The sequence below is a fragment of the Halobacteriovorax sp. ZH5_bin.2 genome, from assembly GCF_043196375.1.
In the GTDB taxonomy this organism is placed as follows: Bacteria; Bdellovibrionota; Bacteriovoracia; order Bacteriovoracales; family Bacteriovoracaceae; genus Halobacteriovorax_A.
This window is the reverse complement of sequence record NZ_JBEBMJ010000002.1, coordinates 233,689-676,451: the sequence shown is the minus strand read 5'-3', so window position 1 is coordinate 676,451 and position 442,763 is coordinate 233,689. Positions and strand designations below refer to the sequence as shown.

Sequence of the window (442,763 nt, the reverse complement as noted above, 5' to 3'; positions counted from 1 at the left end):
GTAAGACACTAAATTATAATTGTCCTTACGAGATCTTTTATAAAAAGAATGTCGCACTGGTTTGTTGAGCTCAGCCGGACACTTTTCGCAAATTCAAAACCTTATCAATATATTCGACCAAATAAAGCCTATAATCATCCTTTAAACAGCAATTTTAAGGGGATTTACGTGACGATATAGCATATACAAGGCATTCGTGAATGCTTTAAAGGGGTGAAATGCGTAAATCATTCGACAACTACTTGAAAGGTCGAAAAGTGTCCGCGTACCCTACACCCGCGCCCCTAACTGATAAAATTGATTTTGCGTAATGAGATGCTTCTTCGATATTGTTGAGAGCGAGGAAGGCTCCGAGGAATGCGTCGCCAGCTCCAGTCGAGTCGACCACAGGTACTAAAGGGATTGGGGAAAAGTTTTCGATTTGTTTTTTTGAGATCTTACTAATTTTATCCTTTCCCCTTGTTACTAAAATTTTGATATCGTGATTTTTTACATAATCATAGAGGAAGTCTTCAAGAGGATGGCCAGTCACTAATCCGAACTGAGCGAGACTCGCATGCTTTAAATACTTTTCAATATCAATTTCACTAGCATCATGAAAATCAAAAATAAACTTAGCCCTAGGTTTCGCTTCAATAAGTTGGTCTACGAATGGAAGGATCTGTGAGTAGAGAGGGCAGACGATATGACCTTCAAGTTCTTTAATTAATTGAAGTTCTTCTTTGGTGAATTGAAAGTTTTCAAGCACACCACTTTTGTATTCAGTGAAGTTCTTTTCACCACTTTCTAAGGTCTCGATAAATTGAATCGGAGTCTTTCCTTCTCGAAAAAGTGGAACGGCCTGTATACCTTCTTTTTGACAATGGTTGATAATTACTTGGCCATCACTTGCTGCGGGATAGATTAGTGTTGCTTTTGAATTTGAGTTACGCATAAAATGCGTGGCCACATTTAAAGAACAACCACCAAGATGCCTTTCATGTACGGATGTATAATCATCAAAACCTGCATCGCCAATGAAGGTATACATTATTGTCTAAGCCTTCTTACGATATCCATAAATGGTGCAATCTTTTCATAATCCATACGAGTGTCTGTCATAAGTGCACTTCCAACGATAGCGCCGTCAAGAGCAGGGTAGAGTTCATCTAGATTATTATGAGAAAGACCTGAGCCAATAATAATTGGAAGCTCTGGTGCGCCTTCTTTTGCTTCCATGATTTCTTTAACACTTGGAGCGATTCCTGTTTCGCGGCCTGAGACAACGGCCGCTGCACTTTTAAATTCGTAAGCTTCGCGAGCAGATTGGGCGAGGGTTTTCTCTTCTAACATGGTTGCATACTTAACCTGAATATCTGTTAAGAGTTGAATATCGTCTGCTGCGATTTTTTTGCGATAATTGAGTAGACCTTGAGGATCAATTTTCATCTCTCCGCCGTATTCCTCACGTGCCATGCGATCAACAAAGTAATCAGTACGGATAAAAGAATTGCCACCGGCCTTCGCAATTGCAAGGGAAGCTTCTGGATCATTGATTAAAAACTCTGAGCCAATTGGGTAGTTGCCCGCTTGTCTTTGGACCATGTTGGCCACAACACTCATGCTTGCAATAACTTCTTTAGAGGCATCAACTGTATAAGGCCTGTCGTGCTCATTTTCTAAGAGGGCCGCATCGACTCCACACTTTCTTAGAACTTCAAGGTCTTCAAGGGCGTAATCAATGACCTGATTTATTCCTGGATGACTCGTGTAGCCAAGTAGTGGGCGTAGATAAATAACTGCAATTATTGGTTTTGCCTTAAAGTCTAGCATTTAATCTCTCCATGCATGTGTATTGTCATAGTAAACGACGAGTGATTTAATAGTCCAGCAACAATTTGGGGGAGCTATGTTACGTCTACTCACACTTACTCTAGTGTCAATTTCAACTTTTGCTATTTGTCAGAAATGGTCTGGACCACAGGTTATTGGAAGCCTTGATACTTCAGTTTTAAATGAGACGTCTGGGATTGCAATCTCTCAAGTTCATGATGATCGTATGTATAACTTAAATGATTCTGGCTCTGGCCCGGAGATTTTTTGGACGACGATTTCTGGAAAGAATACAAAGAAAGTTATGGTCAACAATTTCAAGCCTTATGATATGGAAGATATGTCTTTAGGTCCATGTGGTGATCTTAAGTGTGTTTATATTGCAGATATTGGAGATAATCGTAAGAAGAGAAAATTTCTTTCAATTGTCGCCATCGATGAGATGAAATTGAAAGCTGATACTACTGAAGTTTGGCCAGAGTTTGTCCTACGTTTCGTTTATCCTAATAAAGAAAAGTACGATGCTGAGAGTATGGTTGTTCATCCAAGTGGTGATATTTATATTTTAACGAAGATTGTGGACGAAGAAAATCGCCGTGCTATGCCTGCAAAGCTTTTTAAGTTAGGTAAAAAGAAAGTTGCTAAAGCTATCGAGAAAAATGAAAAGGCCGAACTAGAGGAAGTCGCTACAGTAGATCTTCCTTATCATCTTTATAACTACAACCTTTGGGGAAGAATTGCGACGGCAATGGATATCTCTAAAGACGGTAAGACACTTCTTGTTCTAACTTATGGAGCTGTTTTTGAATTTAATATTGAGTTCAATTCTTTAAAAGAATTCAATGCAAGAAAGTTAGATGCTAAGAGTGATTTTAGAATCGTTACGACTAAGAAGCTCTATCAGCAAGAGGCCATTGCATACGGGCCAAAAGACAATGAATTCATCTATACAACAGAAGTTGAATCAGGTGATGGTGTAAGTGAAATTGTTAGACACGTATGTGAATAACTTATTTTGAAAATAACTTATAACCTAACTGCTTTGCTCTCTCAAAAGATCGGATGAAGAGCCTGCGGTAAGGTGGCACCATGTGGCCATCTTCAGGTGAATATAGAATTTTTGTCTCTAAGTCACCGACGTAATTTGTTCCAATACGATTTTGAACACTCATGCGAAATTCATATGGCAGCTGGACGTTAAGAGCGTAAATTCCAATTTCTTCAAGGAAGACTTTTTCAGAAGCGGCCATATATTCGTACATAATGTCTTTATCAAAAGGTTCAATAAAGTAAGGTACTGCTAATCCTGATTTAAGCATTTCTAAATTTATATCTTGGCCTTGGTATAGAACTGTACCAAGTAGACGACGCGTGTTTAGGTCTCCATCTCTTCCCAAGTCAATGACAACAGTACTTCCAATTGGAACAAGATTTCTGAGGTAGTCTCTGGCATCAAGGGAGATCTGCCCTTGAGTATTTCCGTTGAAGTCGACCTCGGGTGTATCAATTCCTAGCATACGAATATTTTTCTTCTTTCCTAGAAAGTCACTATAAATTGTCATGGTATCACCATCGTGAATATACAGAACTCGACCTTCAAACGAGATGGCAAAGATTGATAGTTGTAGAAGTGCTAGAATTAGAAGTTTTAATTTTCTCATAGTGTCTTAATAGTAAATTAAACCAGTTATGAATAGAGATTGGATAACATTTACATAGAGATGATTAAGGCCAAGTGCTTGAATTTATTGGTCTCTTCTTTGTTTGCTGAATTTTATTGCCAATTAAATTTTTTTGAATAGAATGGCCTTCGGTTTTTACGTGTTGTAGGTTTTTATGAGTTTAAATAAAGAGATCTCAAAGCATATCGAATCAATCTTTGAAAAGTCGTCACAGACTTTTTCAAGTTATCAACTATCTAAAGGGCTGCCTTGTTTAAGTGGGTGTGGGGCCTGTTGCTTAAGCCAAGAAATATCGGCATCGACTTCTGAAATGTTACCAAGTGCATTTCGAATTCTCAACGAAGAAGGGATTGAGAGGGTAGAAGAATTACTAGAAGAACTTGAGGTAAGAACTTCGAGATTATGTGTTTTCTATCATCGTAATTCACAAGAAGGAACTGATGGTTATTGTATGAATTACTCTACAAGACCGACGGTTTGTCGATCTTTTGGTGTTGCTGCTTACCGTGATAAGAACGGAGACAAAGTCATGAGTGTCTGTAAGCGCTTGAAAGATGCATATCCGAATGAAGTTAAAAGCCTAAGTCCTAGTGAAGCACCTGTCATTGGTGATTTTGCGAAGCAGATCTACTTATTGGGACAAAATGAGGATGCGAAACTTCTTCATATTAATGAGGCCCTTTATCAAGCACTAAAGAAGGTGTGGTTTAGTCACACCTTTAGTTAATGCTTCATCATTTCAATTTTAGTAATAAAGTGCTTGATGACAATTTCATAAAGCTCATCGCCAATTAATTCATCTTCTACCCCAAAGTCGAGATTGGGATTATCATTGACTTCAACGACATAGGCCATTTTTCCGTCATCTTTAATATCAACGCCAAAGAGTCCGTCACCAATTTTTGTACAGGCCTTAGTCGCAGTATCAATTACATACTGTGGGACATCTTCAATTGCTAAACATTGTGAATCCCCTGAGCTATCTTCTTCACCACTGGCATGATTATAGATTTGCCAATGCTCCTTACTCATAAAGTACTTGCAAGCATAGAATGGTTTCTTGTTAATAACACCAATACGCCAGTCAAAATCGGTATATAGGAATTCCTGAACTAGAATTAGGGCCGATTTTTGTAGGAATTCCTTAAGACTTTCTTTAAGTTCTTGTCTTGTTTCAACCTTTGAAACTCCTATCGAGAAGCTTCCATCTGGGATTTTTAGAACCATTGGTAACTTAAGCTTCTCTTCTAAAAGATCTAGTGTTGCATCACTATAGTCGCTGACTATCTCACTCTTTATTGTGCTAATTCCATTCTTCTTGAATAGATTGTGAAGGTAGATCTTATTCGTACATTTCAAGATTGCATTGGGGTCATCAATGACAACGAGCCCTTCATCAACGGCCGTCTTTGCAAAGGCATAGGTTGGGTTTACCAGTGAAGTTGTCGTACGAATAAAGAGTGCATCAAATTCATTGATTCGTGCAAGGTCATATTTGGAAATAGTTTCAACATAGAGTCCGTTCTTATTTCCAATATCGATGAATTTTCTTATCGCCTCAGGGTTACTCGGCGGAAGCTTTTCCTTATCATCCACTAGGATTGCAAGGTCATACTTGTATTGTTTTCTAGTATTTGGAAGACGCCAGATACGATTATTAAAACGTTCAAGATGTTGGGCAAAGAAAGTCTCCTGTTCCTCATTAAGGTCTGTGATGTGAATCGGAACTATCGAGTTAATCTTCCAAATTTTATTAAAAGCTAAGCGTACTTCAAAAATAGGGGCAGGATAGTTATTGAAAATAACCTTACCAATATTTTTAAAAAGCTTCTCCTTGGTTTCACCAAAGAAAACTCGAAAAGCGATTGAGCGCACTTCCTCTTTGTTATCAATATACTTAGTGGCCACTTCTTGGGCCAAGCTTTGAAGCTCGTCAAGATCATATGTATAGTGCTTCTTCTTGCAAAGATCATTAATGGTTTTTACTGTGGGCATTACCTTATGGCCTCTTGCCTCAGCAATAAGAGAAGTATAGTAACCAAGGGATAAGTATTTGGAAGAATTACATAAATTCAAAACCCTAAGGTTCTTAAGTTGATGATACTGTTCTTTTGATAGGTAGTCCTTGGCCGTAATGACCTGGTCGGTAGGGAAGTAGGGTTGCCAGTCTTTTAGACGATCAACGATGACAACAAGTTTTTCCATCTTTTTTTATCTCCACATAAAAATAAAGATATTTTTTTATATAAGAATAATATAAATTATAAAAAACAAAAGCGAGAGTTTTTTATGCATATTTTTAGAGATGCAACCTTAGAAGATCTGAACGCACTCCTTAAAATTGAAGAGGAGTCTTTTGATGGCGATCGCCTGAGCGCCACGAATTTTAAATACGCCATTACTAAGTCCCATGGGGCCCTAAAGCTGATCCTTGTTAATAAGGTTATTGCTGGCTATGTTCTCATTTTCTTCCATCGTGGGACATCCTTAGGGAGAATTTACTCGATTGCTATTAGACGTGATTTTCAGGGACAGGGCCTTGCCAAGAAGCTTATGTTATTGGCAGAGAAGGTGGGGCAAGAGCATTCTTGTTCATACCTGCGTCTTGAAGTTAAGAGAACGAATAAAGGTGCTATCTCATTGTATGAAAAACTTGGTTATAAAGAATTCAAAATAAAACAAGATTATTATGAAGATCACCAAGATGCTCTTTGCTATGAGAAGCGTATCCGTAAGGCCCCGCCCAGGGCCAAAAGAAATATTGCCTACTACCAGCAAACGACGGACTTTACCTGTGGGCCAAGTGCCTTAATGATGGCCTTAAAATTTTTAAAACCTAAGATAAAGTTAAATCAAGAACTTGAGCTAGACCTCTGGCGTGAGGCCACAACTATTTATATGGCCTCAGGGCATGGCGGATGTGGCCCCCATGGGATTGCCCTGGCCGCAGCAAAGAGGGGGCTTAAAACGGAGATTTATATTAATCGCAAGTCTTCGCTTTTTACAGACTCTGTCAGGGATAAAAAGAAGAAAGAGGTTATTGAGCTCGTTCAACGAAATTTTGAAAAAAAGCTCAAAGAAGTAAGTGTAAAAACCCATTTTAAAAATTATGGCATCGCTAAAATTCGTGAGATAATAGAAGGCGGAGGATTGGCCCTCGTTCTAATAAGTGCTTATCGCTTAACTGAAACGAAGGTACCTCATTGGATTGTTATTACGAATATCGATGATGAATTTATTTATTTTAACGACTCTGATTTGAAAGATAATCAGGACAAGGTTGATAATATTAATATCCCTGTGGGGATTAATGAATTTGAAAAAATGGCCAAGTATGGAAGTGGACAGCTTAAATGTGTTATTTCACTTTTTTCTTAATCTTGGTATCGGTGATTTATGAATAAGAAGATGGGTGTCCTTAAGGTTTATCGAATTTTTGATATTGCTCATGAGGTATTATTAGACAAGGCCTATGAAAAGCTTAAAAGCCTTACTGTTCTTAAAAAATTTAGTCTAAATAGGCCTTCCAAGAATATGCTCTTTCAGGATCCACCATTAGTGGTCTTCTTAGGAGAGCATTCGATTGAGAATTTGAAAGTGGCCGTCACGGCAAAATTATGGAGCTATGGTGCTCTTTCTTTTTCCGTGGATATCGAATGTCCATTCTTTGTGGATAAGAAAGAATTAATTGAATGGGTTGAGAATTGGTCTCAAGGGGACTCCGTTGAGAATTTTTGTCGAGAAAGAATAAGCTTCTTTATTGAGTCGCTAGGAGAGTCTCTCGTTAAGCCTAAGATATGGGAGCAAAGTGAAGAATATAGTATTTTTGTCACTTCTCCTAAGTATCATAACAAAGATTACTGGCTGGAAGATTCTTTCGTCTATCAATTATTGGCGATGGAAAAGAATGTAAAGTTGAGTCCAGCAATGTTAGCACCTGTTGTTGATTGTACTGTCAGCTATGGGCCTGACGATCTTGTGGCAATTGATTGGGATAATGCCTTTGTCTACTCTGAAGTTGATGGCCATGATATTTGTGATGTTATTGAGTTTGCAAATATTCAGCTTCTTGAACTTCGTTATTTCGATGATCTTCTCGATAAGAAATTATCTGGGCTATATCGACAAGTTGTTGAAAAGAACCCATCAATCTTTAGTAAGGTATCAGTGCTCGCTAAGGATGCCAGTCAGTTGTACTTTGAGACAAGTGAGTTAGTTGATCGAATTGAGAACTCTGTAAAAGTTATTGGTGATATCTACTATGCGCGCTTATTTCGAATCTGCTTAAAGCGTTTACAAGTAGAACAATGGCAATCCCTTGTTGACCAGAAGCTTAAGAACCTTCTTGATGTTTCTCAGATGTATATGGCCGAAGTAAATAACCGCAAAAGCCACTTAATGGAGATCATTATTATCATCCTAATTGCGATCGAGGTTATTCCATTTGTTTATAACTTAGCACTAAAGCTTATGTGACTTTAAAATCTGATCAATCTTACTGGCAAAAATAAAGTCGCTCTCAACGAGGTCATCAATTTTATGTGTCCATAGATCAACCTTTAATTTTCCAAAACTAATGAAGAGGTCTGGATGATGCCACTGTTCGTCTGCAACTTTTGCAATCTCATTTGCTATGGCCATAGGTTGATCAAATTTATCACATGAGAGCTCAAGGCTGAGTCTTCTCTTGTCATTAGCAAAGCTCCAACGAGGATCAAGTTGATCCTTTAATTGAAGTTTCTCATCCATGGGTAGGGGAGGAACTCCTCCTTGACATGGGATACAAGTTTTCTCACTTAGTGCTGTCATCTATTCTCCTCCAAACTAATCAAAGTTAACGAGATCGTAGAGGTCAATAGCAGGCTCTTCATAGGGATGGGCCTTCTTGAGCGCTTCCAAGACTTCTTTGACTTTATTATCTGGACAAATTGTCTCAACTTTTAATTCGACAACTTTCTCTATTTCACCATTTCTTCCAATATGTGGATTGGCCTCTTTATTTGGCCTAAATTGCCCCACACCCTCTACTTCAAATGAGCAGCGGTCATAATTACCAATTGTCCCTGCTCCAGCATCGAAAACCGCATTTTTTACGACCTCTGCATTGGCCTTTGGGACAAAGAAAACTAGCTTTTTCATTAAAAACATCCTTTTTAAGATAACTCCATTAGGAATAAGCATCAACTTCATTAAAGTTTACATTTTTCTGACCCTGATTAAAATCATAAAAATAATTGAGTTTGGTTCATTAATTTGTTCTCTAAACTGACGAGGAGTAAGAGGTATTTAGGAGGAAAACTAATGGTTAGTTTAAGAGAGAGAATTAAATACTTCTTTTCTGCGTCAGTTTATTCAATTTTGTCATCGGCAGTCTTTGTTGTCCTACTATTTGCTGTGACCCTTCCATCGATTAACTCGACTGCCCGAAATGGTAAGAATGAGAGCGTAAAGGTCGCGATTCACAACGCCTATAGTATGGTGAAGTATCTTTATGATGAGTCACAGGCCGGAAAGATTACAGAAAAAGAAGCAAAACTACATGCAAAGAATTTACTACAGGCCCTTCGTTACGATGGCAAAAACTACTTCTTTGTCAGTGATAAGAATTTAAATGTTGTTGCTCATGGTGCTGACCCTTATAAAGTCGGAAATAATATGGCCAAGTACCAAGATGGGAAGGGAACTTACCTCTATAAAGAATTTCTAAAAATTGGACTTGAAAAGGGGGAAGGGCCTCTCACTTATTACCGCGCTCGTAAGAAAGAAGGTGATGTCATTGAAAAGACTTCTTATATCAAATACTTCGCTCCTTGGGGATGGATTATCGGAACTGGTGTTTATATTGATGACGTAAAGGTTGCCGTCTTTGAAGCTAAAAAGAGTACTCTTATTGGACTTATGATTTGTGTTGCCATTGCTCTGGGGCTATCTCTATGGAATGCCCACTCAATGTATGCAAACTTTATCTCGCCAATTAAAAACGTGATTAGAAACCTTAAGACAGAATATGTTGAACTAGAGCGCATTGCGAATAATATTAATTCGAGCTCAAGGCAAATCCTTGATGTATCCAGTAAGCAAACTGACTCTGTGGACAATGTTGCAGCGGCGATCACTGAGATCAAGTCAATGGTTGACTCAACAAGAGATAACGCCGATCGATCAAGTGGCCTTGCCAAACATACTGCAAATATCTCAAACGAATCTAAAGAGAAAATCTTAAGACTAGTTCAATCATTTGATATTATTAAAAAAGATAATGAAGAAGTTATTCAAGTTATTCGTGACAATAGTGTTCAGTTAAATGATATTTCAAATACAATTAATGATATTCAAGAAAAGACTGAAGTCATTAGTGATATCGTTTTCCAAACAAAACTTCTCTCTTTTAATGCTTCTGTTGAGGCGGCGAGAGCAGGTGAGCACGGTAAGGGGTTCAGTGTTGTGGCCGAGGAAATTGGAGGCCTTGCTAAAGTCAGCGGTGAGTCTGCCATTGAAATTGCTACAATCATTGAAGAGTCAACTCGTCGAGTGAAAGAGCTAACAGATATGACGACTAAGACAGTTGAAAACCTTGTTCAGGTAACAGAAAAGGATTTACTTGAAGGTCAGAAATTAATGTCTGATTGTCGTGATGCCCTTGAGGAGCTGGTTGGTCAATCAATGGAATCTTCTAGCATGTGTAATGAAATTCTTGGAGCACTTTCAGAGCAGGAAAATGGTATTGCAGATGTAAATACATCGATTAACACTCTTAATGAATCTCAGTGGCAGCTGAAGAGTTCTCAAGAGACTTCTGCTCGTGAAGTTGAAGATCTTGTTAAAAAGAGTGAACAAATTAAAACAGCTGTTGAAAAATTAGAAAAAATCGCAGCATAACAAACTAGCAATTGATTCAAATGGCCCTTATAATAGGGCCATGAATCGTAAAATTTACCTCTTCGACTATTTTACTGTTATTGAATCTAAATCCTTAAATGTTGAGTTTCACTCTCATATTGCTCAACAGATTTCGGTCTCTCTCGATTCATGCCCCTTAAAATACGAAACAGAAGATGGTGTATTCGAAGAGATGGCCGTCTACCTTCCTTCTCTAAAAAAACATCGCTTTCTAAGTGAAGCATGCCACAATCTAAATATTCTCATTGATGATGAAGCTAGTTTTAAATTAGATCCTAAGGTTATTGAGCTTAGGGACTTAGAGCTCGAAGATATCAATCACAATAGTGTTGAAAAATTCTTAAAGGAGCTGGGGCTTCTTTCAGATAAAGAGATGGACCAAAGAATTGTTAAATTATTTGATATCATTAAATCCTATGAAAACCTCGATGAAATAAAGCTCAAGGATGTGGCCACTAAGATTGCCCTTTCAGAAAGTCGGCTACTACACTTATTTAAGGATGAAGTAGGGGTTACATTTAGAAAGTATATCCTTTGGCAAAAATTAAAAAGGGCCGTGGAAGCTCAAGCGCAAGGAAGAAGTATTACGGATGTCGCTATCGCTGCTGGCTTTAGTGACTCTGCTCACTTTTCAAAGTTTTTTAAACAAAGCTTTGGCCTATCACCGAAGGAAATCTTTAAAAATAGCCAGTTTATACAAGAATAGAATAACAAAAATTCGTATGATCTTCTTAAGGAGAATATATGAAATCAAAATTACTCGATCTTGACCATCCCGATATCGTTGCATTAAAAAGTGAAATTCTCGAGTTTTCTCGAGATGAGTCTCAAATCATTGGAGCTTGCTACCGCTATGTTAGAGATGAGATTAATTTTGGCTATAACTCGAGTGATGATTTGACTGCATCTGAGGTCTTACGTGATGGTTATGGCCAATGTAATACAAAGGCCACGCTGCTTATGAGTCTGTTAACGGCTTGTGGGATTGAAAATAGACTACATGGTTTTACAATTGATAAGAAGTTACAATATGGGGCCATTACCGGAATCTTTTATAAAATTGCTCCACGTGAAATTCTTCATAGCTGGGTAGAAGTGAAATATCAGGGGCAGTGGTATAACCTTGAAGGCTTCATTCTCGATACTGACTATCTTGCAGCAATTCAAAAGATGGCCGGAAAAAATGTACGCTCTTTTTGTGGCCATGGGGTTGCTTGTAAGGATTTACAAAATCCCGAAGTTGACTGGAAAGGTGGAAACTCAACTTATATTCAAAAAGAAGGTATTGTCAGAGACTTAGGCCTTTATGAAACACCGGATGAATTCTATGAGAAATTTGGAACAAATCCAAAAGGAATAAGAAAATTCTTTTATAAGTATTTTATTCGCTTCTTGATGAATAAAAATGTTAGTGACATAAGAAAGAGACCTGCTTAGTGCAGGTCTCACTTATAAAAGCTCTTTCAACTTAGAAGTGATTTTCTCATCTGTTGGTGCGATATCTGGGAAGAATCTTTCAACAATCTCCCCATTCTTATCGAGAAGGAATTTTTCAAAATTCCAATGAATGTCATGAGGTTGGCCAGAAATAAGTCCCTTACTAATTAGAAGTTGTTCAAAGTCCGGTTTGTCATTTCTAACAGCTTCCTTCTTTGTTTCTGTTAAGGCCTTGTATAAAGGATGCTGTCCTTCACCCTTAACTATTATTTTCTCATTTACTGGAAAAGTTACGTTGTACTCTAGATTACAGAATTGTTGAATCTCTTCGTTAGTTCCAGGTTCTTGTCCAAGGAACTCATTTGCTGGGAAGGCCAAAATTTCTAGACCTTGATCCTTATATTCAGAATAAAGTTTCTGTAGCGCCTCATACTGTGGAGTCAGTCCACACTTAGAAGCAACATTAACAATAAGATAGGCCTTGGCATCAAAGTCTTTAAGTGTCTTATCTAGTCCTTTGCCGTCTTTAAAGTGAATTGTATTTAGATTCATATAGGTAACCTCCTAAAGTTTTTAAAGAGGTTACCATAAAGATTTATTTTAGAAAGTTGTGGCGTGCTAATTGAAGCTTTTTATAACTTTCAATTAACTTTAAATGCTTATCAATTCCTTCAAGATTCATTCCTGTTGGTGTAAGTCCATCAAAACGATTCTCTCCAGTAATTGTCTTAGTTACTCGCTCCATTAATTCACTACCATACATACGAGTTAAGTTTTCGCTATAATCGGCAATTTCTAGATCTTCACCAAGTTCAATATCGAGGGCGATATTAAGTACCTGATAGAAGCGTCTTCTCTCAATCGTATTGTCATTGAATGTTCCAAGCATTTCAACTAGTTCTTTGGCATCTTCAAATTGCTTTAGTGCAAGATAAGTCAGGGCCTTAAGTTCTCCAATAACAAGTTGTCCCCATACGGTACTTTCATCAAAGGCTACACCGATAAGCTCTGATACTGGCATGTAATTATCCAATGAGCTTTCTTCTAGCTGGCCAACGAGTTCAGACAGGTCTTCTTCATCAAGAGCATGGAGATTCAGTATCGCTTCTCGGTAGTCGAGAGCTTGATTATGATTATCCCAAATTAAATCTTCTGGCTGATAGATTTCAGAATAATTTGGAACAAGAATTCGGCATGCAGCCGCACCCAGTTCATTGTAATCGGCAATATAAACTTCTTTCTCAAGTTGTTTAAGAATATCCATCAAGTAGTTATATTCTTCTTGCGTTGTTCCTGAGAAGTTCCACTCGTTAAATTCATATTGTGGTTTGGCCCCAAAGAACTTCCACGAGATAACACCTGTTGAGTCAATAAAGTGATCAACAATATTATTGTGTTCACGAATTGCAAACTCGTTAAATGTTGGTGGGAAAGTATCATTCATTCCTTCAAAACTTCTTCCTTGCAGAAGTTCTGTTAATGATCTCTCAAGTGCTACTTCAAAACGAGGGTGTGCCCCAAAAGAAGCAAAGACTCCACCGTTTCTTGGGTTCATTAGCGTCACACACATGACAGGAAATCGGCCACCAAGAGAAGCATCTTTAATGACAATTGGAAAGCCAGCTTCTTCAAGTTTTGCAATCCCTTCCATAATTGTTGGGTACTTTTCTAGAACTGCTTTTGGTACATCTGGAAGAGTTATTTCATCGACAATAATTTGTTTCTTTACTGCTCTTTCAAAAATTTCAGAAAGACATTGTACGCGCGCTTCATACTTTGTATTCCCGGCACTCATCCCATTACTTACAAATAGGTTGGCAATAAGGTTTGCCGGGATATAAACCGTTTGACCATCTGATTGACGCTCATAAGGAAGTGCACAAATACCGCGCTCATAATTTCCTGAGTTTGTATCAACTAGGTGAGAAGCTGAAAGCTCACCATCATTATCATAAGCAGCAATTAGGGTATTATCCATTAGACCTTCTGGAAGTGTGTCATCTTCTGGTATTTCAAACCACTTCTCGTTAGGGTAGTGAACAAAGTCTGCATTAGCGATCTCTTCACCAAGATAGTAATCACTATAAAAGTAATTCGTGCTGATACGTTCAAGATATTCACCAAGGGCCGAGGCAAGGGCAGCGTCCTTTGTTGCTCCTTTACCATTGGTAAAACACATTGGAGAGTCTGCATCTCTGATATGAACAGACCAAACATGAGGGACTTGATTACGCCAAGAGGCGATTTCAATCTTTATTCCTAGATCTGCAAGAAGCGAAGTCATATTCTCAATTGTTTCCTCAAGAGAACAGTCCTTTCCTGCAATCATGGTCTTAGCGTCATTTATTTCATATTCAAGTTTGACATCATTTCCTAAGATTTCTTTGGCCTCGATTTTAAAGTCGATTTCATTTTGGATCACACGCTTTACAGTACAGCGGTTCATTGATGCAAGAATTCCCTTCTTATCTTTTTCAGATATTGAAGCTGGAAGTTCTGCATGAATCACAAATGATTGTTTGTAACGATTATCGGGATCCACAATATTTTGCTGACTGATACGAATATCTTCTGTCGGGATATCACGACTATTACAATAGACCTTGGCAAAGTAGGCTGCACACATGGCAGATGATGCTAGGAAATAGTCGTATGGGCCAGGAGCTGTACCGTCACCTTTGTAGCGAACAGGCTGGTCTGAAATGATTTTGAAGTCGTCGAAGCTGGCTTCGATTTTTAAATTGTCGAGGTATTTTACGTTTACTTGCATAGCGCTATAACTACCATAAATAGGTATGTTATGGCCCTATCCTTCTTCAATCCTATAAGAATTACTGCTATTTATGGTGTTGTAAGTATTTGAAAATCAATAAATTTAACTTTCTTAAGTTGTCATTTATTGCCATTCCATGATCTTTATTGCGAAAATACTCGTTCAATTTAAAGGAGAAGTTAATGAAATCTATCATTCTAATGCTGGCAATGCTGCCTTGCCTTGTTTTTGGTTATAACCACCCAGACGCAAAAACACTTATGACTGAATACCAAGAATTTCGTTCGATGGTTTCAACAATGAAGCACGATTACCTAGTAGGTGATTGGTATAAGGCAAAAGACTTTGGTGACACAACTCTTATGTGGAACCTTGGTGATAATCTAACTGATCGTGAAGTTATTCGTTTCTTTAGAAGAAAGGCCGACGGTTCTGTCTTCACTGTAACGTATCACCGCTCAGATTATATTGTTGATGGAAGAATTGTTCTTCGTCGTTTTGTTGGGCCAGAGCCAACAGGTTGGATCAACCATACGATCGATTATGAAACAGGTGAGCAGCTAGGTTCTCAAGGCTGGTGGCCAATGTTTGATGATTCAGATCATGCATTCATGCAACAGTGGGGATTCCATTACTAAGAATTAAAAATGAAAGCCTACAAAAGTAGGCTTTTTTTTATTTTTATTTTTATCTCTGATCTGTCTCATAAAAATTTAAAAACTCTTTTGTTATTTTTTTTTATATAAAAAAACACATAAGGAGTTTTTGTGAAAAAAACATCAATCATTTCAATTCTATTTTTCTTAATGTTTAATTCTTTTTCATTCGCGCAAGAAAACGCGATGGTGCGTGTAAGAGCGCTTGGTGTAAGCCCTGATGTTAGTGATAGTATCGGTGGTAATATTGCAATTAATAACGAATCAGTACCTGAAGTCGACTTCTCTTACTTCTTCCATCCAAACTTTGCTGTTGAATTAATTCTTGCAACAGCAACTCATGACGTAAATCTAAATGGAACAGGAAGCCTTGGAAGTGTTTCTCTTCTACCTCCAACATTACTTGCTCAGTACCATATGGACTTTGGTATTTTAAAACCATATGTAGGAGCAGGGATCAACTACACAATCTTTTATGGAGAAGTTCCTGGAGGCATGGCCTCAACTAAGTACGATGATTCATTTGGATATGCATTACAGCTTGGTACAGATATCAAGGTTGCACAAAATATGTATCTAAACTTTGACGTAAAAAAACTTTACTTACAAACAGATGCAACAGTTGATACTGGATCTGGAGTTGTGAATGCTGAAGTTGATATCGATCCTCTCCTTGTTGGTGTCGGTATTGGTTTTAGATTCTAAGACTCTAAAATGGGGGAGGTTATGTGGCGTAGCCTCCTCTTTAAATCTTGCTTAATTCATTTGCACCCATCCGTATTTCCTGTATCATTTCTCTATGATGGAATTTGAAATTAGAATCCTAGAAGGCAAAGAATTTGATAAGTATTATCAAGCACACAAAGAAGAAGTCTTTGAAGAAGACCATAGTTATGTTCTTTGGGACATTCTCTCAGAAGAAGAATTAGCTAATATTAAAAGACTAAAAGAGAATATGGGCAGTCCATATCAACTCTGTCTTGCGGCCTTCGATAAGGATGAGAATTTCATTGGCTGGAGTTGGGGTTTCCAAGAAAATAGTACAACTTATTATATGTGTAACTCGGCCGTTCTTCCTGAGTATCGTCGCCATGGTATTTATGGGGCCATGCTTGATAAGACTCTCGCTATTTTAGAGGCAGAGGGCTTTCAAATGGTTTATTCTCGCCACTGCGCTACGAATAATGCGGTTATTATCCCAAAGCTTAAGGCCGGCTTTCTTATTTCTAAAATGGAAATTGACGATAAATTTGGAGTTCTTATTCATCTTCATCACTACTTTAATGAGAAGAGAAAGAAAGTTATGGATTATCGTGCCGGGCAGGTTAAACCCGACACTGAAATTAAAAAACTTTTTAAGCTCTAGCGAACACAGTAGTAATTCAAGACTTTTGCATTCACTGACCATGGATCACGTACTGGTGAGGGATTCATAAGTCCTGGGTGATATACCTTTCCACCACGAAGTGCCCAGATATTTTGATGAATTGAAACTCCACCGTTCCAATCACCGTAAGCATCAATTGCCTCAAGTTCAGATCCATTAGGAAGTCTTGCATACATATTGTCACAAGCTCGTTCTGCTTGTCTTAATGATGTTACTCTTCCGACTGATCCATTATGAGTTCCAATAATTGTAAGCTTTCTTCCATTCACTCTAAGTGTTGATGGAAATTGTGTTCTTTGAAAGTCCTCAAACATACGTGAAGCAATTTGAGACATCACAACTGAAGGTTGTCCTATTCCCTGATAATTCTTTGTCGATCCATCTGATCCTACAAGAGTAAGAGTTACTTGGATATTACCTCGACAATTAGGGGCAAATGAATATGAACCATAGGCCATATAATCAACAAGCTCTCCTGCATTATCAGGAATCCATCCAGGTCTTTGACCATTATTGATTGAATTAAAGATATAACGAATATTATTCATTTGGACGAATTCTAGTTTTCTATCAACCACTGGAAAGTCACGATAGTAACCATCAAAATATGCTTTAAATGTATTTTCGAGCGTCACATCAAGATACTTATGTTGAGTGGCAAGTCTTACGTTCTTGTCGTATAAGGCATCGAAAGTAACAAGCATTTGTAAGGCCTCGCTTCCTTTTGCTCCTGATTGCATAAGCTCTGATGCTAAACCTGTCATCTCACTCATATACTCTGAGCGAGTTTGCGAGTAGGCTTGCTTATAGGCGCAAAGATCCGCTCCTCTTACAAAGGGGATTGATGACCAGATACGGGCCGCTTGAGCTTGAGCGCTAATACTAATAAAAGCTAATAGAGCTAGGGATTTCAACTTCTTCATAATATCTCCAAGTTGCCTGATTATAGGGGGATATCGAAATTTATCATAGTTAGTCGATAAAATTTATACGTATAAAGGCCAGCTTTGCTGGCCCGGGTTTTAGTTTTGTGATCTTAAGTAAGCTTCATAGATACAAGCACGGATTTTCTCTTTTCCTTCAGGCATCTTTTTACACTGAAATTCTCCCTGCGAGTTCTTTCTCTTAGGAGTCCATTCAAAATTAACCATGAATGTTCCTGATTCAGCATTCCAGCTTGGAAAAACCATTAGTCCACCTTCGCTATCATCACTTTCGTGCATTCTGATAACAAGCTTTGTGATGAGGTGACCTGCGATAGCACCTGCAAATACGTCAGATAACCAGTGCTTTCTGTCGTGTAGACGTCCATATGAAGTTAGGGCCGCAACACCATAGGCAAGGTATGGGACGACTTTATTGTCTTTGTAGATTTCAGCAAATACAGTTGCAAATGACCATGCTCCTGAAGAGTGGCCTGAGAAGAATGATTTTCCTTCCGTTCCAAATGCATACGCTCCAAGATCTTTATTTGGTCTTTGACGGCCAAAAGTTTTCTTAAAGCCTTCCGTTACAATTTGTGTCGCAATTTGAGATGTGACAACATAGAGACCTGCTTTTTTAAGCTTTCCATCTTCAAGGACTACTCCCATGAAGTAAGAACCTGCAGCAGCACCTCCCATAATGAGACGCTCGTGATTATTAGTTGGGTATACTAGTTTTTCAGTAAAGCCATTCTTATGATCTTGAATGAAGTCCATTGTTTCTTCATCAGAAGCAAACATAACAAGTCCAAGAGAAGTGGAAGCGGCAAGCATAAGTGCTTCTTTATCGCTTAGACCTAGAGGAATAAAGTAACCCTTCTTATTATCACTAGGATCATACTTTCTTAGGAATTCAGAGAATTCTTTTGGGTTCATTCCACCACGAATGGTTTCATTACCAATACGCCCTTTGATACCTTCCATATCATCAATGCGTTTTTGTTCTTCATCACTACAGCCTTGAATAGTATTCTTACAGCTATAGATTTCATCTAGCATCCTCTTTGCTTGAGAGCGCATATCAATTTGAGTTTCATCTACGGATACACAGCCTTCATAGCGCCACTCACAATTATGTTGGAGAGGATTAAAAGACTCCTGTTGCCAGAAGTAGTTATTCTCTTGTGCAAAAGCACTCGATACGAGAGTTGATAAAATTATACCTTTAGTTACGATCTTTCTTATATTTTTCATGCGTGCAATATAGCTTAGTGGTGAAATAAGTGGTGATAAGTGTAAATAATCATGAGGGAGTCAAAAAAGTAGACACTATAAGTATCTAAAATATTTAGAAGAATAAATTACATACCTACGAATACTCGTAGACGTTTAAATAGAAAAATTGTTATTTAGACAAAAAACCTATGAGGAGAATAAGATGAAAAAATTATTAATGGTAGCGATGCTATCACTTACTTCAGTTGCAGCACCTGTTTCAAACTCAGTAATTGCACAAGCAAAGAAAGCTGTTGAAAAAACTGCAAAAGCATATTTTGGTCCAAAAACTTACGTATACTACTCAAATAGTAGTGCAGAAGATAAAGAAGTCTTCTTCAATGTCCTATGGTCAGAAGAGACGACTGATGTTTACTATGATGAAGGTGAGCAAATTTATGTTCCTGTAAAAACAGATTGCGAGCAGGAAATGGTTTACCTAGTGGACTCAAAAAAAGTTCTACTTACTCAAAACGCTTATTGCTACTAAAAATTTAAAGGGAGCTTCATGCTCCCTTTTTTTACATGTAATAATGAAAGAGTATGGATGCTGTTTTGAAATATCATAATGATATGGTATGAAATGGCATGAATATAAATCTCAACTATATTGAAGTCTTTTGCCATCTCGGGCAGAACTTAAATTTTTCGCAAACGGCAAGAGAGCTTAATACTTCTCAGCCTGCGATTTCTCGTAAGATCAAGCTCTTAGAAGATGAGCTAGGCTATGAGCTATTTGTTCGATCAAATAAAACAACTTCTTTAACAGTTAAAGGTCAGGCTTTCCTCGATCAAGTTCTTCCAAGCTTTAATACAATAAGTGGTGCTATTCAAAATAAAGCACAAAGAATTGATTTGAAGGTAGGAAGTATTTTTGAAGCCGGAGAGAAGTTTTTACTGCCGGCCTTAAATGTATTACACGATAGGGAGAATATTGGTCATTTTGACTTACACTTTGACTCTGCCATTAACCTGATTGAAAAGCTACAAGCAGGTGAATTAGATATTATTATGACCCATGTTATTCCGACGCAAAAAAGCTTGGCCGCCTTTGAAGTCTGTCGTGATGGGACATACTTAGTTGGCCCTCTAAATGAAGATAGCAAGCAAAAAAGAAAGCTTGTTACTTATCGTAAAGAAGATCTCTATACCGAAAACTTTTTGTCTCGTTCTTTAGGAAAGAGTTGGCGATCAAAATTTGAAGCAGTCGGCTGTGTAAACTCTCACAAGGCAATGCTGACTCTTTGTGAAGTTGGTGGTCTTTTTTGTGTTGTTCCCTCATCAAGCTTTAATGAATCTAAAAAGCTAAAGATCTATAAGAAGAAAGAAAGTAGTCATGGTATCTATATTTGTGTCAGGCAAAATTATCTTGAAAATAGAGATACAAAAAAGCTTATTACAGAACTAATCAATTGTTTAAAATAGATTTCCAATTCTTTACCTTTTCGTAAATTGACGGCCCCGTATCCACAAACGAATATATCTTCATTCGATTGGAGTTTATATGGGAAATGTTTCAGCACTAAAAGAAGCAGAAAAAGAGCTATTTGAGTTAACTCAAAAGGTTGCAGCTTTGCGTAAAGATCAACCAGCTCAAGAAGTAAAAGATTACACTTTTCGAAGCACAACTGGTGCCGTGAATTTATATGATCTTTTTGGGGATAAAGATCAACTTATTATGATTCATAATATGGGACAGGCATGCCGTTATTGCACGTTGTGGGGAGATGGAATTAACGGCCTTGTTTCTCATATTGAGAGTGTGTGTTCGTTGGTTTTGGTTTCTAAGGATGATCCAGAAATTCAACGTCGCTTTGCAAATGAGAGAGGGTGGCGCTTTAATATATTATCTCATGGGGGAGGAGATTATATAAAAGAACAAAGCGTCGTTGCGGGTGAGGTGAATATGCCTGGAATTGTCTGTTATCAAAAAGTTGGCACTAAGGTCTATCGAAAGAATTCTGCGGTTTTCGGTCCTGGGGATGAATTTTGTTCAATGTGGAATATTCTAACATTGGCCGGAGTCTCTTCAAGTGACTGGACTCCGCAGTATAGTTATTGGAAGCGTCCTGAACACATGGATGATGGGGGTGAGAATCTACAGTAGTTCTTGAATGTTTGATACGTAAGGTACATAATATTTGTGTATTCTGCTAAGAGGGAGATGGCGTGAGCCTTGATATCTATATTCATATTACACGTTATCTTACGATATTTTTCTTGGCCTTCTTCACTTATCAATTCTTTTCAGGACTGGTTAGCTCTTACACTATTAAGGAACGTTCTAGTCTTTGGTATACGCAGATGTGTCTCTTCTCTGCTATGTACTGTCTATTCTTCACTATAAATACTCATGTTACAGATATTAAGACGTCAAATGCCATTTTAAATCTCTTGTGGATTTTTGCATTTATCGCTTTCTATTGTTATATGCATGCAATTGAAGCATTCTTGGGTAAGAGCTTAAAATTTTTAAAGATTCCAAAAGTTGTTATTTTCGTCCTTACGATTGTTCAACTCATTTCTTTGGGATCTTATATCATCTTTGACAATAGCTTTATCTTTACGGCCCAGAGTATTGTAAATGAGTCATTCTTTTATCAGTCGGCCCAGATTGCAATGTCTCCGAATATCTTTGGACAAATTGTCGGCAGCCTAGGTGCCCTTTCTGTTTTCTTTGCAAGTGCTGTTATTTGGAAAGAGTTAGAGAAGTCGAACTCGAAAGAATACTTATTAAAAATAGGGATTGTCTTAACGATTTTATCAGTAATTAATGACACATGCTTAAGCTTAGAGGTTTCAGGGGCCCTCATTCCAATCTATTATTTAGCAAATGCTTTTGAAGCCGTTAGATTTAACTTCTTTTATCGTAAGCTAGCCTTTGAAAAATTATTTAATCTTGAAAATGAAGTCATTAGGCTCTCCAAGGTGGCCCAATTTGGTTTCGCTGCTGCAAGTATTGCTCATGATATAAAGAATCATATCTTTGTTATCAAGGTAAAGATTAGCTCGCTTCTTCGCAATAAAGTCGAAGATAAGCAGAGGGCCTATGAGGAAATCTTAAAACACAATGATAAACTTCTAGAGATAACTGATCTCTATATGAATATTTTTAAAAATAATATTGCCTCAAAGAAAGAGGACTATTCTAGTTTAGAAATTATTCAAGAAATTGAAGAATTAGTATTTCCTAAGTTTGAGGCCACCAATGTTAAGCTTGAAATTGTGGCCGATGAATTTACCATTCACTGTAATAAAACAGAGATAGTCATCTCTGTGGTTAATCTCATCAGAAATGCTCTAGAAGCTGTTCAAGGTAATGAAGGTACAAATAAGTGGGTGAAGCTTATCTTTAAAGGGCATGATAAATCTATTCATGTCGTTGATAGTGGAGGTGGAATCGAGCCTCGTACTGCTGAGCATATTTTTGAATTTGGCTTCACCTGTAACAAGAAGAGCAGCGGCCATGGGATTGGGCTTGCCATTACTAAGGAGCTTTTAAGTCGCTCCGGCTTTAATTTGTGGCTAAATGATAAATCACCTAATACAACCTTTACGATTGATCTGAGTGAATAAACCTATTGTAAGTGGTTAATATCTTTAGTGGTTTTCAAGTTTTTTTAGTTATTCTGATAAATTATATTTTGATAGCAATTATACTAAGAACTAAGTCATTAATTTTTGAGGAACGTTTGTGGAACTTGACTTATATATATCATTTACAAGATATTTAACGACATTTGTTTTTTCATTCTTCGTTTATCAATTCTTTGCGAGTCTAACGAATTATTATCAGATAAGAGATCGAAATATACTCTGGCCGGCAGCAATGTGTTTATCAACGGCCTGCTATTGTTTTGTCTTTGCCTTTAACACTCATTTTATAAATCAAAAGCTCTCTGACTTTATTTTAATTATATTTTGGATTTGTGCATATAGTTCCTTCTACTGTTATTTGCGAACGGTTGAAGTTTATTTTGGTCACAAGGTTAGAGGACTTTCATTTGCTAAGTTGTACTGTTTAAGCTTTGTTTCTATCCTTCTAGTATGCTCCTTTTCTACGACTCTCTTTGACTATAACTTTCTCTTTGATAATCATCATTACATAAAAGATAATCTCTTTGCCAAAACAATGCATTTTAATGTCTCTCCTAATCTTTTAGGAAAACTCCTGGGAGGACTTGGTGCTATTGTCGTTTTCTACTCGTGTACGATGATTTGGCTTGAATTAAATCGCTTAAGAAAGCGAGAACTCTTCCTACGAATAGGTATTGTTGTAAGCTTTCTTGTGGTCTTAAATGATTCTCTTCTTGGGCTTGAGGTAACAGGTGCGATCTTGCCACTATACTACTTTGGAAATGCTTTTGAGGCAGTAAGGTTCAATGTCTATTATCGCCATCTTAGTTATCGAAAAGTGTACAACCTTGAAAGCGAGGTTATTCGACTTTCTAAAATTGCGCAATTTGGCTTTGCTGCAGCCAGTATTGCTCATGATATCAAAAATCATATTTTCATCATAAAAACATCTGTTGAAAGGCTGATTAAAAAGAGACCAATGGATATTGAAAATACCTACTTCTCAATTGATAAGCACACCAATAAAGTCACTGAAATTACAGATCTCTACATGAATATTTTTAAGAAAAATACGAATAATGAGAAAACGCTGACATCGATTAGTGTCGTTATTGAAGAAGCTTTAGAGCTGGTAAAGCAAAAGTTTAAAAAAGCACAGGTGGAATTAATCGTAGAAGTTGAAGACTTTGAATTGAGTTGTAATCAGACAGAAGTGACAATCTGCTTGGTTAATATCCTAAAAAATGCATTGGAGGAAGTTTCAAGTGAAGGAAAATACACATCTCCCTGGGTTAAGCTTAAATCAGTTTCTAAAGAGAGAAAGCTGTCGATTATTGATTGTGGAAGTGGAATACAGAATGTCAGTAAACGAGAGCTATTTAAACTAGGTTATACAACTAAGAATAACGATGGTGGCCATGGGATTGGGCTTGCTATCACTAAGGAGTTACTAGGGCGGGCCGGATTTGAGCTGGATTTGGACCGAAATATGCCCAATACAACCTTTGTCATAAACTTTTGACAGGTAGGTTAATATTACATACTAACCTGATTAAATTTTATTTCTTCAGTATAAGATTCTCTATAAAACATTAAAATTTAAAGGAGAATCATATGAAATTACTATCTTTAGCAGTCTTAATTGCACTTTCTGCAAACGTATCAGCAAGCTCTAATCTAGATAACTTCGTTTCAGATTTAAATGACCTAAATGGGAAATCTGGAAAGGTTATAATGAATGGAGAGGAAAGAGGAAATTGTACGGTTCTTGTTGAGAGTGATAGTGACGCTGTAAGAGTAGAGTTTGATACTGATAATCCTGATTTATATGCAAATCCAGTTTCTGTTGCTCTTCTTGATAGTGCCAAGCTCATCAAAAATGATACTCTTTTAGTTTCAACAAGCTCTAATCGTCCAGGTGGAGATGCTTGTGGTGATTTCGGCGGAGAGACAGGTTATAAAGAGAAAATTATAATCGATGAAAATTCAGTTTCAATTGATATTAGCTACCGTTGTTTTCTAATTCAAAAGAATGAAATTAACTACACTTGTGAGTTAAACTAAGAAGTGTCTAAATTTTAAACTGAGACATAGAATTTTCAAATTTCAAAAATAAAATTCAAAATTAAGATATAAAGGGATTATGAAAATAATCCCTTTTTTTATTTCCCTTGTTTCAGTTACAAATATTTTAGCAGCAGAGTCATGCACTCTTGATGGTAATGTCAAAACATGTATTGACGGTACTAAGAAAAGTATTTCTAAATACTTTGAAAAGAATAATAAAATCTCATCCGAAGAATTCTTTTTAAATAATAGACTGATCAAGCAAAACTTCTACACGATAGAAGGAGAACAGATCTCAAGAGTTACTTACGAGTACAAAAGTGATTCCACTTTTTATAAAACGGTATTTAACACTCAAAATAATCACGTCCAATCTAAGGTCTTAATTCAAAAAAACGGTGAACAAGAAATTGTCCTTAAAGAGTATGGATTTGATAAGAGAACTCATATTTTAGAAAATATCGATAGAATTTCTGATGACTTAATTGTTGAAAGAAAAGTGATTAATCCTGATGGAGAGGACTTTAAATATAAGTTTATCTATGATGATAAACGCATTATCGGTTTTGATGTCTTCAATAATAATGACGTCAAAATTGGTGATTATATTCAGAATGAAATTGGTGAGGTCGCTGGCGGGCCTCGTGATGCAACTGTTAAGATCGCTGTTATTGACTCTGGCTTTGATCATAATCACCAAGATATTCAAGACCATATCCTCATCAACTCCATTGAATCTTTTAATAAAGAAGATAATGATGGTGACGGCTTTGTCGACAATATTCTAGGTGTCCACTTTGATGGAGACAGCGATATCAAATTTATGAATCCTTTTTCTGGCTTCCTTCCTCGTACAGGAGGTGGATCAAGTCAGAAGGCCGGTATTTATGGTATTCCTTTTGAGACGATTAAAGCAAAGGGGACAACTGGCCCAATCACTTCTCACGGAACACATGTCTCTTCAATTGCTCTAAAGGGACTTAAGTCAGCTTCACTTCTTGCATTTGCTGGCGACTTTGGAGAGTCGAAGTATTTGGATATGATTTCTAAAAAACTACAAAATTCAGAAGTTGATTTTGTTAATATGAGTTTTTCTTTTCCTCATCAATCCCTAGGACTTGTGGATCGTAAGACTTATCGCAGTCTTCAAAATATGTTTTTAAATAACCCCGATGTAGTCTTCTTTGTAGCCGCAGGAAATGATGGTCGCTTCTTAAATGGAAGTCGTGATTGTATGTATCCAGCTTGCTACGCTTATCCAAATGTTATAACTATTGGAGCAACCACGGATAGTGAGTGGCGAAGTGATGAAAATTATGAAATGGCCGACTTTTCAAACTACAGCTCGAACTATGTTGACTTCTTTGCCCCTGGAACAAAAGTTGAGGCCGCTCTTCTTGGTGATATGAAGATTCGTCATTCTGGAACTTCGATGGCATCTCCGATGGCACTTAATATGGCAGCACATCTTAAAGAACAAAATCCGAATATGAGCGCATTAGAGATCGTTGAGCTCATGAAAGAGCAGAGTATTAAGAAGAACATAATTGAGTCAAAATTTGGTGTTATAAGACCTTTACCAACTGTCTTGAGATAATTTTAATAAAATCAGGCATTTTTAGGTGTTTTAATTATTTTAAATATAGTATATTTACTGTATGAGCATCGAAGAATACAAGGTACTTACTAGATATGTAACGACCTTCGCATTTGCGTTTTTCTTGTACCAAGCTTCAATAGGGGTTTATACCTCTAGGAAGTTACTTAGTCGCAAGGTCTTCTGGCATATCGCTATGTGCTTAAGTGCGGGCTCATACGCTATCCTAATTGCTTTAAATACCCATATTACAGATATTAAGCTATCTAATTTTCTACTTCTTACGTATTGGTTTTTCGCATACTTCACTTACTATTGTTATATCAAGGCCATCGAAGGGTTCTTTGGTCATGATTTGAAGCTTTTAAAACCGGCAAAGGTTTTTTGTATTGGTCATTCAATCTTCCAGGTCGTTGGAGGCTTCCTCTATCTGCTCACTGATATTGACCTCATGTTTATTCCTCGTGAAACCCCGCCGACAACTCTTTTTACTCAGGCCTTAAATCTAACAATATACCCAAGTAATTTAGTCGTTATTGTCGGTTTCTTTGGGCTTGTAACTATCCTTTACACAACGGTTATCATTTGGCGCGAACTTAATAAGAGGGAAGGTAAGGAATATCTCTTTAAGGCAGGTGTACTAATTACTTTATTTGCTTCTTGCTGGGATACGATGATTGGAACTGAAACGGTCGGTTACCTCGTTCCAATTTATTACCTCGGTTACGTATTCGAATCGATGCGTTTTAATATGTATTATCAAGACCTGGCCTTTACTAAGATGTATAACCTTGAAAAAGATATGGTTAAGCTTTCTAAGGTTGCTCAATTTGGTTTTGCTTCAGCAAGTATTGCTCACGATATTAGAAATCATCTCTTTGTTCTAAATACGACAAATGATCGACTTGATAAGATGATCGATACGGAACTATCTCCTTATACACAAAAGTTACGTCGCCATATTGGCAAAATCCTTGAGGTAACAGACCTCTATATGAATATTTTTAAAAAGAATTACTCTTCTTCAAAACAGAAGATTTCAATCTCCCAAATCACACAGGAAGCATTAGAGCTTGTTAGTGATAAGATTGAACGCCATAGTGTAAAGGTTGATATTGAAATAGATGACTTTGCTATAGAAGGAAATGAGACTGAGTTAAGTCTTTGCTTAGTTAATTTAATTAAAAATTCTTTAGATGAGATAGAGTCTACGGACTCACCTTGGATTAAGGTTGTTGCATCTTCCTCAGAGCGCTTCATTAAGATCGTTGATAGTGGAACAGGTATCCCTATGAAGGCCCAGGAAGGGATTTTTGAATTAGGTGATTCAAGAAAGAAGTCTGGTAATGGTCACGGTGTAGGACTTGCTATTACGAAACAGATTATAGAACGCTCTGGTTATAAGTTATTTATCGATAACGAGAGTGAGAATACAACTTTTGTTATTAATTTTTAGATTTCATTAAGATTGTTTAAATATTTTATTTATTGAGTCTACCATGCTAGAAATTGCCAAGCATATTTAGTATTAGGGAGCTCAATATGAAAAACATCTTTATTACACTCATTTTTGTGAGTGCAGCTACTGCATTTGCAAATCCATTAAATTCAACATTTGTCATAACATCTGACTCGAAGCTAGGTGCCATTATTGGTTTTAGTGACTCTAGTTTCAATTACGATGAAAGTGATTCGATTAGAGCACGTCAGTTCTGCTATGTAGGGGATGCAAAGCAAGTTTGCAATCTTATCCTTCAAGCAGCATTTGATATGAATGGACGCTATTATCAAGGTTCACATGATCGTATTGAAGTTCTTAGTTGTGATGAGCATCTTGCAGCTGATGAATACTCAAACGATGAAGTTGTTGTCGAATATAACCTAAGTGATGATTATGGATCAGACTTCAACGTCACTCGTAACATCGGACCTTGTGTAAGTATTTAATTACAGGCCTTATAGGCTTTTAAAGTCTCATGATAAGCAATTTTATGATCAATGATTTCATCTGGGTATTCTGACGTTCCATATTCAGGTACCCATTTTTTTATATACTTAAAATCAGGATCAAATTTCTTCTGCTGAGTGTAAGGGTTAAAAATCCTAAAGTATGGAGCTGCATCACAACCTGTTCCGGCAACCCACTGCCAATTGCCATTATTAGAGGCCAGTTCAAAGTCGTTAAGCTTTCTTGCAAAATACTCTTCTCCCCAGCGCCAATCAATGAGTAAGTCTTTGACAAGAAAAGAAGCTGCTATCATGCGAACACGATTATGCATATGTCCAGTTTCGTTTAGCTCTCGCATTCCAGCATCAACGATAGGGTATCCAGTTTTACCTTCACACCACTTCTTAAATAGCTTCTTATTATTATTCCATTTAATTTGACTATACTTTTCTCTAAAAGGGCCATCAATAACATGAGGAAAGTGGTACATGATCTGGATAAAAAATTCTCGCCAAATTAATTCACTTAGCCAAACTTGATTCCTTTTAAAACCAACTTGTGCACATTTTCTAGGTGAGACCGTACCAAAGCGAAGATGAATTCCTAACTTTGAAGTTGCATCTAGTGCTGGAATATCGCGGTTTTGATCGTAGCTATCAATCACTTTGCCTTTTATCGTTTTAACTTGATTCTTTACCTTCTCGTTATAGATAAAGCCCAGCTCTTCTAAGCTTGGAAAACTCTTTGTATTAAATTTGTGAAAATTATCGAAGTACTTATGAGTTTCAATTGTTGCGATATCTTTTGGTGCAAGTGTTGAAAGCCATTTATTCTTAAATGGGGTGTAGACAACATAAGGTTTACCATCTTCTTTAAGAATGTCATTTTTGGCAAAGATACAGTGATCTTTGTAGCGAGAAAACTTTATCTCGTTCTTTTTAAGAACTTGCTCTACCTTATTATCTCTTTTAATTGCATAGGGCTCATAGTCTTCATTAGTAAAGACTTCTCCTATATTATAGTTTTTGCATAACTTTTTATAAGCTTCTTCAGGAGTAGAATGAAAGACTAAAATATCACTACCCATATCATTGAGCTCTACTTTGATCTCTTTGATTACATCATGGATAAAGCTAACCCTTAGATCGTCTTCATCTTTAAGTTTTGAAAGAATATTCTTATCAAAAATAAAGATTGGAATAACAGGCTTTTCTGATTGAAGTGCATAGAGAAGTCCTCGATTATCTTTTAACCTCAGGTCTCTTCTAAACCAAAATATATTAACTTTTTCTTTTTTTTTCATCTTATGCAATATTCTTTAATAACTTTAAATCTTTTGGATATGGCCCAAAAATATACTGGTCTTGAAGATAAGTTTTCTTGTGTGTATTTGTGAGAATATTTAAAAATGAGTTCACTGTTAGATAGTTGGAAATGCCATTCTTATAATCTTCCATCATTTTGATAAGAATATCTTTTTCATGAGTAGAAAGATCTTTTTTAAAGTATCCAAATACATGAAAGCAGGCATTAAGACGATTTTTTCTTGTGGGAAGAATATCTAAAGTCTTCATGAAGAGATCAAAGTATTTTATATAGACTTCACTAGCATCAAGCTTTTCGTGATTGGCAGCAATGCTTCCGAGCTGTCTTAAATTATTCTGATTGTGCTCCATGATAGAATACTTATACATTTGATGAAAGAGTTGAAGTTCTCTAATTGAACCATCGAGCTCTTGAAATCTTAAATGTGAAAAGATTTTTTTTACAAAATTCTCTCTTAGTTCAAGGTTCTTAATTCTCCCACTATCGATATAAGGGAGGCTTGGCATTGCCTCCATGATGTATTGAGCATAAAGTCCTGTGGACTTTGTGACATAGTTTTCATCACTAAGTGTGATTGTTTTTACATTATCTGTTCCACAAGTAGGGGATTTTCTTGTGAAGATATGGCCGTTTATTTTTTCACGTGCAATCCGTTCTTGAATTTTTTGATAAATATCATGGGCCTCATCTGTAAGATCTTTTTTTGAAAACTTCGATCTTAAACGAACCTCGTTAGAGTCTTTATCTACTTTGAATAAGTGAATCTCTTCTCGTGGAACCCCTAGACCCATTTCAAACTCAGGGCACACGGGTACAAAATCGACAAACTTTGAAAGTTCAGAGAAAACCCAATCTTCACGGCAGTGACCGCCATTATAGCGAATATTCTCACCTAATAGACAAGAGCTAATGGCAATTTTTGGTCGTAAAGACATTGGGTTCTCCTTTATATTGATTAGTGCTTTGTTTTAATTAGTTTAGATGTATCAAAGTGAAGATCCTTCGCCTTGGCAACTAGTTCAAGGTAGATCTTTTCATCAAGTTCTTTTGTTCTTGATAGAATCCATAGATACTTTCTTGAATTATCACCAACCATGGCATATTCATAATTTTCACCTAGTTCTAAAATCCAATAATTTCCAGCAAAGATTGGAAGTTTTATTCCACGTAGAAAGAATTGAACTTTAAGTTTTGCATTTGTTTCCTTATCAACAACCCAAGCTCGTGCTTTGGCCGTCTTTAATTCTCCTGATGGAGAGTCTTGGCGACATGTATTTAGAACTTCAATGTCTCCATCTTTGCGCAGACTATAATTAGCAGTAACTGCGGCACAACCTTTTTGAAAGCTTTGTTCAAAGCGGGCAATTTCATACCACTTACCGAGGTACTTTTGTAGCTCGACATAATCAACTGTATCTAGGGGAAGTGAAGATCCAGAGAAAGTAAGTGAACTAGATAAAATGGCAATAAGTAACATGAGCTTCTTCATTTTTTCTCCTCTATAATTTTATTCAACATGGTTATCAGTCTCACCAAAAATTTTGTATAATTTTTGGCTACGATAATTAAAAATTTTATTAATATCTTTTCTAACAAATGCTCCCGCAAAGATACTTCCAATCTCTCCCATAGGAACTTTGTAAGAAACATTATCAGTCATCAATGTTCCATTCGCATATTTCTTAAAGCCGTGAGTATGAACCCACTTCTTATATGGCCCTTTCAGTTGTGTATCAGTGAACTCTTTGTTTCGATCGAAGCTGGAAATCTCTGTCTTCCATTTGAATGGTAAACCGTAGAGGCTTAACTTATAATCAATGATTGTTCCGGCCTCAATCTGTTCAGTACTTTTTCCAAGTACTTTAAAGCTTAGAGAGTCAGGTGTAATTGTCTCTAGATTTCTCTCGTCACTAAAGAAGTCAAAAACTTCATCTAATGGGTGCTCGACCCATTGTACTTGTTTAAATTCCTTTTCCGGCCCAACGAGATTAGTAAGTGCATCTTCAAGGTGGTCAAATTTGAATTTGTAGCCTTTCTCTAAAAGATTTTTAGGGTATACATTTTGGCCATCAAGAACAAGGGTGGCCATTTCACCGAGAATAATCTTTAAGGCAAAACCTGGAGCTGGAAGTAAAGTTGGACGTTTTAAAACTTTACCCATGATTCTAGTAAAATTAGAATTTGAGTGGGCCTTAGGTGCTACAGCATTGAATACTCTTTCACTAAAGTCATTTTCTACTAAGAAGCGGTAGATCGAGACCATATCAGAAAGATGAATCCAACTCATCATCTGTTCACCACTTCCTAATTTTCCGGCTACTCCTAGTTTAAATGGAATAAGCATCTTCTCTAAAGCACCACCATCTCTAGCAAGGACAATTCCTGTCCTGACATGATTGACGATGATTTCTTTGTTTTGGATATTGAACGTTTCTTCTTCCCAGGCAATGCAAGTCTTAGCGAGAAAGTCACTTCCAAAGTCTGCTTTCTCATCTAAGACTTGATCTCCACTTCGATTGCCATAGATTCCAATGGCGCTTGCGCTAATAAATTTCTTAATCGGCAAAGTTTTATTTTCATTAATTGTATTCACGAGTAGGCGAGTTGAAAGCACGCGTGAATTGATGATTTTTTCTTTTTGTTTTTTCGACCATCTTCTTGCTCCAATATTTTCGCCAGCAAGATGAATGATAGTATGAACCGAATCAAAGGCCGCTTTATCAATCTGAGCCTTTTGCGGATCCCAGAAGAAACATTTTATTGGAATATTAAAAGAAGCTTGAGCTCTCTTAGGAGCGCGACTAAGAACACGAATATCTTCATGGCCATTAATGGCCAATTCATGAATTAATTCTCGGCCGATAAGCCCTGTTGCACCAGTAATTAGAATTCCCATTAATTACTCCTTGTATAGGTTATGTATATATAATACAATATACAATACTTAAACACTTAATTGTGAGATATTGAGGTAAAAAATGAAGCAAAATGTAGCAATTCGAATAATATCAGGTATTTGTAATGTTCAACCTCACACAATTCGCATGTGGGAGAAGAGATATAATGCTTTTAGCCCAATACGAGATGAGGCCGGTCAGCGTTTGTATGGCCCAGAAGACCTAGCGCGTGCCAAGATTATTGCCTCTCTTATAAAGTCAGGTCAAACCATCTCTAAGGTGGCCAATCTATCACTAGATGAGCTTAAAGAGTTGAGCCTTGCTATTAGTGAGTCAAGCTTGTCGCAAGAGGACAAGGTCGAACAATCAGTCGATAAGCTCTTTTCGGCATTAGCTAAATATGAAATTGAAGATGTGAGAAATGAAATTGAGTTCTTGCGATTAAGTCTTAGTGCCCAAGATTTTATCTTTTCAGTAGTTCTACCTGTTATGAGAAAGATTGGAAGACTAGTCTTTGAGGGAAGTTACAGTGTTACTCAAGAGCATATAATTTCGACGATTATACGTGATCAAATTGGGCAGATTAGACTTCCAAACAACGATACAAAGGGACGCTATGTTCTGGCGACACCAGAGGGAAACCTTCACGAGCTTTCGATTATGATTGCAGATATTTTGTGTCGAATAAGAAGAGTGGGAACATTCTATCTTGGTGCCGCAAATCCTGCTGAATGCTTAGCTGAGGCCATTAATGCCCTAAATTGCAAAGGGCTCATTCTAGGAGCTGTCTCATCTGATAGCTGGGACTATTTCAAAAGTATTGTTCCATATTTGCAAAAAATCGATGAGAAGCTTGAGCGAAAGATAGAAGTGGTTATTGGTGGAGGCTATCCAATTGAGCTTCCTGAATTCAAAAATATTGAGTTGGTGTCAATTATTAGTGACTTTCAAACCTTTGATAGTACTTTTCTCGCCAATACTGCCTAATTAACGCAATATGTTTTGTCATATTATTGTTTGATGGGTAAAACTTCCTCACTTATATAAGGGGGAAAAATGAAAAACACAATTATGATGCTAGTGGCGCTCTTTGTAAGCACGCAAGTATTTGCCATTAACGGATCAAATGAATGCCTAAGATTTGAAAACGATGCAGTTAAGGTTGAAGCAATCCAATTCACTGCTGATCTATTAAATTACGACTCTGTGGAAGCGTTTTGTACAGCTGATCGTCTTTGGGACCTACAGGTTTCTCACGCTCCAAACTTTTGGCCAGTGGGTGAGGAAGAGGATCACCATGTTAAGCTTATGCTTCACTATGAGTACCATAGCTGCACAATCTACTATAACCAAACTCAAAAGAAGTTAAGTCGCCAACGTTGTTACAACACATGGTAATCTAGAGAACATATTTTCATATACTTAAGGCCTACAATTGTGGGCCTTTTTTGTCATTTTTTTCATGATTATTCCGATAAATAAATATCATGATGAATTTAAACTCAAAATTTCTTATCTTTCTTATTTTGTCCTTCTTTAGCATTCTTGCCAAGTCAGAAGAAAGACAGGCCTTTGAATTCGATGATAATAAAGACGGAAAGATTGATAATATCTTTCGCTATCAAAATCAGCGCTTAATTGAACATTTCAATGATCGTAATTACGATGGAAAATTTGATTATCAAATGAAAGTCGTGGGTGGGCTTACAACGATTGAATCGGATAATAATTTCGATTTAAAATTTGATCGAGTGGAGCTAATTGAGAATCTTGATAATGAGTCTATTTACAAACTCTACCGTATTGAAAATGGTAAGCGTGTTTTGGCGTTTGAAAAAAGAATTCAAAATATTCAAAACAGTGAAGATGTAAATATGTGTTCATATGAGAGCTTTTTAAATTCGATCAATTCTCTTGATGGCCTAATCTCCGATTTTGATCCAATTCTTGAAAAACTCAATAATGGCTTCTATGAATTCACGCCAGGAGTAAATATCCATAAAAGTTGTCTTGATAACTTTGGTGATGATAATTTTGAAACTCTTATGCGAAACTCTCTTGATAAAGGAATGAGTTGTCTTTCAGAACTTGGAACTAATAATAAAGAGACTGGGGCAAAAGCTGAGATCGCAAATATAATTAATCTTTTAAATATTCAATTAAGTGGTAAGGTCAGGCCCACATCGGTAATCTGTCATCAGAAAGATTACTCTTGGGATGGAACGATTGCTAATGCTTCTGTCGGAAGTAACAAGCTAAAGAGCCTAGGAATCAACGGGCCATATGTCTCCCTAAATCCAAAAATGAAGTCTGGCTTTCTAGGTTCAATTAAAAACGGTCCTCCTAAAGACGAGCTTGAAGGAATAGTATTTCATGAGCTGCTACATAATCTTGGTTATCGCCATGGACATGGGATTGATGTGAGCTACGGTTGTGAAGTTTGTTGTTTCTCTGAGAATAAGTCAGCTAAGGTTTCGGCCTGTAATATTTGTCTAGGGGCCTATGATCCTAAAAATGAAATTGACCCAAACTACTTAAGAGATATGGCAACACTTTCTAGTGAGACTGGTTTAATTAGTGCCGAAATTTTTATTTATAAAAATATAAGTCGTATTCCTGTTAATCAAAAAAATATTGATTCAGTTTTTCTTGGACTGGCCACGCGTGGGGCAGGGGTTATGCAGGAATTTATGCGACAAATGAAGGAGCGAGGCCTTAAGGTTTCTGAAGATGGAGCTCGAATAAAGAAGCTTATTAAAGAGGCCAAGAGATACCGTCCTGTTAATGATTTCATCGCACAGGTGAATGAAGCCTATGTTTCGGCCGTGATCACAGGCTTTGTGGATAAGAAGGCCACGACGGCCAAATTTAAGCTCTCTAAGAAGATTAAATCTAGTGACTTAAGAGATATTGCGGATCGAAATGAAAGAGACTCTGAAGCTTCTAGTAAGCTTGCACGTGGAGTTGAGATGATTGAGCAGTTATTTTAATTTATCTAATAATTAGATCGTGTAAATGCTATTAATAGGATTTACATACAATGTGTCGCATCCTATATTCCCGAAAAATCATTATTTGGGAGATCAGTCATGAAAAAAATCATTATTCTAGCATTCTTTGCATCATCAATTTTTGCAAATACTTTAACGGCTCAAGAAGAAAGTAGAGTTGTAACAGAGATTGATAATATCTGTGGGGACACTTGGTGTGAAGGTGATTTCAATTTTCGATTTGATACTTTCATGTGTAATGCCGAGACAAACTCTTGTGTTCTAGACTTTGTTATTCTAGATGAAGTTTGGGGAGATGATGATTCTTATTCGACAACAGCATATGAAGCAACTTGCGAAATCAAAGGGTATACAAAGTATGATCAAATGATTGAAGTTTCTCGCAATGGTTGGCCAAGATTAAAGAATGATTTTTACTTTGCGGTTACAGATTGTGTGACTGAGCAAGAAGAAGTTGTTTACGATAAACTAGGATACTAAAAAGATAAAAGGCCTCTTAAAGAGGCCTTTTTTATTACTTTAATTTATATGGAAGTCCTGTTTGTGGGTTCTTTAAAACACCGGTGCTAAAAGTACCCGGTATTTTCTTACCATTGGATAAAATCGTTACATTTACTTGATTGGCCTTTGGAAGGGACTTAAAAGCAAGTGAGATTTCATTATTTTCAAACAATTTAATATTCTTATTATCACTTGGTTCAAATACTGTGTCATATTCTTTATAAGCATACATTTCATCTAAGAAGCTAAACTCAATAGGGCGGTTAAGTTGATTTGCCCATCCAATTGCATACTTTTCACTTTGAACAATAATCTTAATACCTGTTGTACACTCTTTTCCGTATTTAAAAAAACCAGTCATCTCTAAGTTTTGAGTTTGCTTTAAAGAGAAAGTGTAGCGAGTAAGTCCACTTGATTGATTAGACTTTTTAACAACTAGTGGTGTTGTTTTATTTTTCTCTTCAAATTTTGCGCTATCGCCCCAAACTGGAATTTCATAGCGACATCTTTGCTCAAGAGTTACCTTAAAATTTAACTCATTAGTTGGAGCATAAACATCAAAGCTAAATGGTCTTGCTGTTGTCTGAACGGCCGTGGCATTAAAGCTAAGAAATAAGGCCGCAACTGATAGTAATTTCTTCATAATATGTGTCCTTAATTAATTATTGTTGACTCTCAATACCACGTCCAGGTTAATTAGCCAGCTTAATTGTAATTCTTATTGCCTTTAAGTTTTTCGAGATTTAGGATGGTTAGCGTTAGGTGGTGAAGTTGGTGAAATTCCAGCACTGTCCCGCAACGGTAAAGTCCGATCCCAAACTAGCGAAATCTTTAAGTCCCGAGGAGGAAGCAATGAATGAAGCGCAATTAAGCGAAGCGATTGCACGCGCAAAAACTACGGTAGTTAGGGCCGTCTTTCCTAATAGCACTAATCACTACGATACATTATTTGGTGGAAACACTTTAAAGTGGATGGATGAGGTCGCCTTTATTACGGCAACACGCTTTGGCCGTAAGAAATTCGTCACAGTCTCTAGTGATCGAGTTGACTTCAATATGCCTATTCCTGGCGGACATTTTGCTGAACTTGTAGGTGAGATTACAAAGGTGGGAAATAGCAGCTTAGTGGTTGAAGTAAGACTTATGCTAGAGGGAATGTATGAGGAAGGACAAGTTGAAGCTGTTAAGGGAAGCTTTACATTAGTGGCCATCGACGATTCTCGAAAACCTGTACCAATTTTCTCATAAAATTTAAAATAGCCTCGTTAATAAATTTAGTTTAAAATGCTTCTATGCCATATTTTGAAGATGAAGTTTTTGATACTGAAAATATTAGCGAGGTCAGTGAGTTTAGAGGTAGTGAGTTTATCTGCTGTGAATTTGTTGGTGTTGATATTAGTGAACTTGATGCCTCGAGTGCAAAATTCATCGAATGTACTTTTAAAAATTGTAACTTAAGTAATTTAAAATTACTTGGGGCAAGCTTTCGTGATGTCACATTCGTTGATTCTAAGTGTATCGGCTTAAACTTCAGTGACTGTAATACACTCTTCGAGCTTAAGTTCAATCGTAGTATTCTAAACTATGCTTCATTTCAAGATTGCACAATCCATGGTGCGCAGTTTATCTCATCAACTCTAAGTGAAACTGATTTCACTCAAGGCTCTTTTGAGAGTAGTGATTTTTCAGATAGTGATTTACAAGGAACAAATTTTACGAGAGCAAATTTAAAGGGCTCTAAGTTCCTTAATGCACGAAATTTCTATATTGATATTGCAAATACAAATTTAAAAAACTGTAAGTTTTCGATGCCTGAAGTTCTCAATCTATTGAGTCCATTTGGTATTGAAATCGAATAATATTTTTTAAGCTAGGAAGGCAAAATGAAGAATCAAGAAAGGTTCTCTGTTAGAGTTAAGGATAAAATTCGCTCTCAAATCAATAGTGCAACGTCACCGAAGCACCTCTACTCTCAAAAAGACTTCATGTATGAGCGAAAAGGCCCCTGGCCTCAACCTTCACCAGTTCACCCGTGGGGAGAGTCGCCAGCGGTTATTCATATTCCTTTAAGAGAAACTCTCGATTGGTGGCTATTCATTGGATCTCGCTATGTTGCAACTCTAGCTCTTTCTCCTTACTACTTTATCAAAGGTCTTATCTTTCCAGGCTTAAAGAAAGTAGGAAATAATGAATTTGAAGACCTCTTAAATTATTCCATGATGAGTAAGTTTTTAACAGATAAGTTAGATGAAGAAGATTGGCAGTGTTTTAGTGATTATAATAAAGACGAAAAAAACTGGTTTATTGTGGACCTCGACGCTGTTCGTGTTGTTAAGCCTTTAAAAGGAATTCATGTAAGTGCGACGAAAACACTTCTTTATAAAGAAGGTAATCGCTTTAAAGTCCAAGCGATCTATATTCAAAAAACAGAAACGGTTTTTGATTTTTCTAGGCCCTGCGACGGACTTGAGCTAGCAAAGTACTTTGTTCTTCAAGGTGGGGCCTTATGTGCAACGCTTGTTGTTCATCCATTGTTACACTTTCCTTTTGATTCAATTAATGCAATTTCAAAAACATCTCTTCCAAAAGATCATATTCTCTTTAGACTTCTATCTCCTCACTTCAGATTCACTCTTCCTCTAGAGAATGCAGTTCTAAATTATAAGAGCTCTCTTTTACAAGAGAAGTGGTGGATGGTCTATGCTCCATACCCTGGAGGTCCTGAAGGTCTAAGAGATCTACTTGTTGAAGGTTACAAAGGTATTAAAGGAAATCTTTCATATCCTCCTTTTTCTTATTCTCTTAAGTCTCCATGTGTAGAAGGAAAGTATGGGATTTATTTGAGTCGCTACTATGAAGTATTTTATGAATTTGTAAAAGCTATCTTGGCGGATGTAAGTGCCGATGATTTTTGGATTAGTAAATGGGCCGATTATTGTAATCAGCATGTTAATGACTTTCCTTCAAGCGGGGAGATTTTTGAAGATGATAAATTAATTCGCGCTGTCACAACCTACCTTTTCACTGTCACAGTGGCCCATGCTACAGATCATTACAATTATGGAATTTTAGATAAGAGAAAAGTTCCTCTAAGATTAAGGCAGGCTCCACCACATAAAGATACAAAAATGATAAAGAGGTCAAAGCTTGTTAATGCTATTGATCAGATGAAGTATTCCATGGCGGATAACTTATTCTTTTCACCAACAACAGTGACAAAGCTAATTAAAGCTCGCTATAAGTTTAAAGAACCAAAGCAAAGAAAAATTGCAGAAAATTTCAAGCAAGAGCTAATAAACTTAGATAAATCTTTAAAATCAGAGGGGATAGAGTATATGCCGCTTAATAAAATCTCGGCCAGTATCCAATTCTAATTTGCCATAATATTTGGGCAATATTTGTTGTTGCATCGCGCTTCTATAAAAGTTACCAAATTTTGGAAGCGCTCTTTTTTTTCTTTATTTTTAGGTGCTTATCTATTAAAAGTGATGAAATTGTCTAAATAAAAGTTATGTTTGTGGTATTAATAAATGGTTATGAATCCAGTAAACCCAATAAATAAGATTATCAGATTTCTGGCCCTGAGGGAGTCGGATATGTCTGAGCGTGATCTATCGCAGTTGAGTCTGTATATCTATACCGTTTTCTTAACTGCACCCCTAATGTGGGGGCACTTAGTTATTGCATACTTCTTTTGTGAGAACCCTTTGCTTTTTCAAATCGGAGTTGGGGCATGTCTGATTCATTTCTTTAGTCCAATTCTTTATTACTTTTTTGGGTCCTTATCTCTTGCGCTAAATATTACAATTCTGGCCGGATTTATCCATGAATTTTCTTGGTCAATTCTAACGGGAGGATTCTTTAGTGTTTCGCCAATATGGTTTGCTGTCCTACCTATGATTGCCGGACTTATTGGAACAAAGAGAGACCTTCTTCTTTGGTTTATTTTATCAATTGTGGCCGCAACATACTTATTCATTTTGCACTTAAATGGCATCGTTCTCCATAGCTATTTGAATGAAACAGGTGAAGTGTTAGGGCGCGTTCTGATCATGATTGGTTTTATTTTATTAAACTCTCTTTTTATGTTTGTCTATATGGTGGATCGAGATCGCTTCTACCATACTATTGTCGAAAAGAAAGAGCAGATTGATACTCTTTTAACATTAGTTGGGCACGATATTAGTAACCCTCTAACAGTGGTCAACCTTTCTGCAAAAAGGCTAAGTAAGTTACTATCCACAAATGAAGATCCTGATATTAAAAAGTGCTTAACTCGTATCAACTCGTGTACATCTGGGATAAGTAATATCTTGACTCAAATTCGAGACCTGCAATCAATTAAGCAAGGCAAAGTTGAACTTAAGTTTGAAAAAGTTTACTTAAATCAGGTTATTGAGTACTTATACCGAGTCTTTGAATCTAAGCTATATGATAAGAATATTAAATTAAAGTATGATTATGCTGCTAATAAGCATATCTATTTTATGGGGAATTCCACGGCCTTAAAATACCAAATTTTTGGAAACCTCTTATCTAATGCTATTAAGTTCTCTGAAATTGGCCAGGAAATTGAAATATCTGTTGATGAAAGAAGTGACGGCGTTCAAGTCAATTTAATTGATAGTGGTGTTGGTATTGAAGAGGAATTATTGGAAGTCTTATTTGAAAATAATTCTATCCCTTCAAGAGTTGGAACAAGTGGTGAAAAGGGAACTGGTTTTGGGATGTCTATCGTTAAGACATTTGTTGAACTTAGTCATGGCACAATTTCGGTACGCTCAAAAACTAAAGAAGTATCACCTGACAATCACGGTACACAATTCTCCCTATTGTTCAAAAAGACTTTGTTTTCTTAGACCAAAGCTCCTTGCTTTTGATATAATATTTTAAAATTATAACAAAAGAGGAATTATGAGGTCGACTAACCCGACACTAAGAAATGACGTATTCAATACGGGAACTTTATCTGACGAAAGAATGTCTTTTTCTGGAGTATTTAATAAAGGGATGATTCTCTTTGCTTTAATGCTTATGACATTCATTTATACTTGGAATGTAACGCTTGGAACGCTAGAAAATTCAATGCAGCCTCAAATGGGAATGTATCCAATGATTGGTGGTATTGGTGGATTTATTTTTGCTATGGTAACAATCTTTAAGCCTCGATTGGCAATGTTTACAGCTCCTGCCTATGCTCTATGTGAAGGGCTTCTTTTAGGGTCTATTTCTGCTATCTATGAATTTCAATTTAGAGGAATTGTTTTTAATGCCGTGACAATTACTTTTGCGGCCTTCATCACTTTGTTCTTCCTTTATCGTTGGGGCTTCGTAAGAGCTACGGGAATGTTTAGAAAGATTATTATAACGGCAATGTTCTCTATTATGGGAATCTATCTGGTAAGCTTTATCATGTCTTTCTTTGGAGCATCTATTCCAATGATTCATGGAAATGGTCCAGTTGGAATTGGTTTCAGCCTTATTGTCGTTGGGGTTGCAGCATTTAGTTTAATTCTTGATTTTGACTTTATTGAAAAGAGCGTCGATCAAGGTGCCCCAAAATATCTTGAGTGGTATGCAGGGTTCTCTTTAATGGTGACTCTTGTATGGCTTTATATTGAAGTTCTAAGACTTCTTTCAAAATTAAATAGTCGCGATTAATTTTAAATATTCATGGACCAACTTGCTCCAAAGAGTATTTGGTCCATGATTAACTTTTTAGCTGTTAATTCACTTCCCGTATTTCCATTTGTCTCTAGAAGCATATGACGATATTCATCAAATAAATTTCTATTCTCTGGTAATTGCTGGGCCATCTCTTCTAAAATATATGCCGCTTGTGCAAATTCTTTTGCAACTACAGTATTAGATTTACCCGCTATTTTATAGCTAGGGTAGACCTTCTTTAAATGCTCTTTGAACTCTATAAGAAGCTTAACAGTGTATTCGTTCTCGGTAGGGATATAGAGCTTTGCCCATTCTTTAATTTCTTTAATACTTGTTTGGTGAGCATAAAATTCATCTGTGCGATCGTAGTCGTATCCCCATTTTGATTTCTTAACAACAACGCCCTGGCAAACAACTTTTAAGGCATCATCTGAAAGACTTGTGACAACTACTTTTGAGACCCCTGTCACTTTCTCTGTTGATTCACTTTCCATGTCACGACAGTTGTACTGGCAACTAAAGATCACTTCCTTTGGATAAGGCGCTGCGAAGTCGTTTTGAATGTACTTCTTTGTCGCGTAATCTGCTAGACAAAAGCCTGGGCCTGGCCCAACCGCTAATATATTTAGTGAAAGGATTCCTGTGAGTAGGGATCTCATTATTTACCAGTCATTCCTTGGTAGAGCACAAACCAGATGTAAATACTAAGAACTAGAAGGACTAACTTGAAACTGATACGCCAGTAATTTAGTGGTTTTTTATTTTTCATGGGCGCGATTATATGTATCTGATCTTACTTAGGCAAACTTGTAAGTTATAGTAATTGCGTTAAAAATAGTCTTTTAGTCAAGTAAGTTTACTAGGTTTCCGAAAAGTGAATGAATAATTAATCTTTATTAAGGACGTTCATGAAGTTTTTTAAGAACCCTTCTTTTATCCTAATCTTTTCCCTCTTACTTGGTGTCTTCCCACAGGTTTACTTTGTTAAAAATAATTTACCTGAAATCGATTGGCGAACACCTGCTTCAACTCAAAAGAGTGCTTATGAGATTTGGGGGGAGATGATGGAGGCTTCTGTTGGCTATAGTGCAAAAGCCACTGGGGTTTTGGGTTCTGGACGACGCTCAATCACTTGGGGTGCGGAGAAGGAAGGTTCTTCTTCATATGTCACACGAATCCTTGGGCCCAATACAAATGCATTCAACTCAGTCCTTCCTACAAGTGAATCAACTCGAATTAAATTCTTAAAAGAATTCTTTACTCGCTGGATGAATAATACTCCTGGACAGTCGATACGTGTTTGGATTGATGATAAGGGTGTTCGTCACGATCCAGTTAAAGAACTCTTTGATGAAAAGGGAAGAAATAAGGCCATGAATATATCATTTCTAAATGGCTTTAATCCTGAAGAAGCTACTCTAGAAGAGCTAGAAGATAAATGGCAGCAATGGGGGAGCAAGGTCAATAATAGTCCATTTAGCTATCTTTCACCGCTAACGAGAAGACAACTCTTTAAGGGAGAATTTCCGCATACTGAAGCGGAATTAAAACCCTATTATCGTATGATTCCAAATATTGGCACTGCTCAAAAGTATATAGAAGGTATCGAATCAACCTCTGTTGGTTGGGAAGTATTATTTAAGCCGCAAAAATCTTATGGCGAATTCCAAGAAATGATTGCTTGGTTTAAAAAGACAATGGGAAGAAATGGAGAATTATTTCAGGCCCCTGGTCATCAACGAATGGTCGTTCCTATTGGGGATAACTTTAATCGTCAAAAAGCTGCAGAATTAACGAAAGCCGCTCAAGCGCTTATCGTTCTTGAGGGGATCGCTGGACGCTCAGGAATTGAAACGGCCGACTATAAAGAAATACTCGATGACTGGGAAATTTCAAATGGTATTATTGATGGAGAGGAAACTGATCGAGGACCTTTACGAGTTGATTATGAAGGTCGCTTTGTGAACGATTCGGTTTCAATTGAATTTCGATCGGGAACAAAGAATGCAAGAGTTGCACGCTTTATTCAGGCATCCCTTGCTTCTCGTTTTTCTCGCAATGACTTTAGTGGAATTGAAAAGATTCGTTCTTGGACTCTAATTGACGATCAAACAATGCACTATGCAGAAGCTTCTGATTTAAAGCACCGCTTTGGTTTAACAATGGAGCAAGCAAAGAGGGCCGCAGACAAGCTTAATAAAGCTGCTCTTGAAGGCTATAACGTTGTCCTTTGGAATTGGTATAACGAATGTCCAATGTTTGGGAAAACAAAGAAGGCAATTCTTAAAAACTTAACGAGAGATTATCTCATTGATGTCGGAAGCCTTAGGCAGACAAACCGAGATAATCTAAGAAAGGCCATTATCTCCCTTCAAAGAGAGTGGGTTGCCTCATCAAATATCACTGAAGATATAAGAAAGTATATGATGCCTCACAGAAGCTTTTCTGACAGAGAGAATTTTCATAAATTTAAACCAGGTACAAATATGCCAGTCGATGTAAATAAGGTCGATCTTGGGATTGAATACTCTGCAAAGTTTCCTCTTAAGTATCAAGGCGATTTTGCCATGATCGAAAATGAAAACGGTGGGTATAATCGCGAAAGGCTTATGGACGGTAAAATGTCATGGCTTCAGACCCGTGTTGATATGTCACCTGATGAGAAAGAAGCATATCTCGAAAAACTTGCAACAGATCTTCGTGACAGGTTAGGTGGTGAAGCGCAAGTCGAAAGACTTTATGAAGATGGGCATGGTCACGGTCTTGATATTGCCTTTAAAATTCGTGACTCTAAAGACCGTTCGTGGAGAGTCGAGTGGGATGGTATTGGTAGAAACTATACTCCTGCAGGAGATGTTATTATTGACTCTGTTAGGGCCGGCTCTATTGAAGTTGTCACACCAAAGTTTGAACCAAATATGGATGAGATGCAGGCCGTATTTGATACATTTCAAAAGAATAATGCTCTTCCATATATTAAAGCAGGGGGAGGTCATTTAAATATTGACCTGACTGTCTTTGATGGAAAGCCTCATGAATTTGCGCGCTTTCTTGCTGTTTTTAACGAGTATCGATCTGTCATTGCATTTATGTTTCAAGACTTAAATCGTGTTAAGAGTGCTGAACCGGTTGCTATTTCTTCTGAGTTTGCTCAAAGACTTGCTAATTGGGATGGAACTGAAACTGAACTTAAGAAAGCTCTTTATAATGAAGGATACTTTAATAAACGCGTCGGAAGAAAAGCGCGCTATACTCACTTAGATGTGTCAGCATATTTTCAAGATGTGATTCCTGAAAAATTTATTAGTGATGATTTTGATATTTCTAATCCAAAAGTGCCATGGCGCCCTGCCTTTAGAGTAAATCCAAAAATTAGAAAGGCCGAAGTTCGCCTAATGAATGCACCACGTGATGCATATGAGAGTGCACTACAGATGAAATTATTTCGGGCCATTCTAAATAAGGCCTTAAATACGACAGATGAAATTTCTGGTACGTTACAAAGCGTCAGTCATGAAGAATATCTTAAGAATCCAGCAAGACTTATTGAAGATCTTAAGAAAATGACAGATGACTTAGGACTTGAAATGCGAGAGTATCGTCCAATTATTGGCGAAGGGCTTGCGAATGTTGAGCAATACACAAGTATGAAATTCTACCGACCACTTAAAGACCAACTAGTTAATAACCCAGTTTTTGATGGTTGGGAGAAGGCGGTTAGGCCAAGAGGTAAAAATAAGGCAATCACATCCGAAGGAAGAGCTTATACTGGGCCAATCTATCCGGAAGCAATTGAGTTTCAAGAGCTTCGACTTGAGTCGGCCAAGCAAGGTGTGATTAATCGTGCTACACTTGATCCAAATTTCTATGGTGGTAAGCAATTCTCGCGTAGGACGAATTGTGTGGAGGCAATTAAAAGCTTAATTGCAAATTAATATGAAACAGAAAGTTATCTATACAACTTTAATTTTAGAGGATGCAAAGCAAGTAAGGGCGATATTAGAAGAGGCCGGTATTAAGGTGAAATCTTCTAGTGGCCACTTGAATGAGCATATCTACTTAAACTCAGCTTCGGCCCAAGAGTACTCAATTTCTGTTGAAGAACTATACTATGTGGATGCAAAGTATATTTTAGAAAAGCATGGTATCGAAGTTTTAAATATTGAAGAAAATGAGTCTAAGTCTAAAAGTGAAATAGATTATATGCACGACTCCTTAAGGCTTGCTATCTTTGGTATGATCTTTGTTCCAGTTATCCTTAATCTCTTATCACTTTATAAATTTGGCTTAGGTATTAAGAATAAAGAACAGTTAAAGATCTTTCGAGTTACCCAAATTATTGTCCTAAATATTATAGGCTTAGCATTTTGGAGCACGATTCTTTATAATAAATATTTCTTATCACAGTAGATTGGAACTCTTATTTTATTTATTTTAATGAAAAGGCCATTCTTTCTTCATCAAAAGGAATCGAGGAGGAGAAATGAAGGTCCTATTTGTTTTATTATTTTCATTAATGACATTTGCAAATTCAAAAGTTTTATCAATACGTACCGTTACATTACCTGTTGATGTAAGCACAGCAAAGCTTAAGTGGACCAATCTTGGCTATGGCAGTACTTTCTTTGTGAAAGTTATTGTACCTGAGCTTGCGAGTGAGACTATTATGAATCATCGTAATTTAGGCGAAGATGGGCCATGTATGTTCACATACGATACTCAAAATCTTGAAGATGTAATTGGTGACAACCCAGGTGTCGAAGATATTGATTTTGAAATAACTCTAACAAGGTTTATTTCAAAGAATCCAGATGGTGAATGCCGTGTTTCTCTACAAGAGGATATTAATGCTAATATTCGTGGCTTCAAATTTACCCACACTCTTAGTCATCAAATGCCAAATAGAGTCGGTGAGGATTGTTTCTAACGAAGATCCTTGAATAGAAATTCAAGTCCATTTAATTTGATCTCGGCAAGCTCCTCGAGGAGTCTGCCGAGCTCGCCTTGAGGGAAGCCTTTTTGTGAAAACCAAACGAGGTATTCATCTGGAAGATCAATAAGAAGTCTACCTTTGTACTTACCAAAGGGCATGGTTGTTTGAACGAATTTTAAAAGATGTTCTTTATCAAATGTAACTTCCATATGCTTAGTATAATGGATTACTCGTTGACTGGCCCCTATAAACTCTGCTAAAAATGACGAATGGCAGAATTTACGCAATTGGGTTTATCCCAAACTATTGAAGATGCTCTTTCAAAGAAGGGTTATACAAAACCAACTCAAATTCAAGCAGAGGGAATCCCTGCTGTTTTACAGGGCAAGGATCTTCTTGCAATCTCTCAGACGGGAAGTGGTAAAACAGCTGCATTTTCAACGCCAATACTCGATTTAATCTCTAAGAGTAAATCAAAGTTAAAACCGTACCATATACGATCTCTTGTCATTGCCCCAACTCGCGAGCTTGCGATGCAAGTAGAAGAAAGCTTTAAAGAGTATGGTAAGGGCCTTGCTCTTTCAACTCTTGCTGTCTATGGAGGTAGTGCCAAGAAGCTTCAAGTTCAAAAACTTGCTAAAGGCGTACAAATCTTAGTTGCTACACCAGGACGATTAGTTGATCTTATTCAAGATGAGAAGATCTTTCTTGATGAGGTCACACATTTAGTTCTTGATGAAGCAGATCGCATGTTAGATATGGGCTTTAAAGATGATTTGGAGTTTGTTTTAAATAAGATTCCAGAACAAAAACAATGTCTTTTCTTTTCTGCAACAATGCCAAGGGAAGTAGAAGGGATTGCTAATAAGCTTTTAAAAAGTCCTCATAAGATTGAAATCGCTCCTGTTAAGGCAAGGCATGAGGGGATTCGTCAGATGGCCTACCTTGTGGAAGAAGAGAAGAAGGCCGACTTTCTTTTAAAGTTTTTAAAAGATCGCAATATTAAAAGTATTATTGTCTTTGTAAAGACTAAGTCTCAGGCCAATAAATTAGAAAGACACTTAAAAGCAAATCATATTAAGGCCTGTGCTATTCACTCTGATCGTGATCAGCGCCAACGTATTTATAATTTAAAAGAATTCCAAAAGGGGAATATGCATGTTCTTGTGGCCACTGATATTGCAGCTCGTGGGCTCGATATTGACGGTGTGGGATATGTCCTAAACTTTAACCTCCCACAGCAGATTGAGAACTACACTCACAGAATTGGCCGAACTGGACGAGGGGGAAGAAGAGGGATTGCCATCTCTTATATTTCACCAAATGAAGAAAATTATTTTAAAAGAATTCAAAAAGAACTTGGACTTGATATCCATATAAAAGGGCCTACTAAGTAGGCCCTTCTTTTTAGCATTTATTTTTCGATATTTGCACCAACAACAGCTGCCATTTGCATCATGTTGATTGTTTCACCTTCCTTCATATTACGAAGATCAGTTACTTTTCCAGACTTAGACGTCGAATTAGTATGCTTAAAGATTGAAAGTAGAGTTGCGTCAGCTACAATAAACTTACCAGCATTCTCTGGCTTTCCATTTTCAGTCTTAGTTTGAAGACCTTTTTCTTTAATATAATCCCACAGTCTTTTAGTGATTTCAGTTCTTGGTAGTTCTGTCTCACCAAGCATTGCTGCTAAGTCTGCTTTTAGTTTTACTGGTTTCTTTAATCCTTTTTCTTCACTCATAATTTAATCCTTTAATTAGTGTCTCTAATAATTGTTTAGGAAAAGACTTTCTTTGTACAGAGAAAATCAATTACCCATCGAGTCGATCATCTGCAATATGAGTATTTAAATCCTCAATTACTGATAATTCAACTATATTTGATGCTTTATCTAGTAATACTAGACAGTCTTTACTTAAATTAAGAAGGTGTAACTTCTTACCTTGTTGCGCGTAGCGTTCGGTAATATTTTGTAGGGCCTCAATTCCTGAGTGATCCCAAACACGTGAATTATCAAAGTCGATATACACGTGCTCCTTATCTTCTTTAAAGTCAAAAAGGTCTTTAAATGAAGTTACTGAACCAAAAAATAGCGGACCATCTAACTCATAAATAGTCTTATCGTCTTCATCTTTCTTCTTTGCATGCATTGTCTTTCCATGCTCCCATGCAAATACTAGGGCCGATACAATAATTCCGACAAGAACAGCAATCGCTAGGTCAGCTAGAATTGTTACGACTGAAACAAGGATAATTACTAGGAAGTCCGAAAGTGGAATTCTCTTAAATAGACGTAAGCTTGACCATTCAAAAGTCCCGATAACAACCATAAACATAACACCAACAAGGGCACCTAGTGGAATCATTTCAATTAATGGCGCACCAAAAAGAACGAAGCCTAGAAGTAGGATTGCTGCTGTAACACCGGAGAAGCGTCCACGTCCACCACCGCGAATATTAATCATTGATTGACCAATCATGGCACAACCACCCATACCACCAAAGAAGCCATTAACCATATTGGCAAGCCCTTGACCAACACATTCACGATTTCCTTGTCCACGAGTATCAGTTAGTTCATCAACTAGTTGAAGTGTCATAAGAGATTCAATTAGACCAACGGCCGCTGCTAAAAGAGCGTATGGAAAGATAAGTTTTAAGTTATCCATTGTTAATTCAACAAAAGGAATTTTAAATGTTGGAAGACCTGCTGCAATTGTTGTGATTGTCTTATCTTGGTCTTGTACAAAATCAAGTACTGTTCTAACCAGTCCTGGATTTGCTTCATTCAATAGGTACCCAATAACAGTAGAAGCTACGATCCCTACAAGGGTTGCGGGAACGGCCTTTGTAAGCTTTGGAAGGAAGACACTGATTCCCATTGTTAGAGCAATCAGTCCACACATAACTAAGAGTTGAGCTGAAGGAAGAAGCTCTCCGCCAACAGTGAATTGCGAAAATTGTGCACGGAAAATAATGATGGCAAGACCATTAACAAATCCAAGCATTACTGGGTGGGGAACAAGGCGAATAAACTTACCAAGCTTAAGTAGCCCAAATACTATTTGAATTAGGCCCATGATGATAACAGCAGCAAAAAGGTAGCTAAGTGCATTGTCCATGGCCGCATCAAAAGTCATCCCACTGTCTTTGCTCATTTCCATGACTTTATATACAAGTGGCGCAAAGATAACTGCTACAGCTCCTGTTGCACCAGAGATCATTCCTGGGCGCCCTCCAAAGATTGCCGTGATAAGTCCCATCATGAAGGCCGCATAAAGACCAACCTTTGGGTGAACACCTGCAACAAAGGCAAATGCAATTGCTTCAGGAACAAGTGCTAAAGCAACAGTTAACCCTGAAAGGAAATCATTTTTTAAGTTTTCTGGTTTCTTGATCGTTAGATCAATAAAACGGTTTTTTAGTGAAGCACTCACATCTTCACTATGCTTGATTTTATCAGCTGACATGTCTCTCTTCCTATTTAAGTGTAAGCCTAAATACTATAGTATTTGACGCAACATTTAAAGGGTTTGTTCATTAAATCAAATTATCTTTTCGTTAAAGTTACAATAAAAATTATTATTTACGGCGAATTAACTGATACTTCATGAGCTTAATAGTAAGAAAGTTCAGTTCGGCCCTCTCATTTTTTGAAATAGACTTCGATGCGTTTTCCTTTATAATAAATCTTATGGAAAATAAAATTGAAGTATCAGACAAAGTTAAGCAGGCATATGAAATTGCAGTTAAGGCACGCTCAAATGCTCATGCTCCATATTCAAAATTTCAAGTAGGCTCGGCACTAAAGATTAGTGGTGTCGAAGACCCAATCCCTGGTTGTAATGTTGAAAATGCAAGTTATGGTGGAACAATTTGTGCTGAAAGGGGAAGTGTCCTTTCAAGTGTGGCACAATTTGGTAAAAAGGATTTTGAATTTATCGTGGTTGTCACAGACCAAGAAGATCCGGCCGTTCCATGCGCATTCTGTCTTCAGGTTATGTCAGAATTTGTAAAAGCAGACTTTCCAGTTTACTTGGGCAACCTAAAAGGGATTACGAAAAAAGTTCTCTTTAAAGAACTTCTTCCGCATCCATTTACTGAATTTTCTGTTTAATATTAGCTGCGAGAAAAAACGCTTTTCGTATGGGCACTATAGATTTCAAGATCGTTGAGATCCTTTAGTTTCCCGATAAGCTTTTTGTCGTCACTATCGCTAAGTTCTGTTTCTAAAATTGTGAAGAAGCCCTGGCGATCAGTTGCTTCAAATGATGCCTTTTGAACCACGCGGTAAAGGTCTTCTCTTGTATTATTTGAAACCTCAATTAACTTATGAAGAACGAAGCTTGAAAGGTGCTTAAAGTTTTGAGTGACTTTCGCTTTCATTGCTTCCTTGTCAATGACAAGGTCTTCGATAGTACTACTCATGCGCTCAATTGAGTATAGTAGGATTCCAAACATGTCTGGAAGAAAGAATCTTTCCGCACTTGAGTGACTAATATCTCTTTCGTGCCAAAGAAGACAATTATCCATTGCCACTTGATTATATGTTCTTAGCATCCTTGCCATACCCGTTAGGTTCTCGCTTGAGATTGGATTCTTTTTGTGCGGCATTGTCGAAGATCCTTTTTGGCCCTTCTTAAAGCCTTCGAAAACTTCTGCAACGTCAGAGTGTTGAAGATGGCGAATCTCGACACATAGCCTTTCTAAGGCACAACCAAAGAGGGCGATAATATTAGTTAATTTTGCAATTCGATCACGGGGGATGACTTGAGTAGAGATAGGTTCTACTTTTAGGCCAAGAAAATTTAAAACTTCTTCTTCAATCTCTGGAGTTAGGATTGTGTAGTTACCAACAGCTCCAGATATTTGACCAGTTAATTCATTCTCATAAAAGTCTTTAAGATCACCGTAGCGTCTTTTAAACTCACATAGGTGTCCTCTAAGTTTTTGTCCAAAGCTCATTGGCTCGGCAAATATCCCATGTGAGCGTCCAATGCAAATCGTATCGATATGCTCTTGAGATTTTTCATCGAGAGTTTTTAAAAGATTATCAAAAGCAGGAAGGATACGATTAAGTGTTTCCTTGATTTGAAGTGTAAGGGCCGTATCGATGATGTCAGATGATGTAACACCATAGTGAAAGTATTTACCTTCATTTGTTTCTAACTGCTCTGTAATTGACGTACAAAAAGCGATAACATCATGTCTTGTTTCTTTTTCAATCTCTTTGATTCGTTCAGGGTTAACTGTGACAAGATTAAGCTTGTTAGAGAACGCTTCTTTGATAATACCTGCATTCTCAAGAGCTTTTGTTAAAGAGTGTTCGACTTCGAGAAATTTCTCAAACTTAAATTGCTCGCTCCAGATTTCACTAATCTCTTTCTTTTCGTATCTTTCAATCATAATTTATCCAATTCTTTTAAAAAATAAAACCTACTCCAAGCTGAGCACTTACCCAACTTGCGGATGCCTCTTGAGTAATTGTGTCATCAGAACTCTTTAGGGCCATCAGGTTATAAATTAGCCTTGCTGAAAAATGAAGACCACTGCTAGCACGATAAATTAATCCATAGCCAGCATTAAATCCAAGTCCTGATAACTCTGTTCCAAATGCTTCAGAGTCAGTCATATTATAGGTAACATGGGCATGAATTTCATCGTAAATAGACTTAATATTAATGAAGTCATTTACTAAAATTGAGCGCCTACTTAGTCCTAGGCCACCAGTATAAACACTTAGGCTGGCATCGAGGTTGTCAAATTCTGTTACGCTTGCCACATCAAGAGTGTTTAGGGCACCGTAAAGACTTAGAGAGTACCTGTCACTATAGAAAGTAAGTGTTCCACTTATTGTATTTGTCGAAGCAAATTCACTTAAGTTGGTAATTCCACCATAATTAAATTCTAGTGAAAAATTATCGTCCTTAATATTGTAGCGAGAAGTCTCGTAGCCATAGTCTTCATCCACGACATTGATATCTTCAAAACTTGTTAAGTCTTGTGCATATACAGTGGAGCTTAAAGCTAAAAGTAGAGTAGAGATTAAACTTAACTTTTTCATTAACGTCCTCCTCCTTTAATAATCGCCTTATCAAAAGCTTGGTCTGGGAGATTCTCGATACCGACAATTTGAGCAAGTTCAACTCTTTTTGCTAGGTATTGAAATTTTATAATAGACTCTCTCGTTAGTGAGTCAAAATAGTCCTGCATGGCCAGCTGATATTCTAAGTAGCGCGTCTTGCGATTTGTATACTGATACAGGGCCGTCTCCATTCTCTTTTTCAATGAATCATTTCGAGACTTGATGATATTAAGATGCTCAACTGAAGAGTTTAGGAAGTTGAAAATATTGACAATAGCCTCTTCAACTTTTCTTCTTGTTAGGCTTAGGTCGTACATGGCCTTTTCTTTTTCGAGTCTTGCATTTGCAAGTTTACGACGATTGAAAAGCCCTCCATCCCCAAATAGAGTCCAGCTAGCGTTTAAGCTTGCCACGAGGTCAATATTAGAGTTACCCGGTGAAGTTGTGTAGTAGTCGTTTGTCACAGAACTACCATCAAAGATTTGAGAATACGTTCCAAAGTTAACAGTGATCTTTGGTAGAGGAAGATTATCTCTAACCGCAATCTCGTATTCACGATTTTTAATATTCCTTTCGACCTTCTTATCAAGAATGAAAGGAGAGACTTTTCTTGCTGTCGCAATCGCATTGTCTCTACTATAAGTTGATTTCTCGTATTGATAATCATCTTTGATAAAGTAGAGTGTTCCTGGAGGATCATTTAGGCGCTTTGCCATGTCTTCAGAAGCAATATTTTCATTAGTCTTTGCATTTGTGTAAGCTTCCTGCGCTCTAAGGTACTCAGCACGTGACTGATAATATTCGTGTTTTGTGACTTTCTTTTGGAGAACTTTTTCACGATTCATACGATACACAAGAGTTGCTCTTTGTAGGTATTGGCGAGCAATGATCTTCAAGTCCTTTGCATGAATAAGCTTCACATATTCGCGAACAAGTTCTTGCTTAAATTCACGAAGTGTTTCCTTGTCGCGATCTATTTGGCGCTCAAGTGATTCTTTTTCATTCTTATAATTTAAGTAATCCTTGCCCCAGTTAAATAGAGTATATTCTCCTAACTCTAGTCCAACGCTTCCACTTGCGGAGCGAGATGTACGAGATAGGTCGTTACTTCCACTTTTAAGGGTACCAATTCGTTGTGGATTTAACTGAAAGTTAATTTTAGGATTTGGTGTCCAGAATTCTTCTTTTGTATCCTTAAGACGATTCTTAAGGATCTCAATATTCTTGCGACGAATGATATTGTCTTGATAGCTTCGCATTCCTTGTTCGATGACTGTTCCGATATCAAGTGGGCGATAAGCACTCTCGTCAACTCTATCTTCGCTGGCCTCTTGAATGAAGATCTCAGGAGATTGTTCTAATGCATATGAAAAGGTTGATAGAAATAGGTAGGCGCAAACAAAGCCTATTGTTTTAGTCATAAATGAAGTCCCTCTCGTTTAGCTAATGCTAATATTGTGCGTCTGCTAAAATTATGACTTGCGTGATATGAGATGGCAACTTTTGCTAAATGGGAATACTAGAGGGTTAGCCCTGGGCAGCCACGACGAACAATTTGTTCTTCGAGTTTGATAACTTTTAGATTTGTAATCTTTAGTTCTTGAATGACGCGGTATTGATTATCTCTTAGTTTAGAGGAAATCGACTTTTTATTCTCAGGTGTCGACTTTAAAAGATTTTTATTTCGATCGAGTAAGAAGAGAAGTCTTTGTCGGTGTTCAACTTTTTCTTGTCGTTGGTTCATCAAAGAGTCACATCGTCGGGAAATACTTGGGTCAGTAATGATGGAATCTGAAATAGTTTGCGCATTAAGTCTATGCTCAATTAAGGCCGTATAAATAAAAACAATGGCACTGAGTGTTAAGGCGAAGTATTTCATAGATTTATGATATCACACTTTGCAAGTAGCACAGGTATTTGTTATTATTTACTGTCAAAAAGGTAAATAATGAACTTAAAAGCTTTGGTATTAATACCATCAAGATTCGCCTCGACTCGTTTCCCCGGAAAACCTCTAGCAAATATCGCCGGCAAGGCAATGGTCTCTCATGTTTATGATGGATGCGAAGGTATTGTAGAAAACTTTCCTGGTTCGAAAGTTTGTGTCGTAACGGATAATGATGAAATTGAAAATATGTTAAAAGAATCGGGCCGAAATGTGGTTCGTATCGATGATGATGTGCCTTCGGGAAGTGAAAGAATTTTCTTGGCCTATGATCGTTTCTTTAAAGACGAGAAGTATGATTTTGTTATCAATGTACAAGGTGATGAGCCTCTTATTCAAGCAGACTTACTGAGTGAACTTCTTAGAATTCATAGCTCGCAAGGCTTTGATGTGGCCACGGTAATTAAAGAGATGTCGATTGATAATGACCATGAGGACTACTTAAACCCAAATAAGGTAAAGGCCGTCTTTTCGAAAGAAAAGAATATTTGTCATTACTTTACAAGAAGCCCACATCCATTTAATCGCCAAAATACACCAGGACTTAATTGGTACCTACATATTGGTATTTATTCATTTAGGCCTGAAGTTTTAAAAAGATTTTGCTCTTTAGGGGAGTCGACTAATGAAAAGATCGAATGCCTTGAGCAACTAAGACTACTCGATAATGGCTACACTATTGGTGCAGCAATTACAGATATGACATTATGTGGAGTTGATACTCCAGAAGATATTCCATTTGTGGAGGGAGTGATAAATGGCAAATAGCCAAAAGAAGTATATTTTCATTACTGGTGGTGTGACAAGTTCTCTTGGTAAGGGGCTAGCTGCTGCATCCATTGCATCTTTACTTGAGAGACGAGGAATTCGTATCAATATGTTAAAGATGGATCCATATATCAACGTTGACCCAGGTACGATGAGTCCTACTCAACACGGGGAAGTTTTTGTGACAGACGATGGTGCAGAAACAGATCTTGATTTAGGCCACTACGAAAGATTCACTTCGCTAACACTTTCTAAGCAATCAAACTTCACAACTGGACAGGTTTATCTTGAGGTAATTGAGCGCGAAAGAGAAGGGAAGTATTTAGGAAAAACAGTTCAAGTTGTTCCTCATATTACTGATGAAATCAAACGCCGTATTCATATTGCAGCAGAAGATGCAGATATTCTTATTGGTGAAATTGGTGGAACAATTGGAGATATTGAATCTCTGCCATATGTTGAGTCAATTAGACAATTTGCACATGACGTTGGACAAGAGAATGTTCTATTTATTCATCTTGTTCTAATTCCTTACCTGTCAGCTGCAGGAGAGTTAAAGTCAAAGCCGGCCCAACACTCGGTAAAAGAGTTACGCTCACAAGGTCTCTTTCCGCATATTATTATTTGTCGAAGTGACCGCGAGATTGATCAGTCGATTATGGATAAGATCTCTCTTTTCTGTAACGTACCAAAAGACAATGTATTCCAATCTCTAGATTTGGATTCTATTTACAAAGTTCCGCTAAACTTTCACTCACAAGGCTTAGATGAAAAGATCACAAAGATTTTAGGAATCTGGTCTTCTTCACCAAAAGTTGATGACCTTGAGAAGGTTGCATACAACTTCGATCACCCTTTAAGAGAAGTGAAGATTGGTATCGTTGGGAAGTATACGGAATTAGTCGAGTCGTACAAATCACTTGATGAGGCCCTAAAGCACGGAGCTCTTGCTCACCAGCTTAAGCTTGTTCCTGTTTATGTTGACTCAGAAGAAATTGAAAAAGATGGTGCTGCAAAACTTTTAAAAGATGTTCAAGGTGTTCTTGTTCCAGGTGGTTTTGGAGAGCGTGGTACAGAAGGAAAAATCTCTGCCATTCAATACGCTCGTGAAAATAAGGTTCCATTCTTTGGGATTTGCCTTGGTATGCAATTAGCAATCGTTGAATATGCGAGAAATATTTGTGGATTAAAAGATGCAACATCTGAGGAATTTAATAATGGTGGTGATCTCCTAATTCATTATATGGAAGGACAGACTCGCGATGGAGCTAAAGGTGGAAGTATGCGCCTTGGTAGCTATGAGTGTGAGCTTCTTGATGGAAGCCATGCCATCGAGATGTACGGTGAAAAAATTATTCATGAAAGACATCGTCATCGTCTAGAAGTTAATAACTTCTACGTTGAGCAGTTAAAAGAATGTGGGCTAGTCATCAGTGGAAAGAATCCTGAGCTTGATCTTGTTGAAACGATTGAGATTAAGGATCATCCTTTCTTCTTTGCATGTCAGTACCACCCAGAATTTAAGTCGAGGCCATATGCGGCCCACCCAGTTTTTAGCGAATTTATTAAAGAGGCAGATAAATATGGAAAATAAAAAATTTGATCTATTCATGGGGACTTGTGTAATCGAGTCTGAACAAATGTGTATGGACGTTTGCGGACGCCTATTAGAAATGCTTGAGCCTGTTAAGGATCAAATCAACTTTTCTTATAAAGGAAGTTTCGATAAGGCCAACCGTTCTTCGATCGATTCATTCAGAGGTCCAGGACTTGAAAAAGGTCTACAGATTCTTGAAAAAGTTAAGAAGCAGTACGGAGTTCAGCTTATTACTGACTTTCACACTGCTGAACAAGCTGATGTTGTCGCAAGTGTTGTTGATACAATTCAGATCCCAGCATTTCTATGTCGTCAAACAGATATGATCTTAGCTGGGGCCGAAGCCTGTAAGAAGCACGATGCTCAACTTAAAATTAAAAAGGGGCAATTCCTTTCTCCTGAAGAGACTGGAAATATTGTTAAGAAGGCCGAAGAGTTTATTACAAAAGATAAAATCCTTCTAACTGAAAGAGGAACTTCATTTGGTTACAATAATCTTATCGTTGATATGGCAAGTTTCCAAATTATGAAGTCATTTGGCGTTCGTGCAATTCACGATGCTACTCACTGTGTTCAAAGACCTGGTGGACTTGGAACTTCAACTGGTGGGAAACGTGAACAGATTTTAACTCTTGCACAAGCTGCAGTCGCTGCTGGTGCTGATGGGATTTTTATGGAAGTTCACCCTAACCCAGCAGAAGCCAAGTCTGATGCTGCAACAAGCTTACCACTTGACCAAGCTGGAGCGATTATCCAAAGACTATTAAGAATTAAAAACGCAATTACGGAATAATTAATGGATTTATTTACAAAAGCACAAAAGTACAAAGAGAAATTAAAAGATATCAAAGTTCTTGCTTTTGATATCGATGGAGTACTTACTCCTGGGCACGTATGGTACCAAGATGATGAAATGGGCTTTAACCGTTCATCACATACTTCTGATGGTTATGCACTAAAACTGCTCATGCGAGCAGGGTTTAAAGTAGGAGTGATCTCTGGAGGTGCTTCAAAAGGTGTTCAAGAGCGCTTTGTGAATAACCTTAAACTTGATTTCGCTTTTCTTGGTGATGAAGATAAGAGGGTTGCCTTTAAGAAAGTTCTCGAGCTTGGCTATAAAGCAGAAGAAGTTCTTTTTATGGGAGATGAGTTCTTTGATGTGCCACTTCTTAAGGCCGCTGGCTTTGCAGCGACAACTCCTCACGCATCTCATGAAATTCAAGTTTATTGTGATTACGTTACTCAAAGAGAAGGCGGCCATGGTGCAGTTAGGGAAGTTATCGATATCTTCCGCTACGTACACGGTATTGTTCCAGAAGTCTTAGACTTCGATGACAAGCCGATTGATTTTAAACATTCATGGCCAAAGTAGGAGTTGATTAAAAATGGATTTAGCAAAACTTAAGGCCCTATTAGACGATCAGTACGAGTGGCCTGCTGTATATAATTTTAAATTTATTGGAAATGATTCAAATCGTGATGAGTTAATTATGGCCGTAGGTGAAAAACCACACCATGAAAAACCATCTAAAACAGGAAAGTATATTTCTTTTACATTCAATGTTACATGCAATAGTTCAGATGAAGTGTTAACGATTTATGAACGAGTCGGACGTCTTCATGGTATACTTGCACTATGACAAAAGAAAAATTCAAATATAAGACTGCACTTGTTGTTGGTGCTGGAGCGTTTGGTACTTCCATCGCATCAATTCTGGCACATAAGTTTGAAAACGTAATTCTTAAGGTACGCTCTGAGGATATCTACAAAGATATAAATGACGATCGTATAAACTCTGTCTATCTTCCAGGAATCAAGCTGGATGCTAATATCAAGGCCATCCTAGACTGGAGTGAACTAGACTCAAAAGAAGAAGATAGTTTAGAACTTATTGTTTCAGGTCTACCGACTCATGGAATTAGAACTTTCTTTAGTGAGAACCTTGTTCGCTTTAATAGCTACCTTGGAAAAGGAATTCCGTTAATTAGTCTTTCGAAAGGGATTGATCCAGATACACTTGAGCTAAGTGATGATCTCTTAAATGATTTCTTCCCACAATATCGTGATAATATCACATTCTTATCTGGCCCTAGTTTCGCTAAAGAAATTATGGAAAAACAGATTACACTTGTCACAATTGCTGGACGCTCTAAGAGTGTCTTAATGGATGTTGCGGCCAAGCTTGAAACACCATACTTTAAGGCCCTACCTAATTATGATATTAAAGGAGTGCTCTTAGGCGGTGCTCTTAAGAATGTTTTGGCCATAGCCGGTGGGATTGTTGAAGGTCTTGGTTATAACCATAATACTCGTGCGGCCATGATTACTCGTGGGATTGTTGAAATGCTTCGCTTCGGTAAAGTCTTTAATGCTCGCCCTGAAACTTTTTATGGCCTGAGTGGGATGGGTGATCTCATTCTTACGACAACTGGTGGCCTCTCACGTAATAAAACTTTTGGACTAGAAATAGCTAAGGGAAGAAAGCCTCTTGATATCATTAATTCTCAACGAACTGTTGTAGAGGGCTATAAAACGACAAAGGCCGCATTCTTACTAGCTCAAAAGTATGATATCCGCGCAAGAATCTTTACTGGACTCTACGATGTTCTTTACAATGACGCCAATGTCGAAGAAGTTCTAAAGAAGCTAATGGACGCTCCTATTAAATTCGAGATTGATTAAGATTTTATCGGAAAGAGAACAGTAAAAGTTGTCCCCTTATCAACCATGCTTTCAACTTCAATAGAAGCTTTCATTTTTTGAGCAGAGTGCTTTGCAATAGCAAGCCCTAGACCTGTTCCGCCTGTGTTGATACTTCGTGATTGATCGACTCTGTAAAATCTTTCAAAGATTCTAGCAATCTTATCATTTGGAATTCCAACACCTTCATCAGTAATGGCAATATACTGATGATTATCTCTTTGACCACTTTCAATTGTAATAACGGTGCTATCTTTTGAGTATTTGATGGCATTTGAAACTAAATTTGAAATACAGTGGTATAACAGCTTCCCATTGGCCACAATCGTTTCGGGGCCAGTCTGAGAGTAGTTGACACTCATATCCTTTGCATTGATCTTAAGCTGTTGATCATTTATTAGAGCATTAATGAATGATGGAAGATTGATTTCTTCCACTTCAATTCTCCCTTCATTTTCAATTTTAGAAAGAGAGAGGATACCATTGATTAACTCATCGAGACGATCGACATTTTGAATAACAATATCCATGATTTCTTGCTGATCTTCGTCTGTGTTAATGGACTTAAGAGTTTGCGTGTAGCCTTTAATAGAAGTTAGTGGTGTTTTAATTTCATGAGAGACATTCTCAAAAAAATCTCTTCGCATATTATTTACATCTTGAAGTTTCGTAATATCACTAAAGTAGAAGAGGATCTCTTTATTCTTATTTTTAGATTCAATATCACTAATCTTAAGTTGGAAAGAGTTTGTCTTGCCACTTACTTTTGTCAGCGCTATCTGTGTATTGTGAATTAGATTTGCTTGATGGCCATGCTTTTTAATCAGGTTAATAAAGTCATAATCTCTAATAATACTAATAAGCTCTGCTCCACGGTAGCGTCCATTAAAAGGTGCAAATGACTTTCTAAAGGCATTATTACAGAAGATGATCTTGCCTTTACTGTCGGTTACGACAACAGGGTCATCAATTGAGTTAATGATTACAGAATAATATTGTTTTGTATTAAATAGGTCTCTTTGTAATTTTCTTCTTTTATTAAAGTTCTTTATCGATTTTGATTCAATATAATCCCAGTAATCGCGGCTATCTGTCGTATCGATTACTCCTTTCATTCTAAAGATATGAAAGAGGTCGTAGAGAGGTGTGAAGTAGTGACGAAAGAGAAAGAATTGGCCCGCAATGAATAGAATCCCAAGGATTCCCATTGCCATAAAAAGTTTAGAAAATACTTCTGATGAAATCAGTTTTAGTGCATCTGATTCAACCCTTAAAAATAATGTATAGCTTTTGCCTTTTGAGTGAAGAACACGATGGTGATAGATATACTTATCATCGCTATCATACCCACCAATAACAATGTTTTTGAAATCTTCAATCTTAAAGCCGGGAGCAGCACATCTAATTGTACGATTTGCGTTTAAAATATAGAATTGTGTACGTTTTGTTTGTTTATCACATATCTTAGCGATACCGTCTTGGCGAAGCGATTTTAGTTCTTGATCGACAATTGAGTGGATAAAATTATCTTTAAAGTTGATGATGAAGAATGTCCCTAAAAAGAGTAGGGATAAACAAAAAATTATCGTTTGATAAAAAATGATATCATTTAAAAATTTTATTTTTAGAAAATTAAAAAAGTTATTCTTCACTCTTCACTCGATATCCAATTCCTCGTACTGTTTCGATAACCTTTGATTTACTCCCAAGCTTCTTTCTTAGGGCAAATACGTGAGTGTCAACAGTACGGTCTGTAACGTAGATATTTTCACCTTTAATCAGATCAACAATTTGTTTACGTGTAAAAACTTTTCCTGGAGAAGATATTAAGACACAAAGAATTTTAAACTCGGAAACTGTGAGTTTAATTTCCTTGTCATCAATAAGTGTTTTTACCCCGTCGACGTCGACTTTGATACCCATATGATCGTAAGTGTTTTTATTGTTGATTAGTGAAGTGTCGCGATGGCCCTCAACTCGTCTTTTCAGGCTACTAACTCTTGCCTTTAGAATTCCAATATCAAATGGCTTTGTAATATAGTCGTCAGCACCCGCATCTAATCCTTCAATAATCGACTCACTAGAAGTTAATGCTGTCACAAATAGGATGCCAACGCTCTTTAGCTTCTTAGTGTTTCGAATATATTGGCAAATCTGAACACCACTTAAGTCCGGTAACATTCGATCTAGAATAAAGAGATCATATCGATTGTTCTCAATGGCGGAGATGGCATCGTTTCCAGTATTTGCCATATCGTAATCAATTCCGATGGCCTTGAGGTTAACCCCAATTAATTTTGCAATAGATTGTTCGTCTTCTACTATAAGTGCTTTCATTACTTGCCTTACTGTTCTTCTGTATGCCTTACGTCTTTACCTGACTCTAAGAAGATAATATCTTCACAAATATTTGTAGCGTGGTCACCGCATCGTTCAAAGATCTTTGAGACACGAATAACTGCAAAACCTTCATCAACTTCGGCCTTACCATCTTTTAGAAGTTGGTAGAATTTTTTTACAAGATCTCTGTGGAGAGAGTTCACTTCGTGGTCTGCCTTGATAACATCTGTTGCCATTTGAATATTATTTGAAGCAAAGGCAATTAAGCTCTTTCTAACCATTTCAAAGACTTCAGCTTGAATGATGCTACAGTGTTTTTCTTGGTTAGAAATACGCATTAAATAGCGCTTTAAGTTAACGGCCTCATCACCAAGTCTTTCTAATTCAGAATTAATCTTCATGATGGCAAGGGCCGTTCTAAGATCAATTGCAGTAGGGGACTTTAGAGCGATAAACTTAAAGACATGGTCATCCACAAGCTTGTGGAATTCATTGATTTCATTTTCAAGCTCATAAAGATTTTCCATTGTTGATTTTTCATCTACTGCAACGTGGAGAATCTTTTCCACAACGGCTGCCATTTCTGTAATATCTTTTCTTAGTGTTTCAACAGTTAATTCCATTGAATGCTCCTTAGCCAAAACGGCCAGTGATATAATCTTCTGTTTTCTTTTCTTTTGGATTTGTGAATACGTCACTACTTAGCCCATGCTCAATAAGGTCTCCAAGAATAAAGAAACTTGTGTAATCAGCAATACGGGCCGCTTGTTGCATGTTGTGAGTTACGACAATTACTGTATAGTCTTTTTTAAGCTCACTCATTAAGTCTTCAATTTTTCCTGTAGCAATAGGATCAAGTGCAGATGTAGGCTCATCCATTAAAACGATTGGGGGGTTAGTTGCAAGAGTTCTTGCAATACACAGTCTTTGTTGCTGTCCACCTGATAGAGAAGTTCCTTCTTGGTGTAGCTTGTCTTTAACTTCATTCCAAAGAGCTGCTTTTGAAAGACAATTGTAGGCAATTTCATCAAGTTCGCTCTTTTTCTTTTTACCCCAAAGTCTTGGACCAATAACAACATTGTCATAAATACTCATGGCCGCAAATGGATTTGGCTTTTGAAATACCATTCCAATTTTTCTACGAATTTCAACGGGGTCTGCTGAAGGTGCATAGATATCATTTCCCTCAAGAAGTACCTCTCCAGAAACACGTGCACCTTGTACTTCTTCGTGAATACGATTTAGTGTTCTGATATATGTTGATTTACCACATCCTGAAGGACCAATTATCGCATTGACCGTATTTTTGTGATACTTGAGATCAATTCCTTTTACGGCGTGAAAGTCACCAAACCATGCTTGTATATTTTTAACTTCTAAAATGATATCGCTATTTGACATTATGATTTCCTCACAAAGAATTTTTTAAGTTTCTTTGAATTGAATAAAAACTTTGCACTTAAATTTAGTCCTAGAACAATAATGATAAGTGTAAATGACCCGGCCCAAGCTTGTTGTTGCCATTCTTTATATGGACTAATTGCATAGTTATAAATTTGAACTGGAAGCGAGGCCATTGGACCTGTTACATTGTAGCTCATGTACATACTTCCAAAGGCCGTAAATAGCAGGGGGGCTGTTTCGCCTGCCGCACGAGAGATGGCAAGAATAACACCTGTCATGAGTGAGTTCCTTGAACCCTTTAGAATGATATTGTAAATTACTCGCCATCTTGGAAGTCCAAGGGCAAGGCCTGCTTCTCTTACGTGTCTAGGAATCAGTTTTAAGATTTCCTCTGTCGTTCTCGTTACAATTGGCAATATAATTATACTTAGAGCAAATGCTCCGGCCAATGCCGAGAATGATTTGAAGCTTACAACAAAGATTAAGTAAGAGAAAATCCCAACAACAATTGAAGGCACACCTGTTAAGAGATCAATTGTAAATCTTAGAGAAGTTGCAATCTTGCCTTTTCCGTATTCGCTTAAGTAGACACCACATAATGTTCCGACAGGGACTGCAATAAGTGAGCCTATTGAAACCATAATAAGTGTCCCTAAAATTGCATGTCTCATTCCTCCACCAATTTCACCAACTGGTTTTGGATCATTTAAAAAGAATTCTAAACTAATAGAAGTTGATCCTTTTTGAAGTAAAAAGATAAAAACAAGAATTAAAGGAAGAATAACTAGTAGTGAAGAAAGAACTAATAACCCTTTAAAGGCTTGGTTTTTTAGGATACGGCTTTTTGAGATTTTCATTTCGATGCTCCCTTCGTTTGCTTCCATACAATTGTACGTGCAACTAAGTTGACAACAAATGTTACAACAAAAAGAAGTAAACCAACTAAACATAGGGCCGAAAGGTGAAGGTCACTTTCTGCTTCTGCATATTCATTTGCCATAACTGAGGCCATTGTTGAAGCCGGGGCAAAGATTGATTTCGAAATTTGTGGAGTATTCCCAATTACCATAGCAACGGCCATTGTTTCTCCAAGTGCACGTCCAAGTCCTAAAACGAGGGCGCCAACGATCCCTGAAAAGCTTGGCCTTAAGACTGCGATCTTGATCATTTCAAATTTTGTTGCTCCAAGACCTAGCGCCGCTTCCTTGTGGAGAATATTAATTGATCGAAATACTTCTCGAGCAACCGAAGTAATTGTTGGGATAATCATAATGGCCAAAATAATTGAGGCCGTAAGAATACCAATTCCAAAGCTTGGCCCTTGAAAGAATGGTAGGAAACCAAGTGTTGCTTTAAGTGCAGGAGTAAGTATTTCTTTTACAAATGGAGCGAGGTAGTAAAGACCCCAGAGACCAAAAATAATACTAGGAACTGCAGCAATAAGTTCAACGAAGGTTCCTAAAATACTCGAAATTCCTTTTGGAAGATATTCTGTAATAAAGAGTGCAACAGAAATACTAACTGGGCCTGCGATGAGTAGGGCCAGCAGAGAAGTGACTACTGTTCCAAAGATAAATGGTAGTGCACCAAATTCATCATCAATCGGGTTCCAAAAATCATCAGTGATGAATTTAAACCCAAATTCATTGAATGCCTCACGACTGGCGTAGAATAGCTGACCAATCATAAGTATTAGTAGGACAATGACAATAAGAGAAAAGAATCGAAGTGTTATATAGGCCAACTTGTCCTGTTTTGAAGGAGAAGCTGGCCCTATTTTTTTAAGTAGGTTCATTAAAGAGATTTTACCCTTTCTAATACCTTTTTGGAAAGTTCAGTTGGTAGTGGAGCGTAGTAAAGTTCTTTAGCATAACTCTGACCTTTACTAATTGCCCATTCGACAAATTTGTAAATCTCAACTTGTTTCTGATCTTTTTCCACCATAGGTAGAAGAATATAAGTAAGGGCACTGATAGGGTATGAGTCCTTGGCACTGCTATTGATAAGTGAACCTGTTAACTCTTTTCCATCAGTTTTGAACTCTTTAGCTGAAGCTGAGACGGCCTCAACAGTTGGGTTGATGAAGACACCAGACTTATTCTTAAGTGCTACTGTCTTAATATTATTCTTTCTTGCGTGAGCAAGGTCCATATAAGTGATTGATCCCTTAGTGTTACTTACAATTGAAGTTACACCATCATTTCCTTTGGCCCCAACTCCTGTTGGCCAGCGAAGTGATTTTCCTGTTCCAACTCTTTGCTTCCATTCAGTGCTTACTTCCACAAGGTAGTCTGCAAAGTTCTTTGTTGTCCCTGAGCCGTCTGCACGACGAACAACCAGAATATCATCTGAAGGTAGTTTTACACCTGGGTTAAGTGCTGCAATTTGAGCTGCATTCCACTTAGTAATCTTACCTAGGTAGATATCTGCAAGTGCTGGCCCATCAAGCTTTAGTTGGTCAGGCACTTGAGGGTGATTATAAGCAATAGCAACAGCTCCTAGAACCATTGGGACGTGAAGAACTGGCCATTTTGCCTTCTTCTTATCCTTCGCTTTCATTGGAGCGTCTGAAGCCCCAAAATCAACTGTTTCTTTTAGAAGTTGGCGAATACCACCACCTGATCCAATTGGCTGATAGTTGAATTGAACCTCTGGGTGAAGCTTTGAATATTCTGAAAACCATTTTGAATAAATTGCGTACGGAAAAGATGCTCCTGCTGCATTAATTTTTAAAGCGAATGTGCTTGAACTTGCCAGTAGAAGGCAGAGTGCAATTATTCTCTTAATCATGTGTGTCTCCTAAATTCAGTGTTTTATTGAATTTAGCACATGGTAAATATGGTGTTTATTAAGATTTTGTTAAAAAAATGGGCGACAATGTCGCCCTGCATAGTTATTGTAATGTATTTGATACGTAGAGTCTGAAGGACTTGTCTTGATTACGACGAATTGTACAGATTCCTTCTTCTCTTTTATTAATGAGATAATCGTAATAGTCAGGCAGTGTATCCTGAATTTCTAAAATTGATTTTCCTTCGTGTTCACCAAAATCGATAAAGACGTTTTCTTCTGCGATAATTCCCGTTACCGGGCTTACTTCGTTGGCCATGTTCCCTCCCTAGAATCTGGCAAATGTTGAATTTAAATATATATAATAAAAAATATATTAACCTCAGTCCTTGGTTACTTATAATTGTGAAATATTTAAAACGTTATGAAAAGTTTTTTTTACTTGACTGAAGTTGTAAAGAAATTACGAAAATAATTAATGATAATCTTAAACTCGTGAGGGTAGTCCTTACCAATATGTGAACGTACTTTCTCTAGGGCATCAAAGATTGTAAGGGCCTCTCGATAAGGGCGTGGAGAAATCATGGCCGCAACAATATCACAAATATTTACCATGATTGTTTCAAAACCCGTAACAGTTAAATTCTTTAAGTATTGGTTGTCCGAATCATACTTATCTAAAATACTGAACGTGTGATGGTTTTCGATAACCTTCATATGAGCAGGACTTAATTGAATTCTTCCTTGTAGAATACGAGCTGAAATAATCGGATGTTTTGCAAGTAGCACCTTATCCATTTCAGAAAGATTCTCTTTATCGTACTTATCAATTGGGATCGCCGACATCCCAATATCTTTGAAGTAGCTTGTGATAAAAAAGTTCTCAATATCCTTATCATTATATAGCTGAGATGTTTTTAAAATCCCCACAAGAAAAATAGATGATAGTAGGGGCTGTGCAAAAATATAGTGATGGCCCTGGGCCGCAAAATAGCGATAAAGCGCCTCGTGCATTTTTGGATTCTTAATCAAGAAAGATGCCAGAACTTTTAAACTTTGGTACTGCAAATTAAGTGCATTATCATCTGTTGGATCTTCAAAAAGATAGCGAAGATTGATGGTAATCAGATTCAATTGACTCTTACAATTCTGGTAAGTATCACCCATAGAAAATGAGCGAGTTACTTGTCTAAGACAATCTTGCTGTAATTCTTTAAGCTCTTGTCTTTGCTCTGTTGTTGCAAAAACAATTGTATGACCTTTTTCAATCATCTCTTTAAGAGTGTCATTCGATACATAAGTGCCACGGTAGAGGTTGTGCTTAAATTTTCCATCTTCGAAGATATAAACATCACATGGTGTTGTTGGAATATTAAAAAGCTCCCTAATAGTAAAAGGGGTCAAGTTTAATGCCAAATGTGATTTACGGAAGATATCCTCTGCTTTCATAGTTCATATTATAGCTTAAGTCGCTAAAATCATTAAATACCAAGAATAATAGGCAATATTTCGCAATTTTATAAATTATTGGAGAAAGCCTTAGTTTATAAGTTAAGCACTCGAAATTAATAGAAATCAAAGGCTAATTTGAATAAGGCTCGAATTAATTAACTAAGTTGCTATATTGAATGAATAGAACGAATGTTGAGCTAATTTTGACAAGTGAGAAGGCCATGAGTGCGCTAAAGAATCTAGAAGATTATATTGCTGACCCGAAATTATTTGAATCAATTCAACTATTTGATGACAGTTCATACAGTCTTCATTGGTCGAATTGGTCAAAGTTAATTTGTGCAATGAAAGAGCGACACTTAAATGGTGATTCTTCAATGAGTATCGAGGAAGTAAAAGAAGAACTCGAAGCTTTTAAAGAAATACCAGTTTGGCTTGTAAATAAGAAAGGTGAGATGGAGACAACTCTCTTTGATCTGTATAACTTCTATATTGATCCAAGGCTTAAGCACCTATGGTTTGATGTGAATAAGCAAACACTTATTTCTCTAAAGCATAAGGCCGGGCCATTTATGCATCTTCATTCAATGAGATGGGTTGATTATGATATCTATAAATTATTTGTCTATGATCGCCTGCTTAATAATCTTTCTCTAAGTCATCGTGACTTTAGAATGAATACAAATTTAAAAGCGAAGTTTTCATTTTGGAATTCTATTTTAAAACCTGTTGATGGACAGATTGTTCAATTGAGCCGCAAGGGAATCCTTGTATCAATTGAAGGTCATAAGAACTTCTTAAGTCTATCGCAGTCCGACCAAATATCTCTTAGTGCTGAGGTTGGGGGACTCCTCAGCGCTACAGGGAAAAGATTCGAAGAGTTTGATGAAGTAATTGGAAATTGCACAAAAGCAAAATCTGTAAAAATTGATTTTGATGAAAATATTTTTAAGGATTTAAACGCTCTTGAGACTTGCAAGGGTGAGACATACTATATGTTTATTCCTTTTGCGAAATTTCCAATCAAACATCACCGCATAGGTAAGGCCATTCAACACGTCATTGATGAAGTTGAAGGAGCTGCCTCTGATATCCTGAATAAGTTAATTGCCTAGTAAATAATTTTATTCAAAGGGCTTGGTCTAAAAGATCTTAGCCTTTTGTATAAAACATTTAAGTACTCTTTACTTACTAAGAAAGGGTGCTCTCTATTTGATGCTCGAATTATAAAATTCTCTTTTTTCTCAATATTAAGATCAGGTAAGCTTGTTAACACCCAAGAGAGGTCATACTCAATTTCTTCACCTGTTTTGATCTTAACGATGACCTTAAAGTATGGCTTGGCCAGATAGCGCTCAATTGCCTTATCCATCTTTTCTGTTCGCTTATCAAGGATAGAGTTCGATTTAAAGCCTGTCAGCTTAACTAAGAACTCTTGTACGGCCTCATCATCAAGGGCCTTGTTCCCTGAAACCCAAATGTCTTTATCATTACGACTAAATTCAAAACGTAATTTCCCAGAGTTAATAACTGTAACACCTCTAATATCACTTGGTGCATAACTAAAGACTCGTGAGTCAATAAGAGAGGGAAGATCAATTTTCTCAAGAGAGAACTTTACTGCATTGACGTGATAGATGGCATTGTCCTTATCACTTACAACATAAGTCGAGTTATCGATTGGGTTGATTAAACCAAATGAAATTGTTTCATCTGATCCATCTTCGCCTTTTAGTGTGACAATTGATGTTGGGTTATCAAGAGAGAAGTTAGATAGGTTAATCGGATCCTTTGGAAAGATCTTTTTAATCTTCACATTCTTTAGTGAGTCTAAAAGTTTATTAATGATTGCTTCATTAGCATTAATTCTTCTTGGCTTTGTAATAATCCATTGATTCTTATTTTTAGCGAGGCTAAAGCGTCCAAGATTTGATTGAAGAGAGATATTATCAACTTTATCAACCTGATCACTTGTAAATAGAAACTGAAGATTAGACAGTTCTTTTGAAGTAATAACTGGTGCTTGAAAAAACTCACTAATAACTGCTCCAAAAAGGAGAGTAATAAAGAGTATTGAGACGAGGCTGGCTGAAAAGTAATTACGTTTAATATTTTGCATAAGAAATTCTAGAATTCTTATTCGAGATCGTCAAAGAGATCGAAGTCATCATCACCATCTGAGCTACTTTCTTTGGCCGCCGCTGGAGCAGTCGGCTCCTCTCTAACTTCTGGCTCAATAGATTTGATAAAATTCCTAAGTAGGGTACGTTCACCTTCTTTGAGGAATGTAAACTTGATACCTGTTCGGAACGGCATGCTCGTTTGGGAAATAATACGACTCTTCATATTGTAGGTACGTGAAAAGATCACGACACCATTTAGAATAATTCGATTTGGAATTTGAATATCAACAACAATCGATTGACCTTGAGTAAATTGTTTCTCACAAAAGAAATACATTCCATCCATATAGAGTTCAGATAGGAGAATATTTCCTACGTAAACCTTCGCAGGAGGTAAATCAGGAATAAATTGCTTGATGATTTTTGTTTCTTTGATCGGCGTAACATTGTCTCCGGCCATGGCAGCGTCGGCCAAAGCCTGTGGATCAAGAGCTGCCTCTTCATCTTCAATGCTTTCGTTGATAGGTAATTCACCCTTATCCTTATAAATCTCGATAAGGTCGTCAATATTAGGCTTTTCACCATTTTTATATCTTAGTTTTACCGCTGCTTCCACTTCATCTCGAAGTGTCCAAACGTTAACTTTGATTCTTTTTATTAGGACTGGGTCGCTACTTTTACCGTGTATCATTAACTAACATTTTCTCACATTTTCAATATTTTGTATCTTTTGAAATTTTTGCCTCTGAAAGAGTGCTAAACTAGTTGATAGACAATTATTCAAAAGTCTTAGCATAGGGTCTCCCATGGAAGGGAGACAAAAAGATTAGGAGGATCTAATGAGATTAAAAGCATTTTTAGCACCCGCTGTTGTTTCAGCAATGGCCCTTTCTCCACTAGCTGCTGATTACGTTCCAGGTGAACTAATCGTAAAGTTAAAGAAAGATGTATCTGTTGAAAGTTTCTTTGGACAATCATTACATGGAAGTTCACTTGACCGTCGTATCGAACTAACGTCTGGTGACTTATATGTTGTTAAGTTTAATGAGTCTCTTGTGTCAATTGATGCAATTGCAAAGCAAATGAACGAAAGAGCAGAGGTAGAGTATGCAGAGCCAAACTTTATCTATGAAATCGTTAAGCCAATCGTACACACAAATGTATTAGAAGAAATCTTAAGTTATAACACTTCTTCAGATGAAGGTGTTTACTACACGCCAGCTGATGAAAAATTTGGTCAACTATGGGGTCTAAAAAATACTGGTTCAAATGCTCCAAGAGGTGTTTCTGGTGTTGAAGGTGCAGACGTTGATGCACTTAGAGCATGGGAAATTACTCAAGGTGATCGTGCCATTAAAATTGCGGTTATTGATACAGGAATTGATTACAACCACCCAGATCTAAGAGATCAAATGTGGACAAACGAAGGCGAGATTCCTGGTAACGGAATTGATGACGATGGAAATGGATATGTAGATGATATCCACGGATATGACTTTGCAAATAATGATGGTGACCCAATGGATGGTCACTCACACGGAACTCACTGTGCAGGGACAATCGGTGCTTCACACAATGCTATTGGTGTTGCTGGTGTAATGAGAGATGTACAATTCGTAGGGATTAAATTCCTAACAGATAGTGGTTCAGGATCAACTGAAGCAGCAATTAAGTCGATTGATTATGCAACGAAAATTGGTGTTGATATTATGTCAAACTCTTGGGGAGGCGGTGGCCGTTCAGAAGCTCTTAAAGAAGCAATTGAGAGAGCTAATGAAGCAGGGATCGTATTTACTGCAGCTGCTGGTAACTCTTCAACAGACAATGATTCTAAGCCACACTACCCATCAAACTACAATGTTGATAACGTAATTTCTGTTGCTGCAACAACTGCTGCTGATGAGCTAGCAAGCTTTTCTTGTTATGGACGTTCAACTGTACATATCGGTGCACCAGGACACGAGATTCTTTCAACAGTTAAGGGTGGACGTTATGCTTCTTACTCAGGAACTTCAATGGCAACGCCACATGTTTCTGGTGTAATTGGTCTTTTCCTTTCTGAAAACAAAGGACTTACTCCACTAGAAATTAGAAATAAGGTAATGGTTACTTCTGATCCTGTTGCTGCCCTAAGAGGTAAGACAATCAACGCTGGTCGTATCAATGCTTATAATCTTCTAACTGACACAGTTCCTGAAAGAAATGAGCCGAATCCAGAAGATTGGGAAACAGTAAATGTTGCTTCTTTTGAATCAGAGCACCCATACTTAGAGAACCAGACACTTGAGACGACTTACACTGTTGAAGGTGCGAAGTTTATGAGAGTAAGAGTTCGTAAATTTGATCTTGAGAATCGTTATGACTTTATTGAAGTTAGAGACGCTAGAGGAGTACTAGTTGAGAAGATTACAGGTTCAGGAGAGAACTATACTTCTTTCTTCGCTGAAGGTGATACGCTGAAGCTTATTTTCAAGTCTGATCGTTCAGTTCAGAAGTGGGGATTTGCTATTGATCAAGTAGATGTTCAATACTAAGAAAAATTAAAATTACCCAAATAAAAAGGCCAGCAAAATGCTGGCCTTTTCTTTATCTTAAATCGATTTAAATCTAATTAAGCGTTCCAAAGGTGCTTGTACTTCTTAAGGAACTTAGAAAGTGAACCAACTTTGTCTAGAGTTCTGATTGCTCTAGTTGAAAGTCTAAGCTTGATTGTTTCACCTGTTACAGGATCAAAAACTCTCTTCGTTTGAAGGTTTGGTTTTTGAGTCATTTTTGTTCTATTTTTAGCGTGAGAAACTTTGTTACCAACAAGTCTTCTTTTTCCAGTTAAATCACATGTACGTGCCATCACTTCATCCTTATTTATTTATATAAACTCTACATTAACATATGGGTTATTAGGTTGTAGAATATAAACATAACGTCGTAAAAGTGCAACTACTTTTGTACAAATTGCGTAATATCCTACGGTTTTTACTGCAAAAAACCAAAGTTATTTGGACATAGCAGCGGAATATCGTTATCATATACTTATTATTAAATGTAATTCTAGCTAGTTAGAACTTTTTTGAGGGAAGAGATTTGAAAAAACGAATATTATTGTTTTTGTCGGTCTTGGTCTTGATGGCCCTCGGTTATTATTTCTACACTTATTACAATGATGAATACCATCCAGAGGCCTTGAGGGAACAATACTCTCAGAGCGCCCCAATCGCTTTTACAGATCGCGCACTACCTAAGAAGAAATTCGTTCCACGTAAGCAGTTTCATGAGAAGACTGATTATAAGAGATCTGATGATCAGGTCGTGGCATTGAATAATATTGGCCCAGATACGGGAGCCTTTTCTGAGCTAAGTGCTGTTATTGAAGATTTAAGAAGAAGTAATGCAGATTGTGAACAGAGTTTTAATTCAGTTATGCCGCCGGCCCAGATCATTGACCCTGACTCTGGCTATTATGCACAAGAGAGCAATATTGCAAACCTTGTAAACAGAGCGCTCGATCAGTTAACTAATAATGAGGGAAGGGCCATAGCGAAACGCTTTCCTGAACTAGCTCAAGAGGCCCTCGACAGTGTAGATGAGATAAGTGAAGAGGATATGGCAGCGATCATGCGAGCTCCGCTTGTTTGTCGTCAGTCAAATATCACAGTACTCTTTGAAACTATTATTGAAATGTCGAGTGAAGATAAAATTACGCAAGCTCAAAGGGCCGAGATAATTGATAGCACTGTTAATAAGCTTGTTATGAGCCTAGAAACAGACGGGCTACAAGATAATATCCTTATGTCTTTAACTCTTTTAAAGGCCATTGGAAGTTTATCAAGCAAAGACAGTGAGTACTTTTCTGACCTTGAATCAATTTATGACGAGATGTCGACGTCTCAAGCAGGCCTTAATCAGGCGTCAGCTAAGAATGCTAAGGTTGTAAATCCTGGAGAGGTTTATCGCAATTATCGTGAAAGGCAACGTGGGTTCTCTTCTTCTGTGATTGAGGTTCTCTATCTTAATTATCCAGAATACTTAAACGAGTAATTATTCTTCCATACAAAGATAAGTACTCTTTTCAGAGGCACCTGCCTTTAAACAAAGCTCTTTAATCTTTCCAAGAATCCACATTCTCATAGGTCTTGGGTAGCGAATCTTTCCATCTTCACCTTTTGTTAGTTCAGAGTGGAAGTACGTTGTTTGTGGATAGTTCTTCTTTACCTGCGAATAGACATCCTTTGTAAAGCGAACAACTCCAATTGAGATATACTCAACTTTACTTAGGGGAATGACTTCACTTAGCTCACTAATTAATTCTTCATACTCACTTTCAAAATTCTCACTGTGAATGACTGGATCAAAGTGAATACCAATAGGGTGGCCTGCTTGATAAAGACTCTTAATGGCCTTTATACGGGCGGCGAGACTAGGTGTCTTTAGATCATGGGACTTAACCTTATTCTTTGGTGAAAGAGAAAAGGACGTAATAAAGTTGGGAAGAGGCGTAAGCTTTAGAAGCTCTTTGATATTTGCCGACTTAGTTCTTAGCTCAATATAGCAGTGAGGATTCTTCTTCGTAAATTCATGATAATAATTTAGTTCACCTGTAAGGTGTGTCAGGGCGAGAGAGTCACTAAATTCTCCCGCATGAAACCACATATTTTCATCGGACTTATCTGCAAGCTTTTGCATTTCGCTGATGATTTCCTCATGGTTAACAAAGAGGACGAGATCAGGAGTGTTGAAATAACCTTGCAGATAGCAGTAGTCACATTCATAAATACAATTATAGGCGTGAATAAAGTAGTAGTGTGGCTCTCCTGAGATACCGTAAGCATTTGGGGCCTCTTTAACTAGCTGGCCTTGCTTTCTAGCAATAAAGAGGTTGAGAGAGTCCCTCTTTTGGAGGTAAGGCTTTTTTACCCTTCCCCAAATGTCAGCATAGTTGGAGATGATTTCGACTTTTGCTTTTGGAAACTTCTGTGGCAGCTGATTTGCGACAATCTCATCCTTAATTGAATTTTCAATAAAGATCTTCTCTATTTTCAAAGTTCTTCTCCATTCATTAGGGAGTTGAATCTTTGCCAATCAATCTTTGAAAGGTTTTTTTGAAGACTCACGAGATCTTTTTCAGAAGTAATTTTTGATCGTATATAAAGGATAACTTTTTCTAGTGAAGGATCGTAAGTTAGCTCATTCTTTTCTAAGGCCGTATTTTTAACAAAGCTATCAAGTTGTTTAATTATTTTCGTTCGAGTTGGATAGAGTTTTTCTTTTAAGAAGTCTCTAAGTTCTAAGGCCTTCTTCTTTGGCGTTACTTCAAGGGCCTTAATATTTTTTATAGCACTTAAGTTTAAAAGTTCTCCCAGATCCATTTCATACTTCACAAGGATTTGCTCTGTTAAGTTTCTGACTTCACGCTCTAGCGAAAGAGTAAAGTAGAAGTCTTTATCATCAAGAAGAGGAAGCTCTGCATTGAGGGACTTCTCTTGTTTCGATACTGAAGTCACAAAGTAGCGGTAGAGCTCTTGTGAGTAGTCCTGTGCATGCTCTTTTATATATTCACAAATTGGTGCATCTGTAACATGATCAGAAATTAATTTAAAAGCTCTTAAAGGAGTCTGAAATTTTTTGGCCACTAACCCAATGGCCCAAGCCTCGCGATCAGCAAGTGGGGCAAAGTGTGAAAGTGAGTTTGCAAGCTTAGTATCTAGAATTCGTTCATTTGCAGTAATGAGATCTAGCTTTGATGTCTCGCCTAGGCACTGAAAGCTTTTAAATTCACCTTGCCCATAGATTGTTCTAATCTCAAATATTTCACCTTGTTTTAAATCTTCATTAAAGGAGGCACAAATTCCAAAATTAATAAGTTGGTTTAGCTGTATTCCTTGTGTCTTTAGAACACCCATCGCATAGGTGAGTGCCATCATTACATTCTGTGGGCCCTCTCCTGTCAGAACTAAACCAAAGCTCAGGTCACCATTTAGGTAGAGGTCGTTAAATTCAGGATGGGACTTAAAATCCATCTCTTTTAAAAATGTTTGGGCCTCGCCGCGGTGGGCAAATACAAGTAAATCCATAACTAGGAGATAACGCTTATCTTGTCGGTGCGTCAAGTCTTTACGCATTTAGGCAAAATAGATATTCATGACTTATGAAAATATTAGATCAATTTGGACAATTTGCATTTGGTGGCGCCAGCATCTCTGGAGAGGGCGCAGGTTATGGATTTGGTGATATTAGTAAAGAAGATTCAATGAGTCTTCTTCAGTATGCCTTTGATCGTGGAGTTAAGATCTTCGATACTGCACCTATTTACGGTTTTGGTGAGAGTGAGAAGAGAATTGGTGAAGCCTTTAAAAATAATCGCGAAAAAGTTTTTATTGTCTCTAAATCTGGAGTGACTTGGCACGAGAATAAACGAGTGGATATGACTAATGATCCAGTTGTTACTCAAAGGATGATTGAACAGTCTCTTAGGGACTTAAATACAGACTATATCGATCTTTATATGGTTCACTGGCCTGATGAGAGAGTGGATATTAGAAAAACTCTTGAAGTGATTGCCAAGGCCAAGCATGAAGGCAAAATCAAACACATCGGTTTGTGTAATACTACTCCAGAAGAGTTTAAGTTAGCATCTGAAATTGATAAGATTGAAGTGATTCAATCACAATTTAACTTCTTTGAACAAGACGTGAAAAATGACATCTTCCCAATTGTAAAAAGTGAAGACATAAGCTTCATGAGCTGGGGAACTCTTGATAAGGGGATCCTTACAGGAAGAGTTACAAAAGATCGTAAGTTTGATAAAAGTGATTGTCGTTCATGGGCACCATGGTGGAAGGCCATGGATAAAGAGAGTCGCTATGATATCGTAGCTAGAATGCAGCCGGCCCTTGAAGAACATGGAATAACAGGGCTAGACTTTGCTATTCATTTTAACCTTTCACATGATGAGTTAAGCACTATTCTTTGTGGTGCTAGAAATCATGGTCAACTCGATGGCGTTCTAAATTCTCTTGAAAAGAAAGTAACGAAAGAGATGCTGGAAGATATCATTAGCAGTGTTAGTTAGCGTTATTATTCCCACTTATAATAGGGCAAATTTCTTGGCCCGTGCAATTGATTCGGTTTTAAAGCAAAGCTTTCAAAACTTTGAACTGATTGTTGTTGATGATGGTTCTAGCGATCATTCAAAAGATATCGTCGAGTCTTTTTCAGATGAGCGTATCAAATATATCTTTCAACAAAATCGAGGAGTCTCCGCTGCTCGTAATCTTGGCGTAATCCAGTCGTCAGGAAACTACATTGCATTTCTTGACTCAGATGATGAGTGGAGTGAAAACAAACTTCAACGTCAACTAAGCCTACTTGAGAACTCTAAGCTTCGTCTTTGCCATACCGGTGAGCATTGGTTAAGAGATGGAGAGGTTGTGAAGCAAAAGAAAGTTCACCAAAAAGTTGGTGGTGATATGTTTATTCGCTCATTAAAAAATTGTGTGATCTCACCATCAAGTGTCTTAATGGAGCGTAGCTTATTTGAAGAGATGGGTGGCTTTAATGAAGACTTTATTGTTTGTGAAGATTACGACCTCTGGCTCAAGATAACGTCTCTGTATGAAATAGGTTTCCTAGAAGAGGCCTTCGTAATTAAACATGCTGGGCACGACGATCAACTCTCATTTAAATTCTTTGCAATGGACTACTGGAGAGTTAAGGCCATGGCCTGGGCAAAAGCAAATCGCCAACTTTCGAAAGAAAGAATAGAAGTACTAACACAGCTTTGTTTAAAGAAGTGCCAATACCTTATTAAAGGGTATGAGAAACACGAAAATTTTGAAAATTACGATGAAGTAAGAGCGATCGAAAATTACATTAGTAACTGAGGCTCTTCGACTAATTTCTTCTCTAATCCTAGCTCAATTGTTTTTTGATAGAAGATCTCAAGTGCTTTTTCCCACGGAGAGTCTTCGATATCACCATTAAGTAAATTAATTAGATAAGGAAGTAGTTGCTCGACATATTCCTCTGTACTCTCTCTTGGAAGAAGTGAAGGTAAGTGGTCAATGGCCGTAACTTCGAGAAGCTGATCGAGCTCTTGAATCCTATATGTTGGGACATCTATCGTTGTAATATCTGGATAAATAGGAAGTGGATTACAAGGTCCTGTCGGGTCACAGCTAATATCTGAAATCACAGAAAGGTTTCTTTCATTCTTTAGGATATCTAAGTCTAAGAATGGCTCCGTAGGTGTTTTATTTAAAGTACAATTAACGAGTATATCGTAGTCAAGAATTTGCTTAATTGGTCTGGCCACTTGTGTGTCGCTCCTTCCCCAACCAATCATTTCTACACCAACTGCTTCGAGGAGCTCTTTTGCTCCACGTCCACAACGCCCTCGATTACCAATAACTAAAACTCTTGGCCTTGAGCCTAGTTCATCAAGTTCTTTTGATATTTCATTGATTAACTCATGTTGAGATGAATATGACTTAAGAGGTGCGCATTCATTGAAGTCTGTGCCTCTTTGCTGGCAAATCCAGTTCTTGAGCCCAAGAGCTGCTCCTACAAAGCCGGCCCATTTTCCAAATGCCGCAATTCTTTTCCCATTACTGTCAGTAAGGTATTCAAGGTCATAAAGCTTTCCATCTCCTTGAATAAAACGATCAAGCATTTCTTTTGAGCCTGTTTGGTTTTTATAGACGTGAGCAAAGTGAATATGACGGTGACTTAGAGGGAACTCGTGAACATCAAGTTCTTTTAGTCCAAGAATAAAAGCGTTTGCAGGGGCAAAGTTTATCCATGAATTTGTCGGCATCATTTTAAGACCTAAGGCCTCAAATTCTTCGTCTTTAAAGATACGACTTGGTGAGCGTTCAATAATTACTTCATGACCAAGCTCCTTTAGTTCTAAGGCTGCTTGTGGCGTAAGAGCACTACGCTGTTCAAACGGTTTTGTTTCATGGCGAAGCCAGATTGTCCTATTTGTCATGAAATTTAATCTCCCAAAAAAATCGAATACTTATAGCAAAGCTAATAGACTACTATAGCAAAGGGCCCTATCTCATACCTAAATTTGTAAGATTTACAGGCGATTTTAAGGTATAACTATATAATATTAGGATAATCAGGCAAGCTAAGTTTCATTAATAAAGGAATGATTATGAAATACCACCCAGAAAAAAGTCGACTCTATTATATGGAAGACTCCCTTGGTAGCTATACAGATTACGGTATTGGCGTTCCTTTGAAAGATGAAAGAGTGACAAAAATTTTAGAAGAATTTAAGAATTCACCTTTCCTTGAGCGAAGAAGATCAACTCACTTTTTCCTAAGTGACCTCGCTCTTGCCCACGATCGTGATTTCTGTGCACGAACTAAGCTTGATCCAACTGGACTTGTCCTTGAAGCCTACGAGCTTATTAATGATGATGGAAGTTACCATCGTTATGATCCAATGGCCGCAGTTAAACCATTAAGTGATTTTATCAACCGTGCTCTTTCTCATTGTGAAGGTACATATCTTGCTGCTTGTAATGCCCTTGAATCTGGCTTTTCGTATCACTTAGGTGGAGGAATGCATCATGCAAAGAGTGATGGGCCTGGTGGTTTTTGTATGTTTAACGATATCGTTATCGCAATTAGAAAGTTACAAAAAGAAAAAGGTGTAGGGAAGTGCCTCGTTGTGGATATGGATGCCCATAAAGGTGATGGAACGGCACAAATTGTAACAAGTGATGAATCTATTGATTGCGTTTCAATTCATATGAAAGATGGATGGCCTCTTGATAATCCTGATAAAACAAACTCTAGCTATATTCCAAGCACTCTTGATATTCCGGTGACACCCGAAGATAACTACCTAGAGAAGCTTAAGCAGATAGGGGACTTTGTTAAAGATGATTATGACCTTTGTATCGTTGTTCAAGGTGCAGATGTTTATGAAAAAGATATTCTTGAGAGCGCGAAGGGAATTCAGTTAACTTTAGAAGAATGCATTGAAAGAGATAATTATATGTATGAATTACTTGAGTCGAAAGGCATCCCCCAAGCATGGGTTATGGCCGGGGGATACGGTGATGAAGTCTACCGAGTCTTTCAACAATTTGTACAATCTAAATTTAAAGCATAGTTGAGTCTTCGTGGGCCAAGATTCTCTTCTTTGGCCTAAAGTAAGTACGTGGAGTGTACTCTAGAAGATCCGTGATCTTTGCCATATAGAAACATGCATACTTCTCAACTTGATCAGCAAAGCGTGATTCTTCAAGACCTGCTCTCATCATTTCTCCCCAGTGGGCATTAAAGAATTGACGATAAGTTTCTAGGTGTTGTGAAATCTTTGAGTTGATCTTATCAATTTCACTAAAGATTTTACCAATATCTTCTTTATTATACCTTTCAGGGTCTTCGTGTTTAAGAAGCTCAAGTTTATTTAGTTCGTGCTCTAGCTTTTCTTTTTGGATCATTTCAGCATCAATAAGAGCTTGTGTTGGAGTTGACTGTCTAATTGCTTCAATCTCTGCTTCAAGTGGGTCTAAAATAAGTGCCGTTCTCCAGTTAAATGTTTTCTTTAATGTTAGAACGTCGCCGTAAATATGGTCTCCAAGATAAAGGATTTCTTCACCTTCAAGGCCTAGGTCTTTTTGTAGTTTACCGGCCCATCCACCTTGGTAAACCTTGTTCTGTTCAAGTGGTCCTTCAGCGTTTGTCATAAGACCTGTATCCGTTTGGATTTCTAGAAACATATTGCTTACGTTAAAGAATCTCGGCTTACATGCAAGACAGATTGAAATATCAAATAGGTCAGTCCAAGTCTCGTGTTCTTTTAAGAATGGATTGATCGTGTACTCCATTAATTTTTTCGTCCAAGACCATTCACTATTTGTAATAAGAATTAGTTTTTTTCCAAAACGTTTGAATCTTTCTAGAAGCTTTGCAACTTCTGGGTCCTTGATGATGAAGTCTTCAAGATGCTCTTCAACATATCCCTTAAGAGAGTTGTCAGAGTGAGCGATATCAATAACTTCTTTGATATCATGAGATAGTGTTTCGTAATCAGGAAGCTTCATTCCTTGGTCTTTTAGATCAACAAGGTTTGCAAACATTGCTCCATTTGAAATAGAGAAGTTTGTATCCAGAGATTGATACTGATCTGAATTTAGATCAATGATACTATTTCCATAGATTTCATTTTGATCATGAAAGTCCATTGGCTTTGTACCGTGTTTTGCAATCTTTACTTTCCCGTAGCGGTTTGTTTGTAGAATATTTCCACGAAGACGATCGATAATTAAACCTTGAATAACTTGGTTAAAATCAAATTTTAATTCTGTTACTTCTTTCGGGTAATTTTTTACATCCACTAATTTTTTAAGTACTAGTTCGAAAACAAATTTTTCGAATGCTTCTGTTTTATAGCGAACTAATGTGTAGTCCATATCAAAACCAATGGCCTTGATCTTTTTCATATTCAATGTTCTATTGACGTATACTGACATATAAAATCCTTTTAAATCGTTTGAGAATTTAATCCTCGGACCGTAGATTTTATCTAAACTTTGCGTAAATGTCATATTATTAATACGTCAAGGCGTAAATTCAGTAGTTTACGCCTTGAAAATTTGTGGAAGCAATGTGTCTATTTTAGAATTATATAGTACTTTGCAAAGCCTTCATCATCTAGGCCTTTAATGCGATTAAGCTTAAACTTAGAATTCTTTCTTATGTACTTGGTTGCTTTTTTTGAAGGCGATGTTTCAAAATATACTTTCAATTTTTCTGCGTTTGGAACTGGCTTGATTTTCCAATTTTCATTTGGACGTGCATCCACAAAGCCTTTCTCATTTGTTTCTCTTCTAATGTAGTTAATAAGAACTTGTCGATTACTGTCCGGTGCAGTGAAAACAACATTGGACTTCTTGGCCCCTGGAAATTTTCCACTTGTTGCACGAAAGCTATTTGTGGCAAGAATGAATTCCTGCTCATTAGTTACGGCCTTTCCTTGATATTTTAGATTTTCGATTCTAAATGAATCTTTATTTAAAACCTTACAATTTTCATCGTAATGTCTTCTTTTTGTGATGTTAATCTCGTAAGTCAGGCCATCAATCATATCAAAGTTGTATGAACGGAAACTTCCCCAGTTTATGAGTGGCTGGTCTTTACTATACTTTGGATCGATATGAGCGAACATACCCGCTGAACATTCAAGCCACATTTTCACTTCTTTACCTGTAAGCTTAAGAGCGTAGAGCATATTAGGGTAGAGGTAAAGATCGGCTGCATTTCTTAATGTGAGAACACCCTTATCAACAGTTGTATAACCATTAGGATCATTCTTTCTCCCGCCGGTTTTAAAAGGAGCAACGGCCGATAAAACAGGAAGACCGCTCAGATTGGCGTCACCTTGAATTGCTCTTTTAACATAATCAATTTGTGCATTAGAAACAATTTGAGTTGCTGCATCGTCTTGAATTAGGGATAGGAAACTGTAAAATTCTTCTTTAGAGAAACCAACTTTTTCACCAGCTAGTTTAATTGTTCTTTGGTGATCATTTTCAATGATTTCTGCAAGCTCTAGATCTGGTTTTACGCTGGAGTCTGATTCTTTGTCATAAATGGAGTAAACTGATGATTGGCCATCGATAACATGCCACTTACTTCCATCAAAGTTTAGTTTTAAATCAATGATCCCAACATGAGATCCCCACTTACCAGGCATAACGGCGGCTACGCCATTAATTGTTCCTTTTTTAGCATCAATACCTTGGATACCTTCATAATCTTTAGATGGGAATAGGGCATGTGTATGACCGAAGGCAATGGCATCAATATATGGAACACGGCTTAAGTAATAAACTGAATCTTCCGCGTAGAGCTTGTATTCATCTGTGCTAATTCCGGAGTGAGGAATTGCTATAATGACATCAGCTCCTTCATTTTTCATTTTTGCTGTCAGCTCTTTTGCAACCTCTACAATATCACGGGCAACAACCTTTCCTTCAAGATTATTCTTATCCCAAATCATAATTTGAGGTGGGACAAATCCAATGTATCCAATTTTTAACTTGTGTGGCAGGCCTTTGGTGTCCTTCACTTTCTTTTCAATAATGACGTATTGCTTGAAGTAGGGTGAAGCTGGCTTGCCATTTTCATCTTTATAGACATTAGCGTTGATATATGGAAACGCAGCATCTTTAAGTGAGGCCTCGAGAAACTCTAGGCCATAGTTAAATTCATGATTTCCAATATTACCCACATCGTACTTAAGGTGATTCATAAGTTTAAAAGCAGGGTGAACTCCTTCTTTCCCATGCGTGGCCACAAAGTCGGCCATAGGATTGCCCTGAAGGAGATCACCATTATCAATTAAAGTATAATTATCTGCTTGAGCGGCATACTTCTTAATAAGTGTCGCCGTCTTTACAAGTCCAAATCTTTTACTTTCTTCGTTCTTATAATAATCGTAGTCCTTGTAGTAACCATGAAGGTCAGTGGTTTCAATAACACGAAGCTTTACTTGTGTTTGTTCCTTACAGCCTACAATTAGAAAAAGAGACAGTGAAAATAAAAAGATTTTTCTCATATTAATTCCTAGTAATAACGACCTGAAGAGTAAGTAGCATCAAACATGCGTGCTTTACCGTATACTTTTACATTCCCTTTTAGGCCTGCAAATCCGTAAATACGAGATTCGCCAAAAGCTTGAGCATTATCCCAAACAGATGCCTCGTCGTAGACTCTTGCATTCTCATAAACGTGAGCATTCCCCCAGACTTTTGCGTAGTCTGAAATAATTGCGTTTCCTGTGATTTTTGCAAATCCTGTTACTTGGGCCTTGTCACAAACTTGTGCATTTTCGCCTATGTAAACATTCTTTGATACATATGCAGTGTCGGCAACAAAACCACCTTGTGTTCCATCGTTATTGATCCAATATTGACCTTCTTGGCCAGCGCATGGTGCAGCTAAAGTTGGCAGTATAAAAAGCATAGCAGCTAGTAGTTTCATAAATCACTCCTTAGATTTTTTCGATTAATTCAATTAATTTCTTACCTAAATTATCCGATGCTAATCTCAAATTGGCAAAGAACTCCTCCTGCGTTGGATGCTCTCCGTCAACAATGTCTGTCACAGACTTTAAAAAGAGTGTTGGAGTATTAAATTGATCAACGACCCAGCCAATCGCTCCTGCTTCCATATCTTTTAACACAGCTTGATTCGCTTCAATTAGTTTCTCATCTTCTGTGCTCATATCAAGTGAGTTTCCTGTTGAAATAATTGCTGTCTTTAGATTTAGGAGTTTGCCATATTCTTGAGCAATAGCGTGTGTTGTCTTATAAACTCCGTAGTTTTCGTAACCTGGGATTGGGATTCTACGATCGTGGAATACTGTTGTGTCGGCCGTATAGACGTCACCAACTTCGGCTCCACGCTTTCTAAAACCACCGGCAGTTCCTGCATTGATTATCATTTCTGCTCCAAGCTCTCTAATTGCAAGAAGGGTAGAGACAACGGCAGGGGAAGTACCAACATTTTGTACCTTGTGATGTTTACACTCACCACTAATGATGATTGAAATTTTGTGCCCGTGATATTCGCATTGATATAACTTCATTGGAAGCTTGGGGTCTAATTTCTTATCTTGGTTTATGATACCTAGTTTCTCAAGAAGTGGTGCTGCTTCCGAGTCCATGGCCATGACGATGGCAATATTCTTCATAAAGTCTCCATTTAATAACTATTATCTAAGTTTAATAGAAAAAGAGCATAATTAGAAATATTGCAGTTAACTTTCTAGATGGGTAGGGTAGACATTGTTTTTTGAACGTGTTTGAGCAGCAACCCTGTGAAGCCACTTTATAACTCGGTGGTACTTCTGCTTAACTAAGTCAGCAGGAGCAAGGCCTGTTATGAGGATGCGGTTTAGGTGACAGAAGAGAAGAATATCAATGTATTTGATTTCATTGCCAAAAATAAAGTTCTTGGTTTCCAGAATTTCGTTTATGTAGATTATTTGTAACTCAAAGTATTCAAGTGCACCTTCTTGATTTTTACGAAAGATCTCATACTCAGAGACTTTCTTAATAATAACATCTCTAATTGATGAGATCACTTCCTCAGATGTTTCATTTATATCTTGAACATACTTTGCTTGCTTAGCAAATTTCCTCTTCATGGCGCTAAGTCCACTTGTATCTTTATATGAGAAGTATATGATACTTGCCCATAATGAATTTAGACACCAGTCTTGTAGCATTTGTTCTTGTATCATTTGCTCTTTCGTTAGAAGAAAAAGACTTGATTGACCACGTAGCTCTCTAAAGTAATTTATGCAATTTCTAATGCCTAGATATTTCTTCTCACCGTCAATTATTGCGGGGAGGCTGCTCATCTTAGCAGGGACTCCTTGAATTTGAGAGTTTACGTGGACTGTTTTTAGATTAAAGTCGATATTTAAAAATGAAAAAATTCTGTTTACTGTAGCACAGTACGGAGAGAATGATTCAACTTCATCATTTCCGGCCCATGAAATTAATACTTTATCCATGCCACTAATGTCGGAGAGTTGTTTTAAAATATTAACTAAAAATCGATGGTAACAATAATTCTCCATTTAGGCTGAGCATAATATACTTGTTAATAATAAAAATTGATCTTTGTGAAACGGCCACTACGAATATCTACTTTCCTTGCGATTTAACTTTTTTCGGACGCGATAAATGTGTTCCTAAATAAATACAGGTTAGAAGAATCGTTGCTCCTGCAATTTCGAGTGGTGAGAATGGCTCGTTAAATAGAAAGATACTTAGCGTTTTTGCAATGACAGGTTGTAAAAGAATAATAAGGCCTGAGATTGATAGGGGTGCTGTTTTAAGCCCATAACTGATTAGTGACCAGCCAATGATCTGGCACAGTATGGCCAGCCCTAAAACTGAAGGTAGGTGTGAATAACTTAGCCCACTATATCCCTGTTCAAATTGAGCACTTATAAAGAGAAGCGCCCCTGTTACGAGAGAAGAGTAGGTAATGATCTCAAGAGCAGTGATTTTAGTGTTAAAGGTCATTAGTGAAGTCTTCTTAATAGAAGTTGTATAGAGAGAGTAGCAAAGCCCGGTTGTTAATCCAAACAACACACCCCAGAAGAATTCTTCAGATTTGTAAAACTCTACTTGTCCTTTGAGAATTAAAAAGACTCCAAAGAAGGCAAAGAGAAAGACCGAAAGTTTTTTTATTGTAATTTTCTCTTTATAAAGAATAAGTCCAAAGACTAGTAAGTAGAATACTTGAGTGTTTCCTAGGATTGTCGACATGCCCGCACCAATGAGGTGAACTGAGCGATGCCAGACAAATAAGTCCATTGCAAAACAGAGTCCTATGACGGCCGTCATAGTATAGAAGCGTTTATCCTTGATATAATTTTTCTTAATAAAAAGTTGGTAAATAAGAAGAATTGATCCGGCTATTGAACAACGGAGCGCTCCAATCATACTTGGAGAAAGGTCACCACTTAAGTTTTTTACAAAAATGGGTGCTAATCCGATGCATATTGTCCCTAAAATGAGGCTTATGACACTTGTGTTCATCCTTTACTCTCTTTAACTTGTCACTATGTGCAAGAGAGTATAGCTCAACTAATGGCCCTAGGGGTATATTTTCTTTTAAATTTACTGACGATCTGACGATAATTGCATAAAGTATAGCTACGCTATAAATATAAAGGAGATATATTGTGAATTTATTTAAAATCACTGTTGTTGCTGCTCTACTAAGTGTAACTGCTTACGCTGGTGACGCTGCTAAAGGTAAAGCAATTTACAAAAAAGTTAACTGTGCTCTTTGCCACAATGCTGACGGTATGGGAAAGGCAAAAGATGGTAAGCTTGCGATTGTTAAAGGTCCAAGAATTGCAGGTCTAGATGCTGCTTATATTATTGAGCAAGTAACTGCAATTAAGACTAAGAAGAGAAAGACTAAGAACACATCAATGATGTGGACTAAAGTTCGTGGCCTATCAGATCAAGACATTAAAGATGTTGCAGCATATGTAACAACTATGTCTAAAGATAAGTTCAAAGGTATGAATCAAAAATAAGACAAATACAGAGGGCCTCTACAGAGGCCTTTTTTATTATTTAATTTCAAAAAATATTCTAAATCCACCGTAGTTCTGATCATAAACACCGTTAAAATCATTGCCTGATATTTCAATTAGGCGCTTAAGGCTAAAGTCTAAGCTTGTAATTACATTTTCACCATTTTGATACTGCTCGTACTTCTCTTTTGTAAGTAAGTCTTTCACGTTGAAGTTTGCTGTGATCTTTGAGAGGTCTTGATTATCAATGATATCAACCTGTGAAAGTTTTTTGTAAACACCATCTTGATAAAAGAGGATATTAGCACTCTTTGTTCTTACTTCCATTTCAAGATTGCGATATGTTTTATAAGTAAATAAATCGAAAATATTCTTATCTTTAAAAGCAAAGCCTTTATCAGTTTCACTACACTGAACCATTTGAATATTAAGTGTTAACTCAATATTTTCGCCATTTTGTTGTGAGCGATAATTCTTAACTCGGTAAGCTTGCAGCTTATTGCGATATAAGTCTTTCTTTGAATTACAATTTGCCTTAGCACCATCTGATAGTTTAACAACACCTTTTGAAGGCATTGGCATTGCTTGGCAAATTCCTGAACATAGAACTGAAGTAAGGATAATTGATCTCATCTTAAACTCTCTCTTATTACTCTTGGCTAAATAAATAATGAACACTTATAACATTTATTGAGGTGAATTTGTTCAAAGATGGAGTTTTTACAGGAGATGTCTGAAATGTAGACGAAAAAAGGCCCCTGTTTAGGAGCCTTTGTATACTTTAAGTCCTCGAATTTATTAGGTTTGAGAACCATGTTTTTACTCGGTAAATTACCAAGTGAATCGTTGGCACGAGAGTGTAAGTGAAGAAGATTGACCCCAGCATCCCTCCAATTAGAACAGCTCCCATGGCCGATTTCATCTTATCGATCATAAACAGCTGTGGCATTGTTCCTGCGATAATCGCAATGGAAGTCATAAGAATTGGCTTAAGCTTCTCCTGCGCTCCCAACCAGAGAGCTTCCTTAATTTCAACACCTTCATCGAGTTTTTGCTGGGTGTATTCAATCATAAGAATAGCATTATTAACGGCCAGACCAACAACCATTACAATGGCCATCATGGAACCAATATTAACCGTCTGCTCAGTGTAGAACATCATTAAAAATGATCCTAGAAAGGACGTTAGAATTGCTGACCCAATCGATACAGGGAAGACAAAAGAGTTAAGAATTGCAACAAGTAGCATATACGTTAAGATAACCGCCAGCATGAAGGCCTTACCCATCTCCTGTTGAGACTCTTTTTGACTTTCTGCTTGTCCAGCAAACATAAACTTCGTCCCTTCTGGAAGTTGCGCTTGATTAAATTTCTGACTTAGGTCTCCCATAATGGCACCAACAACGCCTTTGACAACGAAGGCCTTAATTTGAATGATTCTTTCCTTATCACGTCTTTTAAGTGGTGAAGTTGCTTCAACAACTTGAACCATTCCAAGACTTGAGATTGGTATTAGTCCATCCTTTCCGTGAATCAGAAACTTATCAAAGTCTGAAATATTTCTTTTGAATTCAGGGGCAAGAGTAACGTTGATGTCATACTCCTCACCACCTTCTTTATAAACAGCGTCGTCATTCCCGTTTACAAGGGCGCGAATCGTTCCACCAAGGCGTGAACTCGAAAGATTTTGACGAATAACTTTTTGTGGTTCAGAGACAAATTGAATCTCCATTTTTGGAATTCGATATGAGCTCTCAATTGAACTAAAGTAGCCAGAGTCTTTCATGATCTTTTGCATCTTTTCTGAAGCGATAACCATGTTATCAAAGTCATCACCAGTTACGTTAATCGTGATATCACCGTCATTACTTGCATTTCGACTACCTCCTGTAAGAGTAATCTCTGCTTCAGGTATATTAGAAACCTTTGGAAGTAGGTCATCCATAATTTCTTTATAGTCTCTCTTACGTTTTGTTGCAGATATTAAGTTAACAGTAATACGAGATCTTTCTTCTCCGTCATAACCAATATCGGAAAGAGTTGAGACAACTTCAGGATATTTTCTGATGATCTCATCAACTTGCTTTGTGATTTGTGCAGTCTTTTCAACTGGTGAACCATCTGGCATCAGGATAAATGCTTTAAATTCATCACGGTCAGATTTTGGCAGGAATTCGTTTCCAACTCGTTTTGCCGGATAAACAATTGTAAAAAATAATGCCATGAGAACAATGATTGAAGTAATTGGCCAGTTCATGAACTTATCAAAGAACCAACGGTACTGTTTTGTTACCCACGCAAGCAGGCGATCAACAAGACCTGCAAGCTTAGGAAATGGCCCTTTTAAAGTATCTGGATCTTTAAGAAGTAGGGCACAAAGCATAGGTGTTAAAGTAACAGATGCTAAGATTGAGAAGATCGTTGCAAAGACAACTGTCATCCCAAATTGCAGCATGAATTTACCAACGATACCACCCATGAAAGCAAGTGGCGTGAATACAACAAGGTTTGTTCCCGAAGATGCCATAACGGCCAGTAAAACTTCTTTTGTTCCGTCAATGGCAGCAGACTGAGAATCCTTTCCCATCTTAAGATGCTTGTAAACGTTTTCAATAATGATAAGAGCGTTGGCAATAAGTGTTCCTAAACATGTACCAAACGCAAGGAGAGTCATAACGTTAATTGAGAATGATGACATATCCATAAGGAAAAGAGTTGAGATAATCGAAGTTGGAATTACAATACTTGCGATTAGGGCACCACGCCAGTCTCCTAAGAAAGTCAGAAGAATAGCAATCGTTAAACCGATCCCTATAAAGATCGAGTTAATTGTTCCTTTTGTATCATCAAGAGTAATTCTCGTTGTATCAACAACTAGTTCAAGCTTCATTCCATCAGGAAGCTCGCTTTGAACTTGATCAAGTGATCCTTTTAGGTTATCAACAATTTTGATGGCATCACCATCTGAAAGTTTTAAAACAGATAAACCAACGACTTCTTTATCATTAAAGCGTGCCATTGTTTCAACTTCTTTAAAACTATCTGAAACATTTCCGATTTCTTGAAGTTTAAAAACTTGTCCTTCACGAGAGACAACTTCAAGATTTCTGATTTCACCTACATTGGCAAATTCACCAACAAAGCGGACACTGATTTTTGAGTCTGTCGTATTAATTGAACCACCTGGAATATTTAAGTTCTTTCTTGAAATTGCTGCAAGAACATCTTCAATTGAAAGGTAGTTTTGAATGAGAAGGTTATTATCAAGTTCAATATTAATTTCTCTTTCACGTCCTCCAAAAATGTCGACAGACGCAACACCATTGATTGAAGATAGGCGAGACTTAAGCTTCTTATCGGCATATTCATATACTTGTGTCAGGTCGTGCTTTGTACTTGAGAGAGCTAGTGTGGCAATTGGTTGAATGAGCGGGTCAAATTTCGCAATGATCGGACGATCGGCACCATCAGGAAACTCATTTAAGATTGCTTCGACTTTATCTTTTACTTCAATTGACTTGATGTTGGCATCTGCTTCAATATCGAATTCGATAATGACAATACCAAAACTATCACGAGCATCAGATTTGATTTTCTTAATCTGAGAAACTTCAGATATTTCATCTTCAATTTTCTTAAGAATTTGTGATTCAATCTCTTCCGGTGAAGCACCTGCATAAATTGTTTGTACTGTAATAAGAGGGAGTTCTACTTTAGGAGTAGGCTCAATTATTAAATTACCAATCGAAACCAGTCCCATTACCATAAAAATAGCAATGAAAATGATTGTCGTGGCAGGTCGTTTTACAAATATTTCAATCATCTTCTTACTCCTTAATCCTGATCCACTAGTGCTTCGATAATATTAACTTTCTCGCCATCACTTAGATAACGTTGATCACTTAGCACAACAGTGTCACCTTCACTTAAACCACTTTTCACAACAAAGAAGTTTTCGTTGCTATCGCTGACTTCAATATTTCGCTTCATAACAGTGTTGTTTTGATCAACAATGAAGACATTGTGTGAACCACCACGCTCTGAAACAGCTTCTCTTCTAACTGTTAGAGCATTCTCAAGTTTGTGAGTTTCAATGTTCATAATATAGAGGTTTGTTGGGATCTTCTTATTTGCAAAAGAGACAATAATATTATGTAGGCCTGAGAGATAATCGGCCTTGGTATCAACTGAAACAACATTACCGTAAACTTTCTTGTCTTTTACACGAATACTAACAAGAGCTCCAGGACGAATTAAATTTGCTACTTTTGGGGCCACAGATGCGTGGATCTTAGGGCCGATATTACTACCTGTTACAATAACAAAATTAGAGAATGCTCGTCTTGTAACTTTCGTTGTATTGACTGGAGTTCCTGACTTTGCACGAATTGTATACATCGTGGCAGTCTCTTTTCCTTTTTTTCTTTGAAGGTCGAGGTCTTTTACATACAAGCTACTCGCATAAAGTAGACCTACAACTAGAACGAAGATTAATTGCTTCATAATTATTTTTCTCCCTTCGTTGTACTCGTAAGAAGTCTATCCATTTCTGCACGAGTCACTTTTAGTTGAAGTTTTGTTTGGGCAAGATTTAGACGATGTTGAGTAAGTTGGATTTCACTATCATTTAATTGAAGTTGAGACACTCCACCTGACTTAAACGAACTAAGTGCTACTTTATAAGATGAAGCGGCTAGCTTTACAGCTTCAGATTCGGCATCAAATCGCTCTTGTAGCCCTTCATAGTCTTGCTCAAATTTTAAATACTGAGTTCTGATTTCTCTTCTAAGTTGGTTGAATTTTAAACGTGCGATATTTGCATCACTTCTTTTAATGGCAACTTCTGAATTTTTACTTCCCCCGAGATCCCAATCAAATGTAAATTGAAGTCCAAATGAGATATCATTTTGGTTATGAGAAATATCTCCTGTAAATGGCTTATCCACTCGATAAGTAAGAGGAGAGTAGGCAACAAATAGCCCAAGATCAGGTAGGCGTTGGCTTTTTGCAAGCTCTACTGAGAAGTCTGATAATTGAATGCTTTCTTTTAGAATCTTTACATCAACTGTTTCATCAAGTTTTTGTAGGTTTGATGGAATCGTTGCGATCTTATCTTTTGCATTGAAATTATCAGTTACAACTTGAACATCATCTTCAGGCTGTAATGCTAGAAAGTTTTTTAAGTCTAAGATTGCGTTCTTTAGGTTTTTCTTTGCAATAATCCAATTTGGTTTTCGACTGGCAAGGTCTGCTTGCATCTTGATATTGTCATTTCTTGAAATACGTCCGTAAGATACGCGCTCTTCAAGCGCCTTCTTATTTTTAACAGCATTCTTATATGAGTCATTTGTAATTCTAACCAGCTCTTGATTGAATAGAACCCTATAGTAGAGCTGTCTAGCAACATTTTGAACTTCTGCTTTTGTGACAACTGTCTTTAATTCGCCAATTCGACTTGCTGACTGTGCAATGTCGACACCACTTGAGATCTTTCCAAAAGTGTATAGGGGTTGAGTTAGTTGTACTCTCGCATTGTGATTCCAGTCGTATCCATGTGGCATGATATTTCCTTTACCATCATTCTTTGATACACCGGCCGATATTGATAGAACTGGAAATAAGTTTGAGGTAGCGCTGCTCAGCGACTCTCTTGCTTGCTCTAGCTCCTGTCTTGCAATTCCAACATTTTCATTTCTTTTAGTTGCAAGTTCAACTACTGATTGTTCGTTTAGTTTGTACTGAGCAGCGCTTACGCTACTGGCCAGTCCAAACAAGACGATATAAGTCTTGATCCTTCTCATGAGTGTCGTTCTCCTGTCTATTCTGTCTCTTTTTTGATTCTTAGCTGTTTTATCTTTTTGACTGGTAAAATTCTTCAATCATGCCCAACTGGCAAAGAAGTTTAGATTTTTCCTCTGGTGTAAATTTTGATACTAGCTCTTGACCCATACTAAAGTAGCGTGGAAGTACTTTATTAATTAAATCAAGGCCGTCCTCTGTTAAGGTGATTTTCTTCGATCTTGTATCATTCTCATCAACGGCCTTCTTTATAAGGTTGGCCACCTCAAGTCGTTTAACGATTCCAGTGATATTTGCCTTAGAGACAAGTAGCTCATCAGCTAATTCTGTCGTTGTTACAAATTCTTGATCTGTAAGGTGTAGAATGACAAGAACATCAAATTGAGGCTTCGTTAGCTTAAAGTTTGAAACTTCTTCGGATACCATTTTATCGAGGATTCGAGTTGTACGGATCATGCGTCCGATAATACTTTCCTGTACAAATTCACTCTTCATTATTGACATTCTTACTCCAAGTTTGTTAACGTGTTAACTATATAGTTAGCATGTTAACTAAGTTGAATCAAGAATTTTATTCAATTTGACCTTAAGTTAACAAAAGGTAGTAGATAGATGAATAGGACTAAACAGAATTTGATTGATGTTGCAATTCCTTTAATGGCCAAAAATGGTGTCTACGGTGTAAGTCTAAGAGATATTGCGAAGAAGGCCGAGATTAATGTTTCTTCAGTTCTTTATCATTTCGGTTCTAAAGAAGAATTCATAACAACTTGTGGAGAACATTGTATAAATCTCCTAGCTGATCAAATTAAAGAGATTTCAAAACAAACATTTGATTCGGTTGAAGAGCTTAATCAGGCCATTAACCAAGGAGTCGAGCAAGGTAAGGAAGCTATCGCAATTTGTGTCATGCTTCTTGTTATCGATTCACCTGGCTTTAGAGATATCTATGAAGGCTATGTTTCAGATTCATATGTTTCAGTTCACGGACAAGATAATCCATTCCTATTAAATTTAAGATCATTTATTTCGTATATGATCTTTAAGAGGGTTGATTTAAAAGTTGCAAAAGAAAAATATGAGGGAAGTGGCATGGTTGAGTTATTATGCCAATCCCCAATAGCTGCACTGTAGATTATCTTCTACAGTGCGTTTCATGCCACATCTTTTCTAAATTTTCTCGGTCATCTGGGTGAGCAATTCTAATTAATTCTTGTGCTCTCTGATTAAGGCTCTTTCCATAAAGATCAGCAATACCGTATTCAGTAACGACGTAGTGCATATGTGAACGAGTTGTTACAACTCCTGCTCCTGACCTTAGAGTTGGAACGATTTTTGGAAAGCCCTTTGCACTACGTGAGTTGATGACAATAATTGGCTTACCGCCTTCAGAAAGGGAAGCTCCTCTCATAAAGTCCATTTGTCCACCAACCCCAGAGATAATATGATGGCCAATTGAGTCTGCACAAACTTGTCCAGTAAGATCAATTTCTACGGCACTATTAATGGCACAAACCTTTGGGTTTCTCTTAATAATACTTGGGTTATTTACATAGTCTGCTTCAAGTTGAATGACACTTGGGTTGTCATCAATAAAGTCATGAACATCTTGGCCTCCAACAATAAAGGCACTAACCGTTTTTCCTCGGTGAACATTTTTTAGAGAGTTATTAACGGCACCACTTTTAATGAGATCAAGAGCTCCATTTGACCACATCTCTGTGTGAATACCAAGATTCTTATGATTCTTTAGGCTCGCCAAAACTGCATCTGGGATTGAACCAATTCCCATTTGTAGAGTTGATCCATCTTCAATAAGAGTCGAAGTTAGTTGTCCAATTTTCAAATCTTCTTCACTTAAGCAAACTTCTTGATGGCCAACAATTTTATCATCAATCTCAATAGCATAGTCGATATCATTAACGTGGATAAACCCATCGCCATGAACACGAGGCATATTTGGGTTGATCTGTGCGATAACAACTTTAGCATTACTTACTGCGGCCTTAGCAACATCAACAGAAGTACCCAGAGTACAATGGCCATGTTGATCTGGTGGACTTACATGAATAAGAGCAAAGTCTAGAGGGATTCTTCCACTGCGAAACAAGTTTGGTATTTCTGACAGAAAACATGGAAGGTAATCGACTCTTTGGTAGTCGATATGTTTTCTTACGTTACCACCAACAAAGAGGTTTATGATTTTAAAGTTTTTACAATATTCTTCATTTGCATATTTCGCATCACCATGAGTGTGGAGGTGAGTTAGCGTTACATCTTTTAGTTTATGAGCATTTTCAAGTAAACCATCAATTAGGGCCTGTGGTGTTGAGTCTCCACCATGAATAAAAATATTTGAGTTTGAATAGACTATTGATAAAGCTTCCGCTGCGTTTGAAACAATTTTCACAAGCACTCCTTTGTGTTCATATTCTACGAATTTTTGGCCGAGATTTAAAGTATATTTGGTTACAATTTTTATATGCCATCTATTAAAAAATTGAGGTATAACCTCTAACTATTATGGTAGTTGCAACAACGAGCAAGAGACTCAAAGAACTCATTTATTTTACTATTCCACTTGTTATCGGCCAAGTAGGTCAGATGCTTTTTAACGTTGGTGATATTTTTGTGGCCGGACGCTATTCCACATCAGCAGTGGCCTCCATTGGTGTTGCGGCAGGAATGTTATCTCCATTTATTATGATTGGAATATCAACTCTATTCTCTGTTAGTGCAGTTACGGCAAGAATGCGTGGAGAAGAAACTAACCCACATGAAAATGGTGTATGGGGTAGTGGAATGACTTTAGCGCTTCTTTTAGGAAGTGTTATCTGTACTGCTCTTTATATCTTTACATACTTCGTTGACCATATTGGTTTAAATAAGGAAATCGTTCCTCTTGTTAAGACTTATCTTTATTGGGTAAATATCTCAATTATACCGGCACTCATTTTTCAGATGATTAAGGAATATCTTCAGGCCTTTGATAAAACGATTTTTGCAAACTCACTTATTATCATTATGAATGTTGTTAACCTCATTATGAATTACTGCTTAATGTTTGGTATTGGTCCTATTCCTGAAATGGGAATTAAAGGAGCTGCCGTTGCAACTGTCATAACTCGTTTTGTTCTTGCTATTATTATTTATGTCTATGCTTACCGTGTGCTTCCAATTGAAACACACTTTAGTAAGAAATCGTTCAAAGAACTTATTAAGCTTGGAATTCCCGTTGGACTTGGAACTTTTATTGAAGTACTCATGTTCTCAACTGTCACGGTTTTAATTGGTCGTATGAGTCTTGTTGCTTCTGCTTCTCACAATATCGTTCTAACTATTGCGGGGTTAACTTTTATGGTACCTCTCGCAATTAATGGTGCAGCCGGTGTAAAGGTTGGCTATGCTCTAGGACGTAAGGATATGGAGATGATAAAGAACTACTCGTATGGGTGTATCTTTATGGCCGTCTCTTATATGGTAATGACTGCAATTTTTTACTTCTTCTTTCATAAGTTTTTAATGGGACTTTTCACAACTGATCAGGCCGTTATTTTATATGGCTCAGGGCTTTTCCTATACGTTGCTCTCTTTCAAATTCCTGATGGCCTACAAGTTGCCATGTGGGGAGTTCTAAGAGGTCTTGGAATGAGTAAACAACCAATGCTTTATTCATTCTGTGGTTACTGGCTAATTGCAATTCCTGTAGGTGTTTATCTTAGTTATAAGCATGGAATGGAAGCCGCTGGTTTATGGGCGGGACTTGCAATTGGATTGACAATTGTTTCAATGATTCTGTCTCTTTTATTTAAGAAGAGAATCGGTGAGCTTTCAAAAGAGTGGGGAATCTAGGATTCTGTTTGCTGGCTTAACTTTTCTTCGATATAGAGAATGACCTTATCGAAGTCAAAGGGTTTCGTTATAAGATCAACTGCACCAAGTTCCTTGGCCCTTTGTGCATTTAGTTCATCAATGAAGCCTGTGATAATTAAAACAGGAGGGGCTTGAGCATTAAGTTTACGAATCTCTTCTAAGAGCTTAAGTCCATCCATCTTTGGCATTTTTAAGTCAGTGACGACGAAGTCTACTGGGTTGCGTTTTGCATAGTCTAGTGCCATCTCACCATCTTTTACACCAATGGTTTCATAACCAAATGACTCAAAGGTTTCGACGTAGATATCATTTAATGTCGGTTCGTCCTCTGCAACAAGGACCCTTTTCTTGGCTAACATATATAAAATTGTATGTAATCTTTAGGTCTAAGGCAAATACTTAAATGTGACGAATATCATCTTTTTAGGCTCTGCCTTATTTAAGATGGTTAGGTTGGTTTACTTAAGATTTTAAGTCTATGTTAGTATTCCATCTTTTTGATATTAACGCTTTTATTGCCTTAAGGTTAAGGCATATTTTAAGAATTTTTTTCGTAAAAACTGACACTTGTCAGTTACCAATTAATCCATTGTGCTAATCTAAATTTAATTTAGGAGGCATATATGAAACATATATCAGTCGAAGAATTTACAACTCCTGCTGTTCACGTTGTGGATCAGGATGCCAGCATTGATATTGCTTTTAAGATTATGAAAGACAATGGAATTAGGCATCTTCCTGTAAGTGACGGGAATCAAATTGTGGGAATCATTTCTGAAAGAGATGTCATGTCGATTTATGGAAAGAGCTGGTGTGATGGTGTTCTTGTTAAGGACTTTATGAATGAATCTGTTCTTGCAGTTAATAAGGACGATAGCTTAGGTGAAGTTGCCTATCAATTAGCAAGTCACAAAGTTGGGTCTGCAATTGTTCTCAATAATAGAAATCGTGTCTACGGTATCTTTACAGTAACAGATGCACTTAATGCTCTTGTTGAAGTCTTTGTCGACGATGCTTATAAGAGAAGTGATATTAGAAGTTAATCTCTTCTTTGGTAAATAACACTGGGCAAACCGGTGATTCAGAAGCTAAGTGAAGGGGGAGTGGAAATCCTGAAAAGAAATACTTTCCAGCTGGCACATCGTGAAGTTTTAAATTTTCAAAGATCGCGGCCTGCTTAAAGAGTGTATTGTGAATTGGTCTATTTCTACTCCCTGGATTAAAGTCCGAAGACTTCCAAGAAGTTCCATACATATTAAAGTTTGGATTTTGTAATAAGTAGTCAGCGCTTTCTTGTGAAAGTGTTAGCACATAATTTGGGTCGTGAAGTTGTGACTCATTTATTGGCATGTCTTTGACTGTTAAAATTAACTTATTGGGCATTTCATCTCTAAGCTCCTCTTTAAGTTCACTAAGAGAGACTTCCCAATGAAAAACTCCATCTAGGCCTTCTACTGGTTTCCAATTTTGACCTTTTAGTTTGACGACAGTGACTGGCCCAAAGAATGAATTTATTTGCTTCTTAAAATAGTCATCAACGCTCATCCCATCTTTCATGGTGTGAGACTGCGCTTCCATATGAGTCAAGCTATGAGGTTTTAGAAGGTGGGCATCATAATTTACTGGAGGACCTTTTGGATCATTCATCGAGTAAATATTCTCTCGCTTATAGCCTTGGCCTTCAAACCACATTCCAGGCATTGACTCTGTAATAATTGGGCTTAGGATATAAGGCATTTAAACTCCAGTGTTTATTGAGTTATCATTGTAGCATTAATAAATGGATTAGAGGTAGTAGAATGCATATTCCAAAGTTATTCAAACAAGAAGATAAGGCCGAGTTAATAAAGCAGATGAGGGAGACGACATTTGCTAATCTTATCTCTAACGGAGCCGAAGGGATTGAGGTTAATCATCTTCCTCTTTGTGTTGTCGAAGAAGAGGGGAAGCTCTTTTTATTTGGCCATATTTCAAAAGCTAATTCTCTTTGGAGGAAAACACTTGATGTTAGTGAAGTCGTTGCTACGTTTAATGGACCTCATTGTTATATTTCGCCAAATCATTACCCAACAAAGAAAGAGACTGGTAAAGCTGTACCAACTTGGAATTATATTGTTGTTCACGCTCGTGGAAAAATTTCTTTTATTGAAGATAAGAAGTGGATTCTAAAGTCCATTGAGATGCTTACTAATGAACAGGAGGCGGGAAGTCGTAACCCCTGGAAGATTGAAGATGCTCCCGCTGATTATACACAAAAGCTTCTAGCAGCAATTATTGGAGTTAAAGTTGAAGTGACTTCCCTTGAAGGGCAGTGGAAGCTTAGCCAAAATCAACCGCTTGAGAATAGGCAGGGAGTTATCTCTGCTTTAGGCCACTCAGGAGATCCATATAAAATTGAAGTCGCCCAAAGAATGAATTTATAAGCTTTCTAGCTTTTTATAAATAATTTAACATTTTCTCTCTCATAACTTCGCTTAGGTCGTTGTAATTGGGACTCCTCTTTTAGGTGCGATGAAGTAAAAAAAAAGGTCAGTATTAAACTGACCCTTTTGTTGATAGATTAATTTTTTCTATAGTTCTCATAATATTCTCCTTGAGTTGTTTTCCTATGTAATAAGTATATGACTAAAAAAATATTTAAAGGTTTGTTTCGGGTCTATTTTTTGCAAAGTGATTGTGATGTTTTTGTTAGTCGAATCTATTACTCAACTAAGATAACCATTCTTTAGTTAATATTAAATATTCTTAACTATTAAATCGTCGATAGGTACTACACGTATTTAAATCATAAAAAAGGATCTATCGATGAAAATTACTTTTCTTGGTGCTGCCGGAGGTGTAACCGGATCAAAGACATTGCTTAAAGTAGGAAAGGATTATAAAGAACAATACTTAGTTGACTATGGCCTTTATCAAGGGGCCAAGGAAAATCGTGAACGAAATTGGATGAGCTATCACGGTGCAAGTAAGTTAAGTGCGGTCTTTTTAACTCACGCACATATTGATCATTCAGGCCTTCTTCCTCGTCTTTATCGTGATGGATTTCGTGGAAGGATCTACTGTACAAAAGAGACATTTAGACTTTGCCAAATTCTATTAATGGACTCGGCCCGTATCCATGAAGAAGATGCAAAATATGCCAATCGAAAAAAGATTTCAAGACACAAACCCGCACTTCCGCTTTATACAACTGAAGAAGCTCAAGCTGTTCTTGAACACTTTGAAGTTGTCGACTTTGAACAAGAATTAACAATTTCTCCAAATATTGCTATTACTTTTTATTGGGCAGGTCACATCCTTGGAGCAAGCTTTATCCGTATCCGTTATAAAACAGCTACTGGTGAAGTTAAAACGATAGTTTTTTCAGGTGATGTTGGGCATAAGAGAAATATTCTCTTAAACGAGCCGCAAGTTATCTGTGATACTGATTATCTTGTTTTGGAGTCAACATATGGAGATAGACTGCATGCCAGGATTCCTGCAAAAGAAGTTCTAGGAATGTATCTTAATACAATTTTAAAGCGTGGTGGTGTCGCTGTTATACCGGCCTTCTCTGTTGGAAGAACACAAGACATTCTCTATCTTATTAAAGAGCTTATGAATGATGAGGCCATTCCCAGTGTGCCTGTGCATCTTGATAGTCCGCTTTCTAAGAAGGCTAACAGAATCTTTAATGACTGTTTTCATAAAGGTCATGTTAAAGAGCATGTAACAGAGGATATTGATATTTACCCTGATACGTTTGAAGAAGTAGAGGATGTTGAAGACTCAAAGGCACTTATGGATAAATCTGGTCCACGTATCATTGTTAGTGCCTCTGGTATGATAGATGGTGGCAGAGTTGTCTATCACGTTATGAAGCATATTGTAGATGAAGATAGCGGAATAATTTTAGTCGGTTTTCAGCCTGAAGGAACGAAAGGGCGCATTTTAATTAATGGAGAGAAAGAGCTTCATATGCATAAGCAAAGAATTCCTGTTCGAGCTAGCATATTTTATATAGATTCTTTATCGGCACATGGTGATTATTTAGATCTCATTGGATGGTTAAATGAATCTCGTATTTCGCCAAAATTAGTAATTCTTAATCATGGCGAAGAACGGGCCGCAAGTCATTTGAAAACTCTTTTAGAATCACAGTTAAGTTTTAGAACAACGATAGCAAGTCTAGGAGAGGAGTTTGATTTGGAAAATATTTATGATAATCAAACAAAGGTCGCCAGTAATATCGCGGCTTGAGGTAAGGGCCAGATGAAGGTAGATTTCGAAAGAATTGTTTCTTTAAAGTATATTATTGCTTTTATTTCGATTGTTTTATTTACTATTATTTCTCAAGCCTTGATGCAATTCTTTATTCTTAAACAAGAAAGTTATTCACAAGTAATTAACTTGGCAGGACGACAGCGTATGTTAAGCCAAAGACTTGCAAAACAAACACTATTATACCGTTATGATAGTATACAGTCAGATCGTTTAAAATTAAATAAAGAGATTATTACTACAAAGGAACTCCTGCTTTCTTCTCATGATTCACTTAAAAATGGAAGTACTGAAAAAGGAATTATACCTGCTTTTACTGAAGATATTAGACAGCAGTATATTAAACTCGATCAAATTTTGAAGAAAATTGATCATGATGTCACTTGTATTATTACTAATTGTACTGATGCGCATCAGCGGCTCGAAAATATAATTGTTGATACGGAAATCTTCTTAGGTGAGATGAATAAGATTGTTCTTGAATCTACTGACTTTTCAAAATCAAGAGTATTAAGTTTAAGTAAATTAGAATTATTCTTATTTTGCTTAATCATACTTTTGTTAATTTACGAATTCTTTAAAGTTATTATACCGCTAAAGAGAAAGTTAATTAATTATCTAAAAGAGCTTCAGGAAAAAGATCAGGTAATTCATCATAGTTCGAAATTAGCAACTATTGGCGATTTAGTCGCAGGTGTTGGTCATGAGATAAATGGGCCACTAACTGTTATTAAAGGCTATTTGATAAGGTTAAAAAGAGAATTGTATAAGGGAAGTAAAAATGAAGAGTATATAAATAACTCACTCCAGAAAATTGAAGATTCTTCGATTCAAATTGAGAATATTGTAGAGGGCCTTAGGACTTTTGCCCGTAAGGATGAACAAGGAATCGTCGAGTTCAACTTGAATGAGGTCACAAAGAATAGTGTCTCTATGTTAGATCAGATTTATGAGAATTATGGAATCGATGTTTCTTTTGAAAATTCTGTTGGGGAGCTATTAGTTAAAGGCTGTCCTGGAAAGATTCAACAAGTCATATTCAATCTTCTCTCAAATGCGAAAGATGCACTCGAAGATTGTGAACTTAAGGAGATCAAAGTTAAGCTTTCTAGTAATCGTGATACTGCTTTTCTTCGAGTCTCAGATACAGGGCCTGGAATAAGCGATGCTATCAAAAAGAAAATATTCGATCCTTATTTTACAACTAAGAAGTATGGAAAGGGGAGTGGACTTGGATTGTCTCTTTCTTTTGATTTCATAAAAGAACATGGCGGAAATATTTCTATCGATACTGTCGTAGGGCAAGGAACATCTTTTATAATTGAACTTCCACTTGCTTAATAAGGATTTTTAATCACATAGAGGAGATAGAATTGTTCTAATTTGACTACCATTTAACTCGGCTTGATAAGGAGAGTAGCCACTTGGGCCATCACCCATAATATTCTTATCATCTAAAATGATCTTTCGATCAGGACATAGTCGATCTTTGTACGCATCTGCTAGCCCTAAGTTATGGGCCAATTCATGTATGTATAGTTTGCATCTTTTTTGATCATTTATATTCGCAACATTCGCAAATTTATGCGTGGCCCATTCTTTAGCAGTTGGTCTCTTATGCTCCTTAGATATCATTATTGTATGGTCACATTTAAAGCGATCAACGATGCCGGTTTCTTCTTTTAGATCAACGTTAAGTTTAAGGCCATGCCTTGCATAGAAGTCTTTCACACATGGCATTGAGTTTCTTACTAGTGCCATTGATTCTTCTTTGTCTTTCTCATTTCCATCAAACTTTAAGTAGAGAGAAACATCAATATTAACAAGTCCTTCTTTGATATATGTCTTATACTTCGTCTTTGTTCCTACATATTTAAACAGATTACTTTCTTTATTGCATAATGACTGCGATTTATAATCCACCTCAACAAAAACTTCAGCAGACCGGTTCTCTAGGCAGCTTTTAATATATGTACTTTTATTAGCGTAGTATGAAATTCTTCTTTCTGAACTACCATATTTTAAATTCCAGCCCTCAAATTCTCTGTCATTTGAAAAGTAGTGTAGCTCGTTATTTAGACATAGATACTTGTCTTTTACTTCAGTAAGTTCATTGAGTTCACCCGTTATGGACTTAACGATCAACTTGTTTTCTAGAGATTGAAAATCTTCTTTCATTGGCCCTAGTTTCTTTATAATTTCTTTGTTTTCTTTTTGTAGCCTTGCAATTTGTGCTGCTGTTTCTTCTGACTTTAACATGCGATTGTAGAGGTTATTTTTCTTAGCTACCTCTTCCTGGTTTTTATTAAACTGAGAATGAAGTCGGTTGATTTCCAATTCTAATTCGTAATAGGTATCCAGATCGCTAGCAAATGTTGGTATAGAGATGGCAAATATTAGAAGATTAAAAAGATAGAACATGTTTTCTTTTCGGTAGGAAACTAAAAAAAATTACTTTTTAATATAAGTGATATGGTTCATAACTACTTGTTTTTATTAAGTTATGACTTTTGAGTACTTTATTCAGGTACACGACTGACTACATAAAGAAAAAATATGTTGGTAAGAGAAGCCTTCTTATTAATAAGGCCTTGAATTAATAATATGTATTATGGAAAATTAATAAAAAATTAACCTTAAATTCATGTGATATTAGGTATTTAGAATATTGTGTATCGTTAGATTTTATTGACCGCCTTGCTCGTGTGCGTTATAAGGTACTTGTACAAATAATACTTAGCTCTGATGAGGATCACTTTGTATTCAGGTAAGATTTATTGGGGAATAAATGTTAAGACGCATCTTAATAGTTGATGATAATGAAGATATACACGAGCTTATGTATATGTGTCTTATCGATCTAGAGGATGATCTGAAAGAAGATCTGACTAATAGTACTTATCAGTCATGCCAACTTAAAATTGACAGTGCTTTTCAAGGTGAAGAGGCCGTGGATATGGTCGACAAAGCCTATCGTGAACAAGGGCCATATGACGTGATTTTTATGGATGTTAGGATGCCGCCAGGAATTGACGGAATTGAGGCCATTTCACGTATTGTCAAAAATTACCCAAAACAAAACTTCGTTATATGCTCGGCATATAGTGATTATACATTAGAAGAGATGATTGGACGTATAACGTCAAAAGAACGAAAAATTTATTATCTACCTAAGCCATTTACGATGAAAAATTTCTGTAGCCTAACTTCTGGCCTACTTTACCCTGAACTTATTGAGCAAAATATTGAAGACAAATATCTATTATAAACTTTAGATAGAGATGTAAAATCATGCAAGAGATTTCAAATTTTCAAATTTCGAATGAACTTCATCGCAGTAAGAACTCTACTGTCTATCGAGCAAAAGATAGAAATAGTGATCAGAACGTTATCATCAAGGTTTATAAAAAGCCATCTCGTAATAAAATCGATTTTATAAAAAATGAATTTAATATCCTTTCTAAATATCATAGTGATTCAATGGTCAATTGTATCGACCTTTTTCAATCAGAAGGTGACTGGGTCTTAGTCTTAGATGATGACGAATCGATCTCACTAGATAAGAAGGCACTTAATGCAAGTTTATCAACGACTGAGTTTTTAAAATTAGCAATTAAAATTACATCTGTGATTGAGGAAATACACTCGAAAGGAATTACGCATAAAGACATTAACCCATCGAATCTAATTGTTGATCGAAATGGTGAAATCAAAGTTATTGACTTAGAGCTTGGTTCATTAAGAGATAGTGACTTTATCTCTTTCTCTCCTGTAAATAAACTCGCAGGAACCCTTGCTTATATGTCTCCTGAACAAACTGGACGTATGAATCGATCGATTGATTATCGCTCGGACTTTTATTCATTAGGGATTACATTCTTTGAGCTTCTAACCGGAGAATATCCATTTATGGTAGAGGATAAACTAACTTGGGTTTATCACCATATTGCGACAAAGGTAGATGTTGAAGGTCGTTTAGCTAAGTATCCAAAGATAATTGCTAAAATTATTGATCACTTACTTGAAAAGAAAGCGGAGTCTCGCTACCAAAGTGCATCTGGAATTAGATTTGACCTTGAGAAGTGCTTAGATGCGATTAGTTCAGGTGAAGCTGAGCCAGACTTCGAAATTGGCACAAAAGATGTAAAGCACACGTTTTCGATTCCTGAAACCCTTTATGGGCGCGAAAAGGAAATTAACCTTTTAGTAAATAATTTCTTATCAAACGAAAAGAAGCAGGCGAGCTTTATTTCTGGCCCTTCTGGAATTGGGAAAACAGTTTTAGTAAATGAACTTCTAGGCCCAATTACTAAAGAAAATGGAATTTTTGTCACTGGCAAATTCGATCAATTCCAAGGGGATATTCTTGGAATTGCTCTTGTAAGTGCTGTTTCTGATATTTTAAAACTTGCCCTTACTAAAAGTGATAAAGAAATCTCTTATTTAAGAGAAAGCCTACTAAATGCATTTGGGATTAATGCAAAAGTAATGACTGATATTCTTCCCGAGTTGGAAATGATTATTGGTAAGCAAAAGGAGCCGGCACCCTTAGGACCTATCGAGTCTCAAACGAGATTTGAGCTACTCTTCATCGAATTATTTAAAGTTCTATGTGAAAGGCTCGGTCATATTGTTATGTTCATTGATGATCTTCAGTGGGCAAGTGCTAGAAGTATCCACCTATTAGAACTTTTGTTGACGAACGAAAAAGTAAAGCCTCTCTACTTCATTGGTGCTTTCAGAGATAATGAAGTTGATAAGAATCATCCTCTTTCGGCCTTGATTGATTCTAATACGTGTATTAATCAATCTGAAATAAAACTTACTCCTTTAAATCAAAATAATATTCAAGACATGATTGATGGAACTTTTGCGTCTAAAAAAGATTCATCAGAATTAGCTAAACTAACACTTCAAAAAACTGCTGGTAACCCATTTAGTGTCGACCAATTTCTTAAAGTACTTTATCAGAAAAAGATTTGTACTTTTAATAGTAAAGAACTTCAGTGGGACTGGAACTTAACAGAAATTCAAAAAAGTCAAATTAGCGATAATGTTGTTGATTATTTAATTGAGATGATGAAGGAACTACCTGAGTCGGCGCAGAAATTACTTAATTTATCTGCATGTGTTGGGAATAAATTTAGTTTACAATTATTAAAAAACGCTACTGATCTTAGTGAAGAACAGATTAAAGATGAATTGAATTCAATTGGATGTGCACCTCTTATAAGACCTCTTAATAATAGTGAATATAAATTTGCACATGATAAGATTCAGCAATCAGCTTATGAACTTGTTTCAAAAGAAGAGCGCTCACATATACACCTGAATATTGGAAAACAACTTTTATCACATATTGTTGATGGAAATATCGATTCTATCACTGTTGTTAGCCATTTGAATCACTGTGAAAGTATTATTGATGATGGTGAATTTAGACTTGAACTCGCAGAAATGAATTTTGAAGCATCTCAAAAAGCTAAGTCTTCGACGGCCTTTGATCAAGCAAGTGTTTTTTTGAGGTATGCATCTAGGTTTCTTCCAAGTATGGCCAATGAAACTTATCATGATATTTTCTTTAAAATAGAGAAAGAGAGAGCAAGCCTGTACTATCTCTCTGGAGACTATATCAAGTGTGAAGAGCATGCCAGATGGTTACTTGAACAATTAGAAGACCCTATTGAAAAAGCCGAAGTTCATAATATCTTAATTATCCAATACACTGCACAGGGTGTTTATGATAAGGCAATTAGTGAAGGCCGTTTGGCGCTTTGCTGCTTAGGTATAACATTACCAAGCGAAAATCTGAAAAATATTGTTCCAAAGGAACTTGAAGCTGTAAGAAAGCTTATTCCATCTACTGGAATTGAATCTCTCTATGATGCCCCTGAAATGAAAGATAAGCTAAATCGCATTGCGGTTGAAATTCTTATCAATCTCGATTCTCCTTGCTACTTAAGCAATATTGATCTGTATTGTATTGTCGTAGCTAAAATCGTACAGCTTTCTCTTGCCTATGGGCCAGTACCTGAGTCTGCAAAAGGTTACGCATCGTATGGAATTGTTCTATGTTCATTTAATGAATTCTCTTTAGGATACGACTTCAATGCACTTGGGATTAAAATAGCTGAACGTTTTTCACATCTTGGACAGAAGTGTCGAGCGTGCCATACAATGGCAAATCATGTTCAATTCTGGACTCAACATATTAAAGAAGGGGATGCCTTTAATGAGGAAGGCTTTAAGGCAGGACATGATGCTGGTGAACACTTATGGGCCGGATTCATTAAGTTATTTAAGCCTTATAATCAATTCTTTCGCGGCAGAAACCTTGAGGAACTGCAAAAAGATATACAAACTGGAATAGAGTTCTGTACTGAACACCCAAATCAAATTGGTATCGACACTTTAAGAGGGCTTAGTATTGCAATCTCTCAACTTCAAGACGCTGAGAGAGAGGATGAAGTTCGCTATATTGAAGAATGCCAACAAAATCAAAGCTTAATGTCTTTGAGTATGTATATGTCTCTTAAAGTTCAAAATGACTATATTCTACAGCGCTTTGATGAAAGTTTAGAAGCATCTTTTAAATCACAAAAACTTTTACCATATTCATTTTCTGTCATTACTAATGTTACGCACTTCTGTTTTCAATCATTGGCGATTCTTGCAGTTGCTAAAAAGAAAAACTTTGATGAGTCGTTAATGACAATAGTGGAATCGAACCAAGAGAAGATGAAGAGATTTATGGACAATTGTCCAGAGAACTTTGCTCACATGTATTACCTCGTTGAAGCAGAGCGATTATTACTAAAAGGTGATATTTACTTATCTTTAGAACTTTATGACAAAGCAGCAGCTTATGCTCAGGAGAGTGAATACGTTAATATCGAATCAGTTATACGTGAGAGAATGGCAAGAGTATGGAAAACCCTTAAGAATGACGACTTTGCACGCTTACAGATTCAAAAAGCTGCAGGACTCTACCGCGCTTGGGGAGCTTGGGGAAAGAGTTCTCAATTAGAAACAGAATTTTCTTTAACAACTCGTGATCAAGATGAAAATAATGAGAAAACAACAATTACAACATCTTGGGAAAATTTTGATATAAAATCAATCCTACTCTCATCTCAAGTTATTTCTAAGAATTTAATTAAGGAAGACTTACTTGAGGCAATGCTCGATATTATGGTTATTAATACTGGAGCAGCTAAGGGCTTCATTGTTTTAAATAAAGATGAAAAGCTATTCGTTAGCTCTCAAAATGGGGCAAAGAGTACTGTTTCACTTCCTTTCGCTCTAGATGATTATAGGGAAATCCCACATTCACTTATTAATTATGTTTGGCGAACAAAAACTCCTATCCTTTATGGAGATAGTCTCTTTGCTAATCAATTAGTGGAAAATTCGAATTATTTCTCAAGCAAAGATAATCTTTCTGTTCTTGTTGTTCCTATTACTGATAAAGGGATTCTTTACCTCGAAAATAATGAGATTAATGGTGCATTTACAAAAGGCCATTTTGAACTCCTTGATATGCTTGTTGGCCAGCTTGCTATTTCTTTAGAGAATTCAGAATTATATGAGAGACTCTCTCGCTTTAATTCTGAGCTTGAATATGAAGTTCAAAAGAGAACGATCGAGCTTATGAATGAAAAGGAAAAGGCTGAGGGGATAAGTAACGAGCTACGAGCTGCACAGAGGCAGCTGATTGATACAGCTCGAAACGCTGGTAGGGCCGATATCATGTCTAATATTCTACATAATGTTGGAAACTCTATTACATCAATAATGACAGTTATTTATCGAATGGATAGAAGACTTCGTAAAAAGTCTTTATCTCCTGAAGAGCTCTATGAGGTTTTAGGAAATGATGTTAGGGCCCTAAAGAAGAAAGGGGAGTCGGTTTCAGAGCTTCTTGTTACTCATCTAGAGCATGGTATAACTAAGAACGTTATTGAGTCAGTCAATGTAAAAGAATTAATCGAACAGGCCCTTTCTATGTTGGAAATGGATCAGCTCGACTATATAAATATAGACGTCGATGTTGAAGAACTCGTTAAGATTGACTTCGCAAACACTCTTACAATTTTAATGAACCTACTTAATAATGCTAAAACAGCTTGTGATCGATCACAAAACCCTTCACAAATTGATATTCATGCATCTTTGAAAGATAATTCACTTGTTATCGAAGTTTTTGATAATGGTGTTGGCTTTAGTAAAGAGGCCCATAAAACTCTTTTTAAAGCAGGTTTACAATCTAACCGTTTTGGAAAAGGTTATGGATTACATAACTCCTCAAATATTGCTAAACAGCTACAGGGGTCTTTAACGGCAGTTAGTTATGGAGAGAATCAAGGGGCGCGATTTAGATTAGTTCTTCCTCTAAGCTAAGTATTAATTCACAAATAGTGTTGAACTAAAAATAGTCAAAATATATGTTTTTTGAAATAAAAGTACCGTTACTAGGTACTTTTCCTTGATCAGTATCAGTGAAAAAGCACCTAGCACTAAAGTTAAAGTATATTAGAGTTTAATTCTTGCGTTATTAATCATAACTGCAACATAGAAGTCACGATTAAAAAAGTCAGGGCCACTCTTATCTACTTAGAAAAGCTTGGTCTAGTTGAGAAGCAAGATCAAAACTATATCTTTAGTGGTAAGTCCATTCATCTTCCGTTTGAGTCTTGGTTAAATACTCCTCATCAGGTGGCAAAGCGAATACAAGTTCTAGACATCATTGCTAAAGAAGAGGCTAATAATATTCATTATTCTTCAACATTTACGATTGATGAAAAAGATTTTTTACCGCTGAAGGAAAAGATTTTAAAACTAATCCAATCTGGCCAAGACGACATTAAGGAGTCTGGAACAGAAGTTATTTGTGGTTTGAATATTGATTTTTTTAAAACCTAATATTTTTTTAGAGGAAAAATCATCTGGATACTTAAGTTAAGATTCAAAAAAATATCGACTAGCTTGTGTGATTGTTAAGAAGAATGCTGATTAAAAACAGTTTTAAAGCTTTAACATTAAATGATCCTCTGCTTATATAATTAAGAGCTTAGCCGATATACCTAATTTAAACCTTAAGCACATTTTTTTGTTCACCTTTAACTCGAAATTAACCGATTATTTGTAATGCAGGTATCTGTAATTAAGTTAAATTGATTCCTCGAAGGAACTCTTTAAGTTATCTGAGAAAGCTCTAGGCGGGGAGCAATGTTACAAACAATATAGCAATTATTGTATTCCTAACCTTTTTCATACTAAGAAAACTAAAGCTAAGAATGAAAGTTATCTAATTGTGGAAACAGCTTAATAGTAGCTTTGATAGAAGACTTTATCCTTTTTGGAGAAGAACAATATGAGTAAGCGATACTTTCTAATTGTATATACAATTCTACTCTCATTTGATGTGATGGGGATAAGTGATTCAAAAGTTTATAACTTGACTATGGATTATGTGAAAAAGAGCTCTGAGGAATTTTTTCATATTAAGACTAATCGAAAAGTAGAGGGGAGGAATGGTATTACCCTGAAAGGTGATAAACTCATTGATAACGGAAAGGTTGTTTGTGATTTAAATTCAATTAATACAGATATTAAATCATCCTATTGTAAATATAAGTTTCTTGAACTTAAGAGAAATGTGATGGTGGGATATCGGATCAGAATGTATGGCCTCTCTAAATTCTCAGGAGAGCGTAGTGGTTATAAGATAAACTATGAAAATGTGAATTATTTCTTCCATCCTAAAGAAGAGGCTAGATTCACTGCTAATGTAAGCGAGAAATATTTCTTGGATAAAGCTCTTTCTGATCTAAAGTTCAAAAAAGACTTTGATGTTTTTAAAAAATGTCTTGAAAAAGGTGGCAATTGTAGCGCTGATCGAAGTTATCGCTATTATATTCAATTTACTTCAGAAATGGCATTCTTATTTAAACAACTGAACTTTCAACTTGATCACAGGTACGAGCTAACAAAAGCATGTATGAATATTGATTATAAAACAAGAGGGATGTATTTGTATCACGATAAGGAGAATGAAGTCATTACTCTCGAAAATGGCTTCTTAGGTAGTGAGGCAACTCGTGAGAATAAGGAAATCTTAGATATATCTATAATGTGTAAACTTAAAATTTCAAAAAACAAAGATGGTAAAACTCAGTTTGATTTAGTTTTTGGTAAACCGTAAACAATATTTTTAATAGGTCCATCGTTAAATTGTTTGATGTACTTTTTTTAATTATGCACGGTCAATAAAAAGGCATTTAAAGCAAAATCTAGCGACTAGTTCATTTGTTGGGGACACGGTTGATTAAGCCAAGTTTTTGATTCATAATTTTTGCTGCTACTTTAAAAACTGATACTTTTGATTTATACTAGCTTCTCTTTTTAAATCCCCAAGGGCAATGGCGGCAGCCATACTTACAACATTTTCTCATTCGCTTAAGGCGTACTTCGGTAGAAACGATACCGCCTGTAACAGGGTCTTTGTAATAGTCTTCACCATTGTTGACGGCTTCGTCATGTAGGATGCGATACTGCTACTTTAGATTATTCTTCTTATTCTTATTTCTGGACATAACTTCATTTCGGTATTTGATACTTTTTTGTACCAGAACCTAGCGTTCGCACACTAGTATTTTGTTTTACGGCCACCCGTACCACTTCCTAGAGCAAGGTCTTTCTTCGATACCGTACCATCGCGTTTCATTTTTTCTATCGTTTCTAAATTCCCACGATACATTTTCTCAATCTTTTGAATGGCCCATGGATTTTTTCTAATAAATTTCAAAATTTTATTAAACATCGGTGGTTCATCATTGAAACTATTGATCTCTGTCATTTCATAGATTTCTTTACAGCCAAAGAGATTGATAACGTCTGTTAACATCATCTTTAAAGTCACGCCCTCTAAAGGGTCTTTTTTGCGATTGTTTTGATCATTCATATTTTTTACCTGGATTTATATAGTTTAAGATATGGTAGCTCATAAAGTGTCATACATCTATATTCACTTTATTTCTTGGTAAAATTGTTTGTAGGGGAGTCGACTTTAGCTCCTGCGTCGTCGACACGATGGCATCCATGCCATCGACCGCCATAAGCAATTAGATCTGATACTAAAATCAACAAAAACAAAAAAGCCCACTCTTTCGAGTGGGCTTTTTTGTTTTGGTGGAGCGTACTTTCGACATATCGAACTTTATTATCTTACTACAAGGATAAATCTAACATACCCAGTCTATGATGTTTAAAGTCTAATACGAGAATATAATCGCCTTTAAAGGCCTTATTACTCAGAATTCCTTCTATTTTAGTTTTATATTTACTGAATTTAAAATTCTTAGCATCACTATTAGCAAACGTAATCAAAGGATTCTTTATTTTTAATGGGCCAATGAATATATCTTCTTTGGAGTAATTACTTATAAAGTCGACGTATTGATTCCATGACCATCCTCTAGTCAACATGTTAGTAGAATCATCAAGCGTCCTTCCAGTCAACTCTTGCCAAGTTCGGTATTCTACAGTGATATCAGTTCCCCCGCCCCCAGAGTCGTACATAAGAGGTAGCGTTTTTCCTGATGAAGTCTTCACATTTATAATGAATCTATTAGAAATAACTTTCGCATCAATATAAGTAATTCTTTTCCTGTATTTTGCCAGAATACTTTTCTCATTATCTGTAACACCAACTTTTGATTGCGAAAAGTCGATTACCAGTAATCGATCATTAAGAACATCATTACCAATAGTACCAATTGGTCCTTTGTCCCACACTTTGTCGCAATTATACTTCTTCGGATAATTATACAGATGAAACTTATGGCTAAAGCTTCTCCCTAAAAATTTAATCATATGAGTTTGAGAGCTCTTTCTAACCTCAGTTGACACTTTCGACAGTTCTTTCTTGCACAGTTTTAAGTAACTTCTTGGACTACCGGTATCTAACTGGAGATAAGTAATAGGTCTATCTTTAAACTTAACAGGGACTAGTATCGCAGCTCCTCTCATTCTATATTTATCTAAATCCAACTCCTCGTTCCTACAGCTCGAGAAAATCATCAAAGACAAGAGAGTTGCTAGTAGTTTAAGCTTGTTCATAATTACCTAGTGAGAATGAGTGTATTGAATTTAATTGTAATGCATTGAAATTAAAGAGTAAAAGAAATGGTGGACCTTAGCGGGATCGAGTCGACTGCCGGCTCCTGCCTCCGTCGACATACCTACATCCTGTAGGCAACCGCCAAAAGCAATTATATCTGACACTAAAATCAACAATAAAAAAAGCCCGTGTGATATTCGCTTACGCTCATACCGCACGGGCTTTTTTATGGTGGACCTTAGCGGGATCGAACCGCTGACCTCTTCGCTGCCAGCGAAGCGCTCTCCCAGCTGAGCTAAAGGCCCTCAATTGAGATATTTTGTAGAAAGATAATAGCCAACCCGCGTGGGGTTGGCAATATTATAATTCTGGTAAATCACCACTTTGATCAAGTTCGCGAGCGATTTCTGCTTTCTTTGTGCTTACGGCCTCTTCGTAGTCACGATAGAAGCACTGGTTTTTGTAAGCTTCGTTCTTTGTTGAGAAGCGCTCTTGGCCTTGGATGAGGTAAGGGATACCGCCACTCTTGTCAAGTAGCTCCTTGCATCTTTTGAGGACGTATTTCGCGCGAAGGCCCATACCTTTTTGTTTAATCATTGGGTAGTAGATAGCACAAGAGTGGAGAGTGTCACGGTAGATATCGTGACGGCTTCCTTTGTCCAGGGCCACTTTTACATTCTTATTTAGAACTTTGATGATTTCTTTTGCAAAAACTTTTTCAAAGTTACGACGTGCTGTATTCATTAGTGGGATATTACTTGCTCCCACGTTGTCTCCACGAAGAAGGCTTTCTTGAATGCCACGATAAATTGGAACAAGGAAAATATACTTAGAGTAATTTAAGCTGTCTTCATAAGTAAGCTTTGGCGACTCAGCATAAGGAAGCCCATATAGGAAGAACTCTTCTACTGTGCGGATATAATTGTAAAAACTTGCATCAATTGTTTCAACAGAAAGAACGTCTCCATCTGATAGATTATTTGCAAGGTACGTATAAGCAGCTTGAGAAAGATCCTTAAAGCTGCCACACTGACAAGTTGGATTATCGATATCACAATCTTCTGGCGTCAGCCCCTGTGTGTCTGTCACAACATTTTCAAAATTAACTAATGCCTTTAGGGCCTTAAGTGCTTTCCTAATTCTAATTGAAAAGAGTGACGTTGCTTCTGGTCTAGTTGTTGTATTCTCTAAGTCTTCTTCAAAGATTTGAATAACTTCAGTGATAGAGAAGTCTTTTTTATTATCACGCCAATTGTCTTCAGCTTCGATAATTTTATAAAGCCTTTCAACGTTTACTGAATTTCTTAGCTTCTCTGAAAGCCTTTCCTTGTCAGCTGCAAGGTCTGCTAGTGCAGGTTTAATAACTTCTTGGATATATTGTGTGCGATCATCATTTCTAGCAATAGCGGCTTCTTGGCAATCGCTATTTTCTTTTACCCAGTACTTACCATCTTGGAATTCACGACAGTAGACCTTTAGCTTTGAATTGATATTAGAATACCAAGTGAGCATATGGGCCCACTCACTCCACGGGCGAATGTTCTGGTAGCTATCATTCCACTCCTCAATTTCGTAAGGATTTGGTTGATAGAGTCTAAGCTTTGCCTGCTCTTTTTGAAGAGTGGCAATGGTAACAATTGTATCTTGTTGGTTTGCTGTTTCGTAAATATCACGAAGTTCACTTAAGATTCGCTGAAGGCGAGGGTAGTGTTTTCTAAGGTCCTTGATGCGTTCAAAATCTTTATCTGGAGTATCAAGCTCTTTAATATAATTATAAAGCCATTTTGCTTCTTCTCTTGTGGCATTTTTACGACGAAGGTTACAAGTCATAGCGTTGATATTCTTATACGCACACTTGTAAGAAACGTAGTAGTTGCGACTATTATACAGGTCCTCTAATGCTTGGTTGGCATCATTGCCCTTAAATTGTACGTAAGAAACTAGGCTGTCAACCATATTGGCAAGCCCTGTTGAAGCAGCTGCTGTAAATAAGCTAGAACCAGGATAAAGCGCTCCAGCAACCTGGCCCATAAGCATGATCGTTGGACGAATCATCTTTGTTCCCAGGTCCTCATCACACTCTGGTGCTGCTCTTAGGTCATCAAGGATTGTTGTGGCCATACTTAGTGAGTCCACAACACCATTGTTTTGATTGTAGTCATTATCTAAAAGTTCTTGTCTACGACGCTGAAGACTTAGGATCTCTTGATCGTATTCTCCTGCGTATGAGCTACTTGTAACAAGTTTATAAACTTCACTTGAGATCGTTTCAAGGTTTGCATCGATGATCGAAAGTTCATTTGAGCTTGTACGATACTGCTCGCTTAAAGAGGCGAGGAATGCCTTAGAGTTTGCGTATATAGATTGGCAACGGTAGCGCTCATCATTTATGTCTTTGATTGCAGTTATAAGAGAGTCGACGACTTCAAGAACTGCTTGGTCACTGACAAACTGACATGAGTTTGCTAAGCGTCCGTTAAAGAGTATTGAGCTATTAAATTGAGCCTTAGAAAATGTGGCCACCATCGTGATGGCCACTATTTTAATTAGAATTTTAATCATTAAAAAAACCTGTGTGTTGTGTTCTTGTGTGTGTTTATTTTTTTAGCTTTTTAATTTTAAATTTTTTAAATTTTAAAGTCTGCGACGATCAACTTTACTTGGCCCCGCGATACAGCTTCTAAGTGCATCGACAACCTCTTCTTGATCGTTACATGAGTATTTTGACTTACACTGCGTCTCAAAGCAGGCAACATCAAAAGTACCAGTACATTGGTTTGTAATTGCTTTTAAATCTTCAAGACTATCAAAGTCTCTTGGGTGAAGTCTTGAAATCGCACTTGTTAAACAAGAGTTTTGAACAAGCCAAAGTCTTGAGTTAATAAATGTGATTTCTGAAAATTCATCACGGTCATAACGGTACATATTCTTCATGGCCGTTTGGTGAGCGTATCCTGAAACATACTGACAAGAGCGAGCAATTGAGATCATTTCTTCTAGGTCATTTTGCTCATAGCTTGAGATCAGTTTCATTGAAAGATCAACACATCCTAGATCAAGTTGTCTTGAACATGCATCAAAGATCATTCGATGCTGCATTCTTGAGCTACATTCACCTGGATTATTTGCACATAGCTTCTCTACACATTGAGCTTGTGTATAAGATGGAATTTGTGGTGCTTGAAATTGCGCCATTGTACTTGTTAAGTAAACAATTGCAGCTAGCAGAATTACTGCTCTAAACATAAATACCCCCAAAAATTTCCTATTCTTATATAATTTTGGTGGGCCTATGCAAAGGTCTTTATGGTACGGCGCAGGGCGAAGTGTTCGTAATCACATTAGGCATTATAAAATTTATCGAGCCTAACCTTTATATTTGGATAGATTTTAAGTGCTTGTTCATACCATTCTTGAGTACTTTCTTTTTTACGGTTCATTTCAACAGACCTCTTTATAATTATTTCATAAAGGATCTCTGACTTAAAACCACTATTTAATGTATCAATGGCCATCTTTAATGATTGAGATGCAGTGGAATCTTTGTCACAAACGAGGGCATCCATAAGAGGAGCATTTTCATATTTAGGGAATTTTTCTTTCTGCTTAATTTGAATAAACTTCGTCGTCTTATTGTCTGGTGTATGGGCAAGGATAACAAGCATACGTTCTAAAATTGCTGGCTTTGTCGTACAAATTATTGAAGCTTCTTCTAAAAGTTTAAGAGATTCTCTATAGCTCTTATTAACTGCAAGATCTTGAATCTTTGCTTTATTGAAATCGATCTTATCTAATTCACATTGAACATAAATTACTATAGCTGCGGCAATAGCGTCCTTGATATCATTGGCGGGCTCATTAACTTTCTTATAGGCTTCATAGTAGTTTAAAATCAATTCATGTTTTCTTGCCGCAACGGCCACCATTGAAAGGTCCCTAAGCATATCCGGAGAAATAGGGTAGGTGGCATGAAGCTTCAGTGAGTATTGAAGTGCCATGTAGTAGTTCTTTAAATGCTTATATGTTTTAAAGAATAACTTTAAAGTGTTAAAGTCTGTTGGGTTGAGTGCATAGGCCTGTTCTAGAGACTTGATAGCATCATCATACTTTTCTTCTTTAAATTGACAGAGAGCTTCAAGATAAAATGACTCATATGCATTGTCAGAGATTTCGCGTGCCTTTTGAGTAATTTCAAATACTTTTTCATGCTTTGTCCCAACGTACTCATAAGCTTCATTAATTAGCTTTCTGTAGTCACTAGGGGAAGACTTCATTTGATAAAGTTCTTCCATCAGGGCCTTGATACTATCAACCGTAAATGGGATTGGTAGTACAAGGTCGACTTGTTGCTGGGCAATTCTTGAAATTGCATCAATTGAGTCATTTTGAGTCAAAAGAATAAAACTACTCTTTGTTCGATTTGGAAGAATTTTTAAGTGTTCTTTTAATACTTCATTGTAGCGCCCTTCAGCGAGTACTTCATAAGAGAAAACAAGAGTAGGCTTAAAGCTCCTCATCTCTTTAATGGCATCTTTGAAAGTTTTGGCAAATCGCACATTCTTCCTCTGGACTCCCAGAGTCTTAAACGCATTCTCATAGGCCACGCGTGCGTTTCCTATGGACTCGACTACCAAAACTTCCATGTCGTTAAAAAATGCTTCTCTATTCATTTCTTCAATTCCGTAACTGTCTCTTAATTATTTTTAGTCATTGTGTGTGTTTCGATATTCTTTCAAAAGCTCATTAAAGCGTTCTTGCCTTTCTAAGATCACCGCCTCAATTTTCTTATGCTCTTTTAAGTTGTCTTCAAGTAAGCGAAAAACAACTTTATTTTTTTCTTTACCATATTCTTCAATCTCAATGACCTCGCTTACTAGCTTTATGACATTCGCAAGTTTTGTAATATTGCCGAGCTGTCCTATTGGTACTTGTGAGCTTTGAATAATGTAGAGATTGATCTTGTGGCCATTTGCACATGTTTTCTTTGGGATGATTGCACATATACTGTTAGGTGCTTCCAACATGAGTATTTGGTTTTTCTCTGTATCGTAGACGTTTGTATTACTTGTGATATTTTCAAACGCTAATATAAATTTGTTGCTTTTTTCTGAAGCAATTTTAATAGCTTGCTTATCCATCCCTAAAGATTAGCTCAAGCTTGGAATTGGCGCAAAGGTGACCATTTTACCCATTTATTTAGTTGAGATTGGGGGGTTTTATCGACAAATTAAAGAGGCATTCCGTTTTTTTTATTGACGTAGTTTAGGCCAGGTACTTAAAATTACATTATTACAAATTTTTCGTTAAAAACACTAAACACGAGGTTTAAAATGGCAAAGAAAAAAGCTACGAAAAAAGCAGCTCCAAAGAAGGCTGCGAAGAAAGCAGCTCCAAAAAAAGCAGCTAAGAAAACAGCTAAAAAAGCAACTAAGAAAAAAGAAATGCTTCTAGTTGGTTCAAAAACTAAAGAAGCTCTTAAGGGTAAAGGATACAATGTATCTTCTGACGCTCTTGAAGCAATGAACGAGTACGTATACTGGCTAGTTGATCAAGCTCAAAAGAGATGTACAGCTAACGGTAGAAAGACAATTCGTCCATACGATATCCTAGGATAATCGACACGAATCAATTTCGTTAGAAATAAAAAGGCCACTCTTAGAGTGGCTTTTTTTAATTAAAATTTAATTTCTGATTGTTCTCCAGATTCCATTTGTTTGACTTGAAGTACACCTTTGTCTTTCTCGGCTTCACCGTAGAAGATCACATTCTTCACTCCACGCTTATTAGCGTAAGTCATCTGCTTCTTCATTTTAGCTGAGGTAGGGTAAATCTCAATAGAATGGCCTTCTGATCTAAATTTACGAGCTATCTGGAGGTATTCTTTTTGATCTTCATCACTCATATTGATGATCATATAATCAACGCTTGCGCTAATATCTTCAAATAGACCGCGATCAAGCATCACATCATAAATTCTTTCTGCTCCAAATGAGATCCCAACACCTGAGAGTTTCTCTTTTTGACCAAACATACTTGTTAAGTCATCGTAGCGTCCACCGCCACCGATACTTCCCATTGAACCATCGACTAGCTTCACTTCGAAGATACAACCTGTGTAGTAATCAAGTCCACGTGCAAGGGTAGGGTCAAATACTAAGTTCTCAATTCCAAGCTCTTTTACATTTGTAAGAACAAATTTCAACTCTTTTAATCCTAGACTCCCAATCTCATCATCCCCAAGGAAGTCTTTGATCATTGCAAGTTTCTCATCTGAGCTACCTTCAAGAGTAAGAAGAGTTGAGAGGCGATTTACTTGATCTTTATTGAAGCCACGATTAAGTAGTTCTTCTCCAACTTTCTCAGCGCCAATCTTATCAAGTTTATCAATAGCAATTGTCATATCTGTTAATTTGTCACTAACACCAAGAACACTTGCAATTCCCTGAAGGATTTTTCTGTTATTGATGACGATTTCAACACCGTCGATCTTTAGGTCCTTAAATACATCATGATAGACTTCCACAAGTGATACTTCACTTAGTAGTGATTCTGTTCCGATGATATCTCCATCGCACTGATAGAACTCTCTGTAGCGTCCTTTTTGAGGACGGTCAGCGCGCCATACCGGCTGAATTTGGTAGCGCTTAAATGGCAGAGCAAGATCATTAAGATTAGCACACACATAACGAGCGAATGGAATTGTTAGATCGTAGCGAAGTCCACGCTCACACATTTTGCTTGAAACGGCCCCAAGGTTTTTTTCTTGAAGATCTTCAGGTTTAACTTTCTTTAAAAAGTCTCCTGAGTTTAGAACGCGAAAAAGAAGCTTGTCTCCTTCCTCTCCATATTTTCCCGTAAGTACGTTCAAGTTTTCAACGGCCGGTGTTTCAAGTGGCATAAAACCATGAGATTGAAACCTTTTTTTAATTGTTTCAAAAATATGATTTCTTCTTGCTGACTCGATTGGCCCGAAATCTCTAGTTCCTTTTGCGTTTTGTGGCTTAATAGTCGCCATTAAATTACCCCTTCGAAATAAATATATTTGTTTATACCCTGATTTTTAGTACTTTTAAAGCAATAGGCGTTTAAAAAACGTGACTTCTTTGCCATAATTTTCATATGAGACAACACACAAAGCTATTACCACTTTTCTTCATTCTATTTATCTATTCATGTGCTGGGATCAAACCATTACCACAACTTGGGACATACGAAGTTGAACAGCGAATTGCCTACCCTGGGAAGGTCAATAAAATTGTCTTGGAATTGCCAAGTATTGGGGAGAAGTTTCGAGTTCTTTGTGGAAAGGAAACTCTTGGCCACAATGTGAAAGGAAATACTCTCGAGACAGTTTGGGCACCAAAATATTGGTACTTTGAGACAAAGGATGGCGAGGAGACAAACGCTGCGACTTCTGTTCACTGCTACCTAAAGTCTGAAGTTTACGGCCAAGAGGTTCAATACCATATCGCAACATTTGAAATTAAGCCTTTTGATTATAAGAAGTCATATATCAAGGTTTCAAAAAAACATGTCGACTTGTCTCCTGAGGCCGTTAAGCGCTGGCAAGAGGAAGTAAAGTTACAAAAAGAAGCTTATGCGACAGCTGAGTTAGAGAAGTCACTAACAGATAAGGACTTTATTAAGCCTCTTGACTCAAAAATAACGGCCTACTATGGTAATCGTCGCGTTTTCAATAATAAGAAGAATAGCTGGCATTCAGGAACTGATATGCGCGCCAGAAGGCCTACTCCAGTAAAAGCTTCTAATGACGGAAGAGTTATTCTCGTTAAGGATCTCTTCTTTAATGGTAATGCTGTTTTCATCGACCACGGAGCCGGTGTCATCACAATGTATTGCCATCTGTCAAAATTCAAGGTTAATCAAGGTGATACAGTTAAGCGTGGTCAAATCATCGCTTTAAGTGGTAATACTGGTCGTTCAAGTGCTCCGCACTTACACTGGGGTGTACGTGTACAAGGTAAATGGGTTGATGGCCTGCAATTCATTAAAGAAAAAGAGCGAAGTCTCAAGGCCCAAAAATATGTTACGCCAAAAATTGAAGGAAAGAATTAATGACTCCAATAATTATTGTCATCGTTTTACAAGTCGCAATCTTAGCTTTCTTATTTCTTATATTTAAGAAAGAGCATACGGTTAACTTTGATGAAGTAACTAACCTTATCCGTTCTCAAAAAGATGATGTTACTGAGACGCTTTTTAGAAATAATAATCAACTAGCAGAGAACTTCTCAAATCTTCGTGAGATCGTGGTTGAGCGCCTAATGGAGACAAAAGGTGCACTTAATAAAGATATGTTTAGTTTCAAAGACCAATTAACACAAGATCTTGAAAAGAAATTTGATAAGACTAATCATGCTATCCAAGAAAAGTTAGAGAAGATCAATAATAAGGTTCAAGAAAACTTAAATGAAGGTTTCAAAAAAACTAACGAAACTTTTACTGGTATTATCGCTCGTCTTGCTAAGATTGATGAGGCCCAAAAGAAGATTGAATCTCTCTCAACTAATGTTGTAAGCCTACAAGAGGTTTTAACCGATAAGAAGTCTCGCGGGATTTTTGGAGAGGTTCAACTAACTTCGCTACTTAAGTCTGTCTTTGGAGACGGTGATAAGTACTATAAGCTTCAGTTTAAGCTATCTAACGACAAGCTTGTGGATGCAATGCTTGATCTTCCTGAGCCAATTGGAAGATTATGTGTCGACTCGAAATTTCCACTAGAGAATTTCAAGAGAATGTTTGAGGGGAGTGTTGAGGAGAAGACTCTTGCTCGCCGTGAGTTTGTGAAGAACGTTAAAAAGCATATTGATGATATTTCTTCAAAATATATCATTAAGGGTGAAACTTCTGAGCAGGCCGTTCTATTTCTTCCTGCAGAAGCAATCTTTGCTGAAATTCATGCTTATCACGAAGATATTATTGCTTACTCTCAAAAGAAGAATGTTTGGATTGCTTCACCGACAACTTTTATGGCCACTTTAACAACTGTCCAGTCAGTTCTGATGAATATGGAGCGCTCTAAATATATGTCGATTCTACACGAAGAGATCAATAAGCTGGGTGTTGATTTTGGCCTATATGAGAAGAGATGGGGTGACCTAACTAAGCACTTAGCGACGGTAACTAAAGACGTAAATAATATTAATATAACGACTGGTAAGATTTCCAAAAGATTTCAAAGGATTATGGAAGTTGAGATCGATAAGGGGCAGGCCCCTGAAGTCGAATTTTCTAGTCAGGAAAGTTTAAATGACTTATAATGGGCAATAGGTTTCAAAGAAATTTAGAATAAAAGGAATAATATATGAGTTTAGAAGTATTCGTAGCACTTAGTTTAGTGGGTTTTTGGGCACTTTTACCAGCTTCTCTAGCTATTGCTTGTAAAGACTTTGATGATGCCATGATGGATGATCATCACTAGGAAATAAGGATAACTTTTCCCTTGTTTCAATAACTTAAGTAAGCTCCTATAATAGTATTTAAATATATATTATAGGAGTTCAGATATGGCAAAAAACCGCCGTCGTCTAAAGCAAATCTGGATCAATCCAGAATTTCAAAAACACTTTCTTGTTAAATTTGGATTCTTAAATCTCATCTCTTGTGGGCTTTTTGTGGCCACAATTTTGTCTTTCTTGGTCAATGTCAAAGAGATGGCAGAGGAGAGTGGTTTTTTTCAAAGCCAGGCATTTCAAGGCTTTTGGGATGTACAAGTTCAAATTATCAGCTTCTCGCTTCTTATTGCTGTACTCGTTTCATTCTTCCTATTTCTCTATCTAGGCCTAACAATGTCTCATAAGATAGCAGGTCCACTGTATCGATTGAATCAACATTTTAAAAAATTGGCCAACTCTCAAGGGGATAAAGAGAACTTTTTAGAGAAGGTAACTTTTAGAAAAGGTGATTATTTTAAAGAGATCGAAGACTCATTTAACGAGCTAGTAGATAAACAAAACTCTCGCAAATAAATTCTTTGGCCTGATGCCAAGAATAGTACTCATGTAATTTTAGTTAGATAAGAGGTTTAGGATTTATAGAGTTGTGAATTCAGTAAGTTGTAAGTGCTTTAAAATAGTGATGTTAAGCTAAAGGAAATTACTTACAGAAAGGAAGTAGTGAAATGTTAGCATTCTTATTCTTAATCATATTTAGTGGCCATCAGGCTTTCGCTCAAGGGATTTCAGTAATCCCAAATAACACAGCTCTTGGGGTTAAGCTTAATCAAGTCGGTAATGTTGTTAAGAAAAATTCTTGTGATCAATTTCGTTCTAAGCATTTAAATATTACCCTGACGCCAACATGTTATGGTGCAAACCTTCGTCACGCAAAGAGTTCAATTGATCCTCGTGGCGGTGATATAAAAATGAATGTTAAACTTTCAAATGGTGGAAAGCTGTTTGAAAGTAATACTACCTTCTCTCCTCAAGTTACTTGGCCAAATACTTATGGACAGTCTTGTAATTGGGAAGCTGATACAAATAAGGTTAAGTGTTTAATTCAAAGTGGAAATTCATCACGAAATATTGATTATAATTGCTCTTATAACAAAGAGAAATTTTTCTTAAATGACTATCTTGATTGCTCTCGTAAAGGTGACCCTTTAGGACAAGCTGATCTTAATAAGAAAGTAAAATGTAAGTTCTTCTATAATTGGAAGGGAACTGGTTATGCTGCTAAGTCTTCTTATACTAAGAAGCCAGGAATTGCTAATTGTGGAATTCGCGGTAAAGAGACAATGGATGTGGAAACTCATATTGTTTCAGGAGCTGATGATACGGCCGAAAGCGAAATTCATGAAGGGGAAGTTAATGTCTTAATTTCAGAGATACAAATTCCTAAGCGTACAGGGGCAAGAGATTTAAGTACTGGGAAAGTACAGTTTTCTGGTCGATCAAGTGATGTTAATGTTGAGTTTTTTCAACATAATGTTAATGAAGATAAATGGGTTAAATTAGATTACAAGGGTAGTATTGGTCTAAATGATTTTGAGGACTGTCTTAATATAAAAGCCGCTTTCTTGGGACGTAATCAATTTTGTGGATCATATTACTCGCCGCTAATGTTATTTTTTGACTCTGAACTTCCACAGTTTCTAGGCCGCAGCTCATTTCCACTTATCAATGATGTTCCAATCATAAACTGGGTTGAGCCAAACTCAAAAGGCTACTTCCTTGCACTAGATCGTAATGGAGATGGAAAAATCAATAGTGCATTAGAGCTATTTGGTAATCAAAATACTTATGAAAATGGTTTTAGAGCTCTTGCAAAATATGACTCTAACAATGATGGCATCATTGATGCTAATGATGAGATTTATTCAAATCTTATTTTATGGAATGATCTCAATGGTAATGGAGTAAGTGAAAGTTCCGAGTTAACGTCACTTCTAAAACGAGGAGTTACATCAATAAGCTTAGATTACAAGAAAGGACATATCGCCTTTGAAGGAAGGGCCGAAGCGAGAGAAAGATCAATTTTTACAACTGAAGATGGACGAAATGGAAGTGTCTATGACATTTGGTTTTCTCCTGCGCTTTAGTAATTAATCGATTAAAGACGGAATTTTATGAAATTATTAAAAAATGAAAAAGGTGGCGCGACCTTAGCATTTATCATCTTTGCTTCTGTTGCGGCAGCATACTTGACCATGAACCTTAATAAAGTTCTCGACGTGGTTTCAAAAAAGAAGAAAGATGGACGTATAAACGCCGAAATTGATACTTTTACCAGAGGATTAATTTCTTATACTTCACATGCACTAAAGAATCGTTGGTGTATGGATGAGAGTTGGGAACGTAGCGAAAAATGCTCTGGTGACATGCATGAGGTTATTAGCAATAAACGTAATCTTGAAAGGCTTCTTTGGTCTAGCACTGCTGTAACAGCAATAAAGAAAGCATATCAAAATGAATACAATAGAGAAATTGGATTTGAACCTGCCTTAAATGAAGTTCAAACAACTGTACAAATTAAGTCACTAGAAGAGCTAAGTAAGAGTCATCCTATCAACTTATCACTCTCACATACTTTGCGAAACTGTATGGATGAAGTGCTTATTAAGCTTAATCGTGCTGAGAATAGTGCTCTTTATACATCCGGGGATGATCGTTATATCGAAATTTATGTCGAAGCAAAGATGAAAGAGGATTCACAATGTGATGATTACGATAAAAAGCCTTATGCTCGTAGCTTAGTCGGACTTTTTCCTCGTACTTTGAATCAATTTGCAATTATTAAAGGTGGAGATTTTGATATAACGAAATACACCGGCTCAAAAAGTGCTAAAGGATTAAATATTCATGCACCAATCTATGTCGATAATGATTTAATTATCCCGACTTCTTCATACGCCCCTGTTGGACTATATTCAAATATTCACTTAGGTCGAGGAAGTATTAAAGGAAGTAGTGGGGGGTTTGAACCGCCAAGTCATGGTGGAGTCAATGACCAACTTTATTCAACTTACCCAATGGTTAAAACGATAAAGAGAGGGGTGATCTTTGAGGATGAGGTAGATGAAGGGATTGCAGTCTTATTTGGCAATGCTTACTACTCAGATACAGCTCTTGCAAAGAAGTGTGATATCTGGCGAAAACTAGAGGAGAATTTATCTGAAACTCGTGACTCTCGCTTATTTGGTAGAAAAGGGAGTAGTGGATTCAGTGTTGGACTATCTAAAACGGACCTTCCTATTTCAAATGAGTTTAAGGAGTATGGCTATCCTAGTGCCATGGTAAGTGAAAAAGAAGGTTATATAAAGATATTAGATAATATTAAGAATACTGTTTCTTATATTGATCCTGGAAATTCTGAAAAACCAATCATGAAAATGGATGTTACTGTACCTGCAAATGGTGAGTATGCAGAGCTCTTGCTTGCAAGGGATTCCCAGTTCAAAATTAACTTAAACTCTAATATCAACTTTATAAAATCAAAAGATGTCTTAAATCAAGAAACTGTTTCAGAGGAACAGTTTGACGATACTTATAAAGAGAATGAATTTGAAGGTATCGTTCGTCGTTTGAAAGATAAATGTAATAGTCTTAACTCAAAAAATTCAAATGTGAGATCTAGTGAATGTAGCCTTGTTAGTGCAGGGTTTAATACTGATAAAAGTGGAAGCTGCTCAAGCGAGTATTCTAAGAAGCCTGCAAGAAAGGCCACTTGTGATTTCCGTGTAAGTGAAATTGAAAGGCTATCAGATGACTATAAGAAGTTGAAGGATGAATCATTAAAGGAGATTGATGATTTTTTAAAAAATCAGCCTAGTATTGACTTGAAAATGTCAGCATCTACGACAAATATCACGAACTTTAACTTAGGAATTACAAATAAAGACCAACTCAATACTGATGTTTATAAGAATATTTCACAAATAAAACTGTCAATAACAGCATTTGATTTTGCCATTGAAAATAGTTCAAACCCTATTTCAGGAGCGCGCCGAAGTGAGCCTCAGAAACCGGGACCTAATGAGCTAGGAAATCCTAATATTATAAATATCGTGTTCTTAAGGGATCAGTTTGGAAAGTTTAGCGGTGTTAAGTACACCAATGCTGAAGATAAGGAACTTGGAGGTTGGACACTTCTGAAAAAAGATAATTCCTCAAATGAACCACCAAGAAAACCAGAAGAAGGGTTTTTTGATAAGTTAAGTGATGAGATTTATATTCCAGAAGATGGGTTAACATTATCAGAAAGTAAGGAGCTTAAAGATAAGTGTTCTGGTATTCCTGATAATGATAATTTTTCTTGGGATATTTCTTTTACTAAGAATACTCTACATTCATGGATGTATGATGTTGGGGGTAATGGAGTGACTTTAACTGACGTTATGGAGATGCAAGATCTATATCGTTTCAATCAGGGGAATATGTTTCCAGGTGATGCTGGAGGTATCCCAAATCAGTCCGTGACTAAGAAATGTATCATACCAAGTGAGGTTGATTTTATCTTTGGTTTCTATGCTTGTAAGAACTTGGTTGTCGAAGCAAGGTCAACACCTTTAACATTTGTGGGAACATTACTAGTAAATAAATTAGAAATACCTAGTGGAGCTCTTAATGTTGGAGTTGATTTCTATAATATATGGCATCCTGCGGCCATTGAAAAACTTCGAGAATATAAATGGCTTGCTCGAAGAAGAGATAATGGTGATATTTTAAATTGTGATAATAGTATAACTGTTTGGGATAAGAATATCTCAAGACAAGAGCAGTACGACCTAAGAACATGCTCTCCAATTCATTTTGTGCTTGAAGGTCCAAACAATTATAACTGGACTACTGTAGATCCAGAGATTGGTTTACCTGATGATGGTGGACTCGTGACAAGGTCTAAGATACCAAATCGTTATCGACGTTTCAATATACAAACCTATTGGGTTGAAACGGGGAGTCTTTAGATGAAGTTAGATAATAGGGGACTCTCTCTAGCTGAAATTGTTGTTACTGCTGGACTTCTTGGTGTTCTCATATATGCCTTTGTTGGAGGTCAGAATGTGTTTAGGAAAGCGAATAAGAAGTCTCGAAGTCAAGTCGTTCAGTATAATATTGTTCACTCTCTTTATCGAAAAATTTCTTCAAATAGTGCTCTTTTTCAAATGAACTTAAACAGTGACGACTTCTTATCTATGACAAGTGTACAAGACTTAAATGAAAAGCTTCCACTGGCATGGAATGATAAACTAGTTACTTCCGTGGATGAGTGTCCGTCCTGTCCGGGAAGGTTGGGCTATGTTCTTATTCCACACCCGAGTTACCGAGGCCTCTTGAAGCTCGTCATAAGAGTTACCCACAGGTCCTATATCAAAGGTTTTAAAGATTATGAATTTATCATTTCTGGGGAATAAATGTTAAAGTTGTTAAGAAATAAGAAAGGCTTTACTCTTGTTGAAGTTCTTGTTGCATCAGGGCTCGCTGGAGTTGTTCTCTTATCTGCTACTCATTTTTTTAGTCAATATAAGAAAGATAATAAGAAAATAACGCAAGAGATTTTAGAAACGATTAATTTAAGTCAATTTGAACAAGTCATAAGTAAAGATCTCTCACTTGCTAAGCTTTCATTGGGGTCTTTAGAATTTAAGGATGAGAATAATAAGAACTTCTTTGACTTCTACTTTGATGTAACTTGCGAAAAAGATTGTGAAAGAGAGATCACATTAAAGACTCCTTCTGGAGTTGGGTCTTATTCAACATCAATTTATTTCCTTATTCAAGATCCTTTCTTCTCTAAAGAAGTTATCCTAAATCCTAGCGAAGCATATAATAGCGGCACAGAATTTCACGGATTCAATTATAATAATAACTTAAATAATAAGCTCTATCGGCCAGGACTTGAGGATGATAAGCAGGATTTAATTTGGCGAAAGGATGCATTAATCTATGCGTATACAAACCTGCCTGTTCGTAAAGATAGTAAAAATCCAGGTACGAACCCTCCTGTAAAGTATAATTACCTTGGTTGGGTCAAGTCTAAAAACTCTAAGAATTTAGTAAAAGAAAGTATTGAATCTGATATGTTCATTAATTGGGATATTAGAAGTATGAACTATTACAATGATGAAGATGATTTCTTGCGAAATATTCCATTTGTTTATGGCCTTGCTAACTCTGTCAATATTGCAAGGGCACGTATTATCCGTTATCGACTAAAGGCCTATAGGGATAATGACCAAGTGCTAGGCAAACTCTTTCGCGGGATAAAAAGGCCAAATGGAGAGTACAAAGAGTTCGTTATTGGTGATGGCTTTAAAAGTCTTACTTTTAAGCGCAAGGATGTATCTCTACCATTTATTGATGTGAACTTTGATGTCGTTGAATAGTTGTCTCTTAAACAAGGCCTTGTGCTTGAGCTTGCTCTATTGTCAGAGTTTTTAACTGAACAGCATGCAGATCTTCGCTTAACTTCTGCTTTAAAATGTCCATAACCATTCTATGCTGAGCTAAAAGCATTTTGCCTTTAAATTCGTCACTAACGATTGTGATTCCAAGGTGATCGCCGCCTCCAGTAAGGTCGTAGACCATCACTTGTGAATCTTTGATATTTTCCTCGATAATTGTTTTTACTTGTTCAAATAACATAGATAACTCGCTTTCTGCTTTTGTTCCTTCTTATAGAGCAACTTTTGATGCTGCATAGAAGCTTGTGATGAAAGTTAAAATTCTAAACGCTAGAGTTGTGATACCTAGGTAGCGGTGTTTCTTAAGAAGTCCTGCTTTACCTTTTAGAACCATGCGCCCTGAAATAACCATTGCAACGTAGAGCAGGACACTAGATACAGCAAAGAATAGGTGAATCTTAAGTGCTGTTTGTGACTGGAATACTTCCATTGCTTTATCAATTGCGCTGCGGCTTAATTCAATTTGTAGAATTAAGATAATATCCCAAATCATGGCCCCAGACATAATCTTAACGTGTTTTTGGCGTTTTTTGCTCTGGGTTACTCCATAAATCATTAAAGATAGGATCAGAAATGATTGAATTTGAAAAAATGTCGCAGAAGACATGTCGCACCCTTACGTAATGAAATTATTAATAATATGTAGCTAGAATAAGGCATAAAAAGGTGATTATCAATACGATTTAACAATGTTAAATTAAATAAAGGCCTAGGGGCTATGGGAGTAATAAACAAACATGGATACGATGAATACAGAAAATAACACACTAGGTAAATGGGCACTACTTGATATTGAGACAACGGGTGCAGATTGCAGTGTTGATGAAATAATTGATGTTGGTTTTCTTCAGTTCGAAGGAACTAAACTCGTTCATAAATATGAATCTCTGTGTCGTCCTAGTTTTGAAATTTCTAAGTTCATTCAAAAGCTCACAGGTATTGATAACAAAATGCTAAAGCGTGCTCCGCTTCTTGATGATGTCATCGGAGAAGTTCTTGAGCTTGATGGCCATGATATTCTTGCCCATAATGCAGACTTTGAAGCTGGCTTCCTTGATCATCACTTCGAAACCCTCGACTTTAGAGAAGGGCATCGTTGGCAAGACTCTCTCTACTTCTTATCACTGCTTTTCCCGCACATGTCATCTCTTAAGCTTGAAAACTTTATTGTTGGCTTTGGTTTAGCTGAAAAGGAATTACACCGAGGTTTCCAGGATTCGGTGGATCTATTAAAAGTTGTCATTGTTGCATCTCTTATGACGAAGAAAGATGCTGGTAAATACAACTTCATGATGTCTTTAATGCATAAATACTCTCTTCAAGACTATTGGTTCTTCAGGTTCTTATGTCTTTATGAAGAAGAACTATTTGATATTTCTGAACAAATCGATTTTGATCCTGCCGCTCACATCGAGATGGCACTAGAATGGGCGTATCCTAAAACACTTGAAGATAAGCAAGTGTATGAGCAAAACTTTGATATGACCTTCAATGGCCAAAATGTGAAGAATATTTTCAGTGATGAGGAGAAGGTTTCGACACTATTTAATGGCTACCGCTATCGTAAGTCACAAGAAGACTTGGCCCTTAAAGTTGGTCAGTCTTTTAAAAACCATATCCACGCCATGGTACAGGCGCCTACTGGAACGGGGAAAACTCTTGGCTACTTAGTTCCAAGTGCTTTATTTGCTTTAAGTGAACAAAAGCAAGTTCTTGTGGCCACGGGAACAAAGACTCTTCAGGCCCAGGCCATGAATAAAGATGTTCCAGCACTTCATAAGCTCTTAGGAGTCTCTCCTAAGGACTTAAAGATTCGTCAACTTGTTGGTTCAAGCAATCACTTTTGTGAGCTTCTTTTTACCCAAAGACAGAATGAAGAGGATCTTTTTTCTCAAAGTAATGACTTAAAAGATAAGTTTTCTGATATCTATTTTGAGTCTCTTTTTTATCACAATTCAAATAGTGCGCTAGAGCATATGATCTCAAAAGATGATCTACCATTTGTTCTTCGCATGAAGCTCGAAAATTTTTCGCAAGCTCAAAAAGACTTGGCGGTAGACTACCGTGCCTGTTCAAGTAAGCAGTGTCCATTCTACGCAAATTGTACTTATATCCGAGGACTTCGTGATGCAAAGGAAGCCGATATTATTATTGGAAATCATGCATTGATGTTTTCTTGGACTAAGTCTTTTCCTAGACCTGCTTACGTAGTGGTGGATGAGGCCCATAAAATTGAAGGAGAGGCAACAAAGGCATTCTCCGCAGAAGTTGCACAAAGTGATCTAGAAAGCCTTCACAAACAATTCCAAAACCTACAAGGTTTAGGTTCTCTTTTCTATTTAATCAATACGATGATTGATGAGAATCAAGAAGAAGAGATTTCATCTCTTCGAATGTTATCAATTGATACGGCCTCAATGCTTAGAGATCACTTATTCGAACTTCCTGAGAAGTTTGAGATGATCTTTAAAAAGATGCCTCGCTATACTGATAAGTTCTGGAATGAACTTCCAATGATTATGCCTACAGAAAAGGAGGCCCTTCGTTTAAGTGTCTTTCACCATCTGGAGAGTATCTTCTATCTTTTAAAGTCTGTTCACGAAAGGTTGTACCCTTATACGATTCGCTGGCAGGTAAGTGATATGCAAGGCCAAGGTGAAATTACGGCCTGGACTCGTTTTGAGGCATTTGTGGGACAGCTTGAAGATGTGATGAATGCTCTTTCCGTCCTATTAAAGATTGAAAGCTCGTCTCAACCTCATTCTCTTTCGATGAAGTATCATGAACAACAAGGTTTCTTACTAAGTGCCGGACCTATTAATACTGGGCGCATCTTGCATGACCAACTTTTACAAACTTCTTCATCAGTTGTTTATACTTCTGCAACTCTAGGAAATGAGCACGGAGATCAAGGTAGTCGTGGTATGGAGTGGTCGACAGGTTATCTTTATAGTGAACCTGAAAGACGCTTTAGAACAGGGCTCTATCTTCCTTCTGTCTATGATTATAAGAACCGTACGAAAGTATTCTTATGTGATGATACACCATCTCTTTATGATAAGGACTTTGTGAAAACAATTTGTGATCGCCTAACTCCTTTTATTGAAGATATTGATGGTAGAACTCTACTCTTATTTTCTGCTCGTGCTCGATTTGAGAAGGCCGTGGAATATATGCTGGATAAGTTTGAAGGCAAGCTTCCGGTTTTTGTTCAAGGAATGGGGGCCAATGTTGTTGAAGAGTTTAAAGAGAGTGGAAACGGAATTCTTATTGGAATGGAGTCTTTTGGTGAGGGGATTGATGTTCCTGGTGATGCCTTAAGGTTTGTCTTTATTGATAAAATTCCAGATCTTTCAATGGAGCAGGTTATTCGTCTTCGTCGTGAGTATTATGAAACAAATATAGGAAATGAGTTTGAAGACTATTACCTTGCCCATAGAACAAGAAACCTACATCAGAAACTTGGAAGGCTGTTAAGAACTGAAACAGATGCAGGTGCGGTAGTTGTTATCGACTCACGTGTGAAGAAGTGGAAGAACTCGACAATGGCCAAACTTACGAAGCAGATGGAGCCTTATCAAATTCATCGCACGAACTTTAAGGAAGCACTAGAGGCCTCTAAGGACTTTGTGAATACGCTAGATTAGTTTTTCTGTTTTAAGTACTTTCTAATATCATCAAATTCTTTTGGAGCGACTGTCTTGGCATAATCGATCTCTTCTTGAGTCAGAGGGATATAACCTCTGTCATAATTCCAACCATATCCCCAGCGGTAAGATGTTTGGTACTGAGGGCCTCCACCAATTCGGACCCCAAGATACATGACGATTGACATCCAATCTGTAAACTCTTCTTTCACACACGCTTTTAGTTGTTGGTCGGCATGAAAGCGCTGGGCCTCAGTGCCTCCTAGCCAGTAATGTTGATCGTGGACAAAACAACACTTAAGCCATGCTTCTGGCTTTGAGATCGTTCCGTCTGGCCACTTTGAACAACCATCTGATATGAAGGGCGAGAGTTGTTTTGAAAGATGGATTTCACTTTTCTTACTTATATCATTTCTGCTGGTAGGAAGCTGCGCACAGGAAGTCGTGAATAAGAGCAAAGAAAGGTTAAATGTAAAAATATAATTCTTCATATATCTATCTTATACGTTGTTTGAAGTTAGTTATTCTTAAGGTCACTTTCGTCAAATTCTTTATCGTACTGAGCGATCTTTCTCAAATCCTTAATTGTGAGTTTTTTATTCCAAAAATTTTTTGGAACATGCATAAAAGTTTTTTCATAGGAAGGATCAATTTCTAATTGAATGACTGCGATCTCGTCTAAATTGTAATTCTTAAAAAAACTTTTCATTTCGAGTACGACGGGGTTTTTAAGAGGGGAGGCCGGAATCTCAAGTGGTGCTAGCTTCATTGATAGGTCATAATTTCTTTTTTTCAACATGAACTTTTCTGGTAATCTAATATCGATATCCCACCACTCTTTGTTGGTTGTCATAAGAAGTCTTTGCGTCTCATTTTTATCGACAGGTTGTAATTCTTTTAACGAATCCTTAAGCCAAGAAGTCATATTTAAATTGTATTGTATACTTGAAAAGGCAAGCTTCTCGTTGATTAAAGCTGAAGCAATTTTTGCGCCAAGAATATTTGAGTAAAGATCCTCTGGAGAGTAAGCAGATTGTTCTTCTGAAAATATTGAGACATTTCTGTAGCCATGCCATTGTGCAAATTCATGAGAGATGGCCATTTCATATGCAAGCTTTGAAGCAAGTGCTGAAGTAAAATAAATCTTATCTTTGCCTTGTAACTTACTAGTCTCAAATGCTTTGAGAACAATTTTTCGCTTACCAATTTCATAGGGTAATTCAATCTCAAAGTCAGTACCTAATTTGGGATAAATCTTATAGAAAAGGGTTAATGTGATATCTGCTGTATCTCTGATATGTGCTGTATCAATTAGGCCAGCTCTTTTTGTATATATCAGTCCATTAACTTCAGGTTCTCTTTTTCCAATTGATTGCATCTCTTCCTTCGAGAAGTTATCAATATTGTATACGTGTGTCCCAAGTGAGTGGTAATCAACAGTATTTCGTTCTTTGAAAAAGGGAATTGGGATGGATAAAAGTTTGACTCTAAAATCTGTCCCAAAAGCACAGCACGGCCTAAAGTTTTGTGAGAACTCAACTTTATCAAATGGTATAAGATTTAAATCTAAATTTGAATCTTCCCCGTAATCTTTTGATAAGATACTATTAATAGTATTGTTGTCCGGTTTGGTACTTTCAACCCAAATATTTCCAGCACAAGAAGATATCAAAACTAACACAAATGTTGATATCCAAAATCTATTCATCGCTAGCTTCGGTCAAGGTTGTTGAGATATTTAATAGAAATATTCGTTCCTTGCTTGTCTTTTATAATATAAGGAATTGTTTGGTGTTGAGAAAGCCAGACACTTAGAAAGTCTGGGGCGACTTTCATATCCTTACTGTCTTCAGAATCTGTTTTTTCAAATAACTTGTACTGAACAGCAGTAACTGATGTTCCTGCAATCTTTATTGACTCTGATGTCTGGGCAGCTCTTTCAACAACGATACTATTATTGATAATTGGCCCGTCATATTTCCACTGGTTATTTGAAGAAAAGAATGAGTAGTAGTTCTTTCCAACCGAGTCAAATTTTTTCGACCAAAGAAAGAGCATACTACAACAGCTTAGTGGTGTTGTGACATAGAATTTAGGAGAGGTTGTAATCGACTCACGATTAACTTCACCATCGCATTCAAATTGATACTTAAGCTCACTTGTGGAATGATCAAATAAGAAAATTTCTTTAGAAAGTTGTTCTCCAAGACTTTTAACGATTTGAACTTTGACAGGAGTGTATTCCTTATCAACTGTGTAGGCGACATTGATTTTTAGGAGCTCTCCCGTCATTACACGTGCCAGCATTTCTCCTTCAAAGTAGATCTGGTGGAGTTTTGGCCTGCGATAAACTTCAAATGTCTCTTCAGCATAGAGATTATCCTTGCGGTAGTAGTTGTATGCACCGCGAAAGATCTTTTCTCCCTTATTACTGTTTCCAAAATAGCTCATATTAAATATTATATATTAAATTAAAATTTTGTAGAAGAGGTTAGTTTTGCGCTCCGGCTTTCGCGTATTTGTTGAACGCTTTATCTATTTATTCAAAACCGTTGCCTTTTGGTTTATTACAATCATAGGTAATCTCGGTGTGGTCATCTTCGCATTTGCTTTCCTACATCTTGAAAAAGGGGCCAATCCAAAAGTTGTTGAGCTTGGAGATGCTATTTGGTGGGCCTTTACCACAATAACCACTGTTGGCTATGGAGATATTACTCCTGTTACACTTTGGGGAAGGGTTATTGCCATTGTCCTGATGATCTTTGGAACGGGACTATTTGCCACATATACTGCGATTTTTGCTAATGTTATGCTTGGACGTCAATTTCTTACCATCGGAAGACGTGTACAAGTCTTAAAAAGAAATGTAGAAGGGATGCAATCAAGTCTACATAGAGAAGATTTAATGTTAGAAAGAGAGCTAGCTAAGTTAAATAAAACTTTAAATATATTGAATGATAGAATGACGAGTCTTGAAGAGAGAAATGGAGAAAAGAAATGAGTTATGAATTTTACAAAGTACTTCACGTGTTTATGGTTGTCCTTATGGTTGCTGCCTTTGCACCTCAATTTGTAAGTACTGAAGCGCAAAACAGAAAGCTATTTAAAATTACTTCTGGTATTGCAAGTTTCCTACTTTTTGTAGGAGGTATGGGCCTTCTTGCTCGTATCGGTGTTAGTCATGGTGCTGGTTGGCCACTATGGGTTAAGGTTAAGGTTGGGCTATGGGTTGCAGTTTCTGCTCTTGGGCCAATTCTTGCAAAGCGTATGAAAGCAAACCGTCTTGCTGGTCTAGGTTTAATTCTTGCACTAATTTTTATTGCAATCTTCTCAGCAGTAACTAAATACTAAGAAATTTTAAAGAAGAAGTTTTGGACCGTAATTGGTTAACATATAAGGGCCTTTGGGCCCTTTCTATTCCTTCCATCCTTGCATCGATGCTCGAGCCACTAAGTTCAATTGTCGATACAGCTCTTGTTGGAAATTTTGATACAAAAATGCTGGCCGCTATGGCCATCGGTGTTTCTATTATGTCATCCATCACTTGGATGTTTAATTTCTTAGTACACGCACCTATTCAAGCAATTTCTCAAAAGCTTGCAAAAGGTGAGTATGAAAATGTTGTCTCACTTATCAAAGTAACATTCTTAATCGCATTTTCGATCGGACTTTTACTTGTTCTTATTTTTGTACCAGCTCGTCACTTTGTTTATGACTTCTTAAGTGTAACTAAAGAACTATACTCTTTATGTGATGAATACTTCTTAACGAGACTTTATGGACATGTTTTTATTTTATTATTCATGTCGGCCTTATCTGTTCTTAGAGGAATGGCAAAAGTAAATATTGTCTTGGGCATTATTGGTGTTGCCACTTTTGTAAATATCGTCTTGTCATACCTTGGGCTCTATCAACTCAATATGGGGCTTTCAAGTGTTGCCGCTGCTACTATTTTTGCTAACGCAATAGGCTTCTTTATTAGTCTTTATTTTATACTTACTCACGAAAAGGTTCGCCATCTCTTTTTATCTCAAAAAATTATTTTGGCCGATGCATTCCACATGGGGAAAAGCTCGATCAATGTTTTCATGCGCTCTGCCTTCTTAACATTAAGCTTTTTCTTGGCCACTAAAGTTGCTAGCTCCATTTCTTTAAAAGCACTTGCTGCTCATCAAATTATATTAAATCTTTGGCTATTTGCTTCTTTCTTCACTGATGGCGTGGCCACTTCTGGAAATATTATTGGTGGAACACTTTTTAGAAATGAAGGCCATGAATATTTAAAAGATATCTTTCACAAGCTCCTAGTGATGGGTGGTGCTATCGGGATTATCTTTTGTTTGATTTTTACTTTTGCAAATGGCCCGTTGATCTCACTTTTTACCTATGATGAAAGTATTCATCAAACGATAAAAGGGATTATTTACTTCCTTGCTATTGCTCAGATTCCTGTGTCGATTGCCTATGTTTATGATGGCCTTGTCTTTGGGATAAATCGCTTCGACTTTCTAGGGCGCCATATGGTAATCGCATTCTTTACATGCTTTCTTCCTCTGGCCTATCTAAGCTATTTAAATCAATCTTTTTTGCTTCTATGGGGGGCAATTTTCTCGGTGGGTATCTACCGATTTATTTCGAATGCATACTTAATTGGAAAGACATTAAAGGTTAAATCAACATGAAAGAAAAAGGATCACAGGGATTCTCAAAAGACTATTGGGAAGTCAATTACGAGGAAGCTGATCAAATGGATGGAATAGGTAATGTGGAACAACACGTTGGCTATATTAAAAATTTATTTGGTTTAGAGTATATTGATATCAGCTCAATTATTGACTTAGGCTTTGGCCTTGGTCACTTATTTGAGGCACTTTTAGAGGAGTTTAAACCCTATAAGGCCCATGGGATAGAGCCAAGTGAGTACGCTTACAAAATTGTAAAAGATCGCGAAATCAACAAAATCGAATCAACGAAATTTAAGTTAGAAAAAACAGATATTGTTAGTTGGTGTCGAAAGAATGAAAACACTAAGAAGTCATTTGATCTTGGTGTTTGTACAAGTGTTTTTCAATACCTCACTGATGAAGAACTAGAATACTGTTTGCCAATTCTGGCATCCAAAATAAAGTATTTTTATCTAACGGTTCCAACAGATAAAGAGTTGGATCGCCAAGTTGAAGAGCTTGAGTTTAAAGACGAATATGCCATTCGTAGAAGTCGTACAAAATACCAGAAAATGCTAAGAGAGCATTTTACATTTATTTCTAGTCGACTACTGGAAAGCAAGGTATATTTTGATGAAACAAACACAAATTTTACCGACTTATTATATCGATATTAAATGGAGTTTATTATGAGTAATTCTGGTCTTGATACAAAGACATGTGAAGCAATTGTAAAGGGTGAAGCCAAGGCCCAAACAGCAGCGCAACTTATGAGTGCACGTTACTTTGCTTATACAATCGGCAATATTGATTTCATCGTTGATTCAACACACCCAGATCATAGAGAGGATATGGATGTAAATGAAATCAAGGCATGGTCATCACAATCTGAATGGAAGGGTCTTGAGATCGTTGACACTGCAGAGGGGACAGAGAGGGACGACTGGGGAATGGTTGAGTTCAAGGCAACTTTTGGCCTAGGTGGACAAGACCATGTGCATTATGAGCGTTCTGAATTTGTTAAAGTTGATGGAGACTGGTTCTTCGTTGACGGTGAGCCAATTGTAGCGCAGGTAAAGAGAGATGGTGCAAAAGTTGGACGCAATGACCCATGTCCTTGCGGCTCAGGTAAGAAATTCAAGAAATGTTGCGGTCGATAATTGTCGACTAAATAGCCTTTGTTTTAACGCATTATGGTCTCTTAAACGAGTGTCGTGATTAGTTAAAATTAGGGTTACAACTTTATGTATTTCTGTTAAAAAACTAATAATTTCATAAATATTTTATTGTTAACAAACCAAGATAACGGGATTTGTCGCTATGATTCACATTAAGAGAGGATTGGATCTTCCTATCAGTGGGAAGCCATCACAAAAGATTGAGGTAGGACCTCAAGTGACTAAAGTCGCGCTTACTGGACCAGACTATGTTGGAATGAAACCAACAATGCTAGTTCAAGTGGGTGACGAAGTTAAAAAAGGTCAGGCGTTATTTTCTTGTAAAAAAGTTGAAGGTGTTCTTTATACAGCACCTATCAGCGGAAAGGTTATTGAAATTAACCGTGGTGCAAGAAGAGCGTTTGAAACTTTAGTAATTGAAGTTTCAGGTAACGAGCAAGTTACATTTGAAAACTTCAAGGGGACGGGAGTAAAAGATTTAGCAAAAGAAGATGTTCAAGCACTTCTAGTTGAATCGGGTCTATGGCCAACTTTCAGAACAAGGCCATTTTCTAAAGCGCCAGCTTTAGCTTCTGAGCCACATTCGATTTTCGTAACAGCAATGGATACAAATCCACTTGCAGCTGACCCAGCAGTAGTAATTGCTGAAGCAAGCGAAGATTTCGTAAACGGTGTTGAGGTAATCTCAAAGCTGACTGATGGAAGAACTTTCGTTTGTAAAGCGGCCGGTGCAAATATTCCAACGCCTTCAACGACTAAAGTTGAAACAAAAGAATTCGCAGGTGTTCACCCAGCAGGAAACGCAGGAACTCACATTCACTTTATTGATCCTGTAAATGCAAATAAGACTGTATGGTCAATCAACTACCAAGATGTAATTGCTATTGGTAAACTTTTTGCAACTGGTGAACTATCAACTGAGAGAGTAGTCTCGATTGCAGGTCCAGCATCTGTAAATCCAACTCTTGTTAAAACTGTTCCAGGTGCTCACTTAGGTGAGGTTACTTCTGGAAAAGTTGGACAAGGTGAGGTGAGAGTTGTTTCTGGTTCTGTTTTCAGTGGACGTGCAATGGTTGGAGCTTTTTCTTACCTAGGACGTTTCCATAACCAAATTTCTCTACTTACTGAAGGGCGTGAAAGAGAGTTCTTAGGATGGCACAAGCCAGGTCTTAATAAGTTCTCTGTTAAACGTACTTTCCTACACTGGCTAAAGCCAGGGCAGATTTTCGATTTTACTACTGCTACTCACGGTTCTGATAGAGCTATGGTACCAGTTGGATCATACGAAAAAGTAATGCCTCTTGATATGCTACCAACTCAACTTTTAAGAGCACTTGTAACGAAAGATGATGACTATGCAGTCGAATTAGGTTGTTTAGAGCTAGATGAAGAAGATTTAGCGCTTTGCACTTTCGTAAGTCCTGGTAAAGTTGATTTCGGTCCAGCTCTAAGAGAAAGTTTAACTACTATTGAGAAAGAAGGATAAATACAATGTTGCGCAAACTTCTAGATTCTCAACATGATAATTTCGCCAAAGGCGGGAAGTTCGAAAAGTTTTATGCTGTTTATGAAATGATCGATACTTTCCTTTATACTCCAGGTGGAGTGGCGAAAGGTTCAGTTCATGTTAGAGATGCACTTGACTTAAAAAGATTAATGATCACTGTTGCTATTGCTCTTATTCCAGCAATGTTTATGGCAATGTACAATACTGGTTTTCAGGCCAACTCAGCTTTAGCTGCAGCTGGTATGACTCCTGAAGGTTGGCGTGCTGATATCATTTTAGCACTTGGTGCAGGCTTCTCTCCAGATAGCCTTGTAGCAAACCTTCTACACGGATTCCTTTACTTCTTCCCAATTTTTCTAGTAACGCAAATTGCTGGTGGTTTCTGGGAGGCACTTTTCGCGATCGTACGTGGTCACGAAATTAATGAAGGTTTCCTTGTTACTGGGATGCTTTTCCCACTAACTCTTCCTCCGACAATCCCTCTATGGCAAGTTGCTGTAGGGATCTCTTTTGGTGTTTTAATCGGTAAAGAGGTTTTCGGTGGTACAGGGAAGAACTTCCTTAACCCAGCACTAACTGCTCGTGCTTTCCTTTTCTTCGCTTATCCTGCACAAATTTCAGGTGATGCAGTATGGACAGCAGTAGACGGTTTCACTGGTGCAACGGCCCTTTCTCAAGCGGCACTTGGTGGTGTTGGAGCAATCACAACTTCAATGCAAGATGCATTCTTAGGATTTATGCCAGGTTCAATGGGTGAGACTTCAGCTCTTGCTTGTTTAATCGGTGCTGCGGTTCTAATTATTTCAGGTATCGGTTCTTGGAGAATTATGCTTTCAATGGTTCTTGGAGCAGTTGTTACTTCTGGAATCTTAAATGCTATCGGTTCTGATACAAATATGATGTTCTCAGTAACTCCACTTTGGCACTTAGTGATTGGTGGTTTTGCTTTCGGTACAGTGTTTATGGCAACTGATCCAGTATCAGCTTCTATGACACACAAAGGACACTGGTTCTATGGTGCTTTAATCGGTTTCATGGTTATCCTTGTTCGTGTTATTAACCCAGCTTTCCCAGAAGGTACTATGCTTGCAATCCTTTTCGGAAACTGTTTTGCACCTTTAATTGATTACTTTGTTATTCAAGGAAATATCAAGAAACGTGCAAACGGATACAAAACGGCTTAAGGGGGCAGTGATGAGTAATGATAGTACTGCAAAAACTCTGATCGTAGCAACAATCCTATGTGTTGTTTGTTCAGTTGTCGTATCTTGGTCAGCGGTTTCACTGAAGCCACTTCAAGATGAGAATAAAGTTTTAGATGTTAAGAAAAACCTTCTGATGACTGCAGGTCTTGTAAAAGCTACAGCTCAAAAGAAAGAGATCTTAGAAGCATATAAGCAAATCGAAGCAAAACTAGTTGATCTTAAAACTGGTGACTATGTAACAGATATTGATGTGACAAAGTACGATGCTGTAAAAGCTGCTAAAGATCCAAAAATGAACTATGCAATTCCTGCGTCGGAAGACAAAGGGAAGATCAAGTTCCGTGCAAAGTATGCAAAAGTTTACTTTGTTAAAGCTGGTGAAGAAATCAAGTCTGTTGTTTTCCCAATCCACGGTAAAGGTCTTTGGTCGACAATGTATGGTTTCCTAGTTCTTGAGACTGATCTAAATACTGTTAAAGGTATTGGTTTCTATTCTCACGGTGAAACTCCAGGTCTTGGTGGTGAAATTGATAACCCACACTGGAGATCGGTATGGCCAGGGAAGAAAATCTTTGGTGATGCAGGTAAACCACAAATTCAAGTAATTAAGGGTGCTGCTAGTAAAGCAAGCAGCTTTGATATTGATGGACTTTCAGGTGCAACTCTTACTGCTAATGGTGTAACAGGAACTGTTCGCTATTGGATGGGTGACGATGCATTTGGACCTTTCATCGATAAATTCACACAAGGTGGGGGTGAATAATGAACTTTAAAGAAACAGTAGTTTCTCCATTATTTGAAAATAACCCAATTGCACTTCAAATCCTTGGTATTTGTTCTGCTCTAGCGGTTACAACAAAGATGGAATCGGTAGCAGTTATGTGTCTTGCCGTAACTGTTGTATGTGCATTTTCTAACTTATTCGTTTCTTTAATTAGAAACCACGTTCCAAGTGCAATTCGTATCATTGTTATGATGACGATTATTGCTTCACTTGTAATCGTGACAGATCAAGTTCTAAAAGCTTACGTTTATGACGTTGCAAAATCGATGTCAGTTTATATTGGTCTAATCATTACAAACTGTATCGTTATGGGACGTGCGGAAGCATATGCGATGAAGAATCCTCCAATCATGTCATTCTTTGATGGTATTGGTAACGGAATCGGTTATTCACTCGTACTAGTATTTGTAGGATTTTTCAGAGAGCTTCTTGGTTCAGGAAAACTTTTTGGAATGTCTATTTTAGCAACAACTGGAGAAGGTGGTTGGTACCAAACTAATGGTATGGCACTTCTTGCACCATCTGCATTCTTCTTAATTGGTTTTTTCATCTGGGGACTACGTACTTGGAAGAAAGATCAAGTAGAAGAAATGTAAGGGTAGGTGAAATATGTTAGAACATTATTTAAGTTTATTTATTAAAGCAGTATTCATTGAGAACTTGGCCTTAGCATTCTTCCTAGGTATGTGTACATTCCTAGCAGTTTCAAAAAAGGTTAAGACTTCTCTAGGTCTTGGTGTTGCGGTTGTAGTTGTTCAAACAATTACAATCCCTATCAACAACCTACTTTATAACTACTTACTAAAAGAGAACGCTCTTGAGTGGGCAGGGATTCCAGGTACAGATCTTTCATTCCTCGGTCTAATTTGTTACATCGGTGTTATCGCGGCGATGGTACAAATCCTAGAAATGTTCCTAGATAAGTATATGCCAGCTCTTTATAACGCTCTTGGGATTTTCCTTCCTCTAATTACTGTAAACTGTGCCATCATGGGTGGTTCATTATTTATGGTTGAAAGAGATTATACTTTTGGAGAGTCTGTTGTCTTCGGTCTAGGTTCTGGTTTTGGTTGGGCCCTAGCGATTGCAGCTCTTGCAGGTATTAGAGAAAAAATGAAGTACAGTGATGTACCAGATGGTCTAAAAGGTCTTGGTATTACTTTTATCACTGTAGGTCTAATGGCACTTGGTTTCCTAAGTTTTTCAGGAATCCAACTTTAGTAACGGTAAGTAATAAAAAGGAAATATTATGAATGCAATTATTCTTGGTGTTTTAATGTTTACCGTTGTGGTTCTAGCACTAGTTTTAGTAATTCTTTTTGCTAAATCAAAGCTAGTATCAAGTGGTGACGTTAAGCTAACAATTAACGGTGAGAAAGTAGTTCACATTCCAGCTGGTGGAAAGTTACTAAATGCTCTTGCTGATCAAAAATTATTCGTATCTTCTGCCTGTGGTGGTGGGGGTACATGTGGTCAGTGTCTGGTTCACGTACACTCAGGTGGCGGAGAAATTCTAGAAACTGAAATGTCACATATCTCTAAGAAAGAAGCTCGCGAAGGCTTAAGGCTTGCATGTCAGGTTGGTATTAAAACTGATATGGAAGTTGAAGTTGAAGAGTCTGTCTTTGGTGTAAAGAAATGGGAATGTACGGTTAGATCTAACCACAACGTTGCTACTTTCATTAAAGAATTTGTACTTGAACTACCTGAAGGTGAGTCAGTTCCATTTAGAGCTGGTGGTTATATTCAAATTGAAAGACCTGCAGGACTTTCAATCGATTATAAAGACTTCGATATTGAAGAAGAATACCGTGGTGACTGGGATCATTTCAACCTTTGGCAGTACAATTCAACTGTTAATGAAGAAACGATCAGAGCTTACTCTATGGCAAACTACCCTGAAGAGAAGGGAATCATTATGCTTAACGTGCGTATTGCTTCTCCACCTCCAAGAGCTCCAAAAGGAACTCCTCCAGGGAAAATGTCTTCTTATATCTTTAGCTGTAAGCCAGGTGATAAAGTTACAATCTCTGGTCCATTCGGTGAGTTCTTCGCACGCGAAACAGATAAAGAGATGGTATTTGTTGGTGGTGGAGCTGGTATGGCGCCAATGCGTTCACACATCTTCGACCAACTTAAGAGACTTCACTCTAAACGTAAGATGACTTTCTGGTACGGTGCTCGTTCAGTTAGAGAAATGTTCTATGTTGAAGACTTCGATGGCCTACAAGCTGAGAACGATAACTTCACATGGCACGTTGCACTTTCAGATGCACTACCGGAAGATAATTGGACAGGTTACACTGGGTTCATTCACCAAGTACTTCACGATGAGTATCTTGCTAAGCACCCAGCTCCAGAAGATTGTGAGTACTACCTATGTGGTCCTCCAATTATGAACAAGTGTGTTATCGATATGCTTCTTGACCTAGGGGTTGAGAGAGACGATATCATGCTCGACGATTTTGGGGGTTAACTGCGGCATCTTCGCAAAGCGAAGATATGACGCAGTTAGGGCGCCCATCGCCTGAAATGAAATTAAACTTCAACAAGCCAGCTTTTAAGCTGGCTTTGTTGTCTCAAGCGCAAAGGGACCAGCTCCTTCTGTGTCTTAAACCGAAAGCCGCGCCTGCGGCTAGCTTTCTTGAATCACATCCATCTCTGCATCAAAACTGCCCTTTGGGGCACTTTTACCGCAGGATGTTCTGAGGTTTATCCGGTTGGTTGCCTCAATCTTTGGCTTTTATGTCCAGGAGGGACGGTATGTCCGCGGAGGCAGGAGCCGAGAGCGGACGCATGTCCAGGATAGACGGTATGTCACGCATGTCGAAAACTTAAGTTAAGCTAAGTTATCCTTTCTTCAATTGTTCATATATTCCACTATGTTAGTTTTTATGTATGGATAATATGACAACTCTTTATATCGTACTCTTATCATTTCTACTTCTGTGTGTTGTCAGTACTTATGTCGTTGCTTTGGTTGATAAAGAAAGTGATTATAGACAATTTAAGATAGCGTTAATCTTCAATTTCATCTTGTATGCATTACGTTTCTATTTTGTTCAATGGGTTGAACTCGATGTCATATTTTTTGCTTTAAAATTCGTTCCACTATACTTGATATGTAACTTCTTTTTAAATAACCGCCTAAATCATTTTCGAACTGAGATATTGAGTTTGTTTGTCTTATGTGGGATTACTGGCCTATCATTGTATTTATTAGGGAATAAGTTTGAATACTATTCTCTGGCCGTTGCCATCGGGAGTTTTTCTCCAGGCCTATATGCATTAGCTCATTTTGGTAAAAGAATAAAGCAAGTTATTAATTTTTTCTATTTTACTATTTTTGCTATCGCAGGAATTGTGACATTTTCATACCCATTTGCCTTTGAAATACAAGGCTCAGGTATTTGGGGGTGGAGTGCTGGAGTTATTACTTATGTCGCAATCATGTTAGGTCTTCTAATTAAGATTCTTGAAAAGAAAGTAGATGGGGATTATAAATTACAAGAAGAATTGAAGCTCGTTAATGCAATTTATAAAGCCGTTATTCACGATACCTCAAATGATTTAAATTTTTTGTCATTGAGTCTTTCGCGGGCTTTAAAAGATGAGAACTTGACCTATGTAAAGTTAGCTTATGATCGATTAAGTGAACTCATCAAGTTTAAGTCAGAAATTCGTAAGCAATTTAATGAAAAAGAACTTTCATATGATGTGGAGCTCTCAACGTTAATAAATTCTGTTGTAACTCGTTATCAAGATGACTTTAATCGAAAGCGAGTGCAGTTAGTCGTCACATACCCACATCAGCATATAGAAGCCTCTCTACCGATCAGTAAAGAGAGCTTGATTAACTCCATACTTGGAAATCTTGTTTCGAATGCCTTAAAGTTCTCCGATCCAAGATCAAAAGTCTATCTCTCAATGAGCTATGATAAGACACACTTGTATTTTAGTGTGATTGATTCTGGTGGAGGTATTCCCGAAAATATTGTTTCATCTGTTACAAACTTTTCTAAGGTGAAATCTAGTAGTGGTACAAGTAATGAAATGGGAAGTGGTATGGGTCTTAGTATACTCTGTTACATCATTAAAAGAATTGATGGTGAGATTAGTTTTGTGAGTATGAAAAGTGGAACCAAAGTCATTGTTAAAATTCCTTTTTCTAATCAATTGACGGATACATTAGGTAATAAGCGTAATAACCGTGGAAATGATGTTATATCACACGCTTAAAGATTCTTATCTTTTCTTACAAAACTAGTCTTATGAAGGGAAATTGAGTCTAATTATGGATATGAAATCGATACTTACTTTATTACTTTCCACTTATGTCCTGGCAACTTCTCCCGTAACAATTTCGGAGTTTTCAAACTCATTAGAAAATGAATTAGGGCTAAAACTTTCGCGCTTAGATGATGTTATTCAAAAGATTAGAGTCAGAAAACCTAATGTTTTTGAAAAGTGGTTAATGAATAAAAGTGGTGCAGAAGCTACCTATAATGACAAAACAAATACGATCGTTTTACGTCAGAAGAATTGGCGTGGAGATCGAATTGTTAGCTCTTCTGATTTTCCAACGGGCCAAGAGTATCAGTTTTCTATTTTAGCATCGACTATTTTTCATGAATTAATGCATGCGGATTTTGACGTTTTAATAAAAGGGAGTCGCACGCGTTCTGATATAGCCCTAAAGAATACTCAACTATGGTTTTCAAGAAATATTCCAGGTGTGAATGCTCATATTGCTGCCCATGAATTCTTTGGTTATACCGCTTCTGATTTAATCTTGGGAATTAAGAGTAAACTTCAAGATATCTATATTGCTCATGGTATTAATAGCTATAAAAATACGTGCTTTGGGAAGAAGGGCCTGAAGAAAATTAAGGAACGTCTTTTTCCGGATGGTGATATTCGCTTTAAAGACACATTGAATATTTCAAATTTTGCATTTGTCTTCACTCCTAATACGATTTTTGTGAAAGGTAAGGACTTCAATATCAAAGATAAGAACTTTCCAGATTCTTACCGCTCGGATGTTTATCAGCACTTTGTTGAAAATTACCATGCCCCTGCAAAATCAAGTGATTTACTAGAGGTTGCAAGAAGACAGTATGGTGACTTATTGCAAAAATGCTTTGAAGGTATTTAACGAGACCTATCTCTTGAGACTCTAATCCAATCTAAATAGAAATACTTTTAATTGGCCGATGTTCTCGGCAAGTTCTGCATCGCTATTAAGAATTTTTATCAAAGGGTACAATATAAACTATGGTACAGAGTTAAAGATGTATCTTAAGTTGCCATTTTAATTATTGTAGTGATAATCAGTATTTATTGATCGATAAGGTGTGTTTAATTGGAAGTAAGTAATAAGGCATTAGTCGCATATTTTGATGGTGTAAGGTCAATGGGTGACTCTGTTGATGACTTTATAGCAGAGCTTCCTGTTAAAGATAAAAATCTTTTAGATGTAAAGTCACGCATCACGTGGCAAGAGTTTAAAGACATTACGATCTTCTTTTCTGAGAAGTATCCAAATTATACAGAAATTATCAGTAATACAGGTGTTTCAAATAGAATTATTAAGCCATTCTTTGACATCGTTACTTACTTCATTAGTTATAGCTTACTTTATGAATTCTTTTTGAAGTTGTCTTTCAAAATGCTTTATACAAATATAAAGATTGATACAAAGAAATTAAGTTCAGATTCTTTTCAAATTATTTTTGAATTTTCAGATTCAACTCATATCTTTCACGAGTTTATCAATATGTATGTTGAGCTTTTTAAAACAATCCCTGTCAATTTTATTGGGTGTCGTACATATTCAAAAGTGAAATACCTAATTGTTGAAGATAGAGTTGTATTTTCAGTCAGAAATGCTGCTTTTGCAAAAGTGAGTATTCCAAATCTTTTATATAATTTCTTCTTCACGAAGAAAAAACTTCATGAAGTTATTTTGAAAAATGTGGAATATTCAAATCTTTTAGAAAAGCAAAATCTAGAGCTTGAAGAGTACCGAAAGAACTTAGAGTTGTTAAATACAGAACTAAATCTAAGTAATCGTACGCTTCACCATGACGTCGCAAATAAGCTCCTAAGCCTTGAAGTTGCTAAGAAGAGAATTGAAAATGGTGATTATGATCAAGCAGTTCATAAGATCAATCAATTTTCAAATTCAGTTAAGGGTATCATTCAAAACTCAATTGTAACGACGCATATTGATGGTGAACTTTTTGAACTCGAAGAGATCAACTTATATGACCTTTTAATAGAAGCTGTAACAGAATATGATGATATTGCTATTCAAAAGGGTGTACGAATTATTCATGATTTTAAAATCGATCAAAATTTTACGATCTATACTAATAAAATTGCCCTCCAAAATAACTTAATTTCTAATATCATGTATAACGCTATTAAGTTCTCACATATGAATGACAGTATTGTTTTCTCTGTATCTGTGTGTGATGAAAACCTTTGTCTACGAATCGTTGACTTTGGTGTAGGTATTCCTGAAGAGAAGCTTAAGTTAATTAAAAAGAATGTTGGTCTAATTGGATCTACAAAGGGAACTAATGGTGAGAAGGGATCTGGACATGGTATGAGTATCATCATGGATACTGCTAATGCGCTTGGATTCAAGGTTAATATTTCTTCGAGCCTAGGAAATGGAACGTCAATTGAGTTAATAAAAAATATTTCTCAAGAAGAAACTGATTTTAACAATGTACTCTATCTCGATAGTCAAAGTTCTAAGTCTTAATTTTCATCTCGTAAGTATTAAGTATCACTAGTGTGTGCCAAGTATTTTTGCTGAGGTCTTGAAAAGGCCCCGTTGTAACTCCCCAAATTCTCCAAAAAATATATTTTAATTTATACTCTCACGTTAACTGGAGGGTAGAGATGTTTTCAAGAAATATTGGATTAATTACTCAAGAAGATCAAGATAAGTTGCAAGGAGCATCTGTATTAGTTTGTGGTGTTGGTGGTATGGGAGGAGTCGCTAGCGAAGTTCTAGTACGTATGGGAATAGGAAAAATTAAAATTGCAGATTTCGATCGTTATGAGGCCCATAATTCAAATCGTCAAATCCACTGTAATGCAAAAAATTACGATCGATATAAAGTCGATGTCTTAGAAGAAGAGTTCAGGAGTATAAACCCTGATCTTGAAATTGAATCATTTAACGAAGGTGTTACAAAAGACAATATTGAAGCGCTTCTAGATGATGTTGATATTGTTATCAATGGTATGGACGAGATGTTTTATTCGCTAATTTTAGAGCGAGCAGCTCGCCGAAAAAGTATTACTATTGTTGATGCATGGATAACACCATTCGCCTCGGTATTTGTTATGACTCCCGATTCTCCGCATTGGGAGGAATATTTAGATTTATGTACAAAGAATACGAGTATTGATGAATTAACACCCGAGTTGTGTAATCAGGCCGTAAGGGAAGAGGTTGATTTTACTTTTAGTCATCTTTCTCCCTATAAATATATTTCTAAAGATCTCGTTGATAAAATTGTTACTAAAGAAGCTACTAGACCAAGCTTTACACCTGTTGTTTGGCTCTCTGGTGTACTAATGGCAAATGAAGCTTATAAAGTCATTTGTGGCCTCCCACATACAGACCACTTAGGGGTGTTCTTTGACCAATATGAGTTTCAGTTAATTAATGCTGGGACACAGTCTAAGGAAGGTAAGAAAGCTGCCTAAGGAGCATTTATGAACGAGGTAAAGTGGGGGAGCTATTCCTTCAAAACATATTTTAGGCCTGGCCTTTATTTAGATGATTTTAACTTGAAGCGTTTGTACCGTTCAATTATAGAAATTAATAATACTTCTAAGAAAAAAGTAAATATTAGATATCTTCAATTAGAGGATATGGATGAAATAAAAAGCTTTCTGAGTCATATTATTGTTTCAGTTGTTCATACACGTGGTAAGGATATTTCATTTTTGATGAATTATTTAATTGAAGATGGTGCTGTTAATATTCTTCATGTTGGAATTATGGTTGCAAATTCATATACAGGTAATGATGCAATGGCCATGTTGGCATGTTTCAATAAGTTAGAATATTTCAAAAAACATAAGAATTTTTATACGACAAATATATCTGCTACACCTGCTGCAATTGAAGCATTCGATAAAATAAGTCACAAAGTTTGGCCATCTCCAAAGAGTCAAATTAAGAAGCCTCCGAAAGACTATATCAACGTCGTTAAACTCCTCGAAGAGTTTTACATTAAGAAGTGGTTTCAGGACCCAAAAGAGTGCAGTATTGACCCTTATCGCTTTGTTCTTAAGTCTCCTTGTAAGAAGATGGGATTTAAAACGAATATGTTTCAGATGAGTCGAGCAAATAATATTGAATATCAAAATTTTTGCCATAGTATTATTGACTATGAAAATGAAGAAGATTTAGTACAAGTTTCAAAATCTGGATATCTTGAACTTTTAAAAACTTACTTACTTACAAGTCTTTTTCTACACTTTAAAAAGCCACCAAAGTATTATGGCCAAGAGAGAAAATTAAATGAGCACACAGAGGTCGAAAAAATAGCTTAGTAACTTAAAAATTAGGCTTGAGGTATGAGAATTACACTTAGGCCGTTACTTAAAAAAGTTGATGTAAATAAATAATGTGTTTAAATGATAATTATTCTTAAATTAAATTAACTACCTCTTAGGAAGTCTGTAAAATTAGATACTTATAGACTGAAAAAGATTCACTGTCTTAATAAAGTATATTTGTTTTTGTTTGTTTATGGTACTGAACACTCGTGGATTCAATTATTATTTTATATGCTATTTTATTAGGCTTCCTAGTACTATGTACTGCGAGTGTATTTCTCGTATCTGCCGTTGATCGATATCAAGACTATCTTGATTTTAAGAAGTTTCTAGTGACGGTCATTTTGGCATACTTTATTAATTTCACTGTAGGTGTAACACCTCATTTGGCGGCGGCATCTTTTTGCCTTCAGTTTTTTCCGATATTTTTCTTGAGTAATTATATTTTAGCGGGACAAAATAGATTAAGTTTTCGCTACTTTGGCCTCTTGCACTTGATTGGGATTACCTTTAGTTTTCTTCTAGCTGTTTGGACAGATGACTTTACAATCTTTAGTCTTCCCTTGGTCTTGAGTGCATATTCTCCTGGGTTTGCTGTAATCTACTATATTCTTAAAAGAAAAAGTTCTCTTACAAATTTCTTCTATGTCTTTGTTATGTCACTAGGTGCACTGAATTTCATTTCGTTTTCTGTCTTTCGTTTTGTACCCGGGACAGAGTTATGGGGATGGAGTGCTGCTGTCTTAAATTATATTTTAATTATGTATTGCTTCTTTCTGATGATTTTAGATAAGAAAGTTATTCTTGATGCAGAGTTAAAAGATGAGCTAAAGCTTACAAATACACTGTATAAAACTTTGATTCACGATACATCCAATGATTTGAATTACCTATCTTTTAGTCTAAGCCGAGCAATAAAAAGAGATGATATCTCCTTCGTTGAAAAGGCCAATGAAAGGTTAAATGAGCTAATAAGATTTAAAACAGAGGTTAGAAAACAGTATCAAAGTGAGAAAGGCATCAGTCATAAAGTTAGTATGGTTAATATTCTTTCTCGGATTGAAAACAACTTCTTGGATCTTTATCGTTTAAAAGGAATTCAGCTCGTTAAATCGCTAAAGAATGAGAGTGATGACATTAATATTCCTATTAGCGAAGAAGTTTTAATTAAAACAATTCTCGGTAACTTACTTTCGAATGCATTAAAATTTTCGCCACAAGGCTCACAGGTTCATTTAAGTATTAATGTGTGTATGGATATGATGCATATACAGGTAATGGATTCAGGGAAGGGGATTCCTGAGCACATTGTAAATGAGGTCAAAACCTATAGTAAGGTTACCTCTAGTAGTGGGACTAATCACGAAATGGGTACTGGTATGGGGCTTGGTATTGTTTGTTTCGTTGTTGACCGTGTAAAAGGTGAGATTGAATTCACATCTCGAAAAGATAAGGGAACGACTATTGATATAAGAATACCAACAGTCGCTACTCAGTTTCTTAATGGCCTAATGCCTAAAGAACAAGTTGTGCAGTCTACGCTACTGCAGTAAGTTCTTCATAAATAGAATCCAAATTTATTTCCAAGTCGCTATTTGATTTGAATTTTTTAAATAATTGCTTTGTTATTTTAAAAAGTGGATGTGTAGAGCGAAGTTTTCTCATTATACTTGGATCTGTTGAGAGAATATCAACATAGTCTTGTGCTCCATTTGAAAATTGAAAAAGCTGATTTTCCACTAATACTCTTGCACCAACTGATATACTTGCTTGCGATACTTTCTTATTGGAATTGGTACAAGAAATGATTGGTCCATTATTTTGCATTAGTGATCTCTCCATCAGTGTCACAAGCACTAATGCCTTCCATGGGAATTCATCACTCTTAGTATTAAATTTTGAGGTGATAGTAAAGTTACCACATGCCAGAATATGATTCCCTTCAATCTTATTCAGTACTTGTTTTTTGATAAGATCATTCCAGTTTTTAAAGTATGATGAGCTTTGATCTATATTGCTTTCAAGATTAAATACTGTATTGGCGCCACCTCCAACAAATTCTCCCTTGTAGTAAATTGCAACGAGCTCATCTTGTTTGTAGAGCTCATCTGAATAAAGCTCAATATCTCCCTCCCTAAGTCCTAGCTTCTTATATGCACTAGTCCACGTATGCTTCCAATCATTATAAAATTGCTCATAGTAGCAATAGAGAGGGTCATTCAAATCAGTATTTCTTGGTGATAGAATAATAAGTTCTAAGTCATTAATATCGATACTCTTCATTTTGGCTCCTACTTATGCTGCAGTATTAACTTTTTCTTCGATATTTGCTTCAATTGCATCTAGGATATTGAAGAATATCTCTTGAGAGTATCTTTTGTTTTCAGCAATGTATTTTTGAATATTTTTGGGTAGGGATTCGATTAATTTTCTCGCTTCTTCAACATGGTCTTCATCTTCCTCGTAATGTAGTTTAATAAAGCTAGAAATCCTGCCACTTGAAGCACTTATTTTCTCGTGGACGTATGGGCCAGCTTTTGCAACTAAGTCTTCCAAGAAAAATATATAGCCCATTAAAGCAAGAGGGTGTTTATACTCAATTTGATAGTACTGGCCTTGATAAAATGCTTTCGTTAAAGAATGCTCCTGATGACTTTCAATATTTGACCCAAATCTTTGCAGATCTCTTATGGCCAATTTATCGTGAGCACTCTCTTCATTCAAGTGCTCCTTAAAACGGCGAAATATTTTATCGTCATCAAGTCGTGCCATTGCTAAACAAAGTAATTTTTCTGAATGGGATACGTAAAAGTAGGTTTGTGCCAGATACTCTGCTACAAAACATTCATTCTCCCACGGGTAATTTTTTACTTTTTCATAAATATCAAACTCACTTTTCATCCTACGTCCTTCGTTAAGTTAGTTGATAAATGGTAACTGAAATTTATTGTTGTCTTTATTTGTTTGGCCAAGTGTGTGAAAATTGCCTGTTAAATATATTTTGTTTTCCGTTTTGTGCCAAAATTATTAGGTGATACCACAGCAAGTAACTGTATTTATTAGCTTATTTTTCTTCATTGATTAGCTCTCTTTTGCTAATCTTTAGAGATGAAGTTTAAACTCAGGGATTATCAAGTTGAAGCTGTAGACAAGGTTGTGTCTCACTTCAGACGATGTGCTGATCCTTCTCTTATTGTTCTACCAACAGGTGCTGGAAAAAGTTTAGTGATCGCTGAGCTTGCACGCATTGCTCGAGGTCGAGTTCTGGTCATGGCCCATGTAAAAGAACTAGTCGAACAAAATCATGCAAAGTATGAGTCCTATGACTTAAAGGCCGGGATATTTTCTGCTTCCATGAATCGAAAGGATAAGGACGATAAGGTTATCTTTGGTTCCATTCAGTCTATTGCGCGTGCACCTGAGGACTTTTTCAAAGATTTTTCTCTTATTATCATCGATGAGTGTCACAGAATTTCATTAGAAGAAGAGTCTCAATATCAACAAGTATTTGATAAGCTCAAAGAAATGAACCAAAAGGTTTTCTTTCTTGGTCTTACGGCAACACCATATCGCCTTGGAATGGGGTGGATTTATAATTACCACTATCATGAAATTCTAAGAACAAAAGAAGAGCGCTTTTTTAAGCATTGTATTTATGAACTGCCACTTAGTTATATGATTAAAAATGGTTATTTAACTAGGCCAATAAAAATTGATTCTCCTGTTGCTTGCTATGACTTTTCAAAACTTGAAGTAAATGAGAATTCTGGCAGATTCTTAACTCAAGAAATTGAAAAGATTTTGAATGATAGCGCTCGTGTTACACCTGGGATTGTTAAGCATATCGTCCAGGAGGCAAAAGAGCGAAATGGAGTGATGCTTTTTACTTCCACAGTAAAGCATGCCAATGAAGTCTTGAGCTTTTTACCTGAAGACTCTAGCGCAATTGTAACAGGTGAAACTGATCAAAAGATTCGCGACCAAATCATTGAAGATTTTAAGAATCAAAAAATAAAGTTTTTAGTTAATGTTTCAGTATTAACTACAGGTTTTGATGCTCCCCATGTGGACTTAATTGCTATTCTTCGTCCGACAGAATCTATTAGTTTATATCAACAAATTGTTGGCCGTGGACTTAGGCTTTATGAAGGAAAAGAAGACTGTTTAATTCTCGATTACACAGGACTTGATCACGATATTTTTAGGCCGGAGGTGGGTGAAACTCGTCCAAGTGGTGAAACTCAAGAGGTTCAAGTTATGTGTCCCGATTGTGGGCACGCTAATATCTTTTGGGGCAAGGTTGATAGCGAAGGTGGAATCACTGAACACTATGGCCGAAAGTGCCAGGGGATTCATATTGATGAAAGTGATATGAGTGTCGAGGAATGTGGATTTTTATTTCGCTTTAAAAGCTGTGATAATTGCGGTCAAAGTAACGATATTAGTGCACACGTTTGTGCGCATTGTGAGCATGAGCTTCGTGATGCAGATAAGAAGCTTAAAGAGGCCATGCAGCTTAAAGATGCTCACATTATGCGAGTTGAGGAGATGATATTTAATGAGCATCAAGGTAAGAAGGGGCGCTCTCTAGAAGTGAGTTATTTTGATGTAAATGGAGAGTCGTTAAAAGAATATTATCAGTTAAATAATAAATCGCAACAGATGGCCTTCTATCACGCATTTGTTAAGAAGCACTTAAAAACGCCTGAGCTTAAGTATTATATTGATGATCTTGATAAAATCTTAAAGGATCGTAAGTATTTTAGAGAACCCAAATTTGTGATTGCTCGTAAGAAGCAACGTTTCTGGCAAATAAGAGAGAAAATTTTTATCGAAGAACTAAAGTCTGCGAGATACACGAAATAGCTTTTCCATCGCAAGCTCTCCCAGTGTTTCAGAAAACATTTCAAAAAGAGTGTCTGGTATCGATGACTTTTCACCTCGCCAATAACTCTTCGAAAAAAAGAGACAGCGCCCGTCCGATAATTGTCTCACATTGATTTCACCTTTTAGGCCTTTTAAAAAACCCTTATCAAATGTGAATGGGTAGACTCCAGGTTTAGTGATACGTGGGATTCTAAAATTTAGAGACATGGGAAATGGCATCAAAGTATGATCGAGATAGAGATAAATTTCTTTCTTCTTTTCTGAGTAACCCGACAGTTTTACTAGGTCGATATATTCATTGAATTTTTCGTAGCGCGACAATTTTCTTAACGCAATCTTGCATTTATTTGGATGAATTCCATATATTTGGTAATCTAAACTTTGTTTGTTTTCTTGAGTCTTAACGATGGCCTTTCGGTAAATTCTTTTTTTATCAACTAAAATTTCTTTGATGTCTGCATCAATCCCCTTGAAATCAGAGGCGATTGCGAGATTTGAAAATAGCAAAATCAAGTAAAAAACTACTGTAATTATCAATGGTTGACGCGTTGTAACTTTCAAGGCCTTTAAGTTTCCCTTATTCTTTATAGTAAATTCATTATAGCACGAAGCTAAGATAGGGGAAAATTTAAGCATGGGACGCAGCATTGAAAAAGTGAATCGTAAAGGTAAGACGAAAGACGCTGTCATTGAGAGTAAGGATCAAAGATGGCACTGTCGAAACCGTATTACGCTCGTCTTTGGTTCTAATGATATTGAAGATTTAGAGACATATGTCTACGAAGATAAGTCAGTCGATTTTAAAACTGTTAAATTTCACCAAGCAAAGTCAAAGGCCATTGAAGAGCTTTTAGATAACTGTATTGATGAATATTATCGTGGACACGTTACGGAAATTCACACATCACTAAGTGAAGATGGAAAAACAGTTACTGTTGCTGATAACGGAATTGGTTTTCCACTAAATAAAGTCAAACAGGTTTATTCAGAATTTAGAACTGGTTCTAAATTTAAAGATGAAGAAACTGATGAGAAGGGCTTTCTTCATCGAACTCTTGGACAAAACGGTCTAGGGGCCGCTGCAACTTGTCTTACGGCCGATGAGTTTTTTGTTACGATTAAGCACTATAACTCTAAAAAAGAGCAAACGACGAAGTTCATTGATGGTGCTCTTAAGGTTACGCAAACTAAACCAAAGACTTTTAAAGGCGCTTCAGGTGTTTCAATCCAAGTAACACTGGCCAAAGAGGTATACAAAGACAATAAGATCGATGAAAACCTTTTAAGAAAGCGTATTATTGACCTTGCTTATAATAATCCAGGGCTTGCTTTTTACTTCAATGGTGAAAAATATCATTATCAAAAAGGGCTATATGAATTAGCTCAAAGAATTGATGAAGCAAATGCTCACGACTTTGGTGAGACAACTTATATTTATGAGACAATAAATACGAAAAAGAAAAAAGTTAAGGGAAAGATCGATATGTCTCTTTCTCTAACAATTGATAAGGGGAGTGAGGAGAGAGAAAAGTTTATCTCTTTTGTTAACTCAACTCCTACTTATGACGGTGGTTTCCACCATGATCGTGTAAGAAGAATCTTTATCAATGCTGTAAAAGATAAGTTAGAGCGCCAAGCAAAGAAAGAGAAAATTAAGTTAGTTGATAACGATATTCTTTCTGGTCTAACTTTTGTTCTTGGTGTAACGATGCCAAACCCTCGATTTGAATCACAAACAAAACGTAAGTTAGTTCGTGATGCACATCTTGAGAAGGCCCTTGAAGAATTAATGGCCAAGTCTATTGATAAATTCATGAGAAAGAATAAAGACTATCTTGAAGTTGTTATTGAAAGAGGGAAGTCTCGTCATAAATATCAAGTTCTTAAGGAAGCAGCGTCAAAAGGACGTAAGCAAAAGAGACAAAGAGTTGAGAAACTTCTTGATGCTAACGAAAGAAAAAAACGTGAGCTTTGTACACTATTTATTTGCGAAGGGGACTCGGCCATTGGTGGTTTAAGGTCTGCTCGTAATAAGCTGTACCAAGGTGGGATTGCTCTTCGTGGTAAACCGATGAACGTTGCCCAAGCAGGTATCAAAGATATTCTAAATAATCAGGAATTCTCTGACATCATGGCATCAATTGGTCTTGTTCTAGGGCAAGAAGTTGATGAGAAAAAGCTTCGCTATTCAAATATTGTTTTCCTTGCCGACTCGGATGTTGACGGTGGACACATTAATACGCTTTTAACGAATTTCTTCTATCAGTTTTGGCCTGAATTATTTGAGATGGGTGCAATTCAAATTGCGAAGGCACCTCTTTTTGAAGTCGTGACAGATAAGAAAACTCTTTACTTTGAATCAGATAAGGAACTTGAAGAATTTAGAGATGCTGGTGAAGTAAAGATTAAAGAAATTCATCGAAATAAAGGACTTGGTGAGATGTCACCAGAAGCCTGGAAGTATGTTTTATCTAAGGATGAGTACACTAAGATTGTAATTGACCAGAAGTCTAAGGCCAAGGAGATGCTTAATATCTGTTTTGGTAAGGATACAAATCTGAGAAAAGATCTACTTCTTGATGAAGATCAATCTGAAATAATGTCTGAAGCGATTTCTGAGGATAAGGTTGTAACAAAGCCTAAGCCGGCCAAAAAGGCGGCAAAGAAAGTAGCAAAAAAGACTGCTAAAAAAACTGTAGCGAAAAAAACAGCAAAGAAAGCCGCTAAGAAAACGGCAAAAAAAGCTGCAAAGAAGAAGGCCAAAAAGGCCGTCGCTAAGAAAGCGGCCACTGGTGGCCTAGCGGACATGATTGATTATCTTGATTAAAAAGTATTTGGAAGGAAATAAATAATGCAAGAAACTTATCTTCATTCACTTGAATCAGTAAACCTAGAAGATATCGTAAGAGATGAGTATCGTACATATCAGATCTACACACTTATGGATCGTGCGATCCCATATCTTCAAGATGGCCTAAAGCCAGGTCAGAGACGTATTTTATATACTCTTTGGAAAAATCAGTCGAAGGGACTTTTAAAAGTTTCTGCGGCAACTGGTTTAGTTCTAACTCTACACCCTCACGGTCCAGCTTCAATCGAATCGGCGATTGTTAATATGGCCCAAGACTATACCTTCTCAAATAACTATCCACTTATTGATAAGAAAGGATACTTCGGTGAAAGGATGGAAACGGATCCTGCGGCCGGAAGGTATATTGAATGTAAGCTAGGGAAGGTTTCGGATCTACTTTTATTTGATGATATGAATCAAGTTGAAATGGTCCCAAATTATGATGAGCGTTCGATGGAGCCTGTAGGGCTTCTTCCTAAACTTCCTCTTATGTTACTTAACGGTGCAGAGGGGATTGGTACTGGTTTCTCTTCGACGATTCCAAGTTTTCATCACAAAGATCTAATCAAGTCGATGATCTCTTTTATTGAAACTGGGAAAGTGAAGAAGCTTAAACCGTACGTTCATAATTATTCACTTCCTATTCATGTTGACAAGAAGAGCGGTAAGCTTACTTTTGAAATGAGTATTGAAGAAAAAGATGGGAAGTTTTTTATTACGGAACTTCCTCGTGGATATGATGCTAAGAAAATCTATCGCCACCTAACAAAGTTCATTGATAGTGGATTCATTAAAGATTTTGTTGATGCATCAGTTGATAATGAAATTAATATCGAACTTCTTTTTAAGAAAGGACAAGAAGTTACTCTTAAGGAAGTGAAGGATACAGTTGGAGCAACTTCATCTCTATCACCAAACTACACGCTGATTTCTGAGCGAGGTGTTAAGATCTTTGATCAGGCCGAAGAGATTATTGAAATTTTCACTGGCGAAAGGCTTAAAGTTGTAACTCGTCGATATGAACTTCTTTGTCTTGACCTTAAGGATTCAATTACAAAGAATAATGAGATCATTAAGTTCATTAAAAACAAAGAGTATGAAAAGGCGACGAAGTCTAAGAATAGAAAGTCATTTGTTGAATACCTAGATAAGAAAAAATATGTTTACTCTGACTATCTAGCTGATATGCCAATTTATCGTATGACAAAGGATGAAGTAGAAAAGCGTAAGCTTCTAGTTAAGGACGAGACTAAGCGACTTAATGAATATACAAAAATTGCAAAGTCTCCAAAGCTTGTCGCCAAGAAACTTATCGAAGAACTTAATGAAGTTGATACGAAATTAACTGACTGGCTCAAGAAGAAAGATGCTGAAAAGCACAAGCTTCTTAAGAAGATTGCTAAGGATCAAGAAAAGCTTGGTAAGAAAAAGGCCAAGAAGAAGGCCGTTAAGAAAAAGTCTAAGTAAAAAACTCGGAAATAAAAAATCCCCAGCAGAAGTGTAAAACTTGTGCTGGGGATTGTTCATGTCAATACGCCAATTTGACAAGAAGAAGTTGATATAAACATGGTACATGGTATTTGTTTAGTTGCTCAACTTAAGCTTTTCTTAAAACTGGCTTAATTGACGAGTTAACACTAAAAAAGCCTAAGTTATTAAAATGAAATATATTTCCCACAAAATTTTTTTTGTGAAATATTCATAATTCTGCTAACCTATTAATATATAAAGGTTCTTTTGATTCATGGAGGAATGCAATGAGCTTGACTAAAGCTGATATTGTCGAACGAGTTTATAAGGAAGCAGGGTTTTCTAAAAAGGAAGCTTCTGATCTTGTAGACTTAGTTTTTAAGGTAATTAAAGATACTTTGGCCCGCGGGGAAAAAGTAAAAATTTCTGGTTTTGGAAACTTCTCAATTCGCGATAAAGCATCAAGAGTTGGCCGTAACCCACAAACAGGTGAGGCGATGGAAATTTCTGCAAGACGTGTTCTTACTTTTAAACCTTCACAGGTTCTAAAGGAAGATATTACTGGACGCTACGTACACCGTATCGACGATAAAGGTAAGGAAGACACTTCAATTGCACCTAAGGAAGGAACTCCAAAAGCACTAACATCATTCAGGAATGATACTGATGATGACTTTGAGAGCGAAAACGGATTTTAAATGCTAGAAACATTATCGATTCCACAGAAATCGTTATTTAAACTTGATGAAGTTTGCTCAATCGTTGGCGTTAAGCCATACGTATTAAGATTTTGGGAAAGTGAATTTGATGAAATTTCACCTCTCGTTTCTTCAACTGGTCAAAAACTTTTTGAACAAAAAGATATTCAAATGTTGGCAAAAATTAAAGGCCTTCTATTTGAAGAGAAAATGACTATTGAGAAAGCTAAGCTAGTTTTAAGAGGTCAACTTGATCTTTCTAAAGAAACTAGTGGAGCTTCTAAGAAGAAGTTAAATACAAAGCCTGCAAAGTCTTCTAAATCAAAGGTTGTAAATTACAATATTGATTTAGATAAACTTGAGCAAGCAAAGAGCATCCTTAATCAATTGAACCTAAAGAGTCAAAGTATTCAACAAAGAAATAATTGGATCTAAAGAGGCGGGCCTAGTGCCTGTCTCTACATTTAAGTGACCAGTTATTGTTTCTTTATTAGGTTCGATAATACTAAGTATCTTTCCAAGATATTCTCCGTATACTAAACGGATATTTCCGCACGCGTACTTTTCAAAAAATACTTTCATATATTCGAGATTAGATTGTAGTTCTGTAAAACAGTCCTGGCGTCTTGTTTTCCATGGATTAATGGCCTCCTCATGCTCACTTAAGATTTCATCTTCAAGTTCACAAAGATCATCAAGAAGTTGAAAGGCTATGCCCATATGGTGACCTAAACGGTGAAGCGCTTTGGCCGTTTCTAAATTTGCATCGTCATTAAAAAGATAAGGGCCAACTATTGAGAGTTGGATAAGACGTGCAGTTTTTAACTTATGAGTAAGGATTAGATTCTTAAAGCTCTCTGTCATGTGGTGACCGAGGTCTAAGGCCTGGCCAAGGATGAGACCTTTTGCTCCTAAGCACCAATGCGCATAATTTAAAATCTCATATTTATTCTTTACATTAATCTTATTAATTAAATTAAAGCTAAGAGATTGAAGTGCATCTCCTGCAAGAAGTGCTTGCCATTGGCCAAACTTTGCATGAGTTGAAAGTCGCCCACGGCGATATTCATCGTCATCCATACAAGGCATATCATCATGAATCAGAGTATATGTATGATGAATCTCTAATGCACATGAGAAGCTCTTAACTGACTTTCTAAGCCTTTCATCATTAAAGTCTATACCAAAGTCTTTAGCTGTTGCATAGGCCAGCATAGGGCGAAATAACTTTCCAGCAGGTAGGAGAGAATAATCATAAATTTCACTAAAGAAATTTTGATAATTATTTTGATCGATAAATAGTTTTAGGTCAGCTTCAATTTGCTGCCTTGCTTCTTTAAGCTCTAATACAGATTGATTTTGCATTGAATTAAGATGCTTTAAAGTTGGCCTTTAGTCAACTAGCGCTTAATCATTTTCGGTGTGTTTGGACGTCCAAGAGTACCATCAATCTTCATGTGATAGAAACCTTGCTCATCAGGAGTACCATTGCCTAAAAGAAGATTGATAATAGCAAAGCTTTCAATAAACTCTGGTGTGAATTTTACCTGCGCCTCGATATCAAGACGAGAGTTTCTGATATTTCTTTTATCAAGAGTGATTGTACCACTGGCATTTGCTCGAATAGGTGAGTTGCTGTCTCCAATAATAAGCTCTTGAATTTCAACAGCTCCGCCTTCTTCAGAGTGGGCCTTGAATGATAGATTATTAATTGCAAGAGTAGGTAGCTCAAAACTTTGGATAACTTGTGTCGGAATCGCAAAGTTTTTAGAAGTCAGGTAGATATCAAGGTCTTTAATGGCCTTAAGGTCTGTGCTAACAAGTGCATTAAGGTTGATTGTTCCATCAAGTTTAAAGTTATTCATTAGTGGAGCAAGAGCATCAAAGCTAATGACCGTATTTTCAACTTTTAAGTATTGTGTTGAAAAATTATGAATTGATTTAATGTTGATTTGATTATCAAGTCCTGCAATTTTATTAATTTCAGTATTAAAAGTAAGTCCCATTGGAGCAATACTTGGAAGCCCTAGAGAGATATCGGCTTCTGAAATCAAAAGTCCTGAGCGAGAGTTTAAACAGCGAGATGAAATATCAATTTCTTTTAAATTAATCCCTGGCAGAAAGTAACTTAAACTAGCACTTTGATAGTAGATAGGGCAGCTACGATTCTTTCTTAAACCATCGTAAACGAGATTCATAATCTTGTCTTCGACAGAGAAGTTAAAGATAAAGCCAAAAAATAATGATAAGAAGGCGAAAATAGAAATTAGAAAAATTGTCTTCTTATTGATCTTATAAATATCTGTTTGTTCTGCTGCTTCACTCATATTATTCTTTTGATTACCTAAGTTATCCTGCATTAATTAACCTTTGCGTAAAATTCAACAAGGAATTTCCCCGAAACGAATTTTCCATCTGCCGTTTTTTCTAGGTCGATCTCAGTGATTATGATTTTAAATTTTCGATGAAGTTCATTTAAGAGACCAACAAAGGCCTTATTAGTGAACTTATCAATCATGATACTTGTTTCAATTCGGTTTATTGATCCACCAAGGTTTTCTTTTTGAAAGCCATCAACATTAAGTTGATTTCCTTTTATATTAAGTCTTGAAGTTGCGTTATTTAATTTACTTATAAAATCAGACTTTTCATAAATAGCATCATTGATAACGATGGGGCCTTCTTGGGCCTTAAGCTTAATATTTCCTTCCTTGAAGCTAATGATTGTTTGTTCCAATTCTTTTCTTGTATTTAAATCGTTTACTTTGATGGTTCTAAAGATAAAGACACCAAAAAGAGCGATAATTGGAATAATAATGACAAGACCAGAAAGGACCTGGTTAATTATTTTCTGCTCAGTTTCTGTGAAAGAGCGGAGTTGATCGGCAAACGATTGAAAAACACCAGAATTTCTAGCTTCTTCAATTTGCTTATCAATAGCGACATCAATTTCTTTAAATACGCTTTTCTGTGTCATTATTTACCTTTAAAGCTAATTGTAATCTTTTCTTTATTTGAGTCGTCAATATTAGCATCGTTTACATTAAGACCTTTAAGAACTTTAAGTAATTGCTTCGTATCGCGATCACTCTTACTTTGGAATTGTGCAAAACCAGAGTTAAGATCACCTTTGTATTTCGTCAGAGAAACTTCTTCATTTCTTTTAATTGCACTTGTAATAGTATGTAGATTTGCAAGAGCACTCGACTTTGGTACACCTGCTAATACTTTTAAATCAACTTCTATCGCTTTATTTTTTTGCTTAATGATCTTTGTTAATTTATCAGGTGATTTTCTAAGATATCTCTCCTGCTTTTTCGTAATATTAAGATCACTTGATTTGATAAGTTTCTTAATCTCTCTATCAGTGGCCTTTATATCGCGGTTTACGAAATAGAGTGACTCTACTAAAAAACCAGCACAAAGAATTAGGCAGACAAGAGCAAGACGATAGAAAGTAAAAATTGTATTTTCTAACTTGATTCCATCTTTCAGTGCAGATGCAAACTCTTTTGTGAAAAAGTTTTTTGCAGGCTCTCTAAATGTGTTTGATACACCCATTGTATAGGCGAGTGCAAGAGAGTTATACTCCTGTGGAGAAACCATTCTCTCAAGACCAGGAGTCATAAATTGTGAAACACTAACATGAAGTCTTTCTGTAATATAGTTATCAATATTCTTAATGTTAGCGCATCCACCTGTTAAGTAAATATGCTCTATGCTTTGACCAGTTTTAACTCGATGACCTAATAGCCAGCGATCAATTTGAGAGAGAAGGTCTTTAAAAGTATGGTGCATCATTAGAGCAAAGTCTTGCTGCTCTTTTGTCACACTATCCAGTTGAGACTTTGTTAAAAAGAAACTGTTTTCGTGTTTGAAAATTCTTGCTTCGGCAGGACCGATATTATAAGTCTTAGAAATGGCCTCATCAATGGCGGCACCAGCTACATATGAAATATGATGAGTGTATATAATGCCATTGTAAATAAGATATGCTTTTGTCGTTTGATGGCCAATATCTAGAATACATACATTTGATTCTAACTTCTTTTCTTCGACAAAACTTTGATAAACACTAAGTTCCGAAGTTAAGTTCGAAGGCACTGTATGATAGGCCTGTAAAAAGTTTCGATAAGTTGCAAAGACACTTTTTTCTGCAATTTGAACAATAGCTGAAAATTGACTATTAATTTTCTTATAAAGATTAACTATGTAGTGAGTATCAGCAATATTAAATGGTAGATCCTCTTCTAGTTGGAAAGGGATCATCAGTTCAGCATCTTTCTTACTTTTTGCTGGAAGATCTAGGTAACGATTCGTTAAAAACTCGTTAGGTAATTGAGTAATGATACGACCGTTATAGTGTTGGTCTTTTAAAAAACCAGAGATAATTCTTTGTTGAAGTTCGTGTACAGAGACTTCTTGGTCACTAGGGCCACGAACATCTTCGAGTAGAACTTCTTCAATATCATCAATAATGAATCTTTTTTTGTGTACTCGGCCTTCAACAAATTTAATACTGTAGGCACCACAGTCTATTACTAAAATACTCATAAATTTATTTTACCAAATTTCAATAACTTTGCTGTTTTTTTTTGAATGAAAAATTTGCCATTAGTAAGTGCGAATTTCTACAACTCTCGGGCGTAAGAGATAGCTCTTTCCTGTCGACTTTTGTCCCTGAGAGGCAGATCCTGACTGCTGTTGTCCATTACCACCGTCATCGTCATCATCTGGGTTTTGGGAACCGCCGGCCTGCTGTCCACTTTGACCTTGAGACGTCGTTGATGGGGCCTGAGGTTTTATTGGTAAGTCGATAAAAGCAGTCAGCTTATAGATCGTATCGGCGTAGCTTCCAATTGATTCTAATTTGAATAATTTCCCACCTGTTCCAATAATAATATCGGCATCGGCGAATTCCTTAATTCTCTTATCAAAATCAGAAGGTTCTACTGCACCAATTCGATTTGTGATTAGCTCTTTAAAATCCTTATCACTTTTAAATGAGCTTGGTGATGTACCATTTTCCTCATCTCCATCGCGATATTTAAAGAATTCTTCAAGGGCAACATCAGACATTTCTGGAAAAAGAACTTTTAGTTGATTAATCGTAATTTCGTTTACATTAATAACCGATACATTGTGAATTGAAATTCGATCCTTAATTAAGTTCACGATTTCATCATCCCAACCTGCAAGAGAATAGAGTTCATCAGCAGTTTCAAAGGCCGCATGCTTTGCTTCCACTCCAAGATTTTGGTAAGTTCTTTCGATATCGGCCTTCTCAGGTTCATCGTAATCTTCTTTACCTGAAACATAATACTTTAATTCTTTAACAAGAAGCTTGGGATCTAAATTTGAATAGTGAAGGGCAAAATCTTCATTATTTTCAATCTCATTTCTAAACGTTCTCTCAAGCATATCTGTAAACGTCTTCTCCATAAATTGGTGTGGAGTAATTGTTGAACCATCTTGACCACTTTCACTTGAAGATGACTGAGACGAGCTCTCGTTAACAGGCTTGATGACTCTTAATGTATTTGGATTGAGAAAGCCTGTGATAGGCTTCAGGCTTACAGAGATTGAACCTTGAATAAGAGACTCTTTTTCAAATTCTGCAATGGCATTCTTTTGTAGTGCATTTAGCTCTGTTGATACAGGAATAGGAACAATAAAAGGTTGAGTTGCAATTGCTTCAATATCACTTTTTGAAATTGTCGACTGAAGAGAAGTGTTATCTTCAAGTTTATTCCATGCTTCACGATAAACTTTTAATACAGAAAGAGCGTAGTGAAGCCCCGCTTCAGCATTAAGCTTTGCTTGAACCTTATCAACTTGTCCTTGTATTCTAATCTTGTTGAGTTTGGTTTCGTATGTGAACTGTGCAAGAAGTACAGTTAAAATAGCGACAGCTGTAGTTACCATGATAATGGCAATTCCTGACTCATTTCTAAGTATTGTCTTCTTATTTTTTAAAGTCATACTTTTCCTTTAAGTCTTCGCTGGAATTAAACTCTGGCCACATAACACGTATCGTTCGGCTAAGTTGAAGCTCATCACCATTTTTTGATACATAATCAATATTCATGCGTATTAGACGTGGCGTATTCCTTAATTTATTTAACTCTCTAAGAGAAGATACAAATTTCTCTTTCTCTGGGCTGTAGAACTCGAATGAAAAGTCTCTAAGGTTTTCAATAACAGGATATTCTTTAGCCTTTTCCCAATCGAGATCCTTGTTGTAAATATCAACAGGGATTACTGTTCGAGTTAATGAGTAAGGTGCTTCTGTATTTTTCTCTTCTTCGTCTTGACCATCTGTTGAAGTCGTTACCACGCGGTAACGAACCCACATTAAATTAGACTGCTTCATATTTTTTACAAGTCTTCGGTTAGCAGATGATAGAAAAACAAGAGAGCCTTTCTCTTCGTTTAAAAGAATTGGAATCGGAACATTACCTGCTGAAAGGTTGTCAAAATTCTTATTCTTATAAAGATGAGTCGTCATGACATATTTTTTAGATTGTTGCTGTTGCTGCTGTTGTTGTTGACTTGAGCCACCAAGTCTTGATCTTGACTGTGATTGGGACTGTGATGAGTTATACGCCTTAGTAAAGGCCTTATTATCATCGGCCTTAGATGATTCATAGTATAGGGGAGAGTTGATTAACTCGATATCCCTTTCTATTCTCATCATTCCAATTTCTAGCTGAAGCCTTTCTCGGTCTTCTTTTGTTACTCGATCATTCGTATTTACACTACTGTCGACTATTGTATAGATGGCCGTCATAAGAACAGAGAGAATAGCAATAGCGATAAGAACTTCAATTAATGTAAAGCCATCTTCATTCTTGTGAATTTGATTTTTTTCTATGCCTTTCATTAAAAACCTAGAGTCCGTTTATCTGCACCTTGTACTTATCATTTGATAACCACGTACTAATAGTATATGTTTCATCAGTAGTATCATCTTTAACTGTCACACTGACTTGCCAAAGAAGTTTTTCAAGATTCTTTTTTACAACGCCAAAAATCTGTTTTTGAATTGCATTGTTACTATCATCACCATCATCTGGTGTTTCAGAGCCTGATATCTTTTCAAAGTCTGGAACAGTGAAGTTCTTCCATTCAACGCTATAGCTGATATTGTCATTACTCTCAAACTTTCCAGACTCTGGTTTTAGAGTGATGCTATCTTTTAGCTCTGGAGGGTATGCTAGGATTTCATTCATTTTCTCAATGCCGTATTCACGAAGAGTAATCTCTGTGCGCATCTCCATTGAGTCTGTGATATTTAAACCTTGAGCGGTAATGTATGAAGTAATAAAGACTGCGAATATTGCGAGCGCAATAAGAACCTCAATGAGGGTAAAACCTGAATTATTTTTTAATTGCTTAACCATTCGTTATAAAGTTCTTCTGCTCTTGTTGTTAATTTTTCAATATAGTCATCATTTGAGAAGTTCACATCTTCAAGGCCAACGTATTCACGATTGATTACTTGAGAATATGGCTCAGTTGATAGCGCGACCATTTCATCTTCAGTTGCAAGAATAATTATAACAGAATCTTTCTCACCTGTGGGGTAAAAGTAGACATATGGTTTGCCAGTTGTGTGTAATTTTTGTGTTAAGGTGCTACCTATGGCAACAATACGAACTCCTCCTGTTGGACGAAACTCGTTCGCATCAAAGTCGGGAAGTGGCATAAATCTTCCTTGCTTATTTGCTTCTTTTTGTTCTTCCTCTGTCAGATCGTCATAATTCTGTGTCGAATCCATGTCGATAACAAAGTCATTACTTTGTGCCATTTCTAGAGAAAGCTTTTGGTCGATATCTTCAATATCAAAACCAACACGTAAAAATTTATTTGTTAAACTAGCTTCATCACTTGAGAAGCGAATAATGCGTTCAATGTTTTCAATCGTATCATCGAGGTTGCGGCGTGAGGAAAAGGTTGATCCTGCAACCATGTAGAGAAGTAGGGAAGCTAAGGCCATGGATACCAGAATTTCAATTAATGTAAAACCTGATTGTCCATGTGCCTTATGCATAACTTCCCTGACTTTTAATTTAAATTACTTCTTATCTCTTAGGTAGATATCAGCAGCGAAACCTTCTCCGCCTTCTTCGTTATCATTACCATAAGACATGATATTGTAAGTCTTTCCATCTGAAGTATAAACATACTCCATATCCCATGGATCTAATGGGATTTCATCTGCATCGATAAATCCATTTGGTGGATAGTTCTTACATTCGCGTCCTCCAGACGGCTTTGAAATAAGTGCATCTAGTCCCATTTCTGTTGTTGGGTAGAAGTTACACTTTCTTCTAAAGTCTTTTAGTAGTGACTCTAGTGACTTCATTTGAATGTTTGCTGATTTTACACGACCTTCTTCTAGTGAGTCGAAAACCTTACCTGCAATAAATGTCCCCATTAATGAAATTAGAGTAAGGGCAATAAGGATTTCAATTAGTGTCATCCCTGCCTGACTCTTCATTACTTGGCGCTTTAAAAAATTGTTCTTCATTTAAAATCTCCTTAAATGTCTTCTTTCTTTATATCCTCTAAAAAAGCTTAATTGATCGAGTTTAGCTCCATCATTGGTACGACAACTGACATAACAATGAAGGCAACTGCTCCACCCATTCCGACCATCATAATAGGTTCAAGAACAGATGTTAACCCACTCAATTTAGATTCTACCTGATCTTCGTAGTTTTCTGCAATGATGTTAAGCATTGGTTCGAGTTCACCTGATTTCTCACCTAAACTAATCATATGGGTAACCATGATAGGGAAGTATCCCGATTGTGCAAGGGGCGCTGCCATGGAAGAACCTTCCGATATATTAACACGAGCATTTTCAATTGCCTCTTGCATATGAATATTACCAATTAGGTTTTTAACAATTTTCATTGATGCAAGAATTGGTACACCTGAATTCAGGAGTGTTGCTAAGGTTGAAGCAAAGCGAGATACGTTCACCATTGTAATAAGTGAACCAAAAATAGGAAGCTTTAATGTAACGTAGTCCCATTTCTCACGGCCACTCTTAGTATTAATATAGCGATTAAATAGCCAGTAAAGAGCGAATGCTCCAATAATGACGGCCCACCAATATTGCTGTAAAAAACTTGATAACCAAATCGAAATCTTTGTTGGTAGTGGTAATTCTTTTTTCATTGAAACAAAGATTTTTGTAATTTTTGGAATTACTAGAACAAGAATAACTCCCATAACAAGAGCACCAACAAGTAGCATGATGATTGGATACATCATGGCACCTTTTACTTTATTTTTTAATTTAACTTGTGCTTCTGTAAATTCTGCAAGACGGATGAGAACGATATCAAGAGTACCTGACTGTTCACCGGCCTCAACCATGTTGACATAGATATGGTCAAAGATTTTAGGGTAGTCTGAGAATGCAGCCGCAAGAGAGCTACCTTCGTTCACTTTTTGGCGAATTTCAGAGAGGACAACTTTTAGTTTTGGATTCTCTGACTGCTCAATAAGTGCATTGAAGGCTTCAACGATTTGAATCTTTGCTTTGACAAGAGTGGCCAGCTGTCTAGTCATAAGTGATAGGTCATTGATTGAAACGCTACTTCCAAAGTTCAACTCAAAAGAAGACTTACTAGAAGACTTATGTTCTTTAATCGCTGTAAGCATAATACCTTTAGCACGAATCTTGGCCTTTGCTGCCTGTTCGTTTTCTGCTGTGATATTACCTTTCTTTTCAGTTCCGGTGCGATCAATACCTTTATAATCAAATATGGCCATGTCTTCTTACTCTTTTGTTACTCGTAACTTTCGTCTTCACCTTCGATATTAATAGCACGGTTCATTTCAGCAATTGAAGTTATTCCCATAAGAACCTTTTCAATTGCATCGTCTCTAAGAGTCTTCATCCCGTACTTTTGCGCAACTCTTTTTATTTGTCCAGATGGAGAAGAGTTGATAATCAAAGAGCGAATTTCATCGTTAATCATTAAAAGTTCTGCTACTACAGTCATTCCTGAGTAGCCTTTATTGTCACAACTTGGACAACCTACGGCCTCATATACTGTTGAACCTTCTGGTATTTTATCGATCCCTAAAACTTCGAGATCAAAATCTGTAATATCTTTTGGCTTCTTACACTCCTTACAAAGAGTTCGAATAAGTCTTTGCGCTAGTGCACCAGAAAGAGAAGAGGCAATCATGAATGGCTGCACTCCCATATCAATCAGACGGTTCGGTACAGATGAAGCGTCATTAGTGTGAATTGTCGAAAGAACAAAGTGACCTGTAATAGAGGCCTGAATTGCCATCTCTGCTGTTTCGTAGTCCCTTGTTTCCCCAACCATGATAACATCAGGGTTTTGACGAAGGATCGCACGAAGTGCTTTGGCAAATGAAAGTTCAATCTTATGATTTACCTGAATTTGTGAAATTCCTGGGACTTCATATTCCACCGGATCTTCAACTGTAATAATCATTCTGTCAGGTGTGTTAATTCGACTTAGCATCGCAAAGAGAGTTGTCGACTTACCATGTCCAGTTGGACCAGATACATAAACGATCCCATCTTTTCTTTGTGATAGAGCATCCAGATCATCAAGAACTTTACCGTGGAAACCAAGGTGATCAAGTTGAAGGATATTATTATCTTTTTCAAGAATCCTCATAACGATACGCTCACCATTTTGAACAGGTACCGTTGAAAGACGGATATCGATATCCTTACCGGCCATCTTGATAGGGATACGCCCATCTTGTGGAAGACGTTTTTCTGCAATATCTAGTTTTGCCATAACTTTAATACGTGAGGCAACGGCAGAGTGTGTCTTAAGTGGTTGTCTTAAAACTTCCGTCATAACTCGGTTAATACGAAAGCGGTAAATTGACTCTTTTTCATAAGGTTCAATGTGAATATCGGTAGCGCGCTCTTTTACAGCTCTAAAGATAATTGAGTTTACAAAACGAATAACAGGGGCCTCGTCAGCTCCTGCATCTAAGATATCAATTGGCCCATCAAGATCAAGAGATTCATCGAACTCATCTTCAAGGGACTGAACCATATTCTTATTGGCCTTCTCATAAACACGGTTAATGGCATCATTAACTTTTAGAGGCTGGGCCACAGAGATATGAATATCTTTTTTAAAGATCTCTCTTAAATCATTAATAGCATCGAAATTGAATGGGTCAGTGATAATAACTGAAACAAAGCGAGGAGTTTCCATTACTGGAATAAGCTCTTGAGTCTTTGCATAATTGATTGGAATATTCGTAATTAATTCCGGATCAATTGAATCCACGTCAATTTCGGATTCATAAGGAATTTCAATTTGGTGACAAATTACTTTTGTAATATCGTGAGGGTGAATATAGTTCTTCTTAAGTAAGATTTCACCGATAAGCATTCCTGATTCTTGTTGAATCTCTAGTGCTTCATCTAATTGCTCACGTGTAAGAGAGGTGTGCTTAATTAAAAGCTCACCAATCTTTTCTTTACCGTGTTCAAATGTTTCTAGCATTTGGTTTCTCATTAACATCAAGCCTTTTAATATTACTTCTTAATCACTACTTCTTTATTTGAAGACTTTACTTTTACAGCTGGGGCCTTCTTAGGAGCAGATTTCTTTGCGTTTACTTTTTGAACGATATCTTTGTAGCTAGGCTCTATAACTGAGTCATTCATGACGCTATCATGATTTTGTTGCTTGTAATACTTATTACGTTGTTCATCATATAGTGGACCTTGCTCTTGTTTTTGTGCCTTGTTGTAAAGACCCTTTGCTGTTGACTTAAATGGGTCTTTTTCACCATGGAATTCTTTAAGGTGAGAAGCACGACGGTTTAAGCTCTCTTTAACAGTGCTTGCAACGTCTTCTTGATAGTTATCAAGAATCTTTGGTGTTAAGAACATTAGCATATTAAGTTTTTCTGTTTGAGTCGTCGTATTCTTAAATAACCAACCAAGAACAGGGATATCACCAAGTAGGGGAACCTTACTTACTGAATCAGTTGTCTTATCTCTCATCATACCACCCATTGCAATTGTGTCGCGGTCACGAACAGTTACAGTTGTTACGGCACTTCTTACAACAGTACCAACACCTACTGCTTGTACACCAGATGGGAGAGCTCTACTTGAGAAATCTTCAAAGTTTTGGTCAATTTTTAGTTTGATATATCTCGTTACCTTGTTAATTTGAGGAGTTATCTTCATTTTTAATGTAACGTTTTGTGTCTCAAGTGATGTCGTTGTCGAACCATTTGAAGCTTGTGTTTCCTTCGGTACAGGAATTTTTTCACCAACTTCAAATACTCCTTCAGTATTATCTTGAACCAATAGTTGTGGAGTTGATAGAACGTTTGTATCACCATTACTTGCAATTGCTGAAATTAGAGCGTTAATAGAGTCGATCTTAACAGTTTGACCGTTAATTTCTGTTTCTATTTCATTACCAAGACCAACACCTGCAAATAGACCACCAATTGATGTCCATGTTCCAGAGATTAATTGAGTCAGTATTGAACCTGAAGTCCCGTTGATTGAACCGGCGCGATCAGCTGCTCCAGAACCGTATGCTCCAACAATAGAAACACCAAGGTCACGAGATTTTGAAATATTTGTTTCCATCACAAGGCCTTCGATGAATACTTGGTCCTTTGGTTGGTCTAGCTTCTTAATAACTTTTTCAAGTGTAAGCCAATCAGTAGGTGACGCCGTAACAACAAGTGCGTTATTTGATTTATCAGCAGTAATTCTTACTTCTGCATTGAATAGTTCATTATTGTCATCATTTGAAGTTCTTGAAAAACGTGATGTTCTTCTCGTACTTGATGTTCTCGACTTTGATCCACTTACTAGCTCAGATAATGTTTTTGACATATCTTCTGCATCACCGTGATAAAGGTAGTAAACGTGGATTTGTTCATTATTTGAAGCAACTAACTCAACATCAAGCTTATTAATAAGCTCTTTTAGTCTCTTTGCCCCACTTGAGTTTGCCATGGCAATAATTGAGTTTGTACGTGGCTCGGCCGTAAGTTTAGAGATAATTTGTCCACCACCATCAGAGCTTCTTCTTGAAGAAGTTTTCTTCGATGTATCATCTTTTAGGATCTTATCCAGAAGCTTGGCAATTTCAGAAGCTGAAGTATTTTTAACTGGAATAATTTGAAGAGTTTCTTCGTGTCCAGGAACATCGATGAATTTAATTAAGCTCATTAAACGGTTGATGTTAGAACCTGTATCTTGAATGATAATTGTATTTGTTTGCTTGATCTCAATAATACGCCCGTAACGAGACATGAAGGGTCTAAATGAACGAGAAACTTCTGTTGAATCAATATTTTTAAGAGCAATAATCTTCATTAGGTAATTCTCTGTTTCCGGAACATAATTACCTGTGTAAATCTTTGTTGGGATGTAGCGAATATCTCTTGCTTGAACAATCTTGTAGAAAGCACCAGATTTAACCATAGTTAAGCCGTTCATATTAAGTGCTGCTAAATATGCTTTCCATGCATCACCAACTGTAATTGGAGTCGGTGCTGAAATTGATATCTTTCCTTTGAGGTCCTTGTCAATAATAAGGTTAAGCCCTGTAAGCTTTTGCATATGCTTTGTCAGGTCTTGTAGGGAAGTGTCTTCGAAATCAAAGCTCGTTACAATCTCTGGCCCAAAAGCAGTTTCTGGGTTTAAGTTAACGTAAGCATCGTCAGACTTCTTTGGTTGATTGGCCGTTCTACCAAATGCATCACTTCCTGACTCTGCATTCCCACTGTTGAGTAGGTTGGCAGCGGAAGGAGTAGCATCACGATTAACCTTCGTTTTCGATTTAAATTGTCTAAACTGAGCCTGTGCCGGATCTGCGGCAAGACATAGTAAAGATAGTGCTGAGAGATTTAAAAATAGTTTCTTCATCCATGATCCCTATAATTATTCGACAAAATTGTAGTTGTAGCTTTGCTGAACTCCGTTTCTCTTAATACCGAGTTCGTAATAGTCCGTAGACTTAATTTTTCCAAACATTCCCATAATTTGATTCATATTCTCGATTTTTGCGCCGTTAATTTCACAAATTATGTCATCATTTTGAACATTTAAGTATGAATAGATTGAACCAGGTTTAACTTCAGTCATTTTGAAGCAAAGTGATCCATCTGGATTCTTTATCGTAATGGCCTTGGCCTGAGTAAGAACGTCTCCAATATTACTTAGGAGAGAGTCACGTAGTTCTTTCTTGATTTTAAAGTTATTTCCTTCAACTTTAATATCTTTATTGAACTCAGGCATAACTTCTTTCGCTCTACTTGGAGGAAGAATCTTTGTATTGGCCTTGCGTGCAAAGCGTTTCGCTTTCTCATCAACATTTGCAATGAATTCACATTCACCAGTTCTTAAATTTTTAAAGATAACTTTTTGGCGAGTGATACTTCCAATTTCTGCAATATTATTGATCTTTCCACCAACACGAACGTTTTCAACTTTTCCACGGTTAGAAACACTCGCAACTGACTTCTTTGTATTTTGTAGAACGATCGTATTTAGCAGCTTAAAGCCAAGTCTTGATTCTTGATCGGCCGAATGACAAACCTTAACAACATTCTTTGGACGCTTAACTTTTGTTTCAGTTTTTTCATTCTCATCTTCTTGAATATTAAAAGGGTTGTAATTTCTAAAATTAGCAATCGATGGATTGTGGTCGTATGTAGTAGGGCGACTAAAGTTTGTTTGGAATTTTGCGCTGTTATCTTTTCCACTTAGAAAAAGAGCGGCAAACTTTCCAATCTGATATAAGAAGGCACAAGTTAAGAGAATTAAGAAGTAGTGATGAATCTTTGGACGAGACTCATTACTTAGAAGGTTAGGAAGGAAGTATTGGGCACCAGATTGGTGACCTTTTCCTCTTTTTCCAGCGCCAACTTTTGATAAGTCAAAATCTTCTGTTTTAGATTTAATCTTATCAAGCATACGTTGCATGACATTGTACTTATTGCCTGATTCTACTTCTAGTTCGTCTTCTTCATCATCCGAAAACTCTTCAGAGTCTTCATCTTCTGTGTCATCTTTTGATTTATTAGAGAGCTTACTCTTAAGCTTTGATAAGAATCCAGCGTCTTCTTCAGAATGTGCCTCAAGGTCATCAATATAGACTTCTAGGGTTGGGTCTTCCAACACATTGTCATCTTCTTGATGAGCTTCAAGTTGAGCTGCTGGAGGGGGTGGAAGAGGGACGTCGACATCTTCTTCGTAGACTTCGCCTTCGTACTCTTCTTCGTACTCCTCGCCATCGTGATGAGTTTCTTCATGCTCAATAAATTCACTGTCATCCTGTTCCTTGGATAACTTTGATTTAATTTTTGAAAAGAATCCTTTCTTTTTCGTCATTAAGTTTCTTCTTGAAAGTTTTTATATTTTAATACCTTATAGTATTTTAAGGTTGTTTACCCAAAGCATCAACCATTGATATATTCGGTAAGAATTTTCTTTATTTTCGACCGAGTGTTTTTGTCGGACAAACTTTAGTAAGTGTTTGCTTTGATTATTTGACGTATGTCGTGCTAAAATGTCAGGGAATTCTAGTCAATCAAATTTCTACCCACATAGATGGATTTAAAAAAGGACTTAATGATGAGTGAAGAAAAGCAAATGATGGACTCCATTGTTGGAGATCTATTCTTTGGTGAAGTTAAAGAAGACAATGTATTTCCATACCCTGGTTTTACTGATGAGCAGCAAGACTTTGGGCGCGAAATGGTGAACGCTGTAAATAAGTTCTGTGAGGGGACTTTAGACGGTGAGAAAATGGATCATGAAGGTGTGATCCCGCCTGAAGTAATGCAAGGTCTAGCTGAACTTGGGCTTTTTGGGATGGGTGTTCATGAAGATCTAGGTGGTCTTGGCCTTGATTATACTCTTTATAGTCGCGTTTTTGCAGAAGTTGCTTCTTTTGATGGTGCTGTTGCAACAATGATTGGTGCTCACCAGTCAATTGGTTACCGTGCACTACTTAATGAAGGAACTGAAGAACAGAAGGCAAAGTGGCTTCCACAACTTGCTTCAGGTGAAAAGTTAGCAGCATTTTGTTTAACTGAACCAGGCTCAGGTTCTGATGCATATTCGATTAAGACAAAGGCCGTTGATAATGGTGACGGTACATATACGATCACTGGACAGAAGCTTTGGATCACAAATGCTGGTACAGCAGAATTTTACTCAGTATTTTGTAAGACAGATCACGAAGTAGATGGTGAAACAAAAGAGAAGATCTCTTGTTTTGTTGTCGAAAAGGGAATGGAAGGTCTTTCATTTGGTGAAAAAGAAAACAAAATGGGGATCCGCGCCTCTGAAACACGTGCGGTTTACTTTGATAAAGTAATTGTTCCTAAAGAAAATATTCTTGGTGAGCTTGGAAAAGGTTTCAAGATTGCGATGAACGTTCTTAACTCTGGACGTCTATCACTTGGTGCTGGATGTGTTGGTGGAATGAAGACTATTCTTAAGCTTGCAACTGAGCACGCTAAAGGACGTAAGCAATTTGGTGCACCAATTGCTGAATTTGGCCTTATTCAAGATAAACTTGCTCTTATGGCAGCAAGAATCTATGCAACTGAATCAATCGTTTACATGACAACTGGTAATATGTGTAAAGGTCTAAACGACTACTACCTAGAAACAGCTGTTTGTAAAATCTATGGTTCTGAATCTCTTTGGGAAGTTGTTGATCAAGGGATGCAGATTGCAGCAGGTAATGGTTATATGAAAGAGTATCCATATGAAAGAATTATGAGAGACTCTCGTATTAATATGATCTTTGAAGGAACAAACGAAATTTTAAGAATCTTCCTTGCTCTTTCTGGTATTAGAAATCCATCTGAAAGCATGAAAGCACTTGGTAAAGCGGCTGATGTTTCAAAAGCTCTTCAAGATCCGATTAAGTCAGTAGGTGTATTAACAAACTTCGCAAAAGGCCGTCTATCAAAGATGATTGGGCAACGTCTAATCACTAAGCATCACGCTAAGCTTGAAAAGGAAGCAGGGAAGTTTAATTCTCTTCTTGGTCAATTCGCAATTCAAGTTGAGAATACACTAATGAAGTATGGTAAGAATATTATTGGAAATGAGCTTCCACAAAAGAGAATTGCTGAAATGGCGATGAACCTTTATGTAATGTTAGCAGTAATCTCTCGTACAACTTCAATCCTTAATAGTGACAAGATCGAACAAGACAAGAAAGACTATGCTCTTAACCTTGCTCGTGTAGCACTTAAAGATGCAAGAGCAGTTGTTGTGACAAATCTTAAGGCAATGACTTCACACGATGATAAAGTTGTTAAAGAAACTTCTGATCAAGTTTGTGCAAATGACGGTTACGGCCTAGATATCATTAACTTCTAATTATTTTTCATGACAATTTAAAAAATAATCTCTTAGGCCCTAGTAAAAAATGCTGGGGCCTATTAGAATATTGATATGAAATATTCTCTCCTGCTACTTTCTTCGGCCATACTCTTAACTTCTTGTTCTAGTAAGGTTTTTAAAAAGAAAGAAAAGAAATCAAAAACTAAACAAGTAAGGCTCAATTATGGGCCAACAAAGTCATCTTCGAAATTTGTCGATGTGACGAGAAAACTTGGACTAAGTGGTATTAAGGCGTCACGTGTTTATGTATATGATATCAACGGTGATGGAAGAGAGGATCTCGTTTTCTTAAATGGGAATTATTCTGTTCCTCAGTTTTACTTGGCCACGGATGAAGGCTTTGTTAAAGCTAAGAATATCTACTTTGAAGATGATGTTCAGGTGACGTTCTTACAATTTGCGGACCTTGATAAGGATGGAATTGTCGATGTTATTACAGGGATTCATAACCAGAAGTCGGCCTTAACGAAGAAACCTCTTGTTTCGTATAAGGGAAGCCCTTCTCGTAATAATGGTATTGTCTTTAGAAAGTTTGGTGAAACCAGCTTTGACTTCATTGCACCAATTTCAAACGTTAACCTCTTTGACTATGATAATGACGGGCTCTTAGATTTCTTTGTCGCTAATTGGTTTGACCGTAATAAAGAGGGTGAGGCAATTGAGAATCGCCTCTTTACTTATAAGAAAGGTAAGGTCTTCGGAATTTCTGGTGCCCTAACAAGTGAACTAGACCAGCGTGGTGATACATATATAAATATTGCACCGACTTTTTCATCAAGTATTTGTGATATAAATAATGACGGCATCCCTGATATCTTAACGAGTAACTCTGCTGGTTATCCAAATAAGCTTTGGCTTTCATCAAAGCGTGGAAAAAATATTGTCTACACTGATACGGGCAAGAGTTCTGGTTACAGTATGGATACAATCACTAGTGGTGGCCGCTATAACGGTGGGAACTCTACCTTTGCAATTTGTGGTGACTATAATAATGATGGCTACTACGATATTGCCATGGGAGAAATCTCTCACTCTCTTGATTTAGCTTCGCGCGATCGTTCAAGTATTTTGACGAATAAAGGTCTTAAGGATATTTCTTTCATTCGTACAGAGTATACAAATGATGAAGCGAAGGCTAATTGGAACCAAGGTGATATGAGAGGGCTTTGGAGTGACTTAAATAACGACGGCCTTATTGATTTAATCGTTGATAACTCTGGCTTTCCGCCTCACTCAAGACTTGTCTCATTTGTACAAGAAAATGATCATGAGTTAGTTAACCGTGCGCCAGATCTTGGAATTGATATTGTGAATCCAAGCTCAACTGTCGTCCTAGACTATAACGATGATGGTAGAATGGATATTCTAACGATTCAAACGAATACTCGTGATTTTAGAATTGGGCCGAGAGTTTATTTATTCGAAAATCAACTCCCACAAAAGAATTTTATCAAACTTAAGCTCATTGGAAAAAAGTCTAATAAAGAAGCTTATGGTGCGAAGGTAATCGTAGATACAGATAAGGGCAATACTTTTACTCGCCAACACTATCCATCTTTTGGGCAATTTCAGCCTCAAAATTCATCTTATATTCACATTGGTCTTGGAGATGAGAAGGTTAGTGAAGTTGTCGTTGAATGGCCCTATTTATTAAAAAATGGGAAGAAGCTTAGAAAGACTTATCCTGTCTTGATGAACTCAACGACAATCATAAAAGAGTAGGTGCCGAGTAGGTGCCATGCACCTTTGGTTTCGCACCTGCTAAATACGACGGGAAGTTCTATTATTTTTTATTTTAAACTCTGGCCTTGTTAAAGCATCTTTAATTCTAGTAGATGAAAACTTCTCGTCTTCTTGGTTTACCCACTCTAAGAAATTTTTAGTATCTCCAATTATTGGATCTTTTAATTTAAATCCCAAATCCTCATTCTTAATTACATAAGACAGAGTCGAAAACTCATAATTTTGACACTTTTGTGTAATTCCTTTGCGATTCGGGTTTTGATAGACGTAACGCAATACCGTTTGATAATACTTTTGGTCTTTAACAATTGACCACTTATAGCGATCTCCAAATATGCGATTGATTCGACCTGTCTCTCTTCTTATCAGCTTACTTAAGTGGGAATTCATAAAGAACATAAAACGATCGATATCACAATTTGGAGTCCAGATTAAGAGATGATAGTGATTTGTCATTAATACAAATGCTTGGATTTCGACTGGATGGTGATTTTGAGCATATTTGATTGATTTCAAACAATAGTTCCAAACGGTAGACATGGGAATATCGAACCATTCCTTATTATTTGTTCTGATATAAACGTGGTACGGACAAAGATTTGTTCTAATTATTGGTTTTCTTGGCATTCAGCACTGATAACTGAGTTTAGGAATGAATAAAATTAAAAAAGGAGTATTTATTTGAATATTTCGTATGTGAAAATAGGGGAGAGTTTGCACCCGCTTGTTAGCAGGTGCGAAACCAAAGGTGCATGGCACCTACATATTCTTTTTAATAATTGAGATCATCTCTTTCACTTGAGCATCACTTGCTTTTCCATTGATCTTATAAACAATGCTACCTGACTTATCGAAAACAAGGATATTCGAGTCGTCATCTTTTACGATTCCTTTCCACTTTTTAACGATTACTTTTTCAAGGTCTTTTACATAAAGAGTGTTAGGATATTTCTTTTGCTTGTCTTCTAGAGCACCCTCAAGGATTGAGTTTGGAAGCCAAGTTGCATCCATATTAATAACTGCAATAGAAGCATACTTTTTAAGGTCAAATTTTTCGCGTGCAAGGGCCTCTGAGGCGTGATTATTTAAGTCTTTTTCGTCAGGGTCAACGTAGAATAGAACGTGAACTTTATCTTTTAGCTCTGATGAAGACCAGGCCTTTCCATTTAGGCGACCACCATTTTCACCTGAAATTTCAACAATTGCAGGCTTCATTGCTAAAGTTGATACACATAAAAGTGCCATCATAAAAATCTTCTTCATTCACTTCTCCTATTCGATAAAAGTTTTATTAAATATTTGTTTTAAGTTTAAACTAAATTTAGAGTCTTTTTGAACTGTCTTCTTTAACACTTTTGCTCGAAGTTGGTCATTATACTCAACTAACTCTTGCATCAGTTCATCAAATTGATTTAATTCAATAACATTTGGAACTCTCGTTTGAAAGAAGTCCTTTAGCTGCTTGATGCGATTTTTTTCTATATCGAGAAAGTTTGTCAGCTTATGCTCTTCATTACCTGAAGACTGCTTCTTAGGAGGAGGAGCGAATTCATCTCCTAGGACCTTCTTTATATGCTGATCAATTTTTTTAAGGTCATCATTTTGATTATCTTCTGACATTTTCGTCTTCCATGATTGAAATTATCTTTTCAAGTTTCGAACCTTCTTTAGCAAGTGCTTTAATGATTCTCTGTGAAGAAATCGTTCGTCCGAACTCATCAAGACATAACTGTACATCTTCATTTCTTATATTAGAAGCTGAGATATCAATGAAGTCCAATATTTTCTGTTCTTTGTTTGTAGGCCTGGCCGCTTCAAATTGGTAGTACTTAGGAAGATCCTCAAGTGACTTAAAGATAGGAAAACGAGTCCAAATATCTTCAATATCTGAGATGATGTAGAAGGGATAAGGAAACTTTGGTGAAAGGTTTTCTTCCTCTAAAACATTAGATAAGAGTCCCAGCAATTTAATAAGTCGATCTCTTTGGAGTTTCGATGCATCTAGATAAAGTGGCTGATGACCAACACGGTAAGTTTTCATGGCCAGTTTTATTTCTTCTTTATCAATGGCCTTGAGTTTAAATTCTTCTAAAATGGGTGTTTTCATAGATCTATTATAACAGCAGCAGCTTATTAATATAAAGCTGGAATCTCACCTAAATCTCATTTATCATAGTTTTATGGAATTAGATTATGTAGAACTTCCCGAGAGATTTTGTCAGTTACTTTTGAGTGATGTTTCAAGCTCAAGTAACACATCTGTTGATTTACAAAGATTTCTCTTTGAATCACCTGCAATGGCCAGGATTCTTTATCGTATTTTAAATGGCGGTGAGGAGACTGATTTAACCTCTCTAGTAAAGAAGTATGGTTGGCATGGAATTCGTGATCGTCTCTTGGCCTACTACATGAACTTTCTCTACAATAGTAATCACCCTCATGCTGTTTTGACAGAAGAGGTTGAGGATATCAAAAAGATTGAATCACGATTTCGCGATAAAACGGTAAGTGGCTACTCTCGTTTAATTTCACTTGGTATGTACCTAAAAGTTTCTTGTTATGAATCTGATCTTGAAAGTATTGAGGAGCATCCTTATTTCCCGGATCGAAGAATTGATCAACTATTAGCTCAATCTAAAAATAGAAATATTCGTATTGATATCTTGATACTAATGCTTGTTCACTTTTTAAAATACTTAGGTGAAGAAAAACTTTTTGGACTAATTAGAGCGAAACAGAGCTTTGAGACGATTGAGTCGATGCTTGCAACAGACCAGAAATACCAACTACAAAAAAATATAATTAATTACGCCTTAAGTATTGGAGACACTGACTTGATTGCGTCGAAAACAGTTTAAGATAGTGTGAAGAAGGAAGAGTATGGCAGATAATAGTGTGTGGAAAATGTTAGAAGATCTTTCGACGAAGAAAGGAATTTCTGAAATTGTGATTAACGGAACAAAGAATGTTTTTGTTGAAAGAGGAGGAGAGTTTATTGGACTTAATGTTCCTCTTAATAAAAAAGATATTCTCGAATTTTCTAATGAAGTTGCACTATTTAATAAGAAGAAGTTTTCAAATGAGAACCCTATTTTAGATGGAAGGTTACCCGATGGCTCACGTATTAATATTATTAGTGAACCATATGCTTCTCAAGGCACTTCCATTACAATTAGAAAATACCTTTCAAATAATTTCGAATTAGATAAACACTCTCAGTTATTTGGTATTAGTGAAAAGTATATTCCTTTTTTCAAATCACTTATTAAGGCAAAAAAGAATATTCTAATTTCTGGTGGTACAGGTTCTGGGAAAACGACTTTTATGAATATGCTTCTAAAGGAAGTGTCTCCAGATGAGAGAATTATCACAATTGAGGATACACTAGAGCTTGTCGTGGGCAATACTAATTGTGTAAGACTTGAGGCCGGCCTAACAAGTGGCAAGGAAGGGCTCTCAATGAGTCAACTTGTTAAGAATACTCTTCGAATGAGGCCCGATCGAATCTTTATCGGAGAGGTAAGAGGGGCCGAAGTTTTTGATATGATTCAGGCCATGAATACAGGACATGATGGAAGTATGACTTCTATTCATGCTAATTCTCCAGTGGAGTGTTTACAAAGAGTTGAAGCATTATTCTTAATGGCCGGATTTGATCTTCCATATCATGTAGTAAGAAAATATATTTCAACAGCTGTCGACTTCATTATTCAGCTTGGAAGAACAGACGATGGCAGAAGAAAAGTGACTCAGGTGATGGAAGTCAATAGTATGGAAGGAAATAATATTCTTACAACTTCTGTTCTTGAGATTGAAAATGGTGAACTCGTTTTTGGTGGAGCCGTCCCTGGCCTTGCTAATGAATTGGCGAAAAAAGGAGAGCTTCCAACTAATTACTGGAATACTTTATAAGATCATTGTTGCATCAATTTTAGTAAAAATATTATCACTAAGCTCATCTTTATTTACTGCTGTGATTAGACAGTAGCGATCAATGTCGAGAATAAAGGCAGCTTCATCTGTGATAACTAAGGACTCTTTGGAACCTTTTAATTTCAATTTATGAGCAGCTTCATTTAAGCGGCAATAATCAATTTCGCTAAAGTGAATTTGACGCTCTAGCAGTCTCTTCTTTGCATGCTTTGAAATTGTTAATTGGTGTGCGATTCTCTCCATATAACCTTCCTGGCCTTGGCCCTAATGACTCTCAAGTCATTGTGGCACTTTGCTGGACGCAATAGTAGGTAGGCAACGGTAAAGAAAATCTTATAACTTCTTCAACTCATTAAGCTCTAGTAAAATACCAAGCTGTTGATGTCTTAGGTTTTGACATCCCGATTTGAAGTAGTAATTTCTTGTGTTCTTAATAAGTGATTTAATTCGATTTCGAATGTCATCATTTAATTGAGAATTTTCTGTGATTTTCTTTTTGATGCTTATGAATTCACGAGTGTTTTCATAAGCTAGGTTTTGGTCGAGTTGCTCACATGGCAGACTTGCGTACGCCTTGATTGAAATTAAAGTTACAGTTGCTGATAGCAAAATAGACTTCATGAAAACTCCTTGTGTGAGTCCCTCTCTCTCATCTACTTCTATCAATAGCATACTCAGATGCAAACTTACACATTAGTAAGAAGTTGTGATATTTTTTTCACCTTCCATAATTGCGACACCAGAACTTGTTCCCAGTCTTTTTACACCCATTTCTAGATATTTACGAGCATCCTCTAGACTTCTAACGCCACCAGAGGCCTTAACTTCACATTTTCCTTGAGCCTCATCAATCATTATTGAGACTACTTCAGGATTGGCCCCCTCGCTTGAAAATCCTGTCGAAGTCTTAATGAAGCTAGCTCCAGCACTTATCGATGCTTTGGCCGCTAAACGAATTTCTTTTTCATTAAGAAGACAAGTTTCAAAAATAACCTTAACAATCTTTCCGTTTGCGGCCTTAACAACGGCCGCAATATCTTGCTCAACGTACTCAAGGTTTCCTTCCTTAAGTCTACCAATATTTAAAACCATATCGATTTCTTGGGCACCTTTTTCGATAGCATCCTTTGTTTCAAAAACCTTCGTTTCTGTTGTCATGGCACCAAGTGGAAAACCGATAACTGTGCAAATAAGAGACTTACTTGGATCAAGGTGTTTCTTTGCTTCAAGAATATTACTAGGATTTATACAAACTGATTTAAAACCATACTCATTAGCTTCTTGGCATAGCTTTTTAATTTGTAGGCTACTTGCTTCAGGCTTTAATAAAGTGTGGTCAATAAATTGAGCGATGTCTTGCATAAATTCCTCGATTTAAATTCTTTGATATATTATTGAGATTATTTCCTTAACTTATAGTGCCAATAATTGCTAATATTTGCAATATGTCACTTATTAAACGCGGCCCATTTTTTATTCACCCACTCTTTATCTTTATATCGAGCTTGGTGGCCTTAGGGATTTCTTTATATCTCTATATTTCTTCTTACCTAGAGGTAAACGCAAAGTTAACGGACTTTGTGAAGAAATCAAATATCCCTCTCGTTCAGTTTCAGCAGACTGAGACATGGGTTATGATTCTCATTCTATCGATACTAGTATCCTTGATTATCGTAGGCTTTAGTATGGTTTTCTACTACTATCAAAAGCTTCGTCAGCTCTATCGTATGCAGCAAAATTTTATTAATGGCTTCACTCATGAGCTTAAGACTCCTGTTGCTTCAATCTCTATCTTCATTGATACCTTAAAACGTCACAGTTTTGAGAGAGAGAAGCAGTTAGAGTATCTCGATATTATGAGGCATGACACTGAGAGACTAGGGGATAATATTGAACAAATCCTACAGTTAGGTCGACTTGAAGAAAAGAAAGTCGAGCCGGATCTAAGACAGATTAATATTCGCCAAACAATTGAAGAGTTTGTTTATCGCAATCGTCATAATTTTTCTGAACTAGAGGTTTCTTTTGTTCATCTCGATGATGAGGAGTCTATCGAGTTTGATCGCAAGCTATTTGATATTCTCTTAATGAATATTCTGACAAATGCTATTCGCTATAATAGTAAAGAGCATAAGACAATGGAGATCATCTTCCAAAAGGGGAAACGCTTTAGTGAGCTCTTTTTTGTGGATAATGGAGATGGGATCGAGGATAAGGATATCAAGAATATCTTTAAAAAATTCTATCAAGCTGGAAAGTCTTCAAAGGGAAGTGGGGTTGGTCTTTATATGGCGATGCAGATTATGAGAATACACGGTGGCCGTATTAGTGCCGACAGTGAAGGCCTCGGCCAGGGAACAACATTAAAGTTAATTTTTAAAAATAAGGTTAGTTAGTATGAGTCGTATTTTACTTATTGAAGATGAGCAAAATATTGCAAAAGGAATTATCTTAAACCTTGAGCTTGAAGGTTATGAAGTTGTCCATGCAAGTCGTGGAGACGAGGGGATTAATTTTTATCGTGAGCAGGACTTTGATTTAGTTGTTCTTGATCTCATGTTACCAGTGTTAAGCGGTGAGGATATCCTCGTTCAAATTCGTGAGATTAATGAGAAAACACCTATCCTTGTTCTTTCTGCTAAGGATAGCTCAAAGTCGAAGGTGCGTTGCTTTAATTTGGGGACAGATGATTATCTTTCAAAACCTTTTAATCTTGATGAATTCATCTTGCGCGTAAAGCGTCTTTTAAAGCGTTCAAGTTGGACAAAGAAAGAAGTGTCAGTCTATCAATTTGGTGCGAATGAGATTAATTTTTCTGACTTTAAGGCCAGCTCTCAAGGCGAGGAATATGCCCTTACTGAGCAGGAAGTGAAGATTTTGACACTTTTAACTCAAAGTGAGGGTGAAGTGGTGACGCGCGGTGAGTTACTTGAATTATTAGGCTACAAAAAGGATTCAAATACTCGTACCATTGACAACTTCATCGTACGTTTTAGAAAATACTTTGAAGAAAACCCAAAGGAACCAAAACATATAATTAGTATCCGTTCAGTCGGTTACAAATTTATTAAATAATATAATAAAAATGGAGTAATAAATGGGAATTTTAGAAGGAAAGAAAGTTCTAGTCCTAGGCCTTGCAAATGACAAATCAATTGCATGGGGAATTTCAAAGCAAATGAAAGAGCAAGGTGCACGTCTTGCATTTTCATACTTAAACGAAGCTCTTCAAAAAAGAGTTGAACCACTCAGCGCCGAAATTGGTGGAGAGTTTACATTTGAACTAGATGTTCAAAATGAAGATCACATGACTAAGATGGCCGAGATTGTAAAAGAAAAATGGGGTGAGGTTGATGTTATTGTTCACTCACTTGCGTTTGCAGATAAAACAGATCTTAAGGATCGCTTTCATAAAACAAGCCGTGAAGGTTTCAAGATGGCACAAGATATCTCAGCATACTCTCTACTAGGTGTATGTAATGTTCTTAAGCCACTTATGGCAAAAGATTGTTCTATTATCGCTCTTACTTACCATGGTTCAGTTAAGGTTCTTAACGGATACAATGTAATGGGTGTTGCTAAGGCATCTCTTGAATCAACAATGAGATACCTTGCTGATGATCTAGGGCCAGAAGGAATTCGCGTAAACTGTATCTCTGCAGGTCCAATTAGAACTCTTGCAGCCTCTGGTGTTCCAGGGCTTAAAGGTTTCTTAAATGACGTTGAAGAGAAGTCGCCACTTCGTCGTAACGTAACTCAAGAAGATGTTGGTGGAGCAGCTGTGTTCTTAGGTTCACGCCTTGCAAATGGTGTAACTGGGCAAGTACTTTACGTTGACTCTGGTATCTCGATCTTAGGAGCTTAGTTTTGGCTAAAATTTCTAGTTGGAACGTCGCAGGTCTTAGGGCCTGCGAAAAGAAAGGTTTTTACGATTGGTATTTAGAAGATAATTCAGATGTAATTTGTCTGCAAGAAACAAAGGCATTACCTGAACAATTAAGTGAGCGCTTAAATAATCCTGATCATCACGAAGTGCTTATCGCACCTGCAGAGAGAAAAGGATATTCAGGAGTTGCAACTTGGGTTCGAAAGGGTATTAATGTTAAGCATACTGTAGGGCTTGGAATCCCTGAGTTCGACTGCGAAGGACGAACGATTATTTCTGAATTTGATGATTATATTCTTTTTAATTGCTACTTCCCAAATGGCCAAAGAGATCACGGGCGTGTTCCATATAAAATGGACTTCTGTCGTGCCGTTGCTGACAAGGCATTAGCTCTTAAGAAGAAGACAAAGAAAGAAGTTGTGATCTGTGGTGATTACAACACAGCTCATACTGAAAATGATCTTGCAAATCCAAAGACAAATAAGAAGACAACGGGGTTTCTTCCTCTTGAGCGCGAATGGATGGATGAGTTTAAGGCCCAGGGCTTTACTGATCTTTTCCGTGAATTCACTTCTCCAGAAGAAAATGGCCACTACACTTGGTGGACTTATCGTGGCGACTGTCGTGCAAGAAATGTTGGCTGGCGTATTGATTACTTTTGGTCAACAGATGATTTTGTATCACGTGTGAAAAACTGCTGGCATCAGCCTGAAGTTATGGGAAGTGATCACTGTCCACTTTCAATTGAATTTAAGTAATCGACATAAAAAAAAGCCAGCATAAGCTGGCTTTTTTTTTATTATCAAAGTCGAGAGATTTCCTATCTATCAAGTTCGATTGTGAATGCTAGTGCAAGTTTTGCAAACTTTAGAGCGTGATCAGCTGTTCCACCCATATTATCTAGAGTGTCACGAGAAGAGTGGATTTTTCCATTCATTTCACGTTTACGAGTTTCAAAAGGAGTTGAAGCAGGGAAGCCTTGCGCCGTCCATGAAGCATGGTCTGAACAAGCATATCCACAAGTGTCACGTCCCCAAGAAAGCTCTGGAAGATACTTATCTAATAGAGATCCAAGGAAGTTGTTTTGTGCTTCATTTGTATAATCAGTAATGATTGTGATGTCATCGTTTGAACCATTGAAGTTCGTCATATCAAGTTGCATAACACCAACAACGTTCTTACCTTGTCTTTTAAAAGTTTGAGCAATTTCTTTTGAACCTAGAAGGCCAACTTCTTCTGCCGCATAAGAGATAAACATAATTGTCTTTTCTGGTTGATAGCCACTTTGCGCTAGAGTCTTTAGAACTTCTGTTACAGTTGCTACACCTGAAGCATTATCATCGGCACCTGGTGCGTGGGCATTTGTACGTCCCCACCAACCTGCGATGGAGTCTCCGTGACCGCCAATAACAATAACATCGTCAGTCTTACCTTTGATTGTCGCAATAACCGATGGCTGTGGGTATGAAGAGTGGTTAAAGAAATCAACGCTAATATCTGAACGGTGTGATGTTAGACTTGTCCAGTGGTCCTTAAGCCACTGTTGAGAATCAACACCAGTTTGAGACTTATAGTATCTGTTATTGAAGCTTGAAAGCTTTTCAATAACACTTCTAATTGAGCTTTCCTTCGTATTTGCAATGGCCGACCTAACAAGGTCTTCTTGATTGATTGTATAATCAGCTAAGAATGCATTAATGTTAGAATTTTCTTTTTGTTCTTTTACAAATTGAAGAGCTTCTTCTTTTGTCTGGAACGCAAAGAAACCACCACATCTTTGGTGCTCTTCGTGTGCAAGGTGAGAGATCTCAGCTTGCTCACTCATTATTTTTGTTTTTGCAATAACAAGGTCTTTTTCAACCTTGATAATATCGATTTGTAGATTTGAGTGTAGACTTTGTGTTGATTGGAATAAGTCCTTTCCTGTCACAATGTAGTTGTGCTCAAATGCATAAGAGTTAAATGTTAGTAGTGAGAGTCCTGCTAGTAACTGAAAACAAATCTTGCGTGTAATTTTCATCTAACCTTCCTTGGTTATTTTATATCTGTAACTAAATTATTTTAGGGGCAATCAGTTAATTAAAATAGAGATAGATTCTATTATCTTCTTACATAGATGATGAAGAAGGCTTATAGGAAGGGAGTTTGGGCGCTAAGCGCCCAAATAATTAATATTGGAATCTTGTTTGAATTAGCTCTACACTCTTGCGTACATTTTCTTGGTCGATCCACTGAAGACAACCGTGGCCAAGTCCGCAAATCCATTTATTCATCGGTGCATTGGCATTTTGTACCGATTCGTAGAGATCCATCCATTTCTTCTCTAGAGTCTCCCAAGGAAGTCCCAGATATGCTGGTTCAAGGTTACCTTGAATATAGTAGTCATTTCCTAGTGTATTTAAAACATGACCAAGGTCATGACGCCAGTCGATACCTAAAACATCAATATTGTCATCTTCGATCGCTTGTAGGTATCTCAGGTGAGTCATCTTTGAGTAGTAGATTACTTTCTTATTTGGGAATTCTTTTTTGAATTCAGCTGTTACTTTCTTTAGTACGGGAAGAACTTTTTGTGTGTAGTCTTCAAAGTTCAGTTCACCTGCTGCTGTGTCAAAAAGACACATTGCGTCTGCACCACCAACGGCCTGTGCTCTCATTTCTCCAAGTAGCTCTGGAATTAGTAGGTCAACAAATGCATCCCAGCGTCCGTCGTATAATCCAATTTTTGAGCTATAAAGAGCTCCCGCGTGTGAGCCTTCAACTGCATATGTGTATAGAGTGAATGGTGCACCAACGAATCCTAGAAGAGTTTTGTTACTTGGAAGAGCATCCTTTAGTAGAGTACATGCTTCACCTTGAAACTTATAGAAGTTCTCTGCTGTATCTAAGAATTTAAGACCTTTTACATCTGCAACTGTTTCAAGCTTCATTTCAAGCTTTGGTCCTGGTGCGTACTCTAGCCCCATTCCCATTTGTTCTAGTGGGAAAAGTAGATCTGAGAAAAGAATAGCAGCATCAAATTTAAAATCATTGATTGGTCCCATTGTTACTTCACAGGCAAGCTCTGGCTTCTTACAAAGCTCCATGAATGTATTTTCTTTCTTCATGCCTTGGTAGTGGTCATGGTAGCGTCCAGCTTGTCTCATAAACCATACAGGTACAAATTCTTTTCCATTTTCATTTTTGCGATCGTTAAATAATCCCATTTTTATTCCTTTATAATAAGCTTGTAGCCAATTCCACGAACACTTTGGATCTCTAGTGAGTTCTTAGAGTCGCTCTCGGCCCATTTTCTAAGTTTAACAATATAGTTATCTACAGTACGTTGTGATGGAAATTTATCCTCACCCCATACTTCATCAATAATAAAATCTCTTTCTACTGCTTCATTCTTCTTCTTAAGTAAGATCTCTAAAATGGCGCATTCTTTTTGTGTCAGGTTTAGAATCTTTCCATCGCCATCTTGCACTTCAAAACGCTTTGGCCAAATCTTCAAATCACCAATTAGAATCTCTTCTTCTAGTGAGTCAATATTGGTCTTAAAGCTTAAGAGTCGATCAAGCCTAATCGTTAGCTCTTTAAGAGCAAATGGCTTTGTAATATAGTCTTCACCACCTGCTTCAAATCCTTCAACTTTTGTTTGAGGATCATTTAGGGCAGATAGGAAAAGGAGAATAAAATCTTTTCTAATCTTTCTAAAGTCTTTAGCAAGATCAATCCCATTTCCATCAGGAAGCCCAATATCCATTAGGATAATATTTGGTTTAAAGTCCTCAAAATAATAGCGAGCATCTTTAACATTTTTTGCTAATCGGCACTCATGGCCAATATCGCCTAAGTACTCACTTAGAGTATCTCCAAGATTGTTATCATCTTCAACGACAAGAATTTTACCAAAATTACTCATCCTTTCCTCCGTCACTTTGTTCAGACATAGGTAACTGAATATTGAAGATAAGGCCTTTATCTAAAGTAATATCAAAATGTCCTTTCATCGTTTCAATAAGCTTCTTAGATAGGTAGAGGCCAATCCCTGAACCTTTCGTCGATTGATGCTTGTAGAAAAGTTTTCCAAGCTTTTTGACATCTCCACTGAAGCTGCCACGATCGTGGTATCTGATATGAACGGCTTCGCCTTTAGTGCTAATGTGAATCTCCACTTCATTTGAATCTGTATGGGAAATTGTATTTTCTAAAAGGTTCTTAAAAATAATACTTAAAGCAAATTCATCTGCTTGTAGGCTTATATTTTCGGCGTCTTTATTTATCGTAACCTGTAACTTGTCTTGGTAGCCACCTTGAATGATTTTTTCAAGGAAGTGATTAATTTCAATATCTGTCGAGTTTAAATTCCCACCACGCTCAATTCGAGAAAGTTGCAGGATTTTATCCATTTGATTCTCAAGACGAATCGTGTCGTCAATTAGGCGAGTCGTAAGTCTCTGTAGTCTTTGATTAGAGTCTTTTTCAACTTCATCTTTAATCACTTCTGATTGAAGCTTGATACTTGCTAGTGGGGTCTTAAGTTCATGAGTAAGACCAGCAAAGAAAGCTGCAATTGAGCGATTTTTTCTCTGATCTCTAATAAAGAGGAGAGTGTGTGAACTCACTAGAATGAGTATCAGAACTAAGAATGTAATTCCTTCCCATTTTATAAGTGAGCCAATATCTGGGCCCTCTGTACTATTTAGTTTTGCCAAGCGATCACTCATTTTAAAAATTAAAAAGAGCCACCACAGGCCAAAGAGCCCGATTAATCCCGTCGTTATTGTCGAGATCAGAAAGAATGGAGAAGAAGATTTCTTTAGTTCCAAAGTCTGTTCTCTAAATCCTTAGCAACTTCTTCATTATGTGCAAGTGAACCAAATCCTACTTCATATGCATTTGGAGATAGGTAGATTCCTTTTTCAAGAAGTAATTCAAATAATGGAACAAAGTCTTCACCGATATTACCTGGAATATTTCCAACTGACTTAATCTTATCTCCTGGAACGATCCAGAATAGAGAAGAGTGGTGAATGATATTGTAATTCGAAAATTGGCCATCATTATATTCTGCAAGCCACTTCTTAAAGATATTCACAATTCTAAGAGTGTTATCTTCAAGCTCTTTGTAGCTTTCTTTTGTCATCTGCTTAAGTGTTTCAAGTCCACCAACCATCGCAAGTGGGTTTGCACTTAGAGTACCAGCTTGGTAAACACCACCAACTGGAGCAAGGTGTTCCATGATTTCTTTCTTAGCGGCAATTGCGCCAACCGGAAGACCTCCTCCAATTACCTTACCGTAAGTTACGATATCAGGTGTGATTCCTGTAAGCTCTGCCATACCACCAAATGCAACACGGAAACCAGAGATAACCTCGTCAAAAATTAAAAGAGCATCATTTGCTTTTGTGATTTCTCTTAAGCCTTCAAGGAATGCTTGGTCTTGAATAAGGAGACCATTATTAGCTGGTAGAGGCTCGATGATAATTGCTGCGATCTCACCTTTGTGATCTTCAAAACACTTCTTTACACCATCTAGGTCTTCAAGCTCTAGAATAAGTGTGTCATCAGCGACACCTTTAGGAACACCAAGTGAAGAAGATTCAGCTGCTCCTGCAAGACCTGAACCTGCTTTAATTAACATGGCATCAACGTGTCCGTGGTAACAACCATTGAACTTGATAATTTTATTCTTTCCAGTCACACCACGAGCAAGACGAAGAGCTGTCATAACTGCTTCTGTTCCTGAGTTTACAAATCTAATTTGATCAACGTGTGATAGACGTGAAAGTAAGTATTCTGCTAAATCTACTGAGTATGGCTCACATGCTCCGTAGCTCCAACCACGACCTAGGGCCTCAGTTAGTTTTTCTTTTACAGTATCATTTTGGTGACCAAGAACAAGTGGCCCAAAGCTCATGCAAAAGTCGATATAGTCTTTACCTTCAATGTCAGTAAAGTAGGCACCCTTAGCGCTCTTAAAGAATTTAGGAGTTGAAGTCATTCCTTTGAATGAACGAACAGGTGAGTGAACTCCACCTGGAACCATCTTCTTACTCTTTTCAAAAATTTCTGTGTGCATATTACTCATATATATTCCTTTAATTTAATAATCTTATTTTTTTAGCCAAATTTTAAACTCTTCCATGCTGGCAAATGGACGTACTGTGATATCTTCTTTTGAAAGTTGTTCAAATGTCTTACCAAGTCCACATGCATGAAACTTATCTTTAAGCTCTGGTAGGTGTTCAATATAAGTTTTGTACTGAGAGTAGCTTGTCCAAAAGAATACATCGCACTGTCTAAGCTCATCGAAGAAGCTTTCACGTACTTCTTTGTCGCTTTTTTCGTATGATTCAAATACTTGGCCATAGTCAGAGTAAGAGTCTTTATGAGTTAAAATAGTTAGCTCTTCTTTTGGCCCATTCAGTACTTCAATGGCCTTTGAATCGCGAATCTTATCTAGTACATCTTCACCAAGTCCGTCACATGATCCATGAACCCACTGGCCGTTTTGTGCCAAGAGCTTCCAAGTAGAAGTACCAGCTGTATAAACAGATTTTCCGTGATTCTTTAGAAGGCTTACACCATAGCGTGCAGAAAGAAGAATGTCGTTATTTGGCACGCGTGCATTCTTTAGCGCTTCTTTGTGAATTAACTCACAATAGATATATTCTTGTTCTCTGTGGTCTGCGTGTGGAAGACCAATAAAGGCCTTCGCTTTTGAAGCAGGTGATGGAAAGCTTCCTTCAAGGTGTCTTTCATAAATGACCTTGTCGTCAACTTTTCCTTTGTGAGTATGAATATAGTAGTCGCCCTTTTTCGTAACGTTGATACCAACTGCTAGGTGACAACCACCTCCGTAGCTTGCAAATGCTTTACGCTCACGGCTTACTTCACTTACAGTATCTTTATCTTGAAGTTTTTGAAGCTTTTCTTCTAGCGCCCCATTGTCATCACGATTCTCTAGGCATTCGATTCCAAGAGCTCCTTGAGATGCTGCTGCTGGGAATTGGCTATGCGGAAGAACTGCATAAGTCATTCCTGCCAGTAGTACTTCTAGCTCTTTTCTTGAACTCTCTGTGATGGCAAGTCTTTCAATACCTGGCATAGCAAGTACAATGGCATCGTAATTATTTTCTCTAAGCTTTTGAATACGTGAATTTACGTTTCCGCGAAGCATTTTAGTCGATACCTTTACGTTATCTCCGTAAGGTAGAAATTCAGAAAGTGAACTTTCAATATTTACAATTCGACGTGGAGAAGATGTTCCAACAACAAATTCTGTCAGTTCTTTGGCCATAAGCTTACTAACCGTTTCTTCTTTAATTAAAAGAATATCGTAAGCGTATGCTCTTTTTGAGATTGCAGCTAACTTAATACCTTCTGGCCTATCACTTCCTAGGTCCTTGTACGAATGAACGACTAAATCGATCTCTCCCTGAAGCAGGGCCGCATCTAATTCTTTTGTAAAAAAATCTTTTCCCTCAAGTTGCCAAAGTGGCTTATCAACAATTTGATCACCTTGAGTTTTAATTACTTTTAATTCAAACTCGTCACCAGTTAGTTCTTCGAGTTGATCTTTTACTTGATTACATTGAGTCAGGGCCAATAAAGAGCCACGTGTTCCGATGATGTATTTCAAAATAAATCCTTGTTTATGGTGTGAACGTAAAATACATTAGATAACTTACTTTTTTGTCATGAAATTGTCATTAAAACCAAGTATGCGCGACGAGTCTATTGTTTGATTTTTAACTGAAGTGGTCCCATCTCCGAGTGAAAATGTAAGAAAAAGACATTTTCTATATCGTTTTTTTATATATACACTTAAGTCATTGAAATTTTATTAGCAAAAGGAATTGCAAATGAATCGATCGATCTTAATAGGGACAGTCCTAATTTTATTAGGTTTTTTCCTAAATATCACAGCTAAGGCATCGTCTCTTAGCATCAACCCAAAACGAATTATTGTAAAGTTAAAGAATGGTAAAGAAGTACCATCGATAAATGGAATAAAAAAATCAGTTTACTTTTTTGAAACCACATATGTTCTCTACACAAATGGTGATGAAACCCTTCTCAATAAATTAAGGTCTCACCAAGATATTCAAGATGCTCAGTTTGATACATTCTCAAAACGTGAGCCACTTCCAACACCAGTTGAAGCGATTGAATCAGAATCAATTGAGGAAGGTGATGAGATTTACAGCTCTGTTTTAAATGATCCTAAACTTTCAAAGCTATGGGCATTTAAAGATGCAAGTAAGCACGGAATGAGTGTTAACAGAGTCTATGAAGAAAGTGGGCTGGCCTCGTCTAACGAACCAGTGATCGTTGCAGTTGTCGATACTGGAGTTGATTACAACCACGAAGACTTAAAAGATGTTATGTGGACAAACGTAAATGAAATTCCAGGCAATGGAATTGATGATGACGGCAATGGTTATATTGATGATATTCACGGTATCAATACTCTAGAGCGTGACAGTGATGGAAATGCGACAGGGGATATGATGGATGGCCATTCGCATGGAACTCACGTTTCTGGAACAATTGCAGCAACTCAAAATAATGGAGTTGGTATTGCTGGTGTTGCTTCCAATGTTCGCATCATGGGACTTCGCTCAGTTCCTAGCTATGGTGATGAGACAGATGTTGATATCGCTGAAAGTTTTCTCTATGCTGCAAGAAATGGAGCAAAAGTAATTAACTGCTCTTTTGGTAAGTCTCATAATGAAGGCGGAATGTTAGTAAAAGAGACAATCGACTATATCGCTAAAACTTATAACACTCTGGTTGTTGTGAGTGCAGGTAATAGTTCTCAAAATATTGATACAAAATTAACTTACCCTGCTTCTTATGACAGTGAGGGGATGTTAGTTGTCGCTTCTTCAACTCGCTATGGACGCTTTTCTTATTTTTCAAATTACGGTTTTGTAAACGTTGATGTTGCAGCACCAGGTTCTTCTATTTATTCAACGACTCCAGGGAATCGTTATGGAAATATGTCAGGGACTTCCATGGCCTCTCCTAATACGACAGGAGTTGCTGCTGAAGTTCTTTCAAGACATCCTTATTTAACTGCCGTTGAATTAAAAAATGTATTAATGAATAGTGTGACAACAAAGTCCTCAATGGATGGTGACATCCTAACAGGTGGGGTTGTTGACCTCTATTCTGCTTTAGAAAGTCTTTAATTTATAGAGGCCCTAGAACTAGGGCCTTTTTTATCTCTTATCATTTCGTCCTAATGCCAAAGCTTAAATTTTTCTTGATGTGGGATATTGATCTCAACAATATTGCCAGGGCCAATATAATTTAACTCTATTCCTTTCGTACTATTAGCTATTGCAATGCCTTTTTCTGTCTCATTAATCGAGTTACTTAGGTTAGGCCTTAGGTATTTCTTAAAATTAAAACCATCTCCACCATCGATAACAGAGATACGGTATGAATCTTCTAGCTTTTCATAAGTTACAATGACCGCTTCTTTGTTTCTATCGCAAAGTATGTCGAGGTAACTTTCATAGTCACCATTATCCTTTACTTTTTGGCGCTCATTTTTATCAATTTTTAACTGTCCATGTTCTAGGGAGTTTAAAATGATTTCAAAGAAGGCCCTTTCTTGCGTAATCGTTGCGTTGGTAAATAGTTTTAAAGTTCTGGCACAGCTTGCAATATCGGCCAATGTCCTAAGATGCATTTGCGCATTGGTGACGATATCAAGGCCACTATTATGATCGATAGAGTAATTGATGATCGAGTTAATTCTTGATTGAAGTTTTATTTTTGAGTTTGCAAGTTGTTTAATGAGAGGGAAGCTTTGAAGATCGATAAAGTCATTCAAGTCATTTTCAAGATAATGTGATTTACGCTTTTCTGTAATCTCTTGTGCTAAGACAATAATAGGTATGTTTGAGAAACGTGGATATTTTCTTAATGTTGAAAAGATTGAAAGATCCTTATTTAAGTCTGAGTCATAAAAGAGAATAAGGTCGATATCGTTCTTCTTAACATTAGCAAAGACTTGCATGATCATCGAAATGCTATCTCGTTGTACTATATCATATGTATCATCTAGGACTGTCGTTAGTCGTTCAGTAATGCTTTCATTATTACTTATAATGAGAACTTTCGACTTCTCTGACTGAGTCTCTCGTTCTTTTAAGTCCTTGCTTGCACTAGCTTCACTTGTGATTTCTTGAACCGCCTGTTGTATTCTTTTAAACATATTATCTCTCCGTTAATGCGTAACTTAATGAAGTATCGATCGGCTGAAGTAGGTAACGTAGGATACTCTTTTTCGCTATTTGTATATCTGCGTGAACTTTCATTCCTGGAAGAATTAAGTTTCTTTCCTGGTTCTGCCCAATATAGTTTTTAGAAAGTATCACCTTAATCTTATAATAACTTGATCCATTACTTGTATAAAATACACTTGGGGATATGGACTCAATCCATCCGGAAACAACTTGATTGCGATGGGTTTGATGAGAGGTGACTTTTATCTTTACTATCATCCCTTCTTGAAGAGGCGCTAAGTCTTGTGGGGTAATTCTTACGGTCGCGATTGGGCTATCATCTATTGGAAGGATTTTTACAATATTCCTGTCTTTACTTACATTTGTTCCAACTGCTTTATAGTCAACCTCATTAACAATTCCAGTAATAGGTGATCGAATTAAGAGGATCTCTTTACTGACTGAATTATTATCTTTATTCTTTTTTTCATCAATAAGGGTGTAGAGTAAATCACCCGCCTTTATGTATTGTCCATTCATGACTTCAAGAGAATCTAGGATTCCTGATTTATTGTGCTTGATAAGGTGTGTGATTGTGGTTGCTTCAATTTCTCCATTGGCCTGGACGACTTCGTTAATTGTTGAGAAGGAAGACCATGCAAAGAATGCTATCACCGTAAATAATGAAAGAAGGATAATTGACTTGGATACATATGGGATTCTTGCTTCTTCTAAGAGAAGGTCTTGTCCGATATAGTCTGTTTGCTTAGCATAATCAAGACTACTACCAAACGAGAATCTTTTTCTTTTATTCTTCATCATTATCCTCCTTATATGAGGGCGTTCTCTTCGAGGTATTCAAAGAGTTTGTCCTTTGTCCCGGAAGTGAATTCTTTGTTAGGTGCCATGTAGATTATATTATCTGCTTCTTTCAATATTTCTTTGTGTTCACTACAGAAAACTACGGCAAAGTTTTTCTTAGATAGTTTTAAAAACTTCTTTAATAGCTTGAACTGTTTGTTGATTATGCTTGAGGGAATATCTTCAATGAGAACGACTTTTGCCTGAGTGCAAAATGGAATTGCTAAAACTATTGCAGAGTATAGTTCATTTGTGATTTTTAGTTTCGATTCGCCGCTAAGAGGGGTGTCAATAGTTAGTCCATTTTCCTCAAGAAGCTCTCCAATTCCAAAGAATCCCAAATATATCATGATATCATCTCGAGTGATTAAAGGATTAATATATTTGATATTTTCGTAAATACTCATATCTTTCAATAATGACTTCTTTAAGTTTAGCGTTAGGATATGCTGTCTAAGATAGAGTGTGTCGAATTGTCTATGATCGATTCCTCCAATGAGAATTGAGCCTGATTGGGGAAGGTAGGTTTTGTTGAGTAGTTTTATAAAAGCACTCTTTCCTGATCTTGCACCACCATGAATGCCATAGACCTCATTTGGCCTTATTTTTATATTGATATCACTGAAGACATTTTCCAATGTATCTGGGTATTGAAAAGAGACTGATTTAAAATTTATTTCAAAGTTTTTCGTATAAAGATCCTCACTAGAGCGGTATGTTCGCGTCTCACTACTTTCACAAAAGAGCTTGTGCAATTTTCTAAATGAACAAGATATTGAGTCTAGTCTTTGTATTGAACTCGGTATTTGTTGTGCTGTTGTGAGTATATTCCAAACTAAAACTAAAACAGCGATAAAGTTAGCGATAGCTAATTCTTGATTCCAAACAAGTAGCAGGCCTATGATTGTCGATGCCATGACAATCGTAATGGTGATGACTTTTGAGAAGAACTCTGTTTGATAGGCATTCATCTTATATTGTTGTTCCTTAAAACAAGACATTGAGCTAAGGGATGATAAACGATTTGAAAATATTGGAAATAAGTTCTCCAGATAGATCTCTTCAGAACCTCTTTTAAGTTCATTGACTAGATTATTCTTATTTTCATGTAATTGATCATAGGTTTCTTTCTTGATTCTTATCTTTGTAAGCTCTGAGTAATAAAGAAAAGTTACCATTGGTGCGAGAAAAACGAGAGGGATGGCCATCTCCCATGATAAGAAAAAAATTGGAAAAATGAGAAGAGTATTAAAAATTGTGTCAATGAGCTTCAGATTATTTTCAGATGAAAGGAATTTGACAGCATCTTTAATGTCTTCAAAACGGTTAACTTGAAAGTCAACTTTTTCGATCTCCCTTTGATGATCTGACATTGTGGATATTTTTTGTAGAATTGCTATCTCGAGAATATAGTCAATGCGGTTTGTGCACCAATTGATAATATTTGATCTAATACCACGTGCAAAATAACTAATTACTTGTAGTAAGATAATTCCAGATGTTGCTGGGATGAGGACTTCTAAAGGCCTAGCTCCAGTGATCATTTCGTAAGTAATAAGAACGTAAACCGCAAAGGCCAGTGTGTTAAGTGTATTGATTAAAGATAGGATGAATAACTTTGAAAATTCTTTTTTGAATCTTTTTATAATCGCCTTTGTCCAAGATGCGAAGTTTTTATTTGTATTTCTATATACCTTTTCATTTCTTAGTTCAACTTCATTAAACTCTCTAATAAAGAGAGCATATTTGATAGGAAAATTTTCAAGTTCAATCTGTCGTTTTAGGTCATGGTCATTTATGAGATAAAATATTTCTTCTTCTTTTTCGTAAATCAGAATTAGATGGTCATTCTTAGCACAGAAATCTTCAATATCGATATTTGATATTAATAGGCAGGGAAGAGCGTCGATTTCAACATTTTTTAATTGAAGTTCTATTTTTTTTGCTTCAAGTCCGATTGTCGCTAATGCGTTTATCAAGTCAATTTCTTTCATGTGTCGATATGATATTAAGATTTCATTAACATCTTCGCTGTAGTCATCCTGATACTTTAGCTCCATGAAATTATGAAAGATCATTTTTATATTGGACATATCTCTCCTTAGACTAAATAAGTCTCAATCTCTCCGATACGATTGTTTAGAAGGTCTCGGTTACAGAGTTTTAACAAGTTTTTATCTCTTGTGTTTACGAAGATTATTCGAGACTCTCTAATACTTGCTATATAGTTGAAGATATTGATGTAATTTTCACGATCAACACCCGCTTCAAATTCATTTAGAACGATGACTTCGGGTTCAAGTGCAAGTTGCCTGGTAATGTAGATAAGTGATTTTACTTCATCAGAAATATTATCTTCTACCTCAGAAGTTAGCTTAGTATCTAATCCATGAGGTAGTTTTCTGATGATTTCTCCTAGTCCCAAAACATCGATATAGCTCTGGGCCTTTTTTTCACTAAGAAGACCAAATGAAGTAATATTATCTCTTATTGTTCCATTCCATATATTTGGGGCCGCATTGATAATGGCGATATTCTTATAGAGGCTTAGATCATCAATATCTGATAATTTTAAATCATCGACATAGACTTTATTTGTAATGGACCTAAGATTTGGAGCAAAGAGAAACTCCTTCGTGTCTTTATCTTGATTTTTTAAAGAGATGGTGTCGCCCTTCATAAAAGGAATTTCATGCTTCCTTCCTCTTATGTAAATTGGTATTATCATTGAGTAGATCTTATCGATATTTTTCTTTTCTTTTTCCTGTGATCTTCCCTTTGGGTGAACGATAATATCCGTCATGACCTTTACTTCATGAATTTTTCTCAAGGTCTTAAATATTTTATCTGTTGGTGCTATACAACGATTTGCCAAAATTAGTGACGCAGCAAGGGCACCAATACTCATCATGCCATTAATAACTAAGAAAGCTCCAGTCGCTAGTATTACGACAGATGCGAGCTGCAACATAAGTTGACTCAAATTAAATTGAAAGTTCGCATAACGACTAAGTAAATAGTTGTTCTTAGTTACCGCTGCTTGTTTCTTTTTAAAACGATTGTTGAACAGATTGATTCTTCCAAATTTTCTTAAAACAGTGAGGTTATCTAAAATTTTATAAAGTAGATTGTTTTGCTCGATATCTGCTATATGTTTGAGCTGTATAATTCTAGTCATTCTCTTTATGGAATAAAAAGAAATCATCATATAGAGTGAAAATGAAACAAAGGGGATGAAGGCCATTAATGGGTTGAGGTAGAAGAGAAAGCCAAAATAAAGGCATAAGAATGGAAGTTCTAATAATGTGACAAAACCTTTGCCGGCAAAGAAGTCTTTATTTCTTTGTATTTCCTTTAGGGAATATTGAAAAACTCCAACGTCATAAAAACCAGTATCGGTAATTATTTTCTTTATCAACTCTTGTGATTGCTTGTTTTCAAAACGTGCAGATGCGAAGGTGACAAAGTAGTAGCGTAAGTATTTTAGTGCTGACTCCGCCAATATAAATATTGTAAGGCCAAAGAGAAGCACAATGGCGCTACCAGTATTATGGCCAGGAATGATACGATCAAAGAGTTGCATTAGAACAACTGGTAGGGCCAGGGATATTGTACTTATGACCAGACTCAACATTAATAAGATTCTTAAAGAGATAAGATCCTTATTAAAGACTTTTGAATTATCTTTTATCCATTTCAGTGTCGTGGAGGGAATATGACCGACACTCCTTGGGATATTAATTTCCATGACGTCTCCTACAGTAATTTACTGTAGATGACTGATCGACTTAGCTATCGGTGCTTGTGAGTTAATTAAAACTAAAGATTTGCGCGAACGTTTGCCAGATGCTTTGCTCTCTTTTCAACAAGAGATTCAATGGCCAGTTTTGCTTGATCTAGTTTCTCAATTTTTTCTTCATCTAACATTTTACCGTGGTTAAGAATATCTCCTAAACGGTAAACACCTTGCTTCTTATCAAATTGTGTATCAATGACAGAAGGAGAGCCAAGGTCGACAAAGATTGAGTTACTAGGACAGTGACCAGCAAAGAACTCTTCAGCAAAGATCTTTCCAGAACATCCAATTGTGTTCACATAGCTATTGAATTTGAAGTATTCATTATAGTTCTTCCACTCAATTGCCGTGATATTGATATTTGGAAAATCGTTGATGATTTCTTGTACTTTTTGTGGGTTTCTTGCACTAATGTAAACATTATACTTTTTCATCAAGTGCTTAATTGAATCTCTAGCTAGTTGTCCTGATCCTAAAATAAGGACATCACCAGAATCGTACTTTGATTGAATGATTCTTCTTGTAATACCAGCATAAGATTGCTGTCCAATCTTAATGAGGTGTTCTTTTCTTACTTCTTTAGCATCTTTGAAAAGTTTTTCTAAAACTCTAAGAATAAGTGAAGAACGAATATCTTCTTTAAGGTAATTTGAAAAGGCCTCTTTGAATTGAGCTACGATTTCACTTTCACCTTTGAGTTTACTTTGTAGGCCGCATATTGTTTCTAATAGAAAGTGGTATGCTTTTTTTCCAAAGTAGTATGTACCTAATTGAGTATCTTCTTGAGAGAATTCTGATGTCGTTAAGATAATCGTTCTTTGACATGTAATAAGAACAAACGCACCTGGCATTTTTAGTAGGTGAGTTGGTATATTTTCACTCTTCGTTTGAATGTTTAATAGGTGTATTTTTTGTAACAAAAAATCGTCCTTGCACTGTGTCGTCTATGATTCCTGTGACTTAGATTACCGAAATCGATACCTAAAAGTGTCATGGAATTGTAGACCCTGTTTTTCTTTATCCGTCTTTATAATTTCTATGTGAAGTTGACCTAATTTGTATTGTCTGAGCGTATTAGTCAATAGCTTCTTCCATAATATTACTATCTTATATGTCTGGATTGGGCGCCAATAGAAAAACTATATGGTGTCATCAATACTTGTTCAAAGATGCCTAAAATCCTTTTCACAGCTACAATTCTCTGCTAATTTGTGCCTATCATGAGCTCAATCACTAATAATGCAAACGAAGTAGATAAGAAGAAACCAGAGCAGAAAACTGCGCTAAAGTCCTTTCTGGAGCGACTAAAGGCTCCATTCCTAGCGTTTGATCGCAAGGTCGATGGTGCTATCTCATTCTTTATCGCTCACTATGGTAAAACAAAATTTATGGTGGCCATGTCTAAGAAGATCCAATATTTAGGTATTGAAGGACTTTGGAACAAGGGCCCAAAAGCTTTTATTTATTTTTTCCTATTTTATTTGATCCGAGATACAATACTCTATATTATTATCCCTATTTGGCTGGCCAAGGCCACTTCGTAAATCACATAAGGATTTGTATCTAATAAGTCATGGAATACTTGCAAACGGTTTTATTTTTCATTTCAGGCCTCGCTATTTTTTATTACGGACAACGAATCATCTCTGCTGGAATACAGAGTCTGGGCTCTGGTGCAATCAAGCATATTGCCTCGGATATTGATGGTAAGAACTTTGTCGTCAACTTTTGGAATGGGGCAAGGCTTAGTCTTTTAGCTTTTTCACCGACAATGGCCAATATCGTGACTGTAGGCTTAGTAAATGCAAATCTTATAAGAAAGAATCGCGTGATACCAATGCTATTTGGTTCAGTTATTGGTGCAGTTGCTATCTTTCTTATATTAATGCTCTCAAGGCAAGAGTTAGCACTAAATTTAATGGCATTTGCTCTTATTATTGGATTGATATTTTCTCAGCGTTTTGTAAGAAAACTCACAAAATTACTATTTGGTTTAGCTTTCCTATTCTTAGGAATTTCGGTCATGCATGAGAGCTTAGTTTCTCTTCTGACTTGGAGTTTCGTTCAAGACCTTGTGGTGAGATTCGTTGACTACTCTTTATTTACAAATCTCTTGATTGGATTTGTTATTGGAAGTGTGATCTCTTTCATTCTAAGAAGTCAAACAATGACGTTAGCAATTGCTGTTGTCATGATATTTACGAGAGTCTTTCCAGCTAGTGTTTGTTTTTCAATTATTTGTGCATCAACACTAAGTTCGTTCTTTATTAATTTTAATACTGCACGAAAGGTTGCGAGACCCCTTGCGATTAGGCTTTCTCTTCATCCTCTTGTTCACTACTTAGTTGCTACATTTGCTAGTTTCTTACTTATTGTCATCATTGACCACAATGTTGAAACAACTGTGGGAAATCTTGGTCTCATTATAGTGGGACAATTCTTTGTTATCTCATTAGCAATATTAAATTATTTTTTCTTTAAGAATATTGTGTCTGAATTGATTAAAGGAATGTATCCAGATGCGAAGTTTAAGGATCGTCCTAAGCTTAAGTTTTTGGGGGAGAGAAGACATATCTCTTCGACAATGGCCTATGTATTAGTCGAGTTAGAGATTGGAAAGTTATTAGATATTGTTTCAAGAATGTTTGAAAAATGTCACGAGTATATTGAAAGTCCTACCAAAGGCGCCAGAGCTCTTGCAAAGATTAAAGATTACGAAAAAATTATTGATAATATTCAATTAGAGATTAATGATTTTATCTCAAAAGTAATTGCTAACGGTGCTGAAGAAGTTGAGAGTCGCAATGCCATCAAGCTGATGCAGATTGCCTCAGACCTTGAACAATTAGCAGATAGTCTCGATAAGCTTACAACGATGCTTACTAAGTACTATGAGAATTGGAAGTTATCAGCTGATGAAACAGACCGTCTACTAAGCTACTTTTCTGAAGTACAATCTCTCTATCAAAGAAGCATTGCTGTCTATAAGGGGCAAGTTGCAACTGAAGAAGAGATCAACGAAGTTGTTGTTAGTACTCGAGAACTTAAGAGACATCTTATGACTGAAAGAGAGGACTTTGCGAAAGTTCATCATAAAGAGGATGGACGCAAACATATCTATTATTCGGATATGATGACATCGATTTCAGTGGTACGTGCTAATGTTAGAGAAGTTTACTTACTCCTAACTGGTGTTATCTAATTCCACATATTGGTTAATTCATTCTTACACACAATAATTGGTAACTCTCTCACGATCGTATTTTGATTCTTATTTATTTCATAAGGAAAGAATTTTTTTGTCGAGGCAATCTTTCGATCAATCATACTTTCCTTGTGTCGTCGAGAGGCCTTAACTTTACGGTAACGAATGCACTTCTTTCCACGCATTCGTACACACTGCTTAATAAGAGCAACCTGATCAATTTGGCCCTCGTAATATTGAATTTCTTTTTCGAGTTCAAGCTTTGTATTTGTAATGGGTATAAATTCTTCTCCCTTTGTCGTTCTAATGCGATATTTTCCGAATGGCCGATTTGGTCTTAGTGTAAGGAGGTCTTCTTTCGCCCGCAAGCTTATGTCTAACTTATACTCATAGCAATTATAATTCTCGTCTATGACCTCACTCTGGACATCAATGGAGACAATTTCAATATCGAAGAAGTTAGGAATCTCATAGAAACTTCTCGTTATCTCTGATAAACGCGATTCTTTAGGGCGCTCTTGAGTACAAGATAAGGTCATTACGAAGATTAAGGGTATCATTAGTAGAGCTTTCATAGAAATATGATAGGTTCTACTTAATCTTAATTAAAAGGTCGGTAAGGCTTAATTTAGTTAAAGATTCCTAAAACCAAAGTGCTTGCATTCGTCTGAATGAAATATCTGTATATTCGATCTCTTCAGTATTTGAGGCAAGCCCTCGTCCAACATTAACTTTTTTCTTCGTTGAGAGGTTATCAATTAGAAGCTTATTGAAAACTAAACTTGTCTTAACTAGTGAGTTGGCACCTTCACTTGTCCCTGCTGCAACCTTATCACTTTTTGCAAGAGTGATGTAGTTCTCAAAAACGTAGTAATTATCAGAGAAGCCATTGTCACATAGTTTTGTTAGTTCATAGTGAGTACGATCCATATGCTCTTGCATCGCAAGTGGGAGAGTACTCTTATTAGCACGCTCTCCATTATATGGTAGGTGCCAAACGATATTTTCAATATTGTCGTCAATCTCTTCTTTCAACTGATAATCCCAAATACGAGGTTTATCATTGTAAGAGATGAATTCTTGGTGAAAGTATGCACAGGTCTTAACTTCTTTTTTAAAGCTTGGATAGAGCTGCGAAAATGTTAGGTACTGTTCATAGAGTGAAAGAAAGTAAACTTTCTTATTATCGAGTTTTGAAATATCTTTTGTTGGCTCTTGTCCAACACTTGCTGGCCCACGACTTTTCTTTTTAAAGGTTCTAACCTTATAAGAGGGGATTGGGTTGATTTCACTATCAGAGCGGTCTTCAAAACCTGCAATTTTGCTTTCAATTGTTTCAGTATGATGTGTGCCTGTAGCACAGCTCATTAATGAAGATAGTAAGATTAAAGTTGCTAATTTGTTCATATGATCCACCTCTTATCTATTCTTATCGTCAAAACAGATAAGAGGTTTAGGCAAAATATGCTCATTTCATATGAATATTTAGCTTAGAAATTATTTGAAATAATAACGAGCAAGCCCTAGGGCCCTTTCGTGATCAAGGGTTCCACCACTTGTACAAAGGTTGTTCAAAGTAGTCAGCTTCTTGGCCGACTTCTCTAGTATGTCTTTAACCATAGAGGCATCAATATCTTTCTTGTAGTAATGGGCCATGGCAAAGATCATTGCAGCAGTATTCGTCACTTGTGGTGCAGCTTGAGATGTTCCGTTAATTGGAACATAGCGATCTCCTGGAGTACATGAGCTAATGGCAACTCCTGGTGCAAAGATAGTCACAGTCTTCTTTCCAAAATTTGAAAAGTAGGCCTTATCCTTATTGTGTTCGTCAATTGCAGCTACTGAGATCACATTATCTGCAATGATCGACGAAGGGTAGTGAAGAAAAGTGTCGGTATCATCCTTCTTATTTCCAGCAGAGAATACAAAAAGCATTTTTGGATATGACTTTACAACTTCTAGGCCTTTGATCATCAGGCCATTCATATAATCATCACGCATTTGAGTGATGAGCTTTTCGTATTTTTTATTAACCTCTTTTTCACTCAGATCGAATTCTTCTTGGAAGTGACCATTGATCATATCGTAGGCCGGCTCCCAGCTCTGTCCCCAAGAGGCATGGTAAATATTCGAAAAATTTGACGAGTATTTCACTGTCTCACTCATCTTAGTGATCATCCAATCTTGATAGTAAGCAAGATAGTTTTCAATATTTCTAATCTTAAGGTATGACTTCTTATTCTTACTAGGAACAAATTCTTTCTTTGCAAATAGTCCAACAGGATCGTCACCGAGATAGCGAATTGGAAGAAATTGAATATCATTAGACTTTAATTCATAAGGCAGTGCCTTTGTATTCATGGCCAAGCATGCAACATGTGAGCCGTGAGTATAAGAAGAGAAATCATCTCGACTATCCATAAAATCATCATCTTTACGAATTTCTTTGTACCACTCAAGTTCACTTTCAGTTGCCGTTTTAAGAGTCTTCCTCTTTCTAACTTCGTAGTATTCAAAAACTCTAGGATCAAAAGTTCCAATCAGGCTCGAGTCAAAAACTTCTGCTGAGTTTTGAATATAATTCCACCCATTAACATCATCAATTTTACCATTTTGGTCGCTATCCTTGCCATTGCTATACTCAAGTCGATTTGTATAGAGTTGACCCTTTAGATCGATATGGTTGATATCAATTTGATTATCACTAATAGCAACAACAGATGTTGCAAAAGTTGGTAACGCAAGAAGCCAGATTAGTATGTGTTGTGTGATTTGATGCATAGAAAATTTTTAAATGATCTTTTTCATCCTTGCAATTGCATCGCGTAATTTTAGGATTCTTTAATCTTATTTCAATAGCTTATAAATTACATAAACAGGGTAGTGGTCAGAGGGATTATTCCAAATATCAGAGCGTTTGCGCGGTGGCCCTAATACTTTACCTACTGAGTTGCGGTAGCGATAAACCGCCGCATCAGCGATTTGAGATTTAAACTTTTCATCGATAAAAAGGTAGTCTAGCTGCAACGGGTGTGCCGCTTGCCCAACAAATTGATAAAATGTCGTTCGGTATTCTAGTGGAAGTTGGAAGATTCCCAAAACATCCTTGAGATTTGTTTCACTATACAGTGAAGTAAATTCATCGTCTGTATTTTCACTTGAAGCATTACCATTGAAGTCACCACATAGAATTACAGGGGTCTCATTGTAGAGTGTACATTCTTGTTTATAGACGTGAACCAATAACTCAAGTTCGGCCTTTCTTCGTCTAACTGAACGAAAGTCATGGCCGGTGTCATCATCACGTTGTGACTTTAAGTGAACATTCAATAGACTCATTATGTGCTGTGTTTTTTCTTGATCTTTAAAAATTCGCAGGTGAGAGAAGTCTCTTGAGAGAAAGTAATTAGTCTCATCTTCCTCGTGTAAGATAAAATCGATTTCCTTTTCAGTATGAGATAGGTGCTCAAAGTAAAAAGGAAGTCCTTTTCTTACCAGGAATGCATTCTCAATCCCACGATCACTATTTCCTTGGTTGTGATAGATTTCATACTCGCTTGATAAGTAGTTATCATTGAAGTAATGGAGGCTTTCAATGTAGCCAATTTCCGTTAATGCGTAGATATCCGCATTGATCTCATTAAAAACAGTACGAAGCTGATTAAGATTTAATGGTGATTTGAAGTAGTTGAGATTTGGTGGATGAGCGAGAGCATCCTTAATAAAGAGATTTTCTAGATTGTAAACACAAAGCTCAATTTCTTCTATTTGTTTCTGTTGCAATTAACAGCTCCATCCAAAAATATAGCGAAAGTACTTCTTCGCTTTTGCATCATAGATTAGTTTACAATATGCACTTTGATAGAGCTTTTGACTATTGATTTTCTTAAACTTAGCTAAGAGTTCCTCGCTGCAAACTGCGCCTTGTATTTCACGGTTTTCAAGAGTTGTTGTATGGAGAGTGATTTTTTCATTTTCAATTTTAAATTTAAAATCGACTCCGCGATACTCTTGCTGAAAGAAAATAGCATTCCCATTTGTATAAAAGGGAAGAGTGTGGCGTGGTATAATGATTGGTTTTTCTTGTCCTTCTTTAAACATAATATTTGGAAGGATATCTTGAGAGTCTTTTAATTCTTTTGTGCTCTTAAGAAATCTAATCCCTTCGTAGATTGGTTGTCTATCGTTGATGATCTTTCCAAATTTATCTTTTTGTGGATGATGAAAGTTACATTTTGATTGGTATGTTATCGTGTTATTATTTTTTGGAAGAGTTGTCCAGAATGTAAAGGGAAGGCCATGCTTAGCTGCAAAATTCTTCTTCATTTTTAGACTGCCCTTTAAGAAAGTCTCCTTGAACTCCTCTGATATAGCACCCATTTTTGCAGTACATGCTGAATTCTCAGGACATCCTTTAATTAGGTGTTCAACCATATGTGGCTTAAACTCAACCTCTTCAATCACCTTTGGTGGAACTTGAGGGCCTAGCGCAAGTGAGATATGAGCGATATTAGTAACGAGAAGTGCTTTAAAGTAATTATTCATATCTAAATTGTATATGGAATTTGAATAATTCTCAAAATAAAAAAGCCCGTATTATACGGGCCTTTAAAGGGGGGAGGGGTATTTTATTATTGTGATCTTGAGTTAACTTTTCCTCCAAGGATAAAGTCAATCTGATCATCAACTGTGTACTTTTCTGTTGTTTCACCTCTGCGGATATCATTGATCGTTGGCTGGTTTGGATTTACACGATCACTATTTCCTTTTTGGGCCATGAAGTTTTGCTTTTCTTGAGCTTCAAACTTTACGATGACTTTTTGCTCATCTTCATCGCTATCAATCTTTGCAGAGTTTACTCTTGTTTCAATTGTTGCCTTTGTTTCAATATCATCTAAAGTATCTTTTTCATTTACTGGGTTGTTAATACATTCTAATTTAGAGAACTCAAGTGCTCTAATATCGCTTGCAAATGTTGAAATCTTACCGTTTGACTGAAGAACTCTAAGGTCTGCATTAAATTCCATACGGTCCTTTCTCGACGTTTCAAAATCTTCTGTAACTGTTCCTGCCTCTACATTATCACCAAGATCAAAGATCCCTCTCTTTGTAATTTTAAAGGCAGCTGAAGATCCAGCACCATCAAATCTTGACTCTAACTGGTCACTAACTTCTTGAGGAGTTCTAACTTGTCCCATATGCTCTTTTTCAGCAATAGAAATTAGTGCACTCTTTGCTTTTGCTTTTTTGTCACCAAGGATGTTTTGGCAAATAGCATTTGGATCAGAAACCTTTTGAAGATAGATCTCTTTGTTACCGTCAAATATCTTATACTTTAGTGATGCACGGTACGCGATAATAGGTGAGTTATCGTAGTAATCTCTTAGATCTTCTGTTGTAAGTTCAATTGACTCACGATCTTTGATAAAGTCAGCATGTTTCTGTTCATCTTTTGCAATATTAGTTTGTTTCTTTTGAAACTTTTCTTCTGCAATCTTATACTTTTCAAGATCACATCTCTCTTTATACTTATTGTACCTTTCTTGGAAATCTTTATCGAAGTCACTAATCTTCTCAAAACCTTTTCTTTCAAACTTTCTCTCTACGATCGTACAAATATTTGCATAGGCCGAAAGTGGAATTAATCCAGTGAAGATGGCAACTTTAATCAGTGTTGATAGATTTTGCTTTTTCATAGTTTCCCCATTTGCTTTTTTCATTTTTAAAATTAGATACTATGTGTAAAGCAATAGGTGTGCCAAAATTCTGATAGGGTAAGTTGTTGAATTTTAGTTAAGTGTGAAGATTGTTCTGTCTAAGAAATGAACAGTGTATGAATCTTATTCACAGTAGAAGTGGTGATTCCAGCGGAAGCCTTTAATGAAGCTTGAGTAGTTTGCATCATCTGCTGTTAAGTCATCCATTGAATCGACAATTGAGTTATAGCCTTTCAGTTGTGTATCTTCAGTAAAGTAACCAGCTGCAGGCTGTGGGTAGTAATTATCAAAGGCGCTACCAGTTCTTACTTTTCCAAGCTGACAAAAGCGGTTACCGATTTGATTTAGTTTCGATTTAACAGTATCGGCGTTAGCACCCTCAACCAGAGGAAATCCTGTTCTAAGATCGTAGTGTTTTTCTGGATCAAGAGACATATCGGCACTTTCAGTTACGATACCTTCAGAAGAGATAAATAGATTTAAATAAGTATTTATATTTGTCCCACTAGGTAGGCGACATTCATAAGTATTATCTTCATTTAAGACACCAAAGCCTGAACAACACATTGAACCTGGATCCGTGACATTTGTTCCAAGCTTTGAACAACATTTAAAATCGTTTGCCGCAAAGATTTGTGGTAGGGCAATCGTTGATCCATCAGTCTTATAATAGACTTGGTTATCAATATCATCAGCAGTTCCAATATTTGGATCAGTTGCTGGAATTCGATCAGGATCTGTAAAGAATGGATCACTTACTTCATTATAGATACCTTCAACAAGGCGTCCTTCATTTGAAGTATGAGCGAGTGGATTGGCCTTTTCATCATTACAACGAATGGCCTCATACGTCACTTGTGGTACACCAAGAAGTTCATATCTTTCAAAGATACTCTCGTAATACTTTTGTCCACCTGGAATCGTTCCAAATGCACTTGCTGGGAAGTTATATCTGAAAGATACCCATCCAATCTGCATTGGTGTAGGAGCCGAAAGTAGGTCATTATTAATTCTAAAGAACATATATCTTAAGTTATTTTCTGTAACTGTACAGTAAGCAGGCTGACCAATTGAAGCAAGTGCAAGTTCAGCTCCTGCAACGCTTGGACAGATAACTTCAGTCATCGCTGCTTCATCGTGTGTTGAAAGGTCTGAAAAATCTGTTGCATCTGGATCAGTGATATAGTTTAAGATAACATCATTAATCGATGCACCATCTACATAATCAGGGATATAAATTGCAAGAGTTTGTTGTTCAAGATCATCAGCGCCAAGTGCCGGAGCAATAGGGTTATTGAAACCTGCTGGTTTTACAACGACTGGTGAGTAAGGTGCATTGAATGTGTCATTGAAACCTGTATTTTGATAAAGTCCAAATGCTATTTTTGTATTAAATAGCGTTCCCGACTCATCTGCAGGGTAGAAACTAATACGCCCATCAATGGCCGAAGTCGTATTGATATTTTCAGGAGTGGCGCTAGAGTTAGCATCAATATTTGCTTGAATACTACCAATAGGATCACCTGGTCTAAGCCATACAAATGGTTGTCCAACTTCACCATTATAAGTGCGGTATCCACCAATTGAACTCATGAAAGAGTACTCCATTAGCCAGTTATTGCGATAGAGTGGTTGAAGCTCTTCGCGCCAAGACTTCATTGAGTAGTTTAGACAAGCCAACTTTGTCGGTGAAAGATTTAAGCGTCCACCAGCTGTCCAGTTATTTGTTCCATCTTCAAACTTTCTAATGAAACCACCGCCACAACAATTTGATTGACCAGTTTCATTGATAATTAGGGCCTGCCCATTATCAGGTAGAACTCCTGGTTCAATCTTCATCTCAACTGAACTTGTGTTATAAGTTTCTGAAGCAATATAGCGTGAGTAGCGTCCTGTTGCATCTGGAGAGTCATTAGACGTTATTCTTGTGTTTAGGGCCTCGTTTTGTGAGTCATAACCAGGGAATGCAGTATTTGTCTCAACTTGAGTGTACATTGTGAAGTCTTTTGAAATTTCACGACAACAACGGTTTTGTCCCATGTCGTAGTTATAATAACTACCAGCAAGAATTGTATTAAGTAGAGGCTCTTGTTGGCTTTGCCCACATACTAGTTCTTCTTCCCAAAACTTCTGCTCTGCTATTGTGTCTCCAAAGCTAGCAGGTGAGAGTCCTCTGGCAACATCTGCATGAAGGCGGTTAGGCCCACAGTCTAAGTTTGTATGGCAAACAGCTCCTGCTCTTCTAATACAGGCATTTGCTGCAAGTGTTTCTGTTTGTAGTTGAAGGATATCTTGGATAAGTCCTGCTTCAATTGATTTGAAAGAAGAGGACTCGTCTGTGTCAACAGAAGCTGCCGAACACATATTTTGTAAAATAGAAGGCACATTGATTGAAGCATCTTCAACTGTTACATAATTTCCATCAGTATCAAATACTGGACATGAACGTGTACGATTCACTCCTGTTGCATCTTCATTACAAGAAGCTATTTGAGAGATATAGTCAGTTCGGTTCTTATTATCTTCAGATTCGTGACGGCTTTCAAAACCATTTGTTGTATCAGTTGATCGTCCTGGAACACAAAGTCCAACATCTCCAGGTCCAAATGTTCCAGATGCTGCGTAAATAGATAGGTTAGCAGCAATGGCCTGCTGAATATTTGTCGGTAGCTCTTCGCCACGATTACTATAACTAATTGGTCTGCCTAGAACACTGGCCGCTTGTCCGTAGAGAATTGCTGTTGGCTCATTAGGTGAGCGAATAAGTTCTTTTGAAAAGCTTGCTGAGTCTAGGGCCGCACAGTAAAAATTTGGTGCACAAGTTAGAAGCTTTGTATGAGTTGATTTCTTTACATTAGTTGTTGGACTTAGCTTACACAGAGAACCTGCTCCACGGTAAACACATCTCTTATTCTGCCCGCTACTAATATTTGTATTTAAGATAGAAGAGAGTGAAACACCTTCTCTTGAATAGTTATTTCTTTCAAATGCATCAATATCAAATTTTGGCCAATTTGTTTTAACGTCAGTTACTTGAGCACAGGCATATTCCCATCCAAGTTTGGCAACGCAGTCACTATCAACATTACAGGCATGCATATACTGGCAACTAGCACCATATCCTTGTCCTGCTGCTGATGGGTCTTTTGAAAAGTCCCAGTCGTAATCTGCTGCTGTTTGTCCACCAAGGTCTTCAACTACAGATACTGTATAATTTGTATTCTGAGCAAGGTCTGCAAATGGAGCATTGATTGCTAAGAAAAGCTTTTGAGTTGTTGAGCGAACACGTCTTCCTGCTCCAACTGAGAACCATGAAACTCCATCAAATGATCCGATTAGGGCACCCTGATTGAATCCATACCAATCTCTTTGGTAACCATTAACAAACATGGCCGCTTGAGTCTCAAGTCGATTTCTTCTTTGAACACCGGCATCTGCATAACTAATATGTGAACTAGGTAGCATTGTTGGAGGAACCCAACATGCACGTCCAAAAATAGTATCTTCATAGTTACCGTATGTCGTATTACTTCCAATGGCAGCTCGATCTGTCGTGTAACCACGCCAAGTTAGACCGTAGCCCTTACTTGTCTCAGGTTGTGAGCTAAATACTTTTTGCCAAGCATCTTGTTGGCAGTATGGACAAGGAGTCGCGTAGCCACTTGTAACTGAAACGATATAAACTTTATCAACTTCTACATCAATGGCCTTGGCCGGTTGAGCTTGTTGAAGATCAAGTGTCATCTGACCAATAACTGCATTCATATTATATGATGTTTCTAAAGGCCCGGCCTTGTTAGCATCATCTAGGTAGTAGAATGTATCTCCCTCTTGATTTGTTCCTTCTGGGATCTCTGTTAGATCATCATAAGGAGTACCTGCAAGAGAGAAGAAGCGGTGAGGGGCACTTTTTCCTGAAACTAGTACTGATAAGTTTTGGAAAGGCTTATCTTCATTTTCAGCAACAGGAATATCACATTGTATATTTAAAATATTACCGTTAGAGTTTTTCTCGGCCTTTAGGCCATAATCAATACAGCGAGAATCTAGTTGTAGTTCTCCACCGATGTAAGTTGGCTCAAATGAACATCCACACTTCTGCCATACTTTTACACGAACACTGTCGAGATCAGGATCACAGCTATCAAGCTGTCCAAGTAGACACTTGTAGTCTTCAATATCTTTTAATAACTGTTGGTTGGCATCGTCGATAGGGTCACCATCAGAACCGTCGTTATCATCTTCATCTGGATCGATATTAATCGGACATACATAGAATAGTTCAGGATAATTTTTGAAGCTATTAGCATCTTCTAGAATCTCTGCTAAAGCAGTTTTGTAGGCAGAGCTATTTTGATCTGTTTCAGGGCGAACTTCACCATCAATAACACATTGGCCATTTAGGCAACAATTGTAACCTTGTTGCTGACATGAAGTATTCGTACAACTACCACCTGGTGTTGTCGAAGATCCATTAACATTCGTCGTGATAGATAGGCTAGAGAGGTTTACTGAAGTACTTGAAACAGGTGCTTGCTTTAAAATACCATAAACAGACTCGTGAAGCGTCAGTTTTATCGTTGTAAAGCTTGTTGAACACTCAGGACAAATCGTCGCTAGGCTATAGGCCGCTTCATTTGCATCAACTAGTACAGATGATCCTGTTGAAGTGTAGCTTACGATATTATCACCACCACAAAAAGCAGCGTTGTCAGCAGCATTAGCAATATTAATTCTTAAACTTGTTTCTTGTGACTTACTTGACTTAATAGGAGTGGCCACAAGTCTCACTTGAGGCTTCTTATCAACACCTGTTGAGCTTGCCGTATTAATTGATCCAATTAGACAAAATACTGAGTTCTTCTTATCTTGTGAAACGATGTAGTTATTAACAATTCCGCCAACAAGATAGATGCTGCCCGTATCTTCAGAGTTAAGGGTAAGTGCACCATCAACATATTGGCCTTTGGCATACCATGAAGGGTCAGTAGGATTTTCGACAATATAATCTGAAGACTCTTGTTCCGAGTCATTTGAATCTAGATTAGAGCGGCGGTTATTGGCCGCTTCCATACAAGATGTAAGGAGCATCAGTGTGCTTATGAATGTGAGTAAACTTATTTTAAATTTCATTGGTTTACATTTTCCTACCCATTCACTTTTCGTGAAATTCGACGCCTTTCTTTATATTAACCTGTTGATATTAAAGAAAAGGTAAGAAATACCTAGTTTGATCTAAGTTGTTGATATGACAAGGTTTACGTACCTCTTATTTAGAGGAGAATCTAATTTAGACGACAAGAATTTGTGTGATTTAGGGCCATTTAGAAACTATAGCCATAATTGGCGTAGAAATCATATGAGCTATAGAATGGATTATTGCTACCGCTAAACATTCTCTGTCTAGAAAGGTCGAGCTTATTCATGTACCAATCGTAGTACTGTTGTTGATAGGCGAGTTGTTGCTGTTGCACACGACCTGTATAGATATAGCCTGGAAGTTGTGCTCTAAGCTGTTGTGTTGAGATCATCGGACCTATAAAGGCATAAGAGTTTTGAGCAGCATACATGGCAACTTGAGGCCAAAAGCTCTTTCTGTGTTTTCTTTTTACCATTCTTTCAGAAACAGGGTCCCAGTCAAAATACTCGTTGCTTTCAAGTTGAACACTACTATTAGCAAATGAGCTCTTTTTTAAGTTACAAGTTCGTACATGAAGAGCACGACAGGCGTAATCGAATTCATCGCCGCGATTATCCTCATCATCTCCATTCGCTCCATTCTCGACAACAGCTCCGTTACAACGTTTGTTCTTCTTTTTGTGACAGTAATCAAGAAGGTAGCGATCTGTCATACGATAATCATTTGGTTCTTGTTCACCATAGAAGTAGCGTGAGTAGTCCTCTGTAATCAACTTATCATCCATTCCATCACTTAGCTTTGTAAGTATTGAAATACCTTCATTGCCAGTTTCAAGTGCTGGCATGCAAGAGATATTAGCTTCCTTGAACCCACGACAATTTAACTTATATGTCTTTAGGTTTAAGGCCTTGAGGACTTCTAAGTCTTTCATTGGCCTTGTTGTGAATATCGTCGCAATTTGCTTTTCAACGTCACCCAGTGCCTCTTCACGTTCCTTGATCTTTTGATCTAAGGCATTGTCGTTTAGTTCACTTTCCACACATTCATAGAGAATATCTGTTGTTGAGGCACCTGATGTACCTGGACAAAGTTCAGCAAGATTGTCTGCTAAGATCTCACCGAAGTTATGATTACTCTTACTTGTTTTATTTAAGGCCTCGACCTTATCATTAGCATCTTTTAAAAAATTGTGAATATTATTCTTAAGATCATCTCTTCTTTTTTTATCAGCTTTCTTCTCTTCTTCACTAGGGTAGAGAGAGATGCTCTCAAGTGTGTTGTAATCACCAATGGCAGTTCTCGAGTCGTTAATAGCATTCTTAATTTTTTCAAGGTCACTACTTGCATCACATTCTTTAATCTTTACTCGACAATTCTTTAGGCTCGATAGTGCTGATGAAAGGTCACTAAATGACTGATCAGAGATTCCACTATCCAAGTAGAAGGATGCGAATGAGCCTTGCTGTGTATTAAAAATATTTGGGTCATCATTATGATCATAAGTTTCTTCATATAGCTTTAAAATAGTATTTTCATAATAGTGCTTAAGCTGATCATTATGAGATAAGAGGTTTAGGCTATTTCCTGAAGTGTTGATCTTAATTGATGGTGTTCCTTCTTTTGTCGTCGTTAGGGCAACGTTTACTGTATCATCCTTAAGAGCTTCAAGGTGGGCCTCTAGAAAGTTATTTGCATCATTCTCTGTTGCACTACCTGCATAGATCTTTTGTAGGATAACTCCATAGTTATTAATGGTATCCTTGGCCATATCTTCATAGCCTTGATCCATTTCGAAGTTATTTGTGAAGTCATTAAAGACTTCACACTCTTTTTGCACACTCGCATCCTTTCCTCGACACGCAGACTTAACATATGAGAAGAGATCTTTTCCGTTACCGTCTTTTAAGTGGTTAAAGAGTTTTACAAATGCATTTTCTTCTTTGTTATTCTCTGCAATGCTTGCGGCCTGCTTCTTTGCTAATGCTGATACAGTCGAATGAATGACTGCATATTTTGTGACCGCCTGAGTATGAGTTTCAAGCTCTTTGAGGGCCTGGGCCGTATTTGTATCAAATAGCTTTGCAACATCAAGAACCTCTGCCTCTTTTTTAAAGCTTAGGTATTCATTGCGAATTTTCTTTAGCGCTCTTAGGGCAACGACTTGTGCCATTTGAGCGTCGCGAATTTTTTTGAGTTCGATAAGAGTAGGAGAGTCCGCCTTATCATCTTTTTTCATTTGGTCTTGTTTTGCATGAATGGCAGAGATTTCAGTTTCAAGGTCTGTACACATATCTGAAGCCGTCGCATTGAAGGCAAACGTACTAATGAGTACTGTATTGAAAATGTTTTTAAAAAGTCTCTTCATCTCACATTATCTCAAACTTAAGTATAAAGTAATTTACACTATCTCCACTTATGCCTCTTCGACATTTCAAGTGGAAAACTTTAGTATGAGAAGTGATTTCGGAGTCTTAGCCGTGTCCACCGGCCATGAAGGCCTGAGTTAGATCCAATTTCTTGTGATCATTTTTTATGGCATCGAAATATTCACGAGTTACCTTCATCGTCTCTTCGATATCAGGTGTTTGAAACATCACATTTCTAAAGTGAGTCACATTTGGAAAACCTGCGGCCATCCAAACGATATTCTTTCTAAGTGTGATAAGAACAGTTCTTTCACGATCTGTGTACTCTTCCATATAGTCACGAAATCTTTCAATAACTTCAAGGTAGTCACTTGGAGTAAATGAGATGTCATCATCTTCATTTAAGAAGCTCTCTAGGAAGATAAAAGGATTTCTAAGTGGGCCACGTCCTAGCATTAGGGCCTGGCAACGAGTTGCCATAAGGCGCTGCTTTGTCAGAGGTGCAGAGTGAAGGTCTCCATTTCCAATAATTGGCAGGGGAGAAGTTTCTGCAATACTCTCTAAGAGATCCCAATTTGCTAATCCTTTATAGGCCTGAGTTCTTGTTCTACCGTGAATAGCAACGAATTCAACACCTTCTTCTTTGGCAATATGAATAACCTCTTGGGCGTTAATTGAATTCTCATCCCAACCAGTTCTGATTTTGATTGTAAGTGGAACTTCAATAGCATTCTTCATTTGATTAAAGAATTTTCCAAGCTTTGATGTATCTTTTAGAAGAGCGGAACCACCACCCTTAGTCACAACTTTACGAACAGGGCAACCCATATTGATGTCGATAAATTTAGGCTCTCTTTCCTCGGCCACTTTTGCAGCTTCGGCCATTGCCGAACCATCTTCACCAAAAAGTTGAAGTCCAATATTCTTCTCACGTGGGTGAATCTCAAGCATTTTAGTGGTTTTTTCATTCTTGTAATTGATCCCATGACAACTTACGAGCTCACTTACTGTTCCACCGCAGCCTAGCTCTTCCATCAATAAACGATATGGGGCCGTGCAAATACTACTCATGGGAGCAAGTAGAAGTGGTGAATCAAATGAAATATTACCAAGTTTGACCTTTGGGCGACGTGCCATTAGAGTGTCAATCTTAGCTTGAAGAGATGGTGAAAAAGTGCGATTATTGGCCATGCGTTTATTTAGCAAGTAGCTAGAATTAGGTCAACATATTTCAATAATTTGGAAATAATTACTAATGTTTTTTGAGAATCCAAGAGGATATATTGTTTTTGATTGTGACGGAACTTTAGTTTCATCTAAAGAGGCCGTTATTTGTGCCGTGGCCGAGATGATGACGATTATTTTAAATCGTGAGGTGTCGATTGATGAGGCCCGTTCAAAATATGGACCTGATCTCGTTTATACCGCAAATCAATTTGGCCTTGATCCAGTCAACTCTGAGCTACAACGAAATAAGCTTATGACGACTTGGAAAGAAGTGACGGCAAAGCAGAGCAATAATTACAAACTCTTTGATGGTATGAAGAAACTAATCTTAGATCTACTCGATCATGAATTCCAACTCTATGTTTGGACGGCACGTGATCGTAGATCAACTCTTAGAATCTTAGATGACCAAAATGTGCTTCAGCACTTCTTGGAACTTCGCTGTCTTGATGATACGACTCCTAAGCCACATCCGCAGGGGCTAAGTGAGATGCTTGAAGATATGCCAAAGAATAAGATTGTGATGATTGGTGATAGTTACACAGATACGCAAGGGGCAAGAGGCTTTGGTGTTGAATCAATTGGCGCTCTTTGGGAAAGCGGAATAACGAAAGATGGTTTTGGCGATCATACTGCTGATTACTGGGCCACGCACCCAAGTGAATGTTTAGAAATAATTTTGAATAAAATAAAATAAGGACGACAAGAATGTTTGATAATTTAAGTGATAAGTTTTCAGAAGCGTTTAAGAATATCTCGGGTAAGGGAAAGATTACTGAAAGCAATATTGAAGATACTCTAAAACTTGTAAAGACTGCACTCCTAGAAGCTGATGTTAACTTTAAGGTTGTAAAGAATTTCATCAACAACGTTAAAGAAGAAGCTCTTGGTGAAAAAGTTATCAAAGGTGTTAACCCTGAAGAGCAATTCATTAAGATCGTTCACGATGAACTTGCTAAGACAATGGGTGATAAGAATACTGAACTTAACTATGTTGAAGGCGGTATTACTCCAATTCTTGTTGTTGGTCTAAATGGTCAAGGTAAGACAACTTTCTCTGGAAAGCTTTCTCTTTTCCTAACAAAGAAAGAAAAGAAGAATGTTCTTCTTGTTCCGGCCGATACTTTCAGACCTGCAGCCAAGGACCAGTTAATCACTCTTGCTAAGTCAATGAATATGGACTGGTTCGACTCAGATCTTGGTAAGCACCCTAAAGATATCGCTGCAGATGCCATGGCCTATGCAAAAGAGCATGGTAAAGAAATCGTTATCATTGATACGGCCGGACGCCTTCACGTTGATGAAGAACTAATGGGACAAATCAAAGAAGTTCGCCAAAGCTTAGAAGGACTAAATCCTGAAGTACTAATGGTGGCAGATGCAATGACTGGTCAAGAGGCCGTAAACGTTGCTAAGCGCTTTCATGAAGCAGTAGGGCTTACAGGTGTTGTTCTTTCAAAAATGGACTCTGATGCTCGAGGTGGTGCCGCTCTATCGATTAAGCACGTAACTGGCGTTCCAATCAAGTTCATTTCAACAGGTGAGAAGATGAAAGACCTTGAACTCTTTCACCCAGATCGTCTTGCTGGACGAATCCTTGATATGGGAGATGTTCTAACTCTTGTTGAAAAAGCGGAAGCCGCAATTGATAAAGATGATGCTGAAGGTATGATGAAGCGTTTAGAGAAAGGAAAATTCTCTGTTAACGATTTCATGAAACAAATGGATATGATGAAGAACCTAGGTTCAATGGCATCAATCATGAAAATGATTCCAGGTATGGGTGGAATGCTCAAGCAAGTAGGTGACTTAACACCTGCTGAAAATGAAATGAAAAGAATGCGCGTTATCATCAACTCGATGACAAAGAAAGAGCGTGATAATTATAAGATCATGAAAGATTCTCACATCAAGCGTATCGCTCGTGGTTCTGGAAATACTGAAGCACAGGTTCGTGACTTCATTGCTAAGTTTAAGCAGATGGAGCAGATGATGGGTGGCCTTTCTCAAATGATGAAAGGTGGAGGAATGCCGGGGATGCCTGGTATGCCAGGAATGGGGGGAGGCGGAATGCCTAATTTCCCTGGGCTTGGTGGTGGAAAGAAGAAAAAGCCTCGCAAGAAAGGCGGCCCATGGGGCGGTGGCTTCTTTTAATTCTTTAGGTCTCACTCCGTCTGCTGCGCCTGACTTCGGTCGGCGTAGCAAACTACGCCTTCCCTCGTCTTACGCTAGCATCCGAAGCAAGCCTTAAAGAATTAAATATCATTTCAAAATTTGTTTTACGGCTTCGCCGGTGGCTCGGGCTGCGCCCATCGCCTTTGCTTGAGCTGCGCTCGTCGCTGCTAGGACTTCGTCCATCGCTGGTTTTGTTGATGGGAGGGGGGCGTGTTTTTCGCTGCTAGGACTTCGTCCATCGCAAAAAAAAAGCGACACCGAAGTGTCGCTTAGAAGTATTGAATTATTTTAGGATGTATGGAGTAAGCGTTGACTCTTTTCTGTCGTGACAGATATCGTAGCTGTACTCTCTAAGTAATGAAACTTTTGTGATTTTTACTTCTCTGTATCTTGCTTCAAAGTTAACTTCAAGCTCACCATCAAAAACATAGTTGAATGCTTCAAATTCGTCACAATGGTAACCGTTAGCAACAACGTCTCTGTCTAGAGATCCTTGAACTTTGTATAGGTAATCTGAACCAACAACTTCACGCTCTACGATCTTTCCTGTGAATGACTTTAGTTCACCATTAAGTACTGCTCTAAAAGTAACAGTTCTTGCGTAGATGTCAGAGTTTAAGTGCTCAACATCTGTAAGTGTGATTGTTTCTAGGACTTTGTAGTCATAGCTAACTTCTGAAGCAACTGTGTTTGAAAGTTGGTAAGTGTTAGCAAAAGCTGAAAGTGTAACAAATAATGCGATAACAAGTTTCATAATAATCTCCAAGTTTGTTTGTGCATGTTAAGTACCAATCAGAGACTCAAAAGAAAAGTTTGGTTTCTGTTAAGATTTGAATATTGTTTTTAAGAAAAGACGTGGCACAAGTGCCACGCCAGATACTTAGAGAAATAGAGGCAGGCTCGCGTACCTGAGCTCTATGAGATATTTTTATTAATTGAGGGGAAGATATTAAGAAACACTAGAAGCAAGCGTTCTTGTATAATGACTAATATCCCCCTACAGATATTTCTAAATTTTATTTGTTGTAGCAATTAATTGATTGATTGAAAAGAGAAAAGTAGGAGTGGAATCGCGGCAAGTTTCAGGGGTCTTGCCGCGAGTGTGTTCTCTAAACCTGATTACTCTATGCATATGTAATTAAGTGGAGAGGATATTGTTCTTGTGTTCTCAATGAAAATAGCAAGATCCTCTCCACTTGCAAAGTTGAGATTCTGTTAAGATTTAGAAAAAGTAATAACCGATATCGAGAGTTAATGTTCCACGTTTATGAAAGTCATCAATGATAAGAGCGTGGTCATTATCTCCAGATTGGGCAGCAGTATATGTTGCATAAAGTTCAACATAGCCATCACCCTTGGCATATCTTAAATAAGGAAGCCAAGCTACGAATCGATCGTCTCCTGATTTTCTTTCACCGTCTCTGTGGTCAGTATACCACTCGCCACCAAAGCCAAGAGACCAGTTGTCATTAAAGTTGTAAAAAGCAAAAGTTCCAAACATTGTACGCCATGTGTTTGCATTAGGATTCCTTCCGTTCTTGTTATAAACCTGCAAGTAAGTATTAGCTTCTAGTGTTAGCTTTCCATCCGCAACTGTTTTCGATGAGAGGAAGTAGGCCCTGTGATAAGAGTCGTAACCGCTGTTACGATCTTCGCCATCAAAAATATAATTTCTATTTTGAAAGTTTAAATTAATACCATGCTTATCTTCTGTAAGGATGTTGTTTACATACCATCTTAATGAAGAGTAAGCGTACTCACCTTGAAGAGTTTTCTTTCCTTCTTGCCCAATTGATTGAGTGTATACAGGAACCCAACGAATATTTTGATTCTTAGTTAAGTTGTAACGAAAGTAGAAAAGGTGATCCATTGTGAAGCCGTCTCTATTCTTTGCATTCATCTCTGTATAAGTTGAATTTAAATAAAGAAATTTAAAATTCTTTGACAGAGAATCAAGAAAAGAAGCTTCTTCAATTGAAATTTCATTTACCTGTGCATAGGTAAGGTTAATTACTAATGAAAGTAATAGTGTTGCTATCTTTTTCAAATATGCCTCCAAGCTTACTTAAATAGGGTTCGACCCTGAACTTAGAGGGAGTATGATAGTTAATTGAATTAATCACAAAAAGATGCAGGCAAAGTTAGTGAGGGTTCACTTAACCTGCCTACAATCGAGTATATTATTTACACTTTGAGAACTTAGATTCGATTTCAACCTGAACAACGTTCCAAGTTTTTCCTTCGTGTAGAGCTAGACATGCCTTATTAATGGCAGAAAGATTTTTCCCTAGAGCAAAGTCAAGAACATCAATTGTTCCCTCTGCTTCTAGTTCACCATCTTCAATGTCATACTTCATTGGAACCTTCACAGTTTTTCCTGCTAAAGTCATATCAACATATAGGTAGTTGCTATCTACTTTATTTACAACACCAGAAATCTTCATGCCTTGAAAGAAGAATTTTTCAATCTTAGCATCACGAGACTTATCTTTTGTGTGTACAGAGTTTACGTCGATAGTAAAACGTGCACCACGAATAAGTTCTTCAATCTTGCCTTGTTTCTTAGTAGCCTTAATGTCGAATTTCTTAAATTCACCTTTTACACCGACTTTCTTAGCAGTCTTGTAGGCTTCCCACTTTATCTTCGTATTCGCATTATTTACTTCGTAACAATTTGCAAATGTCATACTAGAAAAGAGGAGCCCAGCAATAATAAATTTCATTGTCTTTCTCCTTTGAATTAGATAAATCAAGTATATGAAACAAAACGATTATCCGAAAGATTTTTATGTAACTTTACAAAATAATGACAATCTCATTGGTCAGATTGAAGTTAATAAAACATCTCGTGGTTTCAATGCTGATATTGCAATCGTCTATAAAGAGACAAAGAAAATTTTCAAACATGTGGATCAAGTTTTTAACGCAGAGGATGAAACGGAAGCTTGTGACATCGGCATGATGAAACTTTCTCGCTTTCTAAAATCAGTGAAGTCAATTTAATAACACAAAGACTATATGTGTCAGTCATTAAAATGACACCGTCATTTCTTAACTTTATATAAAATCAGCATCTTTTCGATGCGTCAGTGGTTTGCAAAAGTTGGCACGGGCCTTGCTTATATATAAACGTGTGTGTGTTGGAGCAGAAGAAAGGATTTTTTCACTCCGTCAAAATGTCTCTCTTTAAGAAGCCGGATCCCTGATCCGGCTTTTTTTGTTTGCAGCATTTGCAGGAGCAAATGATGCAATACAACCCAGAGGCGACCACGAAGGGAGCCTTCGGGTACGGTCGTTGCAAAACAAACCAACTATTTATTAAATGACACCGAGCAACCCTGACGACTGAGCAGGATGCGAAGGAGAGAGGGGCCTGTGCAATCTAGAAAATTTCTTAGTAAATACCACCTAACCAGCGACACTTCACGAAGTGAAGTTAGCGTACTTTTAGCGTACTTTTAGAGTTCTTCCGAACCAGCGACACTTCACGAAGTGAAGTTAGCGTATTTTTAGCGCTCTCTACGTACCATAAAAGCATAGAAAAAGTTTGACGAGTCAAACAAAGCTTTCTACTATCTTTCGAACACAATTGGGACACACACAAAATGAAAAATTTATTTATCCTCACGTTTTGCTTGGCCGCTTTATCGGCGCAAGCAGACCAACTTGATATCAAACTAAAGCGCTATATTAGTGACTTTAGATTAAAGGCCATCGAAAAGCCTAAGGGTAAGAACCCTCAAATCTTTAAATTGGGACAAGAACTCTTTCATGAGAAGGAGATTTCTGGAAATCGAAATATTAGCTGTGCTGACTGCCATAGGCCAGAGTTTGGAAGTGGTGACAAGCTTCCTGTTGGAATTGGTGAAGGTGGAAAGTGGCAGGCAGGTGAGCGCTTAATTGGTAGTGGACATGCGATCCCTCGAAACTCTCAGCCTCTTTATAATCTTGGTGATAAGAATATCGAATTTCTTTTTTGGGATGGGAGAGTTCACTATCGTAAAGACTGGGATGTCTACACAACTCCTGTTAAGGCCCTAAATGGAGACTATCCTGAACGTTGGGATATTACTGAAAACCTAGGTAGTGCACTTGCCGCACAAGCACTATTTCCTATTACTTCTCATGAGGAAATGAGAGGTGTTAAGGGGAGTAATGATATTGCAAATGCTACAACTGAAGAAGCTGTCTGGGAAATTGTGATGAAGAGGCTATTGGCCATGCCAAAGTATCAGAAGCTCTTTAAAGAAGCATTTCCTAAAACTCCAAAGGCCAAGCTTAATATTGGTCACTTCGGACAGGCCGTGGCCCATTTTGAAACACATGAGTTTGCTGCATATAACACTGGTTGGGATAAGTACCTAAGAGGTGAGCGTATGGCCCTTAATCAAAAGGCAAAGCGTGGAGCAGTGATCTTTTTTGAAAATGGTAGTTGTTTTTCATGTCACTCTGGTGATCTCCTAGGTGGACGCGGGTTCTTCTCTGTTGCCTCTCCTCAGGTTGGTCCAGGTAAGAACGACCCTAGAAAGAATGATGAAGGTCGATTTAATATAACTAAACGTGACTTTGATCGTTATCAGTTTAGAGTACCACCTCTAAGAAATATCGCTCTTACTGGCCCATACTTTCACGCAGGTGCCTACGGGACATTAGAAGAGGTAGTGGATCATTATAATAATGGAATAAAGTCTATTGATACTTATGATAGTTCTTGGGTGGAGAATACATTCTTGAAAAATTTTGGACGTAAGTTATTTGTTGAAACTAATAACTATATGAACTTTAAGAAGAAAAACGCCGCAGATACGATCCTTAAAGATCACCTTATTCGCCTTAATAATTCTCAAAAAAGCGATTTAGTCTACTTTTTAAAGTATGGATTAACTGACGAAAAAGACCTCGATAAAATAGTGCCTTAAATAGTTGGTAGCGAAATTTGTATAAACAAGCAGATTTCGCCCATATTTCACCAATATTCTCGCAACGTGTTACAATAACTATTGTCGCGTTAAACTTATGGGGAAGTTGATGAAGAAATTGGTGTTATTTTTAAGTATCCTTGCAATTTCAGGTATATATGCAGGTACAACAGATCCTACTTATGAGGAAATTACAGATATTCAATTTGATGTTGTTCGTTCATTTGATGTTCTAGATACCGAAACAGGCTATTCCCACCGTATTGACGCTCCAAAAAGGGGAAGCGATAAGAGCATTAAGGTTCGTATTGTTGGCCAAAATAATTGGGCCTATAGAATTAAGATTGAAGTTGATGGCATCGAGCACGAAAAAACTTATCACGTAACAAAGAGATATCTTAAAGAGGCCCTTGATATGGCAACGGCCTATAATTATATCCGCCTAAACCGTATGGTTGGAGAAGTTGGAAATCCTCCTGTTGAGCCTTGTGGGGATAATACTGTATCAACTAGCCAGAGACCTAGGCCACGCCCTGTTTATGTAAGTGAGATTTTTGAAGAACCTGAAAATATCATTACAAATAATCAAACGTGGAAAGCTGGTTGTGAAGTTCTTGAGAACCGCGGTTCATTATCAGCAGAAGACAGTGAGTCAAAATCTAAGCTTGCCCAGTGTATGAAGAGTATTCAAAACTCTATTACGCGCCAAGGGACTCTTACGAATCGTGGGCAAATATTTAAGAATCTTTATAAGTACCTAAGGCCAGAAGAACAGCATTTTGCAGCGATGGTTTTTACAGCTCAAGGTGAAGCGGGGATTCTTGTTCGCGATATAAATGGCGGGGAAAGACACCCTGAAGAGATGATGATGATTATGAAGGTTATTGATAACCGTGTTCGTAACTCAAATGAAGATGCTACGCGAGCTGGTAAAAAAGGTGATACAAGAGCTCTCGATATTGCTTTAGATCCTTGGCAATTCTCAATGTACAATCATAATGAAGATAACTGGAGACAGATGATGTTACCTGGACGTAATCAAGAGTTTGATACGGCCATTGATGCTTATATGAAGTTTGGAACGGCGGATTTTAAGCCTAAGCCAGATGTTGATCATGTTTATCATTACCATGCAAACTGGATGCTTCCAACAAATGATGCTTGGGGAGATAACTTCAGAGCAAATCAAGATAATTGGGAATTAAATGTTAAGGTTAATGGAGATCTTCTAAGACAACCAAACCCGATGTATAATGAAAACAATGCAAGCGATCGCAAGAAGATTGCAAAGAGTTGGAAAAGACAACGCCATATTTTTTATAAACCGATTGATACTGATGGAAAGATCGTTGATGGCGACGATTGGCATTGGACGGTAAAAAAGCCATTTAGGTCATAATGAAAAAGCTATTATTAATTTCTACATTTTTATTTCAAGCAATTGCATTCGCCGGTGTGAATGATTGGTCTATTGTAAATATCAAAGGTGACTTTTGGCTTAAAAAGAAAGACTCAAAAACACTTAAGGCCAAGATCACAAAACGAACAGGTAAGAGTAAAGTCACTGAGACAAAATCAGTAGGTGAAAATTACGAACTTATTATCTATTACTCAGGATCTGCTGGTACTTTTCAGTTAATCGATATTTACTATGCTGTTATCTTTGATAAAAAGAAAAAACAATTTATCGGGGATTATCCTTGGGCCTATAAAGCGCAAGAGGGTTCTAAGAAGGTCGATAACCCAAAATGGGATATCTCAGACAAGTTCATTAAAATCAATGATGTGCAAACAGACTTGAATAAAACAATCGAATTAAGATCAAATTAAAAAATCATAAATGAGTGAGGCGAGGGCGCGTGCGTCCTTTGCCGATAACTCATCAAATAACGGATTGTATTCGTAAATTCCCAAGATTTGTTTTTTATCAGTAGTGTATTCTTTATATTGTGAAACTAGCTTTCTTAAATACTCGAGCGGAATACCGTCGTGATTAACTGCGCTTACTGCTTGTATATCACTTGCGGCAATAGCATCAGCATCAATACTAAAGAGGATATCTCCATCGTGACTTTTATAGATATTGTCCATAAAGCTAATATCACTAAAAGTGTGTGATAACTCTTTTAGCTTCTTTGTATCGATAATATCCATCTTCATGCCCTCATAATTTTGAGGAACGTTGGCATATTGATGAATACCAATTTGGAGAATCTTTACATCTTTTTGCTTGGCCACCTGGCGAAAGGGAGTTCCAGAATGGTAGACATCATCACTTCTTGTATCGAGGTGAGCATCAATATTAATGAGAAGTGGATTCTTTAGTTGGGTTCCCATGGCCAATGGGTATACATGATCATGGCCTCCGCCTAGATGAACAATTTTCTTGGCCGTGACTTTTTTTATCGTCTCAATTGACTGCGCCTGCATCTTATCAAAGTCTAATTGTCCTTGGTTTGCGACGCTGATGATACCAAGTTCTTGGAAATTATTATGATCGGCAAATTTTCTAAGCTGCGAAAGAATGACTTTTGGTCCATGGGAAGCTCCACGACGTCCACCATTTCTAACAACTCCAAGATCATTCTCACTTAAAAGAAGCGCTTGCTGTGTCTTAAAGTCATCAAATTTGAAGCGAGTGGCAATGGATTGTGATTTTCTTTTGTTAAGATTGTCATCTATTTCTTTCCAGCCCATGTAACTTCCTTTAAAGTATAACTATGCAAAAAAATTGGTATATTAATCAGTCCGGTAAAAATAAGGGACCATTCAACGCTCAAGATATTATCGACTTTTATGATAAAGGTCTAATTAAATCCTATCAACTTTGTTGGCGCAAAGGAGCAGCTAATTGGAAGCCTGTCTTTGCCGTTATTCAAGTTGCTCGCAATGAGGCCCAGTCGTATTATGAGTCTAAGGTATTAGATGAGGATCATGATCTTCCTGAAATTCCTATTCACGAAGCAAAGTCCTTAGGTGACTATGATGATTTTTGTGACGACGACATTCCACCACCTTTAGAGGAAGAGTTAAGTGAAGAACTTGATCAGGAATATGATCAGGAGATCTTGGAGTCTGTTTCTTCATTTGATCTCAAGGATTCAGAAGTCGAATTAGAAGCACAGATGCCTAGTAAATTCCCAATTTACTCAACTGTAGTGGCAAGTTTTATTATTGCTGTTGTGGTCGTTGTAAGCTTTTACATGGCCGCAGGCCCTAAGGTAAAAGAGGTCGAGTTAAAAAATATCTCAATTAGCGCATTAAACGAATTTAAAAAACCTGTTAGTCCTAATGATGTTCACTTAATCGTGAATAAGGATATGTCGACTCTCTATGTCAAGCTTCCTTTCCAAAAGAGAGTGAGTGTCGAGTTAATCTTACATCGAAAGCCTGATGAGTTTCACCGTGGTGACGTTCTTGTTAAGGCCCACAATATCGGTGAGGGTGGAATTATTGAGTTTAAGGACCTAATACTAGAAGAAGGTCAAAACTTTATTCCCGGCGCATACGCAGTCACATTTATTTATGATTACTTAGGCTTGTTAGATAATATTAAAAGTAAATTGGGAAGTGGTTCAAATCGTGAAGTCTTAGAAAAGAAGGTCTTTCTTGTTCCCGAAACTCGCGAAAAGTATATTGAGAAAATTACAAAAGTTGAAAAGAAAAAAACGGTAACTTCTAAAAAGAATATTGCCGCTATTAATGAAAAGCTTAGAACACTTGAGGCCATTATTTCTTCAATGTCGATTCACTATCGTCTTTCTCTAAGTCAACAAAGTGGCTGGCTTGCTCATAAGGAATTTAAACAGCGCTATGCTAAGAATATTGCACCTCTTTTACAGAGTATCGTTTTATCAAATTATGACCTCAATAATACAAAGTTATCGGATGAAGAAAGAAAGCTTGAAAATGAGGTTCATTCACTTGGTAAGGAGATTAGTGCTTGGAGTGTGAAGCTAACTGAAAAGCTCTCTCGTTATGGCATGCTTAACAAGAAGAAGCGTCTTTACTTAAGAAGATTCATGGATAAGGATCGCGTGAACTTTCAGGCTTCAAAGAACGAAGTTCAAAAACAAATCAAAGGGCTACTTTAAGATTATTCTAGTTCAACTGGAATATACTTACCGCGCTCATTTTGCGTAATCTTTGCACTGGCATATTTTGGGTCATGTTCAAAGATTACGCGAAGATCTTTCTCCACAATCATCTTTAAAAACTCAATCTTATCCATTGTTGTCTGCCCTGGTGCAATGTCGTAGCCCATAACCCATGGAACATGGACATGATTAGACGTTGGGATAAGGTCTGCCAAGTAAATATATTCATTAGTATAAGGATGAATAAGGTGAGGAGTGTGGCCATAAGAGCACTTAAAGCGCAGGCTATCATCACTTAATTTTAAAATTTCACCTTCTTTGCCGCTCAGCCAATGAACATGTCCGGCCTTATCAAATTTCTCAATTGTTTTTTTAAAATATTGAGTATGGAAGGAACCGCTATCTCTTATTGTTGGGTTAAGTGCATATTCCCAGTGATCCTTATGAAGGTGAATTGTGGCATTAGGAAAGACTGGTGCAAATTCACCATTTTCATCTTTATATACCATTCCTCCAACGTGGTCGAAGTGAAGGTGAGAGATCACAAGGTCTGTCACGTCAGAACAGTTAATTCCCTTGTCTGCAAGGGCCTTAACGAGAGGTGAATGTTCTTGGCGAACATCAAATTGTTGATCAAACTTTTCACCGTGGTAATCACCAATTCCAGTATCAGTTATAATGATACGATCTTGATCTTTAATAATCCAAAGTCGCAGATCAAGGTCAATGCGATTGTAATCATCCGCAGGATGAACCTTATTCCATAATGGTTTTGGAATAATGCCAAACATGGCACCACCGTCTAATCTAAATTTACCAGGGCTAATCAGTATGTTTTCCATGCCTTAATTGTGCGAAAGTTTCGAAATAGCTTCAAGACTGTAGGCGTTATATTGTGGATAACTCTTTTGTTCTAAATCTTAATCATTTAATGCACAAAAAACTTGGGGAAAATGACACGACTCACCTAGAAAGATATGGTCTTGCCCTCTATTATAAGCCAGTAAAATCATGAATATTTCATAGACAAAAAACTTAGGAGTTTTAATGAACGTACATGAGTACCAGGCCAAGGGTTTAATGAGAGATATGGGCCTGAAGGTTCTTAGAGGTGAAGTTGCGAAGACTGTTGATGAAGCAGTTGCTGCGGCAGAAAAATTAGGTGGAAATATTTGGGTTGTTAAAGCTCAAATTCACGCAGGTGGGCGTGGTAAAGCAGGTGGTGTTAAGCTTGCAAAGTCAATCGAAGAAGTTCGCTTACACGCTGACGATATTCTAGGTAAGACTCTTGTTACTCACCAAACTGGTCCAGAAGGAAAGAAAGTACACACACTTTTCATCGAAGAAGGTTGTGACATCGAGCACGAGTACTATGCTGGTGTTGTTCTAGACCGTGCAACTGGTAAAGTTACAATGATGGCCTCTGAAGAAGGTGGAGTTGAAATTGAAGAAGTTGCTCACAAAACTCCAGAGAAAATTATTAAAGTAGCAATCGATCCTGCAGCTGGATTTACTCCATTTGTTGCTAGAAAGCTTGCATACGGAATTGGTCTTAAGACAAAAGAAGAAGTGAAAGAAGCTTCAATCTTCTTTAAAGGTCTTTATGATCTATACATGAAGTACGACTGTTCTATTGCAGAGATCAACCCACTAGTGAAAACTAAACAAGGTGATATCTTAGCACTTGATGCAAAGTTAAACTTCGATTCAAACGCTCTTTTCAGACATCCTGAAGTTCAAGAACTAAGAGATCCAACTGAAGAAAGTGAAAAAGAGCTAGCAGCAAGTGAATTTGGTGCAGCTTATATTGAGCTTGATGGAAATATTGGTTGTCTAGTAAACGGTGCAGGTCTTGCAATGGGTACAATGGACATCATTAAGCTTCACGGTGGTGAGCCAGCTAACTTCCTTGATGTTGGTGGATCAGCAACAAAAGAAACTGTTCAAAAAGCATTCTCTCTAATTCTTCAAGATGAGAACGTAAAAGCTATTCTAGTTAATATCTTCGGTGGAATCATGAAATGTGACATTATCGCTGAAGGTGTTGTTGCAGCTGCAAAAGAACTAGAACTAACAGTTCCATTAGTAGTACGTCTAGAAGGAACAAACGTTGCTCTAGGTAAGAAAATATTAAATGAATCAGATCTTGCAATTATCGCTGCAGAAGATCTAGCTGATGCTGCTAAGAAAGCAGTGGAAGCAGCAAAAGGGGAGGCGTAATGGCCATTCTTATTAATCGTGATACAAAACTAATCACTGTTGGTTTTACAGGTAAGCAAGGTACTTTCCACTCACTACAATCAAGAGACTACGGTACTAACTTTGTTGGTGGTGTAACTCCAGGTAAAGGTGGAACTGTTCACGAAGGTTTCCCTGTTTTCAATACAATTAAAGAAGCTATGAATAAGACGGAAGCGAATGCGGCCATGATTATGGTTCCACCTCCGTTTGCAGCTGACTCAATCCTTGAAGCAATTGATGCAGAAATGCCACTTATCATTGCTATTACAGAAGGGATTCCTATCCTGGATATGGTTAAGGTTAAAGCAGCTCTTAAAGGTTCAAAATCAAGACTAATTGGTCCTAACTGTCCAGGTGTTATCACTCCAGGTGAGTGTAAGATCGGAATTATGCCAGGTCACATCCACATGCCAGGTCGTGTTGGTGTAATCTCTCGTTCAGGAACTCTTACTTACGAAGCTGTTTATCAGTTAACTCAAAGAGATATCGGGCAATCAACTTGTGTTGGTATCGGTGGTGACCCGGTAAACGGAACTAACTTCATCGACGTACTAGAGCTTTTCGAAAAAGATCCAGATACAGATGCAGTTATCATGATCGGTGAAATCGGTGGTTCTGCTGAAACAGATGCAGGTCGTTGGATTCAAAAGAACATGAGTAAGCCAGTTGTTTCATTCATCGCAGGTGCTTCAGCGCCTCCAGGTAAGAGAATGGGGCACGCAGGTGCAATTATCTCTGGTGGAGATGATACTGCAGAAGCTAAGTTTAGAATTCTTGAAGAATGTGGTGTTACTGTATCACGTTCTCCAGCTGAGCTTGGTGAGACAATGGAGAAGGTTTTAAAGAACCTTTAATTAAAAAATTAAGGAATTTTTCCGCAAGATAATTTATAGGAGATTAGTATGGAAAGAACTTTTAGTATCATTAAGCCAAACGCGCTACTTGATAACAACATCGGTAACATCATTAAGAGATTCGAAGAAGAAGGACTAAGAATCGCTGCACTTAAACTTACTCACCTTTCAAAAGAGAAAGCTGAAGGTTTCTATATCGAGCACAAAGATAGACCATTCTTTGGTGAACTTGTTGCTTTCATGACTTCTGCACCAGTAGTACTTATGTGCCTAGAAGGTGAAAACGCAGTTGAAAGAAATAGAGAAATCATGGGTGCAACTAACCCAGCTGAAGCTGCTGAAAACACTCTAAGAAAGCTATATGCTAAGTCAATAGGTGAAAATGCTGTTCACGGTTCAGACTCTCTAGCTTCTGCAGAAAGAGAACTTGCTTATTTCTTCGAAAAAGATGAAATCGTTTCACGTTTCTAATTATCTTTTAAATTAAAAGCATAATAAGAGAAGGCCCTGTTTAGACAGGGCCTTTTTTATACTTGTTCATATTGTATAAATTGTGATAAAAATTATTTATGAAAACGTTGATATTAATCGCCACACTTTTTAGTCTAAGTGTTTTTGCTAATAAAGTACCTAGGCAAAAAATTAAAATATTCAATCAAACGCTTCATAAGGAAGATAAGATTGTTAAGGTAGATTATTTTACAAAGATACCGAGTGTTAAGTTTGATTTTTTCGATCCATATCAACAGCATAAGAAAGTAAAAGTCACGGCATTTTCTCTAGAAAGTCTCTTTGTCTACTTTGCTCCTAGTGCTACCTCTGTGAAGCTTAAGGCGATTAACCTTTATAAGGTACATATCAAAAGGAACGTCGAGCGTTCAAAAACGACTTATATTATGTATAAGCAAGATGGGAAGTGGCTTCAGAATTCAGAGCTAGGCCCTATGCGTATTATTAGAAAAGGCTTAGGGGTCATTGCTAAAGATAAAATTACTGAAGAAGGAGCTGACTGGATTTGGATGATAAATGAGATCGAATTCGTCTACGAGTAAGCTTTCTAATAAGCACTTATTCTACAGCTTTCTAATTATCCTTGTCCTTATGCTTTCAGCTGGATTTGGAGCAGGCCTTAGAATCTTTGACAAGGAAGAACACAGACTCTTTAACTCAAGAGTTGTTGCTAGGCTTTATTTTCATGTGGCCTATGCCATTCACGATACTCATAAAAAACTCATTAAATTCAAAGATACACCAACAATAGAGAACCTAGAAGATGCCTATTTAAGAATTGATGCCAGCTTTGGCCAAATCAGTGCACTTAAAAGTGAAGCCTTTATTTTAGATGAATATGAAACAAAGTCATTTCAAGACTACTTAAAAGTCGCAAATAAGATACTCACATCTGCTCGTAATATTATTGAAGGGGTTCTAACCAGGGCCGAAAGTACTGAAGGTTATGAGTTTCAGGAGAGTGACTTTAAGGAAATTACTAAGTCGATTGTGATCTTGGAGAGATTAAGTGATTTAAACTTAGAATTAGAAAGTGAATTTTGGCAGATATCTGCTTATGTTTACGGTGATATCACTAGCTCTTTTGATTTTAAGCGTGCTGTCTACGTTGCTTCTTTTTCAGGGCTAACGATCTGCCTTATTGGTTTTCTCGTCATTCTTGTGTTAAAGATTCGAAGTGATAAAAGGCTTGAAGAAAAGAATGTTGAGCTCGTTAATAATTATCGCCTAGCAAATCTTGGTGAATTTGCGGCCAACGTTGCACATGAAATCAATAATCCGCTAACTGTGCTTTTGTGGAGCGTGAAGAGATTAGAAAAGAATACAGTCGATGAGGAAGAGAAGAAGCGCTTTAATATGATTAAGAATCAGGCACAACGTATTGATCAAATTATTAAAGGGATCAAGCTTCTTTCTAAAAACTCCAATCATCTCAATAATAGTCCTATTGATGTTGATCGTCTTTTTGATCAGCTACAAGAGCTGGTTATTCATAAATGTAGCGCAAATAATATTGCTTTAAATATTGAAGGTGACTGCGATGGTTGTCAGATTTGGGGAAAGGAAGTTCAAATCCTTCAGGTGCTCACAAATTTTGTTTCCAATTCTGTTGACGCAATTGAAGAGATGGAGAAGGGGCGAATTACCATTCGCTACAAATCTAATAGTGACAATCAGCTGATCATTCATATCATTGATACTGGAAAAGGGATTGAGCTTAAGGATCAAAAGAAACTCTTTGCTTACATGTATACAACCAAGCCTGAAGCTGGAATGGGGATTGGTTTGGCCCTTAGCACGCAAATTATTGAGTCCATGAATGGCCATATCAAGTACCTCAATGAAGAGAAGAATACGACATTTGAAATAATGCTGCCACTCTATCGTAACTCTTCTAAATATAAGTCATTGAAATCATAGGACTTGCTCTCTACAACGAACTGTCTAAAAATCAAAGATCATATGTAAATCTTACAAGGCTCATTGAGACTGATGCTGCGTCGTAGTATATTCAATGGGAGAGAAAATACCCATGGAGGTAGAAATGTTTAACATTGGAGATTACGCAGTTTGCCCTGGCCACGGTGTGGGACAAATTGTGGACATCGAAGATCGCGAGGTGGGAGGACATAACCTTTCATTCTACATCATCAAAGTTGTAGCAAATGGAATGACTGTTATGGTTCCTACAAATTCCAAAGATGGAATTAGAGTACTCGTCGACGAAAAAGAGATCAATGAAGTTTATGAGCTTCTTAATGATCACGATGTAACAGTTGATAATTCAACTTGGAATCGTCGCTACAGAGACTATATGGAAAAAGTGAAGACAGGTTCACTTTTAGAGATTGCTGATGTCCTTAGATCACTATTCTTATTAAAGAATAAGAAAAATCTTTCGTTTGGTGAAAAGAAAATGCTTGAGCAGTGTAGAGATTTAATTGTTCAAGAGATTTCAATCAAGAACGGGGCAGAGAAAGTAGAAGTAAAAAATCAAATTGAGAGCTGTTTTAATTAATAGCTTTATAAGTTCAAGGTTCTTTTGAACTTATTCTCTTGTGTTGTGTGTGTGAAATAAGCGTTTGTGGGGTAACTTGCAAACGCTTTATTTGTTTTTGGCCATATTTGGGCTAGAATACTGTCATGAGTAACACAGTCTTTAATTTAAAATCTAAATTTCAACCATGTGGTGACCAACCTGAAGCGATAAAAACAATTGTCGAAAAACTTAGTGCTGGTGTTAAAGAGCAAACTCTTTTAGGAGTAACGGGTTCAGGTAAAACATTTACCATGGCCAACGTTATTCAAAAGCTTGGAAAGAAAACTCTTATACTTGCTCATAATAAAACACTCGCGGCACAGCTCTATGCTGAGTTTCGTGACTTTTTTCCTGATAACGCTGTTGAGTACTTTGTTTCTTACTATGACTACTACCAACCTGAAGCCTATGTTCCTGGCAGTGACACTTATATTGAAAAAGACTCATCAGTGAATGATGAGATTGATAAACTTCGCCACTCTGCAACTCGATCACTACTAGAGAGAGATGATGTCATCATCATTTCATCTGTTAGTTGTATTTATGGGATTGGTTCTCCTGATGAGTATGCAAACATGAGAGAGACTCTCTTTGTCGGTGATGAGAGAGATCGTGATGAATTTTTAAAGTCACTTGTTGCCATACAATATGAAAGAAATGATATCGATTTTGTGCGTGGTTGCTTTCGTGTTCGTGGTGATATCGTTGAAGTTTTTCCGGCCCACGAGGATTCAAATGTCGTGCGTATTGAATTCTTTGATGACGAAATTGAAAGTATTACAATTGTTGACCCTTTAAGGGGAACTAAGATACAAGCACTTCAAAAAGTAACAATCTATCCAAAGTCCCACTACGTTGTTGGTGAGGAGCGAATGGAGCATGCTTTAGAGACAATTAAAGTGGAACTTCGAGAAACGCTACAGGATTTAGAAAAGAAGAATAAATTAGTTGAAAAGCAAAGACTTGAGCAAAGAACACTTCTGGATATTGAGATGTTAGAGGAGATGGGTTTTTGCTCAGGGATCGAAAACTACTCTCGTCACATGACTGGAAGTGAGCCTGGAGACCCTCCTCCAACTCTTATTGATTTTTTTAGAAAAGATTTTCTTATGATTATTGATGAATCCCATATCACTGTTCCTCAGGTTGGTGGTATGTATAGGGGAGACCGAGCAAGGAAGATGAATCTCGTTGATTATGGTTTTAGGCTTCCTTCTGCACTTGATAACCGTCCTCTTAACTTTGAAGAATTTAAATCAAAATTAGATGATATTCTTTATGTGTCTGCGACTCCAGGTAATTATGAGCTGGAGAGAACACATGGAGAGTTTGTTGAGCAGATTATTAGGCCTACTGGTCTTCTTGATCCAATCATTGAAGTAAGGGATGCGACAAATCAGGTTGATGATTTACTAGTCGAAGTTAAAAAGATTATAGAAAAAGGTCAAAGAGTTCTTATTACGACACTGACAAAGAAGTTGGCCGAAGAATTAACAAATTTCTATCACGGTAGCGGAATTAAGGTTAAGTACCTCCATAGTGATATTGATACTATTGAGCGAGTTGAGATTATTCGCGACCTTAGGCTTGGTGAGTTTGATGTTCTCGTTGGAATTAACTTATTAAGGGAAGGACTTGATATCCCTGAAGTTTCACTTGTGGCCATTTTAGATGCAGATAAGGAAGGTTTCTTAAGGTCTGAAAGATCTCTTGTTCAAACGATTGGCCGTGCCGCCAGAAATAGTGACGGTAAGGTTCTTATGTATGCTTACCAGATGACAAAGTCGATGGAGCGTGCAATTGGCGAGACAAAGAGGCGTCGAGCGATTCAGATGGAGTATAACGAGGCCAATGGAATTACGCCACAGACAATTCTAAAAGAAGTGTCTGGCGGAGTTATTGAGACTCTTCGTGGTAATAAGAAGAAGGGGAAAAAGAGCGGTCCAAAAGAAGTTACGATGTCTCCTGATGAGATTAAAAAACGTATTGCTGAGCTTAAGCTTGAAATGAAAGAAGCTTCTAAGGATCTACGTTTTGAAGATGCTGCTAAGATTCGTGATGAAATTAAGTTCTTAAACGAATCATTTCTAGTCTTTGGCTAACCTCAGTGGTAATTGGCATACTCTTTAAGAAATTAAAGAGCCCTAGAGCATGGCCATGACGAATTGAGAATTCATCTGCTTCAATTTGTTTTGTCATCTCACTTAATTGCGATCTCATTGTAAAGTGGCGATAGTAGAGGTGACCTAACTCGTGGAAGATCACTGCTTGGGCCATTTCATTATCTGCAGAACGAATCATTTTGAGTAATTGAGGATAAATAAGGACAAATGTTTTATCTCCATGTGAAGGGATAACACTTGAGTACATTCCTTGGCTTTCTAAAAAAACGAGTTGTCCATAAGATGCTAAGCTTTCACATTCCTCATCATCAAGTTGACCAAGTATTTCTTGAAAGAATCTGAAAATATGTGGGTTTGAAACGATCCAATGGTGTGCTGGATCAGAAAAGTCCACTAATGGTAGGTTTTGTTCTTCAGTATTCTTTGTAAATGTTTTCTTTATTGCGTTTATCATGCATTCTTCATCGGATCGAAACTTACGTGACATCAGTTTCAGAGTACATTAGGCCGTTACTAGGTAAGCTTTGCCAGCTATAATCGATAAAATATTAAATAGTTACAATATAAATATGAATAATAAACAATTAACCTGCCTCTTTTTCTCCTTTTTATTTAGTCTCTTATTATCTAATGAGGTCTATGCTCAGCAGAGAATGGAGAGGGCCGAAGCATTTATTGTGACGGCCATGCCTAGTTATTACAAAGTAATTTCTCCGGCCAAGATGAGAAATGGAAGGGTTGCAGTTATTGTTCAGAATAAAACTCTCACTTCTATTCGTGGGAAGTTTATTGATGAGTATGATAAGAATTTAAAATTTATTACAGTTAAGTCTGATATGGAAGTAAGTGTTGAGTTTGACTTTAATACTAAGAAGAAATTTTTCTTTGTTCCACTAGACCCTGCTTTTCAAAAAGTAGTCTTGAATATAGGTAAGTCGGCGTATGAGATTCCTTCGCAAAAATAATTCAAAGAAAACCATTATTGTTATTTCTGATGTTCATTTAGGAGCAGGAGAGTATGTTGATGGTGTAAGAAATTATCTAGAGGACTTTCACTACGATGAAGAGCTCGTGGATTTTCTTGAATACTTTAGTAAAGAGGAATATGCCAATAAGGATGTCGAGTTAATTATTAATGGTGACTTTTTTGATCTCTTGGCCGTCCCTTATATAAAAGTTTATGATGATGAATTTTGGTCAGAAGAGTCTTCTTTAAAGAAGCTAAAAATGATACTTGAAGCTCACAAAGAAGTTATGCAGGGCCTTAATGATTTTCTTAAGGCAAAGAATAAGAAAATAACTTTCATCATTGGTAATCATGATGCTGAGCTAGTCTTTAAATCACTACAGGACTTAGTCTTAGAATGCTTTGATAAAAGTGTTCGTTCTCGCTTTGAAATTCGCCACCTAAATGATGAATATCGCCCGGCCGATCGAGTCGTGTTAAAGCATGGACACGAATACGAGATTGCTCATACCTTTGATGAAGAACATTGTATTATTGAAGATGAGTCGGGGAAGAGATATTTTAATCCTCCTTGGGGATCATATTATGTGACAAGGGTTATAAATAAATTTAAGGAAGAACGTGACCACGTTAATGCTGTAAGGCCAATTAATAAGTTTCTTATCAATGGATTAATTTACGATACATTTTTTACACTTAGATTTATGCTGGCAAACGTAATCTATTTCATTATGGTGCGTTCAATTTTCCTCTTTAAAATAAGTGATAACTTTGGTGACTGGCTAAAACTTTTCTTTAAAGAACTTACACTTTTTCAAGACTATGAATCTCTTACTTTTGACTATCTACAACAGGCAGAGGATACAGACGTTCTAATCGTTGGTCACACTCATGAGCCAATTTGCCGTACATACTCTAATGGAAAAACTTTTATCAATACTGGAACATGGACTCGTATGTATAATCTTGATTTTGGGAAAGGGACTGGAACAACTCAGCTAACTTTTGCAAAGATTGAGGTAATGGATAGCAAGAGTGATGAAGATGTAAAGATTCAGGCAAACCTTCATACTTGGATGGGGCGCAATACTCTTCCTTATGGAACGTTTAGTTAGAGGTTTAAGACACTTGTAACATGAGGCCTAATTCGTCCACTATAGTTAACATTGAGGCCACTTACGCCCGCGCCCGCATCAATCATATAGACAACACTACTTAGTGATGTTTTTTCTCCTGTGATTAATCCGTAGCTATACTCCATTATGTGGGAGATAAACTCTAGAATCTCGCTGCTAAGGTTAAGACCTGCTTGTGAGATCTGATCAGGCATACCTGTACCATCATACTTTTCGTGATGAATATCGATTAGCTTTTTACATGTGTCACTAAGTTCAATTCCACTTTGGTCAATGAACATACGACTGAATTTAACATGCTTATAATATTGCTCTCTTTGATCTGTTGTAATCTCGGTGTGATTGCCGTGAGTGATATTAGGGGATATTTGAGTCAGGCCAATATTTGCTAAGAATGAAGCACATACTAAATCCGCCAAGTCAGCAGGCTTATCTATCATTAGTTTTTTAGCAAAGAAGTAGCTTAGGGCAACAATACGATTGGTCAGATTATCTTTATTCAGGTGAACACCTGCAAAGTGACGTGCAAGAGATACAGTATGACTGATATCGATAGAGAAAAGCATGATCTCTTTTTGCGCCCTTAAAATAATAGGTAGAAAGTCATCCTTATCAATTGCCTTTGAAACCATACTACGAAGAGGAGGAAGAGCGATATGCTCACTAATTCTCTGTTCTTCAATGATATTCTCATACTCCTTAAGTATTTCAATTTTTTTCTTCGTTTCTTCAATTACTTTAGGTTCTATCTCTTCAAGTTCTCCAACTGTCGCGAGATATGTCATTCGCTGAGAAAGCTTGACTGCAATCTTTCCTTTCTTACTTTCTTCGATATAACGAAGGAGCTCATAACTATCATTTGTTAAAGGCGTGTTGGCCTTAAGAGATAGGTTATAGGTTTTATCTTTCAAGTTATAGACATAGAGTGAGAAAGCAAAAGTCTTAATGTCTTTTAGGGAGCTTAATTTGATAAAGAAATATGCTCTCATTTCTTACCTCCAAAGATTCCTTTAAAAAGTCCACTAACTGAATCAGAAATAGAATGACTCTTTTTTGATGCTATTTTTGTTGAGGCACGATCTTCTCCACTTAGGTAGCTACCTTTTAATACCTGGAGGCATAACTCGACTCTTTTAGGATTTTCACTAGATCTTGCAACTTCATCTTTTGAAGTTAGAAAGAGTAGGAAATTATGATACTTCCCATTTTCTATAATAGGGATGTGATAATAGAGAAGCTCACTTTGAAAAGTCGTATCATTCCAGCTTGGTTTTCTCTTGGCCTTTAAGACATTCTTTATGGCATCAAAACGATCATCCACATCCTCATTGCCAAGAATGCATTCATTTTGAATATTATATACAACGACAGTGCCGTGGCAGAAGGTATTAATATATTCATTCGTGAAGTTTTTGATACCATCGCCATCAATTACAAAATTCATGGCCTCAATAAAGAAGTTCATATCCTTTGGATCGGGAACAAAGATGGCGCCAAGTGCTTCTTCTATTTCTTGTTCATTTCGAAGCCTTTCAGCTTCAGCTTCAGCTTCAGCTAGTGCCCTAGCACGTTCGGCTTCAAGTGCCTTTTGCTTTGCTTCCTCTTGTTTTCTTTTTTCCTCTTGTTGCTGTTGTAATTTTAACTCTTGAGCAAGGCGAGCGGCTTCTTCTTTCTTCTTGGCCGCTAGGGGATCGTCTCCTTCCGAGAAGTTGATCTCTAGCTCTTGCTTAGTACCACCGTCATACTCCGGTTGTTTGTCGAGGTTACTATAATCGATAGTCTGCTCTCCAAGATCACCCTTTTTCTCATATTCGATAGTTGGGCCAGCAGCTTTTGTCTCTTGATCTTGTTCTTCTTCATTTCCTCTATTGAGGTCAAGATTGTGAACATTGTCATATCTTTTATTTTTCTCTTTCGAGTGAGCATCAAGGGAGGCGAAGAGGTCCTCATCGCTACTTTTCTTGTTGTCATCTTCTTGTGCAGCTCCTCTTTTTCCATTTGCTGCTTCGGATATGTCTTTTGTCTGTCTTTCTAAACCTTTTTCATTATCGATAAGCTCATCATTTCGTGAATTCTTAGAATTTACCCGCTCACTTGGTTTAGCTATTCCTTGATTGGACTGTAGTTCATCCAATGTTTTTAGTAAGTCGTCGTCAAAACCACCGTCATCATTGTCTATATCATCCAGTGTTGGATCAATCTTACCTTTTAAACTCGGGGCATTCTTCTTTTCATTAAAGTTAGATTTTCTGACACTATCAAGGCTTGCAAAGAGGTCTTCATCAGATTCTTTTTCATCTTCCACTTCATCTAACGTCGGGGAGATACTTCCTTCTAGTGGTCCACCTGAGTCATCTGATTTACTTGTCGACTTCTTTACTTTATCGAGGCTTGCAAAAAGATCCTCGTCCGTATCTTTTTCGTCTTCAATATCATCTATTGTAGGGGAGACTCTTCCTTGAAGAGCACCTCCGAGATCATCTGCTTTATTTGATGATTTCTTTACACTATCAAGACTTTTAAAAAGATCTTCTTCCGTTTCATCATCTTCAACTTCATCTAATGTAGGAGCGAGACTTCCCTTTAGTTGACCACCAAGTTCATCAGATTTTTGTGAACTCTTTTTTACATTATCAAGACTTTTAAGGAGGTCATCACCAAAGTTATCTTTATTATTTTCCTTATCATCTAAAGTAGGGGATGTTTGACCTTTCAGGTTACCACCAAGATCTTTATTTGATTTACTAGACTGTTGCTCAAGACTGTTAAAGAGGTCTTCTTCAAAGTTAATCTCTGGAGAGGCACCCTCCTTATTACTTTTATCAACTGATCCTTTTAGGTGACCTGGGGCCTGATTATTTTGCTTTTGATGAGCACTTAAGTCTTTTAATGACATTCCTCGCTCTTCAATCTCATCCCCATCGCTAGAGTCTGCATAGGTACTATCATCAAAGACATCTTTATTATCTTTTTGAGCTGCAGACTTTGCAACCTTGCCTTTTAGGTGGCCGCCGTTACTATTACGTTCGGCCTCTTTCTTATCTTCATAATTACTTTCAGGAGCAAGGGCCTTTTCTTCACCACTTTTAAGCTCCATTTCTGCGGCTTCTTGGGTCTTCTTTAGAGACCTTAGAATAAGATTTACTTTATATTCTAATGTTTTTGCAGGAACAGGTTCTTGAATATATTCAGTAAGACCAATCTTTCTAAACTTCTCTAAAGTCTTAGGTGGAATGGACTTTGTATTAATCAAAAGTACCTTCACATTATTCTTGTGAATGAACTTTCTTAGGGGCTGAATACATTGGGCGGTCTTCTTAGGACTACAAGCAATAGTGAGTGACTGGCCAATAGTAGGGATTAGTTGATTATATTCCTCAGGACTTTCAACTTCATAGATTTCGATACCTTCTGCTTGCGCAGATGCTTCAATCGTTTCCTTGAGCTTCTTTACTGTTTCTGTAAGAGGCTCGAGAAATATGAGTGGTTTCCCTTCTTCCATATAGGTCATTATCGGTGAATTCTTTTTTTTATTTATAAACTTATCATTATAGAGGCCAAAAATATTAAGGATATTGAAACGCTTTCTTAATTTTAGAAAATGTAAAAAAAATATAAAATAATTTAATATTTTCCTAAAGCTTTCATTTTCACCTCCGAGAAGATTCATGTTAGGTCAGAAGACTTAATTAAAAAGTTAATAAAATTCACAAGAGCAGTATGCTCATTGTTCCAATGGTCGGGACAACCCTGAGTACGGGGGGGAAATAGATCACGGAGGTATCACAATGGGTATGCGTATTAACACAAATGTAACGTCTTTATCTGCACAGAGATCATTAGGTCAAAGTAACAACGCTCAATCAAAGTCATTAGAAAAACTATCATCTGGTACAAGAATTGTACGTTCAGCTGACGATGCTGCAGGTCTAGCAATTTCTGAGAAATTAAAAGGGCAAATTAGATCAACTAATCAAGCAGAAAGAAACGCGAGTGACGGTATTTCAATGATTCAAATCGCAGAAGGTGGTCTGAATGAAGTATCAAACATCTTAGTAAGATTAAGAGAACTATCTGTACAAGCTGCATCGGACACAGTAGGTGACACTGAGAGACAGTTTACAGATCTTGAGTATCAAAACCTTAAGCAAGAGATCCAAAGAATTTCAGAAGTTACTGAGTTTAACGGAAAGAAACTTCTAACTGGAACTGGTGATAAGTTTGATATCCAAATCGGTATTAATAATGATGATTTCCAAGATAGAATTCAATTTGATACGAATGTACTGAATTCTTCTCTTGAAAACCTAGGTGTAGCAGACCTTGAAGTAGGTTCGAAAGAAGGTGCTCAATCTGCTCTAGCAAACCTAGACTCTGCAATCGAAAGTATTGCAGGACAAAGAGCTGAGCTAGGTGCTAAGCAAAATAGATTAAATTCTACAATTAACAACCTACAAATCAGTTCAGAAAACTTAAGTGCTGCTAACTCTCGTATCAGAGACACTGACTACGCAGCTGAGACAGCGAAGAAAGCTAAGAATGATATTCTTGTTAACGCTGGTTCTTCAGTACTTGCTCAGTCTAACTCTCAAGGTGCTGCAGCTCTAAAACTAATTGGTTAATTAAAACCACAATAATTACTGCAAAAGGATGGCCCCGCGAATGCGGGGCTTTTTTGTTTGCGTGCATCCGCAGGAGCGGATGACGCAATTCAACCCAGCGAGTCCCAGGATGGGACGAGTCGGGTAGCCGACGAGTCTGCGTGCCATGCGCCTTTGGTTGTGCACATGCGAAACCAAAGGTGCATGGCACTTAGTGCGTAAACTCAGGCTGCATTTCTGTATTGATGAGCAGCTCAACTCCAAGGCCGTCCAAGGCATCAAGAACTTCATCAAATTGATCTTTTACGATTGTGATCGTTTCACTATTAAAATTCTCATTTAAATGGTTTTGTAAGAGAGCAAGGTAATTTGCCGCCTCAACGCTCCCAAGGGAAATTGAATCATTGATAAGGTGATTAAACTTCATATTAATGATTGATTGAAAATTCTCCCAGTCTTCAGGGTTAACTTTTAAGTATTCAAGTTGATGACTAAGGTGCTTCATTCGCCCTTGTAAATTTCTTGCTTGAAATTTCTTTAGTTCTAATTCATTCATCTAGACCCTCCTAGTGCTCTAGTAAGTCTATCTTAATTGAATTTATAATTGAGTTGTTACTGCTTTGTTAGATGTATGAAAACTTTGGATTAGTCGATTGCTTGAACTTGGATACCGTTCTCTTTTAGCTTCTTCGTAAACTCACCATCGCCCTCAATAAGGTTGCCAGCAAAGCTTCCATCATAGACAAGACCTGCTCCACACATTGGTGACTTTGATTTTAACAGCGCCTTGGTACAGGAATTTTCCAATGCAATCTCTAAAGACTTCTGGGCACCTAGCTCATAGTTGATACTGACGTCTTCCCCGTTAATTGTGATGAGTTTACCATCAACGTTCTCTGCTGGTGGACGAGGAGTAGGAAGCCCTCCGAGCTCTTCTGGGCAAACAGCGATGGCCTTGCCCTGAGCAACGAGGTCACTTATAAGTTGTTGTTTTTTGTGCTCACCGTCATATCGACACTTCTTACCGGCCAAGCACGCACTTACGATCATCATATTTAACAAGAATACGTTAAAATCGTCGAATTCGCCACTGTGTGTCGAGGATTCTTGAATAAATTACAATATCATTATTGAAAATCCTATTTATGGTAAAAAATCGGACTAAATGAAGTTTTTGGAGACGAATTTTGCTTAAGGCAATAACACTTATAACTATCTCTCTTCTTGTTCTATGTTCATGTGGAACTCCAGGTGGAGAAGATGGTGTTAAAAAGAATGTGACGAGACAAACCTCGAAATTAGAGACCTCAACGAAGGTTAAGTTCGACTGTTTCGATGAGGGGCAGTGTACTGACTCATTCATTCTCTTTATCAATAGCTCAGGTGAATTTCCAATATATTGCACAGGCTATATGGCCGATGAACAGCATATGATTGTTCCATCTCGTTGCGTGGCCGAAGCAAAATGTAGTTCAATTGCAGCAAAGACAACAAATGGACGAGTTTACCAGTGTGGTGAAATTCTCGCCGGCCAATCCCAATTTAATGAAGAAAAAACTTATAATGGAAATTTCACTACGATCAGATTTAAGGAAGTGATTCCTGGGAATTATGCTGAAATATCTGATAATAAGATGAGTGACTTTAATTATTACCAATTATGGTTCATTAAGAAGAAGCTTGATAATACTGGCTATGAACTTAACCGTATGAGATATAACTGTCGAAAGACAAATAATAATGTTCTCTTTCCAAGCAATAATGATGATTCTTCGGCAGTTGCTATGAAAAATTGTAATATTCGCGATGATTCAATGGGTGGTGGAGTTGTTGACACAAGAACTGGAGACGTTCTTGGCCTTGTTCATGGATCAATTAATGAAGATAAGACCTTTAGGCGATTTATGCACGGAAGAAAAGGCTCTACTCTTACTCTTGCAACACCAATTAAATGTATCTTAAAAACATTTAACCTTGATGATGAGGGGAGTGAGGAAGCTAGCTACTGTAATGCCCCTGTATATCGCCCAGGTTCTGCGGAGCACTCTAAGCAATTAGCAGATTTATTTAGGTTTAATAATCGTCGAATTGATCATGTCTTTTCTAGACTTGCTGGAGTAGGTGAAAATTATATTCGTTACCGCGAATTCTTTGCTCTAAGTTATGAAAGTATTCCTTATCAATATCCAAGGGTTAGAATTTGTGAATTTCAACCTTACCTGAATCGTAGTTATGAAATTTATGGACGTGACTTTATTACGACTTGTATTGAAGCTAAGCTTGATATCGTATTTAGAGAAAGTCATTTAGAGAAGTCATTTTCAATTTATGATGACTTTGGTGATGTTGCTCTAAAAGTATTATACAAATAAAAAAAGGCCTTCATTACGAAGGCCTTTTTATTACCTATCTAAAATATTGCATCAAACCACATTTTTCCTTCACGAGTATTACAATCAGATTCCCACAGGTGTTTGACTTCAAGGTATGCCTTGATTCCTTCTTCACCCATTTCGCGTCCTAGACCTGATTGCTTGAAACCACCAAAAGGCATACCTGGATTAAGTAGGTGATACTCATTTATCCATACGGTACCTGCTTCAATCTCTTTCGCAATATTAAGCGCACGATCTTCATTCTTTGACCATACAGCACCTGCAAGTCCGTAGATTGAGTTATTTGCTAAGGAGATAGCTTCTTCTTCTGTCGAAAATTTTGTGATACCAACAACTGGCCCAAAGATTTCTTCATGCCAAATAGTATTGTCTGGAGTGATTTCAAAAGCTGTTGGTTGGATATAATAACCCTTATCAAGACCGTTTTCAGTAACACGTTCTCCACCGTAAACTAGTGTTGCTCCCTCTTCTTTAGTCTTATTGATATAATTCATAACGCTGTTAAATTGCTTCTCACTCACAACTGGTCCAAGACCTGTTGTCTTCTCTGTGGTTGGGCCAGGGATCACTTGAGCAATGCGCTCCTTAAATTTTGCCATAAACTCGTCGTAGATACCTTCTTGGATAAGTAGGCGAGTACCTGAAGTACAGGCCTGTCCTGAGTGGTATAAGAAAGCAAAGAGTGAACCATCAACGGCAATCTCAAGATCGGCATCATTTAAGATGATATTGGCAGACTTTCCTCCAAGCTCTAGCGTTGTATTCTTAATTCCATCAGCCGACTGTTTAATGATCTCTCGACCTACAGAAGTTGAACCTGTAAAGGCTACTTTTGAAATATCTTTGTGATTAACAAGGTATGCACCTTCTTTAGCACCACCAGTTACAATATTTACAACACCTTTTGGAACACCTGCTTCAATGAGGACTTCTGCAAGCATCATCGCGGTTACAGGTGTTTCTACTGCTGATTTAAGAACAGTCGTGCAACCTGTTGCCAAGATTGGACCAATTTTCCACGCGGCCATTTGTAATGGAAGATTCCATGGAATAATTTGAGTACAAACACCAACTGGTTCATAGCGACGTGTATTCTTTGAAAATCCAGCGCGAGTTGCATTTTCATCGACAGCTTCAAAGTTAAACTTGGCCGTTACCTTACTCATAACTTTAAAGAAACTAATTGAGTTGTGAACATCAGCAGCAGCTTTTCTAAAAGTTGAGCCACTATCTTTGATCTCTTGAGAGATGAAGTCTCTCTTTCTTTCCTTTAAAATTTCAGAAATCTTTAAAAGGATTTCTGAGCGTTCTGTAGCTGTCTTATTGCGCCACTCTTTATTATAGAAGGCGCTCTTTGCCGCTTGTACAGCATCTTCTAGATCCTGAGTTGACGGAATATGAACTTTCGCAACTAGCTCTCCATTTGATGGATCAATCGAATCGACCATTTCACCAGATGATGAGGGCCTTATTTCTCCGTTAATGTATAATTTAATTTCTTGCATATATGCTCCTATTTACAGTTTTCAATACTAAGTGAAACACCTTGTCCTACACCAACACACATTGAAGCTAAGCCTTGCTTCAGGTTTGCGTTATCTTTCATGATGTGAGTTAGCGTTGTCACAATTCTAGTGCCTGAACATCCGAGAGGGTGTCCAAGTGAGATTGCTCCACCACGTAGATTGATTTTTGATTCATCAAGGCCTAGTTCGCGAATACAGCCAAGTGACTGGGCCGCGAAGGCTTCATTAAGTTCGATAACGTCAAAGTCTGAAATTTTCTTTCCAAACTTATCCATTAGTCTCTTTGTTGACTCGACAGGACCTAGGCCCATGATACTTGGGTGAATTCCACGAACACCTGCTCCTGTTAGTTTTACTAGTGGAGTTAAATTATGGCGTTTTAAGAATTCCTCACTGACAAGTGCCACACAGGCTGCACCATCATTCATCATTGAAGAGTTTCCTGCCGTTACGGAGCCATCTTTTTTAAAGACTGCTCGTAGTCCAGCTAAGGCCTCTAAAGTTGTTGAAGGACGAGGTCCTTCATCTTTTTCGACAGTTAGTGTTTGTTTTCTTAGTTTGATTTCAACAGGTAGAACTTCGTCATTAAAGTCTCCATTCTCCCATGCTTGACATGCCTTTTGGTGAGAAGCAAGTGCAAAAAGGTCTTGATCCTCACGAGAGATTCCAAGCTTTGCCACAACTTCTTCAGCTGTTTGTCCCATTCCTAGCAGAGGAAACATTTCTTCCATCTTCTTATTTGGAAATCGCCAACCAAAAGTAGTGTCAAACATCTGTGAGTCACGTCCAAAAGGGGTTGAGCCTTTTGAGATTACAAGTGGTGCTCTTGTCATACTTTCTGCACCACCAACAAGAAGGCAGTCGGCCATGCCTAAGTTAATACGTGACCAACCATCAATAATTGCATCAAGTGAAGAAGCACAAAGACGGTTAAGGGTTACACCTGGGACTTCGTAGGGAAGGCCTCCAAGTAGTGCTGCCATTCTGGCGAGGTTACGATTATCTTCTCCGGCCTGGTTTGCACAACCAACAATAACATCATCGATTTCTTTCATGTCAAAATCAAAGTTTTGAGAAAAGTCACGAAATAGGTTTGCCAGCATATCATCGACACGTAAGTGAGCGAGACTTCCTCCAAGTTTTCCAATTGGAGTTCGCTTAGCATATACAATATATGCATCTCTATTATTTAAACTCATAGATTCATCCTTAATAGTTTTGATGGACGATAGCGTGCATCGCCTGTGATTTCTCTTAGCTCTTCAAGAAGAATTAAGATCTTTTCAACGCCAATTTTCTCCGACCATTCAAATGGGCCAAGAGGGTAGTTCACTCCAAACTTCATTGCCTTATCAATATCAGCATTTGAGGCAAGTGCCTCTTCTTTGGCAAAGTATGCTTCATTAATGATTTGAGAAATAACTCTTGGATAAGTAAAACCAATACCAATGTGGTTAACGATTTCTAAGTCAAAGCCTAGCTTTTTAAAAACTTCAAACGTCGCTTCTTCAATTACATCATCTTTCATATAGAATTCAAAACAGCTCTTAGGCGAGTAAAAGGCTGCCGCAACGGCACCAAGAACATTTTCATATTGGCCAATTAGGTACTCACCCCAGTTCACTGTAAGATCTGAGACGATTGGTCCTCCAAAGACGATGTCGAGATGTTCGTAGAGATCCATTTTTGAATTTCGATCAAAGCAAGTTAAGTCGAGAATAAAGTCAGTTTCATCGAAGTCAACACCATCAAGAGTATTAATACTATATGGATCAACGACAATCGAAAGGAATTCACTTCCGAGAACATTCTTATAAAGAGGGTGGTTATCACTTACTAAAATTGTTTTATTCATAACGATAGAACCCCTCTTTTACTTTACGTCCAATGCGGCCACTATCAACCATTTCTCTTTGAATTTTATGTGGCCTAAAACGTGGTTCATAATAATATGAGGCCCATACAGACTGCGTGACATCGTAGTTAACATCAATTCCGATAAGATCCATTAATTCAAATGGTCCCATTCTAAAACCACCAACATTTTTCATGACACGATCAATTTCTGTGACCTGTTCTTGGTTATAATTTTCCAGACGGTGAAAGCTTTCTCCGTAAAAGTTTCTGGCCACACGATTAACGATAAAGCCAGGAGAGTCCTTACATAGTGCAGGTTTTTTTCCATAACGTTCAAACCAATCATAAAGGGCATGAGCACAATCTTTTGAACTCCAAGGTGTTTCGATAATCTCAACAAGTTTCATAATAGTTGCTGGATTAAAGAAGTGCAGTCCTATAAACTTTTCTCGACGAGATTTTGATAGGTCCTTTGCCATCTTTGTGATTGGAATTGATGATGTATTTGAAGAGAAGATCGTTTCTTCTTTCATGACTTCATCAAGTTTTGCAAAGACTTGTTTTTTGATATCAAGGTTCTCGACAATTGCTTCAATAACAAGGTCGTGATCGATCTGATGATCTTTCATTTCAACGATGCTTAAGTTGTTCTTGAATGCAGCAACTTCCGCTTCATCAAATTTTCCCTTACTTTGTAATTTATCCCATGAAGAGTGGATGAGATCACCGCTTGCTTGGGCCATTTCAAGGTGCTGGTCAACTAGCTCAACTTTAGCACCATGCTGGCAAAACCACTGGGCGATTCCTCGCCCCATAGTTCCTGCACCGATAACTAGTACACTTTTTATATTCATTAAATTATTGCCTTTGTGGTTGTGCGTCTTCGTCGTATACAGGGAGAACTAGGCCAGCTTGCTCGCAAAGCTCTTCTACTTCTTTGACAAAAACATCACGAACAACAGCATTTGTTCTCTTTTTAAGACCTAGTTTTACGTATAGGTCATTTGAGCGACCTTTAGTTGAACCAAATACATTCATTACACGTGGCCACCAGATATTTAATCTTTCTTGTAGGAATTCTTTATTTTCACCTTCAGCAAGAATTTTGATCCACTTATCTCCGTGAGCAAGGTGCATGATTTCTTCTTTATAGATCCCTTCAATTCCTTTCTTCCATGGAAGGTAGCTTGAATCAAGTGTGTCCTCTAATTGGTGACCAGCAGCTCTATCCATTAGGAAGTTAAAAAGAATAAAGTCTTCCCAGAAGTTAATACCGTAGTAGAAGATATTTACACGGTAGTCATCTTTTAGCCTTTGGAATCCAATTTGTGCTTCGTCTTCTGGCATCTTGAATCCAAGTTCTGACTTTTCGATATGAGTGTCAACATCTTCACCAAGACCTTTTAGAAGTCTATAACAAACAGAAGCATGTCTCATTTCATCTTTAACGATTTGAGCAACAACAACTTTTTCTTGCATCGTTGGTGCCTTCTCAATCCATGGTGCATATCCTAGTGCTCCAGAGTACTCTGAGTCGTGTTGCATCCATAGAAGGTTTCTTAGGGCCTTCTTATATAGAGGAGGTAATTCATCTCCCTTATCAAATTTCTTACCATTTTGAATGTCTTCAAATAATTGTAATTCTTCTTGAGTGTATTCTCTTGCTGCCATAGGGCCTCCTTCTTATTTTCCTAAAAACTTTGCTTGTCTCTTTTCAAAGAATGCCGATAGGCCTTCTTTGTAATCCTCACTATTTCCTAAGAATCTCTGGTATGCAGTCTCGCGATCCATTGACTCTTTAGAAGTGCTGTCAACTGCAACACTGATATTTTCTTTTATTGCTTTTACTGAAAGTGGTGCCATTGCATTAATTTGCCCGGCCCAAGCTTTAGCGTCAGCTAATGCTTCTTCACTTACCTTATTAATAAGTCCTGCTGTTTCAAGATCTTCACTTGTTAGGGGAGCATTGAAGAGAAAGTACTCCATTGCCTTCTTTGGCCCAAGTGCTTGCGTGAACATATGAGTTGATCCTGCATCTGGACAAAGTCCTAATTTTGAAAAACCTGAAACAAATTTTATCCCTGGTTTTGCCACGACTAAGTCACATGCTAGAGCAACAGATACACCAGCTCCCGCAACGACGCCTTCAACTGCTGCAATGACTAATTTCTTAGATGACTTAATAGCATTTACAAGTGGGTTCCACTCTGTCTCAAGTGTAATCCCTAGATCCACTGGCTTCTCTCCCGCTTGTACCGTACGGTCATTTAAGTCTTGACCGGTACAAAATCCTTTCCCTTTTGAGGCGAGGATTATACAACCAACTTCGTTATCTCTATTTAAAGTACGGATCGCAGAAATAATTTCTAGCTTCGCTTCTTTCGATAGAGCACCGTAAACTTCTTCACGGTCAATTGTGATAACACCTGTGAAAGCTTCTTTTTCAATGATGATATTTTTGTATTCTGACATTTTATAAACCTTTGTACTCTGGATCACGCTTTTCTAAGAAAGCACGCATTCCTTCTTTTTGGTCGCTACTTGCAAACGTGAGATAGAAATTTCTTCTTTCAAAATCAACACCATCACTCAAGCTCATTTCAAAGGCCTTGTTTACAGACTCTTTAATTAGCTTAATGGCAACAGGTGCTTTATTTGCGATATTCTTTGCCATTTCAAAAGTTTCTTGAAGTAGAGTCGTGCTTGGGACAACCTTTGCAACAAGGCCCCAATCCATTGCTTCTTTCGCTCCAAACATTTCACCTGTCATGGCAAGCATCATGGCCTTCGATTTTCCAAGAGCGCGTGTTAGCCTTTGGGTTCCACCTGCACCTGGAGTCGTTCCAATTTTTATTTCGGGTTGACCAAATTTCGCGCTATCTCCTGCAATAATAAAATCACAGTGCATTGCTAGCTCACAACCACCACCAAGTGCAAAGCCATTTACGGCCGCAATGATTGGTTTTGTAATTTGAGCAAGTTGTTGCCAAGAGCGGAAGCGGTTATCATTGATTTGATCAATTGGAGTTGCTTCAACCATTTGTGCAATATCTGCTCCGGCCGCAAATGCGCGATCATCACCAGTTAGAATGATGACACGAACTTGTGGGTTGTCATCAAGTTCAAAAAGTTTATCAACTAGCTCTCTCATTAGATCAGTTGAAAGAGCATTCAAAACCTTAGGGCGATTAAGCTTTACTAGGGCGATATGCTCATGTCCGTTATATGGGAATTCACAAAGGATATTACTCATTAAAACTTTCCTTATTAAAGAGTGATAACTTCTTCTTTAGCGAAGTGAACAGAAACGATCTCCTTAGCGAAGTTAAACAGATCTTTTCCACATGCCATATTTTCTTCAGAGCTCATACCTGCTTTGAAGTCGTCTTTATTTTCGAATACCATTTCTGCAATAACGTGTAGGTCACTAGCTCCACGAGGAGTTCCCGTGATGCGGTTTAAGCGCAGTTCTTTCATGCTTGGAACTTTCTTTACAAGTGGAGTGTGAACTTCTGCATAGTGCTTTTCCCATGCGTCGATATCATTTGGTATTTTATAAATGGCGATTAATTTGTACATAAGTATCCTTTCTTTGAAGTTGTGTCGTGTTGTTTAAATTTTAGTTAATTAAACCAATATTGTAGGGATATGAGGGACCTTTTGAATAGGCTAGTTGAGTCATTTTTTGACGTATTTTCAGTACTTTAGATAAAGGAAAATCATATATTAGTTTAATCTAATGTAAAACATCAGTTTTCAATGACGCTATGTGAAATAGTTTCAATAATAAACATTGCCTTTAGATTTTCGTCTATATTGCCGCATCTAAAAAATAATTAATCCCGGAGTGGAAAATGAAAATATTAATCAAAATAATTCTAGTCGCAATGGCAATTCAGGCGTCATTTGCCTTAGAAGTTTCACCAAGAGATGTGCGTGCGCACGTAATTGAATCTTTTCGCCCTTTTCATGAGGCCCATATTGTAATCAATACAGAGCGAGAAGATATTATCATTTCTAAAGAAGTTATTTGTGAGAACTTCTTCTTTGAGTGTTCTGATAAATCAGAATACGAAGTCCTTCAAGGATTTGTCGAAGTGATTAATTCAATTCGCGATCGTGCTTATAAGGCTTGGTCAGATATGACAATTGATAAAAGATGCTTTGCCTCGAGATCTTATCGAAAACAAAGCATCTTCAGTTGTATTAAGTAATTTTCTAGTCCAGGTATCCTCTGGCCATTTGATCTCTTTCAATGGCATCAAAGAGGGCCTGGAAGTTTCCTTCCCCAAATCCATTGTGATTCTTTCTTTGAATAAATTCAAAAAATAGTGGACCAACGTAAGTATCAGTGAAGTTTTGGATTAAGTATCCTTCTTCATCTCCATCAACTAAAAGTTGACGATCTTCTAACTCTTCTAGGCTTTCAGTAACATTGATTCCACGACCTGAAATACCTTCATAATATGAGTGTGGAATATCGAGGAACTTGATATCTCTTTCCCTTAAGTCTTTTACTGTTGTTAGGATATCTCCACAAGTAAGGGCAATATGCTGAACACCTGCACCATTGTGGCGATCTAGGAATTCTTGAATTTGATCTTTGCCACCTGCTTCTTTTGGCTCATTAATAGGGATAATAACTTCACCCTTTGGAAGCTGGACAACCTCTGAGTTAAGCCCTGTTTTTGAACCTTTAATATCGAAGTAACGAGTTACTTTGAATCCATAAACACGGTCATAAAACTCAACCCATTTCTTCATTTCGCCCTTTGGAACGTTATTAGTTAGGTGGTCAATTCTTGCAACTCGAGATCCTAGTGGACGTGCCTTTGGATCCTCTTCAAGTTTTGTATATTCCGGACGGAAGAATGAGCGAGGTCTTTCAATAAACTCATTGGCAACATCCCCAAAACCTTTGATACGTGCCGACTTATAAACACCGTGCTCATTTTCTGTGATAACAACTTCTTGAAGTGACTCTGCACCACGCTCCATTGCTGTTTTATATGCGTGTTCACAATCTTCAACTAGAAATGAAATTGTCGAAACACCTTCTCCATGGGCCTTAAAATAGCTTTCTGCATGGCCACCTTTTTGTGCAGTTAGAAGAAATCTAACTTGTCCTTGAGTGAAAAGCTCTTTGCTTTCACTTTGCTTTTCATATGTCTTAGAAAAACCAAATGTATAGAATAATTCTTTCGTGGCCGTCTCTAACGAATCACATGTGAATTCTAGGTGATCAATGGCCAGAACCCCAAGTGGGTTCTCTGGAGAAATTTTTGAGTTCATAAAAACTTCCTTCTTTTAATTTTGCTGTTTTAATAGAGTATGGAAGATACTAACGATTTTTCCCAAATGGAGCAAGATGCATTATGATATGTGCATGAAGCATCGTTTATGGTTTTTCTTTTTTGCACTAAGTCTAGTGACTCATGCTGTTATTTTCTTTTCAAATATTAGAAAGGGTGAGCAACAAATGAGGCGTGAGCGTATTGGTATTGATATTCAGATTAAGGCGCATGCAATAAAGAAAGAAAAGAAAATTGAAAAAAAAGAAATCAAGAAGGTTGAACAAAAGCCCCGTAAAAGTGTTCAGGCAAAAAAAGAAACTTCTCCTTCTGAGCAGCAACAAGTTTTAACTAATAATACTTTCGATAATCAAATCATTCACTTTGAGGCACCAATATATCCACGCTCAGCGAGAAGGTCTGCGATAGGTGGTACAGTCACGATCTCCCTCATAGTGGGAGTTGACGGCAAGGTTATTGATGTCAAGATCTTAAGGCCAGCAGATTATGCAGCATTTAATGAAGCGGTTTTAAGTGTTGCTAAGCAGTGGCAATTCAAGCCTCAAAAGAGTCAAAATACGTACACTAAAAAGATTATATTTACTATTGAGTAATGACGCTTTGGTTCGTCAAAAAACATGATAATAATTCTATACTTGCACCTCAATTAAATTTAGAGGAATTATGAGTCAATATAGAATTCTCAATGGGAATGAATTAATCATTCAAGGTGCTCTTGAAGCTGGTTTTAATCTTTACACTGGTTACCCTGGGTCACCGTTAGCAGATTATTTTAATATCTTATATAAGAAGAAAAAAGAGTTTCACGATAGAGGTATCCGTGTTGTTATTGCTAACTCTGAGGCCAATGCTGCGGCCATGGCAAGTGGTGTAAAGCAAGCGGGACGTGATTGTATTGTGGCCATGAAGTCAATGGGACTTCATGTGGCAAGTGACGCTTTATCTGTTGGTAACTTTGCTAATCCTGCACGTCCAAAGATTGTTGATGGAAAAGAAGTTTATCCTGCCACAGTCATTTGTGTTGGTGATGATCCTTGGTCAATGTCGACTTCAACTGCGGCAGATTCAAGGTACTTATTCAAGCATCTTCATATGTCTTTTTTAGAACCATCAAATCCGAAAGAGTTAAAAGATTGGATTGTAAAAGCAAAGGAGATTTCATCAAAAACAAGTCTCTATCAAGGTTTACTTCTAACAACATTCTTAGCTGAAGGTGGAGGACGCGTTGAGTGTTTTGATGAAGCACCAATTGAAGCTGGTTTAATTGATATTGATCCATCAACTTTTGATCTTCAAAAGAATGTTATGGTTCCACCAAACTCTCTACTTGCTGATGTGAGTATGATTAAAGAGCGCTTTCCAAAACTTCAGAGCGTTCTTAAAGAGATGGCCCTTGATCAGGTTTTTGGAAAAGCTAATGCTGATATTGGATTTATCTCAAGTGGTGTTATTTTTGAAACACTTAAGCAATGCTTAGAAGAAGGTGAGTACCTTGATCACTTTTCTCTTTATAAAGTAGCTTCTTCATTTCCACTTGTTGATGATTTATTAGTTCCGTACTTAAAGGGCCTAAAGAAACTAGTAGTGGTTGAAGAAAAGCGTGGCTTCCTTGAAGGAGAGATTCGCTCTCTTTGTCAAAAGCACGGTCTTATTCTTGATATTGTCGGTAAAGATTTTAAAGATACAGAAGGATTCCCTGCATTTGGTGGGCTTAGTTATGAAATCATCAGTGAAAAACTTGAGGCCCTGAAAGACTATCTTGAAATTGGCCAATGTAAATCATTGGCATTCGAAGAGAGAAACTTCGGGGAGATACTTCCAAAAAGACTTCCGACTTTTTGCCCAGGGTGTCCGCACCGTGAAACTCTTTCTCTTCTGAAAGATCTACGTCGCTGGCTTAAGGCCCAAGATATCGACCTCATCACTCACGGCGATGTTGGTTGTTACTCTCTTTCATTTCTTCCTCCTTTTGGAGAGATGCATAATTTATCTGCAATGGGACAAGGTGGTGCACTAGGTGCGGGGATGGATCTTTTTACAAAGAACCCTTCAGTTGTTCTTATGGGAGATTCAACTTTTTTCCACTCAGGTCTAACTGATATTTCAAACTCAGTTCAAGCTGATCACGATATTACTTATATTCTTTTAGATAATGATAATACTGCCATGACAGGCCATCAGATGACTCCAGCTTCTAAGATTAATGTCGAAGGAAGCAAGAGACCTAAGCAAGATATGTTAAATATCGTTCAAAATCTTGGTGTTAAAGTGGCCAAGGAAGTTAACCCTTCTGATCGCTATTTCTATCAAAACCTTATGCGTGAATTTGTCGTACAAAAAGGCGTGAAAGTCATTATTTCAAATAAAGAGTGCTCACTTACTTACCAAGCTAAGGTAAGAGCTAAGGAGAGAACTCAGACCAAGCAGAAAGGAAGTTTAGCAGAGAAAACTTTCTATCAAATTAATACTTCTGCTTGTGAAGATTGTCGTGTTTGTATTGAAGAGACGGGGTGTCCTGGTTTAACTCAGGTAATGGATGCTTATGGAACTAAGATGGCCATCGATCCAACAATTTGTGTGGCCGATAGCTATTGTACAAAGATGAAGGCCTGCCCTAGTTTTGAAAAAGTCGTCGTTAAGGGGTATCACCCGACAATGTATCGAGATAGTGATCTTTCTCACTTAACATACGATCTTAAAGAGTTTGAAACGAAGAAGACATTTGATGCCATTGCTAGTGGAGATACTTGGCGAATGGTTGTCACTGGTGTTGGTGGATCAGGGATTACAACAATTTCTAAAATTATTGCAAATGCATGTGTTGAAATGGCCGGCCGTGATGATCTTGATTTTAAATTTATGGATCAAAAGGGACTTGCTCAAAGAAATGGAAACGTAACTGGTCACATGTCAATTTGTCACAAAGATAAGTCGATGGGGGCGGTTACTCCACGTGGAGGATCCGACGTTCTCTTAAGTCCCGACCTATTAGATGGTATTGGGCAACTTGGATTCTTAAAGACGGAAAATGCGGTGGCCATTTTCGATGATTCATATCAAGTACCTCTTTCAATTCTTCTTGATAAAGGGGAGAGCGAGGAGAGCTTAACGAGAGCAAAGCTTATTGAGAAGGTTAGAAGTAAGGGTGATGATAGGATCATCCTTGTTCCACTTAAGAAGTGGTGTGATCTCTTTTTTGGAAAAGCAGTATATGCATCAAGTATGATTCTTGGTTATGCATTTCAATTAGGTCTTGTCCCTTTTGGTGAAGAAGATCTTCTTGGTGCACTCAAAAAATCAATGAAGCCAGCAGAGGTTGAAAATAATATCGCTTCTTTCAAGCTTGGACGAGAAATGGCGTCTCTTGGAACTGAAGCCTTTGAAGCTAAGTATAAGAATCTTGTCATTAAGTGTAAGGATCCACTTGATTTAGCAATTGAGTCTATTAAGGCATCTCTACTTCCATGGCATAACTCAAACTATATTTTAAATAAATTTAGACAGCATCTCGATCAGGCCATTGTTGATATTAATTGGATGAGTCGAAAAGACTTAATTCAAATGATTCACGATCAGTATATCTACAATCGTGGCAAAGAGACGACAGAGTTTATCTCAGGTGCCAGAGCTATTGGAACTATTGTTAATGAGGAAAATCGAGTTCTTGCAACAAGAGTTTTAGCTAAGACCTTTATTGTAAAAGATGAAGTTATGGTTGCGCATTTAATGCTTTCTCCATTCCTAAAACAAATGGAAGAAGGTATTTATAGCTTCCTTGGAAAGTCATATACAAAAGAGAGAATCAATCGTCCGTCATTTGATATTTTTGGAAAGAAAATTGAATTTGATATTTCACCAAAAGATTGGCAGTTAAAACTTATGAGACACTTTAGACTATTACGTTCATTCCTTCCATCATGGCACGAGAAGGAAAGAGAGATAGGAACTAAAGTTAGAAATTATCTATTTAATGGCATTCAAAAAATTGAAACTAAAAGTAGTCAGTACCACGCGCTTAAACTTCTCGATAATATTAAAGGCTATAGGGAAGTTCGCTACACTAATGCACAAAGAGTATTTAAAGAGTTGGAGATCAATTGAAGCAATCAGTTTCAGCAATATTTATCTGTGAGGATCAAGTCCTTATAATGAAGAGACAAAACTACCTAAGGGCCTTTCCTGGCTATTCTTCTTTTCCCGGAGGAAAAGTCGATGAGGAAGATGTGGTTAACGGCGGTGATGATTATCTTCTATTTGCTCTGAAAAGAGAGATTCAAGAAGAACTCTTTATTAATATTGATGAGCTGATAAAATCAGGACATATCACTGATGTTAATAAGTATGCTCTTGCAATAACTCCTGACTTTAATCCGCACCGCTTTGAAAATTATTATTTTAAAGTTTTTATAAAAGATAAGAATGCTCTTGATGAAATAGCTTTTCATTTTGATGAAGGCGAGATTGCCAAGGCAACTTGGATGAATTGTCATGAGGCCTTTACTGAGTACAAAAAAGGACACCTCTTAGTTGTTCCTCCTATGATTACAATCTTAAAGGATCTTGATCGTGATATTAATAGTGTCGACTTTCTTGATGCTAATTTAAAGTATGATGGAGATAAACAAGTACCAATGATAGAGCCTTTATATGGCCTACGTCAGTATATGCCATTGTCTCACACTTTTCCTCCAGCAAATCGTACAAATTGCTTTGTTATTGGAGATGAAGATGGAAAAAAGATTGTTATCGACCCATCTCCTAAGAATGAGAAAGAATTGGAAAAGCTTATCTATGGGCTAAAAGAGCATCGATTAAGTGAAATATTTTTAACACATCACCATCCAGATCATCATGAGTTAAGCCGTGAGTTGGCAAAAAAGTTAAGCCTTCCTTTTTCCATGTCTAAAGGTACTTACGAGCATCTTCTAAAAGACTTTGGAAATGATTATTTTGATGGCCATGAAGTAAAGTTTTATAAAGATGGTGATATTGTCACAACGTCATGTGGCCATGGCGTGAGGCTTGTCACTACAGGAGGCCATGCTTTCGGTCAAAGCTCGCTTTTACGAGCAGACAGCGCATGGATGATCGTATCTGATCTCATTCAAACAATCGGAACAGTTACAATTGGTGGCATTGGTTCGGATATGAGAGAATATTTCCAGTCTCTTAATCAAGTCATTAATCTTGATCCACAAGTCGTGATGCCGTCCCATGGAATTTGCCTTGGGGGGACCAATAAGGTTAAGCATACATTGGAACACAGAATTGAAAGAGAAAATCAAATCCGTGCATGCCTAGAAGAGGGGAAAAGTCGCGAAGAGATTTTTCAATCAATTTATCCTGATTTACCTGAAAGGTTACACAAGTATGCATATGCTACGATTGATTCTCACTTAGATAAGTTAAGTAAGTTTGGGCCAGGACTTTGCTAAAAAGCAAAATTTATTGGCACTATTAATTGCATAAATTTTGGTGATTAGTATTTCTACAATTCATAAATATTCTTTGATATTAACTAGTTGAAGTCGGTCGTAAAATTATCTTGCGTCTAATTAATTAAAATCATTCACTCACATCCTTTCTCAAGTGAAGATAAGAGAGGGGAGTGGTCAACTTTATTGTCGGTTGAGTAAAGAAATAAAACTTATTAACCGATAAATTAAGAAGATTAATCTATGTGAGGAAGAAATGAAAGTTGTTAAATCATCGATTATCCTATTATTCACGATTAACTCAAGCTTTGCCAACAGTTTAGTAAGTGGAGTAGCTAATCAAAGTGGTGAAATGCTTGGAGCTGCGGTTGGTAATGCTGTTGTGAATACGAGTGGACAGTTCAATGCTGTGGATCCTGTTCAACAAGTTCTTGTTCAACAAGTCTACAATATTGCGGAAACGAATCAAGATTTTGAGAAGTCCATTCGCCTTAAGCGTATACAGTTAAGAGAACTTGAGGGTGGGGATGGAATTAGAAGTAAGGTTCCTCCAATGTATTATAGTCCAAGCTTCCTTCAGGCCGGCCTTATGAGTCGTATTGATGATTCCTTGATTGATTTTGATTATGATACGAACTTCGACTTGAGCTATGATGATAATCCGCAAGAAGATCGATCAAATAGTCCTTTCAGGATTGGGCAAAATGTTCAATACCCATTTAGCTCATCAGCTGCGGTAGCGAGTAACCCTTGGAATAAAGGATATATTTATCGTTTTGATGAAGCCTATAGACCTTGTTCTGGTGATGAATCTCTTACTCAGGGACGTCTTGGAACTAATGGAAAATCTTTAGAATCATTTATGTTTAAACTTGATAGCCGTTTTAAGGGCTGTTCAGATGATTACTTATCAATGGATGAAGATCCGTTTAACTTAACACCAAAAGTAGATTCTCAAAAATTTTGTAATTGCGCTAATAAGATAACTCACTCAGATGAACAAGAAGAAGAATTAGCTCAAAAGGATGTCATTGATAATTTTTCAGATAAAATCTATGGAAAAGTTGTCGCACATAGAGTTAAAGAGTTTAAAGACTTTTTAGAAAGATCTAGAGTTCGTTTCGATGAGTTCGATAAGAAAAGCTATGTTGATGATCCGTATAGTTGTTCTGGTCAGAATATTGAAAATCTAAGTAATAAACTTAAGTCTTGTTTTGCAGGGAAACTTGGTGATGCCATTGATAAGAAACTAGAACTTGATTCTTCAAAAGATATGATAGGCCTGCACTTTATGACGACAATCCCTGCACTAGGAAACTCGTCTAGACAATCTCGTGCTAAGAATCGTTTCGAACAAATTTTTAAAGACATTGATGAAAAGGTTAGTGGACAAAGACAGATGTTCACAACTGATGATGAGAAACTAAAGGAATTCGCAAATATTTTTATCTTAGAGTATAGCCAGCATAAAAGAGGCCCTCTAGGGTTCCCTCGTTCATATGTGGCCCGCTTAAATAAGTATATTTATAGTGACCCTATCATGTATGGAGCTTACCAGGACTTTAGAAAACACGAGCTTGATGTGACAGATAAAACGATAAGGGCCAAGGCCAATTTAGAAAATAAAAGCCAAGGTTGGGGCAGCTCTTTTGTCGATGATATGTATATCTCTCAAGTTCAAGAAGATATGCTTATGTTACAATTTGCGACTTCTATTTCCAGTCAAACTTTACCTCGATTACTTGATGGTTCTTCGAAAGCATCTCTGTCTGAAATTTCTAAAGCTCTAAATGACCTTGAAACGAAAAATGATCAAGGCGCTAAAGTTATGGGAGATATGTACAATGTCATTAGAAATCAACATGAGAGTGAGTTAAGAGCAACATGTCGTCAAAAAATTGAGGCCCTGGAAAAAGACTGTAATAGTACTCCTAAGGAAATTATGTCTTCTCTTTCTTTAGAAGAGTTTGTTGCTATTAATGATACGAATAGTGAAGATGTATCTTTAAATTCAAGAAAGTACTGTCTTGCTCTAGATATGGGAGTAGTCAATACGAATGCCAATAAACTTGCTAGTGATGTTGTATCAGATTCTCAAAAAGTATTAGAACAAATTAAAGGTACATATGATCCAACAACAGGTCTTGCGACTAATAAAGTGAAGAGTGACCAAGACTCGAAGTTAGAGGGCGGTCTCGGTGGCTTTGTTGAGAGAGCTAATACTGCTGGAGATATCATTAATAATGGTCAAGAATCCGGTATAGCTAATGATGGTAGCTCAAGTGAATATAACTTTGACGAAGCCGCGCAGTTTCTTGAGAGCTATAATAGCTCGAATTCAGCTGTTTCAGATTCAAGTTTCACAAGCTCTAATGTCATTGATAGTGATTCTCTACAATCGATGATTCAAAACCCTACGACATCTGTAAAATCATTAGAAGATGTAAAATCAAGAGTCGAGGATGAAGCCCAAGCAATTGCTAGAGAGATCGAGGAGAATCAAAGCTCAACTGCAGTATCTACGGATGAAGCAAGCCAAAGTGCGGAGCTTAAGGCCGAATTAGCTGCTCTAAAGGCACAAATTGCTGAGCTAAATTCTGCCATTACATCTAAGAATGAAAACAACGATCCGGCCGATGATCCTGAAAGAGAAAAGAGGATTGCAGCACAAAGAAATAAAGTCATGTCTAATATTTCAGCGAGCAGTGGTTTTGGTGGGGGACGTCGTGATGCCTCTCCATCAAATTCTCAAAGAGCTGTTCAACAGGCATCTGGAGGCTCTAGTATTCCAACAAACTCAAACGCTACTAGTGCAGGAAGTATTTCTTCTGCCGGTTCTGGTGTAAGTGGGATAAATCGCCTTGGAGCAACAGGTGGACTTGGACTTACTTCTGGGTCTTCTTCATCTCGTGCAGCTTCTGGTGCTGTGGCCGGAGATAATATTGCAAAAAGTGATCAGAGATTAGTAGCTAAGGCCATTGCTGAAGGAAGTAATAGTGTTGTTCTGGCCGATGGCCGAGTTTACTATATTGGGCACGATGAAGAAGGAAATGTGATTCTTTCTGAAACTGCAGAAGAAGTTCTAGCAAGTGTTCCAGGGCCAGAACAAGAAGGCCCACAATTACCGAAGCCAAAGGCCGAGGATGGCCCAAAACGTGAAATAGCATCTGAAGGTGAAGAAACTAAAGCACCTGGTGAAGACAGCATTTATTCTAAATTCTTAGACGCTGCTGAGATAAACGAATAGTCCAATTTCATATTCTAATTAATAACAAGGCCAGCTTTTGCTGGTCTTTTTTTATTTTTTTTTAACTTTTTTTTAAAATAGAAAGTGTTGAAACGACGACTATAATTGGCGTAGAAAGATTTTGTTGATTAGAAAATATTTATTTGTTTTTGAACAAATGCACACGTGAATTCAGTAAGTTTGATCACTTGCTATCTAAAGTCTTAAAAACCTATTTAGAAAATAAATTCTTTGCGTCCATAATATATTGAAGAAAGGAAGAGGGGCAATAAATTTTAGTCACTTAAGAGAATTCTCAATGCCACCGATAGACAAAATGGATCAGGTATCCGGGACGGAAATGAAATTAATTAAAATATTTATTACAACAACATTATTTACTCTACAAAGCACAACCCAAGCTGTTGGTGTATTCGGTGCGGGTGTTGGTCTTGGTTCAGGAGCAGCACCTATACAGCAAAATCTGCTCATGTTAAGTGAGGTCGATACTGTGCTTGCTGATGCTGGAACCTTTCTTCTTGAACAAGTTGATCATAACGAAGATACATTCAATGAAATTAGAAAAAATCGTATTCTTGGAACAACTGATCCATTTGTTGATATGGAGAAGTCTTTAGCGAAAGCAGGCTGTGTAGGAGATCGTAAAAGCTCATCACCGGCCAATAATCAAATTGATCAAGTCACAAAAATGGAAATTAGTATGTCGAGATATGGAAATGCATGTCGAGATACTCTCTATAGCGTTGACCTTAATGAAGGTGCAAAAGAGAGAATTGAAGTTAAACAATATTGTGAATGTGTAAGTAATGTAACAACTTCTATTACTCAAGAGCAGTCATTAATACCTAATTCAGATGAAGCTTATAAGAATAAGTTCCACTCAGCGATAGTTGCTAATCGAGTTTATAATCTCCTGGATCTTATTAGGGACAATGCTGGGCGACTAGAACGCTATCGTCATAAGTTAGCTATTAGAGATAAGGATTTTGATCGATTTACTTGTACAAAGAGTGATATTGATAAAATTAGTCAAAAAATTGAGTCTTGTTTTGGCCCTCAAGTTAAAAACGCTATTGATAAGAAGCTTGGTTATAACTTAGATAATCTTCTAAAAACAAATGCAGAGGGAGAAGCTAAGAAGCGCCTTAACCAGTTGTTTACGAGGTCTAATTCTGATATTGATGAATACTTCGATGAGAAGATTGCTGCCGAAAATGTTGCTTTAGATGCTAGAGGTGGAGGCAAGAAAAATCAATTTATCGATCTTTTTATTGTAAGATTTAACGAACAAAGAATTGGTGGCGAGGGCTATTCGAAATACTATAAAGATGATCTTAAGGCCTACGTTTATAATAATAAAATCTTTAGTCGTGAGTTTTATAGTTTTAGAGAAAAAGAAATTGCAAAGACTGATAAACTAAGTCGATCACTTTACTATCAAACAAATGGGAAAGAAGGTCGTCTTGATTATGCTGATCAAATCTTTACAGCAGAGGAAGAAGAGCAATTTCTAATTCAATATGTTTCTTTCTTTAGTTCAAAATTTATGAAGTCAATGGTTCGTGATGCGAATGACTTTGAACAAGTTACTAAGGCCTTAAAAGATATTAAAAACGATGATGTTGATACTAAGAAGTTTATATTCGATTCTTTAATGAATCACTTAACTGATTTGAAAGAAGAAGTAATTAGTGAATGTGATAGTCGTATTCAAGAACTCGAGTATACATGTGATCCTTCAAACTTTGATGAGGTTATGAAAAGTGTCTCGGCAGTAGAGTTTACAGAGGCAAATGAGTTATTTGGTGGTAATAATATTGAAACTGCCAACTTCTACTGTTCTGCAGTTGATAAGGGTGAGATTTCTCAAACAGTTGCAAGTGGTTATGGAAACTTTACTTCGACTTATGATCCAGCGTTAGTTTTTGATGAAGTACGTGGAAGTCATGGGCAACAAATTGCTTCAATTAGAGAGTCATATGAAAAAGGTGGTCTTGCAAATACTTTTAATAATGGCCCTAAGGTAAATACGGGTATTGAGAATGTTGCAACAGATTCTTTAGATGATGGAGCTTTCTCGAAAACGGCCGAGTACTTAAATAAGAAGTATACAAATACTCAAGGTGGCGGGATTAACCCTGAATCACAAATGACTACGATGGGACAAACTCAAGTTGCTCAGGTGCAAACGAATGCAATTTCTTCAACTTCAGATACAAAGCATGAAAGAGTTGAAAGAGAAATCGAAAATCAAGTTGAAAAAATTGAAAACCAACTTGCTACAAGTGTTAATGATGACTCTGAAGCGCAAGAGCTCAGAAAACAACTACGAGAGCTTAAAGATCAATTAGCTAATGTTGCAAAAAATGCACTTGCTGTTAATGAAGAAAGTTCAAAGAAAAGAGAAAGATTCCCTGCAAGTGAGCAGGTCTTTAACGACGATACTTCATATAATGGAGTCCATGCTTCAGGTTATGCAGGGACAGCAAGTTCTCACACTCTGGCTAGGGCGCATGCTTCTGCTGGAACGAGTGGTGGCCGTGGAGGTGGTGGTGCAAGTATTGGGGCCTCTGCTTCTGCTGGCATGGCCGCGGCTGCAAGTGCTCTTGGTCCACAAGAGATGGCATCTGGGCTAAGCTTATCAAGTAGTGCAAGATCTGATGTCCTATCTGTTTCAGATAATCGTATTGGGAAGCAAGATCGTAAACTAGTTGCAGATGCTATTTCAAATGGAAGCAACCGTGTCGTTCTAGCTGATGGACAAACATATTTCATCGGTCACGATGATAATGGAAATGTCATTCTTTCTCAGTCAAAGGATGCGCTGTATGAAGTAGCAATACTACCGGAACTTGAAGGGCCACAGTTAGAATTCGATCAAATAAAGAAATTAGATAACGCAGGTCGCTCTATTGCCTCTGAGCCTTCAGAAGTAAGTTCGGAGGAGAGTATCTACTCTAAATTTCTCAATGCAGCAGAAATATCAGAATAATTTCTTAGATTAAACCTATGTGAGGCGCGTTATAACGTGCCTTGCCTTGTCAAAATCCATCATAAATAGATAAAATTGCTCAGTTTTATTACAAAAATTTGAGGCAATTTCTATGACAATTTCAGGGACGCTACCTATCGTTTCTAAAGTTGATCGCTCTAGTGACGACTTTAGAGAAAATTTCAATTTTCATTTTTCAAATGTAGAAGAATTAAGAAACAAAGTTAAACATGCTCATATGGGTGGAGGAGAAAAATCTGTTTCTCGTCACCATTCTCGTGGAAAGTTACTTCCACGTGAGCGTATTGATAAGATTCTCGATGCAGGATCTCCATTTATTGAATTATCTTCATTAGCTGCTAATGGTATGTACGGCATGGATATTCCAAGTGCTGGTATCGTAACAGGTATCGGTAAAGTCCACGGTGTATGGTGTATGTTTGTTGCAAACGACGCCACAGTTAAGGGTGGAACTTATTTTCCTATGACTGTTAAGAAACACTTAAGAGCGCAAGAGATCGCACGCGAGAACCGTCTGCCTTGTATTTATCTTGTTGACTCCGGAGGTGCCTTTCTGCCAATGCAAGATGAGGTATTCCCAGATAAAGAACACTTTGGAAGAATCTTTTTTAATCAGGCGCAAATGTCTGCTCAAGGGATTCCACAGATTGCGGTTGTTCTAGGTTCATGTACTGCTGGTGGGGCGTATGTTCCTGCCATGGCCGATGAATCAATCATCGTAAAAGATAATGGAACGATCTTCTTAGGTGGCCCACCGTTAGTAAAAGCGGCAACTGGAGAAGAAGTTGATGCTCAAACTTTAGGTGGGGCAAAAGTTCACACGAGTGAATCAGGTGTAGCAGATCACTTTGCAGAAGATGAAGAAGATGCTTTAGCTATTACGAGATCTATCGTTGAGAATACAAACTTTGTGCAAAATGAAGACGACTTTAACTTTGAGATGCCAAAGCATGATGCAGAAGATATCTACGGAATCTTACCTCGCGATACAAAGAAGCCATTTGATATTCGTGAGATCATCGCTTGTCTTGTGGATGGGTCACGCTTTCATGAATTTAAAGAAAAGTACGGTCCGACTCTTGTTTGTGGGTTTGCAAAAATTTGTGGAGAAAGAGTAGGGATTGTTGCTAATAACGGTATTCTATTTTCTGAGTCTGCCATTAAAGGCTCTCACTTTATTCAACTTTGTGGTCAAAGAAATATTCCTCTTGTTTTCCTACAGAATATTACAGGTTTTATGGTTGGTTCAAAATATGAAGCAGAAGGGATTGCCAAGCATGGTGCTAAAATGGTTACGGCCGTATCAACTGTAAATGTTCCTAAATTTACTGTTGTGATTGGTGGCTCATTTGGAGCTGGAAATTACGGTATGTGTGGACGTGCTTATTCTCCTCGTTTCTTATGGATGTGGCCTAATGCTCGTATCTCGGTAATGGGTGGAGAGCAAGCTGCTGGAGTACTCGCTACTGTTCGTCAAGATGGACTTAAGGCCAAAGGTGAAAAGCCAATGAGTGCTGAAGAAGAAGCGAAGTTTAAGCAACCGATCTTAGATAAGTACGAGAATGAAGGTAGTGCATATTACTCAACGGCCAGACTATGGGATGATGGTGTGATCGAGCCACACAAGACTCGTGACATCTTAGGTGCAGCTCTAAAAGCAAGTAAGCAAGCACCTATTGAAGAGACCAAGTTTGGTGTCTTTAGAATGTAACTAATAAGAAAGGATTTTTTATGACAGGATTTACAAAAGAGATAAGAACAGGTGAAGAGAGTGGGATTTGTTTTATTACACTGAATCGCCCTGAAGTACATAATGCGTTCAATGATGAGATGATTGCAGCACTTACTGAAGAGTTTTTAGCACTTGAAAACGATGATAGCGTACGCGTTGTGATTCTTACCGGTGCTGGAAAGTCATTCTGTGCAGGAGCAGATCTTAATTGGATGAAGAAAATGAAAGATTACTCGATGGAGGAGAATATTGCTGACTCGAAAAAGTTAGCAGGGTTATTCCATGCAATTAATAATCTTTCTAAGCCAGTGATTGGTCGAGTAAACGGTGCTGCCCTAGGCGGTGGAGTTGGACTTGTTGCTTGTTGTGACTTTGTTATTGCAAGTGAAAGTGCGAAATTTGGATTAACTGAAGTTAATTTAGGACTAGTTCCTGCTGTTATCTCTCCATTTGTTATGGCAAAAATCGGAGAGTCAAATGCTCGCCACCTCTTCCTAACTGGAGAAAGATTTGATGGGAAACGTGCTCTAGAGATTGGCCTGATTCATAAGGTATCACTTGATCGCTACTACGATGCCGATATCGTTAGTATGGCCAAAGAGTTAATCAAGGTTGCCCCAAATGCACAAAGAGTTGCAAAAAAACTTATTTTTGGTGTGAAAGAGCGTCTTGGAAATGATGAAGAGACGATGAATTACACTTGTGAAGTAATTGCAAAACAAAGAATTTCTGATGAAGGTCAGGAAGGAATGACTGCATTACTTGAAAAAAGAAAACCTAACTGGAAATAAATAATATGAAGAAGATTGAAAAAGTATTAATCGCCAACCGCGCAGAGATTGCACTAAGAGTTATTAAGACTTGTCGCAACCTTGGTATAAAAACTGTAACTCTTTACACTTTTGAAGAAAGAAACCTTCCTCAAAGAGAGTTCGCTGATGAATCATATTACTTAGAAGGGAAACTTCTTAGTGAAACTTATCTAAATATGGATAAGATTATTCAGATCGCTAAAGATAGTGGGTGTGATGCAATTCACCCAGGTTATGGATTCCTTTCGGAAAATGCTACTTTCTCTCAGAAGGTAACAGACGCAGGACTCATCTTTATAGGCCCAACACCAGAACATATCGTTCTAATGGGTGATAAGAAGGGATCAAAAGATAAGATGATCGAAATCGGTGTCCCTGTTATTCCTGGATATAATGGAGAAAATCAAGATCCTGAGTTTCTTAAAGCTGAAGCTGATAAGATGGGATACCCTGTTCTTATTAAAGCATCTGCCGGTGGTGGTGGAAAGGGGATGAGAGTTGTTAATGATTCGAAAGACTTTCTAGCTGAACTCGAAAGTTGTAAGCGTGAAGCATTAAGCTCTTTTGGGTCTGATATCGTACTTATTGAAAAATTTATCACAAGTCCTCGCCATATTGAAATTCAAGTGATGAGTGATACCCATGGCAATCACTTTCACTTCTTTGAAAGAGAGTGCTCGATCCAAAGACGTCACCAGAAAATTATTGAAGAGACTCCTTCAATGGCATTAAGTGATGAATTAAGAAAGCGTATGACTGATGCTGCTGTAAAGATCACCACTGCAATTAATTATCACGGTGCAGGTACTGTTGAGTTAATTCTTGATGGAGAAGATTTTTATTTCCTAGAAATGAATACAAGACTTCAAGTTGAGCACCCAGTAACAGAAATGGTTACAGGCTATGATCTCGTTGAATTACAACTTATGGCCGCTAGTGGTGAAAGATTTGACTTTACTCAAGATGATATTAAGCAAGTAGGACACGCTATTGAATGTCGTATTTATGCCGAAGATCCTGACAATGATTTTATGCCTGCAATTGGCCGTCTTGAATATATTGGAGACGCTATTGATGGTGTACGTCTCGATACAGGTTATAAGAACGGAAATTCAATAACTGTTAATTTTGATCCTATGATCGCAAAGGTTATCACTTGGGGAGCTGAACGAAACGAAGCCGTTGGGACAATGATTGCGGGTCTAAATCATCTACCATTTGAAGGTCTAACGACTAATAATGATTACCTTGTAAGAATCTTGAAACATGAAGCGTTTTTAGCAGGAAACACATATACTCACTTTGTAAAAACTTATGAAGAAGATCTTGCTCCTGCTGAAGTCTATGCAGAGGAAATCGCTGCGGCACTTGCTCATGATTTCTTAAAAGATGATATTCTTTTTGATTCATTTAGAATGAGTGGAGATGCTGGAGAGAAGAGAGTTTATGAGTTTGGAGATAATACTTTTGAAGCATTCTTCAAGTTCTCTGGAGTAAGTACTTTAGTTGTTCGCTTTGAAGGCTTTACGAGTGCTGTGGATATTGAAGAGGATGCACTTTGGATTAATGAAGTGCCATTTCATATTTTAACTCAAAAAGACGCTTATATTGTAAATAGTAAGCGTGTTGAAATTAAGAGAAATATTGCAAAACGTTCTGGATCTGCAACAGGAGAGGCCCATGAGATGAGTTCCCCAATGCCTGGGAAGATTCTTAAGGTTCATGTTGAGCTAGGACAAGAAGTAAAGATTGGTGACGCTCTTATTGTTATGGAGGCCATGAAAATGGAACATACAGTAAAGGCATCTCGTGATGGAAAGATTGATGCTATACTTGTTCAAGAAGGCCAAACAATTGATGGTGGAGTTGACCTCGTAGAATTAAACTAACTCGGATTAACTATGACTAAGAAAATTAAGATTGTTGAAGTAGGACCTCGTGATGGATTACAAAATGAAAAGAATTTTGTGGCCACTGCAGATAAGCTTGAGTTTATCAGGCTTCTTAGTGAAACAGGTTTATCAACGATTGAAGTAACAAGCTTTGTTCGTCCAGATAAAATTCCTCAAATGAAAGATGCTGCGGATCTCTATCCTCAAGTTCTAAAGATCACTGAGGGAAAAGGGATTGCGACTCCTTGTTTAGTTCCAAACCTTAAAGGTCTCGAAGTCGCAAATGGACTTGGTGTTAAAGAAATTAGCATGTTTACAGCAACATCTAATACATTTAATCAAAAGAATATCAATGCAACAATTGAAGAGGCCCATGCAAGACAAGTCGAAGTGGCCAAGGCCGCTCTTGATGATGGTATGAAAGTGAGAGGTTATCTCTCAACTGTCTTTGGTTGTCCTTATGAAAAAGATATTGAAGATAAGGCCATTCTTGATGGTATTCAAAGGTTATTGGATCTTGGATGTTATGAGATCTCTTTAGGGGACACGATTGGTGTTGCTAATCCTGCCCAGGTAAAACGAATAACAAAACTCATCGCTAAGCATTTTGACTTAAAACAAATGGCCATGCATTTTCACGATACTGAAGGGATGGCATTAGCAAATATTTATGCCTCTCTTGAAGAAGGAATCGAAGTTTTCGATTCATCTGCAGCAGGCCTAGGTGGTTGTCCATATGCCAAAGGGGCAAGTGGTAACGTTGCAACTGATGATGTTGTTAATCTCTTACATAAATTAGGTTATGAAACTGGTGTGGATATGGATAAACTTCATGATGCTAGTTCATTTATTATTTCTAAAATTGGTCACTCTGCACCGTCTAAGTTTTTTCAAGCTTACAAAGGAAGAAAGTAATGTCTATTTACGCCTACGAATTTGAACATTTAAAAATTGAAAAGAAAGATGCTGCCCTTTGGATAAGTCTTGATAATCCAAAGATGGCCAATGCTATCACAAATAAAATGATCGCTTCACTTACTGAAGTTCTAACATTCGCTGATGGTGACCCTGATATTCGTGTGATTGTCTTAAAAGGCGAGGGAGATAACTTCTGTGCTGGAGGCGATATCAAGGCAATGGTTGCTCGCAAGGGAATGTTTGCTGGAGAATCATTTGAATTAAGAAATCGTTACTCTCGCGGAATTCAAAATATTCCAAGAGTTATTGAAAGACTTCAAAAGCCAATTATTGCTATGGTTCATGGTGGTGCTATCGGGGCAGGTTGTGATCTTGTGGCAATGTGTGATCTTGCAGTGGCAAGTGATGATGCTAAATTTGGAGAAACGTTCTGTAAGCTTTCACTTGTTCCTGGTGATGGTGGCCCTTACTTTCTTACGAGAAAAGTTGGTTATACTAAAGCAATGGAGATGTACTTAACAGGCCGTATCTATACGGCAAAAGAGGCAATGCAGATGGGCCTCGTTAATAATATTGTAACAGGTGAAGACCTTGAACTTGCCGTTACTGCGTTTGCAAATGAGATCTCTGCTAATGCTCCAGTTGCAGTTCAATTAACAAAGACTGCGATGAAACGTGCTGCCCATGATGATCTTGAGTCTCACTTAAATCTTATGAGTGCTTATCAAGGGATTGCGCAAAGAACAAATGACCACTTTGAAGGTCTTTCGGCCCTAAAAGAAAAGAGAAATCCAGATTTCAAAGGAAATTAGTATTAAGCTTATCGTCTTGGCCTTTTTGGTTTCTTTTCTCTCGTCTTGCTCAAACACTCTCTATAGTGGAGAGGGTGAGAGAATATTGCATATTTCAAAACATGCTAACAGAGAGGCCATTACACTAAAAGCTAACCATGAAATCCAAAATATGTTCTATGGAACACTTCCAAAACAACATCATGTGAAATTAGGAAACGACTTTTTTCGCCGTCGAAGTGAATATGTCTCTCGAATTGAAATACAAGAAATAGAATCACCATTAGATCAGTTTATAAAATTTTTAAGCTTCGGTCTTTTCTCAAAAAAACAAATTGAAGTAAAGGCCGCAACGGACATAGGAGAGAATGAGTATGAAGTTTATTAAGCTTATCATTCTTCCTTTATTACTGCTTGTAACCTCTTGCGCCTCAAGTGGTGTGAAGCTTAATAGTCAATTCTGTGCTTCAAAGAACGGCGTATGGGCAAACTCTGAAGAGAAACTTGAGTATCAGGTCTCAAAAAATATTTCTGGTTTTGGAATTGAAGAAAGAAGAATTCGAGATATCTTTAGACAAAGAAGTTATGACTGCCGCATGGTTAGTAAAATGCGAGTCACAATCAAACAGGGGTTCTTTGAGGCCCTGATTAGTCTTATCCCTGGTTACTCTTCAAATACGATTATTATTGATTTTAATCTAGAAGATTCATAAGGCCTGAAAAGAAGTCTTTCTTATAAGCGTCTACTTCTTCTTGTGACTCAAGGTGACCAAAATTCTGGCGATCTTGTTTGACAAAGAAGCTCTTCGCTTTATCTGTACATAGAAAGCGTGAGTGGTGACGTGCAAGCATATTTCCATAGATTTTTCTCTGCTTACAAACTGTCATAATTAACTTTTCTTGAGCACGTGTAATTCCAACGTAACAAAGTCTACGCTCTTCAGCGTCGCCTTCACCGTTAACAATTGTTCTTTTGTGAGGAAGGATTTCTTCTTCAACACCAACCATATAAACTTGTTTAAACTCAAGGCCTTTTGACGAGTGAAGTGTCATTAATGTTACTTCATTCTTTCTCACATCATCGTCCTCTTCATCATCTTTTGAATCTTGAGAGTCCTGTAACATGAGCTTTTCCATGAACTTATTTAGGGTTGCTTGTTCCTTAAAATTCTCTGTGAAACGGGCCGCTGACTCAATAAAGAAGTGAATATCATCTTTTCTTCTTGAGGCCTGTTTAACTTGATCATAGCATTTATCAATATACTCAAAATACTTTAGATCCTCAGTAAGACTTGTAATCGCTTGACCTAGGGGCTGTCTCTCGAAATATCCTTTTGCCGTTTCGATCAATTGAACAAATGCTGATATCTTCTCAGCTCTTGGCCCTGCAAGCTCTGGAGCACCTTTCATCGCACTAAAGAGATCAATTTGATGGGCCTCACTTTCTTCAAGAAACTTCTCTAGCGTCTTCATCCCAATTCCGCGATTTGGAACATTTAGAATTCTTCGAAGCGCCATCTGGTCGGCCGGGTTCTTAATTACTGAAAGGTAGGCCATGATATCTTTTACTTCTTTCTTTTCGTAAAATTTCTGACCACCAATGATTGTATAAGGAACTTGTGAAAGTCTTAGCTGTTCTTCTATTGGAGCAGCTTGTGTATTTGAGCGGTAAAGAATTGCAATATCACCAAGGTGCCCACCTTTTGATTGGTGGGAGATGATATCCTCAACAATGATTTCCGCTTCATGATCAGTATCTTCGAGCTCCCAAAGAATTGGTTTGTGATCACTAGGCTTATCTGACCAAAGTGTCTTATCTCGTCTGTCTGTATTTTCTTGAATAACAGCGTTAGCAAGTTTTAGGATTGGAGAAACTGAACGATAGTTTTGCTCAAGTTTAATAATCTTAGCTCTTGAATAGTCTCTCTCAAAACCAATAATATTTGAGATATCTGCGCCTCTAAATGAGTAAATGGCCTGATCATCATCACCAACAACACATAGGTTATCGTGTGCACAAGTTAAGTGACGAATAAGCCTAAATTGAAGCGGGTTTGTATCCTGATACTCATCAACCATGATGTACTTAAAGCCATTTGAATACTCGAGAGCGATCTCAGGATTATCATCAAATAGTTTTACAGTAAGTAGAAGAATATCATCAAAATCGATGGCATTATAAAACTTAAGCTTCTCTTGATAGTACTCATATAGAAAATTGACTGCGTGATCGTAAGGATCTTCACCATCAAAGAAAGGTGAGTCTGCAAAGTCTTCAGGTGTGATTCCTTCATTTTTTAACTTACCAATCTTCGACTGAATAACTTCTTTTTTAAAAGAGCCTTTATTATCGTGATAAAGCCTAAGCCCTTCACGAATGATACTCATCTGATCTGTTTGATCATAAATCGAGAAATTTTTATGATAACCAAGATGAGTAATTTCTTTCTTAAGAATTTTTAGACCGAGAGAGTGAAATGTCGCTAGTGTCATTCCTCGAGACTTATTCTTCCCAAGGAGACCGTGGACCCTTTCCTTCATCTCTTTTGCGGCCTTATTTGTAAATGATACGGCCAGGATTTGCTTACCTGGAATATGCAGGTTATCTACCATATGCGCAATACGGTACGTGATAGTACGTGTTTTACCACTTCCAGCACCTGCTAAAATCAGTACTGGGCCTTCGATGGTCTCAGCCGCCTCGCGTTGTTTGTCGTTTAATCCTGCCAATGAAATCATGCTTATAATGTGCCTCCAGAGAGTCGATTAGGCAATCGCTTTATCAATTCTGACCTACTTTTTTAAATGCATTGCATCTTGATAAAACCGAGCTAAAGAGTCAGAATTTCATGTATGAGCACAACACAACTACGATCGATTTTATTGAATTTAATAATTCTACTGGGTGCGCTATATACCCAAGCATCAGAGCTTCCAAGTCGAAGCGATATCCATGCATTAATTGGCCATCAGACTTCCGTTAAATCTCAAGGCTCTCGCGGTACATGCACAATGTTTAGTGCAATTGGAATTGTTGAGCACTTACTCATTCGTAAACACGGATTTCTTCCTGTTGAGCTCGATTTATCAGAGCAGTGGATGGAATATCTCATCATGAAGGATAAGAGCTGGGAAGGCTCGACAACTTCTAAGAATATGCGCGCCATTCTTGATTGGGGAGTTGTTCACGAGAAGACATGGCCTTACTCTCGTAAGAAGTGGCCATCTCTTGATGAAGACTATCCCGAGATTACAATGGCCAAACAGGCCTGTGGTCACTTAGTTGCGCTACCAAAGTATTTAAAGTCATGTTTACTGGGTCAACGAGACCCTCGTTTATTTGAAATGGCCGATTACGATATTGCACAAATTGATCCTGACTTTATCCCTATTAGAAAAGAGGCAATTTATTTAAGAGATACTCTTGTTGGTGACCTCTACTCAAGAAAGAAGTCATACATGTCGAAAGACTTATCCAGAATTAAGAAATGGTTAAGTGATGGAAAGTCAGTTATTCTAGGGACTAAGTTATACTATGGTTCGTGGAATTCTAAGAAAACTGAAACATATGAAATTCAAGAGCGAGATAAGTCAAAGTGGTATGCCGGTATTGTTGGTTATCCTGAAGTTGGAACTCGTGATCGCCGTATTTCAAGAACCAATGGTGGTGGCCATTCGATGATTCTTGTTGGCTACGATGATGATGTTATCGTTAAGACGAGAATGCAGATGGAAGATGGTTCTTGGCAGGATTTTGAGTACAAAGGTGTTTATTACTTTAAGAACTCTTGGGGTGTTAAAGGCTTTGGAAAAAGATTTAAACTAGATGGAGTAAGCTATCCTGGTTATGGAATGATTACTCAGAAATATGCACATGATTTTGGAAATTTTTTCTATATAGATTAAGGAGATGGCCATGGCCAAGAAGAAAGTAGCAAAGAAAAAAGTTGCTAAAAAAGCGACAAAGAAAGTAACTAAGAAAAAAGTAGCAAAAAAAGTTGCGAAGAAAAAAGTAGCAAAAAAAGTAGCGAAGAAAGCGACTAAGAAAAAGGTTGCTAAGAAAGTAGCGAAGAAAGTAGCGAAGAAAGCGACTAAGAAAAAGATTGCAAAGAAAGTAGCAAAGAAGAAAGTTGCTAAAAAAGCGACGAAGAAAAAAGTTGCTAAGAAAGTAGCAAAGAAAGCAACTAAGAAAAAGGTTGCTAAGAAAGTAGCAAAGAAAGCAACTAAGAAAAAAGTTGCAAAAAAAGTTACGAAGAAAGCGACTAAGAAAAAAGTTGTAAAAAAAGCAAATCCTTCAAAGGATCTTTTTGACTCTCTTCTAGAGCTAATCAGAGTAACTTCAACAGTTCTTCCAGACGATATTCAGAAAGTAGTTCTAGAGGCCCTTCACAGAGAAGAGAAGAATACAACTGCTGAATACGCAATGAATATTATTCAAGCAAATATCAAGATGGCAGAGCAGAAGTCTCAGCCACTTTGCCAAGATACTGGAACTATCGTATTTAAAGTTTATCACCCAAGAGACTTTGACCAAGCTGCATTTAGAAAGGTTTGTGAGAAGGCCGTCCTAGAAGCGACAAAGATTGGTTACCTAAGACAGAACTCAGTTGATTCACTAACTGGTAAGAACGACTGTATGAATGTTGGTGGTGGACACCCAGTAATCAAATTTGAGCAACACAAGTCTAAGAATCTAGAAGTTAAGCTTATGCTTAAGGGTGGGGGATGTGAAAACGTAGGTGCTCAATACTCTCTTCCAAATACAGAGCTAAATGCAGGACGTGACCTTGATGGTGTAAGAAAAGCAATCCTTGATTGTGTTCAAAAGGCACAAGGTAAGGGATGTGGTCCAGGTGTTCTAGGTGTATGTATTGGTGGAGATCGCGGTACAGGACATGTTGCAGCTAAGGATCAATTCTTAAGAAAGTTAGATGATACAAATGCAAAACCAGAACTTGCTGCTCTTGAAGCTGATATTGTTGAAACTGCAAATAAGCTTGGTATTGGGCCAATGGGATTTGGTGGTAAGACAACTCTTCTAGGCTGTAAAGTTACTGACCTTAACCGTTTACCGGCATCATTCTTTGTTTCTGTGTCTTATATGTGTTGGGCATTTAGAAGACAAGGAGTTGCACTTAAACCTAATAACCAAATTAAAAACTGGCTATACTAAGAGGCGTATATGAAACGTTTAGATTATCCATTTACAAAAGAACAAATTAGAGAACTAAAAGTTGGAGATATGGTTTTAATCTCTGGGAAGATGTTTACAGGACGCGATGCCGTTCACAAACGTCTTCACGAAGGGACAAAGCCACCAGTTGATTTAAATAATCAAATTATCTATCACTGTGGACCTGTTGTTCTTGAAAAAGAAGACGGGACTTATGAAGTTAAGGCCGCAGGACCTACTACTTCAATTCGTGAAGAACCATACCAGTGGGAAGTAATGCGTGACCACGGTATCCTTGGTGTTATCGGTAAAGGTGGAATGGGACAAAAGACTCTTGACGGATGTCGTGAGTACGGATGTGTTTACTTCCACGGTATCGGTGGTGCTGCCCAGGTTTTAGCTGAGAAAATTAAGTCTGTAGACAATGTTTATTGGCGTGATCTTGGTTCACCTGAAGCAATCTGGGAATTAACTGTTGAAGAATTTCCTGTTGTTGTAACAATGGATGCTCATGGAAATTCTCTGCACTCCAAAGTGGAAGCGGAGAGTGCTGAAATTCTAAAGGGACTAGTTTAGTTTTAACTAAGCATTTTGAGGTTAGAAGAAGTGAATAAAATTTTATATACGCCGAGTAGTGAGCGAATTCAGTCATCAAATATGATGGAGTTTATAAGACAAATTAATAAGTCCCAAGGACTCGATTGTAAGTCTTATCACTCGCTACATAAGTACACGGTGGATAATCCAAAAAGCTTTTGGAAAGAACTCGTTAAGTTCTTTGATGTTGATTATACTGGCGATTTAGAACCAGTATGCACAGACCTAAGCTTTGATACTTATGGATGGTTTCCAAAGGTAAAATTAAACTTCGCAAAGAACCTTCTAAAAAATGGCCGTGATGTATCCATCGCTTTAAATAGCGTAAGAGAAAACGGCCAAACTCAAAAAATATCATATAAAGACTTAAGAAATACGGTTGCTGGCCTTCAAGAAGTTCTCGCTCCTCATATTTCAAAGGGCGATGTTCTCGCTGGCTATATGCCTAATATTGCTGAGACAGTCGTTTCAATGTTAGCGACAACATCTCTTGGTGGTGTCTTTACATCAACTTCATGTGACTTTGGTATCGAAGGTGTTATTGATCGTTTTGGGCAATCAAGGCCTAAGATTCTCGTAACAGTTAGTGGTTACGAGTACGGTGGTAAGTACTTTGATTTAACAGATAAGATTAATGCTGTTGTCCAAGCCGTTGACTCTATTGAGAAAGTCATCGTTGTTGACTTCAAAGGTGAGGGGTTTGATGCAAGCTCTATTCATAAGGGAGTTAGCTGGAGTGAAGTTGTAAAACCAGTCGATAAAGAGATCGAGTATACAGAGTGTGACTTTGCTGACCCTCTCTATATTATGTATTCGTCTGGAACAACTGGAAAACCTAAGTGTATTGTTCATAGTATCGGTGGAACTCTTGTTAATCATATTAAAGAGCTTGGCCTTCATTCAGATCTTAAAGAAGACAAATCAATCTTCTTCTTCACTACTTGCGGCTGGATGATGTGGAACTGGCTTGTTTCATCATTATACTTTGGTTCAACTGTTGTTCTATATGAAGGATCTCCTGGTTTCCCAACATTTGGCGACTTTGTTTCACTTATTGAAAAAGAGCAGCTAAATATTTTTGGGACAAGTCCAAAATTCTTAAAGGCCTTAGAAGATTCAAATATCGATCTTTCTAAGTATGATATGTCATCTCTTGAAACAATCCTTTCTACAGGAGCACCTCTGCTTCCTGAACAATTTGACTATGTTTATTCGAAATTTAAAAAAGATATTCAGCTTTCAAGTATTTCTGGTGGAACTGACATTATTGGTTGTTTCTTTCTAGGAAATCCAATCCTTCCTGTCTTTAGAGGTGAGCTGCAATGTGCGGGCCTTGGCATGGACGTAACCTGCTTTGATTCACAAGGAAAGAAAGTTGAAACAGGTGAAGAGGGTGAGTTAGTTTGTCTTCAAAGTTTCCCTTCGCGCCCAATATACTTTTTAAACGATGATGATGGTGAGCGTATCAATAAGGCATACTTCTCGGAGTTTAAAGGAGTATGGCACCACGGTGACTTTATTAAGATCACTGAGGGTGGTGGAGCAATGGTTCTTGGCCGCTCTGATGCTACTCTAAATCCTGGTGGTGTCCGAATTGGTACGGCCGAAATCTATCGCCAAACTGAGACGATCGATTTTATTGAAGACTCCGTGTGCGTTGGAAAGAATGTCGATGGTGATGTGGAAGTCTGGCTCTTCGTTGTCACAAAGGATGGGCGTGAGATATCAAAAGAAGATATTAAACTTATAAAATCTCGTATTCGTGAAAATACAACGCCGAGGCATATGCCAAGACGTGTGATTCAAGTAAAGGGGATTCCATATACTCGCTCAGGTAAGAAGATGGAGATGGCCGTAAGCCGTCTAATCAATGGCCGTGCTCTGGATAATGTTCAGGCCGTGGCAAACCCTGAGACACTGGTGTATTTCGAAAATCTATAATTTCTAATTTGCCAACTTTTATAGGGGCCCACTTAATAAGCAATCAAGTGCTTAGGGCCCAGCTTTGGTCTTATTTTTCAACTCAATTATAATATTAGCTGAGGCGTTCTCTCTGGTACTAATGTGTTTTTAAGTACTTAGTAAATTGGTTTACTCAAGTAAGTTGTTGAAATTATGCATAAGTTTGTGAATTAATCCCTAAAGTCAATTATTTTGCTTCCGATTAGTTCACAAAGGATTAGTTTATGAGGAAGTTGATTTTACCATTTTTATTATTATTGTTAGTGCAAAACGGCCATAGTTTTGCTTCTGATGGTGTTAATTGTGTGAACGGAACTCTCGAAACTCTGGATTCTGTAAACGAAGAGAATATTCGTAAAATTGCTAATGTTAGATCGTACGGCGCAAATCCAAATTATCCAAAAGACTGGCCCGCAAATATGAAAGAAATTATGCAGCCAAATGTAAGGGCCGTTTGTGACGCCTATTTTTCGGCCAATGATATTGTCCCTAGCTATAACTCTATTATGGAGAATATAGATAAGCACTATCCTGGAGGTCGTCAAGAGTTCTTCTTTAAGTATATGTTAACGATGGATTGTTGGGCATTTCGTAAAAACTTTTTTGATGATTTAAGTTACTCTGGAAACTATTCAAGCTATCTAGGGACTATGATGAAGTCTCAGTTTGGTGGGGTTGATCCTAATGCTTATATACGAATTGAAAGAGAGGGGAAGATTGTAGAAGGTCCAATTTTTCATGTCTTTGCTTACCTTGAAAAGAACTATCCAAACTCTAAGCGTGCAAAGGAGTATGCAGCGGTAATGAGACGCCTTAGATCAGGAAAACGTTTTAATTTATTTCCTGTAAAGTCAATTGAAGAGATTAGAAAAGAAGACCCAGATATGCCAATTAACGTGAATTAAGGATGAAGTTGAGAGCATTACTTTTTATTCTATCTATTCATTTTTCTTTCTATGCAAATGCACAATGTCGTGCAGGTATTGCTTCGATTTTTATTGGTGGTGATAATATTGAGGAAATAGCTGCAAGAATGGGAAGTGGTCTTAAGTCTAAGGTCGGAAGTGAATGTGTTGAAGAACTCGGTCTAGATGCCAACTCGGACACGTATTGCGAGTGTATTTCTAAAAATGTTAAAACTGACTATACTCAAAGTCGAATGGCATTTCGCCAAAAAAGCGGAAAACAGCTTAAGGCCAAAATTTTTGAGCTAGCTGAAAGTATTAAAAATGACAATTCTAATCTAAGCCTTAACTGTAGTTTAAATAAGACACTCTCTAAGAACTGCGATCAACAAATGATCGATGAATTATTTCCAGAATATAAGGGATTAGACCTAGGAAGTGAGATCGGTAATGATTTCTTAGAAATCTTTCATTCTTCTAATTCAGACAATAATACAATCAATAAATTTAGATCCAATGTTTGTCAGTCTTCTTTAGGAAATACTGCAGGGGTAGGAGTTCTTTCACAAGAAGAACTTGATGAGTCTTGTAGAAAATTTGAGAATGAAGTTATAGGTTTTTGTAAAGGAGAGTCACTTTCTGGCCCAGAGTTTGATAAATTCGACTTTGATCTTGCAACTACGCCAGATATTGATAATTATAATTACTTTTGTAAAATAAAAGATCGTCCATATCGAGAGGATATGTCTAATAATATTCTTTCTACTTTAAAGAATGCTCATCAATCACTTGAATCACCTGTAAATCCAACTTGTACAAAAATTTGTATGGATGAAGCACCTTATTCAATACATGGATGTCATGTAGATAAAAATAAGGCCCTCGCTGAATTTAAAAAAGCAAATTGTATTGAAAATATCGAAACTCCTGATTGTAAATTTTTGAAAGAAGCAATTGGAAACCAATTATTAAAAGATTTCAAATCAGGTGAATTAGATGAAGGTGATATTGCATATTTTAGGGATCACTTACATGAAGATGATTCCAATGAATTAGAAGAAAGAATTGAACTTGCAAAGATTGAGTCTAGCTCAATGAAGAAGGGTTCACTTGTTTCGCAATTCTTTGCCAGTAAAGATGGTGAGGCCCTTGACATTGGTGGCCCAGAAAAGAATGAAAAAGTGGCACAAACTCCATCTCAAAATGATTCCTCTGCTGGATCTCCAATCGCAGCCAAAATGACTGGACCTTCTCAGCAGCCACCGACAAAACAAGCAGTGGAGTCTGTAAGTGTAAGTGATGGTGTTAGTTCTGCTTCTGTACAAATGGCATCAGGTAGAAGTGGTCTAAGAATGGGGACTCGAGCAAGAAGTAATCGAAATGTTTCAAGAAATACGAAGCAGATTGTTGAGACTATTAAGACACTAAGACAAGCTGGAAGTAGTCTTGCAGATGCCCTAAATCAACAGCAAAAAAGACTTAAAAGAGATAGAGAAAAATTAGCACGTGAGAATCAAGATAAGTACCAACGTTATGACGCTGAAACTCTTGAGCCAATCCAAAGAGGTAAAAGAGGAAGAGGTTCAAACGGATCAGGTAATTATCCGATCGCAAATGTTGCAAGTGCCGGGTCAGGTGGCGGATCGAATTTTGCCACAGGTGGTACTGGATCGTCTTCAACAGGAAGTTCAACTTTTACGCAACCTGAAGCGAAGGCAACAGTTGTTGATATCACCGGGCGTTCTGCACCAAATATTGATTTAAATAATCTTCAAAGTTCTGGAGCAACGCTACCGGCTTCGATTACAAATCACCCAGATGCATCTGAGATTTCAAAAATGTTCAATGGCCTTGCCTATGAGAAAGATGAAAAGGGCAGAGGTATTGCTAGTGAAAAAGGTGATGTTAAGAAGATTAAGGTTTCTTGGAGTGCTGAAAGTATCGATCTAGGCTCACTTCTTATCAACGCCAAAGACTTAAAGCCTGGTGAAGAATTTATTGTTTATAAAGGTGATATGGATAAGTTTGTAAGGCTTAGTCCTGCTTATCGCTTCCAAGGTGGAAAGCGAGTTTTCATCGGCTACCGTGTCGAAAATCGCAATCGTAAAAATGCTGACTTGGCCGCGAGTCTCTATGCAAAGAAATTCTTAATTCTTTAAGTAAGAATTCTGTTATTACATTTCCTCAGAAGGAAGATCATCTGATGAACTATCATTCGGATCTGTTGGTTCTTGTTTAACTGGAGCTTCTGTAAGTCTTTTGTAGATAACAATAAGGCGATCTTTTTCAGCATTAAAAAATAATACTAAGTAGAAATCATCTGATTGTTCCTCTCTAAAAGATTCTAGGCTACCAGATTGTTTTAGAGAGTCGGCCTTAGTTGAAGAGTAGAAGTCTTCAATTTTCTTTGTGTCTTCATATGAAAAACGAGTTGAACCAACGTGATCCGTGGCAAGTGTATCCATGATAATATTGATCTTCTCGTCTTTTAAAAGAAGCTCTAGTCTACTGTCATCGGCTCCAAGAATGGCTTTTTGTAGCCCTTCTTTTAACTCTTTAGAAAAGTCAGCGTAAGAACATTTATTAGAGATAAATACTAACTCATTCGCTGGCTTACTCTCTAAGCCTATTAATTTTTCTTGAGTTAATTCAAGACAAGGCTTTGGTGTAGGTTCTTGATCTTGATCTCCAGTATTTGCAAACACTGGCAGAGCAAATAGTAGTGCTAGTATTGTTTTTTTCATTTCCCTAATTCCCTAATATTATTTGTTGATATGGGCATCCTCCCATAGTTACGCTTAACAGGCAAGGCTTTGTGCGGCGAGTTGTATAATGTACTGGATATAACTACTTGATTTTTTTAGCGCCTGAGTATCGCAGACGAATTTCATCGCTTAACCATTGGCCAGCAACGTCTTCTGCCATGAAGTCATCGCAATAGCGGGCCGGATTACCGCGTGGAAACTTCTTTTTACCATTGTAGAAGTTGAGGCAAGTTTGAGCGTAATTTTCGATATATTCTGGGAAATTCTTAGCAAATCTTTTGATGATAACCTTCGTTTTTGTACTGGCCTTACCATTTCGACGATGAAAGACCTCTCCTCTTAGAGGATGGTACTTAAGAAGATCTTCCAATACTTTCTTTCGGTTATCATAATTGGCCGATAATTCTTCCATTTTATTCCAGGCCATATTCATCACAGGGCCCGGGATTGGATTGGTTAAAAGGTAATTCGTTAGAAAAACTGATTTCATTTGCTCATCAATCTTATCAAAAGCATTAAATGTAAGGAAAATGATCTCGCTATTATAATTACTTGGCCTAAGAAGTGATTCGAGATCGGCCTTGGCAAAACCATTTAGGCAATCTGGATTAAAGATATCCTTGGCCTTGTTGATGATTGAAGCCTTTGAATCGGTGCGAGAAATCTCTTTGACAATAATTTGTAAGAAGGCTTTCTGGCCTTGTTCTTCACGACAGTAGTAGATTGAATCGTTACTTTTTAAAGGTGCTTTGACTAGATTGTCATACTTACCCTGAAGTGGTGCTGCTAGGGCCTTATAAATATCAAAGTCGATATCAGGGTAGCGGGCCGAATGAGAAATATAGGTATCTAAATCCTTTTGGCAGTTAGTGCACTTTTGGAAGTAGAGTCTAGCGTACTTAGAATAGGCAAGAGTGAAAAAGGCATAGGCCTTAAGGTTCTTGTTTTCAATAAATTTTGTAATTCTTGTGAACTGGGCCTTGTTGATTTCGTTCTTCTTTATAAGATCTTCGACATAAGAAGTTGCCATCTCTCGGGTCATCTTTTTCCATTCAAAATCTCTTTGAGAAGGCCTTACATCTAAGAAGTGCTTCATATATTCACGGTGAGATTTGTCTTTATAGAGCACACGAAGGTCATCCATCGTATAGGTGATGGCCTGAACCTTGACTGCTAGGAGTGATATAAATAGACAAACCAATAAGCGCATTTAAATAATGTCCTCAATCACAGAAAAGAGAGTTTCTTTTTTAAAAGGCTTTTTAATGAAGTGCACCTTGTCTTGAAGTTCCTCATTGTCCAGCTCTTCGTCACCGGAGATGATGATATATTTCAATGTACCAGCTTTAGAGCTACTCTCAAATCGACGCACAACCTCCGCACCATTGATAACTGGCATATTCTTATCGGCAATGACCACCTTGAGATTATCGCTGATATTGTCGAAGTAGTGCTCCACGTCAACTTCACCGCTCAGGGCCAATGTTTCATGGCCTTCTTGGCTTAGGGTAAGAGCAAAGAGCTCTGCAATATTCTCATCGTCATCGATAAATAGGATCTCTTCATTCATAAGTATATTTTCTCAAAACTTAACTAATATCAAAAGTAATTTTTAGTAATTTATTGCTATGAGTTAGATGTGTGAATTTTGTTTTTTAAACCTTCACTTTAGTTTATTATACCCGCTGATAATTAAATGACAAAAGAAATCAACTTTTCGTTGAGAAACATACTTTAATTGGAGTTAATGTGAAGTTACCTGTGGTTAAAAGCACACAATTAAATGATTCATTTCGCTTAGATTATTATGATCATTTTGAATCTCTTTTATTTGATGGTTCACAAATTAAAGAGTCTATTAAAAAAGATTTACTATTTTGGACGGAGTTTGATTCTTCATTCAAATTTCAAATAGGTCTCGAAGGTGTTCAGTTTTTATTAGGAATTGATAAAGACGAAAAAGTACTACGCCTTTGTAATATAAAAATGGCCAATGAAATTTTTCTTCTTGATAACTATGTTGGAGAAGAAAGCGAAGACTATAAGAAATTCAAAGCACATGTAACAAATGTTATGAGTGTTAAAATTGCAGATTTTCCTGGTGTAAGTAATATCATTAGTCATCGCTATGGACTTAAGAAACTTGATGAGATCGAAGATCAATCTGTGAGTGAAATGTCTGATACAATCACAAAGAAGCTACTTATGTTTCTTAATGATTATAAACCAGTCTTCTTTGAGAAGATCTCTGACTTTGCTCTAGGTCTTACTGCAAATTATGCACTTCTAAGAATCCACTTATTAAAATTTTTAGCAATCTTACCATCTCTTGATCACGATAAAGAGGGAAAGGAAGTTAAGCGTATTTTGAGAGAGTCGCTAAGACGACTTATTCTCGATTCGAAAAAAGCAAAGAGACTAGATCTAAAAGGGGATCGTCAACCTCTGCCACCGCAGTTAGTTGTTCTCTTTTACTTTGTTCTTTTAATTGTACGTATTTTCCCTGCTAAGGCCCTTGCTAATATTGTTCGTTTTAAAGTTCGCTTCATGGCAAAGAGATTTATTGCCGGTGAAACAATTGAAAGTGCTCAAAAGAATTTTGCAGCAATCTTTAATACTGGAAGGGATGTTACTCTTGATCAACTTGGAGAGTTAGTAGTTTCTGAATCAGAAGCTGATAATTATATGAATGAAGTTCTAAAACTAGTTAATGGTTTTAGTATGCACATTACTCCTGGAAGTCGTAATAAAGCGGGGATTTTAAGAGCTCACGTTTCAATCAAAGTTTCGGCCCTTTGTTCTGACTTTAAACCTGAGGCATTTGATTATACTTATAAGCTAGTTTCTCCTAGACTTATTAAAATCCTAAAGACAGCAAAAGAGCAGCAAGTCTTTATCAATATCGATGCTGAACATTACCACTACCGTGATATCGTTTTTGAAATCTATAAGAAGGCCCTTCTTGAAACCGAAGAACTAAAAGATTATGCGGATACAGGTATTGTTGTTCAAGCTTATCTACGTGACTGTTACGATCACCTTCAAGATGTTGTCGAGTTAGCAAAAGAGCGTGGCATGATTATGCCAATTCGTCTTGTTAAGGGTGCTTATTGGGATGCTGAGACTGTTGAGGCCGAGGCCCATGGTCACAATGCTCCTGAATTCTTAAATAAAGAAGAAACAGATATCAACTTCAGACAAATGATCTATGAAATGTATAAAGCATTTCCACATATCAAGCTTTGTATTGCTTCTCATAACTTTGCAGATCATGCTTACGCTGAAGCACTAAGAGAGATGAAATTCAACGACATTGATGAGATTGAGCACCAATGTCTGCATATGACTTACGAGGCCCTGTCGACTGCGATGGCCAAGATGGGATGGGCCGTAAGAAATTACGTTCCAATTGGTTCTCTGATTGTAGGGATGGCCTACCTTGTTCGTCGTATCATGGAAAACTCTTCTCAAGTTGGTGTCTTAACGATTATGAGAAGTCATAAGAAGAATGCAAAGCTTATGGCTCCGAATGAGATATTTGAAAAACACCAAAGTGAAGGTCTTTTAAACTTAGACTCGACGTTAACTCAAGTTCATGGACAATTTAGTAACTGTCCACCACTAAAAACTTACCTTGAAAAAGAGCTTAAGTACTTTAGAAGTGAATTTGAAAAATTTGAATCAGGAAAAGATTATGCAACAGACTTTTCTCTAACAGGAGATTCTGAATCAGTTCTTTCTCCTTCTGATGGAAAGAGTGTTGTTGGTAAAATAACTTTTGCTAATTTAGATGATACTGAAAAAGCTATTGCGGCAATTGATAAGTCTTTCTATGAAGGTGAGTGGTCTAAGTCTGCTTGGCAAGAAAGAGCTGCTGTTATGGCACGTGCTGCTGAGATTATGTACCTTCGCCGTAATTACTATTCTGCTCTTATTATGCACGAATCAGGAAAGGCCATTGGCGAAGCTCTAGCTGACGTAGATGAAGCAATTGATTTCTTAAATTTCTATATCAGAAAATTAGCAGAAGTAGGTGATAACGAAGAGTACAAGGCCCGTGGCCCATTTGCCATTATCGCACCATGGAACTTCCCACTTGCAATCCCATGTGGGATGACGGCATCAGCTCTTTTAACAGGCTCTACTGTTATCTTAAAGCCTGCTGAGCAAACACCTCTTATTACTTGTGAATTAGTTAACTTATTCCATGAGGCAGGTGTACCTAAAGATGCCTTAATTCACCTACCTGGTGTTGGTGAAACGGTTGGACAAAAGCTTATTGAGGATCAGCGTATTGCTGGTGTGATCTTTACTGGTTCTAAACCTGTTGGTGTTCATATCGCAAAAACTTGTGCCAAGAGACTTTATGAAAATCGCAACACAGGCAAGAGCTATCCAGTTCGCGTTATTACTGAAATGGGTGGAAAGAATGCTGTGATCGTCACAAATAATGCTGAGCTTGATGAAACAGTATCTGGAATTCTTTATTCTGCTTTTGCTCACGCTGGGCAGAAGTGTTCTGCCGCTTCTCGTGTTCTTGTGCACAAAGAAGTGAAGGATAAGTTAGTTGCTCGTCTTAAGCAGGCCGCTAATGATATCTATGTTGGGCCAGCAACAGACTTTGCTAGTTTTATCAATCCTCTTGTTAGTCAAGAAGAGAAAGATCGCTTAATTGCTCAAGTAAAAGAGGCAAGTGAAGAAGCTAAAAAATACGGAGGAGTTGTACACGTTAACCGCTCAGAGGAAAACCTTCCTGGTTACTGTGTAGGGCCTACAATTATTGAACTGCCAAAGTCACGTGCTTTAGAGAAAGAAAGTTATGCTTCACGTGAACTCTTTGCTCCTGTTATTCATATCGTTGCTTATGATGACTATGAGGATGCATTAAATATCTTCAATAGTGTTGAGTACGGTTTAACTGGAGGAGTTTTCTCTCAATCTCAAGATGATATCGATTTCTTAACGAAAGAGATGTATATTGGAAATAATTATATCAATCGTCCAATCACTGGTGCTCGTGTTGCTATCGAACCTTTTGGTGGATTTAAAATGTCTGGTACAGGGCCTAAGGCCGGTGGTGCTGACTACCTAAGAAGCCTCTTTGTTCGTAATAGTTCGCAAGATCTTAAGTCTTCAAAATTTGATGCTGGAAGTGATTATGAGCCAGTCGTTTCTCGTAGTTCTTCTTCTGATCACTTTGTAAGACGTGAGAAAATGCTGTCTGCACTGGATGAGATTATCAGTAACTTTGGTCCTTTATTTCCGGGAACTTTCGGAGAGCAGAGACATGCTCTTAAGGACTTGAAGAAATGGCTTGAGGTTGATTATCTAGAATTCTTAAATAAAGGACGTGATAATCGCTATATCCCAGGACAAATAAATTACTCTGTTTTTGATTGCAATAAAGACCGTGCGCTTTATTTAAGCTTAAATGAAGAAATTAATATGCAAACTTTCTTTGCAGTACTTATGTCTTTAACAACTGGGACAGGAGTAACAATCCTTTGTTCAAATGCTGAAGCTTATCGTTGGTGGAATTACTTAATTGATATTTTAAAGAGAAATCGTTTTTCTAAGAAAAATATCGACTGCTACCACGTAAGCAAAGAAAAGATGCATACTCTTCTAAGTGAAAACTTTGATGTAGTTATCTGTGATGGTGATCTTGAATCAATAAAAGAATTTAATGGGGCCGTAGGGGATCAGAATGGACAATTTGTTATGACAACATTTGTCTCTCCACTTGAAGACTATATTAGTGGGTCTTACTTTGACCTTTTCCATATGTTCTCATGTGAACGAAGCTACGCTGTCAACATCATGAGGCACGGAGCACCAATGGAGTTAGACTCATAATGAAGTATCGTCACTTAATCTTAGGAGCGGGCAATATGGCCCGCGCTTTAATCCCTAGTTTCATCAGAAACTCTGAAGATTGTGAGTTTTTAGTTTTTACTCCTAGTGGAGCTAAGGCGAAAAGCTTTGCGGACGAATTTGGTGCGATTTGGGTTAAGGATCTCGAAGAATTACGTAACACTCATATTGACTACCTCTGGGCCTGTTTTAAACCTCAACAGTTAAAACAAGTTGCGCTAGAAATTGATTTTCTTACTCACCCGTATTTAACAATAATTTCACTTCTTGCGGGAAGTGATGCGAAGGCGTTAGCTGACTTCTTATCAACTGACCAAATAATTAGAATTATGCCAAATACTCCTGCCCAAGTTGGCCTTGGGGTAAATGCTCTTTATAAAACAAAGACTGTTCATCAGGATAAGTGGGGAGCTTTTTGGCAGGCATTTAATACAAGTGGAATCAATACTGTTTTTGAAAATGAAGACGATATTGATACAATTACCCCTTTTTCAGGCTCTGGCCCTGCATACTTCTTTGAAATTGCACGTATCTTAATTGAAGATATGAAAGCACGCGGCATTGATGGTGCCCTTGCACATCAAATGGTTGCGGGTACAATAGAGGGGGCAGGTCGCATGCTGTCTCAAAACTCTGATGCGGAAACTCTTCGCAATAATGTCACATCAAAAAACGGTGTCACTTATGAGGCCCTTGAATCCTTTAAAGAATCGGGGATGGAGGAGATGTTTAATCGTGCAATAGAGCGCGCTTACCAGCGAACACTTGAATTAAAAGGAAGTAAGTAATGAAAAAAGTTTTAGATAAATTACCAGAAGGTTTAAGAAATACGGCCTTCGTTAGACTTTTTGGCCTAACAAAAGTTCCAATGATTTTTTGGCTTAGGCCAACAGTTGTAGAATTGAGTGAAGAAGTAACGGCCATTAAGATTCCTCTTTCTCGTCGCTCTAAAAATCACCTAAACAGCATGTACTTTGGTGCGCTTGCTTGTGGTGCTGATCTTGCTGGTGGATTTGCAGCAATGAAGAAGACAATGGATAAAGGAAAGAGAGTATCTCTTGCTTTTAAAGAATTTCATGCTGAATTTTTAAAAAGAGCAGAAGGTGATACGGTCTTTACTTGTACTCAAGGTAAAGAAATTGATGCTTTTGTTGAAAAAGTTCTAGCAAGTGATGAACGTCACAACCTTCCACTGGATATCATTGCAACTTGCCCAGATGTATCAGGGGATGAACCTGTCGCAAAGTTTACGATTACTTTAAGTTTAAAGAGAAAATAATTGCTCCTGAGGCGATCCGCTTAGGCCGGGTTGGGTGAATCGATGAAGATACACTCAACTCCAAACTTATTTTCAATTAGCTCTTTGAGTGCTAGCACTCCAAACCTCTCTGTTGCATTATGGCCACCGGCAAAGAAGTGGATCCCTTCTTCACGAGATTCGTGCCAATCGTGTTCACTCATTTCACCTGTCAGGTAAGCATCAAGCCCCTCTCGAACACAGTAGCGCCAGTCTGAGTTTGCACCACCAGTAATGATTCCCATTGACGAGATCTTTTCATTATTTGGATCACTATGAATGATTTCGTGATTAAGGATTTTCTTTAGGAGTTTCTTTAACTCACTTGGTGTAAGTGGTTTTTCAAAACTACCTTGGATACCTGTAGGCATTCCCTTGTAGTCACCATATGGTTTTAAATTAGTTAAACCGATTTGTTTCGCGATACCGGCAGCGTTACCATCTTCAAGGTGGGCATCAAGAGGTAGGTGGTAGCCGAATAGATTGATATCATTTTGAATGAGTGGCTTTACTCTTTTTGCGAAGCTTCCTGTAATAGTTCTGACACCGTGGAATTTCCAAAAAAGTCCATGGTGAACTATCATGGCATCAGCGCCAAACTCACAGGCCTTTGCGACAGAGTCTCTTTGCGCAGAAACTGCAAATGCAATTTTTGAAATCTCTGGACGACCTTCGATTTGTAGGCCATTTGGGCCGTAGTCGTTATACTCGTAAGTATTAAGGTGTTTTGCTAAGAACTTTCCAAGCTCACTTGCTGAGATTTTTGTCATAAATGATATCCATACCGTTAAAATTATTGTGTTGGTTGGTTATCATTATCCCCTTGGCGGCCAGAGAAATCAACTTTGAACTTTTCAAATCCACGAGTCTTTTCCGTATTCTCTGGTTTTTTTACACTTGAGCGGATTTTACTTACTGTGTGGCGTAGTTCCTGATTTTCTGGGACTAGTTTTAAGGCAACCTCGAATTCTTCCATGGCCTTATCAAAATTATTAAGCTGCATATAGGCGCGGCCTGCATTGATATATGGATATTCGCGATTTGTATACTTAGGTGCTTTTTTTGCAAGCTCATACCATTTGATTGATTCATTGATATGGCCTTCATTTAAAAGAAGTGTTCCTAGATCATTGTAAGGAGCACCATATTCTGGATCGATTTCAATAGCCTTTAGGCAAAGTGACTTCGCATCTTCAATATTTCCCATCTGAGATGTAACCCACCCCATTAGAGTTAGAACTTCCGCTGTTTCTTTATGGCCACGGGCCTTGTTAAATAACTCTAGTGCTCCGGCCAGATCTTTTTTAGAAACTAGCACATGGGCATCTGAAATATATTGTTCGTACTTTTCTTCTCTCTTTGCATTCATTCCAAGGATTGGTGCAGTTTTAGAGTGAGCAAGATTTAGAATCTCAAGGGATTCTAGGAAGTATAGTGGAGGAGTGAAGTCTTCTTCGTGCTCCATATCTTCATCATCTTCATCCACGCGTCCACCTTCAATAAGTGTGAATGGACCTTTTTTAATGATTTCTTTTGCAACAACAACTTCTTTCTTTTCTTTAATATCGATTGCTTTTAAAAGCCCCATTCTCGGTGTGGCAACATCAAGTGATGAGCGCTCAATTAAGATGAGGTGAAGTTCTCTTGTGTACTTATATGAGAGATTGATGAGGCGAGTGATAACACCAACAACTTCATCATCATTTTTTGGAGCGAGAGCAATAAAGCTTTCGATAAAGTTATTCATGAGTCTTAAGTTTTCACGCCCTTGACGAAAATTATTTTGATGGAGAAGATTGAGATCACCAAAGTGAGATGGAATTAGTAATTCACTAACTAGCTTGTCGTATTCAGAACTAAACTCTTCAATAATAAGGCGCGCCTTAGCATCGAGGTGAGTTTCACTTAATTCACAAACAGCATGTAGGATTCTATCTAGGTAGCTTCTTGATTGTGTAAGTTCGCTTAATAAAATTTCTTGAATAGTATTCATCTTAGTGATTTCTTCCCTTGAATATTCATATTTCGTCCCTGAAATATGCACTCTATGATTCATCTTGTCTACGTTGTGACGCATCAACAAGTCGTTGACATGCTAGTTTATACATATACACATTACGTGCCAAAAATCTTAATTGTAACTGTCTGATATTTGATAGGTAAAAATAAGATGGGGCCAAAATATTGGCCCCAGTGTCTATATTTTATCTCTTTTTAGTTTTCTGGATAAGTACTCTAAGTGTTCATTATTCAAGAGCTTTTGTTTCATACTTAAGAAGGTTTCCAGCATCGTTGGCCTTATCATATGCCGTTGAGATTCTTTGGAAGATATTATCCGATTTTGAACCAATTGCTGACTTACCCTTAAAGTTAAGTGAACTTAGGTTACGGTTTTGGTTCTTCTTAAACATATTGCTAAATGGATTACCATTATTCTTCTTCTTAACTGAGGCCGTTCCTCGTCCACCGACAAAGCTTGGACCACGGCCACCAACGTAGCTGATCCCTTTTAAACCACTCCCAGCATTTCCTGATAGGGCCTCTGGTTGACCAGCTCCACCTGCCGATGAGCCTCCGCCACCGCCTCCACCGCCAGGGGAGCTTCCTCCACCTCCGGCACCTTGTGCGATCTGTCCGCCTTCAGATACTGTGGCAACTGGACCGAAATTACCTTTAAGTCCACCACCAGCTTTTGCCTTATTCACAACAGTTGATGTATCCACACCAGCTGATGTTGGGTCATCTGTACTTGCTGCCGTTGCAGCTACTGCTTGATCTTGGTCTGTGTGCTGATAGGCTTGATTCGTTCCAAAGCCACCAACAGAGTAGTCCCCAAATGATGGAACATTAACCGTATTTGCCCAACCTGACTGACATTGAGCGTGTGCAGGGTTGGCCTGACAAAATTCCATGTAGACATCTTGGTTTTCAAAGAAATCTTCTGGAAGCTCCATTGTATCCATTCCTTCAATTTTACCAATGGCATTTGAAATCATCTTTTGTTGCTTTCCAAGTTGGCTTACGGCCATCTGCTCTTTGGCAACATCAACCCCAGCTTCTGCTGCGATCTGGTTACCAGCTCTCTTGGCCCCACCATTTTTTAAGATAGCAAATTTTTTAAAGTTGATACGACATAATTGTGCTGCAGAACCAACTGAACCTGCTCCGCCGTCATTTGTAACATATCCTTGAATTCCCAACAGTGCTTGCTCAACAGGCTTCGTACAAAGTTCACTTGATTCAAAGTAAGTTTCACTCGTTGGAATACTTGAAGTCATTGTTAAGATTGTACCAAGTCTTGCAACTTCAATTGTACGACGTGTTTCGGCCATATCCTGTTGTTTTGCTAGGCCATCTTTTTGTGATTTAAGGGCCGTTGTCGTTACGTTCTCTGACGCATCCATATTCATTAGTTTATTTTGTTGCTTATTACTAAAGTCCTGTGCTTGAAACTGTTGAAAAGTTGCATTGGCAGTTTTTCCTAGTTGGGCAGCGTTGTGAGCAAGAACTAGATTTGAACACTCGTCGTAGTCAATTGTCTCAAGGCCTGAAAGTTTACAAGTGATACGTCCATCAATTGAAGTAAGTTTTTCTGGATTAGAGTATTGATCTTCTGATTGGCGATCTTCTGCAAAGTTTTCTCCAAATGCGGCCGCAACTTGGTTACATGCTGTAACATTCTTAATGGCAGTTGAAATTGCATTTCCATCAACTTCTTTAGGATTATCTGCATAAATGAAAACAGCGACGGCCTTAGTGTAGTCAATCGATGACGAGCTACCATTGCGGTAAACTTCTTGGGCAACATCCTGCCAATTTGCATTCCCATTTTTTCCCGAAACTTTAAAAGCACGCTGACATTTTATAGCGCCACTACTACCTGTAAAGTCTGGTTCGACATTTTGGAAGCTAAGCTTTGAAACAGACTTTGCACATGCTTTAAAGGCTTCGATATGTGACTTATTCTCTTTAGTCGTCATTTCTTGTAAACAACCATTCCAGTCTGCATGCTTTGGATCTTGTTGGCCATCTACATCGTCTTCATCTTGAGGAGGAGTTGGCTGATCTGCTAGTTCATTGGCAAGTTCTCTTTCCTTTTTAAAGATAAGTTCTTCACATGCTTTTTGGACATCTTCATCTGATGGCTTGGCAAGTCCAGGAAAGGAGTATTCGAACTGATGCATATTACCTTCGCTATCTGGGCAGTTAAGCGACGCATAGGCAGAGCTAAGTGGCACTGAAGCTAGCAGAAGAGATAAGGTAAATGTGTTTAATAAAGTTGTTTTCTTGCTCATAAGTGACTCGAAAGTTAGGTGTTCCTTACTTAAATTATAAGTTCTATTCGGTTAAATTCTTCGAAAAGTTGAGTATTTAAGCATGTTTTAGGGATTTGAGGGGTGTTGCACAAGATAAGTCCTTAAAAATATGTTCATTTTTGGGTAGCGGCCATGTAAAATTAAATTTTACGAATGCCCATGATTGTGGCCATTTAAGGAAATTTAATAAGTTAGAGGTAGGATATATGACATCACAAAAAGTACTTACAATCGATGATTTCAACATAGAAGAGGGCATTTATGAGTTTCAGGTACAAGAAACTCATCTGGACACTTTTGGTCACATGAATAATGCAACTTATCTGACGATTTTTGAACAGGCCCGTTGGGATATGATTACTAAGAACGGTTGGGGTATGGATCGCATTATGCGTGAAAAAAAAGGGCCAGTTGTTTTAGATATCAATATCACTTTTAAATCTGAGCTACGCCTAAGACAAATGGTTAAAATTCGCTCAAAAGCAACGAGCTTTGTTAATAGTAAGGTTCTAGTTTATGAGCAGGAAATGTTTGATGACACTGGTAAGGTGTACACAAAATTTAAGATGACTGCTGGACTATTTGACCTTAAGGAAAGAAAGCTTATGGGCCATGATCCTGATTGGTTAAAAGCAGTAGGGCTTACTTTAAAAGCCTAAAGAAGTGATGATAGATTTCTTGTGAGCTTGCTTTTACTTCATCTAAATAAGTAAGCTCATTCATCTTCTTATGCTCTAATAATTCACAAAATAACTCATAAGTATATTCTTGGTGATATTCGGCCGAAACCTTATTGTAGCTAATATGCCATGCCTCTGGTGCAACTCCACCAAGGTCTTCAACGTATGGCCTATAGTAAGAATAACTTTGCTTGTTTTCAATCTTAGAATTTAACCACTTACTAAAATCCTCAAATGGGCCACCTTTAGAAAATTCTTCAGGTATGAGTTGAATGTGATAGCCTTCTGGACAGCTATTGCCATCAACCACATCAAGCTCCGTTCCCCAGTGGTGGCGAGATGTTCCGGGAAGCGCTGACCAATTAATGATGGCCGCTACTATTTCTGAAGGGGAGAGTTTGGTGTGATCGAGTTCTACTCCATTGCGATCATAGATAGGACGTTTACCGGCACACTTCTCATTCCAGATTCTTAATTGGTCATCAAATGAACGAAAGGAACTTGTGACATAGAAGTCGATACCTTCTGTTAGAGCATCTTCTTTAAAACGTTTAAAGTCATCAAATGAATCTTTGTGGAAGTAGCGGTTGATACTCTCATCATAAATGAGGTGATCTTTTGTCATACCGAATAGAACTTCCTTGTCTACCTTACTCATATAAATTCCAATTATTATTCAGAGAATAATTTCTTTAGTCCTGACTGAACATAGCGATGAGAGATAACCTTGAAAATTGAAACCGACTTATCCTTGATAATATCGTTATCTCCATAATCATATTTCTTCTCAGAATCACCGTTACCAGCTCCTGCTCCAAAGCTTAGAACTTGTGAGCTTGAGCTGTCGTCAAACTTCCAACGATTAGTGTTGTTATTTGTTGTTTTTCTAACTGTTTTCTTTGCTGGTGCTGCAAGTCCCTTGGCCGGAAGCTTTGCTGAAACACTCTCTACGGCATTTTGGAAAGATGGCTCTGTTGGTCTTAGACGAGCAAAGGCCTCACTTGCACCACTTCCATTAAAGATAGAGACGTTATTATTGTCACCATACTTACCGGCCTGCTTAGCAAGTTCATCGCTGATCTTACTTAGCCCAAGACCTGTGTTTTTCTTAAATGGATTTTCTAGTTTTTTCTTAATTGCATCCATTGCCTTTGCCGCCATGGCCGCTTGTGCATCAGTTGTTGAAGCATTGTAAGTTCCACCGTTTCCTTGTGTTGCAGCATTCGCTGCTCTAATGGCCTCTGAGACATCTAGTCCGCCGAGTGAGCTTAAAGCAGTAGGGGAAACCGTGATCTTTTTACAAGCATTTTCACCTTTATTATTCTTAAGCTTTCGACAATTACACTCGCGATCAAACTTGCCATCAACATAGAAACAACCTTGTGGGTTATTAACCTGTCCTGCACGAGATGAATCTGCCGAGGCGATAAATGAACCATTGTACTTGTTCCAATAATCCTGACATGTTTTTGATTTTTCACGGTTAGGATTTTTATTTCCTTGTGCTGTATAACAGTAACAGGCCGGATTACTTAGGCTATCTCTTCCATCTGGACAGAAAGAAGCGACACTCTTCACATACTTTTCTTTTAGAATTTTAATCTGCTCAACATTTGACTTGGCGTCTTTGTTATTCTTCTTTGCTTGATTTGAAACAGTCAGGGCAGCAGGTACTGTTACCGCAGAGGCCACAATAACTGTACATGGGTTATTAGTGATTGAGCGAAAGCCATTTGCCATATCGCTGAAGTTCCACTTTGAAGCACCACCAGCTTCACCCGGTGATTGATTCATACAACTTGTTCCAAATGATGAAAAAGTCTCATATACAGCAACTGCAGCTGCAGCAGTATAACCAAGAGCTAGCGTTTTATATTGCTTGGCCTGTTTAGAAGATACATCTGCTAGGTACTGCTGTTCTTTTTCAAGCATATCAAATGCTGCAATTTGAGCATTCTTCATTGTTTCAGGGTCTTTTGAAATCTCTTCGTATTCTTCTTTGAATTCTTTTGTTTTCTTCTTTACGTCTTCCTTATTGACCTTTGTTTGATAGAAGCTATAGGCAGAGACTGCTCCCACCAGCATACAAGATTTACAGCTTGAACGGTTCTCATCTTTTGAGACCTCTGCTTTCTTTGCTCCTGCATCTTGTACGTTCGCATCTCCTTTAACTGTACTATCAACTGGCTTTTTGGCCGCATCTTCACCATTAAAGAACTTTGGAACAACGAGGGCCGTTACACCGGTAACGATTCCCCAGGCTTCAGCAAAACCTGTAATAAGATTTCCTTTCCCTTTGCTCTCAACTTCACTATCAGAAACACGTCCTGCATTTAATTCATTAATTGTTTTTTGTTGTCTGGCATCTGCCGCTGATTTCATACAAGCATTACGCTCAGTCTCACTCGATTTAGAATCACAGTCTTGATACTCATCTCTGTTCTTAATTGAACCCTCTGTATACATACAGCGATTTAAACTTGCGTTGAAAACCTGTCCTGTAGGGCAGTTTGTCGTCGCAAAGACTTCAAAGTGTCCAAGTGCAAAACTTAAAAATATGAGTGTTAAAATAATGCCTTTCATTTTTACTTTTCCTGCTTTTTTAGGCTATCAATCTAGTTACTTACTTAGTATAACAGCAAAGCCTTAGTTATTAATAGTAGGGCAATTGCTGTTTAATCATTTAAGTTTCTGTTATTACAGGGGTTTTGTTGTGAATTTAAGACGTATTTTGGTGTTATTCTTTGTTTTTGTAAGCCTTAAAACTTTGGCACTGCCACTAAGAGATCTACAAACAGGTGATATTATCCTGTTAGATATGGACTGCTTTAGTTGTGAGCTAATCGAAAATGAAACAGGTGGCCCTTTCTCTCATTCGGGAATTGTGCTTAAGTTAGGTTCACAAGTCTATGTGGCCCAGTCTCTTGGGAGTGTTCATCATATTCCACTACAAGCCTTTCTTGGCTACACAAATAAAACTCCACACGTGATTCGCCCAAAACATATTAACTTCTCAAAGAAAAGAAAATTACTTGAAAATTACAAAAGAAAGTATCTTGGAATGGATTTTGATCACGACTATCTTTGGGATGATGGAAAATTATATTGTTCAGAGTTCATCTATAAGCTTCTAAAAAGCGTTTATGCAATTGAGAAGTTTAAGCCTACATCTATGACATATGATAAGAACCCAAAAGGCTGGGAGATCTACTTTGGTGGAAAACTTCCTCCTAGTGGGAAGTTGGGACTTTCTCCTAACGATTTCTTCTTCTCAACTGGATTTGATGGTGACTTCAAGGATATGGGGCCGTTATATTAAATTGTGAATCAATTTAATCAGGCCCATAAAGAAAGTGATCACTTTCTCAAATCTCAGACACTTATTGAGCTAGCTCAAAAAGCGCTATCCATTACGTCTCTTGGCCCTCAAGGCCTTAAGGCCTTAGAAGTTGGCTGTGGCCAAGGGCTTAATTTAGCCGACTTCAATTTCTCTCAATTATTAGGAATTGATATCTCTGAAGCCGCCGTTAATAAGGCCAAAAGAAACTTTCCAAATGATGAATTTAAAATCCTCTCAAGTCTTGAGTTAGGGAAATTGCAAGAGAGCTTTGATTTTATTCTCGATTCTCACCAAATCCATTACTTACAATCTCAAGATGAAATTTCTCGCTATATTAGCAATGTCTATGCTCTGCTAAGTAATGGGGGAGTTTTTTGTTTTGAAGCGATGGTTAAGAGCAAGAAGATGATTCTTTCTGATTTATCTGTTACTGTTTTAGATTATCTTGAATATGAGCGAATCGTGACAGAGGCCGGCCTTCGCATTATTTATTTGATGTTACCGAGTGGCCGTAAAATTATTGCGGATAAAAAAAGAAGGGCCGCTCTTTCGAGCGACCCGGATGTCTTACTGGTCATTGCTACTAAGGAAGACGTAGCAAATTAGTTACAGATTCCCAAAATATTTTCGACTATTCTTCGTCGTGTGGAGTACGCCCCACTATAGATTTCTTCTCCTTTTGTTGCTTGAGTCTTTCTACATATAGAAAACGAATATCTCTTGCAGTTAGTACATCACCATTTGCTAATTTGATTTGTGCACCATCTTTTAGTCCCTCAAGATTTCCAAAAGTTTTTCTGATTTTTGCCACTTTTGTGATGTCGAGAAATTCACCATTAAATGTTTCAATTGCCATAGCACGATCTAGTTTTTGGATCTGCTCAGGCGTGATTCTCTTCATCGTTCTTGCATGAACTTTTTCTTGGATTGTGATCGATAAGATAACTAATCCTAAAGTGATGTAAAGTGCTCTCCTTAATGTACTTCTCATAATGGCCTCTTTTCCGCTAAGTTCGTTCTTCCTGAAGCCTTCAGCTTTAAACATCCTGTTTAAGAGCTTTGTTGGTATAGTAAAAGCATGAACTGTGCCAAAAATTGAACACGTACAATCAGCTACTTACACAATTATGGGTGGTGTCGTTAGGGGAAGGGGCGCTTTTTGGCCCTATTTATGAACAAAAAAGGCCCCAATAATGGAGCCTTTTTTGTTTATTTGATTTGTATTTTATATTAGGCTTTTAGGCAGTCTTCGGCCTGTTCTGGATTATCTGTACACTCATCCTTCTTATCGCAGAATTGGCAATCTTCACCAATGAGTTTCCCAAGTCCACCACAAGATCCTTGAAGTTTCCTATTTGATAGAATCACACCAACGGCCATTCCTGTAATTGATAGAGCAAGTACAGCGAAAGTAATAAGGAATAGTTTAATGTTAGCATCCATAATATTCTCCGATAAAAGTTATCTGATTAGATTACTCTGTCACTTTATCAAATCCTGGCGTTGATGTCTCTAAATACTTTCCTGATCCATCATCTGAACGGTAGATAAAGAACGCCTTCAATTTATTTTCTTTAGCGAAGGCAATGGCCTTCTTTGCACCCATGGCCATTAACGCCGTTGCCCAGGCATCGGCATCCATGCATGTGTCAGAGATAACACTAACTGAAGCAAGTTGTGACTCCACAGGTGAACCTGATTTGAAATTTATCGTATGCTGATAGCGCTTGCCGCCTTCTTTGAAGAAGTTTCGGTAATCACCAGAAGTCGCAAGGGCAACATTTTTGATTTTTACGACCTTAACAACCGGGTTATTATCTTTGTTACTAGGGGACTCAACGCCAATACGCCATGGACGTGTCAGAGATTCACCCATTGTTCGAACCTCGCCGCCAACTTCTACAAGGGCATTCTTAATTCCTCTTGCTTGAAGAAGCTCGATGATGGCATCAACTCCAAATCCCTTCGCTGATGCAGATAGATCAAGATAAACACCGTCAATACTTTTTGTTAAGATGCCGTCTTTGAAAATGATTTTTTCAAATCCAACCTTATTCTTGGCCGCAGCGATATCTTCTTTTGAAGGGATCTTGCGCTTGCCATTAGGACCAAATCCCCAAAGGTTTACAAGAGTTCCTATTGTTGGATCAAATGTACCATCAGTCTTCCTTGCTACCTCTAGCGCGTGGGTTAGCGTTCTTGTAAAGTCTGGACCAGGGTAGAATTTTTCATTCTTGGCCATTTTGTTAAAGAGTGAAATTTCTGAGTCCTTAATATAAGTACTCATGGCCTTATTAACCTCATCTAATCTGATCTCAATATCTTTTTTTACCGAGTCTTCATCGAAGCCGCTAGGAGCAAGATACTTGATGTGGTATGTCGTCCCCATAGTTGGGCCAGTGACACGATAAATTTGCAGTTTTTCGCTGTTGCAAGAAGTTAAGAGTCCTAACAATAGAACCATTCCAAATATAAAGATTTTGTTAAGTCTCATTAATTAAACGCCTGTTCCTCAAGAATTTTTCTTTCGCTATCAAGGTCTCTCTTGTCGGCCTTTTCTTCGCTAAATTTTTCGCCGTAGCGCGCCTTAAGCTTTGTAATATTTCTCTCCATGACATCTTCAAATTTGATTCCAAGCTCATCGCCAACTATGGCCATATACCAGAAAAGATCTCCTAGCTCTTCTGCCAGATTTACACGGTCAAGCTCCTTCCCGTAGAATATATGCTTCTTTAGAGCATCGAGGAATTCTCCTGCTTCTGTTGAAAGGCCAATTCCTGCGTGAAGAAGTCTTTTAATTCCATCGTCCTTTAGACGTGTATTCATTGCATCAAAATCTCTTGATTCTGTCCTGATTGCATCACTCATATATTTTTTTGAATCCATAATTTCTCCTGTCAAAAGTTGGGTAGTTGATCGAACTTTATCACTTTGATTTTTATCTAGTCAAAGCTTGCCTGTGCAAAAAGAAAACTTCACGAACTGTTAAGATATAAGGTATATTAACGTGCCTAAATTATTAATTTTGTAATAGCCGCTAAGCGGTAAAATGGATTTTAATCAAATGGATAAATTCGACTTTTCAACACTATCAAGTTCAGACATTTCTTACATTGACTCTCTCTACGAACAATACGAATCAAACCCGATGGAAGTAGAAGAAAGTTGGCGCAACTTTTTTCTAGGTTTTGAATTCGGTGCCGGTAAAGGTAGCACAGGTGCCGGTGGTGAAGTAAGTGATGAGAAGTTACGTAAAGAATTCAACGTATTCAGACTAATTCAATCTTATAGATCAAGAGGACATCTACTTTCGGATACAAACCCGATTCGTCCAAGACTTGATCGTCATGCACGTATCTCTCTTCAGGATTATGATCTAACAGATGCTGACCTAAATGAAGTTTTTACATGTGGTGAGTTTGTTGGCCTTGGTGCAACGACTCTTAAAAATATCATGGATCACATGAGTAAGCTTTATAGCGGTAAGATCGGAGTTGAGTATATGCACTCAACAGATACTGAAATGAGACGTTGGTTTAGAGAAGAGTTTGAAACAACCTACCTAAATAAGAACTTCAATGTTGATAAGAAAAAAAGAATCCTACACAAACTGAATGAAGCAAATGTTTTTGAAAACTTTCTTCAAACAAAATATACAGGACAAAAAAGATTTTCACTAGAAGGTGGAGAGTCGACGATCCCAGGACTTGATGCATTCATTAACGAAGGTGCAAGATTAGGGGCCAAAGAATTTATTATCGGTATGGCCCACCGTGGACGTTTAAATGTTCTAGCAAATACTCTTGGTAAAACTTATGAGTATATTTTTTCTGAATTCGAAGGAAACTCTCTTGAGCAATTAGCAGGTCAAGGAGATGGTGACGTTAAGTACCACATGGGATTTACTTCAGTAACGAAGACTGAAGATAATAAAGAAGTTTACCTAAAGCTTCTACCAAACCCATCACACTTAGAAACAGTTTCTCCTGTTGCCACTGGTTATGCTCGTGCTCAAATTGATATTGCGTACGGAGGAGATGAGAGCAAAATTATCCCAATTGTCATTCATGGTGACGCTGCTGTTGCTGGCCAGGGGATTGTTTATGAAACTCTTCAAATGTCAGAGCTTCCTGGTTACCGTACAGGTGGTTCAATACACTTTGTAATTAATAATCAAATTGGTTTTACAACTGACTTTACGGATGCTCGCTCATCTCAGTACTCAACGTCAGTTGCTAAGATGCTAAATATTCCAATTATTCACGTAAATGGCGACTGTCCTGAAGACGTTGTTTATGCATGTGAGCTTGCTGTTAAGTTCAGACAAAAATTTAAGCGTGATGTTTTTGTTGATATGGTTTGTTACCGTAAGCACGGTCACAACGAAGGTGATGAACCTAAATATACTCAACCAGAGCTTTATGGAATGATCTCAAAGCATAAGAACCCACGTGAAATGTATATCGAAGAACTTGCTAGTCACGGTGCAGTTGATAAGGCCGTGGCAAAAGAAATGCAAGAAGAATACAAGAATCTTCTTTCTGATCGTTTTAACAATGTTAAGCAAAATGTTATTCCTAAGAAGGTTCCGGGACCACACAGAGAGTGGAAAGATGTTCGCTTCTCTACATTAGAAGACTTTGCAAGTTCACCAGATACTAGTGTTGATAAGAAGACACTTGAAAATATTATTTCATCAATCACTCAAACGCCTGAAGGTTTTAAAACTTTAAGAAAGGCGCAGAAACTTCTTGATCAAAGAAAGGCTGCTTTTGAAAGTGATCAAATTGACTGGGCCCTAGCTGAGCTATTTGCATACGGATCAATTCTTACAGAAGGTAACGATGTTCGCTTCTCTGGAGAAGACGTTATTCGTGGGACATTTTCTCACCGTCACGCAAAAGTTTTTGATGAGAAAACTAATGAAGCATATTGTGGCCTTGAGCACCTAACAACAGGTCAAGGTGACTTCTATATCTACAACTCTCTACTTTCAGAATATGCAGTACTTGCTTTTGAGTATGGTTATTCTCAAGCAACACCGCATGCACTAAATATTTGGGAAGCACAATTTGGAGACTTCACTAACGGTGCTCAAATCGTTATTGACCAATTTATCTCAGCTGCAGAAAGTAAGTGGAGAAGAATGAGTAACTTAGTTATGCTACTTCCTCATGGATATGAAGGAGCAGGGCCAGAGCACTCTTCTTGTCGTCCAGAACGATTTCTACAGCAATGTGCTGAAGAGAATATGGTTGTTTGTAATATTACAACTCCAGCAAATATGTTCCATGCGCTTAGACGCCAGCTTAAGTGGGAGTTTAGAAAGCCACTCGTTGTTTTCACTCCAAAGTCACTTTTAAGACATCCTCTCTGTCAGTCAAAAGTAGAAGAGTTTACATCAGGTAAGTTTGAAGAAGTTTTTGATGATACTTGGGTTAACCCAAAAGACGTTAAGAAAGTTGTTCTTTGTACAGGTAAGATCTACTACGATCTATTAAAGTACCAACAAGAGAATGATCGCAAAGATGTTGCCGTTATTCGTCTTGAACAATTATATCCACTTCCGACAGAAAAGATTAAGGCAATCCTTGATAAGTATCCAAATGCAACTCATCGTTGGGTACAGGAAGAGCCTTCAAATATGGGAGCTTGGATGCACCTTAACCGTTGGCGTGACACTTTCAGAGATATTGATTGTGTTTCTAGGAAAGCTTCGGCTTCACCAGCGACAGGGTATGCATCTGTACACCTTAAAGAACAAGAAACAATTGTAGAAAAAGCTTTTAGCTAAAAAATAAATAAGGATAAAAAATGGCAATCGTAAAAATTACTATTCCACCAATTGGAGAATCGATCACAGAAGTTGCTCTTGGAGAGTGGCTTGTTGCAGATGGTGACTTTGTAAATGAGGGTGATGAACTTGTAGAAGTAGAATCAGATAAAGCAACACTTCCTCTTCCAGCTGAAGAAAGTGGTGTGATTAAGATTATCGCTGAAGAAGGTGCTGAACTTGAAATTGGTGCGGTAGTTGCAGAACTTGATACTTCTGCAGCAGCTCCAGCTCAAGCATCAAGTGATGAAGCTCCAACTGCAGTAGAAACTCCAAGTTCACCGGCAAGTGCTCCAGCTACAGGTGGAGATAAGAATTATCCATCTCCAGCAGCTGCAAAAATTCTTGCTGAAAAAGGTGTTGCGGCCAGTGCTGTGGCAGGAAGTGGGAAAGATGGAAGGATCACGAAAGCTGATGCTATGAACGCAAGTGCTGCTCCAAAAGCGGCTCCAGCAGTAAAGGCAGCTCCTGCTCCAACTATTGAAACTCAAGTTCCAATGGGTGGTGCAAGTAGAGCGAAAGAAGAAGTAAAAATGAAGCGTATCCGTAAGACAATTGCTAAGCGTCTTGTGGAAGCAAAGAATACAACGGCAATGCTTACAACTTTCAATGAAGTTGATATGTATAATGTAATGGAGCTTCGTAAGAAGTATAAAGATGCTTTTAAAGACAAGCACGATATCGGACTTGGTTTCATGTCTTTCTTTACAAAAGCATGTACGAAAGCTCTTATGGAAATCAAAGGTGTTAACGCACAAATTGATGGTGAGAATATCATCTATCACGACTATGCTGACGTTGGTATTGCGGTATCGACTCCAAAAGGTCTAGTTGTTCCAGTTATCAGAAATGCAGAAAGCCTAAGTCTTGCTCAGATCGAAAAGGAAGTAAGAAGACTAGCACTTAAAGGTCGTGACGGAAAACTTACTGTGGACGAAATGACTGGCGGAACATTTACAATCACTAACGGTGGTGTTTTCGGTTCGATGCTTTCAACTCCAATTATCAACGTTCCTCAATCTGCGATTCTAGGAATGCACAATATTGTTGAAAGACCAGTTGCTGTAAACGGACAGGTTGTTATTCACCCTGTAATGTACTTAGCACTATCTTATGACCACAGAATCATCGATGGTAAGGAGTCAGTAACATTCCTTAAGATGGTAAAAGAGATGTTAGAAGATCCTGCTAGAATGCTTCTAGATATCTAATTTTAAATTTAATTTTTAAGGAATAAATATGAGTAAAGAATTTGATGTTGTTGTAATTGGTTCTGGTCCTGGTGGATACATCAGTGCTGTTCGTTGTTCACAACTTGGAATGAAAGTAGCAATCGTAGAAAAATATAATACTCTTGGTGGAACATGCCTAAATGTAGGTTGTATCCCATCAAAGGCATGGCTTGATTCAAGTGAAAAATTTCATGAAGCAACTCATGAATTTGAAGCACACGGAATCACAACTGGAAAAGTTAAGGCCGACATTAAAAAGATGGCCGAGCGTGTAGCTGGCGTTGTGGCCGATACTTCAGGTGGTATTACATACCTAATGGGAAAGAACAAAGTTGAAACTTTCCATGGGTTTGGATCATTCGTTGATGCACACACTCTAAAAGTTGAAGGTGAGAAAGAGGAAACTCTTAAAGCTAAGCACTTTATCATTGCTACAGGTTCAAAGCCTGCGACAATTCCTGGAATTGAAATTGATAAAGAAAGAATTATCACTTCAACAGAAGCTCTTAAGCTTGAAACTCTTCCAAAACACTTCATCGTTATTGGTGGTGGTGTAATTGGTCTTGAGCTTGGTTCTGTCTTTTTAAGACTTGGTTCAAAAGTTTCTGTTGTTGAGTACGCAGATTCAATCCTTGCAACAATGGATAAAGATTGTGCAAAAGAGATGACAAAAGTTCTTAAGAAGCAAGGAATGGAATTCTATACTGGTCATGGTGTAACTGAAGTCGTTAGAAAAGGCGCTAAAGTTGTTGTTAAGGCCAAGAACAAAAAGAATGAAGAAGAGATCAAACTAGAAGGTGACTACTGTCTAATGGCAGTTGGCCGTCGCCCATACACTGACAATCTTGGTCTTGAGAACGCTGGTGTGAATCTTGATGAGCGTGGACGTGTTATCACTGATGATCACTTAAGAACTAACGTTCCACATATTTATGCAATCGGTGACGTTACAACTGGTGCAATGCTTGCTCATAAAGCGGAGGAAGAAGGTGTTGTTGCTGCTGAGATCATCGCTGGTCAAAAGCCACATATCAACTACAACCTAATTCCTGGTGTTGTTTACACATGGCCAGAAGTTGCTTCTGTTGGTGTAACTGAGCAAGAACTAAAAGCAAATAAGACTCCTTATAAAGTAGGTAAGTTTCCATTTAAAGCAAGTGGTCGTGCCCGTGCTTCAAATGAATCAGCTGGTTTCGTAAAAGTATTAGCTTGTAAAGAAACTGATGAGATTTTAGGGGTACACATTGTTGGCCCACGTGCTGCAGACTTAATTGCTGAAGCTGTGACTGCAATGGAGTTTAGAGCTGCTGCTGAAGATATTGGACGCATTTGTCATGCGCACCCAACTTACTCTGAAGCATTCAAAGAAGCTGCTCTTGATGCATTTGATAAAAAACCGCTAAATATCTAGCTAAAGATAGAAGGCACCTTAGGGTGCCTTTTTTATGACCCCTGAAGATAACTCAAAACTCCCATCCAAAAATATCTTTCGAATTAAATATCCATCAATTCTTTCATTAGCACGGCGCTTTTGAATGAGCTGCTGTATGTCTTGAGAGTAGTCACTAGAGCTTGCGCTCCTAAGCTCATAATTAAAGTAAATTGTTCGAGGAGGTGATTTAAGTTCAAGAGTAATCTTATCTTCGTCATCAAAGTAGTGCTTTAGGCCTTCTGAATCTGCTAACCACGGGCGTTGATCCTTGATGATAATAAGATCATCACCTTTTTCTTGAAGCGCTTTAAATGCCTTATACAAACTTGATTCCTCTTTATGAGAAAAAATATAGCTATGAGGGTTATGGCGTGGGAATACAAGTTTAGTTAGTTTCTTTTTACGAGAGAAACTATGTCCAAGGCGGTTTAAAAGTTCACCATGGGATTCGATGGCGATAATAGGAGCATCTATTTGCGCGATGATTTCATCTAGAATCTTTCCAACAGGAAAGTAGAGGAAGAAGTAATCAATCTTATAGTCTTTGATTAAGTCTTTATGAAAGATATCATTGATGAAGATGTGCTTCGTACATGATAGCTTAGTTGCTGCATAATCAATTCGCTCTTTGACTGGCTCGATGCTTATCACTCTAATATTTGGAAAGAAGTGATTTGCGACAAAGGCCATCTTTGAATAAGAGGCTCCGATATCGCAGATGACGATTTCCTTTGCATCTTTTAATTCATTGATTTTCGTAAGAATCTCATGGAAGTCTGAAAGGGAAGTATTAATGGCCTCTTCTTGTAGGCCACAAAGGTAAAGTTCTTCAGGTGAAGTTTGTACTTTCTCATTTAAGCCTGCTTCGATTTTTTCAACAACTTGCACTTGAAAGCCAATTAATTTGGCCAATTCTTCTTCTCTTTTTTCTAAGTGGTTTTTATTGGAATCTTCCACAATTCAATACCTTATCATTAATCAAATAGGAGTTTGTAAACAAAAACAGAGTAAACTACTAATATTATTAAATTTTAGTTTAAATCTTACCGATATACTAGATAGAACAGCTGAGGAAATATTGAAGAAACTTTTCATCGCAGACACATTCACAACTTTTAGAGAAATCGATATTAACGATCTCTACGTTGAAGCGCTCTCAGGTGTCGTTTTTTCGAATCAGTATGGTTTTGATGTTAAGAAGTCACAATGGTTTGAGTTATCTAAGATGAGTTTACCTCGAGTTGTGATTGACGCTCTTAAGCCAAGTCCTGAGAGCTTTGAAAAACCTCAATCTGCACCAGATGGACACAGTATTAAGAAAGAAGAGTTAGAGATTAAGAGTACCCATAATAATGAATTACTAAGTGCGATTTCTAAAATTGTAAAAGATGAAGTTTCAACAATCGGAAATCAACTTCGAGATGAGTTTGGTCAAAAGATTTCAAATGTCGAAGAGAGGATCGGAGATATCACACAACTTATTGGTTCATCGGGGAGTGATCGCAGCGAGATCATTATAGGTAAGCTAGAATCTATCTTAGATGAAACTAATCTTATCAGTGATGTTAATCGTAAGATAACAAAAGTTCTCTCCACAGCACGTGAGCTGGGGGATGGAAATTCAAACTCTCAAGAATACCAAGCGAAGTTTAATGCACTTAAAATCAAATATAAAAATCTCGCCGTTGAAAATAAAATTGCACGAAAGAATCTTTCAAAAGTAATAGCAAAGGCCAAGGCCTTGAATGCAAAGCTAGAAGTTGCAGAAAAAGAATTAGAAAATTTCAAGAGTTATACTGATAGTAAGATCGGCATTTCTGCAGTCAATGAAGAAGTGAAGATTGAAGATGTTACACCACCAGAAGAAAGTACTAGTGCTGGACCTAAAATTAACCTTATTTCACGTGACTCACTTGTCTTAGAAGATGAGGACCGTACTGTTGAAATTGATTTAAGTGAAGAAGCTACAGGAGAGTTTGATATCTCAAGTGGTGGACTAGAAATAGCGACCCGCGCTCAAGTTGATGACTTAGAACTTGATCGATTAAATATTGAAGGACTTAAAAATGGTAAGTCTTTTGAAATCTCTAATAAGAAGTCATGGCAATATGATACGGGGGCCGGTGTTGTTGGTCCTTTACGCTTCGATGAAATGCTAGTTGACTTAGAGAAGAATATTATTACATCTGAAACACTTGTTAAAAAGAAGGCCGGTGCACCTTGGGTTGCTGCCAAAGAATGTCTTGAGCTAAATACACAAGCACAATTAGTTTCTGAAGATAAAGAAAATCCAGAAAATAATAAATATCAAATTGAAAGAACTGAGTATCGAGTCGATCTTCAAGAACTGGTTTCATTTTCACTTGTAGGAGTTCAAAAAGATTATAAGGGCTACCTGACAAATCTTTCCCTTAGTGGAGGATTTGTTGAAGTGACGAAATTTGAGAAAGAATTTGACAAAAATACTCGTGGAACGATCTATATCTCTGAGGGCCTATTTGGCCGCGCACTCGCAGTTGATTTCACTATCATGAGAGCATCAAAGAATCGTCCTAGAGGCTTTGGGCTACGCTTTGAGTCTGTTTCGGACTCGATCATGGAAGTTATTGGAGAGCGTATGATTGAAATCCTCAACAATAACGACGACTCTAAGAAAGCTGCTTAAATTACTATTTTGCATTGCGTTTCAAAAAAACGGACTGAATCAGTCTAAGTCCTTGATTAAATAAATGTATCCGTTGATAATTAAGAAAAGGAAATGGTGGTTCGGGCGGGACTTGAACCCGCACGGGGTTGCCCCCACTGGATTTTAAATCCAGATTGTCTACCAATTCCAACACCGAACCGCTATTTGTGTTTAACGATTTTGGACTATAACGTGTATATTTGTCAATTCAAAAAAACTACTAAATTCATTTTTCTTTTACTTGCAATTTTCATTGTAGGTTGTGCAACAAAAAAAATTGTTCTACCAACTTCTCAAGTTAAGCCGACTTGGTTTTCAGGAGAAGGTAATTTCAATTATCTAACTTATGAGGGGAGAGTTGTTCCTCATTTATTTTTCGACTTTGCACCACGTATTGATATGCGTACTAAGCTTGTGGATGTTTTTATTACAACGCCCCGTGATAGTGAGGTTCATTTCGAACTTGATTTAGTTAGTGGACGAATTTTCAAAGAACGTAAATTTTGTAAAGAAAAAGATATTTGGAATGATTACACATCAAATATATCAACTCCAAATTTTTCTTGGGCCGTTATTCCAAGACTTCTAGGCCGGGATGGAAAGCCTCAGCGAGTGGCCGTCTTCGGTGACTTAAAATACCTTGTTGATGGTAGCTTCCCGCGTGAGGAAACCATTCAAGTTCAAATCATTGGTGGCTATATTTTAAAATCTTGTTTAACGGGGCTGTGTGACTTAAATGATGACTGGAATTCAGAAGTAATTCTAATTGCAAAGAGTATGCTTGATGAATCTCTTCAAGAGGTTCAAGGGCTTAATACCTTAAAGAAATATGTCGATTGGAAGTATGCTAAGGCCTTTATCGAAAACTCAATGGGCCGCAACGATGTGGGAAGAAAGCTAAAGGGAGCCTACCGTTTAGAATCTCCAATTCTACCCAATCGTGCTCTTAAATATGTAATCAACTCTGGTCACTTGTTTTCAAATAGTGAACTACAAACATTAAAAACGTCATGTCGTAAGGTCTACGATGATGCTCTCGTAATTTTTAGAAAAGAAGAAGGGATTTCACAACGATTTATTGAATTCTATCGCAATCACCTTGATCGTTTTAGTCTATGTCGAAAGTATGTGCGTCCGTTTAATATTCAAAAAGAGAAGGACAAGCATTGGAAGCTAGAATATTTAACGGCCTTTGAAAATGCTGTTCAAACAGGCTATTATTTTGACTGTCGTTTAAAGACATGGGTGCGCAATGTGAGAGATAGCAAAGGTAAGTTTGTTGTCGATCAAAGAAAATTAATTGGTGGGTGTCGCGATCATGAAATTGCAGCTTCATTTCCTGCAGCAATCACATTATTATCTAGTGCTGCTAACTCAGGGGCCCCATATTATCGCTATATTGAATACGATAGTGGTGCAGACACATTCAATCAAAAGATATATAATTGGGTGTGGTCAAACGGTAAGAAACAAAGTTGTGCTCCAGATAAAGAAGTTGGGCCAATCTTTCCATACGACGTAAGATTTAATTTAAAGTAATTGGATAATTAAATAGATGAATATTTTTGATATCACGAACGAAATTCAGGTAAAATCAAAAGCAGAGCTATCAATGCTTATGCTTTCTAACTTTGATAATCAACATATTGTTTTCTCTGGCCTGACATGTCTTGACCTCTTAAATGCAGGAGAGCTTAAGGAAAAATATAATCTTTTAAATTCACGCTTTTTACTTATCTATCAATTTCAAAATTTAAATAATCACAAAAGACATTTCTACGCCCTCTCATTAGGCTATGGACAAACAGCGCTTTCATTTTCTCATTTATTTGAGTCAATGACTTGGTTTGAGGCCGAAGTTAATCGAAACTTTGGTGTTCACTTTTATCGAAAAGAAGATCGTATTCAATATGAGGTTGTTACACCTAAGGGGAAGTACCACTTAGAAAAAGATAACCTTGAAGATTCTTTATGTAAGTCGTACCTTTCACCCCTTAAAGTAACTGGTGAAGAAGTCGAAGTTCCGGTTAAAAAGTTTAATAACCCACTTTCAAGTTCAGTTGTTCGTTTTAATATCGATGAAAATCGTATTAGTGATAGCTTCTTTGATTTTGACTTTAGTAAGTCAGAGTCTTTAGAAAAGCAAATTGAGGGAAAGAGCCTTGAAGAGGCCATCTCCTTATTATTAAAGTCTAATTTACCTCTAAAGACTATTACATCTCTGTTAAGTCTTGAATTAAGTGAGTACGTTGAAAACATAGAGACAAGTAGTTCCGTAAAAATTCATCGTATGTTTATTTATGAAATTCTTTGTGCACTTGAGAATTTAAAGTGTTTAGAGAAAGTTTTTAATCTTTCATCTTTCAAAGAGTTACATCAAGTTTTAAATTATCAATTTGAAACTCTAAATAATTTCACAAATCTTTCACAGGTTCAATCAAAAGACGAGCTTAGTAAGCTAATTAATTCTGAAGATCGCAAATGGGTTTACGATATTAGAGATCGTATTCATGATTATCAAGAAATTATAAATGATATCATTCAGACGATAGAGGGGAATAAGTACTTTTTAAATTTAGAAAGCTACTTTCATTCAAATCTTGGGGCCCTCGATTTTTCACTTAAATCAATGCCTCTACAAAGCTATGGTTATCACTATAATAGTAAGAAGTATGAGCCCTTCTATGAATATAGTGATCTTGCAAATACTGAGTTCCTTGCTCTTAATGGAACAACTTATGAACTCCTGCTGATTCGTTTAAAAGAATTAAAGAATACCTATTCAAATATTATTAAAATCTGTGAAGAATATCCTATTATAAGAAAAGGAGTTGAGCATAAGCCTAACTCGATTAAAACAGGGATATTTCTTGCAACAACACAAGTATCTTCTGGTGACGTTTCTATCATTTCATATCTTAAAGAAGATGGTGTGATTGATCGCTTTCACTTGATGTCGCCGACAATGGCAAATTTAAAATACTTCTCAAAAAGACTAAAGAAATTCGCTCTTTCACAAATTGCTTGTGAATGGAATGCTTTAGGGATTAGTGAAGAGGAAATTGTAAAATGATTCTATCTAAAAATATTTATCAAAGCCGCTGGCGTATTGTGATCTTTTTTAAGAGGGCCGCATTATATTTAAAATTAAAAAGACTTAAGTAGATCTTTAACAGGTATTCTAGTATTTGGAAATTCGATAGGTGTTTGATTAAATAATTGCCCAATTTCGCTAATAAAGATACTTCGATCTAATTCAATAGCTCCAAACGATTTAGTAATAGGTGTAACCATTTGAGTATCAAGAAATGGAATGTGGTTGCTTTTAACTATCGAAAGAATTGCTAATAGAGCAATTTTTGAAGCATTAGACTCTTTATAAAACATGGACTCACCACTTAGGAAATGTCCCATGCTAACTCCGTAGAGCCCGCCAATAAGTTGATCTTTCTCATTTCTAACTTCTACACTATAGGCAAAGTTTTTATGGAATAAATTAAAGTAGCCTTCAATGATCTCATCTGTAATCCAAGTACCTTCTAAAGAATCTGAGTGAACTTCTTGGCATTGTCTGATGACTTCTAGAAATTCTTGATTGAATGATATTGTCCATTCACTTTTTTTGACAAATTTAGTTAGGGATCGACTTATTTGAATGTCGTCTAAGCGAATAACACCTCTTTGCGGAGGTGAGAACCAAGCAAGGGGATACTCTTGGGATATTGGCCAAGGAAAGATTCCACTTTGATAGGCCAGTAGAAGAGAGTCATGATGGAGGTCTCCACCAATTGCTAATAGCCCTTGCTCATCTGCGATTTCGACTGGGGGAAACTCAATTATCGGCACGTATCATGGCCTCCATCATAAGAGCGCTCATTGCAGCTCCTACTTCAAGTGTTGTACGAGAGCCTTCTTCGCTTAGGCCTACTAATGGAGCAATCTCTACCATATCAGCACCAGTTAGTTTAAAGGCGTTAGTAAACTCTTTAATCATTGTAGCACATTCATGTGGCATTAGTCCCTCTGGTTCAGGTGTTCCAGTTGCACTTGCAACACTTTCATCTAGGGCATCAATATCAAAGCTGATATAAATCTCTTCAATTCCTTGTGCCTTAAGCTCTTCAATTGTTTTGAGTGCTAGCTCTTTGGCTCCAATTTCTTTTACATCTTTGGCCCAGTATTGGTTTAGGCCAAACTCACTTTCCCAGTGCTCTTTTGATTTTCCTGTTGAGCGAATTCCAAATTGATAACAATGCTTAGGAGTTTCAAGATCATCTAAGACATGTGTTAGCCATGAACCGAAGCAGTAATCAATACCAAGTCTTTCTCTTAAAAGGTCTGTGTGTGCGTCAAAGTGAATAAGACCAACTTTCTTACCAAGTGATCTGCGATTATTGATCCAGGCCTTTACTAGTGGGAAGCTTACCGAGTGGTCTCCTCCAATGCTAAAGATCTTTAGATCTTTGTTACTTTTGAAAACCTCATCAACACTTGCTTTTGCAATACTAAGCGGAGAAACACTAAGCTGCTTTCCACCGTATAGTGCATTTTGAGCACTCTTTATTGTTTCATTATTTAAGTATTTATCATGTAATAGGTGAGGAATTACCCTAATATCACCTAAATCAAAACATTGCTTATACACTTCAAGATGTTCTTCAATTAGTGTATTTCTAAGAAATAAAGGCCCCCAGTTTGCACCTCTTTGAATTCCTCCTCCACAGTCAGAGGCAACTCCTAAAATAGCGCAACCATGTACATCTGCAAGCTTAGAGAGTTCATTTGCCCAAGCTGTTCTGATATCTTGATCTTCTGTTGTGTTATAGAGAACTTTAGTTAATTTATCTTTTCTGTCTTTCGCTGTATTAACTGTGAATACTCCAAAACCTGGAGGGCATAGATAATCATTTAATAATGTTTCATTTGTTTTAGTCATATATAGTCCTTAAATTTATATTAAGAAATCACCCTTAACTCGAGAGCTTAGGAGTGCTGTTTTATAAAGGTCTAGTTCCTGGTCGTGAAGATAGTCTCGAACAACACGTTTTTCAAACTTTATAATAGCGTCGTTAATTCCCTTATACACTCCTGCAATATGTGAGCTTAGGGTTATATTAGGAAGGTGTTTAAATTCATTAAAGTCAATTGGCTCTTTTTCAAATACATCAATAATAGCATGGGCATTCTTATTTTTACTTAAGAACTTTACGAGGGCCTGCTGATCGATAAGCTTACCTCTGGCAGCGTTCATGATGAGAACATTATCTTTCAAGAGCGAAAAAATATCTTCATTGAGAATGTGATAAGACGTTTTATTTAGTGAACAGGCCATGATGATAATATCAGAGTTGGCCAGCTCTTCTTTAAAGTACTTTGTACTTTGCTGCTTATTTTGGTATGGGTCGTAGTAGCTGATATTTACATCAAGTATTTCAAGGGCATTGCCTAGTCTTGCACCAATTGGGCCACGACCTATGATTAGAGTTTTCTTTGTGTGTAAAAGTTCTCGGTTATAGCTTCTCGCTTCATCCCACTGATATCTGTGAGGAATTTGTCCTTGATGGTTTAGTAATGCCTGGAGATAGAATTGGGCAACTGCATTTGCTCTTATTTCATTTCCTAAAACGATAGGGAATTTTGCGTTTTTTACAAACTCAAGAGAGAAGTTATCATAGCCTGAATTTGGATGAATCCACAGTGCAATATTGGCATGTTCAAGTGATTTTACAATGCTCTCGTTATTTGTGTAGCTTGTTGAGATCACAATAACATTTTCACCCTCTGGAATCTCAATAGGTGTGTCCACACACTTGATACCAAGCTGGCCTAGTGACTGCCTTTCTTTTACGCGAAAGGCCTCACCTTGATAGCTAGAAATCTCTGGTCGATAGAAGTAATAATTCATACCCTTAATCTATCAATTTTTCCTTTGCTTTGCTAGAAGCTAGAGTAAATTAAGTCCTGCTTGATCGTTTTACACTTTTTTATTGTGCGATATCGGCCATTTATCGTTGAGTGTTGATCATGATCAAGAACTTTTATTAAACGGCATGATTTAATCTTCTTTGTGAACATATTTCGCGAATCATCATAATCAAAGTCTAGATTCTCTGCCATCTCTTCTTTTGAAACCTTAAATAGTTCTTGCTCTTTGTTGGCCTTTATCGATGAAACAAACTCAATTCCAGATCCTTTACGGTATGCATTTTCAATGATCTCATCTGGAGAAATTGTATTTCGACCAAAAATATAGCTTGTTGGCCACCTCTTATGACCAAAAGCATGGTAGGGAACTTCTGAGCAGACTACCTTATCAAGAGTTGTCACGTCGAAGTTAAAGTCATACTTTTTATTAAGTTGCTCAAGTGCAACCTTTGTCACCATTTCTCTTGCCCATTTATTTTCTAGAATTCCCTTTTCGCGGACTATTGTGATTTCATCAATCTCTAGAAAGTCTTCAAGAGAAACAAGGCGGCTTCCTGGTCGAATTGATTCAACAATCGTTTTTCCTTTGCGAATATCATTATGATATTTTTTTATAAATGGAGTATCCCATAGCCCTGCTAGTTTTAGTTTTTGTTCAGTACCAAGATAGATGGCGATATGACCAAAGTGTCCTGGGATAAAGAAGTCTGTTGCAGCAAATGGTGTTTTTTCTGCAATAATATCCAGCGGCTTTAGTACCGTATCGAGGTAATCGAGTGCTCGTTCGTTGGCATACATATGACCATGGCGAAAACGTAGTTTCCCAACAAGATTTCCAAATAGTCCTGAGATGAAATTTGTCGTACGATTAAAGATCTCAACAAACCAATCTCTAATACTATAAAACTCAATAGTTGGAAGTCTCTTTCCAAGTAAGTGTTTTTCAATCTGAAACTTCTCTACAAGCACAACACCTCTTGTTAGGTCAGGATTTAAAAGCTTTAGATAGTAGTAGTGATTATCAAGAAAGACTCTAAGGTCACTTTGTAGTTCATCATTAAACTTTTCACTCTTTGCTATTTTTGTAAATTGCTTGAGAACTTCGACTTGTTTCTCGTTATCCAGAACTTTAATAACTTCTTTTGTTAATTTTTTTATCGTTGGATTCTTATAGAATATATTATGTGTCGCAAAGTAGAGATTCACATAATTAAGTTTTGCAAGCAGGTTTGTAACTCTAATTTGTGCATAATCAATTTCTGAGTAAGAACGACTTTGTCTAAAATCTCTAACTGTGTAGAGGCTGGACTTTTCCATAATAAGTGCAGCTGTATTCATGAGGTTGCCAATAATAGATAAGTCGGCACCACGGATTGGTTTATGATTTTTTGATTGTCGGTAGAGAACTTTACTGTACTCTGTTGTGACGTTCACAAGTTGTCGACTTGCGTTGATTAGTTTTTCAAGTTCACGAATATTGTAGCCTAGCTTTAATGGGTCATAGCCTGTGTCATTTATTCTATCTTGGATTTCATATATCTGAGTCATTGTCGAGTGGAACAATTTATTGTCTTTCTTGCTCTGGGCCTGAGCGTAGAGTACGTTCATTGTTAAGAGGAAAATGGCGATAATTTGTTTCATTTTAAAGTCCTAATTCTTGAATTCTTTCGCGCCATTATGCCATTTTAGGTACTTAGCGTGTTGTAAATTGTAAAATTTTTAACTTTGTCTATTCTTTAGTGGATCAAACTATGTTAAAAGGAATGTATATTTAAGTACTTAGAATGAACCGAAGGGAAAAGTATGATATCGATCAAGTCGAAACGCGAAATTGAATTAATGAGAGCAACGTCGAAGTTAGCGGCATCAACTCTTGAGTATATTGAACCATTCGTAAAACCTGGTGTGAGCACAGAGGAATTAAATAATCTTTGTCATGAATATATTATTAAAAATGGTGCGTATCCATCACCATTAAATTATCACGGTTTTCCAAAGTCAGTTTGTACTTCACTTAATGAAGTTGTCTGCCACGGAATCCCTAGTACAAAAGATGTTCTTAAAGATGGTGATATTTTAAATATCGACGTCACAACATATTTAAATAAGTTCCACGGTGATACAAATAAAACTTTCTTAGTTGGTAATGTTTCTGATGAAGTTAAGAAGCTTGTTGATGTTACTTATCAATGTATGATGGAAGGGATTAAACAGGTGCGTCCAGGTGGCCACATTGGTGATATTGGAGCATCTATTATGGAGATTGCTCACGATCATGGTTATGGTGTCGTTGAAGATTATTGTGGCCACGGTATTGGCCGTGAATTTCACGAAGACCCTCAAGTTGTTCACGTTGGTAAGAGAGGTAAGGGCGCAGAGATGAAGCCTGGTATGACTTTTACTATTGAGCCAATGATCAACTTAGGTGTAAAGGACTGTAAAGTTCTTAAAGATGGTTGGACAGTTCTTACAAAGGATAAGAAGTGGTCGGCACAATTTGAGCACACAATCTTAGTTACAGAAGGTGGCTTTGAGATTCTAACTCTTAGAAGCTATGAGGTTCATCCTTAATAGTGAATACGAGCCTTATTGCACCAGATTTAAAGATTAATAATCCATGCCGAGTTGAGCTTAGGTTTTCTAAGCTCAATGAAGTGCGTGAGTACTTTGTCGAAAGTAATGATAGTTCTTTAAAAGAGATCATCGTGTCGGTTCTTGAAAAGGCAAAGAGCTCTAAATCACAATTGTTAAATGAAATTGAAGCTGCTCTTGTCGAAAACACAGGGCAGTCACTAGAGCTATTTAGATTCTTTAAAGAAGTCTTAAGTTATTTTTCCCCTAATCAACTCATGGCCATTGATACAGAAAATACTCTGTGTCGATGTTTTGGCGTGAGTCGTAGTGAAGTTGCTGCTCTTATAGAAAGGGGAGCAAGTGACCCTTTAACAATCACGAACCTATCAAAGGCCGCAGGTGGCTGTGGTTCTTGTCTTTCCGATATCATTCCAATGTTTAAAACAAGTCGCGAGGAAAAAGTTGTTCCAAGTGTGACTTTCAATGGTTTCAAAAAAGATATGGTTGCAGGAAAAAGGCCATATCAATTCCTATTAGAAGATATTTATCCTCTTGCTGAAAAACTTGGAGGAATTAGTGTCGAGGGACTTATTGGACACCATCTTTATATTATTGGTGACGAAGAAGCCGCAAGTGCAAAAGAGTTTATCTCTACTTTAACTGCACTGGATTCTCAATTAAGTATTTTCTTTATTTAGTTTTTTTACACTTCATTAATATCGCATCAATATTTTCTAAAGAATCATAAATCTTTAACAGCGACTCTTTTGAACCTTTTAGAGTTGAGAGACTTACTTCTCCTTCAAGATAGCGATAGCGAGCATAGAACTCTTTTAATCCAGGAATATTTTGTTCAAGACAGTCTGCGCTGCTTGCTTGTATCTGAATTTTGGCAAGATACTCCATTAGGATCTTAATAGACTTTAGACGAAACTCATTATAAGTCGACACCGAATATTGAACACCAATACCACCGTCTTCTTCCTTAAAGTCAAAGATATTTCTTTGGCCTGTTGTTAGGGCCTTAAGAAGCTTCAGAGTTGGTGACTTACTTGGATCAGAACAAAACTTATTGTAATAGCCTTTTGAGAACTGAGGGTTACCTACAGAAGAAATCTCATTGATCATAATTTGATTTAAGTGATAGCGTGGACCTGTATCGTGTCTCTTAGCATAGTAGCTTTCCTCTTGTCCTAGGCACAGCAATATCGTCTTGGCCTGGGCAGGAAGAGTGATCATAAAATTAACAATAAAAATTAATAATGGGTATTTCATTCGTTCTAACTGTGTTAAATTATTAGTATCAATTTATTTTACTTTAAGTATGGATGGAAAACTAGGGTAAGTTTTGAAAGAGATGGGATTAATTGACCATTTAGAAGAGTTGCGCTCTGCACTTATTAAAATACTAATCATTATTTTAGTATCTTTTGTGGTTTGCTATGCCTATGGGGACCTCATCCAGGAGATTCTGCTAAGACCACTTAGAAACGCTTTAGGTGATTCTGGTGGGGGCAAGGTCGTCTACCTTGGACTTCTCGATAAAGTACTTTCTCAATTTCAAGTAGCATTTTACTCAAGTGTTATTCTTTCTTGTCCCTTGTGGTTTTACCAGGTTTGGAAGTTTATCTCTCCTGGTCTCTACGATCATGAGAAGAAGGCCGTTAAGCCTTTCCTCATCATTGGCCTCTTTCTTTTTGCCACTGGTGTAAGCTTTGGCTACTTTATCGTTTTTCCTCTTACATTTGAAACTCTCATGGGATTTGGAGTGCAGAATGTTGAGGCCACAATTGGCCTAAAGGATTATCTGGTTCTTTCAAGTAAGGTTCTCGTTTTTCTAGGGCTTATTTTTCAATTACCAAATGTTCTTCTTATTCTCGGCTTTATGGGAATAGTGACAAAGCAGTCGCTAGCTAAAATGAGACGCTATGTTTACGTTGGCTTTGCTGTGGTCTCTGCCATGCTGACACCTCCAGATGTGATAACAATGATGGGCCTTTGGGTACCTCTTGTTGCTCTTTTTGAATTGGGAATATTGGCCGTTGCGTTAATTGTTCACCCATATCTTTCTCGTCATCACATGAAATAGGCGGTATGATTTCTTTATGAAATCACTACTAAAGAAACACGTATTGTTAAGTTTAATTTTTGGCGTCTGCCTTTCATGGTTTTTTGCAACGGTCTTTATCGACTTCATTGCAGCTCCTAGTATCTTTCGAAATGTTAGCTCTTTAAAAGAAGCTGGAACACTAGGTGGGATCATCTTCACTTCATTTAATATTATTGAAATGATCTTTGCCGTGCTACTTATCATGGCCACATTTCTTTATAAGAAAGAAGGCAAGACATCTGTTGTTATGAAGTTTATCGCTGTAACAACTCTCATTCTTGCTATCGTTTATACGACTAAGCTTTCTCCTGGAATTCGTGACTCTCAGATTGCAAAATCAAACTACGCTCATACAGATGAAGAGTACCAGGTTTTTGAAGATAAACTAAGAGGTTATCATAAACTCTATGTTCGCCTTGATAGCTATAAGCTTCTAGCGCTTTTAACAATGTGTGGAGTTTCTCTAACAAGTCTAATGAGACTAGAAAGCAATGAAGGTGAGGCATGATTTTAGTAACTGGTGGCGCTGGTTTTATAGGGAGCGTTCTCGTTGCTAAACTAAATGAGCTTGGACGCGATGATATTATCATTGTTGATCGCTTCGATCACAATGAGAAGTGGAAGAATTTAAAAGGCGTAAAGTATGCTGAGTATTTTCATGCTGATGAATTCATTGATATTCAATTAGAGGAAGTCCATAAGCAAATCTCTTGCATCTATCATATGGGGGCCTGTTCATCGACGACTGAGATGGATATGGACTACTTAATGACTAATAATGTTGGTCATTCGAAGTTCTACTTTGACTTGGCCTGTGATTTAAATATCCCTTATATTTATGCTTCTTCTGCTGCTACTTATGGTGATGGTGAACTTGGCCATGAAGACAAGGAAGAGGAGCTTGGTAAGCTTCGTCCACTTAATCCGTACGGTTACTCAAAACAATTATTTGATGAGTGGGTATTAAACCAAACAGATCGTCCAAAGCATTGGTTTGGGTTAAAATTCTTCAATGTCTATGGGCCTAACGAATACCACAAAGAAGAAATGCGCTCTCTTGTTCATAAGGCCTTTGAACAAATTAATGAAGTAGGTAAGGTAAAGCTCTTTAAGTCTCATAAAGAAGGTTATGAGGATGGGAAGCAGTTGCGTGATTTCGTCTATGTTAAGGATGTCGTCAACGCCATGCTTGAATTATCAGAGAAGGAGATGGCCAAGCACTCTGGTATTTACAATATCGGTACTGGGCGAGCAGACAGTTTTCTTAATCTAGTTAATCAAACATTCATTGCTATGGGACGTGAACCTAATGTTGAGTTCATCGATATGCCGATGCATCTTCGTAATCAATATCAATACTACACACAAGCAGATATGGATAAGTTTAGAAAGATTCTTCCTAACTTTGAGTTCCGTATTGTTGACGAAGGTGTTGCCGACTATGTTAAGAATCACCTGATGAAGGACAATCCATATGTCGAAAAACTCTAAAGAATCTGGGTTTGAAGCAATTCTTGAGGCCATCTCTTTAATGAATAAAGAAGAGAAGGAAACCCTTATTTCGAATATTACGAAAATGGATTTTGACTTAGCTGACAAGCTACGTGCAAGTATGTATCGTTTAAAGGATCTTCAATTCATCACTCCTCAAATGATGAGTGAGTTCTTAAGGGAAGTTAAAACTGAAAGCTTAGCTAATGCGTTGAAGCTTGAAAAAGAAGAAGACCGCACTGGTATTCTTGCAAAGCTTCCTAAGAGTATTCGTGAAGAGATTCTTTTCTTCACCCAGAAAAAAATTCCGAAAGCACAGGCCTTAGAGGCACATCAGGAGATTATGCTAATCTATTCTAAGATGATCGATGATCAGCGCCTGATTATCTCACGAGATGATAAACTCGTATAAACTCAACGAAAATTAACGACTGGTGCGTTCTGATAGTGCCAATACTGGCCTTAAAAAGTCAGTCTGGCACCAAAATCCTCCTTTGCACCCCCTAATTCCATAAAATTTATCCGAATAACTGACTAAAAAGTTGGCACGGGCATTGCTTTATAAATAGCAGAGAAAGGAATCTCTCTAAAGTTATCAGGATGAAGACTTTAGGTATGACGTGAAGGACTACTAATTTTTAGATTGAATGGAGATACTATGAACAATGAACAAAAAGAACATTTCAAAAACTTATTCATTAATCTTAAAAATCAGCTGGTCAGTGCAACAGGAAGTGTCGAGCAAGTACTAACTAACGAGACCAGTGGTGACATTATCGACCAAACTTCAAATGAAAGGGATGCTCAACTAAAACTTAAGCTTATGGGAAGAGACAAATTCCTACTGAACAAAGTTAATCGTGCTCTTGAAAAAATCGCTAGCGGTACTTTTGGAGAGTGTGAAGAGTGTGGAGATGAAATCTCAATCAAAAGACTTCATGCAAGACCAATCGCAACTTGTTGTATCTCTTGTAAAGAAGAGCTTGAAAGAGAAGAAAATTCTCGTACATATGAAAAGCGTTCTCATACAAATGGAAATGCAATGAGCGCACATAATAAGAATGTAGCTTTTAAGCATGCCGATGGAATGGATGAGAATACAAATGTTGTTTCAATTGAAACTTTCGCAAGAAGCTTCGATGAGAAAAATGCAGCATTCTAAAAAAAACTTTAAGCAAAGGATAGATAGAAAAAAGGCCAGTTTAAAACTGGCCTTTTTTTATTTGAAAATTTATTTTGTTAAAACAACATAAAGAAGAATATCAGCTTCGTCATTACTTAACTCATCACCAGAAGAAATCTCTCCAGCTTCTTCTAGCTCGTACCTAATAAGATCTCTAATTGAATCAAGAGTGTCTTGATCTTCTCTTTCAATCGCTCTTTCTACTTCTTCGCGATTAAGGCCATTAATTGCTCTTGCCGTAACTTGAAGAGTTGAAGCTGTAGGTACAAAAGTCAATTGAACTCCTAACGTTACTGCCACCTCTGTATATAATAGGCCAGCATATGCCCAACCACTTGTTACCATTGAAGTTGCCGCAACTGTATTTGAAGTTGCTTGAAATGCTTGAGCACTAGTTGTTACAGTTAATGCTAGAATTGTTGATAGTATAATGTTTTTCATTTTCTTACCTCTGTAATCTTTATTTTTGTTGATGTTTTTTGTTTGGGTATAGATATACGAAATAGATTATTAAAGCAATACTGTTGTAAAAAATATAGGTGAAAGAGAAGAGAGAGGCATGCATAGAAATAGGCCAGTTTTGTACTGGCCTATTATTATTATTTGAAAATTTATTTTGTTAGAATAACATAAAGAAGAATATCAACTTCCTCATTACTTAACTCATCACCAGAAGAAATCTCTCCAGCTTCTTCTAGCTCGTATCTAATAAGATCTCTAATTGAATCAAGAGTGTCTTGATCTTTTCTTTCAATCGCTCTTTCTACTTCTTCACGGTTTAGATTATTGATTGCTCTTGCCGTAACTTGTAATGAAGAAACACTTGCTGCAAACGAAGTTTGAAATCCTAGCGTTGCAGTCATTTCTGTATAAAGGCCCGCGGCATAAACCCATCCCGTTGTCACCATCGAGCTTGTATCTAAAAAGTCTTTTGTTGCTTCAAGGGCATTGGCCGAATTAGTAATTGTTAATGCCATTAAAATTGATAAAGTAATTTTTTTCATTTTTTCCCTCAAATTTATTCTTTAGATTTATTTGGTGAGAATATAAACGAAAAAAGTCTTGATAGGGTAAGTTTTGAAAATTATATAGAGATATGCACCACCTTTTCTCAATATTAAGCTCTTAACGTCTTAAAATCACGAAAAGGTGGCGCGTACTATTTAGTTGATATGATTAGATAATTCGCTAATAAGGTCTTGAGAACGTTTTACGAATACATCTCTTTCTTCTGGCTTAAGTCCTTCGCTAGAGATTCCCGCAAGGTCTTCAACGTGCTGACATAGCTTCTTTGCCAGGTCTTCATTCTTACCACTTGCGTGGATCTTGAATGCACTTTGAACTAGTGGGTTCGATGTATTTACAACAAGGGTTTTCTTAATAGGGAATTGGTGGTCTCCACCCATTGATTGAGTCATTTGAGCAAAACGCTTCATTGACTCATCAACTTTAAAGTATGCAGGAGTCTGTGCATTGGCCATACGTCCAATTTCAAGTCCCTTGCTTGCCGGTGCTTCACCTTCTTTTTCTTCAAGTTTGATATCGAGGAATTTAGCAAACATCTCTTTGACTTTTATATCGTCTTCAGAAGTTGATTCACTTCCTAGAAGGTTTTCAATTTCTGAGTCAACACTTACAAATTTGATTTCAACTTCTTCTTCACCTTTTTTGAATTTCTTCATCTCTGAGTGTTGAATAAAGTGTGGATCAATATGGTTATCTGTTTCAAGTGCCCAAATTCCAGCTTCTTTAAGTTGAGCTAGAAGTGATTGGTTGGCCGCATCTTTTTCAAAGTATAGGATTTTTCCTGCCATCTTCTCTGTATACTCTGCTGGTACTGATTCAAGGTATTCGTTAAGTGTAACGAATTTTCCTTCGTTCGTTTTGAAGAGGGCGCGCTCGCGCATGATAGCATCAAATTTTTCATCAGATACACAGCCGTATTTTACGAATAGGCCAATATCATTCCAGATGCTCTCATACTTTGCTCTATCTTTCTTATTAAGAAGCTTAAGTGCTTCTGCAACTTTTTTCACAATATAGTTTGAGATCTTTCTTACGTTTGGATCACCTTGTAGAGAAGAGCGTGAAACATTTAGTGGAATATCATGTGAGTCAATTGCACCTTTTAGAAGACCTAAGAACTCTGGGATAATATTCTTTACGTTATCCGAGACAAAGACCTGACGGCAGTATAAGCGAATATTCTTATCACCAACTGGCTTCATTGGATTGTACTTAGGGAAGAAGAGAATACCATTTAAAGTAAATGGGTGATCAACATTTAGGTGAATCCAAAATAATGGTTCGCCGTCCATTGGAAATAGCTTGCGATAAAGGCCCTTGTAGTCTTCATCTGTTAATTCTTTTGGATCACGTTTCCAAATTGGGTTAGTGTCATTAATGATAATTGGTTCAACATCCTTACCCTTATCATCACCATCTTGGATCTTCTCATTTACATCGCGAAGAGAAATTTCATATGGCATGAAATCACAGTGATTAGAAAGTGTTTCATTAAGTTTCCACTTGTTTAGAAACTCTTCTGATTCACCATTTACGTGAAGAGTGATTGTTGTCCCAATCTCTTTCTTATCTGAGTCTGTAAAAGTGTATTCAGTGTCACCTTCACAAGACCATTTTGTGGCCTTTGAACCCTCTGTCATTGAAAGTGAGTCAACTTCAACTTTGTCTGCGACCATGAAAGCAGAGTAGAAGCCAAGTCCGAATTTCCCGATGATATCCTTATTTGATTCACCGCCAGCATCTTCCATCTTTTTGATAAACTCTTCTGCTCCAGAGAAGGCAAGTTGAGCGATATACTTTTCAACCTCTTCTTCAGTCATCCCAATCCCGTTATCTGTTACGGTAATTGTCTTTGCTTCTTTATCAACGGCCACTGAGATCTTTCCAGTAGGGTTCTCTGCTCCTGTTTGGCGAGCTAGAGTTGATCTCTTCGTGATAGCATCACTTCCATTGGCAATTAGCTCGCGGATGAAAATATCATGCTCTGAGTAAAGCCATTTCTTAATAATTGGAAAAATGTCACTTGTAGCAACGGAAATCTGTCCTGTGCGATTAGTCATCGATACTCCTTCATATATAATCAAGTAGATAATTGTCTTATGCTTCAAAGATGGGAGCTAAAGTGTCTACGTCAAGGGTGGAGAGTAAAAAATTTACTTAAATTCTTAAAATCATTGAAAAAATTAGGTATAAGATAGGAATTCATAATTTATAGAGAGGAAAGCACATGGAAAACCATGTTCAGGATATACAATTAATTTCAACAGGTGGAACAATCGAGAAGTCGTATAGTGAAAGTGACGGCTCTTTAAAGAATCGCGACTCTTTTATTCGCCAGACTATTATTGACCGCTTAAGGCTTCCATACACTAAGCTGCATATTACAAATATCATCAATAAAGACTCTCTGTACTTTACAGACTATGACCGTCAGGTGCTGCTAAAGACAATTAAGGCACAGTTGGAGAAAAATATTCCACTTATCGTTCTTCACGGAACTGATACCATGGCAAAGTCTGCTAAATTTGTTTACGACGCTCTAGACGGTGCTAAGGACCTTCAGGTACCGATTATTTTTACTGGTGCGATGAAGCCTATGGGCTTTGTTGATAGCGATGCCTTTCAAAATGTTACAGAAAGCCTATATGCTGCTAAAATAGCAGATGCAGGTATTTATATTTCTTTTCACGGTCAATTATTTAAGGTTCCGGGTGTGAGAAAGAATCATGCAAAACGAACTTTTGAGTATATTGAAGACTAGATCAAAGGGGGATGCAAATGGATATGCATCATGAAGAGGAAACAATTGAAGTAAGTAAGGACTTTTCTTTTATTGATTCAATGTATGAATCAGTAAGTGCGATGAAGGGGAACCTTGCTCACTATCTACCACTATTTTTTCTATCATTTGCGATTAAGGCCTATGGCCTTGCATATTTTAATGCCCAAGATGATATGACAGTTATTACTGTCGCCGCAGTAAATGTCTTTGGGACAATTATTCAGTCAGTCTTTATTTTAAATTTCTTTTTCTTTGCTTTTGAGAAATTACAATATCGAGTTTCAAAAGTTCTCTGGGATATTCCAACGTATATGTTCTATGGCTTTTTAACATCTCTTTTAATGATATTAGGGGTGGCCTTCTTTATTATTCCATTTTTCTACGTGGCCTACTTCTATAGTTTTGTGGCCATGACTGCAATTCTCTTTGATAAAGAAGGGGAGTCTAATTTTGCCATTACAAAGAAGAAAGTCTCAACACTTGGGGGAACATACTTCTTTTATCTGGTGATGGTCTTCATTATTTCTGGGATCTCTCAGGTCGTTACGAATTATGCTCCTGGAGCAGGAATTGCTATTGAATTAATCTACGTAATTTGTCTGTTACTGACTCTTATCCAAGATGTCCTAACAGGGGTTATTGTTTCTTTATTTAGAAAGGCCTAATTCTTTCCACAAACACTCAAAATTGCACATATTTAAGGCAGCTGATTTACGATCTAATTCGTAAATTCAGCTCCTTAGCGCTTCATCGGCATATTTTTCAAGTTCAGGGTTAATATTTACTTAGGGTTAACTTAATTTTCGCTCAATTCGATAAGTGGAGTGAAGATAATTAACTTAAGGCCTAATAAATGATGAAGAATGTCTTAGTCTACCTATTCACACTTTCACTTTTTGTTTCTTGTATGGAGCAGCCTCGCTCTGTGCGCGATATTGTGGATAATCCATCTGAAGGTGTTGGAAGCGGTGATAATGGGAATGGCGGTTCATCAGGAGGGAATAATGCTACAGACGGCGATAATGAAGTCGTAACAAGTATTCCTGAATCGACGGCCGTTGAAATCACACAAATCATTGATCCAAATACAGGGTCTTTTAAAAAGAAAGTATCGATCCCTAAAGACTTTAGAGGAAAGCTTCACTTAACAGGTTTAAATATTTCCTCACTAAAGAATCGTGTTGTTAAAGGACGTTTCTACTTTGGCCGTGAGAGAACACCAATTGTTCTAGACGGAGTTGTTGGACAAGTTCCAGGATCTGGTATTACTGAGTTTTCAACAATTAACGTTATCACATTTGATTTAGCAGATAAGAAGTTTAACGATATCAGACTTCTTTATGATCTATTTGACTACAATGATTATGACAATGATACGGCCGAAGATATTGAAGGTGATGCAACAAATGCAGGTCTTTACTGTCGTGGCCTTCGTTTAGAAGATGATCCAACTTTTACATCTTCAATTAGTCACCCATACTGTAATCAAGCAGGGGATGTATGTCTTTACTCTTATGCAAAGATTAAAGATCAAACTCTTTGGTATGACGAAATTGTTAATGCAGAAACTGTTTCAAAAACAAATACTCCTGTCTTTGAGCAAATTGATATTGAAGGTAATCTTCTTGCAAATGAATCATTAGAAACAAATCTTTATAAGTGTCTTCCTGATAAGAAAGATTCGGCGATGTTTCAAAGCCTCTTTGGTGTAAATCACCCAGCGGCCGTAGGAACAGCTCTGGCCCTAGGTGGTGGAGCCTATGATTACCGAGGTCCATATCGTATTCACAACGAAGACGAATGGGAAATTAAAGGGGCAGCAGTTTATCAGTCGGGAACGACTCCAAGTGCAATCTTTAAAGCGCCTCTAGCTGGTGCGGCAGACTTTACAAATATTGCATCAGGTACTCAGGCATACCTTTTCCCACGTGCAGGTAAGATTAATTATCAAACAACTGGAATTCAATACCTAGGTTCTCAATCACCATTTGCGAACCGTTCGGTTCAAACATTAAATGCGGCCGGTGATACGTACTATATGGATGGTTGTAATATTAGAGCTAAGAATTATAACGCCTCTACGGGGGAGACCGTTTCAAGTTGTAATGTTACTGGAACAATTGAACTGTTTACAATGGAAGATGGTTTTGAAGTTCAGATTGCAGAAACGAAAGAAATTAAATTACAACTTCTAAAGACTGGTCTTGGTGCTAAAGAGGGTTACGACTTCAATTCACTTAAGTCATGTAGTGCAAATCGTGAATGTGGATCAGGAGAGTGTTGTTTTAATAATCGCTGTTTTTCTCGCTCAATTGTAGGGCAGTGTAGTGATGATTTTGATTCATCTGGAAACCTTCCAACTGGAAATAGTTGTGGTTCAGACTTTGACTGTGCTTCACTTTGTTGTGATGGAACGACAAATACATGTCGTGATCATATTAATAATGACTTTGAACAAGTTCTTTGTTCAAAAGTTCCAAACCAGAGTTGTGTCTCGAAAGAGTTCTGTCGTATCGAATACGTTAGACAGTGTTACCTCATTCGCGTCAACGACCCGAATAACGCTCTTTCTTGTGAGAAGAGATGTTACTCTGTTCCAACTTTTGGCGATTGTGTAAATGGTCTTTGTAAGCCACCAATTACACCTCAAGAGCCAGCGACTCCAACAACGCCTGCAGATTGTTCGGGTGAGGATGTTCTGGATTCACCGCCATTTAACTTGAGTGACCTGTAGCGATCGTTTGTATCCTTATACGGTTGCTCAAGCCTGCGGACTTTTCTATAATGCTTAAAACGATTAAGTAAGAAAAGTGGAGAAATCATGTTTAATAAAGATTGTTTCCTAGATCATATTGCGATCGCAGTTGAGAATCTAGATAATGCCGAAAAAATTTATCGTGACTTAGGTTTAGAATTTAACCACCGAGAAGTGGTTGAAGATCAACAAGTGACGACTTCTTTTGCTCATATTGATGAAAATGCTCATGTTGAATTACTTGAACCTATTAACGGTCAGGGACCAATTGCCAAGTATCTTGAGAAAAAAGGTCCAGGGATTCACCATATGTGTTATCGCGTTCCAGATGTTGCAAAAAAGTCACAAGAGCTTAGGGACTTAGGTTATAATCTTCTCTATGAAGCGCCACGCAAGGGAGCGAATAATTGTTTAGTGAACTTTATTCACCCTAAATCAACTGGTGGAGTTCTCATCGAGATTGCTCAAAAAATGTAAGGAGAAAGAATGCAAAATATTTATCTGCCGCCATTAACAAAGGTAAACAAGTATCTCATCGGGATCATTGTCGCATCCTTTGTCATTAGCGCAGTCTTTGCACAATTTCTAAATATTTCTCTTGTTAATATTTTAGGCCTTAATGTTTCGGCACTTAAGGCCGGCCTGATTTATAAGATGGTAACTTATCCATTTGTGAATACTGGCCTTTTCAATGTCGTCTTCACAGGACTTCTCTTTTGGTTTCTTGGAAGTGATCTTGAGGCACGCTGGGGAGCAAGAAGATACGTTCAGTATATTATCATTGCTGTTCTCGTTAATGCTTTTGCTTACACACTTTTTGCACTCTTTATGGGTGGGGCAACGATTAATTATCCATTCCATGGAATGGCATTCTTATCATCTGCAATGTGTGTGAGTTATGCTTGTATTTATCCGGATCGTATTTTTCAATTCTTTATGATCATTCCGGTTAAGGCCAAGTACTTCTGTTTAATTCTGGCAGGGATGAATGTGTACCAAGGCTTATTCACTCCAGGTGGAGCACAGGCTTTTGCAAATATTGCTTCAATGATCTTTGGTGCTGTATTTGTCTTAGGTTTTAGGGCCCTTGGAAATTATGTTCGCAACCAAGGCTCTCGCATTGCTCCTAAGCAAGGTGGAAAGAAGACAAGTAAGAAAAAGAAGAGTCATCTGCGCTTAGTTGATGATGAGGAGCGTCCAAACCCGGATGAGCCAAGGTTTTGGCAGTAAGCTTTTTAAGTCCCTGATATTTTTAGGGGTTTCCAAAGCAAATAACACATGATATAAAGCTACATTATTATAAATATATCAATCGTTAATTTTTTAAATAAGGAAATTCAATGAGACTTTCAAGAGCGTTACAAGAGAAAATTTTAGACCTAAGATTAAGAGATAAGCTTATCGCTGAAGGTAAAGTAACTAAGGCTCAGGTTGAAGAATACCTAAATGGATTAAATGACGAAGAGTCAAATGTTACGACAACTGACGAGTCAACAGCTCCAGGAATGAAGCAATAATTCAGAATAAAATTTTTTATATAAAGGCCGCTTTCTAAGCGGCTTTTTTTTGTCCTTTTTAAATATTTTCAGTCAGAAATTCAAATAAACTAGAGGCCACTGGCCCAAGTTTTCTAGCGTTTAAGTAGGCGAGGTTTAGCTCGTTTACCATATGATCTTTTGTTCCCTTAAAAAGCATCAGTCTTGATTTATTATCAGAGCGCTCAATAACGTGCAGAGGTAAAACAGAGATACCTACACCGACAAGCGTAAGGCGCAATACCCCTTGAACGTCCATTAACTGGGCCTTTGGTTGTTTGTGGAAGTTTTTATTTAAGTGGTACTTAAACCAACTGGTGATAACAGGAGACCCTTCAAGGTATGCAATGAAGTCCAGTTCATCGGCCTTTTTAAATTTTGTCGTCTCACTTAATTGGTGCTCGCTTGCGTATTCTTTTGAACAGCAAAGAATAAGCCTTTCACTTGATAAGTTCTTAGTTGCAATCTGTTTTGGAAAGTTGAAGCTATCAGTAATAGCAAAGTCTAATCCGCCATTTAAAAGAAGCTGGCTTTGTCTTGCAGCGTGGTCGTAGTTAATTTGTAGTGACACTTCAGGGTGTAGCTTTAGCCATTGCGCGATTATAGGCAAGAGCCTGTTATTACCAAACTCAATTGGCATTCCAATATGAAGTGTTCCTTTAAGCGCATTCTTTTTGGCCGAAACTTCCCCGAGGGCCTTTTCTAGATTTTCAAGAATCTGGCGACACTCGCGGTAAAGCCAGTGGGCCTGCTCTGTTGGGAGAACCTTCTTGTTGATTCGGTCAAAGAGTGAGATTTGCAGTAGCCCTTCAAGGGATTTGATGTGCTGAGAGACACCTGGTTGAGTCATGGCAAGGTTTTTTGCTGTTTGAGACATGTTCATCGTTTCATAAACTTCGATGAAAACGCGTAAAGTTGGAATAGAAATATAGTCAATATTCATAATTTCAATACCTTGGCCATTTTATGTCCGCTTAAGTATAACATATAATTATGGATAATGATTATTATATATAATTTCTACTAATTTATTCTTTGTTCTATAACTCCTTTCACAAGATAAGACTTTGAATTCTTTTAGAAAGATTTAGGGAGTAGGATTATGAGTAAATTAGTTTCAATTATTTTTCTTGCAGTACTAGCAATGAATGTAAGCGCAAAAGAAATTATTCTTAATGGTGATCTACTAGATTCTCAATCATTTAGAGGAAGAATCTTCAAAGTTATTATCACTGAGCAAAATGAAGAAATCGAATTAGTTAATGAGTACTTTGAAACTCAAAGCTGTGAAGATGGACAATTTGCTCTTAAGCAAGAAGGACTAGGTAAGTATAAGCTTGAGGCCGTTCTAAACTGTAAGAATTGGGTTGATGAGCCGAGACAACTTAACGTATGTCCAGAAATTTTCGCTCCTGTTTGTGGTGCCATTAGTGGTATCGATGGGGATGCATTTATTAGCTTTCCAAATTCGTGTGAACTATATCGTGCAAAGGCCATTTATGTAAATGAAGGCCGTTGCGAGTAATTTAAAAATTCCTTTTTTAAATTCCCATGTGTTGTTGTCTTAAGGCCCGCTTCCCTCGCGGGCCTTATAACGTTTGGGCCCTACATATTAATAAACATTCTTCTTAGCTTATTTCCATTACTATAGCGTGAATCCTTTGAATGACTTCCTTTAAGTGCAAAATGCTTTTGACGAAATTTTTCTTTTCGACGACGTTTCCCTTTTTTATAAAGTCGTGTTTTCTTTCTTAGCCTCTGCTTTCGCTCAGCTAAGTCGTATTCGGTAGAAATACTCTCTGTATTTTTACTTTGTGTTTTAAAACTAAAGCGAGCTTCAAATACCGGAAGCCCTAGTCCTAGATAGAATAGTAGTAAGTAAGATCGCATGGAGACCTCTCAATTTAAAATTGTGTAAATGGAAAAATGAATTTTAAATGAGAGAAGTGTTCACGATAATCACCTCGGTTAATTGATTGAAATAAAGGAATGGATTTCTAAGTGATTATAGATTCATGATTTCTAAACTATAACATAGATTCGATTTAAGTGGTTATTGAACAACGAATTTTGAATAAAATACTTCCTTAACAACTTTTTTCTTAGCTAAGTAGTTGATACGCTTTTTAATTCGCCCTTCAAAAATTAGCTTACCTGAAAGAGAGTTAAGCTCATCTGGCTCAATAGATGCAGCAACATCTATAATGATATCGTAAATTTGAGGCCTGATTGGATCAAGCAGCTTCGAATCTTCTTCGCTGAAGAGAACGAGGTTTATTTGAACATCGAGAAATCTTAGACGGCGAGTTGCTGAGTCTAGGTTTACAGTAATTTTATCCAAGACATACGTTGTCGGGAAGTTGATTTGCTTGAAGTCATCTTTTAACGCTTGCATTTCTGTTGCGCTATTTGGCAGCTCTTTCTTATAGATAATATTGGTGTAAACGAAGACACCAACAGTGGCCAATGTCGTCAGTAGCAAGAGTGCAATAATAATTTGATCAAGTAATTTTCTTCCTGTCATAATACTATAATATCATAGTTATTTTGGTGATTTAACTCGCTTGTCGCTAGGTAGAAAATACTTTTTTATGAGTGTTGTATTCCGAGTGAAGCACTCGGTCTATGCACTCGCTATAAAATTTGTATAAAATAATTTGCCTGTGATTATTTATGGAGGATGAAATGGGTAAATCTAATAAGAATAAACGCAATAAGAAGTATGTAACAAACCGTATAGAAGTGAAGAGAAGTTCTGCTATGAATACTTGGATTCTTCTGGCCATTACTGCAATTGGCGCATCAGTAGTCATCTATCTTTCTTAGAAGAAAATCAAATTCTCAATACTTGATGCGCAGCTAAGGCATGCGCATCGCTTCATTTGGCCATAAATTTTGTGATTATGGTTCAAGTTTGCTAGCATTTTACCCTTCACACATGAAAAGAATTTACTTTAAAAGAGGGAATATGTTTAAAACTTTACTCGCAATCGTTGCGGCCATTTCTACTTTCTCAGCACAGGCCGAAATCTCTGAAATTTCAAGCAATCAATCACTTCCAAAAGACTACGTAAGTACAATCAATCCAAATGCTTTTGTAGAAGAGGAAGTTACAGCTGGTGGTTTTAATGAGTTAATGAAGTATGTAGTAGCAGCTCCTTCACAAGAAGATGCTGGCTCATGTCTTTATATGTCTCACACTGGTGTTGTTGAGTGGTGGTATAACCGCCTTAATAACCTAGAGGGTGATAAGAAAATCAATTTTGCAGAACGCTACTATATGTCTTTAAAAACAAATAAGACAAATCAAGAAGAAATTGAAAATTGGAGAACTGATAATATCAGAAGAATTAATAAAAGTTCTGTGATGTTCTCTAATCAGGACTACCGCTTCACAAAAGGAAACTTTAAGAAAGTAGAGGGCAAGCGTGTTGTAACAGATGCTAATGATGAAGATGGGTCATATGGAACTCAGTTTAACTGGATTGATTTAACAGATTCAATTGACAAAAATGCTGTTGAATTCAAACTCCCAAAATTTAAAAGAGAAGTTCTTCATGTTGATGCTGATAAGGACCAATGGGCCGTAGCAAAGGCACCAGCTGATATTGTTGAAAGAATTAAGAAAGCGCTTCATAAAAGAAATGCGCCTGTTTTAGTCATTTATAATCACAAGGGATTTTGGCACGCTAATTATATTTTTGGTTATAATGACAATGCTGACACTAAAGGTTGCCCATTTGTTTCTTCTTTTAAACCACATATGGAAGAAAAACGTGATTACTACCTAGAGAAGGCAAAAAAAACGAAGAGTGAAACTTGGCGTAAGAAATACCTAGCTAATGCTGAAAAAGTTATGGCCAAGGGAAATGCGGTTCAAAAACGTTTTGAAGAAGTAGGATGTGCTTCTAAAGGTGTTTTCTACGTTCGCGATTCAATTTATCCAAATGAGAATATGCCAAAATATGATTACGATCTTGTCAAAGAAGGTGAAGAAGATTTCTTAAATGCACCACTTATTGCAAGAGAATATGCTTGGGTACAAACAACGCTAAATCATGCAATTCAAATCTACCCAGAAGGTATGGAGTAAGTTGAGATTTTTAGTTCTATCTTTACTATTTCTCTTATCATTTAATACTAGTGCTACTTGTGGCACTAGTAACTCTCATGAAGTTCACGATGTGGTCTTTATTCACGGGATCGCAAGCAATAAAGGGGCCTTCGGTTATTGGGCCCAGTACCTCAATAAATACCATCCAAATGAGTGCATAAACTCACACTTCTTTGAATACGATACCGGTAATAATAAGTTAAATCTCGATGATTTTATTCAAAGTTTTGACTCTTTTATGCATGATCGATTTGAGGAGAGTCATTCTAAAATATCAATAGTCGCTCATTCTCAAGGTGGCCTCATAACCATGTTTTGGCTTAGAAATATGTATCAGGCCCAAGACCCCATCCATTTTAGAGTGAAGAATATTATGACGATGGCCACGCCGTATTACGGGGCAATTATCGCAAATCTTGGCTATTCTCTTGGTACATTTATTTTACCGATTCTTGGAAAGAAAGAATTGAAGAATATGAAGATAGGCTCAAAGAAAGTCATTGAAACGATGGAGTACTTTAAGAGCCGACAATTTTTTGAAATGATTGCAGATAAGAATTATGTGACAATTTCCGCAACTTTGGCCCCGAGTATCTTTGATATTGAGGGTGACTTTGCCGTTGCTCCATCGAGTTCTAATCCTAATCTAGTAAGTGAAGATAAGATTTCAACTCATTATAATATAGATGGAGTCCACTTGCGCTTTCGCATATTTGGAACTCCGGCCACAACACTTGTTTCGAGAAATTGTCTCATCTCACCATCACGCTGTGAGAATTCTAGTTTGGCAATTTTTGAAAAAGAATTTCTAGGTAATCAGAAAGTTAAAATTAATTATGCGAAAGATATAAATACATTTGCAGTGTATTTAAGAACTAAGGAGAAAGGGCCTATTTGGGTTCATTCTAAAAATATTCAACGTGGTATGCGCTTTCAATTCATTCATATTAGAGATGACCTCTACTTCTATAAGGGTTATTTGTCTGATGGAGACACTAGAGGTGAGCTTATTATTACCCAAGGTCCAAGGACTTCAATCATTGAGATAAGCTCGGGGCAGACGAGTTATCTTACTCATTAACATGAAATTGGAATTCACTATATTGTGAACTAATCAAATTAAATACTTCTTTTAGACGGTAGTAATCTTGGCCTAATTTATTTTGAGCATCTTTAGTATTTGACCAATATAAACTTAAGTTTTTATCTGTATAGGTTTGAATGAACTCGTAGAGCTCATCGATATTATTTGAGTAAAAGCTTGGGAAATCAAATAAGCGGCCACACTCAACTAAGTAGTCATCAAGAGTATCAAGTCCATTGGAATTTAATTCAATTTCTCTGCGCATTTATTTCTCATTGCTAAAGGAAAATATATTGTTAGAATCAATTTATGACTAAGTTAATGAGTTTATTCGTATCCTGTCAATTGCTGTTTGGCCTTAGCTCTTATGCTTCTCATCCAAAAGTTGATCTTGCGAATCGATATCTTAAGGCCCGCAAGCAGTATTTATTAGAGTACACAACTTTTGGAGTTGATGAGTGCTTAAAGCTGCATGCCAGTAAAATTATTGCCAAAGAGGATGGCTCTGGTCGTATTGTTATTGGTACACCACGTTATTTTCAATTACTTAGTTCTTGCTTTAAAAATATCACCAATACTTGTTACGGTGAGAATTGCATTGTGTCACGTTCCATGTCCAAGCGCCTAAAGAATGTCGACCATGTGGATTCCATCTTGAACAGTCTATGATTTCAATTGTTTTTCCTTAAAAATTTCATCTTAGAAAGTGTCATTTCCTATTTAAAAAGCTATAATAACGCTCAACTAAGTTATTTTAAATACGTTTAATTACCCAAAGGAATTTACATGACTGTTCGTGTTCGTTTTGCACCTTCTCCAACTGGCTACCTACACATTGGTGGCGCTCGTACCGCTCTTTATAGCTACCTATTTGCAAAGGCAAATGGTGGTAAGTATATCTTAAGAATTGAAGATACTGACCTTGAAAGATCAAAGCGTGAGTATGAAGAAGCACAGATTGCTGATCTTAAGTGGATGGGAATTGAGCACGATGAAGGCCCAGATAAGGGTGGTGACTTTGGTCCATATCGTCAGTCTGAAAGACTTGATATTTATAAAGATATTGCTTGGGATTTTGTCAAACGTGGCCTTGCTTACCCTTGTTTCTTAACAAGTATCGAGCTAGAGCGTTTGACTGAAAAAGCAACAAATGAAAATAAAGACCCACACGCATATCACGGACAATACCGTGACCTAGATCCGGCTGAAGCACAAAAGAGAATTGATGCTGGTGAAGAGTATGTTATTCGTTTTAAGAATCCAGGAAAGACTTGGGAATTTACAGACCTTGTAAAAGGGCACGTTAAATTTCCTGAGAATATGGTAGGGGACTTCGTTATCTTAAGAGCTAATGGAATGCCTGTTTATAACTTCTGTTGTGTTGTTGATGATGCAAAGATGGAAATGACACATGTTTTCCGTGCAGAAGAACACTTAAACAATACTTGTCGCCAACTTATGATCTACGATGCAATGGGTGTTACACCTCCAAATTTTGGTCACGTATCACTTCTTATTGGTCACGATCGTCAAAAGCTTTCAAAGCGTCACGGTGCAACTTCGGTAACACAATACAAAGATCAAGGTTATCTTCCAGAGGCCTTAGCAAATTACCTATGTCTTCTTGGTTGGTCACACCCAGATGAGACGGATATTTTTGATGTTAATGAGCTTGGCGATAAATTTGGTTATGAGAGATTTTCTAAATCGTCAGCAATGTATGATATTGCAAAGCTTAACTTTTTTAACGAGCAGTGGCTAAGAAAATTAGATGACAAAGATATTGCAGCTGGCTTTGATCGTTTTATTCCTGAGGGCAGTGATTACCATAAGCAAGACGTCGCTTGGAAAGTTAAGTTTGCAGCTCTTATGAAAGAGAAGGTCCAGCTGTTTAGCAATATTATTGAACATCTTCCGATTTTCTTTGATGCTGGAGTGGATGCAGACGACCAATATAATGAGGCGCTCACTTGGGAGACAACTCCACAAATTAAGGAATATCTAAAAGCACAACTTGCTGATCAAACGACTAACGTTACTGAAGATCAAGTTGGTGAGTGGATGAACTACTTAAAGAAAGAATTAAAAATTAAAGGTAAGCCACTTTTTATGGGAACACGAGTTTGTCTGACAGGACGAGCGCATGGACCAGATTTAAAAACTGTTGTGGCTCTTACTCCAATTGAAATAATTAAAGAGAGATTAGCGTAATGAATTTTTTTGAAGAATTAGAAGCAAGAGGGATTGTAAATCAGTACTCACATGAAGAATTAAAAGAAATCTTAAATGATAAGAAAATTTCTTTTTATTGTGGTTATGATCCAACGGCAAAATCTCTTCAATTAGGAAATTTATTTGCGGTTGTAACGATGATGCGCCTCCAAAGACAAGGGCATAAGCCTTACGTTCTTGTTGGTGGAGCAACTGGAATGATTGGAGATCCTTCAGGTAAGAGTGATGAAAGAAATCTTCAATCTGAAGATCAAGTTTTAAAAAATCTTGAGGGCCAAAAAGCACAGCTTATGAATCTATTAGATTTTGAAGGCGAGAATGCGGCCACTATGGTTAACAATATTGACTGGATTGGGAAATTCTCTTTCTTAGAATTCTTAAGGGACGTTGGAAAGAGATTCCGTGTTGGTGAAATGCTTGCTAAGGATTCTGTTAAGTCACGTATTAGTTCTGAAGTAGGAATTAGTTATACTGAATTCACATACCAGGTTATTCAGGGTTATGACTTCGCTCACCTTAATAAAGAATATGATGTAAGTCTTCAGATTGGTGGAGCTGATCAATGGGGAAATATGACGGCGGGAATGGATCTTACTCGTAAGATGCATCAGAAACCTGCTTTCTGTATGACTATTCCTCTTCTGACTGATTCAAATGGTAAGAAGTTCGGAAAGTCTGAAGGTGGAGCAATCTATCTTGATCCAACAATGACGTCTCCTTATAAGATGTACCAATTCCTACTTAATTCTGATGATTCTTCAGTAATTAAGTATCTTAAAACTTTAACTTTCTTAACTCTAGAAGAAATTGCTGAGTACGAAAAATTAGTAGAAACTGAACCTCATTTAAGGGCCGCACAAAAGCGTCTTGCAGAGGAGATTGTAACTCTTGTTCACGGGAAAGAAGGTATTGAGGCCGCTAAAAAAGCAACAGACTTTTTCTTTGGAAAAGTAATTGAAAATACAACAGATGCTGAACTTGCAGGTATTTTTGATGACGTTCCATCAGTAGAGCTTAATAAATCTCAATTAGGTGAAATTAGCTACTTAGATATGTTAGCGGCCACTCCTTTATTTAAATCTAAGGGAGAGGCAAGAAAAATGGTCACTCAAAACGGTGTTGCTATTAATAATATTAAAAATGCAGATATCGAACACATGATAACTACTTCAGATCTGGCGAGTGAGTCTTGTCTGATTCTTAAGAAAGGGAAGAAGAACTATTGTGTGGTAAAATTCGTATAGAACGAGAACTAGACGGTATATGAATACACAGCAACTTATCGATTTATTAATGCTTGGTAATTTTGAAGAGCAAAATGTTCGTGTTGCTGTGTTTGATGATGAGGCCCGCTTCCTCTATGTTTCAACAACTCTTTTTGGCTTTTCAGAAGATTATATTGGCATGAGTGTCTATGATTACTACAAGGGCCACTTGAGTGAAGGTGAAGTAGAAAAAGTAAAACGATCTTTTGCGAAAGCGCTAGATGGTGAGTTTTGTAGTGAGCAAGTCATTCTAACGAATCGTTTTAATCAAGAGACCATTACTTGGGATGTGGAGTTCAATCCCTTCTTAGATGATGATGGAAATAAAAGAGTTCTTTCTAAAATACGCCCATACGAAGTTAATTTGACCACTAGTTCAACGAATTTCTTTATTCGAGAAATGGTTGAACAAAGTTCTGATATTTTTACTGTCTTTGATAAGGATTATAACTTTGTTTATGTCTCAAAGGTCGACGCTACTTGGAATGATAAGCCCTTAGTGGGACAAAATATTAAAGACGTTATTAGTGGAAAGAATCTTAAGAAGTTCTATCAACGAGCAGAACGTGCAAAGAAGTCTATCGGTGAAATTATCACAGATACTGTCTTTATCGAAATTGATGAAGATGAAGAGTCGGTATTTGAATGCTCGATGGAGTATCATGATTTTAATCAACTTGGTCACTTCTTTCTTGACCGTACGGCCGATGTGACCGAAAGATTTCGTCGAAATCGTGAAATCGAATCTCAGAAAGCTACAATTGATAAAATGAGCAAGTGGACAGCTCTTGGACAGATGGCCGCCAACATCGCCCATGAGGTAAATAACCCTCTTGCCATTATTGAACTTCAAGTTCAGGCCATAGAGCGTCGAGGTGAAAAGATCACTTCAGATCAGCTCTTAGAGAAGATTCGTTCAATTGGTGATCAGAAAAACCGTATCGCAAATATTGTGAGTTCCCTTAATATCTACTCCCAAGATGATCGCTCAATGCGTGAAATGACAAGCCTTTCATCAATTATTCACGACTCAATTGCCTTATTTAAAACAGGTCTTGTTGATGAAAACCTACGTATTGTGTTTTCAAATGATGCGGATTCGGATCTCGTTACGATTAATTCATCAGAAGTTATACAGGTGCTAATCAACTTATTTAATAACTCACATGATGCTATTGTTGGACTTAAAGAACAATGGATTGAAATCAATCTTCTTGATGATACAGACCATGTCGTTGTTGAGGTTCTCGATAGTGGCCAAGGAATTGAAAAAGATATTGCTCAGAAAATCTTTAACCGCTTTTATACAACTAAAACCAAAGAAAAGGGAACAGGTCTCGGCTTAAATATCAGCCGTGAAATTATTATGGATCATGGTGGTACTCTTACTTATGACCCTGACTCAGAGTACACTACCTTTATGATCACCCTTCCAAAGTCAGAACTTCTTTAGTTCGTTGTTCCCGTATGAATCCCTAGTACTGAGCAAGAGGCCTTTGCCATAATCTGGTCATCTTCAGTCCCAAATACATGAAACCATCTATGCTTCTTATTTGAATTGAATACGAGTAGATCATATTCAACTGTAAGCGTCTCTAGAGTGTCAATTTTGTCGAGATACTTAATGATATGCCCAGTTGTTCTAACCGTCATATCATCACTGATTAAGCGTATATACTTTTCAACTTGCGATGTCTCTTCAATCGTAAGATCTTTATCAGTGAGATAGATAAAAGTAATTTCTGCCTTGTGGGCCTCTGCTATTTGCTGGGCCGCCTGAATCAGGGTGACATCATTAGAATTCTGATCAATGAGAACCATAATCTTTCTCATATAACGAACACCGTTGTCTCTAAAGATGGCAAGGTGACAATTTAGATGTGATCTGAGCCATGCAACAGGACTTTGAGTTGTGAAAGTATCTCGAAGGCGTCCCTTCCATTCCATAAAGAGCCAATTGCAATGAAGTCTTTGGCCAATTTCAAATATAGACTTTGAGAGGTCGTGAGTGACGATAGGATCAAAGTTAATAGGTGTCGATTTTTCAATGGCCATGGCAATAACTCGGCGTCGAAGGGATCTAAGTTTAGGATCCTCATCGGTAAAGTCATTCAGATCTGTTTGTTCAGGGGCCTCTGTTAAGTGGGCGACTTCAATATGTTCGCCACCAGCTAGTGTCGTTCCCATGTCAATTAGCATTTCTGGAGATCTCTCATTACCAACAAGTGCAACGACAACATTAGCATCTTGGTCAAGGCTTAGCTTTTCAGAAGCCGCTGGTGCTGGGAATTGAGCTTCGTTAACAAGGTCTGTTCTCTTTCCTCTTATTCCTAGTACACCTTTTCGACTCACTCGTCCCTTTGCGTAGAAGAGATAGATTAAGATACCTGGGACAGAAATCGAGACAAGCCCAATTACAGCAAGGTCCTTCATCATAACAAGTAAGTAGAGCGTTGAAATGATTCCAAAAATTTGAACATATGGATAAAGAGGCGACTTATAAGTCGGCTTATACCATTGAATATGTGTCTCTCTTAGAGCAATAACTGCAATATTCTCAATCATATAAATTGTTAGAATAAAGGCCGAAGCAAGCTTTGCAATTTTAGCAATATTCAAAAAGTAGATTGCACAGGCGACAACTAGGCCTGAGGCAAGGATACTCCATACTGGTGTTAGGAACCTACGGTCAAGGTGACCAAATAGTCTTGGGATTAAGTAATCGCGACTCATGGCAAATGGAAAACGAGAGGCCGCAAGAAGGCCAGCGTTTGCCATGGAAGTCATGGTTAGGATGGCAAGAATCGCCATGATCATCCCAAATCCCTTTCCTCCAAACTCATAGGCCAGAGTATAAATAGGTCTTAGGTTATTCTTTAACTGCTCTATTGGTAAGTACTTAGCAAGGGCCAGAGTTGTGACACAATAAAGGAGTGTGACAATCAAAAGAGATAATAGGATTCCTCTAGGGAGGTTCTTTTCTGGCGTTTTAATTTCTTCTGCAATGGCCGCGACCTTTGTAACACCTGCATATGAAATAAATACTAGACCTGCGGCCAAGAGAATTGAGTCCATATGTGAAAATGAAAATGGAATACCTGTGATAACTTGGGCCGTTGAGAGAGTTCCAATATTTAATACAGTAAGGCCAATTGTGGAAAGAAGAACAACGGCGATAAGAAGGCCACTAACTTTTCCAACTCCAACAATATTTAATATTGTAATAATTGCTGTGAGAATGAGAGCAAAGTTCTTAAGATCAAAACCTGCACTTATAGCACCAAGGTAGGCACCAAATCCCATAAGAGCAAACGCGGCCTTAAGCAGCAGTGAGATCCAAAGACCTAGGCCTGCAATAGTTCCGGCCATTGGCCCAAATGTTCTTTCAATATAAATATAAGTACCACCTGAAGCCGGCATGGCCGTGGCAAGTTCTGATTTAGAGAGTGCTGCTGGAAGAACACAGAGTCCGGCCAGTAAATACGAGATCCATACGTATGGACCTGTCACTTCGAATGCAAGACCTGGTAGAACAAAGATTCCAGATCCAAGCATTGATGCAATACTGATTGAAATAACTGATGAGAGTCCTAAGTTTCTTTCAAGTTTCTTCAAATAAATTCCCTTATTCTAAATTAAGTATTTGGGCATTATCACTCAAAAGATAGGGATTGTTAATAAAAATAGGTATTTGGACTAGAGTTCGTTCAAAATCTCTTCTAGAGTTTTCTTTACTAAATCACGCTTAGAGTCAAGATCTTGGTCGACTTCAAATGCCTTAAGAGATGCACCGATTTTAAGAAAGTTATAGCATGAGAAACTTCCGGCCATTTTATGCAGGACCTGACGTAGTTCATTTTCTTGCATCGTTGCAATTTTTGGCAGGAGGTAATTAATTTCTGTTTTCTTAGATGCCTTAAACTTAGGAAGAAGTTTTTGAATATGTGAATTGAGACTCTTTTCCATGATATCACCTTGTGGGATATTTGAGGGAGCATTAGGCTCCCTCAATAGTGTCGAGTACTATTTTTTTACAGTTTTTCTTGTGGTCTTCTTAGTTGCTTTTTTTGCCGCAGCCTTCTTTGCTGGAGCTTTTTTTGCAGCTACCTTTTTAGTCGCTTTTTTGGCCGTCTTCTTTGCCGTTTTCTTTGGGGCAGCTTTTTTCGCCGGAGCTTTCTTTGCAGCCGCTTTTTTCTTTACGACTTTCTTTGCCGTTTTGGCCTTCTTCTTAATTGTGGCTTCGGCTTCTTTGACTTTCTTTGTTGCAGTTTTTTTGGCTTTTTTCATTTCATCTTTAAGATACTTATCAAGTGACTTTTGAAGCTTTTGAACATCTTTGATGTGTCCATCAAGATATTTTTTAGCGGCCTTTACTTCTTTTTGAATTGTTGAATCAACAAATTTTTCAACTTTCTTCTTTTCTTTTTGTAGAGTTAGTACAACTTTTTTAACGTCTTTATCCATTACGTTGCGGGCCTCTTTCTCAACTTGACCGATAAAGTTCAGCACGTTCTTTTCTACTTCTTTTACAGATTTATTAGCAATAACATTATCAACCATTGCTTTTACATCATCGAAAGAATTAACTACTTTTTCAAATGTCTTATTCATTTTTTCTTACTCCCTAAATCAATAGACTAGTCTAAATTAAAATCAACCTTCTTACATATCGGCACACGTCTTCCAAAACCAAAGCTTTTATCTTTAAGTTTTAAAATAGGACAGAACTGCTGCCTTTTGTATTCACTATTTAATATCAGTTTAATGACTCTTTCAACTTCAGTTTTGTTTAACCCAAGCTTAAGAAGGTCTTCCATGTCGTAGCGATAAGAAAGATATGATTCTAATATCATATCGAGGGTGTCGTACGGAGGTAAAGAATCTTCATCTTTTTGCTCGGCCCTAAGCTCAGCACTCGGTGGCCTCTCAATAACAGCAGCTGGAATAATATTGTTGAAGTTCTTATTGATATGCCTTGATAGGGCAAAAACCTCACTCTTATAGAGGTCCCCAAGAATACTAAGCGCCCCAACCGAATCTCCATATAGAGTTGAGTAACCAACAGCAAGTTCAGACTTATTAGATGTGTTGATAACCATCGCTCCAGTTTGGTTTGAACGTGCATACAGTATGGCGCCTCTAAGGCGTGATTGAATATTCTCATCGGCCAGTCCAGATAGTGGCTCTAGCGAGTCTTGAAATAGGTTTTGTACTGATGAGTGTAGAAACTTAATTGGTACATTATGCAGTTTTACTCCAAGATTCTTACATAGCTCTTCGCTGATCTCCCAGCTTAGGGCCGCTGAGAATTTTGAAGGCATATAAATGGCCTCAACTTCTTGTCCAGGGCGTAGAAATAACTTAACCAGTGTTAAGACAAGTGCCGAGTCAATTCCACCTGAAAGGGCAACTAGAAATTTATTCATGCCACATTTTCTGGCATAGTCTTGGAGACCTAAGTTGATGGCACCTAAGATTGCATCGAGCTTTTCTTCACTCAATGGCCTAAGCCTTGCTCCATTAGGAGTCTTCTCAATATGAGGGCCAAAAAGGGATTCCCATGAGTGTTTCCCCTGAGGTGCTGCTCCTAGCTTTTGCATTTTGACAGCTGGACCAACCTCAACTTCCATAGTATCGGCCACAAATGACTTGGCCTTGGCAATAACTGCTGTGCCATTGACGACAAAGCTTGCACCATCAAAGATGATCTCATCTTCGGCCCCAACTTTATTAACGTAGTAAAAAGGGATATCAAATGCCTTTGAAATTTCACTGGCCCTTTTAAGGCGCTTATCTTCTTTATCGATATTCCAAGGCGAGGCACTTAGATTGATGACACCATTTAGACTTTCACCTTGGGCCTTATCCATTAAGAGCTGGAGCGGGTCAATTGCATACTGCTTTGAGTGCCACATATCTTCACAAATAAGTAGGCCAAATTTGTAATCACCAAGAGTCCAAATTGTCGCAGAATCTCCTGGTGTATAGTATTTCGTTTCATCAAAAATATCATAGGCCGGCAGCAGGCATTTTTTATAGATATCATTTAGGTTTGAATCTTTTGTGACTTCATAAATAACGTTATAGATATTTGATGGAATCTCATGATTCTCTTCAAAGTCATAACGAATCCCACCGATTAACATGGCCGTATGATCTTCAAAATCTGTCTTAGCAAATAATTCTTTTAGAGCATCTAATAATTCGTGATATTCGCGAATAAATGTTTTTTGTAGAACTAAATCCTGAAGAGGGTATCCTGTTAAAAATGTCTCAGGAAAGATGTGAATCTTATTCTGAAAGCCTTGAGATTGAACAAGATTCTCTATGTATTTGTAAACTTGTGTAAAGTTGCCAATGGTGTGATCGGTTTGATGAATGACTATTTGCATTGCGTCGTCTCTATGTTAATAATATACGTTAAATACTGGTAATTAATGGACTTTATAGCATGTTTGCATATATAAGGTCTATATCATCATTTAAGTATATTAAAGAGGTTGAAATTGTCTAATTCGCATAAAGTAATTGTTATTGGTGCTGGAATGGCCGGTAGTGAAGCCGCCAATTTTTTAGCTAATCATGGTGTTGAAGTTATTCTTGTCGAAAATAAAACGATCCAGAAAAACCCTGCACAAAAAATCGATGCATTCGCAGAATTAGTATGCACGAACTCACTTAAGTCGATGAATCCAGCTTCTGGTCATGGACTGCTTAAATATGAGATGGACGCTCTTGGATCGATCATCCTTGACTCTGCTAGAAAGCATGCAGTTCCAGCAGGGGATGCTCTTGCGGTAGACCGTGATGGCTTTTCAGGGGAAGTAACTGATCGTCTTCATAAAAATGAAAAAATCACAGTTGTTGCACAAGATGCATCTGATCCACAGGCCCTAATGGCCGAGTATCAGGCAGATGCTTGTATTATCGCTTCTGGCCCCCTAACGACTGAAGGCCTATCAAATTGGATCGTTAAAAATATTTCAAATGACGACTTCTACTTCTACGATGCTATTGCACCAGTTGTTGATGGCGACAGTCTTGATTACTCAAAGCTTTATTATAAAGATCGTCACAAGCCAGTAAGTGAAGAAGAAGGTGAGGAAGCGGATTATCTAAATGCTCCAATGAATCAGGAACAGTATGAGGCCTTTATCGCTGAGCTTGTTAAGGCCGAGAAAGTACCGGCCCAGAATTTTGAAGATTATAAATTCTTCGAGTCATGCTTGCCTGTAGATATTATGGCAGAGCGTGGTGTTGATACGGCCCGCTTCTCATGTATGAAGCCTATTGGACTGGAATTACCTGATGGTTCTCTTCCATATGCTTGTGTTCAGCTAAGACGTGAAAACCTACTTGGTTCGGCATTTAATATGGTGGGATTTCAGACTCGTCTAAAATACCCTGAGCAAACACGTGTCTTTAAAATGATTCCAGGTTTTGAAAATGCAAGTTTTCTCCACCTAGGCTCTGTTCATAGAAACTCTTTTATTAACTCAAGAACACTTCTCGACTTTGATCTAAGTGTTAAAAAGTTTCCTAATATTTACTTTGCTGGTCAGATTACTGGTGTTGAAGGTTATACAGAATCAGCTTCTATGGGGCAGTATGTAGCGCTTCAACTTCTTAAGAAGTTAAGAGGTGAGGAAGTTAAGCAATTTCCTGTGGAGACAGGCCTAGGTGCTCTCGTTAACTATATTATGACTGTTCCTAAGCCAACACCTTCAAATATTAACTTCGGTCTTCTTCCTCCGGTTACTCTTACTAAAGAACAAAGACGTGATCGTAAGAACCGCAAGAAAGTCAAAAAACAACTTGCGGCGGATCGTGCAAAATTAGTATTTGATGAATTCATGAGTGGGTACTTTACGAAGTGAAAGGTTTAAGCTTTATTCTCATTGCTTGCTTCATTTGGGCGCTGGATACGCTTATTCGTTATCCTCTGCTTTATAAGTACAATAGCAGTGAGATCATTGTTTTTGGTGAGCACTTATTTCTTACCATTCTCTTTCTTCCGACTCTCTATATTGCGAGAAAGAAAATCTTAAAGATGAAGCCATTTGAAATGCTTTGCTTCTTTATGATTGGTGCGATGGGCTCTGCCATCGCGACTTTAACTTTTACAAAATCATTTGCACTCTTAAATCCATCGCTGGTTATTCTCTTACAAAAGCTTCAACCATTTATTGCGATAAGCCTTGCTTATCTTATTTTAAAAGAGCGCATTACGAAGCGCTTTCTTTTGTGGGCAGCAGTTTCTTTATTTGGGGCAATACTAATTAGCTATCAGGATATTAATAGTGCTATTAATTTGATTAAGACTGGACAGGTCAGTTTTGATCGCTCGTCACTCTATGGACTTTGCCTGGCCCTCATTTCAGTCATGAGTTGGGGGAGCGCGACAGTATTTGGAAAATACCTAATGAAGAAAAATTGGGTTGAAAAAGAAGTGATGTCACTGCGCTTTGCTGTTGGTCTGCTTGCCATTATTCCTTTCATGATCGGAACTGGCACAGGACTTAATTTTCCAATAGAGTTATGGGGAAAGGTCAGTATCTTGGCCCTTATTTCTGGAATTTTTGGAATGTACTTCTACTATAGAGGGCTAGGGCTAGTGTCTGCTAAGGTTTGTACTATTGCCGAGATGTCTTTTCCATTCTTTGCGGTCATAATCAACTGGGTTGCGCTTGACCAGAAGCTTAGCGTTGTTCAGCTATTGGGTGGAGCATTTTTACTGCTCGGATCAACAATGCTACAATTGGCAAATAGAAAACACGAATTAAACGTACAAGTTAACTAATTTTATTAGGGAGACTAGGTGGGCCATTTACCAATGGATCTAACAGATAAGATTTTTTTGATTGCAGGAGCAGCAGGTTTTGTTCCTTCAACTGTTGCCCAGCTTTACCTTGATAAAGGTGCAACAGTCTATGGCCTTGATAACTTTATAACGGGTTCAAATTCTAATATCGAACTTCTCTCTAAATATGAAAAATTCCACTTTACCAAGTGTGATATTGTTCAGGGACTGCCTGAATTTGAAGAGGTAAAATTTGACTTTATTCTCTCTCTAGCGTCATCTGCTTCTCCGGTTGATTTTGATATCATTCCTCTTGAGATTATGATGGCCAATTCAATTGGAACTCAGAATCTTCTAGAGCTTGCAAAAGATCATGGGGCAAGATTTCTAGAGGCCTCGACTTCGGAAATCTACGGCGACCCAGAGATTCACCCACAAGTTGAAGATTACGTTGGACACGTAAATCCAATTGGCCCAAGAAGTTGCTATGATGAATCGAAGCGCTTTGCTGAGGCCCTGACAATGACTTATTTTAGAAAGTACAATGTCGATACACGTATTGTTCGTATCTTTAATACATATGGACCTCGTATGCGTCCTGATGATGGCCGTGTTATTCCTAATTTTATCAATCAAGCATTGGATGGAGAGGATATCACAATTTATGGTGATGGAAGCCAGACTCGCTCATTTTGCTATGTAACAGATCTTGCAAACGCAATTGATCACGTTCTAATGCTAGGTGATGAGATGCCTTATAATATTGGAAACCCTGATGAGTATTCAATTAAGGAGACGGGAGAGTTAATTGTTTCGACTCTCGATTCATCCTCTAAATTAACTTATCAGGAACTGCCAAAAGATGATCCAAAACGTAGAAGACCAGATATCAGTCGTGTTATGAAATTAGGATACTCGCCAAAGATTTCATTTGAGCAAGGTATCTTAGAAACTGCAAAATATTTTAAAAATATAAAAAATAGGTAATGAGAATATTATGTTAAAAGTTGTTGTCAGCTGTGATGCTGTTATTGAAAGAGATTATTATATTGAGTGTTTAGAAACAATACTTGGTGTTATCGGTGATAACGTCGAACTTTACACTCTTGTTCACAGACAAGGTCAGGTTCTAGGGCCAGTTGAACAAAGAAAGATTCACTCAACATTTTTAAACCGCTTTGTTAAGTCGTGGGAAGACCTTGTTGATAAGTCTCACTTAGTTCACGGTGCTGCGAGAGGATTGTTTATTCCATGTAGTGTTGACCTTGTGGTAAATCTATCTCGTGGCTTTTCTCAAGAAATCAAGATGTGTGATGATACTTATCTTTTTACTTACTTTGTTGAAGATATCAATTCGATTAAGAAGAAATCCTCTTTCAAGGAGTTCTTTTTTAAAGCATTCACTCGTACGAAACAAAGAAAATATTTAAAAAGAGCAAATACGCTTTGGTCAAATGAAGATGCAATCTTAGAAGAATTTCCAAATGCAACTCAAGTCACGCCTGCAATTGCTTTAAAAGATTATAAGATTCTTCCTGAGGGAATGTTTAAGCGTGATTACTTCTTAATTAACTGTGAGCCACTAACTAGCTCAGAGGTTTATAAGATCATCGATATTTACGGTGATAAGAAATTTAAGTTTATTGGAAAGCATGATCACTTAGGGCAATATGCGACTAAGCATCCTGAGCTCTTCTTCGGGGATCGCTGCTCAGGTGAGTTAGCTCCACTTTTAGCTGGAACGAAGTATCTTATTGATACGACAGATAAGTTTCCTCATTTTTCGCTTAAGGCCTTAAGTTGTGGAAGGCCTGTTCTTACAAATGGAAATAAGTTCTTACCATTTGGTATTGGTGTGCATGAGTTACCTGCAGATTACCTTACACTTAGATACCCTGTACAAGTAGGGATTCCTGACGAAGATCCTAAGAAGCGTCATGGTGTTTCTGCAAATTATGAGATGGTAAAATTTAAACATATCTTCTTAAAAGAATTTAATAAGATCAGTGAAGTGATTGAAGCTAAGAAAGCTTCACAACAGGTTCAAAGAGATGATAGCTGCTGCGAAGCTTAGTTTATTACTCTAGTGTCTTTTTTAATTTTATAACATTGTAACGATTTGAAATAATCTTCCACAGGGACAGCTTTGAGTCCTTGTGGATTGTTCCTTTATCATCAACAATTTCTTCGTCATTTAATTGCTCAACTGCATCCTCATTCACTGTTGGATCAAAATTAGATAGCGCCATAACTCCATCTTCACTGTCGAGTAAACTTTCAAAACCATTAAGTTGATTCTTAAGCTTGTTTAGGTAGTCTTTTGAAGCAGGGTCATATGCAACGGCAAGGCCTTCTCCTGTTCCTCTTTCTAGCTCTTGTGAGTTCTTAGCGATATCTCTGGCCGCATTACGTCCACCAGCTCTTCTATAATTAAGTGCCATCTGAACAGGGGATACATGACCTGCTAGCGTATCTGCTAAATACTTTGAATTTCCTGCTGGATCAAGAATCGCATTGATTGCCTTTTTGGCCTTGTCACTGGTCTTATCAGATTTTGCTAGAGTTTTAAGAACACGATTGGCCGCTTTGTTAATTTTAGCTGCATTTTTATCAAGTGCTTCGTTTACGTACTTTGAGTTACCAGTGGCCTTCGTTTTATTATAGCCACCTTGCACTTCACTAAGTCCAATTGCGTTGGCAAAGTTTTCACCTGTTGTACCAAGTTTCCCCATCTTGATATCCATCTTAGGAATTGTCTTAAGTTTTTCTGACTTCACTTCATCCACGTCGAATGTCGCATCATTATTAGTCATCCCTAATCCCTGTGAGCCTGGCGTGGCCATAGCACTGGCAACAGCTGTCTTCTGACTAGAGGCCGGATTGTATTGGTTATTATAGCGTGCCAAGAGCTTTCTAAGAACAACTTCTGTTTTTTCTCTAGCACTCTTTGCACTCTTATGGGCCTTCTTGGCAGAAGATAGGGCCTGGCTTTCAAGAGCGAGTGCGACAGCGCCAAGACCTAATACCCAATATGTACATGGGTTTGAGGCCGGACAACCAAAGATTGTCAGGGCCGCACAAATGGCCGCAATAGCAGTAGAGATTGTAATCATCATCATAATTCTCTTATGATGCTTCATCTTATCTTGTGCTGCCTTTTCCATATCTTTTAAAAGTTGTACTTCAGTTTCAAGCGCAACTCTTTGAGTTTGGTGATTCCATGCTTTTTCATCTTTTTCATCAAGTTTTGCTAAGGCGTCTTTATAACCTTTAAATTTCTTCTTATAGCCATCACCCATGGCAGACATAAGAGCAACTGCTAGTATGATCGCGCCTGAGAGCATCGTTCCGATCCCATCTGTCTGGCACATTCCACCGAATAAAAGAACACAACCTTGACCTACTTGAGCAGCTGCGGCCAGATAGCTCATTGTATCTGAAGCACCTTTTGGCCCGCTTGTTTTATGATTAGTAAAGAGCTTTGCATCGGCCTTTAGATCTTCCTGACACTTTTTATCAATCCCGCAATTTTGGTATTCCATATTGTAGTTTTTATTGTCATTGGCATTAACACATTGTTCGAGGTGACAGTTGTAGACATTTCCACCATCACACTTCTGATTTGTTCCATCGTGATAACAGTAGTTGGGATCAGATTGTTTTTGTACTTCTGTGCGGCCATCTTCTTCTGATTGAACTTGTTCTTGTTGGGCCTGTGTATTTACATCTGTTTGTTCTTGGGCGTAGGCCATAGGAGTCAAAAGCATTGACCATGAAATAAGAGTTATTAATAACTTCTTGATAATTATAAATTGTCCGCTTGCCATTTTCATAGCGTTCTCCTCACCTTATAAGAGTATTTTATCGAAAATGTGACCATCTCCTTACTATTATATAAGATTTATTGCAATTTTAGATACTTAGGCATCTTTTACGCTTTTTCGGCCGTGTCTTTTTCGTGGCGTTTGATTCTATTTGTTCTCAATATTTAAAATTGTTCTAAGATTAGGCTCCTTGTTTAGAAAGTATGCACTGAGTTTTTCTAAGTTGCTAATAATTCATAAATAAGATTGGCCTCCAGGTTGCTTTGATATTAGCAAGTACAAACATGGGGGAAGAAGAGTGAAGAGGATTTCATCTTTATTATTTATTTTGGCGTTTTCAACACAAGCATTTGGGCTTTCATTAGAAGAGTATAATACTCAAGTTGATAAGATCAATTCGACAATTAAAGATGAACAAATGCGCCTTCTTATTAAGCAAGAGCTGGCAAAAGAAATAGCTAAGTCTCTTTCAAAGCAAAAAGTAGATATTAAAGAAGTAGAAGAGGCGCCTGGCGAAAAAGTAGAACAAGAAAGTCCTAAGACTGTAGAGAGTACACAAGTAGTGGCGCCTGAGCTCTTAATTGAAAAAGACAATTTTAAAGTTCAGCTTGGAATAAGTGCCATTGCATCGACACTGGATTTTTACGGAGCCTCTTTAAATCTGATCGGAAATGAGCTTTCAATCAGTGGAGTTAAGAAAGTTGATAATCATAAATTTCGCCTTGGCCTAGGGATCCGCTCACTAAAGGCGGATACAATCACGTTAGAAAATGGTGTTGAATACGATATCTTAAAAAAGGTCGATTATTCTGGTGCGGGAGTGAATCTCTCTTATACTTATATGGTGAGAAGTGGCTTTGGAGTAGGTGCTTACATGGCCTTTAATTATGGAGAGACTGATCTTTGCGAAGTTGATTATTGTTATAATCTTGATACTACAATTAGTGACTTAGGGGCACGATTCGATTTTAATTTAGCTGCCTGGAATCCATACTTAACAATTGGTTATTCTCTTTATAATATTGATGGGCATGAGTTTGATGCTGCCACAGCGTATTTAGGATTATTAAATTTTGAATTTTAATTTTTAGGAGAGTAATGAGTCAATTTGATCTTTTTGGAGCATGTGAAAATGATAGTAAAGAAGTTGTCTACAATTTAAAAGACGGTATTGTCGTTTATTATCCAAATTTCTTTGCAAAAACTAAGATTGAATTTAATGATTTGAAGAATTCCCTTAGGTGGCAAGAAGGGGAAATCATTCTTTATGGTAAAACCCACGCTATTCCAAGACTCCATGCTTGGTATAGTGATGATAAAGAATATAGTTACTCAGGTGTTAAGTTGCCTCGTCATAATTGGAATGAGAGCTTAAGCATTTTAAAAGAAGAGATAGAAGTAATAACAAAGCATCAATTTAACGGCTGTCTTTGTAATCTATACCGTGATGGGAAGGACTATGCCGCCTGGCATAGTGACGATGAATTAAGCCTTGGGAGAAACCCTGTCATTGCTTCTGCTTCATTTGGAGAGTCTCGAAAATTCGTTTTAAAGCATCGCTTTGATAAGTCCGTTGAAAAAGTTGAGATAGTTCTTGAAGATAAGAGCCTACTCCTTATGAAAGGCGCACTTCAACACAATTGGAAGCATCAATTAAATAAGACGGCCAAACAGGTTGATGAGAGAATTAACTTAACTTTTCGTTATATTATCGACTAGCTTTCCCAGCTCTTCGAACTCCAGTCATATAATTGGTAGGGAGTGTAGCGAGACTTATATTTCATAAACTCATTCTCTTCAATCCAGTAGCCAAGATAGTAATAATCGAGTCCCATATTCTTTGCATGCATAATTTCAGCAAGAGCTCCAAGATGTCCTAAACTCATTTTTTCAAATTGCGGATCATAGCAGAAATAAACACTACTTAAAGCATTTTGGGATTGCTCTAAAATTCCAAAAGCGATCAATTTATTATCAAAGAAAACTTCACTTAGAAGCTGAGTACCTGTGAAGCGATAGAATGTTTCTTTAAAGAGCAACTCGTTATCAATGATCGTTGCATCAATACTGTCAACAAAACGGTTTTGACCATGTAGGCGATAAATCTCAAAATGCTTTTGTCTGTATAAGAGTGGTGAGAACTTTACTTGCAAACCTTTATTGTGCTTTCTTTTTAAAAACTTTGATTGGTTCTTTGTTAGCTTGAATTTTTTAAGATCAACTCGAATGGGAATGCACTTTTGACAATTGGGACAAAGTGGCCTAAAAATGAATTGGCCAAATTTTCTCCAACCACGCTCAAGCAGAAAGTCTAATTCAGTATCATTTAATTCAGAACTAAAGAAGAACTCGTGCTGTTCCATTTCCTCTTTTAAATATGGACACTGATCAAGATCGCTAATTCGAGGGCTTAGAATCATTTTCATTTGATTATAATAGCATTAATTGGGTTTGTGTTGAAAGGCTTCTTGTTGTTTTATAAGCTCTTTTAATGGCGCAAGAAATTGATCCTTTTGACTCTGTTGAATATCACCTAAGGCAAGGAGAGTTGCTGTGATGGCCTCTAGAGTTGATAGGTGTGTCTCACCGCAAGACTTGCGAATGCTTTGATATATTGTCTTTTGATCATCTAATTCCAAGTGAAAGCAAGGCAGATCACTAAGTTGGGGCCATGTATGATAAATCTTTCTGGCCTTCTTCCAAGTTCCATCTAAAACAATAAAATTATTGCTCTCTAGTGAGTGAATATTTTCAGCATTTAGGGCAATAGATCTTTCATTTTTAAAAAGTAGAAATGGCCTTAGCCCCTTAATCTCTTGTATTAACTCTTCGTTGATATTCTCACTAGTCACCAGTTCAATATTAGGAGCAACAAGTTTTGCCAGTCTGGCCGTGTTAAAAGGATGAAGTGCTTCTTTTTGATCTTGTAGAATGATCAACCTATTTTCTAAAGGTACTTGTTCAATTGTGTGGCATAGACACTGGCCTTGTGGCCGTAGGCAATTGGGGCAATGGTTTCGTTTGACCATAATTAGATATTTAATTCTTTATTGTACTTGTCCATTAGAATTGGTTTTCGGTAGTACATAATGAAGTAGATAATTGGATAAATAAGTAAATCAAATGCAAAATTTTCAGTTTTATATTTGATATTATCTGTGATCTTTGTTTGGCCATTTCCAATATCGCGAATATGATAAGTATGAATCCACATAGTGAATGGGAATGGCGTTTCAATGGCCTCTGTTCGAATGATAATTCCATCAGAAGTTTCTTTCTTCTGAGTCACTTCGATAACCCAAGATTGGTAGTGGCCACAGATTGATGTAATTAGGTGAGTTTGATCAGATACAGAATTACCGTCGAAGCGAGGTACTTCTAAATTGATAAATGGAGGTGTTGCCTCCTGCATAGTATCGGCATTGAAATTATTCAATATTTCATCGACACTTGCATTAACAATGGTATTGATTACTAAACTCTTCATTCCATAGAATTATACATCTGATACTTACTTAACTCAACAACCAGTCTCTAATGTTTAAAAATAATAGAAAAACTTAACACAAAGTTAATTTTTACTTTGTTCGAAAATCTAAAACTATCTTAAGTTGATATGAAATGATTCATATGGCCAAATAGAATATAGTTGACCACTCAACCATGATGGCAAGGAGAAATCTATGAATTTGAAGGAAAGATTAAAGCTCGAAGAAAAAGAGGCCAGGGATCTAGTAAAGGCCTACTGGCACTTCTCAAAAGTCAAACCAAAGAAAAAGGATGCTGTAAGTGAGGAGGATGAAGAAAAGCTGGGAAAGCAAGTGGGCCTAATGCTGAACGAGTAGGGGTTGTACGTGATCTCATGGAGAGACGTAAGCAGAAAGAGGCCTTAAAGAAGAAACAAGAAGAACTTAAAAAGAAAGCTGAAAAAGAACTCAAAGAATTTCAAAAAGAGTTAGAAAAGAAAGCAGGTAACGAATAGTTATTTCAGAGCTTTTGTAACGCAGTAAGTAAGTCTCTTGTCTCCAGGGTTAAACTCTTGGAGGCATTTTTCGTAGATTTTAGTCGATAATTCATCACAATTATCCATTCGCTCTTTTATACAATGAAAAGAGATAAGTTGTTCAATTTCAATTCGTTGTTCATTGGGATCAACAGGAATGATTGGCGAAACTTTTTTAGGTTTAGGAGAAACTTTCTTCTTCCTAGTTTCAACAGTAATTTTCTTATTCTTATGATAGCGACGTTGTTGCTGAGCTCGCTTCTTTGTAATCTCATCCCATTTGTATGCACGAAGCTTCTTGTAGTAAAGAAGTTGTCTTTCTCTTTGTGAGAGAGGTTTAACTGGTACTTGCTTAGTTGCACATGAGGCAAAAAAGTTAGCAAAGATAAGTACAATGGTAAGTTTAAAAATCTTTAATAGCATCAACTAGAGTTTCGTCGTCGATAAAAGGATTACGACTATTTTGAATTTCATAAATTCGATTATTAATTCTTTCCTCAAATGCATCAACTGGATCTTCACTATGCCATTTTCTTAAGTAAAATTCCTGAGCTTCATCGATAGAAATATTGTAGCGAGTTGAGAAGTAGAATAGTGCTCTTGCAATATTTCCTCTGATTTCTTCAGGTGGCTCAAACGAAGTTGTTGTTTCATTTGCATAATTCACTTCACCAATATGTGAGTCCTGACAATTTGAGTTTACAACACGGCCGTTAACCTCACCGAAAGGGTGGTTGCTACGTGATGAATTAGCTCTTGAGTTTGCAGGAAACAAATGGTGAAGATCATTCTTTTGCGTATTGCGATTTTCTCTAGGGTTGAATCTTGATTGTGGCCAGCTGTGTTCACAGTTCATGACCTGGTGGTTAGGTATTTGCATTCTTCCAACCCCATTTTCTTGGCCAACTTCTTGGTTGCAGTAAATATCTTTTACGTAGAGACCTTGTGTTGATGTTTGAAGATAGACATCTCCAAAAAGATACTTTCTCGCTTCTTTATAATTACGAGGAGTCCTCTGCATAAAGCAATTTTGTCTATTTTTACATTCTCTGACCAAGGTATCATTTTGATTAGGTGTTCGAATATGAGCAGAAACAATAATCTCTCTTAGCTTCGCCTTAATTTTCTCTGAAGAATTTAAATCAGTATTCTTCTTTGCTCTAATAAGGGTTTTTGAGATGAACTGAGACGTATCCTCTGGGTAATAAGAGTTATTTGTCAGTTGAGTTGAGCTATACGCTGCTTGCGTATTAAAACTCGTTAGAATGTAGAGTAACACCAAAAGGTGACTAAGCTTAGTCATTTTAATTCCTTCCTTGGAATGATTATACTTTAACAAGAAAACATATCTTGGCCAATAAAAAAACGGAGCAAGAAATGGCCCATAAAAATCACGTCGGGGCAATTTAAGAAAAATAAAATTGTAAGTGTCCTCTCTATCGCATAGGCGAATCTTGTGATAAATTGAAAAGATATCATTCACCAATTCAGATGTAAGAAAATTTATGAAAAGGAAATACTATGGGTGTTTTGGCAAGTAAAATTATTGGTGTGGGTTCTTACGTTCCACCACAAGTTTTTAAAAATTCAGATATCGAAGAAATGATGAATACTTCTAATGAATGGATCGTTCAGCGTACAGGAATCGAGCAACGTCACTGGGTTGATGCAAAGACTTCAACTTCAGATTTAGCTCTAAAGGCGAGTGAAGAGGCCATCGCAAATGCAGGTATTAAAAAAGAAGATATCGATATGATAATCTTAGCGACCTTATCTCCTGATTTTGACTTTCCGGGGACAGGTTGTTTCTTACAAGAGAAGCTTGGGCTTTCAGAAATCCCTGCAATCGATATTCGTCAACAGTGTTCTGGTTTTCTTTATGCCATGAGTGTTGCTGATAAATTTATTGTTAGTGGTTCAAATAAGAATATTCTTGTTGTTGGTGCTGAAGTGCACTCAAAAGGATTAGATCAAACTCCAGACGGACGTAATGTTTCCGTTCTCTTTGGTGATGGTGCAGGTGCTATTGTTATGAGTGCGACAGAAGTTAATGATAAGAAGACTGAGCCGTGCTTTATCGACGCTTCTCTTCATAGTGAAGGAAAGTATGCTAAAGAGCTTTGGCTTCCAGCTGCGGGGACAGGTTTTGATTCGACTGAGAGACTCTCACAAGCTATGCTTGATGAAAAACTTCACTACCCACAAATGAATGGGAAGACTGTTTTTGTTCATGCTGTAAAAAGAATGACAGAGGCCCTTTCAAAGCTTATGGCCAAGAATGGTGTAACTGTTGATGATGTTGATGTTTTCTTATTCCACCAAGCAAACTTAAGAATCAATTCTAAGGTTGCTGAGGTGATGGGAATTCCTGAAGAGAAAGTTTTCAATACAATTCAAAAATATGGAAATACAACTGCTGCGACAATTCCTCTAGGAATGCACGATGCGATGAAAGAAGGCGTTCTTAAGCCTGGTATGCTTGTGGCAAGTGCTGCATTCGGTGCTGGATTTACTTGGGCCGCTTCTCTTTACCGCGTATAAAAGGGTGCCATGCACCTTTTATTTCTTACTTTTTAATTCTTTCATGTGATCAATGAATGCACGAAGGGTTGGAGACATATGTTTACGATGTGGATAGTAGAGGTAGTAGCCGGAGCTTGATGCAATATACTTTTCTAAGAGTAGAACAAGTTTTCCTTGGTCAATGAACTTTTGAACATTACCGCGCTCTGTATAGATAATCCCAACATCTGAAAGTGCGGCCTCGCGAATATTTTCTGAATTATTTAAAATAATATTTCCATTAATTTTAACACTGAATTCTTTCTTCTTTTCTTCAAACTCCCAACGCTCATAAATATTATTTCCACTTCCAAAACGGTGGCGAACACAATTATGTTCCAGAAGGTCTTTGGGGTGCTTTGGAGTACCGTTTTCTTTTAAGTACTTTGGGGAGGCTACAGCAACAAATTCTACCGGTCCGAATAACTTAAGAGCAATTAGATCTTTAGCTAAGATGTCATCAATGCGTATTCCCGCATCAAAACCTTCATCGAATATATTTGTGGCCTGGTCATCAGAGAAGATATCAATCGTGACTTCAGGATATTTTTTTAAAAAGCTTCTTATATGTTTAGAGATATAATAAGGATAAAAAACTCCAGGCATATTTAGTTTAAGAGTTCCGGTTGTGGACTTACCAAAGCTCTTAGCATTTTCCTGAGCAGTTATGATTTGCTCCATTGCTGGCCCTGCTTGATCGAGAAATATTCGGCCGGCCTGTGACAAGCTAACACTTCTTGTTGTTCGAGTAAGAAGTGTCACACCCATTTTCTCTTCTAAACTTGAAACCATTTTACTTATTGCTGGTGGCGAGACCTGTAGCTCTTCCGCGGCCGCACTAAAGCTTCTTTTTTCAGCAACGACTTTTAGAGCAATAAGCCCATCAAATTGATCCTTATTCATTAGTAACCTCTAGTTAATGATTCTTTAAGTATTGTGCCATTTATCGAAATAATTTTCTAGCCTAAAATCCATTTATAAACAAAAGGAGCTTGATGATGGAAATCTTGAATCTAAAGAATGTATCAAAGTTTATGGTTATTGGTAGCCTTGCATTTTTAACGGCCTGCTCAAATCAGAAAATAAAAAAAGGAGAAAACATGAACCTAGTTAAAGAATGGGATAAGACTTTTAAGAAAAGTGAACTTGTCGAACATAAGAAAGTGATCTTCAAAAACCGCTATAATATCGAACTTGTTGGAGATCTCTATATTCCAAAGAATACTAAAATACAAAAGCTACCTGCACTTGCTGTTAGTGGGCCATTTGGTGCAGTAAAGGAACAGTCTTCAGGACTTTATGCCCAAGAGATGGCAGAGAAGGGTTTTGTGACTCTTGCTTTTGACCCTTCATATACAGGGGAGAGTGGTGGGAGTCCACGTAATTTAGCATCAGCAGAAATTAATACGGAAGACTTTAGTGCTGCAGTTGATTTTCTAGGTACGCGAGAATTCGTCGATCGAGAAAAAATCGGTGTGATAGGAATTTGTGGTTTTGGTGGCTTTGGTCTGAGTGCTGCAGCTGTTGATAAGCGAATCAAAGCTGTTGTAACGACAAGTATGTATGATATGTCGGCGGCCATGGCAAATGGTGTTGGTAACACTCTTACAAAAGAGGCACGCACGCAGGCACTAGAGGCATTAAGTAATCAAAGATATGCAGATTTTGAAAAAGATGCGCCAGCTGTTGGGCCACGCAATCTTCCAGAGACACTAGCTGAAGACGATAATATCGTAATTAAAAGATTCTTTGATTATTATCGAACTGATCGTGGTTATCACGAAAGATCAATTAACTCGACAACTGGTTGGTCAGCAACTTCGCCGTTATCGTTTATGAATTTCCCACTACTAACTTATGTAAACGAGATTTCTCCACGTCCAATTCTTATTATTGCAGGCGAGGAGGCACACTCACTTTATTTTAGTAAGGATGCTTATGCGGCAGCTGCCGAGCCGAAAGAGCTTATGGTTATGCCTGGTGTGAACCACGTTGATCTCTATGATAAGAAAGATATTATCCCGTTTGAAAAAATCACAAAATTCTTTCAGGATAATTTAAAATAGGGCCTCCAACCCGCTTGACCTCAACCTAGGTTGAGGTCTTATTATTAGCTTACACTTAAATATTCATTATCAAGGAGAAGTTAATATGGAACACAAATTACCCGAATTACCATGGTCAAAGGACGCACTAGCACCTCATATTTCGGCCGAAACAATTGATTTTCACTACGGAAAGCATCACAACGCATATGTAACAAAACTTAATGCGGCGATTCCTGGAACTGAATTTGAAAATATGTCTCTTGAAGAAATCATTATGAACTCAAAAGGTGGACTATTTAATAATGCAGCTCAAGTTTGGAATCATACATTCTACTGGAATTGCCTTGCTCCAAATGCTGGAGGAGAAGCAAGTGGTGCTGTCGCTGAAGCGATTAATGCAAAGTGGGGATCATTTGATAAGTTTAAAGAAGAATTTTCTAACTCTGCTGCAACCAATTTTGGCTCTGGTTGGACATGGTTAGTAAAGAATAAGAATGGAGAGTTAGAGATCGTTAATACGGATGATGCACAAACTCCGATGACAGAAGGTCTAAAAGCTCTTCTAACGATCGATGTGTGGGAGCATGCGTATTATGTAGACTACAGAAATGCAAGGCCATCATATATTGATGCGTTTTGGAATCTTGTTAACTGGGATTTTGTAAACTCTAATCTTTAAAGTAGGTGGCCCTAATTAAAGGGCCATTTTTTTATGGAAGGTAAGCACCACCACAAACTGGTTGGTATGTACCATTTATGTGTGAGCTTTTGTCGCTTGCAAGAAAAGCCACTGTGTTAGCAACATCTTCCGGTTGAGCATTTCTTTGTGTCGGTGTTAGAGAAGCAAGGTAGTCCTTGAAATCACTTGGAGCATCCTTTGTTGCTTCAGTTTCGACAAAACCAGGTGCTACAATATTAGATGTAATTTTATGTGGACCAAGCTCTTGTGCTAAGTATTTACTGAAACTATCAAGAGCACCTTTTGCTGAACCGTGTGCAATGAATGATGGCATTGGTGATTCAGAAAGAGTACTAGAAATAAAGATTAAGCGTCCAAAGCGATTCTTTTTCATTTGTGCCGCTGCAATTTTTGCAGTGATATAAGAAGCGCGCATTTCATCATTTAATTTTTGAGAAAATTCATCCCAACTTTGTTCAAGAAATGGTTTTGCTGTAAAGTTCATATTTGCATTTGAAACAAGAATGTCAACGCCGCCATGATCCTTTTCAATAGTGTCAAACATGGCCTGAATTTGCGCTTCATCTCTTACATCTGCTTGAATTGGGTAAGCTTCTCCGCCCTTAGCAATGATTTCATTTGCTAAATCTTGAGCCAGTTTTGCGCTATTTACGTAATTAATAAAGACTCTGTGACCATCTGCTGCGAGTGCCTTTACTGTTGCAGCTCCGATTCCACGAGCTCCTCCTGTTACTAGTGCGTTCTTCATTCAATCTCCTTTTATTTCATATTGACGATAAATTGTGATAGTATTCTAAAACCTCAAGTTAACTTGAGGTCAATAGGAGATTTTATGGCCGAGTTAAATGAATATCTCTCAGTAGGAGAACTCAGTAAAAGAAGTGGAGTTTCTATTTCTGCGATTCACTTTTATGAGTCGAAGAACTTACTAAGATGCCATCGAAATAAGGGCAATCAAAGGCGTTTTCATCGACGTGAACTTCGTATTCTTAGTTATCTAAAAGTCGCTCAACGTATTGGTCTTAGCTTAGAAGAAATTAGAGAAGCATTTAAAAGTATTGAGAATAAAGAGCATCTTACTGCGTCTGATTGGAAGAAGCTTGGGCGTAGTTGGCAAAAGGTTTTAGATGAACGTCTTCAGTTAATTGAAAGAACAAAATCACAGCTTGGATATTGTATTGGTTGTGGCTGTTTGTCTTTGAAAGATTGTCCCTTGCGTAACCCTGATGATGAACTTGGTCAGGAAGGTACTGGGCCACGTCTGCTAATGGAAGATTAGTAAGTGATAGTTAATGATTCATAAACTATAGTGTCATTTATCGAAACAATAATTTATCCCATAATTGATTTAAATAATAATTCAATGTGGAGATCAATTATTCGTGTTCAATTCAAATAGAAATTCATGGGGGGCCATATGGGCCATGACTCTTGGAATCTCAAGTGTCATGATTGCAGAATTCTTGCCTGTAGGACTCTTAACACCAATGGCAAAGGATCTTGCTGTAAGTGAAGGCTTTGCTGGGCAAACCATTACGATAACTTCAATATTTGCTGTTCTAACAAGTTTAACAATATCTTATGTGACTAGAAAGATTGGTCGTAAGAACTTACTTATATCTTTATCAGCACTTGTTGCAATTTCATCTTTCATTGTTTCACTTTCACCTAATCTTTTGATTCTACTTTTTGGTAGGGGGCTTCTAGGTATTTCTTTAGGGGGGATTTGGTCAATGGCCGCGGCGCTTGCAACTCGACTTGTAACTAAGGATAATCTTCCTAAGGCCCTTGCAATCATCTTTGGTGGCGCTTCTTTCTCAACTATGTTGGCCGCACCTCTTGGAAGTTTTCTTGGCCAGTACTTGGATTGGCGATCGATTTTTCTCATTGATGCAGCAATTGCAATCCTATCAATATTTTGGCTTTTTTATAGTATGCCAACTCTTGCGGCAAATTCAAAAGTTAAGTTTAAGACAATTTTCAAAACTTTAGCAAGGCCTTCTGTCAAAGTAGGTCTACTTGCAGTTGCTCTAACTTTTTGTGGCCGTTTTGCAACGATAACTTATATGAGACCTTATCTTGAAAATACGATCGGTCTAGATGTTAAGGGGATATCTTTAGTCTTCCTTCTATTTGATGCTGCTTATTTTATGGGAACCTTCATAGCAGCTGAAATAGTAAAAAGAAGTTTAAATTTCGCTCTAAGCGTTTTTCCACTCTTGCTCGCACTTGCCTCGTTGGCCTTGGCCTTTAATGAAACAAGTGCAATCGAAGCAGGTGTGTTGATTTTCTTATTAGGTATATCTTTTGCACCAATTCCTGTTGGTTGGTCGACATGGGGAACAAAGATTGCGCCTGATGATACGGAATCAATCGGTGGTCTTTATGTTGCCTCGGTGCAAACAGCTGCTGGAATAGGAGCTTTGGCTGGAGGGATTCTTTATGATCAAAGTGGTTCATTTGCGGTTTTCTCAATGAGTAGCTTGTTCTGGTTTGTCTCTGCAATACTTACTTTCTTATTTGTAAAAACTGTTTTTAATAAAAATGAAGATGAAGTTGTTGAAAATGTCATCGCATAATAACCTTGGAGGTTTGTCATGAAAAATGGATTTATTTTAACGTTAATACTGTGTCTTGGTCTTTCTAGTTGTTCTGGTGTCTCTTACGCTGCAAAGGATGAAAAGAAGCTTATGAAAATTACGCCAACTGATAAGACGATTAAATTTGACAGTAGCTCTCCAGTTTTTACAGGTAATGTATTACTTAGGCCATTATTTGAAACCCACGATACATCAGACTTGACTGGTGGAGAGGTGACTTTTTCAAAAAATGCTAGATCAGCTTGGCACACTCATCCAAAAGGTCAGCTTCTTGTTGTCACTAAGGGACAAGGAATTGTTCAGCAATGGGGAGAAGAAGCACGAGTTATGAAGGCCGGTGATATCGTTTGGACTCCTGCAGGGGTAAAGCATTGGCATGGAGCAGATAATAAAAATACGATCACTCACTTAGCATTACAAGAAAAGAAGAATGGTAAGAATGTCATTTGGATGGAGAAAGTAAGTGATAAGCAATACAAGGATGGGCTTAGGAGCATTAGGGGAAAGAAGTAAGGTGAAGATACGAATTAAAGTAAATGATCTCGAGTTTGAAGGTGTTCTAGAGAATTCTAAAATTCTTGATCAACTACCACTCGAAGTTGACGTTGAAGACTATGCTTCAAATGAAAAGATATTCTATCTTCCAAAAAAACTTTCGATGGAAGGTGAAGCGGCCGGTTACGAGCCTCGTGTCGGGGATATCTGTTACTACGCTCCATGGGGGAATGTTGCGATATTCTATAAAGACTTTTCTTACTCTACTGGTTTAATTAAGCTCGGTGAGATCACAGAAAATATCGAAAAAATAAAGGCTATCAAAAACTCAAAACTCAAAATTGAGATTGTCGAATAAAAAAGCCTCCGTACTGGAGGCTTTGTATTTTGCTTTTTTATTGGCAGTAGTTGTAATCGCGGAAATAGCGAGCACAGAAGTTTTGTGGGAAGCGGCAGTCATCCATGTTGCTTGACCAGTAGCTTGCACTTTGGCAGTACTTTGTGTCTTGTTTTTCAACATTAACAATGAACTTTCCTGTTGCAACTTCGCGTCCATTTTTCTCTAGTTTATACTCGATTTCATTTTCACCGTAGTAGTTAAGTAGTGGTCTTTGAAGTAGAGTGTAGATCCAAAGATTAAACTTCTTAGAACTTTCACCTTTTTCAGCATCAAATGAAGATGACTTCGATTTCTTGCGTCCTTTATGATCCTTGTAGTATAGAGTTACTTCGTCTGCATCAACTTTTTCACCTTCTTCTAAAACAAAGCGTGAAAACTCTGATGGGCTTAAGTAATTGGCACTACAATTTACGTAGCGAATTTCGTGCTGGTTTCTCTCATTACAAGTTAAACGGATACTACCTTCAACTGGGTTAGAGGCCAGGTCGTTTCCAATCTGAAGTCCTGCACCTAAAGCAGGCAGAAGCATTAGTAAACTAATTAGTACTTTCATTATAAACTCCTTTTTATAATCCTATTAATGATATTAAGGAGTTTTAGTTTATGCAATTTTATCTAGCTTAAAGATAGAACTTGTAAGTTGACGCTTGGTGCAATATGTCTCTTTGCATTTACTTCCCGGCCGTGTATAATTTGACTATGTTTGTAAGGTTATTGTGTTTCATCACTATTTTCACTTTGTTAAATACTTCAGGTGTTGAAGTAGGTGAAGCCTATACTGTGGAAAATGCAATAAACACTGAGGTAACTCATCTACAATCATTAACTGTGGAATTCTTTGAAAGTGATCATTGTGAGGATTGTCACGATGATAGTTGTGATGACGATGGTGATTGTTGTCAAAAATTTTGTACATGTGCCTCAATATCACTTGTTCCAGCTTTAAACAGTCGTGTAAAATGTGCAGGTAAGTCTTACTTATGTACAGTTGAGTGGGAGCTTGCCATCAATTATATTTCTCCCTTTCCTGATCAGGCCTATAAGCCACCACTTTCTTCTTAATTTATATTTAAGAAGTTCAAATTTTAATTAATAAATTATCAAAGAGTAGAATATGAAAAAGATCATACTAGTTATTCTTGGTATGCACTTTTCTTTTATGGCCTTAGCATCTGGCGAGGATCGAGAACATAAAGGAAATCATCATATCCATGGTGCCCATGAGGAGTGTTCATTACCAAAGAGTACACAAGATATCATAAGTTGTGCCTTAAGTTTTCATCCTAGTGTGAAAAGACAAGAAGGGAAAATCACATCAGCGGCCTTACTCGAAGAGAAGGCGGGGCAATATCCTAATCCGAAAATATCTGCTAGATATGTACAAGGTGAAAATAACGGTGAGAGCGTATCTGAGCTTGAAACTAATCTTACATTCACAATTCAGTTAGGTGGAAAAAATAGTGCTAAAACAGGGGTTGCAAAGGCATATCATCTTGGGGCCCAAGCAAGTGCCGAAGCGATTAAGTCTCAAGTAAAAATGGATACAATTTTAAATCTCTATCGACTTCGTCAAGTTGTTGATGAAAAGCGAGTTCTAGCGGAGACATTAAAGGCTTTTGAAAAAGTGATAAGACGGTTGAAAAAACTTCCACGTTTATCGGCTGAACAAGAAGCCTCTTTGACACTTTTTGAAATTGCATTTGAAGAAGCAAAGGTTAATGAATCTGAGTTATTTGAAGAAGAGAGAAAATTAGAACACTACTTTCACATAGCAACAGGACATTCTTTTGATGAGATTTATCCTTATCTGCCTGGAGTTGTTAAGTCTTGGCCAAAAATTTCTGATAAAGGCACAGGTGAAGATTCTCCCGAAGTGAAGAAATTAAAGTCCCTATCTCAGCTTGCTACAGTTGAGTTAAATGGACAAGAGGCCCAAGCATGGCCAAATCTACAAATTGGGCCATCCTTTAGTATTGATAAAGATGGGGCTGAGGAAGTAAAGAAGATTGGTATAAATGTCGAAATTCCTATTCCTCTTTTTCAAGTCAATGGGGGTGGAAAGGCCCACGCACGAAGTGAGCTTTTACGTTCTCAAAGAAATATCAAGTTAACAAGAGCCGAAGAAAATCATGAACGATATGAACAACTACAGGTTTATGAAAGTTCCACTCGGATTTTATCTAAAACTCTAAAACAGGATGTGATTGCAAAGAAGCATAAGCGTATCGAAAGGCTTTACCAAAGGGGAGTCGTTTCAAGTTCAACCTTCTTAGATTCACTAAGACAAAAAGATAGTTATTTAAAAAGTCGTAATCATAAAGAAATAACCGCAATTAAAGCGCTATGGAGTATCTATATGTATGACGGAAAAATATTTGAGGTAAGTTTATGAAATATATAATCGTATTTTTAATTTCTTTTATCATATTTGGCAGTGAAACTACTGTTGAATTAAAGAAAGGCGGGGCCGTCACTGCGTTTACTAAGGAAGATGGCTTTAAATTAAGTGATAAGGCGATCAACAACCTAGGGGTAAAATTCACACCAATAAAAGGAAGTGGCCCATGGGTTATTCCGAAGAGTGCTCTTGTTAGAATTAAATATTCTACTGGTGTTTATCGTAAGTGGGATAACTGGATAACGCTTGTTCTTGTTAAGGTGCTCAGCCAGACGAAGAATACTGTGACGATTAGATCTGTTGATCTTGAAGCACAAGATTTGGTGGCCATTAGTGGTGTCGCGTTTTTAAGAATGACAGATGCTGATTTAAATTCTGATACAGTCGATTCTTGTGCACACTAAGGGGAGGATAAAATGATTTCTAAAATTGTTAGGTTCTCCGTCGATAATAGGTGGATTGTCATTTTATTAACTTTTCTTATTGGATTTGCCGGTTGGGAAAGTTTTAAGCATCTACCTATTGATGCGGTACCAGATATTACAAATATTCAGGTACAAGTTAACACTCAAGTTTCAGGCCGTGGACCGGATGAAATTGAAAGAACTGTTACGTATCCTCTAGAAACGGCAATGAATGGTGTCCCAGGTGTTACACAAGTTCGCTCAATCACTCGTTATGGCCTTTCCCAAGTTACAGTTGTCTTTACAGAAGGAACAGATATTTACAAAGCAAGACAACTCGTTTCAGAAAGGCTTCAGGCAATAATTGGCCAGCTTCCAAAATTCGTTGAACCGGTACTTGGGCCTGTCAGTACTGGGCTGGGTGAGATTTACCACTATGTCATTGAAGCTGACGAACTGGCAGACGGAGATGAGAGACTTAAGCAGTTAACTGAAATTCGCGCCATCCAGGATTGGTATGTGAAGCCAAGGCTTCTTACTGTTAAAGGTATTGCTGAAGTTAATACAATAGGAGGATATGAGAGACAGTATCATATAAGTCCAGATCCTTCCCTTATGGCAAAGTATGGACTTCACTTTGATGATATTGAAAATGCAATTGCTAGTGTTAATAAGAATGCTGGTGGAGGCTATATTGAACAAACTGCGGATCAATTTATTGTTCAAGCATCGGCCCTTTTCGAATCTCTTGATGATATTAAAGATGTACCAGTTAAGAGATTAGCAAATCTAGAAGTCGTTACAATTCGTGATATCGCTGAAGTTGGTTTTGGTAAGGAGCTTCGAACCGGAGCAGCTCTTCACAATGGACGTGAAGTAGTTCTCGGTACTGTCCTTATGCTCTTAGGTGAGAATTCAAGAGATGTGAGCCTACGTGTCTCAGAGCAAGTTGAAAAAATAAAGAAGGGCCTACCCAAGGGCTATCGAATTGAGACATTATATAATCGTTCTGACCTTGTTAATGCGACTCTCGATACGATTAAGCACAATCTTTTAACGGGAGCAGCTTTAGTCATTGTGATTTTATTTCTCTTAGTAGGAAATTTGAGGGCCGCACTTATTACTGCTATAGTTATCCCAATTTCACTTCTTATTACATTTATTCTCATGAAGAAATATGGAATTTCTGGGAATCTCGTAAGTCTTGGTGCACTCGATTTTGGTATTATTGTTGATGGTGCAGTTATTGTTCTAGATAATTGCGTAAGGCATATACAAGATCGCTCTAAGGGACTTGGGCGAAAACTTACTTCACGTGAAATCAAGAATACGATTCATGATGCCACAATGGAGATTAGAAAATCTGCAGGTTTTGGCGAATTAATTATTGTTGTGGTTTTCTTACCAGTGTTTGCCTTTGTGGGCATTGAAGGTAAGATGTTCATTCCAATGGCATCTACTTTTATTTTTGCTCTGCTCGCCGCTTTAGCGCTTTCTTTTACATTTGTCCCAGCTCTAGGATCACTCCTCTTACAAGGAGATGTAAGAGATAAAGAGCCACTTCTTATGAGTTGGTTAGAGAGAGTTTATTCACCAGTTTTAAACTATTCTCTTAGGGCGAGAAAACTAGTTTTTACTTTTGCTATCGTTGCTGTGATCTGTGGAAGTTACTTCTTTAGTCGACTTGGAGGAGAGTTTTTGCCAACTCTTAATGAAGGCTCAATTGCCGTACAAATGATTAGGCCTGTCTCAGTTGGAATTAATCATTCTGTAGCACTTGAAGAGAGGTCACAAAATATCATTAAGAAAATACCTGAAGTCGCTCATGTTTTTAGTCGTATTGGAACGGCAGAAATTTCGATGGATCCAATGGGGCCAAATATTTCAGATAGCTATATCATGCTTAAACCTGAAGCCAAGAGGCCGAAGGAAGAGATCGTGGCCGATATTGTAAAACAGCTTGAGGCCACAACTCCGGGACAGAGAATTCTTGTCAGTCAACCAATTCAATTGCGTTTCAATGAACTTATGGAGGGAACTCGTTCTGATGTATCTCTAAAAGTTTTTGGTGAAGATCAAGAAGTTCTAACTGCAGAAGCTGAAAAAATTGCAGCTGTTATTCAGTCAATTGAAGGCGCGGGGGATGTTGAACTTGAGGCCAAAGGAAAAATGACTGTTCTTGATATAAGACCAAAATATAAAGTTCTTAAAGGGCTAGGTCTTTCTAGTTCAGAAGTACTCGAGACTGTTGGAATAGCTATCGGTGGTGAACAAGTTGGAATCTTTTATGAAGGCATGAAGAGGTTTCCGATTATTGTTCGATTAAGTGATTACAAAAGGCAAAGCATTGAAGAGATTAAACGTCTTCCGGTAGGACTTACTGGAGGCTCTACTATTCCTCTGGAAGAAGTTGCAGAAATAAATTTTAGAGATCATTATAGTTCTTATAGCCGTGAAGAAACGAAGCGAAGAATTGCAGTTTTGATTAATCCACGTGGACGAGATACAGAGTCGTTCGTTAAAGAAGCTCAAAAAGCTGTGGAAGAAAAAGTTAAACTACCACCTGGTTATTATATGGAGTGGGGAGGTAATTTTAAGAACTTAAACGAAGCAAAGAATCGATTGGCAATTCTTGGACCTTTGGCCTTGGTATTCGTTCTCATTATGATTTATGCAGCTTTTAGAAATGTTTTTGAAACAATTCTGATTTTCTTATGTGTTCCTTTTGCTCTGGTTGGAGGAGTTGTTGCATTGATTGTTAAGGGGATACCGTTTAGTGTTTCTGCTGGTGTCGGTTTCATTGCACTTTCAGGTATTGCTGTTTTAAATGGAATAGTACTTGTTAATAATTTTAACAACCTCAGAGAAAAGGGATTGACTGGTGCTGAAGTTATAAAATCTGGAGCGCTCTTAAGGCTTCGCCCTGTTATGATGACGGCCTTAACAGATATCTTAGGGTTTTTACCGATGGCCATTGCTTCTGGCCTTGGTGCTGAAGTTCAAAGGCCACTTGCCACTGTGATTATCGGTGGAATTATCTCTTCAACAATTTTAACTTTAATTGTTATACCTGTTTTTTATTCTAGTTTAGAAAAGTGGATTTTAAAATTTAACCAAGAAAATATTTAAAGGAGAAAAGTTTATGAAATTATTATTACTGGCATCATTTTTACTTGGAAGCTTAAGTTACACAACAACTTCCATTGCTAGTACTGATTTAAATAGTGTTATTGAAACTAAGGATGAAAAACGTTCAACAGAGAAAAAGCGCAGAAGAAAAAAAGTTGAGATGTGCAATGACTGTGGGAAACCTGAAACAGAATGTGACTGTGAAGGGCATGGAGATAGTAAATCTCATGATGATCACAGTCATCACTAATTTATATAAAGCTAGGCCTGTGTCTTATTATAATTCACGGGCCTTTAATTTAGCGTAATTGTAGATTAATTCACGCCAGTTTTGCATAAGGGCAGGGGCCGTAAGCTTAACAAGTTTTGGATCGCTTGGAATATAGTCGTAAAGAAAGTATTCCATGGCAAATTGAATTGTCTGCATACCGATATATAACTCAGTAAAGAAGTCGATATCACCCTTTTGATAATAGGCGATTAATTCGGCCACGTCTTGGTGGTATTCACATGAGCCGCATCCGCTACACATTCCGTAGTTTTCAACAAAGGCCAAGTGTTGCTGCGTTTGAGTTGCAATAACTTGTTCCCTCTCATCTGAGTCTGCACTAAAGCTCTCAACTAATTCAAGTGCACGTTCTGGATATTGATTGATGGCCATGAAAATGCGCTCATAGAATGTAGCGTATAGGGAAGTAAAAATTGAATCTTCAATGAGGTAGTAGAAGAAGTCTTCTGTGGACTTTGTTCCAGCTTTTAAGTTTTCATAACTAGCAAGGGCCATCTTAAGAGGTGCATCTTCAAACTCTTCTAATTCAAAGAAGATTTTTGCAAGCTCTTGTTTGCCAAGATCAAATTCACTCTTTTGCTTAAATTTTGAAAACATGAACGCCTCCACATAAGTTCTTGTTCTAGATTTTATCAAATTAAATTAAATCAAGAACTTATGTGGAGTGAGTGGCAGAAAGTGCCAGCTCTATGGGCAAGGTATAGTAAATACCTTGTGTATTTCTTCAATGCGATTAAGAGTGTCGCTATCAAGAGTCACTTCACTTGTGGCAAGGTTCTCTCTTAACTGCTCCATCGTCGTTGCACCGATGATATTTGATGTATTAAATTCACGCTTGTTAACAAAGGCAAGAGCAAGAGTTGCAGGAGAAAGCCCTACATCATTTGCAAGTTCAACATAGGCCCTAATCGCATTCTGTGCATGCTCTGATGAGTAGCGAGTGAAGTAGTCGCCGTACTCAGTAAGGCGAGAGTTTGCAGGTCTTTTTCCATCAAGGTACTTTCCTGAGAGTGCGCCAAAGGCCAGTGGTGAATAGGCAAGGAGCCCAACTTTCTCACGGATGGCCATTTCAGCAAGACCAACTTCAAATGAACGATTAAGTAGTGAGTATGGGTTTTGAATTGAAACAGGGCGTGCGGTATTTGTTTCCTTGGCCGCATCAAGATATTTCATAACTCCCCAAGGTGATTCATTTGAGAGACCCCAGTGAAGAATCTTTCCTTCTTTGATAAGCTCATCCATTGCCTCGACTCTTTCATTGAAGCTTACTTCAATCTCAGGAGTGATATGCTCGTAATTTAGACGCCCAAAGAAATTTGTCACACGTGATGGCCAGTGAATCTGGTAAAGGTCTAAGTATTCAGTGTTAAGCCTTTTAAGTGAGGCCTCACAAGCTATTTTAATATCACTTTTTGAAAAGGCACTCTTTCTAATGTCACTATTTCTAATATAGCTATCCATTGATCCAGGGCCTGCTACTTTTGAAGCAAGAATAAACCTGTCTCTATGAGTTTGCATTTTATCCCATTTTCCAATGAATTGTTCTGTTTTCGTGTAAGTATGTTGTTGGCCTGGCACTGGATACATTTCTGCTGTATCAATAAAGTTAACACCGTAATCGATTGCTAGGTCAAGTTGTTCATGGGCCTCTTCAATTGTATTTTGTTCTCCCCATGTCATTGTCCCAAGACAAATTTCACTCACTTTTATATCTGTATTTCCTAATTGATTAAACTTCATAAACCCTCATTTGTATTTGGTTTTATTATTGCTGCTTAACCATTTCTTCTAATGGAAGCTGTGTTTGTTTCTTGATGTAATTAACTAATGTAAAAATAATAACCACTGTCACGATTAAAGTAGGAACAGAGATAACTGGAAAACTCAGAGCAGTCATTCTTCCTAGGCTTTCATTAAATTCAACTGTTCCTGGTGCTCCTTTAAGAACGATGACCGCAAGAACATAATTTAAAAATGCTGAAAGAAAGAATGTTGAAGAAAAGTAGAATCCTGCCACATGAATCTTTTGTTTGAAGTCGTCGTGTAAACCTCTTGCTTCAAAGGCAAGGTGGATTTTTTCCATATCAAAGATTTGTTCAAATAAAGTTCTTATCAGTGGCTTCTTTGTAAATTGCGATGCTAGTACAAAGAGACCAATCACAAGTGGAACAGCAGTTTCTTTGACAATCATCCATGTGCGATCAAGCTCAAGAAGACCAATCCCACCTGTAAGGAGAACACTGACAAGACCAATGGCCGCAATCCAGTTAAACTTTCTTTTTGAGATAAAGTCCCACGCTCCATAGAGAAGAGGAAAGCCAAGAGCAATAATAAGAGCATTTACTTGCCCTAGTTTTTCTGGCCCAGAAAATTTCGTTAGTATTACTGATGGAATCACAACATTACAAAGAATGTTGATGAACGGGTTTTCATTTTTGTTTTCTTTATTTAATTCAGTCGTATCTGACATTTAGAATCCTTTTATAATTTGCCCTTCATAATACCTAAATCAATAAAGTAGGAAAAGGTTTAAAAGACCAATGTGAAAACTCGGGTATTGTAACAACTTCTTACAACCTGAAATCTGAACTTGTCTTAAGAAAATTTAAATGAAATCATTTTTTTTACCCGAATTACTTTTGATCACGGATGAACATAAGGATAAATCATGAAAAAACTATTTCTTGCACTAGGTATGACGTGTGCACTGAGTGCTTCAGCTCAAAATTACAATGGTTACATTGTTAAACTAAAGCCAGGTTACGAATCTTTTGTTAACACAAATATGGCCGATGCTCAGGTTAGAAAACTAAGCTTTGGTACATTTGCTGTCGTTAAGCAAAAATTCGAAGGTCTTGTTCAAGACCCTGCGGTTGAGTATGTTGAGAAAAACTGGATCATTAACTTAAATGAATTTTCAGCTCCTCAACAAGATGATTCTTCACTAACTGAAAATCGCGATGAGCAATTTTCTAAGCAGTGGGGACTTTTAAATGATGGAAGCAACTCTGGTGGTTGGTTCTCAAGAGGAAAAGCTGGTGAGGACATTAATGCATCTGCTGCATGGAATGTTGAAACAGGTAACCGCGACCTCGTTGTAGCTGTTATTGATACTGGTGTTGATTACACTCACGCTGATCTTAAAGCTAATACATGGAAGAATGAAGGTGAAATCGCAGGAAATGGAATTGATGATGATGGAAACGGATTTGTTGATGATGTTTACGGATATGACTTTGCAAATAAAGATGGTGACCCAATGGATGGGCACTCTCATGGTACTCACTGTGCTGGTGTAATTGGTGCTCGTCACAATGGAACTGGAATTATGGGTGTTATGGCAAATGTAAAAATTATGTCGATCAAATTCCTAAGTGATAGTGGTTCAGGAGAGACAATTGATGCAATTTCTTCAATTGATTATGCTGTTGCTAATGGTGCAAAAATTCTTTCAAACTCTTGGGGTGGAGGAGAGTACTCTGAAGCACTAAAAGAGTCGATTGAGAATGCACGTGATAAAGGTGTTCTTTTCGTAGCAGCTGCTGGTAACTCAAGAATGGATAATGATTCAAGACCAACGTATCCAGCAAACTATGATGTTGCTAACGTGATCACAGTTGGTGCAATGGATGGAAAAGGGAATCGTTCATCATTTTCTAACTATGGACAAGAAACAGTTCACGTATTTGCTCCAGGATCAAATATTCTTTCAACTGTTCCAAATAACCGTTACAAGAAAATGTCTGGTACTTCAATGGCTACGCCAATGGTTTCAGGGGTTCTAGGACTTCTTCTTTCAAAAGAAGATGGACTTTCTTTCTCTGAAATAAAAGAAAGAATCTATTCGACTTCTGTTCCTAATCCAGGACTTATCACAAAAGCTAAGTCTGGACGTATTGAAGCTTACCGCCTACTTAACAATATCCAAAACTAGTGATATAAAAAGGGGAGTCATAAGACTCCCTTTTTTTATTATGAAAATCAAACTACCCGAAATCCTTATTCGAAAATTAAAAATGACTCCTTATCATAAACTAGGTGGCGCCGCGGGCGTTCAAGAACTTGTCAATGACTTCTATGAAGTTATGGATACTGATCCTAAGGCATCAAAGTGTCGTGCGATTCACGCAAGCTCACTTGAGAGTGCTAATAAGAAGCTCTTTATGTTCTTGTCTGGATGGTTAGGAGGCCCTAGTTTATATATTGAAAAGTATGGCCATCCAAGAATGAGGAAGAGACATTTTCCATTTAAAATTGGCTTCGCTGAGCGAGATGAGTGGCTCTACTGTATGAGAAAGGCCATGGATAAGAAGCAACTAAAGCCTGAGTTTGATAAAGAACTCTGGGGTGCTTTCGAAAGATTCGCTGAGCATATGAGAAACCAAGACTTTTAGTTCTTCGATTTCGATTCCGCAAAATTTTTCATAGTGTAATTCATTTAAGAGTTCGAGGCAGCGCTCAAAATGTGTTCTAAATGCACTTTCTTGCTTCATTTCTAATTTCAAAAGACCTGCCGCAATTTTTATAATGGCCTTAAATAAAATGGCAAAGTCATCTGTTCGGTTATGTTCATTCCACAGAGACTCTAGGTAAGCATGGGCCTCCCAGAAATAGCCTTCATTCACTAAATCTATGGCAAATAAATAATCTTCATTATTTTTAAAGTCATCACTTGAACTTAGGCGAGCTGTTTGAGGCTCGCCTGTAACTTCCATATGGCCACCAGTTTTTAAGGGGTGAGGATTCACTCCTGGACGAAATTTATATGGTGGTAGAGGACGAGTCGAGTATCTTATGAAAGTCTCCAGTCGAAATCAAAGAGAAGTTTTCCTTCATCAATATGAACTTGAGAAACAATCTTTGACCAAACCTTCTCATTTGGATCCCATTGAAATCTTGCACGTGCAACCTTATGTTTGATTGCATTGAATTTTTCAACTTCTTGACGATTTTTCCAATTTGGTGCTTTTAATTCTGCAACGATACGCACCTTTGGAGCACTTGCTAATTTTGCCATTCTTACATAGTCATAGTGAGAAGCGATCTTAAGCATTGCAAGAACGTCAGTTACAGCTCTATGTGGGAATGGATTAATGAAGCCATGTGAGTGCTCTAGAAGTGCCATTGACTTGTGAGTGATTTTTCTTGGGTACTCTACATCTTCTTGCGTATCGATCCAGACTTTATTAGGCATCTCGATACCATATCTTTTAAACATCGCCGTTAGCATTGGCTTATCATATTTAGCACCATTGTGGGCCATCATATAGTCGGCCTTCTTCATGAGTAAGGCAACTCTTTCAAGGGCCATTTTGATTTCATCACCGCGGCGACCCCACTCAGCAAGTAATTGTTCGTCAATACCTGTAAGCTCAATAACTTCTTCTGTAAGCTTTAAGCGATCTTTTTCATCGATTAGTTCTGAGAAGATTCTAACTGGAGAGTTGATGCGTGTGTCCCAAAGAACTGCTCCAATTTCTGTAACGCGGTCAACTTCGAGGTTTACACCTTTTTGCGTTAAATTTTCGTTAATACCTTCTAAATCAACTCCAAGAATGAGCATTTGACGTCCTTTTGTTGGTCTTGCTGTGTGCCATAAGATTAATTGACAATATTCTGACTTATTTAGGACAATTATTAACGATACGTTTAATATTGTAAATGCTGGGATTACTTAGATTTAATGAAACCTTATATTGTACTTATATTCACGGCGTTAATAGTTGCCTTTTTCTCTGGAAGTTTTGTTTTAAAAACTTTTGCTCCTCGATTTGCTAGTCAGTACCAAATTGATGAAATTAATGAGCTAAAAGTTAAGATGCAAACCTCAATTACACCTTACGCCATTGTTAATTTCTCATCTCTTTATTACTCAGATGAGCAGTTCCAGCTTCTTAATCCATCCCTTGCAATTGAAGAATTTGATGCATCTCTTCTTTCAAGTTCAAAAGGGTGTTCAAATATTGAAATTCTTCAATCTCAATTAACGGGAACGCGCAAGAAGGGAGTATGGGAGCAAATTCGTTGTGGAAGAATTAGAAATATTCCGAATTGGTTTGTTAAGTCACCACCTTATATTCATGAGTCAGGTGTAAGTTACGCTTATCTTCTTTTCCAGTACCAATTAGCAACAGGTCAGGCTTCGCAGACTTCATGGGTAAGAAGAAGGCTTTCATACTTTCATGTCTCTGAGCTGGCACAATTACAGCGTGAAATAGGCCCCCTAGGTGGGATCTATGGACTTCTTGCAAGTCTTTCACAAGAAACTCTGCAGGATATTATTAATGAAGAGGGGACAATCCTTGCTAAGAACTTCTTACTTGCTAGGATCAAATACCCAAGACAATACAATGTCTTAGAGTATCGTTTCTACGCTAATGATTCTATTGAGAGATTCTTAGATCAAACTCCTTATCAAATCACAAGGGCACGAGCAGGGAAGTGGTGTGTTTATAATGATGGCCCAATCTGTTGGAGACAAAATACCAGACACCTCTTACAAACAGTTTCCACATCAACCCTGACATCATTTACAGGGATTATTGTTATCTTCTTTATCATTCTTTGGTTGCTCTTTAGCAAAATTAAGGATGATAAGGTTGAAGAGAGTCGAAAGAAGATGGCCCTTCAGGTTCTAACTCACGAGTTTAGAACACCTGTTGCATCTTTACTACTCATCGTCGAAAAAATGAATCGCTCTCTTGGTTCTTTGCCGGAAGACCAGCAAGAAGATGTTTTGCGTATCGCAGGTGAAGTTTACCGCTTACAACGATTAACGGAGAAGTCTAAGCACTATCTACAGGGGGCAAATGCTTCAGGTATGTTAACATTCAGTTATGAAAAGTTAGAACATTTAGAAGATCTTATTTATGATACAATCATTCCTATTAAGGAAACTTACGATAAGGAAATTGATATCTCAATCGATGTCAATGATACGATCTTTGTTGATTATTACTGGTTTCAAATTTTAATAAAGAACCTTGTTGAGAATTCTTTTATTCATGGTGCAGAAGAACACTATTTAAAGATTTATGAGAAGGACAAATTCTTTGTTGTTGAAGTTGGTGATGGTGGTGAGATTACAAAGGATCTGGATACACTGACTAGTGAGTTTGTGAAAGGTTCTAAGAGTTCTGGTACTGGTTTAGGTTTAAATATTATTAAAAATATAGTTGATGAATGGGGCGGGAAGATTGAGTTGGTAAAGAAGCCGACGAAATTTATTATTACGCTACCTAAAAGGAAGTAAATATGGATAAGATTCTATTAGTTGAAGATGATATTTCACTAGGAAAAGGAATTCTTGATTTTCTTAAGATGGAAGGGTTTGACACAACTTGGGCACAGACTCTTGAAGAAGCTAGAAAAATTGATCTAAAAGGATTTAACCTTATCATCCAAGACTGGATGCTTCCTGACGGGCAAGGGATCGACTTTCTCAAAGAGATTCGTGCAAATAATAATAACACGCCAATGATTATTCTAACGGCCAAAACTGACTTAATAGATAAAGTCGTAGGACTTGAGTCAGGGGCAAATGATTATATGACAAAACCTTTTGAGTCTCGTGAGCTTCTTGCTCGTATTCGAGTTCAACTTAGAATAGGAGATCAAGGTGCAACGGCCAAGGAAATCGACACAAAGGGTGTGCTAACTCTTGGAAAGCTTAAAATTGATAATGATACGAGAGAAGTTACTTGGGACGGAAATTTAGTTGAACTAACAAAAATGGAGTTTGATTTTCTAAAGCTACTTGTTGAAAATCCAAACCGTGCTCTTTCACGTGATGAAATTTTAAATAAGGTATGGGGATATGAATGCTATCCATCAACTCGTACAGTAGATACACACGTTCTACAATTACGTCAGAAGTTTAATGAAAACTTAATTGAAACAGTTCGTGGAATTGGTTACAAGCTTCGCCCACAATTTGCTCAGTAAAATTAAAAACGTCGAATAACTGATAAATAGGGGCCTTTATAAGGCCCTTTTTTTATATTCTTTTCAAAGATTTGACATAACTCTAACGTATAGTGAATAAAGCTTGGCCATAATGTTACGAAAGGTTTGTTAACAAAAGTTACGAAAACTACTAGGGGCCATTTATGTCTAAGCGATTAACCATTCCACTTCTTTTTGCCTTTGTTGCCTTGTTCTTAGCATCTTGCCAGTCAAAGCAATCAGCAAGTGATCTTCAAAAAACATTGGAGAAGAATCCTGAAATCTTAACTGAAGTCATGAAAAAAAATCCACAACTGTTCATGGAAACACTCCAGAAGATGGCGTCTCAAATGAGGGAGAAGGCCCTTGAAGATCGCAATAAGAAAGAGCAAGAAATTTTAGAAGCAGCATTTAAGAATCCAATTGAAGTTGAAAAACACAGCGAGGACTTAATTATTGGTAATCCGAATGCAAAAGTTGTTATTTATGAATACTCTGATTTTCAGTGTCCATTCTGTTATCGCGCTCTAGAGACTGTTAAGCAGGTTCTTGATGATTATAAAGATGATGTTGCGTTTGTTTATCGTCATCTTCCTATTGATTCAATCCACCCTAATGCTAGACTTGCGGCCAAGTACTATGAAGCAATTCGAATTGAGTATGGACAAAAGGCATTTGATTTTCATGAGATAATCTTGAAGAATCAAAACAAAGTCCGTCATGGTGAAAAATACTTTGTTAGTCTCGTCAAAGAGATGAAGTTAGATGTTAACAAAATTAAAGGACTAGTTAACTCTAAACGTGTTGAAAATAAGATTGCTGCGGACGTAGCAAGTGCAAATAAACTGGGCTTTAGTGGCACTCCTGGTTTTGTCGTGGCCGGTGTTCCAGTTAAAGGCGCATACCCATATTCTCATTTTAAAATGATCTTAGATCGTCGCTTGAATGGAAACTCTAAGGATCCAGCAAGTGAGATGGCAAAGATTAAATAATTAAAGGTCCGTTAGCAAATTAATTAGTTCAGGGTAATCGATAAATGGATTACGGTTGCCCTGATACTTTTCTACTTCATCATTTCTAAATTTTTCAAATTCAGATACCGGGTCTAACTTATCCCATGCCCTTAGAAATTCTTCTTCACGATCATTGATTGGTAGCTCATATGTGACAGCAAAGTAGAATAGTCCACGAGCGATATCGCCTTTGACTTCATTTGGTGGTTCAAATAACGGCATATTCGGATACTTCTTATTTTTCCCAAATTTTGATTCCCCACAGTCTTGAAGTTTATTCTCATCGACTTCACCGTAGTGATATGAGGCCCTCATGCTGTTAACGAAAGAGTCGGTTGGGAAGAGGTGGTGCATATCTGCAACCATATCGTCATATTCATTCTTGCCGTGTTCTACTGAGTCTCCATATTCGAAGAAACGAGACTTTGGCCAAGTATGTTCAGTATTGATAATATTTCCATCAGGAAGATTTTCTTGATCTAAGTGAATATCAACATTATTTTCGTATTCATTTCCACAGTAGAGATCTTTTAGATACTTATTCTCAGAGCCATTCTTGTTGTAAGCGTAGATATTATTAAAAAGATAAAGCCTTGCTGTTTTATAGTAGAGCGTTCGCTTTCCTTTTTTCATAAGTGCAGATAAGCGTTTTCTAAACTCTGCTTGGTTGAATGGTTGATCAGTGTCTCCATGGGCCTTGAGGTCAAGGGGCTGGGCCACTGTTAGTGATGTTGCTAAAATTATTAGAGTTGTACGTAACATACTTTGCTTTTACGGTAATTTATGAACAGATGGTAGGAGATTGTAGAATTTACTTGAAATAGCGCCCCAATAAAAAAACAGGACCTCAGTGAGGTCCTGCCAATTTAAAAATCAAGCTCGTTATTTTAGCTACTTAGGGGACGACTAAGCAGCGTTATTGTACTCTTCGTAATCGTTATCACTATCCATATTTTCTTCATCTACACTTTGTCTAAGGCTTGTTAAAAGCTTCTCTAATTGAAGTCTTTCACCAACACCAAGTTCGACAAATTGTACCCCCATTCCCTCTGGGTAGCGTCCGACAGCATTCGACTTTCTAACGACCTTGGCCTTTAGTTCTAAATCTGTTCCGATATTGAAAGTAAAAGTGTCTCCACAATGGAAGATATCTTTTTGAGTAGGCGTATTATAAGAGATATAAGCACCTGTTCTTGAGATATCAAAAGTTTCACCAAGATTAATTGGAATATCTGTTGAAGAAACCTTTGTTGGAAGTGGCGCTTGGTAGCGAATTGCTGTTTTCCACCACTGAGCAGTAGGTGAGTTAATAACATTTGTTTCATGACTTAGGATAAAGTATGAAGTCATAAGGATATAGGCAAAAGTTGATAGAATAACTGAAGCTGCTTCAAAGTCATTACCATAAACTAAGACAATCGAATTATTTAAACAAACAAAGCCAATCGATAATGGAAAGCTCCACTTGATGTCATCTTGTGCTGTAAATGAGAAATAAGCATTTAGAAAACAAGAGGCCATAACCATGAAGTTAAAGACTGTCATTTTCGACCAGATGGCACCAATATCAGTTGCACCATGACCGTAGAGGAACATGACCTGAATTGGGATGCTAACTGCAATTGCAATAAATACAAATGCATAAATATTAAAGATTAATGGCTTGATCTTCATTGATGACTCCTTGAGTGTCATTTTGTGTAAAGTGATAACAATAACTATTTACGCGATTAATATAATTCTTTGCTTCTTGAAGGCGATCGGAGTTACGCCAGTCAGTTTCTAACTTTATTAATTGAGACTTCACTCTAAATGGGCCAGAGTTGTAACTAGCAAGAATCAAGTCTGTAAAGAGTTGGCTTTTCTCAAATGTCTTAAGATTTTTTATTTTTGGATATGACTTTTGAACAAGGTCGATATTGCCACGCCAATACTTCTTTAGGTATTCAATATACTCGAGTCCACCGATAACAGATTTCTTTCGATTAAGTCGCCAATCATTATTTTGATTAATCTTTCCAGATCTAACCATAAACTTTACGAGTCCATACGGAAGTTTTTCAATTCTCTTGTCTACTTTCCATGTGTCATACTTCTTAATGACGTGCTGGCTTGCTGCATCGGTAACTTGTGTTAGACCAATTGCCTTTGCAGAGCTTACCGAGCGATAATTAAAGCCTGACTCTTGGGCAATAATACCTAGAAGCATTGAAGGATTAGTATGCACTTTAGATGCTTCTTTTTTTACTAGATCAATAAAGCTCAACTTTACATTGAATGGGTCAGTCGTTGTAATCGTTGTTTTATTATTGGCAGCTGTGAATTGTTTACATGAAGGTTCTTCATAACGATAAAGTGAACGAATTTCTCCACGGTATTGGTAGCCAATTTTAATATCAGTCTCAAGTCTTGCAGGAAGACTTAGGCGGTTGATTTTATAAATAATATTTTGGTCATCTTCATAGATAACTTTATTATTATTTTTAAAGCTAGAAGTGATATTTCTACCATTCCAAAAGATCACAATATTTTCAGGGTTGAGTTTTCCACGAGTTGAGTTGATCTTAATATAGAGGTCATAAACAGTGTGACGATTTTGTTTCTTTGGAAAGAACTCGATACCAATTGTACTTGTTCCAACATTATCAAAGTTTAGATGGTTATCTAAGATATTAGTAAAGGCCTCAAGATTCTCGAAATGATCTCCGTCATTAATAATTGAAAGAGTGTCACTTCCGAACGGATTCATTGGCCCAGCACATGAGGTAAATAGGAGAGTTGCTCCAAAAAAGAGTGCCGAAAAACTTGCTCTTAACAAGACTCTGACAATGTGCTGACGAAATGTTGGTTTAAGTGCCATGTTCATTGACACTATTATGACAATTTTGGATAAGTCGCTGAAGTTGCGGAGTAAATAATTCAGTTAAATCAGTAGCTTAGGTGAGAATCACTATAAAATCTATGGTTAGCAAAATCCGTAAATTTCGCCAACTTTAGAAGCCATAGAAAAAACCGTTATTGGCATCTGTTAAATTCTTTAAAAATTTATATAAATCCGACGATTTACTGAAATTCTTTGCCCCAACTCCAATGGCATTAATTTGCACTTTTCTGAGATTATTTTTGTCTGTGATATCCCTAACAATGTCGTCGATATTATCCGGTGAAGTTGTTCGTCCAGACTTCGTAGGGGAGCCATCACTTAGGAGAACGATATCGGTTAGTTGAGGGTATTGATCAATCACGTACTTAAGGGCCGCCCTTGTTGGTGTTGCGCCATAAGGCCTTAGGCTTGCCAAAAATTCATATACCTCTTCTTTTATTTTAAGGTCCCTAAGGTCTTGTAAAACACCCCACAGCGCATATTGTGAACTTCGGTTCTTACCAGGGAAATAGATAATGTCGACATAGTAGTCCTTACCCATTGAGGCAATAAGCATCTTAAGTCCTGCTTTAACTTGGCCGATGCGATCATCTGTACCCATTGAGCCTGAAACATCAATAAGAAAGGCCACGTGTTTGCCTTTAAAGTTAAATCCAACATCAGCGCTTTTGGCAACTGGAGTAGGAGTTGGTTTTGGTTCAGGCTTTGGCTCAGGCTTCGCCTTAGGTGGAGTAATTTGTGCAGTAAGTTCTTGAATGACTTTCTTTTGATCTTTGGCAAGCTTCTCACATTGAGACAGGGCCTGCGAATTATCAACACATACTTCTTTCGGTTTTTCGACAACAGGAGTCTCATTCTTTGGAACAACAATAAAGAGGATGATAACCGCTCCAAGTGCTCCTGAGAGTAAATCGAGAAATGAAATATTAAAAACGTCTATGGACTTTCTTTGGCGCATTCTTTGCTTTCCTACATCTCAATCTTATTAACAAGGTTTTCAATAACATATTCTTTTGTCTTCATATGAAATTGATCTGTTGCTTTTTGTAGGTCGTGAAAGAGCCACATAAGAATGATACTTAGAATAAGTGCAACAAGTGTTGTATCAAAGGCAACACCAAGTGTAGAAGTAATCAGTTGCATGTCTTTAGAGTTTGCTAACATGAGTGCGCTTGAGATACCAAGTACGGTACCAATAAAACCTAAAGACGGAATGGCCCATAACAGGTAGCGAATGTTGGATTGTTCAGTTTCTGAGTTGTCTCGATGTAGATCAGTGATGATATTAATAACCTCAAGAACTTCTGAAACATTTTTCGTTGAACGAAATTTCGCACAAGAGTTTTTAATGAGTTGAGTTAAAAGAGTCTTTGTGTACTTCTTCTCAAAGTCTTTCACTTTCTGACCAATTTGAACAACATCATCAGACATGAGCAGGTGCTTTTCATCTGTCGGCAGAAGATTGGCCTTAAAGTAGGATTTCTCTGCTTTTATTTGGGCCTTTAATGCTTTTATTTCCGAGATTGACCAGAAGAAGGCCAAATATGTTAGCCACTGAATGTAGCCACCTTTGATGAAATTTCCACCTAAGAGAATTAGCAATCTTGAAACCATTCCATCTTGTGGGAAAATACCAGACAGATATACTCCATTTAATAGTCCCACCATAACACTGCTCACAACAACAGCTTGTCCAATGAGTTGCAATTCTTTCTTTTCTAGCATTGAATGACCTTTTACTCTAAAATTATAGGTATATTTTATATTTATTATAACTGACTTTAAAAGGATATAAATGGTGGGAAAAAATAGTGAAAATGAACCAGTAGGAGAACTATGTGTTCGCACGCTAACGATGCCTTGTGATACAAATCACAATGGTGATATCTTTGGAGGTTGGGTTCTTTCGCAAATGGATATCGCCGGTGCAATCTATTCTGGAAAGCGCTGTAATGGCCGTACGGCAACTATCGCAATTGAAGCAATGAAATTTATCCAACCTGTAGGGGTTGGGGATATTCTATGTTGCTACTGCTCAACTGTAAGAGAAGGAAATACATCTCTTGCCGTTAAGGTTGAAGCTTGGGTTATTCGTAAGTTTGAAACAGAAAGAGTTAGAGTAACTGATGGTATCTTTACTTACGTGGCCATTGATGAGCAGAAGCGCCCACGTAGTATCAACTCTAAAACAATTCTCGATAAATAAGGATTTATATATGAGCGTAATTAACGTTGAAAATGTCTCTAAGAGTTATAGAGACCAAAAGGCATTATCTGACTTTTCACTGACTGTAGAGCATGGGGATGTTGTTGCTCTTTTGGGGCCAAACGGTGCTGGGAAGACAACTTTTGTAAAGTGTATGCTAAACCTCATTAGTGCAGATAGTGGAAAAATTTCGATTTATGATATTGATTCAAGTGAGCCAATGTCACGATCACGGCTTGTCTACCTACCTGAAAAATTCACTTTCTATAATTATTTTACTGTCGAGGAAACTCTTAAGTTCTTTGCTGAATTTCATCAAGTTGAAAAGTCTCAAGTCAAAGAGAGAATTAAAGAGGCCTTAGGGAAACTATCAATTGGAGAGTTAGGTAAGAAAAAACTCAGTGAGTTATCAAAGGGACAAATGCAACGAGTTGGTCTTTGTATCGCAATTGTTGCAGATAAGGATTTAATTATTTTGGATGAACCATTTTCTGGTCTTGATCCGATTGGGATAAAAGATGTGAAAGATATTTGTCTCGAACTTTCAAGCAAAGGGAAAACAATTTTAATCAACTCGCACATTCTTTCTGAGGTGGAGAAGTTTGCAAAGAAAGTTATTATTTTAAATCACGGTAAAGTTCAGGCCCAGGGGCCAATCGATGATGTACGTGATGGAATGTCTCTAGAGGATCGATTCTATACTCTTGTTAAAGGGACGAAAGAGGAAAGTGGGGAAGCTCATGTTTAATTTTACGCTAATTAAAAATACAATTGAAAAAGAAGTTCGAAATAAATCAGTCATTTTCTTATTCGCTATGACTGTCGTCGTGATGTACCTAGGTGGTGTTTTAAGTAATACTCTACAAATTGAAATTCAAGAGTCGGGTTTTAGTACTTATCTAGCAACAGCTAGTATGACAGTTGTTATATGGATTATTAGCCTAAGTGCAAAACTAGTGGCCGCTCTTATTTCTGCCAATATCTTTCGTAGTGATCTAGAAAGTGGAGTTATTTCACAAATTTTAGCTCTACCGATCAATCGCTCATCATACGTGATTAATCGTATGCTAGGTGGCGCCCTTTTAAGTTTTCTTTACTTAGTATTCATTCTTATTATCGGTATCATTATCTTAATATCTAATGACCTTGTTCCTAAGGGAGTGGATTTTTCAATGATAAAGATGACCGCTTCTCTTATTCCACACTTCTTACAAATTTTAATTATCATGTTTGTTAGTTGTTTCTTTAGTTTATTCTTCAATAAGATTGGAACACTACTTCTAACATGTTTTTATGTTATTGCCTCGGTTGGTGTCTACACATATATCCAGGCCGGCAATCCTGCTCTATCAGGTATTAACCTTTCATCAATCTTTGGCCTTATCTTTTATTGGCTACTGCCAAGAATTGGAGAGATCTCAGGTCTTGCAGATATGTTATCTCTAGGAGCCGAATTAAACTTAGATATAGTTAAGAGTTTTGTCTTTGGCCTTGTTCACCTTGTGGCAACTTTGGCGATATGGGGATTTATTTTTAACTCTATTTTTAAGAGAAGATCGTTCTAATGAGAAAACTGCTGATCATCCATTCTGATGAGCGTATCCAATCAAGTGTGAGAGAGTACTTAACAAATGAGTACTCTTTCGAGATTGAGTGCCTAGAGAACTCTTCTCTTTTAAAGAATGCAGATGAATTAGCAAGCTTCGATGGAATAATTTGCGAAAATAAGTATATCGATAGTGAAGGGAGGAATATCCCTGGCGGTCAAAATTTTGTTAATTTTATGATCGATCACACGATTAAAAAACCTATTATTATTTTGGGTGAGATGGAAATTGATTATGGGAGCTTTGTTTCTCTACCATCAAGATTCTCACTTCGAGATATTAGCCTTCAACTTATTAAAAGCTTAAATATTACGGATGAAGAACTAAGGCACTTAAAGATGCCTGATTTTGTGAGTGTTGAAATCGCTAACTTTTATCAACTCTCAAATCCATCCTGTGATATCTATATCAAAATGACGAAGGCCGGTGTGGAGCATTTTGTAAAACGAATCTATGCCAATGATATACTCGATAAGGATATTGTAAGGCGCTATGAGCAAAATAATCTTACTCATTTCTTTGTACAAAAAGAAGACTTTGAAAAGCTTATGGGGCAAATCCTTGCTCAGTCACTAACTAAGGTGGTAAAGGCCTTCAAAGAAGATAAGAAGGTGATGGAAGTGAGTAGTGATACCTTTGAGATCTCTCAAAACCTTCTCAATGAAATAGGAATCACTCCACAAACTGTGAAGCTAGCTAGAACGTCAATTGTTGCCATGACAAAGACTGTAAGTAGCTCAAAGAAGTTATCGACACTACTTCGCTCTCTACTCGAGAATGAAACGACATACGCATTTAAAAGAAATTATTTAGCGAGCCTATTCTTCTATCAAATTATTCCAAATCTTGGATGGGGAAGAGGAGAACAGCTAAAGCAAACAATGGATAAGGTTTGTTATATTTGCTTTTTTCACGATATTCTCTTACGTGAAGAGAAACTTCTAAAAATTCACTCTCTCGATGATATGGCACAAGTGGACTTAAGTGAATTAGAAAAGAAGCTTGTTTTAGAACACGCCAATATGACCACTACTATGCTTCAAGAAATATCAGGAATTCCAACAGGCATTGATGTTATTGTTCGTCAGCACCATGGTTCATTAAATGGTGTGGGCTTTCCTGATGTTTACACGTCAAATCTTTCACCACTTGCGATATGTTTTATTGTTATTGAAAAGTATGTTGTGGAAATTCTCAAGTGTATTGAGGGCCGTGAAAAATTAAAATTAAACACGATACTTTTAGAGTTAGAAGAATTTTTTCACTTGAGTAGCTATCGTAAAATAATTTTCGAACTAAAAAGCCTTATAAATTAAAAGGCAAATTAATAAAAAGGAAATCTAATGGAACAAAGAAAAGTTTGTATTATCACGGGATCACGTATTCCATTTGCAAGGTCTGGGACAAAGTATCAGGGTGTTTCTAACAAGGAGCTAATGACTGCTGCTTTAAAAGGTTTAGTCGACAAGATGAATCTTAAAGGGCAAGAAGTTGGTGAGGTTGTTCTTGGTGCTGTAAGTAAGCACGCTTATGACTTCTCTCTTGCGCGTGAGTGTACAATTGAATCAGGACTGTCTTTTCACACTCCTGCAACAGATATTCAAAAAGCTTGTGGACTTTCTCTTGAGGCCTCAAATATTATTGCAATGAAAATTGCAGCCGGACAAATTGAGTGCGGGATCGCTGGTGGTGTTGACACTAATAGTGATATCCCGGTTGAATTTTCTAAAAAGTTCTCAGATGCCATGAGCCGTGCAAATTACGCTCGCTCAACAGGTGAGCGCATTAAGGCACTGATGAGTATTCGCCCTGCTGACCTTAAGCCTGCCTTTCCTGCTGTAAAAGAGCCTCGTACAGGTCTTTCAATGGGACAAAGTTGTGAGCTTATGGCCCAACGTTGGAATATTGCTCGTAAGGATCAAGACCAACTTGCGTGGGAGTCTCATCAAAATGCTGAGCGTGCATATAATGAAGGATTTTATAATGATCTAGTTGTGCCATTTAAAGGTCTCGAGCGTGATGGAATTCTAAGAGCTAACACAACAGTTGAGAAAATGGGCTCTTTAAGAACAGCTTTCGAAAAATCTGACAAAGCAACTTTAACAGCAGCTAACTCAACACCTCTTACTGATGGTGCTTCTTGTGTTTTCTTATGTTCTGAAGAGTACGCAAAAGAACACAACTTAGAAGTTTCAGCATACTTCACAACTTGTCAGTCGGCAGCAGTTGACTTTATTGAAGAGGAAGGACTTCTAATGGCCCCTGTTTACGCCGTTCCTAAACTTCTAAAACGTGCTGGTCTTACTCTACAAGACTTTGACTTTTATGAAATTCACGAAGCTTTTGCTGCTCAAGTACTTTGTACTTTAAAGGCATGGGAAGATGAAGAATTCTGTAAAACAAAGCTTGGCCTAGACGCTGCTCTTGGATCTATTGATCGCTCAAAGCTTAATGTTAAAGGTGGATCACTTGCTCTTGGACATCCATTTGGTGCAACAGGAGCCAGAATTGTAGCAGGCCTTGCAAAAATGCTTAAAGAAAAAGGCGGCGGACGCGGACTGATTTCTATCTGTACAGCAGGTGGAATGGGTGTTGTTGCAATTATCGAGCGTTAGAAGAAAATAAGAATAAAAAAAGGCACCCAATGGGTGCCTTCTTTATTTGTACTTATTTATCTAAATTATTTTTCAGTACAAGTTTCGTAGCAAAGGTTTCTTTGAGCTTCGTCTTGAACAAGTGCACACTCATCAAAACACCATGGCATTGACTTGTTTCCTGATTGGTACATATAGCTATCAATACAGTAGTCACGTACTGAATTAAAACATGTGTAGAAATCTTCTTTGTTTGTTAATTCTTTACAAGTTTCTTGAGCTTCCATCGCACAAATTTTGATTTGGTTTGCGCTTGCGTTTACAGAAATAAAAAGTGTAGCAGCTAGTAATAGTTTTTTCATATTTTTTCCCTCTAATGATTAAAGATCATAAACACATGAAGCCTGATTTCCAGTGATCTTTGCAAGTTCACTAAGGGCCGCTTCATATTGATATGAATTTAGTTTTCCAGTTTCTTTAAAAGTATATTTTGATTTGTTATTACCCAGAACTTTCTCAGCTAGAACTCTGAAATTGTCTGAGTAGATAATATTCTCAAGATCAACTAGGGCATGATCCGAAATACGGGCCCAGTTGACGATGAGATTATATTGATGAAGCTTAGTATAGCCAGTGGCATAGTAAGCGTTTTCACATATTTCTCTAATATTGCTTGAAGCTTTTGCATTAGATGTAACTGCAAAAAGCATCGCAAGTGTTAAAATCACTGATTTCATATACCTCTCCAATAGCATTGAGTGCCCACTTATAGCCAAGGGGTAACGAAAATTAAAGTGATTTTATGAAATATGTAATTTCTGCACGCTAGATATTGAGCATGGATTCCACAAAGTGGCGTACGCCCTGCGTTGCGACTTCAGCGATAGTTTCATCAAAGAGTTCGGCGTTATTTGTCGGGTGAGGATTGATCTCAAGACAGTGAGCACCAGCGCTCTTGGCGATAGCGACAAAATTGGCAGCAGGGTAGACAAGCCCTGATGTTCCAATAGAAATAAAGAGATCACATTTTAGAAGGGCCTCTTGAATTTCGTCGAGATAAAGCGGAACTTCACCAAACCACACAATATGTGGCCTTAGGTTACCCTTTGTATGACAACACTGGCAGCGATCTTCAACTGTAAGATCATCTTTCCACTCATAAACTCTCTTCGTTTTCTTGCAGCGAACTTTTAAAAGCTGTCCATGCATGTGGTAGATACTTTTTGAGCCAGACCTCTCATGAAGGTTATCGACATTTTGAGTAATAATTGTTGTTTCAAACTTCGCTGATTTTTCAAGTTCGGCCAGGGCCAGATGAGCATCATTAGGATGAACCTCACCTGATTGGAGTTGTCTTCTTCTTTGATTATAGAATTCATGAACTAAATTGGGGTTATTGTTGAAGGCCAAGGGAGAGGCCACTTCGTAAATATCGTGATTTTCCCAAAGTCCATTTTGGTCGCGAAAGGTCTTTAATCCCGACTCCTTAGAGATTCCGGCACCAGATAGTATACAAATGTTTTTTATGCCTGCAAGGAGTGCTTGGTCTTTTAAAAACTTCATGAATTTATGGTAACATACTCTTGGTAAATACATAAAGTGAGGATTTTAGTGGACCCATTATCACAGGCCGTACTTGGCTCAATGGCAGCTCTAGGAGCGACCAAAATTAAGTCAAAGATACGCAGAAAGAATGAAGTATCTAAAAAATCTAAAGAAGCACCTAGTTTAAAGGTGATAGCTCTTTGGGGTGCCCTTGCAGGAATGGCCGCAGACCTCGACATTCTTATTCGTTCATCTACTGATCCACTTTTTCACGTACAATTTCACAGACACTTTACTCATTCACTCTTTTTCATTCCTATAGGTGCTCTTGTCGTTAGTTTATTTCTTAAACTATTTAGGGTTCCTATTAAAAGAAGTTATCTTTATACATTTTGTGCCTATGCTACACATGGTATTCTTGATTCATTTACAAATTATGGAACGCAACTTTTTTGGCCCCTTTCTTCCACTAGAGTTGCTTTAAATACTGTTGCCGTTATTGATCCACTTTGTACAATTCCACTTGTTATTCTTGTCATCATTTGTCTTCGTACTAAGAATTTAAAATTTAATACTGTGGCCATCATCTATGTCGTTGCATTCATGTCTCTTGGTTTCTATCAGAGAGAGCGTGTGACAAACTTTCTGACAACAAAGGGGCTCATTAATGAGCATACTGAGAGGAAGATGATTAAGCCGACAATCTTTAATAATGTGGTTTGGCGTGGAATTGTTGTTGACCAAGATCAGGCTAAGTTCTATGCCGTCAAAAGTATCCCTTTTGGTAAGATCAAACTCTATCCAAAAAGTGAGAGCGCTTCCATTGTTAAAGAAAAAGAAATTAAGAATCTTTTAAAGCATTATAAGTCAGATAAGTTTCCTTATGATTATGAGAGATTTAGAAGTTTTACTAGTGGCTATCTTCATTGGGGAGAAGGTAATACGATCGTGGATTCTCGCTATAGTATTCTTCCTTACTCATCAGAGTCTATGTGGGATATCGAATTTCACAAAGGTGAAGGACACGTAACTTTTAATACTTCGCGCGCTGTGGATATTAACTCACGAAAAGAATTTTTAAAGCTCTTATTTGATTTCTAGTAAGTATGACTCTAGGGACTTTATATTCTCAGGTGAAATCTCATGAGTATTAATCTTAAAGCTTTCGTATTGAGCATCTGTAATTTTCTTTTTTAGCTGCAAAAAGCTATTGTGAGAATTTTCAAATTCGACAACAGGGTCACCTTCGTTATGAATTGAAAGGTGCTTAAAGTTTAAGTTCTCACCAAGTTTATCGACTCGTGTGTTTGCATTAATGGCAATCGACGCATGGATTCCTGGAAGGTGACTTGCCATAATTGGGGCGAGATAGCCCCCTTGAGAATAGCCAACAATAGTAACATCTTTAAATTCAATATCTTTTGCTTTTAAGAAGTTTCCAAGGGCCTCAATTGGTGTACTCATATCAATATAGTATTTCTGTCTTGTGTGGTCATAGAAGTACCAACTATAGCGATATGTAATTTGTTTAGGCCTAATTTTTGGAATAGGAAAAACTCCATTTGGAATGAGGATACGAAAACTCTTGAAAATTTGAGGTGATAATTTATCAACGATATTTTCTTTGATTTGTTCATTATTCTGAGCAAAACCATGAAGAACAAAAAGTGTCTTCTGTGCTTTAGGGTTACCCATTTCAAGCGAATCAATCGGGAGATTTGTACCAACAATTGTGCGACTAGTATTATTTTCCATATGTTCTATAATAGATGGGGCGAGGGGAATTTTAAAGTGAATTCTAAAACCAATGAGAACTTACAAAATGATGATATGGATCTGGCCAAGGAGATTATCTTGGAGAATATCTCGTTCTTTGAGTGGATGAATATGGAGAATCTCCTCATCTCAATCAAAAGTGAGGATCTTAGTCTTCTTGATGAAGTGAATATGGAAGTGCTTGAGTCCTACCTAAATGAATTTATCAAAGAAGGTCTTGTGGAAGTAAAGCACGAGGCCAAGAATGAAGCCTTCTATCGTCGTGTTCAAATTAAGAAAAAGAAATTTCTAAAATTCTTTTAGAACCCAGTTAGAGAAAGATTGCCATAAATAACCAAAGAGCTCCTGCTGTTGATAGAGGAATCGTTAGATTGTCATCGATTTTAAAATCCATAAAGTCGACGGCCGTCACAACAAGTGAACTAAAGATAGTGACAAGTGCAATTCTTACATTAAATTCATATACACTTAGAAGAACCATTAGGTGAATAGCGAGTGTTGCAATTAAAAAGGCAAGTGTTCCCTCAAGAGAGCGGTTATCTTTTAACTTTGTCTTTCCAAAGCGAATGCCAATAATGGCACTTAAAGGATCACAAACTGCAAGTGTGAAAACAGCAACAAGTGTAATAGTTTTTGGAAATGTTAAGATAGTTAGAAGCAGTCCCATTAGATACGGCATTGAGGCCGATTCTTTCAGTTGCTCTTCAGCACGTAAAAGGTAGCGACTACCTAATTTCATTAAGCGGTTTTCTGGGTAGTTAATTCTAATCTGTTCAAGAATATAAAAAACACATGTGGCAATACCAAGAATATGGACGGCCTGAGCGTGAGTTAGAAAATGCTTATAAATCATCCCCGCAATAAGGCCCATCGAGAAGTGGAAGATCCTACGTGGCATATGTAGGTCTTTTCTTGTCTTCGTAATCTCTTCTTTTGTTTCGTTTTCTTCTTGTGAAACTTGTTCAGTTATATCTTTATTCGATGTTTCCACATCGTTATTTTCATTATTTGAAATAGTCGTATCCATATAGGCATCTTAACTCAGGTTGTTAATCCTGACAAAACTATTTTTTTAGTCCAGAGAGACTGTTCGCGATAAAATCTTTGGTAATTTTGAAAATTGAACGGCGATCTTGTCCATAGCTAAATTGCCCATCATTTAGAGACTCCAGAGAGACCTCTCCACTGCGTTTTAGTGCTTCTTTGAGGATTAGTGGACCAGCTATTTCAAAGATAAAAATACTGGAGATTATGGTATGAAAAATTATGTCGCTTGTAACGTGAGGGATTTTTTGAATGGCCATGGCAACGGCAATTGCTGTCCCAGCGTGAGAGTAGAGGCAATGACCTAACATACTGTAATCATTGGATGTTACACGCTTGGCAAAGAGACGATGAGCAAAATAAACAGAAAGGGTTCGTATGAGAATGTACATGATCACAAAGAGCGCATTTTCCGAAATTAGTCCTGCAATATTTATATGAGTACCAGCGTAGACGAAGAATATTGCATAAAGTGAACTTCCAATATCTCTTACCGTTGTGTGAATCAACCTTCCTTTTGAAGAGGCCTGAGTCACAGTAAATCCAAGAACGAGAGAAATCAAGAGAACATTTAAGTTTAAAAAATAGGCCAAGGTCTGAGAAAAGAGAATCATAGTAAGGATTGAGAAGAGGAAGTTACCGATCTTATTCTCAAAATTCTCAAGCCATGTTAAAAGTAGGCCAAGGGCAACTCCTACAGCAATTGATCCAATGACCTCTTTGGCCATGGAAAGGATCGCCTGATAGGAAGAAACTGATGAGGGCCAAAGACCCGTTGCCTGGAATACTGAAGTAAAGAATAGGCTACCAACGATGGTTAGCCCTGTTACGACTGCTAGGTGGATCATGATGGCATCGGTAATTGGCCCATGAGTATTATACTCCTTCATGACAAGTACTGTGGTAGGTGGTGCTGCTTCAATACTTATAATTCCAAGCATGACCGAAATGATAAATATATTGGCCGCGGAGAGACCGGTAAATATCAGCAGGCAAGTAGCAAAGAGGATGCTACTAATAAGAAACATGAGAAAGACCTTAAAGTGTGTCTCCTTTATGAGCTCGTTACTTAGTCGCCGTAAAAGATACTTATTAAACTCCCCTCCAATATTGAAGAGAATAAGCCCTAGGGCCAGGTCTGACAGATAATTTGTTTTTTCAAGAAATTCGTGAGTGATTATTCCTGTGACATAGGGACCTAAAACAATCCCAAGCATAATAAAGCCACTGACTTTGGGGATACCAATGATTTTAGTAAATCGTGCTACCACCAGGCATAGCAAAAGGCACAGGCCTAGAATTGGAATAACGGCCTGGGTATCTGTTAAATCGATGAAGTCGAACACATCTAACCTCGCTCTTTGGCTTTGTTGAAATTTAACGCAGACGGACGCTCCGTCAAACTTAAGAGGTATAAAGATACCTTAATTAGATTAAGTTTTTTACAACTAATGATGGAAATGACTACAATAGAAGTATCAATTATTTAACGAGGTTGTTCATTTGAAGAAGAAAATCTATTTCACACTTTTTATTCTCGCCATTATTGCAGCTCTTATGGGTTGGGGGATTTTAAATTACCCTAAATCAGATGGGACTCGCTCCGGAAAATTAGTGCGAATTACGAAGAAAGGTGTCTTCTTTAAAACATATGAGGGAACACTTGATCTAGGTAGTGGAGACAGGCTTACTTGGGGATTCTCTGTTCACGATAAGGCATTAGGTGAGCAGTTAGTTGCTCAGGCCGGAAAGAATGTAAAACTTGAATATAAAGAGCTCTTCTTTAAATTCTTCTACGAGACAAATAATGTCGTTGATGGTTGGTCGATTGTTGAAAGTGCCGAGGATAATGTATTTCTATGCCGCTTAGTTCGTATCCTACAAGAAAACTCTTCTATTGTTGAGTACCTAAGGCCTCGAATTCAAGAACAGGATAGCGAATTACTTCAGAGGATGCGAGATTGTAAATAAGCGTGCCATGCACCTAAATGGCAGCTAGGGTTGGCAGTTTGTAAATCTGTGATATTAAATCAGGGCCATGGCCAGATTTTGATATCACAACAGAATTGGTTTACAAGTGTCCAATATTATTAGTTTCTGTGAACAGTTTCTTAAGCTAGTTATGCTAAATACTAAAAATTGTTAAGAAAATTTACTTTATGTCGATAAACTTGTTTGAGTAACGAAAATTATTTAACAGGTTTGATATCGATGCACGTATTTCTCTTTCTAATAGCAATAGCTTTTAGCTCCTGTTCGAAGATTAAGTATTCTATCGTTGGTGGTGGAAGCATTTCTATTCCGACAGTCTCTCTTCTAGACTCAGACTCTAGTAGTGAGGAATTTAGTAATGACTTAACAGTTGGTATTAGTGTCGCAAATACAGATGGTGCGACAAAATTTTGTATTTCTGAAACGCAAACAACTCAACCGACGGACACGGCCACTTGTAATGGTGGGACCTGGATGCTAACTCCTCCAGCAACTTATACTTTCACGCCTGGTGAAGGAAGTCGTGATGTCTATGTTTGGACAGCTGATAGTGCTGATCATATTTCTGAAGATCCAATTGTTGGAACTATCGAAGTTGATACCGTTGCACCAACAACGGTCATTACAACTCCTCCTGCTACCGTTATTGATGAATCAAATCAAACAAGTTTTACTCTTAGTGGAAGTTGTAGTGAAGACGACGGTGAAGTTCAAGTATCTAATGCAATAAATGCAACGACAACATGCTCTGGTGGTGTCTGGAATGTTGATGTGGATACTGCAGCAATTCCAAATGGTAGCCTCGACTTTGATGTTGTCTATACTGATAGCGCAGGAAACTCTTCAGTTCAAGAAACGATTACTCTTACAAAGAATGTTTCGATGCCTGATCCAACACTTACGATGTCGTCAAGTGACTCAAATGATTTAACAGTAGGGCTTAGTGTTGGAAATGATACCTATGCAACCATGTGGTGTTTATCTGAAACTCAAGCTACAAAACCGGTCGACACTTCGACTTGTGCAGATGGAAGTTGGGTGACGACTGAACCTACTGACTTTACTTTTTCAGCAGGTGCCGATGGGTCAAGAACAGTTTATATTTGGACGGCCACAACTGGTGACTATATCAGTGATAATCCTATCAGCGCCACAGTTAATTATGATACTTCAGTTCCAAGTGTGACTATTACAAACACAGCAGGCGAAGTCTTTGGCCCAAGTGCTACTTTATCAGGAACATGTACAGAAGATGGTAATGTTACTTTAAGTGGAAACGTAGTGACTAAATCAACAGCGTGTACGGGAGGGAATTGGAGTGATACCTTTGACTTTAGCACCCAAGCCGACGGTGCCGTAACTGTAAGTGCGACAGTTACAGATAATGCAGGAAATATATCTAGTCCAGAATCTAAAAACTTCTCAAAAACTTCAAGCTACTTACACTCTCTAAATATCGATACAATTAATAGTTACGATATTGATCTTAGCTACGCAGTAATTAACACAACAAATCTTCAAACATATAAATATCAAATAGCAACAGGAACAACGGCGCCAAGTGATTGTTCAACAGGTGTTGATTTTGGAAATACTAATCTTTCCCAATCGATTTCTTCCCTTGATCCTTCAACTCAATATAGCTTAACAGTTTGTTATATCGATACTTCAAGTAATACGATTGGACAACAAAGCACAACGTTTACAACGGCTGCAATCGCATCTTCGGGAACAAGCTTAACTTGTTCTGGTGGTGGAGATGTTAATACAACTTGCTATGTAAATGATCTTCAAACCATGGCCGATGCAACAGTCATTTATATTCCGGGAAATCTTGTGATTCAAAGTGGTGGTGATATTTCTTCCAATGCTGTTGAAAAAATTATTATGCAAGTTGATGGAAGCACGACGATTGAATCTGGTGGAAAAATTTCTGCAAACCTAACTCTTTTAAGTACCACAACTCTTGATATCCAAGCAGGTGCAAGTATTGATGTCTCAAGTAAAGGTTATGCAGGAGGAGCAAGTGGTGCGGCCAATGGAACAGGTCCTTCTGGAGGTTTTGGTTTTACTGGCACGAGTGCTGACCCAGGTGGTGCAGGACACGCTGGGCCTGGTGGTGATGGGCGCTCTAGCGGTGGGACTACTGTCTATGGTTCAAGAACTGAGCCCGTTGACTTCGGTTCTGGTGGTGGAGCTGGTGATGCTCAAGCCGGTGGGGCCGGTGGTGGTGTTGCTAAAATTATTGCGACAAATTTAAATATTGACGGAAATATTCTTGCTCAAGGTGGTGCTGGTGTTAACAGTTGTTGTGATCAGGGAGCTGGTGGCTCCGGTGGGTCACTGTGGATTACTTCTCAAACTACAATTACGGGAAGCGGAATAATTTCTGTAAATGGTGGCTCTGCAGGTGGAATTAATGGTTCAGATGGGACGGGGGCCGGTGCAGCTGGACGTCTTGCAATTTATCAAAACTCTGGTGTTTATACATTCAATGGGACGATTGGTGTTTCAGGTGGAAGTGTCGGAACACGTGCTTCTGATGGTAGCTTCTACTTAGCTCTTGCAAGTAATGATCAGCTTTGTGATAGTGGAAACTTTTCTTCAACATGTATTATCAATACTTCCAAAGTTATTGGTGGTGATACAATTATCACAAGCGGTAACTTAACAATCGATACAACTGGAAATCTAAGCGTTAAGGGCCTTGATTCAGATTTTGCCTTTAACAATGCTGCTGGAAATTTTACGATTGCTTCAGGTGGTGTTTTATCAATGGATGCAATGACGGCCATTAGTAATATTGTTGCTAATAATTTTAATATGGCCGGGACGTTAAATGCGAATATTTCAGATTCAACTATTTCAAACGCAATAATCTCTGGTTCTATAAACGCCAATAATAAAGGCTACTTTGGTGGCCGTGCGATGGGCAATGGTGGTGGACCAGCTGGTGGTATTGGAACAGATGATAACGGTGGTGGCGGTGGTCACGCAACTGATGGCTTTAATGGTAATGCTGGGACGGCCGGAGCTCCTGCATATGGTTCAATTAGTGCTCCTGTCGAATATGGCTCAGGTGGAGGTGCTGGTGGTTCACGTATTGGTGGAAGCGGTGGTGGTGCCGTTAAATTAAGTGTCACAAATACTTTAGATATTTCAGGAACAATATCTGCCAATGGTGGCAATGGCCAGGAGAGTTCTGATATCTCAGGTGGTGGTGCTGGTGGATCAATATGGCTTTCTGCTGACAACTTAGTTTTGGCAGCAACTCTCACAGCAACAGGTGGTACATCTGGACACACGAATTCCGGCGGAAACGGAGCTGGCGGTAGGATCTCTATTATAGCTAACCAAGCAACTGTTAATGCAAGCGTTAGTCACCTTGCTGGACGTGGTGTTGCTGAGGGAACTGCGTATGTTAACATTCCAAATATCTATCCTAATTGTAGTGGTGGTGGAGATGTTCTAACTACGTGTTATATCAACGACACTCAAACATTGATGGCCAACGTAACTTATACGATCTTAGGAAATTTAACTCTTCAAAGTGGTGCTCTTGTACAAACACCAGATGCAACAAGTATAGGGCTTAATATTGGTAGTAATCTTGTGATTGAATCTGGTGGAACACTTGCGGCCAATATAACTGAACTTAATGCGACAAATATTGATATTCAGTCGGGTGGTGCCATTAATCTTAATGGCCGAGGTTACACTGGAGGACGAGATGGTGGTGCCGATGGAAAAGGCCCTTCTCCAGGTTTAGGAAATGGTACTGATGAATCTGGTGGTGCTGGACACGCATCTCCTGGTGCAAATGGAGAAGGTGGATCAACTACTGGTGGAAGCGTCACTTATGGTGTCGCAAGTTCACCTATCGAGTACGGATCAAGTGCTGGCTCTTCAAATGGGCGAGATGGTGGAGATGGTGGAGGTGCCATTAAAATCATTACAGATGACTTAATTGTTAATGGTTCCTTAACTGCTAATGGTACTGATGGGGCATCTAGCTCTATTTATGCAGCTGGTGGTGGAGCTGGTGGATCAATTTGGCTACAGGTTAACAATTCATTTTCTGGTACAGGATTAATTACAGCAAAAGGTGGTGCAGGTATGACATATACCTACGGAGCAGGGAGTGGTTCTGGGGGCCGTATTGCTATTGAGTTCAATGGTGCTTCATATGACTTCTCTGGAAGTGTTTTAACGACAGGTGGCCTTGGAAAGAAAAGGGCCGGAGATGGAACGTTTTATTTAGCTCTATCAAATCCTTCAGCGATTTGTGATAGTGGTGATCTCGTTTCAACTTGCTTTATTAATCAAAGTAAAACAATTGGTGCAAATTATACAATCAATGCAAATAACTTAGAAATTGCAGATAGTGTTTCTCTGTCTATTGATGGCCTTAATCCGGGGATTGCAGTTGACCTAACTGGTAACTTAACTCTTAAGCCTAACTCAAGTATCTCATATCCTGCCAATGCTCGTGGTATTGAACTGCTCGCAGATGGAAATGTAACATTAGAAACAAATGCAACGATTCTAGCTAATCTCACAAATCTTGAGGCCCAAACACTTGACCTCCAAACAGGATCAAGCCTCAATGCAAAAGGGCTTGGATATCTTGGGGCCGGTCTTGGCCGTCAAGATGGTTTTGGGATCTCTCCTGGACTTTCAAATAATACAGATGAAGCCGGTGGTGGTGCTCACGCATCTGCTGGTGGTAATGGAGAAGGCGCAGCAACGCTAGGTGGACAAACGCCTTACGGTAGTGAAACCAATCCTGTTGACTATGGTTCAGGTGGAGGAGCTTCTAAGAATGTTGCTGGTGGTAATGGTGGAGGGGCCATTAAGATTGTGGCCAACGATATTATTCTAAATGGGAGTATTCTAGCTCAAGGAAATGACGGGGCGACTACTTCTATTTATGCTTCAGGTGGTGGTGCCGGAGGTTCTGTTTGGATTCAAGCGGCCAATTCAATTATTGGAAGTGGAAATATTCTTGTTTCTGGTGGCGAAGGTAAATTGTATTACTACGGAAGTGGTAGTGGTTCTGGTGGAAGGCTTTCAATTGAACTTGCAGGTAGTAATTATAACTTAACAGGTGTTGTTAATACTAATGGTGGCTCTAGTAGTAAACACGGGGGCCCTGGAACATTTCATTTAGGACTTTCAACTAACGATGCTATTTGTGATAGTGGTAATTTTGCAACTACTTGTACAATTGCTTCAACTAAACCATTAGGAAATAATATTGTTCTTACTGGTGCGAATCTTATTCTATCTCCAAGTGCAGGACTTGCAATTTCTGGTCACAATGGAAATTTCTCAATTGATTTAACAGGAAGCCTAAGCCTTCAAGCTGGCTCAAGTATCACTTATACAGAATATCTTCGATCGATTTCAATTGCGGCCGACACGGCCATCACAATTGAGAATGGATCATCAATTAATGCGAACCTATCTCTTCTTGAAACGTCTGCTTTTGATCTTCAATCTGGTGGCCTAATAAGTGCTGTCGGACTTGGGTACTACGGTTCTAGAAATCGTCTTGAAGAAGGTTTTGGGCCTTCTCCTGGACTCACTAATAGTAATGATGAAGCTGGGGGCGGGGCCCACGGTGGAAATGGTGGTAATGGTGAAAATGCAACATCGACTGCTGGTGGAAATAGTCCATATGGTAGCTTAACTGCTCCTATCACTTTTGGTTCAGGTGGTGGTTCATCTGGAAATTACCGAGGTGGTAATGGTGGTGGTGCCATTAAAATTATTGCTGATACAGTAAATGTTGATGGTGAGATTAAGGCCGATGCCAATGCTGGTGCAGGTGCAAGTATTTACGCTGCGGGTGGTGGTGCTGGTGGTTCCATTTGGATTACTGCTAACACAAGTTTTACTGGTACAGGAAATATTCAGGCCAAAGGTGGTAACTCTGGTGGACGTGGTGCTGGTTCAGGATCAGGCGGCCGATTATCAGTTGATATGACAACTTCAACTAATACATTCTCCGGAATGTTCTATTATGGGCCTGGAGCTTCAACTCATCCCGGAGACTCTGGTACTTTAAATCTAACCTATACAACATTAGATGAATTTTGTGATGTTGGAACAAGTACTACGACTTGTGAAATTAACAATGTTAAGTGGCTTCCGAGTGATCTCTTTGCAGGGAATTTAACGTTAAATAATGATGTCTATCTTTTTGATAGTACAACAAATATTACAGTGACTGGTGACCTTCTTGTTAAATCTGGAGCAACGATTCAATCACAAAATCGTGATAAGTACACATTCGATATTTCTGGAGATGCTACGATTGAGGCCGGTGCCACAATGAAGGTTAATCTTGCTGATTTTATTGCAACAAATCTCGATCTTGCTGGAACAGTTGATGTCTCAGAGAAAGGATATACAAGTACATCAGGCCCTGGTGGAGGTAAAGACTCTAGTGGTGGAAATAATCCTGGTGGTGGTGCTAGCTATGGAAGTGTTGGCGGCCAAGGCTATAGTTCCAATACTTGGGGAAATCTATATGGAGATGAAACTGCTCCAACTGACTTAGGCTCTGGTGGTGGACGAGAAACTAATGCTGCTGGTGGAGATGGAGGCGGTGCTGTTAAATTTAGTATTTCAAATTTAACTAATTTTACAGGATCAATTTTATCAAATGGTGGCGATGGAGAAAATAATGGCGATCGATCTAGTGGTGGTTCTGGTGGATCTATATGGATCAATACCGGTTCAATTACTGGAAATGGTTCAATGGCCGCTCAAGGTGGTTCTGCAAGTGGGTCTTCAAGTGGTTACGGTGGCGCGGGTCGAATTGCTATTACCATGACAGATATTAGTGGCGTCTATCAATATGGTGGAGCAATCGATATGAAAAATAATGACTTTGGAATTGATGAGGGCTCATTCTATGTTTCATTAATGGACCAGGATTCAATTTGTACAACGGGTGGCTTTGGTTCAACTTGTACTGTTAGTAACGACCTAACACTAGGTGGTGTGCAAAGCTTTACAGGTGCCGGAAACTTTATTCTTGATACAGCTATGACTCTTAGAGTTTATGGAAATAATACAGATGTAGGTTTTAATGTTAATGGGAATTTCTCAACAGCAATTTCTAGTTTAATTTCTGCAAGTAAAGATATTACTCAAATCCATTCAGGTGGTGTTGTCACTTTTGATGGATCTGTTGAAGCGGGACTTCCAGACGTCTACGCTGTCGGTGATATTAATGTGAATGCTCCAATCTCTTCACTTGGAAAAGGGGAGCTGCCAGGGCGTCTAGGTCATAATGGTTATGGAACGGCCGGTGGTGTTGCTTGTTCAAGTGGTGATAACCCTGCTGGTGCAGGTGGGCACGCTGGTGCTGGTGGTAATGGATATTGTGCTAATAGTGGAGTTACATATGGTAGTGCTACCGAGCCTAATACTGCTGGTTCAGGTGGTGGAAGTGATGATGATGGTGACTATAGTGGTGGTGCCGGAGGTGGTGTAATTTGGTTAGTTTCAGATGCAAATGTTAATATTGCAGCATCTGTTGATGCTAATGGTGTGAACGGAAACTCTACCGGTGGAACAGGTGGTTCTGGTGCCGGAGGGTCGGTTTACGTAAAAGGCCTTACTTGTGATGGTAGTGGAAATATTTCGACAATTGGTGGGTCAAATACGACAGGTTATCGCGGATCAGGTGGCGGTGGTGGCCGAATTCACGTAAATTGTGGAACGAATAATTGGCTTGGACTTGCTGATGCCTCTGGTGGACTTGGTGCCGATGCTAGTCGCGATGGAGGAGTCGGTAGCGTTGATTATACAGTTATTCCATAAGCGTGCCATGCACCTTTGGTTTCGCACCTGCTAAATAATCTCTTTGTACTTTCGTATTTAGCAGGTGCGAAACCAAAGGTGCATGGCACCCTCTTACCAAGACCAGTACTTAACTGTTAAAGCAACGAGTAGACATGGAAAGAGGATGATCACAGTAAAAAGCAAAAAGTTAAATGCATAGAATTCTGGATCTTGAAAGAATTTAGTTATCATTTTCTTTAGTGACATGTCGGCGCTCCTGGCGCTGGACTCCACATCATATACACGCGGTAGATGATTGTAGCAGTTCCAATAATTAAAAATAAGTAAGGGACACCAGCTTGAATTCTGCTTGGGAATTTTATTTTTCTAATGGCTCTTGGCCCAAGGACCAGTCCAGGAAGTGTTCCCAGCCAAAAGAAGAAGACAAAGAGTGCCGCTAGTGCAGGTGAGGCCGCACTTATCGCTAGTGCTAACATCGCCCATAAAAGCCCACATGGAAGAAGAACACTGATACTCCCAATTGAGAAATTAAAGAGGTGAGGTTTATTTCCGACTTTTTTTGAAATCTTTGGCCAAAGCTTGGCATTCAAGTTGTGTAATTTTTGTGAAACTATTTGAGCAAATTTAAAATTTGAAAATTTAAAAAGCCTTTTAAGTCCCATCCAGATTAAGATCAAACCAATACTCAAACCAGAAAATAGCATGAGGTATGGGTTTGATTTGATATCTAAGATTGTAAAGCCAAGCACCGGAATAACCAGTGCTGTGGCCATGTAGCCCAAGAGTCTTCCTACTTGGTAGGACATATTTTGACTAAAGGACTTAGAGACGGCCATGGTAATTCCACCACACATTCCCACACAGTGGAAGTTAGCAACAAGTCCCATTGTAAGACCTGCGCTTATGATAACGTATGGTGAGATTCCCTGTAGACTACTTAACTGGTCCAACAAGTACCGCCTCTTTTATGATCTCTTCATTTGTGTCGAGATCTTTTATGATGAAGTTAAACTTTAAGCTTCCGTTAGTAAGCACTTCATTGTTAAAGACAATGAAGACAATTTTTCTTTCGTGATTTGATTTTAAGACGAATGGATTTCTTGGCATCTTTAACTCGAAAGATCCTTCTTTTATACCTTGGACTGCAATTTCGATATTTCTTTCAACAATTTCACCACTCTGTTCAATAACGATATGAAAGTGGTTTCTCGTTGTCGTTGGTGTACTTACTGTAAATGGTACTCCTGGTCCTCTTAGGACTGTCGTTGTAATACCTTGAGTAAGTGAAAGACTGTAGATAAAGCCAATTAGTAGACCAACGAGTACAACTAAGTAACCAACATTTCTAATAGAGAAAATATGGCGGCCTTTTCCTTCAATATTACTTTGAGTGTCATAGCGAATTAGCCCTTTTGGTCGATTCGTTTTTAACATGATGTCGTCACATGCATCAATACAATTTGTACAAGCGATACATTCAAGTTGTACACCACGTCTGATGTCAATTCCTGTTGGACAGGCCTTAACACATGCATAGCAGTTGATACAATCACCATGCTCTTCCGGTTTCATTCCTGGTTGACGTCTTGGCTCTCCACGTTTTTCATCGTAAAGAATTGCCATTGAATTCTCATCCATGATTACTGACTGCATTCTTCCGTAAGGACAAGCGATAATACAAAACTGCTCTCTAAACCAACCAAAGTCTAAAAGGATAATTGTTGTGATAAGAAGCATGATTGTAAATAAAGTGAAGTTTTCTGCTGGGTTTTGAAAACTTACAGAAAGTAGGTGATGAGTCCCTACAAAGTATCCCAGAAATGTATGTGAGATATGTAGAGAGACGGCAAGAAAGGCAATCCACTTAAGTGATTTCTTGATAACTTTCTCTTTCGTCCATGGCCCTTCAGCTAGTTTCTTTCTCGCTCTTGGTTTCCCTTCAATAAGGGCCTCGAGCTTGAGGAAAATAGAGGAGATGAAAACTGTTTGAGGACATGCCCAACCACACCAAACGCGCCCAAAAATACTTGTGATAAACCCGATGAAAAATAAAAAACCGAGTATCACAAATATTAAAATAGGCGCATTGTGGGCATAAAATTTGTATGTAAAGAATGAAAATTCTCTGGCCGGGATATTAAGGAGAATCATTTGTTCTCCTTGAATATATATCCACGGCAAGACGAGATAGACAAAAATCAGAAACCAATAGAATATCTCACGCCTGGTTTTCCAGAAACCTTTTACTTCTTCTGGGAACAGGAAGACACGGTGTCCACTATCATCAGTTGTACCTAGCCTTGATTCGTGTAATTCAAATTGTGATTTCTTTGCCATTTCTTTCTCTTTTATTTCTTACTCGTTAAGTAGCTCACCTTGTGGCTCTTTAGCTTTTGCAGGAGTTGTTCCTTGTAGTGCTATTACATGGTCAGTAACTGCCATGATATCTTCCTTACTTAGGATGTCTCCCCAAGCAGGCATCCCCATCTCTTCATTACCATGAACAACAAACTTATAGATTTGTTCTGGATCAAGTTTTGTAATATTAATCCAGTGCTTATCTGTTAAGTTTGGACCGATATCCCCACCACCATCGTCTAAGTGGCAAGCTGCACAGTTTTCAATAAAGACAGTATTTCCAAGTTCTTTTGCAGCAGGTGTTGCTACATAGCTATCGTATGCTTGGATATCAAAGTTAGCAGTATTAGCTGCTTCAGCATCGATGATCTTTTGCATTTGTGCCATATCCATTTTGTATGTATCCAATAGAGTTGGCCCGTCCATTAGGACGTAGTACATAAAGTATGGGATAGAGAAGATAAATGAAAGTGCCCAAACTCCTGTCCACCAGCTAGGTAGAGGGTGGTTAAGCTCCTGAATACCGTCGTATTCATGATCCATAACAAGATCTTTCTCATCTTCAAGTACGATATTTTCTTGCTTCGATTTGTTATTTTCGTTAGTCATTGTTGCTTCCTTTGTTTTCATTAACGACTGCCTCGCCGTCAGAAAGTGCATTGTTGGCAACTTCTTCATAAAGCTCTTTCGAGCCCGGTCTCATTGACCAGAAGAAGGCCCCCAAGAAGATGGCCGCGAAAATGAATAGCGACACTGCTGGCATCCATTCCCACGGCATATTTTGCATTACTTCAGATTTCATCTCTATTCCTCTGACTTAGTTTCTTTTGTATCGATACCAAGTCTTTGTAGATACGCAATTAGTGCGATGATTTCTTTATCTTGCATTTTCATTGGAACACCAAACTCATTTAATCCCTTTGTGATTTGAGTTGCTTGCTCCATTGCAAGATCAATTGCATTTGTTACTTCATCTTCACTATATGGAGTTCCTAGGGCAACCATAACGTCCATTTTCTTAGGAAGCATTTTGAAGTTAACTTTCTTCTTAGTCAGCCATCCATAGTTAGGCATGATCGAACCTGCAGTAACTTCACGTGGATTGATCATGTGACGGTAGTGCCACATATCGTTATATTTTCCACCAACACGAGCAAGGTCTGGACCAATTCGACGTGATCCCCATTGGAATGGTCTATCGTATACAGATTCCGCAGCCGTTGAAGGATTTCCGTAACGTAATTTCTCAGCGACTGTTGGACGAATTTGTTGTGAGTGACAAACGTAACATCCTTCTTTAACAAAGATATCTCGTCCCATAAGTTCTAGTGGTGTGTATGGCTTAACTCTTGGGTCAACTTCCACAAATTTGTTTGAAAGTATTGAAGGTATAATTTCAATTGCTCCACCAACTAGGATTGCAATTAAAGATAGAACCGTAAATGTTACAGGAAGCCCCTCAAGCTTTCTGTGAGTTTCAGCATTTGCATCTTCAGGGTGAGCTGAAATAGGTGCCGCTTTAAACACTTCTTCAGATTCTTCTTTGTCTCGGTTAACATACTTAGACTTCTTATAAGTCATCCATAGGTTGAAGATCATTAAGAAGAAACCAGTTAGTACGAATACACCACCAAATGCACGTACCCAGTACATTGGAATAACTTTAATAACTGTTTCAATAAAGTTAGGGTAAACAAGTTTTCCTGTCGCATCTACTGCACGCCACATTAGACCTTGAGTAATACCAGCAACCCACATTGACATCATATAAAGTAGAAGACCGATTGTTGCTAACCAAAATTGTGCGTTTGCAATTTTCTTAGAGTATAGCTCTGTCTTCCATAGTTTTTCGACACAGTAATATAGGACACCAACGATTAGCATATAGTTCCAACCGATTGTACCAGCGTGAACGTGACCTACAACCCAGTCAGTGAAGTGACCGATATAGTTTACTGATTTAATTGAAAGTAGTGGACCTTCAAAAGTTGCCATACCGTAGAAAGTTACAGCAGTAGCAAAGTACTTTAAGATTGGTTCAGTTCTAACTCTATCCCAAACACCTCTTAGTGTAAGAAGAAAGTTGATCATCCCACCCCAAGAAGGCATCCATAGGATAATTGAGAAAGTCATACCAAGTGTCTGTACCCAGTCTGGAACAGATGAGTATAGAAGGTGGTGAGGACCTGCCCAAATGTAAATAAATACTAGTGACCAGTAGTGGATAATCGAAAGTCTATATGAATAGATTGGACGATTTGCCGACTTTGGTAGGAAGTAGTAGATGATTCCTAAGAATGGAGTTGTTAGGAAGAAGGCAACAGCATTGTGCCCATACCACCATTGAACAATCGCATCTTGAACACCAGCGTAAACAGGATAAGACTTTAAAAAACTAACTGGTACAGATAGAGAGTTGAAGATGTGAAGTACAGCAATTGTTACAATTGTTGCAATGTAGAACCAAAGGGCCACATACATATGACGTTCACGTCTCTTAATTAGTGTACCAATAAAGTTTACAGCAAAGACGACCCAAATAACTGCAATGGCAATATCAATTGGCCATTCTAGTTCGGCATACTCTTTCCCTGTTGTAATACCTAGTGGTAGTGTTAGAGCTGCTGAAACAATAATCAGCTGCCATCCCCAAAAGTGTACCCAAGATAAGAAATCTGAAAAGATTCTCGCCTTACATAACCTTTGAGTTGAATAGTAAACCCCTAGAAACATCCCGTTTCCAACAAATGCAAAAATCGCAGCATTTGTGTGAAGAGGTCTTAGACGGCCAAATGTTGTCCATTCTATACCTAGGTTAAGTTTCCAATAGGCCAATTGAAAAGCGATGAAAACACCCATAAATAGTGCAATCGCCCCCCAGAAAACTGTCGCCATTAGAAAAGCTTTCGATATCTTATCGTTATACGAGAACTCTTCTAGATTGGCATTTGTACTCATGCTCATAATCATTCTTCCTTTTTTTGGTTGTGAACAATATTATTATTCTCTTCTTCAAATAAAACTCTAATGGATGGCGTATCCAAGTCATCATATTGACCCGACTTAGTTGCCCATATAAAAATCAATAGGAATCCTACTGCTAAGAATATTGCAAGAGGCAATAGAACGATAATGACTTCCATCAGCTTTTTCCTTTATTTTTTAACATTCTCTTATCAAAACCGATCAAAGGCAATGTACTCGAAAGAAGAACTGTTAAAGAACTGATAGGCATTAAAATCGCCGCATGCAGTGGAGTAATTATATGCATTAGCGCTAATGTTATTCCTACGATATTATATGTAACTGCAAACATAATATTTCGGCGTAAAGTACCTTTCACATTACGTGCAACTTTAAATAAAACCTTTATTAAATTTAGATCTTCTTGTGGCAGATAGATATCACAGCTTCTAAGGGCAATGTCAGCTTGTGCACCAATGGCAATGGATACATTGGACTTAATCATGGCCAGAGCATCATTGTCGCCATCACCAACAAAGACGACGTTTTCTAGCTTGTCAGCAAGCTCTAGCTTCTGTTCTGGGCTTTGCTCGATATAAAGGCTAGACTCATTAATTCCAGCCTCTCTAGCGATCTTCTTGGCCATCTCAGAGGCATCGCCTGTTGAGAGGTGAATATCAATATTTCGTTGTTGTAAGAAGCCTACAAGATCTCTTGATTCAGGTCTGATGCTATCTTCGATCTTGAAAGTTGCAACGATTTCGTCGTTTGCATAAAGTGCAATTTCGCCATCAAGAACACCCTTTCCAATAAAGTAAGTTGTATTCTCGATTTGTGCTTTAACACCTTTTCCTGTTAAGACTTCAGCAACAATATCGGCATATTTTGAAAGGTCAGCATTCGATAGTTTTTGTTTTGAATACTTCTTTAAAGCAAAAGCAATAGGGTGTTGGGCAGCTCGTTCTAGAGTAAACGTTAGGGCAAGAATCTCTTGATCACTTAAGTCTGAGTGATTAGTGAAGCTACTTACTGCAAATTTTCCTTTTGTCAGAGTCCCTGTCTTATCAAAGATGATATTTTTGGCATTATTTAACTCTTCAAGGCTTAATTCATTTTTAACGTAGATTCCATAAGACTTAAGCTTGTTTATTCGAGTTGCAACAACTATTGGTGTGGCCATGGCAAATGCACATGGGCAACCAACAATTAATATCGCTAAAATGACCTCAAATGATCTTGAGAGATTTCCTGTCATTAGGCCTTGTATAAGTGCCACAATACTTAGAATGATAATTCCAATTGTAAAATAGCGTGAAATTTTTTGTGCCCATACATTGGCAGGATTTTTAACAATCGTATTATTTTCAATCGCAGAAAGATTCTTACCTAGTTTGGTTTGTGTACCAATGGCACTAATTTCAAGTGCTAGGTCATTACTTAAGCTTACTGCTCCCGCTGCAATAAAGTCACCTTTATTAACGACTAATGGACGGCTTTCTCCAGTATTGATCGAGTTAAGAATAAGCGCCTTCTCACTGGCAAGCTTGCCATCGTAGATAACTCTTTCGTCTTCTTCAAATAGTACGACATTGCCAACTTCTACTTCATTTGAGAAAACATGCTTGACCTTATTATCAATTATTTTCTTAACGCCTGTATTGAGGAATAGAGAAGAGATCCCTTTAGTCGACATCGACTTTTGAGTCAGCATCTTCACAAAGTAGCGAGAAAGAAGAATTAGAAAGACAAGTGTTGTTATTGAATCAAAGTAAACTGGGCCTGACTCTCTAAAGAAGTTAATTGCAGACAGTAGGAAGCCAAAGATAATGGCCATTGCTAAAGGAATATCAACATTCGTACTTCTAAGTCTAATAGCGCTGACACTATTAACTAGAATTGGTTTAGCACTGTAAAGAATGACAGGAAGACAAAAAGCAAAACTGATTCCATCAAATAACTTAACGTAATCACCTGTTGCTCCTGCATAGTTGGATACTGCATAGATCATGATATTACTCATGGCCGAAGCAGCGACTCCAATTTGCAGAATGTCGCGACGATCACTTAGTTTCTTTTCCTGATCCTTTTCAATATTAAATGGGTGAGGAGTGTAGCCAAGTTGCGCAAGTGTTGCTGCAAGCTTTGCAATCGAGTAGTGCCTCTTTGTATCAATTGTGAAGCTACCTAAGTTGTTTCCAATATTAACCTGGGCCTCGATGACCGAGTTTTCTAATTTTGAAATTCTTTCAATGAGCCAGATACAAGCAAAGCAGTGAACACCCTCTAGTAAGAAGTGAACCTTAAGCTTATCTCCTTCGATTGTGACGTACTCACGAATGAAGGCTTCACTATCCATATATTCAAATTTACTTGTCGAGTTACTAGGGCGCTCTTTTAAGCTATTTGCTTGAGAGCCCTGCTCATTTTGATAACGGTAAAAGTCTTCAAGGTTATTACTAAGAAGAAGAGAGTGGACACTCATACACCCATAGCAACAAAACTTTTCCAATTTGCCATCTCTTTCATTAGTGATCAGCTCACCAGGGGCAATTTCTTCAGAGCAGTGAAGGCACACTTGTGCCTCACAAGACTGACTCTTGCTTGTGATACTTTGGATATCCATCTCTTTATTCTTGTTAGTTATTTTTTTTTTATAAACTTAAAATAGTAAAACTTTAATAAACACCTTCTGCTCTTTTTTCTAATTCAGCAGCGTCTTTGATGATGATTAACTTACCATTCTGGTCAATTAGTCCATCCTTTCTGTATTCAGAAATTATGCGAATTAGTGTTTCGTTGGCCGTTCCAATCATCGTGGCCATCTCTTCTCTTGTTAGCTTTAGTTCGATTTGAACTTCGCCATTGATAAGAGTGTTACCGTGAGTCTTAGCAAGGTCGAGGAGAAGTCTAGCAATTCTCTCGCGAACATTCTTTTGGTGAAAAGCACTTGAGCGCTCTTCAGCAATTCCCATGTCGCGACTTAATTTATTTATTAGCTCAAGAGCGATTGCCGGTTTATCATTAATTAACTTTAATAAGCTTGGTTTATCAATAAAGCATACAGAAACATTATCAATGGCCGTTGCCGTCCCATTGAAGTCTTGAGCAGTAAACAGTGACCTATGACCGATGACATCTCCATGTTGAGCAATTCTTACAATTGTCTCTTTTCCATCAGCGCCTGTCTTTGTCAGCTTAATATTACCTGACTGAACACAGTAGATTCCCGCAGGGCGATTCCCCTGAGAAAATAGCTTTTCACCACGTTTAAATTTTAGAGAAGAAGCTGTAAGTGATACTTTAGCGGCTTCATCATTTGATAACCCACAGAAGATTCCTAACTCTCTTGATGGGCAATCTACACACTGTCTCTTTTCCATAATCTATACCTTTTCTTGGTTAAATCTATCTTATCACTTCATATATCTAAATTAAATAAGTTATGAGGGAAATAATATGACGAATATCATGTTTTTATGTTAGAAGTGCTTTTTCTTCTTAATATTTTTAGTTATTTACTGTCATGCAGTACAAACTTTAGATTTAGGTTAACAACTTATGTTAAATAGCTTAAATTAAAGGCTTATTTGATATAATGGCGGATATATGAGCGACAAAAAACACGAAGATAAATTACCAGCAACAGATGTTATCTCTTTAATTCTTAAGGAATCTAAGGCCTACACTTCAATGGAGCTTGTAAATAGCTATATCTCAAAGGGAGAAAGCCTTGAGAAACTTCCTGTTCAGCCTCTTTATGTCTCTGTAAAGGCCCTGCCAATCGAAGTTAAGTCTCATGCTCTAAAATTACTTTCTAAAGAGCAAAGAGAAACATTTTACGATATCGATCTTTGGACAAAAGATGAACTTGATATCAATGAATTTACATCGTGGGTTAGCACTGTTGCCAAGTGTCCAGATGAAGATATCCGCTATGAATTTGTTAAATCAGACCAGTTCATTCTTTTTCTTAAAGGTCGCTTTAATGTTTGGACCTTTGATGTTGAAGACCCTCTTTATCCAGATGATCACGACAACTACTTCTTAACAGAAGACAATCTTCTGCTTTTTGAATTCGATGAAGATTGCGATATTGTTGATGAGGTTCGACAGCTCATCAAGGACCTCTATACCGAAGTTGGTGTTGAAGCCGCTTACCAACACCTCTTTAAGATGATCTCTGAAGATTATATGATCTATAATGAGAATCAGTACCAAGATAAGAAAGAGAGGCTTAGAGACTATGGTTTCGTTGACTATTTTGAGGCCCTCCAAGTGGTTAATCCATTTCCTTCAATTGGCCATATCGACCTCTTTATCAGTAAGAAGCAGCCACTAACTGGAAATATTTCGACTAAGGGAAAGATGCAAACTCTGCACCAGAATTCGATTATTGCCTTTGAAAAGAATGCTGGAAGTATCCATGATGAGCTCAATAAGGTGGAGGATGAGAAGCGCTTTAGCTACTTACATTTCAACTTCATTCGTATGCTCAATGCTAGCATGGAATATTATGGTGTATTAAAAGATGGCCCTGTTGCTATGACTCGTATTGGTAATCAAAACCGCGAGCTTATTCTTCTTGGAATGTCTTATATTAAAGATATTCGAAACTTCGGTGATGAAAGCATTTTCGAGTACTTTGATTTCACTGATATCTATAAGATCGGAAACTCACTAATTCGTATCTTACAAAAGGATGTAAAGAAGGCCTTAAGAAATCACCTTTTTGAGGACTCGGAAGAGAACTTCCTAGGTGCTTCATTTGATCTATTCCTAGATGACTTCTTTAGCGACCTTGTGAAGTATCGTGACAATGATAATAAAATTGTTGTGGTAAATAATGTTGAGGTTTGGAAGAAGCTACAAAGTAAGTGCAAGCTTCTTATAGAGCTAATGCCTTTCATTAAGACATTGAAAGAAACTTATCTGTCTCTTAAAGATGACGGCATGCTTTCTGATAATTTCTATCTAAATTACGATATTAACTCAATTGACTTTGAGGCCATTATTCTTTCAACTCTTATCAACTATAGCCTTGATAAATTTGACAAGGATGACTCACGCAAGATGGGTGTTTCAATTGAAGAGTTTAGAGAGTTCTCTAAGAAGTCTAATTTAAGCTCTGGTATTTTCAAGAATGATTATATTACGCAAAAGGTGGCCGGCTTTGCTCAAACCTTTGGCCTTGATCAGATTGAGAATATTAATGAGTATATCCTGAAAATATTACACGACCATTTATCGGGTTATGAATTCGCTGATCTTCGGGATGATGAATTCAAACACGTTGGTGGGCCTATTATTTTTAATACGTTAAGCTAGGCTAATTCTATATATTAGTTTTGGCTAATGTTTGAAGTCGTGTGTTTCTTACATAGTTGTAAAATTTTCTCTCCCATTAGCATGTGATTAATGGCAATATGCCTTATCAAATTGAGAGGGAGATGAATATGAAATCATTGATGAAATTACTTCTTTTAACCGTTGTTACCACGACTTCACTTATGGCAGCACAGGTTAAACTTGTTCACATTACAAATGATGAAGATAAGAGCTTCTATCATCTAGGTGTAAATGTTGATGAGGAAATCGGAGAGGTTACATCAGTTTATAAGAAGGAATTCTCTGATAAGGGGAAAATCATCGGAACTGACACTTATTCACTAGAGCAAGTGATGAGAGGTGTTGTCTTAGTTAGAAGAAGCGATCGTGATGTTGTTAGGATTACTGTTAGTAACCTAAATCCATCAGACGGTGGTGATATTGAAATTGATACTCTTTATAGTGGTGTTAATGATAGTCGTAAAAAGTATTCGGCATCAGTTGAAAGAGTTGGAGAAGACTGGCTTTTTAACTTTGAAAATAGAAAGACTAAGAATCTTCACTTCATCTCAAATAAAGTATTCCTAATTGGTGTTGTTGGAATCAAGGACATCAAAAGAAAATAAGAAAAAGGCGAACATTGTTCGCCTTTTTTATTTCGTTTCTAAAATCTTAATAAATTCTTTTAAAAATGCAGGCCTATTCTTATAGCTTAAAGTGGTCATATAGATATTCATATTCTTAAGTCCACTAACAGGCTCTGTAACAAAATTATCGTGCTTAGAAAGCGTATGATCAGGCACAACCGCAATTCCAACACCGTGCTTTACAAGGGCCTTGATACTCTCAAGTGAGTCCACAACAATCTTCTTAGGTGGTGCCTTTGTCGAGAGCTTATGAAGATGGTCTAGCTCACTAAAAACAATCCACGTATGTTCGTGAAGCTTTCTCTTGTTAATTGTTTCATTTGAAATAATGACGAACTTCTCTTCAAAAAGTTTTAAAGAAGAAGTGAGGTCTGATTGAAAATTATCAGTCGAGAAAATGATATCGTAAATACCATCTTCGATTCCACGTCTTAGGGCCGGACTGTCGGCCACGTGAATGAAGATATCTCTCTTATAATTCTTTGCATACTTTGCAAGAATGGGATTAAACCAATTAACTAGAAGCCCATCGAGAATCCCAATATGTACTGGGCGCTCCTGAGTGGTTTCAAAAATATTTCCTAGGCTATCTTCAAATTGGTCAATCGATTTAAGCAGCTGCTTGGCCTTCTTCGTAAGAATTACCTTCTTACTCGAACGAATGATAAGTTCTTCATTCATGGACTCTTCAAGGAGTTTAACTTGTCTTGAAACCGCTGATTGTGCAATTTTTAGTTCTGCGGCAGCTTTTGAAAAGCTTAAGTATTTTGCAGTAAGTGTAAACGCCCTGAGGTAACGATAGTCCATTTTTTATTGAACCTCGGCCTTTGGAGGAATCTTTGTTTTGTCTTTTCGCCAAAACTTTCCTTGGAATTCTTCTTGCTGTTTATTTGTCACAATAAAGCCTTCTTCATCATTGATATAATTAAATTGATAATCAATGAGAGTTTCACCTAGATAGAACGCTGTAAATGGGTCGATAATAACTTCAATATCCATGCTTGGAACAGGGATTAGAAAGTCATCGTCATTTAAGTTGTGAAATCCAATTGAGTACTTGAATCCCTCACATCCTTTACCGCTAATAAGAATTCTTAAGTATTTCCCCTGTAGAGTGAAATCATTTTCAAGCATAAGATTAAGTTGATCTTGTGCTATCTGCGTGAAAGTCAGTTGCGGGAGAATAATTTGCGAGCGGTCGATGTTATAATGCCCAGACTGCTGTACGTTGTCAGATCGATTTTCCATTATGATTTTCCATTAAATTGTGTTGTTAGAGGGCTTTTAGCAAGTAAACGAATCCTTTTCAAGAGGTTTTTCTTGAAATAAATTGGTGGTATAACAAAGCTTATAAAAGGAGCGTTAAATGCTTAAATATATAATCGATATTCCAAATCCTCAGACTCACTTAGTTAATATTTCTTTAGACGCTATGCTTGATAAAAAGGCGAACGAGGTGCGTTTTTACATGCCATCTTGGTCTCCTGGCTCATATTTAATGAGAGAGTACGCTCGAAATATCAAAGAAATCAAAGTCGAGGACTCAAAGGGAAATCGTCTTTTTCATGAACAGGTTTCAAAGAATGAGTGGAGAGTTGATCTTGCTCACCCAAGTTTTCAATCTGCTTCATTTAGTGAAGATGGAAAAATTAGAATTGCCTATACGATCTATTGTCATGAGCTAACTGTTCGTACTTCCCATGTTGATAACACTCATGCTTTCTTACATGGGCCGAGTGTCTTTATCGGTATTGAAGGGGAGACTGGAAGCTCACAAGTTGAAATTAAAATTAATCCTCTGTGGTCAAAGGTGACGACGGCACTAAAAGATATCTCTGAAAAAAGAGACCACTTTATTTATGAAGCGGCCGACTTTGATGAACTACTGGATACGCCAATTGAAATTGGCTGCCATGAAACTTATGGTTTCATGCACCAAGATAAGGAGCACCATATTGCTTTTTACGGTGACTTTGCTCATGCACAAGCGTCACATAAAGTGATGGATAAACTTAATGACGATATCAAGACAATCGTTGAAGAGACGGCAAAGATCGTCGGTGACGAGCTTCCATATGATCACTACTATTTCATCACTCACTTAAGCCCAAGTGGCTTTGGTGGACTTGAGCACTTAGACTCAACAGTTCTGCAATTTTGTCCGTACCACTTGGCCAAAGAGAAAGGCTACAAAGAGTATATGGAGCTTGTTGCTCACGAGTACTTCCACCTTTGGAATGTTAAAAGAATTCGTCCTATTGAGCTAGGGCCATTTGATTATAAGAACGAAAATTATACTCGTATGCACTGGCTAACGGAAGGAATGACAAGCTTTGTTGACCAGTTAATTACTTATCGCAGTGGCTTTTATTCGCTTAAAGAATATCTTGAGTGCATGAAGAAGAATATCAATAACTACTTGGGAACTCCTGGCCGCGGTTACCATTCCCTTGAAGACTCATCATTCAATGCATGGATTAAACTTTACCGTGCAGGAGAAAATTTTAAGAACTCATCTGTGAGTTATTATCTAAAGGGTGGACTTGTTTTCTTTATCCTAAATACACTCATGAAGAATGAAGGAAAGGGGATCAACGATCTTGTTCGTGCACTTTGGGCAGACTACAAAGAAAGGCCGGCCGTTGGCTTAACTAAAGAAGGCTTCTTTGAAATTCTAGAAGGCCTTGTTTCTAAAAATGTAAGTGATGAGTTTAGACTCTTTGTTGAAGGTGTGGAAGAGATTGATTTTGAAGATTATCTAAAGCGCATGGGTGCAAGTGTTGAGTGGACAACGCCTAAATTAGATATTGGCGCAAATATCGCTGAAGAAGGTGGTAAGCTTATCATCAAGTCTATTCGCCAAGATAGCTGTGGGTATAAGGCCGGCCTTAATGCTGGAGATGAACTTATTGCCATTAATTCCCTTAGACTTGATAAGAAGGCCTATGACTCCATTGCAGAGATGTATAAGGAAAATGATCAGATTGATTTCTTAATCGCTCGCACAGGAAAGCTTATGACTTTGAAAGTGACACTTGGAAATGGCCTAAAAGAGATAAAAGAAATCAAGATTGAAGATGAAAAGAAATTAGAAAGTTTCTTAAAATAAAAAATTAATACTCTGTCAGGGCAAGCTTAAAAGGCCTGCCCTGATATTCTTCTTCGATAATCTCATAAATAAGCTTACTGTCATTTGGCCCTTGTAAAATACCTTGTTCGATAATTTCAAAGTCAGTTAGGACGAGAATCTTTTCTTTTTCATCATCGTGAAATGGTGAGTAGGCCTTAAAAGCCGCTTCTTTTATACACCAGATCTCAAGTGGAGTATGGAGCTTGAGTTCTCTTTCATGAGAGACAAAGTATTTGAATGTACCCTCTCGCATCTTACGATCAGACCACTCAATATCGATACCGACAGATTTTACTTCAGGGTTTGTGCATAGCGCACAGGCTGCAAGCTCTTTGGTGTGGCTAATTGAAACTAGCTTGCTCTTATCACTTTCTAAATGTAAGTGGTTGATAATAGATAAGTCTTTAAGGCCTGTTAGTGAAGATAAGCAGAAGCGACTTAGTCTGAAGTCGTTGCGCTTGTCGGCCATGAAGCCCTCTGGAAGCTCGCTTTGGCCTAGGTATAAAAATGTACTACGCATGAATTTTTTATTGCTCATCAGCATTTCTTTTGCCATTATGCTCTAATATTAAGTCAATTAAATTAGCCTAAACTTTTGGAGTTAGCAATGTTACCACCGGATGCATATGAAGCAATCGTAAAAATGATCTTTGTTTTAATGGCAGGATGTGTACTTTGTATGTCCAAAATTAAAGCAGCTGAAATCGATCATAATCAGGTGTTTGATACTCAAATCATCTCACTACAAAAATAAATTTTCATTGGACACAAATCCTCTTTAGTCCTTATAATATAGGTAGTTATCCATCTATACTGCCACGGAGAGGAAGTAAATGAGTGTCCCAAATAATCTAATTGAAGGTTTAAATTTTCTACGTCCCAGAGATAAATCAGGTAAGCATCAAAAAGTAACAGATTACTACGGTGAGAATACGTTTGATATTCAAACGGCCGAGGAAATACCTGATTCAATTAAGGAAGAAATTAACGAGGCAATTCACTCAAACTCTCATATCTCTAAGGCCCAGGCAGAGATCGTTGCTAAGGCCGTAACAAAGTGGGCCCTAGATAAAGGTGCAACTCACTTTTGTCACTGGTTTCAACCACTAACTGGCTCGACTGCTGAAAAACACGATGCTTTCTTAGACTTCGATTACTCAACAGGAAGACCTATTGAGAAATTATCTGCAAGTCAGTTAATTCAAGGTGAGCCCGATGCTTCATCTTTTCCAAATGGTGGATCACGCTCGACATTTGAGGCCCGCGGTTATACTGCATGGGACTTAACTTCACCAATGTTCTTAATTGGAACGGGAGAGTCAAAAACTCTTTGTATTCCAACGGCCTTTGTTTCATACCATGGTGAGGCCCTCGATATTAAAACTCCACTTCTTCGTTCAGTTTCTACTCTTGGAGAAAGTGCAAAAAAATTCTTTCATTTAACGGGGGAGACGAATGTTGATCGCGTGATTGTAACGTGTGGAGCTGAACAAGAATATTTTCTCGTTGATAAGAGTTATTATAATTTAAGAGAAGATTTGGTTATGACTGGACGTACGCTTTTTGGTGCGCCTTCAACTAAGAACCAACAATTAGATGATCACTACTTTGGTGCAATCAATGAGCGCGTTTTAGCATTTATGGAAGAGCTTGATTATGAGCTTCATAAATTAGGGATTCCTGCTAAGACTCGTCACAATGAAGTTGCCCCAGGGCAATTTGAGCTTGCGCAAATCTTTAGAGATGCAAACGTTTCAGCAGATAATAACCATATGGTTATGGCCACTATTGAGAACGTTGCCATACGTCATGGCTTCGTCGCTCTTTTACATGAGAAACCTTTTGCTGGGATTAATGGTTCAGGTAAACACTTAAACTGGTCTCTAGCAAGTGATACTGGAATTAACCTTCTCGACCCTGGTAGTGAGCCACATCAAAACTATCGTTTCTTGGCCTTTACTTCGGTTGTTATCGCAGCAGTACATCGCCACGCTAAACTTTTAAGGGCCTCAATCGCTTCTCATAGTAATGATCATCGTCTTGGTGCCAATGAAGCACCTCCTTCGATCATCTCAGTTTTTACTGGTTCAACGATTGAAAGAATCTTTAAGGCCATTAAAGAAGGTGAAGAATTCTCACCAGAGTCTCAAACAATTCTCGACCTTGGAGCTGGTGCACTTGCTAAGCTTCCAAAAGATAATACAGACAGAAATAGAACGTCGCCATTTGCCTTTACTGGAAATAAGTTTGAATTCCGTGCATGTGGTTCAGATCAATCTATTGGTTTTCCATTAACAATTCTTAATGGTGCAGTAACGGCCGTTTTAGATGAGGCCAATAATTTACTTGAAGCTAAAATTCGTGATGGTGTCTCAATTGACCAGGCCCTTCTTGATATTTGCCATACTTTTATTAATGAATCTTGGGATATTATCTTTAATGGTGATGGTTATTCTCAAGCATGGCTTGAAGAAGCACAAAAGAGGGGACTTCCAAATCTTAAGACAACGGCCGATAGCTTAAATGTTCTTGTGGATAGGGAAGAAACAGCATTTTTAACGAAGCATGGAATTTACCGTGAATCAGAGCTTGATACTCGCTACAATGTTCTACTTGAAACTTATATTACAAAACGTAATATTGAGTTTAATACTCTTTCAAATATGGTTAATCAGCTCGTTATTCCAGCTGCACTTAATTACAAGGCCAAACTTACTTCATCTATTGCGGCATCAAAGGCCATTAAAGTTGAAGCGTCAGTGGAGATTGAAATTTTAAAAGATCTTCAATTTTCTTTAGAAGCTGTTTTTGAACAAAATCGAAACTTGAAGAATGCACTTGCTGGACTTGCTGATGTACACGATGAGGAGAAAGTAGCTCATTCATTAGCATATGATTTAATGCCAATTAGTGAAATGATCGCAGATCACTGTGGCCGTTTAGAAAGTATTATTCCTGATGATCTATGGCCTGTGCCAACTTACTTTGAAATGTTATTTTTGATTTAATAATGTAGAAGGCCGCCAAAAAGGCGGCCTCTTTATTTAAAGTTTCCCTTGCTCGTTTAATTCTTCTAATTTATCTCGCCCACCAATTCTTTCTCCATTGATAAAGATTTGAGGAACCTTTGTTTGCCCTGTGATGGCAAATAGAGATTGATTAGATGTATGTTGGCCTAGAATAATTTCATTATATTTGTGTCCTTTCTCAGTCAATAGCTCTTTGGCACGGTGACAGTGAGGACAACCTGGGCGTGTGATAATTGCAATTGCCTCTGGTTTCTTTGCTTCTGGGTTTAGGTAATTAAGCATTGTGTCTGCATCTGAAACCTCAAATGGATCACCTGGTTTATCTGGCTCAATAAATGACTTTTCAACAACTCCATCGTTAACAACCATTGAGTAGCGCCAAGTTCTTGCACCAAAACCGATATCAGACTTATCAACTAGTAGACCCATTCCCTTTGAAAATTCACCATTCCCATCTGGAAGAACACCGATTTCATCAGCGTGTTGATCCTGGATCCAAGCGTCCATAACAAAAGCATCGTTTACCGATAGGACGTAAATTGCATCAACTCCTTCTTTCTTAATTGCGCCAGCAAGTTCATTGTAGCGTGGAAGGTGAGTCGATGAACATGTTGGTGTATAAGCACCAGGAAGTGAGAAAACCACAACTCGTTTACCCTTAAATACTTCATCATATGTTAAATCAACTAATCCACCGTCTTTAAAAATTTTAAAAGATGTCTTAGGGACTTGTTTTCCATCAATACTTTCAAATGCCATTATAATTCTCCTTGATTTTATTTAGTTAGCTTAAGTTGACCGTTTTAATTAGTCACCTCATTTGTCTTATATTCATTATCGTCGGCCTGGCCTAATAAATCCATTAAATTAATATTAACTTGAGATAAGTAAAATCTATCAATATTTTTGGGTAACTATTCAAAACTTAATAAATGACAATAAATAATAAGAAAATCTTGCATCGTGTCGAATAATGAACGTAGAATCCCTTTTAGGCTAAAAGAATCTGTATTGCACGTTCGTTCCCGTTTCTTTTCCGCTAGTGAGCCTTGGGTATTGGGTGATCACTAAAGGGGGACGTGGTGAACTTTTTAAGTAATACAGAGGAAAGAGTGAAGAAAACACTTATTCTCTTAATTTTCACATTTCTATTTCAAGCAAGAGCAACGAATGTCTTCGCTCAAGAAGATGTCGTTGAACCTGTTACATTTTCTAATTTCTCAGTCGATAATCACAAGTTAGAGTCTGAGTTTTCAGATACTGACCTGGCGGATATTTCTCCGATCTATCGTCAAATCTATGATAATTACCAGGCCAATTATCAGGCAATCGGTGATCGTCTAAGTCATGATGCCAATGGGTTCTTTGGTGGAGTTAACCTTGTCGGTTGGCGACACGCTGGAGACTTTCATGGATTTAAAGTTCTTTTTAATCGTAGTGCGGCCCCATCTTTATTTGATGAAGATCGCTATCTCGTTAATGATGAAATGATTATTGAAATTTCTGCTCGAAACTTCCTTGGTGCACTTCAAGCGAAGGGAATTATTAATATTTCTCCGTCTGTGCTTAAATCTTATAGTAATCTTTCACTCAAAAGAACAATGAGGTTTAACCACTTTGCAAATAATGTGGAAGATGCACTTCAGACAAAATTTGATCGTCTCTTTTTTATGTATAAGTATCTAAGGCCAGAAAATTTTTCTAAGCTTGGCGATTATGATTTTATAAAAAAAGAAGATGCTCTAACTTTTGCTGCAGGCGCTGCCGCGACTGCTGCATATAGTGGGATTGGTGTTGCTGCTGGTGCGCTGGCCAAGTATGAAAGAAAGTCGACGGTTGAAATCCAACGTCTAGGGCCAGCTGATAATGCTAAGGCCAATGAGATTATTCGTTTAAGTGCGGAGGATTCTAAATTAATTTCTGCCGGTGCGAATGTGACTTTAATGGCAGACTTCCTAAATCTAATCAGATTAACTTTATTTCGTTATGATTTTAATTATAGCTTTGAAAAGTCATATAAGGCATATATGTCTTTATATGTCGATGATCTTAGAAATAGCGATAAATTAAATGAGCTTAAGGGTGTTGTTCGTTTTGGTAAATTCAATTACTCAACACTTGCTGATAATATCACTTCTTATGAAAATCGTAAAAAGGAACTTAAGGAGTCAAAGTATCTTGCTTTCATTATTGGTGGAGTAAAGAACTCACAAACTGAATCAACAGAAGTTGTAAAGGACGGGCGAGTTTATAAATTTTTCTCTCATCGTTATGAAAGATTATCGTATACACAAAATATCTTTTCAAAACTTCTTGGTGCCGTCTTAGGTAAGCTTATTGGTTATGACCAATTAGTTTCTAATGATCGCGTTGAATCAAAGAAAGTTAATATCAATTATCAGTCTGAAGAAGAGCTAATTCATGCCAGACGTGACTTTGATATTTTTAGCAATAATGTTTTTACTATGACTTTTGATCAACAAAGTAAGGTCAATAAGGACTATAGTTGGGCAGTATCAAAGACAGAAGACAAGATGAAGGATCTTGTAAGAGCTCGTACAAATAGTTATGGAAATTTTGCAACAATGTTTGATCATTACCAAGTTCGCGCTCCAGCTGAGTTTACTTCGACGATCACTATGGATAATGCAAATATAGCTAACTTCTTAAATCGTAACTCTGATGAAATCTACGGAGTATTTAAAGAGGCCTGTGGTGGCAAGTCCAAGAATTTCTTTGTCAGACTTCGATCACTATTTAGTAGTTGTCGTCACAAGCTTTATAAGTCATATGCAAACTTCTTAAAAGAATGGTCAACAGGAAATTATACTTCTGAGATTAAAAAGAAGTGTGAGAAGAAGTATCGTTGGAAGTATATTTTTAGGCCATCAAAGAGAAGATCAATGATTGCTGCTTGTATGGAAATAGGCTCTAAGCAACTATTTGCAAAGTACAAGCATGAGCTACCTTTATGGCGTTTTAAAGATATTGCTTATAACGTTAATAACCAGATTAAAAATGACTACCTACTGACACGTCTTTTTGGAGCTCACCCAAATAAGGGAAGTGTTAGTGCAAATCTTAATGGGGATATCCCTTATCAAAACTTTTACTCTGAAGGTTCCAATAAGGAAAATATCTTTACGCAATTTCAAATTAAAGAAAATCTAAGATCACCGGCATCACTATAGTTAGATAAATATCTAGACGCCCTTTGAGTGGGCGTCTTATATTCTTGGCAGATTTCTCGTATTTTTCCAAAGTGTAAATTAGCTCTATTTATTAGAATTTTATTAAGAATTTGGTTGTTGTATCCCATCACGGTCATTCATGTTAATATTTCTTCTATGAACGCATTTTATCTATTCTTCTACCACCCAAAGCTTAAGGACCTTCTTTTAGAAGAAATTAAGCTAAAGCATCCAGAGCTTCATCTAAGCTTTTCGAATAAAGAGTTTGTGAGTATGAAGGGCCCTAGTGATTATGAATCACAGCTTGTAAATCGACCTGTTGTTTTTGCTCGTAGGCAGGCCACATTCATTGATAAATACAATCAAGAACCAGCTGAAGGCGAGTATACTAGTGTTGGAGAAAACCAGTTTTGGCACTTTGAAACGATCAAGACGCCAATAGATACATTCTTTCTAGAGGAGTGTGAAATCAGTGAAGAGGTTCCGGCCAGGGCCTATCATAAGGCCTGTCAGGCATTTAGGCTATTTGAAGAGGAGATAACTTCTGATAACCAAGTTATTGAAATAGGAAGTGCGCCAGGTGGGATTTCATATTACGTCCTTGAAAAAGGTGCAAAACTTGTTTCTGTTGATCCCGCTCTGATGTCACCACTTATCGAATCAAAATTTGGTGAGCAATTCTCACATATTAAAAAGAGTGTCTTTGATGTCACGAGGGCCCAATTACCAAAGCATTGTGATTGGCTCATCTCTGACTTAAACCTCAATGGTGACCTCAATACAAATCAGTCACGTCGTATTATGGACTTTTACAAGAATATTAAGGGTGCTTTCTTAACGATTAAGACACCTGTTATCAACGATCTTAAAAAGGTTGATGAATGGATCAAGGTATTTACTGATGATGAGAAGTATGAAGTATCTGTCTGTCATCTTCCTTCACACCGTAGAGAAATTGGAATGTTTATAAGGCCACGCAAGTAACGTGGCCTTGATATTTTAATTATTCAGCGTTTAAAACTTCAATTGCTTTTTCAATCCAACCTGACATGTAGTTAGTTAAGTCTTCTTTTGTCTCAACATAATTTACATCTGCTTGAACTGGAACGTTTTCAGAATTTAACTCATAGGCAGAGTCAATTCCTAAAAGATCACCAAATTGATGGCCTTGAACTCCATAGCCAAATAGCATATTTGGAATCTGAGTCGAAAATACGTTGTAGCGGTCCTTAAATTGCGTGTTATAGACGTCATTTGAGCGGTAGCCTGCACCTGTCCCGTTCGCATGAGTTCCGATTAATTTCGCTCTTTTTGAGCCTTGTAATAAGATGCTTGTGATATCACATGCTGAAATACAATTTGGTGAAACTAGGGCAACGATTTTACCATCAAATCCACCAACTTGTGGGTCTGCCGTAATGTCATAGTTTTGTGTTGCGCGTGAAAGCATTCTTCCTTCACTTGCTGCTTCAAAGAAAGCATCTGACTGCATTGTCCAATCACTACCATCAATGTCTTTGAAAATTTCTTTTACACCATAGTACTCGATAAGTTGTCTCATATAACGAGTAACAGCTGAAGCCCAAGTTGCGTTAGGGTATGATTGGCCTTGCTCTGTTAGCATCGATAGAAGTTGAGCAGGGTAGCCACCGTTTCCGCCGCCATTATTTCTAATATCTAAAATTAGGTTTAGGTTTTGAGCTTTAAAGAACTTTACATTCTTCCTTAGAGCTTCGATGAAAGATAGCTTCTCTCCCTTAAAGTACACAGTTGATACTGAAAAAGAGTTTACTTGCATATAAGCATAAGCTTTTGCTTCTTTAAGAATTAGAGCAGAGCGAACGATAGGACTTCCGCCACCATTTGCAGATGTCCAGTTTTCTAGCTCTATTGCTCCTGCTGGTAGACCCTCTGGGAGAGTTTCTACTTTAAGGCTCGTATCTTTTACGAAAGTTCTGTTTTGGTTATCCCATTTAAAGCGTAGTTCTTTAAGTTTTAAGAATCCTTTTTGATCTAGATAGAAAGAGATATCTTTCTTTCTTACGATACTTGTGTCACCTGAATAGTATAAAGGTAGACGAACTTTATGAGTTTCTTTTGTTTTTGCACTTTTAAACTCAATATCAAAGTATGGTTTAGTTGGGTATAGGAAGTAGCGCTCAATTAACATTGCAGCTGCACGTGATTTTGCAAACGCTGGGCTTGAAGCATCAATGTATGGAATAAGGGCATCAATTGCATCACTTACTTTTACACCGTCTACACTAATAAGCTCATCACCTAATTCGATCTTATTAAGGTAGTAGTTTTGTGTTTCAATAACCGACTTCTCAATTACTTTTGAATATTTAGATGCGAAGATAACTTTTCCGCTATCTTCAACTAGTTTTGTATTAAAACCTGATACGATCCAAGGAGGAGCAATATGAGTGCTTAGTCCAAAGTGAGTATCTTGAAAGTTTGCAATTAGCTTTCTTGCACGGTCATAGAATTCCATGTTGCTTCTAGACTGTGAAAGAGCATCATCAACATCAGCGATGGCCTTTTCAGCTTCAATTGCTTCATTAAATATCTTGTCACCGTCAACACCGATGCGCTTCTTCTTTACTTCCCATAGGGCGTATTCAGCTTTTGTCTGTTTATATAGATCTGTAATAATCTCAACTCGATCGATTTGATCGATATACCAAAAATTCTTGCCAGAAAATGCTGATTTATTGATTTGTGCTCCATAGCTAGAAACGGCCATGAAACTTAATAGTAGTAAGGACATTATCGTCTTCATTTTGCTCCTTTTGTGAATTGGGAAATCTAACAATCGTGCTGATACAAGTCATGTCCCTTAGCATTAAATACTGAAATTATTCATCGTTGGACATATTCGCAAGGTGGCACAATGGCACTAATAATTATTGTAAATATTATTCTTTTGACGGAATTTCCCAAAACTGTTGTTAGAAATTGAATAAGATTTCACTAGGCCCTTTCTAAGGGTGCAAATTTATAGGTATTATTAGTTTGCAGGATGAAATTGGGGAAATTTTAATAATCTTTTGTAATTTTACTTATGCTTAAGCTTATTTCTAAGATGTCCCCATCAAAAACTCTAACAGGAGAGAGTAATGATTAGACAATTAGCTGTATTGCCAGGTGTTATTGTTGGGACAGGGCGTCGTGTTAAGCGTATTTATCGATCGGAGCTTAGGTGTATTAATGAGCTCGATGAATTACAAGAGTTTCAACAACTCGCATACCAAAGAATTGGTGTTAAATTTCCTTTAGACTTTCTTGCTAGAAATAAGACATTTGCACTGTTTAATAAACACGGGCTAATGTGTGGTGGTTTTACTTTTGCGTTGGGAAGTGACTCTCGTGTTGTTAAAAGTTTACCTGATGAAGCCTTAGCGAAATTACAAAAAGACGTTCCAGATTTTGAAAATGATTTATTTGAAGCAACTGCGCTTTGGATGTCTCGTTATCAACGTTGTCGTCTGCTAGGAGTTTACTTTTGGCTAATGATGTATATTGAAGCATCACGCATGGGACGTAATTTTTATATTTATGCTTACTCAAGTGCCAAGCCAAAGCTTGGTGAGATCTATAATACAATACGCCCGTTTAGACTTTATAAAGGCTACACTAAAATGCTACCTGGTATGAGTGAGCCTGATGATGAAGTGATTGAGTATGGAACAATGATGAATGTACACCTTTCTTTTGGTCGCATTGTAATGTTCCTTTTAAAGAGATTACTAAAAGCTCGCTCAATTAAAAAAGTTAAATCTTATAGCTAGTCTCGCTAGCAAGGAGCGTTTGTATGTTGACCTTGGAAGAGGTCGTTGCCCCTTACTCACACATAAGGCTTGCGACTAAAGAAGATAACGAAGGGATCTTAAATTTCTATAAAGATATTCATATGGAAACCGGAGATGAAGCATTGTCATTTGATCGTGGCAATGACTTCTTCAAGTTTTATGAAAGAAAAGGCAATCACTTTTGGACTTTCTTATTTCTAAATGAGGACTTAAGCATTTGTGGTGTCGGAACAATTGTAAGACACCTGCGCTATGTTGACGGTGACTATCGTCCAGTGGCCTATTTTTGTGACCTAAGAGTCTCTCCTCAGGGTGGACGTCGAGCAAAAGTTCAGTGGAGAAAGTGTTTTGCTGATGTTATTGCTGCTCTGCCAAAGCTTTCGGATGATCGACGCTGTGAGATGGCCTATACTGCTATTCTTTCAGACAATGAAAAGGCCATTGCTTCCTTAACAAAAGGAGGGCGTGGTTATAACTATCGTTACATCAACAACTACCATGTCTATTCCGTAGTGATTCCTGCTATTTTTAATCCAACGTTTTATGATGTTAGAGAAATTCCTTTTTCTGATTTCTCAAAGTTCTATACCCAAGAGGCCCATGATTTAGACCTGATGGAAGAGGTTGATGACGTCGAAGGAAATGCTTATTATGGTGTTTTTGATGGTGGTAAGCTCTTATCTATCTTCATGATTTCTAATCGAGATCTTGGCCGCTCATATAAATTATATAATTTAAAACTCGCTAAGAAGTTTTTAACTAATATTGTTGAAATGATGGGGAGACCTAAGGTCGATAATGGAATTTTGAAAACATTAGAAATTCAATACCTTTGTTTTCAGTCACAAATGAGTAATGACGCAAAAAAAGATATCGTTTCCGCAATTATTAAATATTTAAAAGAGTCTAAGATTTTAAAACAGTATCATATTTGTAATCTCTACACGGGACAGGATGCAATTGAGTTCTCACCATTGATTGATGGGGTTGTTGTGGAGAATACAGGACATATGTTTGAAATTCACAGTGATGAAAATCAGGGTCTGTGGCCTAAGAGATCATTTCGTTTTGAAGGAAGTCTTCTGTGATCTGGCCTTTTAATATTATATCGAAACGCTACTTTAGTCGTGACTGGGTTGGTGTTTGGTATGAATTATTAAAAGAAAGGGGAGAAAATGATCAATGTGTTATTGGTCGGGCAAAGTGGCACGAGGGAAGTCTCTTGTCACCTGAGTATTTCGAGTACTCCCACTCTTTGATGGATGGAAGTGCTTCTATTCCATATTATCTTACTCAGCTCGGCGCCAAAAGAGGGCCGATTTATTCAAATTACAAGAAGAATATTTCATTTTGGCAGCATGTGAAACTTGCCTTAAGGGCCACTGATATTTCTCCTGCTGAGCCTCCTCAGTGGAAAGAGCAAAATGATATTAGGCCCAAAGATAATTATGAATTTGAGATAGGAGTACTCAATCATGAAGAAACAACGGCGTTTAATAACTTTCTAAAGGAAAATAAGCTCTCTCAAAATGTTGTACTTTTAGAACTTATTAATCTTCATGTTTTCTCTCTCATCAAAGATGAATGTCAAAATGAGCGCTACTCGTGGCTACTTCCTATCAATATTAGAGGGATTGTTAATAAGCATAATCCTTACGAAAATCACACTTCATTTGTTCAGCTGCGCCTAAATGCAAATTCTGATTATAGTGAAATTAGAAATAGCTTTTCTGAAAAAGTTAAAAATCTCAACCATATTGGGCTTTGGTGGGTCCACCATATAGGAGTACTATTTGGTAGAAACTATATGGCAAAACTTTCTAAAAATTCTGCATCAAAGAATTTTTGGCTTGGGACATTCTCAAATATAGGTGCTTGGAATGTTGAGGATGAAAGCTATAAGTCTCTTGGAAAAGATGAGGTTTGGTTTGCCACAACTCCTGGATCAAAGAATTTTCCCGTTGGTATTGTTGCCATGGAATTTAATGGACAACTAAGCCTAAGCATGAAAATTCATCCTTATATCGCTAAGGATAATAGAGGAGTGGCCAAGGCACTCCTCAATAAGATTATTGATGATATTAAATTTAATTACAGTTAAGAACTTGAACGGCCGGTGTTGAACCTTGAAGCTCACTAGCAACATTGGCCGGAAGACAGTAAACGTGAGCATTCCACTTTAGACCTTCTAGAAAGTAATCCACACGTCCTAATTCATTATCGTTATCAGTATTTTGCATAAAACGCTTAACGTTACCAACTCCTGCTGCATCTGCATCGGCAAGAGTTTCTTCAGGTAGGCCATATTGTCCATGAGCTAGACCAAAACCAACATATCCGTCAGCACACATACTTTGCTGACATGCTACGATTGCAAGTTTTTCACGATCTTTCATATGACCAGTCATTGGTTCAAAGTCTGAGTCAGGAAGATTTTGAAGCTCGCTTGATACATAACGATTCGTATAAGCAGAAACGTTAGCATAATTCTTTAACTGACATTTATTATTTTGCGGGTTGATATAACCAGTACAACAAAGATTCGCATCATCACCGGCCTGCATTTGAGTTCCCGCTGGCATACAACAAGCAAATTCATCACTTTCAAATACTGGCTTAAATTCATTTGCTTTTGATAATGGCTCATAGTCCGCAGAGTCAGCAAGCATGTAGCCATCGACACCATATTCTGGAGTTGCTGTATCATCTCGGTAAATCGGTTTACTACACTTATTATCAGTCATATCAACAACACCTGAGATATGATCCTTGATAACAATATTTGGAATTCCTGTTAATTCAAAATAACCAAGCCACTTTGTGATATCTTCTCCAATTGCATCTGGAATATCAACGAGAGAACAGCTTGATGTGTTTTGAGCTTCATTAGCGCTACAGTTTTGCTTTGATTGGTCAGCATAGTTGTAACATTTAAAGTCTTCAAGTGAGTCTTTGCCATGTGCCTGCATTTTGCTTGGTCCCCACTCATGGCCACCACCATTCACTTCTTTGTTAAAGCTTCGAACCCAGTTCTCGCTACAACACATTTTCTTTCCATATGTTGAAAGGGCCTTAAACTGAGAGTAGGCACTTGCTTCTGGGATTCCGGCATCCTTAGTTGCCATTGTCATTGTGTTGATACCGTCAGTTTGTCTTTCGTATTCAGTCAGAACATTTCCTGAAAAACGAGTTGCTGTCTTGGCCCCAATCTCTGCACCTGGAACTCTTGTTAAATCAACACCATCGCTATTAGTGATTGTTGAGTCGTTTGAAATTGGGTTCCCAAAGATATCAAGAGTAGGGACTTTAAATGTATTTCCCATCTGTGTACAACAGCGATTATTTCTGATGTCAAAGTCATCATCGCCAACACGTGCTGGCTGTGAACAAACTTGCTGCGTTTGCCAGAAAGAAAGCTCATACTGACTTGTTGCCGTAATAAGATCATCGATTGAGACACCTTTTGTATTATCAGTGACAAATTTAGATGCTGAGCAATCAAGGTCTGTAAAACATGTTGAGCCAGGAGCTCTAAGGCATGCATTAACTGGAAGTGCTTGCGAATCAACGTATGGTGCATTTTCATCTTCAAGATCTTTTAGAAGCTCATTATTAGTCAACCCTTCAAAGATTTCCAAGAAGTATGTACTTAGGTTTTGTGATCTTGATAGTAGTTGAAGGTCACTTGTTCTTGTTGTCACATCATTTACTCGATCAAAGGCAATATAGTCGCCAGTCGTATCAAAAGTAGGGCAACTTAGGAATGTGTTAGGGTTCACATTATTTTGTAGATCAGTAACAGTATTTCCCATATTACCAATAAAGTCTGGAACAAGAACGGATTCACGATCCATTGAAACCACAACATCTTCTAAGTTTGCATCGCGTCCTGGTAAGCAGAGTCCTTGTACATTATTTAGTAGTAGGTTTTTCTTTGCGTTTGAATTTGGAACTTCATTACCAATATAGTTGAACGGGCGACCAAGGGCCGGAGCTTCTAGTCCAACTGTTGAGACTAGATCTTCATCTGTATCAACTTGGCCATTTTGGAAGGCCAGTGAAGTTGCTTTACGTGAAATTCTATTGTTGAATTTATCATTATTGGCACCTTCAAGTGGCTGACAGTGATTGTTAAATGAACAACCATGTAGTCTCTTAGAACCAACTGTTGTGTAAGACTGAGAAGAGTTGTTAACAGTATTATATTCTGGAAGACAAGCTGCACCACGCCCACGGTAAACACATCTTTTTACTCCACCTGAAAATGTTCCTGTTAGAGAAAGTAGTCGATCAATATCGCTTTCTTGTGGAATTTCATTTCCATTGACATCAAAATTTGGAAAGGGAGATGAAAGTGTTGAAATATTCTCACATGCATAATCCCACCCTAGTGCTGAAACACATTCATTATCTGTGTTACAAGAGTGAATTTGCTGGCAAGTTGCACCATCTGTTGCGTAGTCCGTTGTCGGAATATTTGTACTTCCATTAATGACAGAGTCTTGTACTGTAACTGAATAACTATTTTCTACTGTTTGATCAGAAAATTTCGCATTAATCGCTAGAAAGAGCTTATTGCTAGTTGCTTTGATTCTTCTTTTTGAACCAACCGCAAACCATTTAACACCGTCAAATGATCCAATAACAGATCCATAGTTGAATCCATACCAGTCGCGATCATAGCCATTGGCAACCATAAAGTGTTGGGCCTTCATACGGTTTAGTCTTTGGTCTTGTTGGTCTTCGTAAGGTTGGTGAGTCCAAGCAAGCATTGTTGCTGGAACAAAACATGCACGGCCAAACAAGAAGTCATCTGAACGATACTTTGTTGTCTTCTTTCTCGATGATGTTGTTAGGTCTGGTTGGTAACCTGCTGGGCCATTTGTGAATTCGTTTGATAGATACTTCAAGCTTGAAGCGTAGTAATCATTTCCACAAGATGAACAACTCGAATAGTTTCCACCTGATACGAAGATATCATATGTTGTCCCTTCATTAACTGAAATCTCTTTTGCTGCCTTTGCTGCAGTACTTGTTAGATCAAAGCTTCCATAGATTTCATTAAAACCAACATAATCATTTAAGTTATTAGGTTTTGACTTATCTCCACTCGTATAAGCAAATGCTGTCCCTTCTTGCGCAAGATTTGGCTCAAGAATTACATCTGTTAATGTTAAGTCTTTTTTAGAGACACCATTACTATCAAAGTACCTCTGTGGTGCCGTTTTGGCCGAAAGATAAAATGATTGTTGTAGAGGAGCTTCCGGCTGATTTGAAACTAGGTAACATTGGTAATTAACAACCACGTCATTTGTGTCTCTAACTTCTTCAAGCGCACATTGTGTTAGTGAACACTTACAATATGTAGCAATCTCTTGTTGAGCAGCTTCTTTCGATGTCAGGATTGTCGGATACGTCGTTAAGTTAACATAGAAGATTATCTTAACTGTTTGCGAATCCTGAACAATGTAGTTATTTCCAAAGACAACTTCATTAATTGCTCCAACAGAAAGGGTCCATGAAGTATTTTGTGTTCTTGTTACTTGATCGACTTCAACTACTAGTTTATTGCTTAGATTTGCGTAATAAGGAATTTGGAAGCGTTGTGTTCCTGGATAGTGGTCCGTGGCCATCCCTTCATTTTGTCCTTGCTTATAGACTTTATAACATTGGGCCTGGAAATTATTAATACGCTTACATGAAACATCAGTGTAGGCATCAATCTCAAGGTTTTTGTACTTATTCGTTTCACTATATGGTGTTGTGATCTTAAGTTTAGTTGTATCTGTTAAATTATCGTTTTCCCCAGAGATACTTACTGTTCCAGCAACAATAGGTGCACCTTCTTTATAGATAACACCATTTTGATAGCGAATTTCGTGGATTGAGTTAGCAAATGGCTTTGTTCCTTTATATGTCGTCGCAAAATTTGTGTCGTCAATATTCGTTTCGTAATTTTCTTCTAGATCAGTGCGAGCACCTTCATAGATTGTTGTACAAATACCTCGTTCACCATCAAATGGAGTCGTACACTGATAAAGTTGTTTTAATCGGTTAAAGCGAATCGCTGCTTCTTCATCAGGAGTGTATTCATCACCAGGATCTGTTCCAGGAACTGAACCTGTTGTACAAATATTATAGTAATTAGGATAGTTGTAGATTGCTGATGGATTCAGATCAATCTCATTTAAAATTGTACTTGGGATATTTTCTGTCTTTGCAGATAAATCTTGAACGCATTGTCCGTTTAGACAGCAGTAATCACTTCCGTTACTTGTACATTGTGAGTCTTGCGAGCAAAGGTTTCCATTATCTGGTGTTCCGATATAAGTGAAGAATAGCTTGAACGAAATGCTATTACCAAGTGCTGTTGTGAGGTCATCTCCTGCACTTGTTGTTAAAAGAAGTGAGCTTGATGTTGTCGTGATATTTGAACATGTTGGACAAACATCGTCGACATCGTATTTTACTTTTGTTGAATTTAAGGCCTTACCTACGATAAATGATTGAACATCAAGATTGTCACAATAACTTTGTGTAATTGACTTATCAATTGTTCGATATGTAAATCTTAAGAAATATTCTTTTGAGTTCTCAGAGACATTGATTGTGTACTGAGGGAAGCCTACTGCAACAAGTGGAGTACCATTTTCAATACTAGGGAAGTTTACGACTGCACAGTACGTTTTATTGAGATTCTCTTTCACATAGTTGTGAATCCCACGCCCTCTTAGTGTAAGTTTGTCATCAAAGTAATTATCCATTTCAAATACAGAATCATAAGCATTTCCTGCATATTGAATATAGGCCCTTGAGTCATCGAAGCTTGGGTCGTTGATCTCTGTTTCTACACCATCGCTGTCACTGCTTGATGTAGAGCGATTATTAGCTGCCTGAGGTACGCATGAGCTTGCCATCATAAGCAATAGCGTAAACATCAGAATGAATTTAAACTGTTCCGTGTATTTCTTCATTTTCTATCCCAAATAGTTATCGTCTCAATCACGTAACTACTTAAGATTAATATAAAGTAAGGTTAAAATATGCCGCAGTAAAAACGAAGTAAAGTGAGTTATTAGGTGGTTACAGTATAAATCCATTGGATTTATCCTGAGCGTATGGCTCAGATATTAGGCAGCGGCCAATATTATTTACGTTGGCCACAATATTTGTCACTTTTGGTGTTCAACTTACAAGTTGGTTTTTGGCCCCAAAAATGCTCTCTAGCACTGTTAAGTTCGTGTAAATATTTAAGTTATTCAGATAATCCAAAGACCTAGAGGCCATTGCCTTTAATAAACTCTAGGAATAGCTATCCTATGACCTGTTCGAGGGTAGGATTATGAAAAGAGAAGAAAGAAAAGACGACGGGTCAATCTGGAGTTCATACTCAGATATGTTTACAACCGTTGCTGTTGTATTCCTTGTTATGTTCGTTTTTGCCATGATTAAAGTTGGTGTTAAGTCTCTTCAGCAAGCGCAGGAGAAGAAGAAGCACGAGCAGCAGCTTGAAGGAATGGTATCCAAAGAGCAGAAAATCAAAGAATTGAAGGCCAAGAATGAGATTGAGCAATCAATCACTGAGGTTACTGATTATAAGAACGTGATTAACCAGAAAATGGTCGAGCTTTCTAAGTTTGTTGAGAAACTTGAAAAGAATAAGAAGATCATGGAAGAGATGGTTGAGAACCAGACAAAGAAAGAATCAATTGTTGAAAAAGTTGGAAAACAACTTGATAAAGAAAAATATAAGTCAAAAAAGATCTCTCGTGAAAATACGGAACTAAAGAAAGAAATCAACGAAAAAGCTAAAGAGATGAAGAAGCGTCTTGAAGAGATTCGTAAGAATCAAGATGACCTACGTTCTAAAGAAGCGCAGCTTGATAAACTTTCTCGTATGATGGAGAGGCAAAAGAAAGAGGAGCAAGAGCTTCAAAAGAAAATTCAACAAATTGTTAAGCAGATGAAACAAAAGTCTCAAGAAAACGAGAAACTTTCTAAGAACCTTGAGCAAACTAAAGAGAAAATTAAAGAACAAGAACAAGAGCAAAAAAGAATTAAAACTGTTCTTGAATTCAAAGAAAAATCACTAATTGATCTTGAAAAACAAATAGAAGAACGTGACTCAATGCTAGCTAAGGCGCAGGATAAGAATAATATTCTTTATTCTAAAGTTGGTGAGCTAGATAAGAAAAAGAAGCAGGTAGAAGAGCAGAAAAAGAAAATTCAAGAAACACTTTTAAGTGTTGAGCAAGTAAAGACTCAGCAAGAAAAGAAGCTTAAGGAGTTAGAGCAAGAAATTACTAAGCAAACTCAAGATATCAAAAAGATTACTCAGGTGAAAACTAAGCTTGAAACAAAATTAGAAGTTGAGCAAAAGAAGGTTCGGGAACAACAGGCAGAAAATAAGCTTGTTAATAATGAAATAGTAAAGGTTAGATCGAAACTAGCTAACACTCTTCAAAAAGTTACAGAAGACACAAAGAAAATTCAAGAGCTTCAACAAGTAAAGCGTAAGAATGAAGAAATAATTGCTAAGGCAAATCGTGAGATTAAAGGGCGTATTATTGCTCAAGAAAAGCTTGAAAAAGAGATTGTTGAACAAAAGAAGGCCCAAGAGCAAGAGGTTCAAAAGCTTAATCAAGACCATACTCTAAAAGTAGAAAGTTTAAATAAGAAATACGCTAATATTATTTCTACAAAAGAGCATGAAATTAAAACTCTAAATGCTGAACACCAAAATAAAGTTGCAGATATCACAAAGCAATTTCAGAAAAAAGAGCAAACTCAAAAAGCTGGCTTTGAGAAGAAAGTCGCTGACTTAAATAAGAAATATCAAGCTGAACTAGATACAAAAGCAAAGCAACTTGCTGGTCAAAAGAAAGAATCTCAAGAAACCATTGCTCGTCTTAACTCTGATCATCAGAAAAAGGTGACTGATTTAACTAAGGCTTATGAGAAACAGCAACAAAATACAAAAATGGGTTATGAGTCAAAGATTGCTAATCTTAATAAGAAGTATCAAGGTGAACTTGATGTTAAAGAAAAGCAACTAGCTGGTCAAAAGAAACAGTCACAGGAAACGATTGCTAAACTTAATTCAGATCACGCAAAGAAAGTTGACGACTTAACTAAGTCATATGAGAAGAAGCAACAAGACACACAAATGGGTTATGAAACTCAGATTGCAAATCTTAATAAGAAGCACCAAGCAGAGCTTACATCTAAGCAACAACAGTTAGACGGACAAATTAAACAGTCTAAGGATACGATTGCAAAACTTAATGCTGATCATGCTGCGAAAGTGGATACGATCACTAAGTCTTACGAGAAGAAGCAACAAGATACAAAGATGGGTTATGAAACTCAAATTGCAAATCTTAATAAGAAGTTCCAGTCAGAACTTACATCCAAAGACCAGCAATTAGCAGGTCAAAAGAAAAAGTCACAAGAGACAATCGCTAAAATGAATGCTGATCATGCTAAGAAAGTTGCTGATCTGACAAAGTCTTATGAAAAGAAAGAACAAGATACGAAAATGGGTTATGAGACTCAAATTGCAAATTTAAATAAAAAGCATCAGTCTGAACTCGATACAAAAGAGGCTCAACTTGCTGGTACGATTAAAAAATCTAAAGAGACAATTGCTAAGTTAAATTCTGATCATGCTAAAAAGATTAATAATCTTGAAAAAATGCACAAAGATACTGAAGCAAAGACTAAAGCAGGTTATGAAACGAGAATTGCTGATTTAAATAAGAAATACCAGTCTGAGCTTGATACTAAAGAAAAACAATTAGCTGGTACAATCAAGAAATCTCAAGAGACAATTGCAAAGCTAAATTCAGACCACGCTAAGAAGATCACTGATTTAGAGAAGATGCATAAGAAATCAGAAGCAAAGCAAAAAGCTGGTTATGAATCACGCATCGCTGATTTAAATAAAAAATATCAAAGTGAACTTGATACCAAAGAAAAGCAACTTGCTGGTGTGAAAAAAGACGCTCAGTCGCAGATTGCTAAACTTAATGCCGATCACAAGCGTGAGCTAACAGACCTAACGAAACAATTTGAAAAGAATAAGGCCGATCAAAAAATGGCCTATGATAATCAAATCAAAGACCTGAAGGGAAAACATGCGCAGGCAATGGATTCAATGAAGGCCCAAAAAGACTCTCAAATTAAGAAACTTAATTCAGATGTTGCAGCTCGTGACGGTAAGATTGCAGGACTTAATGATGATGTGAAAGGACTTAAGTCAAATCTTGCTCGTTCACAACAGAGTAATAAAGGACTGAAAGGTGATATTAAAAACCTTCAATCTAAACTTGCTCAAGGTGATGCTAAGAATAAGGGCCTTGCTGGTGAAGTTGACCGCTTAAAAGCTATGGTTGGAAAACTTGAAGGTGATAAGAAGTCTCTAATGGCACAAAATGGTGGACTTAAAGATGCTCTAGGGCAAGCTGAAGGAAAGCTTAAAGGGATGTCAGAAGAAAACGGTGGCCTTAAAAAGGCGCTTGGTCAAGCCAAAGGTAAGCTTGCTGGTATGGCCGAAGAAAACGGAGGGCTAAAGAAAGCTCTAGGTGAAGCAAAAGGTAAAATGAAAGGCATGGGTGAGCAGATCGGTGGCCTTAAAAAGGCACTTGGTCAAGCTGAAGGTAAGCTAGCTGGCATGTCTGAAGAAAATGGTGGACTTAAGAAAGCTCTAGGTCAGGCAAAAGGCAAGATGAAAGGCATGGGTGAAGAAATCGGTGGCCTTAAAAAAGCACTTGGTCAGGCAAAAGGGAAAATGGCCGGTATGGGTAAAGAGATCGGTGGACTTAAGGAAGCTCTTGGTCAAGCAAAAGGCAAAATGGCCGGTATGGGTAAAGAGATCGGTGGACTTAAAGATGCCCTTGGGAAAGCGAAGGGGGAGCTAGCTGGTCTTGGAAAAGAAAATGGTGGACTTAAAGAAGCTCTAGGGCAGGCAAAAGGTAAGCTTGCTGGTATGGGTAAAGAAATAGGCGGTCTAAAAGAGGCCCTTGGACAAGCTAAAGGTAAGCTTGCCGGTATGGGTAAAGAGATCGGTGGACTTAAAGACGCTCTTGGGAAAGCTCGCGGTGAGCTAGCTGGTCTTGGTAAAGAGAACGGTGGACTTAAAGAGGCCCTTGGACAAGCTAAAGGTAAGCTTGCTGGTATGGGTAAAGAAATCGGTGGACTTAAAGATGCCCTTGGGAAAGCTCGCGGTGAGCTAGCTGGTCTCGGTAAAGAGAACGGTGGACTTAAAGAGGCCCTTGGACAAGCTAAAGGTAAGCTTGCTGGTATGGGTAAAGAAATCGGT

The 442,763-nt window shown here is 37.6% G+C and carries 408 protein-coding genes, 2 tRNA genes, 1 pseudogene and 1 riboswitch; of the genes and pseudogenes, 211 read left to right on the top strand and 200 right to left on the bottom strand.

Features of this window, described 5'->3' with window-relative positions:
• Positions 1-238: 238 nt before the first annotated feature.
• Together ABMA76_RS08385 and ABMA76_RS08380 are read right to left on the bottom strand one after the other, a co-directional pair.
• Positions 239-1,030, bottom strand: a complete 792-nt coding sequence (locus ABMA76_RS08385; RefSeq protein WP_392907072.1) for a PfkB family carbohydrate kinase — start codon at positions 1,028-1,030, stop codon at positions 239-241.
• A complete protein-coding gene (locus tag ABMA76_RS08380) occupies positions 1,030-1,812 on the bottom strand; it encodes a BtpA/SgcQ family protein (RefSeq protein WP_392907074.1) in 783 nt (260 codons plus the stop codon). Before ABMA76_RS08380 ends, ABMA76_RS08385 begins: the two co-directional genes overlap by 1 nt.
• Before the next feature lie 76 nt (positions 1,813-1,888).
• Between ABMA76_RS08380 and ABMA76_RS08375 the strand changes: the two genes are divergently transcribed.
• A complete protein-coding gene (locus tag ABMA76_RS08375; RefSeq protein ID WP_393061359.1) occupies positions 1,889-2,821 on the top strand; it encodes a hypothetical protein in 933 nt (310 codons plus the stop codon).
• Position 2,822: 1 nt separating this feature from the next.
• On the opposite strand, the gene ABMA76_RS08370 is transcribed toward ABMA76_RS08375, so the two are convergent.
• Positions 2,823-3,473, bottom strand: coding sequence for a thermonuclease family protein (locus tag ABMA76_RS08370; protein ID WP_393061357.1), 651 nt, complete (start codon positions 3,471-3,473; stop codon positions 2,823-2,825).
• Between the two features lie 175 nt (positions 3,474-3,648).
• Here ABMA76_RS08370 and ABMA76_RS08365 point away from each other — a divergent pair, with 175 nt between their 5' ends.
• A complete protein-coding gene (locus tag ABMA76_RS08365) occupies positions 3,649-4,221 on the top strand; it encodes a YkgJ family cysteine cluster protein (protein ID WP_393061355.1) in 573 nt (190 codons plus the stop codon).
• On the opposite strand, the gene ABMA76_RS08360 is transcribed toward ABMA76_RS08365, so the two are convergent.
• Entirely contained in the window at positions 4,218-5,699 is a 1,482-nt protein-coding gene (locus tag ABMA76_RS08360) for a RimK family protein (RefSeq protein WP_393061353.1), read from the bottom strand. The genes ABMA76_RS08365 and ABMA76_RS08360 overlap by 4 nt on opposite strands.
• A gap of 84 nt (positions 5,700-5,783) precedes the next feature.
• Here ABMA76_RS08360 and ABMA76_RS08355 point away from each other — a divergent pair, with 84 nt between their 5' ends.
• Entirely contained in the window at positions 5,784-6,872 is a 1,089-nt protein-coding gene (locus ABMA76_RS08355) for a GNAT family N-acetyltransferase/peptidase C39 family protein (protein ID WP_392989086.1), read from the top strand.
• Between the two features lie 18 nt (positions 6,873-6,890).
• Complete coding sequence (locus ABMA76_RS08350; protein WP_392989087.1) at positions 6,891-7,970, top strand: hypothetical protein; 1,080 nt, start codon at positions 6,891-6,893, stop codon at positions 7,968-7,970.
• Here ABMA76_RS08350 and ABMA76_RS08345 read toward each other — a convergent pair.
• Positions 7,956-8,303: a 4a-hydroxytetrahydrobiopterin dehydratase gene (locus ABMA76_RS08345; protein WP_392989088.1), complete on the bottom strand. Its 348-nt coding sequence runs from the start codon at positions 8,301-8,303 to the stop codon at positions 7,956-7,958. The genes ABMA76_RS08350 and ABMA76_RS08345 overlap by 15 nt on opposite strands.
• 15 nt (positions 8,304-8,318) lie before the next feature.
• Positions 8,319-8,633 (bottom strand): NGG1p interacting factor NIF3, encoded by a 315-nt coding sequence (locus ABMA76_RS08340; protein ID WP_392989089.1) that lies wholly within the window; start codon positions 8,631-8,633, stop codon positions 8,319-8,321.
• Positions 8,634-8,795: 162 nt separating this feature from the next.
• Between ABMA76_RS08340 and ABMA76_RS08335 the strand changes: the two genes are divergently transcribed.
• The 3 genes from ABMA76_RS08335 to ABMA76_RS08325 are packed head-to-tail and all read left to right on the top strand — an operon-like array spanning position 8,796 to position 11,831.
• The gene (locus ABMA76_RS08335) at positions 8,796-10,373 is read left to right on the top strand and encodes a methyl-accepting chemotaxis protein (protein ID WP_393061351.1); all 1,578 of its coding nucleotides are present in this window, start codon (positions 8,796-8,798) and stop codon (positions 10,371-10,373) included.
• A 40-nt stretch (positions 10,374-10,413) separates the two neighbouring features.
• Positions 10,414-11,100, top strand: coding sequence for a helix-turn-helix domain-containing protein (locus tag ABMA76_RS08330; protein ID WP_392989091.1), 687 nt, complete (start codon positions 10,414-10,416; stop codon positions 11,098-11,100).
• Between the two features lie 38 nt (positions 11,101-11,138).
• Positions 11,139-11,831, top strand: a complete 693-nt coding sequence (locus ABMA76_RS08325) for a transglutaminase family protein (RefSeq protein ID WP_393061349.1) — start codon at positions 11,139-11,141, stop codon at positions 11,829-11,831.
• A 12-nt stretch (positions 11,832-11,843) separates the two neighbouring features.
• Here ABMA76_RS08325 and ABMA76_RS08320 read toward each other — a convergent pair whose 3' ends face one another.
• Positions 11,844-12,383, bottom strand: a complete 540-nt coding sequence (locus ABMA76_RS08320; RefSeq protein WP_392856604.1) for a glutathione peroxidase — start codon at positions 12,381-12,383, stop codon at positions 11,844-11,846.
• Positions 12,384-12,426: 43 nt separating this feature from the next.
• Positions 12,427-14,601: an OsmC domain/YcaO domain-containing protein gene (locus ABMA76_RS08315; RefSeq protein WP_393061347.1), complete on the bottom strand. Its 2,175-nt coding sequence runs from the start codon at positions 14,599-14,601 to the stop codon at positions 12,427-12,429.
• A gap of 185 nt (positions 14,602-14,786) precedes the next feature.
• Between ABMA76_RS08315 and ABMA76_RS08310 the strand changes: the two genes are divergently transcribed.
• The 3 genes from ABMA76_RS08310 to ABMA76_RS08300 all read left to right on the top strand — a co-directional run bounded on the left by ABMA76_RS08310 (position 14,787) and on the right by ABMA76_RS08300 (position 16,626).
• Entirely contained in the window at positions 14,787-15,242 is a 456-nt protein-coding gene (locus tag ABMA76_RS08310; protein ID WP_021266502.1) for a hypothetical protein, read from the top strand.
• Positions 15,243-15,371: 129 nt separating this feature from the next.
• The gene (locus ABMA76_RS08305; protein WP_393061345.1) at positions 15,372-15,965 is read left to right on the top strand and encodes an OmpW family protein; all 594 of its coding nucleotides are present in this window, start codon (positions 15,372-15,374) and stop codon (positions 15,963-15,965) included.
• 94 nt (positions 15,966-16,059) lie between these two features.
• A complete protein-coding gene (locus ABMA76_RS08300; RefSeq protein WP_392856598.1) occupies positions 16,060-16,626 on the top strand; it encodes a GNAT family N-acetyltransferase in 567 nt (188 codons plus the stop codon).
• Here ABMA76_RS08300 and ABMA76_RS08295 read toward each other — a convergent pair.
• A complete protein-coding gene (locus tag ABMA76_RS08295; protein ID WP_393061344.1) occupies positions 16,623-17,570 on the bottom strand; it encodes a hypothetical protein in 948 nt (315 codons plus the stop codon). The genes ABMA76_RS08300 and ABMA76_RS08295 overlap by 4 nt on opposite strands.
• A gap of 99 nt (positions 17,571-17,669) precedes the next feature.
• Entirely contained in the window at positions 17,670-18,824 is a 1,155-nt protein-coding gene (locus ABMA76_RS08290; protein ID WP_393061341.1) for a phosphatase PAP2 family protein, read from the bottom strand.
• A gap of 184 nt (positions 18,825-19,008) precedes the next feature.
• On the opposite strand from ABMA76_RS08290, the gene ABMA76_RS08285 reads away from it, so the two are divergent.
• The 9 genes from ABMA76_RS08285 (at position 19,009) to ABMA76_RS08245 (ending at position 28,032) form a co-directional block, all read left to right on the top strand.
• Entirely contained in the window at positions 19,009-19,335 is a 327-nt protein-coding gene (locus ABMA76_RS08285) for a hypothetical protein (protein WP_392856594.1), read from the top strand.
• Positions 19,336-19,433: 98 nt separating this feature from the next.
• Positions 19,434-20,270, top strand: coding sequence for a LysR family transcriptional regulator (locus tag ABMA76_RS08280; protein ID WP_392907118.1), 837 nt, complete (start codon positions 19,434-19,436; stop codon positions 20,268-20,270).
• Between the two features lie 79 nt (positions 20,271-20,349).
• Positions 20,350-20,952, top strand: coding sequence for a DUF899 family protein (locus ABMA76_RS08275; RefSeq protein WP_392856589.1), 603 nt, complete (start codon positions 20,350-20,352; stop codon positions 20,950-20,952).
• 62 nt (positions 20,953-21,014) lie between these two features.
• The gene (locus tag ABMA76_RS08270) at positions 21,015-22,421 is read left to right on the top strand and encodes a sensor histidine kinase (RefSeq protein ID WP_392907121.1); all 1,407 of its coding nucleotides are present in this window, start codon (positions 21,015-21,017) and stop codon (positions 22,419-22,421) included.
• Positions 22,422-22,539: 118 nt separating this feature from the next.
• Entirely contained in the window at positions 22,540-23,943 is a 1,404-nt protein-coding gene (locus ABMA76_RS08265; protein ID WP_393061339.1) for a sensor histidine kinase, read from the top strand.
• A gap of 92 nt (positions 23,944-24,035) precedes the next feature.
• Positions 24,036-24,485, top strand: coding sequence for a hypothetical protein (locus tag ABMA76_RS08260; protein WP_392907126.1), 450 nt, complete (start codon positions 24,036-24,038; stop codon positions 24,483-24,485).
• Between the two features lie 79 nt (positions 24,486-24,564).
• Positions 24,565-26,085, top strand: a complete 1,521-nt coding sequence (locus ABMA76_RS08255; RefSeq protein ID WP_392907128.1) for a S8 family serine peptidase — start codon at positions 24,565-24,567, stop codon at positions 26,083-26,085.
• A 61-nt stretch (positions 26,086-26,146) separates the two neighbouring features.
• Positions 26,147-27,541 carry an ATP-binding protein gene (locus ABMA76_RS08250; RefSeq protein ID WP_393061337.1) on the top strand — a complete coding sequence of 465 codons (1,395 nt, stop codon included), beginning with the start codon at positions 26,147-26,149 and terminating at the stop codon, positions 27,539-27,541.
• 86 nt (positions 27,542-27,627) lie between these two features.
• Entirely contained in the window at positions 27,628-28,032 is a 405-nt protein-coding gene (locus ABMA76_RS08245) for a hypothetical protein (RefSeq protein ID WP_392907132.1), read from the top strand.
• Here the strand turns inward: ABMA76_RS08245 and ABMA76_RS08240 are convergent.
• From ABMA76_RS08240 to ABMA76_RS08225, 4 genes are read right to left on the bottom strand one after another with little or no spacing between them, the layout of a single operon-like run.
• Positions 28,029-29,336 (bottom strand): cryptochrome/photolyase family protein, encoded by a 1,308-nt coding sequence (locus tag ABMA76_RS08240; RefSeq protein WP_393061335.1) that lies wholly within the window; start codon positions 29,334-29,336, stop codon positions 28,029-28,031. The two genes, ABMA76_RS08245 and ABMA76_RS08240, sit on opposite strands and share 4 nt — an antisense overlap.
• 1 nt (position 29,337) lies before the next feature.
• Entirely contained in the window at positions 29,338-30,294 is a 957-nt protein-coding gene (locus ABMA76_RS08235; protein ID WP_392907137.1) for a YbgA family protein, read from the bottom strand.
• 20 nt (positions 30,295-30,314) lie between these two features.
• Entirely contained in the window at positions 30,315-30,848 is a 534-nt protein-coding gene (locus ABMA76_RS08230; protein WP_392907140.1) for a lipocalin family protein, read from the bottom strand.
• A gap of 18 nt (positions 30,849-30,866) precedes the next feature.
• Positions 30,867-32,255 carry a TIGR01777 family oxidoreductase gene (locus ABMA76_RS08225; RefSeq protein WP_392907142.1) on the bottom strand — a complete coding sequence of 463 codons (1,389 nt, stop codon included), beginning with the start codon at positions 32,253-32,255 and terminating at the stop codon, positions 30,867-30,869.
• A gap of 82 nt (positions 32,256-32,337) precedes the next feature.
• Here ABMA76_RS08225 and ABMA76_RS08220 point away from each other — a divergent pair, with 82 nt between their 5' ends.
• The 4 genes from ABMA76_RS08220 to ABMA76_RS08205 all read left to right on the top strand — a co-directional run bounded on the left by ABMA76_RS08220 (position 32,338) and on the right by ABMA76_RS08205 (position 35,747).
• Positions 32,338-33,243: a MerR family transcriptional regulator gene (locus ABMA76_RS08220; protein WP_392907144.1), complete on the top strand. Its 906-nt coding sequence runs from the start codon at positions 32,338-32,340 to the stop codon at positions 33,241-33,243.
• A 69-nt stretch (positions 33,244-33,312) separates the two neighbouring features.
• Positions 33,313-33,654, top strand: a complete 342-nt coding sequence (locus ABMA76_RS08215; RefSeq protein WP_392907147.1) for a hypothetical protein — start codon at positions 33,313-33,315, stop codon at positions 33,652-33,654.
• A gap of 89 nt (positions 33,655-33,743) precedes the next feature.
• A complete protein-coding gene (locus tag ABMA76_RS08210) occupies positions 33,744-35,246 on the top strand; it encodes a hypothetical protein (RefSeq protein ID WP_392907149.1) in 1,503 nt (500 codons plus the stop codon).
• Positions 35,247-35,345: 99 nt separating this feature from the next.
• The gene (locus tag ABMA76_RS08205) at positions 35,346-35,747 is read left to right on the top strand and encodes a hypothetical protein (RefSeq protein ID WP_392907152.1); all 402 of its coding nucleotides are present in this window, start codon (positions 35,346-35,348) and stop codon (positions 35,745-35,747) included.
• 34 nt (positions 35,748-35,781) lie between these two features.
• Here the strand turns inward: ABMA76_RS08205 and ABMA76_RS08200 are convergent, their stop codons facing one another.
• A complete protein-coding gene (locus ABMA76_RS08200; RefSeq protein WP_392907155.1) occupies positions 35,782-36,411 on the bottom strand; it encodes a hypothetical protein in 630 nt (209 codons plus the stop codon).
• 85 nt (positions 36,412-36,496) lie between these two features.
• A riboswitch (cobalamin riboswitch) is annotated at positions 36,497-36,601 on the top strand.
• A gap of 19 nt (positions 36,602-36,620) precedes the next feature.
• Here ABMA76_RS08200 and ABMA76_RS08195 point away from each other — a divergent pair.
• From ABMA76_RS08195 to ABMA76_RS08175, 5 genes are all read left to right on the top strand, one after another.
• A complete protein-coding gene (locus ABMA76_RS08195; RefSeq protein WP_392907158.1) occupies positions 36,621-37,016 on the top strand; it encodes an acyl-CoA thioesterase in 396 nt (131 codons plus the stop codon).
• Positions 37,017-37,060: 44 nt separating this feature from the next.
• Complete coding sequence (locus tag ABMA76_RS08190; protein ID WP_392907160.1) at positions 37,061-37,627, top strand: pentapeptide repeat-containing protein; 567 nt, start codon at positions 37,061-37,063, stop codon at positions 37,625-37,627.
• Between the two features lie 24 nt (positions 37,628-37,651).
• On the top strand, positions 37,652-39,142 hold the full coding sequence (locus ABMA76_RS08185) for a hypothetical protein (RefSeq protein ID WP_392907162.1): 1,491 nt from the start codon (positions 37,652-37,654) through the stop codon (positions 39,140-39,142).
• Positions 39,143-39,364: 222 nt separating this feature from the next.
• A complete protein-coding gene (locus ABMA76_RS08180) occupies positions 39,365-40,627 on the top strand; it encodes a sensor histidine kinase (protein WP_392907164.1) in 1,263 nt (420 codons plus the stop codon).
• Between the two features lie 55 nt (positions 40,628-40,682).
• On the top strand, positions 40,683-41,429 hold the full coding sequence (locus ABMA76_RS08175) for a Bax inhibitor-1/YccA family protein (protein WP_392907167.1): 747 nt from the start codon (positions 40,683-40,685) through the stop codon (positions 41,427-41,429).
• Positions 41,430-41,431: 2 nt separating this feature from the next.
• Here the strand turns inward: ABMA76_RS08175 and ABMA76_RS08170 are convergent, their stop codons facing one another.
• The gene (locus tag ABMA76_RS08170) at positions 41,432-42,094 is read right to left on the bottom strand and encodes a hypothetical protein (protein WP_392907170.1); all 663 of its coding nucleotides are present in this window, start codon (positions 42,092-42,094) and stop codon (positions 41,432-41,434) included.
• A 249-nt stretch (positions 42,095-42,343) separates the two neighbouring features.
• Here ABMA76_RS08170 and ABMA76_RS08165 point away from each other — a divergent pair, with 249 nt between their 5' ends.
• The 3 genes from ABMA76_RS08165 (at position 42,344) to ABMA76_RS08155 (ending at position 46,362) form a co-directional block, all read left to right on the top strand.
• The gene (locus ABMA76_RS08165) at positions 42,344-45,370 is read left to right on the top strand and encodes a hypothetical protein (RefSeq protein ID WP_392907172.1); all 3,027 of its coding nucleotides are present in this window, start codon (positions 42,344-42,346) and stop codon (positions 45,368-45,370) included.
• 1 nt (position 45,371) lies between these two features.
• A complete protein-coding gene (locus tag ABMA76_RS08160) occupies positions 45,372-45,845 on the top strand; it encodes a hypothetical protein (protein ID WP_392907174.1) in 474 nt (157 codons plus the stop codon).
• Between the two features lie 73 nt (positions 45,846-45,918).
• Entirely contained in the window at positions 45,919-46,362 is a 444-nt protein-coding gene (locus ABMA76_RS08155; RefSeq protein WP_392907177.1) for a hypothetical protein, read from the top strand.
• On the opposite strand, the gene ABMA76_RS08150 is transcribed toward ABMA76_RS08155, so the two are convergent.
• Positions 46,359-46,577, bottom strand: a complete 219-nt coding sequence (locus tag ABMA76_RS08150; RefSeq protein WP_392856544.1) for a DUF3820 family protein — start codon at positions 46,575-46,577, stop codon at positions 46,359-46,361. The two genes, ABMA76_RS08155 and ABMA76_RS08150, sit on opposite strands and share 4 nt — an antisense overlap.
• A gap of 60 nt (positions 46,578-46,637) precedes the next feature.
• On the opposite strand from ABMA76_RS08150, the gene ABMA76_RS08145 reads away from it, so the two are divergent.
• On the top strand, positions 46,638-47,765 hold the full coding sequence (locus tag ABMA76_RS08145; RefSeq protein WP_392907178.1) for a DEAD/DEAH box helicase: 1,128 nt from the start codon (positions 46,638-46,640) through the stop codon (positions 47,763-47,765).
• Positions 47,766-47,782: 17 nt separating this feature from the next.
• Here the strand turns inward: ABMA76_RS08145 and ABMA76_RS08140 are convergent, their stop codons facing one another.
• Together ABMA76_RS08140 and ABMA76_RS08135 are read right to left on the bottom strand one after the other, a co-directional pair.
• The gene (locus ABMA76_RS08140; protein ID WP_392856538.1) at positions 47,783-48,112 is read right to left on the bottom strand and encodes an SWIB/MDM2 domain-containing protein; all 330 of its coding nucleotides are present in this window, start codon (positions 48,110-48,112) and stop codon (positions 47,783-47,785) included.
• A gap of 70 nt (positions 48,113-48,182) precedes the next feature.
• Positions 48,183-49,841, bottom strand: coding sequence for a SulP family inorganic anion transporter (locus ABMA76_RS08135; RefSeq protein ID WP_392907181.1), 1,659 nt, complete (start codon positions 49,839-49,841; stop codon positions 48,183-48,185).
• Positions 49,842-50,065: 224 nt separating this feature from the next.
• On the opposite strand from ABMA76_RS08135, the gene cdd reads away from it, so the two are divergent.
• A complete protein-coding gene (gene cdd / locus ABMA76_RS08130; RefSeq protein WP_392907183.1) occupies positions 50,066-50,488 on the top strand; it encodes a cytidine deaminase in 423 nt (140 codons plus the stop codon).
• A gap of 2 nt (positions 50,489-50,490) precedes the next feature.
• Here the strand turns inward: cdd and purB are convergent, their stop codons facing one another.
• The 4 genes from purB to ABMA76_RS08110 all read right to left on the bottom strand — a co-directional run bounded on the left by purB (position 50,491) and on the right by ABMA76_RS08110 (position 54,335).
• Positions 50,491-51,777 carry an adenylosuccinate lyase gene (gene purB, locus ABMA76_RS08125; RefSeq protein ID WP_392907186.1) on the bottom strand — a complete coding sequence of 429 codons (1,287 nt, stop codon included), beginning with the start codon at positions 51,775-51,777 and terminating at the stop codon, positions 50,491-50,493.
• A 16-nt stretch (positions 51,778-51,793) separates the two neighbouring features.
• On the bottom strand, positions 51,794-52,435 hold the full coding sequence (locus ABMA76_RS08120) for a hypothetical protein (RefSeq protein WP_393061333.1): 642 nt from the start codon (positions 52,433-52,435) through the stop codon (positions 51,794-51,796).
• Positions 52,435-53,877 carry a TolC family protein gene (locus ABMA76_RS08115; protein WP_393061331.1) on the bottom strand — a complete coding sequence of 481 codons (1,443 nt, stop codon included), beginning with the start codon at positions 53,875-53,877 and terminating at the stop codon, positions 52,435-52,437. Before ABMA76_RS08115 ends, ABMA76_RS08120 begins: the two co-directional genes overlap by 1 nt.
• 98 nt (positions 53,878-53,975) lie before the next feature.
• Positions 53,976-54,335: a hypothetical protein gene (locus ABMA76_RS08110; protein WP_392907192.1), complete on the bottom strand. Its 360-nt coding sequence runs from the start codon at positions 54,333-54,335 to the stop codon at positions 53,976-53,978.
• A gap of 69 nt (positions 54,336-54,404) precedes the next feature.
• Between ABMA76_RS08110 and ABMA76_RS08105 the strand changes: the two genes are divergently transcribed.
• Genes ABMA76_RS08105 through ABMA76_RS08080 form a run of 6 tightly spaced genes read left to right on the top strand, consistent with a single transcriptional unit; the run spans position 54,405 to position 59,449 of the window.
• Positions 54,405-55,169 carry a 3-deoxy-manno-octulosonate cytidylyltransferase gene (locus ABMA76_RS08105; RefSeq protein WP_392907195.1) on the top strand — a complete coding sequence of 255 codons (765 nt, stop codon included), beginning with the start codon at positions 54,405-54,407 and terminating at the stop codon, positions 55,167-55,169.
• On the top strand, positions 55,159-56,763 hold the full coding sequence (locus ABMA76_RS08100; RefSeq protein ID WP_392907197.1) for a CTP synthase: 1,605 nt from the start codon (positions 55,159-55,161) through the stop codon (positions 56,761-56,763). Before ABMA76_RS08105 ends, ABMA76_RS08100 begins: the two co-directional genes overlap by 11 nt.
• Positions 56,753-57,559, top strand: coding sequence for a 3-deoxy-8-phosphooctulonate synthase (kdsA, locus tag ABMA76_RS08095; protein ID WP_392907200.1), 807 nt, complete (start codon positions 56,753-56,755; stop codon positions 57,557-57,559). Before ABMA76_RS08100 ends, kdsA begins: the two co-directional genes overlap by 11 nt.
• A gap of 3 nt (positions 57,560-57,562) precedes the next feature.
• Entirely contained in the window at positions 57,563-58,138 is a 576-nt protein-coding gene (locus ABMA76_RS08090) for a KdsC family phosphatase (protein ID WP_392907203.1), read from the top strand.
• 13 nt (positions 58,139-58,151) lie between these two features.
• On the top strand, positions 58,152-58,406 hold the full coding sequence (locus tag ABMA76_RS08085) for a DUF493 family protein (protein WP_392856514.1): 255 nt from the start codon (positions 58,152-58,154) through the stop codon (positions 58,404-58,406).
• Positions 58,403-59,449: an NAD(P)H-dependent glycerol-3-phosphate dehydrogenase gene (locus ABMA76_RS08080; RefSeq protein ID WP_392907206.1), complete on the top strand. Its 1,047-nt coding sequence runs from the start codon at positions 58,403-58,405 to the stop codon at positions 59,447-59,449. Before ABMA76_RS08085 ends, ABMA76_RS08080 begins: the two co-directional genes overlap by 4 nt.
• On the opposite strand, the gene ABMA76_RS08075 is transcribed toward ABMA76_RS08080, so the two are convergent.
• The 9 genes from ABMA76_RS08075 to ABMA76_RS08035 form a co-directional block, all read right to left on the bottom strand.
• On the bottom strand, positions 59,446-61,119 hold the full coding sequence (locus ABMA76_RS08075; RefSeq protein WP_392907208.1) for an ATP-binding protein: 1,674 nt from the start codon (positions 61,117-61,119) through the stop codon (positions 59,446-59,448). The two genes, ABMA76_RS08080 and ABMA76_RS08075, sit on opposite strands and share 4 nt — an antisense overlap.
• Entirely contained in the window at positions 61,109-61,804 is a 696-nt protein-coding gene (locus tag ABMA76_RS08070) for a response regulator transcription factor (RefSeq protein WP_392907210.1), read from the bottom strand. The genes ABMA76_RS08075 and ABMA76_RS08070 overlap by 11 nt, the downstream gene beginning before the upstream one ends.
• Positions 61,805-61,812: 8 nt before the next feature.
• Entirely contained in the window at positions 61,813-62,430 is a 618-nt protein-coding gene (gene phoU / locus ABMA76_RS08065; RefSeq protein WP_392907213.1) for a phosphate signaling complex protein PhoU, read from the bottom strand.
• Between the two features lie 10 nt (positions 62,431-62,440).
• Entirely contained in the window at positions 62,441-63,208 is a 768-nt protein-coding gene (gene pstB, locus ABMA76_RS08060) for a phosphate ABC transporter ATP-binding protein PstB (RefSeq protein ID WP_392907215.1), read from the bottom strand.
• On the bottom strand, positions 63,208-64,068 hold the full coding sequence (gene pstA / locus ABMA76_RS08055; protein WP_392907217.1) for a phosphate ABC transporter permease PstA: 861 nt from the start codon (positions 64,066-64,068) through the stop codon (positions 63,208-63,210). The genes pstB and pstA overlap by 1 nt, the downstream gene beginning before the upstream one ends.
• Positions 64,065-65,006: a phosphate ABC transporter permease subunit PstC gene (pstC, locus tag ABMA76_RS08050; protein WP_392907219.1), complete on the bottom strand. Its 942-nt coding sequence runs from the start codon at positions 65,004-65,006 to the stop codon at positions 64,065-64,067. Before pstC ends, pstA begins: the two co-directional genes overlap by 4 nt.
• Positions 65,006-66,001 carry a phosphate ABC transporter substrate-binding protein PstS gene (gene pstS / locus ABMA76_RS08045; RefSeq protein WP_392856500.1) on the bottom strand — a complete coding sequence of 332 codons (996 nt, stop codon included), beginning with the start codon at positions 65,999-66,001 and terminating at the stop codon, positions 65,006-65,008. Before pstS ends, pstC begins: the two co-directional genes overlap by 1 nt.
• Positions 66,002-66,104: 103 nt before the next feature.
• Complete coding sequence (locus ABMA76_RS08040; protein ID WP_392907221.1) at positions 66,105-66,320, bottom strand: hypothetical protein; 216 nt, start codon at positions 66,318-66,320, stop codon at positions 66,105-66,107.
• A 119-nt stretch (positions 66,321-66,439) separates the two neighbouring features.
• Positions 66,440-67,450, bottom strand: a complete 1,011-nt coding sequence (locus ABMA76_RS08035) for an HD-GYP domain-containing protein (RefSeq protein WP_393061329.1) — start codon at positions 67,448-67,450, stop codon at positions 66,440-66,442.
• A gap of 179 nt (positions 67,451-67,629) precedes the next feature.
• Here ABMA76_RS08035 and ABMA76_RS08030 point away from each other — a divergent pair, with 179 nt between their 5' ends.
• A complete protein-coding gene (locus tag ABMA76_RS08030; protein WP_392907225.1) occupies positions 67,630-68,568 on the top strand; it encodes a hypothetical protein in 939 nt (312 codons plus the stop codon).
• Here ABMA76_RS08030 and ABMA76_RS08025 read toward each other — a convergent pair.
• On the bottom strand, positions 68,565-69,572 hold the full coding sequence (locus ABMA76_RS08025; protein ID WP_392907228.1) for a DUF4340 domain-containing protein: 1,008 nt from the start codon (positions 69,570-69,572) through the stop codon (positions 68,565-68,567). The genes ABMA76_RS08030 and ABMA76_RS08025 overlap by 4 nt on opposite strands.
• Positions 69,573-69,589: 17 nt before the next feature.
• Positions 69,590-70,267 carry a hypothetical protein gene (locus ABMA76_RS08020; RefSeq protein ID WP_392907230.1) on the bottom strand — a complete coding sequence of 226 codons (678 nt, stop codon included), beginning with the start codon at positions 70,265-70,267 and terminating at the stop codon, positions 69,590-69,592.
• 148 nt (positions 70,268-70,415) lie between these two features.
• Between ABMA76_RS08020 and ABMA76_RS08015 the strand changes: the two genes are divergently transcribed.
• Entirely contained in the window at positions 70,416-72,110 is a 1,695-nt protein-coding gene (locus ABMA76_RS08015; RefSeq protein WP_392907232.1) for a S8 family serine peptidase, read from the top strand.
• A gap of 77 nt (positions 72,111-72,187) precedes the next feature.
• Here the strand turns inward: ABMA76_RS08015 and rpmB are convergent, their stop codons facing one another.
• Complete coding sequence (rpmB, locus tag ABMA76_RS08010) at positions 72,188-72,424, bottom strand: 50S ribosomal protein L28 (protein WP_021266376.1); 237 nt, start codon at positions 72,422-72,424, stop codon at positions 72,188-72,190.
• A 257-nt stretch (positions 72,425-72,681) separates the two neighbouring features.
• On the opposite strand from rpmB, the gene ABMA76_RS08005 reads away from it, so the two are divergent.
• The gene (locus ABMA76_RS08005; protein WP_393061327.1) at positions 72,682-73,611 is read left to right on the top strand and encodes a hypothetical protein; all 930 of its coding nucleotides are present in this window, start codon (positions 72,682-72,684) and stop codon (positions 73,609-73,611) included.
• Here the strand turns inward: ABMA76_RS08005 and ABMA76_RS08000 are convergent, their stop codons facing one another.
• Positions 73,612-74,613: a radical SAM protein gene (locus tag ABMA76_RS08000; protein ID WP_392907235.1), complete on the bottom strand. Its 1,002-nt coding sequence runs from the start codon at positions 74,611-74,613 to the stop codon at positions 73,612-73,614.
• A complete protein-coding gene (locus ABMA76_RS07995) occupies positions 74,610-75,644 on the bottom strand; it encodes a hypothetical protein (RefSeq protein WP_392907238.1) in 1,035 nt (344 codons plus the stop codon). The genes ABMA76_RS08000 and ABMA76_RS07995 overlap by 4 nt, the downstream gene beginning before the upstream one ends.
• A gap of 74 nt (positions 75,645-75,718) precedes the next feature.
• Here ABMA76_RS07995 and ABMA76_RS07990 point away from each other — a divergent pair, with 74 nt between their 5' ends.
• Positions 75,719-76,642, top strand: a complete 924-nt coding sequence (locus ABMA76_RS07990; RefSeq protein ID WP_392907241.1) for an aldo/keto reductase — start codon at positions 75,719-75,721, stop codon at positions 76,640-76,642.
• Positions 76,632-77,453 (top strand): glycosyltransferase family 2 protein, encoded by an 822-nt coding sequence (locus ABMA76_RS07985; protein WP_392907244.1) that lies wholly within the window; start codon positions 76,632-76,634, stop codon positions 77,451-77,453. The genes ABMA76_RS07990 and ABMA76_RS07985 overlap by 11 nt, the downstream gene beginning before the upstream one ends.
• On the opposite strand, the gene ABMA76_RS07980 is transcribed toward ABMA76_RS07985, so the two are convergent.
• The gene (locus tag ABMA76_RS07980) at positions 77,438-78,559 is read right to left on the bottom strand and encodes a saccharopine dehydrogenase (RefSeq protein WP_392907246.1); all 1,122 of its coding nucleotides are present in this window, start codon (positions 78,557-78,559) and stop codon (positions 77,438-77,440) included. The two genes, ABMA76_RS07985 and ABMA76_RS07980, sit on opposite strands and share 16 nt — an antisense overlap.
• 171 nt (positions 78,560-78,730) lie before the next feature.
• Between ABMA76_RS07980 and ABMA76_RS07975 the strand changes: the two genes are divergently transcribed.
• Positions 78,731-79,699, top strand: a complete 969-nt coding sequence (locus tag ABMA76_RS07975) for a histone deacetylase (RefSeq protein ID WP_393061325.1) — start codon at positions 78,731-78,733, stop codon at positions 79,697-79,699.
• On the opposite strand, the gene ABMA76_RS07970 is transcribed toward ABMA76_RS07975, so the two are convergent.
• The 6 genes from ABMA76_RS07970 to ABMA76_RS07945 all read right to left on the bottom strand — a co-directional run bounded on the left by ABMA76_RS07970 (position 79,689) and on the right by ABMA76_RS07945 (position 86,153).
• The gene (locus ABMA76_RS07970) at positions 79,689-81,065 is read right to left on the bottom strand and encodes an HAD-IG family 5'-nucleotidase (RefSeq protein ID WP_392907250.1); all 1,377 of its coding nucleotides are present in this window, start codon (positions 81,063-81,065) and stop codon (positions 79,689-79,691) included. The genes ABMA76_RS07975 and ABMA76_RS07970 overlap by 11 nt on opposite strands.
• A gap of 140 nt (positions 81,066-81,205) precedes the next feature.
• Positions 81,206-83,152 carry a bifunctional 2',3'-cyclic-nucleotide 2'-phosphodiesterase/3'-nucleotidase gene (locus ABMA76_RS07965; RefSeq protein WP_392907252.1) on the bottom strand — a complete coding sequence of 649 codons (1,947 nt, stop codon included), beginning with the start codon at positions 83,150-83,152 and terminating at the stop codon, positions 81,206-81,208.
• An 8-nt stretch (positions 83,153-83,160) separates the two neighbouring features.
• Complete coding sequence (locus tag ABMA76_RS07960) at positions 83,161-83,577, bottom strand: hypothetical protein (protein ID WP_392907255.1); 417 nt, start codon at positions 83,575-83,577, stop codon at positions 83,161-83,163.
• 10 nt (positions 83,578-83,587) lie between these two features.
• On the bottom strand, positions 83,588-84,289 hold the full coding sequence (locus ABMA76_RS07955) for a 5'-methylthioadenosine nucleosidase (RefSeq protein WP_392907258.1): 702 nt from the start codon (positions 84,287-84,289) through the stop codon (positions 83,588-83,590).
• A gap of 66 nt (positions 84,290-84,355) precedes the next feature.
• On the bottom strand, positions 84,356-85,117 hold the full coding sequence (locus tag ABMA76_RS07950; protein ID WP_393061323.1) for a glutathione S-transferase family protein: 762 nt from the start codon (positions 85,115-85,117) through the stop codon (positions 84,356-84,358).
• A 133-nt stretch (positions 85,118-85,250) separates the two neighbouring features.
• Positions 85,251-86,153 carry a DMT family transporter gene (locus ABMA76_RS07945; RefSeq protein ID WP_392907264.1) on the bottom strand — a complete coding sequence of 301 codons (903 nt, stop codon included), beginning with the start codon at positions 86,151-86,153 and terminating at the stop codon, positions 85,251-85,253.
• A 146-nt stretch (positions 86,154-86,299) separates the two neighbouring features.
• Here ABMA76_RS07945 and ABMA76_RS07940 point away from each other — a divergent pair, with 146 nt between their 5' ends.
• On the top strand, positions 86,300-86,662 hold the full coding sequence (locus tag ABMA76_RS07940; protein WP_393061321.1) for a c-type cytochrome: 363 nt from the start codon (positions 86,300-86,302) through the stop codon (positions 86,660-86,662).
• A 36-nt stretch (positions 86,663-86,698) separates the two neighbouring features.
• Here the strand turns inward: ABMA76_RS07940 and ABMA76_RS07935 are convergent, their stop codons facing one another.
• The 5 genes from ABMA76_RS07935 to ABMA76_RS07915 form a co-directional block, all read right to left on the bottom strand.
• Positions 86,699-87,295, bottom strand: coding sequence for a hypothetical protein (locus ABMA76_RS07935; RefSeq protein WP_393061319.1), 597 nt, complete (start codon positions 87,293-87,295; stop codon positions 86,699-86,701).
• Positions 87,296-87,443: 148 nt separating this feature from the next.
• The gene (locus ABMA76_RS07930; protein WP_393061317.1) at positions 87,444-90,485 is read right to left on the bottom strand and encodes an efflux RND transporter permease subunit; all 3,042 of its coding nucleotides are present in this window, start codon (positions 90,483-90,485) and stop codon (positions 87,444-87,446) included.
• A gap of 11 nt (positions 90,486-90,496) precedes the next feature.
• Positions 90,497-91,165, bottom strand: coding sequence for an efflux RND transporter periplasmic adaptor subunit (locus tag ABMA76_RS07925; RefSeq protein WP_392907276.1), 669 nt, complete (start codon positions 91,163-91,165; stop codon positions 90,497-90,499).
• A 2-nt stretch (positions 91,166-91,167) separates the two neighbouring features.
• Complete coding sequence (locus ABMA76_RS07920) at positions 91,168-92,463, bottom strand: TolC family protein (RefSeq protein ID WP_392907279.1); 1,296 nt, start codon at positions 92,461-92,463, stop codon at positions 91,168-91,170.
• Between the two features lie 49 nt (positions 92,464-92,512).
• On the bottom strand, positions 92,513-92,965 hold the full coding sequence (locus tag ABMA76_RS07915) for a MarR family winged helix-turn-helix transcriptional regulator (protein ID WP_392907282.1): 453 nt from the start codon (positions 92,963-92,965) through the stop codon (positions 92,513-92,515).
• Between the two features lie 108 nt (positions 92,966-93,073).
• On the opposite strand from ABMA76_RS07915, the gene ABMA76_RS07910 reads away from it, so the two are divergent.
• On the top strand, positions 93,074-93,595 hold the full coding sequence (locus tag ABMA76_RS07910) for a TetR/AcrR family transcriptional regulator (RefSeq protein ID WP_392907285.1): 522 nt from the start codon (positions 93,074-93,076) through the stop codon (positions 93,593-93,595).
• A 1-nt stretch (position 93,596) separates the two neighbouring features.
• On the opposite strand, the gene ABMA76_RS07905 is transcribed toward ABMA76_RS07910, so the two are convergent.
• On the bottom strand, positions 93,597-94,871 hold the full coding sequence (locus tag ABMA76_RS07905; RefSeq protein ID WP_392907288.1) for an acetyl-CoA hydrolase/transferase family protein: 1,275 nt from the start codon (positions 94,869-94,871) through the stop codon (positions 93,597-93,599).
• Positions 94,872-94,984: 113 nt separating this feature from the next.
• On the opposite strand from ABMA76_RS07905, the gene ABMA76_RS07900 reads away from it, so the two are divergent.
• Positions 94,985-96,313, top strand: a complete 1,329-nt coding sequence (locus ABMA76_RS07900) for an MATE family efflux transporter (protein WP_392907291.1) — start codon at positions 94,985-94,987, stop codon at positions 96,311-96,313.
• On the opposite strand, the gene ABMA76_RS07895 is transcribed toward ABMA76_RS07900, so the two are convergent.
• Positions 96,310-96,693 carry a response regulator gene (locus ABMA76_RS07895; RefSeq protein WP_392907294.1) on the bottom strand — a complete coding sequence of 128 codons (384 nt, stop codon included), beginning with the start codon at positions 96,691-96,693 and terminating at the stop codon, positions 96,310-96,312. The genes ABMA76_RS07900 and ABMA76_RS07895 overlap by 4 nt on opposite strands.
• A 264-nt stretch (positions 96,694-96,957) precedes the next feature.
• Between ABMA76_RS07895 and ABMA76_RS07890 the strand changes: the two genes are divergently transcribed.
• On the top strand, positions 96,958-97,377 hold the full coding sequence (locus ABMA76_RS07890) for a CBS domain-containing protein (protein WP_392856450.1): 420 nt from the start codon (positions 96,958-96,960) through the stop codon (positions 97,375-97,377).
• Here ABMA76_RS07890 and ABMA76_RS07885 read toward each other — a convergent pair.
• A complete protein-coding gene (locus tag ABMA76_RS07885) occupies positions 97,367-98,071 on the bottom strand; it encodes a hypothetical protein (protein WP_392907297.1) in 705 nt (234 codons plus the stop codon). The genes ABMA76_RS07890 and ABMA76_RS07885 overlap by 11 nt on opposite strands.
• A gap of 62 nt (positions 98,072-98,133) precedes the next feature.
• Between ABMA76_RS07885 and ABMA76_RS07880 the strand changes: the two genes are divergently transcribed.
• The 3 genes from ABMA76_RS07880 (at position 98,134) to ABMA76_RS07870 (ending at position 101,935) form a co-directional block, all read left to right on the top strand.
• The gene (locus ABMA76_RS07880) at positions 98,134-98,757 is read left to right on the top strand and encodes an FMN-binding negative transcriptional regulator (protein ID WP_392907300.1); all 624 of its coding nucleotides are present in this window, start codon (positions 98,134-98,136) and stop codon (positions 98,755-98,757) included.
• Between the two features lie 382 nt (positions 98,758-99,139).
• Positions 99,140-100,573: an MBL fold metallo-hydrolase RNA specificity domain-containing protein gene (locus ABMA76_RS07875; protein WP_392907303.1), complete on the top strand. Its 1,434-nt coding sequence runs from the start codon at positions 99,140-99,142 to the stop codon at positions 100,571-100,573.
• Between the two features lie 12 nt (positions 100,574-100,585).
• Positions 100,586-101,935 (top strand): ATP-binding protein, encoded by a 1,350-nt coding sequence (locus ABMA76_RS07870; RefSeq protein WP_392907306.1) that lies wholly within the window; start codon positions 100,586-100,588, stop codon positions 101,933-101,935.
• 9 nt (positions 101,936-101,944) lie between these two features.
• Here ABMA76_RS07870 and ABMA76_RS07865 read toward each other — a convergent pair whose 3' ends face one another.
• On the bottom strand, positions 101,945-103,015 hold the full coding sequence (locus tag ABMA76_RS07865; protein WP_392907309.1) for a hypothetical protein: 1,071 nt from the start codon (positions 103,013-103,015) through the stop codon (positions 101,945-101,947).
• A 367-nt stretch (positions 103,016-103,382) separates the two neighbouring features.
• Between ABMA76_RS07865 and ABMA76_RS07860 the strand changes: the two genes are divergently transcribed.
• The 4 genes from ABMA76_RS07860 to ABMA76_RS07845 all read left to right on the top strand — a co-directional run bounded on the left by ABMA76_RS07860 (position 103,383) and on the right by ABMA76_RS07845 (position 110,798).
• Complete coding sequence (locus ABMA76_RS07860; protein ID WP_392989028.1) at positions 103,383-103,862, top strand: response regulator; 480 nt, start codon at positions 103,383-103,385, stop codon at positions 103,860-103,862.
• A gap of 23 nt (positions 103,863-103,885) precedes the next feature.
• Complete coding sequence (locus ABMA76_RS07855; RefSeq protein ID WP_393061315.1) at positions 103,886-108,994, top strand: AAA family ATPase; 5,109 nt, start codon at positions 103,886-103,888, stop codon at positions 108,992-108,994.
• Between the two features lie 129 nt (positions 108,995-109,123).
• Positions 109,124-109,516 carry a DUF4423 domain-containing protein gene (locus ABMA76_RS07850; RefSeq protein WP_392989035.1) on the top strand — a complete coding sequence of 131 codons (393 nt, stop codon included), beginning with the start codon at positions 109,124-109,126 and terminating at the stop codon, positions 109,514-109,516.
• A gap of 451 nt (positions 109,517-109,967) precedes the next feature.
• A complete protein-coding gene (locus tag ABMA76_RS07845) occupies positions 109,968-110,798 on the top strand; it encodes a hypothetical protein (protein WP_392907317.1) in 831 nt (276 codons plus the stop codon).
• Positions 110,799-110,985: 187 nt separating this feature from the next.
• Here ABMA76_RS07845 and ABMA76_RS07840 read toward each other — a convergent pair whose 3' ends face one another.
• The 8 genes from ABMA76_RS07840 to ABMA76_RS07805 form a co-directional block, all read right to left on the bottom strand.
• Entirely contained in the window at positions 110,986-111,141 is a 156-nt protein-coding gene (locus ABMA76_RS07840) for a DUF5522 domain-containing protein (RefSeq protein ID WP_392908598.1), read from the bottom strand.
• A gap of 101 nt (positions 111,142-111,242) precedes the next feature.
• Positions 111,243-111,557 (bottom strand): VF530 family DNA-binding protein, encoded by a 315-nt coding sequence (locus ABMA76_RS07835; RefSeq protein ID WP_392907320.1) that lies wholly within the window; start codon positions 111,555-111,557, stop codon positions 111,243-111,245.
• A 266-nt stretch (positions 111,558-111,823) separates the two neighbouring features.
• On the bottom strand, positions 111,824-112,645 hold the full coding sequence (locus ABMA76_RS07830; protein WP_392907323.1) for a hypothetical protein: 822 nt from the start codon (positions 112,643-112,645) through the stop codon (positions 111,824-111,826).
• Between the two features lie 299 nt (positions 112,646-112,944).
• Positions 112,945-113,020: transfer RNA gene (locus ABMA76_RS07825), tRNA-Ala, on the bottom strand.
• A gap of 55 nt (positions 113,021-113,075) precedes the next feature.
• Complete coding sequence (locus tag ABMA76_RS07820) at positions 113,076-115,277, bottom strand: hypothetical protein (RefSeq protein WP_392907326.1); 2,202 nt, start codon at positions 115,275-115,277, stop codon at positions 113,076-113,078.
• A gap of 72 nt (positions 115,278-115,349) precedes the next feature.
• Positions 115,350-115,961 (bottom strand): hypothetical protein, encoded by a 612-nt coding sequence (locus tag ABMA76_RS07815; RefSeq protein WP_392907329.1) that lies wholly within the window; start codon positions 115,959-115,961, stop codon positions 115,350-115,352.
• A 95-nt stretch (positions 115,962-116,056) separates the two neighbouring features.
• Positions 116,057-117,385, bottom strand: a complete 1,329-nt coding sequence (locus ABMA76_RS07810; protein ID WP_392907331.1) for a hypothetical protein — start codon at positions 117,383-117,385, stop codon at positions 116,057-116,059.
• 33 nt (positions 117,386-117,418) lie between these two features.
• Positions 117,419-117,853, bottom strand: a complete 435-nt coding sequence (locus tag ABMA76_RS07805) for a hypothetical protein (RefSeq protein WP_392907334.1) — start codon at positions 117,851-117,853, stop codon at positions 117,419-117,421.
• 192 nt (positions 117,854-118,045) lie between these two features.
• Between ABMA76_RS07805 and ABMA76_RS07800 the strand changes: the two genes are divergently transcribed.
• On the top strand, positions 118,046-118,330 hold the full coding sequence (locus ABMA76_RS07800) for a hypothetical protein (RefSeq protein WP_021266565.1): 285 nt from the start codon (positions 118,046-118,048) through the stop codon (positions 118,328-118,330).
• 59 nt (positions 118,331-118,389) lie between these two features.
• Here ABMA76_RS07800 and hisS read toward each other — a convergent pair whose 3' ends face one another.
• Positions 118,390-119,730 carry a histidine--tRNA ligase gene (gene hisS, locus ABMA76_RS07795; protein ID WP_392907337.1) on the bottom strand — a complete coding sequence of 447 codons (1,341 nt, stop codon included), beginning with the start codon at positions 119,728-119,730 and terminating at the stop codon, positions 118,390-118,392.
• A gap of 104 nt (positions 119,731-119,834) precedes the next feature.
• On the opposite strand from hisS, the gene ABMA76_RS07790 reads away from it, so the two are divergent.
• From ABMA76_RS07790 to ABMA76_RS07760, 7 genes are all read left to right on the top strand, one after another.
• Positions 119,835-120,791, top strand: coding sequence for a M23 family metallopeptidase (locus ABMA76_RS07790; RefSeq protein ID WP_392907340.1), 957 nt, complete (start codon positions 119,835-119,837; stop codon positions 120,789-120,791).
• Positions 120,791-121,996 (top strand): DNA recombination protein RmuC, encoded by a 1,206-nt coding sequence (locus ABMA76_RS07785; RefSeq protein ID WP_392907343.1) that lies wholly within the window; start codon positions 120,791-120,793, stop codon positions 121,994-121,996. Before ABMA76_RS07790 ends, ABMA76_RS07785 begins: the two co-directional genes overlap by 1 nt.
• A 246-nt stretch (positions 121,997-122,242) precedes the next feature.
• A complete protein-coding gene (locus tag ABMA76_RS07780) occupies positions 122,243-122,704 on the top strand; it encodes a hypothetical protein (protein WP_392907346.1) in 462 nt (153 codons plus the stop codon).
• A gap of 152 nt (positions 122,705-122,856) precedes the next feature.
• Entirely contained in the window at positions 122,857-124,275 is a 1,419-nt protein-coding gene (locus ABMA76_RS07775) for a hypothetical protein (RefSeq protein ID WP_392907349.1), read from the top strand.
• A 27-nt stretch (positions 124,276-124,302) separates the two neighbouring features.
• Positions 124,303-127,140: a hypothetical protein gene (locus ABMA76_RS07770; protein WP_392907352.1), complete on the top strand. Its 2,838-nt coding sequence runs from the start codon at positions 124,303-124,305 to the stop codon at positions 127,138-127,140.
• Positions 127,141-127,587: a hypothetical protein gene (locus ABMA76_RS07765; RefSeq protein ID WP_392907355.1), complete on the top strand. Its 447-nt coding sequence runs from the start codon at positions 127,141-127,143 to the stop codon at positions 127,585-127,587.
• A complete protein-coding gene (locus tag ABMA76_RS07760; protein ID WP_392907358.1) occupies positions 127,588-128,559 on the top strand; it encodes a type II secretion system protein J in 972 nt (323 codons plus the stop codon).
• 7 nt (positions 128,560-128,566) lie between these two features.
• Here ABMA76_RS07760 and ABMA76_RS07755 read toward each other — a convergent pair whose 3' ends face one another.
• Both ABMA76_RS07755 and ABMA76_RS07750 read right to left on the bottom strand, forming a co-directional pair.
• Positions 128,567-128,818: a BolA/IbaG family iron-sulfur metabolism protein gene (locus ABMA76_RS07755; RefSeq protein ID WP_392907362.1), complete on the bottom strand. Its 252-nt coding sequence runs from the start codon at positions 128,816-128,818 to the stop codon at positions 128,567-128,569.
• A 30-nt stretch (positions 128,819-128,848) separates the two neighbouring features.
• Complete coding sequence (locus tag ABMA76_RS07750) at positions 128,849-129,244, bottom strand: hypothetical protein (RefSeq protein ID WP_392907365.1); 396 nt, start codon at positions 129,242-129,244, stop codon at positions 128,849-128,851.
• 130 nt (positions 129,245-129,374) lie between these two features.
• Here ABMA76_RS07750 and ABMA76_RS07745 point away from each other — a divergent pair, with 130 nt between their 5' ends.
• The gene (locus tag ABMA76_RS07745; protein WP_392907368.1) at positions 129,375-132,284 is read left to right on the top strand and encodes a helicase C-terminal domain-containing protein; all 2,910 of its coding nucleotides are present in this window, start codon (positions 129,375-129,377) and stop codon (positions 132,282-132,284) included.
• Here the strand turns inward: ABMA76_RS07745 and ABMA76_RS07740 are convergent.
• The 3 genes from ABMA76_RS07740 to ABMA76_RS07730 are packed head-to-tail and all read right to left on the bottom strand — an operon-like array spanning position 132,281 to position 134,735.
• On the bottom strand, positions 132,281-132,775 hold the full coding sequence (locus tag ABMA76_RS07740; protein WP_392907371.1) for an FAD-binding oxidoreductase: 495 nt from the start codon (positions 132,773-132,775) through the stop codon (positions 132,281-132,283). The genes ABMA76_RS07745 and ABMA76_RS07740 overlap by 4 nt on opposite strands.
• A 26-nt stretch (positions 132,776-132,801) precedes the next feature.
• Complete coding sequence (locus ABMA76_RS07735; RefSeq protein ID WP_392957656.1) at positions 132,802-133,965, bottom strand: DUF4056 domain-containing protein; 1,164 nt, start codon at positions 133,963-133,965, stop codon at positions 132,802-132,804.
• Positions 133,966-133,994: 29 nt separating this feature from the next.
• On the bottom strand, positions 133,995-134,735 hold the full coding sequence (locus ABMA76_RS07730) for a hypothetical protein (protein WP_392907376.1): 741 nt from the start codon (positions 134,733-134,735) through the stop codon (positions 133,995-133,997).
• A gap of 46 nt (positions 134,736-134,781) precedes the next feature.
• On the opposite strand from ABMA76_RS07730, the gene ABMA76_RS07725 reads away from it, so the two are divergent.
• The 17 genes from ABMA76_RS07725 to ABMA76_RS07645 all read left to right on the top strand — a co-directional run bounded on the left by ABMA76_RS07725 (position 134,782) and on the right by ABMA76_RS07645 (position 151,764).
• Positions 134,782-135,285, top strand: coding sequence for a potassium channel family protein (locus tag ABMA76_RS07725; protein WP_392907379.1), 504 nt, complete (start codon positions 134,782-134,784; stop codon positions 135,283-135,285).
• Complete coding sequence (locus ABMA76_RS07720) at positions 135,282-135,635, top strand: SirB2 family protein (protein WP_392907382.1); 354 nt, start codon at positions 135,282-135,284, stop codon at positions 135,633-135,635. Before ABMA76_RS07725 ends, ABMA76_RS07720 begins: the two co-directional genes overlap by 4 nt.
• Positions 135,636-135,655: 20 nt before the next feature.
• On the top strand, positions 135,656-136,966 hold the full coding sequence (locus ABMA76_RS07715; RefSeq protein WP_393061313.1) for an MATE family efflux transporter: 1,311 nt from the start codon (positions 135,656-135,658) through the stop codon (positions 136,964-136,966).
• Positions 136,963-137,625: a class I SAM-dependent methyltransferase gene (locus ABMA76_RS07710; RefSeq protein ID WP_392907388.1), complete on the top strand. Its 663-nt coding sequence runs from the start codon at positions 136,963-136,965 to the stop codon at positions 137,623-137,625. Before ABMA76_RS07715 ends, ABMA76_RS07710 begins: the two co-directional genes overlap by 4 nt.
• A gap of 12 nt (positions 137,626-137,637) precedes the next feature.
• Positions 137,638-138,108: a YchJ family protein gene (locus ABMA76_RS07705; protein ID WP_392907390.1), complete on the top strand. Its 471-nt coding sequence runs from the start codon at positions 137,638-137,640 to the stop codon at positions 138,106-138,108.
• Positions 138,109-138,268: 160 nt separating this feature from the next.
• Positions 138,269-139,612 carry a Na(+)-translocating NADH-quinone reductase subunit A gene (locus ABMA76_RS07700; protein WP_393061311.1) on the top strand — a complete coding sequence of 448 codons (1,344 nt, stop codon included), beginning with the start codon at positions 138,269-138,271 and terminating at the stop codon, positions 139,610-139,612.
• Positions 139,613-139,617: 5 nt separating this feature from the next.
• Complete coding sequence (locus ABMA76_RS07695; RefSeq protein ID WP_392907396.1) at positions 139,618-140,817, top strand: NADH:ubiquinone reductase (Na(+)-transporting) subunit B; 1,200 nt, start codon at positions 139,618-139,620, stop codon at positions 140,815-140,817.
• A 10-nt stretch (positions 140,818-140,827) separates the two neighbouring features.
• Positions 140,828-141,601, top strand: coding sequence for a Na(+)-translocating NADH-quinone reductase subunit C (locus ABMA76_RS07690; RefSeq protein ID WP_392907399.1), 774 nt, complete (start codon positions 140,828-140,830; stop codon positions 141,599-141,601).
• A complete protein-coding gene (locus ABMA76_RS07685; protein WP_392856353.1) occupies positions 141,601-142,218 on the top strand; it encodes an NADH:ubiquinone reductase (Na(+)-transporting) subunit D in 618 nt (205 codons plus the stop codon). Before ABMA76_RS07690 ends, ABMA76_RS07685 begins: the two co-directional genes overlap by 1 nt.
• A gap of 13 nt (positions 142,219-142,231) precedes the next feature.
• A complete protein-coding gene (gene nqrE / locus ABMA76_RS07680; RefSeq protein ID WP_392907401.1) occupies positions 142,232-142,843 on the top strand; it encodes an NADH:ubiquinone reductase (Na(+)-transporting) subunit E in 612 nt (203 codons plus the stop codon).
• A 28-nt stretch (positions 142,844-142,871) separates the two neighbouring features.
• Positions 142,872-144,098, top strand: coding sequence for an NADH:ubiquinone reductase (Na(+)-transporting) subunit F (gene nqrF / locus ABMA76_RS07675; RefSeq protein WP_392907404.1), 1,227 nt, complete (start codon positions 142,872-142,874; stop codon positions 144,096-144,098).
• 422 nt (positions 144,099-144,520) lie between these two features.
• Positions 144,521-145,861: a sensor histidine kinase gene (locus ABMA76_RS07670; RefSeq protein ID WP_393061309.1), complete on the top strand. Its 1,341-nt coding sequence runs from the start codon at positions 144,521-144,523 to the stop codon at positions 145,859-145,861.
• Between the two features lie 61 nt (positions 145,862-145,922).
• A complete protein-coding gene (locus tag ABMA76_RS07665) occupies positions 145,923-146,777 on the top strand; it encodes a hypothetical protein (protein ID WP_393061307.1) in 855 nt (284 codons plus the stop codon).
• Positions 146,778-146,984: 207 nt separating this feature from the next.
• On the top strand, positions 146,985-148,394 hold the full coding sequence (locus ABMA76_RS07660) for a sensor histidine kinase (RefSeq protein ID WP_393061306.1): 1,410 nt from the start codon (positions 146,985-146,987) through the stop codon (positions 148,392-148,394).
• Between the two features lie 140 nt (positions 148,395-148,534).
• Positions 148,535-149,350, top strand: a complete 816-nt coding sequence (locus ABMA76_RS07655; protein WP_393061304.1) for a ThiF family adenylyltransferase — start codon at positions 148,535-148,537, stop codon at positions 149,348-149,350.
• Positions 149,351-149,359: 9 nt separating this feature from the next.
• The gene (locus ABMA76_RS07650) at positions 149,360-150,205 is read left to right on the top strand and encodes a hypothetical protein (RefSeq protein WP_393061302.1); all 846 of its coding nucleotides are present in this window, start codon (positions 149,360-149,362) and stop codon (positions 150,203-150,205) included.
• Between the two features lie 215 nt (positions 150,206-150,420).
• Positions 150,421-151,764, top strand: coding sequence for a sensor histidine kinase (locus tag ABMA76_RS07645; protein WP_393061300.1), 1,344 nt, complete (start codon positions 150,421-150,423; stop codon positions 151,762-151,764).
• Here ABMA76_RS07645 and ABMA76_RS07640 read toward each other — a convergent pair.
• Together ABMA76_RS07640 and ABMA76_RS07635 are read right to left on the bottom strand one after the other, a co-directional pair.
• Positions 151,748-152,494: a hypothetical protein gene (locus tag ABMA76_RS07640; RefSeq protein WP_393061298.1), complete on the bottom strand. Its 747-nt coding sequence runs from the start codon at positions 152,492-152,494 to the stop codon at positions 151,748-151,750. The two genes, ABMA76_RS07645 and ABMA76_RS07640, sit on opposite strands and share 17 nt — an antisense overlap.
• 12 nt (positions 152,495-152,506) lie before the next feature.
• Complete coding sequence (locus ABMA76_RS07635) at positions 152,507-153,112, bottom strand: iron-containing redox enzyme family protein (protein WP_392907424.1); 606 nt, start codon at positions 153,110-153,112, stop codon at positions 152,507-152,509.
• A gap of 207 nt (positions 153,113-153,319) precedes the next feature.
• Between ABMA76_RS07635 and ABMA76_RS07630 the strand changes: the two genes are divergently transcribed.
• On the top strand, positions 153,320-155,077 hold the full coding sequence (locus ABMA76_RS07630) for a DEAD/DEAH box helicase family protein (RefSeq protein ID WP_392907426.1): 1,758 nt from the start codon (positions 153,320-153,322) through the stop codon (positions 155,075-155,077).
• Here ABMA76_RS07630 and ABMA76_RS07625 read toward each other — a convergent pair.
• Positions 155,051-155,611 carry a hypothetical protein gene (locus tag ABMA76_RS07625; RefSeq protein ID WP_392907428.1) on the bottom strand — a complete coding sequence of 187 codons (561 nt, stop codon included), beginning with the start codon at positions 155,609-155,611 and terminating at the stop codon, positions 155,051-155,053. The two genes, ABMA76_RS07630 and ABMA76_RS07625, sit on opposite strands and share 27 nt — an antisense overlap.
• A 121-nt stretch (positions 155,612-155,732) precedes the next feature.
• Here ABMA76_RS07625 and ABMA76_RS07620 point away from each other — a divergent pair, with 121 nt between their 5' ends.
• The 4 genes from ABMA76_RS07620 to ABMA76_RS07605 all read left to right on the top strand — a co-directional run bounded on the left by ABMA76_RS07620 (position 155,733) and on the right by ABMA76_RS07605 (position 160,552).
• The gene (locus ABMA76_RS07620; RefSeq protein WP_392907430.1) at positions 155,733-157,925 is read left to right on the top strand and encodes a toprim domain-containing protein; all 2,193 of its coding nucleotides are present in this window, start codon (positions 155,733-155,735) and stop codon (positions 157,923-157,925) included.
• A 24-nt stretch (positions 157,926-157,949) separates the two neighbouring features.
• Complete coding sequence (locus tag ABMA76_RS07615) at positions 157,950-159,416, top strand: DNA gyrase subunit A (RefSeq protein ID WP_392907432.1); 1,467 nt, start codon at positions 157,950-157,952, stop codon at positions 159,414-159,416.
• 296 nt (positions 159,417-159,712) lie between these two features.
• Entirely contained in the window at positions 159,713-160,117 is a 405-nt protein-coding gene (locus ABMA76_RS07610) for an integration host factor subunit alpha (RefSeq protein WP_084710483.1), read from the top strand.
• Positions 160,118-160,552 carry a MerR family transcriptional regulator gene (locus ABMA76_RS07605; protein ID WP_392907435.1) on the top strand — a complete coding sequence of 145 codons (435 nt, stop codon included), beginning with the start codon at positions 160,118-160,120 and terminating at the stop codon, positions 160,550-160,552.
• Here ABMA76_RS07605 and ABMA76_RS07600 read toward each other — a convergent pair.
• Genes ABMA76_RS07600 through ABMA76_RS07540 form a run of 13 tightly spaced genes read right to left on the bottom strand, consistent with a single transcriptional unit; the run spans position 160,511 to position 175,511 of the window.
• Positions 160,511-161,482: a polyprenyl synthetase family protein gene (locus ABMA76_RS07600; protein ID WP_392907438.1), complete on the bottom strand. Its 972-nt coding sequence runs from the start codon at positions 161,480-161,482 to the stop codon at positions 160,511-160,513. The genes ABMA76_RS07605 and ABMA76_RS07600 overlap by 42 nt on opposite strands.
• Positions 161,483-161,517: 35 nt before the next feature.
• On the bottom strand, positions 161,518-162,477 hold the full coding sequence (gene gspN, locus ABMA76_RS07595) for a type II secretion system protein GspN (protein ID WP_392907441.1): 960 nt from the start codon (positions 162,475-162,477) through the stop codon (positions 161,518-161,520).
• A complete protein-coding gene (locus ABMA76_RS07590; protein WP_392907444.1) occupies positions 162,477-163,094 on the bottom strand; it encodes a hypothetical protein in 618 nt (205 codons plus the stop codon). Before ABMA76_RS07590 ends, gspN begins: the two co-directional genes overlap by 1 nt.
• Positions 163,094-164,671, bottom strand: coding sequence for a pilus assembly protein PilM (gene pilM / locus ABMA76_RS07585; RefSeq protein ID WP_392907447.1), 1,578 nt, complete (start codon positions 164,669-164,671; stop codon positions 163,094-163,096). The genes ABMA76_RS07590 and pilM overlap by 1 nt, the downstream gene beginning before the upstream one ends.
• 60 nt (positions 164,672-164,731) lie before the next feature.
• Complete coding sequence (locus ABMA76_RS07580; RefSeq protein ID WP_392907449.1) at positions 164,732-166,099, bottom strand: hypothetical protein; 1,368 nt, start codon at positions 166,097-166,099, stop codon at positions 164,732-164,734.
• Positions 166,083-167,000 (bottom strand): type II secretion system protein J, encoded by a 918-nt coding sequence (locus ABMA76_RS07575; RefSeq protein WP_393061296.1) that lies wholly within the window; start codon positions 166,998-167,000, stop codon positions 166,083-166,085. Before ABMA76_RS07575 ends, ABMA76_RS07580 begins: the two co-directional genes overlap by 17 nt.
• 7 nt (positions 167,001-167,007) lie before the next feature.
• Positions 167,008-167,520 (bottom strand): prepilin-type N-terminal cleavage/methylation domain-containing protein, encoded by a 513-nt coding sequence (locus tag ABMA76_RS07570; protein ID WP_392856314.1) that lies wholly within the window; start codon positions 167,518-167,520, stop codon positions 167,008-167,010.
• Positions 167,505-168,170 carry a Tfp pilus assembly protein FimT/FimU gene (locus ABMA76_RS07565; RefSeq protein ID WP_392907453.1) on the bottom strand — a complete coding sequence of 222 codons (666 nt, stop codon included), beginning with the start codon at positions 168,168-168,170 and terminating at the stop codon, positions 167,505-167,507. Before ABMA76_RS07565 ends, ABMA76_RS07570 begins: the two co-directional genes overlap by 16 nt.
• A gap of 24 nt (positions 168,171-168,194) precedes the next feature.
• Positions 168,195-168,650, bottom strand: a complete 456-nt coding sequence (gene gspG / locus ABMA76_RS07560) for a type II secretion system major pseudopilin GspG (RefSeq protein ID WP_392907455.1) — start codon at positions 168,648-168,650, stop codon at positions 168,195-168,197.
• Positions 168,651-168,697: 47 nt separating this feature from the next.
• Entirely contained in the window at positions 168,698-169,906 is a 1,209-nt protein-coding gene (gspF, locus tag ABMA76_RS07555) for a type II secretion system inner membrane protein GspF (protein WP_392907456.1), read from the bottom strand.
• Positions 169,907-169,923: 17 nt separating this feature from the next.
• Positions 169,924-171,657 (bottom strand): GspE/PulE family protein, encoded by a 1,734-nt coding sequence (locus tag ABMA76_RS07550; protein WP_392907458.1) that lies wholly within the window; start codon positions 171,655-171,657, stop codon positions 169,924-169,926.
• Between the two features lie 20 nt (positions 171,658-171,677).
• Positions 171,678-174,044 carry a type II secretion system secretin GspD gene (gene gspD, locus ABMA76_RS07545; protein ID WP_392907460.1) on the bottom strand — a complete coding sequence of 789 codons (2,367 nt, stop codon included), beginning with the start codon at positions 174,042-174,044 and terminating at the stop codon, positions 171,678-171,680.
• A 15-nt stretch (positions 174,045-174,059) separates the two neighbouring features.
• On the bottom strand, positions 174,060-175,511 hold the full coding sequence (locus ABMA76_RS07540; RefSeq protein ID WP_392907462.1) for a hypothetical protein: 1,452 nt from the start codon (positions 175,509-175,511) through the stop codon (positions 174,060-174,062).
• A 243-nt stretch (positions 175,512-175,754) separates the two neighbouring features.
• Here ABMA76_RS07540 and ABMA76_RS07535 point away from each other — a divergent pair, with 243 nt between their 5' ends.
• Positions 175,755-177,521: an acyl-CoA dehydrogenase family protein gene (locus ABMA76_RS07535; protein WP_392907464.1), complete on the top strand. Its 1,767-nt coding sequence runs from the start codon at positions 175,755-175,757 to the stop codon at positions 177,519-177,521.
• Positions 177,522-177,596: 75 nt separating this feature from the next.
• Positions 177,597-179,267: a CRTAC1 family protein gene (locus ABMA76_RS07530; RefSeq protein WP_393061294.1), complete on the top strand. Its 1,671-nt coding sequence runs from the start codon at positions 177,597-177,599 to the stop codon at positions 179,265-179,267.
• 39 nt (positions 179,268-179,306) lie between these two features.
• On the opposite strand, the gene ABMA76_RS07525 is transcribed toward ABMA76_RS07530, so the two are convergent.
• The 4 genes from ABMA76_RS07525 to ABMA76_RS07510 all read right to left on the bottom strand — a co-directional run bounded on the left by ABMA76_RS07525 (position 179,307) and on the right by ABMA76_RS07510 (position 181,395).
• A complete protein-coding gene (locus tag ABMA76_RS07525) occupies positions 179,307-179,915 on the bottom strand; it encodes a transposase (RefSeq protein ID WP_392907468.1) in 609 nt (202 codons plus the stop codon).
• Between the two features lie 132 nt (positions 179,916-180,047).
• On the bottom strand, positions 180,048-180,551 hold the full coding sequence (locus tag ABMA76_RS07520; protein WP_392907470.1) for a YtfJ family protein: 504 nt from the start codon (positions 180,549-180,551) through the stop codon (positions 180,048-180,050).
• Positions 180,552-180,560: 9 nt separating this feature from the next.
• A complete protein-coding gene (locus tag ABMA76_RS07515; protein WP_392907471.1) occupies positions 180,561-180,908 on the bottom strand; it encodes a hypothetical protein in 348 nt (115 codons plus the stop codon).
• Positions 180,895-181,395 carry a hypothetical protein gene (locus ABMA76_RS07510; RefSeq protein ID WP_392907473.1) on the bottom strand — a complete coding sequence of 167 codons (501 nt, stop codon included), beginning with the start codon at positions 181,393-181,395 and terminating at the stop codon, positions 180,895-180,897. The genes ABMA76_RS07515 and ABMA76_RS07510 overlap by 14 nt, the downstream gene beginning before the upstream one ends.
• 73 nt (positions 181,396-181,468) lie before the next feature.
• On the opposite strand from ABMA76_RS07510, the gene ABMA76_RS07505 reads away from it, so the two are divergent.
• Both ABMA76_RS07505 and ABMA76_RS07500 read left to right on the top strand, forming a co-directional pair.
• Positions 181,469-182,146, top strand: a complete 678-nt coding sequence (locus ABMA76_RS07505; protein ID WP_392907475.1) for a hypothetical protein — start codon at positions 181,469-181,471, stop codon at positions 182,144-182,146.
• Positions 182,147-182,168: 22 nt separating this feature from the next.
• Positions 182,169-183,200 carry a CpaF family protein gene (locus tag ABMA76_RS07500; RefSeq protein ID WP_392907477.1) on the top strand — a complete coding sequence of 344 codons (1,032 nt, stop codon included), beginning with the start codon at positions 182,169-182,171 and terminating at the stop codon, positions 183,198-183,200.
• Here ABMA76_RS07500 and ABMA76_RS07495 read toward each other — a convergent pair.
• The 3 genes from ABMA76_RS07495 to deoC all read right to left on the bottom strand — a co-directional run bounded on the left by ABMA76_RS07495 (position 183,195) and on the right by deoC (position 184,583).
• The gene (locus tag ABMA76_RS07495; protein WP_392907480.1) at positions 183,195-183,464 is read right to left on the bottom strand and encodes a flagellar protein; all 270 of its coding nucleotides are present in this window, start codon (positions 183,462-183,464) and stop codon (positions 183,195-183,197) included. The genes ABMA76_RS07500 and ABMA76_RS07495 overlap by 6 nt on opposite strands.
• A gap of 90 nt (positions 183,465-183,554) precedes the next feature.
• Complete coding sequence (locus ABMA76_RS07490) at positions 183,555-183,842, bottom strand: hypothetical protein (protein WP_392907482.1); 288 nt, start codon at positions 183,840-183,842, stop codon at positions 183,555-183,557.
• A 72-nt stretch (positions 183,843-183,914) separates the two neighbouring features.
• Positions 183,915-184,583, bottom strand: a complete 669-nt coding sequence (deoC, locus tag ABMA76_RS07485; protein WP_392907484.1) for a deoxyribose-phosphate aldolase — start codon at positions 184,581-184,583, stop codon at positions 183,915-183,917.
• An 83-nt stretch (positions 184,584-184,666) separates the two neighbouring features.
• Between deoC and ABMA76_RS07480 the strand changes: the two genes are divergently transcribed.
• Genes ABMA76_RS07480 through ABMA76_RS07465 form a run of 4 tightly spaced genes read left to right on the top strand, consistent with a single transcriptional unit; the run spans position 184,667 to position 187,865 of the window.
• Entirely contained in the window at positions 184,667-185,617 is a 951-nt protein-coding gene (locus ABMA76_RS07480) for a sensor histidine kinase (RefSeq protein WP_392907487.1), read from the top strand.
• Between the two features lies 1 nt (position 185,618).
• Complete coding sequence (locus tag ABMA76_RS07475; RefSeq protein WP_392907490.1) at positions 185,619-186,296, top strand: response regulator transcription factor; 678 nt, start codon at positions 185,619-185,621, stop codon at positions 186,294-186,296.
• A 22-nt stretch (positions 186,297-186,318) separates the two neighbouring features.
• On the top strand, positions 186,319-187,086 hold the full coding sequence (locus ABMA76_RS07470) for an enoyl-ACP reductase (protein ID WP_392907492.1): 768 nt from the start codon (positions 186,319-186,321) through the stop codon (positions 187,084-187,086).
• Between the two features lie 2 nt (positions 187,087-187,088).
• Positions 187,089-187,865 (top strand): exodeoxyribonuclease III, encoded by a 777-nt coding sequence (locus tag ABMA76_RS07465; protein WP_392907494.1) that lies wholly within the window; start codon positions 187,089-187,091, stop codon positions 187,863-187,865.
• A 62-nt stretch (positions 187,866-187,927) separates the two neighbouring features.
• Here ABMA76_RS07465 and ABMA76_RS07460 read toward each other — a convergent pair whose 3' ends face one another.
• The 6 genes from ABMA76_RS07460 to hemC form a co-directional block, all read right to left on the bottom strand.
• Positions 187,928-189,127 (bottom strand): M20/M25/M40 family metallo-hydrolase, encoded by a 1,200-nt coding sequence (locus ABMA76_RS07460; protein WP_392907497.1) that lies wholly within the window; start codon positions 189,125-189,127, stop codon positions 187,928-187,930.
• 148 nt (positions 189,128-189,275) lie between these two features.
• Complete coding sequence (locus ABMA76_RS07455; RefSeq protein WP_392907499.1) at positions 189,276-190,313, bottom strand: uroporphyrinogen decarboxylase family protein; 1,038 nt, start codon at positions 190,311-190,313, stop codon at positions 189,276-189,278.
• Between the two features lie 2 nt (positions 190,314-190,315).
• Positions 190,316-191,014, bottom strand: coding sequence for a response regulator transcription factor (locus ABMA76_RS07450; protein WP_392856274.1), 699 nt, complete (start codon positions 191,012-191,014; stop codon positions 190,316-190,318).
• Positions 191,007-191,921, bottom strand: coding sequence for a sensor histidine kinase (locus ABMA76_RS07445; RefSeq protein WP_393061292.1), 915 nt, complete (start codon positions 191,919-191,921; stop codon positions 191,007-191,009). Before ABMA76_RS07445 ends, ABMA76_RS07450 begins: the two co-directional genes overlap by 8 nt.
• Positions 191,912-193,183: a glutamate-1-semialdehyde 2,1-aminomutase gene (locus ABMA76_RS07440; RefSeq protein ID WP_392856270.1), complete on the bottom strand. Its 1,272-nt coding sequence runs from the start codon at positions 193,181-193,183 to the stop codon at positions 191,912-191,914. The genes ABMA76_RS07445 and ABMA76_RS07440 overlap by 10 nt, the downstream gene beginning before the upstream one ends.
• Before the next feature lie 24 nt (positions 193,184-193,207).
• Positions 193,208-194,737: a hydroxymethylbilane synthase gene (gene hemC, locus ABMA76_RS07435; RefSeq protein WP_393061290.1), complete on the bottom strand. Its 1,530-nt coding sequence runs from the start codon at positions 194,735-194,737 to the stop codon at positions 193,208-193,210.
• A 223-nt stretch (positions 194,738-194,960) separates the two neighbouring features.
• Here hemC and ABMA76_RS07430 point away from each other — a divergent pair, with 223 nt between their 5' ends.
• The gene (locus ABMA76_RS07430; protein WP_393061288.1) at positions 194,961-196,292 is read left to right on the top strand and encodes a S8 family peptidase; all 1,332 of its coding nucleotides are present in this window, start codon (positions 194,961-194,963) and stop codon (positions 196,290-196,292) included.
• Positions 196,293-196,342: 50 nt separating this feature from the next.
• Here the strand turns inward: ABMA76_RS07430 and ABMA76_RS07425 are convergent, their stop codons facing one another.
• The 5 genes from ABMA76_RS07425 to ABMA76_RS07405 all read right to left on the bottom strand — a co-directional run bounded on the left by ABMA76_RS07425 (position 196,343) and on the right by ABMA76_RS07405 (position 202,913).
• Positions 196,343-197,326 carry a hypothetical protein gene (locus ABMA76_RS07425; RefSeq protein WP_392856265.1) on the bottom strand — a complete coding sequence of 328 codons (984 nt, stop codon included), beginning with the start codon at positions 197,324-197,326 and terminating at the stop codon, positions 196,343-196,345.
• A gap of 1 nt (position 197,327) precedes the next feature.
• Entirely contained in the window at positions 197,328-198,158 is an 831-nt protein-coding gene (locus ABMA76_RS07420; protein WP_393061286.1) for an HlyD family efflux transporter periplasmic adaptor subunit, read from the bottom strand.
• 8 nt (positions 198,159-198,166) lie between these two features.
• Entirely contained in the window at positions 198,167-200,290 is a 2,124-nt protein-coding gene (locus ABMA76_RS07415) for an ATP-binding cassette domain-containing protein (RefSeq protein WP_393061284.1), read from the bottom strand.
• Between the two features lie 8 nt (positions 200,291-200,298).
• Positions 200,299-201,945: an ABC transporter transmembrane domain-containing protein gene (locus ABMA76_RS07410; protein ID WP_393061282.1), complete on the bottom strand. Its 1,647-nt coding sequence runs from the start codon at positions 201,943-201,945 to the stop codon at positions 200,299-200,301.
• A 71-nt stretch (positions 201,946-202,016) separates the two neighbouring features.
• Positions 202,017-202,913, bottom strand: a complete 897-nt coding sequence (locus tag ABMA76_RS07405) for a hypothetical protein (RefSeq protein ID WP_393061280.1) — start codon at positions 202,911-202,913, stop codon at positions 202,017-202,019.
• A 300-nt stretch (positions 202,914-203,213) separates the two neighbouring features.
• Here ABMA76_RS07405 and ABMA76_RS07400 point away from each other — a divergent pair, with 300 nt between their 5' ends.
• Positions 203,214-203,537 carry a hypothetical protein gene (locus ABMA76_RS07400; protein ID WP_392907523.1) on the top strand — a complete coding sequence of 108 codons (324 nt, stop codon included), beginning with the start codon at positions 203,214-203,216 and terminating at the stop codon, positions 203,535-203,537.
• Between the two features lie 29 nt (positions 203,538-203,566).
• Positions 203,567-205,195, top strand: a complete 1,629-nt coding sequence (locus ABMA76_RS07395) for a PhoU domain-containing protein (protein WP_392907525.1) — start codon at positions 203,567-203,569, stop codon at positions 205,193-205,195.
• Here ABMA76_RS07395 and ABMA76_RS07390 read toward each other — a convergent pair.
• The 9 genes from ABMA76_RS07390 to ABMA76_RS07350 all read right to left on the bottom strand — a co-directional run bounded on the left by ABMA76_RS07390 (position 205,192) and on the right by ABMA76_RS07350 (position 219,612).
• Positions 205,192-205,773: a hypothetical protein gene (locus tag ABMA76_RS07390; RefSeq protein ID WP_392907527.1), complete on the bottom strand. Its 582-nt coding sequence runs from the start codon at positions 205,771-205,773 to the stop codon at positions 205,192-205,194. The genes ABMA76_RS07395 and ABMA76_RS07390 overlap by 4 nt on opposite strands.
• 67 nt (positions 205,774-205,840) lie before the next feature.
• Positions 205,841-206,605 (bottom strand): hypothetical protein, encoded by a 765-nt coding sequence (locus ABMA76_RS07385; protein WP_392907529.1) that lies wholly within the window; start codon positions 206,603-206,605, stop codon positions 205,841-205,843.
• Between the two features lie 90 nt (positions 206,606-206,695).
• Positions 206,696-207,979 (bottom strand): S8 family serine peptidase, encoded by a 1,284-nt coding sequence (locus ABMA76_RS07380; RefSeq protein WP_392907532.1) that lies wholly within the window; start codon positions 207,977-207,979, stop codon positions 206,696-206,698.
• Between the two features lie 66 nt (positions 207,980-208,045).
• Entirely contained in the window at positions 208,046-208,981 is a 936-nt protein-coding gene (locus ABMA76_RS07375) for an endonuclease/exonuclease/phosphatase family protein (RefSeq protein ID WP_392907534.1), read from the bottom strand.
• Positions 208,982-209,743, bottom strand: a complete 762-nt coding sequence (locus ABMA76_RS07370; RefSeq protein ID WP_392907535.1) for a hypothetical protein — start codon at positions 209,741-209,743, stop codon at positions 208,982-208,984.
• A gap of 86 nt (positions 209,744-209,829) precedes the next feature.
• Positions 209,830-210,894, bottom strand: a complete 1,065-nt coding sequence (locus tag ABMA76_RS07365; protein WP_392907537.1) for a hypothetical protein — start codon at positions 210,892-210,894, stop codon at positions 209,830-209,832.
• Positions 210,895-211,038: 144 nt separating this feature from the next.
• Positions 211,039-216,048 carry a hypothetical protein gene (locus tag ABMA76_RS07360; protein ID WP_392907539.1) on the bottom strand — a complete coding sequence of 1,670 codons (5,010 nt, stop codon included), beginning with the start codon at positions 216,046-216,048 and terminating at the stop codon, positions 211,039-211,041.
• A gap of 191 nt (positions 216,049-216,239) precedes the next feature.
• Positions 216,240-218,420: a hypothetical protein gene (locus ABMA76_RS07355; protein ID WP_392907541.1), complete on the bottom strand. Its 2,181-nt coding sequence runs from the start codon at positions 218,418-218,420 to the stop codon at positions 216,240-216,242.
• 106 nt (positions 218,421-218,526) lie between these two features.
• Positions 218,527-219,612: a tRNA dihydrouridine synthase gene (locus tag ABMA76_RS07350; protein ID WP_392907542.1), complete on the bottom strand. Its 1,086-nt coding sequence runs from the start codon at positions 219,610-219,612 to the stop codon at positions 218,527-218,529.
• 64 nt (positions 219,613-219,676) lie between these two features.
• On the opposite strand from ABMA76_RS07350, the gene ABMA76_RS07345 reads away from it, so the two are divergent.
• Together ABMA76_RS07345 and ffh are read left to right on the top strand one after the other, a co-directional pair.
• Positions 219,677-220,345: an HAD family hydrolase gene (locus ABMA76_RS07345; protein ID WP_392907544.1), complete on the top strand. Its 669-nt coding sequence runs from the start codon at positions 219,677-219,679 to the stop codon at positions 220,343-220,345.
• Between the two features lie 11 nt (positions 220,346-220,356).
• The gene (gene ffh / locus ABMA76_RS07340) at positions 220,357-221,802 is read left to right on the top strand and encodes a signal recognition particle protein (RefSeq protein WP_392907547.1); all 1,446 of its coding nucleotides are present in this window, start codon (positions 220,357-220,359) and stop codon (positions 221,800-221,802) included.
• A 304-nt stretch (positions 221,803-222,106) separates the two neighbouring features.
• Here the strand turns inward: ffh and ABMA76_RS07335 are convergent, their stop codons facing one another.
• From ABMA76_RS07335 to ABMA76_RS07325, 3 genes are all read right to left on the bottom strand, one after another.
• Positions 222,107-222,577: a hypothetical protein gene (locus ABMA76_RS07335; protein WP_392907549.1), complete on the bottom strand. Its 471-nt coding sequence runs from the start codon at positions 222,575-222,577 to the stop codon at positions 222,107-222,109.
• Positions 222,578-223,045: 468 nt separating this feature from the next.
• Positions 223,046-223,870 carry a hypothetical protein gene (locus tag ABMA76_RS07330; protein WP_393061278.1) on the bottom strand — a complete coding sequence of 275 codons (825 nt, stop codon included), beginning with the start codon at positions 223,868-223,870 and terminating at the stop codon, positions 223,046-223,048.
• Between the two features lie 133 nt (positions 223,871-224,003).
• The gene (locus ABMA76_RS07325) at positions 224,004-224,546 is read right to left on the bottom strand and encodes a YceI family protein (RefSeq protein ID WP_392907552.1); all 543 of its coding nucleotides are present in this window, start codon (positions 224,544-224,546) and stop codon (positions 224,004-224,006) included.
• A gap of 34 nt (positions 224,547-224,580) precedes the next feature.
• Between ABMA76_RS07325 and ABMA76_RS07320 the strand changes: the two genes are divergently transcribed.
• The 4 genes from ABMA76_RS07320 to ABMA76_RS07305 all read left to right on the top strand — a co-directional run bounded on the left by ABMA76_RS07320 (position 224,581) and on the right by ABMA76_RS07305 (position 228,572).
• The gene (locus ABMA76_RS07320) at positions 224,581-224,826 is read left to right on the top strand and encodes a hypothetical protein (RefSeq protein ID WP_021266900.1); all 246 of its coding nucleotides are present in this window, start codon (positions 224,581-224,583) and stop codon (positions 224,824-224,826) included.
• 602 nt (positions 224,827-225,428) lie between these two features.
• Complete coding sequence (locus ABMA76_RS07315) at positions 225,429-226,742, top strand: cytochrome-c peroxidase (RefSeq protein WP_392907554.1); 1,314 nt, start codon at positions 225,429-225,431, stop codon at positions 226,740-226,742.
• Between the two features lie 109 nt (positions 226,743-226,851).
• A complete protein-coding gene (locus tag ABMA76_RS07310) occupies positions 226,852-228,141 on the top strand; it encodes a hypothetical protein (protein ID WP_392907557.1) in 1,290 nt (429 codons plus the stop codon).
• A complete protein-coding gene (locus tag ABMA76_RS07305) occupies positions 228,141-228,572 on the top strand; it encodes a hypothetical protein (protein WP_392907559.1) in 432 nt (143 codons plus the stop codon). Before ABMA76_RS07310 ends, ABMA76_RS07305 begins: the two co-directional genes overlap by 1 nt.
• Here ABMA76_RS07305 and ABMA76_RS07300 read toward each other — a convergent pair.
• Positions 228,564-229,439, bottom strand: coding sequence for an arginase family protein (locus ABMA76_RS07300; protein WP_392907562.1), 876 nt, complete (start codon positions 229,437-229,439; stop codon positions 228,564-228,566). The genes ABMA76_RS07305 and ABMA76_RS07300 overlap by 9 nt on opposite strands.
• Before the next feature lie 23 nt (positions 229,440-229,462).
• Between ABMA76_RS07300 and ABMA76_RS07295 the strand changes: the two genes are divergently transcribed.
• Positions 229,463-230,836: a DUF4339 domain-containing protein gene (locus tag ABMA76_RS07295; RefSeq protein ID WP_392907564.1), complete on the top strand. Its 1,374-nt coding sequence runs from the start codon at positions 229,463-229,465 to the stop codon at positions 230,834-230,836.
• Between the two features lie 2 nt (positions 230,837-230,838).
• Here the strand turns inward: ABMA76_RS07295 and ABMA76_RS07290 are convergent, their stop codons facing one another.
• Positions 230,839-231,681, bottom strand: coding sequence for an MBL fold metallo-hydrolase (locus tag ABMA76_RS07290; protein WP_392907566.1), 843 nt, complete (start codon positions 231,679-231,681; stop codon positions 230,839-230,841).
• Between the two features lie 205 nt (positions 231,682-231,886).
• Between ABMA76_RS07290 and sucC the strand changes: the two genes are divergently transcribed.
• From sucC to uvrB, 7 genes are all read left to right on the top strand, one after another.
• A complete protein-coding gene (gene sucC / locus ABMA76_RS07285; protein WP_392856207.1) occupies positions 231,887-233,059 on the top strand; it encodes an ADP-forming succinate--CoA ligase subunit beta in 1,173 nt (390 codons plus the stop codon).
• Complete coding sequence (sucD, locus tag ABMA76_RS07280) at positions 233,059-233,934, top strand: succinate--CoA ligase subunit alpha (protein WP_021266725.1); 876 nt, start codon at positions 233,059-233,061, stop codon at positions 233,932-233,934. The genes sucC and sucD overlap by 1 nt, the downstream gene beginning before the upstream one ends.
• Before the next feature lie 42 nt (positions 233,935-233,976).
• A complete protein-coding gene (gene ndk / locus ABMA76_RS07275; protein WP_392908600.1) occupies positions 233,977-234,405 on the top strand; it encodes a nucleoside-diphosphate kinase in 429 nt (142 codons plus the stop codon).
• A gap of 98 nt (positions 234,406-234,503) precedes the next feature.
• The gene (locus tag ABMA76_RS07270; RefSeq protein ID WP_392907569.1) at positions 234,504-234,986 is read left to right on the top strand and encodes a hypothetical protein; all 483 of its coding nucleotides are present in this window, start codon (positions 234,504-234,506) and stop codon (positions 234,984-234,986) included.
• A complete protein-coding gene (locus ABMA76_RS07265) occupies positions 234,961-236,364 on the top strand; it encodes a sensor histidine kinase (protein ID WP_392907571.1) in 1,404 nt (467 codons plus the stop codon). Before ABMA76_RS07270 ends, ABMA76_RS07265 begins: the two co-directional genes overlap by 26 nt.
• Positions 236,365-236,488: 124 nt before the next feature.
• Positions 236,489-236,962: a CarD family transcriptional regulator gene (locus ABMA76_RS07260; protein ID WP_392907574.1), complete on the top strand. Its 474-nt coding sequence runs from the start codon at positions 236,489-236,491 to the stop codon at positions 236,960-236,962.
• A 125-nt stretch (positions 236,963-237,087) separates the two neighbouring features.
• Positions 237,088-239,085, top strand: coding sequence for an excinuclease ABC subunit UvrB (gene uvrB, locus ABMA76_RS07255; RefSeq protein WP_392907576.1), 1,998 nt, complete (start codon positions 237,088-237,090; stop codon positions 239,083-239,085).
• Here uvrB and ABMA76_RS07250 read toward each other — a convergent pair.
• Positions 239,048-239,560 (bottom strand): M48 family metalloprotease, encoded by a 513-nt coding sequence (locus tag ABMA76_RS07250; protein WP_392907578.1) that lies wholly within the window; start codon positions 239,558-239,560, stop codon positions 239,048-239,050. The genes uvrB and ABMA76_RS07250 overlap by 38 nt on opposite strands.
• Positions 239,561-239,675: 115 nt before the next feature.
• On the opposite strand from ABMA76_RS07250, the gene ABMA76_RS07245 reads away from it, so the two are divergent.
• A complete protein-coding gene (locus ABMA76_RS07245; protein ID WP_392907581.1) occupies positions 239,676-240,071 on the top strand; it encodes a hypothetical protein in 396 nt (131 codons plus the stop codon).
• Complete coding sequence (locus ABMA76_RS07240) at positions 240,049-241,188, top strand: metallophosphoesterase (protein WP_392907583.1); 1,140 nt, start codon at positions 240,049-240,051, stop codon at positions 241,186-241,188. Before ABMA76_RS07245 ends, ABMA76_RS07240 begins: the two co-directional genes overlap by 23 nt.
• On the opposite strand, the gene ABMA76_RS07235 is transcribed toward ABMA76_RS07240, so the two are convergent.
• Positions 241,185-242,198 carry an HD domain-containing phosphohydrolase gene (locus ABMA76_RS07235; protein WP_392907585.1) on the bottom strand — a complete coding sequence of 338 codons (1,014 nt, stop codon included), beginning with the start codon at positions 242,196-242,198 and terminating at the stop codon, positions 241,185-241,187. The genes ABMA76_RS07240 and ABMA76_RS07235 overlap by 4 nt on opposite strands.
• Positions 242,195-244,711: a hypothetical protein gene (locus ABMA76_RS07230; protein WP_392907588.1), complete on the bottom strand. Its 2,517-nt coding sequence runs from the start codon at positions 244,709-244,711 to the stop codon at positions 242,195-242,197. Before ABMA76_RS07230 ends, ABMA76_RS07235 begins: the two co-directional genes overlap by 4 nt.
• 286 nt (positions 244,712-244,997) lie before the next feature.
• Here ABMA76_RS07230 and ABMA76_RS07225 point away from each other — a divergent pair, with 286 nt between their 5' ends.
• Positions 244,998-245,831 (top strand): flagellin, encoded by an 834-nt coding sequence (locus ABMA76_RS07225; RefSeq protein ID WP_392907590.1) that lies wholly within the window; start codon positions 244,998-245,000, stop codon positions 245,829-245,831.
• A gap of 190 nt (positions 245,832-246,021) precedes the next feature.
• Here the strand turns inward: ABMA76_RS07225 and ABMA76_RS07220 are convergent, their stop codons facing one another.
• Complete coding sequence (locus ABMA76_RS07220) at positions 246,022-246,366, bottom strand: hypothetical protein (RefSeq protein WP_392907592.1); 345 nt, start codon at positions 246,364-246,366, stop codon at positions 246,022-246,024.
• A gap of 89 nt (positions 246,367-246,455) precedes the next feature.
• A complete protein-coding gene (locus ABMA76_RS07215; protein WP_392907594.1) occupies positions 246,456-246,863 on the bottom strand; it encodes a DUF523 domain-containing protein in 408 nt (135 codons plus the stop codon).
• A 134-nt stretch (positions 246,864-246,997) separates the two neighbouring features.
• Between ABMA76_RS07215 and ABMA76_RS07210 the strand changes: the two genes are divergently transcribed.
• Positions 246,998-248,182 (top strand): hypothetical protein, encoded by a 1,185-nt coding sequence (locus tag ABMA76_RS07210; RefSeq protein ID WP_392907596.1) that lies wholly within the window; start codon positions 246,998-247,000, stop codon positions 248,180-248,182.
• A 38-nt stretch (positions 248,183-248,220) separates the two neighbouring features.
• On the opposite strand, the gene ABMA76_RS07205 is transcribed toward ABMA76_RS07210, so the two are convergent.
• The 8 genes from ABMA76_RS07205 to ABMA76_RS07170 are packed head-to-tail and all read right to left on the bottom strand — an operon-like array spanning position 248,221 to position 255,168.
• The gene (locus ABMA76_RS07205; protein WP_392907598.1) at positions 248,221-249,711 is read right to left on the bottom strand and encodes an aldehyde dehydrogenase family protein; all 1,491 of its coding nucleotides are present in this window, start codon (positions 249,709-249,711) and stop codon (positions 248,221-248,223) included.
• 8 nt (positions 249,712-249,719) lie between these two features.
• Positions 249,720-250,931, bottom strand: a complete 1,212-nt coding sequence (locus tag ABMA76_RS07200; RefSeq protein ID WP_393061276.1) for a thiolase family protein — start codon at positions 250,929-250,931, stop codon at positions 249,720-249,722.
• Complete coding sequence (locus tag ABMA76_RS07195; protein WP_392907603.1) at positions 250,928-251,587, bottom strand: 3-hydroxyacyl-CoA dehydrogenase family protein; 660 nt, start codon at positions 251,585-251,587, stop codon at positions 250,928-250,930. The genes ABMA76_RS07200 and ABMA76_RS07195 overlap by 4 nt, the downstream gene beginning before the upstream one ends.
• Positions 251,580-252,443: a 3-hydroxyacyl-CoA dehydrogenase family protein gene (locus ABMA76_RS07190; RefSeq protein WP_392907605.1), complete on the bottom strand. Its 864-nt coding sequence runs from the start codon at positions 252,441-252,443 to the stop codon at positions 251,580-251,582. Before ABMA76_RS07190 ends, ABMA76_RS07195 begins: the two co-directional genes overlap by 8 nt.
• A gap of 4 nt (positions 252,444-252,447) precedes the next feature.
• Positions 252,448-253,260, bottom strand: coding sequence for a Phenylacetic acid catabolic protein (locus ABMA76_RS07185; RefSeq protein ID WP_392907607.1), 813 nt, complete (start codon positions 253,258-253,260; stop codon positions 252,448-252,450).
• A 12-nt stretch (positions 253,261-253,272) separates the two neighbouring features.
• Entirely contained in the window at positions 253,273-254,061 is a 789-nt protein-coding gene (locus ABMA76_RS07180) for an enoyl-CoA hydratase/isomerase family protein (protein ID WP_392907609.1), read from the bottom strand.
• Position 254,062: 1 nt separating this feature from the next.
• Entirely contained in the window at positions 254,063-254,842 is a 780-nt protein-coding gene (locus ABMA76_RS07175; protein WP_393061274.1) for an enoyl-CoA hydratase-related protein, read from the bottom strand.
• A 14-nt stretch (positions 254,843-254,856) separates the two neighbouring features.
• Entirely contained in the window at positions 254,857-255,168 is a 312-nt protein-coding gene (locus ABMA76_RS07170; protein WP_392856158.1) for an EthD family reductase, read from the bottom strand.
• Between the two features lie 275 nt (positions 255,169-255,443).
• On the opposite strand from ABMA76_RS07170, the gene ABMA76_RS07165 reads away from it, so the two are divergent.
• On the top strand, positions 255,444-255,803 hold the full coding sequence (locus ABMA76_RS07165; protein ID WP_392907613.1) for a hypothetical protein: 360 nt from the start codon (positions 255,444-255,446) through the stop codon (positions 255,801-255,803).
• Positions 255,804-255,807: 4 nt separating this feature from the next.
• On the opposite strand, the gene hppD is transcribed toward ABMA76_RS07165, so the two are convergent.
• Positions 255,808-256,881, bottom strand: coding sequence for a 4-hydroxyphenylpyruvate dioxygenase (hppD, locus tag ABMA76_RS07160; protein ID WP_392907615.1), 1,074 nt, complete (start codon positions 256,879-256,881; stop codon positions 255,808-255,810).
• A gap of 94 nt (positions 256,882-256,975) precedes the next feature.
• Here hppD and ABMA76_RS07155 point away from each other — a divergent pair, with 94 nt between their 5' ends.
• From ABMA76_RS07155 to ABMA76_RS07100, 12 genes are all read left to right on the top strand, one after another.
• Positions 256,976-257,494 (top strand): energy transducer TonB, encoded by a 519-nt coding sequence (locus tag ABMA76_RS07155; protein WP_392907617.1) that lies wholly within the window; start codon positions 256,976-256,978, stop codon positions 257,492-257,494.
• A 70-nt stretch (positions 257,495-257,564) separates the two neighbouring features.
• Positions 257,565-261,002 (top strand): thiamine pyrophosphate-dependent enzyme, encoded by a 3,438-nt coding sequence (locus ABMA76_RS07150; RefSeq protein ID WP_393061272.1) that lies wholly within the window; start codon positions 257,565-257,567, stop codon positions 261,000-261,002.
• Positions 260,999-262,336, top strand: coding sequence for an MBL fold metallo-hydrolase (locus ABMA76_RS07145; protein WP_393061270.1), 1,338 nt, complete (start codon positions 260,999-261,001; stop codon positions 262,334-262,336). Before ABMA76_RS07150 ends, ABMA76_RS07145 begins: the two co-directional genes overlap by 4 nt.
• Positions 262,337-262,592: 256 nt before the next feature.
• On the top strand, positions 262,593-265,583 hold the full coding sequence (locus tag ABMA76_RS07140) for a hypothetical protein (protein WP_393061268.1): 2,991 nt from the start codon (positions 262,593-262,595) through the stop codon (positions 265,581-265,583).
• Between the two features lie 340 nt (positions 265,584-265,923).
• Positions 265,924-268,575, top strand: a complete 2,652-nt coding sequence (locus tag ABMA76_RS07135) for a hypothetical protein (RefSeq protein WP_393061266.1) — start codon at positions 265,924-265,926, stop codon at positions 268,573-268,575.
• A 112-nt stretch (positions 268,576-268,687) separates the two neighbouring features.
• Positions 268,688-270,307, top strand: coding sequence for a carboxyl transferase domain-containing protein (locus tag ABMA76_RS07130; RefSeq protein WP_392907627.1), 1,620 nt, complete (start codon positions 268,688-268,690; stop codon positions 270,305-270,307).
• Positions 270,308-270,327: 20 nt separating this feature from the next.
• Positions 270,328-271,119 carry an enoyl-CoA hydratase-related protein gene (locus tag ABMA76_RS07125; RefSeq protein WP_392907628.1) on the top strand — a complete coding sequence of 264 codons (792 nt, stop codon included), beginning with the start codon at positions 270,328-270,330 and terminating at the stop codon, positions 271,117-271,119.
• A 5-nt stretch (positions 271,120-271,124) separates the two neighbouring features.
• A complete protein-coding gene (locus tag ABMA76_RS07120) occupies positions 271,125-273,029 on the top strand; it encodes an acetyl/propionyl/methylcrotonyl-CoA carboxylase subunit alpha (RefSeq protein ID WP_392907629.1) in 1,905 nt (634 codons plus the stop codon).
• A gap of 12 nt (positions 273,030-273,041) precedes the next feature.
• The gene (locus ABMA76_RS07115; protein WP_392907631.1) at positions 273,042-273,947 is read left to right on the top strand and encodes a hydroxymethylglutaryl-CoA lyase; all 906 of its coding nucleotides are present in this window, start codon (positions 273,042-273,044) and stop codon (positions 273,945-273,947) included.
• Positions 273,947-274,762 carry an enoyl-CoA hydratase/isomerase family protein gene (locus ABMA76_RS07110; protein ID WP_393061264.1) on the top strand — a complete coding sequence of 272 codons (816 nt, stop codon included), beginning with the start codon at positions 273,947-273,949 and terminating at the stop codon, positions 274,760-274,762. The genes ABMA76_RS07115 and ABMA76_RS07110 overlap by 1 nt, the downstream gene beginning before the upstream one ends.
• A gap of 85 nt (positions 274,763-274,847) precedes the next feature.
• Positions 274,848-275,129, top strand: a complete 282-nt coding sequence (locus ABMA76_RS07105) for a hypothetical protein (RefSeq protein ID WP_392907635.1) — start codon at positions 274,848-274,850, stop codon at positions 275,127-275,129.
• Positions 275,116-275,454, top strand: coding sequence for a hypothetical protein (locus tag ABMA76_RS07100; RefSeq protein WP_392907637.1), 339 nt, complete (start codon positions 275,116-275,118; stop codon positions 275,452-275,454). The genes ABMA76_RS07105 and ABMA76_RS07100 overlap by 14 nt, the downstream gene beginning before the upstream one ends.
• On the opposite strand, the gene ABMA76_RS07095 is transcribed toward ABMA76_RS07100, so the two are convergent.
• On the bottom strand, positions 275,435-277,480 hold the full coding sequence (locus tag ABMA76_RS07095) for an ATP-dependent helicase (RefSeq protein WP_393061262.1): 2,046 nt from the start codon (positions 277,478-277,480) through the stop codon (positions 275,435-275,437). The two genes, ABMA76_RS07100 and ABMA76_RS07095, sit on opposite strands and share 20 nt — an antisense overlap.
• Positions 277,481-277,594: 114 nt before the next feature.
• On the opposite strand from ABMA76_RS07095, the gene ABMA76_RS07090 reads away from it, so the two are divergent.
• The 5 genes and pseudogenes from ABMA76_RS07090 (at position 277,595) to ABMA76_RS07070 (ending at position 285,537) form a co-directional block, all read left to right on the top strand.
• A complete protein-coding gene (locus ABMA76_RS07090; protein WP_393061260.1) occupies positions 277,595-278,647 on the top strand; it encodes a C1 family peptidase in 1,053 nt (350 codons plus the stop codon).
• A gap of 400 nt (positions 278,648-279,047) precedes the next feature.
• Positions 279,048-280,490, top strand: a pseudogene (locus tag ABMA76_RS07085) (FumA C-terminus/TtdB family hydratase beta subunit); the annotation flags it as partial.
• 30 nt (positions 280,491-280,520) lie between these two features.
• Positions 280,521-282,452 (top strand): acetoacetate--CoA ligase, encoded by a 1,932-nt coding sequence (locus tag ABMA76_RS07080; RefSeq protein WP_393061258.1) that lies wholly within the window; start codon positions 280,521-280,523, stop codon positions 282,450-282,452.
• 245 nt (positions 282,453-282,697) lie between these two features.
• On the top strand, positions 282,698-283,378 hold the full coding sequence (locus ABMA76_RS07075; protein WP_392907648.1) for a hypothetical protein: 681 nt from the start codon (positions 282,698-282,700) through the stop codon (positions 283,376-283,378).
• 8 nt (positions 283,379-283,386) lie between these two features.
• The gene (locus ABMA76_RS07070) at positions 283,387-285,537 is read left to right on the top strand and encodes a hypothetical protein (RefSeq protein WP_392907650.1); all 2,151 of its coding nucleotides are present in this window, start codon (positions 283,387-283,389) and stop codon (positions 285,535-285,537) included.
• Positions 285,538-285,552: 15 nt separating this feature from the next.
• Here ABMA76_RS07070 and ABMA76_RS07065 read toward each other — a convergent pair whose 3' ends face one another.
• From ABMA76_RS07065 to ABMA76_RS07055, 3 genes are all read right to left on the bottom strand, one after another.
• Entirely contained in the window at positions 285,553-286,122 is a 570-nt protein-coding gene (locus ABMA76_RS07065; protein WP_392907652.1) for a hypothetical protein, read from the bottom strand.
• A 103-nt stretch (positions 286,123-286,225) separates the two neighbouring features.
• Positions 286,226-287,353, bottom strand: a complete 1,128-nt coding sequence (locus ABMA76_RS07060; RefSeq protein ID WP_392907654.1) for a hypothetical protein — start codon at positions 287,351-287,353, stop codon at positions 286,226-286,228.
• On the bottom strand, positions 287,354-287,713 hold the full coding sequence (locus tag ABMA76_RS07055) for a response regulator (RefSeq protein WP_392907656.1): 360 nt from the start codon (positions 287,711-287,713) through the stop codon (positions 287,354-287,356).
• A 179-nt stretch (positions 287,714-287,892) separates the two neighbouring features.
• Between ABMA76_RS07055 and ABMA76_RS07050 the strand changes: the two genes are divergently transcribed.
• From ABMA76_RS07050 to ABMA76_RS07040, 3 genes are read left to right on the top strand one after another with little or no spacing between them, the layout of a single operon-like run.
• The gene (locus tag ABMA76_RS07050) at positions 287,893-291,999 is read left to right on the top strand and encodes a proline dehydrogenase family protein (RefSeq protein ID WP_392907658.1); all 4,107 of its coding nucleotides are present in this window, start codon (positions 287,893-287,895) and stop codon (positions 291,997-291,999) included.
• Complete coding sequence (locus tag ABMA76_RS07045) at positions 291,999-292,805, top strand: pyrroline-5-carboxylate reductase family protein (RefSeq protein WP_392907661.1); 807 nt, start codon at positions 291,999-292,001, stop codon at positions 292,803-292,805. The genes ABMA76_RS07050 and ABMA76_RS07045 overlap by 1 nt, the downstream gene beginning before the upstream one ends.
• Complete coding sequence (locus tag ABMA76_RS07040) at positions 292,805-293,296, top strand: PaaI family thioesterase (protein ID WP_392907663.1); 492 nt, start codon at positions 292,805-292,807, stop codon at positions 293,294-293,296. The genes ABMA76_RS07045 and ABMA76_RS07040 overlap by 1 nt, the downstream gene beginning before the upstream one ends.
• Positions 293,297-293,316: 20 nt before the next feature.
• On the opposite strand, the gene ABMA76_RS07035 is transcribed toward ABMA76_RS07040, so the two are convergent.
• The 3 genes from ABMA76_RS07035 to ABMA76_RS07025 all read right to left on the bottom strand — a co-directional run bounded on the left by ABMA76_RS07035 (position 293,317) and on the right by ABMA76_RS07025 (position 297,609).
• Positions 293,317-294,084, bottom strand: a complete 768-nt coding sequence (locus ABMA76_RS07035; RefSeq protein ID WP_393061256.1) for a Nif3-like dinuclear metal center hexameric protein — start codon at positions 294,082-294,084, stop codon at positions 293,317-293,319.
• A 23-nt stretch (positions 294,085-294,107) separates the two neighbouring features.
• On the bottom strand, positions 294,108-295,370 hold the full coding sequence (locus tag ABMA76_RS07030) for a tetratricopeptide repeat protein (protein ID WP_392907668.1): 1,263 nt from the start codon (positions 295,368-295,370) through the stop codon (positions 294,108-294,110).
• A 190-nt stretch (positions 295,371-295,560) separates the two neighbouring features.
• Positions 295,561-297,609, bottom strand: a complete 2,049-nt coding sequence (locus ABMA76_RS07025; RefSeq protein WP_393061254.1) for a hypothetical protein — start codon at positions 297,607-297,609, stop codon at positions 295,561-295,563.
• A 227-nt stretch (positions 297,610-297,836) separates the two neighbouring features.
• On the opposite strand from ABMA76_RS07025, the gene ABMA76_RS07020 reads away from it, so the two are divergent.
• Positions 297,837-298,289, top strand: a complete 453-nt coding sequence (locus tag ABMA76_RS07020) for an acyl-CoA thioesterase (RefSeq protein WP_393061252.1) — start codon at positions 297,837-297,839, stop codon at positions 298,287-298,289.
• Here ABMA76_RS07020 and ABMA76_RS07015 read toward each other — a convergent pair.
• Together ABMA76_RS07015 and ABMA76_RS07010 are read right to left on the bottom strand one after the other, a co-directional pair.
• Positions 298,273-298,968, bottom strand: coding sequence for a M15 family metallopeptidase (locus ABMA76_RS07015; RefSeq protein WP_393061250.1), 696 nt, complete (start codon positions 298,966-298,968; stop codon positions 298,273-298,275). The genes ABMA76_RS07020 and ABMA76_RS07015 overlap by 17 nt on opposite strands.
• A gap of 14 nt (positions 298,969-298,982) precedes the next feature.
• Positions 298,983-300,893 (bottom strand): hypothetical protein, encoded by a 1,911-nt coding sequence (locus tag ABMA76_RS07010; protein ID WP_393061248.1) that lies wholly within the window; start codon positions 300,891-300,893, stop codon positions 298,983-298,985.
• A gap of 130 nt (positions 300,894-301,023) precedes the next feature.
• On the opposite strand from ABMA76_RS07010, the gene ABMA76_RS07005 reads away from it, so the two are divergent.
• Both ABMA76_RS07005 and ABMA76_RS07000 read left to right on the top strand, forming a co-directional pair.
• On the top strand, positions 301,024-301,629 hold the full coding sequence (locus ABMA76_RS07005) for a YiiX/YebB-like N1pC/P60 family cysteine hydrolase (RefSeq protein WP_393061246.1): 606 nt from the start codon (positions 301,024-301,026) through the stop codon (positions 301,627-301,629).
• 3 nt (positions 301,630-301,632) lie between these two features.
• Positions 301,633-302,256, top strand: coding sequence for a class I SAM-dependent methyltransferase (locus ABMA76_RS07000; protein ID WP_392907684.1), 624 nt, complete (start codon positions 301,633-301,635; stop codon positions 302,254-302,256).
• Between the two features lie 25 nt (positions 302,257-302,281).
• On the opposite strand, the gene ABMA76_RS06995 is transcribed toward ABMA76_RS07000, so the two are convergent.
• The 4 genes from ABMA76_RS06995 to ABMA76_RS06980 all read right to left on the bottom strand — a co-directional run bounded on the left by ABMA76_RS06995 (position 302,282) and on the right by ABMA76_RS06980 (position 304,536).
• A complete protein-coding gene (locus ABMA76_RS06995) occupies positions 302,282-302,641 on the bottom strand; it encodes a hypothetical protein (RefSeq protein ID WP_392907687.1) in 360 nt (119 codons plus the stop codon).
• A gap of 239 nt (positions 302,642-302,880) precedes the next feature.
• On the bottom strand, positions 302,881-303,093 hold the full coding sequence (gene nqrM, locus ABMA76_RS06990) for a (Na+)-NQR maturation NqrM (protein ID WP_392907689.1): 213 nt from the start codon (positions 303,091-303,093) through the stop codon (positions 302,881-302,883).
• A 31-nt stretch (positions 303,094-303,124) separates the two neighbouring features.
• Positions 303,125-304,144: an FAD:protein FMN transferase gene (locus ABMA76_RS06985; RefSeq protein WP_392907692.1), complete on the bottom strand. Its 1,020-nt coding sequence runs from the start codon at positions 304,142-304,144 to the stop codon at positions 303,125-303,127.
• On the bottom strand, positions 304,144-304,536 hold the full coding sequence (locus tag ABMA76_RS06980; RefSeq protein ID WP_392907695.1) for a nucleoside triphosphate pyrophosphohydrolase family protein: 393 nt from the start codon (positions 304,534-304,536) through the stop codon (positions 304,144-304,146). Before ABMA76_RS06980 ends, ABMA76_RS06985 begins: the two co-directional genes overlap by 1 nt.
• A gap of 163 nt (positions 304,537-304,699) precedes the next feature.
• Between ABMA76_RS06980 and ABMA76_RS06975 the strand changes: the two genes are divergently transcribed.
• From ABMA76_RS06975 to lpdA, 3 genes are read left to right on the top strand one after another with little or no spacing between them, the layout of a single operon-like run.
• Positions 304,700-307,444 carry a 2-oxoglutarate dehydrogenase E1 component gene (locus ABMA76_RS06975; protein ID WP_392907698.1) on the top strand — a complete coding sequence of 915 codons (2,745 nt, stop codon included), beginning with the start codon at positions 304,700-304,702 and terminating at the stop codon, positions 307,442-307,444.
• A 20-nt stretch (positions 307,445-307,464) separates the two neighbouring features.
• Positions 307,465-308,694 carry a 2-oxoglutarate dehydrogenase complex dihydrolipoyllysine-residue succinyltransferase gene (odhB, locus tag ABMA76_RS06970; RefSeq protein WP_392907700.1) on the top strand — a complete coding sequence of 410 codons (1,230 nt, stop codon included), beginning with the start codon at positions 307,465-307,467 and terminating at the stop codon, positions 308,692-308,694.
• A 28-nt stretch (positions 308,695-308,722) separates the two neighbouring features.
• Positions 308,723-310,126, top strand: coding sequence for a dihydrolipoyl dehydrogenase (gene lpdA / locus ABMA76_RS06965; protein WP_392907702.1), 1,404 nt, complete (start codon positions 308,723-308,725; stop codon positions 310,124-310,126).
• An 18-nt stretch (positions 310,127-310,144) separates the two neighbouring features.
• Here lpdA and ABMA76_RS06960 read toward each other — a convergent pair whose 3' ends face one another.
• Entirely contained in the window at positions 310,145-311,104 is a 960-nt protein-coding gene (locus ABMA76_RS06960) for a hypothetical protein (protein WP_392907704.1), read from the bottom strand.
• A 121-nt stretch (positions 311,105-311,225) separates the two neighbouring features.
• On the opposite strand from ABMA76_RS06960, the gene ABMA76_RS06955 reads away from it, so the two are divergent.
• Positions 311,226-312,812, top strand: a complete 1,587-nt coding sequence (locus tag ABMA76_RS06955) for a PilZ domain-containing protein (protein WP_393061244.1) — start codon at positions 311,226-311,228, stop codon at positions 312,810-312,812.
• A gap of 94 nt (positions 312,813-312,906) precedes the next feature.
• Here ABMA76_RS06955 and ABMA76_RS06950 read toward each other — a convergent pair.
• Positions 312,907-312,993, bottom strand: a tRNA-Leu gene (locus ABMA76_RS06950).
• A 32-nt stretch (positions 312,994-313,025) separates the two neighbouring features.
• Between ABMA76_RS06950 and ABMA76_RS06945 the strand changes: the two genes are divergently transcribed.
• Together ABMA76_RS06945 and ABMA76_RS06940 are read left to right on the top strand one after the other, a co-directional pair.
• A complete protein-coding gene (locus ABMA76_RS06945; protein ID WP_393061242.1) occupies positions 313,026-314,372 on the top strand; it encodes a hypothetical protein in 1,347 nt (448 codons plus the stop codon).
• Between the two features lie 16 nt (positions 314,373-314,388).
• Positions 314,389-315,906 (top strand): hypothetical protein, encoded by a 1,518-nt coding sequence (locus ABMA76_RS06940; protein ID WP_393061240.1) that lies wholly within the window; start codon positions 314,389-314,391, stop codon positions 315,904-315,906.
• Between the two features lie 74 nt (positions 315,907-315,980).
• Here ABMA76_RS06940 and aat read toward each other — a convergent pair whose 3' ends face one another.
• From aat to ABMA76_RS06920, 4 genes are read right to left on the bottom strand one after another with little or no spacing between them, the layout of a single operon-like run.
• Positions 315,981-316,679, bottom strand: a complete 699-nt coding sequence (gene aat / locus ABMA76_RS06935) for a leucyl/phenylalanyl-tRNA--protein transferase (protein WP_392907713.1) — start codon at positions 316,677-316,679, stop codon at positions 315,981-315,983.
• Positions 316,666-317,769, bottom strand: a complete 1,104-nt coding sequence (locus ABMA76_RS06930) for an arginase family protein (protein ID WP_392907715.1) — start codon at positions 317,767-317,769, stop codon at positions 316,666-316,668. Before ABMA76_RS06930 ends, aat begins: the two co-directional genes overlap by 14 nt.
• Before the next feature lie 15 nt (positions 317,770-317,784).
• Entirely contained in the window at positions 317,785-318,738 is a 954-nt protein-coding gene (locus ABMA76_RS06925; protein WP_392907718.1) for an NAD(P)-dependent oxidoreductase, read from the bottom strand.
• 32 nt (positions 318,739-318,770) lie between these two features.
• Positions 318,771-320,399 (bottom strand): YiiX/YebB-like N1pC/P60 family cysteine hydrolase, encoded by a 1,629-nt coding sequence (locus ABMA76_RS06920; RefSeq protein ID WP_393061238.1) that lies wholly within the window; start codon positions 320,397-320,399, stop codon positions 318,771-318,773.
• 162 nt (positions 320,400-320,561) lie between these two features.
• Here ABMA76_RS06920 and map point away from each other — a divergent pair, with 162 nt between their 5' ends.
• A complete protein-coding gene (gene map / locus ABMA76_RS06915; protein WP_392907721.1) occupies positions 320,562-321,329 on the top strand; it encodes a type I methionyl aminopeptidase in 768 nt (255 codons plus the stop codon).
• 2 nt (positions 321,330-321,331) lie between these two features.
• Positions 321,332-322,030, top strand: coding sequence for a bacterioferritin-associated ferredoxin (locus tag ABMA76_RS06910; RefSeq protein WP_393061236.1), 699 nt, complete (start codon positions 321,332-321,334; stop codon positions 322,028-322,030).
• Here the strand turns inward: ABMA76_RS06910 and ABMA76_RS06905 are convergent.
• The gene (locus ABMA76_RS06905; RefSeq protein WP_393061234.1) at positions 322,023-322,607 is read right to left on the bottom strand and encodes a hypothetical protein; all 585 of its coding nucleotides are present in this window, start codon (positions 322,605-322,607) and stop codon (positions 322,023-322,025) included. The two genes, ABMA76_RS06910 and ABMA76_RS06905, sit on opposite strands and share 8 nt — an antisense overlap.
• 82 nt (positions 322,608-322,689) lie before the next feature.
• Between ABMA76_RS06905 and tatC the strand changes: the two genes are divergently transcribed.
• From tatC to ABMA76_RS06880, 5 genes are all read left to right on the top strand, one after another.
• On the top strand, positions 322,690-323,421 hold the full coding sequence (tatC, locus tag ABMA76_RS06900) for a twin-arginine translocase subunit TatC (protein WP_392908602.1): 732 nt from the start codon (positions 322,690-322,692) through the stop codon (positions 323,419-323,421).
• Positions 323,422-323,437: 16 nt separating this feature from the next.
• A complete protein-coding gene (locus ABMA76_RS06895; RefSeq protein WP_392907728.1) occupies positions 323,438-323,950 on the top strand; it encodes a DUF4149 domain-containing protein in 513 nt (170 codons plus the stop codon).
• On the top strand, positions 323,947-324,933 hold the full coding sequence (rfaD, locus tag ABMA76_RS06890; RefSeq protein ID WP_393061232.1) for an ADP-glyceromanno-heptose 6-epimerase: 987 nt from the start codon (positions 323,947-323,949) through the stop codon (positions 324,931-324,933). The genes ABMA76_RS06895 and rfaD overlap by 4 nt, the downstream gene beginning before the upstream one ends.
• Positions 324,917-325,345 (top strand): FliG C-terminal domain-containing protein, encoded by a 429-nt coding sequence (locus ABMA76_RS06885; RefSeq protein WP_393061231.1) that lies wholly within the window; start codon positions 324,917-324,919, stop codon positions 325,343-325,345. Before rfaD ends, ABMA76_RS06885 begins: the two co-directional genes overlap by 17 nt.
• Before the next feature lie 246 nt (positions 325,346-325,591).
• On the top strand, positions 325,592-326,095 hold the full coding sequence (locus tag ABMA76_RS06880) for a TraR/DksA family transcriptional regulator (protein WP_393061229.1): 504 nt from the start codon (positions 325,592-325,594) through the stop codon (positions 326,093-326,095).
• Between the two features lie 69 nt (positions 326,096-326,164).
• Here the strand turns inward: ABMA76_RS06880 and ABMA76_RS06875 are convergent, their stop codons facing one another.
• The 3 genes from ABMA76_RS06875 to htpG all read right to left on the bottom strand — a co-directional run bounded on the left by ABMA76_RS06875 (position 326,165) and on the right by htpG (position 329,202).
• Entirely contained in the window at positions 326,165-326,557 is a 393-nt protein-coding gene (locus ABMA76_RS06875) for a hypothetical protein (protein WP_393061227.1), read from the bottom strand.
• A gap of 170 nt (positions 326,558-326,727) precedes the next feature.
• Positions 326,728-327,120, bottom strand: a complete 393-nt coding sequence (locus tag ABMA76_RS06870; RefSeq protein WP_393061225.1) for a hypothetical protein — start codon at positions 327,118-327,120, stop codon at positions 326,728-326,730.
• 159 nt (positions 327,121-327,279) lie between these two features.
• Complete coding sequence (htpG, locus tag ABMA76_RS06865) at positions 327,280-329,202, bottom strand: molecular chaperone HtpG (protein ID WP_393061223.1); 1,923 nt, start codon at positions 329,200-329,202, stop codon at positions 327,280-327,282.
• Positions 329,203-329,369: 167 nt separating this feature from the next.
• Between htpG and ABMA76_RS06860 the strand changes: the two genes are divergently transcribed.
• From ABMA76_RS06860 to ABMA76_RS06835, 6 genes are all read left to right on the top strand, one after another.
• Positions 329,370-329,903: an asparaginase domain-containing protein gene (locus tag ABMA76_RS06860; protein ID WP_392856029.1), complete on the top strand. Its 534-nt coding sequence runs from the start codon at positions 329,370-329,372 to the stop codon at positions 329,901-329,903.
• A 17-nt stretch (positions 329,904-329,920) separates the two neighbouring features.
• Positions 329,921-330,589 (top strand): hypothetical protein, encoded by a 669-nt coding sequence (locus tag ABMA76_RS06855; RefSeq protein ID WP_392907739.1) that lies wholly within the window; start codon positions 329,921-329,923, stop codon positions 330,587-330,589.
• A 188-nt stretch (positions 330,590-330,777) separates the two neighbouring features.
• Positions 330,778-332,658, top strand: a complete 1,881-nt coding sequence (locus ABMA76_RS06850; protein WP_392856024.1) for a hypothetical protein — start codon at positions 330,778-330,780, stop codon at positions 332,656-332,658.
• Positions 332,659-332,745: 87 nt separating this feature from the next.
• Positions 332,746-333,156: a methylmalonyl-CoA epimerase gene (mce, locus tag ABMA76_RS06845; protein WP_392856021.1), complete on the top strand. Its 411-nt coding sequence runs from the start codon at positions 332,746-332,748 to the stop codon at positions 333,154-333,156.
• A 9-nt stretch (positions 333,157-333,165) separates the two neighbouring features.
• Positions 333,166-333,909 carry a rhomboid family intramembrane serine protease gene (locus ABMA76_RS06840; protein ID WP_392907742.1) on the top strand — a complete coding sequence of 248 codons (744 nt, stop codon included), beginning with the start codon at positions 333,166-333,168 and terminating at the stop codon, positions 333,907-333,909.
• 110 nt (positions 333,910-334,019) lie between these two features.
• Entirely contained in the window at positions 334,020-334,196 is a 177-nt protein-coding gene (locus tag ABMA76_RS06835) for a hypothetical protein (RefSeq protein WP_392856018.1), read from the top strand.
• A gap of 58 nt (positions 334,197-334,254) precedes the next feature.
• On the opposite strand, the gene ABMA76_RS06830 is transcribed toward ABMA76_RS06835, so the two are convergent.
• The gene (locus ABMA76_RS06830; RefSeq protein WP_393061221.1) at positions 334,255-335,157 is read right to left on the bottom strand and encodes a LysR family transcriptional regulator; all 903 of its coding nucleotides are present in this window, start codon (positions 335,155-335,157) and stop codon (positions 334,255-334,257) included.
• A 159-nt stretch (positions 335,158-335,316) separates the two neighbouring features.
• Here ABMA76_RS06830 and ABMA76_RS06825 point away from each other — a divergent pair, with 159 nt between their 5' ends.
• Positions 335,317-335,739, top strand: coding sequence for a hypothetical protein (locus ABMA76_RS06825; protein ID WP_392856013.1), 423 nt, complete (start codon positions 335,317-335,319; stop codon positions 335,737-335,739).
• Between the two features lie 80 nt (positions 335,740-335,819).
• On the opposite strand, the gene ABMA76_RS06820 is transcribed toward ABMA76_RS06825, so the two are convergent.
• Complete coding sequence (locus ABMA76_RS06820) at positions 335,820-336,104, bottom strand: hypothetical protein (protein ID WP_393061219.1); 285 nt, start codon at positions 336,102-336,104, stop codon at positions 335,820-335,822.
• A 163-nt stretch (positions 336,105-336,267) separates the two neighbouring features.
• A complete protein-coding gene (fliL, locus tag ABMA76_RS06815; RefSeq protein ID WP_393061217.1) occupies positions 336,268-336,738 on the bottom strand; it encodes a flagellar basal body-associated protein FliL in 471 nt (156 codons plus the stop codon).
• A gap of 161 nt (positions 336,739-336,899) precedes the next feature.
• Between fliL and ABMA76_RS06810 the strand changes: the two genes are divergently transcribed.
• The 3 genes from ABMA76_RS06810 (at position 336,900) to ABMA76_RS06800 (ending at position 339,409) form a co-directional block, all read left to right on the top strand.
• Complete coding sequence (locus ABMA76_RS06810; RefSeq protein ID WP_393061215.1) at positions 336,900-337,040, top strand: hypothetical protein; 141 nt, start codon at positions 336,900-336,902, stop codon at positions 337,038-337,040.
• A gap of 142 nt (positions 337,041-337,182) precedes the next feature.
• Complete coding sequence (locus ABMA76_RS06805) at positions 337,183-338,307, top strand: hypothetical protein (protein WP_393061213.1); 1,125 nt, start codon at positions 337,183-337,185, stop codon at positions 338,305-338,307.
• Position 338,308: 1 nt separating this feature from the next.
• Entirely contained in the window at positions 338,309-339,409 is a 1,101-nt protein-coding gene (locus ABMA76_RS06800; RefSeq protein WP_393061211.1) for an esterase/lipase family protein, read from the top strand.
• Here ABMA76_RS06800 and ABMA76_RS06795 read toward each other — a convergent pair.
• Positions 339,399-339,677: a barstar family protein gene (locus ABMA76_RS06795; protein ID WP_393061209.1), complete on the bottom strand. Its 279-nt coding sequence runs from the start codon at positions 339,675-339,677 to the stop codon at positions 339,399-339,401. The two genes, ABMA76_RS06800 and ABMA76_RS06795, sit on opposite strands and share 11 nt — an antisense overlap.
• Positions 339,678-339,721: 44 nt before the next feature.
• Here ABMA76_RS06795 and ABMA76_RS06790 point away from each other — a divergent pair, with 44 nt between their 5' ends.
• The 4 genes from ABMA76_RS06790 (at position 339,722) to ABMA76_RS06775 (ending at position 344,362) form a co-directional block, all read left to right on the top strand.
• The gene (locus ABMA76_RS06790; RefSeq protein WP_392907754.1) at positions 339,722-340,081 is read left to right on the top strand and encodes a hypothetical protein; all 360 of its coding nucleotides are present in this window, start codon (positions 339,722-339,724) and stop codon (positions 340,079-340,081) included.
• Positions 340,082-340,198: 117 nt separating this feature from the next.
• Positions 340,199-341,623, top strand: a complete 1,425-nt coding sequence (gene gltX, locus ABMA76_RS06785) for a glutamate--tRNA ligase (protein WP_393061207.1) — start codon at positions 340,199-340,201, stop codon at positions 341,621-341,623.
• Positions 341,623-342,888 (top strand): tyrosine--tRNA ligase, encoded by a 1,266-nt coding sequence (gene tyrS, locus ABMA76_RS06780; protein WP_393061205.1) that lies wholly within the window; start codon positions 341,623-341,625, stop codon positions 342,886-342,888. The genes gltX and tyrS overlap by 1 nt, the downstream gene beginning before the upstream one ends.
• A 19-nt stretch (positions 342,889-342,907) precedes the next feature.
• A complete protein-coding gene (locus ABMA76_RS06775; protein ID WP_392907761.1) occupies positions 342,908-344,362 on the top strand; it encodes an ATP-binding protein in 1,455 nt (484 codons plus the stop codon).
• On the opposite strand, the gene ABMA76_RS06770 is transcribed toward ABMA76_RS06775, so the two are convergent.
• From ABMA76_RS06770 to ABMA76_RS06755, 4 genes are all read right to left on the bottom strand, one after another.
• Positions 344,359-346,524, bottom strand: a complete 2,166-nt coding sequence (locus ABMA76_RS06770; RefSeq protein ID WP_392907763.1) for an amino acid permease — start codon at positions 346,522-346,524, stop codon at positions 344,359-344,361. The genes ABMA76_RS06775 and ABMA76_RS06770 overlap by 4 nt on opposite strands.
• 81 nt (positions 346,525-346,605) lie before the next feature.
• Positions 346,606-346,875: a hypothetical protein gene (locus tag ABMA76_RS06765; protein WP_392907765.1), complete on the bottom strand. Its 270-nt coding sequence runs from the start codon at positions 346,873-346,875 to the stop codon at positions 346,606-346,608.
• A gap of 57 nt (positions 346,876-346,932) precedes the next feature.
• Positions 346,933-347,520: a hypothetical protein gene (locus ABMA76_RS06760; protein WP_392907767.1), complete on the bottom strand. Its 588-nt coding sequence runs from the start codon at positions 347,518-347,520 to the stop codon at positions 346,933-346,935.
• Between the two features lie 26 nt (positions 347,521-347,546).
• A complete protein-coding gene (locus ABMA76_RS06755) occupies positions 347,547-349,301 on the bottom strand; it encodes an NAD+ synthase (RefSeq protein ID WP_393061203.1) in 1,755 nt (584 codons plus the stop codon).
• Between the two features lie 114 nt (positions 349,302-349,415).
• Between ABMA76_RS06755 and trmFO the strand changes: the two genes are divergently transcribed.
• Genes trmFO through ABMA76_RS06735 form a run of 4 tightly spaced genes read left to right on the top strand, consistent with a single transcriptional unit; the run spans position 349,416 to position 353,783 of the window.
• Positions 349,416-350,786 (top strand): methylenetetrahydrofolate--tRNA-(uracil(54)-C(5))-methyltransferase (FADH(2)-oxidizing) TrmFO, encoded by a 1,371-nt coding sequence (trmFO, locus tag ABMA76_RS06750; protein ID WP_392907771.1) that lies wholly within the window; start codon positions 349,416-349,418, stop codon positions 350,784-350,786.
• Positions 350,783-351,709, top strand: a complete 927-nt coding sequence (locus ABMA76_RS06745; RefSeq protein WP_392907774.1) for a DMT family transporter — start codon at positions 350,783-350,785, stop codon at positions 351,707-351,709. Before trmFO ends, ABMA76_RS06745 begins: the two co-directional genes overlap by 4 nt.
• An 18-nt stretch (positions 351,710-351,727) precedes the next feature.
• The gene (locus tag ABMA76_RS06740) at positions 351,728-352,696 is read left to right on the top strand and encodes an NAD-dependent epimerase/dehydratase family protein (RefSeq protein ID WP_392907777.1); all 969 of its coding nucleotides are present in this window, start codon (positions 351,728-351,730) and stop codon (positions 352,694-352,696) included.
• A 10-nt stretch (positions 352,697-352,706) separates the two neighbouring features.
• Positions 352,707-353,783, top strand: coding sequence for a hypothetical protein (locus tag ABMA76_RS06735; protein WP_392907779.1), 1,077 nt, complete (start codon positions 352,707-352,709; stop codon positions 353,781-353,783).
• 4 nt (positions 353,784-353,787) lie between these two features.
• On the opposite strand, the gene ABMA76_RS06730 is transcribed toward ABMA76_RS06735, so the two are convergent.
• Positions 353,788-355,542: a hypothetical protein gene (locus ABMA76_RS06730; protein ID WP_392907781.1), complete on the bottom strand. Its 1,755-nt coding sequence runs from the start codon at positions 355,540-355,542 to the stop codon at positions 353,788-353,790.
• A 289-nt stretch (positions 355,543-355,831) separates the two neighbouring features.
• On the opposite strand from ABMA76_RS06730, the gene ABMA76_RS06725 reads away from it, so the two are divergent.
• Both ABMA76_RS06725 and ABMA76_RS06720 read left to right on the top strand, forming a co-directional pair.
• Entirely contained in the window at positions 355,832-356,617 is a 786-nt protein-coding gene (locus ABMA76_RS06725) for a hypothetical protein (RefSeq protein WP_393061201.1), read from the top strand.
• A gap of 14 nt (positions 356,618-356,631) precedes the next feature.
• Complete coding sequence (locus tag ABMA76_RS06720; protein ID WP_392907786.1) at positions 356,632-357,252, top strand: alpha-ketoglutarate-dependent dioxygenase AlkB family protein; 621 nt, start codon at positions 356,632-356,634, stop codon at positions 357,250-357,252.
• On the opposite strand, the gene ABMA76_RS06715 is transcribed toward ABMA76_RS06720, so the two are convergent.
• The 3 genes from ABMA76_RS06715 to ABMA76_RS06705 are packed head-to-tail and all read right to left on the bottom strand — an operon-like array spanning position 357,249 to position 359,020.
• Positions 357,249-357,959, bottom strand: coding sequence for an arginyltransferase (locus tag ABMA76_RS06715; protein ID WP_392907789.1), 711 nt, complete (start codon positions 357,957-357,959; stop codon positions 357,249-357,251). The genes ABMA76_RS06720 and ABMA76_RS06715 overlap by 4 nt on opposite strands.
• Before the next feature lie 15 nt (positions 357,960-357,974).
• Positions 357,975-358,562, bottom strand: coding sequence for a tRNA-uridine aminocarboxypropyltransferase (locus ABMA76_RS06710; protein WP_393061199.1), 588 nt, complete (start codon positions 358,560-358,562; stop codon positions 357,975-357,977).
• A 2-nt stretch (positions 358,563-358,564) separates the two neighbouring features.
• Positions 358,565-359,020, bottom strand: coding sequence for a hypothetical protein (locus ABMA76_RS06705; RefSeq protein ID WP_393061197.1), 456 nt, complete (start codon positions 359,018-359,020; stop codon positions 358,565-358,567).
• 196 nt (positions 359,021-359,216) lie between these two features.
• Between ABMA76_RS06705 and ABMA76_RS06700 the strand changes: the two genes are divergently transcribed.
• Entirely contained in the window at positions 359,217-359,378 is a 162-nt protein-coding gene (locus ABMA76_RS06700; protein WP_392907795.1) for a hypothetical protein, read from the top strand.
• 137 nt (positions 359,379-359,515) lie between these two features.
• Here ABMA76_RS06700 and ABMA76_RS06695 read toward each other — a convergent pair whose 3' ends face one another.
• Both ABMA76_RS06695 and ABMA76_RS06690 read right to left on the bottom strand, forming a co-directional pair.
• On the bottom strand, positions 359,516-359,959 hold the full coding sequence (locus ABMA76_RS06695) for a hypothetical protein (protein ID WP_393061195.1): 444 nt from the start codon (positions 359,957-359,959) through the stop codon (positions 359,516-359,518).
• Positions 359,940-360,839, bottom strand: a complete 900-nt coding sequence (locus tag ABMA76_RS06690; RefSeq protein ID WP_392989024.1) for an endonuclease I family protein — start codon at positions 360,837-360,839, stop codon at positions 359,940-359,942. The genes ABMA76_RS06695 and ABMA76_RS06690 overlap by 20 nt, the downstream gene beginning before the upstream one ends.
• Positions 360,840-361,057: 218 nt before the next feature.
• Between ABMA76_RS06690 and ABMA76_RS06685 the strand changes: the two genes are divergently transcribed.
• A complete protein-coding gene (locus tag ABMA76_RS06685; protein ID WP_392989023.1) occupies positions 361,058-362,077 on the top strand; it encodes a 3-oxoacyl-ACP synthase III family protein in 1,020 nt (339 codons plus the stop codon).
• 18 nt (positions 362,078-362,095) lie between these two features.
• Here the strand turns inward: ABMA76_RS06685 and ABMA76_RS06680 are convergent, their stop codons facing one another.
• Entirely contained in the window at positions 362,096-363,001 is a 906-nt protein-coding gene (locus ABMA76_RS06680) for a LysR substrate-binding domain-containing protein (RefSeq protein WP_392989022.1), read from the bottom strand.
• Between the two features lie 95 nt (positions 363,002-363,096).
• Here ABMA76_RS06680 and ABMA76_RS06675 point away from each other — a divergent pair, with 95 nt between their 5' ends.
• Positions 363,097-364,164: an alpha/beta hydrolase gene (locus ABMA76_RS06675; protein ID WP_392989021.1), complete on the top strand. Its 1,068-nt coding sequence runs from the start codon at positions 363,097-363,099 to the stop codon at positions 364,162-364,164.
• Between the two features lie 85 nt (positions 364,165-364,249).
• A complete protein-coding gene (locus ABMA76_RS06670) occupies positions 364,250-364,825 on the top strand; it encodes a superoxide dismutase (RefSeq protein WP_392989020.1) in 576 nt (191 codons plus the stop codon).
• 31 nt (positions 364,826-364,856) lie between these two features.
• Here ABMA76_RS06670 and ABMA76_RS06665 read toward each other — a convergent pair whose 3' ends face one another.
• Positions 364,857-365,594, bottom strand: coding sequence for an SDR family NAD(P)-dependent oxidoreductase (locus ABMA76_RS06665; RefSeq protein ID WP_392989019.1), 738 nt, complete (start codon positions 365,592-365,594; stop codon positions 364,857-364,859).
• An 84-nt stretch (positions 365,595-365,678) separates the two neighbouring features.
• On the opposite strand from ABMA76_RS06665, the gene soxR reads away from it, so the two are divergent.
• From soxR to ABMA76_RS06645, 4 genes are all read left to right on the top strand, one after another.
• On the top strand, positions 365,679-366,125 hold the full coding sequence (soxR, locus tag ABMA76_RS06660) for a redox-sensitive transcriptional activator SoxR (protein WP_392989018.1): 447 nt from the start codon (positions 365,679-365,681) through the stop codon (positions 366,123-366,125).
• Between the two features lie 103 nt (positions 366,126-366,228).
• Positions 366,229-367,425 (top strand): MFS transporter, encoded by a 1,197-nt coding sequence (locus ABMA76_RS06655; RefSeq protein ID WP_392989017.1) that lies wholly within the window; start codon positions 366,229-366,231, stop codon positions 367,423-367,425.
• 18 nt (positions 367,426-367,443) lie between these two features.
• A complete protein-coding gene (locus ABMA76_RS06650; RefSeq protein ID WP_392989016.1) occupies positions 367,444-367,959 on the top strand; it encodes a cupin domain-containing protein in 516 nt (171 codons plus the stop codon).
• Between the two features lies 1 nt (position 367,960).
• Positions 367,961-368,299: a cyclophilin-like fold protein gene (locus ABMA76_RS06645; RefSeq protein WP_392989015.1), complete on the top strand. Its 339-nt coding sequence runs from the start codon at positions 367,961-367,963 to the stop codon at positions 368,297-368,299.
• A 37-nt stretch (positions 368,300-368,336) separates the two neighbouring features.
• Here the strand turns inward: ABMA76_RS06645 and ABMA76_RS06640 are convergent, their stop codons facing one another.
• Positions 368,337-368,894: a hypothetical protein gene (locus tag ABMA76_RS06640; RefSeq protein ID WP_392907800.1), complete on the bottom strand. Its 558-nt coding sequence runs from the start codon at positions 368,892-368,894 to the stop codon at positions 368,337-368,339.
• 146 nt (positions 368,895-369,040) lie between these two features.
• Here ABMA76_RS06640 and ABMA76_RS06635 point away from each other — a divergent pair, with 146 nt between their 5' ends.
• The 5 genes from ABMA76_RS06635 to ABMA76_RS06615 are packed head-to-tail and all read left to right on the top strand — an operon-like array spanning position 369,041 to position 374,522.
• Entirely contained in the window at positions 369,041-369,403 is a 363-nt protein-coding gene (locus ABMA76_RS06635) for a hypothetical protein (RefSeq protein ID WP_392907802.1), read from the top strand.
• 52 nt (positions 369,404-369,455) lie between these two features.
• Positions 369,456-370,733, top strand: coding sequence for a TolC family protein (locus ABMA76_RS06630; protein WP_392907803.1), 1,278 nt, complete (start codon positions 369,456-369,458; stop codon positions 370,731-370,733).
• Complete coding sequence (locus ABMA76_RS06625; RefSeq protein ID WP_392907806.1) at positions 370,730-371,143, top strand: hypothetical protein; 414 nt, start codon at positions 370,730-370,732, stop codon at positions 371,141-371,143. Before ABMA76_RS06630 ends, ABMA76_RS06625 begins: the two co-directional genes overlap by 4 nt.
• Positions 371,144-371,155: 12 nt before the next feature.
• Complete coding sequence (locus ABMA76_RS06620; protein ID WP_392907809.1) at positions 371,156-374,272, top strand: efflux RND transporter permease subunit; 3,117 nt, start codon at positions 371,156-371,158, stop codon at positions 374,270-374,272.
• A gap of 13 nt (positions 374,273-374,285) precedes the next feature.
• On the top strand, positions 374,286-374,522 hold the full coding sequence (locus ABMA76_RS06615) for a hypothetical protein (RefSeq protein ID WP_392907811.1): 237 nt from the start codon (positions 374,286-374,288) through the stop codon (positions 374,520-374,522).
• A gap of 27 nt (positions 374,523-374,549) precedes the next feature.
• Here ABMA76_RS06615 and ABMA76_RS06610 read toward each other — a convergent pair whose 3' ends face one another.
• The 3 genes from ABMA76_RS06610 to ABMA76_RS06600 all read right to left on the bottom strand — a co-directional run bounded on the left by ABMA76_RS06610 (position 374,550) and on the right by ABMA76_RS06600 (position 377,031).
• Positions 374,550-375,158 (bottom strand): hypothetical protein, encoded by a 609-nt coding sequence (locus tag ABMA76_RS06610; protein WP_392907813.1) that lies wholly within the window; start codon positions 375,156-375,158, stop codon positions 374,550-374,552.
• 90 nt (positions 375,159-375,248) lie between these two features.
• Positions 375,249-376,301 (bottom strand): aldo/keto reductase, encoded by a 1,053-nt coding sequence (locus tag ABMA76_RS06605; protein ID WP_392907815.1) that lies wholly within the window; start codon positions 376,299-376,301, stop codon positions 375,249-375,251.
• A gap of 25 nt (positions 376,302-376,326) precedes the next feature.
• Entirely contained in the window at positions 376,327-377,031 is a 705-nt protein-coding gene (locus ABMA76_RS06600; RefSeq protein WP_392907818.1) for a VC0807 family protein, read from the bottom strand.
• A gap of 198 nt (positions 377,032-377,229) precedes the next feature.
• On the opposite strand from ABMA76_RS06600, the gene ABMA76_RS06595 reads away from it, so the two are divergent.
• Together ABMA76_RS06595 and ABMA76_RS06590 are read left to right on the top strand one after the other, a co-directional pair.
• Complete coding sequence (locus ABMA76_RS06595) at positions 377,230-378,495, top strand: S8 family peptidase (RefSeq protein WP_392907821.1); 1,266 nt, start codon at positions 377,230-377,232, stop codon at positions 378,493-378,495.
• Positions 378,496-378,535: 40 nt separating this feature from the next.
• On the top strand, positions 378,536-378,955 hold the full coding sequence (locus ABMA76_RS06590) for a group II truncated hemoglobin (RefSeq protein ID WP_392907822.1): 420 nt from the start codon (positions 378,536-378,538) through the stop codon (positions 378,953-378,955).
• Here the strand turns inward: ABMA76_RS06590 and ABMA76_RS06585 are convergent.
• Complete coding sequence (locus ABMA76_RS06585; RefSeq protein ID WP_392907824.1) at positions 378,878-379,276, bottom strand: DUF309 domain-containing protein; 399 nt, start codon at positions 379,274-379,276, stop codon at positions 378,878-378,880. The genes ABMA76_RS06590 and ABMA76_RS06585 overlap by 78 nt on opposite strands.
• Before the next feature lie 77 nt (positions 379,277-379,353).
• Complete coding sequence (locus tag ABMA76_RS06580) at positions 379,354-380,124, bottom strand: 3'-5' exonuclease (RefSeq protein WP_392907826.1); 771 nt, start codon at positions 380,122-380,124, stop codon at positions 379,354-379,356.
• A 120-nt stretch (positions 380,125-380,244) separates the two neighbouring features.
• Here ABMA76_RS06580 and ABMA76_RS06575 point away from each other — a divergent pair, with 120 nt between their 5' ends.
• The 3 genes from ABMA76_RS06575 (at position 380,245) to ABMA76_RS06565 (ending at position 383,497) form a co-directional block, all read left to right on the top strand.
• Positions 380,245-381,813 (top strand): sensor histidine kinase, encoded by a 1,569-nt coding sequence (locus tag ABMA76_RS06575; protein ID WP_392907828.1) that lies wholly within the window; start codon positions 380,245-380,247, stop codon positions 381,811-381,813.
• Between the two features lie 2 nt (positions 381,814-381,815).
• The gene (locus ABMA76_RS06570) at positions 381,816-382,505 is read left to right on the top strand and encodes a response regulator transcription factor (RefSeq protein WP_392907829.1); all 690 of its coding nucleotides are present in this window, start codon (positions 381,816-381,818) and stop codon (positions 382,503-382,505) included.
• Positions 382,506-382,669: 164 nt separating this feature from the next.
• Positions 382,670-383,497, top strand: a complete 828-nt coding sequence (locus tag ABMA76_RS06565) for a DsbA family protein (RefSeq protein WP_392907831.1) — start codon at positions 382,670-382,672, stop codon at positions 383,495-383,497.
• Here ABMA76_RS06565 and ABMA76_RS06560 read toward each other — a convergent pair whose 3' ends face one another.
• The 5 genes from ABMA76_RS06560 to ABMA76_RS06540 form a co-directional block, all read right to left on the bottom strand.
• Positions 383,498-384,280 (bottom strand): endonuclease I family protein, encoded by a 783-nt coding sequence (locus tag ABMA76_RS06560; RefSeq protein ID WP_392907834.1) that lies wholly within the window; start codon positions 384,278-384,280, stop codon positions 383,498-383,500. It abuts the gene before it with no gap.
• 144 nt (positions 384,281-384,424) lie between these two features.
• Positions 384,425-385,192 carry a PilZ domain-containing protein gene (locus ABMA76_RS06555; RefSeq protein ID WP_392907836.1) on the bottom strand — a complete coding sequence of 256 codons (768 nt, stop codon included), beginning with the start codon at positions 385,190-385,192 and terminating at the stop codon, positions 384,425-384,427.
• A complete protein-coding gene (locus tag ABMA76_RS06550; protein WP_392907838.1) occupies positions 385,167-386,384 on the bottom strand; it encodes a transglycosylase SLT domain-containing protein in 1,218 nt (405 codons plus the stop codon). Before ABMA76_RS06550 ends, ABMA76_RS06555 begins: the two co-directional genes overlap by 26 nt.
• A gap of 127 nt (positions 386,385-386,511) precedes the next feature.
• Complete coding sequence (locus tag ABMA76_RS06545) at positions 386,512-387,360, bottom strand: VWA domain-containing protein (protein ID WP_392989013.1); 849 nt, start codon at positions 387,358-387,360, stop codon at positions 386,512-386,514.
• An 11-nt stretch (positions 387,361-387,371) separates the two neighbouring features.
• Positions 387,372-388,127 carry a MotA/TolQ/ExbB proton channel family protein gene (locus ABMA76_RS06540; RefSeq protein ID WP_393061193.1) on the bottom strand — a complete coding sequence of 252 codons (756 nt, stop codon included), beginning with the start codon at positions 388,125-388,127 and terminating at the stop codon, positions 387,372-387,374.
• A 70-nt stretch (positions 388,128-388,197) separates the two neighbouring features.
• Between ABMA76_RS06540 and ABMA76_RS06535 the strand changes: the two genes are divergently transcribed.
• The 5 genes from ABMA76_RS06535 to ABMA76_RS06515 are packed head-to-tail and all read left to right on the top strand — an operon-like array spanning position 388,198 to position 392,830.
• Positions 388,198-388,608: an acyl-CoA thioesterase gene (locus ABMA76_RS06535; RefSeq protein ID WP_392855921.1), complete on the top strand. Its 411-nt coding sequence runs from the start codon at positions 388,198-388,200 to the stop codon at positions 388,606-388,608.
• Between the two features lie 10 nt (positions 388,609-388,618).
• A complete protein-coding gene (locus ABMA76_RS06530) occupies positions 388,619-389,356 on the top strand; it encodes an ABC transporter ATP-binding protein (protein WP_392907845.1) in 738 nt (245 codons plus the stop codon).
• Positions 389,349-390,173 carry a hypothetical protein gene (locus ABMA76_RS06525; protein ID WP_392907847.1) on the top strand — a complete coding sequence of 275 codons (825 nt, stop codon included), beginning with the start codon at positions 389,349-389,351 and terminating at the stop codon, positions 390,171-390,173. Before ABMA76_RS06530 ends, ABMA76_RS06525 begins: the two co-directional genes overlap by 8 nt.
• Positions 390,173-391,531 (top strand): hypothetical protein, encoded by a 1,359-nt coding sequence (locus tag ABMA76_RS06520; protein ID WP_392907850.1) that lies wholly within the window; start codon positions 390,173-390,175, stop codon positions 391,529-391,531. Before ABMA76_RS06525 ends, ABMA76_RS06520 begins: the two co-directional genes overlap by 1 nt.
• A 27-nt stretch (positions 391,532-391,558) precedes the next feature.
• A complete protein-coding gene (locus ABMA76_RS06515; protein ID WP_392907852.1) occupies positions 391,559-392,830 on the top strand; it encodes an acetyl-CoA C-acetyltransferase in 1,272 nt (423 codons plus the stop codon).
• A gap of 65 nt (positions 392,831-392,895) precedes the next feature.
• Here the strand turns inward: ABMA76_RS06515 and ABMA76_RS06510 are convergent, their stop codons facing one another.
• From ABMA76_RS06510 to ABMA76_RS06500, 3 genes are all read right to left on the bottom strand, one after another.
• Positions 392,896-393,171, bottom strand: coding sequence for a hypothetical protein (locus ABMA76_RS06510; protein ID WP_392855911.1), 276 nt, complete (start codon positions 393,169-393,171; stop codon positions 392,896-392,898).
• Between the two features lie 18 nt (positions 393,172-393,189).
• Positions 393,190-393,546, bottom strand: a complete 357-nt coding sequence (locus tag ABMA76_RS06505; RefSeq protein WP_392907855.1) for a hypothetical protein — start codon at positions 393,544-393,546, stop codon at positions 393,190-393,192.
• Positions 393,547-393,634: 88 nt separating this feature from the next.
• Positions 393,635-394,372, bottom strand: coding sequence for an NAD-dependent deacylase (locus tag ABMA76_RS06500; RefSeq protein WP_393061191.1), 738 nt, complete (start codon positions 394,370-394,372; stop codon positions 393,635-393,637).
• A gap of 48 nt (positions 394,373-394,420) precedes the next feature.
• Here ABMA76_RS06500 and ABMA76_RS06495 point away from each other — a divergent pair, with 48 nt between their 5' ends.
• Positions 394,421-395,455 (top strand): metal-dependent hydrolase, encoded by a 1,035-nt coding sequence (locus ABMA76_RS06495; RefSeq protein ID WP_393061189.1) that lies wholly within the window; start codon positions 394,421-394,423, stop codon positions 395,453-395,455.
• Here ABMA76_RS06495 and ABMA76_RS06490 read toward each other — a convergent pair.
• A complete protein-coding gene (locus ABMA76_RS06490) occupies positions 395,441-396,109 on the bottom strand; it encodes an acyl-CoA thioester hydrolase/BAAT C-terminal domain-containing protein (RefSeq protein WP_393061187.1) in 669 nt (222 codons plus the stop codon). The two genes, ABMA76_RS06495 and ABMA76_RS06490, sit on opposite strands and share 15 nt — an antisense overlap.
• Before the next feature lie 36 nt (positions 396,110-396,145).
• Here ABMA76_RS06490 and ABMA76_RS06485 point away from each other — a divergent pair, with 36 nt between their 5' ends.
• Entirely contained in the window at positions 396,146-396,433 is a 288-nt protein-coding gene (locus ABMA76_RS06485) for a hypothetical protein (RefSeq protein ID WP_392907866.1), read from the top strand.
• A 7-nt stretch (positions 396,434-396,440) separates the two neighbouring features.
• On the opposite strand, the gene ABMA76_RS06480 is transcribed toward ABMA76_RS06485, so the two are convergent.
• The gene (locus ABMA76_RS06480; RefSeq protein WP_392907868.1) at positions 396,441-397,157 is read right to left on the bottom strand and encodes a diacylglycerol/polyprenol kinase family protein; all 717 of its coding nucleotides are present in this window, start codon (positions 397,155-397,157) and stop codon (positions 396,441-396,443) included.
• A 37-nt stretch (positions 397,158-397,194) separates the two neighbouring features.
• Complete coding sequence (locus tag ABMA76_RS06475; RefSeq protein ID WP_392907871.1) at positions 397,195-398,520, bottom strand: cation:proton antiporter; 1,326 nt, start codon at positions 398,518-398,520, stop codon at positions 397,195-397,197.
• A gap of 157 nt (positions 398,521-398,677) precedes the next feature.
• Here ABMA76_RS06475 and ABMA76_RS06470 point away from each other — a divergent pair, with 157 nt between their 5' ends.
• A complete protein-coding gene (locus ABMA76_RS06470; protein WP_392907873.1) occupies positions 398,678-399,145 on the top strand; it encodes a hypothetical protein in 468 nt (155 codons plus the stop codon).
• Between the two features lie 240 nt (positions 399,146-399,385).
• Positions 399,386-407,002, top strand: a complete 7,617-nt coding sequence (locus tag ABMA76_RS06465; RefSeq protein ID WP_392907875.1) for a beta strand repeat-containing protein — start codon at positions 399,386-399,388, stop codon at positions 407,000-407,002.
• Between the two features lie 93 nt (positions 407,003-407,095).
• On the opposite strand, the gene ABMA76_RS06460 is transcribed toward ABMA76_RS06465, so the two are convergent.
• From ABMA76_RS06460 to ABMA76_RS06420, 9 genes are read right to left on the bottom strand one after another with little or no spacing between them, the layout of a single operon-like run.
• Positions 407,096-407,230 carry a hypothetical protein gene (locus ABMA76_RS06460; RefSeq protein ID WP_021266605.1) on the bottom strand — a complete coding sequence of 45 codons (135 nt, stop codon included), beginning with the start codon at positions 407,228-407,230 and terminating at the stop codon, positions 407,096-407,098.
• Positions 407,221-407,934 carry a sulfite exporter TauE/SafE family protein gene (locus tag ABMA76_RS06455; RefSeq protein ID WP_393061185.1) on the bottom strand — a complete coding sequence of 238 codons (714 nt, stop codon included), beginning with the start codon at positions 407,932-407,934 and terminating at the stop codon, positions 407,221-407,223. The genes ABMA76_RS06460 and ABMA76_RS06455 overlap by 10 nt, the downstream gene beginning before the upstream one ends.
• Positions 407,918-409,321 carry a cytochrome c oxidase accessory protein CcoG gene (gene ccoG, locus ABMA76_RS06450; RefSeq protein WP_392907881.1) on the bottom strand — a complete coding sequence of 468 codons (1,404 nt, stop codon included), beginning with the start codon at positions 409,319-409,321 and terminating at the stop codon, positions 407,918-407,920. The genes ABMA76_RS06455 and ccoG overlap by 17 nt, the downstream gene beginning before the upstream one ends.
• Before the next feature lie 18 nt (positions 409,322-409,339).
• Positions 409,340-409,951, bottom strand: a complete 612-nt coding sequence (locus ABMA76_RS06445) for a cbb3-type cytochrome c oxidase N-terminal domain-containing protein (RefSeq protein WP_393061183.1) — start codon at positions 409,949-409,951, stop codon at positions 409,340-409,342.
• The gene (locus ABMA76_RS06440) at positions 409,944-410,144 is read right to left on the bottom strand and encodes a cbb3-type cytochrome c oxidase subunit 3 (RefSeq protein WP_021267131.1); all 201 of its coding nucleotides are present in this window, start codon (positions 410,142-410,144) and stop codon (positions 409,944-409,946) included. Before ABMA76_RS06440 ends, ABMA76_RS06445 begins: the two co-directional genes overlap by 8 nt.
• A 2-nt stretch (positions 410,145-410,146) precedes the next feature.
• Positions 410,147-412,300: a cytochrome-c oxidase, cbb3-type subunit I gene (gene ccoN, locus ABMA76_RS06435; RefSeq protein WP_392908604.1), complete on the bottom strand. Its 2,154-nt coding sequence runs from the start codon at positions 412,298-412,300 to the stop codon at positions 410,147-410,149.
• 8 nt (positions 412,301-412,308) lie between these two features.
• A complete protein-coding gene (gene ccoS / locus ABMA76_RS06430) occupies positions 412,309-412,485 on the bottom strand; it encodes a cbb3-type cytochrome oxidase assembly protein CcoS (protein ID WP_392907886.1) in 177 nt (58 codons plus the stop codon).
• Positions 412,485-414,929 (bottom strand): heavy metal translocating P-type ATPase, encoded by a 2,445-nt coding sequence (locus tag ABMA76_RS06425; protein ID WP_393061181.1) that lies wholly within the window; start codon positions 414,927-414,929, stop codon positions 412,485-412,487. Before ABMA76_RS06425 ends, ccoS begins: the two co-directional genes overlap by 1 nt.
• Before the next feature lie 52 nt (positions 414,930-414,981).
• Positions 414,982-415,686, bottom strand: a complete 705-nt coding sequence (locus ABMA76_RS06420) for a Crp/Fnr family transcriptional regulator (RefSeq protein ID WP_392907891.1) — start codon at positions 415,684-415,686, stop codon at positions 414,982-414,984.
• A gap of 226 nt (positions 415,687-415,912) precedes the next feature.
• On the opposite strand from ABMA76_RS06420, the gene ABMA76_RS06415 reads away from it, so the two are divergent.
• Entirely contained in the window at positions 415,913-417,631 is a 1,719-nt protein-coding gene (locus ABMA76_RS06415) for a DUF6178 family protein (RefSeq protein WP_393061179.1), read from the top strand.
• 128 nt (positions 417,632-417,759) lie between these two features.
• Positions 417,760-418,257, top strand: a complete 498-nt coding sequence (locus tag ABMA76_RS06410) for a hypothetical protein (RefSeq protein WP_393061177.1) — start codon at positions 417,760-417,762, stop codon at positions 418,255-418,257.
• 27 nt (positions 418,258-418,284) lie between these two features.
• Here the strand turns inward: ABMA76_RS06410 and ABMA76_RS06405 are convergent, their stop codons facing one another.
• Both ABMA76_RS06405 and ABMA76_RS06400 read right to left on the bottom strand, forming a co-directional pair.
• A complete protein-coding gene (locus tag ABMA76_RS06405) occupies positions 418,285-419,085 on the bottom strand; it encodes a LysR family transcriptional regulator (protein ID WP_392855867.1) in 801 nt (266 codons plus the stop codon).
• A 3-nt stretch (positions 419,086-419,088) separates the two neighbouring features.
• A complete protein-coding gene (locus ABMA76_RS06400) occupies positions 419,089-419,526 on the bottom strand; it encodes a HesB/IscA family protein (RefSeq protein ID WP_392855864.1) in 438 nt (145 codons plus the stop codon).
• A gap of 118 nt (positions 419,527-419,644) precedes the next feature.
• Here ABMA76_RS06400 and ABMA76_RS06395 point away from each other — a divergent pair, with 118 nt between their 5' ends.
• Positions 419,645-421,387, top strand: coding sequence for a M61 family metallopeptidase (locus ABMA76_RS06395; protein ID WP_393061175.1), 1,743 nt, complete (start codon positions 419,645-419,647; stop codon positions 421,385-421,387).
• 4 nt (positions 421,388-421,391) lie between these two features.
• Here the strand turns inward: ABMA76_RS06395 and ABMA76_RS06390 are convergent, their stop codons facing one another.
• Positions 421,392-421,964 carry a 4'-phosphopantetheinyl transferase family protein gene (locus ABMA76_RS06390; RefSeq protein WP_393061173.1) on the bottom strand — a complete coding sequence of 191 codons (573 nt, stop codon included), beginning with the start codon at positions 421,962-421,964 and terminating at the stop codon, positions 421,392-421,394.
• A 51-nt stretch (positions 421,965-422,015) separates the two neighbouring features.
• Here ABMA76_RS06390 and ABMA76_RS06385 point away from each other — a divergent pair, with 51 nt between their 5' ends.
• Both ABMA76_RS06385 and ABMA76_RS06380 read left to right on the top strand, forming a co-directional pair.
• Complete coding sequence (locus ABMA76_RS06385) at positions 422,016-422,162, top strand: hypothetical protein (protein WP_393061171.1); 147 nt, start codon at positions 422,016-422,018, stop codon at positions 422,160-422,162.
• Positions 422,163-422,241: 79 nt separating this feature from the next.
• The gene (locus ABMA76_RS06380) at positions 422,242-424,416 is read left to right on the top strand and encodes a glutamine synthetase III (protein WP_393061169.1); all 2,175 of its coding nucleotides are present in this window, start codon (positions 422,242-422,244) and stop codon (positions 424,414-424,416) included.
• 36 nt (positions 424,417-424,452) lie between these two features.
• Here the strand turns inward: ABMA76_RS06380 and ABMA76_RS06375 are convergent, their stop codons facing one another.
• Positions 424,453-425,196 (bottom strand): glutathione peroxidase, encoded by a 744-nt coding sequence (locus ABMA76_RS06375; RefSeq protein WP_393061167.1) that lies wholly within the window; start codon positions 425,194-425,196, stop codon positions 424,453-424,455.
• 323 nt (positions 425,197-425,519) lie between these two features.
• Here ABMA76_RS06375 and ABMA76_RS06370 point away from each other — a divergent pair, with 323 nt between their 5' ends.
• Together ABMA76_RS06370 and ABMA76_RS06365 are read left to right on the top strand one after the other, a co-directional pair.
• Positions 425,520-427,628 carry a hypothetical protein gene (locus ABMA76_RS06370; RefSeq protein ID WP_393061165.1) on the top strand — a complete coding sequence of 703 codons (2,109 nt, stop codon included), beginning with the start codon at positions 425,520-425,522 and terminating at the stop codon, positions 427,626-427,628.
• Positions 427,629-427,784: 156 nt separating this feature from the next.
• On the top strand, positions 427,785-428,612 hold the full coding sequence (locus tag ABMA76_RS06365; RefSeq protein ID WP_392907916.1) for an SAM-dependent methyltransferase: 828 nt from the start codon (positions 427,785-427,787) through the stop codon (positions 428,610-428,612).
• 19 nt (positions 428,613-428,631) lie between these two features.
• Here the strand turns inward: ABMA76_RS06365 and ABMA76_RS06360 are convergent, their stop codons facing one another.
• Positions 428,632-430,413, bottom strand: a complete 1,782-nt coding sequence (locus ABMA76_RS06360) for a S41 family peptidase (RefSeq protein WP_393061163.1) — start codon at positions 430,411-430,413, stop codon at positions 428,632-428,634.
• Between the two features lie 337 nt (positions 430,414-430,750).
• Between ABMA76_RS06360 and ABMA76_RS06355 the strand changes: the two genes are divergently transcribed.
• The 3 genes from ABMA76_RS06355 to ABMA76_RS06345 are packed head-to-tail and all read left to right on the top strand — an operon-like array spanning position 430,751 to position 433,544.
• Positions 430,751-431,422 (top strand): hypothetical protein, encoded by a 672-nt coding sequence (locus ABMA76_RS06355; RefSeq protein WP_392855848.1) that lies wholly within the window; start codon positions 430,751-430,753, stop codon positions 431,420-431,422.
• Between the two features lie 23 nt (positions 431,423-431,445).
• Positions 431,446-432,531 (top strand): hypothetical protein, encoded by a 1,086-nt coding sequence (locus ABMA76_RS06350; protein WP_392907921.1) that lies wholly within the window; start codon positions 431,446-431,448, stop codon positions 432,529-432,531.
• Positions 432,528-433,544, top strand: coding sequence for a hypothetical protein (locus ABMA76_RS06345; RefSeq protein WP_393061162.1), 1,017 nt, complete (start codon positions 432,528-432,530; stop codon positions 433,542-433,544). Before ABMA76_RS06350 ends, ABMA76_RS06345 begins: the two co-directional genes overlap by 4 nt.
• On the opposite strand, the gene ABMA76_RS06340 is transcribed toward ABMA76_RS06345, so the two are convergent.
• On the bottom strand, positions 433,531-438,417 hold the full coding sequence (locus ABMA76_RS06340; RefSeq protein WP_392907926.1) for a hypothetical protein: 4,887 nt from the start codon (positions 438,415-438,417) through the stop codon (positions 433,531-433,533). The two genes, ABMA76_RS06345 and ABMA76_RS06340, sit on opposite strands and share 14 nt — an antisense overlap.
• Before the next feature lie 368 nt (positions 438,418-438,785).
• Here ABMA76_RS06340 and ABMA76_RS06335 point away from each other — a divergent pair.
• Positions 438,786-442,763, top strand: a 3,978-nt coding sequence (locus ABMA76_RS06335) for a hypothetical protein (protein ID WP_393061160.1), incomplete at its 3' end; no start/stop codon positions are given.

Bases quoted from the DNA above. Each gene is read 5' to 3' on its own strand.
- ABMA76_RS06390 (WP_393061173.1), bottom strand. From the start codon at position 421,964: ATGGCAAAAGAAATGCTGATGAGCAATAAAAAATTCATGCGTAGTACA.
- ABMA76_RS08080 (WP_392907206.1), top strand. From the start codon at position 58,403: ATGACAAAAGAAAAATTCAAATATAAGACTGCACTTGTTGTTGGTGCT.
- cdd (WP_392907183.1), top strand. From the start codon at position 50,066: ATGGAAAATAAAATTGAAGTATCAGACAAAGTTAAGCAGGCATATGAA.
- ABMA76_RS06895 (WP_392907728.1), top strand. From the start codon at position 323,438: ATGAAATCACTACTAAAGAAACACGTATTGTTAAGTTTAATTTTTGGC.
- ABMA76_RS07315 (WP_392907554.1), top strand. From the start codon at position 225,429: ATGAAAAATTTATTTATCCTCACGTTTTGCTTGGCCGCTTTATCGGCG.
- ABMA76_RS06620 (WP_392907809.1), top strand. From the start codon at position 371,156: ATGATTTCTAAAATTGTTAGGTTCTCCGTCGATAATAGGTGGATTGTC.
- ABMA76_RS07920 (WP_392907279.1), bottom strand. From the start codon at position 92,463: ATGAGAAGGATCAAGACTTATATCGTCTTGTTTGGACTGGCCAGTAGC.
- ABMA76_RS07780 (WP_392907346.1), top strand. From the start codon at position 122,243: ATGGCAAAAAACCGCCGTCGTCTAAAGCAAATCTGGATCAATCCAGAA.
- ABMA76_RS07250 (WP_392907578.1), bottom strand. From the start codon at position 239,560: ATGATAAACGCAATAAAGAAAACATTTACAAAGAATACTGAAGAACAA.
- ABMA76_RS07770 (WP_392907352.1), top strand. From the start codon at position 124,303: ATGAAATTATTAAAAAATGAAAAAGGTGGCGCGACCTTAGCATTTATC.
- ABMA76_RS07670 (WP_393061309.1), top strand. From the start codon at position 144,521: ATGGATAATATGACAACTCTTTATATCGTACTCTTATCATTTCTACTT.
- ABMA76_RS07895 (WP_392907294.1), bottom strand. From the start codon at position 96,693: ATGTTAGCCAAGAAAAGGGTCCTTGTTGCAGAGGACGAACCGACATTA.
- ABMA76_RS08280 (WP_392907118.1), top strand. From the start codon at position 19,434: ATGAATATAAATCTCAACTATATTGAAGTCTTTTGCCATCTCGGGCAG.
- phoU (WP_392907213.1), bottom strand. From the start codon at position 62,430: ATGGAATTAACTGTTGAAACACTAAGAAAAGATATTACAGAAATGGCA.
- ABMA76_RS06810 (WP_393061215.1), top strand. From the start codon at position 336,900: ATGGGTAAATCTAATAAGAATAAACGCAATAAGAAGTATGTAACAAAC.
- ABMA76_RS06875 (WP_393061227.1), bottom strand. From the start codon at position 326,557: ATGAAAAACATTATACTATCAACAATTCTAGCATTAACTGTAACAACT.
- ABMA76_RS07175 (WP_393061274.1), bottom strand. From the start codon at position 254,842: ATGAGTAATATCCTTTGTGAATTCCCATATAACGGACATGAGCATATC.
- ABMA76_RS07860 (WP_392989028.1), top strand. From the start codon at position 103,383: ATGTTAAGACGCATCTTAATAGTTGATGATAATGAAGATATACACGAG.
- ABMA76_RS08225 (WP_392907142.1), bottom strand. From the start codon at position 32,255: ATGGGAATTCTAATTACTGGTGCAACAGGGCTTATCGGCCGAGAATTA.
- ABMA76_RS08110 (WP_392907192.1), bottom strand. From the start codon at position 54,335: ATGAAATACTTCGCCTTAACACTCAGTGCCATTGTTTTTATTTATACG.
- ABMA76_RS07180 (WP_392907609.1), bottom strand. From the start codon at position 254,061: ATGTCAGAATACAAAAATATCATCATTGAAAAAGAAGCTTTCACAGGT.
- ABMA76_RS07575 (WP_393061296.1), bottom strand. From the start codon at position 167,000: ATGAAAGGCATAGAAAAAAATCAAATTCACAAGAATGAAGATGGCTTT.
- ABMA76_RS07260 (WP_392907574.1), top strand. From the start codon at position 236,489: ATGTTTAACATTGGAGATTACGCAGTTTGCCCTGGCCACGGTGTGGGA.
- ABMA76_RS07655 (WP_393061304.1), top strand. From the start codon at position 148,535: ATGTTTTCAAGAAATATTGGATTAATTACTCAAGAAGATCAAGATAAG.
- ABMA76_RS07925 (WP_392907276.1), bottom strand. From the start codon at position 91,165: ATGAAGCAATTAATCTTCGTTCTAGTTGTAGGTCTACTTTATGCGAGT.
- ABMA76_RS07600 (WP_392907438.1), bottom strand. From the start codon at position 161,482: ATGCAAAATCAATCTGTATTAGAGCTTAAAGAAGCAAGGCAGCAAATT.
- ABMA76_RS08030 (WP_392907225.1), top strand. From the start codon at position 67,630: ATGAATAGAACGAATGTTGAGCTAATTTTGACAAGTGAGAAGGCCATG.
- pstA (WP_392907217.1), bottom strand. From the start codon at position 64,068: ATGAAAATCTCAAAAAGCCGTATCCTAAAAAACCAAGCCTTTAAAGGG.
- ffh (WP_392907547.1), top strand. From the start codon at position 220,357: ATGTTTGATAATTTAAGTGATAAGTTTTCAGAAGCGTTTAAGAATATC.
- sucD (WP_021266725.1), top strand. From the start codon at position 233,059: ATGGCCATTCTTATTAATCGTGATACAAAACTAATCACTGTTGGTTTT.
- ABMA76_RS07095 (WP_393061262.1), bottom strand. From the start codon at position 277,480: ATGATTTCATTGGCAGGATTAAACGACAAACAACGCGAGGCGGCTGAG.
- ABMA76_RS06460 (WP_021266605.1), bottom strand. From the start codon at position 407,230: ATGTCACTAAAGAAAATGATAACTAAATTCTTTCAAGATCCAGAATTC.
- ABMA76_RS08340 (WP_392989089.1), bottom strand. From the start codon at position 8,633: ATGAAAAAGCTAGTTTTCTTTGTCCCAAAGGCCAATGCAGAGGTCGTA.
- ABMA76_RS08190 (WP_392907160.1), top strand. From the start codon at position 37,061: ATGCCATATTTTGAAGATGAAGTTTTTGATACTGAAAATATTAGCGAG.
- ABMA76_RS07295 (WP_392907564.1), top strand. From the start codon at position 229,463: ATGCAAAAAAATTGGTATATTAATCAGTCCGGTAAAAATAAGGGACCA.
- ABMA76_RS08335 (WP_393061351.1), top strand. From the start codon at position 8,796: ATGGTTAGTTTAAGAGAGAGAATTAAATACTTCTTTTCTGCGTCAGTT.
- ABMA76_RS06850 (WP_392856024.1), top strand. From the start codon at position 330,778: ATGATGAAGAATGTCTTAGTCTACCTATTCACACTTTCACTTTTTGTT.
- ABMA76_RS06650 (WP_392989016.1), top strand. From the start codon at position 367,444: ATGAAAAATGGATTTATTTTAACGTTAATACTGTGTCTTGGTCTTTCT.
- gspF (WP_392907456.1), bottom strand. From the start codon at position 169,906: ATGGCCATATTTGATTATAAAGGTATTGATCGCACCGGAACTGAAAAG.
- gspN (WP_392907441.1), bottom strand. From the start codon at position 162,477: ATGCAGGATAACTTAGGTAATCAAAAGAATAATATGAGTGAAGCAGCA.
- ABMA76_RS06525 (WP_392907847.1), top strand. From the start codon at position 389,349: ATGTTTAATTTTACGCTAATTAAAAATACAATTGAAAAAGAAGTTCGA.
- ABMA76_RS07490 (WP_392907482.1), bottom strand. From the start codon at position 183,842: ATGAAGTCTATTTTGCTATCAGCAACTGTAACTTTAATTTCAATCAAG.
- ABMA76_RS07540 (WP_392907462.1), bottom strand. From the start codon at position 175,511: ATGACGAAAAAGAAAGGATTCTTTTCAAAAATTAAATCAAAGTTATCC.
- ABMA76_RS06825 (WP_392856013.1), top strand. From the start codon at position 335,317: ATGAGTAAATTAGTTTCAATTATTTTTCTTGCAGTACTAGCAATGAAT.
- ABMA76_RS06550 (WP_392907838.1), bottom strand. From the start codon at position 386,384: ATGAACATGGCACTTAAACCAACATTTCGTCAGCACATTGTCAGAGTC.
- ABMA76_RS06535 (WP_392855921.1), top strand. From the start codon at position 388,198: ATGGTGGGAAAAAATAGTGAAAATGAACCAGTAGGAGAACTATGTGTT.
- ABMA76_RS07355 (WP_392907541.1), bottom strand. From the start codon at position 218,420: ATGAAGAGACTTTTTAAAAACATTTTCAATACAGTACTCATTAGTACG.
- ABMA76_RS06350 (WP_392907921.1), top strand. From the start codon at position 431,446: ATGTTGACCTTGGAAGAGGTCGTTGCCCCTTACTCACACATAAGGCTT.
- ABMA76_RS08250 (WP_393061337.1), top strand. From the start codon at position 26,147: ATGAGCATCGAAGAATACAAGGTACTTACTAGATATGTAACGACCTTC.
- ABMA76_RS06665 (WP_392989019.1), bottom strand. From the start codon at position 365,594: ATGAAGAACGCACTAGTAACAGGAGGAGCTCGTGGAATCGGAGCTGCA.
- ABMA76_RS07510 (WP_392907473.1), bottom strand. From the start codon at position 181,395: ATGAAAACACCCATTTTAGAAGAATTTAAACTCAAGGCCATTGATAAA.
- ABMA76_RS06385 (WP_393061171.1), top strand. From the start codon at position 422,016: ATGTTACCACCGGATGCATATGAAGCAATCGTAAAAATGATCTTTGTT.
- ABMA76_RS06720 (WP_392907786.1), top strand. From the start codon at position 356,632: ATGAGTCAATTTGATCTTTTTGGAGCATGTGAAAATGATAGTAAAGAA.
- ABMA76_RS08255 (WP_392907128.1), top strand. From the start codon at position 24,565: ATGAAAATAATCCCTTTTTTTATTTCCCTTGTTTCAGTTACAAATATT.
- ABMA76_RS08320 (WP_392856604.1), bottom strand. From the start codon at position 12,383: ATGAATCTAAATACAATTCACTTTAAAGACGGCAAAGGACTAGATAAG.
- pstB (WP_392907215.1), bottom strand. From the start codon at position 63,208: ATGTCAAATAGCGATATCATTTTAGAAGTTAAAAATATACAAGCATGG.
- ABMA76_RS07020 (WP_393061252.1), top strand. From the start codon at position 297,837: ATGACATCACAAAAAGTACTTACAATCGATGATTTCAACATAGAAGAG.
- ABMA76_RS08290 (WP_393061341.1), bottom strand. From the start codon at position 18,824: ATGAAAAATATAAGAAAGATCGTAACTAAAGGTATAATTTTATCAACT.
- ABMA76_RS08100 (WP_392907197.1), top strand. From the start codon at position 55,159: ATGGCAAATAGCCAAAAGAAGTATATTTTCATTACTGGTGGTGTGACA.
- ABMA76_RS07815 (WP_392907329.1), bottom strand. From the start codon at position 115,961: ATGTTTAGAGCAGTAATTCTGCTAGCTGCAATTGTTTACTTAACAAGT.
- ABMA76_RS08150 (WP_392856544.1), bottom strand. From the start codon at position 46,577: ATGGAAGTTACATTTGATAAAGAACATCTTTTAAAATTCGTTCAAACA.
- ABMA76_RS08185 (WP_392907162.1), top strand. From the start codon at position 37,652: ATGAAGAATCAAGAAAGGTTCTCTGTTAGAGTTAAGGATAAAATTCGC.
- ABMA76_RS08020 (WP_392907230.1), bottom strand. From the start codon at position 70,267: ATGATACACGGTAAAAGTAGCGACCCAGTCCTAATAAAAAGAATCAAA.
- ABMA76_RS08310 (WP_021266502.1), top strand. From the start codon at position 14,787: ATGAAATCTATCATTCTAATGCTGGCAATGCTGCCTTGCCTTGTTTTT.
- ABMA76_RS07100 (WP_392907637.1), top strand. From the start codon at position 275,116: ATGAAGTTTATTAAGCTTATCATTCTTCCTTTATTACTGCTTGTAACC.
- ABMA76_RS06445 (WP_393061183.1), bottom strand. From the start codon at position 409,951: ATGACTAACGAAAATAACAAATCGAAGCAAGAAAATATCGTACTTGAA.
- ABMA76_RS06885 (WP_393061231.1), top strand. From the start codon at position 324,917: ATGTCGAAAAACTCTAAAGAATCTGGGTTTGAAGCAATTCTTGAGGCC.
- ABMA76_RS07515 (WP_392907471.1), bottom strand. From the start codon at position 180,908: ATGTCAGAAGATAATCAAAATGATGACCTTAAAAAAATTGATCAGCAT.
- ABMA76_RS07640 (WP_393061298.1), bottom strand. From the start codon at position 152,494: ATGAAGAGTATCGATATTAATGACTTAGAACTTATTATTCTATCACCA.
- deoC (WP_392907484.1), bottom strand. From the start codon at position 184,583: ATGCAAGACATCGCTCAATTTATTGACCACACTTTATTAAAGCCTGAA.
- ABMA76_RS06400 (WP_392855864.1), bottom strand. From the start codon at position 419,526: ATGGAAAATCGATCTGACAACGTACAGCAGTCTGGGCATTATAACATC.
- ABMA76_RS07805 (WP_392907334.1), bottom strand. From the start codon at position 117,853: ATGGATAAGCAAGCTATTAAAATTGCTTCAGAAAAAAGCAACAAATTT.
- ABMA76_RS07480 (WP_392907487.1), top strand. From the start codon at position 184,667: ATGTCACTTATTAAACGCGGCCCATTTTTTATTCACCCACTCTTTATC.
- ABMA76_RS07155 (WP_392907617.1), top strand. From the start codon at position 256,976: ATGAAGCATCGTTTATGGTTTTTCTTTTTTGCACTAAGTCTAGTGACT.
- ABMA76_RS06940 (WP_393061240.1), top strand. From the start codon at position 314,389: ATGAATATTTTTGATATCACGAACGAAATTCAGGTAAAATCAAAAGCA.
- ABMA76_RS07430 (WP_393061288.1), top strand. From the start codon at position 194,961: ATGAATCGATCGATCTTAATAGGGACAGTCCTAATTTTATTAGGTTTT.
- ABMA76_RS06615 (WP_392907811.1), top strand. From the start codon at position 374,286: ATGAAATTATTATTACTGGCATCATTTTTACTTGGAAGCTTAAGTTAC.
- ABMA76_RS06480 (WP_392907868.1), bottom strand. From the start codon at position 397,157: ATGGATACGACTATTTCAAATAATGAAAATAACGATGTGGAAACATCG.
- ABMA76_RS08300 (WP_392856598.1), top strand. From the start codon at position 16,060: ATGATGGAATTTGAAATTAGAATCCTAGAAGGCAAAGAATTTGATAAG.
- ABMA76_RS08365 (WP_393061355.1), top strand. From the start codon at position 3,649: ATGAGTTTAAATAAAGAGATCTCAAAGCATATCGAATCAATCTTTGAA.
- mce (WP_392856021.1), top strand. From the start codon at position 332,746: ATGTTTAATAAAGATTGTTTCCTAGATCATATTGCGATCGCAGTTGAG.
- ABMA76_RS06765 (WP_392907765.1), bottom strand. From the start codon at position 346,875: ATGGAAAAGAGTCTCAATTCACATATTCAAAAACTTCTTCCTAAGTTT.
- ABMA76_RS06835 (WP_392856018.1), top strand. From the start codon at position 334,020: ATGAGACTTTCAAGAGCGTTACAAGAGAAAATTTTAGACCTAAGATTA.
- ABMA76_RS06375 (WP_393061167.1), bottom strand. From the start codon at position 425,196: ATGGCATTTGAAAGTATTGATGGAAAACAAGTCCCTAAGACATCTTTT.
- ABMA76_RS07955 (WP_392907258.1), bottom strand. From the start codon at position 84,289: ATGAAGAATATTGCCATCGTCATGGCCATGGACTCGGAAGCAGCACCA.
- map (WP_392907721.1), top strand. From the start codon at position 320,562: ATGATATCGATCAAGTCGAAACGCGAAATTGAATTAATGAGAGCAACG.
- ABMA76_RS07115 (WP_392907631.1), top strand. From the start codon at position 273,042: ATGACTAAGAAAATTAAGATTGTTGAAGTAGGACCTCGTGATGGATTA.
- ABMA76_RS08210 (WP_392907149.1), top strand. From the start codon at position 33,744: ATGATGAATTTAAACTCAAAATTTCTTATCTTTCTTATTTTGTCCTTC.
- ABMA76_RS07290 (WP_392907566.1), bottom strand. From the start codon at position 231,681: ATGGAAAACATACTGATTAGCCCTGGTAAATTTAGATTAGACGGTGGT.
- ABMA76_RS07135 (WP_393061266.1), top strand. From the start codon at position 265,924: ATGAAATTAATTAAAATATTTATTACAACAACATTATTTACTCTACAA.
- ABMA76_RS07325 (WP_392907552.1), bottom strand. From the start codon at position 224,546: ATGAAATTTATTATTGCTGGGCTCCTCTTTTCTAGTATGACATTTGCA.
- ABMA76_RS07995 (WP_392907238.1), bottom strand. From the start codon at position 75,644: ATGGATTTACTTGTATTTGCCCACCGCGGCGAGGCCCAAACATTTTTA.
- ABMA76_RS07700 (WP_393061311.1), top strand. From the start codon at position 138,269: ATGATTCACATTAAGAGAGGATTGGATCTTCCTATCAGTGGGAAGCCA.
- ABMA76_RS06830 (WP_393061221.1), bottom strand. From the start codon at position 335,157: ATGAATATTGACTATATTTCTATTCCAACTTTACGCGTTTTCATCGAA.
- ABMA76_RS07130 (WP_392907627.1), top strand. From the start codon at position 268,688: ATGACAATTTCAGGGACGCTACCTATCGTTTCTAAAGTTGATCGCTCT.
- ABMA76_RS07975 (WP_393061325.1), top strand. From the start codon at position 78,731: ATGAAATACCACCCAGAAAAAAGTCGACTCTATTATATGGAAGACTCC.
- ABMA76_RS07195 (WP_392907603.1), bottom strand. From the start codon at position 251,587: ATGAATAAAACAATTTTAGTAAGTGATAACCACCCTCTTTATAAGAAT.
- ABMA76_RS06425 (WP_393061181.1), bottom strand. From the start codon at position 414,929: ATGGATATCCAAAGTATCACAAGCAAGAGTCAGTCTTGTGAGGCACAA.
- ABMA76_RS07885 (WP_392907297.1), bottom strand. From the start codon at position 98,071: ATGCCTTATATCCTAAGCCCAATTATTACAGAGTCAATGCCTGGAATG.
- ABMA76_RS06715 (WP_392907789.1), bottom strand. From the start codon at position 357,959: ATGAAAATGATTCTAAGCCCTCGAATTAGCGATCTTGATCAGTGTCCA.
- ABMA76_RS07010 (WP_393061248.1), bottom strand. From the start codon at position 300,893: ATGAAAGGCATTATTTTAACACTCATATTTTTAAGTTTTGCACTTGGA.
- hppD (WP_392907615.1), bottom strand. From the start codon at position 256,881: ATGAACTCAAAAATTTCTCCAGAGAACCCACTTGGGGTTCTGGCCATT.
- ABMA76_RS06595 (WP_392907821.1), top strand. From the start codon at position 377,230: ATGAAAAAACTATTTCTTGCACTAGGTATGACGTGTGCACTGAGTGCT.
- ABMA76_RS06820 (WP_393061219.1), bottom strand. From the start codon at position 336,104: ATGCGATCTTACTTACTACTATTCTATCTAGGACTAGGGCTTCCGGTA.
- ABMA76_RS07455 (WP_392907499.1), bottom strand. From the start codon at position 190,313: ATGGGATTATTTAACGATCGCAAAAATGAAAATGGAAAAGAATTTGTA.
- ABMA76_RS06860 (WP_392856029.1), top strand. From the start codon at position 329,370: ATGGAAAACCATGTTCAGGATATACAATTAATTTCAACAGGTGGAACA.
- ABMA76_RS07055 (WP_392907656.1), bottom strand. From the start codon at position 287,713: ATGAATGAAGAGATCCTATTTATCGATGACGATGAGAATATTGCAGAG.
- ABMA76_RS08230 (WP_392907140.1), bottom strand. From the start codon at position 30,848: ATGAAGAAGCTCATGTTACTTATTGCCATTTTATCTAGTTCACTTACT.
- ABMA76_RS08140 (WP_392856538.1), bottom strand. From the start codon at position 48,112: ATGAGTGAAGAAAAAGGATTAAAGAAACCAGTAAAACTAAAAGCAGAC.
- ABMA76_RS07440 (WP_392856270.1), bottom strand. From the start codon at position 193,183: ATGAGTAATATGCACACAGAAATTTTTGAAAAGAGTAAGAAGATGGTT.
- ABMA76_RS06625 (WP_392907806.1), top strand. From the start codon at position 370,730: ATGAAATATATAATCGTATTTTTAATTTCTTTTATCATATTTGGCAGT.
- ABMA76_RS07915 (WP_392907282.1), bottom strand. From the start codon at position 92,965: ATGTCAATAATGAAGAGTGAATTTGTACAGGAAAGTATTATCGGACGC.
- ABMA76_RS08040 (WP_392907221.1), bottom strand. From the start codon at position 66,320: ATGGCCAACGAAGTAAGCCCGGTAACGGGAATTATCGCAGAAGAAAAC.
- ABMA76_RS08385 (WP_392907072.1), bottom strand. From the start codon at position 1,030: ATGTATACCTTCATTGGCGATGCAGGTTTTGATGATTATACATCCGTA.
- ABMA76_RS07775 (WP_392907349.1), top strand. From the start codon at position 122,857: ATGTTAGCATTCTTATTCTTAATCATATTTAGTGGCCATCAGGCTTTC.
- ABMA76_RS06340 (WP_392907926.1), bottom strand. From the start codon at position 438,417: ATGAAGAAATACACGGAACAGTTTAAATTCATTCTGATGTTTACGCTA.
- ABMA76_RS06540 (WP_393061193.1), bottom strand. From the start codon at position 388,127: ATGCTAGAAAAGAAAGAATTGCAACTCATTGGACAAGCTGTTGTTGTG.
- ABMA76_RS07730 (WP_392907376.1), bottom strand. From the start codon at position 134,735: ATGAGCTATTTTGGAAACAGTAATAAGGGAGAAAAGATCTTTCGCGGT.
- ABMA76_RS06695 (WP_393061195.1), bottom strand. From the start codon at position 359,959: ATGCTATTAAAGATTTTTAAACTTACCATTGTACTTATCTTTGCTAAC.
- ABMA76_RS07845 (WP_392907317.1), top strand. From the start codon at position 109,968: ATGAGTAAGCGATACTTTCTAATTGTATATACAATTCTACTCTCATTT.
- ABMA76_RS08240 (WP_393061335.1), bottom strand. From the start codon at position 29,336: ATGAAAAAAAAAGAAAAAGTTAATATATTTTGGTTTAGAAGAGACCTG.
- ABMA76_RS06905 (WP_393061234.1), bottom strand. From the start codon at position 322,607: ATGAAATACCCATTATTAATTTTTATTGTTAATTTTATGATCACTCTT.
- ABMA76_RS06805 (WP_393061213.1), top strand. From the start codon at position 337,183: ATGTTTAAAACTTTACTCGCAATCGTTGCGGCCATTTCTACTTTCTCA.
- ABMA76_RS07450 (WP_392856274.1), bottom strand. From the start codon at position 191,014: ATGAGTAATTTTGGTAAAATTCTTGTCGTTGAAGATGATAACAATCTT.
- pilM (WP_392907447.1), bottom strand. From the start codon at position 164,671: ATGAGTATTTTAGTAATAGACTGTGGTGCCTACAGTATTAAATTTGTT.
- ABMA76_RS07235 (WP_392907585.1), bottom strand. From the start codon at position 242,198: ATGAGAGCATATTTCTTTATCAAATTAAGCTCCCTAAAAGACATTAAG.
- ABMA76_RS06980 (WP_392907695.1), bottom strand. From the start codon at position 304,536: ATGGATTCAAAAAAATATATGAGTGATGCAATCAGGACAGAATCAAGA.
- lpdA (WP_392907702.1), top strand. From the start codon at position 308,723: ATGAGTAAAGAATTTGATGTTGTTGTAATTGGTTCTGGTCCTGGTGGA.
- ABMA76_RS07865 (WP_392907309.1), bottom strand. From the start codon at position 103,015: ATGTTCTATCTTTTTAATCTTCTAATATTTGCCATCTCTATACCAACA.
- ABMA76_RS06670 (WP_392989020.1), top strand. From the start codon at position 364,250: ATGGAACACAAATTACCCGAATTACCATGGTCAAAGGACGCACTAGCA.
- ABMA76_RS06700 (WP_392907795.1), top strand. From the start codon at position 359,217: ATGAATTTGAAGGAAAGATTAAAGCTCGAAGAAAAAGAGGCCAGGGAT.
- nqrF (WP_392907404.1), top strand. From the start codon at position 142,872: ATGAATGCAATTATTCTTGGTGTTTTAATGTTTACCGTTGTGGTTCTA.
- ABMA76_RS07335 (WP_392907549.1), bottom strand. From the start codon at position 222,577: ATGAAACTTGTTATCGCATTATTTGTTACACTTTCAGCTTTTGCTAAC.
- ccoN (WP_392908604.1), bottom strand. From the start codon at position 412,300: ATGAGTACAAATGCCAATCTAGAAGAGTTCTCGTATAACGATAAGATA.
- ABMA76_RS07790 (WP_392907340.1), top strand. From the start codon at position 119,835: ATGAGACAACACACAAAGCTATTACCACTTTTCTTCATTCTATTTATC.
- ABMA76_RS07495 (WP_392907480.1), bottom strand. From the start codon at position 183,464: ATGGAGAGAATCGCACACCAATTAACAATTTCAAAGCATGCAAAGAAG.
- ABMA76_RS08315 (WP_393061347.1), bottom strand. From the start codon at position 14,601: ATGCAAGTAAACGTAAAATACCTCGACAATTTAAAAATCGAAGCCAGC.
- ABMA76_RS07810 (WP_392907331.1), bottom strand. From the start codon at position 117,385: ATGAATAGAGAAGCATTTTTTAACGACATGGAAGTTTTGGTAGTCGAG.
- ABMA76_RS07415 (WP_393061284.1), bottom strand. From the start codon at position 200,290: ATGTCCAATATAAAAATGATCTTTCATAATTTCATGGAGCTAAAGTAT.
- ABMA76_RS06520 (WP_392907850.1), top strand. From the start codon at position 390,173: ATGAGAAAACTGCTGATCATCCATTCTGATGAGCGTATCCAATCAAGT.
- ABMA76_RS08360 (WP_393061353.1), bottom strand. From the start codon at position 5,699: ATGGAAAAACTTGTTGTCATCGTTGATCGTCTAAAAGACTGGCAACCC.
- ABMA76_RS06975 (WP_392907698.1), top strand. From the start codon at position 304,700: ATGGATTTTAATCAAATGGATAAATTCGACTTTTCAACACTATCAAGT.
- ABMA76_RS07040 (WP_392907663.1), top strand. From the start codon at position 292,805: ATGAAAAAAGTTTTAGATAAATTACCAGAAGGTTTAAGAAATACGGCC.
- ABMA76_RS06680 (WP_392989022.1), bottom strand. From the start codon at position 363,001: ATGAATAAGGATCAATTTGATGGGCTTATTGCTCTAAAAGTCGTTGCT.
- ABMA76_RS08015 (WP_392907232.1), top strand. From the start codon at position 70,416: ATGAGATTAAAAGCATTTTTAGCACCCGCTGTTGTTTCAGCAATGGCC.
- ABMA76_RS07685 (WP_392856353.1), top strand. From the start codon at position 141,601: ATGAACTTTAAAGAAACAGTAGTTTCTCCATTATTTGAAAATAACCCA.
- pstS (WP_392856500.1), bottom strand. From the start codon at position 66,001: ATGATTAAGAGAATAATTGCACTCTGCCTTCTACTGGCAAGTTCAAGC.
- ABMA76_RS06690 (WP_392989024.1), bottom strand. From the start codon at position 360,839: ATGACTAAGCTTAGTCACCTTTTGGTGTTACTCTACATTCTAACGAGT.
- ABMA76_RS06640 (WP_392907800.1), bottom strand. From the start codon at position 368,894: ATGAAAGTACTAATTAGTTTACTAATGCTTCTGCCTGCTTTAGGTGCA.
- ABMA76_RS06365 (WP_392907916.1), top strand. From the start codon at position 427,785: ATGAACGCATTTTATCTATTCTTCTACCACCCAAAGCTTAAGGACCTT.
- ABMA76_RS08115 (WP_393061331.1), bottom strand. From the start codon at position 53,877: ATGACTAAAACAATAGGCTTTGTTTGCGCCTACCTATTTCTATCAACC.
- ABMA76_RS07410 (WP_393061282.1), bottom strand. From the start codon at position 201,945: ATGGAAATTAATATCCCAAGGAGTGTCGGTCATATTCCCTCCACGACA.
- ABMA76_RS07875 (WP_392907303.1), top strand. From the start codon at position 99,140: ATGAAAATTACTTTTCTTGGTGCTGCCGGAGGTGTAACCGGATCAAAG.
- ABMA76_RS06420 (WP_392907891.1), bottom strand. From the start codon at position 415,686: ATGGAAAAGAGACAGTGTGTAGATTGCCCATCAAGAGAGTTAGGAATC.
- ABMA76_RS06705 (WP_393061197.1), bottom strand. From the start codon at position 359,020: ATGAAGAGTTTAGTAATCAATACCATTGTTAATGCAAGTGTCGATGAA.
- ABMA76_RS08275 (WP_392856589.1), top strand. From the start codon at position 20,350: ATGGGAAATGTTTCAGCACTAAAAGAAGCAGAAAAAGAGCTATTTGAG.
- ABMA76_RS08120 (WP_393061333.1), bottom strand. From the start codon at position 52,435: ATGAAAAAGTTAAGTTTAATCTCTACTCTACTTTTAGCTTTAAGCTCC.
- ABMA76_RS06920 (WP_393061238.1), bottom strand. From the start codon at position 320,399: ATGAAACAAATTATCGCCATTTTCCTCTTAACAATGAACGTACTCTAC.
- ABMA76_RS06795 (WP_393061209.1), bottom strand. From the start codon at position 339,677: ATGCGCAGAGAAATTGAATTAAATTCCAATGGACTTGATACTCTTGAT.
- ABMA76_RS06380 (WP_393061169.1), top strand. From the start codon at position 422,242: ATGAGTGTCCCAAATAATCTAATTGAAGGTTTAAATTTTCTACGTCCC.
- ABMA76_RS08285 (WP_392856594.1), top strand. From the start codon at position 19,009: ATGAAAAAATTATTAATGGTAGCGATGCTATCACTTACTTCAGTTGCA.
- ABMA76_RS08260 (WP_392907126.1), top strand. From the start codon at position 24,036: ATGAAATTACTATCTTTAGCAGTCTTAATTGCACTTTCTGCAAACGTA.
- hisS (WP_392907337.1), bottom strand. From the start codon at position 119,730: ATGGCGACTATTAAGCCACAAAACGCAAAAGGAACTAGAGATTTCGGG.
- ABMA76_RS07245 (WP_392907581.1), top strand. From the start codon at position 239,676: ATGAATAATAAACAATTAACCTGCCTCTTTTTCTCCTTTTTATTTAGT.
- ABMA76_RS08155 (WP_392907177.1), top strand. From the start codon at position 45,919: ATGAAGGTCCTATTTGTTTTATTATTTTCATTAATGACATTTGCAAAT.
- ABMA76_RS07365 (WP_392907537.1), bottom strand. From the start codon at position 210,894: ATGAAAAAGCAAAATCTATCAACACTGATTAAAGTTGCCATCTTCACT.
- ABMA76_RS08205 (WP_392907152.1), top strand. From the start codon at position 35,346: ATGAAAAAAATCATTATTCTAGCATTCTTTGCATCATCAATTTTTGCA.
- gspD (WP_392907460.1), bottom strand. From the start codon at position 174,044: ATGAAGAAACTATTTTTAAATCTCTCAGCACTATCTTTACTATGTCTT.
- ABMA76_RS07035 (WP_393061256.1), bottom strand. From the start codon at position 294,084: ATGACAAAAATCTCAGCAAGTGAGCTTGGAAAGTTCTTAGCAAAACAC.
- ABMA76_RS06755 (WP_393061203.1), bottom strand. From the start codon at position 349,301: ATGCAAATAGTCATTCATCAAACCGATCACACCATTGGCAACTTTACA.
- ABMA76_RS07535 (WP_392907464.1), top strand. From the start codon at position 175,755: ATGAGTGAAGAAAAGCAAATGATGGACTCCATTGTTGGAGATCTATTC.
- ABMA76_RS08170 (WP_392907170.1), bottom strand. From the start codon at position 42,094: ATGAGATCCCTACTCACAGGAATCCTTTCACTAAATATATTAGCGGTT.
- ABMA76_RS07320 (WP_021266900.1), top strand. From the start codon at position 224,581: ATGAAACAAAACGATTATCCGAAAGATTTTTATGTAACTTTACAAAAT.
- ABMA76_RS07820 (WP_392907326.1), bottom strand. From the start codon at position 115,277: ATGATTAAAATTCTAATTAAAATAGTGGCCATCACGATGGTGGCCACA.
- ABMA76_RS06515 (WP_392907852.1), top strand. From the start codon at position 391,559: ATGGAACAAAGAAAAGTTTGTATTATCACGGGATCACGTATTCCATTT.
- ABMA76_RS06440 (WP_021267131.1), bottom strand. From the start codon at position 410,144: ATGAAATCTGAAGTAATGCAAAATATGCCGTGGGAATGGATGCCAGCA.
- ABMA76_RS07505 (WP_392907475.1), top strand. From the start codon at position 181,469: ATGGAATTAGATTATGTAGAACTTCCCGAGAGATTTTGTCAGTTACTT.
- ABMA76_RS08035 (WP_393061329.1), bottom strand. From the start codon at position 67,450: ATGAAAGCAGAGGATATCTTCCGTAAATCACATTTGGCATTAAACTTG.
- ABMA76_RS07900 (WP_392907291.1), top strand. From the start codon at position 94,985: ATGGTAGTTGCAACAACGAGCAAGAGACTCAAAGAACTCATTTATTTT.
- ABMA76_RS08295 (WP_393061344.1), bottom strand. From the start codon at position 17,570: ATGAAGAAGTTGAAATCCCTAGCTCTATTAGCTTTTATTAGTATTAGC.
- ABMA76_RS08200 (WP_392907155.1), bottom strand. From the start codon at position 36,411: ATGAAGAAATTACTATCAGTTGCGGCCTTATTTCTTAGCTTTAATGCC.
- ABMA76_RS06505 (WP_392907855.1), bottom strand. From the start codon at position 393,546: ATGAAATCAGTGATTTTAACACTTGCGATGCTTTTTGCAGTTACATCT.
- tyrS (WP_393061205.1), top strand. From the start codon at position 341,623: ATGAATTTTTTTGAAGAATTAGAAGCAAGAGGGATTGTAAATCAGTAC.
- ABMA76_RS07240 (WP_392907583.1), top strand. From the start codon at position 240,049: ATGAGATTCCTTCGCAAAAATAATTCAAAGAAAACCATTATTGTTATT.
- ABMA76_RS07615 (WP_392907432.1), top strand. From the start codon at position 157,950: ATGCAAGAAACTTATCTTCATTCACTTGAATCAGTAAACCTAGAAGAT.
- ABMA76_RS08380 (WP_392907074.1), bottom strand. From the start codon at position 1,812: ATGCTAGACTTTAAGGCAAAACCAATAATTGCAGTTATTTATCTACGC.
- sucC (WP_392856207.1), top strand. From the start codon at position 231,887: ATGAACGTACATGAGTACCAGGCCAAGGGTTTAATGAGAGATATGGGC.
- ABMA76_RS07855 (WP_393061315.1), top strand. From the start codon at position 103,886: ATGCAAGAGATTTCAAATTTTCAAATTTCGAATGAACTTCATCGCAGT.
- ABMA76_RS06560 (WP_392907834.1), bottom strand. From the start codon at position 384,280: ATGTTACGTACAACTCTAATAATTTTAGCAACATCACTAACAGTGGCC.
- ABMA76_RS06995 (WP_392907687.1), bottom strand. From the start codon at position 302,641: ATGAGAAGTACATTAAGGAGAGCACTTTACATCACTTTAGGATTAGTT.
- ABMA76_RS08180 (WP_392907164.1), top strand. From the start codon at position 39,365: ATGTCTGAGCGTGATCTATCGCAGTTGAGTCTGTATATCTATACCGTT.
- ABMA76_RS07350 (WP_392907542.1), bottom strand. From the start codon at position 219,612: ATGGCCAATAATCGCACTTTTTCACCATCTCTTCAAGCTAAGATTGAC.
- ABMA76_RS07185 (WP_392907607.1), bottom strand. From the start codon at position 253,260: ATGGCAGCAAGAGAATACACTCAAGAAGAATTACAATTATTTGAAGAC.
- ABMA76_RS08070 (WP_392907210.1), bottom strand. From the start codon at position 61,804: ATGAAAGCACTTATAGTAGAAGACGAACAATCTATTGCAAAATTAATT.
- ABMA76_RS06840 (WP_392907742.1), top strand. From the start codon at position 333,166: ATGCAAAATATTTATCTGCCGCCATTAACAAAGGTAAACAAGTATCTC.
- ABMA76_RS07695 (WP_392907396.1), top strand. From the start codon at position 139,618: ATGTTGCGCAAACTTCTAGATTCTCAACATGATAATTTCGCCAAAGGC.
- ABMA76_RS07030 (WP_392907668.1), bottom strand. From the start codon at position 295,370: ATGAATCATAGAGTGCATATTTCAGGGACGAAATATGAATATTCAAGG.
- ABMA76_RS06685 (WP_392989023.1), top strand. From the start codon at position 361,058: ATGGGTGTTTTGGCAAGTAAAATTATTGGTGTGGGTTCTTACGTTCCA.
- ABMA76_RS07425 (WP_392856265.1), bottom strand. From the start codon at position 197,326: ATGTTTAAAAGAATACAACAGGCGGTTCAAGAAATCACAAGTGAAGCT.
- ABMA76_RS07360 (WP_392907539.1), bottom strand. From the start codon at position 216,048: ATGAAATTTAAAATAAGTTTACTCACATTCATAAGCACACTGATGCTC.
- ABMA76_RS07200 (WP_393061276.1), bottom strand. From the start codon at position 250,931: ATGAGTTTAAATAATAGAGATGCATATATTGTATATGCTAAGCGAACT.
- ABMA76_RS08165 (WP_392907172.1), top strand. From the start codon at position 42,344: ATGAAGTTTTTTAAGAACCCTTCTTTTATCCTAATCTTTTCCCTCTTA.
- ABMA76_RS07890 (WP_392856450.1), top strand. From the start codon at position 96,958: ATGAAACATATATCAGTCGAAGAATTTACAACTCCTGCTGTTCACGTT.
- ABMA76_RS08160 (WP_392907174.1), top strand. From the start codon at position 45,372: ATGAAACAGAAAGTTATCTATACAACTTTAATTTTAGAGGATGCAAAG.
- ABMA76_RS07590 (WP_392907444.1), bottom strand. From the start codon at position 163,094: ATGACACAGAAAAGCGTATTTAAAGAAATTGATGTCGCTATTGATAAG.
- ABMA76_RS07190 (WP_392907605.1), bottom strand. From the start codon at position 252,443: ATGAATATAAAAAGTGTACTAGTTATCGGTGCAGGAACTATGGGGCGA.
- ABMA76_RS06490 (WP_393061187.1), bottom strand. From the start codon at position 396,109: ATGGAAAATAATACTAGTCGCACAATTGTTGGTACAAATCTCCCGATT.
- ABMA76_RS07065 (WP_392907652.1), bottom strand. From the start codon at position 286,122: ATGAAAAAAACAATACTAGCACTACTATTTGCTCTGCCAGTGTTTGCA.
- ABMA76_RS07690 (WP_392907399.1), top strand. From the start codon at position 140,828: ATGAGTAATGATAGTACTGCAAAAACTCTGATCGTAGCAACAATCCTA.
- ABMA76_RS08090 (WP_392907203.1), top strand. From the start codon at position 57,563: ATGGATTTATTTACAAAAGCACAAAAGTACAAAGAGAAATTAAAAGAT.
- ABMA76_RS07930 (WP_393061317.1), bottom strand. From the start codon at position 90,485: ATGATTGAAATATTTGTAAAACGACCTGCCACGACAATCATTTTCATT.
- ABMA76_RS08145 (WP_392907178.1), top strand. From the start codon at position 46,638: ATGGCAGAATTTACGCAATTGGGTTTATCCCAAACTATTGAAGATGCT.
- ABMA76_RS07170 (WP_392856158.1), bottom strand. From the start codon at position 255,168: ATGTACAAATTAATCGCCATTTATAAAATACCAAATGATATCGACGCA.
- ABMA76_RS07110 (WP_393061264.1), top strand. From the start codon at position 273,947: ATGTCTATTTACGCCTACGAATTTGAACATTTAAAAATTGAAAAGAAA.
- ABMA76_RS07620 (WP_392907430.1), top strand. From the start codon at position 155,733: ATGGGACGCAGCATTGAAAAAGTGAATCGTAAAGGTAAGACGAAAGAC.
- ABMA76_RS07385 (WP_392907529.1), bottom strand. From the start codon at position 206,605: ATGAACAAATTAGCAACTTTAATCTTACTATCTTCATTAATGAGCTGT.
- ABMA76_RS07935 (WP_393061319.1), bottom strand. From the start codon at position 87,295: ATGAGATCAATTATCCTTACTTCAGTTCTATGTTCAGGAATTTGCCAA.
- ABMA76_RS07630 (WP_392907426.1), top strand. From the start codon at position 153,320: ATGAAGTTTAAACTCAGGGATTATCAAGTTGAAGCTGTAGACAAGGTT.
- ABMA76_RS07880 (WP_392907300.1), top strand. From the start codon at position 98,134: ATGCATATTCCAAAGTTATTCAAACAAGAAGATAAGGCCGAGTTAATA.
- ABMA76_RS07265 (WP_392907571.1), top strand. From the start codon at position 234,961: ATGAGATCGAATTCGTCTACGAGTAAGCTTTCTAATAAGCACTTATTC.
- nqrM (WP_392907689.1), bottom strand. From the start codon at position 303,093: ATGGATGCTAACATTAAACTATTCCTTATTACTTTCGCTGTACTTGCT.
- gspG (WP_392907455.1), bottom strand. From the start codon at position 168,650: ATGAAGAACAATTTTTTAAAGCGCCAAGTAATGAAGAGTCAGGCAGGG.
- ABMA76_RS08245 (WP_392907132.1), top strand. From the start codon at position 27,628: ATGAAAAACATCTTTATTACACTCATTTTTGTGAGTGCAGCTACTGCA.
- ABMA76_RS07965 (WP_392907252.1), bottom strand. From the start codon at position 83,152: ATGAGAAAAATCTTTTTATTTTCACTGTCTCTTTTTCTAATTGTAGGC.
- ABMA76_RS07710 (WP_392907388.1), top strand. From the start codon at position 136,963: ATGAAAGAAAAAGGATCACAGGGATTCTCAAAAGACTATTGGGAAGTC.
- ABMA76_RS07205 (WP_392907598.1), bottom strand. From the start codon at position 249,711: ATGCAAGAAATTAAATTATACATTAACGGAGAAATAAGGCCCTCATCA.
- ABMA76_RS07500 (WP_392907477.1), top strand. From the start codon at position 182,169: ATGGCAGATAATAGTGTGTGGAAAATGTTAGAAGATCTTTCGACGAAG.
- ABMA76_RS07390 (WP_392907527.1), bottom strand. From the start codon at position 205,773: ATGAAAGCTCTACTAATGATACCCTTAATCTTCGTAATGACCTTATCT.
- ABMA76_RS07635 (WP_392907424.1), bottom strand. From the start codon at position 153,112: ATGAAAAGTGAGTTTGATATTTATGAAAAAGTAAAAAATTACCCGTGG.
- ABMA76_RS07090 (WP_393061260.1), top strand. From the start codon at position 277,595: ATGAGCACAACACAACTACGATCGATTTTATTGAATTTAATAATTCTA.
- ABMA76_RS07165 (WP_392907613.1), top strand. From the start codon at position 255,444: ATGAAAATATTAATCAAAATAATTCTAGTCGCAATGGCAATTCAGGCG.
- ABMA76_RS06555 (WP_392907836.1), bottom strand. From the start codon at position 385,192: ATGAAGATCAAGCCATTAATCTTTAATATTTATGCATTTGTATTTATT.
- ABMA76_RS07550 (WP_392907458.1), bottom strand. From the start codon at position 171,657: ATGAGAAACCAAATGCTAGAAACATTTGAACACGGTAAAGAAAAGATT.
- ABMA76_RS07215 (WP_392907594.1), bottom strand. From the start codon at position 246,863: ATGATGATCGTAAGTGCGTGCTTGGCCGGTAAGAAGTGTCGATATGAC.
- ABMA76_RS07990 (WP_392907241.1), top strand. From the start codon at position 75,719: ATGAAAATATTAGATCAATTTGGACAATTTGCATTTGGTGGCGCCAGC.
- ABMA76_RS07785 (WP_392907343.1), top strand. From the start codon at position 120,791: ATGACTCCAATAATTATTGTCATCGTTTTACAAGTCGCAATCTTAGCT.
- ABMA76_RS07570 (WP_392856314.1), bottom strand. From the start codon at position 167,520: ATGGTTAAGCAATTAAAAAATAATTCAGGTTTTACCCTCATTGAGGTT.
- ABMA76_RS07765 (WP_392907355.1), top strand. From the start codon at position 127,141: ATGAAGTTAGATAATAGGGGACTCTCTCTAGCTGAAATTGTTGTTACT.
- ABMA76_RS06500 (WP_393061191.1), bottom strand. From the start codon at position 394,372: ATGAAGTTTTTAAAAGACCAAGCACTCCTTGCAGGCATAAAAAACATT.
- ABMA76_RS07045 (WP_392907661.1), top strand. From the start codon at position 291,999: ATGAAGTATCGTCACTTAATCTTAGGAGCGGGCAATATGGCCCGCGCT.
- purB (WP_392907186.1), bottom strand. From the start codon at position 51,777: ATGATTGAAAGATACGAAAAGAAAGAGATTAGTGAAATCTGGAGCGAG.
- ABMA76_RS07380 (WP_392907532.1), bottom strand. From the start codon at position 207,979: ATGCATCAAATCACACAACACATACTAATCTGGCTTCTTGCGTTACCA.
- ABMA76_RS08345 (WP_392989088.1), bottom strand. From the start codon at position 8,303: ATGACAGCACTAAGTGAGAAAACTTGTATCCCATGTCAAGGAGGAGTT.
- ABMA76_RS08325 (WP_393061349.1), top strand. From the start codon at position 11,139: ATGAAATCAAAATTACTCGATCTTGACCATCCCGATATCGTTGCATTA.
- ABMA76_RS07835 (WP_392907320.1), bottom strand. From the start codon at position 111,557: ATGAATGATCAAAACAATCGCAAAAAAGACCCTTTAGAGGGCGTGACT.
- odhB (WP_392907700.1), top strand. From the start codon at position 307,465: ATGGCAATCGTAAAAATTACTATTCCACCAATTGGAGAATCGATCACA.
- ABMA76_RS08355 (WP_392989086.1), top strand. From the start codon at position 5,784: ATGCATATTTTTAGAGATGCAACCTTAGAAGATCTGAACGCACTCCTT.
- ABMA76_RS07120 (WP_392907629.1), top strand. From the start codon at position 271,125: ATGAAGAAGATTGAAAAAGTATTAATCGCCAACCGCGCAGAGATTGCA.
- ccoG (WP_392907881.1), bottom strand. From the start codon at position 409,321: ATGGCAAAGAAATCACAATTTGAATTACACGAATCAAGGCTAGGTACA.
- ABMA76_RS06395 (WP_393061175.1), top strand. From the start codon at position 419,645: ATGCTTAAATATATAATCGATATTCCAAATCCTCAGACTCACTTAGTT.
- ABMA76_RS07705 (WP_392907390.1), top strand. From the start codon at position 137,638: ATGAGTAATTCTGGTCTTGATACAAAGACATGTGAAGCAATTGTAAAG.
- ABMA76_RS07970 (WP_392907250.1), bottom strand. From the start codon at position 81,065: ATGTCAGTATACGTCAATAGAACATTGAATATGAAAAAGATCAAGGCC.
- ABMA76_RS07270 (WP_392907569.1), top strand. From the start codon at position 234,504: ATGAAAACGTTGATATTAATCGCCACACTTTTTAGTCTAAGTGTTTTT.
- ABMA76_RS07225 (WP_392907590.1), top strand. From the start codon at position 244,998: ATGGGTATGCGTATTAACACAAATGTAACGTCTTTATCTGCACAGAGA.
- htpG (WP_393061223.1), bottom strand. From the start codon at position 329,202: ATGACTAATCGCACAGGACAGATTTCCGTTGCTACAAGTGACATTTTT.
- ABMA76_RS07395 (WP_392907525.1), top strand. From the start codon at position 203,567: ATGGAATACTTGCAAACGGTTTTATTTTTCATTTCAGGCCTCGCTATT.
- ABMA76_RS07345 (WP_392907544.1), top strand. From the start codon at position 219,677: ATGTTTTTTGAGAATCCAAGAGGATATATTGTTTTTGATTGTGACGGA.
- ABMA76_RS06635 (WP_392907802.1), top strand. From the start codon at position 369,041: ATGTTTGTAAGGTTATTGTGTTTCATCACTATTTTCACTTTGTTAAAT.
- fliL (WP_393061217.1), bottom strand. From the start codon at position 336,738: ATGACAGGAAGAAAATTACTTGATCAAATTATTATTGCACTCTTGCTA.
- ABMA76_RS08085 (WP_392856514.1), top strand. From the start codon at position 58,152: ATGGATTTAGCAAAACTTAAGGCCCTATTAGACGATCAGTACGAGTGG.
- ABMA76_RS06925 (WP_392907718.1), bottom strand. From the start codon at position 318,738: ATGAATTATTACTTCTATCGACCAGAGATTTCTAGCTATCAAGGTGAG.
- ABMA76_RS07525 (WP_392907468.1), bottom strand. From the start codon at position 179,915: ATGCCAAGAAAACCAATAATTAGAACAAATCTTTGTCCGTACCACGTT.
- ABMA76_RS08105 (WP_392907195.1), top strand. From the start codon at position 54,405: ATGAACTTAAAAGCTTTGGTATTAATACCATCAAGATTCGCCTCGACT.
- ABMA76_RS08375 (WP_393061359.1), top strand. From the start codon at position 1,889: ATGTTACGTCTACTCACACTTACTCTAGTGTCAATTTCAACTTTTGCT.
- ABMA76_RS07665 (WP_393061307.1), top strand. From the start codon at position 145,923: ATGAAATCGATACTTACTTTATTACTTTCCACTTATGTCCTGGCAACT.
- ABMA76_RS06735 (WP_392907779.1), top strand. From the start codon at position 352,707: ATGTTAAAAGTTGTTGTCAGCTGTGATGCTGTTATTGAAAGAGATTAT.
- ABMA76_RS06760 (WP_392907767.1), bottom strand. From the start codon at position 347,520: ATGAATAAGACATTTGAAAAAGTAGTTAATTCTTTCGATGATGTAAAA.
- ABMA76_RS07370 (WP_392907535.1), bottom strand. From the start codon at position 209,743: ATGAATAATTACTTTAAAGCACTTCTCGTTACTAATATCGCTCATATC.
- ABMA76_RS06415 (WP_393061179.1), top strand. From the start codon at position 415,913: ATGAGCGACAAAAAACACGAAGATAAATTACCAGCAACAGATGTTATC.
- ABMA76_RS06575 (WP_392907828.1), top strand. From the start codon at position 380,245: ATGAAACCTTATATTGTACTTATATTCACGGCGTTAATAGTTGCCTTT.
- ABMA76_RS07025 (WP_393061254.1), bottom strand. From the start codon at position 297,609: ATGAGCAAGAAAACAACTTTATTAAACACATTTACCTTATCTCTTCTG.
- ABMA76_RS06530 (WP_392907845.1), top strand. From the start codon at position 388,619: ATGAGCGTAATTAACGTTGAAAATGTCTCTAAGAGTTATAGAGACCAA.
- soxR (WP_392989018.1), top strand. From the start codon at position 365,679: ATGGCCGAGTTAAATGAATATCTCTCAGTAGGAGAACTCAGTAAAAGA.
- ABMA76_RS07220 (WP_392907592.1), bottom strand. From the start codon at position 246,366: ATGAATGAATTAGAACTAAAGAAATTTCAAGCAAGAAATTTACAAGGG.
- nqrE (WP_392907401.1), top strand. From the start codon at position 142,232: ATGTTAGAACATTATTTAAGTTTATTTATTAAAGCAGTATTCATTGAG.
- ABMA76_RS07870 (WP_392907306.1), top strand. From the start codon at position 100,586: ATGAAGGTAGATTTCGAAAGAATTGTTTCTTTAAAGTATATTATTGCT.
- tatC (WP_392908602.1), top strand. From the start codon at position 322,690: ATGGGATTAATTGACCATTTAGAAGAGTTGCGCTCTGCACTTATTAAA.
- ABMA76_RS08330 (WP_392989091.1), top strand. From the start codon at position 10,414: ATGAATCGTAAAATTTACCTCTTCGACTATTTTACTGTTATTGAATCT.
- ABMA76_RS07800 (WP_021266565.1), top strand. From the start codon at position 118,046: ATGGCAAAGAAAAAAGCTACGAAAAAAGCAGCTCCAAAGAAGGCTGCG.
- ABMA76_RS07420 (WP_393061286.1), bottom strand. From the start codon at position 198,158: ATGATGAAGAATAAAAGAAAAAGATTCTCGTTTGGTAGTAGTCTTGAT.
- ABMA76_RS07140 (WP_393061268.1), top strand. From the start codon at position 262,593: ATGAAAGTTGTTAAATCATCGATTATCCTATTATTCACGATTAACTCA.
- ABMA76_RS07980 (WP_392907246.1), bottom strand. From the start codon at position 78,559: ATGACAAATAGGACAATCTGGCTTCGCCATGAAACAAAACCGTTTGAA.
- ABMA76_RS07745 (WP_392907368.1), top strand. From the start codon at position 129,375: ATGGATACGATGAATACAGAAAATAACACACTAGGTAAATGGGCACTA.
- ABMA76_RS06710 (WP_393061199.1), bottom strand. From the start codon at position 358,562: ATGGTCAAACGAAACCATTGCCCCAATTGCCTACGGCCACAAGGCCAG.
- ABMA76_RS06360 (WP_393061163.1), bottom strand. From the start codon at position 430,413: ATGAAGACGATAATGTCCTTACTACTATTAAGTTTCATGGCCGTTTCT.
- ABMA76_RS08215 (WP_392907147.1), top strand. From the start codon at position 33,313: ATGAAAAACACAATTATGATGCTAGTGGCGCTCTTTGTAAGCACGCAA.
- ABMA76_RS06565 (WP_392907831.1), top strand. From the start codon at position 382,670: ATGTCTAAGCGATTAACCATTCCACTTCTTTTTGCCTTTGTTGCCTTG.
- ABMA76_RS07945 (WP_392907264.1), bottom strand. From the start codon at position 86,153: ATGAACACAAGTGTCATAAGCCTCATTTTAGGGACAATATGCATCGGA.
- ABMA76_RS07530 (WP_393061294.1), top strand. From the start codon at position 177,597: ATGAAATATTCTCTCCTGCTACTTTCTTCGGCCATACTCTTAACTTCT.
- ABMA76_RS06355 (WP_392855848.1), top strand. From the start codon at position 430,751: ATGATTAGACAATTAGCTGTATTGCCAGGTGTTATTGTTGGGACAGGG.
- ABMA76_RS07400 (WP_392907523.1), top strand. From the start codon at position 203,214: ATGAGCTCAATCACTAATAATGCAAACGAAGTAGATAAGAAGAAACCA.
- ABMA76_RS06730 (WP_392907781.1), bottom strand. From the start codon at position 355,542: ATGAAAATGGCAAGCGGACAATTTATAATTATCAAGAAGTTATTAATA.
- ABMA76_RS06545 (WP_392989013.1), bottom strand. From the start codon at position 387,360: ATGCGCCAAAGAAAGTCCATAGACGTTTTTAATATTTCATTTCTCGAT.
- ABMA76_RS07125 (WP_392907628.1), top strand. From the start codon at position 270,328: ATGACAGGATTTACAAAAGAGATAAGAACAGGTGAAGAGAGTGGGATT.
- pstC (WP_392907219.1), bottom strand. From the start codon at position 65,006: ATGAACCTACTTAAAAAAATAGGGCCAGCTTCTCCTTCAAAACAGGAC.
- ABMA76_RS06405 (WP_392855867.1), bottom strand. From the start codon at position 419,085: ATGGACTATCGTTACCTCAGGGCGTTTACACTTACTGCAAAATACTTA.
- ABMA76_RS07565 (WP_392907453.1), bottom strand. From the start codon at position 168,170: ATGCATAAGGCACATGGACAATCAGGTTTTACATTAATTGAAATTCTG.
- ABMA76_RS07300 (WP_392907562.1), bottom strand. From the start codon at position 229,439: ATGGGCTGGAAAGAAATAGATGACAATCTTAACAAAAGAAAATCACAA.
- ABMA76_RS06855 (WP_392907739.1), top strand. From the start codon at position 329,921: ATGGATATGCATCATGAAGAGGAAACAATTGAAGTAAGTAAGGACTTT.
- ABMA76_RS06600 (WP_392907818.1), bottom strand. From the start codon at position 377,031: ATGTCAGATACGACTGAATTAAATAAAGAAAACAAAAATGAAAACCCG.
- ABMA76_RS06930 (WP_392907715.1), bottom strand. From the start codon at position 317,769: ATGACTAAAACAAATGAAACATTATTAAATGATTATCTATGCCCTCCA.
- ABMA76_RS08220 (WP_392907144.1), top strand. From the start codon at position 32,338: ATGAAGCAAAATGTAGCAATTCGAATAATATCAGGTATTTGTAATGTT.
- ABMA76_RS06775 (WP_392907761.1), top strand. From the start codon at position 342,908: ATGAATACACAGCAACTTATCGATTTATTAATGCTTGGTAATTTTGAA.
- ABMA76_RS07075 (WP_392907648.1), top strand. From the start codon at position 282,698: ATGAGGAAGTTGATTTTACCATTTTTATTATTATTGTTAGTGCAAAAC.
- ABMA76_RS08175 (WP_392907167.1), top strand. From the start codon at position 40,683: ATGAGGTCGACTAACCCGACACTAAGAAATGACGTATTCAATACGGGA.
- ABMA76_RS08235 (WP_392907137.1), bottom strand. From the start codon at position 30,294: ATGTCTTTACGACCAAAAATTGCCATTAGCTCTTGTCTATTAGGTGAG.
- ABMA76_RS07605 (WP_392907435.1), top strand. From the start codon at position 160,118: ATGCTAGAAACATTATCGATTCCACAGAAATCGTTATTTAAACTTGAT.
- ABMA76_RS08135 (WP_392907181.1), bottom strand. From the start codon at position 49,841: ATGTCAGCTGATAAAATCAAGCATAGTGAAGATGTGAGTGCTTCACTA.
- ABMA76_RS07060 (WP_392907654.1), bottom strand. From the start codon at position 287,353: ATGCGCTTATTGGTTTGTCTATTTATATCACTCCTAGCAGTCAAGGTT.
- ABMA76_RS06880 (WP_393061229.1), top strand. From the start codon at position 325,592: ATGAACAATGAACAAAAAGAACATTTCAAAAACTTATTCATTAATCTT.
- ABMA76_RS07475 (WP_392907490.1), top strand. From the start codon at position 185,619: ATGAGTCGTATTTTACTTATTGAAGATGAGCAAAATATTGCAAAAGGA.
- ABMA76_RS08195 (WP_392907158.1), top strand. From the start codon at position 36,621: ATGAATGAAGCGCAATTAAGCGAAGCGATTGCACGCGCAAAAACTACG.
- ABMA76_RS06870 (WP_393061225.1), bottom strand. From the start codon at position 327,120: ATGAAAAAAATTACTTTATCAATTTTAATGGCATTAACAATTACTAAT.
- ABMA76_RS08025 (WP_392907228.1), bottom strand. From the start codon at position 69,572: ATGCAAAATATTAAACGTAATTACTTTTCAGCCAGCCTCGTCTCAATA.
- ABMA76_RS06510 (WP_392855911.1), bottom strand. From the start codon at position 393,171: ATGAAAAAACTATTACTAGCTGCTACACTTTTTATTTCTGTAAACGCA.
- ABMA76_RS06580 (WP_392907826.1), bottom strand. From the start codon at position 380,124: ATGCTCATTCTTGGAGTTGATTTAGAAGGTATTAACGAAAATTTAACG.
- ABMA76_RS07750 (WP_392907365.1), bottom strand. From the start codon at position 129,244: ATGTCTTCTGCGACATTTTTTCAAATTCAATCATTTCTGATCCTATCT.
- ccoS (WP_392907886.1), bottom strand. From the start codon at position 412,485: ATGGAAGTCATTATCGTTCTATTGCCTCTTGCAATATTCTTAGCAGTA.
- ABMA76_RS06585 (WP_392907824.1), bottom strand. From the start codon at position 379,276: ATGGAAGTTACAGGCGAGCCTCAAACAGCTCGCCTAAGTTCAAGTGAT.
- rpmB (WP_021266376.1), bottom strand. From the start codon at position 72,424: ATGGCACGTACATGTGATTTAACTGGAAAAAGAAGACTTGTTGGTAAC.
- kdsA (WP_392907200.1), top strand. From the start codon at position 56,753: ATGGAAAATAAAAAATTTGATCTATTCATGGGGACTTGTGTAATCGAG.
- ABMA76_RS08350 (WP_392989087.1), top strand. From the start codon at position 6,891: ATGAATAAGAAGATGGGTGTCCTTAAGGTTTATCGAATTTTTGATATT.
- ABMA76_RS07760 (WP_392907358.1), top strand. From the start codon at position 127,588: ATGTTAAAGTTGTTAAGAAATAAGAAAGGCTTTACTCTTGTTGAAGTT.
- ABMA76_RS06570 (WP_392907829.1), top strand. From the start codon at position 381,816: ATGGATAAGATTCTATTAGTTGAAGATGATATTTCACTAGGAAAAGGA.
- ABMA76_RS07150 (WP_393061272.1), top strand. From the start codon at position 257,565: ATGAGTCAATATAGAATTCTCAATGGGAATGAATTAATCATTCAAGGT.
- ABMA76_RS06465 (WP_392907875.1), top strand. From the start codon at position 399,386: ATGCACGTATTTCTCTTTCTAATAGCAATAGCTTTTAGCTCCTGTTCG.
- ABMA76_RS07580 (WP_392907449.1), bottom strand. From the start codon at position 166,099: ATGACTTTAAAAAATAAGAAGACAATACTTAGAAATGAGTCAGGAATT.
- ABMA76_RS06605 (WP_392907815.1), bottom strand. From the start codon at position 376,301: ATGAAGTTTAATCAATTAGGAAATACAGATATAAAAGTGAGTGAAATT.
- ABMA76_RS06590 (WP_392907822.1), top strand. From the start codon at position 378,536: ATGAAAATCAAACTACCCGAAATCCTTATTCGAAAATTAAAAATGACT.
- ABMA76_RS06630 (WP_392907803.1), top strand. From the start codon at position 369,456: ATGAAAAAGATCATACTAGTTATTCTTGGTATGCACTTTTCTTTTATG.
- uvrB (WP_392907576.1), top strand. From the start codon at position 237,088: ATGAGTAACACAGTCTTTAATTTAAAATCTAAATTTCAACCATGTGGT.
- gltX (WP_393061207.1), top strand. From the start codon at position 340,199: ATGACTGTTCGTGTTCGTTTTGCACCTTCTCCAACTGGCTACCTACAC.
- ABMA76_RS07650 (WP_393061302.1), top strand. From the start codon at position 149,360: ATGAACGAGGTAAAGTGGGGGAGCTATTCCTTCAAAACATATTTTAGG.
- ABMA76_RS07230 (WP_392907588.1), bottom strand. From the start codon at position 244,711: ATGGAAGAAGGGAAACCACTCATATTTCTCGAGCCTCTTACAGAAACA.
- ABMA76_RS07740 (WP_392907371.1), bottom strand. From the start codon at position 132,775: ATGAAGAATTATATTTTTACATTTAACCTTTCTTTGCTCTTATTCACG.
- ABMA76_RS07520 (WP_392907470.1), bottom strand. From the start codon at position 180,551: ATGAAGAAGATTTTTATGATGGCACTTTTATGTGTATCAACTTTAGCA.
- ABMA76_RS06985 (WP_392907692.1), bottom strand. From the start codon at position 304,144: ATGAGACTTAACAAAATCTTTATATTTGGAATGGTTCTATTGTTAGGA.
- ABMA76_RS07720 (WP_392907382.1), top strand. From the start codon at position 135,282: ATGAGTTATGAATTTTACAAAGTACTTCACGTGTTTATGGTTGTCCTT.
- rfaD (WP_393061232.1), top strand. From the start codon at position 323,947: ATGATTTTAGTAACTGGTGGCGCTGGTTTTATAGGGAGCGTTCTCGTT.
- ABMA76_RS07960 (WP_392907255.1), bottom strand. From the start codon at position 83,577: ATGAAACTACTAGCTGCTATGCTTTTTATACTGCCAACTTTAGCTGCA.
- ABMA76_RS06675 (WP_392989021.1), top strand. From the start codon at position 363,097: ATGGAAATCTTGAATCTAAAGAATGTATCAAAGTTTATGGTTATTGGT.
- ABMA76_RS06790 (WP_392907754.1), top strand. From the start codon at position 339,722: ATGACTAAGTTAATGAGTTTATTCGTATCCTGTCAATTGCTGTTTGGC.
- ABMA76_RS08370 (WP_393061357.1), bottom strand. From the start codon at position 3,473: ATGAGAAAATTAAAACTTCTAATTCTAGCACTTCTACAACTATCAATC.
- ABMA76_RS07950 (WP_393061323.1), bottom strand. From the start codon at position 85,117: ATGGATAAAGTATTAATTTCATGGGCCGGAAATGATGAAGTTGAATCA.
- ABMA76_RS07755 (WP_392907362.1), bottom strand. From the start codon at position 128,818: ATGTTATTTGAACAAGTAAAAACAATTATCGAGGAAAATATCAAAGAT.
- ABMA76_RS07310 (WP_392907557.1), top strand. From the start codon at position 226,852: ATGAAGAAATTGGTGTTATTTTTAAGTATCCTTGCAATTTCAGGTATA.
- ABMA76_RS06410 (WP_393061177.1), top strand. From the start codon at position 417,760: ATGAAATCATTGATGAAATTACTTCTTTTAACCGTTGTTACCACGACT.
- ABMA76_RS07305 (WP_392907559.1), top strand. From the start codon at position 228,141: ATGAAAAAGCTATTATTAATTTCTACATTTTTATTTCAAGCAATTGCA.
- ABMA76_RS07910 (WP_392907285.1), top strand. From the start codon at position 93,074: ATGAATAGGACTAAACAGAATTTGATTGATGTTGCAATTCCTTTAATG.
- ABMA76_RS07460 (WP_392907497.1), bottom strand. From the start codon at position 189,127: ATGAAAATTACACGCAAGATTTGTTTTCAGTTACTAGCAGGACTCTCA.
- ABMA76_RS07470 (WP_392907492.1), top strand. From the start codon at position 186,319: ATGGGAATTTTAGAAGGAAAGAAAGTTCTAGTCCTAGGCCTTGCAAAT.
- ABMA76_RS07015 (WP_393061250.1), bottom strand. From the start codon at position 298,968: ATGAGTAAGGTAGACAAGGAAGTTCTATTCGGTATGACAAAAGATCAC.
- ABMA76_RS06610 (WP_392907813.1), bottom strand. From the start codon at position 375,158: ATGTTTTCAAAATTTAAGCAAAAGAGTGAATTTGATCTTGGCAAACAA.